Raw genomic sequence first — 461,373 nt, forward strand, 5'->3', positions numbered from 1 at the left:
CACTTCCTCCGACAAACCGGTCCGGGTTATCGTCCAGCTGGCCGGCGCATCCGTCTCCGAAGGCAAGTATGCCGCCAAAATGGGTCTCGGCGCTCTGGCTGCCGAGTCGACGGAAGCAGCGGTTCAAAGTGAACAAAGCTCTTTTATTAGCAAAGCCAAACAGCTCGGAATCGACTTTAAAGTAACAAAGCAATTTGATACGGTGCTGAACGGAATGGAGATTGAGCTGCCGGCGAATCAAATCCCTGAGCTGTCTTCCATTTCGGGCGTTAAATCCGTCTATGAAAATAAAACCTATTACGTGCTTCCTATTGAAGCCCCCGCCTCTGCGTCCACAAGCCAATTTACGGACATCGAGCCGCTGGAGCAAATCGGCGTGCCGCAGGCGTGGGCCAAAGGGCTCACCGGAAAAGGGCTTAAAGTCGGCGTCCTTGATACCGGGGTGGATTACCTGCATCCGGATTTGAAAGACGCGTATAAGGGAGGATACAATTCCTTCTATAATACGGATGATCCGTACGAAGATGTGCCCCATGACGATCTCGGAGGCACAGACCACGGCACGCACGTATCCGGTACGATCGTGGGGCGAGCCGCCAACCAGACGTCGGATATTATCCAGAAAGGGGTTGCCTACGAGGCCGATCTCTATGCCTACAAAGTGCTCGGATACAATGCGGAAACAGGAAGATCTTCCGGTTCAAGCGCTCAGGTCATTGACGGCATCGAACGCGCCGTAAAAGACGGCATGAATGTGATCAACCTGTCTCTCGGATCAAGTCTGGAAAAAGATCCGAACGCGCCGGATTCGATCGCCGTCAACAATGCGGTGCTGGCCGGCGTAACGGTTGTCGTGGCAAGCGGAAATGCCGCCAATGACGGGCCTTTCTATTACTCCATGGGCTCGCCTGCATCGGCGCAGCTGGCGATCTCCGTCGGGGCGGTAAACAGCTTAAGCCGCCATTTCGAGGCCACGGTCAAAAGCTCTTTTGACAGCAACCTTTCCTATAAATCAAACCTGATGGGCTGGAAAACGAACCAGGAGGATTTCAAATCCATTCTCGGAACGGAGCCTATTCATGCGATTTATGCGGGGCTTGGCGATGTTGCGGACTATGAAGGCAAAGACGCGAACGGCAAAGTCGTTTTTCTCTCCCGCGGCAGTCTTTCTTTCGTGGACAAAATCGCGATTGCTAAGGCACACGGGGCGAAAGCGGTCATTATATTTAACGGTTCTAACAAAGGGACCGAAGCGAATCTGGCCGACTCCATTCCCGGCCGTGATTCTTTTATCCCGAACGGGTACTTGGGCGACAGCCCCGAGTATATTCCTACATTCGATATGGAAGGAAAGCCGGGCCGCGCTTTGGCCAGAGAAGTGCTGGCAAATCCGGATACCCCTCTGACATTCACCTTCGGGGATCAGTACCCGTCTTCAATCGAGCAGGGCGATCGTATGGCCGCTTTCAGCTCGCGCGGACCGGAATCGGACGAAAATCTGAGCATTAAACCGGACTTTGGCGCTCCGGGGGTCAATATTTTGTCCACCTACCCGGCATATGGAAAAACGAACCCGGATGCGTCTTATGATGAAGCGTACGCCCGTGCCAGCGGTACCAGTATGGCAACGCCGCATGTGGCCGGACTGGCGCTGCTGCTGGGGCAGCAGCATCCGGAATGGACGCCGTTCGACATCCGCGCCGCGCTTGCGAATACATCCGATGGAATTAGCGATCAATCCGGCACCCCGTACGATGTATACTCCCAGGGCGCCGGCCGCGTGAACGTGGCGAAGGCGATCGAGACGCCGGCTTTGCTGCAAACGGTCGAGACGCTGACGCTGCTCAGCAAAGACATGATGCCGTTCGAAACGGTCAATTACGGAGACAGCGCAAGCTTCGGAATTATGCCTGCCGGAAGCGACGCCAAGACCGTCACGCTGCAGGTGAAAAATACGTCCAGCCAACCGGTCACATATAAGCCGCAAATCATCATGCACCCGAGTGTGACTTCGGATACGTATGGAGTGGTAACAACGCCTGACGTGACGGATATTGAGGCAAGCCTGAGCGGTCTGAATGCGGACGGCAGCATCGCCGTTTCGGCAGGCAGCATCCAAACGTTTAACCTGAAGGCCGCTCCGAAAGGCGAAGCGCAGGACGGCATCTATGAAGGCGAAGTGCTGTTGACAAGCGACGGTCTGCCTTCCCTGCATTTGCCGTTTGTCGTTCATGTCGGAACGGAACGTCCGGTGACCGGCTTCGGGGTTCAGGATATTGCGCTGACCAGCCCGTTTATTTCTCCAGGCGGAAACCAAGCTGACGATACCTTTGACCTGTCGTTCACTTTGACGGCCGAAGATGTCAACTACATTGAGATTGCTGTTTCCGGGCTGGATGACGAGTACATCGGTACATTGAGCGTTGGTTATATTGTGGACGATCAAGGAAATTTGCAGACCATTCCGCCTGGAAGGATTGCCGTAACGGGACTGGATGGAAGCTATATCGACGATGAAGTTGATGAGAACAACAACCCGGTCGTCAAGCATTTGACCAACGGAAAGTATAAATTAGAGGTTTATGCCGCAAAGCTGAACGATGACGGCTCGATTGCAGAGAATCCTGACGGCAGCCAGGTTCTATATTTCGCCTCTAGCCAGTTTGCCGTGACAAACACGCCAAGGGATAAGGTTGAGGCTGCCAAAGCGGCTTTCAAGCCCAATGTATCCAATACAACGACTGTGGGCAGCCCTGTTCTTACGCTTCCGGTAACGGAAGGGGTCATCTACTCGGTATACGGCAGCAGCAACACGCAGTATGTCGGCAATGACGGTATTCTGCTTGAGCGGCCGCTCCGCGATACGGGCCTGGATGTTACGGTCCAGATCGCTGCCGGCGAAGAGCCGACGGTAACGGATAATGTCTACGTTCCGGTTACGCTGCCGGGCACTTATTCCGATCTGATTGCCAAGGTGGCGGCAGCGAAAAATGACTTCAAGCCGGCCTCGGTTAACACAACGACGGTAGGAGAACCGGTACTGACGTTCCCGAGCACGGAAGGGGTCATTTACTCAGTGTACGGCAGCAGCAATACCGGTTTGATCGGCAACGACGGCAAACTGCTCGCAAGGCCGTCCAGCAATACGGATGTGGAACTGACGGTAGGCATCGCTTCGGCTGAAAAACCGGACGTTAAGGACTCTACGAAGACAACCGTTACGCTGCCGGCCTATATTCCGTCGGGCGGCAACCCGCCTACGGTCCCGACCCCTCCGCCTTCAGTACCTCCGGCTCCGCCGGCCGCGGCCCCTGATCTGGCGCTTCCCGGATTGATAAGCCAAGGACAGCGGCAGCTGACGCTTAAGGCAGTACTGCAAACGGAAGGAAAGCTGACCAAAGCAACGATAAACGATCAGGACCTGCAGGAGCTGCTTAGCGGCAGCGGCAATTCGCCGGTTGCGCTGACCGTAACGATTCCGTTAGGTACGGGCACGCAGGCGCAGCTCAATCTGACCGCTTCGCAGGCAGCCGCTCTGGCAGCCATGAGCAAGGGCAGCTCGCTCTTGTTGTCCGATACATCGGGTGCGCTTGAACTGCCGGTCGATCTGCTTAAGAAGGTTCCATCCGGTTCCGGCCTGCAAATTACGATTACGCATCAATCCGAAGGCCTCTCTGCTTTGACAGGGGCGACAGCAGGACTGACGCCGATCGGGGCGCCGATTACGTATGAGGTGAGCGCGGTCAACGGCGCGGTCGTGACGCCGCTGCAAACGGACGGCAAGCTCTCAGCGAAAAAATCGTTCGTACTGCCGAAAGGGGCCGATCTGTCCCATGCGGGGGTCCTATATGCGGCGAACGGCAAGCTGCTTCCCGTTCCGGCCGTATGGACGGCCAATGACGACGGCACGACGACCGTTATCATCAAACGCGGCGCTTTTGCAACGTATACTGCGGCAACCCGTTCGCTGTCGTTTGCGGATATCGGCACTTCTTGGGCACAGGACCGCATCCTTTCGCTGGCCGATAAATTCCTCATTAACGGAACATCGAACAATTCGTTCTCGCCGAAGCAAGCGGTAACCCGCGCGCAGTTTGCGGCAATGCTTGTCCGCACACTGGGACTTTCTTCGAACCAGGCGGCTTCGTTTACCGATATCGCATCCGGAGCCTGGTACGGCGCGGATATTGCGGCCGCTTTTGAAGCGGGACTGGTGAACGGCTACGGAGACGGCTCGTTTAAGCCGAACGGAACGATCAGCCGTCAGGAAATGTCCGTTATGCTGGCCAAGGCCGCTGCGCTGATCGATCTTAAACCCGCTTCCGGCGGCAGCGTTCATCCGTATGGAGACAGCGGACGTGCGGGCGCTTTCGCGCAAAGCAGCATCGAGTTTGTGACGCAGGCCGGGTTGATGCAGGGGACGAAGGTGGGGGATGTGTTCTACTTCCATCCGCAGGACCCGACGACCCGCGAAGCGGCAGCTACCGTTATTTTCGCGCTGCTGCAGCAGGGGAAATTAATTAATTAGCAGTTGAACGATTCAGACAAGCGCGTAAAACGACTGTCCAACGTAATGAAAAACGGCTGTCCCAAGGTCATGAAATCGACCGGCCGGGCCGGCCGTTTTTTCCTCGGTCATTGTAATGCTTTCGTTGTAGCCGAAAAATGAGGTTGTCGCGCTTTTCCAACCAAACCGGGCATCAGGGTCGATTGCTGATTGTACTCCTTTCCAAGATAATAATCGCTCATCGCTTACAATCTTCTTCGTTTCCTCAGACGTGACTTCAAGAACCTTCGGCATCGGGAAGCAGTTGTTCTATGCTCTCGCCCAGATGGGCGAAATAAGCAAGCGCTTGTTTTTCCTTATCCCTTGTTTCTCCCTCAAATTCAACATTTTGGTTAACTGCTTCAGTAGTTTGATATTGTTTTGACCGCTCGCTGCAAGCGATTGGCTGCTTGTTTGAGCACTTTAAGCGGTTCAATGGCTTCATATTTGGAGTGGGTGTGGGTCGCATCCACAAGAGTATCCGATGATTTCAAAAGTCCCTTTTCCACACATTGTTTGACGACCTCAGTCAGGAGATTCTCCACCTCGCCAGCCCGGATTTTATGGACGCGTAAGAGAGAAGGTAGCGAAGGGTCGGGCAAAGGATCTTCCCGGTTTAAACCAATAGGTTGTACAACTTTTGAATAAAGATCAACCGAAATAAAATAGATCAACTGAAACAACATCACCGACACCGGCCCGCGCGTTTCTGTTCCTGAACGCCGATGTCTGTTTGGGTTAACCACGGCTTGATAGTGTTTCGGTTAAGCTTGTAATAGTAGAACTGGTGGAAATGTAGAAATAAGATTGAAATCTAAAAGGGAGGAATAGAATATGGTTGGTTTATCAGCCTCATATTTTTGGTTTCCTGTGGGAACGGGCAACTTTCTACACGCATTCTTCTCTACAATTAGTTACAATCTTGAACCTAACGGATGGGGAACAAAGTACCCATTCTTGATGAAACGGCTTTATAGTGGAAACCTGGAGAATAAATTTGTGCCCGCTCTATTAGAAGAAGTGAAAGAAATCAGAAACTTATTAGAAGCCATTCCTCCAAGCAAAGTGATTTGGGATATTGAGGATCTGTCTAAACAGCCGCCATGGGGGAATGATATTAGCCCTGAAATTACAAGTTTAGCCAATTATTTTGCTAATAATAGAGGAGAAGATTTATTTGAACTTTTCAAAAGAGCTATTCAAACAGCAATAGACTATGACTTAGATCTAAAGATTAAAAGTTTGTAATCGTGTTGCAATGATTAGTTGCTTCATTTGTATAGAACTGACGTTAATTTTCAGAAACGTCAGTTCTATTTTTTTTCGAAGTTTTGAAAAAGCTTTAGTGCTTTAGCGTTCTGACTTTTTCACAGTAACAAGGGATTGAAGCGATAATCCTTGGCAAGAAAATTCCCCTTAAGCAACCGTTGCGGATTGCTTAAGGGGAATTGCATCAAACGATGGACGGAGCGGTTATGATGGAATTACTTGCCGGTCATCTGGCCGACGTCGATGAACGGCGTGGCGCCGCCGGTGACGGAAGGCAGCTTGCCGTCCCATTTTTCCAGCGCTTTCTCCTGCACTTCGATTTGCTTCAGCTGGACGAGCTCGGGTGTCACTTCCTGCTTCTTCAGTTTCAGTGACCCCGCTTCGGCCTGGGCCTGCGCGATTTTTTGCTTCGCTTCGATTTGAATCCGTTTCAGATCGTTTTCCGCTTTGAGCGCCTGCTGCTGCGCAACCTGCTTTGCTTCGATCGACTGGTTGAACGCGTCCGAAAACTTGAAGTTGACAATGTTGATTTCATTCACGATCAGATCGTATTTGGCCAGCCGCTTCGTTAGAAGCTCGCTGATTTCGCCGGCAACGAGCTCCCGCTGCCCGATCAAATCTTCCGCCTTGTAACGGGCGGTCACTTCTTTGACGATTTCCTGAATGGCAGGATTGATAATGATCGAATCGTAAGCGCCTCCGATATTGTTCATCAGGTTAAAAACGGTTGATTTATCCACGGAATAGTTGACCGCCACATGCGTCGATACCGGCTGCAAATCTTTGGAAGAGGCGGAAGTGTCGGTTTCCGCTTTCGTCACCTGGGTGTTCACTTGAATGATCGACTGAAAAAACGGAATCTTCAAGTGAATGCCCGGCTCCAGTACGCTGTCGTTCAGCCTGCCGAACGTTTTGTACAACCCGACGTGACCGTACTGGACGGTCGAAACGGCGTTGAAGCCGACAATCAGTACAAACACCAGCACGATGGCGACCGTTATAAGCGGCCTAAGTCTCCCTTTTCTAATGTTTGGGTTCATTTCCGGATTCATGTCGCTTCCCCCTTATGTAGTACATTTTATGCGGCATTGTCTATTGAAAATGCACTTTTTACTACGCAATATAACCCAAATGGTAACAAAAAACCATATATTTACTTGCTCTTTACACATGCGGAGGCGGGAGTGGAAGCAACACAGGGGGAGTAGAAGCAACAAAGCGGAAATGGAAACAACACAGCGAAAAAAGAGCTGCTCCCGGGCGCAAGCTTCAGCTTGCCCTCGGAAACAGCCCTTATTTGTTCGTTATTCCGTGATTTGATCTAATGAGCTGCGGGCACGTTCCGTATCTATCCGCTTAAAAATGATCTTCTGTTCGTTCCCAATAGCTTCCCTCGCCAAAGTAATCCTGACAAACGCGATCAAGGCTATGAAGCGCATCAATAAATCCTTTTATATCACAAGTATGAAAAGTATCTTTTAGTTGGCGGTTTTCTTCAGTTATGGAGTAAACGTGAATTTCCATACAACCGTCCCATCTTACATTAACATCCAGAAGCTTATCGTCCGATTCCAGTTCCAAAGCTACCGTTCCACCATCTTCATTTCTTTGATGTTCCGTTTTGATGATCCACAAGTTAAACTTCTCCTTTGGTAACCAAATTCAAAATCCCATCACAATGTACCCATTATTTGGTCTCCCTATTCAAGTCCCGCCATCATCGCCGGGTTGATCCGACAACTCGCTGCGCGCAGACCGTAAATCAGGTGCATTCGAGCTGAGAGGAATAGGGTTATTCGAAAAAATTTCTCCTTTTTGCTGAACTCCAGAAGCGCATCTTGGCTGCTTCGAAAGAGCAGAAAAAGGGCTGTTCCCGGGCGCAAGCTTCAGCTTGCCCCCGGGAACAGCCCTTATAAGTTCGTTATTCCATCTTTCCCGTCAAACAGCAGGCAGATGCGTTATCGGTATCCGACCGCTTAAAACGCCGGCAGGATGGAGCCTTTATAATTGTCATTGATAAACGTCTTGACTTCGTCCGAGTTCAGCGCCTTGACCAGCTTCCCGATGGTATCGGAATCTTTGTTGTCCGGACGGGTGACAAGGATGTTGACGTAAGGGGAATCTTTACCTTCGATAAACAGCGCGTCCTTCGTCGGGTCAAGTTTCGCTTCCAGCGCAAAGTTCGTATTGATGATCGCCAGATCGACTTCATCCAATACGCGCGGCAGCGTAGCGGCTTCCAACTCCTTGAATTTCAGGTTTTTCGGGTTGTCCGTCACGTCCTTGACGGTTGCGGCGACACCTGTGCCGTCCTTCAGCTTGATCAAGTCATTGGCCGCCAGCAACAGCAGCGCGCGTCCGCCGTTGGTCGCATCGTTTGGAATCGCGACGGTGGCGCCGTCTTTCAATTCGCCGGTCGACTTGATCTTTTTGGAGTAAGCGCCTATCGGCTCCAGATGCACGCCGGCCACTTTAACGAGGTCGTAGCCTTTGTCTTTGTTGAACTGGTCCAAATAAGGGGTATGCTGATAAAAGTTCGCGTCCAGCTGTTTTTCATACAACTGAACATTCGGCTGCACGTAATCGTTGAATTCTTTCACTTCAAGCGTAATGCCTTCTTTGGCCAAAATCGGCTTGACGACGTTTAAAATTTCGGCGTGCGGAACGGGGGTCGCTCCGACCGTCAGCGTGACGTTTTTTTCTTCCGAAACGGAGCTGCCGGCGCTGTTGCCGGCGGTTTCTTTTTTGGCGCCGCAGGCGGCAAGCGCCACGCTGAGCATGATGAATAGCATGATGATCATCGATTTTTTCATTTGGTTACCCTCCTATAAATGGATCTATTTATTTCAAATCCTCACTTGCGGCTGAACCTGCGGACGAGCAGGTCACCGGCTGTTTGAAGAATTTGGACGAGCACGATAAGAAGCACGACCGTCACGAGCATGACATCGGTCTGGAACCGCTGATAGCCGTAACGGAGCGCCAGGTCGCCAAGACCGCCGCCGCCGATTACGCCCGACATCGCCGTGTACGAGACGAGCGTAACGGCCGTAATCGTAATGCCGGCGATCAGGCCCGTCCGCGCTTCGGGAAGCAGGACGCGGCGCACGATGTCCCACTTGGATGCGCCCATCGCCTGTGCCGCTTCAATGACGCCGCGGTCGACCTCGCGCAGCGACGTTTCGACCAAGCGGGCGAAGAATGGCGTTGCCGCGACGACAAGGGGCGGGATGGAGCCTTCGACGCCGATGGAGGTGCCGGTAATCCATTTGGTGAACGGCATGATGGAGATCATCAGGATGACAAACGGCACGGATCGGAGCACATTGACGACGACGGACAAAACGCCGTATACGGCGGGCTGGCGCAGCAGCAGCCTGCTTGACGTTAAATAGAGCACGATGCCAAGCGCCAAGCCGAGCACGAACGTGAATGCAAGCGAGACGGCCATCATCCAGACGGTATCTTGAGACGCCTGCCAAATCTCGTCCCACGAAATCTTTTTCAGCATCAAGAGATCACCTCCGCATGAAGTCCGTCCCTGTTCATCGCTGCGACAACGCGGTCGATTTCGGACGGTTCGCCTTTCAGCTCCACAACCAGTTGACCGTACGGCGTATGCTTGATGCGCGACACCGTCCCGTGCAGGATGGCGCAGCTGACTCCGCTCGCTTTCAATGTTTCGAACAGGATCGGTTCGTACGTTTCATCGCCCGAATAATGGATGCGGAACAGTTGTCCGCCCGCGCGCCGCTTGAAAGCACCGAAATCGATTTTGTCCGCATTTTCGCTGACGAACCGCTGGGTAACGGCATGCTTCGGAGTGAGAAAAACATCGAGCACGCTCCCTTCCTCGACGATTTCGCCGCCCTCCATGACAGCTACGCGGTCGCAGATCGAACGGATAACGTTCATCTCGTGCGTAATGAGCAGGATGGTAATGCCCAACTCCTCGTTAATGTCCTGCAGCAGCGACAAAATCGATTGGGTCGTCTGCGGATCAAGCGCCGAAGTCGCTTCGTCGCAAAGCAGCACATCGGGATTGTTCGCAAGCGCCCTGGCGATGCCGACGCGCTGCTTCTGGCCGCCTGAGAGCTGTGCCGGGTACTTGTCGCCGTGCTCCTGAAGCCCGACCAGCTGCAGGAGCTCTTCCACACGCCAGCGGATTTCCGCTTTGGACTGTTTGTCCAGCTTGAGCGGAAACGCGATATTGTCGCGCACGGTGGCTGTAGACAGCAAGTTGAAATGCTGAAAAATGATGCCGATTTTGCGGCGCTGCTTCTGCAGCTGGCGTTCCGTCAGGGCGGTCAGCTCCGTCTCTCCGACGTGCACCGAACCGGAGGTCGGGCGCTCCAGCAGATTGACGCACCGCAGCAGCGTGCTTTTGCCGGCCCCGGAATGTCCGATCACGCCGAAAATTTCTCCTTGTCCAACCTGCAGCGAAATATTGCGAATGGCCTGAACCGCATGTTGTCCCGACCCGTAATATTTGCTGATATTGCGCAATTCAATCAGTTTGACCCCTCCATTGCCGACTATATTAAACTAACCCTAGTTGATTATAGGTATTTGGGGAAAATAAAACCTATTATAAAAAGATAGTTAGCAAACGTCAATGATTTATTTAATTTTGATTACGTTTATTTAAATAAAAAGCTTTTTAACGTTTACATATTATGATTCAATGCCCAATCCGAAAAAAAATCCGCGCTGCGCGCGGACTGAAAGTGAGGCCGGTCATTCGGCATGATTCGATTGTTTTACCGCTAAGGCACGAGCAATTGCCGTTTTCTTTAGGATGGCCAGCTGCGAAGAGGAGGGAAGGATGAAAAATTCATCCCGCCGGCTTACTTCAAGCAGTGCAGTCATGGCTGCTTTGGTCGCCAAAGCTTCATTTTCAAGCAGATAATAAACCATTTGATAGGTATAAACTTCAAGATTTCGGAGAAACTCGACTTTCAGGTTGAAAGCGATGGGCGTATTCATAGCCATTACCTGGTTGTTCAATGTTTGAGACCGATATTCAGCAGGTTCAGGTGCGCAAGGTTGGCCGCAGCCTCTTTCTTCGGTCCGTTATAAACGGCTTCGCCTTTGTACAGCACAGTTCCGTCCATTGCATTCACCACGGCGGCAAGGGCGGTACGGCTGCGGTGCATTAGGATATAGAGGCGGTCGTCTTCCAACACCGCGTTATCGATTTTATCTGCGCCCAGCTGCTTGGCGGTGATAGTCATTTCCTTCCCGGTGACGCCCGTTTCCAGATTGTATGTCTTCAAACGGATAATGCCGGGGCTAGAATCGTGTGAATACAACTGATTTCCGGTTAACGAATAGTTAAAGCGAGGGCCGAGCTTTCCTTCCGATAACGTTTCCGGCAGAGCGGTCAGTTGTCCGGTCTTGTAGGAATAGGAATAAAGGTGCGCCGCTATCCGCTCGCTATTTTTTCCGTGTTCGTTCGTCCAAACTTTATTTTCGTTCACGACAAGCAGACAATAAGCGGAAGGTTCTACATTGTTGCTGCCGGTTGCGACGTCGATTCGATATTCGATCTCCTTCGTATTAACGAATCCGGGGTCCAGCTTTACTTCCCGAATCAGCTGTCCGCTTGTCATATTCACGACATAATCGTAGTATTCGATTTTCAGTGAATCCGCAGTGTGATCCGCAGACTGTTCAGGCCAATACGATTGTGCTGCCACGATATGCAGCTCATTGCCGAGCCGCTGGACGTCGTAGGAACCGCTTATAAACGAAGGCCCTCCGCCTACGATTGTCTCAAAATTTTGCGATTTACCCGAATCCAAATGAAGAAGGCTGACATTCAAGACCGCCCTCTGAGCCGGTTTATCGCGGTTTAAGATGGCCGGCTGCACATAGATGAGCCACTCCTTGTCCTTATAGAAGCCGAACGGCCAACCTTTTCCCCTCATAAACTGGCGGTGCTCCGCGATCAGCTGCTTCATGCCGTATCTTTCTGTAAACCAGCGGCGGGCGCCGAAAAAGGATTTGCTGAAGACGGATTCCCTGCTTGAATAATCGCTGCCGTCTATGCCGACCGTAAGAGATTCCGAGCGCATTCGCCCGCCGTAGTGGCCGGAAAGTTCGATTTTTGCGGCCTCATCGGCATTGCCTTCAAGCGTCATCAGCCTGTATTGCGGCAGGCGGTCCGCAGCGTTGTACACGTAGTAACTGCCAACTCCGGCCACGATGAGTAAACCCAGTAAAATGCTCAGCGCGTAACGCTTCATAATGCCCCTCCTTACACCGTTATCTTTTTAGCGATCAGCCGGAATCCAAGCCAAATGGAAACAGCTGCGATGATTGCACATACCGCAAGCTCGATGACGAATATTTCTCCAGGATACAAATAAGCGAAGGGTGATTCGAATCCAAGCGTCAAAAGCGGCATCAAAAAAGCGGCTACGCATGCGACCATGTAAAGGATCGCATAGAGAATTCCAATCCGCCGGTAGCTTCTTTCGATCAGGATGGCGGTGAACACGATCAAAACGGCGATGACGCCAAGTCCGTATCCCATAAGAAATTGAGCTAGATTATGCGGCAGCAGAACAGGTAGCGCCTGGTTGGCCGAAATGGCGTCCGCAAACGGCGAAGCTTCCCTCATGTCGGCCGGCACGATCATGTTGAAAATCAGCGTTTCGAGCTGCAGCAGCAGCAGCTGAAAGGCCAGCAGACCGAACACGAAGACGAGAATGGCGGTTAATTTGGCCAAATAAATGTTTCGTCTCTCCGTCGGCAGCATCAGCAGCCGGTAGACGAAGGTGCTTCGGCCGATCCAGTCGCGATACCAGATGAGGAAAACATATAAGGCAAGCGCAGCTATACAGATCAGAATCGGTATTATGAACCAGAACTGTGTATTAAACATCGCCCACGCAAACGAAAGTTTGCCGCTTGGGAAGAAGGGGGTGCCGGGTACAGGCGCGCCTTTCAGGGCCGCTTCCTGTCTAAAAGACACTTCCTGTGACAGCTTGAATATCATCGGAACGGTTTGGAACAGCAGCGTAACGGCCATCAGGCCTGCCATCACATAACGGAAACGATGGATTTCCATATGTACCAGTTTCAAATAACGGTTCACGTCCGGTACACCTCCCTCATGACGTCAATCACGGATTTTCCCTGCTCGCTGCGCATCTGTTCGCAATCAAACGACAGGCCGACTTTGCCGTCATGAAGCAAAACGGCCCTGTCGATCAGATGCTCGACGTCCCCGATCTCATGTGTCGTCAGCAGCACTCCGCGATCCTCGATCAAGTGGCTAGTGAATACCTCTGCGATTTGCTCTTTGCTGAACAGATCGATGCCCGAGAATGGCTCGTCCATCAGCACATAATCTGTGTCCTGAGCGAGGCCCAGCACTAAATTGAGCTTGGCCGCCGTTCCTTTGGAGAGGCTTCCGATCCGCTCGGACGGGTCCAGGCGGAAGAAGCTTATGAGCTCTTCGGCCCGTGCCGGGTTCCAGCTGCGGTAAAAGTCCTGCATGAACCGGAGCCCGTCGGCAACCCTCATGCCGGTCGGCATCGTCAGGCGGTCCGGTATGAACGCCACCTTCTCATACATATTTTTTCCAATCGGCTCACCGTCGATCAGGACGGTTCCATTTTTCAGCGGGGTCAGTCCCATAATCGCCTTCAGTATCGTCGATTTTCCCGCACCGTTGATGCCGATCAGGCACGTAATCTGCCCTTTGGCGGAGGTGAAGGAAACGCCGCTAAGCACATCGCGGCGGCGGTACCGCTTATAAAGGCCGTTCACGTCAATCATGCCCGTCCACCTTCCGTATCCGCTTGCTTTTCCATGGCTAAGCCTTCCTCGTATTTGCGTTTGACCACCGCCAGCACTTCGTCAACCGGAACATCGATCTTGCGGACGGATGCGACAAAGGCGTCGACGGCATCGCCAAGAAGCTCCGACCGGATCGTGCGCAGCACATCCTGATCGGGCGTTATTTTGCTGGGGGAATTCCCTTCGGTTACGATCAACTGCTGCTCCTCCATTTCCTTATATGCTTTTTGCGCCGTATTGGGATTAATCTTCATCAATGCCCCGAGCTCCCTTCGCGAAGGAATGGCGTCACCTGCACCAAGCCGGCCGGTGGCGATCATTTCCTTGAAATGACGGACCACCTGAAGATAGACCGGATCACGGTTATTGAACGCAACTTCCGTCCAGCCTTCATTCGTTTTCATTCGTCAACCTCTCATTCGTCGCGAGTGTGTGTACTATGTAGTTCATACACTATAGGTGTATTATGCGGATCATACAGCAGCTTGTCAACAATAAAACGGCTTTAAATCAAAATTTCCGTTTCGTATCGCTGCGGCGCAGTGGTATGCTTGAGTAAAAACAACTCCATTCAAAGGCGGGGTTCAGATGGATAATTGGCAGACGACGTTTACGAAAGAGCGCTTAGCGGCAGCGTCGCAGCGGTTTGGCATCAACCCGGAGACCGCCCGACGGATCGGCGGATTCGAAAATATATTGTACGGATACCGGAGCAAAGGGCGCGACCTCGTGCTGCGTGTCTCCCACAGCTCCCACCGGCCGGCGGACCAGATTTTGGCCGAGCTGAATTGGGTCGGTTATTTGGCGGACAACGGCGCAAGTGTGGCGAAGCCGGTGCCGTCGGATTTGGGCAGTTTGATCGAAGTGATGGAAGCGGACCGGGGCTACTTCACGTTAACCGGATTCGAACGGGCTCCCGGGGGCCATGCGGACGCCCGGCACGGCGAATGGGGAACGAAACTGTTCGAGGCTTGGGGGCAGCTGACGGCCGAAATGCATGCGCTTGCGAAAACCTACAACGTGACGCGCGGGATGCCGGTCAGGCCCGATCAGGACACGTTAGCCTTCGACACGGAAAGCTTTGCCTCTCCGGAGGAGTGGGGTGCGTGGCGCAAATATGCGGAGGTTTCGGAAGCGATAAGCGCGCTTCCCCGAGGGCGCGAAGGGTTCGGGCTGTGCCACCGGGATCTGCACCACGGCAACTTTTTCGTATCGGACGGACGGATTACGGCGTTTGATTTTGACGATTGCGGTTACGATTACTTTGTCCAGGACATCGCGATGGCGGTCTATTATGCGTCCGTTTTTCCGGTATGGAACGGTCCGCTGTACGATAACGACGAAATTTCGGCGTTTGCAAACCGGTTTCTCCAGCATTTCATGAAGGGGTACAACCGGGCGGGACGGCTTGGCGATGAGTGGCTGCGCGAGCTGCCTCTTTTCATCGAAAGACGGCGCAGCGACCTTTGTCTCATTCTGTTCAATGCGTGGAGCGCCGAATCGGCAAGCGATGCCCGGCGGAAGTGGCTTGTCCACAATCTTGCCGAAATCCGCAGCGGCGTTCCTTGCATGGCGCTTGATGTATAGCGGCGATTGGCGATTGGAGTGCCATGACTTCCGCGTGTGAGATAATCAGAACATGTCGATGAAGTTGCGGGCGCTTTTGGACAGGTAACGGTCTTTGAGCCATACGATCCCGACCTCGGACTGGAAGTCGGCATCGGCAAGGTTCAGCATTTTGATCGTAGGAATGGGAAAGGACGCCATAACCGATTTTGGAAAAAGGGTCGCGCCGATGCCCGCCGCCACAAGCGCGATAATGATGGCGACGCTGGAGCATTCGCATATAATATGCGGCCGCAGGCCGTGCTGACGGAACTGATTTGTTACCCGCTCGTGCATGCCGGTCGTCTGATCGGTTTTCAGTGTCAGCAGCGGGTACTCCGCCAACTCGCGCATCGTGATCGATTGCCGGCCCGGATGCGTCCAGCCGCTCGGAATGACGGCTACGAACGGGTCGGAAGGCAGCTGCAGCACGTGATATTGCCGCGATTCGGCTGCCGCCTCGAACGGAAGTCGGGCGACGATCATCTCGATTGTACGCTTCTCCAGCTGTGCGCCGAGCAGGAAATGGTCGCCCTCCTGGATTTTAAACGTCACGCCCGGGTAGTGCTGCCGGAACCGTTCGATCCGCTCGGGCAGCAGCGAAATACAGGAGACGACCGCTCCGATCGGCAGCACGCCCTGCACTCCTTCATCGAGCTCCTTCACTTCTTTCAGCGTTTCCTGAAACTGGGCGAGCAGTAATTCGGCCCGGCTGCGCAGCAGCTCGCCCGCATGGGTGAGCGTCAGCCGGTTGCCGCTGCGGTCGAACAGTATTACGCCGAGCTCCTGCTCCATCAGCTTCAGCTGCCGACTGAGCGGGGGCTGCTCCATGTTGAGCGACTTGGCGGCACGCGTAATTTGCCCTTCCTTCGCCACCGCCAAAAAATAACGCAGCTGACGCATATCCATTCGCATTCCTCCGCCCAAAGTATACTTAATAGGTATGATTATCCCATAAAACAGATACTATGAATATACCTGGGGGAGTGATACGATTGGGTTACAACTATCATTCGGTGTAAGGAGATGCATGAAGGTGGCTTATTCGATCGCAATTGAGCGCACGAGCGCTCCCAAAACGAAGCCCGAAGTATCCCGGATCGGGTTCGGGACTATTTTTACCGACCATATGTTTATGCTGGATTACGAAACGGGAAAAGGCTGGCACAGTCCGCGCGTTGTGCCGTATCAGCCGATTACGCTCGACCCGGCGGCGAAGGTGTTTCATTACGGCCAGACGGTGTTTGAAGGGTTAAAAGCGTTCAAAACGGCGGACGGCGCCATTTCCCTTTTCCGGCCGGACATGAATTTCCGCCGTTTGAACCGCTCGAACGACCGGCTGAGCATTCCTCCCCTCGACGAGGAGCTTGCGCTTGCAGGGCTGAAGACGCTGATCGGCGTCGATGCGGACTGGATTCCGGCTGAAGAAGGGACGTCCTTGTACATCCGGCCGTTTATTATCGCCACCCAGCCGACGCTGGGCGTTGCGCCGTCCCGAAACTATCTGTTCATGATCATTCTGTCGCCGGTCGGCGCCTATTATGCGGAAGGCATCAACCCCGTCAAAATCCATGTCGAATCGGATTATGTGCGGGCGGTGCCCGGCGGCGTCGGCAATGCGAAGACGGCAGGAAACTACGCGGCGGGCTTGAAGGCGCAGGAGGAGGCGCCGCAGGGCTATTCGCAGGTGCTGTGGCTCGACGGCGTCCACCGCAAATATATCGAGGAAGTCGGCAGCATGAACATGTTTTTCAAAATAAACGGAAAAGTGGTCACGCCGGCGCTGAACGGCAGCATTTTGGAAGGCATTACGCGCGATTCGATGATCCGGCTGCTGACGCATTGGGGAGTTCCGGTGGAGCAGCGGCAAATCTCCATCGACGAAATTGCCGAAGCGCATCGCGACGGAACGCTGGAGGAAGCGTTCGGAACCGGGACGGCGGCCGTCATCTCCCCGGTTGGCGAGCTTCACTGGCAGGGTGAGAAGCTTGTCATCGGCGGCGGCAAGACCGGCGAGCTGTCCGCGCGGCTTTACGACACGCTAACCGGCATCCAGCGGGGCACCGAGCCCGATCCGTTCGGGTGGATGGTGCGGCTGTAGTTGGCAGCATCCACACGTTAACAGGGTGGAGCTGCTGTAAGCGGCAGCATCCACACGATAACAGGGTGGAGCTGCTGTAAGCGGCAGCATCCACTCGATCAAAGGATGGAGCTGCCTCATTTGTGCTCGCATGAATGAGGCAGCCCCCAATATGGCGCGATTCGGCGTATAATGGCTAAATTTGACGAAATTGATGCAATTTGGCGCAAAAGGACCTCCAGTTCCGTAGAAAAGCGGAGTTGGAGGTCCTTTTTACCATTTGAACTCTCTAGGCCTGCAAATGTGCAGTTTTTATCTAGGGAAATCGTTTGTCGGAGGGAAAAGCCTGCAAATATACAGGAATTCCAGGGCGTATTCACCTTAACAGGCGGTTGGACCGACAAAAAAATGTAGATTTGCAGGAATTTCAACGTGGTGGATAAATGAGAAGAAAAAAGATGTACGAACGCAGGAATTTTAAAAAACCATGACTGCGTGCTTCTCTAAAATCCCTGAAGTAGGCTCTCAATAATTCCTGAAATGAACTTCTCTGTAATTTCTGAAGTGAACTTCTCTATAATTCATGAATCGCGCTTCGCTGAAGTTCGTACCGCACGACATGTTTGCCTTTCGCCCCGGATGTCGCAGAGAACAGACCCTTCGTGCAGAGCGATTGCAGCGTTCGGACGGCTGTGCGATGGTTGATGCCTAGATGGGTCTCGACGTCGATAGGGCGCAGAGGGCGAGCGAGCATACAGGCAAGGCGTATGATTTCCCGCTCCGTCACTTGAATCAGCTTGACCGGGGAAGATTGCGGCTGATAGCGGCTTAACACCATGCGCAGCAGAGTGATGCATAGCTCGGGACGATGAGCGACGTCGTCATATGCAAATGAAATGACTTGAAACCCGATTGCAGTTAAAAAGGTTTCCCGGTTCAGTTCGTTGCAATACTTTTGTCTGTCCATATCCCGGACGTGCGGACCGAAGCCTTTGATTTCGACGATCAGCTTCACACCAGGCGTCAGCCAGGCGAAATCGCAGAAATAGGATCGGCCGCGCCAATCGACAACTTCGAATTCCGGATGAAAACCGTCGAAATTACTACGGTGAGGCCACCATACATTGCAGCAAAACAACTTTTCGGCTTCCCTATGACCCCGCTCAAGACGACCTTTTCGTTCCCCCGTTCGTCTCTGCAGATGGTACTGAATAAATGCGTCATGCGCTTCTTCAAAATTCATTGTACAGTCTCCCTCCCAAATAAAAGAAGAACGACACTGTTCCATTCGCTTGGAATGGAGAGTGACGTTCTTCGTCTTAATCGATTGTAATGTTAATTGTACTTGACCGGAGCGGTGCGGGTTCCTTTTTCACCCCACCGCTAAATCAGCTTCGCGTAACGCAGTCCTTGACGGATGCCGCCTTCATCGACCGATGCGGTAACATAATCGGCGTACGGCAGCAGCTCCTTGTGGGAGTTGCCCATCGCGATGCCGAGGCCGACGTGGGTGAGCATTTCCTTGTCGTTCAAACCGTCCCCGAATGCGACGGCGTCCGCGGGCGTCAGGCCGAGCCGGTCAAGCATCGCCTCGATGCCCTGCGCTTTGGAACCGCCGGCGACAAGCACGTCCATCGCTTTCGGGTGCCAACGAACGAGCCGCAGATCGTCGAACGCGCCCTCGTAAAGCGGCTCTTCATGCGCCTCACAGTGGAGAAAAGCTTGGTAGATGTCCGTATTGCGCCAAAAATCCGGATCGTAACCCGGCTGGTCGACCCGCAGCGAAGCGACCGCTTCGTACACATGGGGATGATTTTCCACGTTTGTGAAAAAGGTTTCGCTGCCTTCGAACACGAGCGAATGGTTGTGGCGCGCCGCATGTTCAACCAGCTTCTCCAGACTGGAAAGCGGAATGGTGCGGTGGTAAAGCGGATCTCCCTTGTACACGACGTAAGCGCCGTTCAAGCTGACAAACGATTCAATGCCGAGCAGCTCGGCCAAAGGCTGGAAGAAATAAGGGGCGCGGCCGGTTGCGATAACAGGCTCCACGCCGTTCTCCTTCAGCTCGGCGATCGCTGCGATCGTGTCTTGAGGCACTTGTTTTTCCTCGTTCACGAGCGTGCCGTCAATGTCGAAAAATGCGATTTTATACGTCATGATTCTCTCCTATTCAATTCTCTTTAGTCTGTCGTTCGTCCATCACTTGCAGTCTGTTCACTATCAGTCCATCACTAACAGTCCATTACCAGAAGTCCGTTCACGTGCAGACCAGTCTCTTGCGAATCCCGCCTTCAGCCTGCGGGCGAGCCTTCGGCCTCGTTCAACTGCCGGATCAATTCGGCGAGAGGCTGGTCGCCCATGGAGCGGATGCGCAGATCGTACGCTTCGAACAGCAAGTTCTCAGTTACGCGGTTGGGCACGATAATGCAGCGCAGTCCGGCCGCCTTGGCCGCTTTGGCGCCGTTCACGGAATCTTCGAACGCGACCGCTTTGCTAGGCTCCACGCCGAGAGATTCGATCGCGCGCAAATACAGCTCGGGATCGGGCTTGATGTTCGTTACGTCTTCGCTTGTTTTGATCGTTTGGAAGTAAGAGCGCAGCCCGAGCTCGTCCAGAAACCGGTCGATCCACTTCCGGCTCGAGCTGGAGGCCAGTCCGATCATCAGCCCGGCTTGCTTCGCTTCCTCCAAATAATCCCGCACGCCTTGGCGCTCCTGCACATTGAGGATTTTGTCATCGTGCAGCCGGGCGGCCGCCTCGACGATTTGAAGCGCCTGCGCTTCCCCTCCGACCACTTCCTTCAAATAGTTCCGCATTTCGGTATCGTGCGTGCCGATGCAGCGGCTGAACACCTCAATTGGAAACTCCAAATTGAGGGCGGACAGCGTTTCCCGGTAACAATCGTACCAGATCGATTCAGTGTCGACAATGAGTCCGTCGAAGTCAAAAACGATCGCCTTAATCAACGTAATCCCTGCTTTCCATTGGCCAACCGAGGCGCGCAGCGGCGTTCTTTTTCCCCATTTTTCTACATTATCCACCGCTTGTCAACGGGGAAGCACCAAAGAAAAATGAAGAAAAATTTTACATGAGGGGTATGAATGAGAGGAGGATGAGATGAGTTTCATACGCCGCCATACGCGATTAAAAATATGAAGTATTGCTAAATCGCAACCATGTGAAACCGGAGAAAGTCATTTCCCCCCGTAAAGGGATAGGAATAACAACGAATATGCGTTATAATAAACCAGGATTGTGAAAAATAACGACTAAGGAGACCGATTATGGGAAAAGTTCTTGTCTTTGGACACAAAAATCCGGATACGGATACGATCTGTTCCGCTATCGCATACGCTGAATTGAAAAACAAGCTGGGTCTGGAAGCGGAAGCTGTCCGCCTCGGCGAAGTGAACGGGGAAACCCAGTTCGCCCTCAATAAATTTGGGATCGAAGCGCCGCGCCTTGTAGAGAGCGTTGCAGCTGAAGCGAAGCAGGTCATTCTCGTCGACCACAACGAACGCCAGCAAAGCGCTTCCGATATCGATCAAGTGCAAGTCATCGAGGTTATCGACCACCACCGGATCGCCAACTTCGAAACGAGCGGCCCGCTGTACTACCGCGCTGAGCCGGTCGGCTGCACCGCAACGATTTTGAACAAGCTGTACAAAGAAAACGGCGTGCCGATCCGCAAGGAAATCGCCGGTCTGATGCTGTCCGCGATCGTTTCCGACTCGCTGCTGTTCAAATCGCCGACCTGCACCGAGCAGGACGTTGCCGCTGCCCGCGAGCTGGCGGAAATCGCCGGCGTGGACGCAGACAGCTACGGATTGGACATGCTTAAAGCGGGTGCCGATCTGTCCGACAAATCCATTGCCCAGCTGATTACGCTCGATGCCAAAGAATTCTCCATGGGCAGCGCTAAAGTGGAAATCGCACAAGTGAACGCCGTAGACGTGAACGACGTGCTTTCCCGCCAAGCTGAAGTGGAAGCGGCACTCAGCGACGTTATCGCCACCAAAGGACTTGACCTGTTCCTGTTCGTCGTTACGGACATTTTGAACAACGATTCCGTCGGTCTCGCGCTCGGCTCCGCTGCAGATGCCGTCGAGCAGGCGTACAACGTCAAGCTGGAGAACAACAAAGCCGTTCTGAAAGGCGTCGTTTCGCGTAAATCGCAAATCGTCCCTGTACTGACGGAAACGTTCAACAAACGTTAATCGAATCGCAACATTAGTCTCACAGCGCTTGCGTGGGGATGTCAGAGCTTTATCGCGGCTGACCGACCTTCATCGCCAGTGCAGATTCAGAGGAAGAGCTGTCCGGGATTTATACACGGGCAGCTCTTTTTGTTATTTTAGCCAGGATTGATCAAGTTTCGGGTGAGAGCGGGAGCCTTTGAATGTGGTTCGAAATTTCACTGCCATTGATGATGGAGCTGTGAGAATTAGGGTAGAGGGGTGACTGGAAGGGTAAAGGTCATTTTTCAGCATCTTTTGTCCATTCTCCCATTAGCTCAGGAAAAATAATCTCGCACACTTTACTCTCGGGTCATTCACCTAAGGGGAAGCATCTCAGAACCATTCACCTCAGAACCTTCACCTCAGGAGCATTCACCTCAGGAGCATTCACCTCAGGTTCGAAATATGTTCGTTATTCAATATTGCATAGAGTTGTTCATAGCCTTTTTTTCTTTGAGTCCCTGAGTTAATGGGAGAGTGAAGAAAAGGACTCGAAAGACATACATGTTCGGGGGAGGCCTTCGGGGGAGGCCGTACATGAGACGAGACGCAAAAGCAGCAGGTTACGAAAACGATGCCCCTCAAAGGCACGTATCTTCTAGACGGTGAAAATCCATGCGGAACAAAAATAAAGCGAAAGGCCCCGCCGCTTGGACAAGGCCTTTAACGCCTGAAACGATAACCGCTGCAGTAACGTTATTTTTTTGCCGTCGTATCTTCCGTTGGTGCCGGCAAATCGAGCGTCGGGGTACGGTCCATGAAGTTGAACGGTTTGAGCATCAACGATCCCCACTCGGTCGACATCATCGGCCATTCCTCGGAACGCGGGATATGCGTCGTGCCGGTTGTAATCCAGACCACGTCGTCCTTTTGATAAATATCGCGGTTTTGTTCCGTCCATTTGGCGAGACCGGTATCGTTCGGATTTTGGTTGATGTACTTGCCTTCCGGATAAATTTCATCTTTCGCGTACGGCGTGACCCAAATGTGATTTTTTAAATAACCGGCACGCTTCATCAGATAATCGTCGTCACTGAACAGCGGATCTTCAGCGAACGGATGTGTGCCGCCCGCATGGGCAATGATCTGATAGCCGGACAAGTACCCGAGCTTGTTGCGTTTGTCGGGATTGGTGATCAGCACGACTTTGTCCGGATCGAATTTTTGCACCGCATCCTGTTCGGTCCGGTACGTCTTCTCCTCCAGCACCATCTCGCTCTTCTTGGCGGGATTTCCTTCGAGCGGCGCCGCTTTCGGGTCGAGCTCGAGCACCGTGTTGATCTCGCCGTCAACGTCCATGTCGAGACGGAAGTTGTAAATGTGCTGGTGGTAAACGGCGACCGTGTTTTTGTCGACGAGGGTGCCGCTTCTGATTTCGGCGTTGTCCGGATCGATGTAGTGATGGTCGTGGCTCTCGACGCTTGTCGATTTGGCGCCTTTGACCGCTTCGATGCCGGAAGCGCCGACGTTGATTTTGATATTGCCGTTCTGCTGGAACACATAATCAAACGTGTAGTCGTAATTGCCGACGGTCGAAATAAACCGCAGTACCAGCTCAAGGCGGGCGCGGCTGTCCGTACGCGGCCCCTCCATATGGGTCCAGTCGGAATCGGCGTAACGTTCGAAGATGCCGATCACTCTCGGCGACGTGTACGGCTTGCCGTTGTCGTCGTTCAGCGTGGCGTCGACGAACGTCGTGTTGTTCGGCACATCGGCTCCGGGCACCATCGGCCGGCCGAGCTTGCCGATGCCGTATTCGCCGGAATCCATGTACGTTTTCCAGTACCAGTTCACTCCCGGGTCGCCGTAAGGAACGGTCATGCCGCCCAAGCCGCCGCTGTACAGCACTTTGCGTTCCTTGCCGTGGTCGTTGAATGTGGCCGCCGAAACGATCGGACCGCGCCGAGAATCGAGGCGAAAGTGGAACTTCCAGCCCTGCCAGCTGATTTCATGCCCGTTAATTCGGTAATTGACTCCTTTCGGCTGGGTGATGACGATCGGTTTCGCCGGTTCGCGCTTGCTCGCCTTGTCGCCTTTCGTATAGCCGTGGTCGTTCATCGGCACCGGAATGACGCCTTCGTCTTCCACTTTCAGCACTTTTCGCTCGTCGATATCGACCGTCACGACGAGATTCTCGATCGGATGCGTGAAAAAGTTGCCGTCGCCGGTATCGAGGTAGGCCGTATATTTGTAGAGCCTGCGGTTCGGATCGCCGTTTTCCGGGCCGTAATAGCCGACGGACAAGCCGACCAGCTTCACTTTGTCAATCTTGCCGGCCAGTCCCCGCTTCTTCAGCGCGTTCACAAACGCCGGGTCTTTCCGGACGACGTCCGACGGGTCTTCGGCAAAGCTGACCATGGCGTAGCCGCCGGTATCGTTCTCCTTCCATTTCACAATTTGTTTCTTGTCCAGGTCGACAATTCCTTCGAACACTTGCCGTTTGTACGAAATGACGAATTCCGCCTGACGGGGCAGCTTGATGCTCTTCTTCACCTTATCCTGCGGGCTGCTCATCACCCAGTTCCAGACGGCTTTCTTGTCAGGCTCATGCAGGGCGATTTCCGTAAAACGCATGCCCGGCTTGTATTTGGAGCTATGTTTGATTAAGTACGATACCGAGTGGATCTCTTGTTCCGTAAGCGGATTAAGCGGATCGTAAGGCGCTTTCGGCGCAACCACGCCCGCGGCGGAGCTTGTCCCCGGCATGGCCGGGACCGCGCTTGCAAGCAGCAAACCGGCGGCAATTGTGCTGATAAGGGCAACTTTCTTCTTCAATGTCGGTTCCTCCATCTCTTCGTTTGTCGGATTCGAACAACACGGCCGTCTGTCTGACCCGGCCCGGCGACGCGTGCTTCCCGCGCAATCGTCCGCCCGGGGTAACAGCCGTTTCTGCTCGGTCTTAAATGTAATCGTAGCTGACGAACGTAAAGCGCCCAATGCGAATGAGGTAAAAAGAACCGAAAATTTCGGTAAAAGAAAAGTAAAGCAAGCGTTTCCAATGAGTAGCGAACGGCATCCGCTGTGAGCATTTCTAACATATCCGTTGCCATTGCCGTCCCGGCCTTTTATATTAAATAGTATTGGAACAAGAAGAAAAACGGCGGCAAAGCATTGCCGTAAAAGCGCAGACTTTGTTCTGCGTCATCAAAAACACAGAATGGGAGAACGAGTATGCCGGGTGAAAAGATACTGCTTGTGGATGACGAGCCGGATATCGGGGAAATCGTCAGTCTTTATTTGACCGGGGAAGGATTTCAATTTCGGCAGGCGGCCGACGGCAGCGGAGCGCTGCAGATGGTTCGGGCGCTGTCGCCCGATTTGATTTTGCTGGACGTGTTTCTTCCCGATATCGAAGGATTCGAGCTGTGTAGGCAGCTGCGCGCGGAGACGGATGCGCCGATCGTTTTTCTCACCTGCAAGGATACCGAGATGGACCGCGTCATTGGGCTGAGCGTCGGCGGCGACGATTACATGAGCAAGCCGTTCAGTCCGCTTGAGCTAGTAGCCCGCATTAAAGCGCATTTGCGGCGCAATCGGATGCTTCGCCGTCCGGAAGCGGAGCCGGCGAAGACCAGCCATCTTGCTTCCCATTCCATTCGGGTCAATCTGCTGTCCCATGACGTTTACTTGAACGGTTCGTTAATCGAGCTGTCGGCCAAAGAATATCAATTGCTGACTTATTTTATGCGGCACCCGAAGCAGGTGCTGACGGCCGAACAATTGCTGCGCAAAATATGGGGCTTCGACCATGGCTTTGATTCCAAGACACTGCAAGTCCACATCGGCAATTTGCGCCGAAAAATCGAGAAGGATCCGTCCAAGCCGGAGCGGATTGTTACGCTGCGGGGAAGCGGGTACAAGTTCTGTGAAGATGCCGAAGCGATTTAACCGCTTGATTCCGAAGACGTTGGCCGTTCAAATTTTGCTGGTTATGCTGGTTAGCGCCATCGTGCCGCTTGGAGTGCTGGGATGGCTCGGCATCCAAACGACCCGCAGCCATTTCGACGCTTACGCTTCGTCGCAGGCCCGCTTGGTGGAACGGAATTACGTCGAGATTTATCAGTCGTATTTGCAGGAGCAGGTCAATGCCATCGACGCCGAGATGAAGGAGGTCGAGCATGCCGTACAATCCGCGGTTTGGGAAGGCAAGGCGATTTTTTCGGACCGTAAGCGGTACTCAGTGCCTCCTTTATCGTTCACGGAAGGACAACAGTGGGCTCTGCTCGACGAACGGGGGAACGAAGCCGTCAGCATCCTGACGGATGACGGGACCCTGTCGCAGCCGGTACTGCAGGACATGGCGCTCAGCCAATATTTGCATCCGCTGTTCAGCGGGGAAATCCGCCGCAATCCGAACATCGTCGCGATGTATTACATTCACCCTAAAGGAACGACTTATTACTTCGGATCTCCTTCGGCCAAAGGCAACCCTCTGAATGCGAGCGCTGACGCGCCGACAACCGCCTATTCCTTCTACCGGGACGCTCTCTCCATCCTGCCGGGCGAAGAGAAAGTGGCATGGACGAAACCCTATCTGGATATTACGCCCAACGGACGGATGTTTACCGCCACAGCGCCGATTTATGACGGTCAAGGTCAGCTAAAAGGCGTCGTGGCGGCGGATGTTACAATCGATGCGTTTGTACGGCACGTCCTCGACGTCCGATTCCGAGAGCCCGGCGCTTATGCGTTTCTGCTTGATACCGACCGCAAGCTGATGGCCGTTCAACATGCGGGGTACAAGGAGATCGGCGGCCTTGATTTGCAGACGTTTTTCGAGCTCGAACAGGAGGGGGGCTATCGGGAAGCGAAAGTGGACGGACAAGCCGATATGCTGTTCGGGGGGAGCGTCCCTTCCACCGGATGGCTGCTCGGTTATGTCGTTCCGAAAGAGCGGCTGCTTTATTCCGTATCCCGCTCTTCCTCCGAATTGACCGAAAAGACCGGCAGCCGCTTGTTTTCTCAGCTGACGCTTATTTCGGTCGTCTCCGCCGCCATTTGTTTCACGCTTGCCGTATTTTTGTGGCTGCGCATCTCCAAACCGCTCAAAATGCTGAAAGGCGCGTTTCACGAGATGGGCAGCGGCCAATTCCAGATCGAGCTTCGCGAACCGCGGACCCGCGAATTCGACCAGTTGATGCAAACGTTTAACCGGATGTCTGCCCGGATCGGAGAGCTGATGGACGAGCAGGTACGGCTTAACGAAGATCTGGAACATAAGGTTGAGGAGCGGACGGTGGAGCTGAACCGGGCAAACACGGAACTCCGGGATCGCGTGGGCGAATTGGTTCAGATGGAGAATTGGCGCAAGAAGTGGTTCACCCACATATCGCACGATTTGAAAACGCCTGCCGCTGTCGCCAAAGGGTTCATCGATGCGATCTTGGACGGCAAAATTCCGGATGATCAGACCGGCAAATATTTGATCAAGGTGACGGAGCGAATCCAAACGATCAACCGGCTCGTTCGCGATTTGAACGATCTCAGCCTGCTCGAGACGGGGCAGATCCGGATCCAGCCTGAACGTCACGATGCGGGTCCGTTCTTCCGCAGGCTGATTGCCAAATGGACGGATCCGATCAGTTTGGGCGGCCGCGCCATCATCGTTGAGGAAAACGGGCAATCGGCGCAAATCCTGGCCGATCCCCATTATATTGGCAGAGCGGTCAACAATATAATTGAAAATGCGGTCAAATATTCGCCTTCGGATTCGACCGTCACCGTAAGCATCGATCATGAGCCGGATCGCGTCGTGTTTCGCGTAATCGATCAAGGTGCGGGCATTCCGGCGGAATCGCTGCCGTACGTATTTGATTCGTTCTACAGAGTCGACAAATCGCGGAACAGCAGCATCCCGGGCAGCGGTCTTGGGCTTTCCATCGCCCGGGAAATCGTGCGGCTGCACGGAGGCGACATCGGCGTGGAGCTGAACGCCGGACACGGCTGTACGTTTTTAATTGCCCTGCCTGTCGATGGCTCGGAAGAAGCGTGATCGGAACAGCGGTGATACGATGCCGGGCCGGATGACGCAATGAAACGATACCGGACCGGATGCGGGCCATCGCATCCGCAACGAACGAGAGGCCTATGCGCATGTGCATAGGCCTCTTTGTTGAGACGGACGAAACCGTCTGCCTCAATTTTCGATATGAATTTCCCAAAGACGATTAATTCTCTCCAATTGCCCCAGTGTGTAAGCAATATGGCAAAGGTCATGAACTAACACCCAGACGGAAGTGCGTCCTTCCGGAGGTACTTCTCCCCAACATAAGACACCCCGGCTTAAATCAATAGGAGCAGGCAACAAATTGGTTTCAGCCAAGTTATCAAACGTTTTGGTCAAACGGTTCTTCGTATCTTCTAACATTTTTTCCAGTTCTTCGAGATCCCCCTGAATACCGAATTCATTCGCCCGGATCCTGTCGGTTGGAATTCCCCCTACCACATCTCCAATCCAATAGGCGGCTGATCCAAGCAAGTGGTAGGTCAACACAAAGGGACTGTTCTTCATTTGATTGGGCGTCCAATTGAGCGCTTCAGGAGGAAGATTTCTTACAATTTTAAATACGTCCTCCAATAGTCCTTCTGCAATCACTTTTAAATCTTTTCCCACTTCAATGCTGATGTTTGTTTGTACATTTTGATTTGACATATGTGTGTACACTCCTCGATTTATGAATTATAGAATGGCGGAGTCATAATTGAACAATAACGGGAATCCCCCGGTGTGAATAAAGACAACCGCATCATACTTGGACAACTGTCCGTGCTGCCCCATGTGAATCAAACCCGCCATCGCTTTGCCGGTGTAAACAGGGTCCAGGAAAATTCCTTCTGATCGCGCGGTGATATGAATGGCGCTGCGGCATGCCTCGGTAATATCAGCGTATCTGGAGCCGATAAAGCCATCTTCGATCCAGACTTGTCGCTCGTCTATCGTCTGCTCATACCCGGCTAATTTCAATGTTTCTGTCGCAATTCTGGCCGTTTTTGCTTTTTTGATCTCCGTATTCCCGCTTACACTTACACCGAGAATCTCCAAGTTATTCGGAATAACACTTGCACCGGCGATTAATCCTGCATGAGTACCGCAAGTTCCAGTCGCGACGACAACAAGAATGCGTTTGAAACCCATGTCCATGGAGCTGATCTGCTGAACTAACTCCTTAACAGCCAGGATATAACCGACTGTGCCGAGCGCATCCGTTCCGCCTTCCGGAATAATGCAGGGGATGCCGCCTTGGTTTGTGATGTCCTTGGCAACTTCAGCCATCGCTTCATTCATAACCTCCAAAGGCGGGCGATCTGCGGGCGGGCTTACGAAGGTCAGTTCGGAATCCATCAAATGATCCAGGTACAGATTCCCGCGGCGCTCATGGTCAGGTTGGCCGCTTAATACCAAATGCGGCTTGAGCCCGAGCTTTCTACCGGCGGCAGCGGTAAGATGAGCATGATTGGATTGTACGGCTCCGGTCGTAATAACGTGGGTTGCTCCGTCTTTAATGGCCTGGCCCAATTGAAATTCAAGCTTTCTTGCTTTATTCCCCCCTCCTCCAAGGCCGGTCATATCTTCCCTTTTGATAAATAACGGACAGCCTAATTGTCGGGATAGCTGGCCGGCAGGCTGCAAGGGAGTCGGCCATGATCCTAATTGGACACGAGGCAGAGATGAGATCTTATTCATTCCTATCCCCCTTCTTTCTAAACTTTTCCTGTTGCACGTAACTCATTATAATTTTCAATTAACTAACCTGTCAATAAAATAAATAGGGTTAGTTTATAACAAGCTTTCCTTTGAATTAACCTCTTATACATGTATAATAAAGTTAGAAGACGAAACGAAAGGTGATTAGATTCCATGGCCGTTCCAGAAAAATTCCGGTTTGTTTCAAACTCCTTATCTTTGAATTTGGTTAATACAGAAGAGAATCGCAGAGGAAAAAGGCATGATCTGCTTGTGACCGAGCAGCAAGTTGATGATTGGCTTGAGCACATGTTCTCCGAGCAAGTCATGCATACCGAACAATTTTCACAACGAAACCATTTCTCACAAGAATCCGTGTCCGCCCTTAGAGAACTTAGAGGACTGCTGCGAAAGGGATTTCAGGACATCGCGGACGGGCAGCAAGCAGACGAGCAGTGGATTCACTCCTTGGAGAGCTATATCCATCATGCTCCGTTCACCTTTGCGATTAAGGAAAATAAGCTTTTACCCATACCCTGCGGACCGGATGTAAACGCGCTTCTCTCCCTTGTTGCTTATGACGCACTGGAATTGCTGGCGGGTGGCAAGCTTGCCACACTTCACAGATGCTCCAATCCAAAATGTTTATGGATGTACTTGGATGCGACGGGAAAACGAAAGTGGTGCTCGATGAAAATATGCGGGAACCGTATGAAAGTCGCACGCCACCAGCTTCGCTCTTAACGAAAGTCTTTACTTGTTGAAAAGTGTTAATTGTTTTCAGGAACTAACGGTCGGTCAGGTTTAATCACAAACCATAACAAAATAGCAAATCCAATGGGTATGATATTAATGATTAGAGTCGCATTCCAACCCAATTCTTGTGCAAACCATCCGCAAATAATGGGTGAAGTAACACCGCCGATGCTTCCCCACACATTCATCCAACCGCTGACAGACCCTGAGAATTCTTTTCCCAGGTCATTCGCAAGTGCCCATGAAGCGACAAACGGAAGTCCGAGTGCGCCTAGCGATAAAGTGAGCCAAAGAACGTTCATCCATGGATCGGTAGCATAAGCTGCTAAATACAGCCCTATTACGAAAAATATAAATCCGATGACCGCCAGGTGGCCGCGAGCCTTCCGACGAGAGTTCGTTTTTTTCAGAATGAGGTCCGAAACCGCGCCTCCGGCAAGGGTCGTGAGACAAAGCGCCAGCCAAGGGAAACTTGCGGCGAATCCCATTTCTTTCAGAGAAAAGCCTCGTGCTTCGATCAAATAAGTAGGCAACCATGTTAAAAAGAAAATTTGCATGTACAGAACGACAAGGTATTGCATGCCAATTGCCCAAAATCGTACGTTCTTTAAATACAGCTTCCAAGGCGCTCTTTTTTTGGTACCGGAACCTGCAACACTTCTGTTTTCCAAGATGAGAGCTTTTTCTTGTTCTGTAATCCAAGGATGATTTTCCGGTTTATCGCGTCCTACGAAATACCAAACCAAACCAATGACAATTCCCGCAATAGCAAAAATGTAGAAAACACCTTGCCATCCAAAAATCGTCATGATTCCAACTGCTAAGGCCGGTGCAACGACAGGACCGAAGAAGGAACCCGACAATAATGCACTCGCTGCCCGCCCTTTTTCTTGTTTTTGAAACCAGTATGAATTGAAGACCGCATTTCCGGGAAACATTGGCCCCTCACCAACTCCAAACAAAAACCTCACCACGCATAATGAGACGTAAGAAGTTGCTGCTGCTGTAAGTGCCGTAAACGCCGACCACACGGTAATCGCAATGGTGATCATGTTCCTGGCTCCGTATTTCTCTGCAAGCATTCCCCCGGGTATTTGCGCAAAACAATAGCCTAAGTAGAACAATGAAGATAGAAGTCCGAATTCAACCTTATTCATACTTAACGCATCCATCATTGGTTTAGCCACAATCGAAATATTGGCTCGATCCATATAAGCGATCAAGCCGATGATGAAGAAGACAAAAGCCAAACTCCAACGCAAGCCTATTTTCCTTTCTTTTTTCTTTGCGTATGCTGCCATTTGCAACTGTGATTCGGATGTTACTTCATTCATTCGCTCTTCACTCCCGATTGTGGATTCATCAGCTTCGCCTTTCAAATCCCCTTGTACACCGAAAAAAGGATCAACCACCCCTTAATGGAAGATATCGTGACATTGTATGGTGTGTTTTATGGCCTCCCTCGAGACACATTATAGTTTTCTGTTAACTAACCTGTCAATATAATTTTTTAGGTTAGTTATTTCTCTGAATCCTTCAAAATAACCCTTTATCGATATATAATATAGTTAGTTTATAAGTGTGATCAGGCATACATCGGTGGCAGCTGCTTTTAAGTCGGGATGGTGACAAGGCAAGAAGAAGGGGGAATAGGATTGAAAACGAATGTTGTTGGCTTCCGGGATTGATCAAAAAAACCTCCAAAACCGCTTTCATCGCGGTTTTGGAGGTTAACGTTTACACTATTGGGCTGGCTCATTCGTTTCGAACTTTTTGGGCCGGCTCCTTTGAGTTTGCATGCACGTTCGAGTTCGCCCGCCGCTTCAAGCCGGCGAACGGTACAGCTCGATCGCTTTGCGGACGAAACCGTCCGCCTGCCGCAGCAGGCTGCGGGCTTCTTCGGCGCCGACGCCGAGCAAGATCATAACGATCGCCGTTTTAACGTGGGCGTCCGACTCCCGGTACGCCGTCTCGATCGTGTCCTCGTCGGCTCCGGTTGCCAGCGAAATGAGCCGTTTGCCGCGATCGACAAGCTTTTGGTTGGAGGACTGCATATCGACCATCAGATTGTCGTATACTTTGCCGCTCAAAATCATGGAAGCGGTGGTGAGCATGTTAAGGATAAGCTTTTGCGCGGTACCGGCTTTCATGCGGGTGGAGCCCAGTACGACCTCGGGCCCGACGACCGCTTCGATCATGATGGAAGCGGCTTCGTCCATTGCGGAAGGGGAGTTGTTGCTGATGCCGACCACGGTGGCACCGAGCTCGCGCGCCCGCTTCATGACGCCGATCACGTAAGGCGTCCGGCCGCTTGCCGCGATGCCGACGACGACGTCGATCGGCCCGACGTTCATATCGTCGGCTTCCGACCGCCCCAGCTCCTCGCTGTCTTCGTACCCTTCGACGGGATGCCGGATGGCGCGTTCTCCGCCGGCGATAACGCCCACCACCTGGTCCGGATCGGTACCGTACGTGGGCGGGCATTCCGAGGCGTCCAATATTCCGAGCCGTCCGCTCGTTCCCGCGCCGAAATAAAGCAGGCGCCCGCCCATCTTGAAGCTGCGGACGACCGCTTCAACGGCGAGGGCGATGTCCGGAATGCACGCTTCAACGGCGCCCGGAACGAGACGGTCTTCGGCGTTAATCAGCCTTAATATTTGTTCAGCGGACATCTTATCGATATGGCGGGTCCGTTCATTCTGCTGCTCGGACGTCAAATGATCGGTCGATAAATTCAATGGCTGTTCCTCCTTGTGTCACCATCGTTCAAACGAACTTTTGCAGGGCAAGCAGGGCCGCTCCGTAAGCCGCCTTTCGCTCCGATTGTACGATGGAAATCTGCGGCGTCAGCTCGCGCATCTTCTCGCAGAACGTATCCATAAACAAGGCCGAGTGTGTAAAAATAGAGCCTGTCGCCGCGATCCGCGACCGCAAGAACCATTCTTCCCGCCCGCACACCGCTGCGCTCAGGCGCACAAGATCCTCGGCGGCCCCGCGGATAATCCGGACGGCGGCGGCGTCTCCCGCAGCGGCGGCATCGATGCACAGCCGCGCGTAGTCGGCGATATGCCGCTTTGTAACATGAGACTCATATATAATCGAGCGCAGCTCGGCGGGCGAGCCGATTCCGCTGAATGTAAGCACCGCCTCCGTCAGCGCGGTCGGCGGCTCGGCGCCGTCGAAGCTGAGCATTACCGCCTGCAACGTGTTCAGGCCGATTTCATATCCGCTTCCTTTATCGCCGAGAATATGGCCCCATCCGCCGGCGCGATACCGCTTCCCCGAAGGCGAAAATCCGTAGACGATTGCGCCGGTGCCGGCAATGGCAATAATGCCTTCATTTACACCAAGTCCGGCTGCGAGCGCAATTTCCGCATCGCCCGTCACATAGAGCGGAACGGGACGTTTACCGCTGCTGTTGAAATAATCGGACAAGTAGCCGTAAACCCGGTTATGCTCTTCCTCCGTATAAATGCCCGCCAGCCCGAGACTAATGCCCCGGCACTGAAGAGGATCGAGCGGCACTTCGTCCAGCAGCTTGGACAGCTGAAGCATCGCCGTCCCGAAGGTGACCGCTGTCTGATTGCTTGCTCCGCCCCGCAGGCTGAGCAGCTCCCGGCCCTGCAGGTCGACTGCGATAACCTCGGTTTTCGTGCCGCCTCCGTCAAAGCCCAGTACATACTGCATACATTCACCCGCTTTAGGTTGTTTAATCTGTCATGTCAAGGTTGGGATAGATATAGAATAATCGATGGGGATATCTTTGTAAAATAAAATTTTAAACGCTTCCCCACTTAAAGGTGCCGCAAGAAGGCGGGCGAAAATGACATTTCATTTCGAAGTCTTTTATGATAATGGACTACTTATGTTACTTTATGCGGTTGTCGAAAGGGATGTCGGGAGGGCATGCCCTGGATCCGGTCGTATCCGAGCCGGTACGAAACTGTATTTTGTGGAGGGAGCGGGGACGATTTTATTGAATTACTTTTAAAATAAATTTTTACATTGAAACTTTGTTTCATGGTGGTATAATAATCCGTGTAAGATATTGTTACATAACCGGAAACAATTGTCACTGCCATTATCAGCAATTAAAAGTTTCACGGTGAATTACTTTCTTCTATATTACGATTACGCAATAGAAATGAATCGTAGCGGGGTGAGGGGATTGGCAAGCGGCGCGATGACCGGAGCGGACCGGCTGCTGTCGGTTGGCCGGGAACTGCTTCAGGGCAAACGTTTTGCCCTATTGACGAATCCGACCGGGATCAATGCGGAGCTCAGGTCCACCATCGAGCTGTGCCGCCAAGTGGAAGGGGCGCAGCTGGCAGCCTTTTTCGCTTGCGAGCATGGGCTTCGCAATGAACGTCAGGCCGGCGTCAGGTTCGAGGACGAGGACGACCCGGTAACGGGGCTGCCGGTATACAGTCTGTACGGCAGCCGTTATAAGCCGGCGCCTTATATGCTGCGCGGCATCGATGCCTTAGTGGTGGACATCCAAGATCTTGGCGTACGATTTTACACTTATTTGACCACTTTGGTTTATGTGATGGAAGCATGCGCCGCGGCCGGGGTGGAAGTGATTGTTCTGGACCGTCCGAACCCGCTTGGCGGGTACCGGATCGAAGGCGGCTTTTTGCAGGAAGGGTTTCACTCGATGGTCGGCGCGTGGCGGATGCCGGCGGCTACGGGAATGACGATCGGCGAATTTGCGAGGCTGGTGAGCGCGGAAATGGACGTTCCTTGCAAGCTGCAGGTCGTGGCGCTTCAAGGATGGGACCGTTCCATGGAATACGGCGATACGGGTCTGCCCTGGATGATGCCGTCGCCGAATATTCCGACGATCGACACTGTCCGCGTTTATACCGGAACGTGTTTGCTGGAAGGGACGAACATTTCGGAAGGGCGAGGGACGACGCGTCCGTTCGAGACAGTCGGCGCGCCTTGGATGGACAACGCCAAAGTATGCCGCGTCATGAGTGAAATGGATCTTCCCGGCGTCCGGTTCCACTCCGTCACCTATACGCCCACGTTTAGCAAATATGCCGGGGAGCTGTGCCGCGGCCTGATGATTTACGTGACGGACAAATCGGCCTTCCGCAGCGCGGAAACCGGGCTTCGGCTGCTGCACGCGATGATCGATTTGCATCCGTCGGAGTTTAAATGGCGGGGTGCAAATGAAGACGGCCTTCCGTTCATCGATATTTTGACCGGCAGCGATACCGTCCGCAGGACGCTCGCGGAACCGGGAGCCGTGGACCGCATCCTGCAGTCCTGGCGGGAAGACGCCGAGAGCTGGAAGCAAATCCGGGGGCCTTACCTGCTGTACGGGGACGAAACGTCTCGTCATGCCGGGAGCGATGGGAAGGAAGCGTCCCATCATGCATGAGAGAATCGAACTGCCTGTCCGCGATCGGCCGGAGGCGACGGGGCAGGAAGTTGCCGCAGCCGGCACCGTCTTGTACCGGATGTGGGAGCCGATTCGCGAAGCGGTAGCGGGCGGGCTGATCCCCGGGGCTTCGGCGGCGGTGCTGTGGCGCGGAAGCCGGCTCCGCTATGCGGCAGGGCTGGCGGTCGATACGCCGGACCTGACAGTTCCCGTGCAGCTGGACACGATCTATGACTGCGCATCTTTGACCAAAGTGGCGGTGACGCTGCCGCTCATCCTGATGCTTGCAGGCGAAGGGAAGCTCGGCCTGGACGACCCGGTCGCCGTTTATTTCCCGGAATTCGATACGGCGGATAAGCGGGAGATGACGATCCGGCAGCTGCTTGCCCACACTTCGGGATTTCAGGCGAGTGCCGATTTTCATACGAAGCCGTGGACGATCCGGGGGATCGTCTCTCATCTGGCAAGCCAGCCGCTTGTGTATAAGCCCGGAGCGGGCTGCATTTACAGCGATATGGGTTACATATTGCTGGGCGAGCTGGCAGCCAAGATCACCGGAATGCCGCTGGACGCCGCGGCCCGGCAGCTGTTATTTGAGCCGCTCGGAATGGGTGAAAGCGGGTACTCTCCGCCGGAAGCGCTGCGCGAGCGCATCGCCGCCACCGAGTATTCCGCCGAAATAGGCGGCTGGTGGCGCGGCATCGTGCACGACGAGAACGCACGGGCGATGGGCGGCGTCTCGGGCCATGCAGGATTGTTCTCGACGGCGTCGGATTTGCTGCGTTACGCCGCGCTGTGGCTGGACGGGACCGAACGCCAAGGGCGCATGCCCGATCCGCCGGAGACGTTGCCGGCCGGACTCCAAGGGCGCATGCCCGATCCGCCGGAGACGTTGCCGGCCGGACTCCAAGGGCGCATGCCCGATCCGCCGGAGACGCTGCCGGCAGGACTCCAAGAACACCTGCCTGATCAGGCAGAGGCGCTGCCGGCCGGACGCCCGGTGCAGCTGCTGCCCGGGCGGATGATAGATGAGGCTCTTCAGACCCAGACGCCGCCGCTTCCAGAGGTAAACCGCGGGCTCGGCTGGGTGCTGAAAGGCGACCGTGCGGATATAACGGGAACGTTATCGACTCCGCGGTCGTTCGGCCATACCGGTTTTACGGGGACGAGTTTGATGATCGATCCCGGACGCGAGCTGGCTGTTGTGCTGCTCACGGGCCGCGTCCATTACGGACGCGACCGCAATATCGGCAAGCTGCGCCGCGATTTGCACGATGCCGTCACGGAAGCGCTGATGACGGAGGAAGCGCGGCAATTGCTTCGGAATTAATCTCATATTATTAGGAGGTCTTTGAAGATGAATATGAAAAAGACAAGTGCGTTTGCGGCTCTTTCTTTCGTTCTGCTTGCGGCGGGATGCAGCAGCGGAGGTTCTAATACCGAATCGACGTCCGGATCGGGCACAGGCTCGGGTTCGGGTACCGAGAAGGTCAAAGTGACGATCACCTCCTGGCGGGCGCAGCAGACCGAAACGGATATGTACAAAGTCATTCAGCAGGAGCTGAACAAGGTGTACCCGGACATCGAGCTCGATTTCCAGGCGGTCAAGGCGACCGAGTACAATACGGCGCTCAGTACGGCGCTGCAGACGAACACCGCCGCCGACATCATTCATCTTCGTCCTTACGGGGGCGGCCGGAAAGTTGCCGACGCCGGCTATCTCGAGCCGATTGACGGCATGAAGGGCCTGGACCAGTTCACGCCTGATCAGCTGAAGGCGGCCCAAGGCACGGATGGCAAGCAGTACGGCGTTCCGATTATGCTCAGTTCAACGCAATTTTTGTACAATAAAGAGATTTTTGCCCAAAACAGCATTCAGGTTCCGAAAACGTGGGACGAGCTGATCTCCGATGCGGAAGCGCTGAAGAAAAAGAACGTTACGCCGCTTGCTTTCGGCTCCAAGGAAGGCTGGGTGCTGTCGCTGATGCACGGGGCGATTGCGCCGGCGTTCTACGGCACGGACTTTCCGAGCCAGTTTTTGAAAGGGGAGAAAAAGCTCGACAGCCCCGAATATTTGAAATCGATCGAGGCGTTCAAAAGCTTGACGCCGTATTTCCCCGACAACTTCGAGGGACTCGGCATGGATGATATCCGCACGATGTTCGCGACCGGACAAACGGCCATGATTATCGACGGCAACTTTGATATCGCGGCCATTCAGGCGCTGAATCCGGCCATTGATATCGGGGTGTTCCCGGTTCCGCCGGCTACCGCAGGCGGCAAGCCGACCGTCAGCACATGGGTCGACGGCTCCTTCGCCCTGAACAAAAACGCCAAAAACAAAGATGCGGCGAAAAAAGTGCTGGAGTTCATGACGAGCAAGGAATACGGCACGATTATTTTGAACAATGCCAAGGTGCCTTCGCCGATCCAAGGACTTTCTACGGATGACGCTCTCATCAAAGAAATCTCCGATCTTTCCGTAAGCAGCGCGACGCCTTACTTCGCCGTCACCAACTTGAGCCAGGGTGATCCGACGACCAAGACAACGCTCGAAAATTCGCTGCAGGGCATGTTCCTCGGCAAGCTGACTCCCGAGCAGGTTGTGGCAGAGGAGCAAAAAAGCGCCGATACGTGGTTTAAACCATCGGGCAGCTAAACTTCAGGCCGCGGACAAGCCACGCTTTAAGCGGCTGCCGCTTCTTCCAACCGGGCTGATCACAAGCATTCGGCGCGAAGGCGGGAGGCGGCAGCCTCTTCTTTTTCCTAACGAAACGCAGCCTCTAGCCTCTGCACGCAGGCGCCTCAACCTTGATTGGTGCGGGCTACGGCGATAAGGCTGCTCACAACATCCCGATAAGAAGAGGTGGTCGGTTTGGAACAAGCGCAGCACGCACGGCTGAAGCGGCGCAAAAAGCCGCTGCGCAGCCAGTTCATTCACCTGTTTCCGGTTCCCGCCGTCGCGGTTTATACACTGTTTGTCGTTTACCCGATTTTTGCGGCGTTTACGTACAGCCTGTTTGACTGGAACGGCCTCGTTATGGGCAAGTTCAACAACTTCGCCAACTTCCGCAGGCTGTTTACGCAGGAGCCGTTCAACCATACGTTCTGGAACGCGCTACAGCACAACGTCTTTTATTTCATCACCGAGATGATCGTGCAAAATGTGATCGCGTTCGTGCTGGCGTATATCATTTTCCGCAAGGTGAAGGGCGCCCAATTTTTCAAGATCGCCTATTTCCTGCCGCGGCTGCTGTCGATCATTATCGTCGGCTTCATGTGGAAGCTCATTTTGAACCCGAATATGGGCGTGCTGAACATTTTTCTGAAAAAAGTCGGGCTCTCCTCATGGGCGCACGCCTGGCTCGGAGATCCGAATACGGCGCTGCCGGCCGTTGTGCTCGTGAACTGCTGGTTTGCGATCGGCTTCTTTATGCTCATTCTGCTTGCCGGGCTGCAGGCGATCTCGTCCGAGGTGCTGGAGGCGGCCAAGCTGGACGGGGCGAAGGGTCTCCGGCTGCTCGTCTCCGTTATTTTGCCGATGATGTTCCAGCCGCTCGTTATCGTCATCGTCATGACGTTTATTCAGGCGTTCGAAGCGTTCGAGCTCGTATTTGCGATGCAGGGCTCGCAGGGCGAACCTTACTTTTCGACCGACTTGCTGGCGGTGTTTTTCTACCGTACCGCGTTTGGCGGAGGCTCGGGGGAATCGGGAAGTCTGGGTATCGGCTCGGCGGTCGCGGTTGTCATGTTTGCCATTATCGCCGCGATATCGGCCGTATTCATGACCTACGTCAACCGCAAGCAAGCGGAATAGAAGGGAGGAGCCGCAAGAATGAAATTCGTTGCACTCAAACGGAGCGTGCTGTATGTTTTTGCCGTCGGATATGCCGTCATTGCGCTCTTTCCGATGCTGCTGATGGTCGTTTCCTCGTTCAGGCCGAACGTGGAAATTTTGACGAAGCCGCTGTCGCTGCCGACCAAATGGAGCATCGCCTCCTTTGAGACACTGTTCGTGCAGCTCAATTACGCTTCCTATATTAAGAACAGCGTCGTCGTGAGCGCCGTTACGCTTGTGCTGCTGCTGCTGTTCAGCATCATGGCGTCCTATTATATCGCCCGTTTCCCGTTTAAGTGGAACGGCCCGCTGTTCTTTTATTTTCTGATCGGCATGATGCTGCCGCTTAAGCTCGGGCTCGTCCCCCTGTTTATGCTGATCAAGCAGCTGAATCTGATGAACACGTTATGGTCGATTATTTTGATCCAGATCGGTGCGGGCATTCCGATGACGCTGCTTATTTTGACCGGATTTTTCCGGACGCTCCCGAAAGAGCTGGAGGAAGCGGCGCGCATCGACGGAGCCGGCGATATGGGAATGCTGCTGCGGGTGCTCGCTCCGCTCATGAAGCCGGCCATCGGCACGGTCACGATCATTAATTTTATCGCGGTATGGAACGACTTTTTCTTCCCGATGATCTTCATTCGCGACGAAGCGAAAAAAACGATTCCCGTCGGCATGCTGAAGCTGTTCAGCGAATTTACGACGGATTGGAGCGTGCTGTTCGCCGGACTTACGATGTCGTCTCTGCCGATCTTAATAATATTCTTCTTCGCTTCCCGTCAATTTATGGACGGCATTACTTCCGGTGCGGTAAAATAACTTCAGCATCAGACAAAAGGAGCGTCGCCATGAACGGTGGACTAGTGAGATTAAGGGAGATCATGAACGACATAACGCCTTCCGAGCGGAAGGTTGCGGATTATATTCTCGCTAACCCGCAAGATCTGGTGACCATGTCGGTGGCCGAGCTTTCCTGGCACAGCGGGGGCAGCCAGGCCGCCGTTATCCGTCTTTGCAAGTCGGCGGGGTTCAAAGGGTATCAGGAGCTGAAGCTTAAGGTTGCCGGCGATCTGCAGCAGCAGGGCGAGGGCGGAGGCTACCAGGAAATCAATCCGACCGATTCGATCGAGCGGATTATTGAAAATGTTTCCAACAACAATATTCAATCGATTCGCGACACGCTGAAAATATTAAATCCCGACCATATTACAAAAGCGGTTGAAGCGCTGCTGCGCGCAAGCCGCATTTACTTTTACGGCATCGGGGCTTCCAACCTGATCGCGGTCGACGCACAGCATAAATTTATGCGCATCAATAAGACAAGCTTCTCGTTCGACGATCCGCATATGCAGCTCGTGTCGTCGGTCATGCTGTCGAAGGACGATGTCGTCGTCGGCATCTCTTATTCGGGCGAGAGCGTCACGACGCTGGAATGCGTGCGCAAAGCGCGGGAGCTCGGGGCAACGACGATCACGATTACCCGTTACGGCAACACGTCGCTCAGCCAGCTGGCGGACATTCCGCTCTTTATTTCATCGACGGAAAACGAGATCCGCAGCGGCGCCACCTCATCCCGCATTACGCAGCTCAATGTGATCGATATTTTGTATCTATGCGTAGCCAGCCGCGAGTACGACAAGTCGGTCGCGTATTTGGAAAAAAGCCGCAGCATCGTCAAACGGCTGCGGTAGCAGCCGCAAACCGGAACTGCGCGAGGTGCGAAGCGGAAGCGGGAGAGGGTCATCCCGTTCATCCGCACGTTTATCCGCAGCAGATCCGTTCGGTATCGTTAAGAAAATTATAGCCTGGGAAATATCGACATCCGATATGTTCCGGGCTGTTTGGCTTTTTCATACGAAAACACCCCGCGCGTTTGGTATGCCTTGGGAAAATGCGGTATAATTTGTGCCTATAGGAACTAATGGCGGAATGCAAGGCGCAGTTATACGAAAAGAGGTTCGATTCGAGTGGGAAAAACAAAGGAACAGCCGGTGCTTGGTATCGTCGTTCCATGCTACAACGAGGAAGAAGTTATTGAGCAGACGGCAGGCGAACTAAGACGCGTCCTTGATCAGCTGATGCGGGAAGAGCTCGTCGACAAGCGCAGCTTTGTGCTGTTTGTCAACGACGGCAGCAAGGACCGGACCTGGGAGCTGATTACCGGGCTGACGGAGCAGGACAAACACATGTCGGGCTTGAACCTGGCCGCTAACGTCGGCCACCAGAATGCGCTGCTGGCCGGCTTGAAGAATGCGAAAAAGCATGCCGACTGCGTCGTGTCGATCGATGCCGATCTGCAGGACGACGTGCGCGCGATTCACGATTTTGTGCTGCGGTACCGCGAAGGGTACGAAATCGTGTACGGCGTGCGCAGCAGCCGCAGCACGGATACCGCGTTCAAGCGCAGCACCGCGCTGGCGTTTTACCGGCTGATGGATTGGCTTGGACTGCGCATCGTGGGCAATCACGCCGACTACCGGCTGATGAGCCGCCGCGCGCTCGATGAGCTGGAGCGGTTCACCGAAGTGAATCTGTTTCTGCGCGGCCTTGTTCCGATGCTCGGCTTTCGCTCTACTAACGTTTACTACGAGCGGCTGGAGCGCGCGGCCGGAGAATCGAAATATCCGCTCGGCAAAATGATAGCGTTCGCGCTTGAGGGCATCACGTCGCTTTCGGTCAAGCCGATCCGGCTCGTCACGGCGGCCGGGTTTGCCATCTTCGGCGTCAGCGCCATCATGGGGCTGTATGCGCTTTTGTCGAAACTGATTGGCAATGCGGTTACCGGCTGGACGTCGCTCATTCTGTCGATCTGGTTCATTGGGGGCGTACAGCTGCTATCGGTCGGTTTGATCGGCGAATATATCGGAAAAATATATAAGGAAGTGAAGCGCCGGCCGTTATATATCGTAGAGGACGAGCTTTCCCCCGGGGTGCGGGAGATGGGCGCGGCACCAGCGGCTCGAACGGAATCTGCTAACGAGGGATCGTTAAGAAACGAGCCTGACAACGCGGAACCGGCCAGAAACGAGCCTGAAAGCTCAGGAACGTCAGAAAACGAGCCAGCCAAGCCGGCGCCGTCAAGAAACGAACCTGCCAACGCGGTGTCGCCAAGCAATGAACCCGCCAGCGTATAGCGCGGGCCAAAGCTGTGCCGCTGGCGGCGTAGAAGGTTCTGGTGTCGCACCTCGCGCAGTTCTGCGAGCGAGATGCGATGGCGCGGGGGCCGGGCTTAAGGCGGCCGGTTTCCATCTCGGCTCTACAAGCCTCAAATATACCGGATAAGGAGCGTGCAATGAGATATTGGTTCAAGCTTGAATGGGTAGCAGCAGTATGCGGAGCGGGCATCCTCATTTATTTGCTGTTCGGTCATCCGTTTATCGGGGTGGCGGACAACGGCGACTTTTTGCGGGTGATCGCGACGAGCGGACTGAACTACGATCCTGACGGAACGGATTACCGCGACCGGTTTTTCGGCTATGCGCATATGCATTATGCGTACGAAACGTTTCGCGGGGCGTATATCTCGACCCAGATTATTCCCGTCATTATCGCCCGGTACATCGGCTGGATCTGGGACCGTCATCTGTTCGACATCCGGGTGCTGGCGCTTATTTATATGATCCTGATGGCGTCGGCCGCCTATTTGATCGTGCGTACCGGCAAAACGTCGTCGCGGGCGGCGGGCATCGTGCTCGCGGCTGCCGTACTGTTCGTTTTTTTCGACATCGGATATGCCGCCTACTTCAATTCGTTCTACGGCGAGCCGGTTTCGTTCCTGTTTCTGCTGCTTACGGCCGGAACCGGGATGATGCTGGCGGGACAGGAGCGTCCTTCCCCGAAGCTGCTCGCTGCGTTTTTTGTATGCGTGCTGATGCTGGCCTGCTCCAAAATCCAGAACACGCCGATCGGCATCGTGTTCGCACTGTACGGGCTGCGGTTCGTGCGGCTGCGGTACGATTGGAGCTGGCGCAAGCTGGTGCTGATCTGCTGCGCCGGACTGTTTGTGCTGTCTGCGGCGATGTACGTGTTTGCGCCGAAGCAGCTAAAGCATATTAACATTTATCAGACCGTGTTCTACGGCATTTTGAACGGTTCGCCCGACATCGAGGGCGATCTGAAGGCGCTCGGCCTGCCGCCGGAGCTGGCGGTGAATGCGGGGACGAATTTTTTTCAGACGGATACGGTCATTAAGCAGGACGCGCCGGAGATGAAGGCAATGTTTTACGACCGCATTTCGCACAAGGATGTGCTGCTGTATTACTTGACGCATCCGCAAAGGCTGCTGCAAAAGATGGATAAAGCGGCCGGCAGCTCGATGACGATCCGGCCCTACTACCTCGGAAACTACGAGAAAGAGGTGGGCAAGCCGTACGGTGCGATCGCGTATGCCTACAGCGGCTGGAGCGAGCTGAAGCGGCAATATATGCCTCATTCGCTGCTCTTTATCATTCTGTTCTATGCGCTCTACTATGCTGTGGCGCTGATCGAGTATGCGCGCAGCATCAGCACTTCCGTGCGCATTCGCATCGAGCTGTTGATGCTCGTCGGCTTCGTCGGTTTCTTCTCGTTTATTGTGCCGATTCTCGGAGACGGTCTCGCCGATTTGGAAAAGCACCTGTTCCTGTTCAACGTGGCCTTCGACATGATGGCTGTGACCGCCGTCGTATGGGTCGTTTACCGGATTGCACGGCTTGTTCGCCCGAAGCCGGCTTATGAGTGGTCGTACAAATAGACGTCAGTGGAAGAACAGCCTTCGCGGCAAGCGATTCGGCTGTTCTTTTTCAGTACGCCCATCCGTATCGTATTCTTTTTCGTCGTTCATTCGATGAGGCTGTCCCAAGTGTTGAGATGATTGAGCTCGTCCGTGCACTTCACCGCTTGCAGCGCGGAGTAGGAGGTCCTTCCTCGCAAAACCTGCAACGGCTTATGGATTGTCGACCGGAATCGCAATTCTGGAGGGAATACCTGCAACGGTGCAGGTATTATCGGCCGAAATCGCATGTCTGGAGGGAAAACCTGCAATGGTGCAGGAATTCCCAGCTATTATCGCCTAAACGAGAGATGGGGGCGGAAATAAATGTACATTCGCAGGAATTTTAACGTAGTCGAAAAATAAAAAGAAAAAAGATGTACAAACGCATGCTTTCAAAAATTCTCTCGATGTGCGGAGCGATTGCAGCGTACGAACGGCGGTGCAATGGTGGTGATCAGCATGACAACAACCAGGCGTCAGCCAGGCGAAATCGCATGATTAACGAATCCCGGTTTTTCGAAGTGACGGCCGGGCGCTTTATGATATAATAATCAGCAGTTGTTGCGGGCTGCGCTGGTCAATGCTTTTCATGCAACCGGCCAATTTGGAGGATAAGCTTGCGGATCCGGCAAGTGAATAGATCGAACGGACTTTAAATTCGAACAGTCGGAGGATGCGCCGGCGGCTCCATGAACCAGCAAGAAAGAGAGGTGAGCTGTCGCCGTTCCTTCGTTTGCGGAAGGAGCGGCAAAAGCGGCATGCAGAAACAAATCTCTTTGAAAGACCAATGGCTTGGCAATGTGCGCGGCGACGTGCTGGCGGGAATTACGGCTACGCTTGCGCTTATACCGGACTCGCTGGCGTTTTCGTTTATCGCGGGCGTCAGCCCGATGGTCGGCATCTACGCTTCGGTCTGCATTCTGCTCGTCATTACGTTTCTGGGCGGCAGACCGGGGATGATCTCGGCCGCAGCCGGCTCGATGGCGGTGTTGATGACCCATCTTGTGGCCGAGCACGGTATCGAGTACCTGTTCGCGGCAACGGTATTGACCGGAATTTTGCAGTATTTGATGGGCGTGTTCCGCCTCGGAAGGTGGATGAGCTTCGTTCCCCATGCGGTCATTACCGGGTTTATTAACGCGCTGGCGATTCTCATCTTTATGGCCCAATTAAAAAACTTCAGCGGAGAATCGTGGCCGATGTATGCGGTCGTTGCGGCTACGCTCGTCGTCATTTACGTGCTGCCCCGTTTCACGAAGGCGGTTCCGTCCCCGCTTGCTGCGGTCGCGCTGATGACGGCCGTCGTGTTCGCGCTCGGTCTGCAGACGAAATCGGTTGGGGATATCGCGGATATTACGCCTTCGCTGCCTTCGTTTTTGTGGCCTGACGTCCCGCTCGACTGGTCGACGCTGCTCATTATTTTGCCGTACTCGCTGTCGCTCGCGGTGGTCGGGTTTACGGAGACGCTGCTGACCCAGGATATTGTGGACGACATGACGGGCGTCCCCACCGACAAAAACAAAGAAATGAGAGGCCAGGGCATCGCCAATTTTGCGACCGGATTTTTCGGGGGGATGGCGGGCTGCGCGCTGATTGCCGAATCGGCCATCAACATCAAGCTCGGCGGCCGAACGCGGCTTTCCACGCTCGTGGCGGCCGTGTCGCTGCTGCTGCTCGTCGTTGTTTTCGGACCGCTGCTGAACCTGATCCCGATCGCCGCCCTGGTCGGCGTCATGCTGATGGTGTGCGTGGAAATTTTCGACTGGAAATATGTCGGGCGCCTGCACCGGGTTCCGAGAAGCGAAGCGTTCGTCATGATCGTTACCGTTGCGGTCGTCGTCTATACGCACGATTTGGCGGTCGGGGTGCTCCTCGGCGTCGTATTGAGTGCGCTACTGTTCGCCTACAAAGCTTCGAAGCTGCAGGTGCTGACGGAGCACCGCGCTCAGGAACTGCGTTACATCGTTCACGGCCCGCTGTTTTTCGTTTCGTCGTCCAACCTGTATGAACGGATCGATTTCCGCGATTCCGCGCCCCATGTCTGCATCGACTTGTCGCATTCGCACATTTGGGATCATACGGCGCAGATCACGGTGGACAAAATCGTTGCGCGTCTGCAGGAAGCCGGCAAGACGGTGCGGGTGATCGGCGGACGCAAGAAAGAGGATCGGGAAGGCCAAGCGGGAGAAGGCAGCGTCAGCGCGGCCGGACGTTAGATTAAAATCACTTTGGATGAAGAAAGGCGGAAGGACGATGAAGTCTCCCCGTATTGCGGTTGTCGGAAGTTTGAACATGGATTTGGTTATTTCAATGGATAGAATGCCCGAAGTCGGAGAGACGGTTCAAGGCCGGGAAATGCATACCGTGCCGGGCGGCAAAGGCGCGAACCAGGCGGCAGGCTGCGCGCGTCTTGGAACGGACACGGTGATGATCGGCGCGGTCGGAAGCGATTTGTTCGGGAAGCAGCTGTTGGACAATATGAAAAAGCAGGGGGTCCAGACGGAAGCGATTGCCGTGCATGATGACACCGGCACCGGCATTGCGTCGATTTATCATACACGCGAAGACAACTGCATCGTAATCGTGCCGGGAGCTAACGACCGCTGCACGGCGGAATGGGTGGAGAAGAACCGCAAGCTGATCGAGGAAGCGGACGTCATGCTCACCCAGCTGGAAATCCCGCTGCCGGCGGTCGAGCGCGCCCTGACGCTGGCGCGCGAGGCCGGCGTCGTCACGGTGCTGAATCCGGCCCCTGCGCGCCCGCTGCCTGCCGAATTGCTGGCGAAGGTCGATTATTTGACGCCCAACGAGACGGAATTCGCGCTGCTTGCCGGGACCGAGGCCGAAACCGAAGCGGAACTTGAAGCCGCGATGCAAAGCTGGCAGGAGAAGTACGGCACGCGCGTCATCGTAACGCGCGGCAAGGACGGCTGTTCCTTCTTGAACGAGGAAGGACGGCTTGCGACCGTTCCGTCGCTGAAGGTCGAGGTTGTCGATACGACGGGAGCGGGCGATACGCTCAATGCGGCGTTCTGCTGCAAGCTCGCGGCCGGAAGCGCCATCCCCGAAGCGGTCGATTACGCCGTCCGGGCGGCGTCGCTGTCGGTGACGAAATTCGGCGCCCAGCAGGGGCTGCCGACGCCGGAGGAGATCGAACGCACATACAAATAAACCGGTGCGTTCGGATAAAGCGTTTCTCAGCGCTCGGACCGTGAAGAATTTGGATAAAAAAACTTAGATACAAGTGCTCGACAAATAGGTAGAGCCGCCGGAACATTTCCCGGCGTTCTATCCTTTTTTATTTCATCATTTTAGCGCAGAAGACCCCTATTTCTATAAGTGGGGGAGGAATGCGCTTCGGACAAGAACAGGATTCTTCCTGTTCAGTTGTCCGACACTCTCTCCTGCTTCTCCTTTCTTTACACACTATGAGAAATTGTAGCTTACTGCCGCGGCCCTTATTGTCTGATGTCTGCTCAAGCGGTAGAAATCTTGAAAAGCAAAGGTATAAAGGCCTCTCGCTTAGAAGAAGGCGTGCACGAATGGAAGCAGTATGTTGAGCATTCCCATGATTCTGTATGAAACAACAAGAAAGGTGGTTCTAAGCGATGACGCATGAACCCCCAGGTATAAAAGAAAGTCATTTACGGTGTTACGTTGATTCCCCGGCAATGCAGAGACAGCTGTATAAGCGTTCATTACTAATCGTCGTCATATCACAAGTTTTTGGTGGTGCTGGACTTGCTGCAGGTATTACCGTCGGAGCACTCCTTGCCCAAGATATGTTGGGAACGGAAAGTTTGTCAGGCCTCCCCGCCTCGTTGTTCACGCTTGGTTCTGCTGTGGCTGCACTGCTGGTTGGACGCCTCTCCCAACGTTTTGGACGCCGTTTGGGGCTTGCATCCGGATTTTTGGCAGGGGGGATCGGCGCAATAGGAGTCGTGTTTGCGGCACTGAGCGATAGTATCGTACTTCTATTCGCCTCACTGCTTGTCTATGGTGCCGGCACGGCTACCAACTTACAAGCACGTTATGCAGGTACCGATTTAGCGAAGCCTGCACAGCGTGCAACAGCTGTCAGTATTGCAATGGTGTCCACGACATTCGGTGCTGTTGCAGGTCCGAACTTGGTAGATGTTATGGGTCAATTTGCTTCATTGCTGAATGTTCCAGCTCTAGCAGGCCCTTTTATACTATCAGCCGCGGCTTACATCCTTGCCGGTTTCGTATTTTTGATTTTCCTTCGCCCAGACCCCTTCGTTGTTTCAAAAGCTATCGTCGCGGCACAGACTGATCAGAGCAGGACCTCACACATGCAAACGGATACGCGTACAATGAAAAACAGGGGAATCATTGTTGGATCTACAGTAATGATCTTAACTCAAATCGTAATGGTTGCAATTATGACCATGACTCCAATACACATGAGGCATCACGGTCATGGTTTAGGTGAGGTAGGATTAGTCATAGGAATTCATATTGGCTCCATGTATTTCCCATCCCTGGTTACAGGCATGCTTGTTGACAAGGTCGGCCGCACAGCCATGTCATTTACGGCTGGTGTTGTGTTACTTGCAGCTGGAATTGTCGCAGCCGTTGCTCCCGCTGATTCCATGCTGGTACTCATTGTCGCTCTTGCTTTGTTGGGAATTGGGTGGAACTTTGGCTTAATAAGCGGGACAGCTCTTATCGTCGATTCGACAGATTTAGAGACTCGAGCAAAGACTCAAGGAACGATTGACGTGTTGATAGCTTTAGCCGGTGCATCGGGTGGAGCGCTGTCCGGGATGATTGTAGCGCAATCCAGTTATGCAACCCTATCGCTTGCCGGGGGAACGCTCTCACTTTTGCTCATACCAGTCGTTATATGGTCCCAAAGAAATCAAAAAGCGGTAAGATCAGAAAATAATCCGCTAACAAACGGGCCTAACGGAGAACGGTAATCATAAAAACAGCGGCAGTCAAGGACTTTTCTCGTCCAAGGTTGCCGCTTCTTAATTGTGGCCTCCTTATGCCGGCATCGGCGTGTTCGTCGGCGCTGCGTAACCCTCTTTATAAGCGTCATCAATGTGCGCGCGAATTTCCTTTTCGCTTTTGCCTTCCGCTTTCATTTTGATGGATGCTGCAGCGATTTGCAGACAAACGCCGCAGCGGGTGCCATGATCATCCCACACCACGGATCCATCCTCGTTCACTTTATGGATGAAGCAATTGAGGTTGCTTTTGTGACCCGCACTCTCCCCGCAGCCGCAGTAGCAGGGGATCCACTGCAGCAGTTCCTTTGCCTTTCCGGCTGCCTCATACACCAGACGAATGTCTTCGCTTTGTCCTTCCAGAAAGCTCGGTAAGATAGATGCCGAAGCCGTTATAACCTGCAAATCTCCGTTGTGGGCATGTGTGATTCCTTCTTGCTTCTTGCTCCCGCAAGCGGTTAAAAACAGCGCCGCGGCAATAACTGCAAGGATTGCTTTTGTTTTCATTTGGCTCACCCCACTCTTATTCTAGAGTCACTATAGCACAAAAATAATGCGCTTACAGCCTGATAACGGTTTGTTCAGAAAATCGACTAAGTGTTGTGACGATCGCCAAGCGCGGCTAGGAATTTATCGAACGCATTAGCCAAACCTAATATAATGAGATATCATACATATTAGGAAAAGTGAATATGAAAAGGGGTGGGTATGTGATTGCTGAACAATTGAACATCAAAGTAAAATTCATTCGCGGGTTTGGAGATAAAACCCGGCTGCAGATCCTCGAATACATTAAAGACGGTGAAAAGACCGTTTCACAAATCGTCGACAACGTTCAGGCAAGCCAATCGAACATTTCCCAGCATTTGGGATGCCTCAAGGATTGCGGGCTCATTATTGGGCGCCAAGATGGAAAGTATGTGTATTACAGCTTGCGAAATGAGAAGGTAAAGATTTTGCTTTCCATGTTCGACGAAGTGTTTGCCGATGTTCAAACAGATGTGGCTTGTTGCGATCGACATTTTGAAAACGTTGAGGGGTAAGGAAATGTCAGATAACGAAATGAAGTTTAAGAGACAACTGCCGCTAACGCCTGTATCAACAATAAAGAGCGCTTGCGAAGAGGATTGCTGTCGGTCAGAGGCCCCAAAGGACGAGTGCAATGACGTGTGCTGCCATAACCCGGATAAGGAGTTCAAGTTTAAAAAGCAGCTCTCATTTACAACTGCAGCCACCACAGAGGAGGAATGCAAGGATGATTGTTGTGTGGACGGTCACTCTCAGTACCACACCGAATATTTGGTGCACGGAATGGATTCTTCGGCAAAAGGCAACAAGAACGAGCGTGTGTATGACATTCAAGGCATGGATTGTTCGGCATGCGCGGTCACGATCGAAAAGCATTTGCAGCAGATCCCCTATGTCAAAAGCGTTGCCGTCAATTTCTCTACAGGCAAGATGCGGATCGAACACGAGGGCAGTGCAGATACCATCATTCATGAGGTTGCAAAGGCAGGCTACTCGGCATCCCTTGTCTTCAGAGGAAGAAAACAGGGTACGAAGCAGGCAAAATCCAACCAATCGTTAACGGTCTTATCCGGAGTATTGCTCGCTTTAGGCTTTCTTGGATCCATTGTTAACGCAACCGAATTTATTAGCATCCTATTGTACGCAGCGGCTATTGTCATTGGCGGCTACAAGCCGGCTAGAAGCGCATTTTACGCGATAAAGAGCGGTTCACTAGATATGAACGTGCTCATGACCGCCGCGGCGCTTGGAGCTGCGATTATTGGACAGTGGCTCGAAGGGGCGACTGTCGTCTGGCTATTTGCTCTCGGCAACACATTGCAAACGAAATCCATTGAGCGAACGCGCAATTCCATCCGCAGCCTTCTCGAGCTTGCACCGCCGGAAGCGTGGGTAACGCGAAACGGTGAACTGGTTCAAGTATCCGTTGATGATATCGGAATCGGCGATATTATCGTCGCAAAGCCAGGCGATAAAATACCGCTTGATGGACAAATCGTACGCGGCGAATCCAGCGTTAATCAGGCGCCGATCACCGGCGAATCGGTTCCGGTCGATAAACAAATCGGCGATGCCGTCTATGCAGGAAGCATCAATGAGCATGGATCATTAGAGATCAAAGTTACGAAGCTCGCCCAAGACTCGACGCTTGCAAAGATTATTCATCTGGTGGAGGAAGCGCAGGAAGAAAAAGCGCCGACGCAAGCATTCGTGGACAAGTTTGCCCGGATTTACACACCAATCGTGTTCATCTTGGCGATCGTGGTTATGATTCTCCCTCCATTATTTGGGGGCGGTTCTTGGAGCGATTGGTTCTACCGCGGACTGGAACTGCTAGTGATAGCATGTCCTTGCGCTTTGGTCATATCGACGCCGGTCTCGATTGTATCGGCTATCGGAAATGCCGCTAAACATGGCGTTTTAATCAAAGGCGGCGCTTTTTTGGAGACAGCAGGCGCGCTTACGGCAATTGCCTTTGATAAAACCGGAACCTTAACCGAAGGCAAACCAAAAGTAACGAAAGTTCTGCCTTACGGCGTGACCGGCCAAGAACTGCTCGCAATCGCCGCAACATTGGAAGAACACTCTACGCATCCCATTGCACGCGCGATCGTTTCGCATGCTGCCGCGGCTGCTGTTCCGAAGGCAAATAGCGATCGTCAAAAAAGCATTCCGGGCAAAGGCGTTGAGGCGGTAATTGATGATGTAACGTATTACGCTGGCAATGCAAAGCTTTTTGCAGAGATGAACGTCTCTCTCGGAAAGCTCCAAAACCAGATCGATACCCTGCGACAACAAGGCAATACCCTTGTCATTGTTGGAACACAAGAGCACATCATCGGCATGATCGGAATATCAGATGCAATTCGGCAAACAAGCATAAAGGCTTTACAAGGTTTAAAAGACGTTGGAGTACGCAGTATAGTCATGCTCACCGGCGATAATCAGGGAACCGCACGGAAAGTGGCGTCAGAAGCGAATGTCACCCGCTATTTTGCAGACCTGCTCCCCGAGCATAAAGTCCGCGCAATAAAGGATCTGCAAGCCGAAGGACATATGGTGGCAATGGTTGGAGACGGCATCAATGACGCCCCTGCGCTGGCTACCGCAAACTTGGGCATCGCGATGGGAGGGGCAGGAACGGATACGGCAATGGAAACGGCCGATATCGTGCTGATGGCAGACAACCTTGAAAAGCTGCCGTTTACTGTGCAGCTTAGCCGCAAGGCAATCGCCATCATCAAGCAAAACATCTGGTTTTCGATCGCCATCAAGTTCCTTGCGCTCGTTTTGGTTTTTCCCGGCTGGCTTACCTTGTGGATGGCGGTATTGAGCGATACCGGCGCTGCACTGCTTGTAATATTGAACAGTATGAGGCTCCTGCGATTTAAGGGATAGGAAACAGGCTCCCCGGCATAATCGCCGGACAGCCTGTTTCCGCACAATAATCTCAAAATATAATAGTTTCATTTTACAAATATATAGCGTATGATGAGCTCAGGTGATGGAAAAATGAAACAATTACTTCAATATGTGAATGTGCGAGAAGTGCTGCAGCTGCTTGTGCGAAGATTCGGCTTGCTGCAGAAAGACGGCGCCCAGTGCTGCGGTATCTCCGTGATTCAAAGTCACGTCATTTATGAGCTGAGCAAAGGCACCAACCTGTCGCTTAATGATCTGGCCCAGATCCTGTCAGTCGATACGAGCACGCTCAGCCGTCAGGTGCAGCAGCTGGTGGAGCTGGAATGGGTCAGCCGGACGCCCGATCCGAAGGACCGCCGTTACGTCGTCTTGTCCCTCACGGCGAAAGGAAATGAGCAGGCCGATGCGATTGCCGAAATGATGGCGCAATATGTGCAGGAGTTGTTTCGGCATATTCCTGCAGACAAGAAGGAGCAAGTATTGGAAAGCCTGCAGCTGCTCAGCACCGCCATGAGTCAAAGCTCCAGCTGCTGTACGCCTCCTCTTTAACAGCTCTCCGAAAGAAGTCCCCTTCCTCTTTAGGGAGGGGATGAATTTCGGTCTACTGAATCATGCAGGAATATTTGTTGTTGCTGGATATCCAGAGAATTGGTAAAAATCAGTCTTAGATAAAATAAGGACTGGTGCCTACATGAATTTAGACAGCAATAACCATTCAGTATTCTCTTTGAACTACCATCTCATTCTCTGCATCAAATACCGTCGAAAAGTGATTTCGGACGTCATCTCCGAGTATGCCAAAGACGCTTTTGAACGGATCGGGCAACAATACCGCATTACGATAAGCGAGTGGAATCACGTTCGCGACCATATTCACGTCCTCTTCAAAGCTCATCCCAACTCGGAATTATCGAAATTCATCAATGCGTATAAAAGTGCGAGTTCAAGGCTCATCAAGAATGAGTTTCCTGCTGTCAGACATCAACTGTGGAAAGAACATTTCTGGTCAAAAAGCTACTGTCTGGTTACAGTGGGAGGCACACCTCTGGAAGTATTGAAAGCCTATATCGAAAAGCAAGGGAAGGAGGCGAAAACAACTTGATCCGATGTGTCAAAACGGCGTTTCATACACCGAAAGCAGAACTGGAGCGGCTGTTCGAGTGCAACCGTATATCGGGACAAATCTGGAACCGGTGCCTGTCCATCGCCAAGGACTATTCCTTGCAGCATGACGGCAAAATGGATCGACAGAACGAAACTTCAAGCGGCATTGACCCAGCAGTTTCCGCTGCATTCCCAATCGGCACAGTCGGTTTCCCATCATTATCTGTTTGCCAGAGACAGTGCCAGGAAAGCGAAGAGACAAGGTCTTCCTGCCAAATACCCATACAAAATCAAGAAACACTTCAACACGAAATGAGTCGATCAATCCTTCAAAATAAAAGGGAATGTCATCGAACTGAGTCTCGGTTTGCAAAATGGCAAGCGCAGGCAACCCATTAAAATCACAGTTCCCCGCCTTCCTGACGGACCGGTCAAAGAAATTGAACTTGTGTTTGACCGAAAGCTGATGATCTGCATGAGTTACGACAAGGCAAAGCAGCAGCCGAAAACAAAGGGGAGCAAGTGGCGGGCGTTGACTTAGGGGAAATTCATTCCATCGCGGCAACTTCAACCGCAAATCAATCCTTGATTGTTACCGGAAGAAAAGTAAGAAGCCTCCATAGATTTCGCAATAAGAAACTTGCCGAACTGCAGAAACGGAAGAGCAAGTGCAAAAAAGGCAGCCGTCAATGGAAAAAATACAACCGGGCGATGAAATACATATTGAGCAAAAGCGACCGTCAATTAAGCGACGCGATCCACAAAACGACACGGAATTTTGTACAGTGGTGCACGGAAAACGAAGTGAAGGAAGTCGTCGTCGGTCAAGTGGAAGGCGTACAGCGCAACACGAAGAAGAAGCGAAGAAAAGTCGTGAATCAAAAACTTTCCAACTGGCGGTTTGGCCAAATCCAGAAGCAGATGGCCTACAAACTTGAAGAACACGGGACTCAGATCCATCGGATCGACGAAAGTTTCACGAGTCAACAATGTCCTTGTTGCGGTAGGAGGAAGAAGACTTCTACAAGAGTGTATATCTGTACCTGCGGCTATACGGAGCATCGTGATGTTCACGGCAGCAAGGGGATTTTGTCCAAGCATCTCCATGGAGAGATAAGGTACCTGGGCAAAACCGAAAAGATCAAGTATCTACGGATCGCGTAAAAGAGAGAAGTAGTAGAAGGTGAGTTCTCACCCACTTGTAAAAGTGTTGCTTACTGAACCAACCTACCGGGATTCTCCGCTGCATGCAGCGAAAGACGGCAGCAAACCTGCTGTTTTGCAGAGACCTGTAGGAATGGCTAGTAAGAAACTCCTGCCTCTTAGCGAAGCGTAGGCAGGGGAGGTTCATAGGGAGATTTTGTTAACCAGCCTCTAGTCGCGGCCGCTCAACGTTGATTGGCCCGGATAGAGGTTATCTTCCCGCATGGATACGACGTGCTGCTACGCGGTGCAGGACAAAATTTGGGTGACCGACCCCGAAGGAAACCCTTGGGAAGTCTTTTATACGCGGGCCGATTCCGAGTTTGAGTCCGCGGACGCTCCGAAGGCGGCGGCGGTATGCTGCGTTACGGCCCCGGCGGAGGGCTAGCAGGGGATTTCAAGACAACAACGAATAGGTAGTCATAAAACCCTATCCTGCAGCGGGGTATCAATCGATGAACATTCAAATAAGCAAGGCGGCATTGGGTGATGCCGAAGCGGTAACGGAAATTTACAATCAGGGAATTGCAGAGCGGGCCTCCACATTTGAAACGAAGCAAAAGACGGTTGAAGAAATAACCGATTGGATTAGAGGTCAAGGCGAACGATATCCGATCTTAACAGCTCATAATGAACATCATCACGTTGTCGGCTGGGCTTCCATTTCGTCATACAGCCCGCGCGACTGCTACAGAGGAGTAGGCGTGTTTTCCATTTACCTGCGCGACGGCTACCGGGGACAAGGCATTGGAAAAAAACTGCTGCAAGCATTAACGGAAGAGGCCGAGCGCATCGGTTACTGGAAGTTAACGTCACGGATATTCCAGTTCAACGCAGCCAGCCAAAATTTATGCAGGTCTTGCGGTTTTCGGGAAGTCGGCATTTACGAAAAGCACAGCAAGCTGGATGGAAGATGGATTGATTGCGTCATCGTCGAAAAGATCATTCCAAGAAATATCAATTAAAAGGAAAGGGCTTCCAGAGCCTGAGCTTAAGCTTGAGCTTGAGCCCGAACCTGGGTGCCCCTTTACGAAGGTAGTTTGTTGGTCATCATTCGCTGATCCGTATCCTTTCTGGAATCGAAATGAACTACTTGCCTTCCGCCACAAACTGCTCGATACGACCCTTAATGCTGTCGCGGACTTCGCGGAATTTGGCCATGATTTCGTCCTCAGTGCCTGTCGCTTTGGCCGGATCGTCGAATCCCCAGTGCCATTTCACGACCTTGTCGTTCCGGATGACCGGACAGTGCTCATCCGCATGCCCGCACAGCGTGATCACGTAATCGGCGCGGTTCAAAATTTGCGGATCAATGACATCGGACGTATGCCCGCTAATGTCTACGCCGGCTTCGCGCATGACCTGGACGGCACGCGGGTTAAGACCGTGCGCTTCGAGTCCTGCGCTTTTCACTTCATATTGATCGCCGCCGAGCTGCCTCAGAAAGCCGTCGGCAATTTGACTGCGGCAGGAGTTGCCGGTGCACAGGAAGTAAATGAGTTTCTTTTCCATGATCCAAATCCTCTTTTCTATTGGTTTAAGAGATCAACCTGAGCCACAGGTACAGCCCGGTCAAGGTGATGAAGTTCCCCCAAATAATCGGTCAGGCCGGCGTTTCGCAGGCCGTAGACGACGACATACATGCCGATCGAGAACACGACAACCGCCCACGGCGCCTCTTTAACAATTTTTCGCGTCTCAATGACCGGGCTTCGGCGTGCCGCCATAATGAAGAAGAGCGCAGCCGCACCGGCAATAATGGAGACGGGAACCGAAATAAACTCGCTCAGCAGGTAGGCTGCCAGCAGCACGGAAAGGATGAACCAGGACAACCGAAACAACCGTAAATCGTTAATCGCTTCCCTCGGCTGCTTCAACTGCTGCACGTCGTACCGCTGCGGAATCCGTTTGCGGAAAAACAGGTACAGTACAGCAATGCTTGCGGCAAGTGAAAAAAAGTTCGGGACGATCATCCGGCCCGCGTACTGGGCAAAGCCGATGCCGAAGTAATCGGCGGACACGATATTGACCAGGTTGCTCACAGTGAGCGGCAGCGACGTCGTGTCGGCGATGAACCCGCTGGCCATAATGAAGGGCAGAATCATCCGTTCGTCGAATTTGAGCGCCCGCACCATGGCAAGGACGATCGGCGTCAAAATAAGCGCAGCGCCGTCGTTGGCAAAAAACGCAGCCACCACAGCGCCGAGGAGGGCGATGTAAACGAACATGACAATCCCGTTTCCTTTGGCAATGCGCGCCACATGCAGAGCGGACCATTCAAAAATTCCGATCTGGTCCAGAATGAGCGAGATGAGAATGATCGCCACAAACGCCAGCGTAGCGTTCCAGACGATGAGGGTGACGTCTTTCACATCCCCGAAACTGACGACTCCGCAGCTTAGAGCCAGCGCCGCGCCTCCAGCGGCCGACCATCCGATATGGAGCCCCTTTGGCTGCCAAATGACAAAAATTAACGTTAAGACAAAAATCAGACTCGCGATGTAAACCATACGTACCCCCTACTAAATTCAGACGCAGCAATCTTCCGCCGAGAAGCTTAAGGGTATCGGCCATATGCTGAATGCTTTCCATTTCGTTCACCTTCCCTTCGTTCGGGCGGATAGGTCTCTGGCGTGACTTCCACCTGTATCTTTGTATTATTATATAAGCATTTAATTATATGTAAAATGAATTTATCGTAAATCGAAAATGTCTTGACTCTCACGCAGCGTGATCCTTTACCCTAACAGTAAGAGGTGATGGGGATGTACAAAGTAAAGCAGGTGGCGGAGCTTGCCGGCATCAGCGTCCGGACGCTGCATCATTACGACGATATCGGGCTACTGAAGCCGGCCGAGGTGGGTGAGAACGGGTATCGGCTGTATAAGGATGAGGATTTGGAGCGGCTGCAGCAGATTTTATTTTTCCGGGAGCTCGACGTGCCGCTTCAGGAAATCGCAGCGATGCTGGACCGTCCGGATTACGACCGCAAATGTACGCTGCTTACCCACAAGACCCTGCTTACGGAGAAAAAGAACCGCCTCGAACGCCTGATCCGGTCCGTCGACCAGACGATCCGGTCTATTGAAGGAGGAGAAGCGATGAGCAAGCAGGAGATGTTCGAACCGTTCGACATGAAGAAGATTGAGGAGCATCAGAAGAAGTATGAAGCGGAAACGGAGCAGCGGTGGGGGCATACCGATGCCTACAAGGAATCGCAGCGGCGCACGGCTTCGTATAAAGAGGAGGACTGGAAGCGGATCAAGGAATCCGGCGACGATATTTACCGGCGCCTGATTGCCGCGATGCCCAAAGGGGCGGCGGACGAAGAGACGCAGCGGATCATTGCGGAGCACCGGCAGTACATTTCCGACAACTTTTACGAGTGCAGCCTTGAGATTTACCGCGGCCTGGGGGAAATGTATGTGAACGACCCCCGTTTTACGAAAAATATCGATAAATATGAGCCGGGTCTGGCCGCTTTTTTCCGCGAGGCGATCCATGTGTACTGCGACGGCATGGAACGGAAGTAGAATGCCCATACCGGACATTACGCCTGACGAAGTCAGCATGAGAATACAAAAAGAACGTTCTATTGACCAATGACCGGTTTTTCGTAGGCTGTGTTCAAGTCCAGTGTTGCTTGCTGTGGATCAGCTAACGAATTGAGCAATCGTTATTTGATCGAAACAAGATAATCGTATATTCTAACGAATCCTGCCATCGTTATCCCTTCCATTCGAACACAATCAGAGGCTCTGTTCTACGAATAGCGACACTGGGATTCGTTAAATCCACAACGAGCACTATATTTCTGAAATAACTACTGTCAGGTTCGTTATAACAGGCTTTTTCAGAGGTTGAGGGGTTGCGGGGCTTCGTGTCGTCATTGAAGCCGTCCGTAATTTTGCTAGACCCTCTTGGGTTCCGTCTGGCCCGGTCTTGTCAGGAAGCGGCTGTCCAGGTTCTCACACCCGGACAGCCGCTGCATTTTTGCTATCAGGCCCGTATACGACAATCCCGTTCTTAATCTATCATCCAAACAATGTGGAATTGAAAAATCTGAAGGCGGCTGCGGTCGGAAGCACAAGCCAGCAGTCGCTTTTTCCTTTATTAAACGGCATTTAAAACTTGCTGTCGTCCACGCAGGCCAGCCAGCTCTCGATGTCGCCGATGACGCTCGTGACGCAGCCGTCCTTAAACGGAGAGATCAGCCCGGCTTCATGGGCCAGCTCCGTGAACGACAAGCTTCCGCCGAGCCGGCACAGCTTGAGATAGTCGCTCCATGCGCTCTCCCAATCTTCGTTCATCCGCTTCCAGAACTGGAACGCGCAAATTTGCGCCAATGTGTAATCGATATAATAAAATGGCGTGTTATAAATGTGCCCCTGCTTCTGCCAGAACCCGCCGCCTTCGAGGTAGGCGTTGCCGGCGTGGTCGCGGTGCGGCAGGTAGCGGAGCTCCAGCTCCCGCCACGCCCGCTTGCGCTCTGCCGGCGTCGCTTCCGGATTGGCATAGACGATATGCTGGAATTCATCGACGGCGACGCCGTAAGGCAGAAACTGCAGAGCGGAAGCAAGATGGCTGAACCGGTATTTGTCCGCATCCTCCACAAAAAATTTATCCATCCACGGCCACGTGAAAAATTCCATGCTCATCGAATGAATCTCCGCCGCTTCAAACGTCGGCCACCAGTATTCCGGTACCTCAAAGTGCCGGCTCTCGTACACCTGGAAAGCGTGCCCCGCTTCGTGGGTCAGCACGTCGATATCGTCGGAAGTCCCATTAAAGTTGGAAAAAATGAACGGAGCGCTGTAATCGCTAATGAACGTGCAGTAGCCGCCGCTCTCCTTCCCTTTTTTGCTGACCAGGTCCATCAAATCCTCGTCAACCATGTAGCGGAAAAAAGCGCTCATTTCCGGAGAAAGCTTGTCGTACATCGCGATGCCGCCGTTTATGATCCAGTCGGGATCGCCTTTCGGCTTGGCGTTGCCGGATTTGAAGCTGAACCCCTCGTCGTAGAAGAGCAGCTTCTCGACATCGATTCGCTCCCGCTGGCGCTCCTTCAGCTTTGAGGCGAGCGGAACGATATGATCCAGCACCTGCTTGCGGAATGAGGCGACCATGTCCGCGTCGTAATCGGTCCGGGTCATCCGGGCGTAGCCGAGCTCCGTAAAATCTTTGTATCCGAGCTTGCGCGCCATTTCGGTGCGGACCTTGACGAGATCGTCGAAGATGCGGTCGAATTTTTCCTCGTTTGCGGCCATGAACCCATAGCGTGCTTCCGCCGCCTGCCGGCGCGTTTCGCGGTCGGTCGACTGCTCGAACGGTCCCAGCTGGGACAGCGTTCGCTCCTCGCCCTGGAACGGAATTTTCGCCGAGGCAATGAGCTGGTTGTATTCGGTTTTGAGCTTGTTTTCCTGCTGCAGGTCGGCGATGATTTCGGGACTGAACGTTTTCAGCGACAGCTCCGCGAGGCGAAACAACTGCCGCCCCCATTTTGTTTCCAGCTCAGGCCGGAATGCCGATTCCGTCAGCGCCCGGTAAAAGTCGGTGACATACTCCTGAATCTCGGGACCGACTTCATCCATGTAGTCCTGCTCGGCTTTGTAGAACGCATCGGTCGTGTCGATCGAATGGCGTATGTACACCAGCTGGCCCATCGTATCGAGTCTGCTGCGCAGCTTGTTGATGTCCGCCATGATGCGGTCCTGCTCCTCGAAGCTTGCTGCGGAACGGAATGCAGCCAGCAGTTCTTTGAACCCGGTAATGACGGCTTCCTTGTCGGGACGTTCGTAACGGAACTCACTGAATTTCATAGCGAACCACCTTTCGGACGTGTAATAGGTCAATTATACCTGAATTCCTGAAAATGGGTGAAGAGGGAAAAAGATGCGCTGCGCGGGCAGGTTTGATCTTCCGATCGCTGTTGTGGCCGGATTCCTGGATTTAATAAACCCTTAGCAGGGTTAGAATCCGTCCACAAAGGCGAGCGCTGGCGCTTCTCCAGATTCAAACCCGCCCGCTTCGCTCTCTTTTTCGGAGAGGGAGAGAGAAAGGAAGAGAGGCTGCGCGGGCGGGTTTGATCTTCCGATCGCTGTTGTGGCCGGATTCCTGGATTTAATAAACCCTTAGCAGGGTTAGAATCCGTCCACAAAGGCGAGCGCTGGCGCTTCTCCAGATTCAAACCCGCCCGCTTCGCTCTCTTTTTCGGAGAGGGAGAGAGAAAGGAAGAGACGCTGCGCGGGCGGGTTTGATCTTCCGATCGATGTTGTGGCCGGATTCCTGGATTTAATAAACCCTTAGCAGGGTCAGAATCCGTCCACAAAGGCGAGCGCTGGCGCTTCTCCAGATTCAAACCCGCCCGCTTCGCTCTCTTTTTCGGAGAGGGAGAGAGAAAGGAAGAGACGCTGCACGGGCAGGTTTGATCTTCCGATCGCTGTTGTGGCCGGATTCCTGGATTTAATAAACCCTTAGCCAGGGTCAGAATCCGTCCACAAAGGCGAGCGCTGGCGCTTCTCCAGATTCAAACCCGCCCGCTTCGCTCTCTTTTTCGGGGGAGACAGAAAGAAAAGGGCAGCTGCGTGATCAGGAAGATTAAAAAGGAACGCCTCGCGGGCGGATTTGATCTTCAAATCGCTGGAGCGGCGTCTGCCGTTCTACTAAAGCCGGTACACGGCGAACGGTTTGCCGTAGCGGAATGGTTCGCTGAGTTCGTCCAGCTTCTCGAGCAGCTCTGGAGCCGGTTTCAGCGTAACGCTCTGCAAGTTTTCCTCCAGCTGGGCGGTTGAGGTCGCGCCAACGATGACGGAGGATACAACAGGCCGGCTTATGAGCCAGGCCAGCGACAGGACGCCGGGCGTGCATCCGCACTCGCGGGCGAGCGTAAGCACGCTGCGGCCGAGCTCGATCCGCTCCGGATCGAGAAAGCGGGCGAAGCTCGGGTCGGTATCGGCACGGGAGCCCGCTGGCGGAGCCGCCTCGAATGCATATTTGCCCGTCAAAATCCCGCCGGCAAGCGGAAAATACGGAATGATCCCGACGCCCTGATCCAGGCAGAGCGGTACAAGCTCCGCTTCCGGCGCCCGGTCCGCGAGCGAGTAGCTCGTCTGTGTAGAGACGAAGCGGCTCGCGCCGAGCTTTTCGCTCACGCCGAGCGCTTTCATCAACTCCCATGCGGCATAGTTGGATGCTCCAATATACCGCACCTTGCCGGAACGTACCATATCCTCCAGCGCGCGCAGCGTCTCGTCGAGCGGGGTATCGGGATCAAACGTATGGATCTGGTACAGATCGACATGATCGGTGCGCAGCCGCTGAAGGCTGTCCTCCAGCTCGCGCATCAAATGATAGCGGGATGAGCCTCGGGCATTCGGATGCTCCCCGCGCGGCAGCCCGGCTTTCGTCGCCAGAACGGCTTCATGGCGTCTTCCCTGCAGCGCAATGCCGATGATGCGCTCCGATTCCGTTCCGGCGTAGATGTTGGCGGTGTCGATGAAATTGATGCCGGAATCGAGAGCCTGGTGGACGATCCGGACGGATGCGTCCTCATCCGCTCGTTTGCCGAATGCATTCGTGCCCAGACCGAGAGCGGACACCTTCAAGCCGCTGCCGCCCAATTTGCGAAATTCCATTGCTGCTTCAACTCCCTTGTTCAATATAAGGACCATTATACACCTGCGGAGTATTTTATTGCCTTCTTGCTTTAATGGGAAATCCCGATTTTACGCTCGAAGGTAAAAATATCTAATGTTTTACGCAAATGATCATTAGCGCAATCAGGCTTGTTTGAGTTAAACTATAAGTATTCCGATTAATTTATAAGGTTTTATCGGTGGCATTCGTTACATAAATGAACAACGCCTCGGGGTTGCGGAAGATGAGCAGTAATTTCATTCAAATAAGATTGTTATGGGGAGTGGGAGAGAGATATGAAAAAAAGGCTTGCAGGTATAGCTACAACCGGTTTGGCGTTTTTAACGCTTTTATCCGCATGCGGCAGCAGCGGCAGCGGTCAAAGTCAAACTTCCGGCAGTGAAGGTTCTAGCTCGGGCGAACAGAAAGCGGAGCAGGTAACGCTGACTTACGGCCTGTGGGATCAGGTTCAAGTGCCGGCAATGGAAGAAATCATTGCAAAATTCAAACAGCAGCATCCGAATATCGACGTGAAGATCCAGCTGACGCCTTGGAGCGAATATTGGACCAAGCTTGAAACGGCGGGGACGGGCGGCACGCTCCCCGATGTGTTTTGGATGAACGGCGGCACATTGCCCAAATACGCGGCGAACGGTCTGCTGCTTCAGCTGGACGATTATGCGAAGCAGGACAGCTTCGATTTCGGCGCTTACCCGCAGCCGCTTGTCAATCTGTATTCTTATGACGACAAGCATTACGGCGTTCCGAAAGATTATGACGTCGTAGGGTTGTGGTACAACAAAACGCTGTTTGATGAGGCTCACATCCCTTATCCGGACGAAACATGGGACTGGAACAAAGCGGTGGAAGTCGCCAAAAAGCTAACCAATCCGGAGAAAGGAATATGGGGGCTGCCCGCACAATTCCAAGGACAAACGGGATATTACAACACGATCCTCGAAGCGGGTGGCGGATTCATTTCCGAGGACGGCAAAAAATCGTTGTACGACACGCCGGAAGCCATCCGCGGCCTGAAGCTGCAGACCGACCTCATCCACGTTCACAAAGTGTCCCCGACGCTGGCGCAGATGACGGACACCGCTCCGAAGGATTTGTTTAAATCCGGCAAGGTCGCCATGCTGACGGACGGCTCGTGGAACGTGAAAGATTTTGCGACGAACGAATATACGAAGGATAAAATCGATATCGCAGTGCTTCCGAAAGACAAGCTGCGCACATGTGTCATTCACGGTCTCGGCAATGTGGCCGCAGCAAATACGAAGCATCCGAAGGAAGTGTGGGAATTTCTGAAATTCCTCGGTTCCAAGGAAGCGGCGGAAATTCAGGCCAAGGACGGAACGGCGCTTCCGGCCATTGCGGGCGGGCAGGAGTTGTGGATCAAGTCGGTTCCGCAGTTCCATCTTCAAAAGTTCATCGATATGGCGAACCAATCGATTCAGCTGCCGCGTGCCCCGGTTACGGCCAAGCTGGACGGGCTCGAGGCGGAATATTTGAAAAAAGCCTATACAGGCGAGGCAACGCCTGAGCAGGCGGCCAAAGAGCTGGCCGAGAAAATTACTGAGCAGCTGAATAAATAACGATTGCGGAAGCTGTGCCCCTGCGAGGAAAGGAGATGATACGATGGCGGTTCACCAGGAGCTTGCGGCAGCGGTCCCCCGCAGCCGGAAGTCAAAATTGAAACGGCGCGAATATCTGTGGGGATACGGGATGATTTTACCCTTATTGCTCGGCGTCGGCGTGCTGTTTATATGGCCGGTAGTCCGGACCGTCTATCTTTCTTTCACGGAGTGGGGAGACTTCGGCAAGTATCATTGGGCAGGCGCGCATAATTACGTCAAACTGGCGAGCGACCCGGAAATCGTCCGGGCGCTCCTCCATACGCTGTTAAATGTCGTGCTCTATGTGCCCGCCATTGTGGTGCAGGCGACGATTGTTGCCGTGCTGCTGAGCCAGCCGATTCGCGGTGTTTCCCTGTACCGCACCGTTTATTTCCTGCCGGCGGTCATGATGCCGGCCGCGGTGGCCATGTCATGGCGGTGGCTGCTTAACGGCGATTACGGCTTGGTGAACGCCGTGCTGAAGCTATTTTCCATTCAAGGTCCGAGCTGGCTGACCGATCCGAGGACGGTGCTGCTGACGGTGGTCTTCGTTGCCGTCTGGAGCATGGTCGGGTTTCAGGCCGTCATTTTGATCGCCGGCATTAAAGGAATTGCGCCCTCTTATTATGAAGCGGCATCCATCGAAGGGGCGGGTCCGCTTTCCAAGTTTTTCGGCATCACGCTGCCTCTTCTGACGCCGGCTTTGTTTTTCGTATCGGTAACGTCGTTAATCGGCGCCCTGCAAGTATTCGATCTGATTTATATGATGGTCGGAACGGTGGCGATCGACAATGCGGATACGGTCGTTTACTTATTTTACAAGCAGGCGTTCGTAAGAAATGATAAAGGCTATGCATCCGCCATCGCGGTCGTATTGTTTGCACTCATTCTGCTGCTGACGGCGCTGCAGCTTAAAATTCAGCGAAAATGGGTGCATTACGAATGAAAATTACGGTTCATCTAGTTCTTATTGTCGGTGCGCTCATTATGGCGGCCCCGTTTGCATGGTCGCTGCTGACGTCGCTCCAATCGGCGGAGGAATCGACGCGGATTCCGCTCACTGTGCTGCCCGAGAAGCTGCGGTGGGATAATTATGCCAAGGTGGTCGAACTGCTGCCTTTCGCGAGATTTTATTGGAATACGGCAATCACGACGCTGGTCAAGGTAGCCGTTTGCGTTCTGCTCAGCTCGATGGCGGCGTATGCGTTCGCGCGCATCCCGTTTCCGGGCCGAACGGCTTTGTTCCTGCTGTTATTGTCCGTCATGATGGTCCCTGGACAGGTGTTCATCATTCCGCGTATTTGCTGATGAAAGATTTGGGCTGGCTGAACTCGCTGAAAGCGATAACCGTCACCGGCATGTTCAGCGTGTACAACACCTTTTTGCTGCGCCAGTTTTTTCTCGGGTTGCCAGCGGAATTGGAGGAAGCGGCGAAAATCGACGGCTGCCATCCGTTTAAGGTTTACTGGCGGATTATGCTGCCGCTGGCTAAACCGGGTCTCGTATCGGTGACGATCATTACGACGCTTTGGTCATGGAACGATTTTCTTTGGCCGCTGATCGTCAACAGTTCGCCGGAAAAAATGACGCTTGCCGTCGGCCTCGCTTCTCTTCAAGGACAGTTTACGACCAACTACCCGGTGCTGATGGCCGGCATGCTGCTCGCTGTATGGCCGATGATTGCCATTTTTGTGCTGCTGCAGCGCCAATTTATTGAAGGCATCACGCTTACGGGAATCAAGTAGAAAAGGCTCGATCACAATGAGTCAAAAAGTTTATGGAATTTATAATTGAAAAGCTTACAGGAGAGATCGGGATGGAAAAGTGGAGAGTACTGCTCATTACGGCTCATCCGGACGATGAGACATCCTGCGGAGGAACGCTGGCGAAGCTGGCGGACGCAGGTCACGAGATTACCGTGGCGGTCGCTACCAGCGGCAACCGCGGAACGCAGGATCCTTCAATACGCCCGGATCAATTGGCGCAAATCAGAGAACGGGAGATGCAGGAAGCATCCTACATTCTGGGTGTGCATAAGCTCATCGGCCTCGGTTACGACGACGGGACGCTGGCGGACCAAGCCGGGCTGAAGGAGCATCTATACCGGCTGATCCGTTCCGAACGGCCGGATATTGTCATTACGCTTGATGCTTGGCGAAAATATGAATTTCATCCCGACCATCGCGCGCTCGGCCTTGCCGCAACCGAAGCGGCGTATTTGGCCGACGGCTGCTGGTATTATCCGGAACATGCCGAAGAAGGGCTGAAGCCTTGGAAACCGCAGGAAGTCTACTTGATATGGTCGGACGATCCGAACTATTCCGTTGATGTATGCGCTACGTGGGAACGCAAGCTGCTTGCCGCAGACGCCCATGTCAGCCAGTCTTCCGGCGGCAGGACGTTCCGTGAAAATTTTGTAAACTGGATTACGCTGCGTGCTCCCGGAGGAGAGGTTCAGAAGGAAGAATCGTTCCGAAAAATATACGGGACAAGCTTGAACATATGATGTCAGATTCAAAACGAACGAGGCGGGGTGGGGAAGATGGGAGTCAATATGAACGAAGGCTCACTGCAAGGAAGCCTGCCGAATTCCTTAAAAACGTTTCAAGGCTTCGAACCGTTCCAAATTTTCGTCAACCGTAACGAGGGAGATTGGCGGATGCCGTTCGAATGGCACGAGCCGCTTGAAATTTTTTATGTAAAATCGGGTCGGGGGCAGTTTTATATCGATGATAAAGTGTATGTCTTCGAACCGGATGATCTGTTCGTGATCGGAAACCGCGAGCTGCACAAAAGCCAGCTGATTGACCATGAGCCGTTTGAAGTGCTGGTCATCATGTTCGATCCTGAACTTGCAAAGGCGGTTCAGGTTGAAGACGGGATGGACCCGCTATCGCTATTTTATGAGCGCGATGTCGGCTTCTCCCACTGCCTGAAAGTTCGGGAACCGCTCAGGAGCAAGCTTTCCTTTGCGTTTGAGCGGCTGCAAGAGGAGCACGAAGGCGGCACAGACAGCTACTCCCGCCGGACGATCGTTTCGCATTTGCAGTGGCTGCTTGTGGAACTGAACCGGGCCTACAGGGGGAACACACCATACATCCGTCTGGACAATCATTCGAAAGTCCATTTCAAGCCGGTCGTTGCGGGTGCGATGGAGTTCATTAACGAGCATTACAACGAGGATCTGCATCTGGACCGGATCGCCGGATATCTTGGCGTCAATCCGTCCTATCTTAGCCGGGTATTCAAACAGAATTCCGGCTTCTCGCTCGTCGAGTTCATCACGTTCAAACGTGTTTGGCGGGCGAAGGAGATGCTGCTATACACAAACCGTAAAGTGACGGACATTGCATACGAGATCGGGTATAACAACGTCACTCATTTTCAGTGGACATTCAAAAAAATGTTTGGGGTCAGTCCCAGTCAATACCGGAAGCTGCCGCGAGGTTATTATCGTTTGCAAAAGTACTGAGCGGCGCGAGGGAGGCAGAATCAAGAAGCCAAGGCGGCGAAAGCCTGGCTTTTTTTGTTCTATAGGAGGCCGACCGCATCACGACCGCTCGCCAAGTTTGCAAATCCGGTTTCTTCTTATCGAAAAAAATGAGAGTGATTACTCACTTTACAATTTAACGATCCGGCTGTATCATGAATGTGAGTAATCACTCATTTTTGGTTATAAGGAGAGTGTTGTCCATGTCCTCCATCTCTGCAACTGCGTCGGGCGTTCATGACGCGCCGGTCGTGGAGCTGGACCGTATCGTACGCCGGTTTGGCGGCCGCGCCGTTCTGGACGGCATTTCGTTGCGCGTAGAGCGCGGCGAGCTGTTCGGTCTGCTCGGTCCGTCCGGCTCCGGCAAAACAACGCTTGTGAAAGTGATGACCGGCATCGACAAAGCCGATGAAGGCTCGGTTCATATGCTCGGCGAGCCGATGCCGAAGCTGTCCATGCTGCAGCGGTTCGGTTATATGGCGCAGTCCGACGCGCTCTACGGAGAGCTGACGGCGAAAGAAAACCTCGTTTTTTTCGCTTCGCTGTACGGACTTAAGGGAGCGCGCCGCAGCGAACGCATTCATGATTCGATGGCGGTTGTCGGCTTGCTTGACCATCTGAACAAACCAGTTGGCGCGTATTCCGGCGGCATGAAGCGGCGGTTGTCGCTGGCGATTTCGCTGCTTCACGAGCCGCAGCTGCTCGTGCTGGATGAGCCGACCGTCGGGATCGATCCGGTGCTAAGGCAGTCGATCTGGAAGGAGCTTGCGAAGATGAGGGAAGGCGGCACGACGATTATTTTGACGACGCATGTAATGGATGAGGCGGACAAATGCGACCGGCTCGCACTCATTAAGGACGGCAAGCTGACCGCCGTCGGCTCGCCCGCGGCGCTTAAAGCGGAAACGGGAAGCGAAACGATCGAAGAAGCGTTTATCGCGCTGGGGGGAGGTATCCGATCATGAGAATCCGCGCACTTGCCATCCGCATTATCCGCCAGTTCGTGCGGGATAAACGTACGCTCGCGCTGCTATTTTTGGCGCCGCTCCTCATTCTTTGCCTGGTGAAGCTGGTGTTTAACGGCCAAACGGTCCACCCGGAAATCGGAATTGTGGGCGTCCCGCAGCTGCTCGCCCAGCGGCTGGAGCAGACGGACGCGCATATTACCGTGTACGATGATGCCGGAAGCGCCGAAGAAGCGCTGAAAGCGGGCGATTTGCACGCCGTGTTGACGCTGGCGGACAGAACGCCGCACATCCGGCTTGAAGGCAGCGACCCTTCCGAGAGCAAAATGGTGCTGCTGCTGCTCCAGCGGACGATGCAGGCGGATATGCCGTCGGTGCAGCCCGACGTTTCTTACCTGCACGGCTATGAAGATATGACCTCGTTCGATTCGTTCGGTCCGGTGCTGATCGGGTTCTTCTCATTTTTCTTCGTCTTCATGCTGGCCGGCGTTTCGTTTCTTAGGGAGCGAACGAGCGGCACGCTGGAGCGGCTGCTGGCGACGCCGATCCGGCGGTCCGAGGTCGTGGCGGGTTATTTGTCCGGCTTCGGGTTGTTTACCTTGTTGCAGGCGGCGCTGATCGCCTGGTTCGCCATCGACGTGCTCGGCCTCTATATGCAGGGATCTATCTGGCTGGTGCTGTTCATGAATTTGCTGCTGTCGCTGACGGCGCTGACGCTCGGCACGCTGCTCTCGTCTTTTGCCGGCAGCGAGTTTCAAATCATTCAGTTTATCCCGCTCGTTATCGTGCCGCAGGTGTTTTTCTCCGGGTTGTTCAATCTGGACGCGATGCTGCCATGGCTGCAAAACTTAAGCCTGATCATGCCGCTTTATTACGGGGCGGATGCGATGCGCGGCATTATGATCCGGGGCGAAGGCTGGGAGGGAATTCAGCTTGACGTCTACGTGCTGATTGGTTTTTCGCTGGCGTTTGCGCTGCTTAATGTGCTGGCGCTGCGCAAGCACCGGGCGATTTAACAAGGTCGGGAACTCTATGATATGATGGGTACGAAAATTGGAATGAAAGCAAGGAGTTGTAAAATATGCGAGAGTCGACCGAGCAGTGGATTGAAGAGCTGCTGAAAATCGACGCCGGGGAAAAAATGACCGAGAAGCAGTCCAAAATATTGGCGGCGGCAATCGAAGTTTTTTCGGAGAAAGGATTTTCGGCGTCTTCGACGAGCGAAATCGCGCAGCGGGCGGGCGTAGCCGAAGGCACGATATTCCGCCACTATAAAACGAAGAAGGACCTGCTCGTGTCGATCGTGGCGCCGACGATGGCAAAGCTTATGGCTCCGTTCGTGCTGCGCGGCTTCAACAAGGTGCTCGATGTCGAATACGAGCGCTACGATCAGTTTTTGCGCGCGTTCATCGAGAACCGAATCGAATTTCTGAACAATCACCGCAGCGTGCTGAAAATATTGGTGCAGGAAATCCCGTTTCATCCCGAGCTGCGGGAGCAGTTTTTTCAAAATATTGCTTCCAAGGTGCTGGAGCGGCTTGGCGCCATCGTCGGAAAGTTCCAGGCGCAGGGCAACATGGTTGAGCTGCCGACGTTAACCGTTCTCCGCTTAACCGGTTCGGCTCTATTAGGCTATACGCTGTCCCGCATGTTCTATGGCGAACGGGAAGGAGCCGACTGGGACGACGAGTATGAGCGGGAACAGACGATTGCGTTCATCATGCGGGGTCTCGGGATGAACGGGTGACAGGGGCGGCAATCGACCTTTTCCGCCTTTTGTTGCGTCGACGGCGTTCGGCGAATATTGCAATCGACGGCGTTTTCTGCGCCGCAAGCTTCGACGGCATTTTTCAGTGCCGCAAGCCTCGACGGTATACCCGGTTTTTCGCGCGCGGTATTTGTCGGCGATTTCGGCGCGGAATCATCATTTTCGAAACTGTTTCGAGCTTTATTTATCCATTATGCAAACATTTAGCGGATATTGGGTTGCATACCGTTTCACGTGGAACGGTCTGTTCGGATCGCTAAGAACAGACTAACGATCACCGGAAAGAAAGGCGGTATCAATGAATCATTCAATTGAAACGGATCCGAACACGATGCCGCAGGCGCCGGTCCGCACCCGAAGACTCGGCATCGCCCTCATGCTCGGCTCGCTTACGGCCATCGGGCCGTTTTCCCTGGACATGTATTTGCCTGCGCTGCCGGGGATGACGGGCAATCTGCATACGAGCGCTTCGCTCGCCCAGCTCAGTCTGACCGCATGCATGCTCGGACTGGCGCTCGGGCAGCTGCTGGCGGGACCGCTCAGCGATACATATGGAAGGAAAAAGCCGCTGATTGCGGCGCTGGCCGTTTATACGCTCTCCTCGTTGCTCTGCGCGTTCAGCCCGAACATCGGAGTGCTCGTGGCGCTGCGCTTGATTCAAGGGTTGTCCGGCGCGGCCGGCATCGTCATCTCGCGCGCAGTCGTGCGCGATTTATTTTCCGGAAACGAGATGACCCGCTTCTTCTCGCAGCTGATGCTCATAAACGGGGCCGCCCCCATTCTGGCGCCTATCATTGGAGGGCAGCTGCTCAAGGTCGTCTCTTGGCGGGGCGTCTTCGTCGCGCTGTTCCTGCTCGGGGCCGCGCTGCTGCTCGCCGTTCTGTTCACGCTGCCGGAGACGCTGCCGGCCCGGCGCCGTTCAGGCGGCGGACTTCGACAGACGCTGCGGACGTTCCGCGGCTTCGCGTCCGATCGGCTGTTTATCGGTTATGTTCTCGCTATGGGACTGGTGTCGGCGGGCATGTTCAGCTATATTTCCGGATCGCCTTTCGTCATCCAAAATGTGTTCGGCGTATCCGAGCAGGGATACAGCCTTATCTTTGCGATGAACGGCGCCGGCATAATTCTCGCTTCCCAGATTGCCGGTCGCCTCGCCGGAAAAATCGCCGTGGAGCGGCTGTTTGGCTTCGGCATCACTACAGCTGTGGCGGGCGGAACCGCGCTGCTGCTGTCAATCGTGCTGGATGGGGGACTCGTTCCGGTCGTCATCTCGCTGTTTTTTGTCGTATCCAGCGTCGGGATTGTCGGCACGACGTCCACATCGCTGGCGATGCAAAATGCGGGGCAGGCCGCGGGAAGCGCCTCCGCGCTGCTCGGCATGCTGCAGTTTGTGCTCGGGGCGGCCGCTTCGCCGCTCGTCGGGCTTGGCGGCGAGGCCGCCGCGCTGCCGATGGCTGTCGTCATTGCCTCGGCCGAAGCGCTGGCCGTCGTCATCTGCTTTACATTAATCAGAGGCGCCGGGCGGCGGCAGTAGCTTTGTTGGCATCCGCTGCGTCATTCAAGGTGATGAAACAAAAACTTGATTATGTTAAGCAACAGAGGCTGTCTAATAAGTATTCACGCGTATGAGCTAGTCCTAAATAGGACAAAAGGGGACCTCCTGTTTCGCCTGGCAAAGCGAAGTCGGAGGTCCTTTTGTACAATTGAAATGTCTCAAACCTGCGAATGTGCAGGTTTTATCGGTTGAAACCGTATGTGGAGAGGGAATACCTGCGATGGTGCAGGAATTCCCAGCCTTTTATTGCCTGAACGGGAGATGAGGGCGACAAAAAAAGTTTTCGCAGGAATTTTAACGTAGTCGAAAAATAAAAAGAAAAAAGATGTACGAACGCATGTTTTTCAAAAATATCCCTTCGTACAAAGCGATGAGATAAACCTTTATCGAGGTCTTTCGAAGATGTGCGACCGCGTTTAAAGGTAGGTTTATTCGCCAATAGGAAAGTTCATTTCGACTTCATGCTTTATCGAAATTAAACTTTCCTATGTGGTAAAAAAGAACGAACCGGCCAAGGATAGCCCCTTGACCGGTTCGTTTTTCGCTTTTGAAGCTGAAGAACTTGATTGATACGACTAAAAGCCTGCTTATGGGACAGCCCCTGCATCCTTTCGGATCGTTTGAGCTCATTGAATTGCTGAATCGGAAAGATATTTGGATGATTGCTTCGTTAAACGCATCACTCATTCAACTGCGAGAGCCGCCGGCCTGCAAGCCCGCTAACGGTAACTTCGGTTGCAATGCGACTTCGTTTGCAATATGATTTCGGTCGCACAATAAGGATAAGTGGTTTACGGAGTCGCCAAGGTGGCGATTTCCGGCAGTGCAGGCTCGACTCTCTTTTTCGTCGAGTTTTCATAAGCGCTGGCAATGTGAATGATTGCGGGCTCGTCAAACGCCCGGCCGAGGAACTCGATGTTTGCGGGCATGTACGTTCCCGTTTTCGATTTCGCATAGCCCATCGGAACGCTGATGGCCGGGAATCCCGTGTTTTCGCTCCATCTGCTGAACAGTCCGGCTTGCTCTTTGCCGATCAAGTCGGCCAGCTGTGCCGAACTCGGGTACGCGATCGCCGCGAATCCGTTTTTTGCCATCGTATCGAGCGTCCAATCCTGCAGCGCGGTGCGCATCGCAAGCGAACGCTGGTAATCGACATTGTTGTTGAGCGCATCCGGATCGATCTTGATTTCGCGGTCGTAAGATTCTTTCGCATACGGGCTGTATTTACCCGAATCGTAGAGCCCGCGGAACGTTGTCACAGGAACGTTGCCGCCCTGCTCGGCAAGGAATTTGTTCACGTCGCGGGCCGACTCGAACGTGATGACCGACGAACCTCCGAGCAGGCTTTTGGGCGGCCCGGCAATCTCGACGACTTCTCCGCCCAATGCTTCAATGTCTTCGGCCGCCTTGCGCAGCAGAGCGACGACCGGTCCTTTCGGTTGGTCTCCCCAGATTGCGAGGCCGCCGGTTACAAGGCCGATTTTGACGCCGTCCAGCCGGCCGCCCTTGGCGAACGAAGCGTAGCCTTCGGCAGGAATTTTGCCGACGCTGCGCGCCGTTACGGGATCGGCCGGATCGTAGCCGGCGATAAAATCAAGTCCGGTTGCCGCGTCCTTAACCGTTGCGGCGAGCGGGCCGGCCGTATCCTGGGTCAGTGCCCGCGGAAAAATTCCGTGCGCGCTGACCAGACCCATTGTCGGGCGAATCGTGACGACCCCGGTCAAAGCAGCTGGAATGCGAAGCGATCCGCCCGTATCCGTTCCGATCGCTAATGGGGCATATTGCGCGGCGATCGCCGCTGCGCTGCCGCCGGATGAGCCGCCGACCGTACGCGTGAGGTCATATGGATTTTTCATGGCGCTTTTGAGGCTGGAGATGCCGTAGACGGCTGCCGCGAAATCGTCCAGGTTGGTCTTGGCGAGCACGATGGCCCCTTGCTCCTCCAAGCGGTTAATGACGGTGGCGTTGCTGTCCGGAATCCAGTTCTTGAATAGTTCGGACCCGTTTGTCGTAGGCATATCGTCCGTATTGATGACGTCCTTGACGACGACGGGAACGCAGTGGGCTGCACCGAGCGCCGCGCCCGAACGCTGCTTTTTGTCCAGTTCGGCGGCCTCAGCCTTGGCATTTTCGTTCATGTTGATAATGGCATTCAGCATCGGTCCTTGTTGATCGTAGGCTTCGATCCGGGCCGTGTATGCGGATATTAATTGCTGACAAGTGAAAGCGCCGGAACGGAGGCCGCTTTCAATCTGCTCAATCGAAAGTCCTTCCACGGTATCGGCCGAGATGGAGGCGAGTCGCGCATAATGGGCTACGCGCGCATTCAGCGCCGCCGCTTCCGCTTGGGAGAGAACGACACCGTAACCGAACCTGCCGTTGCCGACTCCGTTCATAATGCCCGCTTTCGCTACGGCTCCGACAGCGCCGGCATAGGGGCTCGATGACGGCACGTCCGAGAAGGAGGACGGCGCATCGCTAAGATGGAAGAGACTTTGCACCGTCTTGGCTGCATCCTCCCGGGTAACCGGGGCATTTCCGCCCAAAAGTTCCGAAGCCGGCTCATTTGGTGCGTTTTGCTTCAGCATTTCCAACAAAACCGTTTGTGTAATGCCCGTTGATGCAGGTGTTTCCGGTTGTGCAAAGGATAAACCAGGTAAGGAGAAAAGCAGTGAGCCGGCGAGAACGGTTTGTACCATTCGACGAGAAAAGCGGCGCATATGAAGCCTCCTTGGTTTTATATGTTAGAATACATACCTTATATTAAAACAAAATTTTTATATGTCAACTAATGTAACATAATGTCACATTTTGCTAGGAATGTCGCGATGATGCTGTCATAAAATGTCGATAAAATCGGTAAATTTACAAGGCTGGCGGAGAAATTATGGTAAAATGAAGATAAATCTGACGAAAACGGACGATTTTGACGATAATCGATAAATTGTGAGAGTACATCGGAAATTTGCACGACTTCGGCACATTATGGCGATCATGCGACCTGGTTGCCTTTTTGCCCGAACGCTCCCTATAATGAAAACAGATGGAAGCCGGCAGGCACGCAGATCGGAACGAACGGAGTCGATGCATGATGGAAAGTGTGCTGGACATTATCGTCCGGTCGACGGAGATCGATATGAACGGGCACGTGAACAATGCCAAATATTTGGAATATTTGGAGTGGGGCAGAGACGAGTGGTTTGACAAAGCGGGGCTGGATTTCGACACTTTTCTTGCAATGGGCATGCAGACGGTGATGGTCAATATTAACATGAATTACCGGAAGGAGTGCCGTCAGGGAGAAGCGCTGACGATCCGCACCCGTCCCTGCCGGGCCGGCCGCTCCAGCTTTGCGCTGCTGCAGGAAATTGTAGGCGCAGAAGGAAAGATCCGCGCCGATGCGGTCGTCACCTGCGTCACGATCGATGCGGTCAATCGCGTCAGCCGGGAGATGCCGCAGCAGCTGCGGGACGTCCTGGAAAGAGAGAGAAACGATACAATGTAGAGAAACTATACTACGGGAGAAACGGGTGGCACTTATGGATAAAAAAATGATTTTTTTCGATATCGACGGGACGCTGCTGGATCATGACAAGAAGCTTCCGCAGTCGGCCAAGGAGGCGGTAGCCGAGCTGCAGCGGGCGGGACACGAAGTCGCGATCGCGACCGGACGCGGCCCGTTCATGTTCAAGGAAATCCGCGAGGAGCTCGGCATCGATTCCTACATCAGCTTTAACGGGCAGTATGTCGTTCGTCAGGGCGAGGTGATCGTGAAGAACCCGATCCGCCCGGAGCTGCTGGAGCGCATTACGGAAGCAGCCGCAGCCCATGACCATCCGATCGTATATATGAGCCACGAGACGATGAAGTCCAGTTCCGAATTCCACGCTTATATCGTGGAGAGCATCAGCTCGCTGAAGGTAAAGCATCCGGAGTTCGATGCGGACTATTTCCGCAATCGCGACATTTATCAATGTCTGCTGTTCTGTACCATCGGTGAGGAGACGCACTATAAGGAGCATTTTCCCGGCCTCGATTTTATCCGTTGGCACCAGTTCTCCATGGACGTGCTGCCGCAGGGCGGCTCGAAAGCGAAGGGAATCGAACAATTTATCCGTCTGGCCGGCTTCGACAAAAAAGACGTGTATGCGTTTGGCGACGGCTTGAACGATATCGAGATGTTGGAATATGTCGACAACAGCGTCGCCATGGGCAACGCGGTCGACTCCGTCAAGAAAGCGGCCAAGCATGTAACGAAGGATGTGGTGGAGGATGGAATCCGGCACGGATTGGAAATGGTCGGCTTGCTGTAAAGCGGCGCGGAAACAGCCAACAAACGGCCGACTGATTGCAAAAGGGGATGAACGGCGGTTTGAAGACCAGCGAGCTTAATGTGGAAATGGGCGGGTTATCGTTTCTCGTTTCATCCATCACCGAATTGAAACCGTCCATCGTAAACGGCAAAAATACAGGGCTGCTCAAGCAGATGGAAGGCAGCCAGATCGTCTGGCTCAAGGCGGTCTCCGGCGAAGGCAGCCTGCATGCAGCCGCCCACTACTTTATTTTGATGATGCTGAAGTTTTGCCGCGTCATTATCGTGAGCGAGACGGCATTTCAGTCTTGGCCCGAGCAAGTACAGGCCGATTTTGACCGGCTGCTCATTCATAAGGAAAGCTTTGTGCATCACGACGAGAACTACTGCGCGTTTTATGATGCGGAGGATATGGGCGGCGGATGAATACCGAAGACGGAAGATGAGAGGCATATGCCGATACCGCCGGCCGCTTCAATTGCCGGCGCGCACGGCGACTTTCGCTCGCGACTCCAAATTTTTTCGCCGGATCAGCACCGCGGCTGCGATCAGCATGGCGCCGTTAATGACGAACACCCAGCGGATCGGAATGATGCCGCCCAGCACGCCGCCGATCATCGGCCCGAGCATCGTTGCCAGCTGGGTGGCGGACTGGTTCAGGCTGAACGCCCGCCCCCGAAACGAGGGAGCGGTCACTTTGACGATCATGGCGTTCAGCGCCGGATACACCCCAGCAAAGAACAAGCCGTAAATAAAACGAAGCACGCCGAATTCGACATACCCTTTTACGAAAAATTGCAGCAAATTCCCGATCCCGCCGCCGAGCAGTCCGATGAACAGGACGTTGGTGAAGCCGATCCGGCTGCCGATCCGCCCCCACTGCGGCGCGGCGAGCAGCGTTGCCAGCCCAACCGCCGAGAACACGATGCCGGACTGCAATGTCGCTTCGCCCTGCTTGACTCCAAGCTGCAGCACGTAGACCGTAATGAGCGGCTCCAGGATCATAACCGAGAAGGTGCCGAGTCCGACCAGCACAAGCAGCGTGATGAACACCCGGTTCGCCGCCGCTTCCTTCAAGTCGTCGCGCACATGGGATCGTTTGCCGGAACGGTTGAAGTTCGTTTCCTTGGCGAACACCAGCGCGATCAGCGCCGCGACGAGCACGACCACGCCGGAGAGCAGAAACGATTCCCGGTTGCCGAGCAGGTGGCTGGCGATGCCTCCGACCAGCGGCCCTACGATGCCTCCCGTCGCTCCGGACGTAGCCATAATGCCAAGCGCATACCCCGCTTTATCTTCGGGCGTGCCCGTGCCCACCATCGTAATGGCTGCCGGAACATATCCGGCGAGCAGCCCCTGAAAAATGCGCAGCAGCAAAAACAGATAAGGGTCATGAATGAAATAAGTGGCGAAATACAAAGCGGCCAGGCTGAATCCGGAGCGGAGCAGCATCGGCTTGCGGCCGTATTTGTCCGCCAGCGATCCCCAATACGGCGCGATCAGGGCGCTGGCCAGAAACGAAATGCCGAAAGCAAAGCCGGACCACAAGGACAGGTTGCTCGTAACGCCAAGCTCCGTCGCCAGAAATAACGGAATAAACGGGATGGAAATGGAGTAGGCGGTGCTGCAAAAAAACACTCCGACCCATAGCACAAACAGGTTGCGTCTCCAGGAGAAAGCCATCGTGCCGGTCACATCCTTTATCGATAAATATTTTACATGTCCGGACATTCAGTCTCTTGTATATTACTCTCTTTAGCTCCAAGATCCAAGTTCTTGACCAAAAAAAGGGCGGATGCGGGATTAGAAGCGGCTGATGCCCGGTAATAATAGTGGACAGGCGAAAACGCTAATCGTGGTGAAAAAGGGAGTGAGAACATGCTGCAAGATTGCGTTATTGTCGGTGGCGGAATTGCCGGACTGCAGGCCGCTATTCAGCTTGGAAGATACAACCATCGGGTGCTCGTGCTCGATTCCGGCGACGGAAGGTCGAGTTACTGCCTGCAGTATCACAATTTGCTGGGATGGCCCGACGGCATCAGCGGACCGGAGCTGCGGCAGCACGGGAGAATCCATGCGGAGCGGCTCGGGGTAACGTTTGTTTCCGGTCGGGCGGTAGGTGCGAAGCAGACGGATGAAGGTTTCGCGGTCGAGACGGAGAGCGGGGAGACGGTCCGCGCGAAGCGGCTGCTGCTTGCGACGGGCGTCATGGACCGGCTTCCGGAGCTGAAAGGGGAGCTGACGCCATGCCTTGGCATCAGCATCTATGTTTGCCCCGACTGCGACGGGTATGAACTGACCGGGAAGAGGGCGCTCGTCATCGGCTCGGGCAACGTCGGAGCGAGAATGGCGCTGACGCTTCTGTACTGGACCCGCAATCTGGTCTATATCAATCATGAGCAGACGGGCGTGGACAAGGAACTGATCGCGCAAATGGAAAAAAGCGGCGTTGAATACGTAAACGAAGCGGTCCGCGAACTGAAGCGGGACGGTTCCTTCCTGACCGGCGTCGTAACGGCGTCCGGCAGGACACTTAAGGCCGAGCGCGGTTTCGTCGCTTTCGGCGGCAACGAGGTGCGCTCGAATCTGGCGCAGCAGCTCGGCGTCCGGCTGCATGCCAACCGTCACGTGCTGGCCGATCCCCGCACCAAAATGACCAACGTAATGAACGTTTGGGCGGCCGGCGACGTGCTTGCCCATTCCGAGCAAACGGCGATTGCGATGGGAGACGGCAGCCAGGCGGCGATCTGGATCCACAAAAGCCTGATTGAGCCGCAAGGCAGCCAGGCGCTGGCGCCGCTGGTGGCTGCAAGCGGCCCTGAGACCTGATGGCCCAGAAGAGGCGGGCTGAAGATTGATCTGCTGCCCGGCCCGTGCAGCAGATCAGATAATTCAGACGGGCTATTTCTTTTTTATGGCACGTTCGGTAAAATAGGTTACGGGAACAAATGTTTGTCGCTAAGCGTTTGATTAGATTCCCGTAACTGAAACGACCGGAGGGGTATTGGGCCGATGCCGTTTGCCTTTAATGCCGGCGACTATCCGATGCGGCCCGGATGCTACATCATGAAGGATGCGTCGGGACGCATTTTGTATGTCGGTAAGTCGAAATGCTTGCGAAGCCGTCTGCAATCCTACTTTTATCAAAATCATACCCGCAAGCGGCTGCGTGAGCTCGTCGCCGAGATTGACTCGATCGAAGTCATCCTCGTGAACAATGAGACCGAAAGTCTGCTGCTCGAAAATAATTTGATCAAAATTCATAAGCCGCCCTACAACCGGGCGCTCAAGCGTGATAACAGCGGCTACGCTTATCTCATGCTGACGCAGGAGCGGATTCCGCGTTTGGACGTGTTTTTCCGCGACCGCAGGGAGAAGGAGAAAGCCGCGTCGACGGAGTTAGACGCGTCCCTTCAGGAGGCAGCGACATTGACAGAGCTGGACGTAGCCTTTCAGGAGACGGCGACATCGACATCGACGGAGCTGGATACAGCCTTCCGGGAGACAGCCGCAGCGTCAGAGGCGCCCTCGCGGAAGCGTTCCAAAGAACAGCCGGGAGGCCCAGAACAGGATGCGGCGCTGCCGCCGATGCAGCGGTTCGGACCGTTTGCAAGCGCTCATTTCCGCAATCAGGTGCTGGAGTTTGTCGCCGATCACTTCAAGCTTCGGACATGCACGACGATGCCGAAACGGGTATGTCTGCTTTATCATATCAAGAGGTGCAGCGGGATTTGTGAAGGTTTAATAAGCGAAGACGATTACTTGGACTCCGTCAGGCAAGCCGCAGAGCTGCTCGCTTCCGGCAGCAACCTGACCGCGGAGATGTACCGGAAAATGGAATATTATTCAGAGCGGCTGCTGTTTGAGAAAGCGGACAATATACTGCGCCATATCCGTTCGCTGGAGAAAATTCCGGAGCGGCAAATCGTCGACCGCGAGACGGATCTTAACCAAGAAGTGCTTTATTTCGGGGAAGCGGCCGTCATGATTGCCAAAGTGCAGCAAGGGATGCTTCGCGACTTCGAGCTGCGGGAGCTGGAGCCGGGTTACACAGATGCCGCCTGCGACCGTTTTGTTATATCGCGTTACCGGGAGCATGGCAAGCCGGACGAGCTGATTGTGAACCGGCTTGGCGACCCGCAGGCCGTCAAGCGTGCGCTCAGACGGCCGGGCGAGCGGAATAAGGGCGTCCCTTTTCGAATTACGCTGCCGAAGCGCGGCTTGAAGCATGATCTGCTGCAGCTTTGCAAGGACAACTACGATTACCGGATGCGGCAGCGTGATCGTGAAAGCAGATCGACCTGAACCTGCTGCGGTGAAACCGGAAAGTGTCATGTGCGGGACAGGTCATAGCGTTCATAAAGCTTCAAAAAAACCTAACAATGAACCGGTCAAGGGACTGCCCTTGACCGGTTCATTTTTTGTTGTTTAGGAAATCATGTAACTCTAAGGTGGATCGAGCGCATCGCTGGCAGCGATGGGGTCGTAGGTTCAGCCCGCGCAGACGGAATGCATGAATGACCTTCGAGAGCTAACGGCTAAGCATGACGTTATTGTGCTCAAAATGCCCTTTTGCAAAATGTAACGGTTATGAGAGACCTTATCTGATGGTTTCCGCTCAAACAGGGCTATTCCTGCAACCAATAACAGCGCTCATCTCCGTTAGAAATTCAAAGGGGCCATTTTCGTTCAATTAGCGGCAATGGCAGCCGTTAGGAAATAACCTGCGATCCATCGACTCCCTCAGACGGAACGAATCGAACCGGCTGAGTTGAATGGAGCCTAAACGTGCGGTGTCGCTGATTTCCGCTTTGCGTCGAAATAAATGGGGGAGGGAAAAAGCTTGGAGAAGCAGGAGACATGGAAAAAGCGTGGTGCTGTGAAGCGAGTCGATTCCTAGTCTAACCGGGCGCCGCACGCCTTTGCTGTCGAGCGGGTTGCCTGCCGGTATGATGAGCCGCAAGGCATTTTGCCTTGTGCAGGATGCTTATTGTTGTTCTGAATCCGAACAATCAACAACGCATCTGCTCTGCGAGTGTCCGCTGTTTCGAGTCCGCTCTTTTTAGCGCCAAGATTGTGATTTTTATCACAAAAGTCCGCCGCGCGATATGGTACGCTGGAAACAAATTTCAGGTTATGCGGTATCGACTGGGAGGAGTAAGCGCAAATGGATCATTTGGATTTGGCACGGTGGCAGTTCGCCATCACGACGATCTATCATTTTTTGTTCGTGCCGTTATCAATCGGCCTCGTTTTTCTGATTGCCGTTATGCACACGCTGTATGTGGTCAAAAAAGAAGATGTCTACAAACGGATGGCCCAATTTTGGGGCAAGCTGTTTCTGCTTAATTTTGCGGTCGGCGTCGTAACCGGCATTATGCAGGAGTTCCAGTTCGGCATGAACTGGTCCGACTATTCCCGGTTCGTCGGGGACGTGTTCGGGGGGCCGCTTGCCGTTGAAGCGCTCGTATCCTTCTTCCTGGAATCGACGTTTCTGGGGGTTTGGATTTTCGGCTGGGAGCGGCTGCCGAAAAAGGTGCATCTGGCCTCGATCTGGCTTGTGGCGGCCGGCACGACGATGTCGGCCTTCTGGATTTTGACGGCCAACTCCTTCATGCAGGAGCCGGTTGGATTTGCCATAAGGGACGGCCATGCGGAAATGGTAAGCTTCGGCGCGCTGCTCTCCAATCCGCAGCTTTGGCTGGAATTTCCGCATGTGGTGTTCGGCGCGCTTGCGACTGGAGCGCTGTTTATGACCGGCGTCAGCGCCTATAAGCTGCTCAGAAAGCAGCAGCTGGACATTTTTAAGCCGTCCTTCTCGATCGCCATTGTGGTGGCGCTCATATCGAGCATTCTGGTCGCCATCGTCGGCCATGACCAGGCGCAGCATCTGGTCCAAAGCCAGCCGATGAAGATGGCGGCGTCGGAGGGACTGTGGGAAACGAGCGGCGACAGCGCGCCGTGGACGGTCATTGCGGGCATTGACGTAAGCGGGCAAAAGAACGATTTTTCACTCGAAATCCCGGGCTTGCTCAGCGTACTCTCGTACAACAAGCTGACCGGCCAAGTACAGGGCATTAAAGACCTGCAGGCTCAGTATGAAGCGCAGTACGGACCCGGTAATTACATCCCGCCCGTGCGGACGACGTTCTGGAGCTTCCGGATTATGGTGCTTGCCGGAGGACTGATGGTGCTGCTCGGCCTATACGGCACGATCGCGGTGATGCGCAAACGGCTTGAGCGGCAAAAGCGGTATTTACGCTGGATGGTGCCCGCAATTGGGCTGCCGTTTATCGCCAATACGGCGGGGTGGATCATGACCGAGATCGGAAGGCAGCCGTGGATCGTATTCGGGCTGCAGAAGACTGAGGACGGCGTGTCGCCTACGGTATCTTCTGCAATGGTGCTGACCTCGCTCATCGGATTCACGCTCGTGTACGGTATTTTGGCGGCGGTGCTTATTTATCTGTTCGTGCGGACAATCCGTCAGGGTGCGGATGAAGAAGGCGTCCATCCAGCGGACGAAGAAAACGCAAAGCAGGCTCATGAAGGCGCACTTGCGGAGACGGAACAACCGCTTCCGGCAGGTACTTTTTAGAGAAAAAGTGAAGCAGGGGAGGCCGAATTGTAGATGTTGGAAACCGTATGGTTTGTGTTGATTGCGGTATTGTTTGTCGGGTTCTTTTTTTTGGAGGGGTTCGATTTCGGCGTCGGAATGCTGCTGCCGTTTCTGGGCAAGGACGATCTGGACCGTCGCGTCATCATCAATACGATCGGGCCGTTCTGGGACGGCAATGAAGTGTGGCTCATTACGGCCGGCGGCGCGATGTTCGCGGCGTTTCCGAACTGGTACGCGACGCTGTTCAGCGGCTTTTATATGGCGCTCTTTCTGATGCTGCTGGCGCTGATCGGACGGGGGGTGGCGTTTGAGTTCCGCAGCAAGGTATCCCATCCCGCGTGGCGCAAAACATGGGACTGGGTCATTTTCTTCGGCAGCCTGCTGCCGCCGCTGCTCTGGGGGGTGGCGCTCGCAAACCTGATGAAAGGCGTGCCGATTGACGAAAATATGAACTATGTCGGCAGCTTCTGGGATCTGATCAGCCTCTATTCGGTGACCGCGGGCGTGAGCATGGTGCTGTTGTTTCTGCTGCACGGCTCGCTCTTCCTGACGCTGAAGACGACCGGCGACTTGCAAAATAACGCCCGTTCGGTGGCGATGGGCATCGGCGCCTGGACGACCGTTCTGCTGCTGCTGTTCGTCGTGCTGAGCTACATTCAGACGGATATGTTTACCCGTAACGGAATTAATCCCGGGGCGGTTCCGGTGCTGGCCGGACTGGCGCTGTTCTCGGTGCAGTTTTTTCTGCGGAACAAAAAAGACGGCTGGGCGTTTATTATGACCGGTCTGACAATCGTGCTCTCGACCGTGACCGTGTTCACCGCATTGTTCCCCCGCGTCATGATCAGCTCGATTAACTCCGACTTCTCGCTGACGATCCATAATGCGGCATCCGGACCGTATACGCTAAAAGTGATGACAATCGTCGCTTTGACGACCGTACCGTTCGTGCTTGCTTACCAGATCTGGAACTACTGGGTGTTCCGCAAACGGGTTTCCCGCGCGGATCATCTGGACTACTGATATGAAACGGCTGCTGAAGTCCGTTCCGTCGGCCGCATTCGGCTTGGCGGCATCGATCGGATTTGCTTTAGGCGGAGGCGTCTTTCTGCTGCTGGAAGCTTCGGCGCTGGCGCGCATTGTCGACCGGGCGTTTCTCGGCGGCTCGCCGCTTGCGCCGCTGCTGCCGCTGTTCGGCGTGCTGCTCGGTTGGATTGTGCTGCGCTCGCTGCTGCAGATGCTGGCCGACGGGATGGCGATGAAGGCGGCCATCCGCATCAAAAGCGGCCTGAGGCTGCAGCTCATCCGCCATGCGGCCCGTCTCGGTCCTTCTTTGACAAAAGGGGAGCGCAGCGGCGAGCTGATCGGCACCGTGACCGAAGGGGTGGAACAGCTCGAGACGTACGTAGCCAAATACATCCCGCAAGCAGTGCTCTCCGTTTTTCTTCCGGCCGCGGCCCTTTGCGTCGTCCTGTCGCTGGACGTGGTGAGCGCGATCATTTTGGCGGTTACGTTCCCGCTGCTTATTATGTTCATGATTCTCGTCGGCGTCGCCGCCAAGCGGAAAGCGGACCGTCAATTCAAGGCGCTTGGCATGTTAAGCGGCCATTTCTTTGAAGTGATGCGGGGCCTTACCACCTTGCGGATTTTCAACCGGAGCAAAGCCCAACTGGAGATCATCGCAGCGATGAGCGAGCAGTACCGGTCGGCGACGCTGTCCGCGCTGCGGCTGGCTTTTCTGTCGGCGCTGGTTATGGAGCTGTTCGCCACGCTTGGCACCGCGATCGCAGCCGTATTTCTCGGGCTGAGGCTCATTTCCGGAGAAATCGAATTTTACCGGGCGTTTTACGTGCTGCTGCTCGTTCCTGAGTTTTACGCGCCGATCCGCATGCTCGGAGTCCAATACCATGCCGGTATGAACGGGGTCGCCGCAGCGAAGCGGATCATGAAGGTGCTGGATATGCCGGTCCTATCGGATCAGCCGTTACGCTCGGTAGAAACGGATATACGACGTAAGGAAAAATCGAATGCAGCCGCCTGCGGCCGCAAGGGGTTCCGGATTGAATTCGACCGGGTTACGGTGCACTATCCGGGTGATGAGCATCCGGTTCTGAAGGACATATCGTTTACGATCGAGCCGGGCGAACGAATTGCCGTCGTCGGCCGCACGGGCGCCGGCAAAAGCACGCTGCTCGATTTGATCCAAGGCTTCGTCATTCCGTCTTCGGGAACAATCCGCATTGATGGAACCGATTTGCATGAGATCGGCGCGGAAGCATGGCGTTCGCAGCTGACCGTCGTACCGCAGCGGACGCATCTATTCTCCGGAACGATTGCCGACAATTTGCGCCTCGGCGCACCCGCTGCAGAGCAGGAGGAGCTGGAGGAAGCGGCGCGTCTGGCGCGGGCGGAAGCTTTCATCAGCCGGTTGCCGGATGGGTATGATACGGAGCTGTCCGAGAAGCTGAAGTTCAGCGGTGGCCAAATCCAGCGGCTCGGCATAGCCCGCGCGTTGACGAGAAATGCCGCTGTGGCGCTTTTTGACGAACCGGTATCGCAGCTGGATATGGAAAATGCGACGGAGGTATCGAGGGCGCTGGAACGCTGGTCGGCGGGTAGAACGGTCGTGTGGTCGACGCATCATCTGGACACCGCCCAAAGAGCGGACCGCATCCTTGTTCTGCATCAAGGAAGGCTGGCCGAGACGGGGACCCACCGCGAATTGATGGACTTGCGCGGCATTTACCGGGAGATGTGGGAATCCTCGTTCCGAAAGGAAGAGAGAGCAGAAGAGAGGATGGAAACGAGAACGGAAGCGAGAACGGGATAAGACACTCGTAGTGAGGAGAGAGGAGAGAACGGGATGAAGGTGCTGCTGCGTACGCTTTATTTTATGAAACCGTACAAAGGCAGGGCGGCGTTTGCCGTATTGCTCGGCTTTTGCACGATTGCCGCCAATATCGGGCTGATGGGGACGTCGGGATATTTGATCGCGTCGGCGGCGCTGCGGCCTGAATCGGTGCTGCTTATTTGGCTGCCAATTGTCGGCGTCCGTTTCTTCGGTCTGTCCCGGGCGGTATTCCGCTATTTCGAACGGCTCGTCTCACACGATCTGACGTTCCGCATCTTGAAAGATGTTCGGGTATGGCTGTTCGGACGCCTGGAACGGAGGGGGGAGAGACTGCTGGAAAAAGAACGGAGCGGCGACCTGCTCGGCTCCGTCGTTTCGGACGTGGATACGCTGCAGAACTTGTATCTGCGCGTCATTGCTCCGCCTGCCGTAGCACTGATCGTTGGCATTTCCAGCGTTATCGTTATGGCGTCCTTCAGCCGCCAAGCGGCCCTCATGCTTGGCGTCATGCTCGTTATTGCGGGCCTAGTCATTCCTTGGGCATCCTTCAAGGCCGGACGCGGCGCAGGCAGGCAGCTCGTGCATGAGCGGGCAAAGCTATATGAGATGACGTCGGACATGATGTTGGGCATGAGAGAGCTGGCCGCATTTGGGGCTGTAGAGGAAAACATCAAGCAGCTGGAGCTTACTCAACGCCAGGTCGATCGTTATCAATCCGCGATGAACCGGAGCGGCGCCTTCTTCGGTGGCTTGACGCTCGGAACGTCGCGGCTTGCAATGCTGCTCGTTCTCCTTGCTTCGATTCCGATGGTCGCCAGCGGAAGCTTGCGCGGCGTCATGCTTCCGGCGCTGGCGCTGATGGCGGCTGCATCGTTTGAAGCGGTATCCCCGCTGCCCTCCGCGCTGCAGCATCTCGGACAAACGCTCGCGGCGGGAAGCAGGCTCTTCCGGCTCGCGGATGAAGCGCCCGCCCAAATGATTGAAGGCGAAGCGGCTCGCAGCGGGGTCGAAGCCGCAGCCGAATCCCCTGAGCGGACCGGAACAGTAATGGTGCAGAGAGGAACATCAAGAGGCTCAGGAGAAACAGCGGTGGCAATGAGCGGAGCAAGAGCGGTGGAAGTCGGAATGCAGAATGTGCAGAGCCATATGGCTTTTTCGTTTGAAGATGTTGATCTGCTGCACGATGACGGAAGGGAAGCGCTCCGGGGGCTGAGCTTTGCGCTGCACAAAGGCGAGCACGCGGCACTAGTCGGGGAAAGCGGCTCGGGCAAAAGCTCGATTGTGCAAATTCTGCTGCGGCTGCAGCCGTATTCATCAGGCTCGGTTCGGTTGTTCGGACAGGAACTTGCCGGATTGCCGGAGGAATCGGTGCGCGATATGTTCGCGGTAGTCCCGCAGCACGTGCAGTTGTTCAACGCAACCGTTGCGGCAAATTTGCGCATCGCGAAACCGGATGCGACCGACGAAGAGCTGAAAGCGGCGGCCCGGCTCGCATGTGCGGACGAAATGATTTCGGCGTTGCCGCAAGGGTATAACACCGTTATCGGAGAGTGGGGCGAGAGGTTGTCCGGCGGGGAACGCCAGCGCATCGGGCTTGCGCGTGCTCTTCTGAAGAATGCACCGATCGTGCTGCTCGATGAGCCGGCCGCGGGGCTCGACGTGTTGACCGAAGAAGCTTTTGTACGAAACATGACCTCGGCGCTGAAGGACAAAACGGTGCTGTGGATCAGCCACCGGCTGCAGGGGCTTGATGCAATGGACCGTATTCTTGTGCTGCGCGACGGACAATTATGTGAACAAGGCAGTCACGAGGAGCTGATGTCCGGACAGGGAGTGTACCGGCGATTACGTGAATTCCAGAACAAAGAAGTGAGCTGATGAGGAGTTCCGTTCTTTTTTCATTTCTTTGGAGCATTATCCCCTTTGCTCAGAAACGGGCCAATTAAGCTTCCATGGAGCCATGGAAGTGTGGACCCAGAAAAAACGGACCAGAGAGTAGAAGCAGGGGATGGAATAATGCATCAAAAAAGAATGCTAGCACGCCTGCTTCTGGATTAGGCTAAGTTTGTTTTTTCGCTTCCGAAACAGCTGGGTGATGAGGATTCAGCAAGCGGGAGGCGTCAGTCTATTTGTACGAAATCTTTGGAGCATTATCCCCTTTGCTCAGAAACGGGCCAATTAAGCATCCCTGGAACCATGGAAGTGTGTACCCAGAAAAAACGAACCAGGGAGTGCAGGTTGAGAGTAGAAGCGGAGAGGGGAAGCCGAAAGAGGAACAGAAAGAGGAACAGAAAGAGGAACAGAAAGAGGAACAGAAAGAGGAAACAGTAAGAGGAAGTATAGAGGAAGTATAGAGGAAGTATAGAGGAAGTATAGAGGAAGTATAGAGGAAGTATAGAGGAAGTATAGAGGAAGTATAGAGGAAGTATAGAGGAAGTATAGAGGAAGTGTAGAGGAAGTGTAGAGGAAGTGTAGAGGAAGTGTAGAGGAAGTGTAGAGGAAGTGTAGAAGAAGTATAGAGAGGAATCAGAGAGTAGAAGCAGATAATGGAAGTAGAGCGCAGAGATTGGGAGAGGAAGCAGGGAATCGAAGGTGGGAGTGATGTCGTGAAGTGTCGCAAAAATCGAAAAACCGGCCCCCTGTTCTCTTCTGAGCTGATGGGATAATGCACTAAAGAATGCCAGAACGCATGCTTTTGTATTGGGCTAAGTCTGTAATCGGCTTCCGAAACAGCTGATCGATAAAGATTCAGCAAGCGGGAGGCGTCATTCACATTCAAAAGTTGTCAATCTCCTTCGGGCGACCCAAACCTTTTCTGAGCCAATGGGATAATGCACAAAAGGTGATTAATGGTCGTGCATTCCTATGCAGTCGTGCATTCATCGTGCAGCGAAGCACATTTTGTCTGTAACATCTAATACGATAAGGGCCTGTCATTCCGGAATGGAAGACAGGCTCTTTTTTCAAGTTTCGCTGGATGCGGAGCGGAAAAATGAGAGCAGCGTCGCATTGAAACGGTCGAGCTCGTCGTAGTATACGCCATGGCCGCCGTTGTCGAAGCGGTACAGGTGTGAGCCGTTGATGCCTTGCGCCAGCGCGACGGCGGAAGGGAAGGGCACGATTTGGTCGTGCACCCCGGCAAATATACCGGTCGGTACGCGGATGTGCGGAAGATCGCCGCGCAGGTCCTCGTCACGCAGCGATACGAGGCATTTGATCGTCGCCTGCGGGGATGCTTCCAAAGCGAGTGAAGTGAACCAAGCCATGTACTCGGGACTGGTGTAGCGGTTGAAAAACATGCTGCCGAACTGCGCCAGCATTTTGGGACGGTCCTGGTAGGTGAGCGAGAGCAGCTCGTTCACCTGGGCCGGCTGCAGGCCGAACGGGTACCCGGGACGCGTCGTGAACACAGGCGCCGCCGCCGAAACGAGCGCGAGCTTTTCTACCCCGCGGCCGGCATGCCTGGCCATGTAGCGGATCGATATCGCGCCGCCGATGGAGAAGCCGAGCAGGATGAAGCGGGTCAAAGATAGGGCATCCACAACAGCGAGAACATCGTCGGCCAGCCGGTCGTACGAATACCCGTCCCATGGCCGGTCCGATTGACCGAAACCGCGAAGATCGAGCCCCAGGCAGCGGTAACCGTATGCCGGGAAACGGTCGAACTGGTACTCGAACATGCGGTGATTGCTCGGCCAGCCGTGAATGAACAACACGGGCGTACCGCCGCCGGGATCCAAATCCTCGACATAAACGCGAATTCCTTTTTCAACCTCGATATAAGGCATGACGCCTCCTTTTCGGCGCTGACACACTGTCGCTGCCGCTATCTTTTTTTTCAACTATATGCGGCTGGAAGTCAGGGCATGAGGAAGGGAGGCAATCTATGATATAGTGGAGATTGGAAAAAATGTAAAGGCCGGGAGAGGGGAAGACACAATGGAAGAGATGACGATCCGTCTGGTTGAGATGGCCGAAACAGATTTGCACGGACTGATTGCGAAGCTGGACCGCGAGCTGCTGGAGCGATATCCGGCGGATGAAATATTCGGACTGGATTTCAGCGATCCGAAAAATGCGCACACCAAGTTTGTCATCGCCTATATCGGCGGCGTACCTGCGGGATGCGGCGCAATCCGCCCGCTCGATTCCGAGAGCGTTGAGCTTAAACGCGTCTTCGTCGACCGGGATTTCCGCAAACGCGGCATTGCCGCTGCGATGCTGGACGTTTTGGAGAACGAAGCGGCGGCCGACGGCTTTACCGTTGTTCGTCTGGAGACGGGAGAGGCGCAGCCCGAGTCGATCGGTTTGTACCGCAAGCTAGGATATCAAGATATCGAGCCGTTTGGGGAATATGCCTGCTGCCCCAGCAGCATCTGTATGGAGAAGCGGATTGGATAGGCTCCTGACGCCTATAATGCCGGGAAATGATATGTGCAGAAATCGGAGAAAAGGCCTGGGTAGGCGCATGACGCTGCTTTGGCGAAGGAGGGCTTCATGAAACGCTGGCTGACGCTTGCTCTTTACGCGGTTTCCCTCGCCCTTATTTATATGAATAAAGAGGAACTGATCGGCTGGATGAAGACAGGCGATGCGCCTGTACTGCTGATGCTCGCGTTAACGGCACTGCTTGCATTTTTCCCCGTTGTCCCTTACAGTGTCGTAATCGGTGCGATGGGGTACATGTACGGTCCGCCGATGGGCGCGCTGATCGCTCTGATCGGGGCCTGGGCTGCGGCTTGCGCGATGTATGGGGCGGTGAGGTATTTTTTCCGGGATCAAGGACGGCAGCGGCTCAGTAGAATCCGTAAAATGGATGCTTTTATCGCGATGACCGAACGTCATCCGTTTTTGTCCATCCTGTTCGCCCGGCTTATGCCGATCGTGCCCCAATATGCTGTTAATACGTATGCTGCTGTAACCGCGATTCCGTTTTGGTCTTATGCGGCGGCATCCTTTGTCGGCAAAATACCGGGAATGCTCGTATTTGCGCTTATCGGCGACAACTTGAGCGGCAGCCCGCTGATGTTGGCGGCAGTGGCAGCGGCATACGCGCTGTTTTTGCTTGCGGCGCTGCTCGTGTACCGGAGACTGCGGCTGTAATCGTAAGAAGAAGGAGAACTGCAATCATGAAATCATTGGTGCTCGCGGAGAAGCCGAGCGTGGCGAAGGAAATCGCCCGTGTGCTCGGCTGTAGCGAGAAGCATAAAAATTACTTCGAAGGACCGAAATATATCGTCACCTGGGCGCTGGGCCATTTGGTGACATTGGCCGAGCCGGAAGATTACGATGCCAAGTTCCGCACTTGGAATTTGGAGGATCTGCCGCTGCTGCCGAAAAAAATGAACCTGAAGGTGCTGAAGGAAACGTCCCACCAGTACCGCGCGGTTGCCGGACTGTGCAGGCGCGGCGATTTGTCGGAGCTTATCATCGCGACGGATGCCGGACGTGAAGGAGAGCTTGTGGCGCGCTGGGTGATGGAGCTTGTTCAATGGCGCAAGCCGTTCAAGCGGCTGTGGATTTCCTCGCAAACGGACAAGGCGATCCGTGAAGGGTTTACGTCGCTCAGACCGGGCAAAGACTTCGATAACCTGTACGCTTCGGCGGTGTGCCGGGCGGAGGCGGATTGGCTGATCGGACTGAACGTGACGCGGGCGCTGACGTGCAAGTACAACGCCCAGCTCGCGGCGGGGCGGGTACAGACGCCGACGCTATCGATGCTGATGAAGCGGGAGGACGAAATTCGCGGCTTTCAGCCCCAGCCTTACTGGACGGTAACCGCCGAACTGGGCGGCTTCCAGGCGCAGTGGCGCCACGCCGATTCAGGCGACGGCCGGCTGCATGCCAAGCAGCAGGCCGATGATGTCTGCCGGCGGGCGTTGGCCGCAGGCGAAGCGGTTGTGGAGAAGCTGCATACCCAGGAGACAACAGAGCCGCATCCGCAGGCGTATGATTTGACGGAGCTGCAGCGGGATGCGAACAAGCGGCTCGGTTTTTCGGCGAAGATGACGTCAAACGTCCTGCAAAAGCTGTACGAGCAGCATAAGCTCGTCACGTATCCGCGTACGGATTCGCGCTATTTGTCTTCGGATCTGGTCCCGACGCTGAAAGGGCGCCTTGAAAGCGTGGCCGTCGGGCCTTACGCGCCGCTTGCCCGCAAGCTGCTGCGCGGAGCGCTGCCGGTTACGAAACGAGTCGTCGACGACAGCAAAGTAACCGATCATCACGCGATTATCCCGACGGATCAATTTGTGAATCTGTCCTCCCTTACCGGCGATGAACGGAAGCTGTACGATCTGATCGTGCGCCGCTTTATCGCGCTGTTCTATCCGCCGCTTCGTTACGATGAAACAAGCGTCCGGCTGAAAGCGGGAGAAGAGCGCTTCTATGCCAAAGGGCGCGTGCTCAAAGGCGCGGGCTGGAAAGAAGTCTATTCCGGCGGAGCGTTTGACGACGATGAAGGCGACGATGACGGAAGCGGCCGCGGGGACGATGCCGGGCGCGACCGCAATGAGCGCCGTCCGGAGCAGCTGCTTCCGCCGCTGACGGAAGGCATGAAGCAACCGCTTAAGGCTTGCCGCGTCCGCGAGCTGAAGACGCAGCCGCCCGCGCGTTATACCGAGGCGGGACTGCTGACGGCGATGGAGAAGCACAGCCTCGGCACGCCTGCTACGCGGGCGGACATTATCGAGAAGCTGCTCGGCAGCGATACGATCGAGCGCCAGGGCGCGCGGCTCGTGCCGACGGGCAAGGGCAAGCAGCTGATCGAGCTGGTTGTTGATGAGCTGCGCCGTCCGGAGCTGACGGCGGAGTGGGAGCAGGAGCTCGAACGCATTGCAAAGGGGAAAGGCGACGCCGGCAAGTTCATGGCCGGCATCCGTGAGCAGGCGGCCAAATGGACGCTTGAGGTGAAGAATGAGACGAAGGAATACAAGCCGCACAATGTCTCGCATTCCCGCTGCCCGGAGTGCGGCAAGCCGATGTTGGAAGTGAAAGGAAAGCGCGGCAAGACGCTCGTTTGTCAAGACCGGGAATGCGGTTACCGTCGCGCTGCGGAGCCTTCGCTGTCGAACAAGCGCTGTCCGCAGTGCCGCAAGAAAATGGAAATTCATACCGGCAAGGCGGGCAAATACGCCCAGTGCCGTCCGTGCAACGTCATCGAAATGTTGGATTCGGACCGTCCCGGCGGCTTCGGCCGCAAAGGCGGACGCAGGCAGCAGCAGAAGCTGGCGGAGCAGTACAGCGACAACGTCACGCTGGGCAGCAGTCTTGGAGACGCGCTGAAGGCGGCGCTGGGGAAACGGGAAGAGGAATAGCCGATGACATTGCCGGAAACAACAGAGCGGGAACTGCTTGATACGCCCGTTCCTACTTCCGTTGCTGCGTCCGTTCCGGACGAGAGAGCGGTGTTCTTCTTTGCCCCATTGTGCGGAACGTGCAAATTGGCGGAACAAATGCTGGCGATTGTGCAGGAGGCTCCCGCCGCCGTTCCGGTCGTCAAGCTGAACATCAACTTTGCGCCTGTCCTGCGCCAGCGATGGAAAATTGCAAGCGTGCCCGCGCTTGTGCTTCTGAAGGACGGACGTCCCGTACAAACGGAATATGCCATGCGCTCGGTTACGGATTTGTATGAATTGCTGCGCCGGGACAAACGGTAAACAGGAATTTGGTGTGGGATGAGAAGAATAGCCGCGAAACGGTGAACAGGAACCTGGTGAAAGAAACGCGGAGATTAACTGCGAAGCGGTAAATGAATAATAAGGAGCTGACCGGAACGATGGCGTTGATTCAATGCGATTATTATTCGGAAACGTTAGGACTCAGCTGTTCCATGAATGTTATTTTGCCGCAGCAAACGTTTTCTCAAATCGGAATGGGCGGCAAAACGCGGGGCGGCAAGCATCCGGTCTTGTATTTACTGCACGGACTCTCCGATGACCATTCGATCTGGCTGCGGCGGACGTCCATTGAACGCTATGCGGCCGAGCTGGGGCTGGCTGTCGTGATGCCGGCGGTTCACCGCAGCTTTTATATGGATATGGAACAGGGCGGCCGGTATTGGACGTTTATAAGCGAGGAACTGCCGGCCATTGCCCGATCGTTCTTCCCGCTCTCCGAAGCGAGAGAGGATAATTTCGCGGCCGGACTGTCGATGGGCGGGTATGGCGCATTCAAGCTTGGGCTCCGCTGTCCGGACAAGTTCGCGGCGGCGGCCAGTCTGTCCGGGGCGCTTGATCCCGCCGTTATTACGGACCGATTGCACGGCTTCGATCGTGAATTCGCTCTAATCTTTGGAAGCGCCGATAAGATCAGGGGATCGGACAACGACCTGTTCCATCTGGCGCAGCTTGTCGCTGAAGGGGGCGGTACGGTACCGAAGCTGTACCAGTGTTGCGGGACGGAAGATTTTTTGTATGAGGACAACGTCCGGTTTCGCGATAATGCGCAAGGACTCGGCCTTCCGCTCACGTACGAGGAGGAACCGGGCGATCATGAATGGGGATATTGGGACGACAAAATCCGGCGGGTGCTAAAATGGCTTCCACTGCGGAGTAAATAGACGGCTGCGTCCAATGCGGCATTTGCCTAATCCAACTTATCAAATATTGCCGAAAGAGCGGACCGGAGAGCAAATCTTCGTGGTTTGCTCTTTTTTTGTCATCATTCCGGCGATGAAATCCGATATATTCGTCAGGATGGAAAACTAGAACGAGGCGACCGCGCGTGTGGCTGTTACCTCATGAATTGTATCGATGAAAGCCAAGGGGGAAAATGATGATTGATATATCCGCACAAAGACAGGATCAACTGGAATTTATCGGCTTGTCTGACAACGACTTGAATCTTCTCGCTTCGCACAAAACTACATTTGAAACGATCGCAGACGAAGTGATGGAACGGTTCTATCAGTCGATTCGGCGCAGGCCGGATTTGATGGGAATTATCGATCGAAATTCGAACGTTGACCGGCTGAAAATGATGCAGAAGCAATATTTTTTGTCGCTCGCTGACGGTGTGATTGACAGCGCCTATATTGACAATCGGATCCAAATCGGGCTGATACATTCCAAAGTGGGACTTACGGCCGATTATTATCTTGGCACCTATATGATTTATTTGGATATCGCTTCGGATCTGCTGCGGCGGATCATTCCCGAAAGCTGGATTCAGGTGCTGCATGCGCTGACAAAAATGTTCAATTTCGATTCGCAGCTCGTATTGGAAGCCTACACCCGCAAGGAGAAGGAGGAGCTGGAGACGCTGTCGGCGAACCAACGGCATCTGCTCGAATCCATTACCGGCGTTGCGCAAAATCTGACCGGAATGATCACGCAGCTGACGGACAGCGCCGGGTTCATTGCCGAGACGGCCCGGACTACGGCGGCCTCTCAGGATAAATCGCACCGGCTACTGGACGAGCTGAATGAAGAGGTGCGGAAAATCGAGGATATGAGCGTGCTCGTACGCGAAATTTCCGACCGCACGCACCTGCTCGGCTTAAACGCGGCCATCGAAGCGGCGCATGCCGGCGAAATGGGGCGCGGCTTTGAAGTGGTCGCCGGCGAGGTGCGTAAGCTTGCAGCCAGCTCGCGTGAAGCTCTGGAGCAAGTTGCCGGCACGATCGAAGGGATTACAGGCAAGCTGGAAAGCGTGCGCATGGAATCCGAAGCCACGTCCAACAACGCGACGCAGCAAGCTCTTAGGTCCGAAGAGCTGTCGGCATTTGTGGGTCTGATCTGCAGCGTTGCAAACGATTTGGAGCAGCTGCAGCGAAGATAGGGAGCAGGCGCTGCAAAGATGAAGCGAACGCGAAGCAAAGAGCAGGCGCAAGCGAAGCAAAGATGAGGCTGTACGCGAAGCAAAGTGCAGGCGCGCCGATCTTGCGGTCAGGCCGAAGGCGCAAAAAAACAAGCAGACGGGATAACGATCCGTCTGCTTGTCTGCCTCTTCATATATATCTTACAAAACGCGGCGAGCGGTTTTGTAATGCTTTTTCCACCAGCCCGATTTGATCGTGCTGATCGTAACGCCGGGTTTTCCGTACGTATGAATGATTTTTCCGCCGCCGATGTAGATGCCTACATGGTGGATCGGGGAGTAGAAGAACACGAGATCGCCGACGCGCAAATTGCTCTTGGAAACGTAACGGCCCACTTTGGACTGTTTGATCGATGTACGCGGCAGCGTGATGCCGACTTTGCCGTACACACGTTTGGTGAAGGAAGAGCAGTCGAAAACGCGGGTCGTTTTCGTCGATGCCCCGAATTTATATGGCGTTCCCAAATACTGTTTGGCAGCGGAAACGACTCTGGAAGATTTAGATGCGGCGCTCGCAACTTGAACAGTTTCGAAAGGCAGAACAGTCGTGCCTCCCAGCGAAATGACGAAGGTCAGAACGACAGCGGTAAACAGACGTTTGAGCCCTTTATGATTGGTCATGATGTAAAAGGTTCATTCCTTTCTTCGTGTTGTAGTTTGGCGCGGCTTCGTTCTCCGCCACCTAACGATAACACAACTGAAACGAACCATAATTGCCCACTTAGAGCCCAAATAGGTGGTTTTTCCGGTTTTGTTCCCTTTTATGAGAACATAATGAGAATTTATTCATCATATATTCAGCTTGTTTTCAGCTATTTTTAACCTATTTGTAGAAAGAATAACTTAAAATTATCGATCCTTTCAATAAATACGATGAACGATATCCTCGAAGTTCGGTTCTTCCATATGAACGTCGTCCACATCGCCGTAAAGCTCCAATATGCGCAGCGCATCCATCGCACTGCACCGCTCACGGTTAAATTCCACGGTCAGCGAGTTTCCGGATACATCCTGAAGCCGCAGTCCTTTTGCCAGCAGCGTTTCGGTAATCGCTCTCGGCGCATCGTCACGCGGATATTCCGCTTGCCCGGTATCTCCGAATGCAGCGGGCGCAGTCCGGTATGTAACCGTCATCAGGGTCGGCAGTCCGATCATGGCGCGCAGCTGGCCAATGTTCCCGTCGAACTTCAGCCGCCCCCCATTTAACACCATCACTCTGGAGCAAAGCTGTTCGATATCGTCCATATCGTGAGTCGTCAGCAAAACGGTCGTACCGAGCTCTTTATTGATTTGTTGCAAAAACGTCCGGATACTCCGTTTGGCGGTCACGTCGAGTCCGATCGTCGGCTCGTCGAGGAATAAAATGCCGGGGTTGTGCAGCAGAGCGGCAGCAATATCGGCTCTCATCCGCTGGCCGAGCGAAAGCTTCCGTACCGGCGTGTCCATGAAATCGCCAAGCTGCAGCATCGAACCGAGCCGATCGAGACGGGCGGAGGCATCGGACTTGGAAATGTCATACATCGCGGCCAGTATTTCGAACGAATCGCGCACGGGAAGGTCCCACCAAAGCTGGGAGCGCTGGCCGAACAGCACGCCAAGCCGGCGCGCCACTTTCCGTCGATCCCGGTACGGGCTCAGTCCGTCAATCGAAACGTCGCCGGAAGTAGGGTGCAGAATACCGGACAGCATTTTGACCGTTGTCGATTTCCCGGCTCCGTTCGGTCCGATGTAGCCTACGAATTCGCCGGGAGCGATTGTAAAGCTGACGTCGTGAACCGCCTCGCGAATCGTGTAGTTTCGTGAAAAAAGCGAGCGAACGCTCTTGAACGGGCCATCGGCCCGTACAGACGTGCGGAATTGTTTGCTTAAAGCTGTTGCCTGGATCATAATGCCTCCTTTGATAGCCTTTTTTGTAACGTTTCACCACAATGATCTGCTCACTCCGCTTATCTAGTTAGATCGTTCCCAAAATTCCGTTACCTTCCGATGATCTAACGGAACTCCGTGTACTTATTTTGCATTTATGAGCCCATTTGGATTAATAACGGAACTCACAGCTCTTAATCGATTTAAAAAGGTCGATTTTCAGGTAGAAAAACAGAAATAAGGTCCGATACTTCCGTTAGATTTTCAAATCGAACAAAATGAGCTGAATAACGTCCACTGCTTCCGTTAGCATCCAAGAACAACCAGTTAGCATCCAAGAACAACCCGTTAGCATCCAAAACAACACGTAATGGTAACGGTTTTTCAGGATCGTTCTACAAGTCTGTTTCTTTGGTTCAACTTGTATTGCAGCTTTTTTTATAATCTGCCAAATCCGTTTGTTCTTTTGCGAAACCTTGTCGCTTGGCCGGTTGTCAGCTGCCGGTGCTCTGATAACGGGAAATGCCGATGCGCCATACTTTCACCGCGATCGCCAGCAGCAGCAGGGCCACGCAGGCGGCAAGCAGCGGCATCCACCAGCCCGTTTCATGCCGGAGCAGGTAAAGCGCGGGCAAATAGTTCGCGAATGCGATCGGGATAACGCCGATGAACAGGATTTTCAACCAGGATGGATAAATGGTGAGCGGGTATTGGGCGGCGGTTCGCGCCGCGTCTTCCGTAATGTTCTGCAATGTCTCGATGCGGGTAATCCAGAAACCGGCCGACGCCGTCAGCAGCCCGATCGCAAAGAGCAGCACCGAACCGGAACCGATGACAAGCAGCGTCCAAGGCAGAATGGACCATGTGACTTGATCGGCCTCCAATAGGGAATGAAGGCTGAGCGCCAATATGCCGCCGCCGAGCAGCAGTTCGCCTACCCGCAGATGGAAGTTTTGACTCATCAAAGCGAGCAGGACGGGAACGGGACGCAGCAGCAGCGCATCGAGATCGCCGCTCACCAGATACCGTTCCAGATGATGGACGTCGGACGCCAAGCTGCGGTAAATCGCCTTGGCTGCCGTCAATACGCCGTACAAGTAGCCGGCCTCCGCCAGACTCCATCCTTTTATGCCCCCGAAACGGAGCAAAATGACGGCAAGCAGCGCAAAGTCGACGGCATTGATGACGGCCGCCATCATAACGCTGAACCAGAAATTAAACCGGTACTGCATCCGGCTGCGGACGCTCGCCCTTACCAGAAGCACGTACATGCGAAGCCAGCTCATCCGCCCTGCACCTCCACTTTGCGGCGCATTATCGCGGTTGCGGCTACGCATACAGCTGTCAAACAGACGCACCAGATTAAGGCGCCGATCAATCGTTCAGGGCCGTCCATCTCCAAATAAATGCGCGAGGGCACATACTGCAGATACGGGTAAAACGAAAAACGGCTGATCATGGCCAGCGGACCGGGCAGCCATTCGACCGGGATCAGAAACCCGGACAGCAGCGTCGAAAGCGCATAGTTGCTCCAGTACATCCATGTCGATTCGGTTGTCCATAACGCGGCGGCTCCGATCAGAAACTGAATGCACAGCGAGATGTAGGCCGCCAAAAGCAGCGCCAGAGAGGTCCAGAGCCAGGCGGCTGCGGTTTGCGGGACCCGAATGGGCAGCGCAAAAAAGTACACGGCGTAAATCGGCAGGAACTTGTACAAAAACTGGTAAGCGATTTGACCGCTTTCTCGGCATATCAGTTGGTAAAACAGGTGAACCGGGCGCATAAGTTCCAGCGCGATGGCTCCGGTGCGGACCGCCTGCGGAAGACCGAGGCCGTTCGTCTGGAATGACGTAATCCACAAGATGCACTGGTTAAAGGCGACGTAGCTGAGAATTCCGGCCGTGCCGTACTCGCCGAGACTGCGTCCTTCCGCGATTCCTCTCCAGACGGACATGTAAATAAAGCCGAAGAGGGCGCTGGCGATATTGTGGATCATATGGGCCGAGCGGTACTGCAAGTTGCGGTCGAAAGTTTTGCGGGCTAACACAAGAAAGAGCATTTCACACCTCCGTAAAATGAATCAGCTTCCAATCCGGGAAAAAGGTGAAATGCGGTAGAGAGCGGAAGGACATTATATCAGCTATGGAAACAATCGACAATATTTTTTTTCATTGGCAGCCGCCATGTTTCCGGAACACCATCATTGACAAACAACGGCTTCAACTTTATATTTAAGATGAATTTCATCATGACAAAGCAGCCAATATTTACGAAAACATCTGCGACTCACACAGATTGTGCCAGCAGTACATAGCAAAGAGAAAGCGTTAACATTTTCGTCTCCGGACCATTCTGTAGGGCTTCTCGCAATGAAACGGAAACCGGACATGGTCTTCCGTTTTTGCTTGGGCAATTTGTGAAAACGTTAAAAATGGGGTTGATCAATGATGAATCGATGGCACGCTGCAAAACGGCTTTGGCCCATGCTTACGGCGATGGCGCTGCTGCTTTCCGCTTGCGGACGGGCCGACATCTCGGCTCTGAATCCGCAAGGACCTGTTGCAGAAGAGCAGTTCGATCTGATGAAGCTGGCAATCCTGATTATGATCGTCGTCGTCGTCATTGTATTTGTGCTTTCCTTCTATGTCATCGTTCGTTACCGCAGACGTCCGGGGGACAAATCGATCCCGGTCCAGGTGGAAGGCAACCACAAACTGGAAATCATTTGGACGGTCATCCCGCTTATTCTGCTCTTTATCCTCGCCGTCCCGACCGTTAAATCCGTGTTCGGCCTCGCAACCGATTATACGAAGGACAATAATGCGGTGCAGGTCATCGTCACCGCCCATCAGTACTGGTGGGAATTTGAATATCCGCAGTATGGAATCAAGACGGCCCAGCAGCTGATGATTCCGACCGGCAAAACGATTTCCGCGCAGGTCAAATCAGCCGATGTCATCCATTCCTTCTGGATTCCATCCTTGGCCGGCAAGATCGACGCGAACCCCGGCAGCAACGTTAATACGATGTATTTCAGTGCGCCCGAAGAAGGCGTTTATATGGGAAAATGCGCAGAGCTGTGCGGACCGTCGCATGCGCTCATGGACTTCAAGGTGACGGCGGTGGACGAAGCCTCCTTCGAGCGCTGGGTCGAGGCGATGAAGCAACCGGCCGTTATGCCGGCGGATCCCAATGTCGCGGCCGTGTTCGAGAATCAATGCCTGTCTTGCCATGCTGTGGGCGATAAAGGCTCTCCCTTGTACCCTAACCTGACCGGAATCGGGGACCGTTCCACAGTGGCCGGCATTCTGACGAATACCGACGATCCGAAATACAGCAACGAAGGCACAACCTACGATAATCTGAAACGCTGGATCAGCGATCCGCAGGCGGTCAAACCGGGCAACATCATGCCGAAGGTCGGATTGACGGAGGAGGAAATCGACGGGATCGCCAAATATTTATCCGAGTACAAATTGGATGAGAAGCCATAACTTAGCGGGATCAAAAGGGGGTGCAAGCCTTTGGCTCACGAAGTACCGGTCAAACGTTACCGCGGTCTGATGGATTGGCTCACAACGGTTGACCATAAAAAAATCGGGATTCTGTATTTGATTGCCGGCGGCTTCTTCTTCCTTGTCGGCGGCTTTGAAGCGCTGCTGATCCGGATTCAGCTGTGGAAGCCGATGAACGATTTCGTCGGTGCGGATAATTACAACGAGCTGCTGACGATGCACGGGACGACGATGATTTTTTTGGCGGCGATGCCGATGCTGTTCGCGCTTATGAACGCCATCGTTCCGCTGCAGATCGGCGCCCGCGACGTCGCGTTCCCGTTCGTGAACGCGCTCGGCTTCTGGACCTTCTTTTTCGGCGGCTTACTGCTCAATCTGAGCTGGTTCACGGGAGGCGCTCCCGATGCGGGCTGGACGTCTTATCTGCCGCTTGCCGGTCCGACCTACAACCTCGATCACGGCGTCGATTATTATGTGATCGGCCTGCAGATTGCCGGCATCGGGACGCTGATCGGCGGCATTAACTTTCTGGTCACGATTATTAACATGCGCGCCCCGGGGATGACCTTCATGCGGATGCCGATGTTCACCTGGACCGCGTTTATTACCTCGGCGCTGATCTTGTTCGCGTTCCCGGCGCTGACGGTCGGACTGGTCGCGCTGATGTTCGACAGGCTGTTTCAGGCCAACTTTTTCGAAGCGGCGGGCGGCGGCAATGCCGTTCTGTGGGAGCATATTTTCTGGATATTCGGACATCCTGAAGTTTACATCCTTATATTGCCGGCTTTTGGCGTCATTTCCGAAGTCGTCAGCACGTTTTCGCGCAAGCGTCTGTTCGGCTACAGCACGATGGTATTCGCAACGGTGCTGATCGGCTTTCTCGGCTTCATGGTCTGGGTTCATCATATGTTCACGACCGGCCTTGGACCGGTGGCCAATGCGCTGTTCTCGATCGCAACGATGCTCATTGCGGTGCCGACCGGCATTAAAATTTTCAACTGGATCTTTACGCTGTGGGGTGGCTCGATTCGCTTCACAACCGCCAACCTGTTTGCCGTCGGTTTCGTGCCGACCTTCGTCATGGGCGGGGTAACGGGCGTTATGCTGGCGGCGGCTCCGGCCGACTTCCAATATCACGACTCCTACTTCGTCGTTGCCCATTTCCATTACGTAATCGTCGGCGGCCTAATCCTCGGCATTTTCGCGGGCCTTCATTACTGGTGGCCAAAAATGTTCGGGCGCATGCTCAGCGAGCGGCTCGGCAAGCTGACGTTCTGGACGTTCTTCATCGGCTTCCATCTGACCTTCTTCGTCCAGCATTTCCTCGGTCTGCTCGGAATGCCGCGCCGGGTGTATACGTATCTCGACGGTTACGACTTCAACGAATTGAATCTGATCAGCACGATCGGCGCCTTCCTGATGGCTTTCGGCACCATTTGCTTTCTTGTCAATATTGTCGTCAGTTTCCGCAAGCCGGCCGATGCGGCGGACGACCCGTGGGAAGACGGCCGGACGCTGGAGTGGTCCATCCCGTCTCCGGCCCCGGAATACAACTTTGCGCAGACGCCGCTCGTTCGCGGTTACGACGCTTTATGGAAAGAGAAAATGGAAGGCCATGGAACGATGTCTCCGGCCGAGCCGGCAGGACCGATCCATATGCCTTCGCCGTCGATATTGCCGCTCCTCATGTCGGTCGGATTGTTCATCAGCGGCCTCGGATTTATGTATGCGGACAACGATTGGCCAAATCCATTTTTTTCGCAGCTGTTCGGTACTCATATAGTGGCGGTGCTCGGCCTTGCGGTGACGCTTGGGTGCATGCTGATCCGCTCGCTGAAGGACGACCCCGGCTTCCATATCGATCCGGAAGAGCCGCAGCTGAAGGGGGTGAAGGCATGAGCGCGCATCCGCACCCGGAAGGGAAGCTTCCGCATGAGCCGGAGCGGGCAACGCTGGAAGGCCGCAACAAGGTGCTTGGCTTCTGGCTGTTCCTCGGCGGAGAAACCGTGTTGTTCGGCACGCTGTTCTCGACATTTCTGGCACTGCGCGGCCAGGTGGGCGAAGGAAATCCGACCTCGCACGAGCTGTTCAACCTGGCAATGGTCGCTGTCGCCACATTGATCCTGCTCACATCCAGTTTGACGAGCGTGTTCGCCATTCAGGCGATGCACAAGGAGCGCGTGAAGGCGATGATTGGCTGGCTGATCGTCACGGTTGTGTTCGGGCTCCTTTTTCTCGGGCTGGAAATTTACGAATTCGCCGAATATGCCGCAGAAGGCCACCGTTTCAGTACGAGCGCCTTCAGCTCCTCTTTCTATACGCTGGTCGGCTTCCACGGCGCTCACGTCGCGTTCGGCGTCATCTGGATATCGATTCTGGTCGGTCAAATCGTCAAAAAAGGGCTGACCGTCGTCACCGCCCCTAAAATTTATGTAGCCGGCATGTACTGGCACTTTATCGATGTTGTGTGGGTATTTATTTTTACGGTTGTGTACTTGATGGGAAAGGTGGGCTAAAGCGATGGCGGGCAGCGAATATTCGGAATCTCCCAAACCCGGAAAACGATACCGGCACGAAGGCCCCCGAAAGCATATCATCGCTTACTTTTTTTCCATTCTGCTCACGCTGATTGCTTTCGCAACGGTTATTGCCGGGGAAATAAACACTTCGTTCGTTTATATTTTGCTTATCGTCATGGCCATTCTGCAGGTCATTATCCAGATGTCGTTCTGGATGCATATGAAGGACCGCGGCCACCTGTTCCCGATCATCGGCATTTTAGGCGGCGTGTTTGTAGCGTTCACGCTCGTCGTGACGGCTGAATATTGGACGTGGTGGTAAAACGTAAAGAGGTCCGGAGCGGCGCCGCGCGCTTGCGGCCCACACCGTAACGTAACGCGCAGCAGCAGCCGTCTGATGCGCTTACGGGCGTGCTCGTTAAGAAGTGAATACGGGGGGAGGATGTGCTGCTTGAAGGCCTCCTCCTTTTTCCTGTTGAGCTCTTTTGCTACTGTAGGCAAATGCAAGAACGATCCTGAAAAACCGTTACCATTACGGGTTGTTCTTGGCTGCTAACGGAAGCAGGGGACGTTATTCCGCTCATGTTGTTCGATTTGAAAATCTAACGGAAGTATCGGACCTTATTTCGGTTTTTATGTCGGTAAATATACCATTTTAAATCGACTAAGAGCTGTGAGTTCCGTTAGATTTCCAAATGGGCTCATAAATGCAAAATTAGAGCTGTGAGTTCCGTTAGAACATCGGAAGTTAACGGTATTTTCGGAGCGATCTACTGGTGCAGGCAAGCGTGGGACCACGCGCCGCCGCCTCTGCCTGCACCACCGGAAAAAGGAGAGCGGAGCGGCGGGGTTGAATCTGGAGAAGCGTCAGCGTTCGCCTTTGTGGACGGATTGTTACCCTGTAAGGGTTACAATTCAGACAATCCGGCCACAACAGCTATCGTAAGATCAACCCCGCCGCGCAGTGGATGTCCTTTCCGACTTTAATATCTTTTCGTCTTTCACCGGTATAGGCAAGCGCGGACTCGCGCAGCCGCCTCTGCCTACCCTACCGGAAAAAGGAGAGCGGAGCGGCGGGGTTGAATTTGGAGAAGCGTCAGCGTTCGCCCTTGTGGACGGATTGTTACCCTGAAAGGGTTACAAATCAGACAATCCGGCCACAACAGCGATCGTAAGATCAACCCCGCCGAGCAGCGGGTTTCCATTTCCCGACCAAAGCTGCCGCGCAGCGACTCCTTTTTCCCCAATTCACAAATTCGACCTTTGCTCTCGGCATTCGGTATAGGGTAAGCTTGAAGTACAGCCGTCGAACCCGTCCGGATGCCGGTGCGATTGGTAACCCGATCCTAAAGGGGGACAGACGTTTATGCTGGGACTGCAATATTTCGGGTTCGAAGCTTTATGGAGTCCGCCGCTTCTCTTCGGAGCGATCGCGCTGGTCATCGGATATTATTATTTGATCGGCCCGTGGCGGTTGAAACGGTTTCCCGAAGAAGCGAGAGCAACCGCTTTGCAGCAGACCATGTTCGGCAGCGGCGTTGCGCTGCTCTATGCGGCGCAGGGCGGTCCGCTCAATCTGCTCGGCCATCTGATGTTTACGTTTCATATGCTGGATATGTCGCTATCGTATCTGATCGCCCCGCCGCTCGTGCTGCTCGGCGTACCGGGTTATATATGGCGGTTCGTTTTTTCGCATCGGGGGTGGCGTCCCTTCCGCTGGCTGACGCATCCGATTTTGACGCTGGTCGCCTTCAATATGCTGTTCTCCATCTACCATGTGCCGCTCGTGCACGATTACGTGATGACGCACTTTACGCTGCACCGTTTGTTCTATCTGGTGCTGCTGGTCGCGGCGTTCCTGATGTGGTGGCAGATTACGTGCCCGGTCCCGGAATGGAACCGGCTGAACGGCTTGCGCAAAATGGCGTTTGTGTTCGCGAGCGGCATGCTGCTGACGCCGGCCTGCGCCCTCATCATATTCGCGGGTTCGCCGATGTACGCCGTGTACAACGATCCGCAAGTGTGGGCGAAGGCGATGGGCTACTGCGTGTCGGGCGATCCTTCGCAGCTGCTGAAGACGTTAGGCGGACCTTCGGTCTTCAGTCTGTTCAGTCCGCTTGAGGACCAACAGCTGGGCGGCATCGTCATGAAGCTGATCCAGGAAGTGATGTTCGGCGCGATTCTGGCATATGTTTTTTTTCATTGGTATAAAAAAGAGCACGCCGACTCGGATACCGATTTGCCGAATGCCGGTCAGGCGGGCGCTCCTTAACACAATTTTGGACAGGGTGGGAAGTCAATGTCGATTTATACGCTTTTTCCTACAATCAGCACCTCCTTTATCGTCATCAGCGCCATTCTGGTCGCGATCGGCTGGCGCCTCGCCATCCGGCGCAGACTGGACGAGCACAAGAAGGTGATGATTGCGGCCGCTGTCGCAGCGATAATCTTCTTTATCATTTATGCGTCGCGCACGATTTTGGTCGGGAATACGGAATGGGGCGGTCCGGATAATCTGGAAAAATATTATGTCTTCTTTCTCGTATTTCATATTATACTGGCGACCGTGGCTGCCGTCTTCGGCATTACGACGCTCGTTCTGGGATTTCGCGAAAAGTTCGCCAAACACCGCAAATGGGGCCGGACGACGTCCGTGATCTGGTTTTTCACCGCGATTACGGGTGTGGCCGTTTATGTGCTGCTGTATGTCATGTATCCCGGAGGCCATACGAAACCGATGATCGACGCCATATTCGGTCTGTAAGAGCAAGATCTAATGAGCCATTCTCTACCTTGGAGAGTGGCTTTGTTTTAGAGGCAAGTGACCAGGGTAATGTTGGGAATAAAATGGCGGAAAAGAACATATTGTTTAGGAATTTATGTAAAAACCCTTTTCTCGTAAGCCTAAATGAGATACAATGACAGGACTGCAATTCGAAAGGAGTTATTCATTTTGTTATCAAAAGGGAAAAGAAAGTTAGGTTTTGCGGCATTTGCCATGCTGCTCGTGGTTGCGCTCATGTTGGGGGGCTGCTCTACCGCTTCCAAGTCACCGAAAGAAACGTTGATGGATGCAACCGGCAAAACGGCTGAGTTAAAAAGCTACGCGTTTACAGGCAGTGTCAAATTGGAAGAATTGAACGTTCCTGAGGAGATGGCGACCGATCTGAACACGTCCATGATGCTCGGCATGCTGCAAAACGCCGAAATCAGCTGGACAGGGGCTTACCGTCTCGATCCGATGCTTACGGAAATGAACATGAAAATTATTACAAGCGGAGATATGGCGCTTACGATCAACACAACGATGATTATGAATCAAGATAAATTGTGGATCAAAGTTCCGAATATCCCGATGCTTGCATCGTTCATTCCGCAGAGCCTGGTCGGCAAATTTGTGGAGTTTGACATGAAGGAGCTGGCGAAGGAGCAAGGAACGGAAATGCCGCAGCTGGACGTTGCGAAATCGCAGCAGTTCGTGAACGACGTATCCGGAATCGTATTCAAGCATATTGATGAAAAAACATACCTTAAATCCGTCAAGCCGAAAGAAGCGGGCATTCCGGACGACGCAGGCGCGGACAAAGCGGTTCAGGTGCACGTGACTCGCGACCAGGTCGAGCCGCTGGCGCAAACAGTTGTGAAAAACATTTTGCCGGAAATATTCGACCTGCTTTCCAAGAATGAGGAATACCGCAACATGCTGCAGCTGACGCAGGCGGATCTTGACGACGCCCGCAAGGAAGTAACGCAGACGAGCGACGAGGAATTGAAAAAGGGCATCGAAGAGTTTAACAAAACGGTTACGGCGCTGGATGTCACCTCCAACATCGGCATCGATAAAGAAGGCTATGCACATTACAGCAACACACTGGTCAAAATGGAGATGAACGACAACGGTCAAACCGGCAGCGGTACGCTTCGTTTCCTTTCCCAAATGACCAACATCAACGGCGACGTCAAGTTTGAGACGGGTGAGCCGAAAGACGCGGTCACGATGGAGCAGCTCCAGCAAGCGATCAACGAGCAGATGACCGGCGGACTGTAACCCGAATTCCATAAGCAGCGGCATTTGCCGCACAGACAAGAGGCCAACCGGGCTGCAGTCCGGCTGGCCTCTTTTTTTAAAATATCAGGAAGTATAAATATTGCTTTATCCTTTTCTGATATTCTGTGCGAAACGAATCTCTCCCATAAATGGGAGAGCGATAGCCGCTTCTGCTTGTGTGGCAGAAGCGACTGCAGACTGTTTGTCTGGAAATTGGTTGGAGAATTGCATCCTAATAATTGACAATTGAGGATGACCTGTATATACTGTGTATAAAGATATGCACAGTATATACATGAACGATTTTGTTGGAATGGAGTGACGGCTGTGGGTGTGTGGCGGGGGGCTTGGTGCCTGGTGCGTTACGAATGGAGCCGGGGATGGGCGGGGGTGCTGGCGACGCTTTTGTTTGCCACTTATATGGTGTTCACGACGCTGCCGCTGTTCAATTACGCCGGCGAACTGGATCAAGGGTACCGGGTTGTCATCTGGGCCGGCGATTTCTCGATGCTTGTCGTTTTGCCTTGTCTCGGATTTCTCATGAACCGGACGACGCTTCGCTACTTGCGGGAAGATTACGTCACCCGGCGGATCGCCTACTGGCGGACGCTGCCGATTACGAACCGGCATATCGCGGCTGCACGGCTCATCATGATGATGACGGTGCTCGTGCCGCTATGGCTTTACTTTTTCACGCTGGAATATATCGTTGCGAAAGGACTGCGCAGCATGTTGACCGTTCCGGAATTTACCGGTTATGCGCTGTTCTGGCTCGGCTATGCGGTCATCGTCAGCGTCACGTATGCGTACTGGGAAGTTGGCTATTCCGGCCGCACATTTTTCATCATCTGTTTTGTGTATGTGGGACTGTTTGTTGCGGTGTCGTGCATCGTGGCGATGAACGGGGGCTCCATCATTTTCGCCGCTGCCGGACAGTTCCGCAGCGGGCATTGGTGGCTCGCCGGCCTATCCCTGGCTGCGGGCGCCGCAGCTCTTGCGCTCGGCAGCGGCATGATACGCAGGCGGCTCGAGACGCGGAGCTTGACGAATGAACGATAAGAAGGTGACGGCTTTCGATGTGGTTACCGATAGAGCTTAACGAGCATAGTGCGGAGCCGCTGTACCGGCAGATCGAAACGCAGCTGCGGGCGCTGATCATCAGCGGGCGGCTGGCTGAAGATACGCTTCTTCCTTCGATAAGGGAGCTGGCGCAAATGCTGAAATGCAGCGTCATCACGGTGCGGAGAGTGTATCAGGATCTGGAAAATGAAGGGCTGCTGCGGACGCGGCAGGGAACGGGAACGTTTGTCGCCGCCGTCGATACGGACATCAGAGACCGGCAGCGGCTCGAGTCGGTTACCGCAGCATTCGCCGCCGCCGTGGAGGCTGGACTGAGGGTGAAATGCAGCGAAGAGGAGATGACGGACATTTTTCAGCGGGTGATGAAGGAACGGATGGGGCTGGAGCGGTGACCTAGGGCCAGCCTTTGGCGGCCCCAGACCGGGCTGCAATCGGGCTTACGGATCGCATGAACGAACTGCAGCGGTGCGGCGCCGCAATTCGTATCGGGAGAGGCGAAGAGCAGCTGAGGATCTTATGCGGCGGAGCACGGACATTAAGCAGGGAGGGATCATATGCGGGACAACTTAGCTATACATATTGAGGGAGTCGTGCAGCGCAGAGACCGTTTCAAGCTGGGGCCGCTTTCGTTGCAGGTTCCGCAAGGGTGTGTGACGGCCATCGTCGGACCGAACGGATCGGGTAAAAGCTCGACGTTCAAGCTGCTGCTCGGTCTTTCCAAGCCGGATGAAGGTTACCTGACGATGCTCGGACAGCGAGTCGACGCCTCCGATGATGCGGTATTAAAGCGCCGCATCGGTTACTTGTCCGAGGAACCGTTCCATCAGGAGGACGGCATGCGAGGCCGTCAGAAGGCGGATTTTGTCCGGCAATGGTATCCGGATTGGAACGAAATCCTCTTTAACAAGCTGCTGTCCGTCTTTGAAGTGGACCCGTCGCTCAAGCTCAGACGCATGTCCAAAGGAATGCGGCGCAAATTCGAGCTGGCGCTCATTATGGCCCATGAGCCGGAGCTGCTTCTGCTTGACGAGCCTTCCTCGGGTCTCGATCCGCTCGCCTGGAAGGCGATGATTGACGTGTTTCACCGGTATATGGAGCCGGGGACCCGGACCATTGTGATGGCGACGCATATTGTCGAGGAAGTGCGGCGGCTTGCCGATTACATCGTCTTCATGCATGCGGGACGGGTGCTCGGGATGTACGAGAAAGACGAATTGTTCAGCTCCTGGTCCCGCTTCTTCGTCGAGACCGGCAGCGGTTTAACCGCGGCCTCAGGCTGCGCCGCAGCAGCTTCGGAGATTCCCGGCGGCTGCCAGGCTGAAGATGCGGGCGGGGGCGTCATAAGCTTATCGACCGCCCGGCCGATGGAAGCGGAGCGCTGGCTGACCGAGCAGGGCTGGACAATCCGTGCCCGCCGGCCGATGGAGCTCGATGACATTATGGAAGCGCTCATTGAGCGCGATTGCAGAGAAAAGCGCGTACCGCAAGGGGCCGGTTCACCGCATCGTTCCGGAGCGGGTTAATGAACGAAGAAAGCGCGGCGATTCGAAGCGGAGCATCATCGGTAGAGCCGCATCGCTCAGAGCAGGGGAATAATCGCCAGATCCGCAAAGCCTCAGTTCAGGAAAAAAACGGAAGAAATCCGCCGGTTCAGAACGTAAAGTAATATGAGGGAACTTTATTGTTTCCGTTCTGAAAGAAAAAAGAAGGAAAGGGTGGCTGCTGTGAAGCCTTTAATTGTCGATCAGATTACGAAGCAGTACGGAGACAAAACCGCCGTCAACGGCATCAGCTTTGAAGTGGAGCAGGGCGAAATTTACGGCCTGCTCGGCGCGAACGGAGCGGGCAAAACGACGACGATGCGGATGGTGCTCGGACTTATTTTTCCCGATGAAGGAAAGGTGCTCTACAACGGCAAGCCATACGGCAAGGAGCAGCTGCGGATGCTGGGGTATTTGCCGGAGGAACGCGGATTGTATCCGAAAGTGAAAGTGAGCGAGCAGCTGCTGTACCTCGCGAAGTTGCGCGGCATGACGGCCAAAGATGCGGACAGCAGCTTGAAGCGGTGGCTGGAGAGGTTCGAGGTTCCGGAATATTACAACAAAAGAGTGGAGGAGCTATCCAAGGGCAACCAGCAAAAAATCCAGTTTATCGCTTCTATAATCCACAATCCGCGCATCGTTATTTTGGATGAAGCATTCAGCGGCCTGGACCCGGTCAATGTGGAGCTGCTCAAAGCGACCGTCAAGGAACTGCGGGACAATGGAACGACGATTCTGTTCTCGACCCACCGGATGGAGCATGTCGAGGAATTGTGCCGGAACATTACGATTTTGCACCGCTCGAACGCCGTTTTGAAGGGCAGCTTGAAAGAAATCAAGAAATCGTTCCCGAGAGAGCGGGTACTGCTCGCGGCAGACGGCGATGTAAGCGGGCTGGATGCGCTCCCGGGCGTCCGCAGGGTACAGAGGCACGAGTACGGCTATGAAATTTTCATCGAAAACGAATCGGCGGCGCGCGGTATTCTGGAATATGCGATGGCGCAAGGCGGAGTGGACCGGTTCCAGGTGATGGAGCCTACGCTGAACGAAATTTTTATTAAGACGGTAGGTGATACTCGTGAATGAGCTGTTAACGGTCATCGGATTTACGGTACGCAGCAAAATAAAAGGAAAAGCGTTTATTGTTACTACGCTGATTATTGCCATCATTTTGAGCGTCGGCATCAACCTTCCTTATATCATTTCCCAGTTTAATTCCGGACCCGGAAAAGCGACTCCCGTCGGCTATATTAATGGAGCGGCCGCTTCGCAGGCGGGCGGCTACAGCGAAAGCGAGCTGGGCGGCGCCTTGAAGAAGTACTTCGAGACTAAGGAAGAACAGGACGTGGAGATGGTCCCGATTGACGATTCGGGATCGGCGGCCGGCAACGAAACGCTTCTCAAGCAGGCGGTCCGCGACGGCAAAATCAAAGGCTACCTGACGTTTTCCGATAACGGAAGCGGTTTTCCGGCCGTCACCTACAATTCCGAGAAGGTGATGGAGAGCTCGGTTTCGGGCGCGCTCAAGACGGCGCTGCAGGACGTGAAGCTGGAGAGCGTACTCGCCCAGTCCGGGCTGACGGAAGCGCAGCGGGCGCTGCTGTTCTCGCCGGTCAGCGTCGATTCCGTGCAAATCTCTGCGGAAGGCGGAGCGGGCTCGGTCGGCAGCGGCCGCAGCGAAACCGAGCAGGGAGTTAACATGGGCGTCGTTTATATTGTGATTGTGCTGCTGTTCATGACGCTGATGGGAACGGGCAATGTCATTGCGAGCGAGATTACGATGGAAAAAAGCTCGCGCGTCATGGAGGTGCTCATTACGAGCGTTGCGCCGCTCAAGCAGATGTTCGGCAAAATCATCGGCATGCTCATCATCGGCATCTCGCAAATCGCGGTTTACGTCATCGTGCTCGTGCTGAACATGATGCTGCCGACGAACAAGGATGCGTGGGCGAGCTTCGATATTTCGCTCTCGGACATCAGTCCCGCGCTGCTGCTGTACTCGCTGCTCTTGTATGTGCTCGGTTATTTCCTGTACGCCACGCTGTATGCGGCCGTCGGCTCGCTCGTCAGCCGCACCGAGGATCTTGGGCAGGCGGTCATGCCGATCACGTTTGTTGCGCTTGCGGCATTTTATATCAGCATCTTCAGCATCTCCCGCCCGGACAGCATGCTTGTCCTTGTCAGCTCCTTCATCCCGTTCTTTACGCCGTTTGCGATGGTGCTGCGCATTGGAGTCGGCGACCCGCCGCTCTGGCACGTATGGGTTGCGATTGCGGAGCTTCTGGCCGCCATCTACCTGTTCGGCTGGCTGTCCGCCAAAATTTACCGCACCGGCGTACTCATGTACGGCAAGCGCCCGAGTATTAAAGAGCTGCGCAAGGCGATGAAGGCGTATAAGATTTAATTCACGATATCGGTGATACTGATATGTGTTGTGAGTAATGGTTATAAATGAGACTTTATATGTACGAATGAGACTAAGATTCTTAACCAGTTAGGTCAGCCCTTGATCTAACTGGTTTTTGTAATCGGTCATGTGTTTATAGCGGCTTAGCATATTGAAAATTATGATGTCCGGATAAAATTATATTGACCATTCAAAATATTCAGGTATGCTTATTTATGTGAGGAAATATCTAACTTGATAAGAACGGGTATTATCTATAAAAGGAGGTTTTCAAAAATGCTTAAGACTGAGTTAACACATACCCTCAAAATTCGTTACCCGATATTCCAAGCACCGATGGCAGGCGGTCCAACCACTCCCGACTTAATAGCAGCAGTTTCAAACGCCGGGGGTCTGGGCAACCTAGGCGCCGGATATTTGACACCGGAACAACTCCGCAGCACTATCCAAGAGATCAGACAATTAACGGATCGGCCGTTTGGAGTCAACTTGTTTGTTCCGGAGCAACCAATCGAATCGGAAGAAACGATCCGCCAAATGACAGATCACCTCAATAAATATCGCGTTAAACTTGGCATTGCACAAAATCCATTGATCCAGAAGATTTCAGATTCGTTCGAGGAGCAGGTGCAAGTATTGCTGGAAGAGAATATTCCAGTTTTTAGTTTCACCTTTGGCATACCGCCGCAAGACGTGATCCAAGCCATGAAACAGCGTGGAACTGTCGTAATAGGAACTGCGACTACAGTTGAGGAAGCCAAACAATTGGAAGTTGCTGGCGTAGATGCAATTGTGGCACAGGGAAGTGAAGCGGGAGGACACCGAGGCACATTTCTGAATAACATTGTGGACTCTCAGATTGGCACCCTGGCTCTTGTTCCGCAGATTGTAGATCATGTGTCGATTCCGGTCATCGCATCGGGAGGTATCATGGACGGACGGGGCCTTGTAGCAAGCCTGACATTAGGAGCAGCGGCTGTACAAATGGGAACTGCCTTTTTGGCGTGTCCTGAAAGCGGCGCTCATGCAGCGCACAAACAGAAGATCCTTTCGGAAAACGAGGATACTACTGTAATTACACGCGCTTACTCGGGTAAAGTCGCAAGAGGCATTCGTACTGAATTTATGAATGACATGCATCATTATCCCGGAACAATTCCGTCCTACCCCATTCAACATGAAATGACAAAAGACATACGCCAGGCAGCTGCAAAAGCGAATAACCCTGAATATATGTCCCTCTGGGCGGGTCAAGGTCTTCGGCTAGCCAGCGATGACAATGCCGCTGCGATTGTCAAACGGACCATCAACGAAGCAAGTGTTCTTGTCAAAAGGATCTCTATTCTTGGAATGGTTGACGACCTCGGATCATCGTGAAGCAAAAATTTTCGAAAAATTATAATGACCGGATAAAATTATATTGACCATCCAAAATATTAAGGTATACTTATCTATGTGAGGAAATATAACATTAAATCTTTGTAGCAGTTAGAAATGTCAACCAAGGGCTTTTCCATCTGAAACGATTACGTGCTGCAAACTAAACAAGAAGAACGAATAAGGAGGTGCGCAGATGGCGGAGAGTAACTCCAATCTGTATGAAAATGTAATCGTGGAGTTGGAAGAGGATATCGGTATTATCACATTAAATCGGCCTATGCAGTCCAATTCTATCAATAGACAGTTAACCTCCGAACTTTGGGACGCACTGGACCGACTCGAACATAATCCCAATATTAAAGTCGTGATCTTGACGGGAAGCAATCAGACCTTCTCCGCCGGGGCTGATATTAAAGAAATGTACGAAAAAATCTCGCCCTTTGATACTGAGCCATCTGAAATGTGGAGAGCACATCTTGAATCTTTATTAAAAGTATCATTGAAAATTTGGGATTTAAAAAAGCCGGTAATTGCTGCGGTAGATGGTTATGCATTAGGAGGGGCCGCGGATTGGGTGCTATCCTGTGATATGGCCATCGCATCTGATACTGCTAAAATTGGAGAGCCTGAAATCAAGTTTGGCGCTGCTCCTCCGACTTTAATGATGCCTTGGATCGTCGGATTGAGAAAAGCTAAAGAGTTATTATTTACCGGTGATATCATTGATGCTTCAGAGGCCTATCGAATCGGGATTTTCAACAAGGTCGTCCCTCAGAGTGAGCTTCTCTCCGAAGCCATTATCTTGGCTAAAAAAGTAACAAAAGTATCGCCTTCCGCCTTGAAAATAACTAAAGCAACGATAAACAAAACGTTTGAAATGATGAATTTAAAGCAATCACTTGAATACAACCTGGAAGCAGGCATTGCCATGTTTTTTCTTAGGAAAGAAGAAGATTTTATGGAGATAAATAGGATAATAAAAGAGGAAGGTTTGAAAGCATTTTTGAAGAGCATGAATTCGTAATCAAATCAATTATTACAGAGCCATTATCGTTGCATGGGTTTCCCCCCATAAATATTAAATAACCTACAGATCAAGTGCAGGAGTGAATGATATGAGCAAAGTAACTAATATGAGCAAAAAACTAGGAAAAACCGGTGCATTCGAGGAACTGATGGCGATCCGCGCCGGTGACAAGCTTCCGCAGGACGAAGTTATCATCACCGGCGAAGATCCGTTGTTTGAGTCACCTTTTCGAATTGGTGAGACGATAGCGGATGCGTTAGCGGCGCGAGCCGTTGCTGCAAATGATCTATGGCAGCTGCGAACCGGCCGACGGCAAACCATCAGCGTCGATGTGAGGGCCGCTGCGGCAACGTGTCTGGGGGGTGAAGACATGACGCTAAGACGCGATACGGAAGGACAGTATCAGCCTATCCCGGCATCGGAGGCTATGGAACATATGGTGGCGCTTACCCAGCCCTGGCAGACAGCGGATGGGCGATGGTTCGTGCCGCACTTCAACCTCCCGCATCTCGAGCGCAGGGTCTTGGATGTGTTGAAATGCGAAAACACGCCAGAGTCCGTTTCCGAAGCCATACGTCGATGGAATGCGGACGACCTTGAAGAAGCGATAGCAGCGGCAGGTGCGTGTGGCGGAACGGTCCGTACCCCGGAAGAGTGGCTTGTTCATCCTCATGGCGCCTACTTGGCATCACGCCCCGTGGTAGAGATTACCAAACTCGCTGATGGGGATCCAGAACCGCTTCCCCCCGGGTCTCAACCGTTATCTGGCGTGAGGGTATTGGACTTGACCCGTATTCTCGCCGGTCCGACAGCGGGAATCGGGATGGCGGAACATGGGGCGGATGTTCTGATGGTCACGGCTCCCCATCTGCCTCAGGTGCCCGCCTTCGTGCGTGATACCAGCCATGGCAAGCGCAGCTGCTTCCTTGACTTCAATCACGAAAACGAAGCGACCCGACTCAAGGAATTGGTGCGAGAAGCTGACGTGTTTATTGAGGGATATCGTCCGGACCGTCTCGAAGCCCACGGCTTCGGAGTTGACAACCTGGCGAAGCTGCGCCCAGGTCTGGTGTACGTGAGTGTGAACTGCTATGGTTCTGGCGGACCGTTTGCTTCACGCGCCGGCTGGGATCAGGTCGCCCAAGCGGTGACCGGTGTCTGTTATACTCAAGGCATAGCGATGAAATCGGGCCAACCCAAGTTGACGCCGGTATACTTTTGCGATTTCCTTACCGGGTTTCTCGGCACGTTCGGTGGCATGATTGCGTTGGCACGTCGCGCCCGGGAAGGAGGAACCTACCGGGTACAGGTGTCGCTGTGCCAGTCCGCAATGCTCGTGCAGAGACAAGGGTTGATCGAGCGCTTTGACTATGCGCCAAGTAAGCTGTCCCCTGAAGAGTTTGAATCGTATGCGGTATGCGACAACGATACCTGCTACGGCGATCTAAAGAGTCTGGGCCCGGTAATCCGGATGAGCGAGACTCCTCCCCGGTGGTCTCGGACCACTCCCGAGCTTGGTAGCGACAAGGCTGAATGGCTGGTGCGATGAGGGCGTCTTCTCCAGCTGTCGCTGGGTGTGTTGAATGACAATAAAGAGGTTGAATTAAAAGTCGTTTCATTTACAATAAAGTTGTTTAAAAAAACGTCCCCTCTACCGTTTTTTTAAACAACTTTATTTCTGTGTTTACTATCCATTTGAAGTGTGCAAGTCAATGATCGCTCGACAGAATCACCTTTTTTTGGCAACTCTAGCGTCATAGAATATTAAAAGTAATGATACGGAGGTGATTGGATGTTTAATTTGTCTGCGAAATTTTTAGAGTATTTGAATAAAACGCCACAGAAAGACTTTCTTGTGTTTTATGGGAAAGATAGCGAAAAAATCACTTATAGCTATAACGAAGTACTAACAAGAGTAATAAAAGTGGCTATATGGCTAGAGGAACAGGGGGTGAAAAGGGGTGATCGGATTGTTACAGCGATGTGTAATCAGCCGGAGCAAGTCATCATCTATTTAGCCGCATGGGCTAAAGGCGTATGTGTTGTTCCCGTAAATATGAGTGAAGATGATAATCGTATCGGCTATATTATCGAACACAGCAGAGCAAAGGTCGTGTTTGTTCAGGATTCCTATCTGGAAACAATAAAACAGATTACCGGTCGGATAGATCGGCTGCCTTTATTATTTCGAGTCGGAGAGTGCGATCAGAGTATATTTCAACAACCTTCCGATTTGGGGAACGATCCTATAGAGAGCATCATTGATTCTTCTGATGAGGATGAAGCCTTGATTGTCTATACTTCAGGAACAACAGGAAACCCGAAGGGGGTCATCCTCCAGCAAAAGCATCTTGTAAAAGATGCGGAAGCCATTGCGGAATGCAACCATATTGATTTTTCGACAAAACTCATGTGCGTACTGCCAATCCACCATGTGAATGGAATCATTGTTACCATTGTTACTTCATTTACCAGTGGCTCTACCCTTATTTTGAATGAAAGGTTCTCGGTGCGGGAATTCTGGAGACGCGCTTCAATAGAGAAAGCGAATATCATAAGCCTTGTACCTACTCTTTTAGAATATTTAATGGAAGCCAATGAAGACATTTCAAAGTATGATTTGCGTTCCTTAAGACATGTAATCTGTGGTGCCGGTCCGTTATTGGTGGATACGGTAATGGCTTTTGAAAATAAGTTCAATATACCCGTCATCCATGCATATGGTTTATCTGAAACGACTTGTTTTGCAACCTTTTTGCCGACAGATCTTCCACATGAGGAAAGAAAATATTGGCTGACCCATTTTGGATACCCGTCAATTGGTGTTCCTATCAAATATAATGAGCTGTCTATTATAGATGTAACAGGAAATGAGGTTGGTGAGGGTATTCGCGGTGAAATTATTATCCGCGGGGAGACGGTAATGAAAGAATATGACCGATCTCCTGAAGCGAATGCCTCTGTTTTCCGATTGGGCAACGGGAGGTTCTGTACAGGCGATGAGGGTTTCTATCAATATGATGAGCGCGGACGTAAGTATTTTTTTATAACCGGAAGAATAAAAGAACTCATTATAAGAGCTGGAGTAAACATTGCTCCTGTTGAAATAGATGAAGTCATCTGTAAGTATTCAAAGGTAAGATATGCGTTATCGTTCCCCTTTGATCATAAATATTATGGGGAAGAGATTGCCGCGTATGTTATTCCCAAGGTTGGAATGGAAGTAACAGAGAATGAGGTGCTTGAACATTGTCGACAGCACTTGCCTTTTTCTAAACAACCGAAAGTCATTATTTTTGGAAATGCGGTACCCTATACCTCGACAGGTAAACCGAAACGGTTGGAACTCAAAAAGAAATTAAAAGAGCAATTGACTGTTTATCGAGATATCCAATTCAAAGAGGGCAATTGATGGTCATATTCCATGGCAGCGGCATTGAGAGCTGTTAATGAAGGGTTTGAAGGAACGCTGGTAAGTTATGAGGCGATTAAATACAAAAGGAGACGATTTCATGGCTATGACATTTCAAGCTTTGGTCATCGAAAAAAACGATACATGTACAATCGGCGTCAAAAAAGTTTCGTTCGAACAATTGCCTGAAGGAGAAGTATTGATTAAAGTCGTTTATTCCAGCGTAAATTACAAAGATGGTTTGGCAAGTATTCCAGAAGGAAAGATTGTTCGTTCGTACCCTTTCATACCTGGTATTGATTTGTCAGGTTATGTAGTTTCGTCCACCGACCCAAGGTTTCAAGTGGGTCAGCAGGTTTTGGTCACCGGTTATGAAGTAGGTGTATCGCACTACGGTGGATTTAGCGAATATGCGCGTATTCCAGCTGATTGGGTTGTACCGCTTCCAGTTGGTTTAACATTAAGAGAAGCAATGATCTATGGAACGGCTGGCTTTACTGCAGCTTTATCAATCATGCGTTTAGAAGAAAATGGTACAATGCCTGAGAAAGGAAAGGTTTTGGTTACGGGGGCTACCGGAGGTGTTGGTGGTGCAGCTGTGTCCATGCTAAATAAGAAAGGCTACCACGTAGTTGCCAGCACAGGGAAACCGGACGCTGCTGATTATTTGAAGTCGTTAGGTGCAAGGGAAGTAATCTCTCGCGAGGATGTTGTCGGAAGCAGCAGCAAGCCGCTCGATAAACAGCTATGGCAGGCTGCTATTGACCCAGTAGGCGGAATTCCGCTCGCGTCCATTTTGAGCAAAATTATGTATGGAGGCTCCGTTGCCGTTAGTGGCTTGACGGGAGGAACAGAAGTATCGACAACCGTTCTGCCGTTCATCTTACGCGGAGTTAATCTTCTAGGCATTGATTCCGTTTACTGCCCTGCTGAACGAAGGGCCAATTTATGGAAAAGCATGGCACAAGATTTGAAACCGGATCAATTGGAAACGCTAGTGGCTCGCGAGGTATCTCTGCAAGAACTGCAGGAGGCGCTTTCGGATATTTTGAAGTCTAATACTCATGGTCGCATTCTTGTGTGTATGTCTCAAGATTAGTCATTTGCCATCGAGAGCGACTGGCAGTACGTAGCGATGGTGGCCAATCTGGAATGGGAGCCGAAATAACATTTTATCCGGACAAAATAAGTTTGACCAGGTAGTATAAATTAGGGTATTATTGTAGATGATTTAGATCCAAAGCTGGTTTTGAAATGGAGGACGATGGAATGGGGCGTGTGGCGACACAACGTAGAAACCAGATTTTGAGAGCAACTTTGCAGGCAATTTCAGACAAGGGATTCGATGCTGTTACTTTACAGGATATTGCCGATTATGCTGAAGTAAGCAAAGGAGTACCCAATTATTACTTTGAGAATAAAGATGATGTATTCTATCATCTTTTTGAGTGGCTGACGGAGAAAATTTATAAAAATGAATCTGAAGCTATAGCGAAAGAAACTTCGGCTGTCGATAAGTTAAGGGCCTATGTTAACTCCGCCTTTGTCAGTCCGAATGATAATAAACGATTTTTTAAGGTTTATCTTGATTTCCTTTCCAAAGCCAGCCGAAATGCCCGTCTACGCGAGATTAATCAAAAATTTTATGAAAATTGCTGGACTATAGGCAAGGAAATCGTATTATTAGGCCAGCAAGAGGGTGCATTTTCTTCGGTTAATGCAGATCACGCTAGTGTTACCATTCGTGCATTGATTGATGGTTCTTTAATACAGTGGTTAATGAGAGATGATGAAAGCATTGAATTGCATCAATTTTATCGTGAAACCTGTTATCAAACCTTATTAAGTTATCTTACCAATAAAACTGGTTCATGATTAGTCGTCCAACAAAGAAGAGTGGTTGAGCAAGAAAATTAACCTGCTCAACCACTTTTTCATTGGAACCTGATTGTTTATTTTTAAATCCCGGTATTTGCTTTAACCAACACTTCATTGTAGTTATCTTTTTCCCGTTTCCTGGACAAAACAGTACCGAGATAAGCGCCTATAAAGCCGAGCGGAATGGAGATGATTCCCGGATTAGCCAAGGGGAAGATAGGCATGCCTGTTAAAATGGCTTTACCTTCTACAGGATTCCATACATTGGGACCTAACACAACGAGAAGGATACAGCTAACAAGACCGGTCAACATTCCGGTTATGGCTCCCGTTACATTAAGTTTCTTCCAATAAATTGTACATACAATGATTGGTAAGCTGGCGCTTGCTCCGATTGCATATGCAATAGCAATAAGGAAAGCTACATTTAATTTTTGGACAAATAAAGCAAGAAAAATGGAAATGACCGCGACTCCGACTGAAGCCCATCTTGCGGCAGCTATTTGTTGTTTTTCCGTTGTGTTTCCACGCCGCCAGATTTGATTATAGATGTCATGTGCGAAAGCCGACGCTGCGGATAAGACCAAACCTGCAACCACCGCCAGAATTGTCGCGAATGCTACGGCAGAAACAACTGCGAACAACAAGTCTCCCCCAAGCGCTTTAGCAAGTAACGGCGCCGCCATATTCCCTGCTGCGTTAGCCTTAATAATATTATCGTAACCGACAAAGGCAGTAGCGCCAAATCCTAAAAAGATCGTCAAGGCGAAAAATAAGCCTACCAGCCAAGTTGCATATATGATAGATCTGCGTGCAGTTGATGCATCCTTAACGGTGAAAAAACGAATCAGAATGTGCGGAAGACCGGCTGTACCTAATACGAGAGCAAGATTCAAAGATAAGGTGTCGATCCCGTTTGTAAATTTAACACCCGGGCTTAAGTATTTATCCCCCAGAGGCGTTGCTGTAATCATATGTTGAAACATTTTGATCAAACTAAAGTCAAATTTGGCAAATACGATCAATGAAAGAGCTATTGTTGTTCCTAACAGGAGCACGGCTTTAATGATTTGGACCCAGCTTGTTGCTGTCATACCGCCGAATAATACATACACGGTCATTAAGATCCCTACTGTAATGACAGAGGTCGTATAGTCCAATCCTAACAACAGTTTAAATAAAGCACCTGCTCCAACCAATTGGGCAATCATATAAAAAATAGATATTGTAATGGAATTTAGAGCTACAACTCCGCGTACTTTAGTATTGTTGAAACGGGAAGCGACCATATCAGCCACTGTATATTTGCCTAAATTTCGGAAAGGCTCCGCGATAAAATAAATCACGACTAGAAATCCAACCAAAAAGCCTATTGGATATAAAAAGCCGTCAAATCCATTTAAAGCAATCATTCCTGTGACGCCAAGAAAAGCTCCTGCAGACATATAATCTCCAGCAATTGCCAATCCATTCTGCCATCCTGTCAATCCACCGCCGGAAGTATAGAACTCACTTGTTGTTTTTGTTTTCTTGGCAGCCATATAGGTAATGACCAGGGAAAGCAATACGACAAGTGAAAAAACTAGAAAAACCGTCATATTCATGTGCTAGTTGTCACCTTTCATTAAACATTTTTTGATTTCAATTACCATGGAATCAAATTGTTTTGATTTTTGAGTGTAGACGATACAAAGTGTCCAAGTCATGATGAATTGACAAAAAGCAAAAAACCATGCGAGAGGTATGGGCCCTACAATAGGCGTATTTAACACTTTCGAATAAGAAGCCAACAGCGGTAATGAAAAATAAAAGGTGAAAAAGAATAGCGTGATCGGAACAATAAATTTTTTTTGCTTCTGGTCAGATTTCGAAATAGATTCATCTTCGCAACTTCTTCATAATTCAGTGAACCAACCGTTTTTTCATGCGAGTTACTTAGCTGTACACTCATTTGTTTGCCTCCTATTATTAATGTTGAACTCCGTTCATACTGCTAACTTGTGTCACGTCACAGCTACATATTGAATCAAGACAACCCACCGCTTCGTATGGGGTAGGCCAGATCGTCGGTCTTCAGTGCCGCGACGTGCTCTTATTTATTCCTATTATGCGGTCTGGCCAAGGACGCCAGAGAGTCCGCTAATGCGACGGCCGCAAGGAACACCGCCGGTGGACGCATCAGCCATCCACGGACGTTTTCACGAACCGGACCGTGTCCCTGATCAGATCGTCAACCGTATTGGCATTTTCCATGAGATTGAAACCATGATCAACCGGCCGCGTCCAAAGCTCCTCCTGCCCATCGTGATAGGCGAGGAGCGCTTTGGCAGTGATCGGCTGTGGGAAGACGATCGTATCTTTGGTTCCGACCGCCAAGAATACAGGCCCCTTATATTTTTCCAGTTCCGCTGCCGGTACGACCTCGTAAAGGCTTTCGAAGAACCGGCCGCGGAGTGGAATTGGCTTGTTGTCGCCGAGCCTTATCGCTGTGTAGACCTTGTCACCCGCCTGCGTACCTTCGACCATTCCCTTTTCGCCGAAGATGGTCGTGAACGCGGCTGGGAGGTTTATCCCTGGGTTCCAGAGGACGAGCGAGTGGACTGGTACCGTCGAACGTCCCGCAACGGCGGTCGAAACGGCGCCACCGAGGCTCATCCCCATTACCGAGATACTCTTGGACACATCGGGACTAGAGGCGAGATAATCGACTGCAGCGAGCGCATCCTTTACTTCGCTTTCGACAGTCATGTCTTCAAACTTGCCGTCGCTGTCTCCGCTTCCGCGAAAATCGATGCGTAGGGTGGCAATCCCATTCTTGGCGAAAATCGGTGCGGCCCTTCCGAACAACCCTTCGGGTACGAACTTAGATTTCCAATCGTCACGAGTGCCGGTAAAACCGTGCAGCATCAACACGACCGGTGGCCTTTTAATGCCTTCCGGCAGGACGAGAGTGCCGACGACTTTCTGCCCATCGACGTCGAAATGAACAATTTTCTCCTCTGTTCCTTTATTGGCGGCTGCCTGGTTATTGGCGGACTTGGATTCCGAATTGCTGTTGTTGCTGCTGCAGCCTCCCAGCAGGAGCGCCGCAGACACGGATACGGCCATTAATACGTTCAGTCTTTTTTTCATCTCGGTTGAACCTCCCTTTTGGATAACAAGCGAACAAGCGAAATTTTGCCGAATTGCCGGAAAAGCGGGTCGGTGGCTTTGCCGGACATCACCTCCTTCAAACCTCCCTCTTTTTCACCCTTTTACCGACCCGACCATGACCCCTTTGACGAAGTAGCGCTGCAGAAACGGATACAGGACGAGCAGCGGCAGCGCTGCGACGATGATGACGCCGAATTTATCTTCGGCCGAGGCAGATGTTCCGGCATTGGCCGCCAGAAGCCCTGCAAGCAGGGCAGTAACAATCGCGTTTTTCATTGTGCTTCCTCCTGTGTGATAAAAAGATACGGCGCTGTTGGATATGCCAAGTTCGATTAAGCCTTGACCTTGAAAACGTCCGTCTGATTGCCTTCCAGCGCGTCGACGCGACCTGGAAGTCGATCTGTAAAGATTTAATGTTATATTTCCTTACACCTAAGTATAGTCAAATATTTTGGGTGGTCAATATAATTTTATCCGGTCATTATAATTTTTCGAAAAGTTGCTAGAATAACATAGATGGCAGTCCACTCGGGCTTTCTCAATTCACGCACGCCCCCCATGAGTTACCCCATTACACCTCACCAACATCAGTGTTTTTCCCCTAAAATTATCCTTTAGTATAATATCCAGCGGGCTTCCGGCATGATACAATTCGTATAGATTGTGCCTAATTTTTCCCAATTAATCGGGCGAATTTCCCGACCTGTTGGGAATTGTGTCTTGTTATACTGATTGTGCCTTGTTTTTTAGAGGCATGGAACAAAGTTGGGTTTGGATACGATTCGTAACGGATTGGAAGCGAATTATTGTGTTGGAGGAGATGCTGCAGATGAGGATCGGACAGATGAAACGTTGGTATAGAAAGGCGGTGAGCACTCTTCTGATCGTCGTCACTTTGGTGACAGCCACCCTATCGCCTGCCGTATATGCGGAAGATGGGGCTGCTGGCTCAGATTGGTTTGGCATCGGCAACGGCAGCAGCGGCATGAATCTGGAAATTCTGCCGGGCGGCACGGTGACGCAAACGGTCTACCAGCCTCCTGCGTCAGCGCCTCCTACACCCGTTCTTGCACCTGTGCCGGAGGTTGTCAATGAGGAACAACTGGAGATAACCGGCACGGCGGAAGCGGGCGCAAAAGTGACCGTTTTTGTATCCCGCGATGGCGGAACGCCAACTGAGGGAGGGGAGGACATTGCCGAAGACGGCCGCTTTCGCGTGGAAGTTTCACTGCCCGAAGAGGGAGGTTACCGCATAACGGCGGTTGCCAGCCTGAGCGGGCAGGTCAGCGGCGAGTCCGCAGCCGCACAGGTCAGGCTGGACAAGACGGCTCCCCCGGAGCCGGTCTTTGGCGAATGGCTGACGATTGGCACAGACCAGGTCAAAATCAGCTGGACCCCGGGAGGCAGCGCAACTGATACGGTGAAGTACAAGGTGGAACGGGACGGCAAGCTGCTGGGGGAAGTGACGGAACCGGAGTTTACCGAGCAAAATGTGCCTGAGCTCAGCGCGCTGGTCTACCGTGTATCCGCACAGGATGCCGCCGGCAATGTTTCAAACGCGCTGGATATTATGGCGGGAACTGCGCATCATTCGCTGCTTCATGTGAACAGCACGCCGGAAGGTCTTGCAGGCAACGGGCATTCGTACGAAATTGCCGTCAGCGGAGATGGAACGAAAGCGCTGTTCAGCTCCAAAGCAACGAATCTGGTCTCGGGCTCGGGCAACAGCCAAATCGGAGGTCTGTATACCCGGGATTTGAAGAGCGGGGAAATGAAAATCATATCGTTCCCGGCCGGAGTGGAACAGTTTGATTCTCCGGTTATCAACGAGAACGGAACTGTGGCGGCTTTACGCGCAACAGTAAGGGGTGCTGCGGAGATCTTGTTCCATTCAGAAGGTATGGCAGAGGCTCAGAAGGTACCGACGGCTGACGGACAGCCGCCTAATCAGTCAACAAGCGCTCCGTCCATAAGTGCAGATGGCGAACGGATTGTCTTTGCTTCTCAAGCGACAAATTGGACGACAGGTGAACCGGAGGATATCGAAGCTGATATTTATATATATCAGCGGAGAATGAATCAAGTCACCCGCGTACAGCTCCCGGCAGAGGTGCTTCAGATTGAGCATCCGGTCGTGTCCGGCGACGGCAGGTTCATCGTATTTAACACCGGTTGCGGCGAATGTATAAACCGGAAATTATACATGCACGATACGGCTCAGCCGGGTAAGGTCAGCTTGATCGGGGAAGGCGGCTTCGATAAGAGCATCAGCAATGATGGGCGTTATATCGTTTATGACAAGGACGACGGCATTTATTTGTATGACGGCAAAGCCGGCGGGGAGACGAAGACCCGGAGGATCGCCGAGGATACGCCGGGAGTGATTGACTTCAGCCAGCCGAAAATCAGCGGCAACGGGCGATACGTTATCGTCACCTCCTACGAGCCCCAGAGTCAGTGGGGATTCCAACGACAGCATTTGAATGTCATCGATTTAACGGATCCGGCTTTGCAGCCGAAGCTGATCAGCAATCCTGCGGAGGATGCATGGAGCGCGTCCGTCAGCAAGGATGGCGGTAAATTAGGTTTCGCATCGAGATATACGAGCGGATACGGCGACAATGGGGATGATCTAATCAGCACCTTCATCGTCTGTCCGCAAAAGTGCGGGGAAACGCCTCCGCCAGAGGATAAGCCGATCCAAAGCGTGATGTGGAAAGCAGACATGGCAGGGCGCGCCCAAGTAAAGCTGGGCGGCAATATCCGGATGACCGTGAACGGAACGGTCCATCGCAAGGCTGCCGTTATCCTTACCTACCGCCAAGGGGATATCGAGAAATCGTCGACCTTGGAGCTAGTGGAAAACAGTGCCGTTCCCGGTCAGTATACGGGTGAATTTGGTGTGACGGAAGGCATGACGTCCATACAGTCGATCATCGGTCAAGTGGCGGACGGAGGCGGAACGATGATTTCGCTCCCGGCGAACGGACTTCCGGTTACGGTGTCGGGTGCCTTGCAGGTCGACATTTCCAATCTGCTTAACCCGGATCAATCCGTCAATGAAGAAGTTAAAGCAGCGCTGGCCGGAAGCCGGCTTGTCGCGTGGAGTGCTTCCAAAAAGGCGGGTGCCCAGGCTTCATTCAGGGACAATGCGCCCTTTGCCATGGCACTCACGGATGCCGACGATTACAAGCTTACGCTGTTAGCTGCGGATGGCACTCTGCTGGCCGAACATTTCCCGGTCGCAATCAGCAGAGGGAAGACCTCGTCCGTTTCCATAAGAGCGTTGATCCCTTCCACCGTCGTGATCAGCATCACCGCAGCGGAGAGTGGTCCGGAGCTTGCCAACATCCCGGTTACGCTGCATAACGAGGATCAGACGGTCGTGCTTGCGGCCGGATCCACGGACGGAAAAGGGCAAGTTCGTCTCGCAGCGGGTTTTGTCGGGGATACCGTGCACATCAAGACGGAATTGCCGCGTCCTTACTCGCCGCTGGAGGCGTCTACGCTTACATTGGGCAGCAGGGAGATGCAGCTTCCACTCTCGGCGTTGATCCATTACGGCACCGTAAGCGGGCAAGTGAAGAACCGGAACGGCGAGCCTTTAAGCGGCGTGAAGGTGTCGATCCAGCAGGACGGCCGCACATTGACAGCCGTAACGGAAAGCGATGGCACGTATACCATGCGGGTGCCGGAGGGCGATGTCCTAATTGAAGGGAATCGCGAAGGCAGCGGCGAGGATCGGATTCGTACGAGAAAACCGGCCTTGTTGAAGATCGAGGCGGGGAAAGAGCACCGTCAGGATCTCGTGCTGCATAAAGAATCGACGGCGACTATTCATTTGAAGCTCTTCACCAAGCAAGTCGGCGGCAGCTTCGCAGAGCGCAAGCTGGACTTGCAGACGATGCGCGTACTGATGCCCAGCGTGAAGACGGAAGCCGGCAAACCTCAGGTATACACGGCTTTTGATAACGGTTTGACGATTAAAGGCTTGGAAGGCGAGAACTACGAAGTCTGCGTGAAGGATGGGTTTGGGCAGATGGGCAGTGCTTGCAAATCCGTTACGATCGATGCCCAAATGCAGGCAACGGCGGTATTGGAACTGGAAGAACAGGTCGCTGTGAAAGGCAAGCTGCGCATTGACGGTCCGGGCGTATGGACGGTATATGCGGGGTTTGCGGAAACCGCCACGCAATCCTCTGTATCCTACACGCTTCAAGAAGGTAGTTTTCATATTAGCTTGCCGAAGGACGGCAGCTATCAAGCTATTTTTTCAGCGATAAACGGCGCCAACCAGATTCGTAAAGGGGTAAAAAACTTTACAGCCCGGAAGGGGGAGCTGATTGAGCTTGGCGACATTGAACTGAAGCCGGAAGGGGACAATTATTTCCGGGATCCGGCGGAAAACTTGCTCGAGGCCATGGACAGTCCGGTTGCAGAGGGCAGCCGAGTTACGCTGCGCGGCAGCTATCGGAACGGGTCTCAGGTGAGCTTGCTTGCTCCGGCGCTCATGATCCGCATTCCCCAGGGAACGTCGCTCGTCCCCGGCAGCATGATGCTGAGTGGAACTCCGGTACCCGCTGACCAAATAACCGCAGTATCGGCGGCGCTGGTCAGAGTTTCCCTTGGGAAGGATTTGAATGCGCAGGAAAGCGGAACGGTTACCTACCAGCTGCAGGTGGAGCAAGTGAAATCGGATTTGTTGCCGGCGGAGCTCAGTATGTCGTTCCATAAACCCGGTTCGGAGGAAGCGATAGAGGAACAGATCGCCAGCACACTTATACCGACAACGCAAGTCAGCATCGACGCGCCTGCTAAGGCGAAGAAATCTTCCGATTCGGGCGATTCGGTTATTAACGTCAGCGGCCGCGCGGTCCCGGGCAGCAGCGTGCAGATTTACGACGGTCCGCACATTGCCGGCGTGACAACAGCCTCGCAAGGCGGCTACTGGAGTCAGACGCTGACCTTGCTCCCGGAGCGGGCGGAAGGGCGGATACATGCCGTTTCGGCCGTAGCGGTAAAAGGCTCGGATGAGTGGCGTTCCAAGCAAGCGTTCGTTGAAGTGGTGGACGATAATGAGCCTGTACCGCTGGAGCTGACGATGTTCACCAATGGACACCGGTTAGAGTCGAATCTTTCGGAAGGCGTCCTTCGCTTTCCGTTGTCCGTGCACCCGCATAAGCCGATTTCCTTCTCGCTCTTATTCCGTTACCCTGACCGGGTGCAGAACGTGACAATTGGTTTGGCGGGAGAAAAGATACCGATGACTTATAACCGTCTTACCGGGCGGTACGAAGGCATCAAATCGACCCCGCAGCGAAATTTGGGACCTGTTTCTTTAAGCTATGATGTAATACCGGAGCCTTTCGCAGCTGTGGAAAATGAAGATCAGATCCGAAAGTCCATGCCTCCTGTCATCCGCGATTTGCAGGGAGAGGTGCTGCCTCCGGAGCAATCGGTCCCTGAATCTACGGAAGCGGATCCGGCGGGCCGCGTTTATTTGAACAAGGTCGTACTGACCAGCAAAGACTCGCCGGATGAGAAAATAGAGACGCAATATTTCTACCGAATCATGCCGGATGATTATGAGCCGGGCAAGCCGGTTCAAGAAAATGGCGAGGGAATCTACGATCTCAAGTTTTCTTACAGCAAGCAGGCGAAGACGATCCAGGTGAGTGCCGTTATGTCGGGTAACCAAGCCAAGACACTCATTCAAAGCCTGAACGGGGATGCCGCCGGTATGGCAATCAACCCTTATATCGAAGTCGGAACAAAAATCCGCTACGAGCTAAAAACGCCGGGAACTCCAAGTCCGCTCGGACTCGCTTCGGCTATCTACGCAGGATATGACTTTCAGCAAAAAATGGATCAGCTGAACGATTTGATGGACCAGGTGAATGCCAGCGGTTGCATGGCGCCAAGCTCGGTGCAGCATTATTATAAGGAGCTGGAGAAGCTTTCCGAACAGCTCTTCGTCAATCTGCTGACCAAATACTCGCTGCAGATTACAGCGATGAACCTCGCGGCGATCGGTATTGGATTTCCTGCAGGAGTAGGCGTCGTCGCCGCCTCCTTGGCGATCAATTATGCGATGAACAGCGCATGGGAGGACGATTTGTCCGCCTTGCAGCAGCAGTTCGCCGACCAGCAAAGCGGGGATGACTGTGAAGATGAGGATGAAGAAAAGGATCCGCGCAGACCGAAGGATCCTCGAGACCCTGATGACGACCGGGACATCGTAGATCCGTATTGGATCTATGATCCGAGCGGATATGCCTATGAAGCGGTGGAATCGAACCGGCTGGCTGGCGTGACGACAACAGCGATGTATTTGGATCCGGCCGATCAGCTGTGGAAAAAATGGGATGCGGCGATCTACGGCCAGCGCAATCCGTTACGGACAAACGCGGAGGGACGGTATGCCTGGGATGTGCCGGAAGGCAAGTGGCAGGTGCTGTTTGAAAAAGAGGGCTACGAGCCGGCGCGAAGCGCTGTGCTTGAAGTGCTGCCCCCTCACTTTGACGTCAATGTCGGGCTGGTTTCCAAAGTCGCCCCGACTGTAACGGCGGTTCTGCCGGAATCGGCAGGCGGCGGTGTGCGGGTCTTTTTCAGCAAATATATGCAGACTGAGACGGTTGCATCCGACTTGGTCCGGTTGACGGACACAGCGTCGGCAGTCGAGATTCCGCTTACCGTGGAAGCCGTTCAGCCGGAAAACAGCCCGGGCGGCCAGCCGCTGGCAAAGCAGTTCCGCATCGTGCCGGCTGTGCCGCTGAAGGATGGGCAGACCTATCAGCTGTTTATCGATGCCATGGTCCAAAGCTACGCCGGTGTGCCGATGGCTGACCATTATGACCAGTCGTTTACAGCTGTTGTCGTCCCTGTTGAAGAAGCGATCAAAGCCGACAGTGTGAACCTGATTGCCGGTACGGATGCACTTACCGTTCGTTGGGATGAACTGACGGAGAAGCGCTACGACCAATTCAAAGTGATTTGGAAGGAAAATGGCACAGCCGAAACGCTGCTTGAAGAAACGGTAGGCAAAGGAGTCGGCTACAGCACGGCCACAGGGCTTGGAAGCGGTAAGTCCTACGAAGTGACCATCCAGACGGTTGATCTTGATGGAAGAACGTCTGGCGGAGTACGGAGTCAAGGAAATACACAGCAGGTGATCCCGTCTGTAGACAACGCCAATCCAGGGCAGGTTACGGAAGCTGTTCTCAAAGCGGAAAACGGCGGGCTGACGCTGACGTGGAAAGACCCGGCTGACGCCGACCTGAGAGGCGTTAGAGTCGCACTGAAAAGCGGGTCCGCATTCGGCACGCCGGTGGAGGTTGCGAAAGGCGTGCAGCAGCACCGCTTCGAAAACATCAGTGCGCCAGGCGCGTATGAAGCGCAGCTGGAGTCGGTGGATTTGGCGGGCAAGCGCTCGCCCGCAGTGAAGGCCGCCGTGTCGATCAGCGGACCAGGTGAAAAGCCGGGCAACACCCCGGGCGGTGGCACTAGCCCCGGCTCCGGTTCCGGTGGAGGCAATCCTGCGCAGCCGCAGGCTCCGGCTTCTAAAGATGAAGCTGTATTCAAAGTTGCCGAGGGTACCGAGCGGTATGCAGCTTTTGACGGCATGCTTCTCTTCCAGCTTCCAATCGGAGCGTTGGCTGCAGGAACCGAAGTGAAGGTGACCCGGACGCAGACGCCGCCGGCTCCGAATCCGGCATCGCACCTTGCATATTCCAGCTATGTTACGGTTACTTCGGAGGTGCAGCTTTCCAAACCGGCACAGCTTGTATGGAAGCTGCCGGAGGCGCAAGGCTTAGACCCTCGCAAGCTTGCGGTGTATCGTCTCGACCGGACGGCTCCGGGCGGCTGGCAATACATCGGCGGCTTTGCGAATCTGGGGCAAAACCGGCTGCGCGTAAAGCTAAGCGGTTGGGGAACCTACGCCGTGATGGCTTACGATAAGCCGTTCCGCGACTTAACCGGCCATTGGAGCGAGCCGGAGGTCGGCGTCCTGATCAGCCGTCATCTGGTAGACGGCGTTGACGAGAACCGCTACTCGCCGAATGCGCCGGTGACCCGGGCACAGGTCGCCAAGCTCATGACCGGCCTGCTGGAGCGGGAAGGACGTTTGCCGGCGCCAATCGGCGACACGCCATCGTTCCGGGACGTACCGGCATCCGCCTGGTACGCGCAAGCGGTGCAAGAGGCTGCTGCGCTTGGCCTCGTGCAAGGGGCCGGCGGTGAGTTCCGGCCGAATGCGCCGGTCTCCCGCGAGGAGCTGGCCGTCATCCTGCAGCGCGTGCTGAAGGAGAAAGCGCCGGCAACACCGGCCAAACAGCTGAAGAAGTTCGACGATGCCGCTGCCGTATCCGGCTGGAGTGCCGAAGCGATGAGCCTGATGGTGCAGGAGGGCATCTTGAACGGCGTGACGGACACGATGATCGAGCCGCAGGGCACGGCGACCCGGGCGCAGATGGCCGTCATCCTGGTCCGGCTGCTGGAGCGCTGGAATCCGGCGGTCGATATCGGCGCCGAATAGCAACAAACAAAACCCAGTCAAACGCGGTCACGCCGCGTTCGACTGGGTTTTGTTTTTGCCTTACGGACCGTATGAGCCTGTCGATTAACTGTTCATAACTTCGTACACCGTTCACATTATTATTGTCCACAATTAATCGACAGCCTCAGTATTGACGCTTGTTTTGTAGTTGATTGTAATCGTGAGGATGGCTCCTCCTGCAGTCGTCCGTTCAAGGGTGACGATTTTTCCAGCCGAATCCCAGGTCAGTTTGGCGCCAAGCTGCTCGAATACGGAGCGAAGCGGGATGAAGGCTTGGTTGTCTCGTATAATAACCCCGTTCTGGAACAATACTTGGGTGCCGTAGGACATGTCGTCGTGCTGAGTGAAGATACCGAGCAGTATCTCCATGTCCACCCGGTCGAAGAGAAGGCCAAAGGGCCGGAAGCGAAATTTGTGACCCGCTTCCCGGATAGCGGAGTTTATAAAGTCTGGGCGCAATTTCAGCGAGACGGGAAAGTCTTTACCGTTCCCTATATAATTGAGGTACAATAAACAAGAAAGAGCCGTCTATATTCATGATGGCTCTTTTGTACCATATAGTGAAACTTGTGTGCCCTTATTATTGTTTGGCATAGGATAGGGGGACGGGGTAAAATAATGCTACAAAAGGAGGTATGGAACTGTGGATGAATTCACGGCAGAAGAAATGGCAGATACGAAACATCATCACCAGCGGAGCCATCATTCGGAGAAAACGAAAGCGAATCTATCCAACCGGCTGAATCGAATTGAAGGACAAATTCGAGGCATTAAAGGGCTGATTGAGAAAGATGCTTATTGTGACGATGTATTGAATCAAATCGCTTCCGTACAATCGGCACTGAATGGCGTCGGGAAACTTTTGCTGGAAGAGCATTTGAGAAGCTGCGTTGTAGAAAAGATCCAGGAAGGCGATTTGGGCGTTATCAATGAGCTTCTTACGACGGTAAACAAACTGATGAAGTGAGTCAAGGTTGAAGTCCTGTGTTATAGAACAATTTGACATATCGGGAATTAAAGATATAATAAGGCGTATGAAACCAATTGAAGTTTTCAAAGCCTTGTCCAATGAAGCCAGACTGCAAATTTTAGAATGGCTTAAAGAACCGGAAAAGTACTTTTCACCCCAAGAAGGGGTTGATTTGAACACAGTCGGGGTATGTGTGAGCCAGATTACAAAAAAATTAAACATGACGCAGTCAACGGCTTCGCAATATCTGTCCGTGCTTCAAAGAGCGGGACTGATCAACGCGACCCGAATCGGCAAGTGGACCTATTATAAGAGAGACGAAGAATCGATACGCACAATCGCTGATTTCATGAATCAACAACTATAACGGCGAATTAGATGATACGCAAATCGCAATACGTTCCGGTATTGCAGTCCATTGCAGCAGGTCTCATGATATTCGCTTTCTTTTTTTGACTTTCATATCGATAAATCGTGATATTTAAATTCGAAGCTTGAAGAGAGGATGCAGACCCTATGAAAGCATGGCAAAAACATCATTTCGGTTTGGAAAATTTAAAGCTTGTTGACATCCCTATCCCCAAGCCGGGACCGAAGCAATTGCTCATTCGGGTGAAGTCAGTCTCCCTGAACTATCGCGATAAAGCGATTGTCGACGGCGTCTATTGGCCGGACTTAATGAACAAACCGTTTGTTCCTGTCTCGGATGCAGCCGGAGTGGTTGTCGAAGCCGGCCCGGAAGTCGTACGTTTCAAAGAAGGTGACCGTGTCATCTCCCATCTGTTCACAAGATGGACGGATGGAGCGCCCGGTGAGAATGAAAATCCGTATGCAATCGGAGGCCCGAATAACGGCGGATTGGCGGAATACATGCTGCTCGATGAAGATGCCGCCGTTGCCGCACCTTCGAGTTTGACCGATGACGAAGCCTCTACGCTTCCGATTGCCGGACTGACGGCCTGGTTCTCCCTCGTGGAATACGGAAAACTGGTACCCGGCGAAACGGTGTTGGTGCAGGGAACGGGTGGGGTTTCCATTTTCGGGGTACAAATTGCCTCGGCGTTAGGAGCGCGGGTGATTGCGACAACCAGCAGCGATGAAAAAGGCGAGCGGGTCAGGGCGCTTGGAGCTTCCGAAATCATCAATTACGTCACGAGACCTGATTGGGAGAAGGCTGTACTCGAATTGACGAACGGAAAAGGCGTTCAGCATATTCTTGAGGTGGCGGGAGGGGAAAGTGTCAACCGTTCCATCGAGGCGCTTGCCCCGCAAGGACACATAAATATCATCGGATTCCTGGACAATATGACGGCTAAAGTAAATCTGTTATCGCTGCTGTTCAAGCAGGCGCAGCTGCAAGGCATATTGGTTGGGCACCGCAAGGCATTGGAGGCCATGTGTAAAGCGTTCGATGAGCTTGTGATCAAACCCGTTATCGATACGGTTTATTCATTCAACGATGCCATCCAAGCCTACAAGCATTTGAATCGCGGAGCATTCGGCAAGATCGTCATCCGCGTTGCAGATTGAGTTTCGCTCATCACCTGATATTGGCCTTTCAGGGAATACACACCAATTTCTTGGACCATACTACACCAAGTATGAACATCAAAGTGAACAAGGAATGAGGACCCGACATGCTTGATTCAAAGACAATTGAGATCGTTAAATCTACGGCGCCTGTGTTGAAGCAGCATAGCCATCAGATAGGAAAACGTTTTTATGAACTGCTTTTTGCCAAAGTTCCGGACTTGTACAACCTGTTTAATCAAACGAACCAAAAAAGAGGGATTTAACAGGAAGCTCTGGGCTATGTGGTGTATGCGGCCGGTGAGCACATAACGAACTTGGAAGACCTGACCCCTGTTATAAGAAGGATTACGGAAAAGCACCGGGCAATCGGGATTAAGCCGGAACAGTATCCAATCGTCGGTGAAACCTTGCTTCAAGCCGTAAAAGATGTATTGGGCGACACTGCCACCGATGAGATATTAGGTGCATGGGGTAGAGCTTACGGTTATATCGCCGATGCATTTATCAGCATTGAAAAAGAACTTTATGAAAAGACCGAGCATCAACCGGGCGGATGGGCCGGCTACCGCCGGTTTATCGTCGACAGGAAAGAAAAAGAAACCGGGGAGGTTACTTCGTTTTATCTAAAACCGGAGGATGGTCAGCCGATTGCTGCTTACAAACCAGGCCAATATCTGACCATAAAAGCCGAAATTCCCGGTCAAACCTACACTCATATCCGTCACTACAGCCTTTCTGAAGCACCCGGCAGAGACTATTATCGGATTAGCGTCAAACGTGAAGATGTTGACCATAACGATCCGGAAGGGATTGTATCGCATTTTCTTCATGACCAGGTTCAGGTCGGCGATACGCTGTTCTTCTCTGCTCCCGCCGGCGACTTCATCCTTTCAGAGGGAATGCATCCAGTCGTCCTGATAAGCGGAGGAATCGGAATTACACCGTTGCTCAGCATGTTAAATGATATAGTTGAGAAGCAGCTGGGACGTGAGGTTACTTTTGTCCATGCCACAACAAACAGCGAAACGCAAAGCTTAAGCAAACAAATGATCATGTGAAAACTTTTGTTTGCTATACCTCGCCTTCCGAAGATGATCAATCGGCGCGGAATTTTGATAAAGCAGGGCGTCTCGATTTGGACTCGCTTGGCTCCATTAAACCTTCCATACAAGCAGAGTTTTATTTGTGTGGATCGATTCCGTTTATGGGAAGCATCATTGGCATGCTGAAGCAAATGGGTATACCGAAAGGAAATATCCATTATGAATCTTTCCGTCCCCTTGCGATGTTAGATGAGGAATAAGGAGAAATATTACTGGAATACGCAGGGAGCAGCCGGCTGGCTGCTCCTTCTTAGCTATGAAAGATAAGTCACCACGAAGGATTTATGGGATTAATGGGGCGGCTTGGATACATACCCAGATTCTTTGTAATGACTATCACTGCAGTATAAGTTAGACTATGGAATTGTGAATGAGATGATTGGGAACATCGAGTTCACTTTATAACCTTTTTTTCTCCTCTGGTGTTGAGAGTCACCAGAGGGGCCTTGGCCCCAGCCTTAACAAGCTGGGGTTCTTTTTTTCATTGTCGGCAGTTTTCTCAATATCAATCGTTTTGATCGCAAATCAGGAATTGGAAAATGTTGCTTGCAAAGGCGCGTTTTTTTTGGTAAATTAGTTGTGGGGAACAACGTTGTGGGGTACAACAAAAATACCGGGGGGAGAAAAAAGAAATGACAGACAACATTCAAAACGTAATCGAACGATTTCAGGACGACCTGATTTACTTGTCCCAATCGTTCCGCGAATTCATTCCCGGCCGCATCACAAAAGGCTTGTCGCTTGAACAGCATAAAATTATCAAAATACTGGCCGAAGAGGGGCCGCTGCAAAATTCGGAATTGACACAGCTGCTCAAAATTGACAAAGGTGTCGTTTCGGAGAAAGTCAAACGTCTGGAACAGCTGGGACTTGTACAAAAAGCAAATCACAAAACGGACAAGAGAAAAGTACAGATCAGCCTGACTGAGAACGGAACGGCAATTTTCAACAAATTTAATGAGGACATTCAAGGCTTTGTCGGAGAAGTGCTCAAGATTGTGGAAGTGGACGAGCTGGAAAAGTTCTTTTCCGTCCTGCTAAGGATCGTACATTTAAACAATCGTTATGACCGGAAAAGTTCCGGCAAAGGAAACGAAATCGAGCTATTAAAGGAGGTGACCCTGAATGAAATGAAGCGCAGCTGACATTCAACGGTTCAAATAAAGGCAGGTTTGGTGTGCATTCGGATTCTCTGAAGGTGATGCAATAGGTTTGATCGCCATTAAGATGGCGAAAACCGTTTTCCGCTTATTAATGAGAAGGAGGCTTAATCCATGTCTGAAACCATTACTGTACCGCTGCCGAAAATGTTCGGTCCGCTGGGCAATTTGCCGCTTTTGGACAAAGAGACCCCCATGCAATCCATCGCAAAAATCGCGGATGAGCTCGGCCCCATCTTCCGGTTGGAATTGCCCGGCAGAAGCGACCTCTGGATCTGGGGACATGAGCTGGTTAAGGATGCCTGCGACGAATCCCGCTTCGACAAGTACTTGCCGGTTCCCCTGCAGAAGCTCCGCCCCATTGGAGGAGACGGCCTTTTCACGAGCTGGACCGATGAGCCGAACTGGAAAAAGGCGCACAATATTTTGCTGCCCAGCTTCAGCCAGAGAGCGATGCAGGGGTATCACGCGATGATGGCGGATATCGCCCTGCAGCTGATTCAAAAGTGGTCGCGCCTGAACCCGGATGAAAGCATCGATGTGCCGGAGGATATGACGCGTCTTACGCTCGACACGATCGGATTGTGCGGTTTCGGCTACCGGTTCAACAGCTATTACCGCGATAATCCGCATCCTTTTATCGTCAACATGGTCCGCGCCCTTACAGAAGGGATGGAGCAAAGCCAGCGGCTCAGCCTGCAGGACAAGCTGATGGTCATGACGAAACGCCAGTTCAAGCTTGACATTCAGTCGATGTTTTCGCTTGTGGACAAAATTATTGCCGAGCGCAAAGAAAGCGGCAGCCAGGACGCCCAGGATTTGCTCTCGCGGATGCTCCGCAGCAAAGATCCCGAGACGGGGGAGACGTTAAGCGAAGAAAATATCAGGTACCAGATCATTACCTTCCTCATTGCCGGACATGAAACGACCAGCGGTCTCCTCTCCTTCTCTCTCTACTTCCTGCTCAAAAACCCCGACAAACTGAGAAAAGCTTACGAAGAAGTCGATCGCGTTCTTACCGAACCGGTCCCGACTTATAACCAGGTTCGCTCATTAAAGTACATTCGCATGATCCTCGACGAATCTTTGCGCCTGTGGCCGACGGCCCCGATCTTCTCGCTTTATGCGAAAGAAGATACGATGCTGGGCGGTGTCTATTCGATGAAAAAGGGAGAAGGCGTCAATGTGCTGCTGCCCAAACTGCACCGCGATACTGCCGTTTGGGGAGACGACGCCGAAGCTTTCCGGCCGGAACGGTTCGAGAATCCAAGCCTGATCCCCCAGCATGCCTATAAACCGTTCGGCAACGGCATGAGAGCATGTATCGGGATGCAGTTTTCGCTTCATGAAGCGACGATGGTGCTTGGCATGATTCTCAGACAGTTCGAAATTATCGACCACACGAACTACCAGCTCAAAGTGAAGGAAACGTTGACGCTCAAACCCCAAGGGTTAACGATGCGTGTCCGTCCTCGCGCAGGCCAGCCGATTGCGGCCGTCGCTCTCAAAGAGGAGGCTCCGGACAAGAAGATGACCCAGCCGGTGGCGGCCTCCTCTGCCGTTCAGTCTCACAATACCCCGCTGCTGGTGCTCTACGGTTCCAATCTCGGCACGGCGGAAGGGATCGCGCGGGAGCTGGCCGATGCCGCCCGTTACCAAGGCTTCAGGACCGAAGTTGCGCCGCTTGATGAGCGCATCGGGAAGCTCCCCACAGAGGGCGCGGTGCTTATTGTCGCCGCTTCCTATAACGGCAAACCGGCGGATAACGCGCGCGGCTTCGTCCAGTGGCTCGAGCAGGCGGAGCCGGATGCGGTCAAAGGGGTTCGATACGCCGTTTTTGGTTGCGGAGACCGCAACTGGGCCGTCAGCTACCAGCAGGTACCGCGCTTGATCGACCGGCAGCTTGACGCCAAAGGAGCGTCGCGCCTTACCGGGATCGGCGAAGGCGATGCAAGCGACGATTTCGAGAAGCAGCTTGACGATTGGCGGAATCGTATGTGGCCGGATATGATGGGCGCTTTTGATTTAACGGTTAACGAAAATGCGAAGCAGGAACCCAGTACGCTCACCGTACGGTTAGTGAGCGGGCCTGTCGATACTCCGCTTGCAGAAAGCTATGACGCCTTTTTTGCATCGGTCCTGGACAACAGGGAGCTTCAATCGGCGGAAAGCGGCCGCAGCACGCGCCACCTTGAGTTCGCGCTGCCTGAAGGAGCCGCCTATCAGGAAGGAGATCACCTGGGCGTCTTCCCGCACAATCATCCGGACCTTGTGGAGCGCGTCCTGCGCCGCTACGAACTGAACGGCAGCGACTATTTCATCTTGAGCGCAAGCACCAGCAGCGCCGCACATCTTCCTTTGGACCGCCCGGTCAATGTACGCGTGCTGCTCAGCCGCAGCGTGGAGCTGCAGGAGGCGGCAACCCGGGCGCAGCTGCGGGAGCTTGCGTCCTATACGGTCTGTCCGCCGCATAAGCGGGAGCTGGAGGCGCTTCTGCAAGAAGACGCCTATAAAACTAACGTGCTCGAGAAACGGCTTACGATGCTGGATTTGCTTGAGCAATATCCGGCCTGCGAAATGCCGTTCGAACGGTTTCTGGAGCTGCTCCCGCCATTAAAAGCCCGTTATTATTCCATTTCAAGCTCTTCCCGTGTGCAGCCGGACCGCGCAAGCATTACCGTCGGCGTCGTAAGCGGCCCGGCCAGGAGCGGGCGCGGCGAATATCGCGGCGTCGCTTCGAATTACCTGGCCGGACGCCTGACCGGCGATTCGGTTGCCCTCTTTGTCCGCCGGCCGGAGTCGGGATTCCAGCTTCCGGACGATCCGATGACGCCTATTATTATGGTGGGGCCGGGCACTGGGATTGCCCCTTTCCGCGGTTTTCTGCAGGCCCGCCGCGCGCTCGTTCAGGAAGGACGGGAAGTGGGGGAGGCGCATCTGTACTTCGGATGCCGCAATCCGCACCACGATTATTTGTACCAGGAAGAGCTCGCAAGCTTCGAGCGGGAAGGTCTGGTCACCCTTCATACGGCGTTCTCGCGCGTTGAAGGAAAAGAAAAGCGCTATGTCCAGCATCTCATCCGGCAGGATGCCGGTCATTTGATCCGCCTTCTGGATCAGGGCGGCCGCTTGTATATTTGCGGCGACGGAAGCCGGATGGCGCCGGACGTCGAGGCGGCGCTTCGGTCCGCGTACGGCAGCGTTCATGGCGGAAGCGAACGGGATGCGCAGTTATGGCTGGACCAAATCCGCGACGAGGGCAGATACGCCAAGGACGTCTGGGCAGGAGTTTAAGGTTTAATCGTCGATTCGGGAATCTTCCAGTTTTCATCCACTATTAAACGTTTGGGGCGAACCGAATGTCAACTTTTAAAGAAGAGCACGATCTGATCGATATGCATCATCACTTTATTCCGGAAGAATATGTACGCGCGCTTGAAAGCAGGGGCATCACGGAAGGCGGAGGGGTTCCGCTGGCAAGGCTGGACTGGTCCCCGGACAAATCGCTGCAAATGATGGACGCGAATCAAATCGGAACGGCATTTGTTTCCTTGTCCGCACCGGGCGTTTATTTCGGAGATCAAGCCTTCGCGGACGAGCTCGCGCGGATGTGCAACGATTATGCCGCCGGCATGATCCGCGATTATCCCGGCCGGTTCGGCGCTTTTGCCACTCTTCCCCTGCCGGGAACCGAGCAAGCGCTGCGGGAACTGGAATTTGCGCTGGATACGCTGCATATGGACGGTGTGGCGCTGCTGACCAACTATGGGGGAACCTATTTGGGAGATTCCATGTTCGAGGATCTGCTGGCGGAATTGAACCGCCGCAAAGCGGTCGTCTTCATTCATCCCGAGGTTTCGCCGACGTCGAAAGACATCCGCATTGATTTCCCGGGCTGGCTGCTCGAGTTTGTGTTTGATACTACGCGTGCCGTAACCAACCTGGCGCTGTCGGGAGCGCTCGACCGGTATCCGGATATACACTTTATTTTATCCCATATGGGTGGCACAGTCCCTTTTTTGGCGGAACGTCTCGCTCTTGGCTCCTGTTTCAAAAGCAAGGAAGTCAGCATTGAAGGCTTGAAGCGCGAAAGGGAGCATATCCGCGGGCTGCTCGCCGGATTTTATTACGATACGGCCTTGAACGCATCCTCTTATGCTTTCGGTTCCTTATTGAAATTTGCCGATGCGGGGCATGTGTTATACGGTTCGGACTATATTTTTGCGCCTGAAATGCTGGGAGCTGTTTATCAAGAAGATTTGGGCGATATGAAAGAGTTGTCGGAGCAGGATAAAAAAGGGATATTCTACGAAAATGCAAGCGGCCTTTTTCCCCGGTTAGCCACAAGCTAAGATTCGGGCGGTGACGAATCACGCACCGTATCGATTTTGGCGCTGAACAGCTTGTATAGGTGAACAGCTCGTTTTTGATGGTAATATGAGTTGAAACTTGACGGTCCAATTGCGGCAAACCTTGTCGTGGTTGGACCTTAGCTTTTTTTGCGATACTTGATTCTGCGCTTGTCTGCAGCGACCTCGTTTCAATCTGGTAGGTCATACATAGCCAACATTATGCTATTCTTAATAAAAGGAACCGTATAATTTCAGCACATCGGAAAGGTGATTCATATGAAAAACATACTTTTGATCGCTACCGGGGGCACCATTGCTTCATTGCCGGGAGAAGAAGGGCTTGCTCCCGGAGCAACCGATGAGGATCTGCTCGGCCATTTGCCGGATCAAAAGGAGAGTGTCCAGGTTCATAGCGTGAACTTGATGAATGTGGACAGTACGAATATGCAGCCGGAATCATGGGTGGAGATTGCCCGGACCGTTTATAACCATTACGACCGGTACGATGGTTTTGTCGTTACCCATGGAACGGATACGTTAGCCTATACCTCGGCGGCGCTTTCTTTTATGCTGCAAAATCTCGCCAAGCCGGTTGTTATTACCGGTTCGATGATCCCGATAGGTTTTACAGAAACCGATGCGACGAGAAACTTGACCGATGCGGTCCGGTTTGCTTGTGAAACTATTGGCGGGGTTTATGTCGTGTTTGACGGGAAGGTCATTCGCGGAACCCGGGCGGTAAAAGTAAAATCGACGAGCTGTGACGCCTTCAGGAGCATTAACGCTCCCTATGTCGCCCGTTTGGAAGGATTGGACGTTCATTATTTCGAACATGTACCGGCAACGGAGAGCGGTCCGCTGACATTGGATACCGCTTTAAGCACGGATGTGTTTGTACTGAAGCTTTTTCCGGGAATCGCGCCGGACATCTTTGATTATCTCAAACAGTCCTGCCGGGGGGTCATCATCGAAGGCTTTGGAAACGGCGGCATACCGTGTGAAAAACGAAATCTGCTTCCAAAGATCGATGAGCTGATCGAGGCCGGCGTTGCCGTGGTCATCACCACGCAATGTTTGGAGGAAGGGATCGATTTGCAGCGGTACGAGGTAGGACGGAAGCTCTCCAAGAAACGGATAATTTCTTCCCATGATATGACTACGGAAGCGATTGTCGCCAAGCTGATGTGGGCGCTGGGCAAGACCGGCAACCTGGATGACGTCAAGCAATTGATGGAGACTTGAGAAGCAAAAAAGGAAGGGAGGGCTTAGGTTGGAGCTGACTTATTTGCAAACGTTTCGGGAAGTCATCAAGTGGGGAAGCTTTACGCGTGCGGCGGAACAATTGGGCTACGCTCAATCCAGCGTTACAACGCAGATTCAGAAATTAGAAGAGTCCTACGGTGCGGTTCTTTTCGAGCGGTTTGGCAGAAAAATGAAACTGACCCTGGCCGGAGAGGCGCTCGAGCGGTATGCGAACGAAATCATCAGGCTGCATACGGAATCAAAGGAAGTCGTATCGAAGCAATCCAAGGGATCGCTTACGATCGGAACGATCGAAACGTTGGCTGCGTTCTTTCTTCCGCCCTTCCTGCAATCTTTTCGCAGAGACTACCCGGAGATGAACGTGATCTTCCAGCCGGCAAACGAACCGGCGATTCTCGAATCGGTCAAGGACGGATCTCTCGATATCGGCTTCATTCTTGATCAAACGACGGAAGACCCCGAGCTTCACTGCATCGTCCTGAGAGAAGAGCCGCTTGTCATTGTGGCTAACCCCGATCACCGAATTCGTCATCTGAGCCGGGTGCAGGTGGAAGATCTTGAGGACGAATCGTTAATTGCAACGGAAGAAGGCTGCACCTACCGGGCCATGCTGCTGAAAGCGCTGAAAGCAGGCGGCGTGAACTATCATTTATCTTACGAGTTCGGAAATATGGAAGCGATCAAACAATGCGTCATCTATGGCTTGGGAATTGCTTTGCTGCCTCGCATTGTCGTTGCCGAGGAAATTAGCAAGGGGCAATTGGCTGCCGTTCCGTTCGTTCATCCGGAGTGCAAATTTTACACCCAACTCGTGTATTCGAAAAAGAAGTGGCTCTCGAAGGCTTTTGTTGATTTCAAGGAACTCATCTGCGGCTCAATTCATCAAAATAATTGAAGTATGCGATCGAATTCTATAGATAACTTCGATGAAGGAAGCTGTGTTACAGTTTTCTCAGGACAGCTGATAGCTGTTACATCATTCCTTCCGGAGGGATCTGACATGGAACAACAAAGCTATTTCTCGCTCGTACTGGAAACGCCAGCCGCATCGGCGGAGCATACGCACCGGCATTACATGAACAAGCTTGCTGTTGAAACGGATGTTGCGGACGTGAAACTCGACATGGAGCGCGGCGTCGATGATTTTCTGCTCATTGATGTGCGGTCTGAAAAGGATTATGCGGAATGCCATATTGCAGGCGCCGCCAGCTTGCCTTATCGTCAAATCAACATGGACACGACCGCTTCCTTTTCGAAAGAGCAGCTCATTGTCGTTTATTGCTGGGGGCCTGCATGCAACTCCGGTACGAAAGGAGCCGCACGTCTATCAGCACTTGGCTTTCAAGTAAAAGAAATGCTCGGGGGAATCGAATACTGGAGGAAAGAAGGAGGCCAGGTGGAAGGGCATCTTGGTGAAAAGGCCCCTTTAATCGGCTGACAAGCCGCCGATTTCTCCATTGAACGGTTGGATGTTGGATAGATGACTTCTGGATTAATAGGGAGTCATCTTTTTTCATGCTCTCCAGACTACGTAAAAGCGTAAGAATTCGACTTGGTTTAACAAAACAAGAAACCTGTTTACAAAATAATGCATCCAACATACAATTACAACATAAATAGTGTAATATTACCTGACTTAATATGTCATCGATAAGTTGTATTTAAAATAAACGCGGAAACGGAGGTTCGAGAGAAAGGTCGGCAGCTTATAGTCATTGATACAGAGGTTACATAAGAGGATTCTTTAATAATATTTGTTAAGGAGCGTCTACGATGAAAAAAACGAAAATCTTGATGTACGTCCTCGCAATGGTACTAACTCTCTCTCTTGCAGCATGCGGCAGCAAACAAAATGCGGAATCGGAATCGACAGGCGCAAGCGGCGGCGATTCGCAAAAAGAATATCTTGTCGGTACGGATGCCAGCTATGCCCCGTTTGAATCGATGACAGCAGACAATCAGTTTGTCGGATTTGACATGGAAATTGTCCAAGCGATCGCAGATAAAGGCGGCTTCAAAATAAAACTTATCAACACGCCTTGGGAAGGGATTTTTGCCACACTCAACAGCGGCGACCGCGATATCATAATTTCGGCCGTTACCATTACGGAAGAGCGTTTAAAGGAATATGATTTTTCGGATCCGTATTTTGATGCGAAACAATCGATTGCGGTTCCCAAAACGTCTTCCGTCCAGAAATTCGACGATTTGAAAGATAAAGTCGTCGGCGTTCAGACCGGTACGACGGGAGATGAAGTCGTGACGAAGCTGCTCGGCGCAGACAGCGGCAATATTAAACGGTTGGAAACGACCCCTCTAGCTTTGAAAGAGCTGGAAAATGGAGGCGTCGATGCGGTGGTCGCGGATAACGGCGTCGTCAACAACTATGTGAAAAACAACTCGGATAAAGGGTTTAAGACGGTCGACGATGCTTCATTTGCCAAAGAATCTTATGGTTTGGTGACGAAAAAGGGAAATAAGGAATTACTGGACAAAATCAATGCGGGTTTGAAGGCAATTAAAGAAGACGGAACGTATGATACCATCTATCAAAAATATTTCGGTGAGTGATTTATCTGCAGCCATCCAGGGACATATCAATCGGGCCGTTTGCATGCATATTTTACCGGATGAAAGCAGGTTAACCTATGGGATTTAGATGGGACATTGTCCAGGATTATTTGCCCATGTTTTTACAAGGCGCGCTGATGACTCTGCAAGTAACCGTCATTTCGGTCCTGCTCGGGACGATACTCGGACTCTTTACGGCTATTGTGCGCTTGACGAGGTCCAGTCACGATATATTCAAGTATGTGGTGTTGGTCGTATTCAGGGTTCCCGCTCTTATTTATATTACCGTTTTTCGGGGGACGCCGTTATTTGTGCAAATATTGATCGTCCATTTCGGACTCATGCCTCTATTGATTCATCCGGAGAATGGACTATTAATTGCAGGAGAATTGGCGAGACAAATCAAGCTCGCCGATCCCGACAGCATCCTTTCCGGAACGTTTCTTTCAGGTACCGTCGCACTAACGTTGAACTCCGGCGCGTATATTGCGGAAATTTTCCGGGCCGGCATTCAATCGATCGACAAAGGGCAAACGGAAGCGGCCCGCTCTTTGGGCTTATCTTATAGCAAAACGATGCGCTTTATTATCGTTCCTCAAGCATTCCGCAGAATGCTGCCGGCGCTCGGGAATGAAACGATTGCGTTATTGAAAGATTCCTCGTTAGTCTCGGCCATCGGTCTTGCGGAATTAGCTTATGCCGCCCGTACGGCATTCGGAGCGACATCCCGCGTTTGGGAACCGTATCTTGCCATTTCCGTGCTGTACTTGATTCTGACGCTTGGCCTCTCGCTCGTTGTATTCTGGCTTGAACGAAGATACGGCAAAGGCGATTAACATTCAAGCCTTATAACCTGGAATTCAAAATTACGATCAGAGCCTTAATCCGGGCAGACTACCGGATTAAGGCTCTAAAACTGCGTCCGGCTGGTTAATGCTTGCCGGTAGCTTGGCTATGCACGGGTGACCCCGATTGCGGACGGCTCGCCTTCGTCAGCCCGAGCGAGCTGCTGAGCAGGCGGTCGACGATCCGGTCGGGGAAGCGGCTTAGCAGGACGACCAGGCGCGCGCCTCTTCCGACCGCATATCTCGTGCGCGGCCGATTCGCAGTAAGGGCGTGCACGATCGCGTCCACCACCACATCCGTCTTCGAGACGGGCTGCTTGGCAAACGAGGCGTTGACGGTGGAGATCGCCTGATCGTACAGCTTTCGTTTGTCGGCTTGTACCCGGTCCAGAGACAGCTTGGCGGTGACGGCCGCTTTGTTGAAAATATTGGTGCCGATTGCGGCTGGCTCGATGATCGACACTTGGATGTTCCAGGGCTGAAGCTCGACGCGCAGCGCATCCGTGACGGCTTCCAGGGCGTGCTTCGAGGCGGACAGCGCTCCGATGAAAGGCATTGCCGTTTTGCCGGTTACCGCGCCGATATTGACGATCCGGCCGCTTTGCTTGCGCAGCAGCGGCAGAAATGCTTGCGTGACGGCAATTTGCCCGAAGACGTTAATGTCGAATTGCTGTTTGATTTCCTCAATGGACAGCAGCTCAAGCGGTCCTTGGACAATCGTCCCGGCATTATTGACCAGACCGCTCAGCCCTCTCGGGCCAAGCGCCTCGGTTACCGTCTTGGCGGCGGACTGCACGGAAACTGGATCGGTAATATCAATCTGGACCGGCACGACATTTTTGCCGATACTTGCAAGCTTTTTGCTGTACGAGGGATCGCGGAAGCCCGCAAAAACCCGGTAATCCATGCCGGCTAAACGCCGGACGGCTTCGAACCCGATGCCGCCGGAAGCCCCGGTAATGAATACCGCGCCTCCTTTCTCATTCTGTGCCATTATAACCACTCTCCTCTATCGGCAGAGTCTCCATCACTGTTGACTGGCAGCAGGGCAAATCATCTTCATCGCGTCTCATATCCAAGCTCCTTTTCTCGCTATTTCCGTTCTGGAACCATCTTAACGGTAATATCCTTTCAGCGGGGAGTACGGCAATTATCGTAGAGGAACTGGTAGCAGGAGGATCAATTGTGGGATAATAAATACCAGATTAGGAAAGGAGAGTGAAGGAAGATGGCTTCTTCGGCCAAACATAAAGAGATGGGAGACTTTCTCAAGACGAGGCGGCTCCGGCTGTCTCCGCAGGATGCGGGACTGCGGGCGGATTCGTCCCATCGCCGGATTCCCGGTCTGAGGCGGGAGGAAGTCGCAGCGCTGTCGGGCGTTTCGCTGGCCTGGTATACCTATATGGAACAGGGCCGTCCGATTCGCGTATCGGAACAGGTATTGGAAAGCTTGGCGCGCACATTGAAGCTGGACAAAGACGAGCGCACTTATTTGTATCAGCTGGCCGGCCATTGGCTGCCGGAAGATGCCCGTCCGGTTTCCGCGGCAGAACAGCAAGTATCTCCGGCGCTTCAGCTCATTCTCGATGGAATGGACCATTTTCCCGCCTATATCGTCGGCAGACGATGGAATGTCGTCGCGTGGAACCGGATGGCTGCGGAAGTCTTCGGATTTCAGCCGGCGGAGGATGAAATGGAGCTTAATCTGGTCTGGCGTATGTTCACGAGGAAAGAATACCGCGAGATGTTTGTCGGATGGCCAGCGATCGCACAGTCACTGCTTGCTCAGTTCAGGGGATATTACGGCATCTATTCCGACGATCCCTGGTACCGCGAGCTGGTAGAGCGTTTGACCGCGACAAGCGAAGAATTTGCCGCATGGTGGCCGGAGCATAACGTGAATGGAATCTCGGAAGGGTATAAGCGGATGATACACCCCGTGCTCGGTCATTTGAGCTTCGATTTCAACAGCTTTATCGTTTCCGAAGATCCTTATATGACGATGACGGTATTTACCCCCCGCCCGAACAAGTGAACGTGCAAGGGGCAGCAGCTCGCTTGAACTCTCTTGCAAAGATGGCTTCATTCATGCTAAGATTTGTTTGAACAACCAACCAAACAAAATAAAAAGTTACAGTGAGCAGGGAAATGTGAGCAAAGAAAAGTTTGATTCAGGAGGTTGGAGTTACGGAACACGATAAGCAGGACAAACAAGATAAACAGGAGAGGATCATCAACGCCGCCTACCAGGTGCTGGCGGAGAAGGGGTACGATGAAGCCTCCACGAAAGAGATTGCCCGCGTCGCAGGCGTGGCGCAAGGGTTGATCAGCTACTATTTTTCCAGCAAAGATTTGTTGTTCGCGGAAGTTTTCCGTCGTGAATCGCAAAGATACTGCGAATCTTTGTCGTTCCTCCGCAGTCATGGTGAACAGCCGATGACCGTCGATACGATCAAATCGGCTTTAAGCGTGCCGAAATCAAGAGCCGAGGACAATCCGTCCTGGATCAAGCTCCGTTACGAATTGTTCGCATTGGGACTGCGGAATCCGGCCGTCTCCGGCAGCATCAAAGATACGCTTGCGAGTAAGCGCGCACACCTTTCGGAGCTGATCGAGTCGGTCGGCAAGCTTCCGGAGGAGCACGCGCGCAAGCTGGCGCCGATCTTGCTGTCCGTCTTCGACGGTCTTGGCCTGCAGAAGCTATGCGACGAGGACTTCGATTACGACGGGGCTTACGATACGCTTGCCGTAATGATCGGCGCTTATTTGAAGACGGTCCGGCAGTAGAGATCGGAGATCGGAGATTGGAGATTCGCGGATTAGAGAGAAAGCTTCGCCAAATTTTTTTGATTACTATTGTTTGAACAACCAAACAATATATTTGTTTGAACAATCAAACAATAATATGAGGAGGAAAAGTATGGGGAAGACAACGGGACCGGCCAAGCAAGCGAGGATGCAAGCTAAGGTGAACGCACAAACGGATCCGCCGGCAAGGAAGACGCTGCTGCGGTCAGTCGGCAGCTTTGTGGTAAGAGCAAGGTGGCTCGTGATCATTTTGGGCGTCGCCCTCTTCCTTGCCTCGGCCGTCATCGGCGCCGGGACGGTCGGGAAGCTTTCGCTAAGCAGATGGGAAGTGCCCGGCTCCGAATCGTACCTGGCAGGACAAAGCCTGGAGCAGAAGTTCGGCTCCGGCAGCCCGAATCTGGCGCTGCTTGTGACCGCGAAGAACGGTTCGATCGATAGTCCAGACATGCGGGAAGCAGGACTCGCGCTGACCGAGGAGCTGGCTTCCGAGAAAGCCGTTCAAGAAGCGTACTCGTATTGGTCGCACGGAGGCACGCAGACGCTTCGCAGCGAAGACGGGACACAGGCGCTTGTACTGGCGCATTTGAAGGGAACCGTAACGGAAGCCAGAACTGCGCTTGCCGAATTGTCCCCGCGGCTGGCAAGAGAGAACGATATGCTCAGAGTGGAAGTCGGCGGTCAGGATGAAATATTCAGGCAGGCCGCAGAGCTCGCGCGTCAAGATTTCGTACGTGCGGAAATGATCATTTTGCCCGGCGTATTCATCCTGCTGCTGCTTGTTTATCGCAGGTTCCGGGCGACGGCGCTCACGATCGGCGTAGGGCTGTTTTCCATGGTCGGCGCGCTCGCCGGGCTCGGCGCGATCGTCGCTTTTACGGAGGTGTCCACCTTCGCGCTCAATTTGACGCTTGTGATGGGACTTGGTCTCGGCATCGATTACACGCTGTTCATGATCGCCCGGTTCAGGGAGGAGCTGGCTTCGGGTAAAAACGCCCATGATTCGGCCGTACGCACGGTGGAAACTGCCGGGCGGACCGTTATTTTCAGCGGCGTCACCGTTGCGGCTTCCTGTGCGGTATTGTTCGTGTTCCCGTTTCCGTTTTTGCAGTCGTTCGCCTACACAGGCGTGCTGGTCGTTCTGAGCGGCATTGTCGGTTCCGTCCTGATTCTGCCGGCATTCTTTGCCGTACTCGGCAGCCGGCTCGCGCGGCGAACTAAGGCCGGCTCGGCACCCCGCACCTCTTCCGATGTTCGAACCGGCTGGTGGTACAGAAGCGCGAAGACGATCATGCGCCGTCCCGCGCTGTACGGCGGCGCCGCCATCATCGTGCTGATGCTGCTCGGCTCTCCGGTCCTCGGTCTGCAGTTTGGGCTTCCCGATCACCGCGTGCTGCCCGCCGACACGTCAAGCCGCCTTGTGGAAGACCAGAAGCTCGCCGGCTTCCCGGCAGAGGAAACGGATGCGATTCAGGTCGTTGCTTCGTCTGTCGAAGACGCTGCATCCCAAATCGATGATATCGCCGCTTATTCCGGGCAGCTGTCGCTCATTCCGGGTATCATTCAAGTCGACTCCCTTGCCGGTTCCTTCTCCCAAGGAAATTTGATTACGCCGCCCAATGAGATGCATGACCGCTTTGCCGCCTCTGAAGGCGGAACATATCTGACGGTCATTCCATACGCCGCAAGCCTTAATGCCGATGCTCCCAAGCTGGTAGGCGAAATAAGGGCATCTGACGCGCCTTTTGATGTCATGGTCGGCGGATATCCGGCGGACTTGACCGATTTTCGCGAAAAGCTGCTTGAGCGAATTCCGGTTGCGCTGGCGCTTGTGCTGGTGATTACATTTGTGATCCTCTTTCTCATGAGCGGCAGCATTTTGCTTCCGATAAAAGCGACTTTGCTCAATTTTCTAAGTCTTACCATCATGTTCGGTGCGCTTGTCTGGGTGTTCCAGGACGGAAATTTATCCGGATTGCTGCAGTTTACGCCGGCGGGATCAATCGAACCGAGCATTCCGATTCTGATGTTCTGCATTGCCTACGGTCTGTCGATGGATTATGAGGTGTTCATCCTGTCGCGCATCAAGGAGGAGTACGACCGCACCGGCGATTTGACGGAGTCGGTTGCGAGCGGGATCCAGAAGAGCGGTTCGCTCGTCACGATCGCCGCTGCCATTCTGGCCTTTACGTTCGCCGCCTACTCGACGGGAGAAGTCGTATTCCTGAAAATGCTCGGTGTCGGGATGACGCTTGCGGTACTCGTTGATGCGACGTTGATCCGCTCCGTGCTCGTGCCCGCCTTCATGAAGCTTGCCGGCAGGGCGAATTGGTGGGCACCGCCCGCGATGCGCCGTTTATATGAACGTTTCGGCATTTCGGAAGGCGAGCCGGTAACGGCAGCTGACAAAGTGGACGGAACGAAACCGAAAGCGATTGTGAACTGAAAGCCGCCCGGCTAACAGGAATGCATAACAACCCCTGTACGATGCAGAAAGCCTGCGTTTACAGGGGTTTCTTTGCAGAGAGTTGACGGGAGAAAGCCGATCGGTTAAATTTACATGCCAGAACTAAAAACGAATACGAGTCAATCTGCTGTGTTGACTGCATAACGAATTGGTTGTATTCTAGATTAGAATGAACGTTCAAATTAATGATAAGAAAGGAGGAGCCGAATGTTTGAGAAATACAACAAGGTACAGCGAGCCGTCTTGGAAACGACACTTAACATCATTATTCGGAAGGAATTACAGGCCACCTCGATGGCGCTAATCGCAAAGGAATCAGGAGTATCGACGGGAAGCATTTATCACTATTTTAAAAGTAAAGAAGATATTGTAAACGAGTTGTACAAAGCAATTGTCACGTTTAACGGAGAGTATGTGCGTGAAGGATTATTGCAAGGCAGAACGATGCGTGAAAAGTTCGAGTTGGGTTGGAACCGGGTTATCGACTTGGGTAAAAAATATCCGCAGGGCTTTCAATTTATTGAGCAGTATTCGTTCTCGCCTTACATTTACGACGAGGTGAAGCAGGCTGTCTATACAGGCGGTTGGTGCGAGCCTATGAACAAGTTATATGAAGAAGCAATTCAGCAGAAGTTGTTTATCCCTCTGAATCCGAAAATGATGGTGCAGATGCATTACGGGACTTTTGTTTACATATTGAAAGCCCATCTGCACGGTATCTTCGAATTAACCGACGACAGCGTGCACGAAGCAATCCGTTCCTGCTGGAATGCCGTACGTCTAGTGGATAATGCAGTGATGGAACGATAGGCTCGCTCGAACAAGCCTTTTCTTTATTATCGTTAGAACGAACGTTCAATTTAATTCCAGGTAGATGAGATACGATGAACATATGACTGGAATTTGATAGGAATAGAATGAACATTCGTTTTAATTCATCATACAATCTGTGTTGATGAAGGAGTGGCGCGAATAAACCTTTGTCATCAGATTAGGGACACTTAAATCGAAAATACAACTATCTGGAGGTTTTGAAAATGAAAAACAAGGTAGCCTTAGTGACAGGTGCAACAAGTGGTATAGGTAAATCGACTGCAGTGATATTAGCATCTAAGGGAGCTAAGGTTGTCATCGCTGCCCGCCGTGAAGAGAAGGGACAACAGGTTGTTGAAGAAATACGCGCTCTGGGTGGAGAAGCAGTTTTCCTGAAGATGGATGTTGCGAGTGAAGAAAGTATTCGCGATGGCATTCAGTGGATCGTTGATCAATATGGAAGGTTGGATTTAGCTGTAAATAGCGCAGGAATAAGTAAAACACCTGCTCCTTTGGTTGATACCGATACAAAGGATCTCCAAGATGCGTTTCAAACGAATGTTATAGGCTTATTTGCCTGCATGAAATACGAAGTACAACAAATGCTGAAAACAGGAGGCGGAGCCATTGTGAATGTTTCCTCCATTGCTGGAATTAGACCTACCAATCTTTCTAATGCTTATAGTGCATCGAAATTCGCTGTTGAGGCTTTAACTAAAGTAGCTGCCAAAGAAATGGCGAGTCAGAATATCCGAATTAATTCCATCGCACCTGGCCCAACCAAATCGGAAATTACTGAAGGACTTGGCGATACAATGATTGAAAAATTTTCGCAAATGATTCCAATGAAAAGAATCGCTGAATCGGAAGAAATTGCAAAAGGAATTGTCTTCCTTCTCTCAGAAGAAGCAAGCTTCACAACCGGCACAACATTAGTTATGGACGGCGGCTTTATTATTTAAGCTGATTTAAGACTTTTTTGCTTGACCTTTTGACGAAAAACGTTCAACCTGAAGTTAGCTTTAACTTTAATTGAAGGTTGGGGATTGTTATGTATTCCGTGAGTCAAATTTCACAAATGAGCGGGTTACCTGCATCTACGCTAAGATTCTACGAAAAGGAAGGAATTATCCCAAACATAAATCGCAATACGAGCGGAAGAAGGCAATATTCAGATGAAGATTTATTATTGCTGGAATTAGTGATTTGTTTGAAAGATACCGGAATGATGATTGAAGAAATTAAACAATATACCCATCTAATCGTTCAAGGAAATGAAACAATAGGGCAAAGAAGAGGGATTTTACAGGCACATAAAAAAAATGTTGAACAACAAATGATGCAGATGAAAAAGTATGTGGAACAATTAAATCAAAAAATTGCCGTTTATGATGGATTAGTTTTAACTGAAAAAAATCTTGATAAACTCAAAAATTTAAGTTTTTAATGCCTTGACTTAAACCTAACTTCAAGTTGTATCGTATAAGTACAACTTGAAGGATACTTTTCCTTGAGTTGTGCCATACTCGCACAAGACTTGAGAAAATGGAAGGTGAAGGACTGATGTTCACGATGATGACCGTGATCCGGAAGAAACCGGAGATTACAACCGAAGATTTTCGGCGCTTCATGGAGTTTGACTACGGGCCGACCTATGTCGGGCTTCCCGAGACGAGGGAGTACATCCAGCACTACCTATCGGACGTTATGACCGATGGAGCAGAGCTTCCAATCGACGCGATCGTCAAGATCAGCTTCGATTCTAAGGAAGAGATGATGAAGGCTTTACAGGCCGACAGCTACAAGAAGGCTGCCAAGATGCGCGAAGAGTTCATGAGAGAAACCTCGGTAGGTATTCACTCCGCAGTCGTCGACAAGACGCTGAGACTGGTCTAGGTAAAGTTCCGCCTTAGTCGATCGTTTTCGAGACAGGGCAACGCGCACGATCCGCGAGGAACGTAGCAGCGGCAGTCTAGGACTTTGTTCTCGTCTTAGTCCGCCGCTGTTGCTGTTGACGGATCAGTCTATCCTGAAAATATCGCTCCGTAATGTACACCTAAAAAAGGCAGCAAAAAAGTGACCCTCCGGCAAACAAAAAATGCCCAGGGGCATTAGCAACGTATGGTCTGAATAACGATCAGGATGCTGCCGTATTCACAGTAATTGATACACCTAATGACTCCAGTTTCTTTATGGAATGCTTGATGATCACGTCCCGTTTTCGTTCCTCGTAGTAGTTTGGACCGAGCTCGATGTAGGATTGTTTCCGCTTAAGGATATAGTAAACCATAGACAATATACTGTGTGCTACTGCGACCGTCGCTCGATTGGCTCCTCGGCGTGCGGCAATCCGGTGATACTGACTGGATAAATACGTCTCTTTTGTTCTAGCCGCAGCCTTTGCGGCTTCTACAAGCGTACTTCGGAGCTTCTTGTTTCCTTTTCGCGTCTTTCCGGACAATCGTTTTCCAGCGCTTTCGTTCTGACCCGGACACAGCCCTGCCCAAGAACATAAATGGGCCGCGGAAGGATACTGATCCATATTGGAGCCAATTTCGGCTAGAATGGTCTCCGCTGTTCTTCGTGCCACACCTGGGATTGTGTCGAGCAGTTCCAGGTCTTCCTCAAAAGGGAGCATGCGCTTTTTAATTTCCTCATCCAACCTGCGAATCTCTTCGTCCAAATAATCGACGTGACGGAGCTGAGCTCCGAGCATCAGTTTTTGATGAGGTCCCATTAAGCCGTTCAAAGCTCGCTTCAAGTCCGCTTTTTTGCTTCTCAGCTTCCGTTTTGCCAGATCAGATAAAGCCTCAGGATTGGTTTCACCAGCAATCATCGCTTCAATCATGGCGCGTCCTGATTTCCCGAGCACACTGCTGGCAACCGAGGAAAGCTTTATGTTTGCACCTTCCAGCACTTTTTGAATGCGGCTGACTTCTCGGGCGCGTTCCTCAATGAGACTACGACGATACCGGATCAATTCTCTCAGCTCGCGTTGCTCGCGGTTAGGGATAAAACTACCTTTCAATAGTCCGTGACGGAGCAGTCCTGCAATCCATTCCGCATCTTTAACGTCGGTTTTACGGCCCGGAACATTCTTGATGTGCTGGGCGTTCACAACAAGTGCTTCAATCTCCTCAAGCTCCAACAGATTGTATATCGGTTTCCAGTATGGTCCTGTGCTTTCCATAGCAGCATGAGTGCATTTCTTGGTCTTGAGCCAATCCACGAGCAAGATCAAATCGTCGGTCATGGTGCCAAACGTACGGATTTCTTTACCTCCAGGTGTGATGGTGCAGGCAACGATGTTCTTTTTATGAACGTCAAGTCCGCACACATGACTGTAAACGACGTCCATTCGTAAACTCTCCTTACGGCAGCAAGATTGAAGGGGCTGGTGCAACAACCACATATGGTTATTCTATCCTGCGTGCTTCCAAATTCGGAGCAACAATCTGTGGTGCACCTGGTCGTTAGGGTCAGTCTAAAACTCGGGCTCGAAGCACCATTGACTGCCGACCTGCCTTCGCCAGCCGTAAGTAAATTATATCGCATGCCTACCATTTTCATCATCTGATGGTGCCGCTTTAGCGGCATGGGCGTCTAAAACTTTATTGAACACCAATATATTTTCATATCGAATGAGTTTAGACTTACCTGCCAATTGAGCAACTCAACTATAAAACATTGATTTGGACCGCGCCCTGCGCGGTTCTTTCTTTTTTAGGATACAAGTTCTTGGGTCAGATGAACTTAAAATGATGGTAAACCACGCTTAGTCATAACTCCGACGTGTTTCATGAATATAATATAAATATTTACTTTCGCATTATAGTATGTTATATTTCTTCCTAACGCCGGCGTTAGCATTTTTTAAAGGAGGAAATCACTTATGAGCAGCACGATGATGGCATGGCAGATCAAAGGATTTGGCAGCGGACTAGAACTCAAGGAAGTTCCGAAGCCGGAAGTACGTCCGGGAAGTGTGCTGGTCCGAATCGAAGCTTCGTCGCTGATGTCGTATCTGAAAGAATATGTCGAAGGCAAGCTCCCGACCTACTTGCCGCCGAAAGGCTGGTTCACTCCCGGAGGGAACGGCTTCGGGGTCATCGAGGCCGTCGGTCCCGACGTGTGGCATTTGAAGCCTGGGCAGCGTGTCATTCTATCCTCACATCTGGTCTCGGGCGAGAATGTGCCCGAAAAAGGGCAAATTTTGATAGGCGTCACCCATTTCGGCGGCATAGGCGAACAAATGCAAGCCGACTGGGCCGACGGCACCCTTGCCGAATATGCGCTGTTCCCGGTCATGGCGGTCACCCCTGTGGAAGGATTGGACCATATGGCTCCGGAGCAGTTCGCCGTCTTCAGCCGCTGCGTCGTACCATACGGCGGACTCGTGCGAGGCCGATTGGCGGCGGGTGAAACGGTCGTCATCACCGGCGCGACCGGGGCTTACGGAACGGCGGCAGTACTCGTGGCGCTGGCCATGGGAGCGGGCAAAGTGGTCGCAGCCGGTCGCAACAAAACGTCGCTCGAGATGCTGGCGCAAGCTGCCGGCAGCCGGGTTGCAGCCGTGGCGCTGAGCGGCGAAGTCCTGAAGGACAGCGAGGCCTTGCGCGAAGCGGCGGGGGGCGGTGCCGACATGGCCTTCGATATGATCGGCCAGGCCGGAGATCCGAACGCGACGCTGGCGGCTCTCGGGAGCCTGCGGCAGCGCGGCCGGCTCGTGCTGATGGGCAGCATGACCTCGCCTTTGCCTGTGAACTACATGCTAATGATGTTCAACAGCCTGGAGATCATCGGCCACTTCATGTATGACGCCGACGCCCATCTCAAACTGCTGAATTTGCTGAGAAGCGGTCAGCTTGACATGAGCCCGATCGCCGCGAGAGTATTCCCGCTCAAGGATTTGCCGGAAGCGATGGAAGCCGCCGCGGCGGCAAGCAATCTCGAATGCGTCGTTATACGCCACGATATGTAATTTATTGGAGAGGATGAATGTTATGCTCGTGACGGACCGAATACTTCGCCTTTATACCGACAAAGAGAAATTCGACAGCACGATCGCCTTCTACGAGATAATTCAAGGCACTGCCTGCGAGATGCGCTTCGATATTGCCGAACGAGACATTAAGGGCGCCAAAATCGGCGGCGTTATTATTTTGTCCGGCGACAAGGAAGCACTGGACCCGGTTCGCGAAATAGAGGCGATCTTTTACGTCGATTCCCTCGACGAATTCGAGCCGTGGCTGAAGGAGAACGGGGCGGAAATTGTGCACGGCCCGCACTCGAACGCGTTCGGCAAAAACATGATGGTTCGGAATCCCGACGGACTGATGGTGGAATATTTCGAGGCTAAAACCGACAACTGACCTTAAACGAAGCTTGCCGCGGTGCGCGCCTCTTCGGGTGCGTGCTGCTGGCATTTTGGTCCGGAAGCCTTGCCCCGAAATGAAATGGAAAGAGTGGGAAACATGAATGTCCAACTAGCGGCTTTCAATTCAAACAATCGCCTAAAGATGGCTTCAACCGTCCGGAAAATGACCGTCATTGTCGCCATGGCGGCACTGCTGAATCCCCTTAACTCGACGATGATTACGGTTGCGCTTCTGAAAATCGCTTTCTATTATCAGATTTCGATCACGCAAACGTCCTGGCTTATTTTAGGTTATTTCCTGATGACGGCCATCGGCCAGCCGGTTATGGGCAAGCTTGCCGATCTGTACGGGCCTCGCCGCATTTTCAGCGCCGGGCTCGTTTTCGTTGCCTTGTTCAGCCTGCTTTCCGTTTGGGCGCCGTCGTTCGGGTGGCTGGTAGCCCTGCGCATTTTGCAGTCGTTCAGCAATACGGCGTTATTTCCGGCAGGGATGGCAATGCTTCAGGCTTCTGCGGCCGCAGCCGGGACGAATAACGGGAAAATTCCCGTTTCGGCTACAGGGATGATCTCCTTCACGAACAACATTACGGCGGCCCTCGGTCCGGTCATCGGCGGTTTTCTCGTCTATTTCATCGATTGGAGATCCATTTTCTGGATTAACGTGCCGATTGTGATGCTGATTATGACTTTATTCCGCCTTTGGATTCCCCGAGAACAATCCTCGGCCGCCGCTGACCGGAGCGTGGTGTCCTGGCGGAGCCAGCTTGATATTCCGGGCATTCTGCTTTTTAGCAGCACGCTTTTCGGGCTCATGTACTTTCTGCAGTCCATGAAGAACGGCCCGCTTTGGTGGATGCTTATTGCTGCCGCGTCTCTGTTAGTCGTGCTCGTCGGCTACGAATTGCGCAGGGAGAACCCGTTTATCAATGTGAGGCTTCTGAAGTCAGATTTGAAACTATTGATGGTGTATGTGCAGTACGTAGGGACAAGTTTTGTGTATTACTGCATCCTCTATGGGTTGCCTTTATGGCTGCAGCAGCTGTGTGGATATTCGGCGAAGGATTCGGGGCTAATTCTGCTGCCGCTGCTGGTATCCGGAATCGTAGCGACGCAGGTGGCGGTCCCCATCATTTCCCGCTACACGTACAGAAGATCGATCGTTGTCGGGTACATGTTTCTGGTCCTTGGTACGGCGCTGCTGCTGCTCGTAACATCGGATACCGGCTTAATATGGCTGCTGGCCGTTCTCGCTATACTTGGCATCCCGAACGGCCTTGCCAATGTTGGCTGGCAGACGGCTCTGTTCACGCTTGCCAAACCGGGGGAGACAGGCGCGGCGTCCGGGCTGTTTCTAACCTTCCGTTCTTTGGGGAGCATTTTGGCAACGAACCTGATCGGCGCCGTCTTCAGCGGCAAGGCGACGACGGGTAGTCTGCATGAAATCGCCGCCGTCATTTTTGCCGTAAGTCTCGTCATGGCCGCGGTGAGCTTCAGCCGCAAGCTTGTTTGACAGCTTAATTCGTCATTGTCGCTATTCAGTCCGTTGACACGATCAGGGAATACAGCTCTTTGTCGCTTTGGAGCAGGGGAGCGAGCTTATGACCGATATAATAGTGATACAATTCCCGAGCCTTCGGCATTTTCCAATCGTCCGGCAGCAACTCTTTCGGCAAGAATGGGTCTTCTAGCAAAATTTCACCGAACGCCTCTCCGGCTTCCAAAATGAGCAGCAGGACATCCCACGGCATAGCCCCCGCGCTGTTCTCCATAAAAGCCGACGATTCTTTGATCTTGTCGTTGATCCAGGCGATAAACGAGACGTATTTGTCATTAAGCTCCTGGACGGGCCAAATCCGTTTCGCGTCGATCGCCGTGATCGGGCCGTACCGCAGCTCGCCGATTGCGGTGCGGATCCATGATGCGTCCATGCCGCACTGTGCGGCCAACTCGAGCACGGCGTTCTCGCGATTGAACGGGCAAATGAAGACGCCATCGAACAAGAGTCCGTAACCGATTTGCATCAGCTCGCGGCGGAACGAATTCCGCATGGAACGATGCTGCTCAGGAATGCTGAACATGACGAAGTGCCAGCGCCCGTCCCACGACATATCCATTCCGGAAAATTTAAGCTGTAGGCTCTCGATGACCCTGGCGCCTGCTTCCGCCAATTTATATTTCCGGTCTTCCGCCGCGATGTAGCCTTTCTTCTTCATGGAAGAGAGCGTATTGCGAATGACCTGCTCGGATTTGCCGCGATCCTTGAAAATCCGAATAAACTCGGAGGTCGAAATTGCTCGCCGATGCAGGAGCATGTACAGGATTTGCTTTTCTAAGGACAGCATGACAGCACCTCGATCCTTATGGCATATGCCCTTCATTATAAAGATTACGGTAAAGGGAAGCAAACCATTTTATAATAAAAATATTTTCCTTCACATCGTTTGAAGTTATATTTTGCGGCGATATCTCGGACGTGCGGCGAAAGTCCCTGTGAGAGAATAAGCTGCGGTCATTTTGAACGAAGAAAGGAGTAACCGGTATGAAGAGCATCTTAAGCTTATATTTTCTGATTGCATTCGCGATCGGTACGGATACGTTTCTGGTGTCGCCGCTGCTCCCGACGCTTCGGCAGCAGTTTCATATCAGCGTCGAAGCATCGGGCTGGATGATCGGGGCGTATGCACTGGGGTACGCCTTGTTCGCTCTTATAGCGGGGCCGCTGTCGGACGGTTTGAACCGGAAAAAGATCATGCTGATCGGCATCCTCGGTTTTGCGGTTTCCACCTTCCTGTGCGGCTTGGCGTGGAACTTTTGGTCGATGTTTGCGTTTCGGGCGCTGGCCGGCATTTTTGCGGCATTTATGTCTCCGCAGGTGTGGGCGACGATCCCGGTTCTAGTTCCCGCCTCGAAGGTGACGAAATCGATGGGCATCGTATCGGCCGGTTTCGCAGTCTCGCAGACGGTCGGCGTGCCGATTGGCAGCTACTTGGCCACATATTCCTGGAAGATGCCGTTTTTTATTATCGGGGGAATCGCTTTAGCGCTGTTCGCGTTGATTTTATGGATCGTCCCTCAATTTAAGCCGGCGGCTGCCGGCAGGCAGCCTTCCATAATGGATCGGTACGCAGAGTTGCTCGGCGCGAACGGGGCGAAAGGGTCCTATCTGGCCTTTTTTGCGATGTTGACGGGCGCTTTCGCCGTATTCACGTTTATCGGCAACTGGCTCTCGGACAAGTTCGGCATGAACGTGTCGGAGATCGGTCAAGTGTTCATATTCATGGGCCTTGGCAACTTGATCGGCAGTTTTGTCGGCGGCCATGCGGCGGCGAGACTCGGCGGGCGAAACGTGCTGCTGGGGGGGATCGGCATGATGGCAATGCTGTACTTGATGCTCAACCTCGCAGCGTCGCCGCTGCTGGTGCATCTGTGCTTCTTCGTCTTGTATCTGGTCTTCGGGACCGTTTTCCCGATCATGATGGCGCTGTTCCAGACTCTATCCTCCACCGCCCGTGGGACAAGCGCAGCGCTAACGAACGTGGTCAACTACGCCGCAACGACAGCCGGGGCCTATATCGCTGGAATTGTGTACGCGCAGTTGAACGGGTTTTTCGGCTTGACGGTCTTCGCGTTACTGTGCTGCGCGGTATCCATTGGGCTGTGGGTCAAAAGCGGAACGGCAGTCGCTATTAAGCGTTCAGTCTAATAGGGAAGTCAGGCGTATGAGCATCTTAGACTCATAAAGGTAAGGATGCTGTCACAGTTGCACTCTGATCCTTGCGACCATGGATACGGATTTTTAAATTAGCGTTAGCCCGGGGGATGTCTCCCCCGGGTTTTTGTTTGGCTGTTAATTTATTGCTCGGCATGTCCAGGAGAAAACTTTTTTCATGCCCCCGACCATCAATGTTAAGGAAACAAATATGGGGAAATATCTGTACGTAAGGAAGCTTGAGAGATCAAGCTTTTTTAGTTTTACTTGATCTTTAATGCAAAACTATTCTATAGTCTGTTTACCGAGCTGCTTTTTTATCCGAAAATAGGGAATGGTACAATAATAGCAGCTTTGGGAATCTTCCCAAGTATACATCTGTCAGTAGAGGTGTGTTTATATGGAATCATACCAATTATTATCCTATCAGATGCGTGATATTAAAAATGCACTCACCGGAGTATTGAATAGGGTGCTTCTTCGATATGACGTTTCTCCCGTAATGATGTTTACACTTGAATTGCTTCTAAAACATCCTGAATATATTGCGATTGATATTGCCTCAGAAGTTGGCGTAACACGGGGAGCTATTACGCAGTTACTAGATAAAATGGAAAAGCAAGGACTTGTTTCTCGCCATCCTCACCCTACAAGCCGCAGAAGCTTGCAGATCCGGGTGACCGATCAAGGACATGCTTTAGCGAATTCAGTCCTCAACGAATATCATGAGCAAATTGCAAAAATGTTCGACGTGTACTCAAATGATGAAATCTCTACCCTTAGTAAACTTTTGAGTAAGCTACCGCTGTAAAGTTTCATCTGCAGTGTGTTGACAATACAGTTGGCATGCATTAATGTTTAGTTATTAAACAGTATAAAAACTAAACAAATGGAGTGATCTCATGAGCAGAGTAATCTGTATTACCGGTGCATCGTCCGGAATCGGGTTGGCAACCGCATTATTATTCGCGGAAGAAGGCTGGACTGTCTATGCTGGAACAAGGAATATTGAAAGAGATCAACAAAAATACATCCACGGAAACCTTAACTTCGTGGATATTGACGTTACCAATCAAGATACCATTGAACGTGCGATCCAAATCATTGATCAGTATCATGGTCGATTGGATTTACTTTTTTGCAATGCGGGCTTCGGATACGTGAAAGCATTGAACCAGACGGAAATCAAAGATGTACAAAAAGTCTTTGATACCAATGTCTACGGCGTCATTCGTACCATCCGGGAGGCATTCCCGTTAATGCGCAAAGCAGGTGGTGGACATATCGTCGTCACCTCAAGTATTAGCGGCTTAGTTGGCCAAGCTCTGAATGAGATATACTGCGCCAGTAAATTTGCTCTTGAGGGTTTAATTGAGAGTTTGGCCACGTATTATAAGCCGTATTTCAATATCGACGTTACGCTTATTGAACCTGGAGCTATCAATACGAATTTTAGTCATACAGTTATGTCCCAAATTGCTGCAAACGGCGGAATTGCTGAGGATGAATTTAAACCGGTATTCGATGCATTTATCTCTACTTTTGGTTCAGTCAACGCCGACCCTCAATCTCCTGAATCCGTGGCTAAAGTCGTGCTTGAATTGACACGTCTGGAGGAAAAGCCTCTGCGTATTCGGACTTCGGATGAAGCTGAACGCTTTGTGAGGTACAAGGTGGAGAACGACCCCAGTGGTTTGAATTGCTTATATGAAACGCGTAACATCCAACTGGGATTGTAAGTAACAAAGGAGACAAGAACATGGGAGAAAAGAACTTCGATCTCTTTGAGCATGAAATGGAAACTGGCAAAAATCTCGCCATCCAAGGGAAGTGGATAGATGCATATCGTCACTTCGAAATCGCCCATGAACTCGGTCATGGCGTTAGAAAACATCATTTAGCCGCACATCGTGCTGCCCTTCAAGCTGCTATAAAGGCAAAGCATCCAGGACGTATCTTCTATCAATTGTTCTTCCTTGGATTTGCAACTCTCACTTCAAGACCGTGAAAATTAAATGACCGATTATGAATGATGGCCGCTTGTAAATCGTGCACTCGATCAGCAACCGGGTCCGTCAGCCTGAGCTGTCCTAGTCGATTAAGCGGCTAATCGACAGCTCTTCTTTTTATGTGCGGCGGAAACCGTGAGACCGCGCACATTGTGACAAAGTCCGCAACACTGCCGAATCTCTGTTTACATATAGCCCGAACGAGTCATGTTCGCCTGAAGCCCGTGTTGTATAATGGCTGAACAGTTATCAACTGGCAGCGACGTTACAGACAGGAGTATAGGTATGAACAACATTTCTTTTTATCAGACGCTGTGGAGATGGCATTTTTACGCCGGGCTTATTTTTGCCCCCTTCATTCTGATTCTTGCCGTTACGGGTTCCGTCTATTTATTTAAACCGCAGCTTGAACAATGGATGTACCATGACGATTACGTTGTCGAGGCGCAAGGCAGCAAACTGCCCGCTTCCAGCCTCATTGCGAAAGTAACGGATGCTTATCCGGAAGCGCAGGTGCGAAAATATCGTCCGGGCGAGGATGCGGAGCGTTCCGCTGAGGTGAAAATAAACCTGAAAGGTGAATCGGTCACCGTATTTGTCAATCCTTACAGCGGGAATATCATCGGTGAACTGAATGATAACGATCGCCTGATCGATAAGTTTGAGGAGTTTCATGGCGAGCTGATGCTGGGCAAGACCGGTGACCGGATTGTCGAGCTTGCCGCCTGCTGGTCGATCATCCTGATCGTGACCGGCATTTATTTGTGGTTTCCGAAGGGCAAAGGAAAACTGGCGGGTGTTGTTTTTCCACGGTTCAAGAGAGGCAGGAAAAACCTGATCCGGGATTTGCACGCCGTCCCTGCTTTTTGGATTTCCGCTGCGATGCTGTTTTTGGTCATCACCGGTTTGCTATGGTCGGGTCTGTGGGGGACTAATGTACAAAATCTCGCCACGAACGCAGGTGTCGGCTATCCGCCGTCGATCTGGGTCGGCAGCGCGCCTTCCAGCACAGTGAAGACCAAAGACATAGCCGACGTCCCGTGGGCGGCTCAAAATCTGGACGTCCCGACGTCCGGTATGCAGGGATATATTCCCGTTTCGATCGATCATATTGTAACGACGGCGGAAAAGCTGAACATTTATCCGACTTACGAGGTCATTTTTCCGAAAAAAGCGGAGGGCGTCTATACGATATCCGTCTTCCCGCCCAAAGCGAAAGACGAAGCTACCGTTCATATCGATCAATATACGGGAGCGGTGTTGGCGGATTACCGGTACATTCATTATGCGCCGATCGGCAAACTGATGGCATGGGGCATTACGGTGCATAAAGGATTGGAATACGGCCTGCCCAACCAAATTGCCGGACTGCTGGTCTGTATTGGTATTGCGGGCATCGCAGCCAGCGGCATGATGCTCTGGTGGAAACGTAAACCAAGCGGTCAGCTCGGTGCGCCTAAAGCGCCGGGATTAAAGAAAATGAAGGTTGTTGCCGTTATCCTTGCCCTGTTCGGATTGTTGTTTCCGTTGGTCGGGGCAACGCTGATCGCCGTGTTAGTGCTGGATTGGCTCGTTATACGAAGAGTTCGGATGTTCAGAACGTTTTTTAACGCATAGTAACTATATAGAGCAAAGAGGGGAATCGCGCGTCGTGAAAAATGGTGGTAAGCTTACAGTTGTCTTGATTTGCATGCTGCTGCTGTCGGCCTGCTCGCCGCCGAGCCCAAATGCGGCTTCAAAATATCAAAAGGAGAATGTGCTCGGCATCGTTATTATCGTGCCCGATCCAATTACTTTGGGCAAACCGCAGCGCTTTATTGCCGTCCTCGAACAAGCAGGCACAAAAGTGGACAATGCCGACGATGTCCGTTTTACGATTTGGGGCAGCGGCGATACCGGACCGCGTGAAACCGTTGCGGCCGCTAACGATGGGAACGGCATATACAGCGTGGAGAAAATGATCGACCGGGAAGGCGTTTATTACGTACAGGTGAATGCGAGCGCAGGCGGTTCCAGCGTCATGCCGACCAAACGATTTATCGCAGGAGACGTAACGCAAGAAGACGGCGCGCCTGACAATCTTCACCAAGCCCCCACCGGCCACGAGCATCATTAAAAATTCGTTATTGCCCGAATTGGGACAGGCTTAATCCGCTTCGAGCCGGATGTTCAATTAAACTCATATCGAAATACCTTGTATTCACATATGAAAAGAGAATATATTAATAGTATGATTTGCTGAAATTCAAACGTCACCTTGGAGGTTTATTGTATGACGCTTTATAAGCTGTATGACGCGCCGAAAGTCATATCGTAGAAACTGGAAAGGTGTGGTAGAAATGACAAACATTCCGGATCGGGTACCGCTGGCTAACCTGCCCACAAAGATTGAAAAGCTGGAGCGTTTATCCGCACAGTTAGGCGGCCCTAGCTTGTTCATTAAACGGGACGATCAAACCGGAACGGAGTTTTCGGGCAATAAGGTTAGAAAGTTAGAATACAGTCTGAAGGAAGCACTGGCAGCTGGCCATGATTACGTAATCACATGCGGAGGCATCCAGTCCAACCACTGCAGATCTACGGCTGCAGCCGCTGCGAAGCTTGGTTTGAAATCTTATCTAGTTCTGCGTGGAAACGAGCCTCAGGAGCCCGACGGCAATTTATTGCTGGATCATCTTCTTGGCGCGCAGATCCGTTACATTACGGCCGAAGAATACAGAGAACGCAGAGCGGAAATCATGGAGAGCGTTAAGGACAAACTGACCGGGCAAGGGTATAAGCCCTATATTATTCCGGAAGGTGCATCCAATGGCATCGGCTCGTTCGGCTACTATACTGCACTGCGTGAGATCGTCGAACAGGAAAAGGAGCTCGGTGTCCACTTTGACGCCATTGTCGTTGCCGTCGGCTCCGGCGGCACTTATGCCGGGCTGCTCCTGGCTTCCAAAACGTTACATTACAAAGCGGACATCATCGGAATTAACGTTTGTGACGACGAGTATTACTTCCGGCATGTAATTGACTCTATTCTTCAGGATAGCGGCCGCTATCTTCAGGAAGATATCGCCTATGCCAAACAAGATTTTCATATTATCGACGGGTATGTTGGGCAAGGCTACGGAATCAGCAGCCCGGAGGTACGCCAGTTTATTTTTGATTTTGCCAAGCTGGAAGGTGTTATTTTGGACCCTGTCTATACCGGCAAAGCGCTGTTCGGATTGGTGGAGGAGATCAAGAAGGGGCGCTTCAATGACCTTCATAATATTCTTTTTATTCATACGGGAGGCTTGTTCGGGCTTTTTCCGCAAAAACACGAATTTATCAATCCGAACTGATCCGCTCAGCTTCTGCGACAGGTGGTTTTATGAAAAACTTTGTACAGACGAAAAGACAGCCGACGACTTGACTGATTGGTTGTCTTTTTTTTGCATGCCTTCTTGACGCAGTAGATGCGATTTCATCGGCATAACCTATTAAAAAAAAATAGTAATTGACAACAATTCTCATTCTCAATAAAATAAGAAACAGGTTGGGAAGAAAAACGGTTTTGAACAAATTCAGAGCAGTCAAATGAGAGGGGAAATTATAGAATGAAAGCTTGGAAAGCAGCTTGCACGATGATCATCTTGGGAAGCGTTATACTGGCGGGTTGCGGACAGGAAAACGAGAAGAACGAAGCGGCGTCTACAGGGACAAACGCAACCGTCGAGTCGAAGGCAAGTGAAACGAAACCTGCCGAGACGAAAGAAACGGCTGGAACGACCGAAACAGCTGAGACCGCAGCTGAAGGAACCGGGGCGTTCGTAAGCGCGGCCAAAGAGCTGGTAAGCGGACTGAAAGCGGATGCCGAAGCCGGAAAAGTCGACTGGGATAAATACAGCGAGCTCTACAATTCGAAATTGAAAGCGGTCGTTCAAGCGCGGGATACCGAGGCTGAAAGCCATGTCGACGAACAACTGGAGGCCGCTGCCGCAGCGGGCAAGGAAGGTTCGCTCAGCCCGGTCGTCGTCTCTCAGCTGTACGATAAGCTTTTGCAGAAAGTGGCATTCTTGACGATGCGTCATGAGTTCAAGGAAGCGAATGAGAAATTTACGGATAAGCCATTTGTGGCGGATGAATTGAAAGAAGCGCGCGAAGTGTACGACGGGATTTTGAAAGGCATGGTTGAAAAGCGCGACACGGCGTATGAAACGCAGCTGGCCGGCATCATAGACAGTGGATTTGCCGAAATGGAGCAGGCGGCTGACAAAGGGGACAACCTCGCTTACAACCTGGGCAAGCAGCTCGTCGACAAATCGCTCATGAAAGCTTTCTATCTCGCTTCCGGGGCGGATAAAGGCTACGGCTATAAAGTGGAGCAAGCCGCCAAACAGCCGGGCGATAACGATCCGAAAGTCGGTCAGGCCGAAGGTTGGGCATTCTTCCAGTCACTGAAAACATATCTCGAAGGGCACGACAAAGAATCGGCGAACTACATTGAAAGCCAATTCGACCTCTCGAACGATGTAAAGAACGTCAAGGGTGATTTGATCAACCAGGCTTACGTTCGGGCGTTTGCAGCGACGGCGAAAGACGAATATACCGAGTCGTTTGAGAACTGGGGCAAGGATAAATCGGTGATCACGGCACTCGAAGGGGCGTTGTTTATCAACGTCATCGAGCGCGATTTGAGCAAAGCGCTCGGCGGGGATGCGAAAGCGAAAGCTCTCACGGACAACGCCCAGAAGCTGCTGGACGAAGTGAAAGCAGGGAACAAGGAGCAGGCCGAAGCGACCTATAAATTGATCGAGGCAGATTTGAACAAGCTGGCCTCGTACGGCAAGTAAGACGAGTTAGAGTACGCGTTAGCTGAAATACAATAGGACCTCCAGTTCCGCTTGGTCAAGCGGAATCGGAGGTCCTTCCTGCTTTGTGCTTGGCGAAAGCCCGTCCGCCTCAACTCCGCCATTGTCGGTATCACTGGCGGTCGTCTCCGCTAATCCCGCGGACGGACCTCTCAAAGCCTGCGAATGTGCAGTTTTTATCGATCAAAATCGTTTGTCGCAAGGGAAAAGCTGCAAATGTGCAGGAATTCCAAGCTTTTTTGGCTTGAACATGCGATTGGAAGACGAAAAAAATGTATTTTTGCAGGAATTTTCACTTGGTGGATCAATAAAAAGAAAAAAGATGTACGATCGCAGGTATTTCAAAAATTCCCCTTTATGCAGAGCCCCTTCGTGCAGAGCGATAGGGGACCTCCTTTTTTAACGTACTTTTTTTACGTAACTACCCGGACCGAGCGCCCAGCGCACCTTCCGCCCGTTCACTCGGCAAGCGAGAAATGAAATATGTCCTGAAGCAGGATGGACGCGGCGGCGATCAGATCGGCGTCTTTGCCGAGCGTTGATTGGCGGATCGGAAGATTCCGCAGGACGGGCAGCGCATGGGAGGCCACGTACTTCCTGACGTTCTCGATCACCCGGTTATTGTCCACACACACGCTTCCGCCTATAATGACGATTTCCGGATTGAACAGATTGATCAGGTTAACCATTCCGAGTCCCAAAAAACTGCTGATTTCGTCTGCCAGATCGACGGCTAACGGATCGTGCTTTTGAATCGCTTCCTTGAATATGGCAGGCGTGATCCGTGTAATATCTCCTTCCGCCAGATCCATAATGACGGACGGTTTGCCGCGCGTGACCGAGGCGAAAATTCGCGAATAGACGGCCGGCCAGTTGACGTAATTTTCGAGGCAGCCCACATTGCCGCATTCACAGCGAATCCCGTTCCGGTCCACAATCGTATGCCCCAGCTCGCCGGCTCCGCCGACGCCGCCCCGCAGCAAAATATCGTGAAAGAAAATGCCTGCGCCCACCCCGTCCGCCACGGAAACGTAAATCATATTTTTGCACTTGCCGTAAGGCCCGAACCTTTTTTCAGCCAGCACCATCGCATTCAAATCGTTCTCCACCCACGTTTTGATGCCGAAACGGGTTTCTATCAGCTGCTTAAAAGGGATGTTTTCCAAGTGGAGCTTGGAATTGAAATACAACGTTCCAGACTCGGAGTTGACGACGCCTGGCGTAATGAGCGAGATGCCGATGCACTGCTCGCGGGGCGGACATTGTTGAAGGAACAGGGCGATATCGGAAAGAATGGCCTCAATCAGCTCGTCTCCTGACAGCGACCGTACCGGCCTGGCGCTTCGGCGGCTGATGTTTGCTTCCAGATTCATTTGGGCAATCTCAATCATGAAGTTCGATACGGAAATACCGATCAAATAAAGGTGATCCGAAGCCAATTTCAGCAAAATCGGTTTTCTTCCGCCGTTGGATGCGCCTGCGCCAACCTCGCAGACGTAGCCTTCTTTCATCAGCTCCTGCGTGGCCGATGCGACCGTGGTCGGGCTGATGCCGTTGCGTTTGGCGATTTCGCTCCTGGAGATCGGTCCGTGTTCCCGTATCATGTTAAGAATAATGGAGCGGTTTAATTCTTGAACGAGTTTCAAATCTCCGGTTCTAATTTTGCCCACTTCGGATCGAACCTCCTTGCCACTTGTTCCATCAAGTGGATTAATCGGACACAAAATCTCTTGTTAGTGTTATATAATATAACATAACTATATTGATTTATTCCAGGAAAATCGATATACTGAACTTAAATGTTAGAAAAAGTAACATTTACCCTCGTAATACCGTCATTCCTCGATCGGAAACGCGCAGAAGTAACTACGTCTAATGGAAAAAGTAAGTTAATGGGGAGGTCCGCAACGAAAATTCCAATTTTATGGGAGGTTTCTATGAAAAGAAAATCATCCGTTTGGGCATTGCTTATGATCGTTTTGGCGGTAGCGGTTCTGTCCGCTTGCGGGAAAAACTCCAATTCAGCCGACTCCGGCGGTACAACGGCAACAAATTCAGGCGGTACAACAGAAACGGATACATCCAAGAACGACAAGCCGCTCTCAGGCACCGTACTCCATACCATCTCCAGTCCCTCCAATGAAGAGTTCTTCGCGAAAATCAATCAAGAGTTTAAAGATAAAACAGGCATTGATGTGCAAGTCGATACGGTCGGCTACAACGATGTCGCTCCGAAGCTGATGAACTCGTTCATGGCCGGCGGCAGCACATACGACCTCTTTGTTATGGACGTCATCGATCTGCCCCGCTTCGTCTCGGCCGGTTGGGTGGCTCCCGTCGATCAATGGATCACCGACGATATGAAGAAAGATCTGCTCCCTTTCGCCGCTCAGGCGCTCCAATACCAGGGCAAATTTTACGGTTTGCCTTACGCCTCCGAATACAAGTCTTTCGTTTACAACAAGACGCTGCTCGAGAAAGCCGGATTTACGGCACCGCCGAAAACATGGGATGAATTTATTGCGTACAGCAAAGCGCTGCAGGAGAAAGGCATCGTCAAATACGCGTCCGCTTGGGCGTGGAGCCAGACGGAAGGTCTTGTGTGCGACTTTGTTGCCATCGCATCCAGTATGGGCGGCAAGCTGTTCGACGACAGCGGAAATCCGGTATTGAACAGCCCCGAGAACGTCAAAGCGCTGCAACTGATGGTAGACATGATTTACAAGGATAAAATCGTCGATCCCGCATCGCTGCAATATAATGAATCTAATGTGCTGAACGCTATGTCCGCCGGCGATATCGCCTTTGAGCTGAACTGGGGACTGCCGCTCACGCCTCTTAACGACGCATCCCAATCGAAAATCGTCGGACAAGCCGACGTCGCCCCGCTCCCGTATACGGTATCGAGCGCAACGATCGCCGGACCGATGTCCTATGCTATTTCCGCCGGTTCCAAAAATAAAGATGCGGCTTGGGAATACATCAAGTTTCTGAACGATCAAAACGGTGCCAAGCGTCAAGCGCTTGAAATCGGCATGTTCCCGGGCTGGAAAAGCGTTTATGAAGATGCTGAAGTGAAATCGGGCGTTCCGGGACTCGATAAAATTTTGGAGCAAGCCGAAGTGGCCGTCAACCGTCCGCAAATTCCGTGGTATAACGAATGGTCCTCCAAATTCCAGGTTGAGCTGCAAAACGCGCTGACGCAAAAGAAAACGCCGCAGCAAGCGCTGGACGACGCGATGGCGGAATCGCTGAAAGTGAAGGAAAGCAACAGCTGAGGAGCTCTCTGACAAGGCTCCCTGGCATCTTGCGCCGGCTGCGGTCCGGAAAGAAGGGATGACGATGATTAACAAAGCTGCGCGGGAAATGTCCTCGCCGAAAAAAATGATCTCCGAGAAAAAAATGATCTCAGAACCGAAATTCGCGCTTCTGCTGCTGCTTCCGACAATCGTGATCCTTTTGGGACTGCTGCTGTACCCGTTTCTCTACTCCATCTATCTTGCTTTCGTCAATCTGAACTTGACGAAGCCGTGGATCGGCACCAAATTTGTCGGGCTTGAAAACTTCGCAACGGTTCTGAAGGATAACGAGTTTTGGCTCAGTATGCTGACGACGTTTTATTTTACCGTATTTAATGTTGCAGCAAGCATGGTGATCGGGCTTGCTGCAGCCCTTCTTTTTAATACGAAGTTTCGCTTCAGGGGGCTGGCCCGGTCGCTTCTGCTCATTCCGTGGGCGATGCCGGGCGTCGTCAATGCGATGCTGTGGCAGACGATGCTGCACCCGAATTACGGTTTGGTGAACGGCCTGCTGCTCAAGCTCGGCTTGATCTCGGACCCGATCAACTGGCTGTCCGATCCGAAGCTGGCGCTCGCCTCCGTTATAACGGCACAGCTGTGGACGTCATTTCCGTTCGTAGCGCTGATGTACCTCGCTGCACTGCAGTCTATTCCGTATGATCTGATTGAGGCGGGCAAAATCGACGGAGCCGGCACATTTCGCATTTTCACCCATATTATCGTAAAGCTGCTCGTTCCGGTGACGCTCGTGCTGCTCGTGCTGCGGACGATCGACTCCTTCCGCACGTTCGATCTTATTTTTGCGATGACTAAAGGAGGGCCCGCCAACGCCACGGAGCTTGCCGGCGTCTATCTGTACAAGCAGGGGTTCATGTTCAGCAACTTCGGTGTCGGTTCGGCGGGAAGTTATGTGCTGACCGCCTTTATCCTGGTGTTCGTCATTCTTTATATGCGTATTCTGCGGCAGAGGGACGATCATTGAGGAAAGGGGGAGGGAACCAATGTCAAAAGGATTGAACCGGATCCTGCTCTATATCGGCGTCATCGTTGTCATCTGTTTTACCGTCGCTCCGCTGTTGTGGGCGTTCGTCGTCAGCGTTTCGCCTGCGACCGAATTGTCGACGCTTGCCCGGCAGTGGCTGCCCCGCCAAATGACCTTTGACAATTACGTGCAGGTGCTCAGCTTGTCGGATAATGCGGACACGTTCAAAAACTCGCTGCTGAACAGCTTCATCGTGGCCGGTTCCACGACGTTTTTGGCGCTTATTTTCGGATCATTCGGAGCGTACGCGTTCGCAAGGCTGCGGTTCAGATTCAAGGACCGGCTCTCCGTCATTTTTCTGTTTACACAAATGGTGCCGAGCATCGCGATTGCGCTGCCGCTTTATTTGATCTTCAAAAATATCGGGCTGCTGGATACGAAAACGTCGCTTACGCTGGCGAACTTGTCCTTCACGCTGCCGTTCATTATTTGGATGATGCGTGCTTTCTTCGGGTCGATTCCGAAAGAGCTCGAGGAAGCGGCGTTTATTGACGGCCTGGGCCGGTTCGGCGCGCTCTTCCGGATCATCCTGCCCATCTCGGCGCCGGGATTGTTCGCGATCGGGGTGTTTGCTTACTTGAATACGTGGAATGAATTCAATACCGCGCTTGTATTGACCGGTTCGGACCAGTCGAAAACGATGCCGGTTGTCATTAACGAGTTTCTTGGGCGGTTCTCGGTCGATTACGGTCTTATGGCATCGTCCGGTATTATCGGCTTGCTGCCCCCGGTGCTGCTCGCTCTTGTCTTCCAGCGTTATTTGGTTGACGGGATGACGTCCGGCGCGGTGAAGGGATGACGTGGAGAAGAGGTGCGGATGTGGCTCGAATTGAAATTCGCCATGTGAGGGGCCGTGCGGAAATGGAGCGGGTGTACGATCTGCTCGGAAATGTGTTTACGGTCGGCAGAGCTTTTTTTCAAAAACGTCTTGATTACGATGCCGCCTACGATCCGGAAACGACATGGGTGGCGACGGTGGAAGGCGAGCTGGCCGCTTCGGTGCAGCTGTTTCCTTACGACATGCGCGTCGGCGAAGCCCGCCTTAAGATCGGGGGAATAGGGAGCGTTTCTTCCGATCCGCGCTTCCGCGGCATGGGCTTGGTGCACGGGATTTTGCTGGAGATGACCGAATGGATGAAAAAGCGCGAATACGATTTGTCGCTTTTGTTTACCGGCATTCATCCTTTCTATGAAAAGGTGGGCTGGGAGACGGTTGAGGAGCCTAGGTATGAGCTTGATGCCGCGTCCGTTGCGGGAAGTTACGATGATTCCGTCTACCGCATCTCGTCTTTCTCCAGATCCGATCTGGAAGAAATCATGGCGGTTTGCGATGCGTACAATGCCGGGAACACGAACTCCCGCATCCGTTCTGCCGAATACTGGGACGGGCTGCTGAAATGGAGCGACAATTTGTTCGGGAGCTTTTTGACCGCCCGGAAGAAAGGTCGCATTGTTGCCTACGCCATAGCAGGAAATGAAAAGGATGGAGCGGTTGAGCTGCAGGAGTGCGCTTTTATGGATGGGGAAGGCGCCGCAATGAAACCGCTCTTCGCGGCATTGGCTGCCGGCGAAACGGTCAAACGGCTATCGGCTGTCATTCCGGAAGACGGCATCCTGTCGGAGGCGCTCCGATCGCTCGGGCCGGTAGACGTGCAGATCGGCAACTACTCGATGTGGAAAATCATCGGATTTGCGCCGATGCTGCGCAAGCTCGAGCCGGTGTTCACGCGCCGGTTGGTGGAGGCGGACGAAGCGAACAGGGCGGTTATGCCGGAGCGCGTGCTGCTGCGCTGCGGGGGCGAAAAGGCGGTTCTCGCAATCGGTTCACACGGCGCTGCTGTTCTTCCGGCTTCCGAAACGCTTGAATACGACGAAGAAATCAAATGTACCGCTGCCGAGTTTTCGGCGATGCTCACTCAGGGATCCCAGGTGCTAACGCGGGAATCGCTGAAGGGTCATCCGGTAGTTCGGGCGCTTTTTCCGGGGCAGCGGTATGCGATGTGGAAGACGGAGGCGTTTTGACGGATATGACGGATATGACGGATTTCGGCATGTAAAGGAGCGAGTTATGTTATACGTATTGGTAATTGGCGCAGGTACAATGGGCAGGACGCATGCCGAAGCATATGCTGCAATGGAAGGCGTACAGCTCGCCGGAATCGCCGACGCGGATCTGGCGTCGGCCGAGAAGGCGGCGCGGCAGTTTGGAACGCAGGAGTTCGGCAGCTATGAGGAAGCTGCGGAGTCGCTTGAAACGATCGACGTCGTCGACGTTTGCCTGCCGACCTTTTTGCACCGGGAGTTCGTGCTCAAAGCGGCGGACGACGGCAAGCACGTCATCTGCGAGAAGCCGCTCGCCGGCAGCCTCGACGATGCACGGTTTATGATCGATTATTGCGCGGCCAAAGGCGTCCGGTTGTTCGTCGGCCATGTCGTGCGGTTTTTTCCGGAGTATGAAAAAGCGAAGCGGCTGATGGAGGAGTCGGCTATTGGTGAAGTTGCGGTGGCCAAAGCGAGCCGGACATCCGGCTTTCCGAGAGCGTGGAACAATTGGTATGCCGATTCCAGCAAAAGCGGCGGCGTCCTGATGGACCTCTCCATTCATGACTTCGATTATTTGCGCTGGTGTTTCGGCGAGGTTGAGCGTGTGTTTGCCAAGTCGACGCCCCCTTCGTCCTCCGTGGAAGGAGGGTATGCGCTCACAACGCTGACGTTCCGCAGCGGGGTGATCGCCCATGTCGAAGGGTCGTGGTCGCATCAAAAATTTACGACCTCCTTTGAATTTGCCGGTACGGACGGCATTATCGATTACAACAGCGCGAAGGACAACCCGATCGTATCGTTTACCCGGACGAAGGGTGAGCCGGCCGGCGGCGTGCCCGTTCCGGAAAGCCCGCTGCTGGAAACGCCGTATTACCGGGAACTGGCGCATTTCATGTCCTGTATCACTACGGGAGCGGAGCCGATCGTGACGGCGGAAGACGCTTATCAGGCACTCGCCATTTCGCTCGCGGCCATCCGATCGGCCGAAACGGGCGAAGCGGTAACGCCGGGTTAACAGCGCCATGAACCAAAGCTTATGCTTACGAAGTGGTTTTGCCTGCAGCAAAACCTAGGCTTATGCTTACGAAGCGGTTTTGCCTCCGGCAAAACCTTTAGGAGGATCGTATGATAAAAATCGGAGTCATCAGTCTCGCACATATGCATGCGGTCGGGTATATGAGCGCGATCAATCAACTGGAAGGTGTGGAGCTAACCGGTATTTGGCATGACGACGCTGAAGCGGGAGGACGGATTGCGGAGCGATTTGGGACCACGTTTTATGCCGATTTTAACGAGCTCATCGGCAGTGGCATCGACGCGGTCATCGTCACATCGGAGAATGTCAATCATGTACGGCATGTGGTGGCGGCTGCCGAAGCCGGGAAACATGTGTTGTGCGAAAAGCCTCTGGCGACCAAGATAGAGGATGCGCAAGCGATGATCGATATTTGCCGGGCCAATGGGGTATTGCTGCAAACGGCGTTTCCGGTCCGTTTCCAAACCTCGGTTAAACGGGGCAAGCAGCTGCTCGAGAGCGGCAAATACGGCAACATTATCGCCATTAAGGGAACGAACCGCGGCCGGATTCCGGGCGGATGGTTTTTGGACCGGAATTTGTCGGGCGGCGGGGCCGTCATAGATCATACGGTTCATGTCGTCGACGTAATGCGCTGGTATATGGGGGCGGAAGTGACGAAGGTTTACGCCGAATCGGCCAGCCGGTTCTCGAACGGCCTAATCGACGACTGCGGCATGCTGACGATGTCGTTCGACAACGGCGTATTCGCCAGCCTTGACTGCAGCTGGTCCCGCAACAAGAAATTTCCGACGTGGGGCGACGTTACGCTTGAAATCGTGTGCGAGAACGGGACGCTGTCGATTGACGCATTTAATCAGAAGTTGAATCGGTACAGCGACGAAACGGGACTCGAATGGGATTTCTGGGGCGACGATATGGATTTGGAGCTGATCCGCGACTTTGTCCGCTCGATCAGAGAAGGCAAGCGGGAAGCTTCGGTCACTGGCGAGGACGGTCTGCGGGCGGTCGAAGTCGCGCTTGCCGCGTACGAATCGTCGGAAAGCCACGCCGTCGTAACGCTTCGATAACTGTGAAGCCGCAAAAACGGGCAGAGGCAATGAAATTCCCTTTTCGGACGGGGAATTTCATTGCCTCTGTTTTCTCATTTGCTTAGGAAATTATGCGAATCTAAGAATTGTGGATAGACCGCATCGCTAGCCGCGATGGGGTTGGAGGTTCAGGCCGCGCGGACGCAATGGACGAATCACCTTCGAGAGCTAACGGCTGGCATAGACGTTATTGTGCTCAAAATGCCCTTTAGCACAATTTAACGGTTGCGAGAGACCTTATCTGATGGTTTTCGTTGAAAAAAGGCTATTCTTGCAACCAATAGCTGCGCTCAGCTCCGTTAGAACTCAAAGGGGTCATTTTCATTCAATTAGTGGCAATGGCAGCCGCTAGGAAATAACCTGGCATCCATCACTCCCTCATCCGGAACGAATATAACCGGGCTGAGTCGAACGGAGCCTAAATGTGCGGTATCGCTGATTTCCGCTTTATGTCCAAATAAATGGGGGAGTGATTCAATTCCCTGAAAAGCTACAACTGGCGATTCCTGAAGCCCGTAAAGATGGCAATTCGATGCGGCACACATCTGAAGAAGCGGATTCCGATCGGTTTCAAGGGGGTCCTGATTTCATTGAAATAAGCCATCTCTAATCACCACCTTTCAAGAAAATTTTACCACTTGTCGGGAATAGTTGTAAACTATTTACAGAAAATAAAAAAGAGAGGGTGTAAATGCGCGTTCTCTCCAGGTTGATTGCGGTCTCCGTCTTACATCCGTATTCACAAATACAGGATCAGAGGCATTAATGGTGAATGCATGCAGTCGCCTTGCTCCTAAGTGATGCTCCCGTACGGGCAGCGATGGGAAAGATTGCTTCGCTTACAATTGAGCTATCTGTTTCAATCCACACTCCCGCGTGGGGAGCGACACAGCCGGAGAGTAATTTTGTCTTCCGTATGCAGTTTCAATCCACGCTCCCGCATGGGGAGCGACCGCTTCGGCTGGGGAAGTGCCTGTTGCCATTACGACGTTTCAATCCACGCTCCCGCATGGGGAGCGACTGCGCGTTTAAGGACCGAAAGGGAAGCGTTAGAGGTTTCAATCCACGCTCCCGCATGGGGAGCGACACTCCACCTGATGAGCATGCAGGTTTTTAAATTCGTTTCAATCCACGCTCCCGCATGGGGAGCGACTAAAGTAGAAAGATATACGTCACGACCTGGGACGTTTCAATCCACGCTCCCGCATGGGGAGCGACCAGAAACGTAGAGAGTTGAATGAGATAATGGAAGTTTCAATGATGCTAGACTGAAATCTGGACACGGAGAACCGAGAGTGCGACAATAAATGCATTCATAATCGAGGTGTCCGACATGACGAAAAAGTATGACAAGGAATTCAAGATCCAAACCGTACGACTTATTCAAGAAGAAGGAAAAACGGTGGCGCAGGTAGCCCGAGAATTAGGTCTCCATGAGAATACGGTGTATCGTTGGCTGGCCGAATTCAAGCAGGATGGGGCGAATGCCTTTCCTGGCAGCGGGCAATTAAAACCTGACGACAATGCCCTTCGTGATTTACAGAAAGAACTCCGAGAGCTTCGGGAGGAAAATGAAATTTTAAAAAAGGCGATGCACTACTTTGCAAAAGACCGGCGCTGATCTACTCTTTCATCCACGATCATCGCTTCAAGCTCCGCGTCGCGAAGATGTGTGCCGTGTTTCAAGTATCTCGAAGCGGTTATTATGAGTGGACTCGGCGTCAAAAAAAGCAACCGTACCAAACGCCAAGAACGGTTGGATCAACAGATCAGAAGGATCTTTCTGGACTCCAGACGCTTGTACGGCAGTCCAAAGGTATGGGAAGCCCTGAAAAAGAAAGGGATTCAGGTGTCCGAGAAAACCGTCGCCCGTACGATGAACAGGCTCAACCTGAAATCACGTACGGTGAAGAAATACAAGGCGACAACGAATTCGAAACACAACTTGCCGATTGCGGAAAACGTACTGAATCAAACCTTCACCGCTAGCGCAATGAATAAGGTCTGGATGACGGATATCACTTACATCCCGACTGACGAGGGCTGGCTATACTTGGCCAGTGTCATGGATTTAGACACTCGTAAGATCGTCGGGTTCCATATGGACGAGCGAATGACGAAAGAACTTGTCATCACGGCACTTGATCAAGCTTACGTCCGCCAGCGACTCGTTTCATGACTGCTGCATCACTCCGATCGGGGAAGTCAGTACGCTTCGACGGATTACCAGAATCGTCTTCGGAAGTACAAGATGATTGGCAGTATGAGCCGCAAAGGGAACTGCTACGAGAACGCCTGCATCGAATCCTTCCACAGCGTGCTGAAGAAGGAACTCAACTACTTGGAAAAGTTCAAAACGAGACAGGAAGCAAAAGAAAAGATCTTCGAGTATATCGCTTGCTTTTATAATGGAAAACGCATCCACTCATCTATTGGGTACTTTACGCCCAATCAATACGAACATATGTGCCGGAACGCGGCGTAATTCTCTCGCTTTCCCGTGTCCAGTTTATTGACAGAGGTTCACAATCCACGCTCCCGCATGGGGAGCGACCGGTGATTTCTCGGAACCTATTGGTGCCCAATATATCGTTCAGTCCTGGGGAGAAAAATTCAAATCCTCCCGACTTCTTGCTTATGTCATCGCGGGGCATCATACGGGTCTTCCGGATTACGGCTCACCGGCAGCCGATGATTCCTGTTTGGCAAAACCTCTGATCAAGCAGTTCGAACCGTACGTAATGCCCGGACCGGACATTATGCTTGCTCCCGCACCTTGCTCCTCCTATTAAACCTGGGCTTGACCCGGGCTTCCAGTTCGTATTATTTACTCGTATTCTATTTTCCTGCTTAGTAGATGCAGACTCTCTGGATTCGGAGCAGTTTGCGGACCCCAGCGCGATCGCGACTGTACCGAGCAGAATGGTTTAGGAATGGCGCATACTTGAAAAATATGCCCGCTGCTCTGAGGAATCATCCGCACTTTATCCACATTTTGGCTGTAACCTGCAATTTACATCCTGATGCATGTAAGACTCAATTTTTTAAAGAACTTATGTTTGCTGACAACTTGTTGCACTTAAGATGTTGTATATTTATTATAGCCCAGCAAGTAAAGAATTGAGAGGGATAAAATGGATTACATCGCCCACATTCGTGAAAGTGACAAAGAGATTCAAAGCGTCGAAGCGCATTTGCTTGGAGTAAAAGCTTTGGCGGAATCATTTGGGGATAAGATTGGCGTCAAGCATATAGCTGGTCTAGCGGGTATGCTTCATGATATGGGCAAGTACACCCATGAATTTAAAGAGTACATAAGAGAAGCTGTGAACAATCCGGACTCTCCACCGAAAAGAGGAAGTGTTGACCATTCGACAGCAGGAGCAAAGCTATTATTCCAAAAGTTTCACCAGGGAGTCCCTTCAAGGTTGGAATGGATTCTGGCCGAAGTCGTAGGAAATGCGATCATTTCACATCATTCTTATCTTCACGATTTTTTAAATCCACATTTGGAGTCCCCTTACTTGAATCGAGTTCAAGAAAAACATTTAGATGAGTTTGAAAGATCCAGGCAGTGCTTTTTTGACTTTGTAATTAGCGAGATGGAGTTTCAGCAATATGTTTCAAATGCATTAGTTGAACTGGAAGCTTATCTGAGTAAGCCCTCTTCGGAGAATGGTGAAAGTAAGTTGATGTTCCTGATCAAATTTATTTTCAGCGCTTTAATTGATGCTGATCGAACGAACACCAGATTGTTTGAAGAAAATAAGATCGACGAACCAGAACAGAGCCGCAAAGAGCTATTCGATGCTTATTATCAGAAACTTATGAAAAAAATTAACTCCTATCAAGTACAAGAAGATGCAAAGACAGCAATTAATGTTCTTAGGAGAGAAATGTCCGATCAGTGCGACCAGTTTGCGGAGAAGCCATCCGGGATCTATACTTTATCGATTCCAACGGGCGGCGGCAAAACATTGGCAAGTTTGAGATATGCGCTCCAGCATGCATGTCGGGAAAATAAACAGCACATCATTTATGTAGTGCCCTTTACAACGATTATTGAACAGAACGCAAAGGAAGTTCGCAAAATCTTATCGGATGATGGGCATATTCTGGAGCACCATTCGAACGTCATTGATGATTTGAATGATGACGACGAGAACGAGGATGGCATAATCAATACGCGGCAAAAGTTAAAGCTGGCTAAGGATAACTGGGATTCACCGATTATCTTCACAACGATGGTGCAGTTTTTGAATGTGTTCTACGCCAAAGGAAGCAGGAATATTCGGAGACTTCATAATTTAAGTAAGTCAGTTATTATTTTTGACGAGGTGCAGAAGGTTCCCGTTTCATGTGTATCGTTATTTAACCAAGCGCTGAATTTTTTAAATACGTACTGTGATTCCAGTCTCATTCTTTGCACCGCAACCCAACCTGCATTGGGTTTTGTTGAGCTTGAGCGTAAGCTGGATATGAACAAGGATGCTGAAATTATTCAAAACCTGGATCGTGTAATTAAAGCCTTTAAACGGGTGGAAATCATTGATAAAGCAACGGACGAGCTGTTTGACAACGACAAGCTTACCGATTTTATTGCGGAGAAAATGGACGAAGTCCAGAGTGTGCTTGTTATTTTAAATACGAAAACGGTTGTGAAGAGATTATATCGTCAAATGGAGGTGAGTGGTGTCCCTATTTATCACTTAAGCACCTCGATGTGTGCGGCGCATCGGAACCACATTTTGGGACAAGTGCGGGAACACCTTAATCAGAATGAAAAAGTGATATGTATCAGTACCCAGTTGATCGAAGCTGGAGTAGATGTAAGCTTTGATTGTGTGATCCGCTCTTTGGCAGGACTGGATTCTATTGCACAAGCAGCTGGTAGATGCAACCGTCACGGGAAGCGGGAGATTCAGCAGGTTTATGTTATTGATCATGCAGAGGAGAATCTGAATCATTTGCAGGAAATTAAGATTGGGAAAAAACTGTCCAAGAGGATCCTCATCGATCTCAAGCGTGATCAGAATCAGCATGGCGGCAATATTTTATCTGCTCAGGCGATGGACAGGTATTTCAAGGAGTTTTATACGGAGTTCAGCTCAAAATTAAATTATTTTATCCGAAAATTACAAAAGGATATGACAGAGTTGTTAATGTCTGAAAGGAAACACAACACGTATTATCAAGCCTATTTGCATAATAAGAAGGAAAGGCTGCCGTTATGTATCGTGAACAGTTATAGGACGGCCGCAGAATACTTTCAGGTGATTGACGATCAAACAGCCGCAGTTATTGTCCCTTATGACGAGGAAGGCAAAGATATTATTGCGCAGTTAAACGGCAATGAAACGATAGAGAATTTCTCGGGATTGCTGCGGAAAGCCCAGCAATTTACGATCAATCTGTTCTATCACGAACGAGAGCAGCTGGAGCAGAACGATGGGGTGGTAAGCTTGCTTGATGGTAAAATATTAGCGTTGAAAGAAACGGCCTACAGTAAGGAATACGGACTCGATCTCGAAAATGACGGCAGGTTTGATTTGAGTATGTATTGAGCATGAGTAAGAAACCTATCTGTTCTCAAGATAGGTTTCCACTTCACACACTATATTTTTCAATCCACGCTATCGTTATAGCGACGGTTTATTGTAGCATGACCATTAAAGGAGGTGAGTCTATGAGGAATGCTATCGAGTTTATTGTTTATGGCGATTATGCGTTATTTACAGACCCTTTGACAAAGCTTGGCGGGGAAAAACTCAGTTATCAGGTGCCAACCTATCAGGCTTTGAAAGGAATATTGGAATCCATATATTGGAAAACTGCTTTACTAATGGTTGTCGATGAAGTCCGCATCATGAATCCCATCCGAATGGAGTCAAAAGGTATTCGTCCGATGGATTATGGTGGAGGAAATACGCTTGCCAATTATACATATCTCAGAGATCCCAAATATCAGGTGCGAGCTCATTTTGAGTTCAATATGAATCGAACGGATATGGCTTATGATCGAAACGAAAATAAGCATCATAGCATCTTAAGGCGTTCACTCAAAGTCGGGGGCCGAAGAGACATTTTTCTCGGCGCAAGAGAATGCCAAGCTTACGTTGAACCTTGCATTTTTGGTGAAGAGGACGGGTTCTATGATGACTATGGCGATATTCATCTGGGCAGCATGGTTCATGGCCTGAATTATCCGGATGAAACAGGCAGAGATCAACTGGAAATCCGTCTATGGAATCCGGTCATGAAGGACGGCATTATCCAATTTATTAGACCCGAACAATGCACCCAAGTTCGCACGATTATGGACATGGAGCCAAAACGTTTCGATGACACAAGTGTGTTATCGGCAGATGATCTGCTCTCACAATTGGAAGAGGGGGGGAGTCCATGAGTTGGTTATTGAATTTATACGAAACTTATGAATCGAATTTGGATCTCGTTGGAAAAATTGAAAAAAAACATAACGAGCAGGAGTATACGCTGCTGCCTGTATCCCACACAACGCAAAATGCACATATCGAAGTGGAAATCACCGAAGACGGGGAGTTTCATTCGGCGACTGTCATTGACAAAAGTGATGCGAGCACTTTGATTCCTTGTACCGAAGACTCTGCAAGCCGCGCAGGCGCAAAGATTGCGCCTTATCCGCTGCATGACAAATTAAGTTATGTTGCAGGGGATTATGCAGCCTATGGCGGAGAAATCAAAAAGGAGGAGCCCTTTCCCTATTATATCAAGCAACTGGAGGACTGGGCCAATTCTCCATATGCTGTTGCTAATGTGAAGAGCATATACCGTTATTTGAGCAAAGGTCGGCTTATTCAGGACTTAGTGAAAGAGAAGATTTTATATTTAGACGCCAAAAATCGGCTCTTGGATAAATGGGACAAAGATGCTGAGTCCCTGTATGGAGCAAGGCCGCGCATCTTTTCGGTTATTGCCGGAGAGCAAGCGAGTGCATTTGTAAGATTCAACGTCTACTCACCAACGAAGATGTTAACGAAAGTATGGAAGGATCAGGAGATGTATGATTCTTTCGTTCGATTCTACAACAGCAAATTAGGCGACGAGGACCTTTGCTACGTCACAGGAAGAACGCTACCGGCTACAGACAAGCATGCAAATAAAATTAGAAATGCGGCAGATAAAGCAAAATTAATTTCGGCGAATGACACAAGCGGCTTTACGTTTCGAGGGAGGTTTAATCAAAGCCATGAAGCGGCAAGCATTAGTTATGAAGTATCCCAGAAAGCGCATAATGCATTGAAGTGGCTCATTAATCATCAAGGCAAAATGATTGATCAGCGCGTGTTTCTTGTATGGGGAAATGATGAGCTTGATATTCCGGGATTTACGGAGGATTATTTTTCGATCGATCCTACGCCTGTTGCTACCAAAGAGAGAATCTCGTTTACAAATAAAGAGTTCGCGATCGAGGTAGCAAAGGCATTGGACGGATATAGAAATCAATTGTCATCTTCGTCCAATGGGAAAGCGAATGTAAATATCTTAGTTCTGGATTCAGCGACAACAGGCCGTATGGCGGTACTGTATTATCGCAATATGGATAAGGAGCTCTATTTGGACAAGCTTGTGAAATGGCACTCAACCTGTGCGTGGCTGCACCAATATCGCAAGGATGACAATGGAAATTTTGTGCGTTTTTATGGTGCACCAGCCACAAAGGATATAGCTTTTGCTGCATATGGGCCAAGAGCAAGTGACAAGATTGTAAAAGGGCTAATGGAACGTATGCTTCCATGTATGATCGATGGTCGAAAAATTCCTTCAGATGTAGTTGCCAGTGCTTTCCGTCGTGCCTCAAACCCCGTATCAATGGAGAAATGGGAATGGGAGAAGACGTTGAGCATTACATGTGCCTTAATAAGTAAGGAACAGGAGGGATTCAATGTGGCATTAGATAAAGAAAATAATGACCGCAACTATTTATTTGGCCGCTTATTGGCTGTCGCCGATGTATTAGAAAGGCGCGCGTTAGGCGATGAAGAACGGGCCACCAACGCCATTCGCTATATGAATGCTTTCTCCAGACATCCGGAAAGAACTTGGAAGACGATCCAGGCTTGCTTGCAGCCGTATCAAGCTCGACTTGGAACGAAAGCAATCTATTGGGCCAAGATCATTGATGAAGTAGCCTCGCGAATTCCGGCAGATAAATTTAATAATAAGCCATTATCCGGCTTATATTTGCTAGGCTTCTATAGTCAGCGGCATGAACTTTACCAGAAGAAAGAAACTAATGAGACTACAGAAGAATCAATTTAAAAAGGAGATTTGGACATGAGCACTCTAGATCATAAAATCGATTTTGCTGTTGTTTTATCTGTGACCAAGGCTAACCCTAACGGCGATCCTTTGAATGGCAATCGGCCGAGGCAAAACTATGATGGCTATGGCGAGATTTCAGATGTTGCACTAAAACGGAAGATTCGAAACCGTCTGCAGGATATGGGTGAATCTATATTTGTTCAGTCCAATGACCGCAAAACTGACTCTTACGGAAGTCTTAGAGAGCGTGCAGATGCGAATGCCGAACTGGAGAAGATTTTGAAGTCTAAGTCGGGGTCAAGTGATGAATTTTCCAGTATTGCTTGCCGGGAATGGCTAGATGTTCGCAGTTTTGGCCAAGTGTTTGCATTCAAAGCAGACAAGGGAGCCGGGGTATCCGTTGGAATAAGGGGTCCTGTATCCATTCATACCGCAACAAGTATTGATCCCATTGATATCTCCAGTATGCAAATTACGAAAAGCGTCAATTCTGAGCCGGGTGCATCAAGAGGTTCAGATACAATGGGAATGAAGCATCGTGTAGATTCGGGTGTCTATATCTTTTTCGGGAGCATTAATACGCAGTTGGCTGAGAAAACCGGGTTTACAAATGAAGATGCCGAGAAATTTAAGAATGCGCTTGTTACATTATTCGAAAACGATGCATCATCCGCCAGACCGGAAGGAAGTATGGAAGTCCACAAAGTGTACTGGTGGGAGCATAATTCCAAGCTGGGCCAATATTCTTCCGCAAAGGTTCATCGATCTTTATCGTTTGAAAGGCTTGCCGAAGAACCTAATGCGTTCGAAGATTATGAGTTTTTTATTCAACCATTGGAAGGTCTGAAAGTCGAGATCATTAATGGACTATAATGAAGACGATCATTATTTAATGTTGTCCGGCATACAGCATTTTCAATTTTGTAAACGGCAGTGGGCTCTTATTCATATTGAACAGCAATGGGAGGAAAATGTCAGAACCATTGAGGGGGAGCATTTGCACCGGAATGCCGATCAGCCGTTTACGAGAGAAAAGCGCGGTGATAAACTTATCGTTCGTGCAATGCCTGTGAAGTCGGAGAGCTTAAAAATAACAGGCGTATGCGATGTGGTGGAGTTTATAAAAAACGATAGCGGTGTTGAAATTAATGGCGCTGATGGGAAATACATCGCATATCCGATTGAGTATAAACGCGGAAAGCCGAAAATGAACGATGAAGATATTTTACAATTAGCTGCACAAGCCATTTGTCTTGAGGAAATGCTGCTGTGCGAAATAGACGTAGGCTATATGTTTTATAACGAGATCAAACATCGGGTTGAAGTTCCGTTAACCTCAGCAATTAAAAATAAAGTGAAGTTGATTGTCGCTGAAATGCAAGATTACTACAATCGCAGGTATACGCCTAAAGTGAAGACGGGATCCTTCTGTCGAAACTGTTCCCTTCAAAATATTTGTTTGCCGGAGCTAATGAATAAGCGGAGCGTTAAAAGTTACGTTGAGGGGAAACTCAAAGAATGAAAAAATTGCTTAATACGCTTTATATTACACAGCCCGATGTTTATTTGTCGCTGGATGGCGATAATATTGTACTACTTAAGGAACAGGAGAATTTGGGCAGGTTACCTCTGCACAACCTGGAATCGATTATCACCTTTGGTTACACCGGTGCAAGTCCGGCATTAATGGGATACTGTGCAGAGCGCAATATTCAATTAGTATTTTTCACGAAGAACGGCAGGTTTCTCGCCAGAGTCATTGGGGAAAGCAAAGGTAATGTCGTTCTGAGAAAGAAACAGTATGCTGTATCAGAAGATGAAATTCTTTCAGCTAAAGTTGCTCGTAATTTTATTGTCGGTAAGATTTACAACCACAAATGGATCATTGAGAGAATGACCCGAGACTATGCTTTGCGTATCGATGTTCCTCTGTTCAAAGCTATATCACAGCAGTTATCTGCATTAATTTTAGATGTAAGGGCGTGTGAAGATTTAGAAAGATTAAGAGGCTTGGAAGGTCAAGCGGCTATTAGCTACAATAAACTATTTGATCCCATGATATTGCAGCAGAAGGAGGATTTTTATTTTCACTCGCGTTCTCGAAGGCCACCGCTGGATAACGTGAATGCGATGCTATCGTTTGCTTACTCACTCTTGGCGAATGACGTGGCATCTGCACTAGAAGGTGTCGGATTGGATGCATATGTTGGATTTTTGCATCGTGACCGGCCGGGACGCGCTTCTTTAGCGCTGGATGTAATGGAGGAACTGCGAGGGGTCTTTGCAGATAAGTTTGTGCTTACGTTAATTAATAAGAAAATTGTGAGTAAAGAGGATTTTTTGAAAAAAGAGAATGGTGCGGTTATTATGATGGATGAGGCGAGAAAGAAGTTTCTAACCGCATGGCAAAATAAGAAGCAAGAAAAAATTACACATCCTTTTCTTGGTGAGAAGATTTCCTGGGGGTTAGTCCCGCATGCGCAAGCCTTATTGTTAGCTCGATATTTACGTAATGATCTAGACGAGTATCCACCTTTCTTTTGGAAGTAGGTGAATGAGGGTGCTGGTTTTGGTTACATATGATGTAAGCACAGTCAGCAGTGAAGGTCAACGAAGACTGCGTCAGGTTTCAAAAATATGCCAAAATTATGGTCAACGTGTTCAAAATTCAGTGTTTGAATGCGTTGTAGATGCCGCTCAATTTGCTGTATTAAAGTTAAAACTCCTCGATGTTATTGATCAAGAGCAGGATAGTCTCAGGTTTTATCAATTGGGAAATAACTACAAGAAAAAGGTTGAACATTTGGGTGTAAAACAGTCAATTGACTTAGAAGGTCCTTTGATATTGTAGTGCGAACTATGGTGCGAATGTGTAGTGCACATGGAATTCCGGGGACATTCGCACTAGAAAACTGGATGAATTATCCTTTTTTGTTATGACTTTTTACGTATTGTTTCGAAAGTTTATTGATTTAGGCGTGTTTTTGATCACAAATATGGTATTTCAGGCATATTTGAATTAAAAATCGCTGTCGCATCCCTCGCGGATGCGTGGATTGAAATACAACAGACCTGTTAAACCGATACGTCGATGGAGTCGCATCCCTCGCGGATGCGTGGATTGAAATGCCATTTGCTCCATGACGTGAAGCAGCTCCTGCGTCGCATCCCTCGCGGATGCGTGGATTGAAATTTCAGAACCCGATAGGAAACCGCCGCATCATTCGTCGCATCCCTCGCGGATGCGTGGATTGAAATTTTTTTGTTGCTTCAACCATAAAATCACCTCGTATGTCGCATCCCTCGCGGATGCGTGGATTGAAATCTTCCACAGACAACAAAGCGACCAAAAAACCGTTGTCGCATCCCTCGCGGATGCGTGGATTGAAATGCATTGACGTGATCGTGACCACCGGATTCAACGTCGCATCCCTCGCGGATGCGTGGATTGAAATTCCCGTCTGCAGCAATTGCAGGGACAAGAAACGAGTCGCATCCCTCGCGGATGCGTGGATTGAAATCTTTTTGACCGGCATACAACCGGACCATCCGATTGTCGCATCCCTCGCGGATGCGTGGATTGAAATGTCCCTAACGCAAAAGGAGCCACAACGACGCAGCGTCGCATCCCTCGCGGATGCGTGGATTGAAATATCCATCAGGATTAGCGCATTCTTAACCCGTCCCGTCGCATCCCTCGCGGATGCGTGGATTGAAATTTCTCCGGTCACAACTAAATATTATGACGTGACAGTCGCATCCCTCGCGGATGCGTGGATTGAAATGTATGAATCGAATCAATCAAATGTCGTGACGGCTGTCGCATCCCTCGCGGATGCGTGGATTGAAATTACTTTTTTTTAGGAGTCCGCCAAGATTGCGGGCGTCGCATCCCTCGCGGATGCGTGGATTGAAATGTGTTCACCTGCTCCGCGATGCTGCGGATGATATTGTCGCATCCCTCGCGGATGCGTGGATTGAAATGGATTGCGTTTCTCCAACGCGTATTCCTTACCGGTCGCATCCCTCGCGGATGCGTGGATTGAAATGCCAAATCGTCAATGAAGTTCTGACGCAGTTCCCGTCGCATCCCTCGCGGATGCGTGGATTGAAATATCTGAACCGCCTCCTTTAATACAATTGTATCAGTCGCATCCCTCGCGGATGCGTGGATTGAAATATTTTACGTACGTAATTTAAAACCTTCGTCATGTCGCATCCCTCGCGGATGCGTGGATTGAAATAGGTTCAGTTACTGGAACGCCTGGATCAGCGAGACGTCGCATCCCTCGCGGATGCGTGGATTGAAATATCCCCAAATCATAGTAATTTGGCAACATTATACGTCGCATCCCTCGCGGATGCGTGGATTGAAATTCGTACTCGTACAGGTTATCGATTCCATATTGCGTCGCATCCCTCGCGGATGCGTGGATTGAAATAGCCGTATATCGCGTTTAAAACGAACGTGTTGGTGTCGCATCCCTCGCGGATGCGTGGATTGAAATAGGAGGCCCGGAGGAACCCCGGGAAACGTCTCAGGTCGCATCCCTCGCGGATGCGTGGATTGAAATTTTTAGGAGGAGGTGAATAACATGGGACAAATCAGTCGCATCCCTCGCGGATGCGTGGATTGAAATCTAAAATTTATTCAGAAGACGAAGAAAGCCGTGTCCGTCGCATCCCTCGCGGATGCGTGGATTGAAATAGTTAGAACAGAGGTTCTCGGAAAAATAAAGGATGTCGCATCCCTCGCGGATGCGTGGATTGAAATCCACTAGCAGACATGGACATTAACAACGACAAGATGTCGCATCCCTCGCGGATGCGTGGATTGAAATACGCGCCTTGCGGACGTGTACAAGACGGCCACGACGTCGCATCCCTCGCGGATGCGTGGATTGAAATTAGAGAATAGAGCATTTGAATCGAAGCGCGGGGTGTCGCATTGGACCTCTGTCAATAAACTGGACACGGGAAAGCGAGAGAATTACGCCGCGTTTCGGCACATACGTTCGTATTGATTGGGCGTAAAGTACCCAATAGATGAGTGGATGCGTTTTCCATTATAAAAGCAAGCGATATACTCGAAGATCTTTTCTTTTGCTTCCTGTCTCGTTTTGAACTTCTCCAGGTAAATGAGTTCCTTTTTTAGCACGCTGTGGAATGATTCGACGCAGGCGTTATCGTAGCAGTTCCCTTTGCGGCTCATACTGCCAATCAATTTGTACTTCCGAAGACGATTCTGGTAATCCGTCGAAGCATACTGACTTCCACGATCGGAGTGATGCAGCAGTCCTGAAACGGGTCGCTGGCGGATGTAAGCTTGATCAAGTGCCGTGATGACAAGTTCTTTCGTCATTCGCTCGTCCATATGGAACCCGACGATCTTACGGGTGTATAAATCCATGACACTGGCCAAGTACAGCCAGCCCTCGTCAGTCGGGATGTAAGTGATATCCGTCATCCAGACCTTATTCGGTGCGCTAGCGGTGAAGGTTTGATTCAGCACGTTTTCCGCAACCGGCAAGTTGTGTTTTGAATTCGTTGTCGCCTTGTATTTCTTCACCGTACGTGATTGCAGGTTGAGCCTGTTCATCGTACGGGCGACGGTTTTCTCGGACACCTGAATCCCTTTCTTTTTTAAGGCTTCCCATACCTTTGGACTGCCGTACAAGCGTCTGGAGTCCAGAAAGATCCGCCTGATCTGTTGATCCAACCGTTCTTGGCGTTTGGCACGGTTGCTTTTTTGACGCCGAGTCCATTCATAATAACCGCTTCGAGACACTTGAAACACGGCGCACATCTTCGCGACACGGAGCTTGAAGCGCGATGATCGTGGATGAAAGAGTAGATCAGCGCCGGTCTTTTGCGAAGTAGTGCATCGCCTTTTTTAAAATTTCATTTTCCTCCCGAAGCTCTCGGAGTTCTTTCTGTAAATCACGAAGGGCATTGTCGTCAGGTTTTAATTGCCCGCTGCCAGGAAAGGCATTCGCCCCATCCTGCTTGAATTCGGCCAGCCAACGATACACCGTATTCTCATGGAGACCTAATTCTCGGGCTACCTGCGCCACCGTTTTTCCTTCTTCTTGAATAAGTCGTACGGTTTGGATCTTGAATTCCTTGTCATACTTTTTCGTCATGTCGGACACCTCGATTATGAATGCATTTATTGTCGCACTCTCGGTTCTCCGTGTCCAGATTTCAGTCTAGCATCACATCCCTCGCGGATGCGTGGATTGAAATATCACGCCAAAATCTTGCTCGTATCCCCGAAAGTAGTCGCATCCCTCGCGGATGCGTGGATTGAAATGTCGACGCCTTCCGGTTTAAATAACGGTACTGCGAGTCGCATCCCTCGCGGATGCGTGGATTGAAATGCGTGAGCATAATAATAATTGTCCAGGTCAACGACGTCGCATCCCTCGTGGATGCGTGGATTGAAATTTGCCTTCCGATCCATCAGCAGCACATATAAGGTCGCATCCCTCGCGGATGCGTGGATTGAAATGGGTGTAACTGACTCTTATGCGCGGTTGACTTGGGTCGCATCCCTCGCGGATGCGTGGATTGAAACGTGTCAATGATATTGTATTGACCGTAGGAGAATGTCGCATCCCTCGTGGATGTGTGGATTGAAATGTCATCATCGGCTGCTGCCTCATTATCGCCGGCGATCGCTCCCTTCACGGATGCGTGGATTGAAATCGCCAAGAGAAAACGTATGCGCGGATCAAAACGTCGCATCCCTTAAGAATGCTCATGTTGAAACCTGGCTACGACGCTGGAAACAGATTGCAATGACGGTTGATCCCCTTACGGGATCGTGGATTAAAACAATGTCCATAACGCCGAGCAGAACAATACGAACGAGTCGCTTCCCGTGTGGAGCGTCGATTGAAACATTAACCAGACCGGATCGGACATAAAACAAACCCGTCAGAAACGATTCCTGACGGGTCTGTTTAGGCGAAACAGTTTAAAAGAAGCGAAGGTTTTCAAATCAATCAAGGAAAATCTCGAATTGCGGCCGTAAAGAAGCTGCCTTTGGAGGCGGCCAAGGACAGCTATAATAGGTGTCTATGCTGGCAGCTAAAGCTTAAGTCCCCGAGCCGGTAAGCTCGACGGCGCTGCGGACGAAGCCGCCCGAGCGGCTCAGAAGCGCCTTCGCTTCGTCGGCGCCGGTGCCGGTCAGCAGCATGACGATCGCCGTCTTGACGTGACCATCGGCGGCGGCGAAAGCTTGCTCCACCTGTACGTCGTCGGCGCCGGTCGCCATATGAATGATGCGTTTGGCGCGGTAGACGAGCTTTTCGTTGGACGGATTCAAGTCGACCATCAGGTTTTGATACACCTTGCCCATCAAAATCATGGAAGTCGTCGTCAGCATATTCAAAATGAGCTTTTGCGACGTTCCCGCTTTCATCCGAGTCGATCCGAGCACCACTTCCGGTCCGACGACGGGATCGATCACGAGCTGCGCGTACTGCTTCATCGGCGTATCCGTATTGTTGCAAAGGCCGATGACAACCGCCCCAAGCTCGCCGGCGCGCTTCATCGCGCCCAGCACATAAGGGGTTCTTCCGCTGGCGGCAATGCCGACCAGCACATCGTTCGCGCCGATGCCGTGCTCTTCAACTTCCTTCGCGCCCATTTCCGGGCTGTCCTCGGCGCCCTCAATCGGTTCTTTCATCGCTCTGAAGCCTCCGGCGATAAGCCCTTGCACCATGGACGGATCGGTTCCAAAGGTCGGGGGACATTCAGAAGCGTCCAGTATGCCGAGCCGTCCGCTCGTACCCGCTCCAATATAAAACAGCCGCCCGCCTTTGCGAAACGCTTCGACGACAAGCTCCGCCGCTGCGGCGACTTTCGGAATGACGGCGCGGACATGCTCGGCGATATGCCGGTCCTCTTCATTAATAAGGTACATAATTTGTTCGGCGTTCATCTGGTCGATATTGTAGGTGTTGGCATTCGGCTGCTCCGTTGTCAAAAGACTTAACATATTCATAAGGCAGATTCCCCTTTGCTTCTAGAAATGACGCGTTCAAGTTGCGCTGATGCGGCAGAAGCTTAAGCTTCGCTTATCCTCCGGAATGCGGTGATCTACTCCATGACATCCTTACAATAGCACCGCAATTTCAGTCTCAATCGCTTACAGTATAGGAGATTTTCAATCGTTTGTAAAATAAAAAATTTCAAAATAAAAAAAACTTGAAACAATATTTCATTACCCCTATAATAAACTCATCCACCACGATATGGGAGCAAACATGACCCCGTTTTACTGGTGTTGTTATGAAACTTGACATGAAGTTGATTTTACGGGGGGCAGCCAACGATGGGAAGTGTTAGGCGAACGCGAAGGGGGGGCGGCGATCGAGCGACGGCGCCGGACAAGAGGGCGGCCGCCTGCGGAAAGGAATCGCTGGACAAGATCAGTTTAGCAGTCGATAATTACGCTCAGGATGCATTCAACACTAATTAAGGGGATGAATGAATTGAGAAAAAGCTTGATCGCATTACTTACGGCACTCGTGCTTGTGATCGTGACCGCTTGCGGCAGCAATGCCGGCAACGGCGGGGAGAGCGGTTCTGGATCGACCTCCGAATCAACAAACACCGGCAGCGCAGAAGCGGCTAAAGATACGATTACGGTTTGGACTTATCCGGTATATGAAACGTATGAAGCGGATTTGAAAGTGCTCGTTGATGATTTTATGAAGGAACACCCGAATCTTACCGTTAAAACGGAAATGCTCTCCTGGGCGGAAGGCCCGCAAAAATTCGACGTCGCATTGAACGCCGGCAATCCGCCCGATCTGTACTTCCACGCGGTTGACGGCGCGTATGCAAGCTCGGGACTTGAGCTTCCGATCGATTCATACTTGACGCCTGAAATCAAAAACGACTATTATCCAGGTACACTGGAACTCGCGCAAGTTCAGGGCGTTCAATACGGCCTGCCGCTGTACCAGTTCCAATGGGGCTGGGGCGGCAACAAGCGGCTGCTTGAAGAAGCAGGCATCGATTGGCAAAAAATCCAAAAAGAAGGCTGGACGTGGTCCGAGTTCAAAGCGGCGGCTGCCAAGCTGACCAAGAAGCTTCCCGACGGCTCCACGCAGTATGCGCTCACGACGGACGGCACGTCGCTCGATTTTATCGAATTGCTGACGCGCAACAACGGCATGCCGGATGCGCTGGATGAGAACGGCAAGCTCCAATGGAATGACAACCGCATTCTCGATACGATGACGTTCATTCAAGATTTGATGAAGAGCGGCTACATGCCGAAGGAAACGGCTGCTTTGGCGCCGAAGAAACGTACGGAGATGTTTTATGCCGGCCAAACGGCGCTGATTTCCAAAGCGATCCCTTATTATGACGTCATGATTCAAAACCGCAACAAAGATATCGACGCGGGAAAAGTGCAAGGCGAGAAAATCGATTTCGTGCTGCTTCCGGTGCCGCATAACGACAACGCGCCGGCGAAAGCGATGATGGGCGCCGAAGGTTACCTGATGTTCAAGCAAAAGAAAGATCAAGGCGAAGAGCATGCGAAAAACGCGTTCCTTGTGATGGAGGCGCTGAGCGGAGCGAAAGCGGGCATGGCCTCCAACCAGCTGGTTCTGCCGTTTGTGCGCGATTCGCAGGCGAAGGAGTTTGCCGGCAAGGAGCTTGGCCAGCCGGCTAACATCGAAGCTTCGAAAGTGATGGCAACAACGATGCAGATGCCGATTACACTGAAGCTGGATAACGACACTTCAGCGAAAATGAAACAGTTTAAAGAGCAAGTGGTGAAACCAAATATGCAGGCACTGTTTGCGGGCGAAAAAACGCCTGACGCGATTCTTCAAGATTTCGTAAGCAAAGGAAAACTTATTGTAGGCAAGTAACATTCATCCGATTTGCGGGAAGCGTCCCGGCTCAAAGTCGCTGGACGCTTCCTTTTTTATGACAAAGTTTCGCTGTTCCAATCGGTCAATAACCTGCCTCTAAACGCGGTCGCTCATCTTTAATAGGACCTCGTCAGAGGTTATTTCAAGGAGGAAACGGAAGATGCAGACTGCAGCAGCGGCACCGACACCGAAACGACGCTCTTCTCCCTTCGGGCGATTTGTGCGGGAGTACGGCTGGGCCTACCTGTTTATATTGGTACCGGTGCTCATGTTCCTTGTTTTTACGCTTTACCCGGTCATTTCTGCATTCGTGATGAGCTTTCAGCGTTACAACATTATGCATTCAACGTGGATCGGCTTCGATAATTACAAGGCTTTGGCGCAGAATGACGTATTTTGGAAATCGATTCGCAATACCGTTATTTTTACAATCGGCACCGTTCCGCTCAACATTGTCATTACGTTTGTGCTGTCGTTCTTCATTTATCAAATGAAAAATTCGTGGCAGACGTTTTTCAAAGCGAGCTTGTATTTGCCTACGGTCGCCTCGGGCGTGACGCTGTCCGTCGTGTGGCTGGCCATCTTTGATCCGACGGATGCGGGGCTGCTCAACCGGCTGCTCGGGCTGTTTGGCATCGATCCGGTCATCTGGCTCGGAAAATCCGGCACCGCTCTCTTTTCGCTCATGCTGATGAACTGGTTCGGTTCGCATGGTGCGGGCATTATATTGTATTTGGCCGCCATGGGCGGCATCCCGAAATCGCTGTACGAAGCGGCGGATATCGATCACGCCAGCGGCTGGTCGAAATTTTATCGCATTACGTGGCCGCTGCTGAAACCGACGACGCTTTATTTGCTCGTAACGGGTGTGATTACGTCCTTCCAGGTGTTTATTTCCGTCTATTTGATGACTCAAGGCGGACCTAACTTTGCGACGACAACAATCGCCTATCTCATTTACGATACGGCATTTAAATTTTATGATTTCGGCCTTGCTTCGGCCCAATCGTTCGTGCTGGCGGCAATCATCATCATCATCTCGATCGTCCAGTTCAAGTTTTTTTCCAGCGATGTCGAGTATTAAGCATGGTTTGTTATGGAGACGGTTGGGGCAGCAAAGCCTGGAGGTGCGCGAAAGATGAAATCTAGATCGAAAATCGTCATGATCGTCATTGCCTCCGTCGTGTTGGCGGTATGGGCGATTATTACGGTGATCCCTTTATATTGGATGCTTGTCGGCTCCGTACAGGATTCGTCCTTGTCGGCGACCTTTAAGCCGAAAATGATTCCGCTGCAAATATCGAAAGCTCCTTACGACCGTTTTTTCGAAAAAACGGATGCGTGGCGCTGGCTGTTTAACTCCCTTCTCGTGTCGTCGATTTTGACGGTGACGAATGTGTTTTTCGCATCGCTGGCTGGATATGCATTCGCCAAGCTGAAGTTTCCGGGCAACAAAAGCGTGTTCTGGGTGCTGCTCGGCACGATGATGATTCCGACGCAAGTGACGCAAATTCCGCTGTATATTCTCGTCATCAACGTGTTCAATCTCGGCGATACGTATACGGCGATCATTTTGCCCGCGCTTGTCAGCGTCGGGAACATTTTTCTGATGAAGCAGTACATGTCGTCCTTGCCTTCCTCGCTCATTCATGCGGCGCGCATTGACGCCTGCGGGGAATTCGGGATTTTCTGGAAGGTCATTCTTCCGATGGCGAAGCCGGGGCTCGCCGTACTGGCGATCTTCTCCTTCGTCGCGACCTGGAATGAATTTTTCTGGCCGCTCCTCGTGACGAACTCGTCGGAAATGCGCACGATCCAAGTCGGTCTCGCTTCGTTCGTGTTCGCGGAGGCGACCGATTTCGGCGGACTGATGGCGGGTGCGACGATCGGCGCGCTGCCGATGATGATTTTGTTCTTCTCGCTGCAGCGGTATTTCCTGCAGGGCATTACCGTTGGAGCAGTTAAAGGTTAACAAGCGAATGTAAGGGGGATACAAGCATGGCACGCGTTGAATTCCGCAATGTGCGCAAGCAATTTACCGACGAGAAAAAAGGTACGTTCACCGCAGTCGCGGGCTCCGATTTTGTCATTAACGATAAAGAATTCGTCGTTTTCGTCGGCCCGTCGGGCTGCGGCAAAACGACTTCGCTGCGGATGATCGCCGGGCTTGAGCGGCATTCGAGCGGCGATATCCTGATCGGCGACCGGATCGTAAACGACCTGCACCCGAAAGACCGCGACATTGCGATGGTATTTCAGGATTATGCGCTCTACCCGCATATGACGATCCGCGAAAACTTGTCGTTCGGGCTGAAAAACTTGAAGAAACCGAAAGCTTATATTGAGCAAAAAGTGAACGAAGCCGCGGCGATTCTCGGCCTGGAAGAGATGCTCGAGCGCAAGCCGCGCGAGCTATCCGGCGGCCAGCGGCAGCGGGTGGCGGTAGGGCGCGCCATCGTGCGCGACCCGCAGGTGTTCCTGTTCGACGAACCGCTGTCGAACCTGGATGCGAAGCTGCGCGTGCAGATGCGCGTCGAGCTCGGCGAGCTTCATAAGCGGCTTGGCGCAACGATTGTATACGTTACGCATGACCAGGTGGAAGCGATGACGCTTGGCCAGCGTATTGTGGTCATGAACAAAGGGGTCATCCAGCAAATCGCCAGCCCGACCGAGCTGTACGCCAATCCGCAAAATATGTTCGTTGCCGGCTTTATCGGATCCCCGGCGATGAATTTCATGGACGCGACCGTTGCGGGCAACAAGGTGCACGTCGCAGGCGCCGAATTTACGCTCAGCGACAAGATGGCCAAATGGCTGAGCGGATATGAAGGCAAATCCGTCGTGCTCGGCATCCGTCCCGAGCATCTGTTCGGGGACGATTACGCGCCGGGCATTTCCGGCGAGCATCAAATGCAGGCGGACATCCAGGTCGTCGAGCATCTCGGATCGGAAAATCTGCTTTATTTCCACGTCGGCAGCCGCATGGTGACTGCGAAGGTGCATCCGGAGACGAAAGCCTACTCCGGCCTGCGCAAAACGATGTATTTGCAGTTCGACAAAGTACATTTCTTCGACCCGCAAACGGAGCAGCGAATTGAAGTTGTGTGAAAAAGGGGGACGCAGCTCGGCTTATTCGGGTCTCCGATCGGAGGAGGGTTGAAAAAGGGGAACGCTGCTCGGCTTATTCGGGTCTCCGATCGCTGTTGTAGATGGATCGTTTTGATTGAAGTACCCCTTGACAGGGTACGATCCATCTAAGCGCATGCTTCCGAAGTGGCTTTCTTTCAGAAAGCCTTTAGGCGACCACTCCGTTTCTCCGACTCCGAACAAGCCGCTCCGCTCTCCTTTTTCACAAGGGAGGGGCAGTCGGATGCGGCCGCGCGGATGTCGCGCTTGCCGCTTGAAAGAGCTGGAAAACAGGCTCCGCTTGTCGCTTGAAAGAGATTGAATACAGGCGTTTTGCTTGTCGCTCGAAAGGCTTCAGCGGATGACGCGCTTGCCGCCTGAAAGAGCTTGGCGACACTATCCCTCTTACTCAGGAAGTCACCGTACACAACCTATGGAACCCTTTTCAAAGGGAGTTTCAAAGGAGGAACCTAAACCCAAACGTTTTCCTGAGCGAGCGGGATAGTGTCCAAAAGATCGCAAAAGCAAGTGTTGTTACGTGGGAGTACCGGAACAAAAAGCAAATAAGAAAAAGCGGGCTGCGCGGGTGGCGCGCGCTTGCCGCCTGAAATGAGCGAGCGGGATAGTGTCCAAAAGATCGCAAAAGCAAATAAGAAAAAGCGGGCTGCGCGGGGTGGCGCGCTTGCTGACTGAAAAGGAATTGAATAGCAGGTGATGAGCCTGTTTGAATGAAAGGCTTGAAAAAACAGGTGTGCGCTTGCTGCTCGAAAGGCTTCAAATGCGGGTGGTGCGCCTGCCCACTGAATGGCCCGCAATGAGGGCAAGAAATCGTGAAGGAGGGTAATGGATGAAAAAGCTGAATGTCGTGTTAGTGAGATCCGGCGTTGAGGCATACCGGGAAATCGTTTCGGTCGCTCTCTACAGCATGATCAGTTCCGTTGTGCTCGCTTTTCTCGTCATGATGGTGCCGCTCCCGTTCGTGCTGGCCTTGTTTCCGCTGCTTTATATGCCGCTCGTTTACGGCGTCTACTACGCGTTTCACCGGAAAATGTCGGGTAAAAGGTCGCGGGTCCGCGATATATTCAGCGGTGCGGTGAAAGGCTTCGTTCCCGCCGTCGTATTCGGCTTCTTAATGTCGCTGCTGGCCGTTATCGTGTGGTCGACGTGGTGGTATTACGGCGGCAAAGACGGCATGATCTATTTGGCGCTGGCGGTGTTCCAGACTTATTTTGTCGCAATGGCGCTCGCATCCCAGTTTTATACGTTTCAGCTCGTTTTGCAGGAAGAGATGGGTATTTTCAAAGCGATGGGCGAAAGCGTGAAATTATTTTTCCGTTATCCGGGCTACACGATCGGCGCTTTCCTGCAAATGGTATGCGTCGCTTTCTTGCTGCTGCTTACCGTTGTCGGCTTCTTTCTGCTGTTCAACGGCTTGATGGCCATCTATCAGCATAAAGCCGCTCATAACGTGCTGCGTACGGACGAGCCGGCCGAGGACGAAGTTGTCGAAGGGCAGGTTAGGGCATGAGCGCGGCGGTGCGCGCCGGGATCGATCGGCTTGCGGCATGTGGCCATCCTTATCTTAAAGGGCGGCGGATCGGGCTCGTCACCAATCCGACCGGAATTACGGCGGATTTTCGCACGTCGGTCGATGTATGCTCGCAGCTTGCGGATGCGGAGCTGACGGCGCTGTTCGCCTGCGAGCACGGCCTGTACGGGCAGCGCCAGGCGGGCGAGAAGTTCGGCGACGAGACGGATGAGCGCCTCGGCATTCCGGTGTTCAGCCTGTATGGCGAGCACAAGAAGCCGACGGCGGAGATGCTGCAGACGGTCGACACCGTCATTTTTGACATTCAGGATTTAGGCGTCCGTTTCTTTACGTATTTGTCGACGTTAATGTACGTGATGGAAATGTGCGCGCTGCACGGCAAAAGCCTGCTTGTGCTCGACCGGCCTAATCCGCTCGGCGGCACCGCCGTCGAAGGCGGCCTGCTGCGCAAAGGCTATGAATCGATGGTCGGCGCATGGACGATGCCGATCCGAACCGGCATGACGATCGGCGAGCTGGCGCGGATGGCAAACGATCTGCGCGGATTGAAGTGCGAGCTGGATGTCATTCCGCTGGAAGGCTGGACGCGTGCGATGGAATTTACCGATACCGGACTTCCATGGATGATGCCGTCGCCCAACATGCCCGCGCTCGATACGGTCCGGGTGTATGCGGGCACGTGTTTTTTCGAAGGAACGAATCTCTCGGAAGGACGCGGCACGACGCGGCCGTTCGAATGGATCGGTGCGCCGTGGATCGACGGCCGGCAGCTGGCGGAGCGGATGAACGGGCTGGGCCTGGCGGGCGTACATTTTCATCCGGTGTATGCGACGCCTACCTTCTCCAAGCATCAGGGAGTTTTGTGTGGCGGAGCGAGGCTGTTTGTGAGCGATACGGCGGCCTATGAATCGGTGCGTACAGGACTTGCGCTGCTGTATGAAGTTCAGCGACTTTATCCGGACCGGTTCGAGTGGCTGGCACCTCCGAAGGAAGGATCGAGATATTTCATCGATCTGCTCACCGGGGGGATACGGTGCGGAAATTGATTGCAAGCGAAAGCGGGATGCAAAGCATTGACGAGTGTTGGCACGAGGAGGCGGAGCAGTGGAAGCGTCTCCGGGCGCCGTATTTGCTCTATTAAGGAGGACGAAACATCATGACGGACGGCTTGAAAACAGACGGCATGCAATTGGAAGAGCGGATCGGGCGGATGAGCCTGCGGCAAAAAATCGGGCAAATGCTGCTGTGCGGCTTCCACGGCACGGAAATGAGCGGCGAGCTGGAACGGTTTATTAAGGAGCATCAGATCGGCGGCGTCATTTATTTCGCACGCAACGTGGAATCGGCGGCGCAGGTGGCGAAGCTGAGCGCTGAGCTGCAGCGGGCAGCCGCCGAAGCGGACAGCATTCCGCTCTGGGTTTCAATCGACCAGGAAGGCGGCATGGTCGCGCGGATTACGGAGGGCGTGGCGCTGACGCCCGGCAATATGGCGATCGCAGCCGCGGGATCGCGTGACGCGGCGGAATTGCTGGCGTTTATTAGCGGACAGGAGCTGAAAGCGCTCGGCGTCAATTTGAATTATGCCCCGGTGCTCGATGTGAACAACAACCCGCTCAACCCCGTGATCGGAGTGCGCTCGTACGGAGAATCGCCGGAGCTGGCGGCCGAATACGGCGCGCGTGCGATCCGCGGGCTGCAGAATGCAGGCGTTGCGGCGACCGCGAAGCATTTTCCGGGACATGGGGATACTTCGGTCGATTCGCATCTCGATTTGCCGACGGTTCTCCATGACAGGGAGCGGATGGAACGGATCGAGCTCGTGCCGTTCAAACGGGCGATAGCCGAAGGCGTGGATGCGATCATGTCGGCGCATATCCGCTTCCCGGCACTCGAGCCGGAAGGGCTGCCGGCGACGCTGTCCCGCACCGTGCTGAAAGGCCTGCTGCGTGAGGAGCTGGGCTTCGAAGGCGTCATTACGACCGACTGCATGGAGATGAACGCGATCGCGTCGCATTACGGGACGGTGGAAGCCGCCGTCATGGCGGTGGAAGCGGGCGCGGACGTCGTGCTGATCAGCCATCGCGCGGATTTGCAGGCCGGCGCGCTCGATGCGATCGAGCGGGCGGTGCGGGATGGGCGGCTGAGCGAGGCGCGCATTGAGCAGTCCGTGAAGCGGCTGCTCGCTTTGAAGGCGAAGCGCGGCGTGCTGGCAGGCGGCGGATTGCTGCCGCAGGAGCCGCTGGAAGCCGTGCTCGCCAGACCGGCGCATCTCGAAGCGGCGCGCAAGGTGAGCGAGGACAGCGTCACGCTGGTGCGGGACGAGGCGGGCACGCTGCCGCTGAAACGCGAGCGAACGCTGGCCATTACGGTTGCCGCCGCCGTCATGACCCAGGTGGACGAAACGTTCGGGGGCGGGCAAAGTCTCGGCGCCGCGCTTGCGGCCGGCGGTCTGGACGTCATCGACCGTGTCGTTTCCCTTAAATCTGTTGAAGCCGAAACGGCCGCATTGGTGGCGGCGGCTGAAGCCGCCGATGTGAAGCAAATCGTCTTCGGCACCTATAACGCCCATTTCCACCCGGCGCAAGTCGAGCTGGCGCGCAAGCTGCAGCAGCTGGGCAAGCCGCTGGCGGCGGTTGGGCTGCGCAATCCGTACGATCTGCTTGCGCTGCCGGACGATGCCGCATTCGTGGCGGTTTACGAAAGCCGCCCGCTGGCGCTGCAAAGCGCGGCGAAAGCGCTGCTTGGACTTATTCCGTTCCGGGGACGGCTGCCGGTATCGCTCGGCGAGCGTTATCCCGCCGGCTGGGGCGTGCAGCGCCCATGATGTACTTATTCCGGGAACGCAAGGCGGTAACCGTGGCCGGCATCATGTCCGGCACCTCGCTCGACGGCATTGACGTGGCCATCGTCCGCATCGAAGGCAGCGGGCTTGCATCGCGCGTGCAGCTGCTGCATTATGACAGCGTGCCGCTTGCTTCCGATCTGCGGGAGCGACTGAAAGAACTGTGCACGATCGAACAGTCGAGCGTTGCGCTTGTGTGCGGCATGAACGTCTACATGGCGGAGCGTTTTGCGGAAGCGGCGCTGGCTGCGGTGGAGCGGTCGGGCCTCACGATGGACGACATCGACCTCGTCAGCTCGCACGGGCAAACGGTGTGGCACATTCCCGAAGCGGACGCGGCGGATCCCTATCTTGTCCGTTCCACGCTGCAAATCGGCGACATATCCGTGCTGGCGAAACGGACGGGCAAGCCGGTCGTCGGCGATTTCCGCCCGGCCGACATGGCCGTCGGCGGTCAAGGGGCGCCGCTTGTGCCGTACGGCGACCTGATTTTGTTCCGCGATCCGCTTAAAGGAAGGCTGCTGCAAAACATCGGGGGCATCGGCAACTGCACGGCGCTTATCCCGAATGCGCAGCCGGGCGACGTGTTCGCTTTCGATACGGGGCCGGGCAATATGGTCATCGACCAGACCGTATATTTGCTGTCGGAAGGCCGTTTCGCGTACGACGACGGCGGCAAATGGGCGGCGGCGGGTACGCCGGACGAGGCGCTCGTCGCCGAGCTGATGGCGCATCCGTACTTTACGCTGGCTCCGCCGAAGTCGACCGGACGCGAAGTGTTCGGCAAATCGTATACGGCCGAATTCGTCGGCAGGGCGCGGCAGCGCGGACTTGCGGACGCCGACATCGTGGCGACGGCGACCGCTTTCACGGCGGAGTCGATCGCCGAAGGATACCGGCGGTTCGTATTCCCTCGCTGCCGGATCGACGAAGTGATCGTCTCCGGCGGCGGCGCCCGCAACAAGGCGCTGCTGCGCATGATCGCTCAGCGGCTGCCGGAGCAGCGGACGATGACCTCGGGTTCGCTCGGCATTGACGATGACGCGAAGGAAGCGGTCATTTTCGCGCTGCTCGGCAACGATTTTATGCACGGCATCTGCAACAATCTGCCGTCCGCAACGGGAGCGGCAGTGCCGACGGTGATGGGCAAGCTTGCTTTGCCGTAACCAAATCAAGGAACGACGCAGCGCCGGCACTGTCCTTTGAGACAATGCCGGCGCTGTTTTTGCTGCTTCGGCGCTCATTTCATTCCGGTCATGGCGATGCCCCGGATAATCTGCTTTTGGAAAACAAGGAAGATCAGAATTAGCGGCACAATCGCGACCGTGGTAGCGGTCATAATAAGAAGCCAGTTCGATGTGTCCTTGTTCTCGCTCGCAAAATAACCGATGCCGACCGGAATGGTGAACTGTTCGGGTGTCTGCAGGACGATGAGCGGCCAGATGAACTGGTTCCAGCTCGAAATAAAAGTCAGAATCGCCAGCGTCACGATGGCGGGCGTCACGAGCGGGATCGCGATCCGCACCAGAATGCGCCATTCGTTCATGCCGTCGATCCGTGCCGCATCCATAAGGTCCGACGGAACGGATTCCATGAACTGCCGCATCAGGAAAATGCCGAAGGCGGTAATGATTCCGGGAAAGAGAACGCCCAGATACGTATCGGACAACCCCAAATCATTAGCAATCAGATACCACGGAATGATCAGCATTTCGGTCGGGACCATCAGGGTGCTGAGGATAAGGACGAAAATAAAGCTTTTTCCGACAAAGGAGAACTTGGCCAGCACATAGCCGGCAGCCGTATCGAACAGGCTGACTGTAATCGTAGTCACCACTGCGATAACCAGCGAATTCAGCAGCCATTTGTCAAACGGCGAGTCCTGAAAAATGGCCGTGTAGTTGTCAAACGTCACGCTTGTTGGAATGATATTGAGCGTATAAATGTCCTGCGGGTGTTTAAGCGACGTTGCAATCATCCAGAGCAGCGGAAAAACGGTAACGGCAATGCCGGCTGTCAGCAGAACATAGGCAATACCGACGGATAAAGCACGGGAAGAGGAAGTCCTCGGTCTTGGTGCCGCTTCAGATGTTGTCCGTGTGCTCACGCGGGCGATCCTCCTGTTCTAGTAATCGATTTTTCGGTTCAGCACTTTAAGCTGCACCAGAGTCAGCGTCAAAATAAAAGCGAACAGCACAACGGATGCGGCTGAGGCCGGACCCATTTTGAACTGCAGGAATGCCAGATTGTAAATATAGAGCACAATTGAAACCGTCGAGTTCAGCGGGCCGCCCCCGGTCATGTTGAGCACCTGCCCAAACGATTGGGCGTAGGAAAGCGTAGCGATAACGGCGGAAAAGACAATGACCGGATTAAGCAGCGGCAGCGTGATATGGAAAAATCTTCTCCACGCTCCGGCGCCGTCGATTTCGGCGGCCTCATAATACAGCTTTGGAATCTGCTGCAGGCCGGTCAGAAAGACGAGCATCTGGAAGCCGATGCTTTGCCAAATCATCGACAGCACGATGACGGGCAGCGCCTGCCTTGGAGACTGCAGAAACAGCTGCGGCTGAAAGCCCAAATCAAGCAGCCATCCGTTCAGCACGCCGTTCCGCATCAGAATCCATTTAAATACCCAGCTGACCGCAACAATGCTTGTCACGTAGGGGATAAAATAAACGGTGCGGAACAGGCCGCGAAGCCGGTTTACGTTATGAAGCAGCAGCGCGATCACAAGTCCGCTTACGAGCTGCCCGGGGACGCCGAGCACAATATAGAGCGCGGTATTGAACAGCGATTTCCGGAAGATTTCGTCCTGGAAAATAGTCTTGAAGTTATCAAGGCCCACATACGGCTTCGCCTTGGCAAGCATATTCCATTCATGCACGCTGACATTGAAGGAATATAGAATGGGATAAAATCGGGTGCTTATAAAAAAAGAAGGGGAACGAGCAGCGTCAAGTATATAAACAAATAACGCTGTGTCCTGAACGTGACCCGAAACCCGAGCCGGCTGCGGCTTTTCTCGGCGGACAGCGGAACGCTGCGCTCCATCATCGGTTTCTTCGCCTCCCTTTTACGAAAATTTGAAAAAAGACGGGGCGCCCGCTATTGCCGGCAGCCCGCCTGTCTGCACAGATGAGAACATTATTTTTTATCTGCGGCCGCCCAATAGTCGTCATAGAGCTTTTGGGTTTTGGCAATGAGGTCCTTGAACGCTTTCTCGACAGGGACTTTGTTGATGACGACTTCATTGGCCGCATCGGCGATCAGCTGGCGCTCAGCCGTTTCATCGACAAAGAAGTGGCCATGGCTGTATTCCAGCTGCTTGATGAATGGACCCAGTTTATCGTCGTTCAAATATTTATCCTGCAGGGCAACTTCCTTCTGTGCCGGCAGCTCGCCGACCTTGTCGATCCACCGTTCCTGTACTTCTTTGCTGGTCAGAAACTTCAGGAACTCCGTTGCGGCCTCCAGCTTATCTCCCGATACGTTCGCCGGAATGGCATTTGCCCAGAACGAGGCAGGTGCCGACTTTGTTTTGTAAGCCGGGAGCGGCGCCACTCCATAGTTGAGGTCCGGAGCATCGCTCTTAAACGAACTGATGGAGAAGGAACCGCCGACATTGGTTGCGGCATGGCCCGTTTTGAAGGCGTTGACGTCATCCTGGTAGAAGCCGTTGATGCCGACTTTATGCTTAACGGCAAAGTCGATCAGGTACCGGAAGGCTTCCAGTCCTTCCGGGGAATCCCACAGCACCTTACGGCGGTCTTCGCTCAGATCCTGTGCGCCGGCCTGATACAGCAAGCCGTCGCGGAACCAGTGATGGAGCTGGTTACCCGGTTCCCATGCAAAACCTTCGATTTCAAACTCGCCTTTGCTGTTAACCTTGGTCAGCTTCTTTGCAGTATCGACCAGCTCATTCCAAGTGGTTGGAGGAGCTGCGATATTTGCCTTGGCGTACAGGTCTTTGTTGTAGAACAGGGCAAGCGTGCGGACGGCGGTTGGAATCGCGTAGTATTTGCCGTCAAGCTTAGCCGTTTCCACAACGGGGAAGTACTTGCTTTCAATCTCCGAGGCCGGGAATGCGCTCTCCGGAAGCGGCTGCAGGTAACCTGCGGCATAATATTTCGGCAGCCAGCCGTAGTACAGATTGATAATATCCGGGCCTTTGCCGGCCGGTACAAGCGTTGCTACCTTTTGGTTATATTGGTCGATAGGGAAGTTGGTTTGCTTAACCGTAATGTTCGGATGCTGCGCTTGGAATTCCTTGATCAGCTCGTCGATCAGTTCAACCTTGGCCGGAAACTGGTATTGCCAGTATTCAATCGTAACCGGCTTTTTGTCCGCTGCTGCCGTCTCGGGAGCCTTATCGTCCGTTGCGGAGCCCGCATTCGTGCTTTTCACTGCGGTATTGCCGCTTGCCGGGGCATTATTGTCAGAACCGGAGCCGCATCCGGCAAGGAGGGCTGTGCCTGCCAGCACGCCGGCAAGCAATATTTTGGAAGACGATGAATAGTTCACTAGGACTCGCTCCTGTCAATTAGATAATAGGGAATGGCTATTTAAGAGCGTTCGAAACGGGCGCTGCGTTAAAATTCAACACCCGGCGGGCGTTGTTGCCGAAGATGGACTCAATGTCCGTCTCGCTGAATCTCAGCTCGCGGCAGACGCGCACCTGATCCTGCAAATACCGGTACGGATAACCGCGCGGGAATCCGCTCGCATCGGTGCCGAAGATGATGCGTTCCGGACCGATCAATTCGTACGTTTTTCGAAACAAAATTTCCAGATTCAACTCATACGGCATCCAGCGCACCCACTGGTTGGAACCGGAAGTGTCGATGTAGACATTTGGGCAGCTCCAGCACAAATGCAGCAGCTCCTGGAAGTAGCCGGCGCCGAAGTGCGGGATAATGAATGGGATGTCGGGATATTCCCGGGCCGTATTGAAAATGGACAACGGATTGATATTCGGGTGGTGAACGATGCCGCCGGCGTGTCCGAGCATGCCGAAGTGAATGAGGACGGGAAGGCGGCGCTGCGCCAGAAACGTCCAGACCGGCGCGAGGGCCGGATCGTCGAAAGCGGTCTGCGTAAGCGGCCCGAACAGCTTGTAGCCTTTCAGTCCAAGCTCGTCGACCGCTCTGCGCAGCTCTTCCGCGGCATTGTCGTTCTCGATGGAATGATAGGCGAAGCCGGTAAATCGATCCGGATATTTGGCAATTTGCTCCGCCAAATTATCGTTATCCAGTGCGGTGAGAAAGTTAAGTCCGCCGATATTGTATTTGTCCAGCTCGGCCGCCCAGCGGTCGATGAGCGGCAGCGTATTGTCCGCCGCGCTTGAATCGGGGGCCGGGAAGTCCCACGTCAGCCGCATTCGTTCGCTCCGCTCCTTGCCGTAGCGGGCGACGAGCTCATGAATCTGCCGGTTGGAGAGAGCCAAACGGTACGGAAGATGAGCGTGTATATCAAACACTTGGAAACCGCTGTTTTTAAACACGGCACATTCTCCTTTCGGGTTTTTATAGCGGTGAAAAAAGTCGGTCAGAGCATATGCTGTCCGCTTGTGTTACGAGTTTGCAGTCCAGCCGGCGAGCGTCTCGTCGAGTCCGGATAAAGAGCGCTCGATGGAACCGGTCTTTCGCTCCGCCCACTGCTGCAGGTCTTCGAGCCTTCGCTCCTGCTCCTGAAGCGCACGTCCGATTTCAGCAGGCGCAGGACCGCCCCGTACGCTGCGGATGCGGACAAAGTGAATCGGATCGAGCGCCAGCCGCAGCTCGCTTTCCTTTAATTGAAGCGGCCTGCCGATGATGCCGGCGGCCGCTTCGTTTACGAGGCCGAGCGTCAAGCGGTCGACGGAAGCTCCCTGTGCGGTCAATTCCGAGACGGCGCGGCTGACGATGGCATGAGCGGTCCGGAAAGAGAGCCGTTCCGCGCGGACGAGCGTATCGGCCAGCTCGGTAACGGGAGCGAAGCTGCGGCGTGCCCGCTCCAGCAGCACATCCGCGTTCACGTCCAGCGACTCGATTACCCGGGTGAGCAGCCGGTAGACGGCCTCCAGCGAAGCCGCGCTTTTCCAGGCATACGGCTGCATATCGTCCTCCGTATCGACAATATCGCCGAACGGCGTATTGTGGATCATCGACAGCACGGTTCCGGCATCGCCGGCGCATGCCGAGAGCAGGGAACGCATATGCTCGATGGAAACCGGGTTTCGTTTTTGCGGCATGATCGAGCTGACTTGCACATACGGGTCCGCCACTCGCAAAACGGCGAACTCCTGGGTGCACCAGAGCAGCAGATCCTGGATGAACCTCCCCAGATTAACCGCCGCCAGCTGGACGGCAGCCGCCGCTTCGCCGGCGTAATCGGCTCCGCTGACCGCGTCATAGGAATTCTCGACCAAGCCGTCGAAGGCAAGCAGCTCCGCCGCGCGCTCGCGGCTGACCGCAAAGCCCGACGTCGCTAAGGCTGCCGCCCCGAGACTGCTGCGGTTGCAGCCGGCAAATGCCGTCCGCAGCCGCCGGATATCCCGCTCCAGCGAATCGCTCACCGCCGCAATATAGTGGGCGAGCGTCGTCGGCTGCGCCTGCTGCGTATGCGTATGGGCGACCATAACCGTCTCCCGGTGGCGCCAGGCGAACGCGCGCAGGCTGCGGTGAAGGAGCAGCGCGGAGCGGATCGCATTCAGCAGCTTCTCCCGCAGAACGATCCGGTAGATGGCGATCCCCATGTCGTTGCGGCTGCGGGCCAAGTGCAAATTTCCGGCCGCGTCACCGGCCAGGGCGAGCAGCTCGTGCTCCACTTCAAAAAACAGGTCTTCGAACTGTCCGGTGTAAGCGCTGCGGCGCAATCTGTCCAGATCGAGCGTTTGAATCGCCGCTGCAATCCGCAGCCCTTCCTCTCCGGGGATCAAGCCTTGTTCCGCAAGCATGATCAGATGCGCTTTGTTGACGGCCATCATGGGCGACAAAAGCTCGTTTTTCGCCTGAATGTAGGCGGGTTCCAGCACCACTTCGGCGTATGTTTTACCCGGGAAGTTTGTTCCTTCCTTGATGACGGATTCCTGATGGGACTGCTGCAAAAAATAACCCCCTAAAGTTTTTGCGAAGCAAAAACACTTCGAAAGCATAAGCTTAGTTTTTGCGGAGCAAAACCGCTTCGTAAGCATGTGCTTCGAAAAAGGTGCCCCGGGAACGAAAAAAACCGGAGATCCGTCGCAGGGCAACGGTCTCCGGTTGGTCCGGTAGAGTTGGTCCATAGAATAGGCGATAAGCCTTAAACATACTATTCCACTTGGAATATGTGTATTACCATATCATGGATTTCTTTGTTCTTCAAGAGGAACATGCATGGCATCGTTTGAACCAATTACAGGAAAAAGCAGGCGCTATTTCGGCGTATTTAATGAAGTTATTTTTACGCCATCAAGGAAATGGCGCGGCCGAATTGATTTTTTTAATCGATGAATAGAAAAATTGAATGATCCGGTACAGTCCAGACGTACTAGCGGTATGACGTTTCGGACTTGAAATTCGGGGGCAACAGCGCTTCCTGGCGGGCCGATGCGAAAAAAATGGCCGATTAAATTTATTTTGTCCCGCTTTTCATTGACGCGGGGTTCCTTTCATCTTTATAATTTCAGATGGGCATAAAACGTTTACGTAATCCTTTATATTATTTACACGCTCTGAAACGGGCACTGGGAGGAATTATAATGGCTACAGTTTATACGATCGGCGAAGCGCTGATTGATTTTATTCCCGCTGAAAAAGGCGTTGCTCTGAAAGATGTAAGCGGATTCGAAAAACAGGCCGGCGGCGCTCCGATGAACGTCGCCTGCGCCGTCACTAAGCTCGGCGGCAAGAGCGCCTTTATCGGCAAGCTGGGCGTGGACGCATTCGGCGATCACTTGCTGGAAACGATGGGCGAAATCGGCGTGGATACGAGCCTCGTCGTGCGTACGAAAGAGGCGAACACCGCTCTGGCATTCGTCAGCCTGCAGGCCGACGGAAACCGGCAGTTCTCGTTCTATCGCAATCCGAGCGCGGACATGCTTCTCTCGGAGGATGAAATCGACGCGAGACTGTTCAGCACCGGCGACATTCTTCATTACTGCTCCGTCGATCTGATCGAAGCGCCGGTTAAATATGCGCATCGCAAAGCGATTGCTGCCGCCAGCGCGGCCGGATGCGTTGTCAGCTTCGATCCGAACGTGCGGCTGCCGCTCTGGTCGGACGAGGAGGAGTGCCGCAGGACGATTCTCGAATTTTTGCCGCTGAGCGATATTGTGAAGATCAGCGACGAAGAGCTGGCGTTCATTACCGGCATTGAAGACGAAGCTGAAGCGATTCAGTCGTTGTTTACCGGCCGCGTGGGCCACGTGATTTATACGAAGGGATCGAAGGGCGCCGTATGGTATACGCGCGAGTTCAGCGCGGAAGCGCCGGGACTGCGCGTCGAAGCGATCGATACGACGGGCGCGGGAGACGCGTTTATCGGTTCGCTGCTTTTCCAAGTGCATCGGGCAGGGGGCGCCGAGGGGCTGGCGTCGTTAACCGAGCAATCCGCGCTCGAGTTTCTCTCGTTCGCCAATGCGGCGGCCGCCATTACGACGACGCGCCGCGGAGCCGTATCGTCGCTGCCGACGCTCGAAGAAGCGGAAGAAATGCTCGCCAAGGCATAAGCACAGCGACACTTCGGCACGATATTGCCGTCATCATGCCATATAAACAAAGAAGCATCCGAATCCACCTCTGCAAGCAAGTGGACTTGGATGCTTCTTTTCGTACTGGACTTGCTCCGGCTGCAGGTTTCGTTTAATTGCAAATAAATACGAATCGATTACGCTTGTAAACGAATAATAAGGTATTACCGAATTTTAGTCGATAAGATTAGATCACTCAACCATTGTTCATAGCCGAAAAGTATTGCTATAATGAGAGATAAACTGACATTATGACAGGTACGTTATTGATCTATTATTCAGGGGGCTTGCAGTATGCATCTTACTGTGGAACAGGCAATGTCAGTTTACCCGCTTTCCGAAGGAAGGCTGATTGCCGGCTTAAAGGGGAAACACCGAATCGTCAAATCCGTGAATGTAATGGACGCTCCAGATATATGGGACTGGATAAAAGAAGGCGAAATGCTGCTTACGACCGCTTATTTGATCAAAGATCATCCCGAGGACGGGAAGCAGCTGCTGCACAAGCTCAACCAGCGCGGATCTTCGGGGCTCGGAATCAAGCTCGGCCGTTTCTGGGACGACATTCCCGAATCGCTCGCGGCGGAGGCGGACGCGCTCGGATTTCCGCTCATTCAGCTGCCGTACCAGTTCACATTTTCGGATATGATGAACGGGTTGTTCAAAGCCGAAATGCAGCGCAGCATGAGCGCGCTGCAGGAGGTGCTCGAGAAGCAGAAGCGGCTGATGCGGTTCGCGCTTCAGCCGGAGCAATTGCGCCAGTTGTTTGACGCCGTTACGGAAGTGATCGGCTACCCGCTTGCGGTCGTAGGCCCCCGCGGCAAAATGGTTTACAACGCTACCGAAGTGGGAGACGCCCAGCTGCTGCAGGGCTGGCCATGGAGCAATCGACATCAATGGATTAAAGGACGGGATTGGCAGGCGTTCAGGGTGCCGCTGCTCAAAGGGACGGAATGCACGGGATTTGTCTACTTTTTCTCCGGGGAAGCGCTGTTTACCACCATTGAGGAAGGATTGTTCCATCAGGCGGCGGAACTGCTGGCCTACCAGATGAATTTCAGCTATCAGGATCCGTTCGAACGGATGCTGTACCGCGATCTGGGCGCGTTGATCAAGCGTTACTTAAACAGCGGCTTGTCGGCTGCGGAGCTGGCGGATTATGCGGACAAGCTGGACATTAAGCTGTTTCGGGAGCCGTACCAGTGCGTGCTGACCGATGTGACCGGACAGCCGGGCGAGACGGCAAGAACCGCCAATCTGGAACGGCTGAAAGAAGAGTATGCCAGCCATCCGGCCATTCATGAGCTGGGCGGAATCCACGTGATCATGGATGAAGGGCTGCTTTCGGTGTTTCCCGCCGACTCGCGGGCCGAGAAGCTGCCGGATCATTTGAGCGCGTGCTTTAACAGTCTGAAGCCCCTGGGCGATCTGGCGCCCAAAGCGGCGATCAGCACTCGGCAGGAAGGCGAAGAGCGGCTTGCGGCCAGTTTCTCGGAAGTGAAGGAAACGCTGCGGCTGGCCGTGAAGATGGGCATTGCCGACACCGTTGTGGAGAGCAAGACGCTGGAGTTCGCCTACTTGTTCGAGCAGGTGTCCAAGGAGAGAATGAACATGTACTGCGAGAAGGTGCTTACCGGCCTGTTGAGCAAGGACCCCGAGTACAGCCAGGATATGCTGCGGACGCTGGAAGTATATTTGGACAACGACGGCCAGCTGAGCGAGACGGCCAAAAAGCTGTTCGTGCACCGCAACACCGCTTCATACCGGATCGAGAAAATAAGCGAGGCGCTTGAAGTGGATTTGAAAAAGGTCGACGACCTGCTGCGCCTGAAGTTAGTGTTCCTGTTCCGGCGCATGATGGGGCGCGGCGAATAGCTTTGCGGGAACAGATCGGCTTCCTGGAGAGAGGAAAAGAGAGGGATGGTCGAATGGATGGAAGAGCAGGCGATTATTTGCAGAGCGGCAGCGTAAAGGTGGCCGGCATTTATATGGCGGCCGGAAGCAGCAGGCGAATGGGAGAGCCGAAGCTGAACATCGAGCTGGGGGCCGGAATGCCGCTGGGTGCCGCGGCGCTGCGGGCGGTTGCCCGGTGCGGTGTCGACCGGCTTATTGTCGTCGTCCGGGAGGACGACTCGCTGCGGTGGCTGCCTCCGAAGCAGGACGGGCCCGGGCCGCAGCCGGAAATAGCCGTTTGTCCGGAAGCGCATTTAGGGATGTCGTATTCGCTGCGCCGCGGTTTGAGCGCCGCCCGCGCAGGCGGAGCGGGCGCGGTGCTGGTCGTGCTCGGGGATCAGCCGTTCGTTGACGCGCCGCTGCTCACGCGGCTTATCGAGCGCTACCGGCTCGCCCCCGGGCTGGATTATGTGGCATGCGGCAACGGAGGCGCCGCGATGCCGCCGGCCCTTATGGCCCACACGATGTTTGCGGCGATGGACAAGCTGGAAGGGGACAAGGGCGCACGCGGATTGTTTGCCGACCCTCATTACAAAGGCGACATTATCGAAGTGCCGGACAGGGCGGTCTTTCTGGACGCCGATACGGAAGAAGATATGCGGGAAATCCGCCTTCATTGGGTACAGCTGCATGAGCAGGCCTAATGAAGGCTTTTACATGCGTATAATTGACATGAATGTAACATCAAATTTCTGGAACTTGAGCTAAAAATCAACCCTTTTCACGGATTTCGTGCACCGCGCACAAAAACAATGATAGATTTTATCGTGCCAGCCAATTGTTTGTTAACTTTATTGACCGAATTGCGTGATGAAACGTATAGTTGACATACAAGCTTAGATTAGACAGATGCGATTCTCAATATTTTAAGGGGGAAGAGTATGAAGAACAGGGTCATGTCATTCAAAATCGGAATTGTACTGTTGGCGGCGCTGATGCTGGTGCTGTCGGGATGTTCCAGTTCGGGCAATTCGGGCAAAACGAGCGAAGCGGGAACTAATGGCAGCGGAAGCGGCACGGAAGAGAAGGCTTCGGACACCGGAACGGCCGGCAAAGGCATTGCCAATCCGCGCGTCGCGTTCGTATACATCGGACCTCCGGGTGACGGGGGCTGGACTTTCCAGCACGATCAAGGCAAAAAGTACATGGAAGAAAAGCTTGGCATTAAAGCCGACTCGGTCGAAAACGTTCCGGAGAGCGCGGATGCGGAGCGGATTATTACGGAACTGGCGCAAAACCATGATATCATTTTTACGACGAGCTTCGGCTACGGCGACTTTACGCTGAACGTGGCGAAGAAGTTCCCGAATGTCGTTTTTGAACATACGGCCGGATACAAAACGGCCGACAACATGAGCACATACTTCGGTAAAAACTGGGAAGCGAGCTATCTCTCGGGCATTGCGGCCGGCAAAATGACGAAGAAAAACGTCCTCGGCTACGTCGGAGCGTTCCCGATTCCGGAAGTCATTTATAACATTAACGCTTACACACTCGGGGCGCAAAGCGTCAACCCCGATGTAAAAGTCAATGTCGTATGGACGAATACATGGTACGATCCGACGACGGAACGGCAAGCGGCAGTCAGCCTTCTCGACAAAGGCGCGGACGTGCTGATGGCGTACCAGGATTCGCCGGCGACGCTGCAGGCGGCGGCCGAAAGAGGCGCCTTCGCAGGCGGCAACGACTCCGACATGAACAAATACGCGCCGGACAACTACATTACGAACCCGATCTGGAACTGGGGACCTTATTACGCGGAAGTCGTGCAAGCGGTCAAAGACGGCACGTGGAAGAGCCAGCAGTACATGGGCGACATGAAGGGCGGCATGGTCGATATCGCGCCGATGGGGGCGAAAGTGCCGGACGACGTGAAGAAGCTGGTGGAAGACGCCAAGCAGCAAATTCTCGAAGGCAAGCTGGACGTGTTCAACGGTCCGATCAGCGACCAATCGGGAGCGGTCAAGGTTGAACAAGGCAAAGCGATGACGCTGGATGAAATTCTGAACACGAACTGGTTTGTAAAAGGAGTAGAAGGAACGATTCCCAAGTAATGGAAGCCTGACATAGCGATGACGGCGGCAGATCCCTTGGTTTCAAGGGGTCTGTTGTTTTAAAAAACTCGTGCGAAGCTTGGACACTTCTCAAACCCCCTTAAAGGAGGCGCTTTTTCGTGCAGCGAGAGATTGCGGTTGATATGCGGGGAATCGTCAAACGGTTCGGCCCGGTCACGGCCAACGATCATGTTGACTTTCAGGCGGAAGCCGGTGAAATACACGCCCTGTTAGGAGAGAACGGGGCCGGTAAAAGCACGATGATGTGCATGCTCTCCGGCGTTTACCGGGCGAATGAAGGCGATATTTACATTCGCGGCCAGAAGGCGCGCATCCGCTCCCCGAAGGATGCTTCACAGCTTGGAATCGGCATGGTATTCCAAAATTTCCGTCTCGTGCAAACGCTGACGGCGACCGAAAACCTCATTCTCGGCGAACGGTCTTCGTTCTGGCGCGGCAGCGGCTGGATGAAAAAGAAACAGCAGGAAATACGCGATCTGGCGGAGCATTTCGGCTTGACGTTTCCGGTGGACCGTCCGATCTGGCAGCTCTCGGTCGGCGAGCAGCAGCGGGTGGAAATCGTAAAGACGCTTTACCGAGGAGCGGAAATTATTATCTTGGACGAACCGACGTCCGTGCTCACGCCGGCCGAAGCGGACCAGCTGTTCGAGACGCTGAAGCTGATGAAGCAGGAAGGCAAAACCGTCATTATGACGACACATAAGCTGAAGGAAGTCATGGCCGCCGCAGACCGGATATCGGTCATGCGCAAAGGCCGGATGATCGCGGTGAAGTCGATCAAGGAGACGAGCGAGCGCGAAATCGCGCAGCTGATGATCGGCAAGGAAATCGTGCTGGAGCGCAAGGAAAGGGAAGCCGCCGGAACGAAGCCGCTGCTTGAGGTTCGCGGTCTGGACGTTTATGCCGATCAAGGGCGCAAAGCGCTGAACCAGCTGAATCTCGAAGTGAAAGAGGGAGAGATTGTCGGCGTCGCCGGCGTGGCGGGCAACGGACAGAAAGAACTGGCGGAGGTGCTGAACGGCCTGCGGGAGTGGAAGCAAGGTTCCATTGTGTTTGGCGGGCAGGAGTGGAAGAAAGCGACGGTCCGCGGCGCGATCGAAGCGGGCATCTCCCATATTCCCGAAAACCGGATGAAAAGCGGGCTTGCCGGAAGTCTCGGCGTGACCGACAATTTGCTCGCGAAATCTTACCGGGGCAAAGAACGATCCAGCTTCGGCTTCTTGCGCTCGGCCGGAAACCGAGCCTGGTCGCAGCAGCTGGTGGAACAGTTCGACGTCAAGACTCCGGGTCTGGATACGCCGGTGAGGCAATTGTCCGGCGGCAATCAGCAGAAGCTGCTGTTCGCCCGGGAGATCACGCATAACCCGAAGCTGATGGTGGCCGTTCACCCGACGCAGGGGCTTGATGTCGGGGCGACCGACGGCGTTCACCGTCTGCTGATGGATTTGCGGGCGGCCGGCAGCGGCGTGCTGCTGATATCGGAGGACTTGGAAGAAATCATGCAGCTGTCGGACCGCATCCTGGTCATTTTCAATGGTCGCTTTATCGGGGAAATGAGCCATGACGAAGCGGATACGGAGCGGATCGGCCTGATGATGGCCGGGATTAACGAAGGCAAGGGGGCTGCTGTATGAGCCGTAGAAATTCTGTCGAAGCGGTACCGCTTGAGCCGGCCGCCGAAACTGCGGGCGGGGTCCGGCCGGAGCGCAAACCGCGGTTTGCATTCCGCTTTGAGCTCGATCCTTCTTCAAAGGCGGCTCCATGGTGGACGCCGATCGCGTCGGTTATCGCCGCGCTTGTCGTGTGCGGCATCTTCATCGGCGCCAACGGCATGAACCCGATTACCGTCTACGCCAAAATGCTGAGCGGCGCATTCGGTTCGTCATTCGGGCTGACCGAAACGCTTGTTAAAGCGATTCCGCTTCTGCTCTGCGGGCTGGGCGTCGCCATCGCTTATAAAATTGCGGTCTGGAACATCGGGGCCGAAGGACAGTTCGCTGTCGGCGCCGTCGCGGCTACGGCGGTTACGATATATTTTCCCGAAATGCCGATGTGGGCCACGATTCCGCTTATGATCGCGTTCAGCGTCGTGGCGGGCGGTATATGGGGGCTGTTCACAGCGATCCCGAGAACGTATTTTCAAGTTAACGAACTCATCTCGTCGCTCATGCTCAATTATGTGGGATTGCTGCTTCTGGACTATCTCGTATTCGGCCCGTGGCGCGACCCGAAGGGCTTCAACTTCCCGGGAACGCCGATGTTCTCGGACGCGCAGTCGCTTCCGCTCATCGGCGATACGCGGCTTCATCTCGGCATCGTATTCGCCCTGATCGCGGTCGTGCTGTACGCGCTCACGATCCGCTACACGCGCTGGGGTTACGAGCTGCGGCTGATCGGCGCCAATACGGACGCCGCGCATAATGCCGGCATCAATATTAAACGCCACATTTTGATCGTGATGGCGATCAGCGGCGGTCTGGCCGGCCTGGCGGGCATGACCGAGGTGGCAGGCGTAGCGCACCGTCTCTCGTACGGCATTTCGCCGGGTTACGGTTATACGGCCATTATTGTCGCCTGGCTGGCAAAGCTGCACCCGGTCGGGCTTCTGGTCGCTTCGTTCCTGTTCGGCGGATTGATCGTCGGCGGCTACAGCGTCCAGACGATCGGTCTCCCGTCGGCCATCTCCGAGATGATTCAAGGGGCAATCCTGTTCTTCCTTATTGCGGGCGACATGGCCGCCAAATTCCGGCTTCGCCGCAGCGCGTAAGCAACATTCGCAAAAACTTTAGGAGGCGGTTTTCGCAATGGATTTCACCTTGCAACTGATCGTCGCGGCCATCTCGTCGGGGACGCCGCTGCTCATCGCGACGCTGGGCGGCATTTTGAACGAACGCGCCGGCATTATTCAGCTCGGTACGGAAGGAATTATGCTGATGGGAGCGGTGACGGCTTGCATTACCTATCTGCATACCGGAAGCTTTGTGCTTACGGTTCTTGCCGTATTCGCCGTTTCGGCCGTGCTCGGATTCGTGCACGCGTTTATGACCGTCTCGCTGCGTGCGAACCACATTGTGAGCGGGCTTGCGCTCACGCTGTTCGGAGCCGGTCTTTCCGCATACATCGGCAAGCCGATCAGCGGAACGCCGCTGCCAGCGACGCTGCCGAAGCTGAACTTGACTTTTCTGGACGGCATTCCGGTAATCGGCGATATTTTCGGCCATTTGGACATATTGACCTGGTTCAGCTTCTTGCTTGTTGCGGCGATGCATTTCTTCATTCATCGCACGTCATGGGGGCTGCATCTGCGGGCGATCGGCGACAATCCCGCGACCGCGGACGTTATGGGCATCCGCGTACAGCTGTTCCGTTACGGCTACGTTGTTATCGGGGCGATGCTGATCGGTCTCGCGGGGGCTGATCTGCTGCTCGTAAACTCGCCGAGCTGGAACGAAGGCATGACGGCAGGACGCGGCTGGATCGCTGTAGCGCTCATCATTTTTGCCCGTTGGAATCCGTTCCGCGCGCTGCTGTGCGCTTACTTCTTCGGGGCGCTCGATACGCTCGGCTTCCGCATCCAGCTTACGGGAAGCGAAATTCCGTCCTATTTCCTGAAAATGATTCCGTACATCGTGACGATTCTCGTCCTGATGTTTCTCGGCTGGCGCAACAAAAACAAGCCTTCCGGTTCTCCCGAAGCGCTCGGCAACCCGTATATCCGCGAGCAGCGCTTCTAGAAGAACGATCCTGAAAAACCGTTACCATTAAAGGTTGTTCTCCGATGCTAACGGAAGCAGTGGACGTTATTCAGCTCATATTGTTCGATTAGAAAATCTAACGGAAGTATCGGACCTTATTTCTGTTTTTCGGTCTGAAAATAGACCATTTTAAACCGATTAAGAGCTGTGAGTTCCGTTAGATATCCAAATGGGTTCATAAATGCAAAATAAGAGCACTGAGTTCCGTAAGATCATCGGAAGGTTTTTCGGAGCGATCTACTGGAAAGCAGTTTCGTCCATATGCACAATCGTTTTAAGTATTCCGATATGCAGTTCTTCATAAGTATTTCCAAATGCAATCGAAATTAATAGTTAAATAAAACACTTTAACAAGAAAGGGAGGATGCAGGATGTTCGCATTTGGGACTCATCAGAAATCAGAAGTATTAAGGCCGGTGAATCTTGATGAGGCCCTGCAGTGGAGAAGGGCGTACAGCGGCGATGCCGTCTACATCTCCGGCGGCACACTGCTGAGGGCGCAGTGGGAAAACGAAAGCGCGTTTATGCCGCCGCAGCTGATCGATTTGCGCGGCATTGCAGGAATGAGCGGCATTGAGGAGCGGGAGGGCGCAATCCATATTGGAGCCCAAACGATTCTTGCCGCTTGCCGGCAGCACCCGCTGCTGCAGCAGTATGCTCCCGCGCTTATGGAGGCGGTTCGCGGCATCGCCGCTCCTTCCATCCGAAATCTTGCCACCATCGGCGGCAATGTCGTTTCGGCTACCGGCGATTGCTTGCCGGCGCTTCTCGTCTACGGGGCTGATCTTGTTTGGTACGATGAGACGGGTATGTTTACGGAGCCGCTTCTTGAATGGCTTCGGATCAGAGGGTCCGGCATGATGACGTCGGAGAGGATTCTTACCGCTGTCCGGATTCCGATCCGGGCGCAGCAGAGCGAGTCAAAGCCGATTCATTTCTATCAGAAAGTCGGCCGCCGCGAAGCTTTTACACCGTCGGTTGCTACGATATCGGTATATGCGGCCGTCGGGAAAGACGGCGTGCTGAGCGATGTCCGCATCGCGGGTGGGGGCGGAGCCACCTTTGCGCACCGGCTCACTGCCGCAGAGAAGCTTTGCGAAGGGGCGCGCCTTGGAGATGCAGCGCTGCCGCCCGCCGTGTTTAAAGCGGTCATGAATCAGTTTCAGGCTTTCGGCGACGCATTCGCAAGCGCCGAATATCGTGTGAAAACGGCGGCCAATCTGGCCGCTTCGGCAGTATGGACAAACGGAAAAAGCCGATAAGTTAGCTTGCAGTCGTCAGCCAACCTTATCGTTAAATACAATGAATTAAACAGAGAAGATTCGGGAGAAGAGAATATGATTGGGAGGGATCACATTGTCGAAAATACTCAATCGGACAACAAGCGGCGGCAGATGGCGTAAGCGGCCGGACGGACCGGATAAAGTGGGCGGTAGGCTGGAGTATCTGACCGACATGACCGTACCCGGCATGCTCGTCGGACGGGTGCTGCGGAGCAGCCACCCTCACGCCCGGATCCGCTCGATCAACACGGCTAAGGCGCTCGGCCTTGCGGGCGTGCGCGCCGTTATTACGCATCAGGATGTTCCGGGGCTGAACCGCTTCGGCATCGCTTTTCCGCATCAGCCTGTTTTTTGCAGCGATGTGGCTCGCTATATGGGAGACGCCATTGCAGCCGTTGCCGCAGACAGCGACGATATTGCCGAGCAGGCGCTTCGCCTGATCGAGGTCGATTATGAACCGCTGCCGGTGCTCAGCGATCCGGCTCTTGCGCTGAACGGGGATGCTCCGCTTCTTCACGAAGACGGCAATTTGCTGCACCGGTCGGAATACAAGTCCGGCAGTCCGGACGAAGGCTTCGCGAAGTGCACTCATATTATAGAAAATACGTATTTCACTCCGCGTCAAATGCATACGTACATGGAGACGGAGGGCGGCTTGTTCATCCCTGAGGCGAATGGGAATCTGACCGTATATTCGGCTACCCAGCACGGCCTGATGGACCGGATGCAGCTGTCGCGCATTCTTGCCAAGGCCGAGAACGAAATCCGCGTCATCTCCAGCCCGATCGGCGGCTCCTTCGGAGGCAAAGACGAGCTGAACGTTCAACCGTACGGCGCGCTGCTTGCGCTTAAGACGGGACAGCCCGTGCGCATTCACAATTCCAGAATGGAATCCATCCGCGCGGGGCTGAAGCGCCATCCGATGCGGATTACGATGAAGACGGGGATAGACGCGGAAGGCAAACTGATCGCCCACCGCGTCCATGTGCTTTCGGATACGGGTGCGTATGCGACGCTTGGCGCTGAGGTGCTGAACTTCGCGGTCGAGCACGTCATCGGACCTTACCTTTATGAGCATGTGGAAGTCGAAGGCGTATCCGTTTATACAAACAACGGCGTTTCCGGCGAGTTCCGCGGGTTCGGCGGCAACCAGGCCATCTTTGCACTGGAAGGTCAAATGGACCGGCTGGCGGATGCGATCGGAATGGATCCGTGGGAATTCCGGGCGCTCAACCTCCGCCGCAGCGGCGATCCCGGCCCGCTCGGCCAGCCGATCGTACAAACCGACGGTGCGAAGCAGGTATGGGAGGCACTCGCAAACAGCGCGCTCTGGAAGGAGAAGCAGATATGCATCGGAACCGCATCGTCATCTGACGAGCCGTGGATCCGAACCGGTATCGGGGCCGCCATTACGATGCACGGCGCCGGACTCGGTTACGGCATTCCCGATCCGGCCGGCGGCATCATCCGGCTGGCGTCCGACGGGAAGATTGAAGCCGTATTCGGATATGAGGAATTCGGCCAGGGACTTATCGCCACGCTGGAGCAGATGCTGATGGAGCAGTTCGGGTTTGCGCCGGAAGACATCCGGATCATCATCGGCGACACCGATGTCGTGCCGGACAGCGGCTCCAGCACCGCTTCGCGGGCGACAAGCATGATGTGGATGGCGCTGAAGCGGCTGCATCCGGACGTGAATGCCGCGCTCAAGGCTTCTGCAGCTGCTATAGCGGGCGAAGCTGCAGACCGGCTGACTGTCGGCGCCGGCGGCATATGGAAGGATGGACAGCTGCTGCTGACATACGGCGAGCTGGCCGCCAAACATGAGGGCGAGCCGATCAGCTGCTCCACGACGTTCAGCTACCCGACCACATCGGAAAAAAGGGTAGGCGCCCACTTCCTGTACACTTATGCCGCCGCAGCGGTCAAGGTGGAAGTAAACACGCTTACCGGGCGCGTCCGGGTCGTAGACCAGTATCAGGCGATTGCGGCCGGACCGGTCGCCAATCCGCAAGGGTATTTGGGACAAATTGAAGGCGGCGGCGCAATGGCGCTCGGCTTCACGCTCTCGGAGGATGCCGTCATGGATACGGGCAGCCGTTACCGGACGCTCAATATGGACACGTACCTCGTTCCGACCATTGCCGATCAGAGCGATGTTACGGTGGAAGCGATCGAAGATTTGCCGGAAGGCGACAGCTACGGTCCCCGCGGAGTCGGCGAGATCGGTTCGGTTACGCTGGCGCCCGCCATTTGCGCAGCCGTTTATGAAGCGGTCGGCATTCGGGTGCAGAAGCTGCCGATTGAGCCGGAAATGATTCAGCAAATGCCATTTTTGACAGAAGAGGCGGTGAGCAAGGATGATCAACAAACCGAATACCAGCACGGATAAGCAGGAAACAAGCGCATCTGTGGCGGCAACCGAGGTGACCCCATCCAAGCAAACGGCTGAGTACGAACTGAAATGCGAAATTAACGGTGTGCCGGTGTCAACGGCAACCGAGCCTTCGCGTCGATTGCTGCACATTCTTCGCGACGATTTGGGGCTGACGGGAACGAAGCGGTCGTGCGAGATCGGCCGCTGCGGTGCATGCATGGTGCTGATGGACGGCAAACCGGTCAATTCGTGTCTGACGATGGCCTACCAATGCGAAGGGGCCAGCATTACGACCATTGAAGGGCTGACCGACGCGAGATCGGAGAGGATTAAGGAAGCTTTCCTGCAAGAAGGCGGCTTCCAGTGCGGATATTGCACGCCGGGCATGGTCGTCTCGACCAAGGCGCTGCTGGATGACAATCCGTGCCCGGGTCGGGCGGAGATCGAAGAAGGATTAAGCGGCAATATTTGCCGCTGCACCGGCTACGGCGGTATCGTCAGGGCGGTATGCCGGGCAGCGGAACTGGAGGGTGAGGAACGTGGGCAATAACATCGGCGGATTTGACCATCTTTTTTACTTGCGGCGGGCGATCGAGATTTCCAAGGCTGCCCGGGCAGCCGGCAATACGCCGTTCGGCAGCCTGCTCGTCGACAAGGAAGGCAATATTTTGCTGGAGCAGGGTAACATCGAAATTACCGAATCGAACTGTACCGGCCATGCGGAGACGACGCTGATGGAAGCGGCCTCCAAGAAGTACTCCAAAGCTTTTTTGTGGGACTGCACGCTGTACACGTCCGTCGAACCTTGTGCGATGTGCGCCGGCTCCATCTACTGGGGCAACGTCGGCAGTGTCGTTTACGGCATGTCGGAAAAAAAATTGCTGGAGATTACCGGCAGCAACGAACAAAATCCGTCGTTTGACTTACCATGCCGCGAAGTGTTCGCAAGAGGCCAGAAGCCGGTAACGGTGATCGGTCCTTTTCCCGAAATCGTGGATGAGGTAATCGCGGCACATGAGGGGTATTGGACATGACGATCACATTGAAGCAGTTGAATGAAATGAGCAAGGAGCAGTTTGCGGAAGCGCTCGGCAGCATTTTCGAGCATTCGCCGTGGGTGGCGGAGGCGGCGCACGGCAGCGGGCCGTTCGCCTCGGTGGAGGAGCTGCACAGCAGGATGGTCGAGGCGGCCAAGAACGCGCCGGAGGAAAAGGTGCTGGCGCTGCTGCGGTCGCATCCGGATTTGGCGACGAGGCTGGCGATGACCGATTATTCCGTTTCCGAGCAAAAAGGGGCGGGCCTCGACCAGCTCAGCCCGGAGGAGTTCGAAACGTTTTCGTCGCTTAACCGCGAATATGTCGGGAAGTTCGGGTTCCCGTTTATTTTGGCGGTGCGCGGCAAAAACAAGGACGACATCCTGGCGTCGCTGCGGCAGCGGATTCACTACGACCGGGCGCAGGAATGGAACGAGGCGCTCGCCCAAATCGCGCGCATCACCGGCTTCAGGCTTGCAGATCTCGTCCAGGCGTAACGGTACCAAGGACAGAACCTGCAAGTTGGAACGGGCGGCATGGCGCTTTATAATGAAAAAGGCAAAGTCCTTACGGGCAGCGACATTACTTTTTTTGTCCAGAATGTGAATGGCCGCCGCTTAATCAGCGGCGGGACTAGGGGGAATTAACGTATGAGCGGGCGTTTGACGACTCATGTATTGGATACGGCGCACGGCAAGCCGGCCGGCGGCATGAAGCTGCAGCTGTGGAAGCTGGCGGAAGGTTCCGCGCCCGAGCTGCTCGGCGAAGCGCGCACGAACGACGACGGCCGGCTGGAGGCGCCGCTGCTGCAGGCGGAAACGATGGTTCCTGGCGGGTACGAGCTTGTGTTTTTCGCGGGCGATTATTTCCGGGAACTGGCAGCCGCTGCCGGAGTGCCGGCACTCGATTTTCTGGATCTCATTCCGGTGCGCTTCAACATTAGCGAGCCCGGCCAGCATTACCATGTGCCGCTGCTCGTCGCTCCCGGCGGCTACAGCACGTACCGCGGAAGCTAGTCTTTGTTGAACACTCATCGCATCGCGCAAGCGAATTTTGATGAATGGCGGCGGAAACGAGGTCTTCATTGCCGCCGTGCCTGAAACCGAATAACGAGTGAAGCAGGTATTATTCGTTGTTTTTATAAATGCGGTGATAAGATAGCGGAGCGGCTGGTTTGGAGCTGTAGAAGCGACAGCGTTCGTTTTTGTCCCCGGATTCTAACCCTGTTAAGGGTTTATAGAATCTGAGAATCCGGGGACGGAGGCGATCGGAAGCCCAAACCAGCCGCGCAGCGTGGCCTCATTCACCGAACTTTTAAAAATCCGAGTTAGCTGCGAAAGGAGAGCACCTTATGTCAGAGCGGTTTGATACGATCATACGCGGCGGGCTCGTCGTTCTGGAAGGCCGGGATGAGCCGGTTAAGCTCGATATCGGCATCAAAGACGGCAAAATCGCCGAACTGGCTCCGCGCTTGGAAGGAGAAAGCGCGTCCGAGCTGAATGCGGAAGGAAAAATCGTGCTCCCGGGCGGCATCGATATGCACGTTCATTTCAACGAGCCGGGCATGAGCCACTGGGAAGGATTCCCTACCGGCTCGGCGTCGCTTGCGGCGGGAGGTTTTACCGCTTACGCGGATATGCCGCTGAACGGGCTGCCGCCTACTGTCGATATTCCCGCACTGAATATGAAAGCGGAGCTCGCCGCCGGGCGTTCGGCGGTGGATTACGCGTTCTGGGGCGGCCTCGTGCCGGGCAAGCTCGATCAGCTCGAGGCTTTGGCGGAAGCCGGCGTGATCGCCTTTAAGGCGTTTATGTCCAGTCCCGGAGGCGAAGGCGAAGGCCGGTTCACCGAGGTGGACGAACTGACGCTTTACCGGGGGATGGAGCGGATCGCTTCCTTCGGCGGCATTCTTGCGCTGCATGCCGAGAACGATGCGCTCACTTCGCTGCTGGCGCAGGAGGCGATTGCCGCGGGCCGGACGGGCGCCCTCGATTATGCGGCGTCAAGGCCGCCGGTGGCGGAGCTCGAGGCGGTCAACCGCGCGCTCTTTTATGCGCAGCAGACCGGATGCAAGCTGCATTTTGTCCATATCAGCACTCCGGAAGCGATCGACCTGATCGATTCCGCGAAAAAAAGCGGCATGGACGTGACGAACGAGACGTGCCCTCATTATTTGATCTTGACGGAGAAGGATATGGAGCGGCTTGGGCCTGTTGCCAAATGCGCGCCGCCGCTGCGCGATTCCGACCGGGTTGAAGCGATGTGGGAGCGGCTGGCGGCCGGCAAGATCGACATGGTCACCTCCGATCATTCCCCTTGCACGACGGAGCTGAAGGACCCGACCGGGAAAACGTTTTTCGACAGCTGGGGCGGCATTTCTGGCGCTCAAAGCTCGCTGGAGCTGCTGTTCCACGAAGGCGTCAACCGGCGCAAGCTTCCGGTGGGACTGCTCGCGCGGGTATTCTCGGAAGGACCGGCGCGCCGTTTCGGCCTTTACCCGGCCAAAGGCGCGATCGCGAAAGGATTCGACGCCGATCTGGCGATTATCGATCCGAATGAAAGCTATATGCTGACTGCGGAGCGGCTGCTGTACCGGAACCGCCACAGCCCGTACACGGGCATGGAATTTTCGTGCCGGGTAAGTGCGACGCTCTGCAGGGGACAGCTTGTATATACAGCCGAAGACGGAATCGTGAAAGCTGCGGGCGGCGCCCGCCTTTCCGTTAAGCCGGGCAAGGCGTTGAAAGTATAAGGAGGCAGATACAGTGCGGACGGAGAACGCAAAGTCGGCTTCGGCCGTAATGATGAAGCTGCTGGAGGAAATGGCGCTGTTCAGCGCGGATGCGGAACGTGCAGACGGAGGCGCGGGTGCTGTTTCTAAAGCGGCTGAAGGCAAAGATCCGGGCAGCCGGGAGACAGACTCGGCCGTACATGCGGCATCCGGCGGGACGTCGTCCACGGGATTGGTGTCCGGAGGGAACAAGCCCCAAAGTCCGGTCGTTACAACCGGACAGGCGCCCGCCGGCAGCGGTCCAAACGAAGAACGCGGCCGCGGCGTAACGCGGCTGCTCTACACCGGAGCCTGGCGCGAGGCGCAGCATTATTTGGCCGAGCGGATGCGCGAATTCGGGCTGACGGCAAGGTTCGACCGGGTCGGCAATTTGTACGGTCGGCTGCAGGGGACGGATCCCGCAAGCAAGGTGATCCTGACCGGCTCGCACATCGATACGGTACGTTCCGGCGGCCATTACGACGGGGCGTACGGCATCGCGGCCGGTATTGCGGCGCTCGTATCGCTTAAGGAGCGGTTCGGTCCGCCGCGGCGGACGCTTGAGGTCGTGTCGCTGTGCGAGGAGGAAGGGAGCCGCTTTCCGCTCTCTTACTGGGGCTCGGGCAATGCGACCGGCGTCTACGACTTGCGCAGCGCGGCGACCTATGCCGATCCGGACGGCGTCACGATGCAGGCGGCGATGGAAGCGTCCGGTTTCGGAGCGGACGCGCAGCCGGACCCGCTGCGGGACGATTTGGAAGCGTTCGTGGAGGCGCATATCGAGCAGGGCGTCATTCTCGAGCGCACCGGCGAGCGGATCGGCATCGTGAGCGCGATTGTCGGCCAGCGGCGTTATACGCTTACGCTGGAGGGAGAAGCGAACCATGCGGGTACGACCCCGATGACGATGCGCCAGGATGCGCTCGCCGGTACGGCCGAGATGATGCTGGCGGCCGAAACGGAAGCGCTCCGCCACGGCGAACCGCTCGTCGCTACGATCGGGCGCTTGAACGTAAAGCCGAACACGCCGAACGTCGTGCCGGGAGCTGTCAGCTTTACACTCGATGTCCGGCATTCGGACGAAGCGGAGCTGTCGGCCTTTTGCGAGCTTCTGCTCGGCCAGTTCGAAGCGATCGCCGCGAAGCGGTCGCTGAAGCTTACTTGCGATTTATGGATGAATGCCAAACCCGCTCCGATGGACGAAGAGCTGTCGGGCCGGCTTCAGAGCATTTGCGCAGCGAAAGGCATGGCGCACCGCACGATGGTAAGCGGCGCCGGACACGATGCGCAGCTGTTCAGCGCCGTATGCCCGACCGCAATGCTGTTCGTGCCGAGCCGACGGGGCATCAGCCATTCCCCGGACGAATATTCGTCGCCGGAAGCGCTGGCGGACGGACTCGGCGTTTTGACGGAGTTACTATATCAACTGGCTTATGAGGAGCGATAAGAATGAAACGATTCGGTGATCTGGCCCCGTCGCTGCGGACCATTATGACACCTGGGCCGGTGGAGGTCGATCCGCGCGTGCTGCGGGCGATGTCCTTTCCGATTTTGGGGCAATTCGACCCCGAATTTACGGCCATCATGAATGAAACGATGGAGATGCTCAGAGAGCTTTTTCAGACGAAAAATAAATGGGCGTTTCCCGTCGACGGCACATCCCGTTCCGGGATTGAGGCGGTGCTGACGGGACTGATCGAGCCCGGAGACAAAGTGCTCATTCCGATCTACGGCCGCTTCGGCTATCTGCTGCAGGAAATCGCCCAGCGGTGCGGCGCCGAAGTCGTGACGATAACGAAGCCTTGGGGATCCGTATTCGAGCCGGCCGAGGTTATCGAGGCGCTTGATCTGCATCAACCGGATCTGCTCGCGATCGTGCACGGGGAAACGTCGACCGGCCGCGTGCAGCCGCTCGCCGAAATCGGCAAGGCGTGCCGCCAGCGCGACATTCTGATCGCGGTCGACGCGGTTGCGACGATCGGCGGCGTGCCGGTTGAGACGGATGCATGGTGCCTGGATGCGGTGATCGGCGGCGCGCAAAAGTGTCTGTCCGTACCGTCCGGCATGGCTCCGGTCACGTACAATGAACGCGTCGAGCGCAAGTTGCTGGCGCGCAAACGGGTGGAAGCCGGTCTTCAAAGCGGCACGGAAGTTCCTGATGAGAACAGGCGGCCGATCATTCAGAGCAACTATCTGGATTTGAGCCAGCTCCAGGATTACTGGGGACCGCAGCGGCTTAATCACCATACGGAAATGACATCGATGCTGTACGCGCTCCGCGAAGGTCTGCGGCTTGTGCTGGAAGAAGGACTGGAGGAGCGGTTCGCCCGCCACCGCCTGCACGAGAAGGCGCTTGTGGCCGGACTTGCGGCAATGGGTCTCGACTTTTACGGTGACGAAAGCTGCAAGCTGACCGTCGTCACTTGCATTGCCATACCGGAGGGCATCGACGGGGAGTCGGTCCGTTCCATGCTGCTCGACCGCTTCGGCATTGAAATCGCCAGCTCGTTCGGGCCGCTTAAAGGTAAAATATGGAGAATCGGAACGATGGGCTTTAGCTGCAACCAGAAAAATGTTCTTCATCTGCTCGGCGCACTGGAGGCGGTATTGATCCGCCACGGGCATTCGCTGCCCGCCGGAGCTGCGCTGCAGGCGGCATTGGAGATTTACGAAGGAGGATAGCCCGAAATGCAAAATATTATGCCGACAGGTCTTCATGCAATGGTAACGTCGCCTCATTACTTGGCTTCTCATGTCGGGAGTCTCATTTTGAAGCGGGGCGGCAGCGCCTTCGACGCGGCGGTAGCCGTCAGCGCCGCTTTGGGAGTCGTATATCCCCATATGACCGGGCTAGGCGGGGACGCATTTTTTATGCTGTATGACGCCAAGGAAGGAACGCTTCACGGGTATAACGGCAGCGGCCGTTCGGGACGGCAGCTGCGTCCGGAAATTTATACGTCTGCCGGTGAAACCGCGATTCCGCTTCGCGGCATCCGCAGCGCGATTACCGTACCGGGCATGGTGGATACTTGGTGGGAAGTGTGGCGCCGCGGCGGAAAGCTGCCTTGGGAGGAACTGCTGGAGCCTGCGGCAGAATATGCGGAGAAGGGCTTCCCGATCTCGCGCAACCTGCACTACTGGATGATCAAGAACGAAACGGATTTGCGGGCTTGCGCACCGCTTGAAAGCATCTATTTTGCCGATGGGAAATTGCTAAGCGAGGGCGACCGCCTGCTTCAGCCGGATCTTGCGCGCGCGCTGCGAGAGCTGCAAACCGGAGGACGGGACGCTTTCTATAAAGGCAGCATTATGAAGCGTATTATAGCGGGCATGCAGGCGGACGGCGGGCTGCTGACGGAAGAGGATTTCACGACTCACAGCGGCGAATGGGTGAAGCCGGTCTCGGTCACTTACCGGGGCTACGAAATCCATCAGATGCCGCCCAACTCGCAAGGCTTCACGGCGCTCATGATGATGAACATTCTGGAAAATGAAGACCTGTCGCAAATTCCGCGCAATTCGGCCGCCTTTTACCACCTCATTGTGGAAACGGTGAAAAAAGCGTTCCGCGACCGCGACCGGTATTTGACCGATCCGGATTTTGCGCACATTCCGCTCGAGCGGCTGCTGTCGAAATCGTATGCCAAGCATTTGTACGACGAGATCGACCAGCAGTTTCCGCGTCCGGCATCGTTCCTTTCCTCGGCAATGGGGCAGGACACCGCGTATGCGGCCGTTACGGATGAGGAAGGCAATGCGGTCTCGTTTATCCAGAGCCTTTATTTTGACTTCGGCTCCGCTTATAGCCCTGGCGATTCAGGCATCATTATGCAAAACCGCGGCTCGTTCTTTTCGCTTAATACGTCGGATCCCAACGTGCTCGCACCCGGCAAACGTTCCTTTCATACGCTGATGCCGGGCATGATTACGCGCGGCGGCAAGCCATATGCGCTGGTGGGAACCCAAGGCGGGGAAGGCCAGCCGCAAACGACGCTGTCGGTCTTAACCGGCCTGCTCGATTACGGCTGCACGATCCAGGAAGCGCTGGCGCTGCCAAGATGGGTGTACGGCCGGACATGGGGAGAAGACAGCGACGCCATTAAGCTGGAAAACCGCGACATGCTGGATATCGCCGCCCAGCTTCGCGAATGGGGTCATGAAGTGGAGCTGGTTGGCGCCTGGGACGGCATAATGGGCCAGTCGCAGGGCATCGTCATCGGCGAAAATGGCGTCATCAGCGGCGCGGCCGATCCGCGCGGAGACGGAATGGCTATCGGCTGGTAGCGCATATTCCGGTAGGCTCCAACTTTGGAGCGCTTCTTCCGCAGGATATCTTTACCTGCACGAGCGAAAAACCGGATTTTCAAGCAGGAGTCTGCAGCTTGCGGCTGCAGATCCTCCTTCTGAAAATCGCGGTTTTTTTTGTTTTTTTCCGGCTGCTAACCGTCCCTTGGATCCGCCATCCAAAAATGAAAAAGCAGTCGAGGATCCCATTAAAGGGGCACGCCGCTGATCGAGCGAAAGCGGGAGGAACAACACGGGATCGAAAAGTAATTCGAAATTTCGACAACTCGGTAGAAAGCAGTCTGCGCCGAGTCCCACTGACGGGGGTGTTCGAAGGAACAAGCGCTAACGGCTGCCAAAGACGTTAATCGTGCTCAAATGCCCTTTTGCAAAATGTAACGGCTGCGAGAGAGCTTATTTGCTGCTTTCCGCCCAAACAGGGCTATTCTTGCATCCAATAGCTGCGCTCAGCTCCGTTAGATTTTCAAATGGGTCATTTTCTTCAAATTAAAGGCTGTGGCAGCCGTTAGGAAATAACCCGGCATCCATCGGCGGCTCCTAGGTCGGCCCCGCATTTTTCGCCAATAAACATCGGGTATTAATAATATTGACCGCTCCACACCCTCCGGACGAATTTACAAAGAGGTACACAAGCACTTCCGACATTTACAAAAACTTATCTCCACGTTACCTTTTCGAAAATAAAGCCACTCTATAATCCCAAGTAGCAAGTGATCTGGACGTCTAGACGACTTTTGTGACACTGCCTTCAAGACAAAGGAGGAATTCCGGGTGAACAACCCCCAAGCGATGCCGGCGGGGAAAGAGATCGACGCGTGCCGCGGCTGTCGCTATTCGTTTTCGCTGCAGGAAAAAGGTTTTGTCGAGCTTGATTTGAAAGCGAGCAGCGCCAGCGACTGGCGAGAGAAGGACCGCGAATCGGCTTTCGTGCGGCTGTACGTTAACGGCGTCTATAATCAGGATATCATCCTCTTTTACGGAAACGCCCCGTTCGTTTACCAGCGCATGCTCGGCTGCTTTGAAGCCGGAGAGTACGAATTGTACGCCGAGTTCCGCGACCGCGAATCGGCTCCGCTCGTAACGTCCGCCCGCATCGAGCGGATCGATGTGCGCTGCGTGCCCGCCGAAAGCCCGCTTGCGTCCGTTTACCGCCATACGCCGCTTGTGTACGGCCGCAATTTGACCCATCCGTATGAAAGCCGGTTTACGGATACGCCGCTGCTGCTCTTTTATTCGCTTACGGAGAGCGGCGGACGGACGGTCATCGAATACCAGATGATGTTCAGCCATGAGGACGAGGGGACGCCCGGACCGTTGCTGATGAGCAAATGGGGCAGAACGACGGATATCGAATGGATGTACCGGGTCGAGCTGGACAGCGACGGGCAGCTGCTGCATGCCGAGTACCAGGGTCCGCATCACGTGACGACGCCTTTCCGGGGAGGATACGAGCTGGGCGGTCATCCCGTGCTGCAGGCGGCGACCGGAAACGGCAATTTTACGGACGAGGTGCGCTCCGGCTATTGTTATCTGCTTCCGCCTCTGTACCGCTGGCAGCCGCAGCGCGAGCCGCGCGAACGAGTGATGGATCACTATCCGTTTGCCTATCAGGTCACGAATTGGGAGATGCAGCGCCAGTACGAACTGGAGCAGCCGTGCAATCCGGAATCGTTCGCGCTAGCCGATCAGCGCTCGTATTTGTTCGTGCAGACGTCCAAGCATCCGTCATCCGATCACCACTCGCATCATACGGGATTGGTCGACCATTTACAGGATGCGTGCTTAGATATCCAGGTGCGCCTTGAGGGATCTGACGTATGGTACTCTTCCAGCTTTCACGATCTTCGTTTGCAAGAGTTTCGGGCGGCGTATCAAGGACCGTACAGCCATTTCGCGACGACGGTGAAGCTTCCGAAGCCGGGTGCGCTGCAGGACGTTGCCGAAATCCGCGCGGTGCTGCTGCCGGATGGGGCGGAGCGGATGACGGTTTCCGGTTTGAAAGCATTTATGCTTGGAGACGACTATCTTCCGCTGCCGGGAATCGAAAGCGGCGTTACAATCGAGCTGACCCGGGAGGAGCCTAATGGTGTAATATGGAAAAGAGAGGAGGGCGAGTTGTGAGCCGGAAGCTGCTCGCGGCATTAGGGAAGGTAGACCGCAGCTGCACGCAAAGCCATATTACCTATACGTTCCATATCGAAGAGCCGGCAGATCAGCTGCGGATCGAATTTTCCTATTCTCCGAAGCTGCTTGAAGATAAGCAAGCCGCGCGGGAAATCATTACAGTGAGCATGGAGCGGTACGGTTACGAGAGGGCGGACAGCGGCGGGGGTGGCTGGGAAAAATACGCGCCGCTGCAAAATTTGCTGACGCTGTCGCTGGACGACCCGCAGCGCCACCGCGGAGCGGCCCACCGTCCCGCGCCGCAGCAGCGGCATGTAATCGGCGAAGGCTTTGCCTCGCCGGGTTTTGTTCCGGGTGCGAATCCGGCGGGGCTGTGGCGGCTGACGCTCAGCCTGCATGCGGTTGTGACGGAGACGTGCGACTACCGGATCGAAGTATGGGAGGAGGAAGAGAGCGATGAAGACGTGGGTTCCGTGTGAGCTGCACACACATACGTTTCACAGCGACGGCAGGCAATCGCTGGACGAGCTGGCCGCGAGCGCGAGCTGGATGGGCCTTGCCTTCATAGCGCTGACCGACCATAACACGCAGTCCGGACTTGTCGACCGGGAGAGGGTCGAGCGGGAAAGCGGAATTCAAATTGTGCCGGGCATGGAATGGACGACCTTCTACGGTCATATGCTGACGATCGGCGTGCACGAGTTCGTTGACTGGCGGGCGTTCGGTCCCGGGGATCTCCACCGCGGAATTGCACACGTTCACCGCCAGGGAGGCGTTGCCGGCATCGCCCATCCGTTTCGCATCGGCAGCCCGATCTGCACCGGATGCTTCTGGGAGTTTGCCGTCAATGACTGGAACGATCTCGATTTTATCGAAGTATGGTCCACACTGATGCCGACTGTCAAGCGCGACAGCCGGAGGGCGTTCGGGCTGTGGACGGAGCTGCTGGACAAAGGCCACCGCCTGACGGCGACCAGCGGACGGGACTGGCATGAAACGAAGCCGGACGATGCCCCGGCAGCCGTCACGTATTTGGGCTTCGACGGTAAACCTGGAGACGATATCGCCGCTCAGGCGGCGGGCGCTCTGCGCAGCGGTTCGGCGGTCGTTACGATGGGGCCGCTGCTTACTTTTTCGGCGGTAAATCCCGGTTCGGGTAAGGTTTGCTCCATTGGAGAGCAGCTGGAGCTGAGTGATAGCGGTACAGCCGGCAACCGTACAATCGAGTTCGAAATGAAGCTGGACTTGGACACTCGTCGCGAGCATTACCGGCTTGAGCCGCAGACGCTTCGTCTTGTGCTCACCGGAGGTACCGGGGTCCTGCACGAGCTCCGGGTCCCGGCTTCCTCCGAAGAGTTTACTTTGAGCGTTGAAGTGCCGCCGGGATGCGGATGGATTCGCGCAGAGCTTTACGGCTGCCTGGCGGGAGCCGTTACGATGATCGCTTTTACAAATCCGGTCTTTTGTGTCGAACGTTAGTCAGGGTGCGGCCATTTGAACGAATCAATAAGACGCCATGCCGCAGGCGAAAGGGTGAAACGTTTCAACCGTGTCATCTAAACTGGACTCCATCAAATTGAACATCGAAAATTATATTCGAGACAACCGTATCCGTCCCGGGGACAAGCTCCCTTCCGAAACTTCTTTGGCCCAGCATTTTCATGTGAGCCGCACGACGGTTCGGGGAGCGATACGCAAGCTGCAATCCGAAGGCAAGCTGTTCGTCAAGCATGGCAGCGGCACGTATATCACGCGCCCGCTGCCAACGATTCCGAGCTCGCTGGACCGGTTGTACAGCATCGGCGATATGATCCGGACGGCCGGTCTTCAGGAGGACGAACAGCTCGAATATATCGTCACGCAGTTATGCCCGCCCGAAATCGCGGAGCGGATGGGGCTGAAACAGGGCGAGGAGATCGTGGTGCTGGAGCGGACGCGCATGGCAGACGGCGAAGCGGTTGCGCATTCCATCAATTACATGCCGCAAGCAATCGCCGGCGCGATTATCGAGAACGGATCATTCTCGGGCTCGCTGTTCAACCATTTGGAGGAAAAAGCCGGTATCCGCATCGTAGGCTCGAATTCCGAGCTGACCGTGCCGCCCCCTTCCGATCCGATCTGCAAACGGCTGCTGCAGCAGCCTCAATCGACCGTGCTGCTGCTGAAGCAGCTTCATTACGATGAAATAAACCGGCAGGTGCTTTATTCGCTTGACTATGTCCGCAGCGATATTTTCACCTTCTGGATTAAGCGTACGCGGTGACCGCCGCCTGCTCATTTAACCCGGGAACCTGCACGATCCGCATAAAATCCGCTCCCGCAGCGCACAATGATCTTCAGCCGGCTATTTGTTAAGCCGCTGGGGAGGTGCATATGGATGAGCAAGCAGCAGGGACATGCCGTTAAAAACACCCAAACGAAAACGTCCGACAAGAAGGGCAATTCCAAGGGCAATAATCACTGATTCGCTCTTCAGTCCACGATGCACGGCAATTGCGGTCCGTTATACTCACGTTGAAGGGTGGGCTTAAAATAATGTCTTCAAGCAAAAATCATCAAGAAGCGCACGGAATCGGCCAGATCGAGGAGCAGCTGAATAAGCAGGCGGCCGCCGCCGCTTCCATTCAGGGACAAAACGAAATCGACGCCGAAGTGCTTCGCAAAGCGCACCAAAGCAGCAGCGAGTTGGACGAGATTATTGAATCGTGACCTATAGCGGAAATTCGCGCCATATGAAAACTAAAGGCTGTCCCAACGGGGCAGCCTTTTTGACTTATTGACGTATGTTCTAGTCGCAGGTTTAGGACATGAATATAGGTCAATAACTGTCTTGCGACAGGAAAATGCTTGTATAATAAGCAGTGAAGAGTCTAAAGGGGACAACGCAGTACACTATGTTTATCAACCAGTATTGGTTATGATAATCTTGATGAAATACTTCAAAAATAAGGAAGTGTTAAACAATGAATTTCGAAATGGTTATGCAGGAGCTTGAAACTCTCGGCAAGGAACGAACTAAGAAAATTTACGTTTCCAATGGCGCGCACGAACCGCTCTTTGGTGTGGCTACAGGCGAAATGAAGCCCATCGCTAAGAATATTAAAAAAAATCAACCTTTGGCTGAGCAGCTTTACAACACGGGGAATTATGACGCAATGTACTTTGCCGGCGTAATTGCAGATCCAAAAACAATGACTGATGCGGATTTTGAGCGTTGGATAGATGCCGCTTATTTTTATATGCTGTCAGATTATGTAGTGGCAGTAACCTTGGCAGAAACAGATATTGCGCAAGAAGTTGCTGATAAATGGATCGCAAGCAGCGAAGAGCTGAGAATGTCAGCGGGCTGGAGTTGTTACTGCTGGCTTTTGGGAAATCGACCGGACGGAGAATTTTCCGAAAGCAAACTTACCAATATGCTTGAAATTGTAGAAAATACGATTCATGATTCTCCCGAAAGAGCTAAATACGCTATGAATAATTTCATTTACACAGTGGGGGTATCCTATTTGCCTCTCCATGATAAGGCGGTCGAGACCGCAAAGGCAGTAGGTCCAGTAGAAGTCAAACGGGATAAGACAAAAAGCAAGTTTCTACTCGCTTCCGAAAACATTCAAAAGGCAGTAGATAAAGGACAACTTGGTTTCAAACGTAAATATGTAAGGTGTTAAACTGTAAATGTCCCGGAGCACAAATACGCCCTCCCGACTTCCTACTGGAAGCGAGAGGGCTGAAAAGTTTGCCGCGCAGCGGCTCCTTGTTCACTAGTATTCCCGTTCGTAATCCACCACGTTGCGCGCCGGCCGGCCCGTAGCTGCGTATGCCTTCAGGTTCTCCAGCAAAATTTCCCCCGCCCGCTCGGCATACCGGTCCGAATTGCCGCCGATATGCGGCGTGATGATTACATTATCCATCTCCCACAGGGGATGCTCCTTGGGCAGCGGCTCGGGATCGGTAACGTCAAGGCCGGCGCCGGCGATGACGCCTTCGCGCAGCGCCGTTACGAGCGTTTCCGTATCGGCCGAAGGCCCTCGTCCAATATTAATAAAATAGGCGCTCCGTTTCATTAGCGCGAAGCGTTCCTCGTTAAACAGCTTTTCCGTTTCGCGTGTGTAAGGAAGAATGTTCACAACGTAATCGCACTGCGGCAGCACGTCATTCAAACGGTCGATCGTGAACGTCTCGTCCATATATTCGGCGGGCTTGTCCGAACGGCGTACGCCAAGCGTCTTCATGCCGAACGCCTTGAGGAGACGGCCCAGCTCCGTGCCGATTTCGCCCGCCCCGATAATGCCGGCCGTCTTGTCCTTCAGTTCCCCGTATTGGGACTGAGGCTCCCAGTTGTGCTTGCTTTGGTTGCGGACGGCAGTATGCAGGCCGCGGGCAAACGAGAGCATGAACCCGATCGTTAGCTCCGACATCGGAACGCCGTGAATGCCGCTTGCCGTCGTGAGCAGCACGCCTTTTTGCGCCAGCTTCTCCAGCGGCATTTTATCGACGCCGGCCGAGTACGACTGCAGCCAGCGAAGCTTCGACTCCGGCTTTAACCCCTCCGCTTCAACGGCCGGACTCCAGCCGCATACGACTTCGGCTTCCCAGAACAGCGCGTCGTCCAGCTCCTTGGGGCGCCCGAACACCACTTTCCAGTCCGGAACCGTCTTCCGTACGGCTTCCTTTTGTTCCTCCGATAAACCGAACATGCACACTAACGTACGCATCGAATCCTCTCCTTTTCGCCAGCTCCATGGTGGATATCTCTCTCTTCCTTATTGTACCAGAAGGCGCAAGTCGAAGCATGGCTCCGGTATGGGCTGTTCAATTCGGGCCGGTTTGTTGTACCTGGGCAGTCCGCTTTCAGCTCGTTCACGCTTAAGATTTTCATAGGCACAAAGTGTATTTATTCCATTTACCCCCTCTGGAAACCTCTATACAATAACGCTGAAGCGAATCCGTATCACGGAGGTGTCATATGGGCAAGGTTGTGCATGTCATTTCCCACACGCATTGGGATCGTGAATGGTATATGCCGTATGAAAAACATCATGTGCGATTGATTGCATTGGTCGATGAACTGCTCGATGTTCTGGAACGGGATCCAGAATTCCGCAGCTTTCATCTGGATGGTCAGACGATTATGTTGGACGATTATTTGCAGGTTCGACCCGAGCGAAAGGAGGAGCTTGAGCGGTATATTCGCGAAGGTCGGATTCGTATCGGTCCCTGGTACATTTTGCAGGATGAGTTTTTGACCAGCGCGGAAGCGAATGTGCGCAACCTTCTGGTCGGCCGGCAGGATGCAAAGCCTTACGGCAGATGGACGAAGATCGGTTACTTTCCCGATTCCTTCGGCAATATCGGTCAAGCGCCGCAATTAGTCGCGCAGGCGGGCATGGAGGCGGCGGTATTCGGACGAGGTGTGAAGCCGACGGGATTCAACAACAGTGTGCAGCAATCGGACAGCTATGAATCGCCGTATTCGGAGATGATCTGGGAGTCCCCTGACGGTACAAGGGTTCTCGGCATACTGTTTGCGAATTGGTACCATAACGGGATGGAAATTCCGGTACAGGACGAAGAGGCCGCGCGTTATTGGAAAGAACGGATAGCGGCAGCCGAGCAATATGCATCGACGCCGCATTTGCTGCTGATGAACGGCTGCGACCATCAGCCTGTTCAGACCGATGTGTCTGAAGCGCTGGCGACGGCTCGCCGGCTTTACCCGGATACCGAATTCGTTCATTCCAACTTTGAAGACTATGTCCGGCATGTCCAATCACAGTTACCCGATACGCTCAACGTCATCAACGGGGAGCTGCGCAGCTTGAGAAGCGACGGCTGGTATACGTTAGTCAACACAGCTTCAAGCCATGTTGACCTGAAGCAGCGTAATGCAACCGGCCAGACCTTGCTGGAGAAGGTCGCGGAGCCGATCGCCGCCTTTGCTTCCATGCAGGGAGAAGCTTACCCGCATCATTTGTTTACGTATGCCTGGAAGACACTCATGCAGAATCATCCGCATGACAGTATTTGCTGCTGCAGCGTCGATGAGGTCCACATGGAGATGATTACCCGGTTCGAGAAGAGCCGTCAGGTGACCGAAGCCATCATTGATGAGCATGCGGAGAAATTGGCTGCACGTGTGAATACCTCCTGCTTTGCCCGCTATGAGAAAGCGCTGCCGTTTGTTGCTTTTAATACGTCGGGGTGGCCCAAGCAAAGCAGAATCACGGTTGATCTTGAAGTGGAGCGTGCGCTCCTTTCTGCAGGAAAAGCGGCCGAATTGATCGAGAAGCTTTCCAGCCTGCCGTTAAGCTCAGGATGCGTCGTAACCGAAACAGGTGAAGCGCTGGAAGCGTCGACGGAGGATCTTGGAGTCCGCTTTGCTTACAAGCTGCCGAACGATCGTTTCCGGGAGCCCTATTACGCGCGAATTATCCGTGTGTCGTTTATGTCCGACCCAATACCGGCACTTGGGTATTGCACGTACGCATGGGTGCCGGAAGTGAAATCTGCGGAAACCGCTGCCACATCGCTTGTTACAAGCCCGCATTCCATGGAAAATGAATGGTTGAGCGTCAGAATAGAGGACAATGGAACGCTGACTCTCCATGACAAGCATTCGCAGCAGACCTATACGGGGCTCGGCTGGTTTGAGGATACGGGCGATAACGGCAATGAATATGTTTATGTCAAGCCGCAAGGAGAAGCTGCTCTTACAACGAAGAGACTTGAGATGTCTTCCTGCGAATTAGTCGAGGAAAGCTGCGGATCGGCAACCTTCGAAATCGTTCATCAGTGGAAAATTCCCAGCGAAGCGAATCCGTTGCTTCAGAACGAAATCGAAGCCATGGTACCCATAATGGAACGGAAAGCGAAGCGAAGCCATACGACCGTTCCGCTAATTATTCGCACGAGAGTGACGCTGGAGAGAGGAGCGAGGCTGCTGAAGCTATCCGTCAGCTTCAATAATAAGGCGAAGGATCATCGGCTGCGTATTTGTTTCCCGACATCGATCATCGCCGATACCCATTATGCCGAATCCGTATTCGAAATTGCGGAACGGAACAATGAACCCTACCCGGAATGGGTCAATCCCAGTTATTGCCATCATCAGCAAACGTTCGCCGGAATCGATTCGGATACAGCCGGCTTTATGGTTTCATCCGAAGGTTTGCACGAATACGAAGTATTGCGCGACGGCCAAAATACGATCGCCGTCACGCTATTGCGGTCCGTTGGCGAATTGGGGGATTGGGGCGTGTTTCCGACGCCGGATTCCCAATGTTTGGACTGGCATTCGGCAACATTAACCATCATTCCGTATTCCGGCCGCTTAAGCCGAATCGACGCGGCATCCGAAGCGTATCGGCAAAGCATTCCTCTCGTCGTTCGACAAACCGAAGTTCATTCCCGGGAGCTTCCGCCGACTCATTCCTGGTTTCATTGGGAAGGGGAAGGCATGCTGCTGACAACTGTAAAAGCAAGCGCGGAAACGGGCGATCTGGTTGCCCGTTGGTTCAATGCTTCACGCCGGCATACGGTATTGGCGATCGATTCACCTGCACCCGGAGACGGGGTTTGGTACAAAAGCAATATTATGGAGGAACGTCTGCAGCAATTGGATCATACGGCCGGCAACCCGATTCATATTCCGGTTCGTCCTGCCGAGATCGTGACCCTGGTTTATGCACAACCGAAGTGAAAGGCGCTGACAAAGGGGAAAGACAGATGAAAAAAGTCCATTTGGTAGGCAATGCGCACTTGGATCCGGTCTGGTTATGGGAATGGGAAGAAGGGGCGGCGGAAGCGATCTCCACGTTCCGAATTGCCGCGGATTTCTGCGAGTCTCATGACGCATTCGTATTTAACCATAACGAAGTCACGCTATATAAATGGGTGGAAGAATATGAACCAAGCCTGTTCGAACGAATCCGAAAGCTGGTGCAAGCCGGAAAATGGCACATTATGGGCGGGTGGTTTCTGCAGCCGGATTGCAACATGCCGAGCGGGGAATCGTTTGTCCGGCAAATTTTGACCGGATACCGGTATTTTAGCCAGAAATTCGGCGTTGAGCCCAAGACGGCGATTAACTTCGACCCTTTCGGGCATACGCGGGGACTGGTTCAGATTTTAAGCAAATCCGGCTTCGATTCCTATATATTCTGCAGGCCCTTTCCCGAGGATATTTCCCTGCCTGCGGAAAATTTCGTCTGGGTCGGTTACGATGGCTCGGAAATTATGGCGCATCGCAGCTTTGACATGTACATGTCCCATCGAGGAATGGCGCGGGATAAGGTTGAGCGGTTTCTGACGGCGGAAGCGTATCAGACGCTAAACACAGGTCTCGTCCTATGGGGGATCGGCAACCATGGGGGCGGACCGTCCAGGCTCGACCTGGAACGGCTGAACGAATTGATCGCGGATCAGCGCAAGCTCGGTGTAGAAGTGCTCCATTCGACTCCGGAGGCCTATTTTGCCGAACTGAACAAGGACATTCTGCCCCGCCATGCAGGTGACTTGAACTCGTGGGCTCCAGGCTGCTATACATCCCAGATACGCCTGAAGCAGAAGCACCGCCTGCTGGAGAACGAATACTACATGACCGAAAAGATGTGTTCCGCCGCAGCCGTGCAAAGTCTGATGCAGTATCCGTCCGATGAGCTTTACGAGGCGCTTTGCGATCTGATGAACGCGGAATTCCACGATATTTTGCCGGGCAGTTCGATTCAACCGGTGGAGGAAACGTCCATTCGCCTCATGGATCACGGACTGGAGATTTTGTCGCGGATCAAAGCGCGGGCGTTCTTCGCTTTGGCCGCCGGTCAGCGGCAGGCGGAAGAGGGGAACATTCCGGTATTCGTCTATAATCCTCATCCGTATGAAGTGGAAGGCATCGTGGAATGCGAGTTTCAATTGGCCGATCAGAACCGCAAGGGCGGTTTTTATTTTCCCTTCGTCTACCAGGAGGGGGAGCGGATCCCATGCCAGGTGGAGAAGGAGCTCAGCAACCACTGGATCGATTGGCGCAAACGTTCCGTATTCCGGGCACAGCTGAAGCCGGGACAAATGAACCGTTTCGATTGCCGGATGGTGCTGCTGGAGGAAAAGCCGAAATCGGGACTGAAAGAAGTCGGCGGCTATTATACGGTGACGACAGGCGATCTCGAGGTATCCATCAATGCTTCGACCGGATGGATGGACCGATTCGTGGTGAACGGCTGCAACTATGTGGGAAGCAGCGCCTGCTGCGCGCTGGTGATGCGGGACAACGACGACCCGTGGGGCATGACGGTCAAGAAATTCGCCGAGGAGATCGGGGAATTCAGCCTGATGAACGCGGAAGAGGGAACGGAATATTCCGGCGTGACCGCAGGCACGCTCTCATCGGTCAGGGTAATCGAAGACGGAGAAGTCCGTACCGTCATTGAAGCGCTTTTCCGTTACGGAAATTCATTTCTTTGCCAAACCTACAAAATCCCGAAAAAAGGGACCGAGGTCGAAGTTCAGCTCAGGGTGCAGTGGAATGAGAAATCGAAGTTTCTGAAGTGGTCTTTGCCGACCACGCTTCATGAAAGCACGTACAAGGGGCAGGTCGCTTACGGCGTGGAAACGTTTCCGGCCGACCGGACCGAAGTCGCAGCCCAGAAGTGGACGGGCGTGTTCGACGCTTCGGACGAACGAGCGTTCACGTGCGTGAACGACGGGGTTTACGGATCCGATTGCGAGAGGGGTCACATTCGCGTGTCGCTGCTCCGTTCGCCTTCCTATTCGGGGCATCCGTGCGAAGACAGGCCGGGCGAAGATTTGCCGATCACGAAGCAGGACCGGTTCACTCCGAGAATCGACCAGGGGGAACGCATCTTTACGTTTTGGCTCAATGCCGGAGCTGCGGCCGACAGGGCGCAGTCGATCGATCGGGAGGCGCTGGCGCATAACGAAAAGCCGTTTGCGCTGTCCTTCTTTCCATCCGGAGCGGGTCTGGCGCCCATGCCGCTGGCCGAATTGTCGGATGCATCGGTACTGCTTACGGCGTTTAAGCGGTCGGAAGAGCATGCGGATGAATATGTGATCCGTTTGTTCAATCCAACGGACAAGGAGCGGAACACCGTTTTGGCGCTCCCATTCGTTTGTGTCGAAAAAGATGTTCTGCTGAAACCGTACGAAATTCGGACCTTAGTTTGCAATATTGCATACGGTATCATCAAGGAAGCAGATCTGAAAGAGAGAACTATTCCGGATTGAAAGATTAAAATAGCTAATTTTTCATGAAACTATGTGACAGGCTTTAATAGGATGCAAAAGAAAACGTTGTGGAAAATGGGATAACGGCATGGGTCGGAGAATATGATTTTAAAGTCGGCAGGGGAGCTCACAAGATCAAAAAATCTTGTGAGCTTTTTATTTGAATGATACAGAAACATGCAAGCGTTAGACTCTTGCAGCCGAAAGCTTTTATCGAACGCTGAAAAAAATAAAACTATGGTCAAATCCGCGCTTTCATAGAAGCAGGCGTCGATTTCATCGTCTAGAACACGGGAGGATGCGACGCTCTGCTGGTCGAATACGATCATCTGCTGCACGATGATCCAGACTGGAGCCGTGATGCGTCATGGTTCGCGAAGCGAGTGATCGACATTAGCGACCTGCTTGTTCGGTACGTTATGGAGCCGCAAAATACCGATGAAGGGGATCCTGCAGTGAATCAAGTGGCAGCTGAATCCGATAGCGGACCTGTCCGCATTACTTATCAGGATTCGTACCATCTCCGCTACGTCATGCATGCTTCCGATGCTCCGCGCCGTCTGATGCGCAGAATTAGCGGCGTGGAATTTATCGAGATGAAGGAGGCGGATCGCTGCTGCGGTTCCGCGGGAATGTACAATTTGACGCAGCCGGAAATGGTCGGGCAAATACTTGAGCATAAGATGGAGCATGCCCGATCGACCATTTGGTAGACTTTCTTCATGAACGAATGCGGACAAACAGATCGACGTGAATTTGGATGAGCAGTGCACGATTGTCACTCTCCATAGAGACCCTTGCTTAGGTAAGGGTTTTTCGTGCATCAGCCTATTCATATACAGTCATCGCTGCAGCTTCAGCCTTAAGATTTTCATAGTCGCAAAGTGTATATATTCCATTCACCAATTCCGTGATTTTCTCTAATATTTATATGCTGAGGAATGCTGAAAGGGGGATCGAAGTCGATATCGGCCAAGCATGGGACAAGGGTGAATCCAATCGTTCAGCTCAAATTGACCACTGTATTGAAATCGCTTACAAATATTATTGAACAATTTGAAAGGGTGGAATGTTGGTGAAGAAGAAATCCTTATTACCGTTACTGTTGACGATTATATTGGTTGTCACGCTCCTTCCTGCTTATGCAGCGGCAGAAGGCGAGTCGGTAAGCGTAACATTGGGAGAGAACGTTGTAGATAATGGGATAACACCGTGGAGCGGAGACGGTCCCGGGGGGGTTACCAAAGAAACGGTCCAAGGTAAGTCCGGCTGGAAAACCAACCCTGCCGCAGGAGCGAAGTATATTTATCTCAATGTGCGTAATACCTTCATCAATGGAGGAACCAACGCAGTAACAATAACCATTGAATATTTCGACAGTATTGAAAGCGCTAACAACACATTCTTTTTTTCATATGATTCCGTTGCAAATCCATGGGATTCCAATATTCCGAAGACGTATTTGACAGGCAGCAATACGTGGAAGACTGTGACCTACTCCTTGAAGGATGCGAATTTCGCAAACAGGGAAAACGGGGCGGATATCCGAATCGAGACGACCGTTCCTACTCTGATCGGCGGCGTTACCGTCGAGAAGAGCACGGTACAATCCGCAGCGACCTCGATTCAAGCGGAGCCTTCGGAAGTTTCCATGTATATCGGAACATCGACAACCGCCGTGGCAGCCGTATTGGATCAACAAGGCTTCAAGATGAATAAACTTCCCATCAGCTGGTCCAGCAGCGATGCCGCAACGGCGAAAGTGGACAGCACCGGAAAAATTACGTCATTGAAGCTCGGGACGGCCGTCATTACGGCGAATAATGGCAGTTTGACCGCTTCCATTCCTGTTACGGTGACCGAAATAGACGGGCCCGTCAGCGTAACATTGGGAGCCTACTATAAGGAAAACGGATTGTCAGCCGTGAGTGGAGACGGCGCGGGAAGAACTACTGAAACCTATGACGGCCGGTCCGGCTGGCAAACGAACCCGGCCAGCGGAGCGCACTATATTTATGGCAGAGTAGACGATAACTACATTTTTGGCGGGAAGAATACGGTGAAAATCACCGTAGACTATTATGACGCCGCTGTGACCGGAGAAAAGGGATTTCTCATCGCGTACGATTCTGTTTTAACGCCTTACGCCTATACGGAGAAGACGCTGCTGAAAGGCAGCAACACCTGGAAGCAAGCGACTTATCTGATCGAGGACGCGCAGTTTGGCAACCGGGAAAACAATGGCGCCGATTTCAGAATCGAGACGAGTGTTCCGGTCTGTATTGCTGAAATAACCGTCGAATTGATTCCGACCGTCTCGATGAGGGGGGCACACGTCACAACGGGGAGTATCTTTAAGGACGGCGAACCTTCGACCGTGAATCTCGTTTTTGACAATCAATTCGATACAGGCAAAGAGCTTAACGTCAGCTACAACGTGTTGGATTATTCGAATAGCGTCGTAAACAGCGGAGGATTTAATGTCAGTCTGGAGCCGGAACAGAAAGGACTCGTCAAACCGCTGGCATTCGGCGTTTTGAAGAAGGGCACCTATACCGTCTCCGTGGATGCGGTCAGTCCGGATGGAGCGATCAAGCTGCATGAAGAGATTCATATGGGATCGATCGCCGATTTGACGGGAAAACCGAAACAATCGTTTCTCGGCTTTAATACGCACTTTGACAGAGGCTACGGAGGATCGGATATTCGCACTCCGCTCGTTGTCCAAGCAGGCGCGGTGTCGATTCGGGACGGCTTCACGTCCGGAAATCCGACCTACATCGATAATGCGGCCGCCAACGGGTTAAGCACGTTTATTGTGACTCGATTTGATCTGGCATTCATTGAGCAGGTTGCAACGAGCTTGCAAGGCAAGGTGAATGCATTCGAAATCGGCAATGAATTGAGCACAATCTTAACGCCCCAGCAATATTTTGACATTCTTCAAGACGCTTATACGATTATTAAGGGTATCGATCCCAATATGAAGGTTGTCGGCGGCGTTACGCTGCCTTATGACGAGCCGTGGTTAAAGGCACTGGTAGACCTGGGTGCCACGAGCTATCTGGATGGGATGTCTTTCCATACGTATCCGTCGAAAAACCCGGAACAAGGAGAGGTCTTCACCGACTTCCAGGACCTGAAACAGTATATTGAAAACTACCATGCGAGCCATGGAATTACGAAAGACATCGAGCTGTGGCTGACCGAAATCGGGTGGCCGACCATGGATAAGAAGTGGGGAGGTTTTACCGAGATCGATTCGGCTTCGTACGGCGCGCAATTGGTTGTGACCAATATGGCTAACGACGTCCTGATCGATCAAATCTATTGGTATGATTTCCTCAATGACTGCACCGACAGTAAGTTCTATGAATGCAGCCAAGGCGTTCTGTATGTGGATAATTCGCCCAAGCCTTCGTTTGTCGCGTTTAACAACGTATCGAATCAGCTGGGCGGTGCGGCTTTCGTGGAATCCTATAATACGCTCGATAACGACGTGAGAATCTATAAGTTTCATCGGGCGTCCGACAATCAGGATATTCTGGCGATCTGGTCGAATGTCGACAAGCAGATCGGTTTGAATCTTGGAAGCAGCCCGTTGCAAGTGACGGATCTATTCGGGAACGTTAAGTCTTACGAAACCGTGAGCGGGAACCTGACATTCACGGCCACTGCAGCTCCCGTCTACATCGCAGGGAGCTTCGGACAAGCGCCTGTACTGGCAGCGCCAACCTTCACCGTGAATCCTTCGGTTGTTGAGGCATCGCCTGAGGAAGAGGTTCAGTTTACAGTTACCCGTGCGGCAGGCGCCGAAGCGCTCTCGGGGACTTATGAGGCACATCTTCCGCTCGGCTGGCAGCTGGTTTCGGGCGGAACGTTCAGCGCAGGCCAGACAACGGACACCTTGACAGTTAGAGCACCCGAAACGCAATCCAGCGGAGAAGTTCATATTTATGCGAAGGGTACGGGCGGCGAGTTGTACGGCAGCATGAAGCTGGACGCGCAAATGAAGGATGCGGTTGTCGTTCTTGCCTCTCCCGTTCTTAATTCGACGGGTAACGGATGGGATTTGGCCGTCACGATCAACAACCAAAATTCGCTGGAACCGATGAGCGGCGGAACCGTAACCGTCCTGGAACCGGCAGATATGGCGGGGATTCATGCCTTTGACCCGATTGCCCCCGGCTCGAGTACGACGATTAAAATTCCGGCCCCATCCATCAGCATTGATACCCCTTTGTTAACCAAGGTGCAGGTGGACCGGGACGACGGCTACTCCCAATTAATCGAACGCAATATGAGTGCCCTGACATCGGTGAGAGCTGTCCAGCCGATCCTGATCGATGGGGTGATCGACGACGAGGAATGGAGCAATTCGGAATCCTTCACGCTCGACCAGGCATCGCAGGTCCGATTAATAACGGATTGGGGAGGGCCGGAAGATTTAAGTGCTACAGCCTATACGAAGTGGGACTCGGATCACCTGTATTTGGCTGTCCGTGTTACGGATAACATCCATTTCAACAACAACCCGCCGGGCGATTCCTGGAAAGGTGATTCCATTCAGTTCGCGATCGATCCGGGCAGAGCAATCGAGCCGGGGAAGCTAGGATGGAACGAGAATACCATCGCTTTAAATTCGGTTACGAACGCAGTGATGAAGAGAGGCGGCATTGGAGGCAATAATTTGCTCAATTCCCCAATCATCATCAATCGGGACGGAAACGAGACCGTCTATGAAATGGCGATCAAATGGACGGATATTTTGCCGGTCGGAATGATTCCGTCGACAGAATACGCCATTGGATTCTCTTTATTGGTCAATGATAATGACGGATCGCTCAGACGCGGCTGGATGGAATATATGAGCGGGATCGGCTTAACCAAAAATCCGCTGCTGTTCGGAGATTTGATCTTGACGGACAGGACGCAATTATCGGATGGAACTTTAGTGCCGACTTCCATTGCAGTAGATCCTGCATCCGCAACCTTGAATGTCGGAGCGTCGCAGTCCGCTCAGGCAACGGTATATGACCAGAACAACGAGGTTATGAACGGAATCCAAGTGAACTGGTCGAGCAGCGACCCTGCCGTCGCAACCGTTGATGCTACCGGGACGATTACGGCTGTAGCTGCTGGCACGGCCGTTGTGACGGCAGCATACGGGAATCTGAGTGCAGATATAAATGTGACGGTTAATCCGGTTGTCCCTCAAAGCACTGTCGTCATCTCCGATACGTTTAGCGGGACGAATGGAAGTACGATCAACGGACGCGTTCCGGATACGGCCAACCTTCCGGGAAGCGAGTGGTCGGTGCTCAATTTTGCAGCGAATGGAAGCTTTTCCGGTACGATCAAGGGCGATGCGGGCAATCCTGCGCCGGAGGCGCGGCTTGTTGCCGGCGGGAATGCCAAAGGCGCCATTGCCATTCCGATTGCAAGCTCGAGTGCTTACGAAAAACCGACGAAAATCCGAATCGAAGCGGACCTGTCGTTCGCGGTCAAAGCGACGCAGCATGTCGGACTCGGGTTCTACTCCGCTTTGCCGCAGCAAGGCAGTGGGGAAGCGATCGAAACGAACTTTAGCGGTTTACGAATCAACAACACGACGGGCGCGATTACGCTTTTCGTGAACGGACAGGCTGCAGGACCGGAGATCGCTTATACGGGCACATGGGATCCGCAAAGCAGCTTCCACCAATTGGCTTATACGGTCGATACCGTGACCGGGGCGATCTCCGATGTGACCTTTGCCGGAAGCGCTAGCGACTACAGCTTTGCAACAAGCGGTTTCACCGATGCGGCAACGGCTTATGCCGCTGCTTTGATCGGTTCAACATTCTCGCGTGACCATACGGTGAATGTGGACAACTTCAAGGTCAGCGGATTGGAAACTCCAACCTCCATTGTGGTAAATCCTGCTTCCGCAACTTTAAATGTGGGAGAGACGCAGACCGTTCAGGCGACGGTATATAACCAAAACAACGAAGCAATCAATGGAATCCAGGTCACCTGGTCGAGCAGCGATCCTGCCGTGGCAACCGTTGACTCAACCGGGACGATTGCAGCTGCGGCTCCAGGTACGGCCGTTGTGACGGCAGCATACGGAAGTTTGAATGCGGGTGTGAATGTGACCGTTAATCCGCCTGTCCCTCAAAGCAACGTCGTGATTTCCGATACGTTTAGCGGGACGAATGGAAGTACGATCAACGGACGCGTTCCGGATACGGCCAACCTTCCGGGAAGCGAGTGGTCGGTGCTCAATTTTGCAGCGAATGGAAGCTTTTCCGGTACGATCAAGGGCGATGCGGGCAATCCTGCGCCGGAGGCGCGGCTTGTTGCCGGCGGGAATGCCAAAGGCGCCATTGCCATTCCGATTGCAAGCTCGAGTGCTTACGAAAAACCGACGAAAATCCGAATCGAAGCGGACCTGTCGTTCGCGGTCAAAGCGACGCAGCATGTCGGACTCGGGTTCTACTCCGCTTTGCCGCAGCAAGGCAGTGGGGAAGCGATCGAAACGAACTTTAGCGGTTTACGAATCAACAACACGACGGGCGCGATTACGCTTTTCGTGAACGGACAGGCTGCAGGACCGGAGATCGCTTATACGGGCACATGGGATCCGCAAAGCAGCTTCCACCAATTGGCTTATACGGTCGATACCGTGACCGGGGCGATCTCCGATGTGACCTTTGCCGGAAGCGCTAGCGACTACAGCTTTGCAACAAGCGGATTCTCCGATGCGGCAACGGCCTATGCCGCCGCTTTGATCGGTTCAACGTTCAGCCGCGATCATACAGTCAACTTAGACAACTTCAAGGTCAGCGGGATAAGCGGGTACTGATTCGGCTATTCTTTCACGAAGGGAATTCAAACTGCTCTTGTAACCGCAAGAAGATAATCCGGGCATGTTGTCGAACCGGATCAGGCAGCCCGGAATACGATGGAGAAAACCTTGCCCTCAACTCATCGATAGAAATACCGTAGTCAGCGAAGATACGAACTCTAGGTAACGACGATTGGATGCCTTCAGGATGTGACCGAGCGGAATAGGCTGTAGATGTTTTTCTTCATTGGAGCGACCTTCTGCGTCACCGTGCCATCCCGCTGCTGAACTTCCCGTGAGTGCTTGAATTGTGAGACATCGTTAACCATTGTCTCGATTCGCAGCACGTTGCCGGATTTGTCGTACATCTTGATGCTGACTGCACCCATCTGGTGCTTGATTCTCGTTCCGAGAATACGTTTGTTGAATCGGATGCAAATTTCGCCCTCATAGTTCCCGTGGAGTTTTTGGCCGAGGAACGTGGCGATGTTTTCAGGTTTGACGGAATGGATAGCGGTATGCACGACAGCATCATAAAGGTGCTAAAGATCATCCGGATTTCGGAGCACGACGTCGGTTGCAATTCAACCTGCATGTTGCTCCAGCGGTACGTTCGCGGGGAGCTTCGCCCAGGATCCGGTGCTGGCAGCGCCAGCCTTTAGCTTGAATTCTGCGGGTATTACGTTAGCACCTGGAGAAGAAGCCCAAATCACCGTTACCCGCGCTGGGGGCGCCGAAGCGCTCACGGGCAGAAGGACACCGTTGTGATGCAGGCATCTCCCGTTGTCAATTCGACGGGCAATGGGTGGGATCTGGCCGTCAAGATCGATAATCAAAGCTCACTCGCAAATATGAGCGGCGGAACAGTTACGGTCCAGGAGCCGGCGAAAGATTTAAGCGCCACGGCCTATACGAAGCGGGATTCGGAATATCTGTACATGGCGGTCCGCATGACGGACAATACCCATTTCAATAACAATCCGGCGGGCGATTCCTGGAAGGGGGATTCCATTCAATTTGCGATTGATCCCGGCAGGTCGATCGGTCCTGGAGATCTGGGATGGAACGAGAACGGGATCGCGCTCAATTCCGATACGAATACCGTGATGAAGACAGGCGGCATCGGCGGGAATAATTTGGCCCATTCTCCTGTCGCCATCCAGCGGTCCGGATCCGAGACCTTCTATGAATTGGCCATCAAATGGACGGATATTTTGCCGTCCGGGATGACGGATTCGGACGTCACTTCGGCCGGCTACACGATTACGGGTTTAATTGGCGGAACCGTGCCGCAATCACAGATGACGGCGACGGCTTCTAGCACGCAGGAGGGAGATACGCCGGCATCGAATGCGATCGACGGGTCGGCCGGCACGTTCTGGGACAGCCAGTATTCGCCGGGCCTGGAGCTGCCGCAGTGGATCACGCTTGACCTGGGCGGCACGTACAAGGTCAACAAGGTGCGGTATCTGCCCAGAGGCAGCATTTCGAACAGACGGATTCTGACCTATATCGTCTATGTAAGCACGGACGACGAGAACTTCACCAAGGTCGCAGACAACGGCACGTGGGCCAATGACGCGGCCGAGAAGACGGCGGAATTTGCCGAAACCACTACGCATGTCCGTCAGGAAGCCTTGACGACGGCTTCGATCAACGCGAATATCGCGGAATTAAACGTGGACTACGAATAATCGCGTACATGTTGCAGCGGATGGGGCCGAATCGGCACCATCCGTTTTTTTTTTGACCAGCGTGCCCAGAGGCACGCATCTTCTAGCTGGTGAAAGTCCGGTCGCGGGAGGGGCCAAGCCCCCGCATAGCTTGGATGCCTGCGTACGGCGAAATCTGTGCGCAGAAGCGCATCGACAAAAGTACCTGTCGGAGACAGGGCGAGCGACATGCCAGGCCGTAACATGAAGTGAATCCTGCCGCGTCGTCAAAAAGGCCTCGCAAGAGGGACAAGAGGAAGCCGAGTCCCGTGGTTATGGACGAAGGCCACGGAAGCTGCTAAGAACTTGGAGCGGCAGCGAAGAATCCTCCGGCGTAGAGGGATCGGCATGGTATGAAAGAGGATGCAGTGAACTGGGGAGGCCCTCCCCTAAACGAAATTTTTTTTTTTTGAAATTCGTAAAGAGGCGCTCTATAAGCCCGGAAGGTGAAGTGAGACGCCTGCAGGAAGGGAGTCCGAGGGGCTCATATTACCGATGAACGCAGAACAACACAACCTGCGGGAGGGAAGGAGCCCTGCTTTGTTCATGTTTCTTAAGGAGGTACGAGTCAGTGAATGCCAAACGGCTAACGACACCAAAGGAAAACGTTCAACAACTCGTTGCTCCTGTTGTAAAAACACCAAACCCCTCTGGCCTGTACGATATTTCGCTCTTCACGTACAACCGCGACAAAAATGTGTATCTCTGCCCCAATGGCAAGGAAACCGTCCGAAAAGCCCGCAATAACGCTCTTGAAGGCGTGCAACATTTTTTTGCGCCAAAGGACTGCGCGGCTTGCCCGTTAAAAGCATCCTGCACAACAGGCGGTAGAAGAAGCATATTTCCATAGTGATTATTACGACGTGTACAAAGCTGCCTCAAGGTTCAACGAATCACCCGAAGGCAAGGAACTGCACTTGCGCAGGTATGTCGTTGAACGGAAAAACAAGGAATTAAAAGTAGATTGCGGGTTGGGCGCGCCTCGGGTCCACGGGCTCCGTGCTTTGGGGATACGCGCCAAACTTGCTGCCATAGTCGTTAACCTCAAATTCATGGTTCGGCGATTAAAATCGCCAAGCCCTGGATTTCTTCGTCGTACTCGCGCCGCCACATAAATGCTGGTTTGTCAAAAAAACAACTCCCATACGCATACCCCCCCACCCAATTTATACCAATTCATTCCCATGAGAGCTCCTAAAAGCTTTTACACAAAAGAAGATCACTGTGTTATTGACAGTAAATCGACAGTCTCATTCGGTTCGTAAGCCATATATCATTAACATTCATAACTTGCTTGCCAAGGAATCCATCGTTTCGGTCGATCAGACTCAGGATTATCCGTAGTTGTACCTTATCGATGGCTGGTTGGGTACCCGTTCAAAATTTCATAGCCGCAATGTTCAAAAATTAATAGTGCCGGTAATTCATTGTCTTCTATAATATAAAAGGAGGATTCAACTTAGGCGCCGGCTGCTCTTTCTTACCAAAATTGCCGTTTTACAGCAGCTGGATTCTCCCTTAAAATAAAGTTAGAATGAATCGTGCATGGAGAGGGGAATTGGTATGAAGTTCCACTCGGTGTTTAAAAGGGCAGCTGGAGGGCTCTTTTTTGTATACGCTTACATAATACAGTCCCTGTTTCGAAAAATGCTCTTCTCCTTATTTGCCATCATCACGATCACGGTATTTACGCTCGGCTTGTATAATTACATCCACACTTCATCCGACATCATGAAGCGGGAAATGCAGAATATGGAGAAGCTCAGCGATCAATCCGCGTCCAAACTGGAGACGCAAATGGCCAACATCAAGAGTACGGCATGGAATTATTTCGCCGACCCGGATTTTCAACGTTTCGTCATCACATTAGGCTCGAACCCGGATACCTACAATTTTTATTCCGGAAATTTCATCCAGTTCGCTACGGACCATCCCGAGGTTGAATCTTTCCTGGTGTCACAGCTGGAAGGCAACCGTTTAATCGAAGGTAATATCAAAAGCTCGGATGTAGTCGATTTTCAGGAACTGAAAAATGCCGCAATTTCGAACAATGGCAAAGGCGCCTGGGTTTCCTCGATCGCGTTCGATCAACAGACCAGAAAAGAAGTGAATACGCTTACGTTCATTCAAGCTGTTAAACAAACAACGTTACTATCCGATTTCCCCATCGTCGGAGTGATCATGGTGCAGCTGTCCCATTCTTATTTGAGCCAATGGCTGAACGAGATCGGCGTGCAGGGGAAAGTAAGCTTTCTGCTTGCGGATGCGGTCAGCGGCCAGGTCCGGATATCGGCGGACCCTGCATTTATCGGCACCCGGATCGAAGGACTGCAGGATCTTGAAGCGCCGCATAAAATTGTTGCCGACCAATCGCAAAGCGGCGGCCGCGAAGACAAGGAGCTGTTATTCGTCTCCCAACCGTTAGCCAACACGTCCTGGGTTCTGGTCGGCATTGTGGAAGCCCGAAGTCTTCTTACCGAAGTGAATGCGCTGGCAAGGGATACGATTTATATCGGGTTAATCTGCTTGCTCGGATCCATGCTGATTGCAAGCGTGCTTTCTTCCCGCATTTTAATTCCGCTCAAGGAGCTTAAGAAAGGGATTCTGGCCGTCGAGAAAGGCGACTACAATATTTTGCTGCCCGTTCGGACTAAAGATGAAACCGGATACATTATTCATCGGTTTAACCAGATGGCTTCGGAAATCAAAGCATTGATCCTTAAAGTATACGAAGTTGATCTCTTGCGGAAGGAGGCGGAAATCAAATCGCTCCAGTCCCAGATCAATCCTCATTTCTTGTATAATACGCTGGGCATCATCGACAGCTTGGCTTCTTTGCATGATGATGAACGGATCAGTTTGATCAGCCGTTCGTTAGCGAAGATGTTCCGCTATAACATCAGCGCCGGCCGCATGCTTACCTTGCAGGCGGAGCTGAGGCAGATTGAACTTTACCTGTACATTCAGCAGCAAAGATATGGCGACCGCTTCAAATATGCCATTGAGGCCGATGAACATGTATTGGATATTCAAATCCCGAAGCTGCTGCTGCAACCGCTTGTAGAGAACTGTTTCATTCATGCCTTCGACCGCATGTCCTCACGCAGTGAATTGCGGATACGGGCAAGGAGTCTTTCCGACAAACAAATCTGCATCTCGGTATGGAACAATGGTCCTGTCGTTGAGGCATCCAGGCTGGATGAGCTTCAGGCAATGCTGAGCCAGGGTGTCGCGCAGCGCCACGCTTTCAAATCTTCATCTTCGATCGGGCTCCTTAATGTGCAGCATCGGATCAAGCTGCTGTACGGCAATGAGTATGGGTTGACGATTCAAAGCGAGCCCGGCAAGGGGACGGAAGTCGTGATTCATCTCCGAAGAATAAGCGAGGAGGAACAGATGCATGAAGCTGCTAATTATGGATGACGAACCGCTGATGCGACAGGGAATCATAAAGAAGCTGGAGAAGCTGAGCCTGCCGGTTCATTCGATTGCCGAGGCCGGGAACGGGCTGGAGGGACTGCGCAAGCTGCCGGAAATCAAGCCGGATATTGTAATCACGGATATCCGCATGCCGGAAATGAACGGACTGGACTTTATCCATAATGCCAAGAAGTTCGATGAGAAGCTGCAGTTTATTATTGTCAGCGGTTATGAGGAGTTTGAATTCGCCAAAAGAGGCATTCAATATGGAGTCGTCGATTACTTGCTGAAGCCGGTTGAAAATGAGGAGCTGGAAAGCAGTCTGATCCGGATTATGGCGAAAATAGAGAAAGACCGGCGGTATTCGAAGCTTTACGACGAGCTGTGGCATCTGCAGAAACGGACGGATGAGACACTGCGTGAGCAGCTTCTGACCAAGTTTATCCAACCAGGATGTGAAAGCGCTACCTTAGAGAAGGATGAGAAATTGACCTCGATGCAGGCATTTTGCCGCGAATTTGTCGTCGTCCTGTTCGAGATCGTATTGCCTCCATTGCCTTACCGTTCTTTTCTAAAGGGGGACGAAGACCTGCTGCGATTCGCCATATCCAATGCCATCTCCCAAATGATGGAATCATCCAGCCGTGAAGGAATGCTCTTCCATCATGCGATTTACGACAACGAACTGGTGCATGTTCTGGGTGATTGCCAGCAGATTGATCTGGCCGTCATGAAGCAGGAGCTGAATGAAGTCATGGCAGGCATCAACTTGTATCTCAAACTCGATGTGACCATCGGTTTCGGTTTGCCGGTCAAGCAGATCAGCCGAATACACCAATCCTATCAGCACGCGAAGATGGCATTAAGAGAAAAAATCATCCATGGGCGAAACAAGGTCTATCTGTCCGCATCGGCCGCCGGAATCAGAGGCAACAGCAGTTCGATTATTGCGGAAGAAGACGAACGTTTCCTGTTCCGTCAATTGAACGATTGCAACGCAGCATCTGTTGCCGGCTGGCTGAATCGCCGAATTCTGGCAATCGTACGCGAAGAGGAGGCCAGCTTTAATCATTTGGAAAGCTTCTGCGTCGAACTTCATCTGCTTTACCGCAAATATTTGCTGCTCCAAACCAAAATGCCTGAATGGATCATCGGTGAAATCGACGATATGCTGTCATGGCTCCATAATATCGAAAATTGGATGGAAATCGAAAGCAAGCTCAGCGCGATCAGCAATACAATGATTGAGCATCTGAACAGACTGCGCCATTCTTCGGAACCTAACATTATGGACGAGGTCAAGCGCTATATCGACGCCAATCTGCACGAGCCGCTCAGTCTGCAGCTGATTGCAGAACGATTCTTCATCCATCCGAATTATTTCTCCCGCCGCTTCAAGGAAAGATTCAAGATGAGTTTTGTCAATTATATGACGGGCGAACGAATCCGCAAGGCCGAACAACTGTTGAAAGAGACCGGGCTGCAGATTCAGGAGATTGCCGTCATCGTCGGCATTCCCGACGCCGCCTACTTCAGCAGCGTATTCCGGAAAGCGACAGGTACGACGCCGGTTCAGTACCGGATGCAGCCGAATCCCAAATGATCCGTTCGCCGGGAAGCCGAACGGAATCTGAAAGTGTTCGATTTTCATACCCGACAAGTGGATTTTTTCTATTCATCTGTCCGGACATCGTGCTTAAGATAAAGTTGCAGATGAGGCAGGCAGGTTTTTCGAAAAAAAGGAGTGTCGGAATTGGACAGGGAAATCAAAAGTCATTATTCGACGGTCATATTCGGAGCTACATTCAGCGGGATCGGGGCCGCGCTTGCAGCTCCGGGAGATACTTTGGTTCTGGAACGGTCGGGTTCAGTCGGACAAGAGTTCATCGAGAGCTTTAATCCGGGCAGATACGGGGCGCCGCTTTCCTTGTCCGCTTTCGGGCAAGCGTTTGTTGAGGAATTGTTAATGCGAAATGTGATCGCAACTCCTGAAGAGCCGGTTCACCTGCCGGCTCTTCATCCGATTTTATGCCGGAAAGTGCTTGATGCGAATGCCCAAGTGATCTTTCTTGCTGAAACCCTCCTTGTTCAGCCCCTTGAAAACAGATTCGAAGTCGTTTTCTTCAGTGCATCGGGCATGCGCACGATAACCGCGGGACGGATCCTGGATACAACGACCAGAAGTTATCCCGTTCCGGCAACCGTTTCGTGCCGGAACGGCGGGGGCTGAATGCCTACATCATCCCGGACAACCCCGGTTTGCCGCTGCCCAGGATTGATGAACCAAGGGCCGCGCTTGTCCAGGGGCGATTCCCGTCGGAGCATATATTCAAATGGTCGCTAGATCCAACCGATGACTGGCCTGTCGCCAGAAGCAGCCTGTTGCACTACTGGCAGTCCCGGCCGGCTTCGCTGCGTCCATGGACGATTGCGGCCATCGCGTCCGTCTTTGAATGCAAAGTGCCCCGCGGATTGCAGCAGCTGGCAAGCGGCTGGTACTGGCTTCCATCGGAAGGGCACGAGCAGCCGGTGGAAGCGTTTGATCAAGGCTATTTGCACCAATTGCAATGGGAGGGCGTGAAGAATGGAAATCTCAAGAAGGTATGATGGCCGCGCCGTCAGATCGCGCTTTGAAGGCGAGTTGGCGGGAAGGTACGATGTCATCGTAGCGGGTCTGGGGACGGCCGGTGCAGTTGCGGCGCTTGCGGCGGCCCGCAAAGGGCTGAAGGTGCTTGCTGTCGAACGCCTCCATGGAATGGGGGGAGTGGGCACAACGGGGGCCGTGTGGGATTACTATCTCGGATCAAGAGGCGGCTTATCTGAGGAGCTGGATCAGCAGGCACTGGAATGGGTTAGCCGCGGGTTCACCCCTTCAAGCGGTGTGAATGCGGAGGCCAAGCTGTTCGTCATGGAGCAAGAGGCGAGCAGGCTCGGTATTGACATTCAATATGAAAGTTCGGTAACCGGTGTACTCATGCGGAAGAATCAGGTTTGCGGAATTGAATGGGCCTCCGCCGAAGGGCGATTTGCAGCGGAAAGCAACGTGGTGATCGACTGTACGGGCGATGCGGAAGTCTGTGCGTCGGCGGGCTGTAGCTTGCGCATCGGCCGCCGGATGGATGGCAAGGCTCAGCCCTACTCGAATGTATGGATCCGGCTGGATCAAGGGCGAGTTAACTTCCGGCATACGGATTCGGGTTATGTGGATCAAACGAGCGCAGCGGATTTGTCGAGGGCGATCCTTGAATCGGCTTCTACGCATCTTCGAACGAACTATGAAGAGCATGACCGAATGGTGCGAATCGCACCTTTGCTTGGTTTGCGCGAAGGCCGGTTTATTGAAGGAGAGGACAATTTGACGCTCGAGCAGCTCCTTAATGACCGTTCCATCGCGCAGCCGTTGTTTTTCGCTTATGCCAATGTCGATATACATTGCATGGACGTCGCTTTCGAGAGTGAAACGATGCAGAAGTGGCTGGTCGCCTGCAGCATGTGGGGCTGCAAAATATCCGTTCCGATTCCGCTTGGCGCGCTTATTCCGAGAGGGTTTCAAGGCCTGTTGGCCGCAGGGCGGTGTCTTGCCGTCGACCACGACCTGGCTGCCTGCGTACGGATGAAGCGGGATATGCAGAAATCGGGCGAAGCAGCTGCATATGCCGCTTATTTATCCATTACAAGGCAAGCAGCATTGCGGGACATTCCTTATATGGAGCTGTCTGCGCTTCTGAAGGAAACCGGGTGCCTGGGACGTAAGATTCCGGCTTTCCGTGGTTTACAGATCCGGAATCGATCAAGATAAGCTTGTCCGGATCGAAGCCGGGGCTTGCGATCTGGTCGGCAGTGCGAATGGGGGAGCCGATTCGTGCTCGATTGCGATTATGGATGGAGCAGGACCACGATCACGATGGCCATCTGAGCAAGCACAGTGCATTTGCGCTGGCATTGCTGGACGATTCTTCATCAGCTCCGCGATTGAGGGACATGGCCCGTGACAGGGATCCTGTCGTACCCGAAACAGGGTCGATTCACAAATGCAGTTATGCCCGCGGTTATGCATCCATTTTCTTATTGGGATTGTTGGCGGACAAAGAAGCGGCTTCCGGACTGTACCGCATATTGGAAGCGAATCCTGATACGTTTCCAACCCCCGACGAGAAGCGTGAGCTTCCAGGCAGTCGCCTGGAGGTTTGTTTTCAATATATTTCCTTTTCTGTTATGGCGCTGGCCAGAATTGGGGATCGGCATCTCGACACGCGGATCGATACGGCTGAAGCCTATCGAAAGCTGCTTCGCCGCGGGGATATTCGGCTCTTCGTAACGTTGCCGGGTGCGCCGCATATTTCGTACGAGATGAATGCCAACATCAGAGAAGCGGTCGAAAACACACTGACTCGCTGGGGGGCGCAAGAGGCGGAAGGATAAGATTTTCATACCCGGTCCGTTTATTATTTCTATTCATCAAATCGGCCCTGACACTTAAGATGAAATTGTGAGATCCATCAAACTACAGGAGGTATTACTCATGAAGCGATTCGGGGGATTCAGACCAAAGGGAGCCTCGCTCCTCGTACTGCTATTCATCGTCGGTATAAGCACAGCCTGCAGCACCGGAAATAATAGCGGAAACAATGCGCCAACAACGGATTCAACGAAAACAAGCGAGGCGAGCACCAATACCGCGGCAGAGACAAAGGAGGAAGAACCCAAGATCGTCGAGATCAGGGTTTGGGATAAGCCTGCGCCGGACGCATCGACTAAAGCGGTATCAGAGGAGCTGTTCGCCAAGTTTGAAGAGACGCATCCTCATATCAAAGTTATTCACGAAGATGAGACGCAAACGAGAGAAAAATTTATGGCGGCGGTTGCCGGCGGCGAGCAGCCGGAAGTGTTCAGACCGGCATTCCCGGACATGCAGGGATACGTTCAAGCTGGAATCGTTGCAGACTTGACGGATTTGGTCAACAACTCGCCTGATAAGGCTAATTTTATCGACGGTGCCTTCGACATGGCAACCGTAGACGGCAAAATCTATGGCATACCCAACAATATGTATACCACAGGCCTGTATTACAACAAGAAGCTGTTCGCAAACGCCGGAATCAAGAACCCTCCGGCAACATGGGAAGAATTCGCTGAAACGGCAAAGGCCGTACAGGCAGCAAATCCGGGAACGTTTGGCTTTGACATTCTCGGCATGGATTGGGGAGACTGGCATTTCGAATATTACGTCTGGCAAGCCGGCGGAGACTTGACCGAGCTGCAGCCGGACGGAACCGTGAAGCTGAAATTTACTTCGGATGCAACGGTTAAAGCTTTACAGTACTATAAGGATTTGAAGTGGACCCATAAAATTGTGCAGAGCAACGTGCTCCAGTCTTATGAAGAGAATAATAAAGATTTTTATACCGGCAAAACGGCGATGATCCTGGGCGCGTCAGATGGTTTCGGCGCCTACGTCGGCAAAGGAATGGATCCGAATGACATTGGATTCGCGCCTTATCCTGTCGGTCCTGCAGGAGTAGGCCCGTCTCAGGCGGGAGGACAATTCTGGTCCATTAGCCCCAAAGCCACTCCAGAGCAGAAACAGGCGGCATTCGAATATATTATGTTCATGATGTCCCCGGAATCTCAGGAGGCTATTCTGCAGTTCCGTAAAGATAACGGTCTTGGCATCAATCCGCTGAACGTATTAAAAGTGGTAGATACGTCGAAATATATTGACGGCCTGCCAGCCGACTTCGTAGCCGGGATTCAAAAGGCTGCCGAGCATCAACAGCTTGAATATTACTTGAAATCACAGCTGAGCCCTTACATTGTGAAACCGATTCAAAAAATCCTGCTCGACAAAAACGCCGACCCGCTCACCGAGCTTAAAGCGGCGGAGGCGCTGGCGCAGAAGGAAGTGATTGAGAAGTACAACAAAGATATTTTGAGTGGAGCCAAGTCATCATAGAACGTCCGGATGCCGGGATTCCGCGATCCAGGAATCCCGGCATTTATTCTGTATCAGGCGGTGAAGGAATGGAACTTGAAACCAAACTGCAATTGAAGGCCACCCGCACAGAGAGGAAGAGATTCAAAATTCGGTGGACACCGGTCCTGTTTCTGCTGCCATCGGTCATCGTATTCCTTCTTTTCAAGTATTATCTGATTTTTTCCGCGATTTATATCAGTTTATTTGATTATGATATCGTAAACTCGCCAGGCAAGTTTGTAGGTTTGGAAAATTATTTTCGTTTTCTAAGTACAGAAACGTTTTGGTTAGCGTTAAAAAATACATTCATCATCTTTCTGTTGTCCATAGCGGTCGTCTTCTGGGTACCGATTGTTCAAGCCATTTTTCTTAGTGAGGTCAAGCGCGCAAATGGAGTTTACCGGGTGCTGTATCAAATTCCGGCCATATTGCCGGGCGTAGCCGGCGCGCTGCTTTGGAAGTGGATGTATAATCCGGATCGCGGGTTATTCAATTACCTGCTTGGCAAAATCGGTTTGGGTCCTTACGGCTGGCTAAATGACATCGCCATGACAAAGTTTGCTATTGTACTGCCGGGTTTTTTTGCCAGCGGCGGAGTCGGGGTATTGCTCTACTATGCCGCGATCAAGTCGATCTCTTCGGAAATATTCGAATCCGCCAAGATCGATGGCTGCGGCCCATGGGGACGCCTGTTGCATATCGTGCTGCCCAACATCCGGTTTGTCATTTTCATTCAGTTTATTACGTTTATGTCTGGAGTTCTGCTTACGTTCGATAATATCTTCATTTTGACGCAGGGCGGGCCTGCAGACGCTTCTCTCGTTGTGTCCTTGTTAATTCAGCGCTCCGCTTTTGAGCAATCCGATTTCGGCATGTCATCGGCCCTTTCGTTCTTCATGTTTATTGTCATCGGCGTGCTGACGATCATTCAGTTCAAGCTGCAGAAGGAGGATGACTGACTGCATGAAACAAAAACGCATCGTAGAGAAAGGCGAGAAGAGCCTGGCAGTCGCCTCATATGTTGTAACCATCCTATTCATTGTGTTTTGCACATTGCCTTTGGTTTGGCTATTTCTAACATCCATCATGGATAATGAGTCGATCGAATCGCCAACGCCCCAATTTATCCCCCAAGTGCCTCTTTCTCTTACCGTGACTGTCGATTATACAGGTGGCGGGAACGAGGATATGGCCTTCTACAAGAAGGATGCGATGGAGGCGATCTGGTTTCCGTGGGCGACTCTTATTCGGAACAATATCGGCGAGATCATTGTCAACGGCACGAAGGATGGAAAACAGCTGTTCCAGGCAAAAACAACCTCGGCTCAATTCTACGTTGGACAGATGTCGATCGTTCCAACCCGGGTTGTGAACAACGAGATGATGAAATTGAAAATTCCGATTATCGATGAAAGACACTTGAGCGATTTCACATGGTTTGGGCCGGCTGGCAAATCCGCTGGGACTGCTGCGGCTGATGGATCCGATCATGAGGCGGCCCGGCTGTATCGAGAATTTTTCACGGCCAACAAATTGTTGGAGGGAGAAGTAACGACGATTGAACATTCCCGCAATCCGTGGCGGTTATTTGACAGCTTTGGAAGCTTGCAATATTTGGCATTCGGAAAAGCAGGCGCTTTAGGGTTTTATCGTTACTTTTTAAACAGTGCGTTTATTACATTCACCGTCATTTTCTGGCAGTTGATCTTTGCCGGCATCGGCAGCTATGCGCTGTCGCAGCTTATTCGCAGCAAGCGGCTGAGATTCTTCCTTCTTATGTTTTTCTTGGCGACCATTATGATTCCGGGCATTTCAACCCTGATTCCCCAATATGTGCTCATGCAGAAGCTGCATCTGGTCGATACGTTATGGGCGATTATTTTGCCGCATTTCGCCTGGGGCTTCGTTATCTTCCTGTTTAAAGGTTTCTTCGATCAATTACCCAAGGAACTGCTGCAAGCGGCTCGTATTGACGGTGCGAGTGAATTCAGAACGTTCACACATATTGTCGTTCCGATGTCCGTACCCGTATTTACGATTGTAGGAGTGATGACCTTCATACCGGTCTGGAATGAGTTTTTGTGGCCTTACATCGTCACCCAATCACCTGAAAATTGGACGTTTACGGTTGCCATGAACGATATGCAAGAAACGACCAATCGGGATACGGTTGCGCGTCCGAACTGGATCAGCGCGAGCGGCGTCATCTCGATGATTCCTCTCGTGATTTTGTTTATGTTTACGCAACGCTATGTGGAGAAAGGCATTAATTTCACGGGGATCAAAGGCTAGCGGCGGCAATCGTTCCTGTTTTCATAGCTAATCTTACGAAGTGTTTTTGCTTCGCAAAAACTTAAGGAGGAAGCAGGAGATGCCGGATCATCATTATGATGTCGTAGTAGCAGGCGGAGGGCCGAGCGGCATTGCGGCTGCGATTGCGGCGGCAAGGGAGGGGGCAAAGACACTCCTTATTGAGCGTTATGGATTTCTGGGCGGTGCCGGAACCGCCATGATGGTGAATCCGTGGATGTCTTACTGGGCGGTCGGAAAAGAGGATCACATCATTATTTTTGGCGTATTGAAGGAATTGATCGACGGCATGACAGCGCTGGGGGCTTACGGACACCCTAAGCAGATGACCGCTTTCGATCCCGAAGCTTTGAAGGTGGTGGCCGAGCGTCTATGCCTGGAGGCGGGAGTTGCCCTGCTGTTTCACAGCTTTCTGGGGAGCGTGCAGACGGACGATTCCGGCCGGTTCATTCAATCGGTTCGGGTTGCGAATAAAGCCGGACTGACCGACTTCAAGGCATCGTTATTCGTCGATACGACCGGCGACGCCGATCTGGCTGCATTGGCCGGGGCAATTGTGGAGAAGGGGCGCGCGGTTGACGGTCTGAGTCAGCCGATGACGCTCAACTTCCGGATGGCCAATGTGGACATCGACCGGATGCCGTCCGGCGAGGAAATTACCCGCCGGTACCTGGAAGCGAAAGCGAGGGGAGAGATCCATTGTCCGCGCGAGGATGTGCTGTGGTTTTATGCGAACCAGCCGGGTGTCATCCATTTTAATACGACCCGTGTCATTTTGAAGGATGCCACCGATCCGTGGGCATTGACCGAGGCGGAGATCGAAGGGCGGCGCCAGGTGCAGCAATTCGTCGCGTTTCTGAAAAAAGATGTCGATGGCTTTGAACATTCGTATCTTCAAACGACCGCACCGCAAATCGGCGTCCGCGAATCCCGCCGAATTGCGGGAGAATATGTGCTGACCGCAGAAGAACTGCTCGCGGCCTGCAAATTCGATGACGTCATTGCCCGGGGCTCTTATCCGGTAGACATCCATAATCCGAACGGGGAAGGAACGGTGATGCAGCATCTGAAGCCCGGCGAGTGGTACGATATCCCGTACCGCTGCCTCATTCCGAGGAAAATCGAAAATTTGCTCGTTGGCGGCCGGCCGATCTCTGCGACACATGAAGCGCATTCGGCGATCCGTGTACAGCCGATTGCCATTGCGATCGGGCAGGCGGCCGGCACCGCAGCGGCCATCTGCGCCCGGGATCAGGTCCTTCCGCGCCGGTTAAATGCCCGCAAGGTACAGGAAGCTCTTGCCAGACAGGGAGCAAGTCTGGGCATCAAGGTGAAATGAGGGCGGACAACGTCAGCGAAGACCGGAAATGGAAGAGGGGGCGCGATGAGTTCACAAGCGGCGCAAAATCGTAACGACAGGCTGATGAAGCATGACGGGCTCGTTTGTTTGTGGGATTTTCAGGAGGAGGGGGGCAGCGCCCGCATTTCAAAGGGACGTTGTGCGTACGCGCTAAGGGAGATGGCAGGTCCCGTATCCAGAGCGGATGATGGAGTGCTTGGTCCCTATGCGGCAAAGGTGGATTTCGGCCAATGGTTCAGTATTCCGCGAAGCGAGTGCCCCGGCTTGAACTTTCACGGTGACAGAAGCGGTCTCACAATCGCGGCATGGGTGAAGCGCGAGTTTAGAGAAACCCCGGAATGCCAAGCGGTAGCCGGAATGTGGAACGAATCGCGCAGCATGCGGCAATATTGCCTTTTCCTGGACTTGAAAATATGGGACAGCCGGGACCAGGTATGCGGTCATGTTTCCTCTGTCGGAGGACCGACTCCCGGCTACAAGTATTGCATGACTTCAGCGATTGGCAGCACTCCGGTCACGAAGGGGGACTGGCAATTCATCGTTTTTACTTATGACAGCACGTATGCGAGATGCTATTTAAACGGACGCTTCGATGGGCGGGAAAAATACAATCCGTATCTTTATGAAGGCGGTCTGTTCAATGGGGGCACAGATGGCGCTGATTTCACCGTATGCTCGGTGGACAGATCTGGCGAGCCGGGCAACTTCTTCAGCGGATTGCTTGGCGGGTTGGCCGTATTCGACCGCGCGCTGACGGATGATGAGATTTGGGCGTTGTACCGCGAGTAGAATGAGCAGGGTTCCGGTGAAGCAGTGACAGCGCAATAGAGGGAATTCATATCGACAGGCCAGCCGTTTCTTTCGGCCGGCCTGTTTTTTTCATGCGGTACGATTCCTTCTGTATGAATCATTCAACAATGCGGGTTGGAGGATGCCCCATAATTCGGCGGAACATCCGGTTAAAATAAGCTTGATCGCTGTAGCCGAGGTATTCGGATATTTCCCCCATCGTCATATGCGTGTTCAGGATGAGGTCGCGGGCGGCTTGGATCCGGACCTGATGCAGATAGGTAATTGGCGTTGCGCCGAACACCTCCTTGAACGTTTGAGTCACATAATTGGGCGCCCTGTCGATCAGCTTGGCCAGCTGCTCGATTCGGATCGCTTCGCGGTAATGTGCAAGAATATACTGCCTCACTTCCTTCATTAACCGCAGCTTGATGGAATGGAACCGTTCCTCTTTGGCTTCCCGGGCCAGGCAGCCGATCAGTTCCATCAACATTCCCTCACAGATCATTTTGTAATGAGGAAGCCGTCCGAACCATTGCTGGTTCAGGAGCATAAAGCGCTGTTTGATGTATTCGTACTGGGTGGACCGGAAGGTGCGGCCGCTGTGCTCGGCAGCGATCGGAAAGCGTGCGAAGTTCGGAACCTCAAACTGGGCGGAGTACTTCTGATGAGGGCCTTCCGGGGAGTTCCGCGCAGCGCGCAGCGTTCCTTTCGGGATGAACAGCAAATCTCCCTTCGATAAGGGGATCTCGATTCCATTCAAGCGGTAAACGGCGTTTCCCCGGGTCATCAGAATGAACATATGATGCGGCGTACAGGCTTCATCCTTATACCAGTTCGGATCCATATTATCAAAATATGCGGAAATCAACTCCAGCATCCAACTCCCCCTTTTATCTTTAAGTATAGCTTAGAATCGTACAAATAAAAGTGTTTTTCTCAATGGAGACCGTGAGCCGCTCCGATTACAATTGATTTATGCAATAAAAAAGGAGGAAGGATAAAGTGACGGTTCATCGAGTCGCAGAAATCGAGGATATACCGGAAGGAACACGTAAAATCGTCCAAGTTGAAGGCCGTTCGATCGGTGTGTATAACGTCAAGGGCGAGTACTATGCCCTGAGCAACTACTGTCCACATCAAGGCGCGGAATTGTGCAAAGGACCCGTATGCGGGACGACGCTCGAATCCAACGTTTACGAGTACAAGTATGGCCGTGATCAGGAAATTATCCGCTGTCCCTGGCATGGCTGGGAGTTTGATATCAAAACGGGGAAATCGTTATTCAATGAACGTATTCGTACACGCACGTACCCTTTGAAAGTAAAGGACGGTTATCTTGAGCTTCAGCTCGGAAACAAGGGGGGAGAAGACCATGAGTGAGAGCAAGCAGCTGCCGGTTGTGGATTGCGATGTGCATAACCAGTTCAGATCGGGCCAGGATCTGGTGCCGTATGTGGAGGAGCCTTGGAAAAGCCATATGAAGCAGTTCGGCTGGGTAGCCGCGGGGCTTCCGTACGTATCGCCGATCGGCAACAAGCGCAAGGATGCAGATCCTCCGAGCGGCCTTCCGGTTGGTTCCGACCCGGAATATTTGCTGGAGCATCTGGGCGGGCACTTCAATGTAGACTACGCCCTGCTCTGTTCGGATACGATCATTGGCGCCTCCAACTTTGCTGATCCGGACTATGTTGCCGTCGTTTGCAAAGGCTATAACGATTATTTAATTCATGAGTGGCTCGCCAAAAGTCCGAAGTTCAAAGGGTATTTATGCATCGGCACCCAGGATCCCGATCAGGCGGCCCGGGAAATTGACCGCGTGGGGCCGCATTCGGACATCGTGGGCGTTGTCGTGACCGGAGGAGCCCGGATGCCTTACGGGCAACGATTCTACCATCCGATCTACGAGGCTTGCGTCCGGCAAAACTTGCCATTTATTATTCACCCTGGCGCGGAGGGCTCCGGCATCTTCAATCCGCCTACGGCGGTCGGCTATGTATCCAACTATTTGCAGTGGCACACCTGTTTGCCGCAAACGTTCATGGCTCATTTGGTAAGCTTTGTGTGCGAAGGCGTCTTCGAGAAGTTCCCTGACCTGAAGGTCGTCTTCTGTGAGGGAGGGGTCAGCTGGATGCCGCCGCTGCTGTGGAGGCTGGACAAGAACTTCAAGGCGCTGAGGGCTTCGACCCCATGGCTGAAACGTTTGCCCAGCGAATACGTTCGGGATCATTGCTTCATGACAACGCAGCCGATCGAGGAGCCGGATAGCCCGAAGTACTTTATGCAGATGTTCGAGATGTTCGACGCGGAGAATATGCTGCTTTTCTCCAGCGATTACCCGCATTGGGACTTCGACGACCCGAACCGCATCATTTTGCAGCGATTGCCGGAGGAGAAGCTTCGCAAAATATTGTGCGAAAATGCAAAGCGGCTGTTCCGGTTAGCGTAAGTGCATCGAGGGCTGTCATGAGCGAAAAGCCTTTGGAACAAGTTCCAGAGGCTTTTCGTATGAGTATTTTTTTCGACACCTTATTCAAAATCATAACAAATCATTGAGAAACAGTCTATACATCTGGTTAAATTTTTTATACAGTTGAGTTGCCGGCAAAAACCGAAGAAATGGAGTGTTGTTCATTGGAATATACTTGTCACCTCGATGAAGCTGATCTGCAAGAGTATATGAAGAAGGTTTTTGGCACCGGCTATTTTTTAGCGAGTGTATCGAAGATGCATGGCGGTGCGCAAAAGGTCGTTTACAAGATCGATTGCCGCGATGGATTTTCCTGCGTTTTGTATGTGTGGGATCTTGCCATGAATTATTTCCAAGCAGAGAAAGCGGCCGAAGATATAAATGAGCGATCCTATGGCAGCGATTTATTTGAAATGAATAGCAAATATTTATCGCAGCATGGAATTCGAACGCCCGCCCTTTATGATCTGAACAAGGAAAGAAACCGTTACCCCTTTGATTACGCTCTTGTTGAATATGTGGATGGATCAAAGGCAGAAGCCTATTTCCATCATTCCGATTCACGGGTTAAAGATAAAGTGCTTCAGCAGTTGGGGGATATGCTTGCTGCCATGCATGCCAACGAAAGGCACACCTACGGGAAAGTGAATAATAGCGGGGGCAACACGGCAAATGCTCATTCCTTGAAATTAGAGAATGCAAAAAACCAACTATCCTACGCTTCCCAATATATTGACAGCTTTCGGGCCAATCAAAGCAAGCTGCTTGATACTTTGTATATGCTGGAATCAACAATTGAACCCAGAAACCGGTACGGATTTATACATGGGGAACTCGGTCCAGACCACGTATTGGTAAATGACAATTTAGAGCCCTATTTGATCGATATCGAAGGGGCTGCGTTCTTTGATATTGAACATGAACACAGTTTTTTAGAGTTTCGGTTTGGGGATTATTACCGTTATCTGAAGAATGATTCCCTTGATCCCAACAGGATGTTATTCTATCGATTCCATCACCATATATCGTTAACTTCGGGCGGTTTAAAGCTGCTTCATAGAGGATTTCCAGATCAACAATTTGCAAAAGAACTCGCTGAACATCATTCCCGATGCGCAATGCGATTTATTGAAGGTTGAACAATGGGGGATTGGCATAACATACTCAATGGTATGAAAAAATTATTAGCTTTGACAAGAGTGTACAGTCAAGAGGTTAATTCAAGAGAGCGAAGAGACTCGAGATTTATTGTCAATGATGGTGAAATTAAAGCTTTGTAAGGATTAATGGCAATATCGGAGTTGACAACAACTGTTTCAAAGAATAATATCATATTATACCGAACGATATGAAATAAGGTTATGTTGCTGGACAGCTGCGGAATTGTGATGTTCCATTCATGGATTCGGGCGAGGGAGGGTAGGACATGTCGACTTTATTGTCCAGGGATGAATTATTGGAGATCGTGGATGTTCTTCCGGGCGGGATCATTGTAACCGATGAAACTAAAGAGGAAGAACGCCAAGAAATGATGAACCTTCGCAGCCAACATGAATTGGAAAAGAAGATGACGTACAAAAGCAAAAAAATGGATAAAATCATTTTGATTTCAAAAAAAATCGCCAGTGTTGATTCAACCGTGCTATTGACCGGGGAATCAGGTACAGGGAAGGAATTGCTTGCTTATTGCATACACAGTTGGAGTAAAAGAAAAGATCGTCCGTTTATTACTTTTGATTGCGGCGTCTTGCAGGAATCCTATTTGGAGGCCGAATTGTTCGGAAGCGGGTTAAACCCCGCTCAAACAAGTATTATTGAGGCAGCCAATGGAGGAACGCTGTTCCTGGATGACATCGACAAGCTTTCTTTGAACATGCAGACAAAACTGCTGCATTTGATGCAGAACAAATATTACGTAAAACCCGGCAGCGGCAAACCCGTTCCGGTAAATATCCGCATTATTACTTCGACAAATAAGAATATGGAAGACTACGTAAAATTGAACCGGTTTCGCAAAGATCTCTTCTATTATCTCAATGTCGTTCCGATAAATATCCCCCCTTTACGGGAAAGAAAGGAAGACATCGTTCCCCTCGTACAACATTTTACCCGACGAATCAACAATCAATATCATATGCAAAAAAAATTCACTCCAAAACTTCTAAAACAGTTGCAGGACTATTCCTGGCCTGGAAACGTTCGTGAACTGCAAAGTATTGTGGAGCGTCTATTGGTGATGATTGATGAGCCCTGGATTGACGCAGAGGATTTACCCGAATCGATGAGCTTGAATAGAGAATACAGGAAAAGTGTAGAAGTAAACCGGATCATTCCACTCAAAGAAGCTATTGAATTGTTGGAAAACGAGTTGCTGAAAATGGCTATGGAAAAATTTCACTCAACGACCAAAATGGCGGAATTTCTCGGAGTCAACCAATCAACAATCAGCAGGAAGCTGCAGCGATTAAAGAAATAATAATCGTTCGAATGCATTTCAGTATAGCGAAGGGACTTATAACCTCCCTCTATACAGAAATGCATTTTTTTATGCGCGTTTCGCTCTCAATACCTTACATCATATCGGCATTAATAATTTTCCTGAAAACGTGATGTAAATCTCCTTAACCATTGGTTGTGCAGAAATCATAAGGGGTATGCATCAGAGCATAATTTTTATTTTGTTATTATTCCATTGTTTTTCACCGAAGAGAAGGGATTTTAAAGGTATTTACTATGCGAAAATGCATATTTTTTTACATTAGATTTGTTGTGAGATTTGCTTACATCGTGCTATAAATGCTTTGTATCCGCAATATACCACTAAAGGGGAGGCTTAATAAGCAAATGAAAAACAAAGCGCATGGTTGAAAATCGGTTCATCTCATATTTTATTTTTAAAGGAGACTGCAGATGAGAAAGTCGACGTTTATAATGGCTATTTTAATCGTTTTGATCATGGGAGGATGCGGAGGGCAACAGCAGAACGCTCCAACGGCAAACTCCGGGGCAGCCAAATCTGTCGGCTCGGTTGATGTGATCAAAATTGGTGTTCTTGCCCCGACAACGGGCTTTATGTCCACCCACGGCGAAGCGATCAAAATGGGAGCGCTGATTACGGAAGAAATGATCAATAAAGAAGGGGGGATAATGGGCAAGCCTGTAAAAATGGTTATCGAAGACGATAAATCCGATCCTGCAGTAGCCGCTGAAAAAGCGAAGCAGCTTATAAATAAAGACAAGGTCCAGTTTCTGATCGGGACGGGAAGCAGCGCAGAGACATTGGCTGTCGTACCGGTTGCGGAAGAAAGCAAGATTCCATTTATTTATTCCCTGGATGGAGAATGCAAGACGTGCAGCTTGAACAACAAACAAGAAAAGGCGAAATATATTTTTGCCTCAGGACCAACCCCTGAGATGCTGCTCGACAAGTTCTTGCCGGAGATGATGAACAAGTTTGGCAAGAAAGTGTTCTTTGTCGGAGCCGACTATGTGTTCCCCCATTTCATGAATGACATCGCGGAGAAAATCGTAATTGAAAAAGGCGGGGAGGTCGTCGGAAGCGATTATGCGCCAACCGATACTACGGACTATTCGCCGATTATTAACCGGATCAAGAAGGCGGAGCCGGACATTCTGTTTTTAACTCTTCCGGGTACAACCGGTGTGACATTCGTTAAACAAGCTCGGCAGTTCGGCATTTTTGAAAAAATGGCGGTGACCGGTTCGGCGACGTTTGATACGGAATCTTATTCAGCCATCGGCAAGATCTCAGAAGGCGTTTATGTTGTCAATCGTTACAGCGGTCTTCTCGAGAATGAAGCGAACACAAATTTCATCAAGGCATTTAAAGATAAGTTTAACCCCAAATATCCGATCGGACCGACGGCTTCCTCAGGTACTTATGGCGCCGTCATGGCACTGAAGGCTGCTGTGGAGAAAGCCGGCAAGACCGATGCCGATGCCGTCGTAGCGGCCTTGGAAGGGTTGAAATTGAATCTGCCGCAAGGAGAAGTTGAAATCGACAAAGAAAATCACATTTTTAAGCAGCATGTCTATATGATGCAAATCAATAATGGCGATTATCAAATTGTGCAAGATCTAGGCATGAGCAATCACCCGGGTTTTATCGGCTGCTCCATAGAACAATAGGTTCAGAACTGAGATTAGGCAGGTTCTCATTTCCTGGCGGCCATTTTAGTTAAAGAGGTGATGGAATGGAGAATGTGTTGAATGTATTAACATCGATTGCCGTTCTTGCGGTAGTTGCTGTGGGCCTGTATATCATACTCGGCTTAATGCAGGTCATTAATATGGCACATGGCGATATCGTAATGCTGGGCGCTTACTCCGTATTCGTATTGACTCAAGCCGGTCTCCATTTTTGGGTGGCTGCGGTGATCGCGACTTGTATTGCGGGTATTGCGGGAGGGTTAATCGAAATCGTCGTTGTAAGAAATTTATATAAAAGCGGGAATTTAGCCACCATGCTGGCTACTTGGGGAGTTGGTATCGTAATCCAACAAGCAATCAAGCTGACATTCGGTCCGCAGGGGCAATTTGTTGACGTTCCAATGACGTCTATGATTTCGGTATTTGGCGTTGAATACCCGTCTTACCGGATGATGATTCTATTCATCAGCACGATCATCTTGGCGGCTATTTTTGTTGTACTCCAAAAAACACGCGCCGGACTTCTGGTACGAGCCACCATGGACCGAACGGATATGGCAGAGGCGATGGGGATTCATACAAAACGGGTTTATTCTTATGGGTTTGTAGCGGGGTCCGCATTGGCAGGACTTGCGGGTGCCTTAATTTCGCCGATTGTAAGCATATCGCCATTGATGGGGATCGATTACGTTACAAAGTCTTTCCTTGTGGTCATGACGGGCGGATTCGAATCAATGGTTTCCACCATCGGGGGAGCGGCCATAATCGGAGGCTTGCAGAATGGGTTTAGCTATTATATGGACACGACCAAATCTTGGATGATTGTTCTGATTATCGTCATCGTAATCATCTGGATCCGTCCCCAAGGGGTGTTTTCAAAGAAATGACGAATAAAGTAAGATATCGTTTCGTTCTCGTTCTTCCTGTTCTGTGCATCATTGTCGGGTTCTTTGCTCCGGAATATCAATTGGATTTGTTGGCAACGGCCTGTATTTACGGATTATTTGCTGCAAGCGTCGATTTCTCGTATGGTTATGCGGGAATTCTAAACCTCGGCTCCGCTTTATATTTTGGCATCGGCTCGTACACAATGGCTTATGGTTTAAAACACGGGTTTGATTCGTTGCTTTTATTTATTGCGGGGATGGTTTTGTCCGTCATCATTGCGAGTGTGATCGGTTATGTCGGATTCAGGGTGAAAGCTTCACAAGTTCATTTCGGTTTGATAGGACTCGCCCTTACTCTCGGTGTCCAGCAGCTCGCGATCAGTCTATACCATTTTACCGGCGGATCGAACGGGATTACGAATGTGCCGCTGATGTCATTCCATCTTTTTGGACTGGACGTCTCTTTTCAGTCTCACACCTCTTATTACTTTTTTGTAATCTTAACAGTATTTGTCTTGTTTCTCGCCTTATGGACTTTAGTGCATTCGCAGTTCGGCAAAGTAACGAAAGCGCTGCGCCATGACGAATCCAAATTGGAAACGATGGGATATAATCCGATGAGGGTAAAAATGACCGTCCATCTGATCACAGCCTGCATTTCTTCCATTGCGGGAGCGCTGTTCGTTCCTGTTTCCGGCATCGCATATCCCGATCTGTTCGGCGTCGCGTTCAGCATGTCGGTATTGATATGGGTGGCTCTTGGGGGAACCGGCACCTTGATCGGACCTATGTTGGCTGCCATCGTTTTGAAATTGGGGGAATCGACGTTGAGCAGCAGTTTTCAGGAAACATACATGCTCGTAATCGGACTCGTCTTTGTTGTTATGGTGATCATGGCACCTGGCGGATCGGCAGGTCTGCTTCATCGTATGATCAAAAAGGGGTGAAGCTCTTGGAAATTCAAGAATCAGTTTTAAGCACCGAGAATTTAAAAAAATCGTTTGGAGGGCTCGTTGTTGCCGAAGGCATCCATTTCCGGGTAGGGAAAAATGAAGCGCGCTGCATTATCGGTCCCAACGGTGCCGGTAAAACGACGTTTTTCAATTTGGTAACCGGTTTGCTGTCATCGGATTCCGGTAGTATTCGAATCGAGAACAAGGATGTTACCCGTTTGCCCGTAAATGAACGGCAAAAATTAGGTTTGGTGCGCACGTTTCAAGCCCCGCGTATTTTTCCGCTGTTCTCTGTGTTTGATAATGTATTGCTTGCTTTGCAAGCAAACCGTCGATTCGGCTCGCTCATAAAGTGTCTGTTTCCAAACAAAAACGATACGGAAGAAATACAGCATGCGATGGAGCAGACCGGCTTGTTGCATGTTTCGGACAGACTTGCAGGTTCATTATCGCACGGGGAAAAAAAGCGGGTGGAGATGGCGATGGCGATCGTCCAAAAGCCGAAGGTTCTTTTAATGGATGAACCTACAGCTGGTATGACGGTTAAGGAAACTCAGGAAATTGCGGATCTGGTGAACCAGATTCGCAGGCAGATGTCGGTTGTCATTGTAGAACACGATATGGAGTTCGTAAGGGAAATAGCAGACGTCATTTCGGTTCTATACAAAGGCAATCTGGTCCGCGAGGGAACGCTGCATGAATTGGAGAACGATCCGTTTATTCAGGAAATATATTTGGGAAGTGTCGCACTATGAATATTTTGGAGACGGACGAATTAAAGGCCGGCTATGACGGAGCGAATGTTTTGCACGGCGTCAATCTCGAAATCAAAGAAGGGGAAATGATTGCGTTAATCGGCCGCAACGGAGTTGGCAAGACGACTTTTGTCAAAAGCGTGATGCGTTTGTTAAACAAGACAGAGGGAACCGTTTTGTACCGCGGCCAATCCATCGATCGCTGGTCCGTTCATGAGGCCGCACGCTCGGGCATACGCATTGTTCCCGAAAACAGAGGGATTTTTCCAAGACTGACCGTTTATGAAAATTTGGAGGTTGCCCGTTTCTACGCCAAAGGTGTCAAACGGGAACAGATTCAATCCGTGTATAAATTATTCCCTCGATTGGAGGAAAGGAAAAATTTAGCGGCAGGTTTGATGAGCGGCGGCGAACAGCAAATGCTTTCCATTGCGAGAGCGTTATTGGCACGACCGAAATTGCTTCTTGTGGATGAGTTTTCAGAAGGTCTCCAACCTTCTATTACGAAAGAAATTGCCGATGTGTTGTGTGAAACCAATCGCCGCGAAGGGCTCCCAATCCTGCTTGTGGAGCAAAACGCCAAACTAGCGCTGCAAATGACGTCGAAAGCTTATATTATGGTCAAAGGAAAAATCGTCTACTCGGGCGATTCGAAAGCATTAATCGATAAAGACGAGATATTGAAGGAAAATCTTGTCATTTAATTTGGCAAGTCTGGCAAATAAGGACTTGACAGGTTTTGTTTGCGGAAGGTATATTAACTAGCGTAGTTACATACCTATCGGTATAATATACTGATTGGTACGTAATAAATTATGAATAGAGGGAGGAGGTTCTCAACGTGTCGATGGATAACGCAAAAGTAATCAAGGTCGCAGCGATTCAAATGAACACCGTTCTGTACGATTGCGAGGCTAACCTGAAAAAAGCGGAGCATTTGGTGGAACAAGCCGTACAGGAAGGCGCTCGACTTATCGTATTGCCGGAGTTGTTCAATACCGGTTATCTGGTTGAAGACGAAGATGTGAACCTTTCAGAACGAATTCCGGGCAAGACGACCCGGTGGATGGAGCAACTTGCTCACCGGTATCAAATCTATATTGCCGCTGCCATTATGGAGTCGGGAGAAAGCGTCGGTGTCGTCTATGATACGGCCCTGTTAGTGGGGCCGGAAGGACTGATCGGCACTTATCGCAAAACGCATTTGTGGGATCCTGAAAATACGCGCTTTGCCAAAGGGGATTCTTACCCGGTTTTCCAAACCCCTATTGGGAAAATAGGGCTGCAAATTTGTTACGATATCGGGTTTCCGGAAGGGGCCAGAATTTTGACCTTGAAAGGAGCCGACATCGTACTCTATCCTTCCGCTTACGGCCAGCCCCGCCTGTATGCTTGGGATGTAGCGACAAGGGCGCGAGCGCTCGAAAACGGCATCTTTGTGATCGCGTCGAACCGGACCGGAACAGAGAAAGAGAGGGCGACCTTCGGCGGCCACAGCCGCATTACAGATCCCCTTGGGCGGGTACTTGCCGAGGCTGCTGCAGAAGACGAAGTGATTGTATCGGAGATCGATCTTGATACGGTTGCCAAGCAGCGCAGAGCGCTTCCCTATCTGCGGGATCGTAATAAGCTGCTATTTAAGAAGGAATTTGAAAACATCTGATCTTATCCTCAATGAAGCTCAAACTTGGATCAAGAAGGACAAAATAAGGAACCAGGAGTGATTGAAATGGATAACGGAATTAAATTGGCAGTGGTGCAATGCGATCCGAAAGTAGGCGTAGAAAACAGGGAGCACAATTTGAAGTTTTCCGAAGCAACAATCCGTCAAGCGGCAAAACAAGGGGCCAATCTGATCCTGTTTCCGGAACTGAACGTGACGGGTTACGTGTTCCAAAACCGGAAAGAAGCCATTGCCCATAGTGAAGCGGTAAACGGAAGCAGTGTCGAATTATGGTCTTCGCTTAGCCGTGAACTGAACGTTTACATTATCGGCTCCTTCGTGGAAAGAGATGGAGAGCTTCTGTATGACAGCAGTGTTTTGATCGGCCCGAATGGGTATATCGGAAAGTACCGGAAAACGCATTTGTGGAATCGCGAAAAATTGTATTTTAGCGCCGGCAATACAGGCTTTCCCGTATTTGATACGGAATTTGGAAAAATCGCGATGTTGATCTGTTGGGACATCTGGTATCCGGAAACGTTCCGGATTATGGCGATGCAGGGGGCCGAACTGATTTGCACCTTGAACAACTGGGTGTATACCCCCGGGCAATTGTACGATGAAACGGGACGCTGCATGCCTGTTTATCACACGATGGCTGCGGCGCAGGCAAATAATGTGTACATTGCGGCAGCAAGCAGAATCGGGGACGAGCGGGGCGCCAAATTTCTCGGCAACAGCCTGATTGCCGGTCCTAATGGCTGGGCGGTCAAGCAGGCGACTGCAGAGGAAGATACCATTTTGATTGCCGAAGTGGATCTTGGCGATTCAAGCAGAAGACATTGGAGCGAATATAACGACATGCTGTTCGATCGGCGGACCGACATGTACGACGTGCTGCTTGGTTACAAAGAGGGCCGGGTTAAAGCCAGATAACTTGCCCTGATGGTGGAGCAAGAGTTAGCAGGAGATTGGAGTCCTGATGCATGGATCATTTCCAGAAAAGCATATACGATTTAATCGTTGAAACGTCCACGAATCTTCCGGCTGACGTGCGAAAGGCGATTCACGCCGCTCAGGAGCATGAGGACAAGGGGACACGTTCCGCACTGGCTCTTTCGACGATTGCCGAAAATATTCAGATGGCGGAAAGCAGCGTATCCCCGATATGCCAGGATACAGGTATGCCAACGTTTATGATCCGCTGTCCTGTCGGAGTAAACCAAATCGCCATGAAAAAGAAGATCCTGGAAGCCGTCACGCAAGCGACGAAGGACAGCAAGCTGCGAATGAACTCCGTTGATTCGCTGACAGGCGATAATCAAGGAAACGTCGGACCGGGAATGCCGGTCATCAACTTCGAACAGTGGGAACGAGACAATATCGAAGTGAGGCTGATCCTCAAAGGCGGCGGCTGCGAAAATAAAAACATTCAATACAGTTTGCCGGCCGATCTGGAAGGGTTGGGCAAGGCCGGCCGCGATCTGGACGGCATTCGCAAATGCATCATGCATGCCGTGTATCAGGCGCAAGGCCAAGGCTGCGGTGCAGGTTTTATCGGCGTAGGCATCGGCGGCGACCGCGCCTCGGGCTACGAGCTCGCCAAAAAGCAGCTCTTCCGCGCGGTGGACGATATAAACCCGAACACGGAGCTTCGGGAGCTGGAAGAATACGTAATGGAGAATGCCAATAAGCTCGGGATCGGCACGATGGGCTTCGGAGGAAAAGTATCGCTGCTTGGCTGCAAGATCGGCGCAGCAAACCGCCTGCCAGCCAGCTTCTTCGTCTCTGTTTCCTACAGCTGCTGGGCTTTCCGCCGACAGGGCGTCACCCTCAATGCAGGTACGGGTAAGATTGAGGGTTGGATTTACAAGAGCGGAACGGGTATTTCGATGAAGGATATTACGGCCGAAGGCGCCTCCGGGAAGCCGGGCGATCAAATGGAGAGCCGCCGCGAAATCTTCCTGAACACCCCGATCAGCGAAGATCAGATCCGTCAGTTGAAAGTGGGTGACGTTGTAGTCATCAACGGTCTGATTCATACCGGACGCGACGCGCTGCATAAATATCTCATGGATCACGATTGCCCCGTGGATCTAAACGGCGCGGTAATCTACCATTCCGGACCGGTAATGAGCAAAGACGCCGACGGGGCTTGGAGCGTACGAGCAGCCGGTCCGACTACCTCCATCCGCACGGAGCCATATCAAGGCGATATTATCAGGAAATTCGGAATTCGCGCGGTCATCGGTAAAGGCGGGATGGGGCAAAAGACGCTGGCGGCGCTCAAGGAATACGGAGCCGTTTATTTGAACGCCATTGGCGGCGCGGCACAGTATTATGCCAAGTGCTTTAAGAAGGTGACAGGAGTGCACTTCATGGAATTTGGCATCCCGGAGGCAATGTGGCACTTGCAAACCGAAGGTTTTACAGCGATCGTGACGATGGACTCTCGCGGTAACAGCTTGCACGCTGATGTTGAGCATGATTCACTCGAAAAATTAATTAAACTTAAAGAGCCTTTTTTCAAGTAATCGAATATAAGGATTAGATGAGAGCGATCCTTCGGTGGCAGTAACGGAAAACGAACTCCTTTTTTAATGAAGGGAGTTCGTTTTGTTATCGGAATTTGACAACAAATGATTCAAATACTACTATTGTAACATACCGATCGATATGAAAAGAGGGGTTTGTGATGGTTCGGCCGCGCGAATTTGATGAGGACAAGGCATTGAAAGAAGCGATGAATTTATTTTGGGAGAAGGGTTACGAAGCTACCTCGCTAAGCGATTTAACGTCAAGAATGGGCATTCAGCGACCAAGCATATACTCGGCCTTTGGAGACAAAAAAGCACTGTTCGAAGCCTCATTACGAAAATATACGCGATCTCATGCTTCCTATGTCCGGGCTAATCTTCAAAAAAGTTCATCTGTAAAAGAAGCATTTCGTTCTTTTTTTGAAAATATAATCGTTGAGAAGTATGAAGAAAGCTTCAACTTTGGATGCTTTTGTATCAATACAATGGTGGAGCTTGCGCCTCATGATGAAAAATTTGAAGTTCTTACAAGGGAACATCAGATGTATCTTTCGGCAATATTTCAAGAAACCATTGAACGAGGCATTCGATCAGGTGAGCTTGAAAGCGATACGAACGCTAAAGCTTTAGCACAAACATTAGTCGTGTCGCTAATCGGACTTTCCGTGATGATAAAGTCTCGTCCTGAAAGGTCGTTTATTGATAATTCTATAGCGGTAACTCTTTCCTTGCTTAAATAAATCGAGTACAAGAATTTGAGTATAAGGACGAAAGTTGAATTGGATCGAAGGATACGGACTCTGCATATCGAAATCAACTATAGTCAGGAGAAGGCTGCCGGAAGTAATGGATTGGCAGCCTTCTCCGCTTACGTGCAGTTCTATTTTTGAATAAAAGTGTACGGGGGTTCAAATGAAATTCCTGATCATTCAGCCAAAACTCGAAAATACGATTCTTCAACTGGAAAAAGAATTGAGAAATAATCCCTCAGTTAATGCTGTCATATTTCCAGAAGGATACTTGAATGAAAATGTAGAACAAGCCTGTGCTTTGGCAAAAAGTTATAATACGATGCTAATCGGAGGACATAGAAGACTGCAGGATCGTCCCAAAGATAGAGCAATCATTATTAATGCGGCAGGTGAAATCGTTCTTGACCGGGTGAAGTACAGCCCGATGCTTTTTGCTGTTGAAAATGGCTTGAAAATCGGTCATATCCTTTGTGACGAGTTAGTCGTACAAGGGTTGAAGTATAATGAAGTACATGAAATTGATCTAATTGTTCATCCGATTGGTGTGGGCATGTTCAGTGAAGAGCAATTTGAAGAATGGATAAACGAAGCGAAAAAAATAGCCGTTACGTATAGAACGATGATTATTGGCACTAGTCACGCAGACGGCTCGTTTCGGGATAGCGGTGTTTCCATACCCATTGCTTATTGCATTGATAAAAATGGCGAGGCTGTGTTCATATCTAAGAATGATATCCGGTCAAGGATATTAGATCTGGATACAAATGAGATTTCATTTTCTCAATAATCCATCACTTTTCCGGAGGTTCATGATCTTGATTAATCGTTTCCAAGGCAGTCTAATTGGATTAGCGGTGGGCGACGCGATCGGTACTACGGTAGAGTTTCAAGCTCCCGGAACGTTTAGCCCGGTTTCGGATATGGTTGGCGGAGGGGTATTTGACTTGCCGAAAGGCAGTTGGACCGACGACACATCGATGGCTTTATGTTTGGCAGAGAGTCTGATATTCAGAAAGAGATTTGATCCCATTGACCAAATGGAGCGGTATGTGAAGTGGTATTGTACCGGCCACCTTAGCTCGACAGGAGTATGCTTCGACATCGGAAATGCAACCGCCGAGGCTCTTCAAAGGTTTGAGCGTACGGGAGAGCCTTTCAGTGGATCAGAAAACCCGTATTCGGCAGGTAATGGTTCGATTATGCGGCTTGCTCCGGTTCCTTTGTATTTTTTTGAGGATCTTGCTGAGGCTGCGAAATGGTCAGGTATTAGCTCCAGAACAACACACGCTGCTAAGGAATGCGTTGACGCTTGCAGGCTGTTCGGCGTCATGATCGCTGCAGCAGCAAAAGGAATGGATAAAGAAGAGCTGCTGCATCCGGAAACGTTTGATTTTTTATGGACTCAGGAGCCGCTTGCGCCGAAAATAGGTGATATATATAAGGGGTCATATAAAAGACTTCACCCCCCGCATATTCAGGGGAGCGGATATGTCGTCAAGTCGTTAGAGGCTGCACTATGGGCATTTTATCATGGAAATAGCTTCAAAGAGGGGGTACTGTTGGCCGTCAACCTCGGAGACGACGCGGATACTACAGGAGCCGTGTATGGTCAGCTCGCCGGCGCCTTTTACGGATTGGACGGTATTCCAAAGCATTGGGCGGATCAATTGGCGATGAAAGAGCTGATTCTCGATTACTCAAGTAAGCTGCAGCATTCAATGAGCTAATGGACAATGCAAGTAGGACCGGGGGGCTAAAATGGACATTCATTTGGAGCTATTAAACGAATCGGACTTTAATACAATCGTTAATTGGATCAATCATCGTGATCAAGACTTTATGGTTCAATGGTCTGGATTGACTTATACATTTCCTCTGACAGTCGAACAAATGCAAAGCCATTATCATAAAGGGATCAATTCGCTTGACTCGGATGTGTTTATTTACAAGATTGTTGAAATAACGAGCAATGAAATGATAGGTTCTTTGCAATTGTGCCGTTTCGATTCCATGAAGAAGGAAGCGGTAATCTGTCGGTTTATTATCGGCGACTCCAGCCGGAGAGGTTCCGGAATTGGAACATTGGCGTTGAAAAAAGCCGTACAAATCGGATTCACGCAATTCGGCCTGAAACAAATCCGATTAAATGTTTTTGACATCAATAACACCGCGATCCGTTGCTATGAACGAGTCGGCTTCAAGAAAGGGAAAATGACGGAAAATGCTTATACTTCAAGCCAAGGTGTGCAATGGAGCAATTTGGAAATGATTTTGGATAAAGAAATTTGGGAGAAGAACGTCCCGGTTTCCGAATGATGCGTCGTGTTTTGTATTCGACCCCGTTGAGGTGAGCAATGAAAAAAATAATGTTTACGGGCGGAGGTTCCGCGGGTCATGTGACCGTCAATATTGCGCTCATTCCGCGATTTCTTCAAGAAGGCTGGTCCGTTGAATATATCGGCTCGGAGAACGGTATTGAAAAACAGCTTGTTTCCGCCCTTTCAGCGGTCCGATACCATGGCATTGCCACCGGCAAATTAAGAAGATACTTTGACTGGCAGAATGTCAAAGATCCGTTCAAGGTTGCGAAAGGGGTTCTCCAAGCCTATCTTCTGATTAAGCGGCAAAAGCCGAATGTTATATTCTCGAAAGGCGGGTTCGTTTCCGTTCCGGTCGTCTTAGGCGCCTGGCTCAATAAAGTTCCGTTCATTATTCATGAATCCGACGTTACGCCAGGATTGGCTAACCGCTTGTCCATTCCTTTTGCGACGGGGGTGTGTACGACCTTTCCCGATACCGAAACGTTTTTGCCCAAGGGCAAGAATCATTATGTCGGACCTGTTGTTCGTCAGGATCTAAAGCTAGGGAGTGCGGACCGCGGGAGACAGTTCTGCCAATTTACCGATAATAAACCGGTATTGCTTATTATGGGCGGCAGTCTGGGATCGCGAAAAATTAATGAAACGATACGAACAGGAATAGATGAACTTACAAAAAGATTTCAAATCGTTCACCTTTGCGGCAAAGGTCAGATCGATTCTTCGATTCATTGTCCGGAATATAAACAATACGAATACCTTAATGAAGAACTTGCGGATGTGCTGGCGATGACTGACGTCGTTATTTCACGAGCAGGTGCAAATTCTATTTTTGAATTATTAGCGCTTCGCAAGCCGATGCTGCTTATTCCATTACCAAAAGAGCAGAGTCGCGGGGACCAGCTATTAAATGCGGCTTCGTTTAAAAAGTCCGGTTTTTGTGAAGTGCTGTTCGAAGAGCACCTTACCGTCAACACGATGATAAGCGAAATTGTACAGCTATTTGGAAACCGTCAAGCTTACATCAAAAATATGGGGAACTTTGAACAGAAGGATGCGTTATCTGTCGTTTTTGAATTAATTAAGCAATCGGCAAAATAGAAAAAATGTATTGTGCTGTTTTTAACATTGGGAGGAGTTTGTTCATGAAGACGTTGTTGCTGCTCGGAAGTCTCGCTATGTTTCTTGCGGTTGCTTTAGGGGCGTTTGGGGCGCACGCACTCCGGAAAAAGCTGACCGAGGACACGATGAAGGTCTATCAGACGGGGATCCAGTACCACTTGGCCCATGCGCTCGGTTTGCTCCTGCTCGGAGTGATCGCGGAAAACGCGGATCATTCTTCTCAAGTCGTCCTTGCCGGGTGGTTCCTGCTTGCGGGAATCGTTCTATTCTCCGGCAGTCTGTATGCGCTCAGTTTAACCGGCATTCGAAAGCTCGGCATCATCACACCATTCGGCGGCATCGCCTTTTTGACGGGCTGGGTTATTCTAATGTTTGCCTTCGCATAATAGTCCGGGTGACGACAGTCTCTTGACGCCACAAAAATAGGAGAGCACTGCGAAAGGAGAAACGATGACTATACGTATATTGCAAGAATCAGATGCTCCATTGTACCAAGATTTACGATTGAGTTCGTTACAAATCAACCCGGACGCATTTGGATCCACGTATGAAAGAGAAGTGGATTTTTCATTGGAAACGGTAGCTGAGCGAATAAAACCGACAAAGGACAAATTTGTTCTGGGGGCTTTTGACGAACGTGGTTCGTTAGTTGGAATGGTGACTTTTGTACGTGTAAACAGTCTTAAAGCTGCGCATAAAGGGAATGTTTACGGGATGTATGTAGCACCGGAGCTGCGAGGAAAGAGACTTGGAAAATCACTCATGCTTGAACTAATAAGGCAGACAAGAGACTGCGATGGTTTGGAACAAATAAACTTAACCGTTGTATCTAATAACGATTCCGCAAAGAAACTATACGAATCCGTCGGATTCGAGGTGTATGGCGTGGAACGAAACGTCTTAAAATTCAACGGGAAATATTTTGATGAGGACTTAATGGTTCTAAAATTCTGATTTACTGTACTAACGGGTCATCTCAGGTCGATTTCGAATGCAACATTTATCCTCTTCTTTACGTTTAGGGTAGCAGATTCCACTGCACACTCGCGTAACGGGAGGGGGGCTGTCATGAAGAGATATTTTGTTTTGTTGGCACTGATTATTGTCTGGTTGTTGACAGGCTGCCGCACGGCTGATGGGACCGGGCAGCAGCAATCGGCATCAATGCCGGAGACAATGCCGGAAGACTTTGCCTTTTCCGTGCAATTCGGTTATGGCAGCCGGAATGAAATCAACACGTTCAATCATACCGTGACGAAAGATTTGATCGTGAACGGAACCGCCTCTGCGCCGCTGACATTCACTCCCGATGAGATAGCGCAAATTTATGCGGATATGCGAAAAATGAACATTGTCGGCGAAAAGGTGTTGAAGCCCGAGAAGGTAAACTGCAGCGTCACGCCTCACTCGGAGGATAAGTGGAAGGTACGAATAAACGGACAGATCACATACCTGCACTGGTCCGGGGAATACTGCAACGTTACCGAAGACGCCCGGCAGCTGGAACGGCTGCGGGACGATATTTTTGCGCTTGTGAAAAATAAAGCGGCCTACAAGGAGCTGCCGGAGCCTGTAGGCGGATACGCTTGATGCCACTGCCGGATCTGTACCAGCCTGGCAATTCATTACTTCATGAGCTTCTCCATAATGACATACTCGATTCCGCCTTTGCTGAATATGGACGGGGTTTGGGCCAAGCCAAATTTTGCGTAGAACGGGGCTTTGTTTTTTCTGGCGTTGCACCATATTCTTTCAATACCCATTGACTGTGCTTCGTCCAATACATATTGAAGCAGCTTGCTGCCGTAACCTTTGCCCTGCTCATGCCTGAGAGTGGCAAACTTGCGAAATTGCGCCTCATCGCCATCAACAAAAAGCGAAATGACGGATACAACCCGTTCATTGGAAAAAAGTCCGTAATGAATCCCTTCATCATCATCTTGCAATTTAACGTAATCCACATCTTTATCGGGCCACATGACCACATGCCTTAATTCCCAAGCCATTTCCTTGTTAATTCGCCTGATGTCCATAGGTATATACCCACTCTTTCTGTCTTTGCAATGTTAAACCTTGATTAGTTGTCCTGTCTTCCTCAAATCCGGTTCAGTAACTATTATAGAGCAAATCAATTCGCTGCGCATCGAGCTAAAGGAGGCTGACAACACGCTTGCTGCATGATCGATGCCTTTTCAGAGTCCGAGACAACGGGGAGATGATCCTGCCACTAAAAAAACGGTTCCGGTGCGCCTTTAAAGGCGGCCGGAACCGGAACAAATCAGGTATTTTTGTACCGTTCATAAGCCGTTTTGTAAACGTTCATGTATTGCTCCACTCCAAGCGATTGAACTTTGCTGACATAGCTGTCCCATTCGCTGAACGGAACGTCGCCGGTAATGAACTTGGCTTCCGCCTCTTTGATATACGTCTCGATATCTTTGCCGGTCGACTGCATGAATTCCGTTTCGTCTTCGGTAAAGTTGAAGTAATACCACAGTTCTTTCAGCCAGTATGGCTCGGCTTTTTTGCCGGCCTCAACGCTTTCCGGCAGCGATTCCGAACCTTTGAAATATTTTTGCTGCGCATATGCCGGGTAGCTGCCGCCGATCCAGGTCACATATTTGATCAGAGCCTGATCGAGCGTCAGTCCATCCGGATTGTTCCTGATTTCATCCTTGTATTCGAGTGTACCGTCCGGTTTCTCGTCGTACGTGACACCTTTTTGGCCCATAAAGTAGAACGTGGCGCCTTCATCGCCGTAGAAGCTGTCGATCCAGCGGAGCGTCGCTTCCGGATTTTTGTTTTTGTCCGTAATGACGAACGCACCCGGCCATACCATCGGTACTTTAATATGCGAATACATTTGATCGCCATGCGGCCCCCTCAGAGCTCCCAGACCGATATAGTTCTCCCCGTTAAACTGCGTTACCGGGCTCGGGTTAATCGTTGCTCCCACAGTTTGTTTGCCGGCTTTGGCAAGAAAGGCGTCGCTCTTCTGGGTGAACGTTTCAGGATCGATCAGACCTTCCTGATACAGCTTGCTCACATATTCAAGCACTTCCTTGAATTTCGGATCAAGACGATAGAACCGAAGCTCGTTCGAAGCCGGGTCCGTATCGACAAATTTATGCCCAAGACCGCGGTTGCCGACTCCCCAAGCACCCATCAGCTGTTCGATTAACGGAGAGATGCTCGTGCCGCTGTATGGAATTTCATCCTGCTGGCCGTTTCCGTTCAAATCGGTGTTTTTCACAGCTTTCAAGTAATTGTATAACTGCTCAGTCGTCGTCGGCTCGGGCATATGCAGCTTGTCCAGCCAATCTTTCTTCACCCACAGCGGCGTGCCGATCAGCATCGGCAGAAATTCAGGGCTGTAGAAGCTCGGAATCGAATAAATATTGCCGTCCGGCATGGTGATCGCTTTTCTAAGATCCGGGTATTTATCCAGCAGCGCTTTCAAATTGGGAGCATATTCATCAATGAGATCGTTAATTTTCAGGAATACTCCCTGCTGTCCATACTTGAGCAGATCGGGGGCAGGGACGCGGGCGGAATAGAATGCATCCGGATAGTCGCCATTGGCAAGGGCGAGGTTCCGCTTCTCCGTCAGGCTGTCAAAAGGAACAAGCTGAAAACGGACATTAATGTTGGTTTGCTTGGCATACTCTTTCCATACCAATGTGTTTTCGAAGTCATTGCTGTTTGTGGGCGCTTTACCGGTAAAAAAGGTGAGTTCGATCGGTTCCTTGACAATGGGCATGCCGGTTTTATTCAGATTGTTTTCCGGTTTGGCGGCGGCACTGTTGGTACCGGCATTTTTGCTGCCGGCATTTGCAGCGCTCGTTCCCGGTTCCGGGTTGTTTTGGCTGCAGCCCTGAAGCAATCCTGCTGCCAATACGGTGGTGAGAAGCAATGGAGTCCATTTTGTACGTTTCATCTGTTCTTGTTCGATCCCTTCTATAAATAGGTTATTTATTTCAAGGGCGGTTAACCCTTGATCGCCCCAACCATAACGCCTTTTACAAAATATTTTTGCAGAAACGGATACAGCAGCAGCACCGGCAGGTTCGCAACGACAACGAGCGCATAACGGATCGATGCGGTATCCATCACCGTTTTGGCATGCGTCGCATCTCCTGCGCCTACCATCGTGTCCATCTCCCCCTGCAGCAAAATTTCGCGGAGAAACAGCTGCAGCGGATATTTGTCCCGATCCGTCAAGTAAATCAGGGCATTAAAGTAGGCATTCCAATGTCCGACGCAGTAGAACAAAATCATGACGGCGATAATCGGCATCGACAGCGGCAGTACAATGCGCCATAACGTTTGCAGGTTGGAGCAGCCGTCAATGGAGGCCGATTCCTGAATCTCCTCCGGAATGCTGCTCTGGAAGAACGTGCGCATAATGATGATGTTCCAGACCGACACGGCGCCTGGAATAATGAGCGCCCACATCGTGTTAAGTATGCCGAGCTGTTTGACCACCAGGTACGAAGGGATCAGACCGCCGGAAAAAAACAAGGTGAACACGAAGAGGGCGGTAATGACGTTTCGGCCTGCAAAATCCCGTCTGGCCAGCGGATATGCGGCCATAACCGTCATCGCGACATTAATGGCGGTGCCGACAACGGTGTACACGATCGTGTTCATATACCCCGTTAAAATTTCCGGGTTATGGAATATTTTCGAATACCCGACGAACGAAAAGCTTATGGGCAGCAGCCACATCTCACCGCTGAGCACATCTTCGGCATTGCTGATGGACGCGCTGACGATATAAATAAGCGGGTACAGCACAACGATGCAGACGAGAGCGAGCAGGGCGTTCACAACGACTTCAAACACTTTGTCTCCGGTACTTTGTTTTTCCACTTGCGGTTCCTCTCTTTACCATAAGCTCGTTTGTTTCATCATTTTGGCAGCCCGGTTAACGAGGACGAGCAAAATGAAATTGATGACGGAATTAAATAGGCCGACAGCGGCGGAGAAGCTGTATTGGGCGCCGAGAAGCCCGGTCTGATAGACGTAGGTGGAGATCACCTCCGAGCTTTCCTTGTTTAGCGAGTTCTGCATCAGGTACACCTTCTCGAATCCGACCCCCATAATCGACCCGACGTTGAGAATAAGAAGGATAACGATCGTCGGCATAATTCCCGGAAGGTTGATGTGCCATATTCGCTTTAGTCGCGAAGCTCCGTCAATCCGGGCGGCTTCGTGCAGATGAGGATCAATGCCGGCGAGGGCGGATAAATAAATAATCGAGCTCCAGCCCATTTGCTGCCAAACTCCCGAGAAGACATATACCGACTTGAACCAGCCCGGCTCCGTCATAAACGAAATCGGTTGTCCGCCGAACAGCTTGATCAGCTCATTCAGAATGCCGTTATTCGGATGAAGGAACATGACCACCATTCCGACAAGGACGACAGTGGACAGAAAGTGCGGCGCGTAAGTGACCGTCTGCACGAAACGCCGGAAAAATTTCTGGCGAACTTCATTGATAAGCAGCGCGAGCAGAATCGGGACGGGGAAGCCGACCGCAAGCTCGTAGAGGCTGATGCCGAGCGTATTCCGGATCAGCCGCCAAAAATAATAGCTGTCGAAGAAACGCTGGAAATGCTTGAATCCGACCCATGGGCTGTTCCATATGCCCTGCGTCGCGATGTAATTTTTGAAGGCAATCTGAACGCCGTAAATAGGGAAGTAGTGAAAAATAATAAAATAGACGATAACCGGCGAAATCAGTACATACAGGTCCCAGTTGCGGCGTAAGGAAGTCAGGAGCCGGGAGCCGGTCCGTTTTTTTGCCTGGACCGAATTCAGCTGATAGGAAGAGCTTGATGTCGTATCCATCGTTTCTTTTCACCTCCTTCAAGAAAATGGTGTAAATCAAATTAAAGCCATCAATACCTACATTAATAAGAATGTTTTCATAACTTTAATGGATGAACAACAATAGTTATTGTTGATACTTTCGTTATTATGATTAATATTTGTTAGAATGATTTAAAATAGGGGTAAATAATATGTAAATATTTTACTTTAAATGACAAACGCAAATAACCCTCTATTAAAGCGGCAGCCGGAAGAGAATGGCCCGCTTTGTCATCATAGAGGGTTGCCCGTTCAATTATTCGTAGATGTTAATGAAGCAGCTTGTACCTTCATCGTAGCAGAACATGGATGGACATCCTATGGAGATAAACCGGATCAATATGGAGGAATGTTGTTTTCTCGTCCTTGAAAAATCAGTTCAATTATTTCAAAATGAAGGCATGCGAAACTGAAAGGAGGAGGCAGTGTTGCCCAGCAATGCAACATATCGGGTATCCATCAATGCACATCCCGGAAGCGGCGAGCTTGTTCCGATGTTCAGCGGTCAGGAACGAACCGATCCGAACCATCGGGTGGGGCCCAAAATTCTCGATTATTACCTTGTTCATTACGTCGTGTCCGGACAGGGCGTTTTCCATTGCAGAGGAACGGATTATCCCGTGTCTGCCGGCGATTTCTTTTTTATTTTTCCGGACGAGCTGATCGCTTATCAATCGGATGAGCTAAGTCCGATGTTTTACCGCTGGATCGGATTCAAAGGGATGGAGGCGGCCGGGCTCCTGCACCGGCTGGGGATCTCTGCGGCCGCACCGGTCGTGTCGCATCCCCGGCAGCGGCGTATGTCGGCGTTGTTTTACCAGATGGAGAAGACGTTGTATGGGGGAACCGTCGCTGACGATATGCGCGCGGGAGGACTTCTTCGGACCATTTTTGCTCAGTGGATGGATCAGGCGCATGCAGAAGGACAAAGCAGCACGGCGGCCGAATCGCAGATGGAAAGGCAGATCGGGCAGGCAATACGCTTGTTCACCCTTCAATATGAGCAGAAAATATCGATCGACTCGCTTGCACATACGCTAGGGTATGACCGGACGCATTTTTCTAAAATGTTCAAGCACTATACGGGGTTGTCGCCTCAAAACTACTTGCTTAACGTGCGCATGGAAGCGGCCAAACAGCTTCTGCAAAAGCCGATTGCGATTGAACAGGTCGCTGCTGCTGTCGGATTTGCCGACCCGCTGTATTTTTCCAAGCAGTTCAAGAAGTGGAGCGGGCAAACGCCGAGCGGATACCGCAGAGAGAAACGTCCAACCCTGTGAAGAGGATTGGACGTTTCGACCGATCAATACCGATAGAGCATAACAATATTTTGCCAACCGGTTCCGACGGTCCAAAAGATAACGTCATCGCCTCTCTTCACCTGTCCGGACTCGACCGCCTTATGTAATGCGATGAACGGGCTGCTTGTTCCGGTGTAGCCGAATTCATCGCCGATGTAGATGCATTTCTCCTTCTCCAAGCCTAGTTTCTCTTGAAGCACATTGACATACATCACTGCGAACTGGGAGAAACAGAACGCGCTGACCCGCTCCAGCGGCACGTTGTTTCGCTCCAGCAGATCGGGAATCATTTCGGCTGCAACCTTGCTGGCCATATCGGTATCGAAAGGATTCGTTACGATTTTCAATTTTTCGATCGATTGTTTATAAATATTGGAAAGGCCTTTCGGAGGGTATAACGAAGCGTTGATCGGTTCGGAGCAGGTGTAATAAGCGGAGTCTATCAGCCCTGCGTTTGCAGCGCCTTCCACCCGTTCCAGGATAACGGCGGCAGCAGCGTCTCCGAATGCGGAAAAATAGACCGCTTCCGATTCGTCCGTAATCGGAGAGACATGATCCGAGCCGATAATTAACGCCCGCTTCACGGCCGGATTGGCGGACATATAGACGCTCGCCTGCTCCACCGCGACAACCATCCCGGCGCAGCTTGCATTGGAATCCAGACAAATGGCCGAAGCCTTTCCGCCAATTTGATTGTGGACCATAATCGCATTGGTCGGGAACAGGTATTCCGGGGTTTGGCTCGAATAAACGATCATATCGATATCTTCTCCGGAGAGCCCGGCTTTGTTCAGTGCCGATTGAGCGGCGTTAACGGCCATCGTCAGCGAATTTTCCTGCTCGTTATCGATGATATACCGTTTGTCACGGCCGAGAACGGCCAAGAGATTCGTAATATCAGCGCCTTTTGCTTTCAGTCGTTCCAAGTAATAATCATTGCCGACGCTATTGTCCGGATGGTAAACGGCTACGCTTTTGATCTGAACATTGTTCAATCGGTTCTTCTCCTCTCCACCAATCACCTGAGATTTTAACTCTTTCTTTTTCCTGAACCTCGTTGCAATTCTCTTAATTACTCCTCCTTTTCCTAGTATATGGATGATTTTACCACAATGAACTTATGGATTCACCAAAAAAAGTAGAACAACCATTAATCCTTTCTCTCCCGATAGCTCAGGATACGTAATTCTCGGTATTGAACCCTATCATTCTACGCTGGAATCGAAGGTCGGCGCGGATCTTTTGTAATCATAAGCAGCCGGAAAAAGCGAAACGTCCAACCCGGCTTCAAGCGGATTGGACGTTTCTTCATTTTAAAACAGTCTATGTCAATCGATTATGAAAGCTCGGTCACTTCGACCTGTTCGGTCAATCGCAGCACGTCGCTTTCGTACACCTCTCCGGCATGCCGGGTAAGGGCGTTGGCGGCTCCGACCGCCGTCGCGAAGCGCAGCGCTTCGCGGATCGGCATTCCGCCGCGCATTGCGACCGCCATGCCCGCAACGAACGAATCGCCGCAGCCGACAGTGTTTACCGCCTCAATGCGCGGCGCATGAACCCGGTAACACGTTCCGCCGAATCCGGCGATGGACCCTGACGCTCCGAGCGTAACGATGGGGCAGGCGATGCCGGCAGCCATCCAGTGGCGAACGGTTGCGGCGACTTCATGCTCGTCGCGGACGCTGATGCCTAGCAGCGCTTCCGCTTCATCTTTGTTCGGCTTGATGAAAAAAGGTGTCGCTTCCAGCCCGTGGACCAGCGCCGCACCGCTCGTATCGAGGAAAGCGCGGGCTCCGCTTTGACGAATGAGGGCGATAAGCTTCCCGTACGTCTCGGCCGGGGCGCCCTTAGGCAGGCTTCCGGACAGGATGACGATGTCCGAATCGGTCAACCCGTCCGTCACTTTGAGCGCGACCTGCGCGAGCTCGGCTTCACCGATCGTCGGGCCGGGCTCAAGCACTTCCGTGGAGGCGTTTGTTTCCCGGGAAATAAAGTTCAGGCACAGTCTCGATTCGCCTTCCGTCTCGGCAAAGTCGTGCGCAATGCCGGCCGCGTCCAGGCCGGTGCGGATAAATTGCCCGTTGCTTCCGCCGACAATGCCCGTCGCCTGCGTCCGTCCGCCAAGCGCATGGACGACGCGGGCCGCGTTCAAGCCTTTGCCGCCGGGAACGGCGTAAACTTCCGCCGCCCGGTTCACGGACTCGGGAAGGAACGCGTCCAAATAGTAGGTTTTGTCAACTGCCGCGTTAAGCGTTACCGTCTTGATCATCGCTTGTTCGTTTCCTGCTTATATAAGCTGTCCGGCTTTGCCGATGCAGCCGCACATGCGCATTTTTTCGATCGCCATTTCCTTGAGCGCCTGCTTGGCCGGCACCATATATTTGCGCGGATCGTTTTCCTCCGGATTTTGATCGAATACGGATTTGATGGCGTTCGAGAACGCGATGCGCAGCTCGGTGGCGATGTTCATTTTGCTCATGCCGAGCGATACGGCACGGCGTACCTGCTCAACCGGAATTCCGGAGCCGCCGTGAAGTACAAGCGGAACGGAGACGACTTCGGCGATGGCTTGAATGCGGTCAAAATCGATTTTCGGCTCGCCTTTGTAAATGCCGTGCGCCGTGCCGATGGCCGGAGCGAGCGTCGCGACGCCCGTCAGCTCGACGAACCGTCTGCATTCCAGCGGATCGGCGAGCGTAGCGTCTTCTTCGCCGACAACGATCTCATCTTCAACGCCGCCGACTTTGCCGAGCTCGGCTTCCACATTGACACCTGCCGCTTTTGCCACTTCGACGACTTTGCGCGTTTGGGCGACGTTCTCATCGAACGGGGAGTGGGAGGCGTCGATCATGACCGACGTGTAGCCGGCGCGGATACATTTGACGATCAGGTCGAAATCGGTGCAGTGGTCCAGGTGAAGCGCGATCGGAATCCGGTGCAGCTTCGCTGCGGTTTGGGCTGCGGCCGCGATATAGTCGGGTCCAAGGTGCTTGACGGTGCCGACGGTCGATTGCAGAATGAGGGGCGATTCCGTTTCGGCCGCCGCTTCAACGACCGCCTGCAGCATTTCCAAGGTGTGAACGTTAAAAGCGCCGACGCAATATCCGTTCTCGCGGGCGTGCTGGAGCAAAGGTGTAGATGATACAAGAGACATGGTTGTTCCTCCTAAAGTTTTTGCGAAGCAAAAACGCTTCGTAAGGATAAGCTAAAGTTTTTGCGAAGCAAAAACGCTTCGTATGGATAAGCTTGTTCCGTAAAAAGTGGCATGCTTTTATTTCAAACAGGAAAGAAAGGTTCACGTTTCACGGCGGCAGCCGTCAGGTGGAACAGAATACCCGTAATGAATACCCGTAATGAAGGTACATCCTCCTGCTTATAGAAAGGCTAGTAGAACAATACTGAAAAACCGTTGCCATTACGGGTTGTTCTTGGATGCTAACGGAAGCAGTGGACGTTATTCCGCTCATTTTGTTCGATTTGAAAATCTAACGGAAGTATCGGACCTTATTTCTGTTTTTCGGTCTGAACATATACCATTCTAAATCGATTAAGAGCTGTCAGTTCCGTTAGATATCCTAATGGGCTCATAAATGCAAAATAAGAGCACTGACCTCCGTTAGATATCCAAATAGGCGCATTAATGCAAAACAAGAGCTACTTCAGTTCCGTTAGATCATCGGAATGTTTTTCGGAGCGATGTACTAGTTTAGCCGTGAGCTTGCATAAATGGAGCTGCCGATTACGCCTGCGTCGTCCGGCAGCTCTGCGGTCACGATTGCGGTATTTATATCGTATTGAGGCAGGACAGACCGGCGGATTTGCTCCTTCATCGGCTGGAGCAGCCGCTCGCCCGCAGCCGCCACGCCGCCTCCGATGACGACGCAGTCGGGAGAGAACAGCGTAATGGCGTAAGCGAGCCCTTTGCCGAGCAGCACGCCGGTATTGTTCATGATCTCGATGGCTAACGAGTCGCCGGCATCGTAAGCTTCGGCGATGGCTGCCGCCGTCAATCCTTCCGACGGCGACCCGTCCGCGCGGAGCAATCCGCGCAGCGAGCTGTCCGCTCCGTCCTGCAGACGGGTGAGCGCTTGCCGCACTAAGCCTGTTGCCGACGCGACCGTTTCCAGACAGCCCGTCAGACCGCAGCTGCAGACGTAAGGAATTTCGTTGAAGCAAATATGGCCCAGCTCGCCGGCCATGCTGCGGCTGCCGTAGAACAGGCGCCCATCCTCCACGAAAGCGGCGGCGAGGCCGGTGCCGACGGTTATGCCGAGCACGTGCTTGTAACCGCGCCCGGCGCCGCGCACCGCTTCGCCCAGCACATACATGCGGACATCGTTATCCACTTTAACGGGAAGGTTTAGATGCCGGGACAAAATATCGGCCACCGGCACGTTATGCCACCCCAGATTGCCGGCAAATACCGTTACGCCGCTGGAAGGATCGACGAGCCCCGGTGTGCCGACGCCGACGCATTCCACATCCTCCATCGTAAGTCCTGCGAGTTCTACGGCCTGGCGAATGATCCCGGCAATTTTGCCGAGCACATATTCGCTGCCGCGCGCCGTTTCCGTCGGCTGCTTGATCTTTTGGATCAGCAAGCCCCCGGGCGAAACGACTCCGCAGACGATGTTTGTGCCGCCGACGTCCACGCCGATCCGTACTTTCATTGATGACACCTGCCTATCTATTTTCTCTCAAACGATGGTGAAAAAGGGAGATAACTGAGCGAAGCGGTCTTTTACTCCTCTCCACGCCGATGGTGAAAAAAGGGAGCGTCTGAGCGAAGCGGGCGGATTTGAATCTGGAGAAGCGCAAGCGTTCGCCTTTGTAGCCGGATTGTAACCCTGTAAGGGGTTAGTCAATCCAGACAATCCGGCTACAACAGCGATCGGAAGATCAAATCCGCCCGCGCAGCGGGGCCCCCTTTTTCACCACTTGATCCCAAGCTCCCGCAGCCGCTTTTTCCATTCCTCATCCGGTTCCATGTCCGTAATGCACCGGTGAACGGCCGACAACGGGGCGAGGGTGAATAAAGAGGTGCGGTTCACTTTCGTATTGTCGAATACGGCGATCGTCATCTTGGAGCGCTCGATCATCAATCTGCCGATCTGGGCTTCCAGCTCGGAATAAGTGGTCAGCCCCTCGCCGAGACTGATGCCGTCGAGGCCGACGAACATTTTGCCGATGTTCAGCTTCTCCAGCACGCTTTCCGCGAGCGGACCGCACATCTCGTAGCTTTTGCTGCGCAGCACGCCTCCGGTGAGAACGGTCTGGACCGTGTCACTGTCCGCCAGCTCCATCGCGATGTTAACGGCGTTCGTGACGACCGTAATGTTGCTACGATTCTTGATCTGTCTGGCGATGTGGAACGTCGTCGTGCCTCCCGTCAGACCGATAATATCGCCTTCCTCGATAAAGGAAGCGGCTTTGACGGCAAGCGTTTCTTTAATATCCGGCAGCAGATCCTCCTTCTCGCGGAAGGACATCTCCGGGAGGACGCCGCGCTTGCTGCTCGCTCCGCCGATCGTACGGATGACGAAGTTCGCGTCCGCAAGCAAATTCAAATCTCTGCGGGCGGTCGCTTCCGAACAGGAGAAGCGCTCCATCACCTGCGGTATCGTAATTTCTCCCGTCTTCTCCACAGCCTCGAGTATTTGGGAACGGCGCTTATCGCCTTTGCTCATTTTATCGCTGGACATCGCTTACACCTCGCACTCGTCCCCGCATCCCCGCGGCTAAAGCAATCAGATTTTGACGACTTGCGTCAGGTTGCGCGGATTGTCAGGGTCGACATTTAATTTAATAGCTGTATAATACCCGAAATATTGCAGAGGTGGAAGGTACAGCACGCCGCGCGCTTCGTCGCTCAGTTCTTGGCCGCCGAGCTCGAATACCGCATCGGCAAACGCGGTGTCTTCGCCGGCGGATGCCGTTACGAGCAGCACCGTGGCGCCGTAGCCTTTCATTTCTTCGGCTACTTTCAGCTCATAGGGGCGCGGTCCTTCGGAAAGCATCAGGACGACCAGCGTGCCGGAATCGACAACCGATTTGGGGCCGTGGCGGAATTCCAGCGTTCCGTAGCTTTCGGTCCATGTGTACGTCATTTCCTTCAGCTTCAGGCAAACTTCCTGGGCCAGTCCGTAGTAGGAACCGATGCCGAGATAGATGACTTTATTGAAGTTGTTATTCTGTACAAAATCGCTGATGAACGCATCGGCTTTCCTTACGTTGTCGCCGCTCATCGCCATGACGGTTGCCATTTCCTTCGACAAATTCGGATCGCCGGAAGCGAGCGCGATTGCAGCCTGCATCATAAAGGTCATCGAGCTGAGCGAGCGCGTCATGACCGTGCTTTTTTCTTTGCCGAGCGGCGAAATGAGCGACTCGGAAATTTGCGCAAGCTTGCTGTCTTCGTAGCAGGTAATGCCGCAGACGGTCCAATTCGGAAGCTCTTTGACCGATTCGAGGGCGAGAATGACTTCGGTCGATTCGCCGGAACGGGAAACGCCGATCAGCAAAATGTTTTTATTGCGGGCGACGGAAGCGTCGCGAACGAGAAAAATATCCGAAGACGGCAGGGCGGAAGCCGTTCTGCCGGTCCATTTGCGGAAGGTCGCCGCCATCGTTTGCGCCTGATAGTAGGAAGAGCCGGAGCCGATGAAGACGAGCTCGTCATACTTCGGGTTTTTCAAATAGTTGTCCACCCAATCCTGCTGCTTCGCCAGCTGCTCCCATGCTTTGGCAATGGCCTCATCCTGTGAGGAAATCTCGGGGTACGTTAACGTTTGTTGAGGGGTCATGCTGTCACTCCTTTGACCGTTTTGGTAATTTCATACCTTCATTATACATAATAAAATGACCGAATCAATCAATATCTATGATTTTTTCAGTTTTTTTGATTGAACAAGGCGCTGGTTTTGTTTAAAATAAAAGCAAAAGATACTAGGAAATATTCGTTTATGATTGAAAACTACATTAAGAGCGGGTGTTTTGATGGAAACGGTCATTATTAACGCAAAATTGGTCAGCGGCGGCAAAACGGTGGAGGACGGGGCGCTCGTTATTCAAGACGGTGTCATTCAATACGCGGGTCCGCGTGAAGGCTGGGCGCTCGGCTTGGCCTATTCGAATAGCGCCGGTCCGGCCTACGATATCGTTGACGCCGGCGGCGGGTGGATCGTGCCGGGATTTGTCGACATTCATATTCACGGCGGCTACGGCAGCGACTTCATGGATGCAAGCGAAGAGGCGATCGGCACGATTACCCGTTTTCATGCGCAGCACGGCACGACGACGCTGCTCGCCACGACGATGACCCAGACGAAAGAGCGGATTGATGCGGTGCTGGAAACGGTCGCAGGCTACAGCCGGAGCGATGCGCGCGCGGCCAAAGTTGCGGGCGTGCATCTGGAAGGACCTTTTATCAGCCCGCGCTATCCCGGCTCGCAAAACCCGGCCCATATCGTGGATCCGGATCTGGAATGGATGAAAGAGTGGCAGAGCCGGTTTCCGGGATTGGTCAAAATCGTAACGATGGCTCCGGAACGGGAAGGGGCGCTGCCGGTTATCCGTTACGGAAGCGAGCACGGCATCGTCATGTCCGCGGGTCATACCGCAGCCGTGCGCGCAGAGATGGAAGCGGCGATTGAAGCGGGGCTGCGCCATTCCGTCCATATGTTCAACGCGATGACGCCGCTGCACCACCGGGAACCGGGCGTCGTCGGAACGATTATGGCCCGCGATGAGATGAGCGCCGAGATTATCGCAGACGGCATTCACGTTCATCCGCTGTGCGTCGGCATTATGGCCCGCCTGAAGGACAAAGGCAATCTCGTTCTTATTACGGATGCCATGTCCGCAGCCGGACTGGGCGACGGCATGTATAAACTGGGCGGGCTCGATGTGATCGTCAAGGGGCGGGAGGCCCGCCTGTACGAGGGAGACAGCTTGGCGGGAAGCACGCTGACGATGGCGGAAGGCTTCCGCTTTATGGTGCGGGAGATCGGATTGACCGTGCCGGAGGCGAGCCTGCTCGCGAGCGCCAATCCGGCGCGGATGATCGGGATGGACGGCAAGCTGGGCGATATCCGTCCCGGTTATGCGGCCGATCTGGTCTGGCTGAGCGAAGAGCTGGAGCTGAAGCAGGTATGGATTGACGGACAGCCGGTGAAGGAATACGCGGCTGTGTAATAAAAAGGTGTGTTTGTATCGCAACTGTGCGATACGAACATGCCTTATTCTTTGTTTAGGAAGTTATGCTAATCCAAGAATTGCGGATAGAGCGCATCGGCAGTGATGGGGTCGTAGGATCAGCCCGCGCGGAACGGATGGATGAACGACCTTCGAGAGCTAACGGCTAAGCCAGGATGTTATTGTGCTCAAAATGCCCGTTTGCAAAATGTAAACGGTTATGAGAGAGCTTATCTGATCGTTTCCGTCAATCAAAAATCATTTAATAGCTAATTGGAGTTGGAAGAGACGTTCGTCCTTACGTTCTTCTGGTCTTTTACTTTGAGGAATGGCTCCATGGCAAAAGCGACTCGAAAGCGTAAACTGACCATCGGATCTTTGAGACTCACACCCATTAACCTCTCACATTTGTCGAGTCGATACAACACTGTATTTCGGTGGATATACAACTGCTTGGCAGTTTCGACTAATTGGCTTTGATTATCGTAATACGCGCGAAGCGTGCGCATTAATTCGCTTTTCTCGCTGGCATCCATCGAAGAAAAGCTCTGAAACGTCTTCTCGTAAAAATGCTCCAATTCATCATTTGAAATCAACCTCAGCAGGTAACTAATGTCGTTTGAATTGTATAATTGAATAAATCCCCTTTTTTTGGTCAAATAGCCGGTTTGGAGCGCTTCAACTGCTTCACGGTATGACAAGCCGATATCCAGTACATTCGTCACCGGATTTCCTATGCCGAGCGAAATGCTCAAATTCGCTTTCTGGGACAACTCTGAAGTAATGTTGCCCAGGAGCGTAAGGAACTTTTCTTCTTCCCAATCAGAATCCTGTAATGTCAGCAATAAGCCGAATAGATCATTCTTGGTAAACATGGTAAAGGTATTCGGGATGGCGGTGAAATGACGTTTGAGCAAGTCATAATGAACATCACGGTCAGATCTCCCGATAAACGCCTCTGTGCCGCTTCCAGTTTGGCTGTCGTCTATCTTGGCCGTAATGATGAGGAACAGGGCATTGTGCTTTAAGCCGTATTTCCTGCCCAAATACAAGGCTTCTTGCTCGGAAGCGATGAACCCATCTATTAAATCCGAGAAAAATTCATTTTTGTATCTTCGGGATCGTTCTTTAACGGCCTGTTCTTTGATTGTCTCCATGCTAATGACATTGGCAGCTTGTTCGATGGCCAAGGTATATAGATTGGAAATGGTCTGCTCCTGCTGCAAGAACACGAGATAGCCTTCGTGGCGGGAGGTGATGATCGGGTGAATATCGACATGACGATATTCACCCATTTCCGGGTGAAAGAAGCAAAGTGACACAGGAGCATCCAAAACAGGCAATGTGAGCAGAGTGGACAAGACCCGAGCCATAAGCGGCTGCATGTTCTTATTCTTTAACAAAGACGAACAGTCAGAAAGTTGAAGTTTGTGGCTGAGCAACAGGACGGGCACGGATAATAGCTGCGCCAGGGACTCGACGATCTGGGAGATGCCGCCTCCTGCCATAATCATGGAAGAGAATTGCTTGTGAATGGAAAGGGCGTATTGAAGCTCGTAGCTCTTGTTATCCAGAATCAGACTGGTCGATTGCTGAAGGATGACGCCCAGCGAATGCGAGATTTCCGATATTTCGATAATGGGGAAATGGAGGCGGTCTGCTCTCTCCAAAATTGCTGCAGGAATGGACAGCGAAAACCGTTTCGTCTTTATAGCCAAGCCGGGGCAGTCCATCCGATTCATATGTTCAATCAACTCGGAAAGTACTTCTGGACGATCCTTCAAGAAATAGCCGTTGGCCAGCAAGAGCTCACGAGGCTTTAAATAATGGATAATGTCGGGGCCGTCCATGATATTAACGGATTCGACGGTTCGAGACAAGCCGCTTTCACCTGTCAGCACTTGATGCTTTTTGAAAATGTCGTGAGCCAAAAGAATATCTAGGCGCATGTCGCATCCTCCATCATCTTTTGTTAGTTATGCTAGCATCAAATGAATAAACCGTAAAGTGGTTTAGGCGGAAAGTATATAAAGAGGAGAGCAATTTGTATTTTTCATACAATGACTTTTCGAAATACTCTAGATATAATAAGGCCAAGAAGGGATTGATGGAATGTAATCTGACATTAATGCCTGTTTACGCTTAACAGAAGCAGAAGGGGGAAATGATGGGTATTCTGAAACTTGGCAATGTTAAAATCGGACATGAATTGTGCGATATCATCTTGAACCGAAAGCTTGGCATTATCGAAAAGATTACTTCGAGCGGCAAAGGGAAGAACGAATCTTGCACCGATACGTTGGAATTCAAGGATACGAAGGGACTGCTTTATATCCCCGCTTTTAAAGACAGCCATATTCATTTGGATAAAAATTTTTTGGGCGAACCTTGGCAGCCGTTAAAACCTTTCCTTTCACTTGAAGGTCAGCTGAAAAATGAAAAATCCATGCTTTCCACGCTCTCCAGCTCGCCTGCAGTGAGGGCGAGGCGGTTGCTTGATCTGCTTCTCGATCGAGGTACCGCTTCCATTCGCACACATGTGGACGTCGATCCGGACATCGGTCTTTCGTACTTGGAAGACATTTTGCGTGTTCGAGAGGAATATCGCGGACGCATGAAGATGGAGATTGTCGCCTTTCCCCAACAAGGGCTGATTCGATCGAATTCGTTGTCGATCATGAAGGAGGCGATGCGTGCGGGCGCCGATTTGGTGGGCGGAGTCGATCCGGCCGGATTGGATCAGCAGGTGGATCGCAGTCTCGAAGCGATGTTTGAACTCAGCGCGGAATTTCACGCTGGAGTAGACATGCATCTTCATGACCCCGGGCATCTCGGCGTTTATACCATCGAGAAGTTTGCAGATCTGACCAAGCAAGCGGGTAAGGCGGGTAGGACAGCGGTGAGTCACGCCTATTGTATGGGTCAAGTGTCGGAGGCGGAATCATTGGACCTTGCCCACAAGTTAAAAGAAGCCGATGTTGGGATTATCACCAGTGTTCCGATCGACCATCCAATGCCTCGTGTCGATCAGTTATTGAATACCGGAGTTCAAGTCCATATCGGCTGCGACAATATCTTGGATGCGTGGAGCCCGTTTGGCAATGGCGATCTATTGGCTCGAGGCTCACGTCTTGCAGAGAAATTCAAATGGAGAATGGACCACGAATTAATGAGGATCTTACCGCTGATCACTTCAGGAGATCCAGAACCGAAAGCAGGTGATCCCGCGAACTTTATCCTTGTTGAGGCAATGAACAGTATGCATGCAGTCGCATCCGTTCCTAAACGGGAAGCGGTGTTCGTGAACGGCCAGCTTGTCGGTGGAGAATGGATGAGCAGCAATAAAGAACTAACTAATATTGAAACGAGGTAGATGGAATGGATCGATTTCATGTTTCCGCAACCGGGCACTCGCCCACGTATTTTCCTCATTATCTGGCTGAAGAATTAGGGTATTTTACAGATGTTGACCTAAATGTAACGATCGATGTACCGAAGCCATGGGATCTCGTACTGGATAATCTCAACAACGGTGTCTCTCAAGCGGCACTGGGGGGAATTTGGGTTCCTGCCATGTATAAATCCCGAGTCAAAGATTACTTATCCTTCGCCCAATTATGTGCACGTTATACGATTGAAATTGTGACACGTGAACCCGTGGAGTCATTTGATTGGAATTACTTTACGAACAAGCTGGTATTAGTTGGAGGGCTTGGTGCGGGTCCGGGCCGTACGGTGTTTCTAAAAGGCGTCCTTAAACATGCCGGTATCGATTTGTCAACCGTTCGGTTTATCGATGGGTTATCCACATCCATGTTTGCTGAGTTATTTGGCGGGGGTCAGGGTGATGCTTATGCAGTCGATACGTTAACCGCGGCCGCACTCGTTCGCGATGGTATCGGTTACCATACCGCAAGCGTGACGAATCCTGTTCCTGCAAGCGTCTATTATACTCTGCCGGAAGTGCTTAATCGAGAAGATAACTTGATTGGGAGGTTCACACTGGCCATCCAGAGAGCAACCACATGGATTCGGGAGCACGATGCCGAGGATGCCCGAGACCTTGTCAAACAGAATTGGCCTGATGACGTGGATCGGATGATCGAGTTTCTCAATATGTACAAGCACCAGTTGTGGGACGAAAGTGTGCTGATCAAAGAAAGCGAGTTGTTGGCCTGGCAGCAAAGTTTGGCATGGGCCGGCTTAATTGAGAAACCATTTCCCTATACCGAATTGGTGACTACAAAGCCTTATGAATTTACGGTAGCTCAGTTAGCTAAATAAAAAAGAAAAAAGGGAGATGGGAAGATGAAATTCAAATTTTTTCATTGGAGCATGTTGATCTTAACCCTTGTTGTCTTTGTAAGCGGCTGTGGAAATTCCGGAACGGATAAAACCCAATCAAGCGGGAACACGGCCGGGACGAGTGAGGGAACATCAGGAGAAGCTTCTAAGGAGAAGGTCAAACTAACGCTGTGGGTTCAATCGAAAGACTGGAATGTAGAAGAAATCAAGAACAGATATGCGAGTAAATACCCCAATATTGAATTGAATTTTGAGGATAATCCGATTTCCGGATACGTTGCAAAAGTAGAATCCGCTATACTTGGCGGTACCGCCCCCGATCTAATCTCCGCGGATACGCAAATCCTTGCCACTGTCGCAGGCAAAGGCTTGCTGGATACATGGGATGAAGAAAAGAAAACGCTGAATGAATCGGATTTTTCCCCATCCATATGGGAGTCAAATATTATTGATGGGAAAATGTATGGACTTCCTTACTTCGATATGTCGCAGGCCATTGTTTACAATAAAAAGTTATTCGATCAGGCAGGTATTCCGTATCCGAAGGAAAATTGGACGCACGAAGAAATGCTTGAACTTGCCCAGAAGCTTACGATCCCTGGCAAACAATATGGCTTTGCCCTTGCTGCTGAGCCATCGAATCCTGGCGGTTTCATTACCTCTTTTGGGCCGGTATTATGGGCGTTCGGCGGCGATTTCTTAAATGCGGACAATACAAAGGCGATGATCAACAGCCCTGAAAGTGTGAAAGGCATTCAGTTCTGGTCTGAGCTTTATACAAAATACAAAGTCACACCACAAGGGACAGTCAACTTCGATACCGAAAGAGATGGATATCCTTTGTTTGTCAACGGAAAACTTGCCATGATGCCAGCCTATACGTACACGGTTGATCTTTTGAAACAACATCCGGAATTGGAGTGGGGTCTTCAAGTAGCGCCTGATAAGGTGGGGAAAGGAAATGGCTGGTCGTTCGCACTTCCTAATAATGCAAAACATAAAAAAGAGGCTCGCGATTTTGCAATGTGGCTGCTTCAACCGGAAAATCTGACGCTCACCAACCAACAACCATCCCGTATGTCTGCCGCGAATGTATCTCCTTGGAATACACCGGATTATAAAATCTTTTTCGAAGTCGGACAATACCAACGGAACGTGCCGACGATTCCACAATGGCAGGAAATACAAAATGTAATTTTCCCGGAATTGCAGGCGGTACTGGCTGGAAGCAAAACGCCTCAGAAAGCTGCGGATGATATGGCGTCACAAATCAATACCATACTCGAACAATCACATTAAAACAAGTTTCATTCTTATGGACTTATTGAAATCTGCACACTGTCAGTCGGGAACGACCGGCTGACAGTGTTGCAGATTTCACAAGAAACGAGGAAGGAGGATGTGAGATGAGCACATTTCAGAAAACACTTCGTACTAAAGGCCCGGTCTATCTTTTGATTTTTCCTTGTTTGTTCGTTCTCTGCACCATGATGTTCTATCCCATTTATCAGACTGTCGTATTCAGTTTCTCCAAAATATCGTTTCCTTCGTTTAGTTCAACTTTCAATGGATTGGATAATTATTTCAGGGTCTTCTCCAAGCAAGAAGTGCTCAAGGTTATGAATAATACCTTGGTCTGGATTATAGGCGGGATCGCGAGCCGTTTCATTCTCGGGTTCTGGGCGGCCATTATTTTCAATATCAAAGTGAAAGGCAATATGTTTTTTCGCATTCTATGCTTGCTTCCATGGACGATTCCTTCGATCGCGGCGGCGAATCTGTGGCGTTGGATTCTTAAAGCAGATATTGGCGTATTTAATGAATTTCTACAATCGATAGGCCTAGGGTACTTAACCAATAACTGGATCGGCGATCCCCGGACAGCTTTGTGGTCTGTGCTTGTTGCTTATGCATGGCAAGGTTTTCCATTTGTTATGCTTATGCTTCTTGCCGGCATGCAAAGTATTCCGAAGGAGTTATATGAAGCGGGGAAAATCGACGGGGCTCATTCGGTGCAGTTATTCCGGTACATTACGATTCCCAGCTTAATGCCGATCATTCTGGTTGTCCTCTTGTTGGAATTGATCAATGGGTTGAATACGTCCGATATGTTGATGGTATTGACCGGCGGGGGACCGGCCGGAGCAACCGAAACGATTGGCTTGTTCATCTATCGCATCGGATTTGTCAATTTTGATTTCGGAGGCGCTTCGGCGATTAGCCTGGCACTGCTCCTTTTTGTCATTATTTTGTTCATCTTTTACGGAATTGCGGCCAATCAGGCCATGAAACGGAGAGATATCCAATGGTCCGTAAAATGAGAATTTCCCTGCATGTGGGATTCTATTTATCAGCTCTTCTTCTTTCCGCCTTTAGCTTGATTCCCATCCTATGGGGAGTCAGCACTTCATTGAAATCCGAAAGTATGGTTTATAAACAACCGCCTGAGTGGATCCCCTCATCGCCTACGCTCGAGAATTACTTGTCTATTCTAAGAGACCAAGATATGTTGGGGTATTTTCGAAATACGGTCATTATTTCGACAGGTGCCACTGTATTTTCCTTGATAATTGGTATTATGGCAGCTTATGGATTTTCCAGATTTAAATTTCGCGGGAAAAACGTATTGCTTGTTTCCATTCTCTTTACTACGCTGTTTCCCAAAATCGTGATTATGATCCCACTATATATGACGCTGAAGGATCTTACACTTTTGAATACTTACACAGGGTTGATCCTAGTCTATATGATCGTCGTTCTCCCAATCGCCGTCTGGCTGCTAAAGGGCTACTTCGATAAAATCCCTTATGAAGTGGAGGAAGCTGCCATCATGGACGGATGTTCGATCTGGAGCCGGCTTTGGCGGATTGTGATACCGATCTCGTTACCGGGTATTGCGGCTGTAGGTTTATTCTCGTTTATTGTTGCCTGGAACGACTTCTGGTTCGCCTTGATCTACAGCTTCGGGAAGGAAACGAGAACACAATCCGTAGCTCTTGGTTTCTTCATCACTCAGATGGGTATTCAATGGGGGAAACTGATGGCGGGTACAGTTCTCGTAAGTATTCCATCCATTCTCGTTTTTGCTTTTGCGCAAAAATTACTTGTAAACGGCTTAAGTGACGGTGCGGTGAAAGGATAGTAAATCGCTATCAGGACCATTCTGTTTTAAATAAGGAAAGAACGAAAGGTGACAACCATGATTGATTTATTGATTCAAGGAGCCCGGCTGCCAGGTGCTAAACAATTCATGGACGTAGGTGTCAAGGATGGGGTCATCACTTGTGTTGCTCCAGCGGGGGAACAGGCCATAGACGCAGTTATATTGGAACAAGCTCATGGTGCGATGCTTCTTCCCGGGGTGGTTGAGCCACATATTCATTTGGACAAATCACACCTTCTGTCAAGAATGAGCAGCGAGGCCACTTCTTTACAAGAAGCGATCCGGATGACTGCAGAGCTCAAGCAAGGGTTTACTCGTGAAGATATATGGGATCGTTCACTCGCTACGATTCAGCAGGCTGTTCGCAATGGCGTTACCCATATGCGCTGCCATGCGGAGGTAGATCCAATTCTTGGTTTGAAGTCCGTCGAAGTTGCATTGGAACTAAAAAGCCGGGTTAAATCTTGGATGGATTTGCAAATCGTCGTCCTACCCCAGGAAGGTATCTTTCAAGCTCCCGGGACCGATGAATTGATGGAGGAAGCGCTTCGCCTGGGAGTAGATGTGGTTGGAGGCATGCCCTATCAGGATGCCGATCCGGGAAAGCATATCGATTACGTGTTCAAGCTTGGTGAGAAGTATAAGGTTCCCATTGATTTTCACACTGACTTTTCCGACAATCCGGAAGATCGCACCATACTTGATATTGCTGATCGAACAATCGCATCCGAATTTCAAGGCTTAGTCTCGGCGGGGCATGTCACATCGCTGGGATCGATGCCGGTTTCTGAAGCATGCCGAGCCATCGAACGAATCGCGCAAGCGGATATCTCGATTATGTGTTTGCCCGCCACCGATTTATATATAAGCGGTAGGGGCGATAGGGAGAAAATCAGGCGTGGACTAACTCCCGTGAAGTTATTGCTGGAGCATGGGGTGAATGTAACGGTCGGCGTTAACAATGTGAGAAATGCCTTCACGCCATTCGGTAAGGCTGATCCCTTTGAGGTTGCCTGGCTGCTCGCAGTTGCGGCTTACATGGGCAGCGAGGCGGACGCTCGGCAGCTGGTCCACATGCTGACTTCGGGTGCGGCGAGGGCATTGGGCTTGCATGGGTACGGCCTTCATATCGGCGCCTATGCCGATATGGTGCTTTTCCCGACGTCATCTTCGGAGCGGGACATTTTGCTGGATCAACCGGCATGCCGAAAGGTTTGGAAGCGCGGCGTCAAGGTTGCCGAGGCTGTTATCCCAACAGGCCCGGCATCGAGTTAGTCATTTCTTTCCAACTTGAAGGCACCTTCATGGACTGATGGGGGCAATATAGAATAATCGGCACCGCGCTTCATTTATAAATAATGAAATGATGTCAGTCGTGCAGATCCGCTTGCAAAATTCGGGAGGATTGGAACGTCGACTCTCTTTCTGTACAATGGAGACAGTAATGGACGCTTGGAACGGAGAATGGGTCATGTTTATCTATACGTTTGCCTGTCATGAAAATGAAGCGGGATTGTGCGGCATGGAGCAGCGGGCGCTGGTGGGAGCATTCGAAGCAGAGGGTGCTGGATATATCCGCAGCGTGCGGGAAATCGATCCCGGCAGAAGCCCGTTTATAAAAGAACGGATGCGGATCGAAGGCGAATTCGAAAGTATAGGGGAGCTGAAGGAAGCGGCATCGGCAATGGAGCTGGGCGGGGAAACGTTCAAGGTGCGCTGGCTCGATATCGATTCAAGCGCCAAGCTTGAATATACGGAAAGACTGGCGCTGGAACGGGAAGTGGGCGCCTGCATTCGCGGCCAGGCGGACATGCGGCGGCCGCAGCGGCTGATCGGTGCCGCCCGATTGGACGGCAAATGGATGATCGGCGCGCTAACGGAAGCCGGTTCGGCATGGCGAGCGCACGTCGACAAGCCGAGGCAGTATTCCACGGCGCTCGGCGTCCGCACGGCGCGAGCGGTCGCCAACATCGCCGTGCCGGACCCTCGCGGCATTCGCGCCGTTGATCCGTGCTGCGGCATCGGGACGGTGCTGTTGGAGGCATGGTCGATGGGGATCGATATGGACGGATTCGAAATCAATCCGCTTGCGGCCCGCGGCGCAAGGGAAAACATGAGCTATTTCGGCTATCCTCCGCAGCGGGTGCGGCTGGGCGACATGCGCGCCGTAACGGAACGGTACGATGCCGCTGTGCTCGACATGCCCTACAATCTGTGCTCCGTCTCTCCCCGCGGCGAGCAGCTGGAGATACTGCGGTCGCTGCGCTCCATGGCGGCAAGAGCGGTCGTCATCTCAACGGAGCCGGTGGAACCGCTGCTTGCCGAAGCCGGGTTCGATATCGAGGGCCGCTGCGAAATGCGCAAAGGAGAGGGAGCTTTCAAGCGGCAGCTGTTTCTTTGCCAATAAATCACTAACGGAGCGTCATGCGCTTTCGTATACTTCAATCCCTTTTCCGTCCGGAAGCGCGGAAGAGCCGACTTTGCGGAAGCCGTTCCGCCTCCAGAACTTCAAACCCGGTTCGTTTTCGATCAGAACGCCGAGCCGGAACGACGCAACCCCGACATAAGTTTCCCCGTCTTTGATCAAGAACCGCTCCGCGCCGGCTTTTTCGGCATCTTTGCGGTCCGCCGACACATCGTCTTCATCCAACGTTTCCTTATCTCTGGAGATGCGGTTGAAGAAAGCGTTAGAGTTCAAAATGGTACATTCGACGGCAAAATTATCGCTTGATACGCATTCCAATGTAAGCATGCCAACGATCTCCTCGAAAAATATTCAGCCGCCTCCGCGACCGGAGGAATCACCCGAATCCGGGTCTGAGTTCGGGTCCGGATTAGGGTCTGGGAGCAAGTCCGTGACCGGGTCCCGGTCCGAGTCCGGGTCCGGGTCCGAAACGCCGATGCCGGCGGAATTCCAGCGGACGCTGCCTGCAGAATGACCGCCCCCATGGAGCGTATAGTCCGAGGAATGCCGGCGCAAATGCCGCTGTTCCAGCAGCTCCTGTCTCCGTTCCTCGGCCAGCGCATTTTCATAATCGTGATTCATCCGTTCGATCAAATCCTTCATGTCCGAGGCGTGTTTCAGCGCTTCGGCATACAAGCCTGCGGCAAGCAGCTTGCCGGCTTTGCAGCTGAGGGATTCATAGCGCTGACGATAGTGCCGTTCATTAATCCGGCCCCGGCCAGCCGCTTGAAGCGATTCGTAGCCGGTTTTCCCCGCCTGCATAAGAAGCAGCGCCTCCTGTTTGTCAGCAGCCGCGCGCCCCACATGTTCGCGCAGCGCCTCAATGTCCTGACGGTAATGCTCCAGCTCGAATTCCAGCGAATCCAAATTAAAGGGTTCGGTTTGGGCCAGTTCCCGGGTCTTCCGGCCCAATGCCTCTGCCGTTGCCCGCAGCCGTTCCGATTCTCCGGTTAAAACGAGTGCTTCCGAGCTAACTGCCTGAAGCGTTTGCCGGTAAGACTCCTGCAGGCTTCCGATTTCGTTCCTGCATGCTTCAAGCCGCTCCGCCAGCTTCCGAAATGTTTCGCCGCACTCCTGAACGGTTTGTTCCGCTGCGGACAATAGCGGCGGAAGCTGATCGAGTAAGGCACGCGCCCGGTCGAACTGCTGCTGCGCATCGGAAGCGAGTCCCGAAGCTTCGACCAGCCGCGCTTCCGCATCGGCAGCATCCTCTTTGGCCCGGCGGAATTTCTCCAGCAAAGCCGACCAATGAATAACGGCGTAAGCGGAACGGATTTGCTCAAAGGGCTGTTCAAGGTCGGCGATTTCTTCACACAGTACTGCGGTTTTATTCAGCAGCCGTTCCGCATCGAACCGGGTCGCGTCCTTCAAACCGGCCTGCGCGGCAGCAACTTCCACCGCTTCGGCAAGCAGGCGGTCCGCCTTCATACCAAACGATCTCACTTCGCTCATGTCGCCCCGCCGCAGCTCCCTGTACATCTTGTGAAGGGCTTCGCGCGCCAGACCGAAGTTGAAATAGGGGTTCAGCCGCTGAATCGCTCTGCCGATGCCGGCCGTCTCTCTAATTTCGTCCAGACGGCTCCGGCAATCGGCAATTGCGGACTCGAAACGGTCAAATTGGTCGAAGAACAGCGGAAAGTCGTCCATATCCCCGGTGAGGAGATCCAGCATCCCCAGGCAGTTCCGGGCGATCGTTTCGGCCGCAACCGGATCTTCAGGCAGGCTGGCGAAGGCGCGGCTGACTTCCGATTCCAAATGCTTCAGCCTGTCAAACAGCGCCTCCAGCGGGAACGACGTTGCTTTGGACTGAAGCTCGATTTCGGTTCGCAGCGCTGCCGACTGGGCGGCCAACTGGCGGATGGTCCGCTCAGCCTCCCGGCCCGTATCGGCAATCCGCCGGATTTCCGCGGTATTGCGTTCGGCGCCGGCTGCAAGGCTGTCCAATTCTGTTCTTAATGTATCGGCTTCGGCGTTCAGCCTGGTGTAATGCAGCAGGAAAATCCGGCTGCGTGCAGACTGGCTTTTCAATTCGTTCAGCGTCAGCAGGGAGCCGGACAATTCGCCGTTAATGCGTTCGATCAGCTCCTCCGTCATGCCCCGCGCTTGTCCGTCGTATGGCTTCAATTCGGCCTTCGCCTTGTCGATTGCCTCGATCAGCTCGTCAATCCGTGCACGCTGCTGCTCGAGTTTTTGCCGCTTGCGCCATCCGAATAAGACCGCAACGCCGATTGCCGCCGCAGCTGCAGCCGCAGCGATGAACCAGATCCAGCTGCGACCGCCTCCGCTGCCGCTTGCAGCGGCTGCCGCAAACGCGTTTCCGCCGAGCATAAAGAATAGAAGAAAAGACAACAACATCCATCTATAATTAACCATTTAGGAACCTCCGTGCTGAAAAACCATTTTCCCGCGACTGCAGTCTGGAGCATAATTCGGCTTTATTCGTCATAAATCCGACATCACGCGGCTGCTTAACTACTTCGACAAACGCTTTCGTTTCCCTTCGCCCAGATCATGCAAACAAAGGAGCCGTGACGCCCGGGTGCGGCATTCCCGCCATTTTTTTGATACGATAGAAATAGAAACTTATGCTAATGCCGTCATTGAGACATGATATACATATCCAAGAAACGGTTGGAACCGAACTGATGATGGGGGTTGGAGAAAATGACAATGACGACGGCGCCAAACAGGCTGCTGCACATTTACTTGCTGGCGGGCGTGAAGACTACGTTGTCTGCCTTTTTTGAGTGCCGAAAAAAACTGGAAAATCTGTTTGCGCAGGACGGCAGGCAGACCACGATACATGTGCTGTTTCCATATGGCGACTATACGCGCAATCTGTGGCGGCAGTTGTGGGAGGTGCGGAGCGATTTTAACAGCTGGCTCCTCCCATGGCGAATAGGAGGCAGGGCGGCTGCCGAAGCGATCCGCACTTCCCGCGCAGAAGGGCAGGTGCTCATCATCGGACACAGCGGGGGAGGGGTGGCGGCTTACCAGGCGGTACGGATGCTGCAGCGGCAGGGCGCGCTTGAAAATACGGACATCCGCATCGTGCAAATCGGATCTCCGAAAATCCCAATCGAACCGCTTCTGCGGGAGCGGGTCGCCTACTTTCACGCGGTGGACGACAGCGGACGCCTGAGCGATCCGATCAGCCGGATCGGCAGCTGGGGCGGCTGGAGCGCGGGAAAGCGCTCGCTGCCGCGTTGGAACCAGCGCAAATACGCGCCGGGATTCGTGAAAGGCATTCCCGTTATCGGCGGCCATGCGAACTATTTCCGGCACACCGCGCCTTATGTGGATGCGCAGTCCATATGCAACCTTGATAAAACGATCGATGGCATCCGCAGCTGGTTGAAAGGATGGTAACAATGCGTTAAACTGAAAATAATATAGAAACAATTTTTTTGTAAGTTAAAAAAACGGCCGCCCTGGGAGAGGGAGTCGAACCGGATGAAAGGGGACGGGTGAAAGATGGATATTATTCGCAGCGAAGAGCGGTTTCACCGCGATGTGGGCTGGGTTGAAAGCTATTCCAGTTTTTCGTTCGCGGATTATTACGAGGAGAGCAACCGCAGCTTCGGTCCGCTGTGCGTGTTCAATGAAGACCGGATTGCGGGCGGGCGCGGGTTCGGCGCTCATCCGCACCGCGAAATGGAAATTGTAACGGTGGCGCTTGGCGGCCGGCTGAAGCATGAGGACAGCAGCGGCCATACGGCGGTTACGACGTTCGGCGGCGTACAGCGGATGAGCGCGGGGACGGGAATCGTCCATTCGGAAATGAATCCTGACGAGACGGAAGAATCGCATCTGCTGCAAATCTGGTTTCATCCCGAAACGCGCAAGCTTCCGGCTTCTTATGAAACGACGACCTTCGACATCCACAAGCTGCGCAACAACCTGCTGCCGGTCGTGTCGCGCAATTCCGGTCCGGGCGTCGCCCATATACACCAGGACGCTACGCTTTATTTATCCGATCTGGAGGAAGGCGCGGCGCTTGTTCATCGTCAGGAGCCGGGGCGGCTGATGTATTTGTTCGTCATTCAAGGGGAGCTCACGCTGCCGCAGGAAGGATACACGCTGGCCGCAGGCGATACGGCGCGCATCCGCAGCCGGACGGAGCTTGTGCTGGGCGGCGGGAGCGGCGGAGCGCGTCTGCTGCTGATCGATATGACGGCCGCCGCGGCCGGAGGGGAGCGTGCCGTATGAGCGGGACAAAGACGAGGCTGCTGATCAAGCTGGTCATCGGAAGGGCGTTGCTCGACACGGCGGAGAGCGGGCACCGTTTTGAGCTGGAGGAAGCGGGCCGGGGGTGGACCATTACGGTGTACGGCATGAGCGCCGCCGACGCGGCTTTTATCGGGGATAATATCGGCCAGCTTAATTTTTTCCACTTCGTAACCGCTCTGGATGAATCTGCGGCGATCCAAAAATATTGGCTGTACGATCTGGACGAGCCGCTGTTCCGCTATGACCGTGCCACCGGAACGGCCGTGTTCGAGCTCGATTCCAAGGTCGCTTATACGAATGAACGGGTGTAAAATAGTAAACGGGAAAGTCAAATCGGAATGAAGACCGAGCCGAAGGCAATATAAAGCTCGTCAAGGAGGTAACAGATGGCCGATACGTATACGTTTACGAAACGCGAGGAAGCCGCCAATGCAATTACGCACGGGGTCGGCGCCGCGCTCAGCATCGCTGCGCTTGTGCTGTTGATCGTGTTTTCAGCGGAAAGAGGAACGGCGCTGCACGTCGTCACCTTCACGGTTTACGGCACGGCAATGCTGTTGCTGTATGCTGCTTCGACGCTCGTGCACAGCTTTCCGGAAGGGAAAGCGAAGCGGGTGTTTGAAGTGCTCGATCATTCGTTCATTTATGTGTTTATCGCGGGCACGTACACGCCGATTCTGCTGCACATCGTACAGGGCACGCTAGGGTGGACGCTGTTCGGCGTCATTTGGGGATTGACCGCCGCCGGCGTTGTATTCAAATCGTTTTTTGCCTCGAAGTTTCTGTTCACTTCCACGCTGCTGTACATTGCGATGGGATGGGCCGTTGTTTTCGCCTGGGAGCCGCTGACGGAGCATCTCGCTCCGGGAGGATTGAAGCTGCTTATTAGCGGAGGCCTGCTGTACACGTTCGGCACGGTCTTCTATATGTGGCGGAGCTTCCGGTTTCATCATGCCGTCTGGCATTTGTTTGTCCTCGGCGGTTCAGTCGTCCATTTCTTTGCGATCCTGCTGTACGTGCTGCCCGGACGATCATAACGGTCTGAAAAAAAGCCGGATCTTCACAAATTGGCTGGTCAAGGAACGAATAACGGCTTCTCTGTCCGCGAATGTTGCAAGTAAGCGAACGGGTTCACTGGTTATTGCAGTCGACCGGGCCAAGCTATCTGTTATTGCGGCCCGGCGCAGAGGTTTCCTTGGATTGACGCGGCCATAACGTATAGCTGAAGCTAATCAGAAAATCGATGGACAGCACGATGGACCACAAACGGATCACCTGCAGCAAAGCATCTGTCCGGCTGTTCTCGTCCACCCATAGGATGATGCCGTACAGCAGCGCGCACCCGATCGCCCACGAGAGCAGGTGCAGAAACCAGGCACGCCGTTCATTCCGGGCGTGTTCCTTGCCGAATTTAACCTTTTTCGCCGGGGCGGGTCCTGAGGCGAATCGGTGCGCGAAGCGGATATCCGCCCATCGGATCATCCGGTGACCGAAAGCGATCGAAATTCCGATATAAACGGCCGCCAGACCGTGAGCGAAACCGGCTTCCGCGCCGCGCTGCAAATCGGCGACTGTTGCTGCGAGCAGGATCATATCGACAGCCGGGGTACAGGAAAGCAGTACAATTCCCGTCTTGTTCAACTTCAGAAGGTATCGACTCGCCAATCCGGCCAGCACGAACCCCCAAAATGCGATTTCGCAACCTGCGATAAGGGCGGGGATCACAAGCAACTCCAACTCCTTTTTTAGTACAATTGTATTATAAAAACAGAATTATTATAACACAGTTGTGCTAAAAAACAACGATGATATAATAAAACTATGCCGAAAATCGTAAATCATCAAAAACGTAAGGAACAATTGGCGGAAGCGGCTTGGCGGGTCATCCGAAGGGAAGGCTTGGAGGGCCTCTCCGTGCGTCGCGTGGCCGATGAGGCGGGGATGTCTCTCGGATCGCTGCGTCATTATTTTGACACCCATGCCGAGCTGCTTGCTTTCTCCATGCGGCTTGTTTCGCAGCGGGTCAACGAGCGGATCGAACAACTGCCGTTTACCGGGGACGCCCGTCGCGACATCGAGATGATTATCGCGCAGTTGCTGCCGCTGGACGAGCAGCGCTTGGCCGAGGCCGAATTATGGCTCGCTTTTGCCGGTAAGGCGATCTCCGATCCGGCAATTCGCAAGATGAGCCTGGAAATGCACGACGAGCTCTATAATGGGTTTCGGAGAATGATCGACAGCCTGATCTTGAATAAGCTGGCCAAGGACGGCATCGACGCCGAGCAGGAGACGAAGGAGCTGCATGCGCTCGTGGACGGACTGGCCGTACATCGCGCGACTTTCCCGGAACGGGTTCGGGAAGATGACTTGATGCGCATCGTCTCCCATCATTTGAACCGTCTTTTCAAGAACTGAGGCGGAGGGCCGGAAAATAGCCTTCGTTCACATGCTTGTTCCCGAAGGGGACCCGTTTGCTTCGGCTGCGGTTCCCGCACCGGGCGGGGGCGTGTTGTCCAAGCCGTGAATGGTCTTTTCCCAATAAAAAGGCTTGGTGATGAGCTGCCATGCCGCTTTGTAAGCGGAGATGCTCATCATGACCCAGTAAAGCGGCGTGAGCAGCGCGTATTTGACGAGCGAGTAGTTCATAAAATGCTGGTTTTTCTTTTTCAAATCCGCAATGACCCAGTACACGCCGGCAATGTTGCTGAACACAAACAGGAAGTTTGCGATAAACAGCTCGGTGGCGGCAAAGTAATAAATATAACCGGGGAAAAACAGCGGAATAAATTCCAGCTTCCAGCCGTACCACAGCACAACCATCAGCCAAAACAGCGGATTGAGCAGCGGAATGACCGGCGTTGCCAGCACCATCACCTGAAAGCCGAGAAAGCCTTTCAAGCCAAGCTCCCTCGCCAGCCGCAGCGGATTGCGCATATGGACAAGCCACGTTTGCATATATCCTTTAATCCAACGCGACCGCTGCCGGATCCAATTGAAAAAGCGGCTGTTCGCTTCCTCCCACGTGCGCGAATCGACGATGGCGGTTTTGTAGCCGTGCTTGTACAGCCTGACGCCCAGATCGGCGTCCTCCGTCACGTTGTACGGATCCCACGCTCCCATCTGCTTGAGCACCGACATTTTGAAATGGTTGGAGGTGCCGCCAAGCGGGATCGGAACGTCGAGCTTCATGATGCCCGGCAGCAGCAGCTCGAACCACATGCTGTACTCCTGCGTGAACCAGCGCGTCAGCAGATTCTGTTCGCTGTTGAAGTAATTCAGCTTCGCCTGGATGCAGGCGAAATTGTCCGGACAGCTGCGGAACGTCAGAAACACTTTTTTGAGCTGGTCGGGATCGGGCCGATCCTCCGCGTCGAAAATGACGACATATTCCCCGCGCGCCCGGATCAGTCCGAAATTGCACGCTTTCGGCTTCGTCTTCGGCAGACTGTCGGGAAGAATCAGCACCGTATAATAAGCCGGAAGCTTCATCACCTTCAGCATGTCCCGCATTTCCGTATCGTCCTCTTCGATCAAAATCCGCACATCAAGCTTCGACTTCGGATAATCGAGCGATTCGATGTTGGCCAGAAGGTGAGGTAGCACCTGTGCCTCCTTGTACATCGGGACGAGAATGGTATAGATCGGCAGCTCGCGTTCGTCGACGGCCGCCACTTCCTCTGGCGTGAAGCGGAACTGCGAACCGCGGCGCGAGCCGAGGATAATGATCATAAATTTGAATACCGACATCGAAAAATAAAACAGCTGGACCGCGATATTGGCAAGCAGGATCGTTCTCCAGAAGCTGGCGATGAGCCCGGTAATGAAGAGCAGTGTGGAGACGGCGAAAAAAATGATCTGCGGCTTCGTAAACGTCGTATGCGCCGAGTTGTGCGGCTGCTCCACCGACAGCTTCAACGTGCTCTCATGCATCATCTCCGAGCCGTAGACGTCCGCCCAGAACGTTTCCATCTCATCCTTGGTCGCCAGCACTTGTTCGATCGGCATGCCGAGCAGCGACTCGATATGGCGCGCCTGCTCCTCCTGCAGCGGCGCGCTGACCGCGACGAGAAACCGGTTCACATACTGGTGTACGACGACGGCCTCATAGGAACGAGCCAGCCTTTCGGGCAGCTTGAGCGTGGAGGTTGGCGTAATATCTTTGCCGATCCGTCCGAGCTGGAACTGGATGGCGATGAACCGGTACAAGATTTCAGGCTCGACCATCTTCAAGGAAAGCAAAATATCGCCGATGCGGCCGCCGCTGTTGCGCTGGAACTCCAGCGCCTGCTCCAGCTGTTCCTGCGTAATGACATTGGCGGAAACGAGCAGATCGCCGAGCATGCTGCGGCAGGGCGGGCCGGAGGCAAACTGCTGCAGCGATTCCGAATCGGCAAAGCCCATATCGATCAAAATATCGCCGAGTCTGCCGCCGTACCGTACCTGCGAAGCGATGGCCGCTTCCAGCTGCGAGCGGCTGATGACGCCCTGGCTGACCAATATATCGCCCATCCGGCCGGAGGTGTGCGCTTCTTCCGGTTCTTCGGCCGGCATCATTTGCAGGTACAGGCGCTCATACGACTCCTCGATCCGGCGCTTAAGCTGCCCGGTTTCGGAATCGGCCAGCAATTGTTCCTGTTTGAAGCGCTCCCGCTGCTGAAGCAGCAGCTCCCGCGTTTGCGCAAGCAGCCGACGCTCTTCCTGCAGCAGGCGCCGCGTATACCGGAAGCGGACGCCGCGCCACTGGATGCGCATTTTTAGCGGCTTCACTTCCGCTTGTTCGGCGTCATCCCACCGAGGGCCTTGGCTGAAGCCGCCGCCGTCTGCGGCTACAGCAAGCGGCGGCGGCTCGCCGCCCGGGCCGATCGAATCCGGGGACGCTTGTCCGCTTTGCTTCGCATGCTCTCCGCCGCTTTGCTGTTCCCGGATCCGGCGGATGCGTCCCGCAAGCTCCTCGCTTTCGGCATCGAGCAGGCCCAGCTCGCGCTCGAAGCGGGCCCGCTGCTCCGCCAGCTGCCCCTTTTTCAGCACCAATAAACTTTCATAATCAGCAATAAGCCGGTTCGCATATTGAAAGTCAACCCCTTGCCACTGCCAAAAAAGCTTTCTATTCATGAAAGCCTCCGGCTGTTTCCGGCACGCTCGGCTGCCAGCAGTTCGTTTAACTGCTGCTGCAGCTCGGCGTTATAGAGCCGTTTGGCGGCGATAAGCGCTTCCGCTTTCCGCCGTTCGTCTTCCATCTGCTGTTCCACTTGTTCCCGTTCGCTCTGCAGCGCATTGAGCTGTCTTTCCACTTGGGAGGGGCGGTAACCAAACCACAGCTTGGCACGCGGTAAACGTCTCACGATCAATCAAACCCCTTATCATTTGGCCGGAACGCTGTTTCCTGCCGACCGTCCGGCTGCTCGGCCTTCTTCATGCTCCGATTGATAAAACTTTATTCGCATAAAAAGCGCTTGCGCTTACTTCTTCAAGACATACGCCTTCGTCAAACGATCGTGCAGGAACCGCTTTCTGAAAGCGAATTCAAAGTATGTCTCGTAGGACGAGCCGGGAACTTCATGCCGAAGTCCGCGCCTCTTTCGCCTTTAAGTCAAAAAAACGTAATCATTCATAGAAAGAACCTTTCATTGCCAGAGGGAAGCATCTTTATTTTACTTGACGAAGCGGCCGTTGTAAAAGCTTTAAGGACAAAATTCGACAACAAATTTGTCGCGTAAAAACGGCTGTTCCGTTAAACGGCATGCGGCCTTTGCTCACGAATGAACGGACGGCGCGTTCCAAGCGGGGCACCAGCCGGGAGGCACGCCGCACATCGCCGCGGCGAAATCGGGATCTTCACGCGCCAGGTCGGCAAAGTAGCTTCCGATCACATGATTGCCTGACACGCCCCCGGATGAGAAGCTGCGTTTGATTTCATTTTTGACATGCATATAAAAGTACAGCTTCTTCGCTTTCGGATCCCGGTAAACGATAGGGGGAAGATGGGGGACGATGTCATTTTCGTTCTCGATCCGGAAACTGACGGGAATCGCGCGATTGAAGGCGCGCACGAACACCGGGTCCCCGACGCGCGGGGAGCCGAAGGTGTACACCATCGGAGCTGAGAGACCCGTATTCGCCGAAATATCAAGAGCGGCAAGCGTCGCGAGCGCTCCTCCGAGGCTGTGTCCCGTAACGAACAGCGGCTTGGAAGAAGGAAGCTTCCGGAGCAGCTCCATCGTTTGCTTGCGGGCGCCCGAATAGAGCGAGGTGAAGCCGCGGTGCGTCAAGCCGCCGCCCGGGACAAAAGTAAAGTCCACTTGGTCCGCCATAAAGTCCGACACCCAGTCCGAAACCGAATTCGTGCCGCGGAAAGCCAGTACGGCCGCCTGCTCCGATTCCAGAACAAAGCCGAAATCGGCCGGCTTGCCGTCAAACCCTGCCGATTGAAAAGCGCCGACCATGCGATAGCCCTCCGGTACGAGAAACAAGCCGCCACCCAGCAGCTGCATATAGCTTTGGCTGCATACCGCCGCCAAAAACAAAGCCGTCCGGATATTCATCGGGACCGCCGCGCTTTTGTCCTGCGTCCATAATTTTTTCATCGTTGCCCTCCGTTTCCCCGGATTAAAGAAAGCCTGCTCCGCCTTACATTGTATGTGTCCATAGGCGAAAGTGTCTCAAGGAGAATGGGGTTGCATTTTATTCCAAAAGTGATATCATAATAGTATCAAAAAGATATTAAGATGGGGTGAGGTCATGCAGGAACGCAAGGCTTGGCATGTTAACGGTTTTCTCGTACTATTGCTTTCTTTTATTATGTTTGCCGGCGCGGTGGTATCCTTTATAGCCGCAGGTTCGGGCGACGGGCCGGGAGCGGTATGGGTAACAATCGGCGTTGTTTTATCGGTCCTGGTCATCGTTGCGCTCTCTTCGCTGACGGTCGTGCAGCCTAACCAGGCGAAAGTCATTACGTTTTTCGGCTCTTATATGGGCACCGTGCTGGAAAGCGGCTTGTGGCTCGTACTGCCGTTCACGGTCAAATCGCGCGTATCGCTCAAAGTGCGCAACTTCAACAGCCAGAAGCTGAAGGTTAACGATGCAGCCGGAAACCCGGTCGAAATCGCCGCGGTCGTCGTATTCAAAGTGACCGACACCGCTCGCGCTTCGTTCGACGTGGACAATTACGAGAAGTTTGTGGAAATTCAGAGCGAGACGGCGATCCGTCATATTGCGGCCTATTATCCGTACGATGCGTACGACGAGGATCAGACGCTGTCGCTGCGGGGCAATGGGGATGAAGTGGCCGCACAGCTGATGGCCGAGCTGCAAAACCGGCTGTCTGTCGCAGGCGTGCAGGTGCTGGAAACGAGGCTGACGCATCTTGCTTATGCGCCCGAAATTGCGGGTGCGATGCTGCAGCGCCAGCAGGCGGCGGCGATCGTGTCGGCTCGCCAGAAAATCGTCGAGGGCGCCGTAGGCATGGTGGAATCGGCTTTGACGCAGCTGGCTGAGCGCGGCATTGAGCTTGACGACGAGCGCCGCGCTGCGATGGTCAACAATTTAATGGTGGCGATCGTCTCCGAGCGGGGCACCACTCCCGTTATTAATGCGGGCACTCTCTATAATTAAGGCGGACTGATGATATGGCCAAAGAGCGAAAAGCATTTCCGCTGCGGCTTGACGTAGAGCTGCATCGGGCGCTGGAGAAATGGGCCGCAGATGAGTTCCGCAGCGTAAACTCGCATATCGAATTTCTGCTGCGCGAAGCGCTGCAGAAATCCGGCCGATTGCCGGGCCGACGCTTGGCGAGGCCGGAGGCGTCTTCCGACGGGGAAGAGAAGGAATAAAGCCCGTTTGCCGGACTTGTCACGAATGAAGGGGGAGAGAAAAATGTTCCCTTAACTGAAAACAGAAAGATTACGATTAAGAGAAATTACAAAAGATGATGCAGAAGGCATTTTCGATTGTTTTTCTAATGAGAGTGTAACACGCTATTACGGTCAAGAGACGTTAGAGAATGTAGAACAAGCTGAAGCATTCGTTGAATTTTTTTCCACAATTTACAAAGAAAAAAGGGGGATGCGGTGGGGGATCGAAAGAAAAGGAACTCTAGGAATAATTGGATTTAATGCCTGGTCCCCTAAACATAAACGAGCAGAAATAGGTTACGAAATTCATCCCGAACAATGGAGAAAAGGTTATACCTCTGAAGCAGTATTAAAAGTCCTCCAATATGGATTTGATGAATTAGGTCTTACTCGTATAGGAGCTGTCGTTTTTATAGATAATGAAGCATCTAATAATTTACTTACTAAAGTTGGATTTCAAAAAGAAGGGGTTCTAAGGGATTATATGTATCAAAATGGCAAAGCACACGATACCTATGTTTATTCAATCCTCAAGAGCAAGTCAGGCGATAAAAGTAATAGGCTACCCTAACTTTGGAGTTAAAGACTCATTATATGCAGCCCCAGGAGTAATAACCCAATATCGATCTCATTTAATGCCCAACACTTACAATAAAAGCCCCACTCTTTACGAATTATCGACCAGTTTAAGGGGCTGTCCCATAAGTAGGGTTTTAGTCGTATTTCAAGCCCTTCTGCTTCAAAAGCGTAAACGAACCGATCAAGGGGCTATCCTTGGCCGGTTCGTTCTTTTTTTATCGCTGGACGAAGGGATAATTTTTGAAATACATGCGTTCGTACATCTTTTTTCGTTTTATTTTTCGACTACGATAAAATTCCTGCAAATATACTTTTTTTGCCGACCCCATCTCTCGTTAAGACGATAAAAGCTGGGAATTCCTGCAGCATCGCAGGTTTTCCCTCCAGACATACGATTTCGATCGGTAAAACCTGCACAATCGCAGGTATAGCGAGGAAAGGACCTCCGACTTCACTTTGCCAGCGAAACTGGAGGTCCTTTTGTGTCCAATTTAGGGCTAGCTCAATCATGCGAATACTTATGAGACAGCCTCATTGGTTCTTTTGTTCATACGATAGAACTTTCTCTTTGCCTTCACCCTTGCGGGAGAGCCACTTGCAAAATGGCGCTAGAAGGAGGATGACGGCGGCTACAGCTCGTCCAGCAGATCGCCGGCCAGCATGGAGGCCGGTGAAACGCGCCGCGCCGCCGCCTGGTCGCCGGCGGCGCCGTGCCGATAGACGCCGAGCGCTGCGGCTGCCGCGGCGGAATGACCTTGGGCAAGCAGGCCGGCGATGAGGCCGGCGAGCACATCGCCGGTACCGCCCGTTGCCATGCCGGGGTTGCCGGTCGGGTTCACGTAGATGGTGCCGTCAGGCAGGGCGATGACGGTGCGCGCCCCTTTCAGCACGAGCGTCACGCCGTGCCGGACGGCATAATCCCGGGCGATTGCAATGCGGTCGCGCTGTACTTCGGGCGTAGAGATGCCGCACAGGCGCGCCATTTCCCCGGGATGGGGCGTAAAGACGATGCCGCCCCGGCGCCGCGGCCAAGCGGCAAAATCGCCCGCTTCGGCGATATGGTTGAGCGCGTCGGCATCCACGACAAGCGGCAGATCCTGCGGCAGCGCGTCCCACAGCCGCCGCAGCCAGCCCCGCCGGACGTAATCGTCCGCTTCGCCGGACGGCGGACCGCTGCGATCGGTCACACCGCCGGCCTCGGTGCCGGCGCCTTCAGCGCCCGCAGAACTGGCGCCCGCATTGGCGCCGATCGGCCCGGCCGCGCCTGTGCCGCTGCGACCCGCAGAACCGGCGCCCGCACTGGCGCTGATCGGCCCGGCCGCGCTTGTAGCGCTGCGTCCTGCGGAAGCGGCTTCGGCGGCCGATCTCCCGGCCTCGCCGTACGGCGTACTGCCGAAGCCTGGTCCGCTCATAGGCGAATCTTGTCCATTCGCCAGCCTGCCGAAGCCGGTGGCGCTTATATGCGGATCCTGTCCTTTTGTTAGCCTTCCGAACCCAGGACCGATTACAAGCGCATCGCGTCCTACCGCCAGCCGGGCGAGCGAGTGCGGATCGACGTCCGCCCATTCCCCGGTGCCGGAATCGTCGAGCGGCTTCAACATCAGCTCCGGGCGGACGCCGATGAGCGAATCGGCTAGCCGCTCCGGCACGGCCCATGTGACAAGTCCGGCGCCGGAGCGCAGGGCGGAGACGGCGCACAGCAGCCCCGCGCCGCTCATCGCCCGGGAGCCGGCGGCCGCCAGCACGTGGCCGTATGTGCCTTTGTGGCTGTCTTCAGGCCGCCCGCCGCCGGGATCTGCTTCGAGCCGCGAACGCAGCACTTCAGGAGACAGCATCCAGACGGATGGCTGCCCGCATTGCTGCGCCGCCCGCGCCGCAATGCCGATCGGTGCTACCAGCACCGCTCCCGCACGGGCTGCGCCGGGAAACTGCGCGAGGCCCAGCTTCGGCAGCGCAAAGGTAACGGTGGCCGCAGCATTGATGCACGGGTCGGCGGTTTGACCCGTGTCCGGATGAAGGCCGCTCGGAATGTCCGCGGCCACAACCGGCAATCCGCTCGCGTTCGCTTCGCGGATTAGCGCCGCCAGCGGCTCGCGCGGAGCGCCGCCGCTCGACCCGGTGCCGAGCAGGGCGTCCACGATGCCGCCCATGCCGCTCCAATCGACCGCTCCCGGCCGGTATACGACGGCCGGCAGCCCGAGCCGTTCGGCGATGGCGGCTTCGCGCGCCGCTTCGCCGCACAGCTGCTCCGGCGGCACGGCGTACACGACGTGTGCGCCGATGCCGCGCTCCGCCAAATGCCGGGCGGCGACGAGCCCGTCCCCGCCGTTGCTGCCTTTGCCGACAAGTATCGCCCAAGGCTTCGTTTCGCCGCCCGCTTCCCTGCCCCCGCTTCCGCCGTCTTTTTTCCGGCTCTGCTCCGCCCTGGCAAGCGCCTTCTCGCAGCCCGGCAGCAGCGAGGCATAAGGGCCGGTCAGCTCCATTCCGTTATGCAGACGGTACACCGCTTCCGCCAGTGCACGTCCTGCAGTTTCCATCAGCACGTTCGCCGGAATTCCGATAGATTCAATCGTCTCCCGCTCCATTTCCCGGATCGTTTCAGCTGATACCAGTTCCATTTCGTCCCACCCTTTCGATTTCGCATCGCATCTATTCTGCCAGCCTTCATGCTTTGCCCCGGCGCGCCGGAAGAAGCGAACGATTGGATTCAGGCTGCCGCCCGCTTTTCCTCCTCAAGGTCTCTCCCTTGATTATAACCCGCTGCATCTCCCCGGCAATCCGATACCCAAAACGAAATTCCTCTATTATAATAGTAAAAATAGAAAATAAACGTTGAGTCGTTTATCAGCAAGGGTGGAGACTATGGAAGCGAAACATTGTCTGTTATGCGGACAAGTCATGATCGAACGTGATGTGGACGGAACGATGCGCAGAGCTTGTCCGGACTGCACATACGTGCATTGGGGGAACTACAGCGTCGGCGTCGGCGCGCTTGTGAAGAAAGAAGGCAAGCTGCTGCTTGTGCGCAGAGCGCAAAATCCGGGCAAGGGCTACTGGACCAATCCCGGCGGTTACATCGAACAGCTAGAGCCGATCGGCGAAACGGTGTGCCGCGAGGTGCTGGAGGAAACGGGTGTACGGGCAACCGTCCGCAGTGTCGTGGCAATCCGGGATCTTCCCCGCGCCATTCATAACCTTTACATCGCATTTGCGATGGATTACGTGGAGGGAGAGCCGGTTGCGGACGGCTTGGAGGTCGACGCTGCGGGATTTTTTAGCCTGGAGGAAATGGAGACGATGAACGTTGCCCCGTTTACCCGCTGGCTTGCGGACGTAGCGGCCGGAGACGAGAGTGGGGAAGGGCTGCAGATCGATACCGATCCGGTTGTGCCGCTCAACGGCTTGGGCTTGTTCCGGCTTCAAACGAAATGAACGAACAGCACTAACACGAATAACAACATGCCTCGACAATACTCCCATCCTTTTTTGGAGGTGAGATATATTGCGGCCTTTTTTTATCAAAATCCCTCTTACAATAAGAACATTTGTTTGGTATAATCATTCTAACAAAACAGACGAACCACGGGAACAAAGAACTCGAAAGAAGGTGAGACCGTGATCGAAAGGTGTTCAAGATTTGTCCGCCGTAACCGCAAAGCCGGTTTGGGCCGTCTTTACTTGCAGCCGCACCCCGGCCAAAGTCCGAAAGCGACGACTTGGAGTTCACCCGTATGGATCATCAGGATTATGGGAAATGGATGAATAAGGGTGTTTGAAAGGCAGAAATAACCTTTTGACAGACGGGTAACCAACTGGTAAACTCTGTAAAGGTATGCCAGATCACGATGTTTTTCGAAGGAGGAAAAAAGCTTGAATTCCGCAAGTATAGAGACGCAAGGCGCAGTGGATGTGAGTGGAATCCGTAGAGGACCGATTGTCGCCGCGCTTATTATCGGATGTTTCGTCGCGATTTTGAACGAAACGCTGCTGAACATCGCTTTTCCCGACTTAATGGTCGAGTTCGGCGTATCGGTCGCGACGATCCAGTGGCTGTCGACGGCGTATATGCTCGTTATCGGCATTCTGGTCCCGATTACGGCGCTGCTGCAGCAGTGGTTTACGACCAGACAGATGTTTTTGACCGCGATGGGGCTGTTTCTTGCCGGCACGATCTTGTGCGGGGTTGCACCGGTCTTTTCCTTCCTGTTGATCGGAAGGGTCGCCCAGGCGCTCGGAACCGGACTTTTGATTCCGGTGCTTATGAACACGATTCTCATTATTTATCCGCCGGAGAAGCGGGGCGCGGCGATGGGAATGATCGGACTCGTCATCATGTCCGCGCCGGCAATCGGGCCGACCATCTCGGGGCTCATTATTCAGAGCTTGAATTGGCGCTGGCTGTTCTTTCTCGTTATACCGCTGACCGCGTTTTCCATCCTTTTCGCAGCAATTTATTTAAAGAACGTTTCCGATCTGACGAAACCGAAAGTGGATCTGTTATCCATTGTTTTGTCGACGATCGGCTTCGGCGGCATGGTGTATGCCTTCAGCAGAGCAGGCGAAACGTCCTGGTCGGATAGTATCGTCACCTTCTCGCTCATTGTGGGCGGCATCGCTCTCGTGCTGTTCATCTGGAGGCAGCTTGCAGTGAAAGAGCCGCTGCTTGAACTGCGGGTGTTTAAATATTCGCTGTTCACGCTCGTGACCGTGCTTCTGCTGATCGTCATGATGACGTTGTTCTCGACGATGATTCTGCTGCCGCTGTTTTTGCAAAACGCGCTCGGCAAAACGGCGCTCGCGACTGGTCTTATCCTGCTGCCCGGCGGCGTCATTAACGGGCTGCTGGCGCCGGTGTCGGGGAAGCTGTTCGATAAATTCGGACCGCGAGTCCTCGTCATCCCGGGTCTTGCCCTCATGGCGGTTTCCATCTGGCTCTTCAGCGGCATTTCGGCGACGACCGGAACGGGAATGATTATTGCGCTGCACATTATGCTGCTGATCGGTATTTCAATGGTGATGATGCCGGCGCAGACGACGGGCCTGAACGAGCTGCCGCGTCATCTGTATCCGCACGGCACGGCGATATTGAACACCCTGCAGCAAGTGGCCGGCGCCATCGGTACCGCTTTGTTCATCAGCATTATGAGCGCCGGAACGAAAGCCTATATGAAGACCTCCAGCGATCCAAACTCGCCTGCGGAATTGGTCAACGGGCTGATCGCCGGCATGCACAACGCATTTTTTGCCGCAATGTTTGCCGCTATCGCGGCGCTGGCGATCGGGCTGTTCATTAAGAAGGCCCAAGCTCCGGATGAGGAGCAAAAGGCGGTAATAGCCCGCCACGATTCTCATTAGGATCCGGGACTAGTGTCTCCTAACACTGTTACGGACAGATGAAAAAAAGCTGCGGAATCGACTCCGCAGCTTTTTTTCATCTGTCCGTTCCTTTTTTCGCAGCCGAGCCGGAACTCGAATCGATCGCAAACGCCCGCAAACGCCCGCAAACGCCCGCAAACGCCCGCAAACGCCCGCAAACGCCCGCAAACGCCCGCAAACGCCCGCATCAAATTTCCGCACTTTAGCGACGCCGGCCGCTGCGCTTTACGACAGCGAAAATAACCGCGACGATAGCGATAATCAATATTATAGCCGCCAATTTCAACATGAAGCTCACCCTTTCTTTGATTTCCGCCCGGGCTGCGGCTTATCCGGCAGCGCCGTTAGGCGTGTCTTGTGTGACAGGCAGCCGCCTGAACGTTACTGCCTGCCCGTTATTGAGGCTGTATTAACCCGATGCATCAAGTATCAAACAGACAGAAAATATTGGCAGTCCGCTAAGCGGCTGCATTGATTCGAAGGGATTAAGCGGGGGTAAAGAAGGGAAAGGAAAATATAGTTGACAAGTAAAGGGAGGAAGCATGAATGTTGCTAGAAATAAGCGTTCTTATTATTGCCATTGCCGTTGCGGTGCTTGTTGTATTCCTCGTTCAGACGCTCAAAAAAGCGCAGGCGTCTCTTGAAGCGGCAAGCGGCGCCATTAAAGAAGTTCAAAGCGCGATAAAAGAGTGGAAGGGAGACGTCGACGATCTCGTCGTCAGCGTCAAAGATTTGACCAAACAGGTCAATCATCAGATCGACGCAGTCGACCCGCTGATGGCCTCCGTCCGCGAAGTCGGACAAACCGTTCATGAGGTTGCGGCGGCGGCGCGCGAGTTCTCGACCGGCTGGACGATGAAGCTGCGACGCAAAGCCCGTGAAGCCGCAGCGGTTGCAGATGCGGAAAACAGGGCATCCTTATCGGCTAAAAACGCGGGAGCCGCGTATGCGGGTACCGCTGTTCCCGTTAAACCGGGCATTGCCGCAACGGGCGAACGTCCCGCGGGCGTAACGGCTTCGCCGGAGCCGGCCGGCTCGGCGTCGTGGATGGAATGGCTCGATGTCGGGGTGCAGGCTCTCAAGCTGATTCGTCAGAGCAAGAACCGGGCATAGAAGCGGGAGCCGGAAACACAATCAAGCGCCGTTTTGCAGGTGTACGAAAACGAGAACTGGACAGAAGGTAAACGCTCGGCTAGGATAATAAAGGATTGAAGTAACGGCCAGCAGCGGTAAACGCAGCTGACAGCACGATAAGATGCCGCGCGGCAGCGAATGCATGGCTGCGGCTGCACAGTTTTTTGGGGAGATGAATAATGCGTATAGTGGTTGTCGACGATAATGCGATGAACATCACGGTTGTTCAAGAAATGCTGAAAAGAGCGGGGTATCGTGATATCCGGGCATCGTCGTCGGGGATGGAACTATTTGAATTATTGGGATTGGATGAGCAGGGAGACGATCCGCTCGGCCGGGACGGCATCGAACCGGATGTGGACCTGATCCTGCTGGATATGATGATGCCGCGCATCGACGGAATTGCGGTCTGCAGAGCCATTCAGCAGTCCGAAAGGCTGCGGGATATTCCGATCATTATGGTTACGGCAATGGGTGATTCCAAGAAGCTGGCCGAAGCGCTCGATGCCGGCGCGATTGATTACGTAACGAAGCCGATTAACCGGATTGAACTGCTGGCCCGGATCCGGGTGGCGCTGCGGCTCAAGCAGGAGAAAGACTGGCACAAAGAACGCGACCGCCGAATCCGCGAGGAGCTGCAGCTGGCCAAGGAAGTGCAGTCCGCCGCCCTGCCGCATAAGCTGGATAACGACAGCATCACGATTGATGCCATCTATAAGCCATCGGAAGAATTGTCGGGCGATCTGTATGCCTGGCACCGAATAGACCGGAACCGGTATGGAGTCGCCGTAATCGATGCGATGGGTCACGGCATTTCTTCTTCGCTGGTCTGCATGTTTATCGCATCGGTACTTAAGGATGCAATGATCAAGCTGGTTGATCCCGTGCTCGTGATGGAGGAGCTGAACCGGCGTGCGCTCCAGCTGCAGTTTGCCGATCAGCTGATTCAATACTATTTTACGGCGCTTTATATGATCGTCGACATCGACAAAGGCGTCGCGGAATACGTCAATGCGGGGCATCCGCCGGGAATGCTGCTGCGGGGCTGCAATACGAACGGAGCGCAAACCCTGCTTGGCGGTGGAACGGCAGTCGGCATGTTCGAGAACGTGACGTTTACGAAGCATGAAGTCGATATTGCACCCGGCGATTGCATCGTCCTCATTACCGACGGCCTGCTCGATCTGCTAAACGCTCCCGATGAGGAGCGCCTTGACAAGCTTCTGGAGCGGCTTGCGCAAGGGGGAGAAGAAGCACTGCCGCCAGAGCAATGGGAAAGCGTATTTTTCGCCACGGAGGAACTTCTCGGCAGGCCGGACGACCGCTGTTTAATATGGGTGGGAATAAAATAATCGCAACTTTCATTAACCGCAAGGCCCGGAACTGTCGTTGATCAGACAGCTTCCGGGCCTTGGTTGCGGTAACGGAACGATTAAGTGCGGTTTATCCGGGTATCGTCTTTCAGCCGTGAACGTCCGGCTGGAAGCGATGTACCGCTCCCGGACCTTTCGAGCGAGGCAGGAGCCGGTGCACCCGGAGCGTTACTGGGAGAGACCTCGAGATCGCTCCCAGGTACAGCCCCTTGAACCTTCTCAGGAGAGGCTTCAGCATCGCTCCCAGGTACAGCCGCCCCGCGAGCGTTCTCAGGAGCGGGCAGTGTTCCCGGGTAAGGGCGGCTGCTGCGCCGTCCCTTTGCAGGCGGACTGCTGCGTGCATGCTTCGCTGCGACTTTTGCGCTTGCGGAACGGGCGGGTCTTGCCTTAGCTGATGCTGGCAGTTTGGCCGAATCCGCAGCAGGCTTGCGTCTTGCCGGCCTGTTCCGAAAGCTGCCTTCAGCCGGCCAAATCCATCGATGCATCATAAAAGTAAGCGTGAAGACGAGCGCGCACATCACGGCAAAGCCCCACGGCTGATCGGACAATGCAAGGCGTCTGTAGTTAAGCCCCCATATTGTGCCCGCGACGGCAGCGGGAATCAGCAGCAGCGTAACGCCGGTAAGCTTATTGCTGCTCAAACGGTCGGCGCCTCTAAAGCCGGCCATTGTATCGTCCATCGCGATCAGCGTGTCGATTACGTCAGCATGCCGGGCTAGAAGCGATCCGATTCGTTCCAGCTTAAAGGCGAGCCGTTTGAAGCTTTCCGTTTCCGTCAGCTGCTCCAAGAACGCCTCTTTGGCGGCGTTCTGAATTTCACATACCGGCGTATACAGACGGTTCCAATGCAGCAGCTCGTGCCTGTATTCAAAAATAACAGGCGCCGGATCCGTCCGGCTGTTGAAATGCATCGAGACTTGAAGCCGGGCGAGGCGGATTCCGAACTGATCAAGCCCGGCATGAAACGTCTCCAGCACGACGGCAAGCAGCACCGTGAATGCTTCGGCAGCAGTGCCGCACTGCTCAAACATTTCTTTCCAAGGCGACTGCTGCAGCCTAAGGGCGAGGCGGTAGTCGGCCGGCACGGTGACGAGCCTGGAAGCATGAACCCAGTAATGCAGCGGCTGCATATCAACCTTCTGATCCGACAGTTGAATCATGAGCGTGCCGAACATAACCGGTTCTCCATCCTCCAGGCGTCCTACCGACACGGCATTGTTTTCGCTGCCGATGACGGTCTCCAGCCAGGCTGCGCATTCCGGAACAATCTGCCGGATGTCGCGCAGCTGCTCCGGCGGCAAAGAGAGGCGGTGCGGGTGAGACTGCACCGTGCGTTCTTCCGCTGCGGCGCGTTGTTTGGCCGCCGCTGCACGGCGGTATTTATCTTTGCGGCTCGGAAGGTCGACCGGTACCGTAATATCCCGTTCTTCCAGCAGCAGATGCCATTCCCAGCCGGCGGCATAACGGAACATCCGATGAACCATAGACAGTTCCTCCTGACAGGCAGCATACATTAATTCCTATTTAGATAACCCGTAACAAGTATAACCTGCGGACGGATCTTGAACAAACTGCCGCATCCGGGCCGGATGCGGCAGTCTCGATTATACTTCGATTGGTACATAAACGGCTTATGACTCATCGTAAAGATGTCCGTCCTCGGAGAGAAGCCGTTTCAGCTTCTCGATCGCCCGCCGCTGGATGCGCGAAATGCTCATTTGCGATACGCCCAAGCGGTCGGCGATCAAACGCTGCGGGATGCCTTCCTCGAAGGCGAGCTCCAGCACCTGCTGTTCTTCGGGTTTCAATTGGGACAAGGCGGCCTGCAAATCCATCTTCTTGTCGACGGAATCGAAATCGTCCGCCTGCGATCCGATAAGCTCGCCGAGAGTCGTCGTGCTCTCGTCTTCGGAAATCGGCGTATCGAGGGAAATATAATGATACAGATCGCGTCCGCCGAGAATTTCAAGCGTTTCCTCAACGGTCAGATCCATTTTCTCGGCTATCTCCTCGACTTTGGGAGACCGTTCCAAACTGACGGTAAGCTCGTCGATCGCTTGCTGGACGGCAATGCCTTTTTCCTTGATGCGCCGGGGAACTTGAATGTACCACGATTTATCGCGCAAATAATTTTTCATATGGCCGATGATGCTCTTCATGGCATAAGGTTCGAACTGAACGCCCATGCTGGCGTCAAACTGGGCAAACAGCCGCAGCAGCGCCATCTGGCCGACCTGATATAGATCTTCATACAGATCGGGCCGGTTCCGGGCGATTTTACCGGAAGCCATCTTTACCATTGGCTCATATAGCTCAATCAGGAGGGTGGCTGTTTCGTTATTGGGGTTGCTCTGGTATTCCAGAATCAGGGCTGTGCCCGCCTGAGGCGATTGCCTAGCCGGCTGCATGGTCATGCCATCTCCCCACTTTTCATTAGGCGTTTCGTTAAAACAACCTCCGTGCCGAGTTCGCTGCGCACCTCCACCTGATCCATTAACGCCTGCATTAAGAACAGGCCCAAGCCCCCCGCCTGTATATCGCTGATTGACTTGCCGTGAAGCGGCTCGGCCCTTTGCGCCGCCGCCGCTGCGTCAAAGCTTGCGCCCTCGTCCTTGACGACGATAGACAGCGTATCCTGCTGCTTCACAAACCGGATTTCCATTTCCCCGGTGTTTGCGGCATTGCCGGAGGCCGAGTATGCGTACAGCACGACGTTGTTGCATGCTTCCGATACGGCCACTTTCATATCTTCAATGTCTTCATAGGTGAATCCGATTTTGCTGGCAATCCCATATAAGGTTAGACGAATCAAATCCAAATATTCCGCCTTCGCAGGCACCCGCAATGTTACCTGATCTTCGTTTGCATTCATCGCTTGTTCGATCCTTTCTCGGCTTTTGATCTTAAGATTTGGTCAAAAAAGGAGTAATCCCCGTCATGTCAAACAGTTTTCGTATTCCCGGAGGGATTGCTTCGACCGCGAAAGGCGCTTGCTTGGCGTGACGCGCTTTCAACACCGATACAAAAATTCCGATGCCGGTACTGTCGATATATTTAAGATCTCTCAAGTTGAGAACGAGCTCGCGGTCGGCCAGCTCCACGAGGGGAGCCATGGCGGCGCGCAGCTGCGAAGCGGATTCAAGATCCAGTTCTCCGCTTAGAAAAACGAGGCACCGTCCTTCTTGGGTTTCGGTGCGTAATTGGAATTTTTCCTGCTGTTTCATGTTTTCCTCTCCTGGTCACGTGTCCGAGATTTGATTAACGGAAAAATTAGTACTACATACCTATACTCAATATTCTATAACCGGATCAAAATCCTTTTAAACAAGCCTGCCCGAAATATCTATTTTTCCGGTTTGATTCAAGCAGGCCGGGTTAAGGAAGGGTAACAATCGTTTCCGAAAATTTTAACGGGCCGAAGGGCATCCTAACGAGAAGTCGGTGAAGGCTGGGTCCCGATATAAGGAGGAATGCGCAGGTGGGTAAAAAAATTGCCGTATTTGACCGGGAAGAGCAAGCGATTCAGGCGTTGGAGGAGCTTCGCAATCAAGGATTCGCACGCGATGAGCTGAAAGTGATCGCCAAAGATAACGAGCATTCGCGGCGCGTCGAATCGGAAACGGACGTTCATGCCGATGAGCTGCAGGATTTAGCGGAAGCGCGCAGCAGCGACCGCAAGGACGGGATCCTCCCGGCAGAGCCCGGAGCGACGGGCAGCTATGTCGCGGCGGGAGTGGCCCTTAATCTCGCGGGGACCAACATGTCTTCGGGGGATGGGCACCGTTCGCCGGAAGTATTCTTGCGGCGGACATCCTAAGTGCCGGGAGCGATTACGACCGTGTGCTTCAGGCGCTCGGTTTGCAGGGAAGCGATACGGAAAAATGCCGTGACGCCATCAAGGAGGGCGCGCTCGTCGTGATCGCCGAGGCAGACGCGAACCGGGACGGAGATGCCGCTCCGGGCCGCTTGGAAAGCGCGGAAGATGTGCTGCGAGCAAGCGGAGCCCGCGATATTTGGTTAACGGATAATTAGTTGACGTCAAAATTATTAAGAGGTAAAATTTATTGGAGTCGTAAGACTCGTTTAAATATAAGAAAGTGAGTGGAACAGCTGTAATGGATACATCATCAACCGGGACGGTGCCTTTTAAGAGAGGGCCGCTGATTGCGGCTCTTCTTATCGGCGCGTTTGTCTCTTTGTTAAATCAGACGCTCATCAATGTGGCGCTGCCGAAAATGATGCTTGATCTGGACGTCGGAGCGAATACGGCCCAATGGCTGACGACGGGCTTCATGCTTGTCAACGGCGTACTGGTGCCGGTCAGCGCCTATTTGATGGCCCGTTTCACAACGAGGGTGTTGTTTATTGCTTCCATGATTTTATTTTCAATCGGTACGGTCGTATGCATTGCGGCGCCGGGCTTCCCGGTCTTGCTGATCGGACGTTTGATCCAGGCAGCCGGTGCGGGCATTCTAATGCCGCTGATGACGGTCGTGTTTTTGACCGTTTTTCCGATTGAAAAGCGCGGTCAGGCGATGGGGCTGATGGGGGTTGCAATGATTTTTGCGCCGGCCGTAGGTCCGACGCTTTCCGGGTGGATTATCCAGCATCAATCGTGGCGCGTGCTGTTTATTGTCGTGCTTCCGATCGCGCTTGTTTCATTGTTTTTGGGCCTATTTACGATGAGGAACATCACCGAGGTTTCCAAGCCGAAGCTGGATTTTCCCGGCATCATCCTGTCCACGCTCGGATTCGGCGGTCTGCTGTACGGATTCAGCGACGCTGGAACGGACGGCTGGAACAGCTGGACGGTGTATATGATGGTAATTGTCGGCGCTGTCTCCCTCATTCTGCTCGTGTGGAGGCAGCTCGTCATCGAGAAGCCGATGCTGGAATTCCGCGTATTCAAATACGACATGTTTTCGCTGACGATGATCATTAACGTCGCACTAACGATGTCACTGTTTGCCGCCATGATTTTGGTGCCGATCTATTTGCAGACCATCCGCGGCTTCACCCCGCTGCACGCGGGCCTGCTGCTGCTGCCGGGAGCGATATTGATGGGCATTATGTCGCCAATCACCGGGAGGATCTTCGATAAAGTGGGCGCCCGCTGGCTAGCGGTAACCGGCCTGTTCATTACGGTCGTAACGACGTGGGAGTTCAGCCGTTTAACCGATACGACGACGTACACCCAGCTCATCCTGATGTACACCGCCCGCATGTTCGGGGTCTCGATGCTGATGATGCCGATTATGACGGCGGGGCTGAACCAGCTGCCGCAGCGTCTGAATGCGCACGGTACGGCGATGTACAACACGCTGCGCACGATCGCGGGCGCGCTCGGCACGGCGCTGCTCGTGTCGGTCATGAGCAGCCAGACCAAGCACCGCGCGGCTGAGATGATGGCTTCGGGCGGCGTGAAGCCGACCGATACGGCCAAGATGGCGCAAATTACGCAGGAGGCGACGATCCACGGCATCAACTACGCTTTTATGATCGCCACGTGGATTACCGTCTTCGCCCTCGCGCTCGCCTTCTTTATCCGCAAGACGACGCCGCAAAAGGAGCCGGCTTCGGCTGCGCAGAAGAGCGTCGCCGCTGCCAAGTGAGGAGCGGTGCAAAGCGGGAAGCGCATGGGCTGCCATTCTGCCGGATGCCGCTGCATCTCCGCCTTGATCAACCGGCCCCGCTATTCTTCCGGCTCGTATCCGATTGCATAGATAACGTGATCGGCTTCCACAATCGAGCCGTCGGCTCGGCTGTTAACGATTCACAGGACTGAAAAAGCGGCTGAGGCAGCGCAAAAAAACCGGAGCCATAAATAGGCCGGCTCCGGTTCGTGCACAGCAGCGAATCGCTCCTTTGGAGCGGGTGCGCTCCCGGATGATACAAACGCTCCCAACCGCAGCAGCGCCCGGCTCAGAGCTCTCATTCGGCCGCTCCCTGCTGAGCAGGGGGCGCCGTCGTTCAAGGGGTATGCCGTCGCAGGTTACTCCCGGACGGAGGCGCTTATCGGCGACAGATTGTCTTTAGCCTCATTTTTCGCGTTGTCCAGATGCTCCGAAGATTCCGCTGCCGCCTCTTGGGCGTGCTGTTTTATGCTGCTTGCGGCCTCTTTCGTTTCGGTGAGCGCGGTGACGGCCGTTTCTTTAATGGCGTCGGTTTGTTCCGTTGCCGCTGTTTTCGCCTTGGAGGCAAGCTCTTGAACTTTGGCGGTAATCTCGGCCGCCTTCTTGCCGGCCAGCTCCGCCGTCGTCTTCGCCTGAGACGCAATGACACCCGCCTGACGTTTGGCATAATCGGTCGCATCCGAAGTCTTTTTCGCCAAATCCGCCCGCAGCTCGCTGCCTTTTTTAGGTGCGAACAGCAGCGCTGCAGCCGCTCCGACGACGCCTCCGATCAAAACGCCTTTAAGCAGACCGCTATTTTTCGAAACCGTTTCGTTAGCCATTGTCCGTCATCTCCTTTATATCTATGGTTATAAATATCGTTTGATATTGTTATATAAACAGCTGTCCCTTTATTGAAACGAGCGGAAATGATTAACAGCAAAAGACCCGAAGCGGAAAGGAGCAGGGGCCATCCATATCCGCGGCGGGTATTGTGCACGACCCGCAGCAGCGACTGCTATCTTATAAGCTGCGCATCGCCTCGCGGTAATCGCTCGGTGATTCGCCGTGAAACCGCCGGAACTGCTTCGAGAAGTAGAGCGGGTCCTGCAGTCCGACGGAAGCGGCGATTTGCTCCACGGTCAGCTCCTGCCTCTCGCGCAGCAGCTGCCTGCCTTTGTCGATGCGGAGTCGGAGCAGGAACGACACAGGCGTAACGCCGGTATGCTTTTTGAACAATCGGGAAAGATAAGCGCGGTTGTAACCGAGCGAATCCGCCATCGCTTCGATGGACAGCGGCTCCGCATACTGCGTCGTAAGATAATGGATCACCTGCTGAACCGTCTCTTTGCCTTCGTCTCGCGAGCCCGCCGGAGCGGATCCAGGGGCCAGAAGCAGCTGTGCAAATTGGGCGAAGGCGAGATGAAGATAGCCGGGCGCCAGCAGCTGCGTGCCGCCTCCCCCGCTGCGGAAGGCGCGCATCAGCCGCTCCAAATAGACGCCGACGCGCTTGCTTCTTCCGGTGTCGGCAGTGGGACGCAGCAGGCTCAGTCCTGCCGCTTCCACCAGCTCGGAAGCACCGGGACCGGTGAAGGCGACCCATTTGTATCGCCACGGATCGGCCGCGTGGGCCGCGTATGTGACCAGCCGTTCCGGCTCGATCAGGAACGAGTGCCCGGCGCGAAGCTCGTATTCGTTGTCTCCGCATCTAAACGTGCCGCGTCCGGAGAGCACGTGATGGAGCAAATAATAGTCGAACACTTTGGGGCCGAGCCGGTGCCCGGGTGCCGTCTGGCTTTCGCCCGCGAACAAAATGTTCAGCCGCTCTCTCGCGGCGGAATCGGGATTGGAGAAGACCGTATATGTTTCGCGCGGATTAGTTTCGTTCTTTGCCACTAGACCGTCCTTCTTTCGCTTTGTCATATTCTGTACGAATGACGTCTTACCAAATCATACGCTTGTTTCGGCGCCTCTCATGCGTCAGCGCAGCGCCGTGGACCGCGCTCGTTCAATTGCAGGACGTCATCGACAAACGGTAATGTCTTCTTTCACATTAAAGCGGCAAGCTCGCGGAGCCGCGCCGTCACTTCTGCTCCTCCCTGTGAAATAGGAAGCGGAGCGGGCGCTTTTGTCCCTGGATGCTTGAAACGTGCGGTGAAGACGAGCGGAGCGGCCTCACTTCACCTCACTTCCGCGGATGCGCAGCGCTCCTTTTTCTCTCTCTATTGTAACTCCGAAAAGTCACATAAATCCATATCGTATACACATCCCGCCATTTTGCTCGGCGGCGATTTCAACTATACTGAAAGCAGCAACAGCGGATTTTGCAAATATGCCGTAAAGGAACGTGATACGACAATGGCTGATTTAAAGCAGCTGACAGAGCGGTTTGTGAACATTTACGGAGGAGACGCGGAAGGAATCCGCATTTATCATGCGCCCGGCAGGGTGAACCTGATCGGCGAGCACACCGATTACAACGGTGGCTACGTGTTTCCGGGTGCGCTTACATTCGGCACGACGCTGCTCATCCGCCGCCGCGGGGACAATCTGCTCGGCCTCGCGTCCACCAATTTTGAGCTGCATAAACATATCCCGCTCGATGGGATCGAATATAACGAGGCGGACGACTGGATGAACTACCCCAAAGGCATCGCACTCGAACTGCAAAAGAGCGGCAGCCCGCAGAAGAGCGGCTTCGACCTGCTGTATCACGGTGAAATTCCGAACGGAGCCGGACTTTCCTCCTCGGCGTCGATCGAAGTGGTGACCGCGTACGCGCTGCTTCAAGAAGACGGATATCCCGTAGACAGGGTGGAAATCGCCAAACTTTCGCAAAAGTCTGAAAACGAATTCAACGGTGTCAAGAGCGGTATTATGGACCAGTTCGCGGTTGCAAACGGGAAAAAGGACCATGCCATCCTGCTCGATTGCGACACGCTCGAATTCAAGCATGTGCCGTTCAACTCCGGCAGCTACAAGCTCGTCATCGGCAATACGAACAAGCGGCGCGGGCTGGTCGACTCCAAGTACAACGAGCGCCGCGGCGAGTGCGAGCAGGCGGTGCGCGATCTAAACGCCCAATTTCCGGAACTGACCCTGCTCGGCCAGTTGACGCCGGAGCAGTTTGGTGAATTTGCCCATCTGATTAAGGATGAGACCGTGCGCCGCCGTGCGCGCCATGTCGTCGAAGAGATCGAACGCGTGCGCCAATCGATGAACGTGCTGGAAAGAGGCGACCTGGCCGCATTCGGGCAGCTGATGAACGGCTCCCACGACTCGCTGCGCGACCTGTACGAGGTGACGGGAGCGGAGCTGGACGCGATGGTGGACGCGGCGCGCGAGGTGCCGGGGGTGCTCGGCTCGCGCATGACCGGGGCCGGCTTCGGCGGCTGCACCGTATCGCTCGTGCATGAGGACAGCATCGAACGTTTCCGTGAAGAAGTCGGACGCAAGTACAGCATTGCCACGGGGCTGACCGCCGATTTCTATGTTTGTTCTATCGGCAACGGAGCGGAGAAACTCGTCTGACGCATAACTTTACCTATTTTTGTGAAGCTTAATTTGCGAGATTCGCTATAATAGACTAGACCGGAAAAATCCGGAATACACAAAGATAGGTAACGAAGGGAGAACTTCATATGGCGGTATTGGTTACAGGCGGAGCAGGATATATCGGCTCCCACACAGTAGCGGCTCTGCTTGAGCGCGGCGAGGATATTGTCGTGGTGGACAGCTTGCAGCAGGGGCACCGGAGTGCGGTGCTTGGCGGCAAGCTCTACGTCGGCGATTTGCGCGACGCGGACTTTTTGGAAGGCGTATTCGCAGAAAATGATATCGATGCCGTCATTCACTTTGCGGCCAATTCGCTTGTCGGCGAAAGCATGAAGGATCCGGGAAAATATTACCACAACAACGTCTACGGTACGCTTTGCCTGCTGGAAGCGATGAACCGCCATCAGGTGGGCAAAATCGTATTTTCTTCCACGGCGGCGACATACGGCGAACCCGAGAACGTTCCGATCGGCGAGCATGACCGCACGCTGCCGACGAACGCTTACGGCGAAACAAAGCTGGCGATGGAAAAAATGATGAAATGGTTCGATATCGCCCATGGCATTAAATATATTTCACTCCGTTATTTCAACGCGGCGGGCGCTCACGAAAGCGGCCGTATCGGCGAGGATCATCAGCCGGAAACGCATCTCATTCCGATCGTGCTGCAGGCGGCGCTCGGGCAGCGTCCGCATATTTCGGTATTCGGCGAAGACTACGACACGCCGGACGGAACGTGCATCCGCGACTATATTCATGTGAGCGATTTGGCGGAAGCGCATGTGCTGGCCGTCGGCAGACTGCGCGGCGGTGCGGAAAGCGCCGTTTACAACCTCGGCAACGGTCAAGGCTTCTCGGTGAAGCAGGTGATCGACATCGCCCGCGAGGTGACCGGACGCGACATTCCGAGCGTAGTGGAGCCGCGCCGTTCGGGGGATCCCGCAGTGCTGGTCGCTTCCTCGGAACGCGCGCGCACGGAGCTTGGCTGGAATCCGACGCGGAACAAGCTCGAAGATATTATTCTCAGCGCGTGGAAGTGGCATTCGTCCAACCCGCAAGGCTACGACGATTAACACCGGCCGGCAATAGGAGGAGACCGCTTCAATCCGGCTTCCGCCGCCTCGCTTGGCCGCTACGATTAGGAAGGAGTTTTTCTATGACGCAGCAACATCTACAATCTCCAAGCGCTAAGCAGGCGCAGACGCTGATTGACAAGCTGGTCCGCTTCGGCCGGCGGCAAGAGCTGCTGCAGCCTTTGGACACCGATTCGGCGCGCAATGCGCTGCTGGATCTGTTCGGTTTCACGCAGCCGTACGAGGAGGCGGACGAGGGGGCGGGGCCGGCCGGTCTGGCGGAGCTGCTGGAGCCGCTGCTCGATTACGGCTATGCAATCGGTCTGATCCCGGATAATACGACAACGTACCGCGACATGCTCGATGCCCGCATTATGGGCCTGCTCATGCCGCGCCCGTCGGAGACGGCGGCGAATTTCGCCCGCACCGCCCAAGAAAGCGGCGTGAAGGCGGCGACGGACGCGTTTTACCGCCTGAACATCGATTCCAATTATATCCGGATGGACCGGATCGCCAAAAATAAATATTGGCAGCAGCCGACGCCGTACGGAGACCTGGAAATTACGATCAATTTGTCCAAGCCGGAAAAGGATCCGAAGGAAATTGCGCTGCTGAAGACGCTGCCGAAGGCCTCGTATCCGAAATGCTTGCTCTGTAAGGAAAATGTCGGCTACGCGGGACGGCCCGATCACCCCGCCCGGCAAAACCTGCGCGTGCTCCCTTTGAAGCTGCGGGACGAGGACTGGTTCTTCCAATATTCCCCTTATGTGTATTACAACGAGCACAGCATTATTTTCAAAGGCGCGCACGAGCCGATGCGGATTTCGCAGCTCACCTTTGCACGGCTGCTTGATTTCGTCGAGCAGTTCCCGCATTATTTCATCGGCTCGAACGCCGATCTGCCAATTGTGGGCGGCTCGATTTTGAGCCATGACCATTTTCAGGCGGGACGCCACCGGTTTCCGATGGAAAAAGCGCCTGTCGAAGCGGAATTTACGCATCCGGGACATCCCGGCGTAAGCTACGGCATCGTCCGCTGGCCGATGTCGGTGGTCAGGCTGTCCGGCAGCGGCAAAGCGGCGGTGCTGAAGGCGGCCGGCGAAATCCTTGATTCGTGGCGAGCCTATAGCGATCCCGAGGCGGATATTTACGCCTTTTCGGATCAAGGGGACGTTAAGACGCCGCACAACACGATTACGCCGATCGCGCGGATTCGCGATAACGGCGTCTACGAACTCGATCTTGTGCTGCGCAACAACCGGACCAGCGACGAACACCCGGACGGCATTTTTCATCCTCACCGGCATCTGCATCATATTAAAAAAGAAAATATCGGCCTAATTGAAGTAATGGGGCTGGCGGTGCTGCCGGGACGGTTGAAGCTTGAGCTGGAGCAGATTTCGGACTATTTGTCCGGGGCGGTTTCCTACGATGCCCGGGCGCTTGCGGACGCCGCACACCCGCTGCACCTGCATGCAGACTGGATCGCGCATCTAATGGAACAGTTTGGCGCAGCGCTAGCGCCGGATGCGGCTTTGGCCGCGGTCGAAAACGGCGCCGGAGCCAAATTTCTGGAGGTGCTGGGCGATGCCGGCGTGTACAAACGGACCGAAGCGGGCGCGCAGTCGTTCCGCCGGTTCATGATATCGCTCGGCCTGCAGGCGGCCGTTGAATAATGAATAAGAAGTAACTTTTCGAATCCGATGGGAAGCAAATGTGCTTTCTGTCGGATTTTTTTTGGTCGCACATTAAGACGGCGTCAGCCGTTTCTGCTTGTGAAATTTAATTTTAGAACAAAAATAATTTGTACCAGAGCAAGAATTATGGTATTTTTTTATATATAATTATAATTATGAAAATAGCTTTTTCACAATACAATTTACTGGAGGGAATCCGTTGAAAACGCAAATTATGCCTTTGGATGAATTTTTGCAATTGAACACCGATGAACAGGTTGAAAACTTGAAACGTTGGAAAATGGATTATACATTAAAGGATATTCGCGAAGCGTGGGGCTTTAAACATTCCGCCCAGTACTATATGCTGCTCAAGAAACTTCGTATTTACGAGCGGGTCGTAAACAAGTCCGACAAATTTTATCCGGAGCAAATTATGAACGGCGCCCCATACGGTCTGGACCGTTCCGGGGAAGCGGGATCCCCTTACGGGCTGCAGAATCAGAAGGTGCCGGCGGATCAATTCGGCTACCAGCTGAATGTGTCGCTTACCGGCCCGGAGCTGGCGGACAAGCTGGAGAGATTGGCGCAGTTTTTGAAAGGCGAGCAAAAACTGGTCGCCATCAAGCTTTCCGTCGAGGCCGTTACCGAAGAAGAAAAGATGGAAGAGGAGCCGGGGGCTTAAATGCTCGCCGTATGGCCGAGGACACCGAAACAATAATAAGACCGGGATTCCCGGTCTTATTATTGTTTTTTGCATGCTGTTGGAGTGCGGGGAAATGTCGAAAAATCATGTTTAATTGAAAATAATTGTAAAAAAATTATACGTTACGCAGCTTCCCGAGCTCGGAAACCAATGCTTCAACTTCGCTGATGCTGAAATTTGACTTCGACGTTACCACATCGTAAAGGTCTTTAATGTCTTCATAGTTATCGATGCTGAAATGGGACGCCTGCATTGCGGCGGCGGTCGCCATTTTCAGCCGGGTTTTAATCGTTTCGATCATCAGTTCAATATTTTGCCGTGTCGGCTCGTTCAAGTTCGTCATGAGAATCCTCCTTAAGTTTTTGCGTTAGCAAAAACGCTTCGCAAGCATAAGCCTTGTTTTCTCCCCCGATTGTAACACGAAGCGGCGGTTGCCGAAAGCGCGGGGTTAAATTGAAGCGGATGTGAAATTCCGTTACAATGAACATAAAGATAAAGATCGACAAAGACGTTCGAAAAAGAGGTACGAGCATCGTGAAACAGGGATCGAAGGAGAACCGTTTGCCGGACGGGCAGTCATGGTCCAGAGTGGACGAAGAAGGGCTGCGTTTGTTTTTTGAGCATATTTCGGCCAGCTTCCCGGAGCGGGATCAGGTCGTCTTTCTTTGCATCGGCAGCGACCGCTCAACCGGCGATGCGCTGGGCCCGCTGGTCGGCTCCATGCTGAAGGCGCAAGGGTTCCCCAATGTCATCGGAACGCTTGAGCAGCCGTGCGATGCGGACAAGGTGAGCAGCGTGTTGGCCGCTTACAAGGGGATCGGAACGACCATCGTGGCCATCGACGCTTGTCTGGGCCGGGCCGAATCGGTCGGTTTGTACCTCGTGCGCAACGGACCTCTTCAGCCGGGGGAAGCGGTCGGGCAAAAGCTGCCGAGGGTTGGTGACTACAGCGTCGCGGTCGTAGTCGGCGCGCAGGGGCATAAGCCGTACTGGATTATCCAGACGACTTCCCTGCATTACGTTCTGCAGATGGCCCGCGCCGTTGTTAGAGCCGCTGCCCGCGTATGGGGCGGCCGGCATGGCAAGGGGAACTCCCCCGCCATGGAATCGTTCGAATTTTTGGATAGCAGTCATGAATAACTTATTATGCTCCAGCCAGCCGATATCTGTCAGGAGAGGATGAAGGATACGATGAACCGATCGATTGCCAATCATACGTTAACGCTTCCAGGCGGCACCCGGCTGGCCTATATGGACAGCGGACGCGGGTCGGCAGGACGAGGCCCTTCCCGCACGATCGTGCTGCTGCACGGTTATTGCGGCAGCTCGGCGTACTGGGAACAGCTGCTGCCCTGCATGGATAAGAACGTAAGGATGATTGCGCCGGATTTACGCGGACACGGCAATTCGTCGGCTCCGAAAGCCGACAAGTACCGGATCGAGGATTTCGCCGAAGATATCGCGCAGCTGCTGGACATGCTGGACCCCGGTCCCGTGCTGCTGCTCGGCCATTCGCTCGGCGGCTATATTACGCTCGCGTTTGCCGGGCACTATCCGGACAGACTGGAAGGATTCGGGCTCATTCACTCCACCGCGCTGCCCGACAGCGAGGAGGCGAAGGGGAACCGGGATAAAGCTGCCGCGGCGATTAAGGAGCGCGGAATGGAGCCGTTTGTCGACGGGCTGGTGCCGAAGCTGTTTGCGCCTGTCCATCAGGCTTCGATGGCGGAAGCGGTGCAGCGGGTCAAAGAAATCGGCTACGGCACCGACCCCGGCGGCGCGGCCGCTTCGGCGCTCGGCATGAAGGAACGCCCCGGCCGGATCAATGTGCTTGAGGAAACGGCGCTGCCTGTGCTCATCGTCGCCGGAAGCGAGGACGGCATCGTGCCTCCGGAGAAGGCGTTTCTCGTGGAACGCCCCTCCATTGCCCGGCATGTGCTGGAAGGAAGCGGTCATATGGGCATGATCGAAGAACCGCAGGAATTGGCCGCGATCATTCGGCAGTTTATGAATGAGCCGGGAAATTCGTGATTTCGTGATTTCGTGATTTCGGGTTAAACAAAAGTTTCGCGGTTGCCGCCGTATATCGGGAGGTTTCGAAAGATGTTTCAGCGGGATTACTTTATGCGGATGATCGGTCAGATGAGTGAAGCGATGGGGCAAGTGATGGGTTTGCGCAGCCAGCGAAAGCAAGAGGAAGCGCTGCTCGTCATCGATGATTTGCTGGAAAAGCAGTTCCGGCTGAACGCCAGGCTGCTGCGGGGACTTGCCGACGATGATTTGATCGCGCTCATGACGACGAACGGGATCCCGGAACAAGAAAATTTGCAGGCGGTTGCGCTGCTTTTTAAAGAGGAAGCCGATATATACGAAGAGATGGGGAATGAAACGCAGGCGTACCAGCTGCGTCTGCGGTCGCTTCATTTGTTTATGCGTCTGTCGCTGATGGGCTCGGAGCCGGCCTTGGCGGATCCCGCCGCGGAAACGGACAAGCTGCTGGAGCGGCTTGCCGCCTACGAGCTTCCCGCAGCCACGAAAGAGCTGCTGACGAAATGGCTGGAAGATCAGGGAAGGTTCGACCAGGCGGAAAATATGCTTTATGAGCGTCTGGAGGACGGGGTATCTGAAGCGGGCGAAGCGGAAGATTTCTACCGCAGGCTGCTGCTGCACGACGACGCGAAGCTGGAAGCGGGCGGCGTCTCTCGCGAGGAGATCGTCCAAGGGCTGGGAGATATACTGCGGACGGCTGCGGAAGGAAAGGCTTTGTAGCAAAGAGAAGGAGCAATGATCGTATGGAAGATTGGCGGCAGTCCATTACGGACTGGGTAGACCGGGGCGAGCTGCTTCAGGCAACGTTCAGCCAGCTGAAACGGAAGGACGAAGCAGCGGCGCCGCGCACGGTCGTAAGGCCGATAAAGCTAAAGAGCGGGCTGCATTACCAGTTCGAATTTCATTATGCCAACAAAGTGAAGCATGAGAATGTCGCGCCTGCGGAAGGTGCCGGCAGAATGATCGAGGAGCTGGAGAAGCATTACCGCCAGGCGCTGCTCAAAACTCCGGAAGCCGACGTACAGCTGCTGTTCAGCAAAAAAGGGAAGCCGGCGATGCTGCGCAAGCCGCCGACCGCAGCGGACAAGCCGAAAGCGGAGGCGCATGACCGGCAGAAGAAGCGCGTGCTCGCGGGCGGGGCGCCGCCGTTTCTGGTGGAGCTCGGCATTATGTCGCCGGAGGGCAACGTTTATGCCAAGAAACAGGACAAATACCGGCAAATCAACCGCTTTCTGGAGATGGTCAGCGACGTGCTTCCCCACTTGCCGGACGGACGCGAGCTGACGATTGTCGATTTCGGCTGCGGCAAATCGTATTTGACCTTTGCGCTTTACCACCTGCTGGCGGTGGAGCTGGACAAGCCGGTCCGCGTGATCGGCCTCGACCTGAAGGAGGATGTCATCGCCTTCTGTTCCGCCCTTGCGCAGAAGCTCGGATTTGACGGCCTCCGCTTTCAAGTGGGCGATATCGGCCGCTTCGGCGAGCTTGAGTCGGCGGATATGGTCGTCACGCTTCACGCCTGCGATACGGCGACCGACGCCGCGCTGGCGAAGGCGGTGCAGTGGGAGGCGTCGGTCATCTTGTCGGTTCCCTGCTGCCAGCATGAGGCGTTCGGACAAATCAAGAGCGAAACGTTGTCCCCGCTGCTGCAGCACGGACTGCTGAAAGAGCGCTTTGCGGCGCTGGCCACGGATGCCGCCCGCGCCAGCCTGCTGGAGATCGCGGGCTACAAATCGCAAATACTTGAATTTATTGACCCGGAGCATACGCCTAAAAATATTTTAATCCGCGCCGTAAAACAGCCGGACTCCTCAGCCGCTGCGTCGGTACAGGACAAATGGCGGCGCTATGCCGCTTACCGCGATTCACTCGCACTGGCACCTTATTTGGAAGGGCAGCTCGCGGCCATCGGCAAACTGCCGGAACACCGCAGCTAAGCTGCAACAATCGCCGGATCGGAGCAGCCTCCAATCCGGCGCAAGCTTTTTTTCGCTGCCGTTATCGCATTCCATTTTCTGCTGTCCGGGTCATGGTTATTATATGGTATCGTTTGTGGGAATGGATACCTAACGATAGGGTGAACACCTTGGAATCAATGATATGGCTTGATTTCGGATTATTTGTTTTTTTGTCCGGTTTATTTTTCTATGTGTTCGCTTTCAGCCACCTTAGGACGCTTCATAAAGTGTACCTCATCTTTCATAGTTTCATGATGCTGTGGCCGCTTTCACAATTTGCGCTGAAAACGACGGACCGGCCCGAATTTCAAAGCTTTTACGCTTCGGTTTCGATTTTGTCGATTTCGTTTCAAAGCGCCGCATGGCTCATATTCACCTTTTTATTAACCGGACAATCTTACCTGATCACGCGCATGCGGATTTTGTTCATCATTGCTCCCGCCTTGATTATCGCGGCCCTTGTGCTTGGTCCGATGCAGAGCGTCACGCAACCGTTTGTGAACCCGTCGGCCAGGTTGATGTACAGTCCGATCCTCTGGCTTTTGTCACTTCAACTGTTAGTTGTCTGCGCTTTTTCCATCAGCTTGATGTACCGGGTGCTGCGGGCCGGAGCGTCGCCCCGCCACCGCAAATTGATCGTCATGGCGCTTAAAGGGCTGGTTCTGCTCGTATTGTTTATCCTTTCGGATTTTCTTGTCAATGTCGCATGGGACAACGGGTTGCCGGATGTACCCGGCATTACGTCCGTCGGGCTGGCGATTGCCGGTTCTTATTTTGTGTTTGCGATTCAAAGGCAAGGGGTATTTGATATTGTACAGGTCGCGCAGCACAACGTCATTCAATCGATGTCGGCCGGCGTGATGGTGCTGGATGAATACAATGTCGTCGTGGAGTCGAACAAAATGCTCAAAGGTTATCATGCGGCCCGTATCGGGGACAAGTTCGATATGGCCGCTTTTTTAAAGAGGGTGGAAGTGAAGCCGGGGGAGAGCTTCGAATTTTTGCGGAAATACGGCAAGCGGAAGCCGGGGCAAATACAGCTGGAGTTTAAGCTCAAGGAAGATAATCAGGTGCGTTACATTCAGATGAATGTATCTCCCGTGGTCACGTCCCGCAAAACGATGATCGGCCGGGTTGTGACGTTCCAGGATATTTCGGAGATCCGTTCGCTGGTGGAGCAGAAGCACCGGCAAAATGAAACGCTGCAAATCCGCAACCGGGAACTGATCATAATACAGGATGAGTTGTATCGGGCGAACCAAATGCTGGAGCAGCTGGCGATTACGGACAGTTTAACCGGCTGCTACAACCGCCGTTTTCTAATGCAGCAGCTGGAGCACGAAATGCTGACCAATGCCAGATATAAAGTTCCGTTTGCCATTTTTTTGTTCGACATCGACTGGTTCAAATCGATCAACGACACGTTTGGCCATCTGATGGGAGACGAGGTGATCAAGGGGACAGCCGCCGCCGTACGGAACTGTTTGCGCAGAAGCGATCTGCTTGCCCGGTACGGCGGGGAGGAGTTTACCGTCTATTTGCCGCATACGGCGAGCGAGCAGGCGGTCAAGCTGGCCGAAAAGGTGAAGGCCGCCGTGGAGCGGAACTATTTCGCTTCTTCCAGTGACGGCAGTCCGGTGCGCATTACGATCAGCATGGGCGTTCTGACTGTGGATCCGGACCGAATGATGAACATTCAGGAGCCGAAAGCGTATTTGCAGGAGCTGTTCGCCCAGGCCGATGCGGCCCTTTACGAAGCGAAGCGCAGCGGGCGCAACTGCATCGTCAGCCGCAAGCATGCTTGAAGCTTTTTTATTCGCTGTCAGGCAGGGATCCAAATCGTAGTCAGGCTTCGAACCATTTAGTAGAATAGTTGATTATGCCCCGTCTCTTTGGGGGCGCCAGCATCGGTAAAGGCGGTTAAGAGCAAAGTGAAAAAAGTGCATTTGAACAGCATTCAACAGGGGGAGCGGCTCGCCAAACCGATTTTTCAGGAAAACGGGAACGTGCTGCTGGGTGCCGGAGTGGAGCTGACCGACCGGTTTATTCAAAGACTGACGATGCTCGGCATCGACATGGTATACATAGAAGATGCCTTTACGGAAGGTATCGTGCCCGTCGCGCCGATCCGGGACGAAACCCGGAAGCAGGCCGCAGGCGCCGTTTACAAAACCGTCAATTCGCTGGTCGACCTGCCCGCGAACCGCGGAAGGGCGATGTCGCCGGAGACGGGCCGGACGTTTCGTACAGTGTTCCGTGACATATTGAACGATCTCATCACCCGCGAGGATGTGCTCGTCAGCCTGAGCGACATTCATGTGACCGACGCGTATTTGTTCCAGCATTCGGTCAACGTGGCCGTTCTGGCCGGCGTGATGGGAATCGCCAAAGGCTATAACCGCCAGCAGCTGGAAGAGCTCGGAATCGGGGCCATGCTGTTCGATATCGGAATGACGCAGGTTCCGAAGGAACTTCTGAACAAAAAGGGCGACCTGACGCCGCAGGAGAAGGAAATGGTGCAGCGGCATACCGTTCTGGGCTATGATTTGATCCGCAAACAGCACGATATTTCGCTTCTCTCCGCCCACTGCGCCCTTCAGCATCATGAGCGTTATGACGGGACGGGTTATCCGCGTCAGGTCGGGAAGGACGCCATCCATATGTACGCCCAAATCGTGGGGCTGGCCGATGTCTACACCGCCCTCACCTCCGCTCGTCCCTACAGGAAGCGGTATACGCCTTCGGAAGCGATTGAATATTTATTTGCTGCAGGAGGCACACATTTTAATCTCGACTTGATCAAGCTGTTTTGCAGCCACATTTCCATCTATCCGATTTCGACAACGGTACTTCTCAATTCCGGCCAGGTGGGCGTCGTATCGGCGAACAACCCGGTCGCCCTGCACCGCCCGCTTGTGCGGATCATCCGGGAACCGGACGGGAGCGCCCCTTCCGCTCCATACGAGCTGGATTTAAAGGAAGAGCTTCATTTGAACATTGTAAACGAAATGTAACGCAATTCCACCCGCTGTCAATCTTAATGATGAAGGGGCTGATATGTGTGATGCTGCAGCGACTGATACGTTCATTCGTCAAGTCGGAATCGGCGGATAAGGAGGTTTTAATTTCCGGGATGGTCATCGGCAGCCGAACGGTCGTTGAAAAGAACGACTATGTCGCTGCCGGAACGTTACGTTACATAGAGGGGGACTTAATTGAAATCGAGCTGGCGGAGTTCAAGCCGTTCGAGCTCGGAGAACCGGTCAAGCTGACGATTTATTCCCAACTGGGCGTTTACCGCATGAGCACAACTGTTATTGCAAAAGCGGCGGGGGCCGTTGCGGTTCTTTTTCCGCATGACAAATTTAAGGTGCGGGACGAAAAAAGAAGCTCGCCTCGCGTTCCGGTCGAATGCGGGGGATGGCTGAAGCTGGGCGTCGAAGCGGCGGAAGTGCCGGCGGTGGAGCTTACCCGTTCGGAAGTGCTGAAGGAGGCATGGGCAAGCGATCTGAAGGCCGACGGCCTCGACCAGGAGCTGCTCGGCAGGCTGGAGAAGCTGATGGAAGAGGAAGAACTGCAGAAAATCGTCGAACGGGAAGCGGAGAAACGCGAGGCGTCCCATAACGTTCCGATTGCGGTCCGCAATTTGAGCCGTTACGGGATCAGCTTCACGATCGGTGACGGACCGGTGCTCATGTGCGGGCAAACGGTGGAGGTCGAGCTTGAGCTCAGCTTTCCGTTTGTTTGTACGGTAGAAATCATGCGGATGGAGCAGACGTCGTCCGGCTGCATATACGGCGCTCTTATTAAAGACATCGACGAGACGCTCAGCCGCGCGCTGAGGGCGTACGTTCTGCGGGAACAGGTAGAGGACTATTACCGGCGAAAAGACAGGGAATTGACAAGGCAGGAATAACGGGATAGTTCACGTTATTCCTGCTAAAGTGAGTGAAAATACTTGCTTGTGCAAATGGACCTGAGGCGCAGCCTCAGGTTTGTTGTTTTTTCGGGCCGGAGGGGGCTTCCGCCTCACGAGCCGAAGCTCGCGTATACTACTGGAGCGGATAGCGCTGCAAATCCCAGCATACCGAGCGCATACGAATCGGCTTTCTGCTGACTCCGGAAAGAAAGGCAACCATTGAAAAACATGCGTTCGTACATCTTTTTTCTTGTTTATTTATCCACTTGTAGCAATTCCTGCAAAAATGCATTTTTCCATAATACAAACATACGTTCGGCAAAAATAAGCTTGGAATTCCTGTATATTTGCAGGATTTCTTCTCGATTAATCAATTTCGATCGATAAAAACTGTATCATTGCAGGTTTGAGAAGCTCGTCCGCACGGACTGCCCCGGTAGTTGACCCCTTTGGAACTGTCCAGCAGAATATTTCGGTTTACCGATGATGAAACCTTTATTCGGGAAGCATCGTATAACCGGTTTAGTGTCATATTCTAATATTCATAATCAAATTTGGAGGAAAAAATGGACCCCGAGCGAGAATCGTTAATCCAACTGATCAAGAAAGGCAACAAATCGTCTGCTGTCGCAGCGGGCGGTAACGCCGTCATTGCGGCTGTTAAAGGTATAGCCGCCGCTTTCAGCGGCAGTGGAGCGATGTTCGCGTCCGCCATGCACTCCATGGCCGATGCCATTAACCAGGGCTTCGTATTCGCGGGAAGTATACTTGCCGAGAAAAAGCCGACACGTCGGTTCCCGACTGGCTTTGGACGCGTGATCAATATCTTTTGTATGATTGCAGTAATCGTTGTCTCAATTATGGCGTATGAAACGATACGGGAAGGCTGGCACTTCATTCAGCATCCCTCAGAAAGTCATGGAATCTGGTTGAATATTGCCGTCCTCATGCTCAACCTGCTCATTGACGGAGCCATTTTAATAAAAGCAATGAAGGAAATTGTGAAGGAATCACGTGTTGAAGCGACAGGACTTAAAATAATCGGAGCTTCCTTCAAAAACGTAAGTCGTTCGGCGCCACCCACACGTTTAGTGTTTTATGAAGATCTTGTAGCCGTGACCGGCGCTTTATTGGCTATGATTGCCGTTGTGGTTGTTTCCTTAACTTCATACAACGCCTTGGATGGCGTAGTTACCATTCTGATCGGCTTCTTAATGATTGGCGTTGCTTTTAGAGTCGGATTCGACAATATGGTTGGCCTTATCGGTGTCGCCGCGCCATTAGAAGTGGAAGATAAGATTGCGAAACTTATTCTGTCCGAGCAACTTGTCACCGATATCAATCATATGCGCATCATTCAGGAAGGCCGATATTATCATGTCGAAGGCTTGATTGAATTGAAGCCTGGCTTGTCGCTGGCAGACGCGGATGACATTAAATTTAAAGTTCGCGACAAACTTATGCTTGATCCCGATATCGCGGACGTGACATTGGGAATCATTGAGGATAACGGTGTGAAAAACTGGATTCCGGTCTATAAAAGATAACGTTAATATACGTCCCTGGCTTGGAGCCCTTCGGATCGGAAAGCTGATTCCGTAACAGAAACTTTCCTAGCCGCTGCTTGTGCCGGTTTCATGTCCAAGGCGGCCGCAGGGCAGTCTTAACCTTATTTACCGCACTTCCAAGCAAGAAAAAACGAACTGATCAAGGGGCTGCCCTTGGCCGGTTCGTTTGTTTTTTTGTCCACTGCCAACAAGAGCCTATGCTAAAATCTCTTCCGTTGTACGAATCCGGCCAATGCGCGGGAAAATAACATTACGGACATGTTCATGCTCGGGTTGCGTAAAGCCTGTCATGGCATCGATCGCAAAAATGATGTTATATCCATGCTGAAAAGCTTCTCTTGCCGTTGTATCTACGCCAATGCCTGAGGCAATGCCGCATAACACGATGGTATCGATGTTCCGGCGCCGCAGCTGCAAATCGAGGTCTGTTCCGTGGAAGGCGCCCCATTGCTTTTTGGCTACGATATGGTCGGTTTCTGTCCTGCCGATTTCCGGAACAAATTCATCCCAACCCTCTACCAGGTTCAATGCAGGCGGAGCCGTATCGAGTTTGGGATGAAGCATATCTTTAAAGTCTTTACTGGATACATGCACCAGGGCAACGAATGCTCCTTGATCACGGAATCTGTCGGCCAGTTTGGCAGAGTTTGCAATGACCTGCCCGGCGGAATAGGGAGCATACCCATTGCCGATCCATTTTTGCAGATCAATCACCACGAGCGCTGTTGTATTCCAATCCACTACATGTTCTTTCTCCTCCGCATTAAAACTCGCCATATCTATTGGGTTCATATGATATCCCCTTGCTGCTGCTTGTATTTTTAAGATTGACTCCTTTAGTGTATATTCAGTTGTACAGTATAACGAGAGAGGGACTTAACCTAGGAGTGTCACTCCTAGGATAGATAGGGAAGGGAGCGAAGGGATGCAAGGGGAAGAGCAAAGAGCCAGGCAATTGGCGGAGTTCCTTCGAACCCGGCGGGCTCGCCTGAATCCGGACCAAGTGGGGTTGCCTTCCGGAGGAAGACGGCGGACCCCCGGCCTTAGAAGAGCCGAGGTTGCCGTACTCGCCGGTGTAAGCGTGGACTGGTATACATGGCTGGAGCAGGGCAGGGATATTCAGGTATCGATACAGGTGCTTGATAGCATAACCCGCGCATTGCGGTTGGATGACAACGAGCGCAGGCATCTGTTTTTGCTGGCAACGGGACATTTGCCTCCGGAAAATCATGAGCCTCAGAACAGCGTAAGTCTGATGCTCCAGGATTTTTTGGACAGACAGGGAGAATGCCCTGCCTTTGTGACGAACTCGCGATGGGATATCGTGGCATGGAACAGGGCGGCCAGTCTTATATTTGGAGATTATGAAAGAATGTCCCCTAGAGAAAGAAATTCGATATGGCGCTTATTCACGAGTAAGTATGCCAAACAGCTGCTGCGGGACGATTGGGAAAAGAATGCGAAACGCCGGTTGGCTCAATTCCGGGCGAGTTATGGAAATACGATGGGAGACTCCTGGTGGACCGGGATGATCGAAGCATTAAATGCGCAAAGCGAGGAATTTCGGCAATGGTGGCCTCTGCACAACGTTTTAAATACGCCTGAAGGTGAAAAATTGCTTTACCATCCGACGGTCGGCTCTCTTCGTTTCGGACACCTTTCTTTCCAGGCATCAGACTCCGCCAGCCTTCAAGTTACGGTAAATATTCCTTTAGATGACCCAACGAAAGAAAAAATGAAGAGACTCCTTCGTACAGATGAATAATGCAATTGCCGGTCCCGCTCCCGCTCATTTGCCGGAAAGGGTCTTGCCGGATGAAAACATGAAATGGTAATGTTTAGTTAAAAAGTAGGGATTCATGTGCCTCGTTCGCTGTTTGTCGCTTTGTTTCTGCTCAGCCTGATCTGGGGAGGATCGTTTTTCTTTATCAAAACGTTGCTGCACGATTTTGGGCCGTGGACGATCTCTTTTCTAAGATCCGCTCTTGGATTGATGACCATTGCGGTTGTTATGCTCGTGCTGCGGAAGCCTTTCGAATTCGGGAAAATACCTTGGGTGCCCATGGCCGTGATGGCCTTGATCAACACAGCGGTTCCATGGACCGTCATCGCATACAGCGAGACGAGACTTGCGAGCAGCATGGCCTCCGTGCTGAACGCGACAACGCCGCTCTGGACGATCATTGTGGGCGTGCTGTTCTTTCAGACGGTGACGAACCGGCTGCAGTGGCTCGGCATGGGGCTGGCCTTCATCGGCCTCGTCGTCCTGCTCGGGGTCAATCCGGTTTCGATCGTATCGGTCGACCTGCTTGGTTTTACCGGCATGATGGTGACGACATTGTGTTATGGAGTCGGATCGCAGCTGTCCAAACGCCTTTCGAACGGATTGTCGATGTATCAAATTACGTTCGGCACACTGCTCTGCTCCACCATTTGCTGCGGGAGCATCGCCCTTTCGATTGAGCCGATCACCGCTTCGCACCTTGCAGCGCCCGCAAACATCGCTGTTTTGGTCGGCCTTGGCATTTTCGGCTCAGGCTTCGCATACATCCTCTTCTACTATATGGTCCAAAAGGGGAGCCCTGAATTTGCGACGATGGTCACCTATCTTATTCCGGCGAGCGCCATTATTTGGGGTTATACGCTGCTGAGCGAGAAGATCGAATGGAGCTTGCTGACAGGGCTCGTTCTCATATTGGGCGGCGTCTTCCTGGCAAGTAAAAAACAGCCCGGGAAAGCGGCCGGCAAGCAGGCAGCAGGAGCGGAACTGCACAACTGCAGCTTTGTCTCGAAAGCAAAAAAAGCGCCGCTGGAATGAACGGAAAGAGTGCCGCATCGCAATTGATGCGGAAACCACCTAAACGGATGGCGGTTTTTTTTTTAGTGAGCCCGGTATTGGCGCTGTCTCTGCGGCTCAAGTCCTGAATGGTGTTGGCGACAGCAGCCACAGCTGAGGCAAGGATGAAACCGATAAGCTGAATCTGAAATAAGCCGGTACGCTAAAGTTGCTAAACCGGGCGATCCGCCGGCGATATGAAAAGCCGGATTTCGGGCAATACAGGAAATAGATGCCGCTCTCTTTCACAGGCTGACCGTTACCCGTACTGACGAGACGGAGCGGAACGGACAGGCAATGAGCGGTGCCTGTCCGCCGCCATGCAGCGCCGCGGGCGCACCGGAAGCGGCAGGTCAGATCAGGAACCGGAGGCGTACCGTTTGTTTCATCAGCCGCAACATAATGTCAGCGTTAGCAGACCCTGGGCTGCGGTATCCGTCTGTCTGCTGGCCGCTTGTTTTCTCGGTTATGCCGCATACCGCAGCGGCATGTTTTTTGACGGCTTGTTTTACCGTTGGGAGGCGCTGCTTTGCGCATTGGCGGCGGCGCGGCTGCTGACGAAGCGGTGGATGCGGCAAAACGCCAGCCGCCGTCCCGGAACAATGCCGATCTCCCATGGGGCGATTGCGGGCATATGCGCGCTGACGTTTCTTTATGCGCTGTCGCTTCTCGGCCGGCCCGCTTCCGTGCAGGGAACGCTGGAGCAGATACTGCGCTGGAGCGCTTACGGCGCTTATTTGGTTCTGCTTCTGGATGCGGCGCGTTTGCGCGGATTTGCGCCCGTATGGACGTCCGCGCTGCTGCTGTCGGGGCATTTTGCCGTGTTTGGCGCGCTGGCCGGTTGGCTGGGCTGGCTGCATTTTCCGGATATCGTCATGAGGACGGGAGACAGCGAGCTGTCCGCAACGGGTGCGCGGCTGGCCGGTTTTTTTCAATATGCGAATATGCTGGGGGCGGTTGCCGGAGCGTTGCTGCTGTGGCAATGGTCGCTGCTCGTGCAAGGCAGCGGATTTTGGCCGCGGCTGCTCGCGCGAGTCGGAGCGGTTCCGTATGCGCTTGTGCTGCTGCTGACGGAATCGCGCGGGGCGTGGATCGCGGCGGCGGCCGGCTGGCTGCTCGGCCTGCTCGTTATCGGCGCGCCACATAGAAGGCGCTGGCTGCTTCTGAGCGCCTGGACGATGCTGCTCGCCGGACTGGCGTACCGGCTCGTTTACCGGACGGGAGCGGCTTTGACGGGAGAAGGCGCCTTGGCGCCGGGAGGTGCGGGTTACCGAGCAGCGGCCGGCTTGCTTCCGGAAGCTGCGGCTGAAAGCGGGCTGCTGCACCGGGTATTGGAGCTTTGGCCGGGATCGGCAGCGGCCGGCGTGGTGGCGGTTATCGCCGCAGCGGTCGCCGGGGCGGCAGGGCTGCGGCTGCTGGAGGCGGCTCGCTTAACTCGGCGGCGGGGAGCGCTTCTTGTATGGCTCGTCCCGCCGCTGTGCGCCGCGCTGCTCGCCGCCCTGCTTCCGGCGGCGCTGCACGGCAGGATCGGCGCCCATTATGAGACGGGGGCGGCCCGCATGCTGTTTTACCGGGATGCGCTGGCGCTCGCACAGCAGGCCCCGCTGCTTGGCCAGGGCGGCGGCGTCTGGCGGACGCTGTTTCAGAGCGTGCAAAGCCGTCCTTATGCAGGCAGCGAGGTGCACAGCGGCTATCTCGATACGCTGCTTAATACCGGTGCGGCCGGTCTTGCGGTGCTGACCGTTATGGCTTGTTCCCTTTGCCTGATGCTGTGGAAACAGAACCGTGCGCTGCTGGCGCCCGTACTGACGCTGCTGCTGCACGCCGCCGTGGACATTGATATGTCCTACGGATATTACTGGCTGCTGCTGTTTGGACTGGCGGCGGCGGGTGCGGCGGCGCCAGCCGGCGAAGCGAACGGAATTGCGGATCCGGGAGAGGGAGCGGGGAGCAGCGCGGCGGCGCCAGCCGGCGAAGCGAGCGGGATTGCGGATCCGGGAGAGGGAGCGGGGAGCAGCGCTGCGGCGCCAGGCGGCGAAGCGAGCGGGATTGCGAGTCCGGGAGGGGTAGCGGGAAGCAGCGCTGCGCGCCGCGCGGCGGCGCTGCTGGCCGCGCTCTGGCTCGCCGCCGCCAGCCTCGGCGGCTGGCAGCTCGACCGCGCGCAGCGGCTGCGCGAAGCCGCAGCCGCCGCAAGCGGCTCCGCGCGCATCGCGCTGCTGCGCGCGGCCGTCGCCGCGAATCCGGCATGGACCCGGATTCGCACCGACCTGGCGCAGCTCGTCCCGCCGGGGGAGCGGGCGTCGCTGCTTGCGGCCGGACTGCGCTATGAGCCGCAGTCCGCGCCGCTGCAGTGGGAGCTCGGCGAAACGTACGCAGAGCTCGGCGATTTGCCGCGCGCCGAAGCGGCGCTGCGCGCGGCGGCGCGCCTGGACCGCTTCGGCAGTGCGAAGCGGACCGAAGCGCTGCAGGTGCTCGAGCGGCTCGCGCAGCGGCAGCTCGCGGCCGGCAGCGCCGGCGCGGCGCGGCAGACGGCACTTGCCGCGCTGTCGCTCTACAGCGCTTACGCGGAGCTGGACCGCGAGGTGCGCGGCATGAGCCATCCCGCGAACGGCCGCCGCTTCGCGCTCACAGCCGAAGCGGAACAAACCGCATCGCGGTGCCTCGAGCTGCTGCGCCGGACGGAGAAAGGGTAACCTGCGCCTGCCCCTCCCATTTGTGCCGCTGCAAAAGTCCGTTACCCTCCGAAGGCATCCCGGAACGCGGCGCAGAGCTTGGTCCGGTCCACGTTCCACAGCTCTGCGATTTCCGCGGCGACGTTCTCGTCCCACCAATCCGACAGCAGCTTGCGGTTGCTGCGGTTTTCCACGATCCAGGGCAAATTGAGCAGCACTTTTTTCGTATAGCGTTTTTCCGCTTCCTCCATTGCATCGGCTGCAATCCATACTTTCATTCGTTTCGCTGTGCGGTACAGCTCATTGCCGCAAGCCCGGCGGATTTTACGGGCGGTGGGGAAGTCGGGCTGATGCTTCTTGGCGCTTGACGGATTCATAGGCGGACGGCTCCTCTTTTTTCTTTAACGTATGCGGGGAGCGGGGGAGCCGTCACTGCCGGATCGTGCGCTTATTTATCCGCTCCGTTTCCATTCGCTGCGGCTTGCGTGCATGCGGTTGACCACCGCCATGCGGCGCCACGCCGCGCAATGGGAGCTCGCCCTGCACGGCGGATAACTTTTCGACTACGCATTGTTCGCTGTTCACCCGCCCGAAGGACGGGACTGTCCATAAAGCCGCCCTAGCAGTCCTATGGAGCGGCGTTCGGGGATATGATAGAATACGGAATAGGGCAGTTAATCCAGAAATCGACAAGAAAGGCGGGATCGGGAGCGAAATGCATTTTTTATCGGATCTTATCAGCTATTTGTTGGGCATCATTGAACAGCTCGGGTACTTCGGCATTATTCTCGGTCTGGCTATGGAAGTCATCCCCAGTGAAATCGTGCTTGCCTACGGCGGTTATCTCGTTTCCAGGGGTACGATCAATTTTATCGGGGCAGTCATTTGCGGCACGATCGGCGCCATCATTCAGCAATGGATCCTGTACGCTATCGGACGGTACGGCGGGCGGCCGTTTCTGGACAAGTTCGGCAAATTCTTACATATTAAACCGAAGCATATCGATATCGCGGAAGGATGGTTCAACCGGTATGGCTCCGGCATCGTCTTTACGGCCCGATTTGTGCCGGTCATGCGGCAGGTGATCTCGATCCCGGCGGGCATGGCCCGCATGCCGTTAGGGTTGTTTACGCTGCTGACGGCGGCCGCTTCGATTCCGTGGTCGCTGCTGTTCGTTTATTTGGGCTGGAAGCTCGGCGATAACTGGGAACAGATCGACGAGAAGGCGGCGCCTTACATGCAGCCGGCAATTCTGATCGCCATTGCGCTGCTCGTCATTTATTTCCTCTATAAATATGTCCGCTCCCGCCGCAAGGCGGCCTAAGTTGGGATCGGGCGCATCTTTTGCTACAATTAACTTTACAGTCCATATGAAAAAAGGAGAGATCGTTCGTGGCCAAAAGTGTGGCGGACAAGCTGAACAAGGGCATCACCCCGCAGCAGTTTATGGACGGAATGCAGAAAAACAAAGAAGCGTTCCACAGCTGGTATGAACAGTTCCAGTGGAACAGCGATAGCGACCGCGAGTTTTTCGAATCGCTCAACAACCGCGACGACTTGCGCTGCCTTATTTTAATGGCGGACTGGTGCGGCGATGTGGTGCGCAACGTGCCGGTCGTGTTCCGGGCGCTTGAAATTAGCGGCATTCCGACGGAAGTGCTCATTCTGGAGGAGAACCTGGATACGATGGAGCAATTTTTGACGATGGGCGGCCGCGCCGTTCCGATCGTCATTTTCGCCGATACCGGCGGACATGTGCTTGGACATTGGGGACCCCGTCCGAAGCATGTTCAGGAAGCGATGATTGCGTTCAAGCAAGCGAACCCGGATCGCGAAGCGCCGGACTATCAGGAGAAGCTCGCAGCGACCCGTCAGGAGATCGGCCGCCGTTACGGCGAAGGAACCGGCTATCAGGCCGTTATCGTCTCCGAACTGCGCGAAGCTTTATCTTCCTACTGATAGAATGATCAACATCGAAAAGTTCGTGCTGGGTCCCCTTCAGACGAACGCTTATCTGCTTACCGACGAAGCCGGGGAACGCGGCGTGGTTATCGATCCCGGCATAGGACCGAAAAAGCTGCTTGAACGCATCAAAGGACTGAAGATCGAAGCGATTCTGCTGACCCACGCCCATCTGGATCATATGGGCGGTGTGGACGAGGTGCGGAAGGCTGCCGGCTGTCCGGTTTACATCCATGATCTGGAGGCGGATTGGCTGACCGATCCCGCCAAGAACGGTTCGCTCCGCTGGAGCGATCTGACCCCGCCACTCGTGACGGACCCGGCCGAATATGCGCTGGACGAAGGCCAGAAGCTGGAACTGATTGGGCACGTGTTTACGGTGATGCATACCCCGGGTCATTCGCCGGGCAGCGTCAGCTTTTTGCTCGGTAACGACCTGTTTTCCGGCGACGTGCTGTTCCGCGCTTCAATCGGAAGAACGGACCTGCCCGGAGGACGCGAGCGGGATTTATACGACTCGATCACCGGCAAGCTGTTCAAGCTGCCGCGCGAGACGGTCGTCTATTCGGGACACGGCCCGAAGACGACGATCGGATTCGAGATGGACAACAATCCGTACGTTGGTATTCGCTAGCTGACGCATACTTGCTTTCACGGAACTCTCGCGTTGCTTCTTATCAAGGAGCGGTGCGGGAGTTCTTTATTTTTCACGAGGGGAAGGAACGGTTGTTTGCAGCAGGTACTTGTGGAAAAAACGCCGCGTATCTGCGAAAATAATAGGGATAAGCATTTCAACAAGGCGGTGTTAGACGTTGGCGGAGAAGACGGAACGTAGAATGGACGATACGGAAGAAAACGGCGGCAAAATAAAGCTGACCGCGGAGGAAAAGGCGGCCGAGCAGGAACGGATCGTAAAGGCGATTGCGGCGGAGCTGTCGCTGCCTCTGACGAAGGTGAAAGCGGCTGTCGGCCTGCTTGATGAAGGGAATACGATCCCGTTTATCGCCCGGTACCGCAAAGAGATGACCGGAGAGCTCGATGAGAACGAACTGCGCTTTGTTGAAGAGCGGCTCGGCTACCGGCGCAATCTGGAAGAGCGCAAGCGCGAAGTGATCCGGCTCATCGACGAGCAGGGCAAACTTACGGACGAGCTGCGCCAAGGAATCGTGGCCGCTTCCAAGCTGCAGGAAGTGGAGGACTTGTACCGCCCTTACCGGCAAAAACGTAAAACCCGCGCTTCCGTAGCCAAGGAGCGCGGGCTGGAACCGCTCTCGCAGTGGCTGCTGAGTCAGCCGCGGCAGGGCGATCCGCTTGCGGAAGCGGCCCGGTATGTCGATGAGGATAAAGGAGTAGCGACGGCGGAAGAAGCGCTGCAGGGCGCGATGGACATATTGGCGGAAGGCGTCGCCGACGATGCCCGCATCCGCGCCTGGGTGCGCAAGTTTACGTTTGAGCAAGGGCTGCTCCGCACGGAAGCGAAGGACGATTCCGTAGAATCGGTTTATGAAATGTACTACAACTACCAGGAGCCGGTACGCCGGCTGCCGCCGCACCGGGTGCTTGCCATTAACCGCGGGGAGCGCGAAGAGGTGCTGCGCGTAAACTTGGAAGTACCGGCGGACCGGATTCATGACTATATCGGGCGCCAGCTGCTGCGCGGCGGGACGGCTGCGGCGGTGCGCGACTTGCTTGAACGCATGATCGAGGATGCGTACAAAAGGCTGATCAGCCCTTCAATCGACCGCGAAGTGAGGGCCGAGCTGACGGAGAAGGCGGAAGAGCATGCGATCGGCATCTTTTCGGCCAACCTGCGCAATTTGCTGCTTCAGCCTCCCGTGCGCGGCCGGGTTGTGCTCGGCGTCGATCCCGCTTACCGGACAGGGTGCAAGCTGGCCGTCGTCGACGAGACCGGCAAGCTGCTGGAAGTGGCCGTTACTTACCCTACCCCGCCTAATAACAAGGTGGCGGAAGCGGAGCGCATCATTAACGGTTTGATCGATAAGCACGAGGTGCAGCTGATCGTCATCGGCAACGGAACCGCTTCGCGCGAGACGGAGCAGTTTATCGCCGAGCTGATTAAAGGGCGCGCACGCGAAGGTAAAGACGCCGGGGCGAAGCTGCAGTACATTATCGTGAATGAGGCCGGCGCGAGCGTCTATTCCGCTTCCAAGCTGGCGCAGGACGAGTTCCCGGCACTGGACGTCGCCGAGCGCAGCGCCGTTTCCATAGCGCGCCGTCTTCAGGATCCGCTGGCGGAGCTCGTGAAGATCGAGCCGAAGGCGATCGGCGTCGGCCAGTACCAACACGACGTCAGCCAGAAGCGGCTTGACGAGACGCTTGGCGGCGTCGTCGAATCGGCCGTCAACCATGTCGGCGTCGACGTCAATACCGCTTCGGCGTCGCTGCTCTCGTATGTGGCCGGCATCAACGCGACGACGGCGAAAAATATCGTGAAATACCGGGATGAGAAGGGCAAATTCAGCGCCCGCTCCGAACTGCAGAAAGTGCCGCGGCTGGGCGCCAAAACGTACGAACAGTGCATCGGCTTCATCCGTATTCCCGAGGGCTCTCAGCCACTGGACCAGACGCCGATTCATCCCGAATCTTACGGGGTGGTCGAGGGACTGCTCCGCAGCGTCGGATTGGACGCCGGCCAAATCGGCAGCGAAACGCTGCGCTTGAAGCTTGCGGAAGCGGACATCGCCGCGCTGGCGGCGGCGCTTAAGGTCGGGGAACCGACGCTGAAAGATATTGTGGACAGCCTGCTGCGGCCCGGACGCGACCCGCGCGAGGAGCTGCCGGCGCCGATTTTCCACACCGACGTGCTCAATATCGAGGATTTGATGCCGGGGATGGAGCTGCACGGCACGGTGCGCAACGTCATTGACTTCGGCGCTTTCGTCGACATCGGCATCAAAAACGACGGACTCGTCCACATTTCCCAGCTGAGCGACCGCTTCGTCAAGCATCCGATGGACGTCGTGTCCGTCGGCGACACGGTAACGGTGTGGGTGCTGAACGTCGATCTGAAAAAAGGCCGCGTCGGTCTCACGATGCGCAAGCCGAATTAAGCCACGAACCCAAAAAGGGCGCTTCCGCAACGGTCAGTTGCAGGAGACGCCCTTTTCCTTTTACAGCGGCATAATGCTATTTACGCCTTTACAGGCTAGCGGAATCCTCTTCCTTCGGACGCTTCGTCCGGTAAAAATACCAGCAATCGTTAAGCAGCCGGATTTGCCGGCGGTCCTTCGTCTGGAATGCGCGCATCAATTGATTGCACAGCCACTGCGGCATGCGCATCGTCCTCCTCCCGGGCCGTACTAGGTACGTTTTAGCATATGGGAGAAGGCGGGCGTCTGTGCAGGTCCATCCCGAAGCCGGGCGCACCGGAGGCACGTTGCCGGAACACTCCGGCATCGCTGGGGCTGCTTCAGAAGAATGCGCATCGTTCGTCGTTTCGTCATTAATGGTCCGCAGGCTGCTTCCTATTTCAAATTTCTTCCTCGTACCACTGCTCCAGCTGCGCCTGCAGAGCGCGGATTTCGGTCAGCAGCGAAATAAGCGGGTACGATTTTTCTTGAATCGCCGCAAATCCCCGTTCAAGCTCATTGATGTAGTCCATTCCGGATACAATAATGATGGAGCTGTCGTGCAGCTCGACTTCCGAGCATTCCGCGACGACGTACGGCAGGGCGGGCACGTTGCCGGCCGTAAGCTTGTCCAGCTCCTTGTGGAGGCGCAGATTAAGCGCGCTCAGCTGGTAAGCGTGGGATGCCGGCATTTCAACAAAAGAAAGCTGGCCGTCCCGGTTCAACAGGACATAACGCATAGTAGGCATCTGAATAATATCTCCCCTCGGGCAGCGGCGCCGTTTTAAGCCGGTTGGCTGAAGCGGTTGCCGTTCACGGTTCCGTAATTCCTACTTGACAGTTTAGCGTAAGAAGGCTTTAAAATTCAAGTAGCGGACAATCGCTTCGCCGATGCTGCCAACGGTTTTGTCGATTCGGCAAATTGTGCCAATTCTTAACAATTGTTTTTGCTGCCAGCAAAAACCGAAGGGGACTATTCATGAACGATGAAGCGCTTCAGATGTGGGTGGAAAAAGTGTCCTTGAACAGTTTCGGGCTGCCGTTCCGGCACCGGGCCCGTTTCAACCGCAGACTGACTGCGACAGGAGGAAGGTACTTTACGAAGTCGCACGATATTGAGATCAGTCCGCATCAGCTGGAAGCGTTCGGCATTGAGGAAACCGAGCGTATTATCAAGCACGAGCTTTGCCATTACCACTTACATATTTTGAAAAAAGGGTTCCGCCACCGGGACGCGGACTTCAAGGAATGGCTGCGCAAGGTCGGCGGGTCAAGGTACTGCCAGTCGCTTCCCCAGCGGGCGCAGCGCAAGCCGCTGCCGGTCAAATACAAGCTGATTTGCCGCAGCTGCAACTTGGAATATCCGCGCAAGCGCAAGGTCGATCCGAGCCGCTTTTTATGCGGAAAATGCCGGGGGAAATTAATTTTGGTAAATGCTTGACTTGAAAAAGCAATCATGATAAATTATTTCTTGTCGCTAAGACGTTCCCTGATAGCTCAGTTGGTAGAGCACTCGACTGTTAATCGAGTTGTCACAGGTTCGAGTCCTGTTCGGGGAGCCATATTTGGAGAGATACCCAAGTGGCTCAAGGGGACCCTCTGCTAAGGGGTTAGACTGCGCAAGTGGTGCGAGGGTTCGAATCCCTCTCTCTCCGCCATTTTTCTTTGATTGTAACGGAAGAGGCCGTTCAATGTACCGGTCTTTTTTTATTGCCTTCGCTCCGGTTGGGGAGGGGGACATTCATCGGTCGGCAACGAAGCGGAAAAAACTTCTTGCAAAGAAGATCCGATGCTGTTATAATCACTTTTGTTGCCTGATGGCTTGTCCGTAAAGGCGGCAAAGCGGCACTCATTGTTTTTGTCCGGCCCGTTGGTCAAGGGGTTAAGACACCTCCCTTTCACGGAGGTAACAGGGGTTCGAATCCCCTACGGGTCACCATACCCGAGCCATTAGCTCAGTTGGTAGAGCACCTGACTTTTAATCAGGGTGTCGAAGGTTCGAGTCCTTCATGGCTCACCATTTGCTTCTTCCTCAGAAGTAAATGTATAATAAGCAAGCAGCATTCAATATTTGCGGTCGTGGTGGAATGGCAGACACGCTATCTTGAGGGGGTAGTGGGCGTACGCCCGTGGAGGTTCGAGTCCTCTCGACCGCATGATAATGAAACGAATGAAAACCTTTGCCGCGGCAAAGGTTTTTTTTTGTAAATTAAAAAAGTGTATAGTTTCACGCTTATACTTTCTTATATTTCACCGTGAAACGTATGCTCGCCCGTTAAGACGGCGGCAGCCGTTGCTGCTTGACATAATAGAACTTATAAATTTACGGGGTGAGAGTTGTCTTTCACCTCGTTTTTGCTTTTAGTTATGGCGCAGGGTTTGGGACAATAATGTGACTTCTTGAGCGATAACGAACCCTACAATCATTATTTCATCAAAAAACAACCCAACCGAGTCGATAGGAATCGAATAGTGACGCTACGATTCGTTAGAGCTTGGAACAGGATTAATATGGACAAATAACGATGACTCGGTTCGTAAGAACGCACCGGCCCCCCAGCAAACCAAACTGTCCGATAGCAGAACAATTCCTCCGCTTGCGTATGCCATTCGGTTGAATTCTTAGCCGAAGGCAAGGGTTAGAACGCGTTGCGGAAATTTGGCGAAACTCCGGCGCCGCTCCGCTTCGTTCACATCTCACACCGCACCGGACATTACAGCGCGGGTCAAGGATGTTTAGGTAAAAACCGTAGCCCAACGCTCTTCCGACATATAACCAAAGCCATGTTCTTTCGCATCTTTACCGAACACAAGCTCCATTTGTGACTGTTCTTCAAATTTTAATGCATTCAATTCGAAATTCGGATTCGCTTTATGGATCGCATCCGTGATCGCTCCTGGAGACTCTTTGTTGCCGGTCGAGGCTTCACGCCCTGAGCGCAGCCGGCCATCGCGAAAATCTGTTGTTTTCCTGAAAGTGCAGACGGACGGCGGATGCCTGGTATCCTGCCGGATTACGCAAATTGTTCTTCAAACTGCCTGTAAAATTCAGGGCGCATATCTTTCCGGTTGCGGTTGTGGCCGTTGTCGCGTATATATTTCAAATAATCGAGATTAAGGTCGCCGACGATGACGGATTCATCATTAGGCTCGCCCTGCTTAATGATGCCGTTCGCCGTCCCGATCATCGGTTGAATCGGAGCATAGATGCCGCTTTGTCCCGTGAACGTAAACGCGTAAGGAAGATGAGGCGGAAACGGAACCGCGCCGATTAAGTGGCTGTTGACGACAAATACCTGATTTTCGCTTGCTCGGGCTTGTGAAAACAGGATGTTGCGCGATCTTCCCCATTCATCCAAACAAGCGGTCGGCGCAAGAATGACATCGGCCCCCAGCTTGCTCAATATGCGGGCGACTTCCGGAAAGGAACTGTCATAGCAGACCGATACGCCGAACTTCACTCCATCCGCCTCAAAGACGCTCAATCTGCTGCCCGGCGTCGTCATCTCTTTGTTGTATACCAGCTCGTACGAAGGGTGGATTTTATTTTGAACATGCACGTGTCCGTCCGGCAAAAACACAAAAGCCGTGTTATAATAACGGTCTTCCGAATCGTCGTAAGCGAAGTGGGAACCGGCGGCTAGCATGATGCCGTACTCCTTGGCAAGCTTGGAACATACCTCTTTAACGGGCGATGTATAGGTTTTGGCAAAATGCTCAAAAGCCTTTTTCACTTCCGCATCGGTGTCGCCCCGGTACGCTTCGAGGGTCATCAGTTCCATCGTAAAAAATTCCGGCAGAAGAAGCAGCTTTGCCCCTTGAGCGACAGCCGATTCCACGTGCCCCCTGATATGATCTTCAAATTCGGAAAATGATTTCAGCATCTTTACTCTATACTGACTGGTAGCGACTTTCATGGATCGGTTCTCCTTTCGATTCGGCGGTATGACTTAAACTGCGCAAAAACTGCACCATACGCGGGGACGGATTTCCGAAGATGTCCTCCGGATGGCCATCCCTCGTAATTTTGCCGTCCTCCATAAACAGCACCCGGTCGGATACGTTGCGCGCGAAATTCATCTCATGCGTAACGACAACCATCGTCATTCCTTCGCGCGCCAGATTGACCATAATTTCCAGAACCTCATGCACCAGTTCCGGATCGAGCGCGGATGTCGGCTCGTCAAACAAGATGACTTTCGGTTCCATGGCGAGCGCTCTTGCGATTGCAACGCGCTGCTGCTGTCCGCCCGACAGATTGGCGGGATATTCGTTAATTTTTTCCAGCATGCCCACCTTTGCAAGAAGGCTTCTTGCTTTGGCTTCCGCTTCGGAACGCGGTATCTTTTTGACGATACATGGGCCTTCGATAATGTTTTGCAGCACTGTTTTGTTCGGCCAAAGATTAAATTGTTGAAATACCATCCCGACGTCGGTTCGCAGCCAGCTAAGCCGCATTTGCGAAAGAAAGGTCAGCTTGCCCTTGGCGTTGGTTTGGTAAGAAACGGATTTGGAGCCCACGGTTATGTTTCCTGCGGAGGGCACTTCCAGCAAATTGATGCAGCGCAGGAGGGTGCTCTTTCCCGCCCCGCTGGGGCCGATAATGGAAACAACCTGCCCTTCCTCGATATCGAGGTCGATATCGCTCAGCACTTGTTTCCCTTTGAAACTTTTTTGCAGCCGGCGGATTCGAATCATCTATGTCCCTCCTCTACTTCTTGTTCATTCGCAGTTTCTTTTCGATAAAAGTCTGGAACAGCATGATGAGGCTGGTCATCGTCAAGTAGACGGCGCCCGCGACTCCAAGCGTTTCGGCTACGCTGTAGGTACTGTTGTATGCTCGCTGAGCGGCCAGCATCAAATCGGGCACCGTAATAATGGAAACTTGAGCCGATTCCTTGAGCATGATGACGCAGTTGTTAATATAAGGAGGGGTAATGAGGCGGACTGCTTGCGGAATCGTAACCCGAACCATTTTCTGAATCGGAGTCATGCCGACCGCTTCCGCCGCTTCGAGCTGTCCCTTGTCTACCGACAAGAGACCCGCCCGAATGATTTCCGATTTGAAGGACCCGGAGTTGATCGACATCGCAGCCAAGCCGGCAATGAAAGCCGGCAGCTTGATGTCAAACGGAGTGGCATAATATAGCCAGAACAGCGTCAGCATCAATGGCGTTCCGCGGAACACCCACACGTATACAGACGCGGCTCCGCGGAACAACGAGATGCTGGAAAGCCGAAGCAAGGCGATAAAATACCCTAATATTGTGGCGCATATTATGGCCAGTATTGAGATTTGAAACGTGGTCCACGCGCCTTCCAGATACAACCGCCAGTAGCTCGAAATAATGTCCCATTGCATTTGCACTCACTCATTTTCTTTTAAGTTAGGTCCGTTTAATTATTCAGGGAACGCCCCGCCGATCCATTTGTTCGCCAGATTATCGACCGTGCCGTCTTTTATTTTCTCTTGTACGAATTCATCCAGAACGGCTTTGAGCTCCGGCTCATCTTTGCGCAGTCCGATTCCCATTTCTTTAGTGGCATATACGTTGCCAATAATTTTAAGACGGTCTTTGCCTTTATCGTTCTTAATGAAGTCTGCTGCGGCAATTTTTCCAAGCGCATACACATCAATTCGTCCGGCTTTCAAATCGGTGAACGCTTCCGCGTTTCCGGGATATTCTTTCAGTTCCTTGTAGCCGCCGATTCCTTGGACGACGGTATGCGAGCCCGAGCCGCCGATGACCCCGACAACAAGCCCTTCAAGCTTGCTTACGTCGGTAGCGGTCGTATTCGTTTCTTTCACGACCGCAATGACACCGTCTTGACCGTATTTTTCGGAAAAATCGATCGATTTCTTCCGCTGGTCAGTAGCGAGCAGTCCGGACATGACAAGATCGAACTTGCCGGCCGTAAGTCCCGGAATAAGACCCGAAAGATTGCCCGGCACGAACTCCACTTCAACCCCGAGCTTCTCCGCAAGCATTGTGCCGAGCTCGATATCGAGACCGTCCAGCTTCCCCTGCTCATTCATAAATGTAATCGGCCGGTAATTTCCGCTTGTGGCGATGATCAGCTTTCCTCTTTTTTTAATCTCTTCCAAGGCGTTCGTTTCTCCTGAGCCCGCTGTACCGGCACTTTCTCCGGCCGCTTGTTGGGCATCCGCCGGCTTGGCGGCATCGCCCCCCGTTTTTCCGCCTCCGCAAGCGGCAATCAGCCATAATGAGGCAATGGTCAAAAGCAAAATCGTTTTTCTCATCTTCAACTCTCCCTTTATATGATGTTTCGACTTTCTGTGTAATAATATATAACACAAAAATCGGGGCGGCATTGTAATTCTACTACAAAAGAATACGAGGATTTTGTTAATTTAAAACAAGAATAGATCCGAAGGCGTCGCAGAATGGAGATTTGATGTTATAATTTCTATCATACCAATGATGAACGGGTGATGATATGAATACGATAACCGTCGAAAAGCTGATTGCGAATAAACCTTTTTTATTCGAAGAAAACCCGATTATCAGCGGCCGGGGAGGGCTGAAGCGGTATATTACGAATATCAATGTGATGGAGGTGCCGGATGTTTATCGCTGGGTTCGCGAGGGCGACTTGCTGCTTACAACGGCGTTCTCGATTAAAGATAATGAACAGGCGCAGGAAGAGCTTATTCCCAAATTATCTGAAGCCGGGATTGCCGCGATCGGCATAAAAACAGGGCGCTACCTCAAACAGGTTCCCGAGCGGATGATCGAAATGTCGGAGAAGTACGATTTTCCGATCTTGAGTCTTAATTTCAACATCGGATACTCCCAGACGATCTCGGAAGTGCTGAATGAAATTATGAATCAAGAAGCGAAATGGCTGTCGGAGCTTCATCTGAAGATTCAACTGTTGACGAAAACGGTCATGATGGGCGAAAACATGCGGACGATCGTGGAAACGATTGCGCAATGCATGGAGATGAATGCCGCCATTTTGCTGCATACGAACGAATCGTTTTCAACGGATGCGGCCGTTCGCTTTAAATGGCCCGACCTCAGCAGGATGACCCCATCTGCATCAGGGGAGGATGGGTTCCTGCGGGCGTACAGGCTGGAAGGCGATTCGGAGAAGGATGCGTGTTATTTTCCGATCGAAAGAAACAGCGAGGTCGTCGCTTACTTGGTTTGCTGGAGTTCCGGTACCCATTGGAGTGAGTATACGTTGTTTTTGCAGCATGCCGTGGCATTATTAACGCTGTATTTGACCAAGCAGCAAGCTTTACACGATATTGAAGACAGCCACAAGGACAAATTTCTGAAAATGTGGGTACTCGGTGAAGTTTCGGATCGGCAAACGATCGTACTCAATGCCGCAATCGTAGGGATGCAGCTTAGAAACCATTATTATGTTTGTATAACCTCCAAGATTGGCGCCGTCGCTTATAAAGATTACGCCCGCCTCCGTTCACTTCTTGTCATGCAAGGCATCATTCTGGTGTCCCTTGGCAGCGAATGGGTGCTGCTTGTGCCGGCAGAAGGGGCTTCCGGAAGCAAGGAAAGCTTTGGCCGGTTATTGTCCGATTTGCGGCAGACGTTAAAGCAGCCTTTTATCCGTATGGGAATTAGTGAAATAAAGTCGTTTATTTCCGTTCATGAAGGGTATCAGGACGCGCTTCAGGTTCTGGAGCTCGGTTCAATCATTCAACCTGATGAGCCTATTTGCAGATTTGAGAATCTGGGCATGTACCCGATCGTACATCTGCTTGCCGATCAAAAAGGAATTAACAAGCGGTTATTTAAAATGATTGAGCCTCTGTATGACTATGACCTGAAAAACCAGTCCAAACTGGTGGAAACGCTCAGCGTCTTCCTGCGGCATGACGGAAATGTCAAAGAAGCGGCTGCCAAGCTGTTCTGCCATTATAATTCCGTCTTGTACCGTCTTGAAAAAATACAATGCCTGCTGAAATTGGATCTTAAAGATCCCGAAACGAAATTTCAGCTCCAGCTGGCGCTGCGGGTATTCGAATACGGCAAAATAAAAGGGAACCTTTAACATCAAGGTCCCCAATGAATGGTATGCTTCGTGTAGCCAAGCTGCGGGCTGATGAGCTCGATCGTATCGCCATCCTTGCCGTACTGAGGGTTAGCCGGCGTTCCGGTTAAAATGATATCCCCTTCGCGCAGCGTCATGATGTCCGAAATATGGGAGACGAGCCAATGAGCGGAGAACAGCATCTGACTTGTGTGATCTCGTTGGACGAGTACTCCGTTCACCCGCATTTCCAGTGTAACGTCGCAAGGGTCAATTTCTTGCACGAGAGGGCCGACCGGAGTAAGCCGGTCAAACATCTTGAACCGTCCCGTATCAAAATGGGCGCTGGCGGTCATATCATTGACAAGCGCATAGCCTGCGACAATGGAAGGAACATCCTTTTCCGTAATATGCTTCGCGTCTTTACCGATGATAACGGCCATTTCCACTTCACAAATGATTTCAGACAATGATAAGGGCAGATGAATATGTTCATCTGTCGTTAAGCTCTCCGGAGATTTCAAAAATAAAAAAGGATCCTCCGAATGCGTAATGCCTTTCTCGGCCCTGAAAGCTTTGAAGTTCGGACCGACACCGATGATTTTACGTGTTTTGCTGATCCAATGCTCGATCGACAAGGTAATCCCCCTTGGAACGTCGTCGTAAACGAAACGATTTTTCCAACAATTATACCAGAGATTTCTTGATCTTGAAGCTAATCATTTTCAACGACAATTTTTCCGATCGAATTTCCGGCTTCCAGTAAAGAATGGGCTTTTCGCAATTGCTGCGCATCAATCGGAGAAAGTCGTTCCTTCAGCGTCGTTTGGGTCTGGACGCCGTACCGATAACGGCCAGCCCGGCCCATTTCGCCAATTGGGTGGCAATCGATCCGACTCCGCCTGCAGCGCCGATGATAAGAATCGTTTTATTTTTATTTTCATTCGGATCGCGGCTGATGTTCAGACGATCGAACAGCGCCTCGTATGCGGTAATTGTTGTTAATGGAAGCGCGGCGGCTTGTGCGAAATCCAGCGATGCCGGCTTTTTCCCTGCGATCCTCTCGTCTACAAGATGGAATTCGCTGTTACAGCCCGGTCTCGTAATGTCGCCGGCGTAATAGACCTCTTCGCCCGGTTGAAATAACGTGCAATCCGCGCCAACCTCCTCAACAATTCCCGCCGCGTCCCAGCCTAAAATTTTCGGGCTTTCCTCAATCTTTTCTTTGGGCGAACGAACCTTGTAATCAACGGGATTTACGGCAACCGCTTTCACTCGAACGAGCAAATCCCGGCCCGTGACGCGCGGTTTTTCAACTTGCAGATCGAGGAAGCTTTCCGGATCATCGACAGGCAGATAACGATACAAACCGACGGCTTTCATCAATGCCATAGTGTCCACTCTTCCTTTCTTATTGTGAAAGATTATAAGCACAGCGGCGAATCAATGGGCCGGTGTTTTTTGTGCGCCGCTCTCTGTTATACTAGTACAAACAATAATTTTTTGTAAGTATGCACATTTTTGATATATAGGATACTTTTTTACCACAGATAGAATTTATAAATTTCGCAGTTGCGAAAATCAAATTCTATCTTGGCGATAAAACCTACCTTTAAACGCGGTCGCTCATCCCTGAGAGGCCTCGATAGAGGTTTTCTCGTACTAATAGGGGAGAGAGAGGCCGCAAAAGGTTTGAATTGTAACATCCGCTGTTATCGTTATAATAAAAAGAGTGACCAAATTTACGGCAAAGAAGCGTGAACGGATGAAAATAAGCATTGCTTTCTCAAAATGGACAGCCGGTATATCGGAGCTGCAGATCGCATTGCTGAAGTTAAGAGCGCTCTATCTGGTGTCGGGGCTGGCCGGCGGAATGCTGGCGCCCTACTTGACGACTTTATTTATTCATCAAGGCTTTTCCGGCCAGCAGGCAGGATGGAGCATGGCGATCGGCACCTTCGCATCGGTCATTGTACAGCCTCTGTGGGGAATGATTGTCGACCGCTACAGGCGCACCCGTCTGGTGCTGGGCTTAAGCTTGGCCGTACCGGCGGTGCTGGTCTTCTTTTATAATACAAAGGTGTTTGCCGTAGCGGTGCTGGTTTATACGGTCTCAACGATATTTTCGGCTACGCAGCCGCCGATTGCCGATTCGTACGCCGTTGCGACAGCCCGCGCCGCCGGCACGTCATACGGAACGATCCGTTCCCTGGCGAGCCTCGGCTACGCCCTGGGGGGATTTGCGGGCGGGATTTATTTGTCCTATTTCCAGATCACTTCGCTGTGGGTCCCCTATATGATCCTCGCTTTTCTCGGTGTGCTCGCCGTCTGCACGCTGCCCGAACAGACGGATCGGTACGTCGTATCGATGTCTTTCTCGGAAGGCTTGAAGAAGCTTGCCCGCAACAAAAGCTTTCTTGTTTTTCTCGGGGGCTGCTTCCTTGTCAATCAAACGCTGACGGCATTCAATTCGTTTTTCGTATTCGCCTTTCAATCGATCGGCGGTTCGTTCCGGCTCTCCGGCGTCGCGCTTCTGATCGCTTCGATTACGAATGTGCCGGCCATGCTGCTCGCCGCGTTTGTGATCCGAAAGATAGGCCGTGAAAAAATGCTCATGCTGGCGGCGGTCGCCTATATTTTACGGTGGGGGATCCAATGGCTGTTCCCCGTTCCTGCCGTTATGATCGGCATTCAAGTGCTGCACGGGCTGTCGTTCGGCTTCTTTTATATCGCCGCCGTTGAATTTGTTGCAGCGACGGCCGGCAAGGAAATGCAGGCGACGGGACAAAGCGTGTTCAATATGGTGTTTGCCGGTTTTGCCGGCATTATCGGCAATCTGCTGAACGGCTATTTAATTGAAGCGGGAGGCGTGCCGCTGATGCATCTGTCGTGCACGGTCAGTGCCGCTCTCGGCGCGCTGCTGCTCTGCATCGTCGTCGCCGATTCCCGGAAAGCCGCTGTTCCTTCTGCCGGCGGTAATCGATCAGCGTGAAATAGAACGGCTGCAAGCTGTGCGGACCCAAGGTCCGCGGCTTGCAGCCGTTCTTTTTTCCGAAGATAAGGTTCCCTGGCTTGCAGCCGTTTTTCGCTTGTCACGATGAACGTGCGGACAAAAAAAGCGACCCGCAAAAAGAGCGGGCCTAATCGGAATGGGAGATGCTAGCGGTTTTTGTCGAATCAACGCAAGCGTGGAGATGGGCCGGAAAGACGAAGGTCTTCAATTCGTCTTACATATAAAGTAAGGTGATCGAAAGGAAGAAAAAGAAAGATTAGTAAGAGAAACATATATTTGAGGAAAAGGGAATTCAATATTGTTGAATGATAGCGCTTTCTAATCCCCTAGAATCTGTATATTAATGAAAAGTTATTAATAACTATAAATTCTGAAAATTTTTTATATTCTAATTTAGAAAATGATGCTACAATTGGACAATGTAAAAAGTGATTACCAAAAACAGGGAGGCGTGAGTAGTGGGGAAATCGTTGAAATGGTTGTCGCTCATTGTCATTTTATCGCTGGTGGGAATCATGATTGCTGGGTGTTCCTCATCGAATTCCGGCGGGGGGAATACGAATGAATCAACGAATACTTCGACCGGAACGACAAATACCTCAACAACAACGGAGCCGCCTGCCGCTGCGGCAAACGAGCCGGTGGACGGAGGGACGCTGACGGTCAGCACCTTCTCGGATATCGTGAACGTTAACCCGATCTTTGTGCAGGATACCGCTTCCGGGGACGCGGGCTACTTCCTGTACTCGAACATTTACGACTTCGACAGACAAGGGAACGTAGCGGTCGAACCGTGGTCGCTTGCCGCAGAGCTGCCGCAAATTTCCGCAGACGGCAAAGAGTACGTCGTCAAGCTGAAAAATACGGCCAAATGGAGCGACGGCCAGCCGGTAACCGCCCAAGACGTCAAATTCACCTTCGATACGATCAAAAATCCCGACGCCGGCGCTCCCGGCATCAGCCTGGTCGACAAGGTGGCCCAAATCGACGTCGTCGACGACTACACGGTCAAATTTACGATGAAGCAAGTCTATGCGCCGTTCCTGAACGTGCTTGTTGCGGCGGTCGTACCGGCTCATATATTGAAGGATGTGCCGGTGAAGGAGCTCGTGTCGAATCCTTACGGCACCGATCCGGCGAAGACGGTTACGAACGGCCCGTGGAAATGGTCGGAATGGAAGCAGAAGCAATATATCAGCTTTGACGCCGATCCGAACTACTGGGGCGAGAAGAAGCCGCATATTTCCAAAATCATCTACAAAATTTATGCGGATCAAAATACCGAGGTTCAAGCGCTGATGAAAGGGGACGTCGACCTTACCCAGGCGATCCCGGTTACCCAGGTTGAAGCGGTGAAAAATAAAGGCGGAATCAACGTCATTTTGCAGCCGGGACCGCAGTATGAATATTTGGGCTTCAACTTTAAAGCGGACAACTTCCCGGACAAATTCGTACCGTTCACGGGGCAAAAAACGAGACAGGCGATCGCGTACGCGATCAATCGCCAAGGCATGGTCGATAATGTGCTCAAAGGCACCGGCAAGCTGATGAACGCGCCGTTCCTGCCGGGCTCGTGGGCCGATCCGGCCGATTCGGTCGTCAACTATGATTACAACGTCGAGCAGGCGAAGAAACTGCTGGCCGAAGACGGATGGGTAGCCGGCGAGGACGGCATTTTGGCCAAGGACGGTCACCGCTTCTCGTTCGAGCTGCAGTACAACTCCGGCAACAGCCGCCGTGAGCAGGTTTCCGCCATTATCCAGCAAAACTTGAAGGATGTCGGCATCGAGGTCAAGCCGAAGGCGATCGACTTCTCCTCCTGGGTAGAGCAAAATCTGACGCCGGGCAAATACGAGGCGATCTTGCTGGCCTGGTCGCTGAACAATCCCGATCCGGACGGTGAGAGCACGTTCTCGAGCAAATACTTCCCGCCGAACGGCCAAAACCAAGGCTTCTACAAAAACGAGAAACTCGACCAGCTTTGGGTGGACGGTTACTCCACGGTTGACCAGGAGGCCCGGAAAAAAGTATACGCCGAGGTGGGCAAAGAAATCAGTACCGACCTGCCGTACGTATTCCTGTACCAATACGGCTTGCCGGAAGGAATCGGTTCACGCGTGAACTATGCGGAGGAAGACGCTCCGGAGCCGACGCTTCCTTACGGGTACTTCTTCCACATCATCAACTGGTGGGTCAAATAGTCGTTTACAACAGCGTAAGTGCAACCTGGGGAGGGATACATCCCTCCCTTTTTTGCCATTCAAAATGATAGGCGCTTTCCAATCGAGCAAGCAAAGGGGAATCGGTTGCGGATGGTTTTTGCCTGCCCGAAAGCGGGTACTTGTTTAATAAGCCGTTTTGATTGAGGTTTACGCTTACGATGCGGGTTTTGCCATTTAAGCAAAACCTTTAGGAGGTTACCGTAATGACCGAATATCTGATCCGCCGGATCATTCAGTCGGTAGTTGTTCTTTTTCTGATTACGCTGGTTACATTCGGTCTTATTCACGCCGCGCCGGGCGGACCGACGCAAATTTTTTTATCGCCGGGATTATCGCAGGAAGCCGCTAAAATTCAAGCCCATAACCTCGGTCTGGACAGGCCGGTGTACATCCAATATATCCGCTGGCTGGGCGATCTGCTGCAGGGCGATTTGGGCTATACGTTCAAAAATCATATCCCCGTAGGGAAAATACTGTGGCCGACCGTCGGCAACACCATCGTGCTGATGGGGGCGGCATGGATTTTGTCGCTGGTCATCGCGATTCCTTGGGGCATTTATAATAGTACCGTCGAATACGGCTTCTCCGACCAGACCGCCTCCTTTATTTCTTACGTCGGGTTTGCGATGCCTACGTTCTGGTTCGGCATTTTGCTGCAGGAGCTGTTCTCGCTTCGGCTGGACTGGCTTCCGCTCTCCGATATGTGGACGATGGGAAAGGAAGGCAACCTCGGCGATTTGTTTATGCACCTGATCCTGCCGGTAACGGTGCTGACGCTCGGGTTTCTGGCCTCGTACGTCAAATATGCGCGCGCGAGCATGCTCGAGGTGCTGGAACAGGATTATATCCGTACGGCCCGCGCCAAAGGCGTCAAGGAAACACGGGTCGTATTCCGCCATGCGCTGCGGAACGCGCTCATTCCGATCATTACCGTGCTCGGGCTCGATTTATCGATCCTTGTCGGCGGTGCGGCGCTTACTGAAAATGTATTCAATTGGCCCGGTATGGGGCGCTTGTTCGTGGAAATGGCCATGTCGCGGGAGTATTCGGTGCTGATGGCAATCACCATTGTTGTCGCCGTCATGGTCGTCGTCGGCAACCTGATCGCCGACATTTTGTATGCGATCGTTGATCCGCGCGTACAGCTGGGACGCAGAGGAGGGAACTTGTCATGAGCAAAGCCGATCTCCAGGACAATCCCGTTGTTTCCCCTTCGGGAACCGGAGCGGTGCAGCAAACCAGCGTGTCCCGGCCGGGCAAAAGGCCGCCCGGGCCGTGGCGGACGATGTGGTCGAAGTTTTCGCGCAACGGCTATGCGATGACCGGGCTCGGCATTATCGTCCTGTTCGTGCTGGCGTCGTGCGCCGCTCCGCTGCTGACACCGTACGATCCCGCCAAAATCGATCTGCTCTACGCGAATTTGCCGGTGGGCGCGGACGGCCATCTGCTCGGAACCGACGAGCTGGGCCGCGATATTTTTGCGCGGCTGCTGTACAGCGGCCGCGTATCGCTGCTGGTCGGTTTTCTCGTCGCAATCGTCGCCGTTCTGATCGGCTCTTTTGTCGGCGCGGTTTCCGGCTACTTCGGGGGCTGGGTTGACACCTGCCTGATGCGGCTGGTCGATGTAATGAACTCGATTCCGCTGCTGTTTCTGAACATTCTCATTTTGGCCATTTTCGGCTCCAAGTTCAGCTATATGATTCTCATACTGGCTTTTACCGGTTGGATGAGCGTTTCCCGTCTCGTGCGGGGCACCTTTTTGCAGCTGCGGGAAATGCAGTATGTGGAAGCGGCCCGGGCGATCGGCGTGTCGAGCTGGGGCATTATTTTCCGCCACTTGCTCCGCAATGCGAGCTTTCCGATCGTCGTGAACGCGACGCTTATGGTAGGGGGAGCGATATTGAGCGAGTCGGCGCTGTCGTATCTGGGGCTTGGCATTCAAGCGCCTCAGACGAGCTGGGGGCTGATGCTCAGCAACGCGCAGGAGTTTATGCTCATTGATCCGCTGCAGGCGCTTTATCCCGGTCTTTGCATACTCATCGTCGTGCTTGCGGTGAACTTTGTCGGGGACGGTGTCCGCGATGCGCTCGATCCGCGGCAAAAAATGCATCTTTCGCAAAGGAGGCTGAACAAATGGCGCAAAAGCTTCTCGAAATCGAAAATCTGACCGCCGCGTTCCGCTCGCAGAAAGACTGGGTGAAGGCGACCGACAACGTGTCGTTTTCGTTGGATACGGGACAGACCCTGTGCATCGTCGGCGAGTCGGGAAGCGGCAAAAGCGTCACTTCGTTGTCCATTATGCGCCTCATCGACTACGCGGGCGGCGTCATTATGGAAGGCAGCATCCGCTTTAAAGGAGAGGAACTGGCGAGCAAAGAGCAGCAGGAGATGATCGGAATCCGCGGCAACAAGATCGCCATGATTTTTCAGGACCCGATGTCGGCGCTCAATCCCGTCTTTACGGTCGGGGATCAGATCGCCGAAAGCGTGCAGCTGCATCAGAACAAAAGCCGGGAAGAAGCGTGGAAAGCGGCGGTGGAAATGCTGCGCCTCGTCGGAATTCCTTCGCCGGAAATCCGGGCCGGACAGTATCCCCATGAGCTGTCGGGCGGGATGTGCCAGCGCGTCGTCATCGCCATCGCGCTCGCCTGCAGCCCGGAGCTGCTCATTGCCGACGAGCCGACGACCGCTCTTGATGTGACCGTGCAGGCGCAAATTCTCGATCTGCTGCTGCGGTTGAAGGAAGAAATGGGCATGTCGATTCTGCTCATTACGCACGATATGGGCGTTGCGGCGGAAATGGCGGACCGCATCGCCGTCATGTATGCGGGCGCGATTGTGGAAGAAGGATTGGCGTCCGAATTGTTCCGCAGCCCGTCCCATCCTTATACGGCCGGTCTGCTGCGCTCCATTCCCGGTCTTGAAGGCGATCGCGGCGAGGAACTGTACACGATTCAAGGAACCATTCCGCCGATCAGCCAGCTTCCATCCGGATGCCGCTTCCATCCGCGCTGCCCTTATGTGATGGACCGCTGCCGAAATCAGGATCCCGGTTTCTTTCGTTTGGGGGACGATCATAAAGCGGCCTGCTGGCTCTATGACGAATCTGTCTCTGCCGGTTCCGCCCAGACCGGGAACAAAGTGACCGTCAAGTTTGGCGTGCGCGACAAACAGAATGCCGTGAAACGGGGGGAACGGATATGAGCGTGCAGCAAGCGGAGCAGCAGCTTCTTGAAGTGCGGCATTTGAAAAAATATTTTCCGATCAAAAAAGGACTGCTGAACCGGGTTGTCGGACAGGTGAAAGCGGTCGATGGCGTCAGCTTGTCGATCCGAAAGGGCGAGACGTTCGGCTTGGTCGGCGAATCCGGGTGCGGCAAGTCGACGCTTGGCCGCGTCATTTTGCAGCTGCAGCGGGCGACCGAAGGGGACGTCATCTTCGACGGCACCAATGTGACCGGGCTTGGACACGCGGAGATGCGCAGGATGCGCGAGCGGATGCAAATTATTTTTCAGGATCCGTTCGGCTCGCTCAATCCGCGCTTTCTGGTACGGGATTTGATCGCGGAGCCGCTGCGGATTCACCGCAAAATGACGGCACGCCAGATGGACGACCGCGTCGTGGAGCTGATGGAGCTGGTCGGACTCGATGCGTCCAGGCGCAACCGGTATCCGCACGAATTTTCCGGCGGACAACGCCAGCGGATCGGCATTGCGCGCGCGATTGCGCTGAGTCCCCAATTTATTTTGGCGGATGAGGCGGTATCCGCGCTCGACGTGTCCGTTCAGTCGCAGGTGCTCAACCTGCTGCGGAAGCTGCAGAAGGAGCTGGGGCTGACGTTTCTGTTCATTGCCCACGGCTTAAACGTTGTCCGCCACATTTCCGAGCGGGTCGGCGTCATGTACCTCGGCAAGCTGGTGGAGGTAGCCCCGACCGAAGCGCTGTTCGCCGCGCCGCGACACCCGTACACCGCCGCGCTTCTCTCTTCGATCCCGCGGCCGGAACCGGACCGCAAACGGGAGCGGATCGTGCTGCAGGGGGACGTTCCGTCGCCGGCCAACCCGCCGTCCGGCTGCCGCTTTCACCCGCGGTGCCCGTTGGCCGCTGAGAGATGCCGGATCGAGGAGCCGCTGCTGCTGCAGGACGAGTCGGGCCGGGCTGTCGCCTGCCACTTTCCGCTGTCATAAGGTAAAGTTTTTTGTTTTTTCTTTTGTCCGCTCGGCATGGTTGGTCTGGTACGGCATAGGATGAGTAGAGGAGAAGCGGTTTGGTCCATAATGTCCAATCATCAGGAGGGGAACACCGATGGGAATCCATGTTGATGCCGATCCGTTGACTTCGCTCACCGGTCCGTTTATGACGGTCGTTATGATCGCAGTCGCCGTCATTGTGGCAGCCGGCTTGTTCCGCACGCTTCATCTCTGGAACCGGAACAACAAGCAGCCGGTGCTGTCCGTTCGCGCCCTTGTTGTGGGCAGGCGGTTCGAGGCGCAAACCCGCCGCCACAGCGGCGACGATAATGCGTCTCAGCAGACGCAATCTTATACGTACTATGTAACATTCGAAGTGGAAAGCGGCGACCGGATGGAGTTTGCGATCGAAGGGCGCAATTACGGCTTGATCGCCGAGGGCGATCTAGGAAAATTGACGTTCCAGGGAACGCGCTATTTCGGGTTCGATCGCGACAACAACAGGCTCGGCCAGATGGGCTGAGCCTGTATTTGGAGACCATTATAGGAGACCATTAGAACATACGGGAGACGTATGTTTTTTTGTTTGGACGCATGGCGCATGAAGCCCCGCGATAATAATCGGACTGCCGGCTTTAGAACAGCAGACTGAGAAACTCTTCCATCGTAATCGGACCGAACGTATACGAAATATCGCTGCCTGCGAGTGCATCTTTAACCGCGTCCGCGTCGTAACGGACACCGATCAGCTTCTCCGTCACTTCCGAAACTTCGCCAAGACCGAAGAAGTCGCCGTATACGACGGCTTCGGCAATTTTGCCGTCGATGACATTCAATCTTGCGTCGAATGTTCCGGCGGAGAACCGTTTGACCTGGCGCATATTAAATGCGGGCGAACGTCCGTAATTCCAATCCCAGTTGCGGTACCGCCGCTCGGCAATTTGCAGCACGCCTTCCCAATCGGCTTCGTCAAGCTCATAGGAAGTTGCGTCCTTTCCATTATATATAGCCTCGAGCAGCTTGGCCTTAAACTGCTCGACCGTGAGCGATTCGCTCAAAAATTCGGAAATATTGGCCACGCGGCTGCGCACCGATTTCGTCGACTTCGATTTGAATTTTTCGGGATTGACATTAAGGGCGGAAGAAACGTGCTCGATGTTGGAGTTGAACAGCAGCGTGCCGTGCGTAAACATCCGGCCGCGTGTGGCGAATTGGGCATTGCCGGAAATTTTGCGCTCCCCGACCTGAATATCGTTGCGGCCCGTCAGCTCCGCCTCGACGCCAAGCGAATGGAGCGCTTTAATAACGGGCTCTGTAAATTTGCGGTAATTGCGGAATGATTGACCGTCATCTTTCGTTATAAAGCTGAAGTTCAGGTTGCCGGTGTCGTGATAGACCGCTCCGCCTCCCGAAAGACGGCGGACCACTTGAATGCCGTTTGCTTCCACATATTCGGCATTGATCTCTTCGACGGTGTTCTGGTTTTTGCCGATAATGACGGAAGGTCCGTTAATATAAAAAAGCAAATAGTCGTTGTGTTCAGGCAGCTTACGGAGAATATATTCCTCAAGCGCCAAATTAAGCGACGGATCGTGGATATTGCGGTTGTCCACAAACAGCATAAGTTGTTCCCCCTTAGGCTATGAATAGTTCCACTTTATTACAACCGTGGATGCGCTGCAACAAGGGTCTGTTTCATTCTCATTGACAGGGGACACAAAACCGCATTAAATAAGAATTAACGGCAATTTTCGCTATGGTAGAACGACGGCGGAATCGGATGAAATCGAATGATTAAGGAAGTGAATGCTGCATGTTCGTACCTCAGGAGCAGAGCAGAGTGAACAAGCAGGAGCGCAGTGAGAGGCTTCTGCGGGAAGGACGCGAACGGTTTATTCGCGAGCTGGAAGGCCAGCTGAATTTGATTGCGGCCTTAATACAGCGCCTTCGTAACGGTCACAGCGCCGATGCTTCGAAACTTTACGGTATTTTTCATACGATGAAAGGCAGTGCGCCGATATTCGGATTGAAGCGCATCGGAACCGTTTTCGGAGAGCTGGCCGATGTTTGGGAGTGGACGCAGGAAGACAACCCGGCCTCAGATGCGGGCCGTTTAATTGAAGAATCACTGGAGCGGAGCAGTCGCTTACTCAATCAGATGCTGCTTGAATACGAAGTATCGAGCAAAGAGCTGGAGATGGAAAAGCGCGGAGGGCGCATCGGCCCCAAGCTCACCGCCAGCGGCCGGCTGCTTGTCATCGACGATGACGATGTGCTGCGGTCTTACTTGCGGAGCCGGCTGGAATTGGACGGTTACACCGTTATGGAAGCAGCCGACGTGGAAAGCGCGAAGAAGCTGCTGAGAGAATGGAAGTTCGATCTTGTCATGCTCGACTTGATGATGTCGCCCCAGTCCGGTTATGACCTGTTCGAATATTTGAAGGAAGACGCAACCTTGAAATGGCTGCCGCTGATCGTCCTGTCGGGACGGGAAGATCTGCAGGATAAGGTTCAATGCTTTTACTTGGGGGCGGACGACTATGTCACGAAGCCGTTTCAGTACGAGGAGCTGTCCGCGCGTATATACGGGCTTCTGACCCGCTCGAAGAACGTTGAAAATATGGCGTTTCGCGATCCGCTTACCGGCGCGTACAACAGGCGCTATTTCGATCATCAGTTCAGCGCGGAAATTCAGCGGGTGGAACGCTACCCGGCCCCGCTGTCGGTCGTCTTTATCGATATCGACCGGTTCAAGCAAATCAATGACGCTTACGGGCACGCCGTCGGCGATATGGTGCTGCAGGGGCTGGCGCATTTGCTGCAGCGCAGTGTCAGAGGATCGGATCTCGTTGCGAGGTACGGCGGCGAAGAATTTGTGCTGATGCTTCCGGCGACCGGCGGTCACGAAGCGCTGAGATTGATGGAGGATATCCGGCAGCAGGTGCATGGGGCGGTTATTGCCCGCGACGAGGAGAGTGAATACCGGATCACGTTCTCAGCCGGAATATGCGAATGGTTGCCGGGGTTGTCAAGGGAAGAATGCCTTAACCGCGCCGATAAGGCGATGTACGATGCAAAGCATCAGGGCAGAAACCGTGTTCTCTTAGCCGCAACCGGACAAGAAAGCTCCGGTTCCATTCCGGAATTACGGCGGCCGAGAGTGCTCGTCGCCGACGATGACGACATTCTCCGTTCGATTCTTGTCAGCAGCCTGGAGCCGCTTCCCATCGATCTCGTTTCGGTACACGACGGCGAAGCGGCTTATAAGGAACTGTTGGCCGGCTCGGTCGATCTATGCCTGCTGGACGCCGTTATGCCCGGCCGCAGCGGGTTTGAGCTGCTTCGGATGATCCGGGACGAGCTTCCCGGCAAAAGCATTCGTCACGTAAAGAGCATCCTGCTGACGGCCAGAAACAACACTGCGGCCGCGAAGAGGGCCGCAGCGCTTGGAGCGGATGAGTTTCTGGCCAAGCCGTTCTCGCCGGTGGAGCTGTCGTTGCTTGTGCGAAGGCTGCTCAACCTTCCTTCGGACCCAAGCTAAAGTGCGGCCGAGATGACGGAATTTTTCGAACCGTGCGAGCTCCCAGTGTGCAGATGGCGGAAATTCTCGCACCGCGGGAGCTCCCAGTGTGCGGTGTAGCGTCGCATGGCAGTGGTGAACCGCATGCATCACAATCGAAAGAGGCCGGCCAGCCCAAAAAGGATCGAATTCATGAGGCCAGTCCTGAGGCCAGTCCTGAGACTGGCCGGCGACGATCCTAACGGATCTCAAAACCGTTATTTGCAACAAAAAGCCCATTTCTCGATCGTAACGGATACCAGAGCCGTTATGGGGCGATAAATAGACGAAAGTACGGCCTTTTTCCGGGAATAGGCTCCGCTGGATCCGTTACATTTTTCATATGCTTCCTTTCTTTTAAATAGAGTCTATTAGATCCGTAAGAAATTCAATACACGGGGTTCCCGGCGTTTGCCGGGTTCCATGGGTCAGGGGTTCCCGGCAATTTGGCGGCTGAGGGTCTAATCGGAATGGGGATTCCGTCGCTTCCTGCTTCAAGGTTTGAGGCAAGGGAGCGTTGAGGTCAGTGGCCTCTCCCTTGGCTGCAATCGGCTGAAGACAAGCTAGACCTCAAAAGCAAACGAACCGGTCAAAGTTAACCCTTGACCGGTTCGTTTTGAAGGTTTTTTGAAGCTGATGAGCAAGTGAAATGAGTTCCTACTATTAATAGGACAGGTAATAGAACGGCGGTCGCACTATTTGCGTATCGACTAGTGGGCCGTCGGTTCTGTTTAATCGGCGCCCTTAGTAGAGCGAGATCGTGAGGGTATCCTTCTCGTTAAACGTATGGAGCGTCGCCTCGCTGCCGCTAATTTCCACGCTGATCAGCGATTTAATACAGCTTTTCAAGGCGTTTTTTCCCGTAATCAGCTTGCGGTTCAACACTTCAGCCAATTTATCAAGCGCTTTTTTGTTGTTTTGTTCATTAAAGTAGACGGGGATGTTTTTATTTTGAAACAGAATCATCGTTCTCATCTTAACCACTCCAATTCCATTAAAATGATTATTATTAGTATAGCCGAGAAAGATTAATAGATTCTTAAAAGTGCATTATAATTTTATGACATTGAAAGTTCAGTGCGCGCAAGCAACCGGCTTCCCTCCGTCGGTCACGAAAGACGACACTTCTGTTTTCTACGCACAACCACCATTTCCTTTGTTGAAACGTGTCTGGTCCAAAATTTTATCAATTGGAGCTCTGCAGCTAAAAAAAGCCAATATCCGCATCGCCTGCGTCATGGCCTATTATTAGGGATGCTATATGTATGTTTTAGGGATGCCCTATAATGGAAGATATCATCGTGTTGAATAGTTTACGATAACTTAACGAATGTGATAAAATTATTAAGCTCTAAAGTAATAATTGATGATGAACGCATATATTGGTAACGAGACGGGCTGCGGGGATCACGAAGATGAGGAACTAACATTTCTGCGGGAGAGGCGGGATCGTACCTATGAAAAAATTATCGGATCAAGTTACAATGCTGGAGATTGAATTGGTGGGCTCAAGCGGCCAGAAAAGCATCATTTCGCCTGTGTTGATTACAGGCGAGGACGGACCGACCCTCGTCGATGCCGGCATGGCGGGGCAATACGGCAATTTGGCGGCCGCGCTCCGTGAAGCGGGAGTGGAACCTTCGGATATCAAACGTATTCTGATCACCCATCAAGACATCGACCATATGGGCGGACTGCCGGAACTGCTGCTCGAATTGCCCCCTTCCGTAGAAGTATTCGCCCACTCGGATGACCGCCCTTATATCGAAGGCGAAATTCCGATGCTGAAGTTCAACCGCGAACGGCTCGCTCCGATGCTGCAATCCGCTCCGCCGGAAATAAAGGAGAAGCTGGAAGCGATGCTTGCGCATCCTCCGTTCGGCAAAGTAAACCGGATCGTTGTGGATGGCGAGCTGCTGCCGGTCCACGGGGGGATCCGGGTCATTCATACACCGGGACATACGCCCGGACATCTCTGCTTCTATTTGGAGCAGGATCGGATTCTGATAGCGGCCGACGAGTTGCGCGTTGTGAACGGGGAGCTGGAAGGGCCTGCGGAACAGGCGACGCCGGATATGCCGCTTGCTATCGCGTCCCTCCACAAGCTGACCGGATTACCGGCCCAGCGCGTCGTTTGTTACCATGGCGGATTGTATGACCGTAATCCGTCCGCCCGTATTACCGAGCTTGCCGCTCAAGGTGTCGCACGCTAGTCGCGCGTTAATCATTAACTTCGAGGGCACAGCCCTCTTTTTTTCTGCCCAATATCATCACTGCACGTTAGCGTCGGCTTAACCCGTTGAATAACCGCAGTGATCATAGTACGCTAGTATGTACGTAGACAGGCATATTCTCTTCATGCTCTCAACTTGCCCGTACATACATACGCTCCAGTCGTGCCGGGTGACCAAGTAACCGTCGCTCGTCAGCTGCAGGTCGACTTCGAACAGCCGGTGTCCAAGCTTACGTTTTGCAAAAAAACGCTTCGTACGTCGATCGGCAAGTAGGAGTATGGCTGTCATGCTAGACGTTATTTTGGCGGGCTTCATGACCTCCTTGCATTTATTCTTAGCGCTAATAACTGATTAACCGCGGAAGAATGATCTGAAACAGCCAACCGGATTTAATTTTAAAAAAAAGTTTTGGTGACCGGCAAATGCAAACGAAAGTCAGGGAAGGAGTGCGCCAATCGTGGGCACATTGATTAAATTCGCCTTAACCGGCTGCTTGAATACGGTGATCGATTACGCCGTCTTTGGTCTGCTGAATGCGCTGCTCGGCGTCAACTATTTGCTCGCGCAGACGATCAGCTTCGCCTGCGGAACGATCAACAGTTATTTGGTCAACCGGAAATGGACGTTTCAGCGCAGAGGGGGAGTCAGCGCGGGAGAAGCGTTGAAATTTCTGGCGGTAAACGGCTTTACTTTCGGAATTTCGACGGCGGTTCTTGCCATTTTGCACTCCGGATTGCAGTGGAATGCCCTCGCAGCGAAAGCAATCGCTGTCGTCATCGCTACGGCGGCAGGTTATGCCGCGAACCGGTATTGGGTTTTCCGGGAGGCGGAGACGCTCGTTTCTTCCGAAACGGCGAAAGACGAATGATGTCGAATGCGGGACGGAAACAGCCTGACATTTTTCCCGGCATTATAGGACGATCCGGCTAAAGTCCCTCTCGATAGGGTCGCGATACGCATAAAAAGTAATTTTAAAAAGGTGATCTAAATCATATCTGCCGCCCGGAAGTCCGCATCACGCGGGCTTTTTTGGGCTGTTCGCTGCGGATGGACCCTGAGTCCGAAGTCACAAAACAGACAAATTTTTTAAAGCGCTTGCATTTGTTCCCGCCGAAATGGAGCTTATCGGTTCCGTTAAAAAATGAGAGAAGCATTAAAGATTCCTTTCCGAAAAATAGGTAATGGGCACTTGGAAACGAATTGAAAAAAATGAACTTGAATGACTAACCTAAAAGTGACTTTTTCCCCTCAAGCTGATGCGACTTTGTGTGTCATAATCGACACATAGAATAAACCCGCCCAACCGATTCTTTCTGACGTTAAAGAAAAGGCAAGCGGGTTTTCGCTGGTAAAGTTGCCTTTTCACGGGAAATTTAGTTCTTCTGCTTGCGCAATACGCGAGTACGGCTGGTTTGACGGCAATTCTGTAAAGGATTCAAATGGAGGGATTTGAGATGACAGCTAACCTTGCTTTAATCAATGATTACCGTGATTTGAGTTTACAGATGGAAGAGACGAAAGAGAGCCTGCATGCTTTAATAGCACAGGAGCAAAAAAAGATCCGGCTGAAACAGTTTTTGAAATTTCTCGCCGACGATGAAACGCTCGGTGCCGGAAGCGAGAACGCAAGCGGACAGACGCTGGCGGAACTGCTCTTTTATACGGAATACCCGCTGCGCAAAGAGTTTGTCTATGACTACAACAAGAACCGTTATGTGCCGTCAGACCAAAAGCCGAGGATCGATCTGGCCGAGCTGATGACGCTGCTGCTGCAAAAATCGGGAATGACGGCCGGATGCGAAGAGCTGATGGACTATGTGCTGCAGGGAGGATCCGTGAAAGATTTTATGAAATCTTTCCCTTCTGATGTTTATTGAAATTGTATAGAACGAATGATTATCCTCAAATTGGAATAATTATTTTTGTCATTGTTGAATTAATCTAATCTTTAGGAAGTATAAAAAGCAATCAATGGAAAATTAGTAGTTTACAAAGTTATTCATATTGAATATAATCATCTCAAAAAAGTTCGCACAATTTTCGTTGCCGCTGCAAAAGTCATTTGTTATGCCTTTTAGTTCTCGAATTGAATAACTTTAATCAAATTAGTTATTCAATTAGAAAAAATGGAGGAGTGCCTTAGAACTGGACCGCATTTCAAAATGAATGGGTAAAAATAGCGACATTGGAGGATCTGGGATGGAACTTAAAGAGTATGGCCGCATCATAACGAAGCGTATATGGATGATTATTGCAATTGTTGCAGTCGTTTGTTCGTTAACCGCTGTGAAAAGCTATTATTTTACAACCCCGGTATATAAGGCGGATACGAAGCTTGTCGTGAATCAGCAGACGATGATCGGCAACGGAATGCAAACGCTCAATTACAGCGATGTTCAGACGAATATTAAACTGATTAATTCTTACAAGGAAATTATTAAATCGGCGGCCATTATGGATAAGGTGGCTCAGATCTATCCGGATTTAAAAATGTCTTCCGATGTGCTGGCAAGCAGGGTTTCGGTCAGCTCGGCCAGCGATTCGCAAGTCATGAACCTTTCGTTCACAAGCACTTCCTATACGCAAGCGGCCAAAGCGGTCAATGCGATTGCCAAGGTGTTCAAGGATCAAATCCCTTCGATCATGAAGGTCGATAACGTTGCGATTTTAAGTACCGCAAAGGTTGATGATGCAACGGCCCCCATTAATACAAAGCCGACGCTAAATATTTTGGTCGCTTTCATCGTGTCGCTTATGCTGGCGGTCGGCCTTGCTTTTCTGCTCGATTATTTGGACGACACCATCAAGTCGGAGCAGGATATTGCAAGCGTGCTGGAGCTGCCGATGCTGGCGATGATTACGAAGTTTGAAGCCAGTGGAAGCCAGTCACGAAAGCCTTCGGCTTCACAAAAGCAACCGGTAGGGGAGGGTAAATATGCCGCGGCTAATCAGTAATTCCAATTTGGTGACATTGCATACGCCCAAATCTCCGATTTCAGAGGCGTACCGGACGCTGCGCACCAACATCCAATTTTCATCTATCGACAACAAAATAAACGTGTTGATGGTTGCATCCGCTCAATCCGGCGAAGGCAAAAGCACGACGGTATCCAACTTGGCCGTCACGTATGCACAGGAAGGCAAAAAAGTGCTGCTTATCGATGCGGACCTGCGAAAACCGACGATGCATCGAATCTTCGGCTTATCTAACCGGGTCGGTTTGACAAGCGTCATTACCGGTCAGATTCGTCCGTCCGATGCGATTCAAAGTACGGAAGTAATTAACTTATCGTTATTGCCTTCGGGGACGATACCGCCCAATCCGGCAGAGCTGCTCGCTTCGCAGAAGATGAAAGCTTTTGTGAATGAAATGAAGGGCGCCTACGACATGGTCATCTTCGATACGCCCCCGGTTCTCGCTGTAGCCGACTCGCTTATTGTGTCTTCGGTGTGCGACGGCGTCGTTATCGTCGTACAGGAAGGCAGAGTGAAGCGCGAATTGGTACGAAAAGCGAAGGAAAGTCTTGAGCGGGTTAATGCGAAGCTGATCGGCGTCGTGCTGAACAACGTGAAGAAAAGCAAAGACGGTTACTACTATTACTACCGTGAAACAGCCGAGTAAGCGAGAGGACAGAAGTTCAGGTGATGCCTACTGTACCTTTATCAACGTAGGCACTCGGCCACGCTGTGGGTCTTGCATGTTGCAGACCTTAGACGTTCATCGTCAAGGGTGTGGTGTGAGGATGGGTTCGATGCCCGTTCTTTCATAACGATTCGATTTCTGAAAGTGTGAGCTATGCTCTTTGGTTTCATGGAGAGTATAGCTGACACTTTTAGTCTAGACAGAAAAAAATAATAGAGGATAGGGTGAATACGATGAAAAAAGTGAAAAAAGCGATTATTCCTGCAGCTGGACTTGGTACCCGTTTCTTGCCGGCAACAAAAGCAATGCCCAAAGAAATGCTCCCGATCGTAGACAAGCCCACCATCCAGTATATCGTCGAGGAAGCAATCGAATCGGGTATTGAGGACATTATCGTCGTGACGGGAAAAGGAAAACGGGCGATCGAGGACCACTTCGACATCGCGTTTGAGCTCGAACAGACGCTGCAGGAAAAAGGAAAGCTGGAAATCCTGGAAAAGGTACGGCGTTCCTCCAATGTGGAAATCCATTATATCCGGCAAAAAGAACCGAAAGGGCTTGGCCATGCGGTATGGTGCGCACGCAATTTTATCGGCGACGAACCGTTCGCCGTACTGCTCGGCGACGATATCGTCGATGCGGCGGTTCCGTGCACGAAGCAGCTCATCGACCAATATGACCGTACCGGCCGTTCGGTTATCGGTGTCCAAACGGTAGGCGTCGATCAAACGGACCGTTACGGAATCGTAGATCCGATCGAAACGGAAGCGCTCGGCCGTCTGTACCAGGTGAATCGTTTCGTGGAAAAGCCGCCGATCGGACAGGCGCCCTCGAATTTGGCGATTATGGGAAGATACGTGCTGACGCCGGAAATTTTTGAATATTTGGGTCATCAGGAACGGGGCGCCGGAGGCGAAATTCAACTTACGGACGCGATTCAGAAACTGAATGTCGATCATGGCGTGTTCGCTTACGATTTCGAAGGCGTTCGGTACGACGTGGGCGAGAAGCTCGGTTTTATTATGACGACCATCGAATTTGCGCTTCGCAGACCTGAACTGCGCCATGCTTTAATTACCGAGTTGGAAGGGCTCTTTGAAAGGGAAATCGGTAAACAATTGCTGTCGGCAAAGGGGGAATAAACGATGAACCCTTCCCGTCAACAGGATGAAGTGGTGATAAACGTTTATCCGGGACGGTTGTCCAATGTGAACAACCAAGGTCTTGCCGGTTACTCCATCTTCAAACGTTCGCTCGACTTTACGTGCGCGTTAGCCGGGTTAATCGTCTTAACCCCCCTCTTTCTCGTGCTTGCCATTCTGATCAAGCTGGAAGATCCGCGCGGCTCCGTATTTTTTTATCAGACCCGAATCGGGAAAAACGAGAAGCCGTTCAGGATGTACAAATTCCGCTCGATGGTGAGCAACGCGGAAGAAAGGCTGAAGGAGCTGCTCGACAAAAACGAGATTCAGGGCGCGATGTTCAAGATGAAGAATGACCCGCGCATCACGAAAGTCGGCAAGTTTATCCGCAAAACGAGTCTCGACGAGCTGCCGCAGCTTGTCAATGTGCTCAGAGGCGACATGTCGCTTGTCGGTCCGCGGCCGCCGCTCCCGAGAGAAGTGGCGGAGTATACGGAGCGGGACAAGCTGCGCCTGCTCGTAACGCCGGGATGTACGGGCCTGTGGCAGGTAAGCGGACGGAACGAATTGGGCTTCAAAGAAATGGTTGAATTGGATATCAAATATATCGAAAACCGCAGCATCGGCTTCGATCTGAAAATCCTGCTGAAAACGGTTAAAGTGCTGTTCGGCTCGAAAGACGCTTTTTAAACTGATACGGAGTTGAGAGTGATGGCAAGAATTCTTCATGTGTCCGAGTTTACGAAAGGCGGAATCGAAACTCATCTTAATGAAATACTGACATATCAGGCCGCTTTTCATGACGTTTACCTGATGGTTTCCGAACAAAACTCGAATAAAGATGCCTTGCACATTAGTCCCGACCGGTTGTTTCTCTATCCTTACAGGCGGCATCCGAAATACTTTGCCGGGGCGATGAAAAGCATCTGGAATACCGTTAAAGAAATCAATCCGGACATTATTCACATTCACGGCACGTTCGCAGGATTTTTCTTGCGGACGCTGCTTTTTTTTAAGAAGGAGCGCCCGGCCGTCATTTACTGCGCGCACGGATGGTCGTTTCTGATGGATACGGCTTCCTGGAAAAAGAAATTGTTCGGATGGATCGAAAAAGTGTTGTCGGCAAAAACGACGGATGCGATCATCAACATTTCCAACTATGAGTATCAATACGCGTTAAAGTACGGCATCCCGCCCAAAAAATCGGTCATCGTTTATAACGGCGTGTCGGAAGCGGAGAAGGCGTCCGAGCTGCCGTTCACGGCGAAAAAAGATCAAATCAATCTTCTTTACATTGGACGATTTGACCGGCAAAAAGGTTTTGATTTGCTGCTCGATGTTTTTAACCGGCATAAGTTTGCTAATGTCAATCTGTACTTGGTCGGCGATACCGTATTGAAAGATCAGCATCATTACGAGCTGCCCGACAATGCGATCAAAATCGGTTGGGTCAAAAACTCCGAGGTCGACAAGTACGTCAGGGCGTGCGATGCGGTCATCGTCCCGTCCCGCTGGGAAGGGTTTGGCATCGTCGCCATTGAGGCGCTGCGCAATCGAAAGCCGGTCATCGCAAGCAACCGCGGCGCGCTTCCGGAAATTGTCCAGCATGGCGTAAACGGCTATATTTTCGATTTTGACAAGAGGGAAGAGCTGGCGGCCATTATCAAGCAGCTCGACAAACCGACGCTTGAGAAAATGGGCAATACCGGGGAGCAAATATTCCGGAAAAAGTTCCACTCCAGCAAGATGAACGAGCAGATTGAACAGCTGTACGAATCCATTGTGCAGCGGCCAAATCCGCAGGTTGCGTTCCAGGTAAAAAAGTATGTATAGATCACATCTGATGAAATCTTCGATGGGTGTCGTTCAGCAAAGCTATCCGCCTTTGGATCAGCGGCTGGAGGCGGGAAGTTCCAAAGGGCAGCCGTTCTTTGCGATGTATTTGTGCATCTTGTTATTGTTGACGGTTTACCAGGATTTCCCGCTAGCCAATATGATCGGAGAGATTGGACGATCCCCGATCATTTTATTTATGCCTCTCTTTGTGTTATGTGAAGTTGTGCAATTGAGCAAACATAAGAAATTCATTGTCGCCACGAAGCTGCAAAAGTATTTGCTCGTTTTTATTTTGTATTTGAGTTTTATTAGCGTTCTCTACGTTTTCTTTAAATTCATCGGAGGAAGCTACCAATTCGGTTCGGAAAACATTTTGGTCAAATCGTTTAAGGTGCTCATTTATTTTATTTTGATTTTTTTGTATATCCGGCATTTGCATTTGGTTTTCTCAAAAATCAACAGCTATAAAGTGCTTTACGGATGCTTCTTTGCCATCGTTACGCTGCTGCTCTCGATTATGATCATTGAATTGATCAGCATTCCGAATGCACTGCCCTTTATGCATGCCGGAAGCAACCCTTATTGGCGGGTCAGGCTGCTCACTTCCGAGAGCAGTACGGCCGGCTCGATCGTTGTCGTTTACGCGGCGATTCTTGCCTATTTAACGCAGTACTTGGGTAAATTCGCCAAGACCGCATCGTTTATCTATATCATCGGTTTTTTTATCTACTATCTGGTTGTGACGTCTTCCAAAGGGTTTCTCATTGTCTGCATGCTGACGCTGCTGTTTACATTGATCAAATTTATGGACTTCCGGAAAAAGAGAAACTTTTTTCTGCTGATATTAATGGCCGCGCTCATGTATCTTTTCGTCTCTCATTTTTCGCAGGGAGTCGTCAACTCGTTCCAAAACGACATGGCAAATTATTCGTCATCATACACCCGTTTCGGAACGATTCTGATCGCCTTTATTACGGTCTTTCATCATCCGCTCGGAGTCGGTACAGGAGCTTATCTGTTTTATTTTCAAGAATACATTCACAGCGCAATCAACGGGTTATCGAATTTTTACTATAACATGTTCGGGATCAGCCAAATCAATACCGGCGAGCTGCTTCAATACGTATCATCCGATAAAAATTTGGGCGTCAAGTCGGGCTTGTTTCAATGGATGATGTTCGGCGGCATTTTTGCGCTTGTGTTCTTTTATTATGTCGCGAAGAACATGGTTAAAACCACGAAATCAAACGCGATTCTATCGCTCGCCGTCATCTTTATTTTGCTGTCGCTGCTTTTTATCGCATTGGAGATCAAGTACGAGGTTTGGTTGCTTTTTGCTTTTATCAGCTATTTCTTAAGTACGTCGGAAAGAAACCAATCCAGTTTAACGAAGGTGACAAAATGAAGATACTTATCGTTTGCAGCGACTTTCCGTACCCGGCCAACCACGGCGCGAGGGTGGATACTTGGGGAAGAATCAAAGTATTGCATGAAATGGGATGGGAGATCCATCTGATCGTATGCGGCAAAATCGCTCCTTCGCAAGAAGATCTTGACGTCGTCAATTCGTATGTCGACGAAGTTCAAATTTGCAACCGGAGAAGCAAGCTGCTCGATTTGCTGCATGTGTTCCCGATGCAGGTCAAATCCCGGGATGAGCTCCATAAAGCAAACATTTCGGCCGATTACGACTATGTGCTGCTCGAAGGAGACTACGTTTATCCCATTTTGAAACATCCGAATATTCGAAACGGCAGCGTCATCCTGCGCGTCCATAACGACGAAGCGTTATATTTCCAATCGCTCGCCAAGAGCACCCGAAATATGATTCATAAATTTTATTATTATATCGAAAGCAAAAAGTTTGAAGTGCTGCAAAAGAAAATACTTGAAGATATCGACAAGTATTTGTTCATTTCCAATAAGGAATATGAAAAATTTATCCGGATGCACCCGTCGGCCAAAAGCAAGTTTCTGCCGCCGCCGATCACGCAGGAGAGCTTTAAGGCAAGCTCGTTCCAGCATAAGCATGTCGTATTTATCGGCTCCTTGTTTATGCCGAACAACCGCGAAGCGATCGAATGGTATTTGAAATATGTCCATCCGCGCCTGCTGCAGGAGAGAGATTACAAATTCGTCGTTGCGGGCAACAGCCGCGGCCAGAGCTTAAGCTGGCTTGAAAATTACAATTTGACGAATGTGATCGTCCATGACACGCCGAAAAGCTTGGATGACATTTACAGCAGCGGTTACTTGTTTGTGAATCCGATGCAAAACGGAGCCGGAGTGAAAATGAAAACGATCGAAGCGATTCAGAACGGGCTTCCGGTCGTTTCCACGTCGGTCGGCTGCGAAGGCACGGGACTTGTTAACGGCCGGGATATTCTCGTCGCCGATGACGCCGAAGGGTTTTACCAGCATATCCAGCAGCTGCTGGACAACCCGATGCAGGCCAGGAAGCTGCTGGATGCTTCACAAAATTTTATTCGGTTAAATTATGATCATAAGGAAGTTTTAAACGGATTCATCGGGTCGCTCAGTACCAGTTATCAAATGGAGCAGGTGTTGTGAGATGGAAACTCGCAAACAGAACGTCTTATATATTACGCACGCGGATAAAAAAGGCGGAGCCGAGCAAAGTCTGATTCATTTGGTCAACTTTATGGACCGGAGAAAGTATTCGGTATTTCTTCTCAGTCCCAAGGATGCAAATTACCTTCATGAAATCCGCTCATCGTATGTGCATTTCCCGCTTACGCTGAACAGCATCAAGAAGCGGCTGGGCTTCGGGTATTTGCAGACGGTGCTGCGTATCCGCAAATTCGTCAAACAAAACAACATCGACATTATCCATGCAAACGGCTGGAGAGCGCCTTGGTATGCGGCTCCGCTAAAGTTTGGCGTGAAGAGCAAGCTCGTCTGGCATCACCGCGATCACACCCATCTGCGCATGTATAACAAAGTACTGCCGAGGTTCTTCAACCAGGTCATTTGCATTTCGCATTTCGTTGCGAGTTCCATTCAAGGGTCAAACAAAACCGTCATCTATAACGGCGTCGATCCGGGGCTGGCTCTCGCCGATAAAACCCGGAAGTTCATGGAGGACGGAACGCTTGTCATCGGAACGTTCGGCCGAATTGTGGAATGGAAAAGGTATCATCTGGTTGTGGAAGCGCTGAAGAAGCTGTCGGAACAAGGCATTCGCGCCTGGCAGCTGATCATCGTCGGCGACACATCCGTGGACGGTTCCGACGACTATTTCGACGGGCTGAAGCAGCAGGTTCAGGAAGCGGGCTTGGAAGATAAGGTGATCTTCTACGGCTACAGCAAAAAACCGCTCGACGTCATGGCCAAATGCGATGTGACGATTAACTTCTCGCATAACGAGCCTTTCGGACGCGTCATTATTGAATCGATGCTGATGAAGACGCCGGTTATCGTCTCCGACTCGGGGGGCGCGCCTGAAATTATTCAGCGTACCGGGGGCGGCTTGATCGTCAAAGACGGGGACACGGATGAGCTTGCGCTTGCGCTGCGCAGCATTTATGAGAACGACGTCGACTATGAGCAGTTGGCGGCCAAAGGGTACGCATGGGTGATGGAAAAGTTCAATATGGACACAATCGCCGGCGAGGTGTCGGATTTGTACCGGTCGCTGTCGGAATACGGTTTTAAACCGGAAGAGCGGCAAGGAACCGTGTACGAATCGGAACGGCTCAAGTCTAATCAATTGTAGGTGAACCTATGAGCACTTCCTATCAAAACGTAAATATCGCGAAGCTGTTCGCCGTCCTGAAGGGAGCGCTCGTCTTTTCCGTCAAAACAAGCTCCGCCGGACGGCTCAGCCGGATTGCCGGAAAGTTGTCGGTGAAGAACAAAGGCGAATTGATTATCGGGCGCAACGTGTCGTTCCAGGGGAAGCCGTTTCCTTCGAGCGTCTCCGTTGAGAAGGGAGCCAGGCTTACGATCGGCGACAACGTTTTTTTCAATTACGGGCTCGACATCGGCTGCACGCATTCGATCACGATCGGCAGCAACACGATCATCGGACCGATGGTGAACGTGATCGACAGCAACTTTCATCCGGTTGATGTGGAAGACCGCTCCAGGAGCAAGACGATTGTCATTGAAGAAAATGTGTGGATCGGGCGGGGAGCCGTCATTTTGCCCGGCGTCACGGTGGGCGCGGGCTCGGTCGTCGCCGCCGGCAGCATCGTCACGCGCGACATTCCACCCAGCGTGCTGGCCGGAGGAACGCCGGCGAAAGTCATCCGCGAAATTAAAGTGCCCGGCGAGTGGATCAGAAGATACAACTGAGTGGATGTGATGACTTGAATCTAACCCAAGGTTTTGCGTTATCGCATGTCGTGAAGCAGTCCAATCGGCTCGTAAGAGGGCTCTTGTTCAAGCTCCAGACGACGAAAAGCGGGAAACGGATCAAAGTTGCCGGACGCCACAAAATTTCGAAATGCAAAAATACAAAATTGATTATCGGCGATAAAGTGATGCTCTACGATTTCGTAAACTTTTATCTCGATAAGCCCGGCGCGGAAATCGTGATCGGCGACCGGACGTACATCAATCGCCGAACGGAGATCATGTGCAAACAATCGGTTGTTATCGGATCCGATTGCGCGATCTCGTGGGACGTCGTCATTACCGATACGGACTATCATCAAATAACCGGCCTTGACGCTAACGGATCGGTTATGAACGATGATGCCAAACCGGTCCGGATCGGAAATCACGTCTGGATCGGCTGCCGGGCCATCATCTTGAAAGGGGTCACCATCGGCAGCGGCGCCATTGTTGCGGCCGGCTCGGTCGTAACGAAAGATGTGCCCGCGGGTACGCTTGTGGCGGGAGTGCCGGCGAAAGTGGTGAAGCATGACGTTCATTGGACGTAAATCGCGAAGAAGAGCGATTGCGGTTTGAGGAGAGGAAGAGCATGACAGTATGGATGTGGCCGAAGACGAGCGATTTCAACTTGTATAACAATCTGCTGACGGAATCGCTTTACAGAGCCGGGATGGAAATCGAAGATTTAAAGCACGGCAAGTTCATGCTGAAGATCGGGAAGATCAAGGCACGGGATATTATCCATATTCATTGGATGCATCACGCCTACCAGCATCGGCTGCTGCCGCTGTTCGCATTCAAATCGCTGGTGTTTATCCTGACGCTGCTTTATTTGAAAGCAAAGCGCGTTCGGATCGTGTGGACGCTGCACAATTTGTATCCGCACAACGCCAAGCACAAACGGATGGAACGGTTTATGCGAACCCTGATTTGCCGGCTGTGCAATCATATCGTCGTCGCGTCGGATTCGATCAAGCGGCAGGTCATGAAGGAGTTTCAAGTGCCGGAGCGCAAGCTTTCCATTGTGAAGCACGGCCACTACCTTGGCGCTTACAAGCCGGAAGGAACGGATTTCCGCAAGCGCTACGGCATCGGCAAAGAGGCGGACGTGTACTTATTTCTCGGCGCCATCAAACCGTACAAGGGGGTCGAGGAGCTGGTCGCCGCCTTTAATGCTGTGAAGACGGAGCGGACGTATCTGATCGTTGCCGGGAAAGCCGATTCGCAAATGGAAGCTTTCTTCAGCGGGCTTGCCGATACGAAAAATATCGTCATGGATACGCGCTTCATTCCGAACGAGGAGGTGGCCGATTTGCTCGGAGCGGCGGATATTATGGTGCTGCCGTACAAGCAGATCACCACTTCCGGCTCGGCCATCTTGGCGCTGAGTTTCAAGAAGCTGCTCGTCATGCCGGACACGCCGTTCATTGACGATTATTTCGCGGAGAATATGGTGGTGAAGTACAATCCTCACGAGGAAAACGGACTTCAGCGCGCGATGCGTACCGCGCTCCATGTGAAACGAATGGAAATGTCGCTGCCGTACGAGGAAGTGCTGCAGGAGCTGGATTGGGGCAATATCGCCGTCAAATTAAAAAAAGTTTATCAAGGGTAAGCGAAGGGGAGATCCGTTTTGAAAGTCACAGTGGCCATTTGTACGCATAACCGCGCACAGGATTTAGGCGAAGCGATCCAGAGCGGACTGGATCAACCCTTTGGCGATGGTGAGCTCGAGGTCATTGTCATTGACAACAAGTCAACCGACAACACGGCGCAGCTCGTAAGCGCCATGCAGAAAACGGCGGGAGCGAGGCTTCGTTATATTATGGAGCCGAAGCTTGGGCTGTCGGTCGCGCGAAACCGGGCCATAAAGGAAGCGAGAGGGGAATACATTCTTTTTCTTGACGACGACGCGGTCGCTTCTCCGCAGTGGGCGCGGCAGATTGCGGACATCTTCGAAAGCGACCCGTTAATCGGCTGTGTCGGCGGCAAGATCGACCCGATCTGGCAAGGCGAGGAGCCGCAGTGGATTCCGGAGGAGCACCGGGGGGTTTATACGATTCTCGATTTTTCGCAGCACGTGACGGAAATGAAACCCCCGAACATTCCTTATGGAGCGAACGTCGCCTTTCGAAAAAGCGTATTTAAGGAAATGCAGCCCTTTCGCGAGGATTTGGGCAGAGTGGGGACAAATCTGCTATCCAGCGAGGAAAGCGAGCTGATCGCAAGGCTGCGCCAAAAATACAAGGTCTATTATTCCCCGTATGCTTCCGTGCAGCATAAAATCGCCAAGGAGCGGGCGACGAAGAAATGGTTTCTGCGGCGAATATTTTGGCAGGGCGTAGGCGATGCCGTCAGGGCGCAGGACCGAAGCGTGCTGAAAATCGCCAAGCATTCGATCCGGCTGCTTCAAGCGTTGGTTACGGCGCTGCTGTCCATCTATAATTTGCGCAAGCTGACACGCCAACTCGTCAACATATCCTACCGGAACGGATCGATCGTCGGCATTTTACGTTATACCAATAGGGGATGATAGGACGTTTATGGCTCAGCTTGCCGTTCATAAAGTGTTAAAAGGAAGCGGGATCTTCCAGACGATCATGCGAACGAGCGCCGTCAATCTGCTTGTGATGATCTTAAGCACATTGACCGCAATCGTCACCGCGCGAATGTTCGGAGTCGTCGGCAAGGGTGAGTTTTCAGCGGTTTTGTTTTGGCCGACTTTTTTGGCCGGGGTGGTCGGCTTCGGTCTGCCCACGTCATTGATTTACAACATGAAGCGCACTTCGGGCAAAGGAGCGGAGTATGTACGGGCCGGCTTTCTGTTTCAAATCCCGGTCAGCGTCATCGTCGGCGTCGTCTCCTGGAACTGCATGCCCTTGTGGCTGAACAACTATTCGGAAGCGGTCATCGCGATGGCCCGGTGGTATACGATTGCGCTGCTGCCGCTTTTACTGGCCATTAATTTGCTCGTTGCACTCGCGCAAAGCGTGGATAAGTTCAAAGTGTATAACGGCGTACGCTTATACGTTCCATTGCTCAATGTGGCGGGCCTGTTCGTCTTGTGGGCGGCAGGCAATACGAGGCTGGACTGGGCGGCGGCCGTCTTTTTTGCAACGACGACCCTCGTCGTCATCTGGTCTTTTGTCAAGCTGAAGGATGAACTCCGCATCAACTGGTTCCGCAAGCCGGACACCTTTTTCGTTAAAAACCTGTTTGGTTACGGCAGCAAAGTGTTCGGCGTCGACATGCTGGGCACGCTGTACTCGCAGTTCGACAAAATCATTATTTTATCGATGCTGACGGCAAAGGAGCTCGGGCTTTACACCGTTGTTTATGCGCTGTCGAGAATGTTCAACGTCGTGCAGATGGCGATTACAAATGTCATCTTCCCGAAAGTGACGGGCCTGAGCAAGGAAAAAATTATCGAAACGGTCGGCCGGGCATTCCGGCTGTCGCTCATCTTGATGACGATCATCGTCATTCCGAGCATGTTTATCGGGCGCTACTTAATGGGGATCTTATTCGGCTATCAATTTTTGGAAGCGAGCGCCGCTCTCTACCTGCTTTCGTTCGAATGCGTGCTGGGCGGGGGCTCGTGGATATTGGCCGCCTCGTTTAATGCGATGGGACGGCCGGGACTCGTATTGGTACGCCAAATTATCGCACTCGCCATTACAATTGGACTTTGCTTCATTTTCACTCCATTATACGGGTTGAACGGAATCGCGCTTGCATTGTTGATCGGCGCATTCATTCGGATGCTGGTTACTCTGACCTCCATGCGAATCGTGTTTAAAGTGAGGATGACCGAAATGCTGTTCAATAAAAACGATTTTCGTTATTTGCTTGAACGGCTGAAGATGAGATCAGTGATTAAAGGAGAGCGAAATCATGCAAACGGTACGTAGCATCCACCCCATGGATGAGCTGAAGGATCGCCTGCGACAGATCTTGAACGTCATTCCTTCCGGATCGAAAATTTATTACATCGATTACCCCGTTCACAGCAACGGCGGAGATTTGCTCATTATGAAAGGGACGGAAGCGTTCTTCAAAGCGTTCAACATCCGTGTGCAGAAACGGTACAGCGTTCTCGACTTCCCGCAGCATGCGGATATTCCGAAGGATCATATTATCGTCCTTCACGGCGGCGGCAATTTCGGCGACTTGTATCCCGTTCACCAGAAGCTGAGGGAGAAGATCATTGAAACTTACCCGAACCACCGCATTGTGATGCTTCCGCAAACGATCTTTTATCATGATGAAAAAGAGCTGCTGAAAACGGCGGCCGTCTTTAACAAGCATAAGGACGTTCATCTTTACGTTCGGGACACGTTATCGTACAAAATCGCCACCGATCATTTTTCGACCTGCAACGTCTACATGTCTCCCGATATGGCGCACCAGCTGTGGCCCATTCGGACGAGCTCCAATCCGGACAAAGAGCTGCTGTGCTTCTTCCGGATGGACATCGAGAAGACGGCGGAGCAGGAGAAGCTGGAAAGCTCGAATAAGGCCGATTACTTGGATTGGGTCAATCTATACAGCCGCTCGCAAAATAAAATCATCCGCTTGATCGCCAAGGTGATGCAGAGGAGCCCGGGGCTTCCCATGTACTGGGTGTGGAGCAAATATACCGATCATCTGGTCGGAAAAGCGGTGAACAGGTTCAGCCGCTATCAAATGATCCAGACCTCCCGCCTGCACGGGCATATTTTATCGTGCTTGCTCAACAAGCAAAATTTGCTGCTGGACAATTCATACGGCAAGAACAGCAATTATTACTTGACCTGGACCCAGAACATTCGTACCGCCGAATTGAATTCGGAGCGAAAACCGAAAAAGCCGGAAGAGACGGCGGAAGCGGCAGAAGCAGGTTCGACCCGGTTTCAAACTTCAACGAACAGAATGGAGGCAACGACATGAGAATCGTTCTTTTGTCAGGAGGATCAGGCAAACGGCTGTGGCCGCTCTCAAACGAATCCCGCTCCAAACAGTTTTTGAAGGTGCTGAAAAGCGATGACGGTCCGCTCGAATCGATGGTGCAGCGGGTATGGGGACAAATCGGCAAAGCCGGACTGGGCAATCACGCTTATATTGCAACGAGCAAGTCGCAGGTTGAAATGATTTACAGTCAGCTCGGAGTCAATTTGGAAGTGATCGTCGAGCCGGAGCGCAGAGATACGTTTCCGGCCATCGCGCTTGCCGCCACGTACCTGTATTCGGTCGCGGGAGCAGGCTTGAACGAATCCGTCGTCGTCATGCCGGTCGATCCTTATGTTGACGATTCGTTCTTTCATAAGGTGAAAGAGCTGGACGAGGTGCTGGATCGCTCCGGCGCCGATCTCGCCTTGATGGGCGTGAAACCGACATACCCATCCGAGAAGTACGGTTACATCGTTCCGGGGGCTTTAGGCGAAGCGGAAGGTGAATCCTATCTGAAGGTTGAAAGCTTCCGCGAAAAACCCCGCGAAGAAGAAGCGGCTGAAATGATCCGTCATCATGCGCTTTGGAACTGCGGAGTTTTTGCTTTCCGGCTGGACCTGATGATCAATATGCTGATCGCCGAAGGGTTTCCGATTCAGTACGAAGAGATGGCCCGGCAGTACGCCAAGCTTCCGAAGAACAGCTTCGACTACGAGGTTGTCGAGAAAGCGAACCATATCGTCGCCCTTCCTTACGAGGGCAGCTGGAAAGACCTCGGCACGTGGAATACGTTGACGGAAGAAATTGAAACGCCGCTGATCGGCAAGGGCATTCTTACAGACGACTCGCTGAATACACATGTTATTAACGAGCTGGAAATCCCGGTAACCCTGCTCAATGTGTCCAACGTCATCGTCGCCGCCAGTCCGGACGGCATTCTCGTATCCGACAAAGCGTCGAGTCCGCTCATTAAAGATGTGATGAAGCATTCCGAACAGCGTCCGATGTACGAGGAGCGGAGGTGGGGGCGCTACCGGGTGCTCGATTTCCTCAAATATCCGGACGGCAATGAAGTGCTGACGAAACGGATTTGCGTGGAAGCGGGCAAAAACCTGAGCTACCAGTACCATATGCGCCGCGACGAGGTGTGGACGGTCATCTCCGGAACGGGTGAGCTGCTGCTCGATGGCAAGCTGCTCCCGCTTGCAGCCGGCAATGTGTTTCGGATTCCGAAAGGAAGCCTGCACAGCCTGCATGCGCAGACGGAAATCGAAATCATCGAAGTCCAAACCGGCACGGAGCTGATTGAAGAGGATATCGTCCGTCTGGCACTCGATTGGAATGAAATCCGGACATTCATCAACGCGTGAAACTCGAAGATCAACAAGGAGAGTGAAACCTATGAAACTGACCGTCGTCGGAACCGGGTACGTCGGACTTGTTTCGGGCGTCTGCTATGCGGAGCTCGGCAACAGCGTAATTTGCGTAGATAAGGATCCTATGAAAATCGCAACGCTGCAAAACGGAGGCATCCCGATCTATGAGCCGGGGCTGGAGGAGCTTGCGGCCGCGAACGTCGCCGCGGGGCGCCTGAGTTTCTCCTCCGATTTGACGAGCGCGGTTAAGCAATCGGACATCGTCATTATTGCGGTCGGAACGCCGCCGCTGCCGAGCGGGCAGGCTAACCTCACCTATATCGATCTGGCTGCTGCCGAGATTGCCGGCGCGATGAACGGCTACAAGATTATTGCCGTCAAAAGCACGGTGCCCGTCGGCACCAACGAAAGGGTGCGGGATATTATCCGCTCTCACACCGGCGAGCCGTTCGACAGCATCTCGCTGCCGGAATTTTTGCGCGAAGGATCGGCCGTGAAGGACACGCTCCATCCCGACCGCATCGTCGTCGGAGCCGATTCGGCGAAGGCGGCGGACGTAATGCGGGAGCTGCACGCCAAGCTGACCGACAATATTGTCGTAACCGACATCCGCAGCGCTGAAATGATCAAGTACGCCTCCAACGCCTTTTTGGCGACGAAAATCTCGTTCATTAACGAAATCGCCAACATTTGCGAAAAGGTCGGCGCCGACGTTACGCAGGTTGCGGCCGGCATGGGGTACGACAAGCGGATCGGCGATTCGTTCCTGAAGGCGGGCATCGGATACGGCGGCTCCTGCTTCCCGAAAGATACGCAGGCGCTGATCCAGATCGCCGGCAACGTCGATTATGAATTCAAGCTGCTCCGCTCCGTGGTGGAAGTGAACCAGGATCAGCGCTATAACGTGATCCGCAAGCTGGAGACGATTTTCGGCGGAGATCTTAAAGGAAAAACGATCGCGATTTGGGGCTTGTCCTTTAAGCCGGAAACGGACGATGTGCGGGAAGCGCCGGCGCTGGAAATTATCCGGCATCTGACCGGTCACGGCGTTCATGTGCGGGCGTACGATCCGATTGCAACGGACAACTTCCGCAGCACCTACGGCAGCGGCGAAGTGGCTTGGTGCGCGAGTGCGCTGGAGGCGGCCGCCGGAGCGGACGCGCTCTGCCTGCTGACGGAATGGGAAGAATTCTCCCAGGTCGATTTGAACGTGCTGCAGCATGTGCTGAAGCAGCCGGTATTGATTGACGGACGCAACGCGTTCCGGGAGGAAGATCTGGCGGATACCGATTTCATTTATTATTCGGTTGGACGGCCGAACCTGAACAAAGGCGTCAAGGAGCCGGTGCCGACACTGCAATTTTAACACGTAGCCGCTTACGCAGAGGCATTCATCTCGCTTTCAAAGCGAAATGTCCGGTCATTCTTGTTCGAGAAGGCTTCGTATATCGAATTTATTCATTTTCGGGGTGGGAGCGGGGCTTCCGCCTCGTTTTGTTTTTTGGCGTACTCCGCGAAAGGGGGTGAGCCCCGGGTTTCAGTCCAAGCTAGTCGGTCCGCATCGGCTGGCCAATCCGCGTCGGCTAGCCAGTCCGCCCGGGCTGTTCCGCCTCACGAGGCTATCAAAACCTGCAAAAGTGCAGTTTTTATCGATCGAATTCGCTTTTCGGAATGAAAAACCTGCGATAATAATACAGGAATTCAACCATTTTTTTCTGAACTTGAGTGTGTTCAGCGTAAAAAAAGTGTATTATTGCAGGAATTTTTACGTGATAGAACTATTAGAAGAAAAAAGATGTATAAATGCAGCTTTTTCAAAAATGAGCTGATGTTTCTTTAGACGCAACAGGAAGTTTAACTGCTCTAAAGTGTTAAAGTGCGTAGATTTTCTGTTCGGCATGAAAAACTTCCTCTAAACCGGGTCATTCATCGTGGAAAGGGTTCGAATAGATTTGAACTCGGTCTCTCGTCATCGAAAGGACTCGATAGAGGTTTTTTCTTTATGACGATAAAAAAAGGATTGGGAGGGAATTAAACGTGAATTTACGCAAGAAAATAACCGTTTCGGCATTGGTGTTGTCGATGACGGCCTCATCGCTTTCCGTGCTTCCTGCTGCAGTCACAAGTCCGGTTTCCGGTTTCGTCGGTCCGAAATCCGTATATGCGGCTCCTGCCGACAGCTTCATTCAGCCGCTGCTCGTGCAGTTGAACGCTCTTCATGCGGCGCTGCTGGCGGGCGATCCGGCCGACGTTCAGGATGTGCGCAAGCTGCGCAGCGAGATCGCGGCACTGGATCCGGCTTCGAACCTTGCGCTGACGGATCCGGTATGGAGCAAAATCGCGGCCAAACTGCCCCCATCCTTCGATAAAGAGGCGCTGCGGCTGAAAGTGTTCGAACTGTTTAAAGCGATTTTCACGCTCCAGTACGATCCGCAAGCGAGCGATCTGCTGGCGATTTACAGCGATCCCGGTTACCGTGCAGCGCTGCATACGATTGCAGTCGCCGGCGGGGACTCCAACATTACGTTCGGAGATTTGTTCATCTTTTTGTTCGAAGTCCAGGAAACGACACGCGAGCTGGTCGGCGGCTTGAGCCAGGGACAGCTGCTTCAGCTTGCGGCCAGCCGTGAAAAACGAAACGAATTGGCTTTGGAAGGCTTGAATATCGTGCTGGAAAAGGACGAGTCTTTCAGCGCCATCCTGAATAACTTGGGCATTACGGCGCAGGACATCCGTTCCACCGTATTGAACTTCCAGCTCAAGCTGAAGACGTACAGACCGGCATCCGGCGCGATTGCGGTCGCTGCGCTGCGCTTGAGCGCAAAAGAGACGGTTAAGATTACAGGCGGCGGCAGAATCCATCATTACGGATTGACGGTCCGTGGCGTGACGGTGCCGTCGTTTGCGCTGACCTGGTCCAAAGTTTCCGGAAGCGCCGACGTCAGCGTATCGCCAAACGGCAAGGTGTCGATTCCAAACGGCGTGCCGTCCGCTTCGGCCGTCATCCAGGCGAAGCTCACGAACCCTTTCGGCGGCAATGATAAAGTGATCTTTGAGGAGGAAGTGACGCTTACGGCCGAAAAAGGCGGTCCCAAAAAGTAATCATGGAGTGAAACAACGATTGGTCGCACCCTTCTCTTCCGGAGAGGGGTGCGCTTTAGTCATTTACGGGTATATTGCGGTAAAGAGATGCGCGTTTACCGCCACATCAGCGCAGAAAGGACGGATACCCATGCCAATGAAGAAGCGCAGCGATGCAGCCGGACCGGTCAAAAAGAAGAGATGGAAAGCGATTGTGTTAGGCACGTTGGCCGCACTGCTTATTATCGGCGCCGGCGGTGTTTTGGCCGCCAATTATGCCGTCAACCGGGTGATGGATTCGTTTGCAGCCGAGCTTATTGCCGATGTTCCGGCAGGTGAAGCCGAATCTGAAGCTGCCCCCGGGAGCGGTGCGGCCGCATCCGGTACCGGCACCGGTGGCAGTGGTTCCGCCGGCACGGGTACCGGCACCGATTCCGGTGATTCCGCCGGCACCGGCTCAAGCGGTTCCACCGGCGACTCCCCGCAAGCCTCCTCTGAAACGGGTGCCGGACAGCAGAGCGGCACCGCGTCTTCCGGCGGCGAAAGCAAGCCCTCGGAAGCCGTAACGCCCCAGCAGGTAAAAAAAGCCGGGGAGAAGCTGACGGTCGGCGATAAAGCGGAGGCAGCATCCATTTTATCCAAAAATCTGGGCGTATCGGAAATGAAAGAGCTGCAGAGCCTCGCCAAGGACGGTCTTACAAGCGAGGAGAAGGGACAAGCGAAACAGCTGCTTCTTTCAAATCTTTCCAAGGACGAATATAACAAGCTTTCGGAGCTTGCGCTCAAATATGGAGTCGGCAAAGGCAAAACGTATGACGAGGCGAAAGAGTATATGTCCACTCAAAAATAACGGCCGTTCCGGCCGAACATTGAAAGGAGAATCTTATGTTCGTTCGCAACCGAAGATTCCGCAGCATTCCAGACAACCGTTTAACCCGAGGCGCGAAGGCGCACGGGATCCGGCGTATCCCGGGGATCCGGGTTGTGATCTCCCTGATGCTGGCAGTCCTTTTAGCGTCACCGGTTACCGTTAGCGCCAAAAACGTATACGTTAACGTACAAACCTTAACCGCCAAATTGGTTATTGGCGGATCGACCTTGAAGCTTGAAAACGGACAGCATCTATTTATTGCAAACGGGCGCATGTATGTGCCGGTCCGCACGGCATCCTATGCTCTTCATAAATCGGTAAGCTGGAATGGCGCTTCGAAAACGGTCACGATTGCGGAAGCGACCTACCAGCAGTCCCGCGAAATTGACAGCTATGTGCGCAGCCGCATCATCAAGGCCGGTTTTTCCGCCGATTCCAAAGGAACGGTTCGCGTTGTAAAGGTTAAATCTTCGTTTATCGTCAATGGCAAAGCGAAGAGCTTGCCGGCCGGGCAGTCCTCGTATATTGTGAACGGATCCTTGTACGTGCCGATCCGCTTCGTATCCGATCTTACGGGAGCTTCCGTATCTTGGGACGGCGCAACGCGCATCGTCTCGATCCGGCCGCCGGTATTAGGCGGGGGCGGCGGCGGGGACGGCGGTTCCGAGAGCGGTCTGAGCGGCGGCAGTTCCGCAGGCAGCCCGGGATCCGCAAACAAGCCTTCTTACGATTCGATCACGGGAGCGGCAGAACAATCGCTCAATCAGCTTCGATCCACTTGCCAGCAGAAGCTGACGGCACTCGCGATCCAATATATGTCGGAAACAAGTGAGAGCGGAAAGCAAACCCTTGCGGCGGATGGAAAGGAACAGATGGCGGGCTGCAGCGCCGAATTTGAGAAAATTGTTGCCAATACGGAGCAGCAGCTGGTACAGTACGGGTACAGCACAGCCATTATTGCCGAGTACCGTACCGAATTCGAACGCGAACTGGATGAAGGGCGGAAGATTTTATCCGAGCTATAATCTGAAGCCGGGAGAGGCGGCATTCCCGTTCAATTCCATTTCCAAGGAGATGATTCACGATGGACAAGCAGCGTATTGTCGGCCGGCCGGAAGGAAGCGGAAAGCCGGGGAAATCCAAAGCGGTGAACGTCGTGCTCCTGTCCTTGGCAGGTTTGGCGTTGTTTGCGGCCGTATTCACGGGCGTATTTTATTGGAAGCTTCAAACGCTGAACGATGACGCAGCCGGCGGCGGGCTGTCCGCTAACGCAGCGGACGCTAACAAAAGCAACAATTCTGCAGCCGGCCCTGGCACGGACGATGATCCAAGCGCAGGCACGAACGGCGGTACGGAAACGGGCACGAACTCCGGTTCGGGAACGAGCGCGAACGCCGGAACGAACGGCGGTGCGGGAACGGGGGCCGGCGCAAATGGCGGCATCATCTCCGGGCCGGGTGCCGGCACAAGCGCCGGTAACGGTTCCGGAGCCGCACCGATTGAAGGTTCCGGCTCCTCCGCTGGAGGAAGCAATGGACAGCAGAACGCGGATCATGGAGCGGATAAAGAATCGGCGAATGCGGCGGATGGGGAGCATTCCGGGCATGCAGCCGGCGGTGAGACGCCGGCTGCAGCGCCAAACGATGAGAAGCGGACATCTTCTGATTCATCCGGACAATCTTCCGCTTCGGGAAGCGCGACCGTTCTGGCGTATGAGACGAAGCTTGCACAGGTTCGTTCCACGTGTATGCGGCAAGCAGGCAAGGTAATGAGCGGCGCCGTGAAGGAGATGGCTGCTGCTACGAAGGATCCGGATTCATCCGGTGCGGGCGCGGCGCAGGAGAAACTGTTGAAGCAGGCGGCTGCCGCCGAATCGCAATGCGACGCAGCTTTTCAGAATGTGGTCAAACAGGCTGAAAGCGACTCCGTTTCCGATGCCGTAATAGCGGGTTGGAAAAAGCAATATCAAGAGGAAAAAGGAAGCATGAAAGGTAGAGCATTACTCGCAATCCAACAGTGGATGGGGAAATAAAAACGTTATTCGGGTGAATTTTTGCCGGACGCCCGTTCACGGACGACGCGTTCCAGCAGCATGCGGATCAGTTCGATATCTTCACTTTCCAACGGGACTCCGTCCCAATGCAGCTGTTCGTGATTTAACCACTCTCTGGCATTGTTGTTCGGCTCAACCGGCTCGGCGTAATCGCTCAGTCCAAGCAAGTAATCGGCTGTCGTGTTCAGCTTGCGCGCAATGGTCTGAATCGATTCCAACGTCGGCTGCCGGTAGCCGGACTCATAGCCGGCATAAGTGCTTTTCGCCACCCCGACATAATCCGCCACTTCCTGCATCGTAAGCTTTCTTCTCTTTCGCAACTGTTTCAGACGCTTCGCAAACATCATACAATCCCCCTGTAAGTAAGGAACAAACCATCTCTATTGTTATATTATGTATATCAGTCGATACCAGCTTAAAATATTATATCATGTCCACTCTAATCATGCATCTAACTATAGGTAAGAAGAATCTGTTGCGGTCGTTCAAGAGAGTCTTAAGTAGGAAAAATGACCGCGGCACAACGATAGATCGAAAAACCGTTTCGAATACCGGGTTATATAGAAGAAACACCTACATAATGACGGACATTGCAGACGATCGTAGCCCTTGTTGGCCGGCTGTCTGTACCTCGAAGACGAAAGGCGTGTTTATTCAGCGCCTTCATTTGTGATATGCTTAAATGAGAAATGACGAAGCCGGAAACAGCAGTTGCAAAACTTAGCCGGCGGGCAGAAATGGATTGGCACGAAACGGAGCGTATTTGACTATGGAAACGAAATCATGCGCGATCTGCGGGCAGGAGAAGCCGGAGGGCGCTTTCCCGAAACGTACCGGGCGCAAAGGGCGGCGCGGAACTTGCCGTTCCTGCCAACGCAAGCGCAAACGTGATCGTGACCGGCCTGATGGTGCGGCGGAACTGGTGCTCCTTCCTTCGGAGATGTCCTCTGCCCAAGCGAACGCGGGCACGGATCAGGCAGCGACGAACGACAACCAGCACGAAACATCGGGTGACAGCTTGCATCCGGTGCGCAAACGCAAGCGGCGCAGACGGCGCAAATCGCGCAAAAGCACGCTTTCCACTCACGCATCCAGTCTGGGAACGCGCATGCCTTTCCGGCAGATCAAGCCGTTCAAAGGACCTTTCACTTATGATTCGCGGCTGCTGAACGATAAAGGAACCGGGATGATTCAGCTTCGGGGCCGGCGGGAAAGCGGGAAGCGGTGGCATACGGAAATTGAAAAAGAGGTTGCTGCGCGTATGGTGGATGAAGGCGCGGCCGGCATTTTGCACCCCCGGTTAATTCATAAGCTGTACAGCAAAAGCGATTTCCGGCTGCTTATTTTACAGCGGGACAATTATACGTGCCATTATTGCGGAAAGTTCGGCGATACGATCGATCATGTCTTTCCGAAATCCAAAGGAGGCTTGTCGACTCCGGCCAACTGCGTTTGCGCTTGTTCCGATTGCAATCTTCGAAAAGCAGATAAACTTAGTTTTGCACCTGATGACTTCTAGAAAAAAACATTAACATTTTTTCATTTAACGGCCGAAAAGGGTCGTTTTTTTTTAATAAATCGACTTTTTTCTTAATAATCGAAGATAATTTACTGAAAAAGAACGGTATTCCAATAATTGTGTCATGTTTATGCTCTTCCCCCGTGTTAAGATAGGTGGCGTCTTAGGAAACAAAATTCATACAGCCAGAACAAGGAGGAAGATTCATGAACAAGCAACCGATTCGAAAAGGTATCGCAACTGCGGTAATCGCCGGTATGACATTAGTCGGCGCGGGAGCTAACGCGCAATCAGCCGACGCGGCAGCATTGGACACGAACTTCGCCGCAACGGTCAATATACCGAATTGTAAAACAGTGATGCAGCAGCAGTACAACATTGATTTTGATAGCCTGCTGAAGCAAATTCCGGATCTGCAAAAGTTTTTGAACGAAGCAGGAACGGCAGCGCCGAACAAAGAAACCGGCACGCCGAATCATACAGGAACACCGAACACAGTCAAGAAGCCGGCAGTCAATAAGCCGGCAGTCAATAAGCAACCGGCTGCAAATCCGACTCCGGCCAAGGACAGCAAAGCCGGTACGTCCGCAGACAGCTCGAAGAGCTCGTTCGCCGCGGAAGTCGTTACGCTGGTCAATCAAGAACGCGCGAAGCAAGGCTTGAATGCTTTAAAGAGCGATGCGCTGCTGGACAAGGTCGCGCTTGCGAAGGCGAAGGATATGTACGACAACAATTATTTCGACCATAATTCGCCGACGTACGGCTCTCCATTTGATATGATGCGCCAATTCGGCGTGAAATTCTCCTATGCCGGCGAGAATATTGCCAAAGGTCAACGTTCGCCGCAGGAAGTGATGAACGGTTGGATGAACAGCCCCGGACACCGTGCCAACATTTTGAGCACAAATTTCAATAAAATCGGCGTTGCTTATTATAACGGCGAATGGGTTCAGGAATTTACCTCATAATGACTTCCATGTCATGCGGTTTGGCGTTTTAGGCGCCGTTCCATGCTGACGTGACTGCAGGCCGCTTGAGCGGCCTGTATACATAGAGGACAGGAGCCGCTGTGAAGAGTCAGACGAAACAAGCATTTTTCAACTTGTTCATATGTAGGGAGGAACGCTTTGCGATGATGAAACGGACATGGAAACAAAAAGCCGCAGCGGCGCTGCTCGGCATAGCACTGTTTACGGCGGCTTCACCGGTATTGGCGGCCAGCCAATATACGGCTGACGACGATGATACATTTTGGCTGTTGTCCCGGAAATTCGGGGTGCCGCTCGATAAGCTGATGGAGGCAAATGCCGATGTGGATCCAGGCAATATCTATAAAGGGTTGACGCTTACGATCCCGTCCGGAACGGTTAAGGCTGCGGCAAAGCCGGCAGGCGGCTTGCTTAAGGCAGCGTCTGAGGGCGAAGGCGGAGCTGTTATTTCCGCAAACGGGGTTTCGTACGAAGTAGCCAAATCGTTTCAAGTAAAAGCGACGGCCTATACATCCGCCCCCGAAGAGAACGGCAAATGGGGCCCCGTCGATTATTTCGGCAACCCGCTTAAAGTCGGCACGGTAGCGGTCGATCCGAACGTGATTCCGCTCGGCACCAAGCTTTACATTACCGGATACGACTTTGGCGGCCTGCCTTCCGGCGGGATGATTGCAACCGCTTCGGATATGGGCGGAGCCATTAAAGGGAAGCGGATCGATATTTTCGTTCCGGGAACATCCAGCGAAGCCAGCACATTCGGATTTCAATATGTTAACGTTCAGCTGTTAAAATAACATCAAGCAAGAAGAAACCGGAGAAGGCCGATTGATTGATACGGCCTTCTCCGGTTTTTTCGTTTTATCAACCGTTCTCTCCCGTTTTGAAGCGCATCGTTCGTTCATGTTTGTTAGCGCACCTCCACACTTCTTCCGAGCAGCTCCGGCAGGGTGACGATTTCGTACCCTTTCTGTCGAAGGTACCCGATTAACTCCGGCAACGCCTTGACGGTACCGCTCAAATCCTCGCCAACGCCTCCTCCTGCGTGCTGAAGAACGATCGAGCCGGGAGTCAGCGTCCGTTTAATATTTTGCAGCACCCGTCCGCTGCTGATGCTGCGCCAATCCTCCGAGTCTACATTCCAGTTGACGATATAGTAGCCGTGCTTGCGTGCCCATTCCAGCTGGCCCGGTGTAATTTCACCGTATGGAGGACGAATATAACGCGGAGCAAACCCGACGATGGACTTCAAGATCGACTCTGTTTTCGCAATTTGCAGGCTGAATTTGTGTTGTGATAAATTTGAGAAAACCATGTGGTTGTAGGAATGGTTGCCGATCGCATGCCCTTCCCGCACGATCCGCCTCACCATCTCCGGATGCTCCTTCGCCCGCTGGCCGACAATGAAAAAGGTGGCTTTCACATGGTAACGGGCCAAAATATCGAGAACCTTCGGCGTAAATTCGGTATCAGGAACATCGTCGAAGGTGAGCGCTACCCGCCGGGGTACCGCCGGTCCCCGCGTTGTGAACGTGCCACGGAAACGGCGCCTGAGTTCGGTCCAGGAAATTTGCCTCCTCGGTTGCGCGGCTGCTTCGTATATATCGCATGAAACGCACCTCCCGTTCTCGCCGGCAGCAGTCTCCTCCACCGTGAACCGTTCAAACGTAATGTCCTCCCGCCTCCCGGCATGCGCTATCGAAAGAGGGCTGATCGCACCAAGCAGAAAGAGGCTGCTGAGCAGACAGCATATAGAGGAACGGATGCGTTGTCTCATCGACTTGCCTCCTTGCCCGAATCGAATTAATATTGAAATAAAAGGCTGCCGATATGTTGTTCCCCAAAGCTGGGCGAATCATGCAATTTTGCGCTTTACTTCTTGCGAAGATTAAAGGTAAGATAAGCAATGGGAATAATACTCCATATTCATGATGGGGAAGGGAGAAATTCGTTATGCCGCTTGTCGATATGCCGCTTGAGCAGCTTCACAATTACGGGGGAATTAACCCGAGGCCTGCCGATTTCAATGAGTATTGGGAACGCGCGCTTCAGGAGATGAAACAGACCGACGCCAAGCTGGAGTTAGTGCCAAGCAGCTTTCAGGCGCCGGGCGCCGAATGTTTCGATCTGTATTTTACAGGGGTCAGAGGCGCGCGCATTCATGCCAAATACGTGCGGCCGACCGCCGCTGCCAAGCCTCACCCCGCTGTCGTTCTATTTCACGGATATTCAGGCCATGCGGGAGATTGGCACGATAAGCTGGCCTTGGCGTCGCTCGGGTTTTCGGTGCTTGCCATGGACTGCAGAGGGCAAGGAGGCCAGTCGGAGGATAAGGGCGGCGTTAAGGGCACAACGCATAGAGGGCACATTATCCGCGGACTGGACGGCGAGCCGGACAACATGCTGTTCCGTCATATTTTTTTGGACGCGGCTCAGCTTGCGGGAATCGCTCTCAATCTGCCCGAGGTGGATCCTAAGCAGGTATACGCCTCCGGCTGGTCGCAGGGCGGCGCGATTACGATTGCTTGCGCGGCGCTGGAGCCGCGAATTAAGAAGCTTGCGCCGGTCTATCCGTTTCTCAGCGATTACATGCGGGTATGGAAGATGGATCTGGCCCGCGACGCTTATGAAGAGCTGCGCACTTATTTCCGGCATTTCGATCCGCAGCATAAAAGGGAAGAAGAAATTTTCACCAAGCTCGGCTATATTGATATCCAGCATTTGGCGGAACGCATCGAAGGCGAGGTGCTGATGGGAGTAGGGCTGATGGACACGGTTTGCCCGCCATCCACCCAATTCGCCGCTTACAATAAAATAACGTCGGAAAAGCGGCTGGAAATTTATCCGGACTTCGGACACGAGGGCTTGCCGGGGCTGCACGACAAAATTTATCAGTTTTTTCTCGGCCGCTATTAAGCTGGAGATGATCCCAAAAAAAAGTCCCGCCTCACGATCAATGTGGGGCGGGACTTTTTTCACGATGTCAGTCTGATGATTGTTTTTGAAGAATGTCGGATAATTGTTCGGCTGATACAGGACGGCTAAAGAAAAATCCTTGCGCTTCATTACATTTTCTCAGTTGAAGGAAATCAAGCTGATCCTTTGTTTCAACGCCTTCTGCGATTACCTTTAAATCCAGGTTATGAGCCATACTGATAATAGTCTGGACGAGAGCGGCATCCTTTAAATTCGTATGAATATTTCTCGTAAAAGACTGGTCGATCTTTAATGAATCGATCGGGAACAGTTTCAAATAGCTTAAAGAGGAGTAACCTGTTCCAAAATCGTCAATCGATAAATGAATGCCCATTGCTTTTAATTGATGCATGGTCGATATCGCATACTTCGAATCCTGAATGATACTTTCGGTCAGCTCGAGCTCAAGATATTGAGGATCAAGATCCGATTCCTTTAATGCTTTGCGGACCACTTCAACCAGGTTACTTTGCTGGAACTGACGGGAAGAAATATTAACGGCCATTCGTAAAGGGGTGTATCCCGCATCCTGCCACCTTTTATTTTGGCGGCATGCTTCACGGAGCACCCATTCGCCAATTGGAATGATTAATCCCGTTTCCTCCGCGATCGGAATAAAATCAGCGGGAGAAACATTTCCCAATTCAGGATGCTGCCAACGGATAAGGGCTTCCATGCCAATCACTTTACCAGTGGTCACATCCACTTGGGGTTGGTAACAAACGTTAAATTCACCGCGCTCCAGTCCTTTGCGAAGTCCGATTTCAAGCTGCATTTTTCTCGTTACCGCATCATTCATGTCCGGGGTGTAAAACTGAAAATTATTTTTGCCATTCTCTTTCACGCGGTACATCGCAGTATCTGCATTTTTGATCAATGTTTCGATATCCCTGCCGTCGGATGGATATAAACTGATTCCAATCGAAGGTGTTACAAACATTTCCGTTTCATCCAGTACAATCGAATGACTGAATTGGCCGAGGATTTTTTTGGCTTTTTTCGTAACCTCATCCGAATTCGTATTGGGGAGGAGCACAATAAACTCATCTCCGCCTTGACGCGCGAGCGTATCTGCTTTACTAATGCAGGCTTGGACTCGCTTGGCAACCTCAATCAATAAACGGTCGCCAACGGTATGTCCTAACGTATCATTGATATATTTAAAACGATCCAAATCAATGAACATTATGCCGATGTTCATCTTGTTTTCACTTGCTTGATCCAATGCTTGCGTAAGGCGGTCGTTCAATAAATGGCGATTCGGCAATCCCGTCAATGGATCGAGGTAAACCATTTGATTGATTTGTTGTTCAGCCTTTTTGCGTTCCGTAATATCCCGAATAATGCTGCTGAAGTAGGTGTTCCCTTCCTCTTCCCAGGCAGCAACCGATAGTTCGATCGGAAATTCGCTGTTATCTTTCTTCAGTCCTTGCAGCTCGACCGTTTTGCCAATGACCTGAGGCTGCCTCGTGGAAAGGTAACGTTCCATTCCTTTCTGATGAGCCTCCCTGAGCCGCTCAGGTATAATGATTTGCAGCTGTTCTCCTATAACTTCCTGTTCCTCGTATCCAAACATGAGGCAGGCTCCTTTATTCCAGGAAATAATGGCGCCTTTGCGATCGGCCAATATAATCGCATCATTAGCGGACTCGATGACGGAACGGAATTTTCTTTCCGACGTTATGGATTGGGATTCAAACCGTTTATCGACAAAAGCGCTAATGAACACCAATCCCAATATGATCAGCATGCCAAATCCAATTAAATACGCCAGCAAAGCATTGTCATATGATGCCGGCAAGCTGCCATGATGATCGGGTTGGAACGTTGCGGCCGACATCCCCGTGTAATGCATGCCCGATATGGCGATCCCCATAATGACGGCACTCCCGGCTTTCCTCCACCAAAATCCCGGTGTCCCGGATCGTTGCTGCGCCAAAAACAACAGATACAGGGCTGCTAATGAAACGGCATAAGCAATGATTGCAGAAAGAGCCCATAGAAAGGGAGAATACTTAATTTCCGCTCCCATCACCATCGCTTCCATTCCGGTATAGTGCATGACAACAATGCCCGTCCCGATAAAAAAAGCTCCTCTATAAACTTGGGCCATGCGGACTGAAGGTCGGCTCACGATATGCAAAGCCAGTCCCGATGCCAATATCGCCGGCATAATCGAAACAAGAACCAACGATAAATCGTATGTTACCGGGATCGATAAATGAAACGCAAGCATGGCAATAAAATGCATTGACCATATGCCCATTCCCATCGCAAACGCTCCGCCGGATAACCATATGTAACGTACAACACCCGTTGCTTTCTGGATTCGAATCGCAAGGTCCAGTGCTGCCAATGAAGCGATAATTGCAATTATAATCGAAAGAAGGACAAGAGAGAGGTTATAGCTGGTTGAGATCGTTTCCATATCGTAACTCCTTGCAAAAAGCATGATAAAAAATGACATTATTCTTCATAACAAGCAGGACTATCATACCATGAAAGTATGTTTATGTGGAAAAAATTGCGTGAAGAGTCGTTCATTTGATCTATTGCAGCATGTATTCGAACAGATATATTTCGAGAACTGCGGACAAAAAAGCGGCCCTAAGAGGGAGGCCGCTCCTTCAATCAAGTTGAATCTAAACCAACGCTCCGGCGTCCTTAACCGTTTGCATCGCCTGCTCGAAATCCGCTTCTTCAACAATGACCGTCAGTACCGTATCGATGCCGGTCACACGATTGTCGGGCCCTCCACCGCTCATTCCGCTCGCACTGACGCTTGTTGCCGCCAAAATGCCGGCGTCCCGATCGTAGAAATCGCCGCCCAGCGTCAAGTAGCCGAGGCTTGGAAAATCGCTCGTAATCGGGTTCATAATCCGGTCGCTACCGCTGCCGGGATAGGCGTGTACCCGGTCGATCGACGTATCGATGAGACGCAGTCCCTGTCCCTTCAGCTGCTGCAGTGCAGCTTCCGCTTGCTCGGGACTGTTGAAATAGGCAATAATATTTTTTTCAGCCATCGTTAGCGCTTCGCTCCTTTCGTTGTCCATTCGTTAAAGCGGCACCGACCGCGAGCAGATCAGCTTTAAGCAATTGTCTTTTGTTTTCGTCGCGGAAAACGGCGGAAGGGTGATAGGTCGGCATCATGCGGATTCCGTCCTTCTCGAGCCAGTTTCCCCGTGTTTCGGTAATTTTCGCTTTCCAGTCGTAGACTGCATGCACGGCAATGCTTCCAAGGCAGACGATGAACGACGGACGGATCAATTCGATTTGCCGCAGCAGTACCGGCAGCGCTTCCTTGACTTCGGACCTGCGCGGCGTACGGTTACCGGAAGGCCTTACTTTGACGACGTTCGTTACGTAGGCTTCTTCCCTGGCGATGGAGGCTTTCGCTAAATAACGGTCCAGCAGCCTTCCCGAATTGCCGACAAACGGCCGGCCTGTGAGCGCCTCCTGTTCTCCGGGCGCTTCCCCGATCAGCATAAGACGGGCATGGCCGGGTCCTTCGCCGAACACAAGCTGCTCCCCCGGCTCGGGCGTAAAGGCACGGAGACATGCGGCTTTTAACGATTCCAAATCGCCGGCCGCCTTCCAGTCCTGGGCGGAGACGGTTTCTAAGCTCACACTCATAGTTGGACAGCCGCCTGTTGCAGCATTTCCCGCAGCATCCGCCCGTTGATGACCGCCTGCGCCCGGTAGTGGTTGTTCATGCTGACGAACGTTTTTTCCGTTCGGTCCTCCAGCTTGCGGATGTTCGGCACCCATTCCTGAAGCTCATTGTCGGAATACAAATAGTTGTAACGCTCATAGGCTTCTTTGTGCTGCCACCACTTTTTGTAATTCCTGCCATGAAAGCGGACGTAACCGATCGGGCTCGTTGCCCGAACCACCGGAGGAACGAGCGTTTTGAACTGCGGCTCGTCGACGCAAACATAGCCGAGCTGTTCTTCCTCCAGCAGATCGAAAATCCTCTCGTTAATCCATTCTTCGTGACGGAATTCGATCACAACGGGTATGTCCCCCATCAGTTCCTTGAACTCCTTCAAATAATCGCGGTTTTCATCTTTGTTCCGAAAGCTGGTCGGAAACTGGGCCAGCACGCATCCAAGCTTTCCAGCCTCAATGAGCGGCTTCAGCGCTTCCTTGAAATCGGCGAAATGCTGCTCGTTATCCTCCCGTTTATGGGTCATTCCGCGGTAAGCTTTCATAACGAACTGAAAGTTGTCCGGCGTTTTCTCCCGCATATGATACAGCATAAACCGGTTCGGCATCGCATAAAAGGAGGAGTTCACCTCGGTAAAGGAAAATTCGCGGGCGTAAAACGGCAGCATTTCTTTCTTGTCCAGCTTCTCCGGGTAAAAAGGTCCGCGCCAGTCTTCGTAGCTGTAACCGGCCGTTCCGATGAGCAGCATATTCATCCTCCAAGCGCCTTGATTTTCTCGGCAACCATATGGACATTCGTTTCTTTCATCCGAAGGAGGCCTTCGATTAATATGCCCCGCGGATTGAGCTCGTATAAGAAGGAGTTGTATGTGCCGGGGGACAGCACCGTTTCGATCATGCCGGTATGATCCTGTACGACGAGTACGAGCACATATTTCCCGCCGGCTGCCTGCCGCCTGCTGTGAATGATCGTGCCGCAAATGCGGACCCTCGCATAGTCCCGCGACTCAGAAAGAGCTTCGATTGGAACGACGTTGAAACGATCGGCAAAAGCTTTCCATTTCCCGGACGGGGAGGGGTTCAGTGCAAACCCGAGCAGTTTTCTTTCGATGCTTCTTTTTTCCAATCCGGTAAAATCGGGGATCGAAGGGGGGCGGCGAACGTCGCAGCCCTCGTCCGACAAGGCGGCGAGCATTTGGCGTCTGTTCCCGCTAAAGGAGTCGCACGCTCCCGCGCCGATCCACGCTTCCAATACGGGGCGTTTTACCTGAAGCGAGTTCATCCGGCCGATGAATTCGGCAAACGAACGGAATTCGCCGTCGCGATCGCGCGAGCGCAGCAGAGCGGCTACCGATTTCGGTCCGCATCCGCGGACTGCATCGATGCCGGCGCGAACCCCTTCATCATCCGCATGAAATCCGATCCGGCTGCGGTTAATATCGGGACCGAACAGGGGGATCCCCAATTTTCCGAGCTCCATCAAATATACCTTTTTATCGTAATATCCGCCTTCGCCGCTCAGCACGGACGCCATATATTCGCTTGGATAATGCGTTTTCAAATAGACCGTCCAGTAGGAGAGGTACGCATAGGAAACGCTGTGGGCTTTGTTGAAGCTGTACCCGGCGAACCGGGCCAGAAAATCGAACACGGCATCCGCTTCTTGATCCGCTATGCCGCGTGCCGCCGCTCCAAGGACAAATCGTTCCCGGTGGTCTGCAAGCGCATGAGCCGATTTGGCGGAAAGGGCCCGCCGGAGTGAATCCGCTTCGCCCATCGAATAACCGGCGACGGCATGAGCGATCGCCATGATCTGCTCCTGATAGAGGATGAGGCCGTAAGTAGACGAAAGGACAGGCTCCATTTCAGGAAGCGCCACCCGATAGGTTTGATCGCCTTGCCTTCTGCGCAAATACGTATCCACGATCCCTTCACTCCATGCTCCGGGCCGGTACAAGGCGAGCAGATCGGCCAACTCGCCGATGCTTTGCGGCTTCAACCTGCGCATTAAATGGCGGATCCCCATGCTTTCGAGCTGAAAGCAGCCGACGGTGTTCCCGCATGCGATCGTTCGAAACGTATCGGGATCGTCCAAGGGGAGGCGGTTCACTTCGATGCTGCTGCCCGTACGTTCCCGAACGGCGGCGAGCGTATCGTCAATAATGGTCAAATTACGCAGTCCGAGCAGGTCGATTTTGAGCAGTCCCAGCATCTCCGTATCTTCTTTGGTGAACGGAGTCGCCCTTTCTCCGTTTGGCCGCCGAAGATAAGGAATCGTGCGCGTCATCCGCTCATCTCCAATTAAGATGCCGGAAGGGTGGGTGCTGTAATTGTGAGCCAGTCCCTCGATCCGTTCAGCCAGCCCAAACCAGGAGCGGAACGGCTCTTGGCGGACCGGCAGCTTTTGCAGTTCCGGAAGCGTCTGCAGGCAGTGACGGAGACCGCCTTTTCCGGAAAATGCGGGCATCAGGCCGGCCAGCACGTCGATTTGCTTTTGCGGCATTCCAAGACAGGCACCGGCTTTCCGTACCGCTCCCCGTGTCCCGTAACGGTTCAGCACCCCGACATGAACGACCCGATCGGGTCCATATTTTTCTTTGATATCCTGCAAAATTTCGTGCCGCCGTCTTTGGCAGACGTCCAAATCGATATCCGGAAGTCCGGGACGGTCCGGACTTAAGAAACGCTCGAAAGAAAGGCCGTGCAGCAGCGGGTTGACCTCGGTAATGCCAAGCGAATAGGCGGCAAGACTGCCGGCTGCCGAACCTCTTCCCGGTCCGACGGGAATTCGGCGGTTTCTCGCCATCCGGACGATATTTGCCACGATCAGAAAATAATCGGCCAATCCACGGTTTATGATGACTTCCAGTTCCTCGTTGAGCCGCTCTAAAACCGCCTGGTTATCCGTATTTTTGAGGTAATCCGATCCGAATCGCTGCACTAAACCTTCCCGGCACAGATTGCGCAGCGCCTCTTCGGAGCCCAGCGCCGGATTTGCCATAACGGCCGTTAACGGTTCGGCCGGCTGCCGGGGTTGCCGATCCGAAGCGGATTTCTTTTGTTGCGCTACGGAGAAGGCCGGAAGCCGGTAATGACCGGGCTCCGGACGAAAGCGGCACCGCCGGGCGATGCGGACCGTGTTTGCCAAAGCATCTGGAAGATGGCTGAATTTCGATACCATTTCATGCGGAGAAGGAAGGTGGAACGGCCCGGATTTCGGCTGCTCGGCCCGGTTCGCAGATGTTCTTGCGTCCTGCAGCAATTCGAGCAGCGCAGCGTCTTCGGGAACAACGTAATGAACGTCGTGGGTGGCCACAAGCGGAATTCCCGTGCGCCGGGAAAGCCGGACCGTCCGCTCGATCCATTCTTTATCGCGCGCCAATCCGTGGTCCTGTACTTCCAGAAAGAAGTTATCTTTTCCAAACGTCCGCAAATATTGAAGCGCTTGCTCTTCCGCCTCGGCCATTTGTCCATCCGCAATCAATTGATGAATGATCCCGGTTCTGCCGCCGCTGAGTGCAATGATGTCGCCATTAGAAGCGGGCGGATCGAAAGCGCCGCTATTTAATCGTTCAATTATCTGCTCGTATCCCCGGTTCGAAGCAGCCAGCAAAAGGAGTGTTTCACCGCGGCCGCCCACAGTCATTTCGCAGCCGATAACGGGATGAATACCGTGACGCTTCGCCAGCTCGTGAAAGCGGAAGGCTCCGTTAACGGTCCCCATATCCGTAACCGCCAACGCTTCCATGTTCCAAGAATTAGCCGTTCTTATGAGATCATCCAACTTGCAGAGAGCTTTCGACAAGCTGTATTCCGTATGAACATGCAGATGGACGAATTTTGCGCCCGACCGTTTCATGCCGATACCTCCCGCTTATAGGAACATTTGTTCCATCATACCGGGATGAACCGCCATTGTCTATTGGTGTTTGTTTCCGGTTCCCGAATGGACCAGCTTCGCATAGATGCGCTCCAAAGCGGAAATTCTAAAAAAGTGGTGAAAAAGTGGCCGCTTCGCAGCTGACTTGATCTCCCGATCGCTGTTGTCACAAGTCAGCTGCTCCACTCTTCTTTTTCAATTATCGCTTAACTTCCAAAATCCGCGTTTAGTTACGTAACAAAGAATGGAACAAGGGAGGAGGTGCCAGGTTGAAGAACGACAAAACGGAACAACGCGGCAAATCCGAAACGGCTGGCGCGCAGCAGGAAGTGAAGGTTGTGGCGGAAATGCCGGGTGATTCGGAAATGCGCGAGCAGCTTGATGAAATGCAGGCAAACGACGGTTTCCCTGGATCATGCGGCGGTCTCTAAATACAATAATCAAGGAGCAGAGAGGAGCAAGAAGCAGATGGATGACAGGAAGGAAAGCGATATTTACGCTCCGGTTACGAACCGTAATGACCGTTATGACGAATCGCGCATCGTAGAGGACGGTACGGATCCGATTGACGATTCCGAAGAGGATGCGATTGCGGCAGTGAAAGGCCACATCGAAAAGCAGGATTGGGAAGGAAGGAGCCGGTACGACCTGCATCCGGTCGCGGATTCCGACGATGTGAAGGATGAAAAATGGACGACCGCGGAGCGCGGCGAGCTTTAATGAGCAGCGCAAAAAAGCTTTTCCGGATAGGTCGATAACCTTTCGGAAAAGCTCTTTTTCATTTACACTTTGAAAATTTGGATCGTGCGCTGAAGCTGTGAAGCCATTTGCTGCATCCGTTCCGTTTCTTCGACGACGGCATGTACCGAATGGATCTGCTCATTCATCGAGGCGGATACCTGCTCGGTTCCGGCAGCCGACTGCTCGGTGATGGCGGAAATATTTTGAATCGCTGCCGAGATGTTGCGGGCGTCGTCCAGCATCGAATCGCTTTGCTGGGCGAAAGCGTGAATTTCTTGGGTAATCGAACGGGCATTTTCAGTAATTTCGTTAAAAATCTGCCCCGTTTCCTGGATCAGCTGAGTCTGCAAGTGTACGGCTTGTTCATTTACTTTAATGCTTTCAATCGCTTGATTGATGCTTTTTTCAATAGAACTGACGAGGCTGAATACTTCTTTCGTCGCAGCTGTCGATTCCTCCGCCAGCTTGCGCACTTCCTGCGCCACAACTGCAAAACCTTTGCCGTGCTCGCCGGCCCGCGCCGCTTCGATCGATGCGTTGAGGGACAGCAGGTTCGTTTGTTCCGCGATATCCGAGATCGTCTTCGTAATGGCGGAAATTCCGACCGCTTTACGCGAAAGCTCCTCAATCGTCTTCGAAACATGGGCCGTCGCTTCCGCGTTGCGGCGGGTGCCTTCAGACTGGCTGTCCATCGATTTGCGGCCTTTTTCCACCCATGCAAACGCGATTTCCGACCGTTCGTTCATCAGTTTGCTGGCCTCTACGTAACCGGTAACTTTCTCTTCGATCTCGCGTATGGACTCGGTCATCTCGCCGACATCGTTCGTGATTTCATTCGCGCCGGTGGCCAATTCGCCTGCAGAGGCGGCTACCTGTTCCATAACCTGCTTCAATTCCCGGTTTTTCTCGAAAATACTGGAGCTTGTGTCGGTAACGGTGCGGCTGATCGTGGATGTATTCATTAAAATTTCGCGAAGCTTGTCGATCATGCTGTTGAACGAATGGCCCAGTTCCCCAAGGGAAGATGCAGACGTATCAACACGCTGCGTGAAATCGCCTTTAGCGATCCGGAAAGCGACCGTTGTTATATCCTCAAGCGAGCTTGTCAGCGATTTGGCGATGACGGAAGTAAGAGGATAAGCGGCAATTGCGGAAACGGCCGCAGAGACGAGAACGGGCCAAAGCGCACCGCCTGCGAACAGACTTAGAAGAAGCGCCAAGATGGTAAACAACAAGATAAGCAAGTAACTGCCTGCTTGAATTTTGTTCCTTACCGATAAAGAATGAAACCAGTGCATTAAATCTCTCCTCTGCTGTAATGGTGGATTTTGCCGGGTCGAATGTCGGTTTGATTGCGGGTTAAAGCCAAGTTATGTAGGACTTTCGAAATATCCATATTATAGCATTGTTGCAGAAACGGGTCTATAGATGGTAAATAAAATGGCGATAAATCGCAAATAATCGCGTAAAAAGACTGAAAATGACGAAATATTACAAAAATTCATTGAACAATTTCCAGTTGTGCCCTATAATGTGACTTGGGAACTATATTACAGGGCCAACGCCCTAGTTGATAGGGGGGTAATTCATGGATATGGGTGCAATGCCGCTTGCGAGACAGGTGGATTTTGTTTTCCGCCAGCTCGAAGAAGAGTTGACTAACGCAACAGCCGGGACGGTGCTCATACATATTCGCAATAATACCGTCGGCAAATTCGGAGTCCGTCATAACCCGATTGAATGGAAAGACGGACGGTTCGACTCATCGTCGAAGGGCATGACTCCTGCGCAAGTGCAAGCGTTCCGCACAATGGCTGTGGACGCGCTGAAATTCAAGAGCGGCTGGACTCACGGCGAAATTTTGTTTGATTTTTCCGTCCGTCAAAGTACAGCCGGCTCTTGGTCGGCAAGCATCCTGTTTGAATCGAATTACAACATGGCAAGTTCTCATTTTCGCTATCAGCCGAAGCATCCGATGTCCAGAGAAAGGAAGGAACAGGATGGATTTGGTTAACGGATAGCGGCAAAATGCACTAGAGCGACCGCCGGCAAGCGGCAGCTTACCTTAAAGAACATACACAAACGGCCGCCCATTCTCGCAGGGCGGCCGTTTGCTGTCGCTTAAGGCGGTGAAGCCGCCGGATTGCTTTCTCTAAACTAAGGAAATAACAGCCATAGGGCAGGAGGGATAAGGAACAGCGCATAGACCGCGAGCTGCAAAGGACCGAGCCGGGAAGGGATGTGATCGTGGCCGCAGCCGCAGTCCGGTGCTCCGTGTCCAAGCCGGATTTGTACAGCTGCAAAAGCCTCGTACACGGATGCGGCGCCGAGCGTCAAAGCCGCAAGCTTGACCCAGATGACGTTGTAGCCTTCAATATACGAGTCGAGCCTTCCCGTATGGGCCAGCAGAGCGATGCCGGCGCTGTACAGGAACAGAGTGAGGGCACGCAAGCTGTGATGGATTAACGTGACGCGCCGGGCGGCAGACATCGGCAGTCCTCCTCGCCTTGATTTTATTTACCGGCAATCAAACGATTATCGGAAAAATAGGGTTTCCGCCAGCCAGGAACCGGCGAGTACGAACACTCCTGTCAGAGCGATCAGTCCCAGCACAATGCGGGCGCGGAAGACCGAATAAAGCATCAGCGCGCTCTTCATATCCATCATCGGACCGAATACGAGAAATGCGAGCAGCGCCCCTTTGTCAAAAATATCTTGAAAGGAGGCGGCAACAAACGCATCCGACGTGGAGCAGAGCGAAAGCAGAAAAGCGAGCCCCATCATAAACAAATGGGTGAACAGCGAATGAGCCGACAATTGTTCGAGCAGATTCCGCTCCACTCCCGTTTGCACGAATGCCGCCAGAGCGGCGCCGATAATGAGATATTTGCCCATATCGAAAAACTCGTCCGAAGCGTGGGAGATCACCGAAGCGATGCGGCCCCGGAGCGTTGCCGGGTGATCATGATCGTGATGGTCGTGATCATAACGATGGCTGTGACCATGGTCATGATGGTCATGATCGTGATGATGGCTGTGATCATGGTGATGATGGCGGCTGTCGTCGTAAGGGTGATTCCTCAGCGGATCATGCCGGATCGTCCGGTAAAGGACAATGCCGGCGGCGATCGATACGGCAAAAGCGAGACCGATCCGGGTGTATGCCATCGCGGGCAGTGAGCGGAAAGCGGTGTACGTGGAATAGTACACGACCGGGTTGATGATCGGACCTGCGATTATGTACACCATTCCGATATAAGCAGGCATCCCCTTCCGGATCAGCCGGCGCACGACGGGAACCATACCGCATTCGCATATTGGAAAAAGCAGTCCGAGCAAGCTCCCGAACAGGATGGCGGCGGCAGGATGGCGCGGGGTAAGCCTGCGAATTTGCCGGTCGGTCACGAATACTTGCAAAAGGGCTGAAAATAGAACGCCAAGCAGCACGAAAGGAACGGCTTCCAAAATAATGCCGGCGAACGCCGTCTTGAACGCGTTCAGCCCGTCGGGGGCCAGGTGCAGATCGCGGCGGGCGATAAGCAGTGCCGCCGCAGCAGCGCCGGCAGCGGCCAGCGCTGTTATTGGCGTGCGAATCCGGGATGGTACCATTGGGCATCCTCTCTTTTTTTTACATCATTGGACAGCTTCAAATCATCGGTCGTTCCAGTGTATGCCTCCCATGGATGATTTAGGACAGCCCTGCCTTGACTTTTTGCGGGCGGGAGTTATAATCGTTGTAAATGGCGATGACAGGAAGAAGTAAGCACGGGAGCATGATCCTCCAGAGAGCCGGTGACAGCTGAGAGCCGGCGGATCGCCCGCGGCCGAAATGGGTCCTGGAGCCGGGAGCGGAACTGCTGCGGCTGCTGTCCTTAAGCGGACGGCGGAGCGGATGACGGCTCGGAAGCAGCAACCTTCCGACCGGATATTCGCGGAACTATGCCCCGCGCGGGTTGCTTTCCGGAATGTTCCACGTTACGGAACGATAAGGTTTGAACTTGCCCGGCATGAACGTGTCCCCAAGATGCGGCAATGAGGCGGTTCGAACGAATTAGGGTGGCACCACGGTCTCTCGTCCCTTGCGGCGGGGGCCTTTTTTGCGTTTCAATACGAACCTATTAAAGAAAAGGGTGGATGGAAGATGAAAAGGGTGCTGTCGGGCATTCAACCGAGCGGTCAGCTGACGCTTGGCAACTATATCGGAGCGCTGCAAAATTTTGTGAAACTGCAGCATACGCACGAATGTTATTTTATGGTAGTGGATCTGCACGCCATTACAGTGCCGCAGGAGCCTGCGGCGCTGCGCGAGCAGAGCGAGTCGGTGGCCGCGCTCTTTGTCGCTGCCGGCATCGATCCGGACAAAGCGGCCGTATATATGCAATCCCATGTTCCCTCGCATGCGGAGCTGGGATGGCTGCTGACGACGCTCACGTATATGGGCGAGCTCGAGCGGATGACGCAGTTTAAGGATAAGTCGGAGGGCAAGGAGTCCGTCGGAGCGGGTCTGTTCGTTTATCCGGCACTGATGGCGGCAGATATTCTCATTTATAACTCCGATCTGATCCCGGTAGGAGAGGACCAGAAGCAGCACCTGGAGCTGACGCGCGATCTGGCGCAGCGCTTCAACTCCCGCTACGGCGATTTCTTCACCATTCCGGAGCCGTATATTCCGAAGGTCGGGGCGCGCATTATGTCGCTCGACGACGCGAGCAAAAAAATGAGCAAGAGCAACCCGAACCCTGGCAGCTATATTGCGCTGCTCGATTCGCCGGATGTGATCCGCAAAAAAATAAGCCGGGCGACAACCGATTCCGGAAGGGAAGTCGTTTACGATCCGGCAAACAAGCCGGAAGTGAGCAACCTGATGGGTATTTACGCGCAGGTGTCCGGACTCTCGCTGCAGGAAGTACAGGACCGTTACGAGGGTCAGGGATACGGAGCGTTCAAAAAAGAGCTGGCCGAGCAGATCGTTGCGGCTCTCGAGCCGCTTCAGGCGCGCTACAACGAAATCCGCAGCTCCGGAGCGGTTCACGATATTTTGAAGCAGGGTGCGGACAAAGCCGCCGCTGTCGCGGACCGGACGCTGGCCGAAGTGAAGCGGCGCATGGGGTTCCTTCCGCCCCGCTAGGGTGCCGTTTGACAGCCGGCCGCCGCATTTCAAGCTTCGCGGCCATAGGCCGCCGCTTTATTTACGGCGCAGCCGGGATTTGATCATAAAGCCGAAGCCGATGAACATGAACGTGAACAAGGTCATACCGATCGCAGGCCAGGCGCCGAAGCTGATCGATATGGCGGTAGCCGTCATAAGCAGCGTCGATATGACGGCATAAACAAGGGCAAAAGGCTTGGACATAGCGAAATTACCTCCTGAATAAAAAAATGATGATATTTTCAAAACGGGTAGAATAGAACTTCTTAAACGGAGCATAATAAGCTTGCAAGCTTGCAACACATCACAGTGCATACATCGAAAGGAGAAATTCCTATGGCAGGCGGATCCCGTAGCAGCAACACTTTGGTAGTACCTGGTGCAAAGCAGGCTTTGGAACAATTGAAATTTGAAGCCGCGCAAGAACTGGGCGTACAAATTCCAGCTGACGGTTATTATGGCAACGTTGCAACTCGTGATGCAGGCTCCCTCGGAGGATATATCACGAAACGTCTGGTGCAAATTGCCGAACAACAACTGTCCGGCGGTCAGTTCCGTTAATCGTAACGAAATACAAAGAAGAAGCTCAAGGGAAACCTTGGGCTTTTTCTATGATGTTCGACCCGCTTGAATCAAAATGGCGCCCCTTCCATTGTGACGGAAGGGGCGCTTCGCGGTCAATACGTATTCATCCGCAGCCGCTTTTGCAGTCGTTCATCGCTCAGCCAGCCGACGTAGGAGCCGAGCGTCTTATAGTCGGAATCCATCACCAGAACGCCCACCATCGGATACTGCTTGCGGCGGCGGTATCTGACATCCGCCCACCGAACTTCATAACCCCAGGAATGCTCCAGCACCTCCGCGCTGGCGTATGAGGTGAAATGAAGAAAGGCTTGAATCGAGACGTCGCGCTTTGAAATTTCGACGGCGGGATGATCGGAGCAGCTGGCGAAATCGGCCCACTTCAACTTGCCGCCCCGGAAATCGCCGACACGGAAGCTGCCGTCCTTCATCCGTTTCACGACATTCCAGTCAAACAGCGATACGGTCGGAATGAGAAGATACTCTTCGCCGTCCGCCGCTTCCGCGTCGGCCTTGAGCAAGGCGGCTGACTGCCGTCTATGCTCGAATGTCCGCCACACATAATAGAGAGCGGTAAAACCGTACAATACCGGGAATATGATGCGCGGATCGGCAAAGTCGAACGCCCACAGCAGCAGCGCCATCACATGGGTTGTAAAAATGACGGGATCGAAAATGTGGATGATGTTCCAAGCAATCCACTGCTGCGAGAACGGGCGCGCCGCCTGAGTCCCGTACGTATTGAACAGATCGGAGAAGATATGCACCAAGACCGCGAGCAGCACCCAGCCGCCGACATGCAGCCACGGCAATCCGCGAAATCCGATTTGCAGCGCTGCCGTAATAAGCACCGTCCAAATGACGATTGCCGGAAGCGAGTGCGTAATTCCTCTATGGTTGCGGATATAAGCGGCATTGCTTTTCAGCCGCAGGAAACTGTCGAAATCAGGTGCCTGCGAACCGACAACGGTCCCGATTAAAACAGCCGAAAAAACGACCGGACTGTTATAAACGACAGGGTCGACTGTTGCGAGGCCGGCGAGACCGAGACCGACGACAAAATGTGTTCCGGAATCCATTAGGGGCATGCCTCCCGAATTAAAGATACTGGCGCTTCAAATTAGTATTTCCTTTCCTGCCGTCTTGTATGTCGGGACAAAAGCTGCGGGTCGCAAAAAAAAGAACGCTCCGGCGAGCGTTCTTCGGATCATTGTTTAACGACCGGCAGTGCCGATGGTGGCTGTCGCAGTCGAGGCCGGAGTCGATGCCGGCGTCGCAGACGTCGAAACCGGTGTGAGGTTGCTGACGACCGAGCCTTGGAACGGATATTGATAAGCGATCGGTCCTTCGAAGGTGACGTAATCCAGGTTCAGCGTCAACAGCAAAAACCGCATGCCGGTCGTCGGATCGCTGATAATGATATGATCGCGTCCGGCCGCTTCGATGATGCCGCGAAAAATTTTGGCGTTCCATTCGCGGTTATTTTCATACGTCATATAAAAAGTCGCCATTTTGCCGCGGTTTAATCGAAGTATGTTTTCCACATAAGATTCTTCGACGGCGGGCAATGTATTAATGGTCCCTCCGGAAGGAGTGACGATAGCACCGGATGGAACCGCAGGCGGCATGCCGGTCGCCGCCCCTTGTACGGATGTCGGATAAGGCATTTGATTCGCGAGCGGCGAAACCGGATAAGGCACCTGCATGGAAGGGCCGATATTAGGACGGAAATTGCCGCCGTACCCAAACCCTGCATCAAAACCGGTGCTAGCAGGACTGACCGAAGTTGGATAACCGTAACCGTATGACATGAATAAAATCCCCGCTTTCATATGATGATGGAATCGGCCGTAAAGCTTAGATTCCGTGTTTCTTCTTATTTAAAAGCATCATGATGCATGTAAGTATCCGTCCTCAGTATACTTTCGGGCAATTTGCCGCCGATGGCGCAAAGAAGCAGTGCGCTTTAAACCGTCCGGTATTGGCTTGATTGTACCAGGTGGAAGGACAGTTGCCCGCCGGCTTGAAAAACCAGAGCGCGTTGGATGCGGGATGCTGCCGCTCGCCGTTGATGACGCGCTGGGCCAGCTTGATTTCGCTGGAGCGGGCTTTCTGATAAAAGTAACTTTTTTGAACCGCTTCGTAACCGCCCGGACTTTGGTACACCATATCGGGGACGGACCGGATGTTGCGGAAATCAAGACAGTTGCTCCGGATGCGGTTAACGCCGACATTGCCGACCATCAGCATGCCAAGCTCGCCCTCACCTTCGGCTTCGGCCCGGAGCAGCCGGGCAAGCAGCTGAACATCCGAGGAATTCGCTTTGATAACGGCCATAGAATTCGTATCGCTCCTTTCGTGAAACGTGACGTGCTGCACCAGCCCGACTGGGCTTTTGACTACATCCTTAATCTATGCCTAAGATCACATTTGGTTCCTCAATTCGTCAAATTATCGCCATTTGTATTCGTCAAATTATTGAACATGTCCGCATCTCGTTGTCAGCGCGTTTTTTTTCCGGTATCATTAGAGCGTTCATAAACTGAAGCTATTAGCGCCTTCGCGCTTTGCCGCTATAATAAACAGGAGGCTCACGCTGTGCTTAAAGATTTTATTGCCCTCACGAAGCCCCGGATCGTGCAGATGAACGCGTTTGCAGCATTCGGCGGATTCTGGGTTGCGTCAAAATGGGATATTAACTGGCTGCTGCTCTTATACATGCTCATCGGCACATCGCTCACGATGGCGTCCGCATGTGTCATTAACAATTATTGGGACCGCGAGCTGGATACGAAAATGGCGCGGACCCAGGGCCGCGCGCTTCCTTCGGGCAGAATGAAGCCGTCAACGGTCATTTGGTACGGCATCATTCTCGGTGCCGCGGGACTGGTCATCCTTTTTACGCTCGTTAATGCGCTGGCCGGCTGGCTCGGCATTCTTGGCTGGTTCGTGTACATTGTCATCTATACGATGTGGCTCAAACGCAGCTCGACCTGGAGCACATCGATCGGCGGGATTTCGGGCGCCATGCCGCCGGTTATCGGCTACTGTTCCGTTACCGGGCAGGTTGACGCCGGGGCCTGGCTGTTATTTGCTTTTCTGTTTCTGTGGCAGCCGGCCCACTTCTGGTCGCTTGCGATCCGCAAGGTGGAGGAATACCGCGCGGCAGGCTTCCCGCTGCTGCCAGTCGTCAAAGGCATCTCCCGCACCAAATGGCAGATGGTTCCGTATGTGCTGCTGCTCGTTCCGACAGTCATTCTGATGTACAGCTACGGGTATGTCGGACAGTGGTTTCTGTGGGTCAGCGCCATCTTCTCGGCCGGCTGGCTCGTCCATACCTTAACGGGACTGAACACTTCCAACACGGAGAAATGGGCGAAAGTGAACTTCCTGATCTCCGTCAACTATTTAATGATTGTCTTTTTGCTGATGATTGCAGATACGAGCTGGTCCTAAACTGTCCGAAAGCGGGGGGGAAAGCTTGATGGCTTTCGCGCGTAAGCATGCTTTCAAAATTGCGGTTATCGCGCTGTGCGCGGCAATGGGAGTTTATCTGCTTATGACGATGAGGGAGGATGCTCCGGCAAGCTTCCCCATGAACAACCCGGCACCGGAATTCGAGCTGGCCGACGCGCTTGGCGGCGGGAAGGTGAAGCTGTCCGATTCGGCCGGCAAAGTAAGGCTTGTTTATTTTTACTGGTCGAACTGTCCCGACGTTTGTCCGGTAACGACATTTATACTGTCCAAGGTGCAGGATGAGCTCAAGGCGAAAGGGCTGTTCGGCAGCAAGGCGGAGATCCAGTCGATCACGTTCGATCCGCAGCGCGATACGCCGGAAGCAATCCGTAAGTACGCGGACAAGTTTCATGCGGATGCCGCAGGCTGGAAGTTTTTGCGCCATTCCGATGAATCGGCTTCCGCACAGCTTGTGAAGGATTTCGGTCTTGGGCTGATGAAGGACGGTAAGGGGAATTTCACCCACAACGATTCCATCGTGCTCGTCGATCCGCAAGGCTCGATCCGGAAATATATTACCGGCGGAATGAACACGGAATTGACGGCGGAAGAGAACGCCAAGGCCATCGTTTCGGATGTCACGAAGCTGCTCGCTTATTAAAACGAACCTGCTGCAGCCTGAAGGCGGGGCATGGCGGCGGGGAAAAGGTGAACCGACGTCATGATATTTTTATCGATATTATGGAACAATGTGCTGCCGCTCTCCATCATGATTGCGCTCGGAATCCTTTTGCAGCGCATTTTTGCGCTCGACATTCGTACACTGTCAAAACTGAATTTTTATTTGTTTTCTCCGGCAGTCATATTCGATCTGCTCTATACGACCGAAATTTCGGCCGGGCTGATCGGCCAGGTGCTGTTGTTTGTGACCGTGTTTATGCTGCTGCAGTACGGACTTCTGGAAGCGGTTATCCGGCTGCGCGGTCTGCGCGGCGGATGCGCGCGACGATGCGCGGCAGCGTACTGTTCTATAACAGCGCCAATTACGGCATTCCGCTCAACCAGCTCGCTTTTGCCGGCAATCCGGTTACGCTCGCGGTTCAGGTGGTCATTATGATGGTGCAGTCGCTGCTCCCGAATACATACGGCATTTACAGCGTCAACGCCCACAAGAACGACATTCGGGCGATCTGGCGCGTCATCGTTTCACAGCCGATTATTTATGTCATTCCGCTGGCCTTTGCGCTCCGCGGATTTTCAGTGCCGCTGCCGGGCTTTATCGAGACGCCGGTCGGGTATTTGGCGGACGCATTTATCGGAACCGCGCTCATTACGCTCGGCGTTCAGCTTGGCTCGATGAAGGGGATGGCGGGCCGCATTCGCACTGCGGACCTGCTGCTGTCGGTATCAGCAAGGCTTGTCGCAGGGCCGGCGCTCGCTGCGCTGACGGTATGGGCGCTTGGAATTGACGGCATCATTGCCCAGGCGCTGATCGTGTCATCAGCTGTTCCGACATCGCTGAGCAGCGTGCTGCTGGCCGTCGAATTCGACAATGAACCGGAATTTGCTTCGCAGGCGGTGCTGGCCTCGACCGTGCTCAGCATTTTCACCGTCACCCTTGTCATCGCGATGCTTCAAATTTGATCTTCCTTCGTCCAGCGGATGGCCGAATCCGGCTCGGGATAACGTACATATTGCTCCAGCCCCGCCTTTTCAAGCTGCTCGATCAAATATTCGGGCGGCGTTTTCTCGACGCCGGGATAGCCTTTGCGGGTATAAATATGCTCGGCGTCCGGGAACAGATCGCGCAATATGCCGCGGATACGCTTGCCCGATGAATCGTTGTCGGTAAAAACATACACCTGCCGGTCGCCCACCTGCTTGCGCAGCGTTTCGAGCTGCTGTGTGCCGGGCGTACCATACGTGCAATAAATCGCAATCTCCTCACCCAGTACGAGCCTCAGCCGGCTGCGATCGTTTTTACCCTCCACAATGATGGCCGCCTCCATAAAAATCCGCTCCCTCTCCCGCGTATGTTAATCAATAGGGCTTGTCCTTATACATATACAAAAAAAGGCTTGCCCGCGCAAGCCTGAAAATCGGAATAAGATCCGTACAAGAGTTTTTTCTTCTATGGAAGGTTCGCTTGCAAAGAGAGGCAGGGGCGGTTAAGCCCCTGTCATTAATACCAGCAAATGGCGCTGAGGATAATGACCAGCAGGATGAACAAAACAAGAACAGTACCGGGAGTAGTACATACTCCACCAACGGCAGGGTATTGATCGTTATCATGACCTTTTCCGTATGACATAGGTAAGTCACCCCTCTTACTCCGAATTAAATCGTCCGGCCCGATCGTGGAATGCTCCGCTCCCGAACCATCCGACACAATGGTAGTATATGTACCCTGTAGATAGCCGCCCTGTGCAAACACCCAGGTTCAAGTAAAATGGGTGCGAGCGGATATTTTCCGTCCGCCGCCGTGAAAAGGCAGGAGCGTGACGGCAAGCATGAGAACAACGAACGAAATATAGTACGGGGATACGAGGTGCCGTAAATGTCCGGCGAGCATCGGGCCCAGAAAGGAACCGACCGAAAACGCGATCGACAGAAAAGAAAACGTCCGGCCGTAACGCGAACTGCCGCTCAGCTCGATCAGCAGCGTGGACAAGGCGGGAAAAATGATTCCTTTGGCCATCCCGACCAGCAGCAGCATAAGGGCAAACGGTGCACCGACCCCAAAGGCAATTGCAAAATAAACAAGCGCCAGCATGAACGCCCCCCAGAGCGAGCGGCGGAAGGCGGACAGCCGGTTCAGGAACAGCATCGACAGCGTAATGAGCCCGCCCGCGCTGACAACGGAAAACAAGAGACCAGTCGTCATGATCCCTTCCTTGGTCGTATTCATGAGCGGCAGCTCAAACGAAAGAATGCCCTGGGAGCAGCTAAGCGCAACCGGGAGCAGAAATACAAGCCATGGATAGGAACGGGACGAATCGCTTCCGTGCGGCAGCTCCGCTGCTGCCGGAGCGGTATGGGAGGCCAGCGAGAGTCTATTTCTGCCGGCGCGGCCGCCGCGTTCTGAACGGGGACCAATTGCGGCAGCTTTGCCGGGCTGGACGTTCGAATACGTCTCAGCCGGTTGATCTCGGACGAACAGCAGCGCGCATACGGCGGTTGCGATCAGGATCCAGCCAAGCAGATAGAAGGCCATCGTGAACCCGAGCTTGGCAACCAGATAAGCACCGGCAGCGGGGGAGAAAACCGAAGCGAGCGTGTGCACCAGCCCGTTGCCGGCCATCAGCTTCCCCTGCTGCTCGCTGCTGCGGGCCATCCGCGCGAGCAGCGCCATGCAGGCTGGAGAAAGGAAAGCCAGCACAAAGCCGCTGATCGAGCGGAGCACGAGCAGCTGCCACGGATTGGCGGCGCGCGATTGCAGCAGCAGAATAATGCCCGCTCCGAGCAGGCTGAATACAATGAACATACGGCTGCCGTAACGGTCGACGCTGAAGCCGGCAATCATGTTGCCGGGCAGATGGGTGATGGAATATAAACCCATCATCAGCCCGATAAATGACGGAGCGGCGCCAAGCGAAACGGCGTACGGCGTCAGAATAGGGTACTGGGCATGAAGATCGAAGAACGCAACGAACAGAAACAGGTAAAGCCACACGGCCGTTTTCATGCTTAGCCTCCTTTCTTATTCACCACACTTACTTGTACGTGGACAGGGGGCCGGATATGTCTACCGCTTCCGTCCCCGCTTCCCGGCAGCGTTTACGCTCTGTCCCCTGTAGGTTATAATGGGAGGTAAATGAATTTTTTTTGTAAAACCAGAGGGGGTACTTCAAAGCAATGGATATACAATACGATTGGACGACATGGAGTCAGTTTTTCAAGGAAAACTGGATCGTGCTCGCAGTGGCTCTCGTCATTTTGCTGGCCGTGATCGGCATTGTGAAGACAGTCGCCAAGTGGGCGCTCGTGGCGGTCATCGTAATCGGCATCGTTGTTTACAGCGGATACAACCTGCAGGATTTGAAGGATTTGGGCACGAAGGTGACGGACTCGGTCAAGGAGCAGGCGGTTAATGCGATGATCGGGGAAGCGCAGGATGCCACTTATACGAATAACGGCGACGGCACATACACCGTCAAAACGAAAAACGTCGAATTAACGGGCAAAATTGGGGGCAGCGAGGTAGCCGTATCGTATCGCGGCACTTCGCTCGGCACCTGGAAAATAGATCAAACGATTCGAGGATTGATTGACCGGGCCAAAAACGATGTATAACCGCACGGCTTCCAGGAGGTGCTTGACATGACATCATGGGCGGATATGCTGCTGAAGTTGGAACCGGTTGCGCTGCTTGTGCTGCTGATCCTGCTCGGATCGTTTATGCAGGGATTGTTCCGCGGCGCTTCCGGTTCGGCAAACCGGCTGTTTATATTTTTGTGGGAGGGCGTGCTGCTGGTCGTCTCCCTCTTTCTGGCCGGAAGGATTGCGGGGGCTGCTTCTGCGCCCGTCCGCAATTGGCTGATGGCAAGCGTAGAGGTTCCCGCCCGGCAGCTCGGCGCTTTGGAACAAGCATGGTATACGTTCGCCACAAGCGTTCGCGACTTCGCGATGCTTCGTTTCGGCGTTTTGTTTCTGATCGCTTACATGCTGCTGCGGTTTCTGTTTTCTTTTCTGAGTCCGCTCGCCTGGATGCTCTTTGCCGGCCTGTCCGGCGGCCTGAAGGCGGGGGAGAAGACGATTCCGGGAGGGCGGGTCATCAGCAGGCTGACCGGCGCGCTGATCGGCGTGCTGCATGGGGCTGCCCGCTCGCTCGTACTGATCGCGATATTGTTCATCTATGTTTCCTTGTTCCCGGTCGCTCCGTTTACGGACGGCATTAAAGCTTCCCCGGTATATAAAGAAGCGTCCGCGAAGCTGCTGCAGCCGGTAGCGGGACAAGTGTTAGAGAAGAGCGGACCGGTCATTACGAAGGCGGTCGGCGATGAATTTCAACAAATCTTGCAGCGCAAGTATGAAATTATCGATTATAACATTCCGTCCGATATTAACGGCGCCGCCAAAGAGATCGTCAATGGGAAACAGACGGACGAGGAGCGGGCGCGCGCTCTTTATGACTGGCTCGGCGATCGCATCGCCTACGATTGGGATAAGGCGAACAACTATATTAACAACGGCGTTTGGAAGGAGCAGACGCCCGAGGAGACGTTTGCGACGCGCAAGGGCGTCTGCATCGATACGGCGCGCCTGTATGCGGTAATGGCGCGGTCGGTCGGCCTTGAAGTGCGCGTCGTCACCGGTCAAGGTGCGGACGGCAGGGGCGGCTTTGGTCCGCATGCCTGGAACGAAGTGAAGCTGGCGGACGACGGCGGCAGGTGGGTTCCGCTGGACGCGACATGGGCTTCCTCCGGCGACTGGTTCGACACGCCCGATTTTGACAAAACCCATTTTCGGGAAGTGTAGCGAAAGTTCCGGGGGATTCTGCCGTATCTCGGCAAAACCGAATGGAGACCAGAATCGTTATTGTATCAAGATGTCATTCGATCAGGGATATTGAGATCAATATTGGTTTATTGCGAATGCAGCAAGGAGTGATCAGTTCAAGTGCATGAAGATGATCCGCAGAAGCGGGATGTCGTTAACCGGCGAAATTTCTCGCTGCGGTTGAACGTGTTTTTTTTCGCCGCGTTTTTTCTATTCAGCGTTCTTATTGTGCGGCTGGCGATTTTGCAGTTTGTAGAGGGACCTTCTCTTTCCAAGGAAGAGAGCAGCATGGGAACCCGGAATGTGAAAATTCCGCCCATCCGCGGCGACATTTACGATTCATCGGGCTACCCGATTGCGTATTCGACGTCGACGCAGTCGCTTTATTTTACGATCCAGACCGGATTCAAGACGGAGGAAGCCAAGTCGCTCGCCAACAAGCTGGAAGCCGCATTTACCAAATACGGCAATCCGGCGAAAGCGATGACGGTCGACGACATCATCCGGCAGATGGATTTGGGTTTCAAGCAGAACACGGTATCCGTTCCGCGCCGGATTAAGTCGGGCCTCACCAACGAAGAAATCGCCTACTTTTCGGAGCACAGGGACGAATTTCCGAGCATCGACATCGTCGAGGAGAGCGTCCGCAATTACGACAAAAGCACGATCGCGGTCCAGCTCGTCGGTTATTTGAAGAAGTACAGGGGCGTCAAAGACAGCGTCGACAAGTATAAGGAAATGAAGGCCGAGGAAGACCCCAAGCTTCAATATCTCGATGACGAAGAGGTCGGCATGGACGGTCTGGAAATGCTGTACCAGGACGTGCTGCGCGGCAAGAACGGGTTGAAATCGTATCCGGTCAACGCTGCCAGCCGCATCATCGGGCCGGTGCAAATTACGAACCCTGAGCGGGGAGACGATCTGTACCTGACCTTGAACAAAAACGTTCAAATGGCGGCCGAGCAGGCGATCACCGACCAGCTCTACAAGCTGAAGCATGCGACGAGCGTGCCCCTAAGAGAGGGAAACCAGGCGACGACCGGCTATGCGGTGGCGATGGAAGTAAAGACCGGCAAAGTGATCGCGATGGCGAGCATGCCGGATTATGATCCGAATGTATGGTCCGGCGGCAAAATCAGTCAGGAGGATCTGAAAAACATCCAGTACTTTCAGTCAAACGGCGCGATCCGTCAAGTATACCCGCCTTACGACGATGCGAAGCAGCGCAACCGTCATCCGTCTTCGCTGGTGCCGCTCGGATCGACGCAAAAACCGTTGACGGTGCTGATCGGATTGAAAGAGGATCTGTATTCGACGGATTTTGTATATCATGATTCCGGCGTGTTCTCGTTCGGTAAAAAAGGGTACCAGGTATCCGTTCGCAACTCTTCCAATCACGCATACGGTCCCATCGACCCGGCGATGTCAATCGCCCACTCCTCCAACACGTTCATGTCGGAGATGATCGGCAACAAGCTGTACATGAAATACGGCAGAAAAGGCGTCGACATTTGGGACGGCTACGTCAAGCAGTTCGGCCTGGGCGTCTCGACGGAAAGCGGGCTGCCGGGCGAGTCCAAAGGCGTCGTCGATTATTACCACGAAGCCGACAGCGGCAGCGCGCAATCGGCGCTCATTTATGCCTCGTTCGGCCAGCAGGGCCGTTATACGGCGCTGCAGCTGGCGCAATATGCGGCGGCGCTCGGCAGCCGCGGCAAGCGGATGCAGCCGCAGTTCGTGAACGAAATCAAGGATGCGGACGGCAATGTCGTTCAGTCGTTTAAGCCGAAAGTGCTTAACTCGGTGACGTATCCGGATTCGTACTGGAACGAGATTTTCCGCGGCATGTCGAAAGTTTCGGTGCAGGGCTTTGATGGCGCGAACTACTCGTTCCTGCGTAAAACCGGTACGTCCGAGCAAGATGTAGGCGACCGCAAAAAGGTCGAAAACGCCGTATTTATCGCACTGGCCCCGGCGGAGAATCCGGTAATCGCCGTGTCGGTCGTCATTCCCGACGGCGGCTTCGGCGGATACGGCGCCGCTCCTGTCGCGCGGCAAATTATCGACGCTTACGACGATTACATCGGCCTGAACGGAACGCCGCGCAAGGCGGCGAACGCGCCCGCCTCGGGCGGGGCAGCGGGCAACGCTTCGGCAGGCACGGCCCCGGCAGGCACGGCGGCAACCGGTACGGCTAACACTGATACGGCCGCAGCGGCGGGGGCGGCTCGTTAAACTCCGGCAATTGCAAGCAGATGACCCGGCGAATGTTGGATAAGCATCAACGATCGTACTGCCCTTCGAACGCTGCAATCGTTCTGCACCGAAGGGGTAATTTTTGAAATACATGCGATCGTACATCTTTTTTCTTTTTATATCAAGACTTTGTTAAAATTCCTCCAAAACCGAAACTACTTTTTTTGTCAACTCCATCTCACGTTCAGGCCATAAAAGCCTGGAATTCCTGTACGATCAGGTATTCTCTCCAGACATGAGATTTCGATGGATAAAGCCTGCACCGATGCAGGTTTAGCGAAGGACCTCCAATTCACCCCGCTTTGCCGGCGGTGTGAATTGGAGGTCCTTTTGCGTCAATAGAGGATGTTCCGAAATTGACGATACCAGAGGGATAGGGTATCTCGTCTACTTTACCCATCCAAGCGGAATGATTACAATGTTTCTCAAGCAGAATCGACGCACAGTAACTTGGACCTATAACGTTTGCTTAACTTTTACTGCTTCCGGTTCGTCGTATCGGTTAAGAACGTTGCGGATTGGCGTGAACAAAGATCCGAGGAACGCATCCCTGAGGACGTCGCATGGCAATTGATCTTGACGGGGATGGATTGGTTCTGATGCGACCACCTGAAGGGGCAGGGAAGCAGTGAGGAGGAAAGTGAGAAGTAAAGCAGTTGCCAACCTTTTTTGCAGCACGGTCTATCCCTCCTTTGATGGAGTTATTTTACTCCCGACAGACTAAGAATATCCAGTCGCTTGTCAGAACCCCGATGCGGCCATTTTGACTTGTATTAATGAGTTTGCTGGTTACAGCCTTCGTACGTCTTACCGGAAACAGAGCGGAGCGGTCCGTTCTGTTCTATTCTGTTTTTTTCATTTCAGCGTGCCAAAATCGAATCATATAACGCCAAAATAGGTAAGCGTATTCAACTGACGGTGGAGCTATAATGGACATGAGCCGAATGGAACGAAGATCACCCGGCCGATCCTTCGAACGGGCATTTACCGAGTCTTCCGTTTAAAATCCTTGCGAATTGTGATAAAATGGCTCTAACAGTCGCTAGGAGGATACAATGGGAAATTATAAACTGCTCGCACTCGATATGGACGGTACACTGCTCAATGACGAACAAATGATCAGCGAAGAAAACCGCGTTTGGATTCATAAGGCGCTTGATGCCGGCGTGACGGTAAGCTTTTCGACCGGACGAGGCTTCCAAAGCGCGCTTCCTTTCGCCGAAATGCTCGGGCTTGACACGCCGATGATTACGGTCAACGGCAGCGAAATTTGGAGCAAGCCGCACGTGCTTCACCGGCGGACGCTGATGAATCCGGGAGACATGAAGCGGATGCACAAGCTGGCGCTCCAGTACGGAGAGCCGTGGTATTGGGCTTACTCGGTTGAAGGTATTTTCAACAAGGAGAAATGGATCCGGCCGGAGGAAGAGTACGACCATTATCACTGGCTCAAGTTCGGTTTTTATACCGAGAACGATTTCACCCGCAAGGCGCTCCGGGAGGAACTGGAGAGCTGGGGGGCGTTCGAAATTACGAACTCCTCTCCATACAACCTGGAAATGAATCCGCTCGGCGTTTCGAAGGCAACTGCGGTTCGCGAGCTGTGCGGGCTGCTCGGCATCGAGATGTCGCAGGCGATTGCCGTAGGCGACAGCTTGAACGATATCGCGGCAATCCGCGAGGCCGGACTCGGCGTCGCGATGGGCAACGCGCAGGATGCGGTGAAGGAAGCCGCTGATGCCGTGACGCTGACGAACAACGAGCACGGCGTGGCCGAAGTGATCCGCAAATTCATTTTCGAAGAGAATGCTTCTTATGAACGTAACGCTTGAAATCATCGGCTGGGTGCTGGTAGTCGCGCTGTTTGCGGTCGGGATGGCCGGAGCGGTCTATCCGATTTTACCGGGTGCGCTTGCGATTTATGCCGCTTTTTTCGTCTACGGTCTGTTCCTCGGCTTTGGGGAATTCGGCGTTGTGTTCTGGACGCTGCAAACGCTCATTGTCGCCATTCTGTTCATTGCCGATTACGCCGTCGGGGCATGGGGCGTGAAGAAATACGGCGGCTCCAAAGCTTCGGTTTACGGCAGCACCATCGGCATTATTATTGGTCCGTTCGTCATTCCCGGCTTCGGGCTGCTGCTTGGACCGCTGCTGGGAGCCGTTATCGGCGAGCTGATCGCCGGCTCGGATTTCAAGCAATCCGTGAAGGTCGGCTTCGGCGCGGTGGTCGGTTTGTTCACGAGCACCGTCGTCAAAATTATTTTGCAGCTGGTCATGATCATCCTGTTTATCATTTGGATTATTTAATCCTCATTCAATCAGACCATTTAAAAGGAGATCATACACATGATCAAAGTGACGATTTGGAACGAATTTGTGCACGAAAACATTCATGAAAAAGTGAAAGAGGTTTATCCGGACGGCATTCATAACGCGATCGCCAAAGGCATTGCGGACAGCAGCTTCCAGATCCGGACGGCTACGCTCGATCAGCCGGAGCACGGCTTGACGGAAGAAGTGCTTGCCGATACCGATGTGCTGATTTGGTGGGGCCATATGGCGCACGACAAAGTCGACGACGCCATCGTAGAGCGCGTCCAGCAGCGCGTTTGGAACGGCATGGGTCTCGTTGTGCTGCACTCGGCCCATTTTTCGAAAATTTTCAAAAAGCTGATGGGCACCGGCTGTGATCTGAAATGGCGCGAAGCGGGCGAGCGCGAACGGATTTGGGTCGTCAATCCCGCCCATCCGATCGCCGCGGGTCTGCCCGAGCAGTTCAGCCTCGAGGAAGAGGAAATGTACGGCGAGCACTTTGACATTCCGGCACCGGACGAGCTCGTTTTCGTCAGCTGGTTCGAAGGCGGAGAAGTGTTCCGCAGCGGCTGCACGTTCTCGAGAGGACAAGGAAAAATTTTCTACTTCCGTCCGGGCCATGAGACGCATCCGACGTACTACAACGAGAACGTGCTCCATGTTATACGCAACGCCGTAAACTGGGCGGCTCCGTCCAATGCGGCAGCGCCGGTTCGCGGACACCGTCCGGAGCCGCTGGAGACGATCAAGGTGAAGCAGCCTCAATAAGCTGCCGGAAGCTTAATGCGCATAGACGAAACGCCGCATGTACCGTGTGGCGTTTTTTTGTGTTAAACTAGCAAAAGGTTTTGTTGGAACGCGCAATACAGCCCTATTGATGGAAGAAGGATTCGCACTCATGGTCAAAAAAGATTCGCTCATTAAAGGTACGCTTATATTGGCGGCGGCAGCGCTCGTCGCCCGGTTTCTCGGCATTTTTCAGCGGGTACCGCTCGATTATATGGTTGGCGATGACGGTGACGTCTATTTCGCGGTTGCCAATACCGTCTATATGTATCTGCTTATTATCGCGACGGCCGGCATTCCGAGCGCGATCAGCAAAATGGTGTCGGAGCGCTACGCACTCGGCCGTCCAGCCGAAGCGCAGCAGATCTACAGGGCGGCGCTGATCTTCGGCGCGGTAACGGGCATCGTACTGGCGGCGCTGCTTTACGCGCTGGCACCGCTCTATTCCAGCTTCATCGCCAAGACGCCGGGGGCGGATATATCCGTCCGTGCCATCGCGCCGGCGCTGCTGCTGTTTCCGGTCATCGCGATGATGCGCGGTTATTTTCAGGGACGGCAAATGATGGCCGCCGGCGGCATCTCGCAAATTGTGGAGCAGATCATGCGCGTTGTGCTCGGGATCGGCATTGCGCTGATCGTGCTGAACTGGGGTTGGGGGGACCGCTGGATCGCCGCGGCCGCAACGTTCGGCAGCGTGTTCGGCAGTATCGGCGCTTTTGCCGTCATGCTGTGGTACGGCCGCAAGCTGAAAAGAATGGACGCGGCAGAAGCGGCGCTCGCCCGGCGGGACACTTCTTCAGCGGCACCCGACGCCTCAGCTGCAGCGGTCGAGTCGGCAGCGGCCGCAAAAACCGAACAGCGGGTGAAGCTACCGTTCCGTTCCATCTACAAAGAAATTTTCTCTATGTCGCTGCCGGTCGTCGTAACCGCGATGACGGTTCAGTTTCTTTATCTGGTTGATACATCGTTTTTTGTGCGTCTGACGGAATCGTATTATTCTTCGTATGCTGCGGCAAAAGAGGCAATGGGTTATCTTACTTTCAATGCCCAGGCGATTGCCGGAATTCCGCCGATCCTGGCGATTGCGCTCAGCCAGTCCATCATCCCGGTGATCTCCGCTGCCAACTCGGTGCGGAACATGGATGAGGTGCAGCGGCAGGCGTCGCTCGTCATGCGGATCGTCGTCTTCACCGGCGTGCCCGCCGCTCTTATATTAACCGTAGCGGCGTATTCCGTGAACGGCCTGCTGTTCAGCAGTCCGGCGGGGAGCGGGATGGTAGCGGCGCTGACGGCGGGAACGATTTTTCAGATTACGATGATGACCAGCAATTCCATTCTGTTCGGACTCGGAAAGCCGCGGCCGGCGATGATCCACACGTTGCTCGGGTTCGCCGTGAAGATCGCCGCCAGCCTCGCGCTCGCTCCGCTTCTTGGCGGATACGGCCTTGTGCTCGCTTCCACGCTCTGCTTCCTGCTTATTACCGTGCTTAATCTGAGAGTCGTAAGAAGCAGCGTGAAGCTGGCCGTGCTCGGTAAGCGTTGGCCGGCTTATCTGCTCACGATCGTGGTTACCGCCGGAGCCGGCTACGGCGTTGACGTGCTGGTGCGCGGAGCGCTTGAAGGCGCCCTGCCGCCGAAGCTCATTTATTTGCTGGGCTGTATGGCGACGGGGCTTGTCACGCTTGGGCTGTATGCGCTGCTGCTGATCATGCTGCGAGTCGTAACGGAAACCGAAGCGAAATCGTTTCCGGGTCCGCTGCGCAAGCTGCTGCTCCCGCTTGTCCGCAGACTGGGCCGCAGCCGCGCGGCGTCTGTGAAAGCCGATTAATCCGCTTTCGTGCCGGTGCGCGAATCTTGTCAAAGCGGCAGGCTGTACGCTACAATGGGAGTCAACTGGTGATCATTACAAATCGCTGTTGAGCCAGCGCGAAGTCCATTTATATGAGCGCAAGGAATAAGGGGATGATTCAGAATGGAAAAGGTGCAAAGCGAAGAGGCGTTCCGTTCGGCGGTGTCGGACAGCGGCGTAACCGTAGCCGTGTTTAAGACGACCTGGTGCCCGGACTGCCACTTTATCAATCCGTTCATGCCGGATTTGGAAACCAAATACGCTGGCCGTATTAAATTCATCGAGATCGACCGGGACGATCTGCCGGATCTGTGCTCGGAGCTTAATATTCTTGGCATTCCGAGCTTTATCGCGTTCCGCGGCGGCAGCGAAGTGATCCGCTTTGTGAGCAAGCTGCGCAAGACGCGCGAGGAGATCGAACAATTTCTGGACCGCGCCCTGCAAGTAAGCGATGCGATGCCGCAAGCTTGAGAAGCCTTTTTTGAAACCGCACGAACCTTCGTTAAGAAGGGGCGTGCGGTTTTTTCAACATTAGCGCGCCTAGCCAAGCTAGGGACAACTAGCCGGTGAAAGTCCGGTCGAGGTAAGAGCCAAAATTTCGGGGCAGGAAGTCTTCCGCCTCGTTTTTGTTTTCCTTATGGCTGCTCGGTTTTGGGACAATCTTGAGACAGGGGAGTCCTCGAGCAGTGCACGGCGGCGAATGGCGGCGAACGAATGCATGAAACTGGCCTAACGAATCGTAAAACCGTTCGTTCAGGAATAAGGAGACTTCTTGAGCGATAACGAACCCTGCAATCACTATTTCATCACAAAACAACCCAACCGAGTCGATATGAATCCAATAGTGACGCTACGATTCGTTAGAACCTGGAACAGGTTCAAAAGGTACAAATAACGATGGCTCGGTTCGTTAGCCATACGATGATAGGCTTGATGCAAAATGGATGCCGTTTACGGCGTTCATTAGCTTCATGCTTACCATACCGGTCGCGGGAGGGGCCAAGCCCCTTCTTTTACTGCGTTCTTTAGGGCAGAATAGAAAATGGGCAGTTGCAGAATATAGCGGGAATCGTCACATTTTCAACATGGCTTTTGTCATTTTATATCGATATAATGGTTTGTAATGATTTTCGGGAAGGTGTGATTTGTAATGATATCCGGCCGTTATCGCGCGCTTGCATGGGCATCGTGTGTCGGAATGTTTATCGTCCTCATTGCGGGCTCCACGGTGACGACAACCGAATCCCAACTCGGCTGCGGACATGATTTTCCGCTTTGTAACGGGAAGTTCGTACCGGCTCATACGTTTGAATCGCTCGTTGAATATTCGCACCGGTTTATTACCGGTATTGTAGGGCTATTGATCGTGGCTACGTTCATCGCGACGCTTAGGCTGTACCGCAAACATAGGGAAGCGGTCATGTATGCGACGGCTTCGCTGGTGTTAACAATTATTCAAGCTGTTATGGGCGCTCTCGCGGTTGTCTATTCCCAGTCGCCGCCGGTGCTTGCGCTTCATTTCGGCATTTCGTTGCTTGCGGTCGCAAGCACGGCGCTGCTCGTCGTCTGGGTGCGGAGGATGGACAGGGGCTATGCGCAGCGCGCAGGCGAACCTGTGCCTCGCTTCATATACAATTTCGTTTTGTTTATCGCGGTCTACTGTTATGTCGTCGTTTATTTGGGCGCATTTATCCGCCATACCGATTCCGGCGGCGGCTGTCTCGGCTGGCCGCTGTGCAACGGCGAATTCGTCCCGGAAATTAACGGAGCGACAGGAATCGTGTTCCTGCACCGGATTGCGGGACTGCTGCTCTTTATTCTTATAGCGATGTTCTATCTGATCATGAAGCGGGTTCATAGCGGACGGACAAGCATGCGCGCATCCGCCAAGTGGGCGCTTGTGCTCGTCATTGTACAAATTTTGAGCGGCGCGCTGTTGACCGCTACGATCGGCGACGAGAAGAAATTTGTCTTTACCAGCTTGCTGCATAACGTCATCGTGACGGGGTTGTTCTCCGTTATTCTCGATATGGGAATCCAGGCGTGGCGAACACGGGGAGGTCGTCTTGGTTCATGAATCATAATTTAAGGCAATTTGTCGAGCTGCTTCGCAGCGAAGGGGACCTGGCCGTCATCGACGCGCCGGTCGATCCTTATCTGGAACTGGCGGAAATTCATAGACGGGTAATCGAACAGGAAGGACCGGCGCTGCTTTTCACGAACGTGACAGGCAGCTCTTTTCCTGTTCTGACGAACATGTTCGGCACCGCGCGCCGCGTCGATCTCGCTTTTGGACCGAGGCCGGAGGCGCTGATGAAAAATATTGTCGGCGCGGCCGACCGTCTGCTGCCCCCGTCGCTTGGCGCCGTATGGGGCGAGCGCGGCCTGATCAAAGATGTGCTGAAGGTCGGGCTGAAGACGGTAGCCCCTTCGAATGCGCCGGTGCTGGAAGTGTGCCGCAAGGACAAGCCGCTTGCCGGCCTTCCGGTGCTTACAAGCTGGCAGGAGGACGGGGGACCGTTCGTCACGCTGCCCCTCGTCTATACGGAACATCCGGAGCACCGCAAAAAGCATAACCTGGGCATGTACCGGATGCAGGTATTCGACGATTCCACAACCGGCATGCACTGGCAAATCCATAAAGGCGGCGGCTTTCATTATTACGAGGCCGAGAAGCGGAATGAACCGCTGCCGGTGACGGTATTTCTCGGCGGGCCGCCGGCGCTTATCGCGTCGGCGATCGCTCCGGTGCCGGAACATTTGCCGGAGCTGATGATCGCATCGCTCATTCTCGGCGACAAACTGCCGGTCGTTACCGACCCGTACGGACCGCACCGTCTGCCGGCACAAGCGGAGTTCGCCATCAGCGGCAGCGTTCCGCCCCATCTGCGGCGTCCGGAGGGACCGTTCGGCGATCATTTCGGCTATTACTCGCTGACGCACGATTTTCCGGTATTCAATGTGAACCACGTCTGGCACCGGAAGGATGCCATCTATCCGGCGACGATCGTCGGCAAGCCGAGGCAGGAAGACTACTACTTGGGCGAATATTTGCAGCGGCTGCTCGGGCCTGCCTTCCCGATGGTCATGCCGGGGGTGCGCGACCTGTGGGCGTATGCCGAAACGGGCGTTCACGCGCTGGCTGCCGCCATCGTTCGGGAAAGCTATTCCCGCGAAGCGCTCGGAACCGGCTTCCGCATTCTAGGCGAAGGACAGCTGTCGCTCACCAAGGTGCTGATGCTGACCGACCAGCCGCTCGACCTGTCCCGCTTCGACACGCTGCTGGAGACGGTGCTGGAGCGTTTCCGGCCGGAAACCGATCTGTTCGTCTTCGATAAAACGTCGCACGATACGCTCGATTATACGAGCGGCAAGCTGAATCACGGCAGCAAGGCGATTCTGCTCGGCGTAGGAGAGCCGGTCCGGTCGCTGCCGGGAGAATACAGCGAAGGCCCGCTGGCCGATATTAACGATATCGCCGTTTACTGCCGCGGCTGCCTGACCGTATCCGGCGCTTCTTACGCGTCTGATCCGGAGCTGCCGCAGCGTGTGCTCGGAGAGCTTCTGGAGCGAGGCACCGATTGGCCGCTCGTCGTGCTGGTCGACGACGCCAAGCAGACGGCAAGCGCGCAGACGCCGTTTTTATGGACGGTATTTACCCGTTTCAACCCGGCTGACGATATTTACGCCGCAACCGATGTGCAGCGGCATCACTTGGGATACCGGCTGCCGCTTGTCATCGATGCCCGCATGAAGCCGGGCTATCCGGATGAGCTCTTCCCGCGCGAAGATATTGTGCAAAAGGTAGACAGCCGCTGGAAGGAATATTTCCCGGGCTGAATCACGGCACCTTACGAAGTGGTTTTGCTGAGGCAAAACCTTAAGCCTATGCTTACGATGCTGATTTTGACTTATGTCTAACCTTAATGATGCTGGTTTGACTTACCCAAAGCCTTAAGGAGGACGACATGCTTCGATTCCTGTTCGGCGAATCGCCGCATACGCCGCAGGGTGAGCTTGCGGATGCGGTGAAATCGATGACGGCCGCGGCCGCCTATTTCCGCCGGGAAGCGGAGCGGGGCCGCGACATGAACCACAAGCAACGGACATACGAAATATGGACGCTCGGCCTGATCTCGTCGCTCGATGAGCTTGAGCAGAGCCATTATGCCGCACAACGGTTCGGAAGCCGCATCCGGAGCGATACGTATGCCGGATTAACGGATGAAGAGCGGCTTGATTACCGGCGTTACGTCTATTTCGACAAAAATATGTTTATCCGGCTGTTCGCCCTGCTCGATAAGCTTGGTACGCTGCTGAACGATCGGCTGGCGCTTGAAACGGAGCGGGTGAAGCCGTATTTTTCGTATTTCACGGTGCTGCGGCGGATGCGGGAGCGCAGGCTGCACGGGCAGCTTGCGGCAGCTTTGAACGAAGTGAACGACAAATACGAGGATTCGATGACGCGACTGCGCAAACGGCGGAACGTCGAAGTGCACAATATGAACTCTGAGCTGCAGGACGACTTGGCGCAGAGCCGTCTTCATTACGGGACGGAGATGAAGCTGGAAAATTTGCAGCAGCAAATCGACGATTCCGCGGCGGGACTGGCCATGGCTGCGGAAACGCTGCGAATCGCGTTTGACTACCTGAACTCCGCGCGGAGATAGCATTCCTGAATATGGTATACTGGCACCATGCATATGTAGTCGGGGAGGGAGAAGCTTGGAGCTGCAGGGCCGCACCGTACTGATCACGGGAAGTGCAAAGGGATTGGGCCGGCGTACTGCTATGGAGCTTGGCGCCAAAGGCTGCAATGTCGTACTGAACTACAAAACGAGCGAAGCGGAAGCGCTGCGGCTGTGCGCGGAAATATCGGATCTCGGCGTCGGCTGCGCCGCCGTGCAGGCGGATATTTCGCAGCCGGACGACGTCGAGCGGCTCGGCGCGGAAGCGGAGAGGCTGTTCGGCGGCGTTGACATTCTGGTTAACAATGCGGGGCCGTTCATCCGGGAGCGGCGCGTATTCGCCGAGTATGATCGCGAAGATATCGTCGGACTGCTGCACGGCAATCTTCTTGGCGCCATGCTGCTCGATCATCGGCTGCTGCCGGGCATGAGAGAGCGAAGGTGGGGTCGCATCGTGCACTTCGGCTTTGGCCGTGCAATGGAAGGCAGAGCCTGGCCGCACCGCGCCGTATATGCCGCCGCCAAGACGGGTCTTGTATCGTTTACCAAGACACTGGCCGTCGAGGAAGCGGAATACGGCATTACCGTCAATATGGTCTGTCCGGGAGATATCCGCGGCGAGAATAAAGAGAAGTCGATTTCCGAAGTGATCGGCGTACCTGACGACGAATCGCCGCGCGGAAGGCCGGGTACGGGCGAGGATGTTGCCAGGGTCATCACCTTTTTGTGCCTGCCGCAGTCCGATTTTTTAACCGGTAACATCATTGACGTAACCGGAGGGCTCGACCCGATCCGGCCGTCCATCAAACGGTAGCCGTTCAGGTATTGGCTAAAAAAACGTAACCCGAATAACGACGGAGCGGAACAAAAAAGAGTCTTTCCGGCGGTTTAACGAACCCGCATCGGAAAGACTCTTTTAATTCGTATCGTTGCTTTTGTGAAGCGCTCATATTAGAATACTTGAACAACCTCTTGCACGCCTTCCACTTCTTCAAGCAAAGCGCGCTCGATGCCGGCTTTCAGCGTAATGGTGGAACTAGGGCAGCTGCCGCATGCGCCCATCAGACGCAATTTAACGATGCCGTCCTCCACGTCAACCAGTTCAACGTCACCGCCGTCGCGCTGCAGAAACGGGCGGAGTTTGTCCAGAACGTCGAGCACTTCATCATACATCGTGCTTTGTGCATTCTCGCTCATTGCAATTCACTCCTTTCTCCCCTATTATAATACAAAGCCATTCAAATGAAAATGGACTCCTTAAACCGGCACGCCCGGTATTTTTGTATAAGCAGGTGAACATCATGCTGAAACCAATGATTGAATTTTGCGCCAGCAACATGCATCATGGCACCCGAAGGCTCCTCGAGAAGCTCGAAGAGAATCCCGAACTGGATGTCATCGAGTACGGCTGTCTGGGCAACTGCGGCGAATGCTACCTGGCGCCGTTTGCGCTTGTGAACGGAGAGATTGTCTCCGCTGAAGATGTGGAACAGCTTGAAGAGCGGATCCGGGACGTGCTGAAGGACCAGCAGGCGGACCGGGAAGCGCTGGACAAGCTGATCGACGATCTGTAAGCGCGAACCGGCCGCCGGCCGGCTTGTCCGCTATCCGAAGTGACGCTTGGATTTCCAGAGCACGCCGCTCTTAAGCAGACGGGGCACACGTCCGACGAGCGACGTTTTGCCCATCAAACCGAACCCGGCTTTTTTGCCGAGGGAGCCGAGTACGCCCTTGAGCCTGATCGGGGACATCTTCGGCTCTTTGCCTTTCCAAAGCGCCTGCATCACTTCCGCGACCTGCTTGCCCATTGCGCCCGCGAGCTGCCCGCTTGGGGAATAAGGGACGGATGCGCAGTCGCCGATGACAAACACGTTCGTATGCTCCGGAAGCTGATAAAAATCATTGACCACTAGCCGGCCCTGCTTATCTTTCGGCAAGTTTAAACGCTGCACAATCTCAACCGGCTGAATGCCGGCCGTCCATACCGTGACGTCGGTCAGAATCGTCTCGCCCGACTTGCAGTCGTGAAGCGCTCCTTGCTCAACACGGTCTAACGAAACGTTTCCGCGCATTTCCACATGATGCTCGACAAACCAGGAGCTCACATAACGTTTCAGCGTGCCCGGGAATGCAGACAGTACGCTGCTTCCCCGGTCGATAATCCGGATGTTCAAATCCGGCCGGCTTTCCCGCAGCTCTGCAGCCACCTCGACGCCGCTCAGTCCGCCCCCGATAATCGACACTTGTCCGTAAGGCTTCGTATCGTTGATCAGCTGGTACGTTTTGCGTGTCGAGGAAAAGCTTTGGATACTGGAAGAGTATTGCTGCGCGCCTTCGATGCCGTGGTAGTTGTCCGTACAGCCGAGCGCAATGACGAGCCAGTCGTAAGAAAGAGGATCTTGGCCTGCCAGATAAACCAGCTTGTTCGCCGGATCGATTTCCGTCACTTCACCGTACGTGAGCAGCAGCCGCGGGTCGGAAGGAAACAATACCCGCAGTTCATGATCCGAAGCGGTTCCCGCCGCAAGCGCGTAATATTCTGTCTTGAGGCCTTGAAACGGCATCCGGTCAATCATAACAAGGCTAACATCGCTGGGGACATCCCCGTCGAGCAGCTCCTGCGCTAAAGCCAAACCGCCGTATCCGCCGCCCAGAATGACAAAACGTTTCATCGTATCCACAACCTTATCTTCTCGAATCTTTTCCTAATGTTTCCAACGCATTTCATCCATATCATATAAGGGTTGTTAACCTAATATGCGCCTCGCTGAAGCGGCTTACTCATACACTTTGATTTCGTTGTAAAAGGTGTCCCGTTCCACCGGAATGCGGCCTGCCCCTTTAATGAGCCAGACCAAATCTTCACGCGACAGCCCTGCCGGCGTCAGCGCGCCGGCCGAATGGCTGATCCGCTCGCGCACAAGCGTCCCATGCGCATCGGAGGCGCCCATCGTCAGGGATACCTGCGTCAGCTGCGGGCCGATGTTGATGAAATACGCTTTGATGTGCTGGAAATTATCGAGCATGAGACGCCCGATCGCAATCGTCTTCAAGTCCTCGTATGCCGAATTGCGGCGACGGATGCCCGCTTTAGGACTGGACGGCTGCATCGACAGCGGAATAAAGACCATGAAGCCGTTCGTTTCATCCTGCAGCTCGCGCAGCTGCGCCATATGGTCGATGCGCTGCTCGTACGTTTCCACCGAGCCGTACAGCATCGTCGTATGCGTGCGCAGGCCGAGTTCGTGCGCGGCGCGGTGAACGGCGAGGTATTGGCTTACGTTCGCTTTTTCCACGCGCATCTTCTGACGGTACTGATCGGACAAAATTTCCGCTCCGCCGCCCGTAAGCGACTCGAGCCCCGCTTTCATAAGCTCCTGCAGCACTTCCTTGTAGCTGAGACCGCTGATGCGGGAGAAGAAATCAATTTCTGCCGCCGTATAAGCTTTCAGCGTGACATGCGGGTATTTTTCCTTGAGCGCTTTAAGCGAATCTACATAGTATTGAAACGGAACATGGGGGTTATGCCCGCCGACGATATGGAATTCCCGGACGCCGGGGTGAATATGCTGCTCGATATACTCGATCATTTCCGCACCCGACAGCGTGTAGGACCCTTCCTCTCCCTGATCCTTGCGGAAGCTGCAGAAGGCGCAGTGCGCTTCGCATACGTTCGTAAAGTACAGTGTCATCGTATCGATAAAATAAACCTTTTTGCCGTTTTTGCGCAGATTCACCTCATTGGCCATTTGGCCGATCGTCAGCAAATCGTCGGACTTGTACAGGAATACGCCTTCTTCCCGCGTTATTCGCTCGCCATGCCGGACTTTTTCCATGATGTCCAGCATTTTCCGGTCTTCAGTCGGTAGTATGACGCTCATGATGCAACCTCCTTATAGGTAATCAAAAAACAGCTTCGATTCCGCCTGAATTTTTTCCAGGATTGTGAAAAAAAGAACTTGTTCGCTCCACAAAAACACGTCTTGTTTATTATAAACTGCATATACTAAAGCTTCAATGAGAAAAACTCGTATCGGAGTCATTCGAAGATGAGCGACCGCGTTTAGAGGTGAGCTCGGGGCAGCCATGCCTTGAGCGATTTCGGCTGTTTGGAGTATAATGAAGAAACAGGAAGATGAAATGGAGGGATAACGCATGATCGCAATCAGCGAATCGGCATCGGATAAAATTAAGGAAATGCTCGCCTCAGAGGAAAGCGCGGATTTGTTCCTTCGTATCGGCGTGAAGGAGGGCGGCTGCAGCGGCTTCTCCTACGGTATGGGCTTCGACGACGAGCATCACGATAATGACAAAGAAATGGAAGTTCAAGGCCTGAAAGTGGTCGTCGACGGCGACAGCATCGTTTATTTGAACGGCCTCGAAATCGACTGGAAAGAATCCGCGATGGGCGGCGGTTTTACCATTCATAACCCGAACGCCACCGCAACGTGCGGGTGTGGCTCGAGCTTCCGCACGGCGGCTGCGGCCGGCAAGCCGAATCCGGAGCAGTGCTGATTAGAAAATCGGTCGAATAAAATTTGATTGTTAATTTACCTCCTTAATGTGTGAATGTCGTACATTCATTATTTTGAGGAGGTTTTTGTTTGCTTAAAGGTATTTGCCAAGCATTCCGGGATGTCTGCCGCTCAGTCGGGTGCTTTCTATTCCTGAAGTAACGGGAGTATACTTGTTAGAATGATAGATCAGTACAGCTAAATTGTGGAGGAGATTGCGTTGAAAAGAACTGTAGGTTTGATTGTTGCCGTAACAACGTTTTTTCTTCTTGTAACGAAATCGCTTTATGTAGAACGGATCGAACTCTACGTTATCATTGTTTCTCTTTCTCTTATTGCAATCGTTTTTAATCTAACCTCTAAACAATGGAAAAAGTCCGGAGAGATTGTAGCAAGCTCAGCCATTGTAGGATCTGTATTTTTCTGGGTATTTGCTTTGACCGATTTAATCGCAGACCATTTTATGTACTTTCTCCCGTCAGGAAATGAGGATGGCCGGCCTTTACCATTAGTTTTGAAAATCCAGGAGTTCAGTGATGATTTATTTATTGCAAGCATTACAGCCTTGATACCGGCAGTTTTAATCTCTTTTCTGTCAACAACATTATTTGCGAAAGTTATTACGAAAAGAACATAGGATTTGTTCCTCAACTTCCGTTAAGAGATATTTTACGAGGACTCTCACTCACCAAGAAGAATAAACCGAACATAAACCACGCCTACAATGATTTACGCTCAAGGAAGTTACCCCGAAAAACAGAATTCGGTATTAAAAGCGAGTCCGAGGAATAGCTGAACTCTCTACGCCGGTTCGTTTAAATTCATAAGTGAGGATGAATAAATCTTGTTGCTTGAAAAAAATCTGTCTCCGCGATTTGACCCGCTTGTTAAACATGTTAAAAATCTTCATGATTTAAGAATGGCTTCCGCATCCGCACTAATGGTCATACATAACGATAAAATTGTTGCCGAAACGTATCACAGTTTTCTCTCCACCCTTCCGGGATCAAAGCCGGTGCAGCCGCAGTCGCAATTCAACGTTGCTTCGGTTCGCAAAAGTTTGATCGGCTTTTCAGTTGCTTGGGCCATGTATAACGGGAGATTAGGTTCAATTGACGACCCCGTGCTCCAATATCTACCGAATCTCAATAAGGATGTAATGAAGGGAATTACTTTACGGCATCTGTTAACGCATACTCACGGGCTGAGAACGAACGAAAAAGATGAGCTGTACAACCATTTCACGGCCGGCAGCGGGTGGGACTACAGAGGCGAAAACATCCGGCTGTTAACGGAAATCGTTCATCAGGTTACAGGCAAAACGGTCGCACAAATTTGCCGGGAGCACGTTTTTCTCCCTATGGGATTAACGGAGATTGGATGGAGAACTAAGCCGCACGATGATCTTGTGCAGGTTGTACACGATCCCGGCAGAGGAGCTTCCTCGGAATTGAAGATGAGTCCGGACGGGGATATGCCGAACTTGTTTGCTTCAACACGAAACCTCGCTTGCTGGGGGTATTTGCACCTTAAGAGGGGCTGCATCAACGGCAAGCAAATCGTTCCTGAACAAATCATCGACTGGATCACCGCCCTTCAAAGTCCCAAATTGCCCAGTTCCGATCTTCCTCAAAATGGTTTTTTGTGGCAAGTTAAAGATCGGCCAGCCAAGCAAAGCGAGATTGGTTCGCAGGTGCCACCCGGTTCCTATCAAATCCTTGGAGCTATGGAACAAGCGGTATTAGTAATTCCAACGCATAACATCGTTGTGGTCAGGCTGATGAATCGGCTCGGCAACCCGCCGGGCTATAATTACTTGGAAAGCATTCGCTCTTTCGGCGACTGTGTGATGCAATGCTTGCATACTGATGCTGACTCGAAGCTTTGACGCAGATTGCGATTGGGAAACGATACTAGAAAAGCAACATTTATTCCAATATATGTTACAGTATTATTGGATACAAACTGATGGCTTTTCAACGTGATGGAGGGGTAAATATGTTGCCAAAGAAAAAGATGATTATTATTGGGGCTTCAATTGTTTTTCTACTAGGTAATGCTGTTGGGGCTATGGCATCTTCAAAATTCAAAGAGATTAAGGCTATTTTAAATCCATCGTTAAATGTTGAATTTAATGGAGAACAGCTTGCACCAATGAAGGCTATTAACTATGAAGGAACAACTTATCTGCCAATACGAAATATTTCGGAGATAGCCGCACTGGACAGTAGAATTGAATTCGACAGCAAGAAAAACAAGCTGATCATTGGTGGGCCAATGTACCTCAATCTCTATTCCCAAAATAGCGATGGTTTTTATCAGATGATTGTTAACGGTAACTGGCATCCGTCAATAATTACGCCGAACAGAAAAATTTACAGTAATTATTATATGGGAGTTGACTTCTTTCTTGAGACCGAAGCAAGCGATAGTTTAGATGAATACTACAAGTCTATAGTAAATGACCAGTCTTCAGGTATAAAAATTACAAGTGAAACAGATACGGAAATATTCAAGCAACAGGCAAAAGAAGCCACTTTTGAATCATCGGATTCAATTGGAAAGTTGGCAATAATCCAAAACGGTAATGATTTTATTATCATTCGCTTTTTTGTAGATAAGACAAGGTTCAAACAATCTGACTTTAAAGAGTACGATAAGATGTTGAAAAGTTTTAATATTCAATAGCACACTGTTAAAGCAACAGGGACTGATGGAGATGTCTATAAATGAAACGAATTTTATATATCGAAGACGAAGCGGAAATCGGCGAGTGGGTGAAATCGGACCTTGAACGACGCGGTTACAGCGTCCGGTGGCTCACTTCCGGCCAAGGGGCGACCGAAGAGGTGAAGCAGGCCGATCTTGTTGTGCTTGATGTGATGCTGCCGGGACTGGACGGCTACTCAGTCGGGCAAAGGCTGAAGCGGGAGGCGCCGCAAGTGCCGATTCTGATGCTGTCCGCATTGTCCTCAGTGGAGGACAAGCTGCAGGGCCTCAGCTTTGCGGACGACTATATGACGAAGCCGTTCCACCCGGACGAGCTGGCGGCGCGTCTGGAGGTGCTGCAGCGGAGGTTCGGGCAGTCGATCGGCAGTGAAGTGAGACTCGGTCACATTACCGTCCGGCTTGAACAGCAATCCGTCATGGATAGCCGGACGGGGGACGAAATTCCGCTGACGGCCAAACAGCTGCAAATTTTGCTTTTTTTCCTGAAGCATTCGAATCAGATCATGACGAAGGAGCAGATCTACGAGTCGATCTGGGGAGAGCCTTACATGGAAGGCGATAAGACGGTAATGGTCCATATCCGTTACTTGCGCGAAAAAATCGAAATCAATCCGAGCGAACCGGCGATCATCGAGACGATTCGCGGCATCGGTTACCGGGTGAAATTATGAGATTCAAGCTTCGCAATTCGCTTCTTTCCAAATATTTGCTGATCATTTTGTCCGCACTGGTGCTGCTGCCGCTGACTTTTCCTTTCGTGTCGCTGTTGTTTTTCCTGTCCATGCAGGTGATGAATAGCGATATCTTCGATGACTACCGATATCAGAACGGAGCCGCTTTGGAAAAAAGGTGGCACGAGGAAGCAAAGAAGCTCGGCGGAGCGTCCGCTGAAGTTATCGACAGAGCGCTTCGGCGGTTGCAGACGGCTTACCCGGAAGCCGGAATGTTCTGGGTCGACCAGTCAGGCACGACCAGGCTGCAGCTGCCGGACAATTCGTCGCTGCCGGACGTTTGGTCAGCCGCGTATACCGTTCAATTTATGAAGGAACGGATAAACGGCGATCCATTTACGATTGTTGCCTTTATCGGGGAAACGAGAGATGAAGGGTTCATCGTGTTTGAAGTTCCGCGAGAAATGATGCAGGCTCCCGTTCAGCGAGTGCCGGATACCGCTTTTATTGCCGGCACGCTGCTTATTTTGGCCGGATTTCTTTTGATCTCCTTTTTCTTTTTTTATCGGATCAGGAGGAGGCTTGTCCGTCTGCAAACGGCGATGACCGGTGCTCCCGGGCGGGCCATTCCGGACATGATCGAGGTGCAGAACGAAGACGAGATCGGAAGGCTGGAAGCGACGTTTAACGAAATGGTGCGAAAACTCGATGACAGCCGGGTGCGGGAATCGAAGGAGGAGGCGCTGCGCCGCGATTTGATCGCGAAGCTTTCGCATGACCTCCGCACCCCGCTTACGACGATTCGCGGCCATGCGTTCAGCTTGAGAAACGAGGAATTGTCCGACCGGGGAATGGAATCCACGCTTCTCATTGAACGGAAAATCGACTACCTGAGCCGGTTGATTGACAATCTGTTCTCGTATTCGCTGCTTTCCGCCGGCAAGTATCCTTATCAGCCGCAAGAAATCGAAATCGTGCGCACCGTACGGTCGCTGTTTGCCGGCTGGTACCCCGTTTTTGAACAAGAAGGGTTTACAATCGAACTGGATCTTGCGGAAACGGCCGTTTATTGGCAGGTCGATCCGGCGTGGCTGGAGCGGGTGCTGGACAATTATGTGCAAAATGTGCTCCGTCATGCGAAATCGGGCCGGTACATCGGAATGCAAGTCACGAAGGAGCGCGGAGGAACCATTATCATTACGGACCATGGCCCGGGCATGGAAACGGAATCGGCTGAGAAGGGGGCGGGACTCGGACTGTCCATCATTTCATTGATGCTGAAGGAAATGAAGCTGCAAAGCGCGACCGACAGCAAACCCGGAGAGACTATTGTACGCCTGTCGCCTAAAGCCGGCGGATGAAACGATTCGTTCGCCTGTCGCCTAAAACCGGCGCATGGAACGGTCGTCCTAGCGCTAAAGCTGACGCATGAGACAGTCATACGCCAATCGCCCAAAGTCGGCGCGTTATGAGTTCGCGGACTCATAAATGCGCCGGCTTTTTTGCTTTTTTAAACGGATTTTAAACGGGACGGTACTTCGGATTTAACCTTGCGGGTGTACGATAGTTTGCGAGGTGATGAAAGAATGAACGAATGGATATTGCAGACGGACAGATTGACGAAAAAATTGGGCGGAAAAGCGGTCGTGAGCGATGTTGACGTCCGGATCGAAAGAGGGGATATTTACGGCTTTCTCGGACCGAACGGCGCGGGCAAAACAACGACGATCCGCATGCTGCTCGGTCTGGCCAAGCCGACCCAAGGAAATATCCGGATTTTCGGAAAGGATCTGCGCAAAGAACGAATGGCGATTTTGCGCAAGGTCGGCTCGCTTGTCGAGTATCCTTCCTATTACGGCCATTTGAACGCATGGGAAAATTTAGAGGTTGTCCGGCGGCTGCTGGATGTCCCGCGAGCCCGGATCGGCGAAGTGCTGGACATTGTGCGGCTGACGGCGGAAGCGAAACGTCCGGTAAAAGGCTTCTCGCTTGGCATGAAACAGCGGCTCGGAATCGCAACGGCGCTGCTCGGGCAGCCGGAGCTGCTTATTTTGGACGAGCCGACCAACGGACTCGATCCGGCGGGAATTCTCGAAATTCGCGAACTGATCAAGAGTTTGCCGAAGGAGCAGGGCGTTACGGTGCTGGTATCGAGCCACCTGTTGTCGGAAATCGAACAAATGGCGACGAGAGTCGGCATTATTACAAAAGGCCGCATGATTTTCCAGGATTCCATCCGGGCGCTGCAGGAGAAAGCGCAGACGAAAATCCGGCTTCGGGTGAGCGATCCGGAAACGGCATGGAAGCTGCTGCTGGCGGGCGGTTATGAGGCCGATTGGAACCGCAGCGAACTGACGGTGAGCAGCGATACCGACGAAACGATTGCCGATATGGTCGCAAGACTGGTCCGGAACGACTTTGACGTCTATCGGGTTGAACAGGAGGAGGCTTCGCTTGAGCGCATTTTCCTGGAGATGACCGGCGGGGAGGGAAGCTTGTGATCGTGCGCGTCCTTTCCGCGGAGATGCTGAAAATCCGCAAAAAGATGATCTGGTTTCTGACCGTACTGGGACCGCTTGGCGTAGTCGGCTTGCAAGCGGTGAATTTCGGCCTCCGCTACGACTACTTGACGAAGCAGTATGCGGCCGATCTATGGGGCGGCTTGTTATGGAATGTGGGCATGCTGATGGTGCCGACGCTGTTCATCGGGCTGGCGATCATCGCTTCGATGACGGCGGGAATCGAACACCAGACAAATTCCTGGAAACAGATTTTAGCGCTGCCGGTCAAAAAATCTCAGGTGTTCATCGGCAAATTTCTGCTGTCGGCGCTGCTGCTCTTTTGTTCGTCCACGCTGCTGGCGGCCGGAACGGTCGCACTCGGTTTCGCCCTTCGCTTTCCTGCGGCGGACATCCCTTATCGCGAGCTGCTTGAAATGGCTTACTATCCATATTTGGCGATTGTGCCGTTTATCGCGCTGCAGGTGTGGCTTTCCGTTACGATGCACAACCAGGCGATTGCGCTGACCATCGGAATTGCGGGCACCGTCTTTTCCTTGTTCTCCACCCGCTTCGACGACTGGATGCCTTATAAATGGCCTTATTTGCAAAATGCGGCGGATAACCCGCTTTATTCCGCGGCACTCGGGATCGTCTTCGGCGTTGTTGTGCTGTATGCCGGGGTAATCGAGTTTGTACGAAAGGATGTGAAATAAAGATGGTGGCGATGATTCGTTCCGAATGGTTAAAGCTGCGCAAAACGGTGATCTGGATGCTGGCTGCCGTCAGTCCGATATTGGCGGCGGTAATCGGCGTTCTTGACGTCGATCGAACTCAGGATTCCTCAGCTTGGGTTTACGCGCTTTCGATGATGTCCGTCCTGCACGCGATGCTGTTTCTGCCGCTGCTGACCGGCGTCTATGCGGCGCTCGTTTGCCGATATGAACATATAGGAGGCGGCTGGAAAATGATGCTCGCGCTTCCGGTAACGCGCAGCCAGGTGTTTCTGGTCAAATTCGGGTTTGTTGTACTGCTGCTTGCGGTCACGCAAATTATTTTTCTTGCCGCTTTGCTGCTGATCGGTCTGGCGCTCGGGTTTGCCTTTCCGATCCCGTGGGCGGAGCTGCTTCGTTCGGTAGCGGGAGGCCTGCTGGCCTGTCTGCCGTTGGCCGCTCTGCAGCTCGGCGTGTCGACGGCCTGGTCGAGCTTCGGCGCGCCACTCGCCGTTAATGTCATTTTTACGCTGCCTAACCTGCTCATTGTAAACTCGGAAGATTACGCCCCTTACTACCCTTGGGCGCAGCCGATGCTTGCGATGGTGCCCGGCGGTCCGGATTCGTATGGCGCCTTCAACGTGTCTGCGGAATCGTTATTCGGCATCATTTTGGGCGGATTTGTGCTGTTTATCGTGTCCGGCCTGCTCTATTTCTCGAAGAAAGCGATTTGAACACAGCGCCTTGGGGTCCGAAAGGTGCATGGTTCGTAAGAGAAGTGAAGACAATAATAGGTCCGAGGGTTGCGGCTGCAAGTATAGTCAGGTAAAATAATGGCAGCGATTATTCCCGGTACAAAATATAGACCGATTCAACTCCCTTGTTCTCCGTCCGAGATACGAGGGAGTTCTTTCGTTGCCATGAACAGACCGGATAACGACAAGGGACTCTCCGACGTGGAACTTCTCAGGTGAGATGGTGGCGCAGTGATGAATTTTTTGCTGGATATGAAAACCGTTTTCGTATTGCTTATGATTGGACATCTGTTTACCGTCATTTTGATCAGCGCTTACCGGCGTCAGCATGCGAAAGACAGCACCGTGAACACTTTTTTCGGGGCAAAATTAGCTCAAGCGCTGGCATGGCTGCTCGTCGCGCTGCGCGGCCAAATACCCGACTATCTCTCCGTCTCTGCAGGCAACACGCTTCTGTTTCTCGGGGAGGCGCTGGAAACGGCGGCGCTGCTGAAGCTGCAGGGAGCCTTCAATCAAAAGATCAAACGGATCTACATTATACTGTCCGCCGTCAATTTCGCGGCTTTTCATGCGGTGTTTCTGCTGTACAACGTCGAATACATACGAATTGCAGTCGCTTCGTTCGGCACGGCGGCTTACATTATTATACCTGTGTGGCTGATGATCCGGCGGCGGGATTCCTCATTGCTTAACGTTATGGTCGGGTATTTGTATCTGCTCGTTTTTATATCTCTCATTGGCAGAGGGATCTTAGCGCTTCGGCCGGGTTCCAGCATGGGGTTGTTCACGCCAGACCTGTTTCAGACATTGACGTTTGTGTCCATTTACCTCGTCATGATTTTGGGCAATACCGGTTTTGTGCTCTTGTCCAAGGAACAGGCAGATCGGGAACTGCTGCGGGTGGCCAGCTATGACGATTTGACGGGCACGCTGAACCGCAGAACGTTCATTTTGCGTTCCAGGCAGTGCCTCGCCGATTATGCGCGAAAAAAAGCGCCGGTGTCGCTGCTGCTGTTTGACATCGATCATTTTAAAACGATTAACGATACATACGGTCACAGTGCCGGGGATATGGTGCTGGAGCTTTTGGCGAGCCGCATCCAGGAGCAGCTCGGCGCGGGCGATCTGTTCGGCCGGTACGGAGGCGATGAATTTGCGGTTCTGATGCCCGGCGCCGATGAAACGGCATCTGGCCGGACTGCCGAGCGGATCCGCGAGGTGGTAAGCTCCGTTACGCTGCCGGATATTCCATTAACGTTTACGATCAGCGGGGGGCTCGTCACCGTCGTCCCCGATCAGCGGACGCAGCTTGAGCTGCTGTATACGCTAACCGACAACGCGCTGTACAGCGTGAAAAAGAGCGGGCGAAACGGCGTGCAGCGCAGCCGGCTGCAGCTTGATTCCGGATGATGCCGCTTAATCATCAATGGCGGAAGGTCCCATCGTTGCCTGGCAGGCCAACCGGTAACCAGCCTTAACGTCGTCGGACAATAATTTGCGCTCGCGTTTATTGGCCTCAGTGAGCAAGCCGGCTCCGCTGATTAAGCGTATTTTGCATACGCCGCAGGAGCCTTTTCGGCATTTGTATTTGAGCGGAATACCGTTGTCCAAGCCTGACTCTAATAGATTTTTCCCTGGAATAAAAGATACCTCATAAACATTTCCGTCCTGAATGAGGCGGA

General features: G+C 52.9%; 399 protein-coding genes, 5 tRNA genes, 10 pseudogenes and 2 CRISPR repeat arrays (2 of these 416 only partly in view). Of the genes and pseudogenes, 304 read left to right on the top strand and 110 right to left on the bottom strand.

What is annotated here, in order from left to right; translation table 11 throughout:
• Window positions 1-4,528, top strand: the 3' portion of a protein-coding gene (locus VN24_RS28450) for a S8 family serine peptidase (RefSeq protein ID WP_052702946.1). The gene continues 239 nt to the left of window position 1, outside the view; 4,528 of the gene's 4,767 nt are visible here — the last part of the coding sequence; the start codon falls outside the window, past its left edge; it ends in the stop codon at window positions 4,526-4,528.
• Between the two features lie 380 nt (window positions 4,529-4,908).
• On the opposite strand, the gene VN24_RS13840 is transcribed toward VN24_RS28450, so the two are convergent.
• Window positions 4,909-5,232: a hypothetical protein gene (locus VN24_RS13840; protein ID WP_045670880.1), complete on the bottom strand. Its 324-nt coding sequence runs from the start codon at window positions 5,230-5,232 to the stop codon at window positions 4,909-4,911.
• A 148-nt stretch (window positions 5,233-5,380) separates the two neighbouring features.
• Here VN24_RS13840 and VN24_RS13845 point away from each other — a divergent pair, with 148 nt between their 5' ends.
• Window positions 5,381-5,794: an immunity 70 family protein gene (locus VN24_RS13845; protein ID WP_045670881.1), complete on the top strand. Its 414-nt coding sequence runs from the start codon at window positions 5,381-5,383 to the stop codon at window positions 5,792-5,794.
• 236 nt (window positions 5,795-6,030) lie between these two features.
• Here the strand turns inward: VN24_RS13845 and VN24_RS13850 are convergent, their stop codons facing one another.
• The 10 genes from VN24_RS13850 to VN24_RS13900 form a co-directional block, all read right to left on the bottom strand.
• Entirely contained in the window at window positions 6,031-6,867 is an 837-nt protein-coding gene (locus VN24_RS13850; protein WP_045670882.1) for a prohibitin family protein, read from the bottom strand.
• Between the two features lie 304 nt (window positions 6,868-7,171).
• Complete coding sequence (locus tag VN24_RS13855; protein ID WP_045670883.1) at window positions 7,172-7,450, bottom strand: hypothetical protein; 279 nt, start codon at window positions 7,448-7,450, stop codon at window positions 7,172-7,174.
• A gap of 341 nt (window positions 7,451-7,791) precedes the next feature.
• Window positions 7,792-8,628 (bottom strand): MetQ/NlpA family ABC transporter substrate-binding protein, encoded by an 837-nt coding sequence (locus VN24_RS13865; protein WP_045670885.1) that lies wholly within the window; start codon window positions 8,626-8,628, stop codon window positions 7,792-7,794.
• Window positions 8,629-8,669: 41 nt separating this feature from the next.
• Entirely contained in the window at window positions 8,670-9,326 is a 657-nt protein-coding gene (locus tag VN24_RS13870) for a methionine ABC transporter permease (protein WP_045670886.1), read from the bottom strand.
• On the bottom strand, window positions 9,326-10,330 hold the full coding sequence (locus VN24_RS13875) for a methionine ABC transporter ATP-binding protein (RefSeq protein WP_045670887.1): 1,005 nt from the start codon (window positions 10,328-10,330) through the stop codon (window positions 9,326-9,328). Before VN24_RS13875 ends, VN24_RS13870 begins: the two co-directional genes overlap by 1 nt.
• Before the next feature lie 222 nt (window positions 10,331-10,552).
• Window positions 10,553-10,801, bottom strand: a complete 249-nt coding sequence (locus tag VN24_RS13880) for a hypothetical protein (RefSeq protein ID WP_052702947.1) — start codon at window positions 10,799-10,801, stop codon at window positions 10,553-10,555.
• A 17-nt stretch (window positions 10,802-10,818) separates the two neighbouring features.
• Window positions 10,819-12,063: a hypothetical protein gene (locus tag VN24_RS13885; protein WP_045670889.1), complete on the bottom strand. Its 1,245-nt coding sequence runs from the start codon at window positions 12,061-12,063 to the stop codon at window positions 10,819-10,821.
• 11 nt (window positions 12,064-12,074) lie between these two features.
• Window positions 12,075-12,917 (bottom strand): hypothetical protein, encoded by an 843-nt coding sequence (locus VN24_RS13890; protein WP_052702948.1) that lies wholly within the window; start codon window positions 12,915-12,917, stop codon window positions 12,075-12,077.
• Complete coding sequence (locus VN24_RS13895; RefSeq protein WP_045670890.1) at window positions 12,914-13,603, bottom strand: ATP-binding cassette domain-containing protein; 690 nt, start codon at window positions 13,601-13,603, stop codon at window positions 12,914-12,916. Before VN24_RS13895 ends, VN24_RS13890 begins: the two co-directional genes overlap by 4 nt.
• On the bottom strand, window positions 13,600-14,028 hold the full coding sequence (locus tag VN24_RS13900; protein ID WP_045670891.1) for a GntR family transcriptional regulator: 429 nt from the start codon (window positions 14,026-14,028) through the stop codon (window positions 13,600-13,602). Before VN24_RS13900 ends, VN24_RS13895 begins: the two co-directional genes overlap by 4 nt.
• Before the next feature lie 184 nt (window positions 14,029-14,212).
• Here VN24_RS13900 and VN24_RS13905 point away from each other — a divergent pair, with 184 nt between their 5' ends.
• Entirely contained in the window at window positions 14,213-15,211 is a 999-nt protein-coding gene (locus tag VN24_RS13905) for a phosphotransferase enzyme family protein (protein ID WP_045670892.1), read from the top strand.
• Between the two features lie 45 nt (window positions 15,212-15,256).
• On the opposite strand, the gene VN24_RS13910 is transcribed toward VN24_RS13905, so the two are convergent.
• On the bottom strand, window positions 15,257-16,138 hold the full coding sequence (locus VN24_RS13910; RefSeq protein ID WP_045670893.1) for a LysR family transcriptional regulator: 882 nt from the start codon (window positions 16,136-16,138) through the stop codon (window positions 15,257-15,259).
• 127 nt (window positions 16,139-16,265) lie between these two features.
• Here VN24_RS13910 and VN24_RS13915 point away from each other — a divergent pair, with 127 nt between their 5' ends.
• A complete protein-coding gene (locus tag VN24_RS13915; protein WP_045670894.1) occupies window positions 16,266-17,330 on the top strand; it encodes a branched-chain amino acid aminotransferase in 1,065 nt (354 codons plus the stop codon).
• 553 nt (window positions 17,331-17,883) lie between these two features.
• On the opposite strand, the gene VN24_RS13920 is transcribed toward VN24_RS13915, so the two are convergent.
• The 3 genes from VN24_RS13920 to VN24_RS13930 form a co-directional block, all read right to left on the bottom strand.
• Entirely contained in the window at window positions 17,884-18,552 is a 669-nt protein-coding gene (locus tag VN24_RS13920) for a DUF559 domain-containing protein (RefSeq protein WP_045670895.1), read from the bottom strand.
• Window positions 18,553-18,692: 140 nt separating this feature from the next.
• Window positions 18,693-19,466, bottom strand: a complete 774-nt coding sequence (locus VN24_RS13925) for a Cof-type HAD-IIB family hydrolase (RefSeq protein WP_045670896.1) — start codon at window positions 19,464-19,466, stop codon at window positions 18,693-18,695.
• Window positions 19,467-19,600: 134 nt separating this feature from the next.
• On the bottom strand, window positions 19,601-20,272 hold the full coding sequence (locus tag VN24_RS13930; protein WP_082084226.1) for an HAD family hydrolase: 672 nt from the start codon (window positions 20,270-20,272) through the stop codon (window positions 19,601-19,603).
• 321 nt (window positions 20,273-20,593) lie between these two features.
• On the opposite strand from VN24_RS13930, the gene VN24_RS13935 reads away from it, so the two are divergent.
• Entirely contained in the window at window positions 20,594-21,526 is a 933-nt protein-coding gene (locus VN24_RS13935; protein ID WP_045670898.1) for a manganese-dependent inorganic pyrophosphatase, read from the top strand.
• Between the two features lie 717 nt (window positions 21,527-22,243).
• Here VN24_RS13935 and VN24_RS13940 read toward each other — a convergent pair.
• Window positions 22,244-24,322: a copper amine oxidase gene (locus VN24_RS13940; RefSeq protein ID WP_052702949.1), complete on the bottom strand. Its 2,079-nt coding sequence runs from the start codon at window positions 24,320-24,322 to the stop codon at window positions 22,244-22,246.
• Between the two features lie 396 nt (window positions 24,323-24,718).
• Between VN24_RS13940 and VN24_RS13945 the strand changes: the two genes are divergently transcribed.
• Window positions 24,719-25,435 carry a response regulator transcription factor gene (locus VN24_RS13945; RefSeq protein WP_045670899.1) on the top strand — a complete coding sequence of 239 codons (717 nt, stop codon included), beginning with the start codon at window positions 24,719-24,721 and terminating at the stop codon, window positions 25,433-25,435.
• Window positions 25,419-27,539, top strand: coding sequence for a sensor histidine kinase (locus VN24_RS13950; RefSeq protein ID WP_045670900.1), 2,121 nt, complete (start codon window positions 25,419-25,421; stop codon window positions 27,537-27,539). Before VN24_RS13945 ends, VN24_RS13950 begins: the two co-directional genes overlap by 17 nt.
• Window positions 27,540-27,683: 144 nt before the next feature.
• On the opposite strand, the gene VN24_RS13955 is transcribed toward VN24_RS13950, so the two are convergent.
• Together VN24_RS13955 and VN24_RS13960 are read right to left on the bottom strand one after the other, a co-directional pair.
• Window positions 27,684-28,199 carry a DinB family protein gene (locus tag VN24_RS13955; RefSeq protein WP_045670901.1) on the bottom strand — a complete coding sequence of 172 codons (516 nt, stop codon included), beginning with the start codon at window positions 28,197-28,199 and terminating at the stop codon, window positions 27,684-27,686.
• Between the two features lie 27 nt (window positions 28,200-28,226).
• Window positions 28,227-29,231 carry a D-cysteine desulfhydrase family protein gene (locus VN24_RS13960; RefSeq protein WP_045670902.1) on the bottom strand — a complete coding sequence of 335 codons (1,005 nt, stop codon included), beginning with the start codon at window positions 29,229-29,231 and terminating at the stop codon, window positions 28,227-28,229.
• Between the two features lie 174 nt (window positions 29,232-29,405).
• Between VN24_RS13960 and VN24_RS13965 the strand changes: the two genes are divergently transcribed.
• Window positions 29,406-29,975, top strand: a complete 570-nt coding sequence (locus VN24_RS13965) for a CGNR zinc finger domain-containing protein (protein ID WP_045670903.1) — start codon at window positions 29,406-29,408, stop codon at window positions 29,973-29,975.
• 26 nt (window positions 29,976-30,001) lie between these two features.
• On the opposite strand, the gene VN24_RS13970 is transcribed toward VN24_RS13965, so the two are convergent.
• The 3 genes from VN24_RS13970 to VN24_RS13980 form a co-directional block, all read right to left on the bottom strand.
• Window positions 30,002-31,321 carry an MFS transporter gene (locus tag VN24_RS13970; protein ID WP_045670904.1) on the bottom strand — a complete coding sequence of 440 codons (1,320 nt, stop codon included), beginning with the start codon at window positions 31,319-31,321 and terminating at the stop codon, window positions 30,002-30,004.
• Between the two features lie 489 nt (window positions 31,322-31,810).
• Window positions 31,811-32,725, bottom strand: a complete 915-nt coding sequence (gene murQ / locus VN24_RS13975; RefSeq protein WP_045670905.1) for an N-acetylmuramic acid 6-phosphate etherase — start codon at window positions 32,723-32,725, stop codon at window positions 31,811-31,813.
• Between the two features lie 28 nt (window positions 32,726-32,753).
• Window positions 32,754-33,674 (bottom strand): BadF/BadG/BcrA/BcrD ATPase family protein, encoded by a 921-nt coding sequence (locus tag VN24_RS13980; protein WP_045670906.1) that lies wholly within the window; start codon window positions 33,672-33,674, stop codon window positions 32,754-32,756.
• A 457-nt stretch (window positions 33,675-34,131) separates the two neighbouring features.
• On the opposite strand from VN24_RS13980, the gene VN24_RS13985 reads away from it, so the two are divergent.
• The 12 genes and pseudogenes from VN24_RS13985 (at window position 34,132) to VN24_RS14035 (ending at window position 48,913) form a co-directional block, all read left to right on the top strand.
• Window positions 34,132-35,376 (top strand): exo-beta-N-acetylmuramidase NamZ family protein, encoded by a 1,245-nt coding sequence (locus tag VN24_RS13985; protein WP_238590686.1) that lies wholly within the window; start codon window positions 34,132-34,134, stop codon window positions 35,374-35,376.
• Complete coding sequence (locus tag VN24_RS13990) at window positions 35,369-36,706, top strand: serine hydrolase domain-containing protein (protein WP_052702950.1); 1,338 nt, start codon at window positions 35,369-35,371, stop codon at window positions 36,704-36,706. The genes VN24_RS13985 and VN24_RS13990 overlap by 8 nt, the downstream gene beginning before the upstream one ends.
• 27 nt (window positions 36,707-36,733) lie before the next feature.
• Window positions 36,734-38,035, top strand: coding sequence for an ABC transporter substrate-binding protein (locus VN24_RS13995; RefSeq protein ID WP_052702951.1), 1,302 nt, complete (start codon window positions 36,734-36,736; stop codon window positions 38,033-38,035).
• Between the two features lie 216 nt (window positions 38,036-38,251).
• On the top strand, window positions 38,252-39,193 hold the full coding sequence (locus VN24_RS14000; RefSeq protein WP_045670907.1) for a carbohydrate ABC transporter permease: 942 nt from the start codon (window positions 38,252-38,254) through the stop codon (window positions 39,191-39,193).
• 18 nt (window positions 39,194-39,211) lie between these two features.
• Window positions 39,212-40,036, top strand: coding sequence for a carbohydrate ABC transporter permease (locus VN24_RS14005; RefSeq protein WP_045670908.1), 825 nt, complete (start codon window positions 39,212-39,214; stop codon window positions 40,034-40,036).
• Between the two features lie 29 nt (window positions 40,037-40,065).
• Window positions 40,066-40,908: a MurR/RpiR family transcriptional regulator gene (locus tag VN24_RS14010; RefSeq protein ID WP_045670909.1), complete on the top strand. Its 843-nt coding sequence runs from the start codon at window positions 40,066-40,068 to the stop codon at window positions 40,906-40,908.
• Between the two features lie 276 nt (window positions 40,909-41,184).
• A complete protein-coding gene (locus tag VN24_RS14015) occupies window positions 41,185-42,351 on the top strand; it encodes a glycosyltransferase family 2 protein (protein WP_082083765.1) in 1,167 nt (388 codons plus the stop codon).
• Between the two features lie 158 nt (window positions 42,352-42,509).
• Window positions 42,510-43,949 (top strand): glycan biosynthesis hexose transferase WsfD, encoded by a 1,440-nt coding sequence (wsfD, locus tag VN24_RS14020; RefSeq protein ID WP_045670910.1) that lies wholly within the window; start codon window positions 42,510-42,512, stop codon window positions 43,947-43,949.
• A gap of 779 nt (window positions 43,950-44,728) precedes the next feature.
• The gene (locus tag VN24_RS14025; RefSeq protein WP_045673291.1) at window positions 44,729-46,186 is read left to right on the top strand and encodes a SulP family inorganic anion transporter; all 1,458 of its coding nucleotides are present in this window, start codon (window positions 44,729-44,731) and stop codon (window positions 46,184-46,186) included.
• Window positions 46,187-46,223: 37 nt separating this feature from the next.
• Window positions 46,224-47,141 (top strand): ribokinase, encoded by a 918-nt coding sequence (gene rbsK, locus VN24_RS14030; protein ID WP_082083766.1) that lies wholly within the window; start codon window positions 46,224-46,226, stop codon window positions 47,139-47,141.
• Window positions 47,142-47,402: 261 nt separating this feature from the next.
• Window positions 47,403-47,552 (top strand): annotated as a pseudogene (locus VN24_RS28190) (ArsR family transcriptional regulator); the annotation flags it as partial.
• 26 nt (window positions 47,553-47,578) lie between these two features.
• Window positions 47,579-48,913, top strand: a complete 1,335-nt coding sequence (locus tag VN24_RS14035; protein ID WP_045670911.1) for an MFS transporter — start codon at window positions 47,579-47,581, stop codon at window positions 48,911-48,913.
• A gap of 66 nt (window positions 48,914-48,979) precedes the next feature.
• Here the strand turns inward: VN24_RS14035 and VN24_RS14040 are convergent, their stop codons facing one another.
• A complete protein-coding gene (locus VN24_RS14040) occupies window positions 48,980-49,450 on the bottom strand; it encodes a PCYCGC motif-containing (lipo)protein (protein ID WP_045670912.1) in 471 nt (156 codons plus the stop codon).
• 203 nt (window positions 49,451-49,653) lie between these two features.
• Here VN24_RS14040 and VN24_RS14045 point away from each other — a divergent pair, with 203 nt between their 5' ends.
• The 8 genes and pseudogenes from VN24_RS14045 (at window position 49,654) to VN24_RS14070 (ending at window position 55,665) form a co-directional block, all read left to right on the top strand.
• Window positions 49,654-49,986: an ArsR/SmtB family transcription factor gene (locus tag VN24_RS14045; protein WP_238590687.1), complete on the top strand. Its 333-nt coding sequence runs from the start codon at window positions 49,654-49,656 to the stop codon at window positions 49,984-49,986.
• Between the two features lie 4 nt (window positions 49,987-49,990).
• Window positions 49,991-52,369, top strand: coding sequence for a heavy metal translocating P-type ATPase (locus VN24_RS14050; protein WP_082083767.1), 2,379 nt, complete (start codon window positions 49,991-49,993; stop codon window positions 52,367-52,369).
• A 114-nt stretch (window positions 52,370-52,483) separates the two neighbouring features.
• Window positions 52,484-52,942, top strand: a complete 459-nt coding sequence (locus VN24_RS14055) for a MarR family winged helix-turn-helix transcriptional regulator (RefSeq protein WP_045670914.1) — start codon at window positions 52,484-52,486, stop codon at window positions 52,940-52,942.
• Between the two features lie 142 nt (window positions 52,943-53,084).
• Entirely contained in the window at window positions 53,085-53,495 is a 411-nt protein-coding gene (gene tnpA / locus VN24_RS14060) for an IS200/IS605 family transposase (protein WP_045670915.1), read from the top strand.
• A 126-nt stretch (window positions 53,496-53,621) separates the two neighbouring features.
• The gene (locus VN24_RS28195; protein WP_238590688.1) at window positions 53,622-53,813 is read left to right on the top strand and encodes a hypothetical protein; all 192 of its coding nucleotides are present in this window, start codon (window positions 53,622-53,624) and stop codon (window positions 53,811-53,813) included.
• Between the two features lie 155 nt (window positions 53,814-53,968).
• Entirely contained in the window at window positions 53,969-54,661 is a 693-nt protein-coding gene (locus VN24_RS28200) for an RNA-guided endonuclease InsQ/TnpB family protein (protein WP_274520449.1), read from the top strand.
• 262 nt (window positions 54,662-54,923) lie between these two features.
• Window positions 54,924-55,088, top strand: a pseudogene (locus VN24_RS26950) (ArsI/CadI family heavy metal resistance metalloenzyme); the annotation flags it as partial.
• Between the two features lie 67 nt (window positions 55,089-55,155).
• Window positions 55,156-55,665, top strand: a complete 510-nt coding sequence (locus VN24_RS14070; RefSeq protein WP_045670916.1) for an arsinothricin resistance N-acetyltransferase ArsN1 family A — start codon at window positions 55,156-55,158, stop codon at window positions 55,663-55,665.
• A 124-nt stretch (window positions 55,666-55,789) separates the two neighbouring features.
• Here the strand turns inward: VN24_RS14070 and arsC are convergent, their stop codons facing one another.
• Entirely contained in the window at window positions 55,790-56,212 is a 423-nt protein-coding gene (gene arsC / locus VN24_RS14075) for an arsenate reductase (thioredoxin) (RefSeq protein WP_045670917.1), read from the bottom strand.
• 71 nt (window positions 56,213-56,283) lie between these two features.
• Window positions 56,284-57,210, bottom strand: a pseudogene (arsB, locus tag VN24_RS14080) (arsenite/antimonite efflux transporter); the annotation flags it as partial.
• A gap of 255 nt (window positions 57,211-57,465) precedes the next feature.
• Between arsB and VN24_RS14085 the strand changes: the two are divergent.
• Window positions 57,466-58,233 (top strand): MerR family transcriptional regulator, encoded by a 768-nt coding sequence (locus tag VN24_RS14085; RefSeq protein ID WP_045670918.1) that lies wholly within the window; start codon window positions 57,466-57,468, stop codon window positions 58,231-58,233.
• Window positions 58,234-58,824: 591 nt separating this feature from the next.
• On the opposite strand, the gene VN24_RS14090 is transcribed toward VN24_RS14085, so the two are convergent.
• Complete coding sequence (locus VN24_RS14090; RefSeq protein ID WP_045670919.1) at window positions 58,825-60,519, bottom strand: M3 family oligoendopeptidase; 1,695 nt, start codon at window positions 60,517-60,519, stop codon at window positions 58,825-58,827.
• A gap of 843 nt (window positions 60,520-61,362) precedes the next feature.
• On the bottom strand, window positions 61,363-62,334 hold the full coding sequence (locus VN24_RS14095; protein ID WP_045670920.1) for an aldo/keto reductase: 972 nt from the start codon (window positions 62,332-62,334) through the stop codon (window positions 61,363-61,365).
• Window positions 62,335-62,631: 297 nt separating this feature from the next.
• On the opposite strand from VN24_RS14095, the gene VN24_RS14100 reads away from it, so the two are divergent.
• The 9 genes and pseudogenes from VN24_RS14100 to VN24_RS14140 all read left to right on the top strand — a co-directional run bounded on the left by VN24_RS14100 (window position 62,632) and on the right by VN24_RS14140 (window position 71,711).
• A complete protein-coding gene (locus VN24_RS14100; protein ID WP_045670921.1) occupies window positions 62,632-63,933 on the top strand; it encodes an ABC transporter substrate-binding protein in 1,302 nt (433 codons plus the stop codon).
• 43 nt (window positions 63,934-63,976) lie between these two features.
• Entirely contained in the window at window positions 63,977-64,900 is a 924-nt protein-coding gene (locus tag VN24_RS14105; RefSeq protein ID WP_045670922.1) for a carbohydrate ABC transporter permease, read from the top strand.
• Window positions 64,882-65,699: pseudogene (locus VN24_RS14110) on the top strand (carbohydrate ABC transporter permease). The gene VN24_RS14105 and the pseudogene VN24_RS14110 overlap by 19 nt, the downstream one beginning before the upstream one ends.
• Window positions 65,700-65,770: 71 nt before the next feature.
• Entirely contained in the window at window positions 65,771-66,460 is a 690-nt protein-coding gene (locus tag VN24_RS14115) for a PIG-L deacetylase family protein (protein ID WP_052702952.1), read from the top strand.
• Between the two features lie 36 nt (window positions 66,461-66,496).
• Window positions 66,497-67,426 carry a helix-turn-helix transcriptional regulator gene (locus tag VN24_RS26350; RefSeq protein WP_052702953.1) on the top strand — a complete coding sequence of 310 codons (930 nt, stop codon included), beginning with the start codon at window positions 66,497-66,499 and terminating at the stop codon, window positions 67,424-67,426.
• Window positions 67,427-67,647: 221 nt separating this feature from the next.
• A complete protein-coding gene (locus VN24_RS14125) occupies window positions 67,648-68,409 on the top strand; it encodes an ABC transporter ATP-binding protein (RefSeq protein WP_045670923.1) in 762 nt (253 codons plus the stop codon).
• Entirely contained in the window at window positions 68,406-69,425 is a 1,020-nt protein-coding gene (locus tag VN24_RS14130; protein ID WP_045670924.1) for an ABC transporter permease, read from the top strand. Before VN24_RS14125 ends, VN24_RS14130 begins: the two co-directional genes overlap by 4 nt.
• Before the next feature lie 65 nt (window positions 69,426-69,490).
• A complete protein-coding gene (locus VN24_RS14135) occupies window positions 69,491-70,156 on the top strand; it encodes a TetR/AcrR family transcriptional regulator (protein WP_045670925.1) in 666 nt (221 codons plus the stop codon).
• Window positions 70,157-70,475: 319 nt separating this feature from the next.
• On the top strand, window positions 70,476-71,711 hold the full coding sequence (locus tag VN24_RS14140; RefSeq protein ID WP_045670926.1) for a multidrug effflux MFS transporter: 1,236 nt from the start codon (window positions 70,476-70,478) through the stop codon (window positions 71,709-71,711).
• An 812-nt stretch (window positions 71,712-72,523) separates the two neighbouring features.
• Here VN24_RS14140 and VN24_RS14150 read toward each other — a convergent pair.
• The gene (locus VN24_RS14150; protein ID WP_158453675.1) at window positions 72,524-74,320 is read right to left on the bottom strand and encodes an amidase; all 1,797 of its coding nucleotides are present in this window, start codon (window positions 74,318-74,320) and stop codon (window positions 72,524-72,526) included.
• 503 nt (window positions 74,321-74,823) lie between these two features.
• Here VN24_RS14150 and VN24_RS14155 point away from each other — a divergent pair.
• Genes VN24_RS14155 through VN24_RS14165 form a run of 3 tightly spaced genes read left to right on the top strand, consistent with a single transcriptional unit; the run spans window position 74,824 to window position 76,470 of the window.
• Window positions 74,824-75,237, top strand: coding sequence for an acyl-CoA thioesterase (locus VN24_RS14155; RefSeq protein WP_045673298.1), 414 nt, complete (start codon window positions 74,824-74,826; stop codon window positions 75,235-75,237).
• 34 nt (window positions 75,238-75,271) lie between these two features.
• Window positions 75,272-76,045 carry a Cof-type HAD-IIB family hydrolase gene (locus VN24_RS14160; RefSeq protein ID WP_045670928.1) on the top strand — a complete coding sequence of 258 codons (774 nt, stop codon included), beginning with the start codon at window positions 75,272-75,274 and terminating at the stop codon, window positions 76,043-76,045.
• A gap of 59 nt (window positions 76,046-76,104) precedes the next feature.
• Window positions 76,105-76,470, top strand: coding sequence for a hypothetical protein (locus VN24_RS14165; RefSeq protein ID WP_148505242.1), 366 nt, complete (start codon window positions 76,105-76,107; stop codon window positions 76,468-76,470).
• Between the two features lie 48 nt (window positions 76,471-76,518).
• Here the strand turns inward: VN24_RS14165 and VN24_RS14170 are convergent, their stop codons facing one another.
• Entirely contained in the window at window positions 76,519-77,727 is a 1,209-nt protein-coding gene (locus VN24_RS14170; protein WP_045673299.1) for an MFS transporter, read from the bottom strand.
• A 195-nt stretch (window positions 77,728-77,922) separates the two neighbouring features.
• On the opposite strand from VN24_RS14170, the gene VN24_RS14175 reads away from it, so the two are divergent.
• The 7 genes from VN24_RS14175 (at window position 77,923) to VN24_RS14205 (ending at window position 87,868) form a co-directional block, all read left to right on the top strand.
• Entirely contained in the window at window positions 77,923-78,873 is a 951-nt protein-coding gene (locus VN24_RS14175) for an NAD(P)/FAD-dependent oxidoreductase (protein ID WP_045670930.1), read from the top strand.
• A gap of 183 nt (window positions 78,874-79,056) precedes the next feature.
• Window positions 79,057-80,349: a GIY-YIG nuclease family protein gene (locus VN24_RS28205; RefSeq protein ID WP_052702955.1), complete on the top strand. Its 1,293-nt coding sequence runs from the start codon at window positions 79,057-79,059 to the stop codon at window positions 80,347-80,349.
• 862 nt (window positions 80,350-81,211) lie between these two features.
• Window positions 81,212-82,642 (top strand): cytochrome ubiquinol oxidase subunit I, encoded by a 1,431-nt coding sequence (locus VN24_RS14185; protein ID WP_045670931.1) that lies wholly within the window; start codon window positions 81,212-81,214, stop codon window positions 82,640-82,642.
• A 33-nt stretch (window positions 82,643-82,675) separates the two neighbouring features.
• Window positions 82,676-83,686 (top strand): cytochrome d ubiquinol oxidase subunit II, encoded by a 1,011-nt coding sequence (cydB, locus tag VN24_RS14190; protein ID WP_045670932.1) that lies wholly within the window; start codon window positions 82,676-82,678, stop codon window positions 83,684-83,686.
• Window position 83,687: 1 nt separating this feature from the next.
• On the top strand, window positions 83,688-85,493 hold the full coding sequence (gene cydD, locus VN24_RS14195) for a thiol reductant ABC exporter subunit CydD (RefSeq protein ID WP_045670933.1): 1,806 nt from the start codon (window positions 83,688-83,690) through the stop codon (window positions 85,491-85,493).
• 33 nt (window positions 85,494-85,526) lie between these two features.
• Window positions 85,527-87,392, top strand: coding sequence for a thiol reductant ABC exporter subunit CydC (gene cydC / locus VN24_RS26360; RefSeq protein ID WP_052702956.1), 1,866 nt, complete (start codon window positions 85,527-85,529; stop codon window positions 87,390-87,392).
• A 251-nt stretch (window positions 87,393-87,643) separates the two neighbouring features.
• A complete protein-coding gene (locus tag VN24_RS14205) occupies window positions 87,644-87,868 on the top strand; it encodes a hypothetical protein (protein ID WP_045670934.1) in 225 nt (74 codons plus the stop codon).
• Between the two features lie 609 nt (window positions 87,869-88,477).
• Here VN24_RS14205 and VN24_RS14210 read toward each other — a convergent pair.
• Window positions 88,478-89,302, bottom strand: coding sequence for an alpha/beta fold hydrolase (locus VN24_RS14210; RefSeq protein ID WP_045670935.1), 825 nt, complete (start codon window positions 89,300-89,302; stop codon window positions 88,478-88,480).
• Window positions 89,303-89,453: 151 nt separating this feature from the next.
• On the opposite strand from VN24_RS14210, the gene VN24_RS14215 reads away from it, so the two are divergent.
• From VN24_RS14215 to VN24_RS14240, 6 genes are all read left to right on the top strand, one after another.
• A complete protein-coding gene (locus tag VN24_RS14215) occupies window positions 89,454-89,915 on the top strand; it encodes a GNAT family N-acetyltransferase (RefSeq protein WP_045670936.1) in 462 nt (153 codons plus the stop codon).
• Window positions 89,916-90,011: 96 nt separating this feature from the next.
• Window positions 90,012-90,617, top strand: coding sequence for a TVP38/TMEM64 family protein (locus tag VN24_RS14220; RefSeq protein WP_045670937.1), 606 nt, complete (start codon window positions 90,012-90,014; stop codon window positions 90,615-90,617).
• 26 nt (window positions 90,618-90,643) lie between these two features.
• Window positions 90,644-92,830 (top strand): DNA topoisomerase III, encoded by a 2,187-nt coding sequence (locus VN24_RS14225; RefSeq protein WP_045670938.1) that lies wholly within the window; start codon window positions 90,644-90,646, stop codon window positions 92,828-92,830.
• 3 nt (window positions 92,831-92,833) lie between these two features.
• Complete coding sequence (locus tag VN24_RS14230; RefSeq protein WP_052702958.1) at window positions 92,834-93,172, top strand: thioredoxin family protein; 339 nt, start codon at window positions 92,834-92,836, stop codon at window positions 93,170-93,172.
• A gap of 119 nt (window positions 93,173-93,291) precedes the next feature.
• Complete coding sequence (locus VN24_RS14235) at window positions 93,292-94,074, top strand: alpha/beta hydrolase (RefSeq protein ID WP_045673303.1); 783 nt, start codon at window positions 93,292-93,294, stop codon at window positions 94,072-94,074.
• 215 nt (window positions 94,075-94,289) lie between these two features.
• Window positions 94,290-95,294, top strand: coding sequence for a globin-coupled sensor protein (locus VN24_RS14240; protein ID WP_045670939.1), 1,005 nt, complete (start codon window positions 94,290-94,292; stop codon window positions 95,292-95,294).
• A 180-nt stretch (window positions 95,295-95,474) separates the two neighbouring features.
• Here the strand turns inward: VN24_RS14240 and VN24_RS14245 are convergent, their stop codons facing one another.
• From VN24_RS14245 to VN24_RS14260, 4 genes are all read right to left on the bottom strand, one after another.
• Complete coding sequence (locus VN24_RS14245; protein WP_045670940.1) at window positions 95,475-95,954, bottom strand: C40 family peptidase; 480 nt, start codon at window positions 95,952-95,954, stop codon at window positions 95,475-95,477.
• A 240-nt stretch (window positions 95,955-96,194) separates the two neighbouring features.
• A complete protein-coding gene (locus VN24_RS14250) occupies window positions 96,195-97,220 on the bottom strand; it encodes an ABC transporter ATP-binding protein (RefSeq protein ID WP_045670941.1) in 1,026 nt (341 codons plus the stop codon).
• 473 nt (window positions 97,221-97,693) lie between these two features.
• Complete coding sequence (locus VN24_RS14255) at window positions 97,694-98,485, bottom strand: ABC transporter permease (RefSeq protein WP_045670942.1); 792 nt, start codon at window positions 98,483-98,485, stop codon at window positions 97,694-97,696.
• Entirely contained in the window at window positions 98,482-99,258 is a 777-nt protein-coding gene (locus VN24_RS14260) for an ABC transporter permease (protein ID WP_045670943.1), read from the bottom strand. Before VN24_RS14260 ends, VN24_RS14255 begins: the two co-directional genes overlap by 4 nt.
• A gap of 385 nt (window positions 99,259-99,643) precedes the next feature.
• Between VN24_RS14260 and coxB the strand changes: the two genes are divergently transcribed.
• The 18 genes from coxB (at window position 99,644) to VN24_RS14350 (ending at window position 120,003) form a co-directional block, all read left to right on the top strand.
• The gene (gene coxB / locus VN24_RS14265) at window positions 99,644-100,693 is read left to right on the top strand and encodes a cytochrome c oxidase subunit II (protein WP_045670944.1); all 1,050 of its coding nucleotides are present in this window, start codon (window positions 99,644-99,646) and stop codon (window positions 100,691-100,693) included.
• Window positions 100,694-100,723: 30 nt separating this feature from the next.
• A complete protein-coding gene (ctaD, locus tag VN24_RS14270; RefSeq protein WP_045670945.1) occupies window positions 100,724-102,613 on the top strand; it encodes a cytochrome c oxidase subunit I in 1,890 nt (629 codons plus the stop codon).
• Window positions 102,610-103,230 (top strand): cytochrome (ubi)quinol oxidase subunit III, encoded by a 621-nt coding sequence (locus VN24_RS14275; RefSeq protein WP_045670946.1) that lies wholly within the window; start codon window positions 102,610-102,612, stop codon window positions 103,228-103,230. The genes ctaD and VN24_RS14275 overlap by 4 nt, the downstream gene beginning before the upstream one ends.
• A 4-nt stretch (window positions 103,231-103,234) precedes the next feature.
• A complete protein-coding gene (locus VN24_RS14280; protein ID WP_045670947.1) occupies window positions 103,235-103,555 on the top strand; it encodes a cytochrome C oxidase subunit IV family protein in 321 nt (106 codons plus the stop codon).
• A 1,044-nt stretch (window positions 103,556-104,599) separates the two neighbouring features.
• Window positions 104,600-105,505, top strand: a complete 906-nt coding sequence (ctaG, locus tag VN24_RS14285; protein ID WP_045670948.1) for a cytochrome c oxidase assembly factor CtaG — start codon at window positions 104,600-104,602, stop codon at window positions 105,503-105,505.
• 27 nt (window positions 105,506-105,532) lie between these two features.
• Entirely contained in the window at window positions 105,533-105,997 is a 465-nt protein-coding gene (locus tag VN24_RS14290; RefSeq protein ID WP_045670949.1) for a DUF420 domain-containing protein, read from the top strand.
• 189 nt (window positions 105,998-106,186) lie between these two features.
• Window positions 106,187-107,281 (top strand): hypothetical protein, encoded by a 1,095-nt coding sequence (locus tag VN24_RS14295; RefSeq protein WP_052702960.1) that lies wholly within the window; start codon window positions 106,187-106,189, stop codon window positions 107,279-107,281.
• A gap of 327 nt (window positions 107,282-107,608) precedes the next feature.
• Complete coding sequence (locus tag VN24_RS14300) at window positions 107,609-108,340, top strand: hypothetical protein (RefSeq protein ID WP_148505243.1); 732 nt, start codon at window positions 107,609-107,611, stop codon at window positions 108,338-108,340.
• A gap of 17 nt (window positions 108,341-108,357) precedes the next feature.
• A complete protein-coding gene (locus VN24_RS14305; RefSeq protein WP_045670951.1) occupies window positions 108,358-108,753 on the top strand; it encodes a GntR family transcriptional regulator in 396 nt (131 codons plus the stop codon).
• Window positions 108,754-108,915: 162 nt separating this feature from the next.
• Window positions 108,916-109,884 carry an ABC transporter ATP-binding protein gene (locus tag VN24_RS14310; protein WP_045670952.1) on the top strand — a complete coding sequence of 323 codons (969 nt, stop codon included), beginning with the start codon at window positions 108,916-108,918 and terminating at the stop codon, window positions 109,882-109,884.
• 201 nt (window positions 109,885-110,085) lie between these two features.
• On the top strand, window positions 110,086-110,988 hold the full coding sequence (locus tag VN24_RS14315) for an ABC transporter ATP-binding protein (protein WP_045670953.1): 903 nt from the start codon (window positions 110,086-110,088) through the stop codon (window positions 110,986-110,988).
• Window positions 110,981-112,306, top strand: coding sequence for an ABC transporter permease (locus VN24_RS14320; protein ID WP_045670954.1), 1,326 nt, complete (start codon window positions 110,981-110,983; stop codon window positions 112,304-112,306). The genes VN24_RS14315 and VN24_RS14320 overlap by 8 nt, the downstream gene beginning before the upstream one ends.
• Window positions 112,307-112,585: 279 nt before the next feature.
• Window positions 112,586-113,686, top strand: a complete 1,101-nt coding sequence (locus VN24_RS14325) for an NAD(P)H-dependent flavin oxidoreductase (protein ID WP_045670955.1) — start codon at window positions 112,586-112,588, stop codon at window positions 113,684-113,686.
• Window positions 113,687-113,882: 196 nt separating this feature from the next.
• Window positions 113,883-114,713 carry an enoyl-CoA hydratase/isomerase family protein gene (locus VN24_RS14330; RefSeq protein ID WP_045670956.1) on the top strand — a complete coding sequence of 277 codons (831 nt, stop codon included), beginning with the start codon at window positions 113,883-113,885 and terminating at the stop codon, window positions 114,711-114,713.
• Window positions 114,714-114,804: 91 nt separating this feature from the next.
• Window positions 114,805-116,265: a CoA transferase gene (locus tag VN24_RS14335; RefSeq protein WP_238590690.1), complete on the top strand. Its 1,461-nt coding sequence runs from the start codon at window positions 114,805-114,807 to the stop codon at window positions 116,263-116,265.
• A 243-nt stretch (window positions 116,266-116,508) separates the two neighbouring features.
• Window positions 116,509-118,128 (top strand): class I adenylate-forming enzyme family protein, encoded by a 1,620-nt coding sequence (locus VN24_RS14340; protein ID WP_052702962.1) that lies wholly within the window; start codon window positions 116,509-116,511, stop codon window positions 118,126-118,128.
• Between the two features lie 100 nt (window positions 118,129-118,228).
• On the top strand, window positions 118,229-119,227 hold the full coding sequence (locus VN24_RS14345) for an acrylyl-CoA reductase family protein (protein ID WP_045670957.1): 999 nt from the start codon (window positions 118,229-118,231) through the stop codon (window positions 119,225-119,227).
• Between the two features lie 170 nt (window positions 119,228-119,397).
• Entirely contained in the window at window positions 119,398-120,003 is a 606-nt protein-coding gene (locus VN24_RS14350; protein ID WP_045670958.1) for a TetR/AcrR family transcriptional regulator, read from the top strand.
• 83 nt (window positions 120,004-120,086) lie between these two features.
• On the opposite strand, the gene VN24_RS14355 is transcribed toward VN24_RS14350, so the two are convergent.
• The 4 genes and pseudogenes from VN24_RS14355 to VN24_RS27400 form a co-directional block, all read right to left on the bottom strand.
• Window positions 120,087-121,610: a solute symporter family protein gene (locus VN24_RS14355; RefSeq protein ID WP_045670959.1), complete on the bottom strand. Its 1,524-nt coding sequence runs from the start codon at window positions 121,608-121,610 to the stop codon at window positions 120,087-120,089.
• A gap of 3 nt (window positions 121,611-121,613) precedes the next feature.
• Window positions 121,614-121,880, bottom strand: coding sequence for a DUF485 domain-containing protein (locus VN24_RS26955; protein ID WP_082083771.1), 267 nt, complete (start codon window positions 121,878-121,880; stop codon window positions 121,614-121,616).
• Window positions 121,881-122,184: 304 nt separating this feature from the next.
• Entirely contained in the window at window positions 122,185-123,138 is a 954-nt protein-coding gene (locus VN24_RS26365) for an alpha/beta hydrolase family protein (protein ID WP_052702964.1), read from the bottom strand.
• A 114-nt stretch (window positions 123,139-123,252) separates the two neighbouring features.
• A pseudogene (locus VN24_RS27400) lies at window positions 123,253-123,357 on the bottom strand (carbohydrate ABC transporter permease); the annotation flags it as partial.
• 631 nt (window positions 123,358-123,988) lie between these two features.
• Here VN24_RS27400 and VN24_RS14370 point away from each other — a divergent pair.
• Complete coding sequence (locus VN24_RS14370) at window positions 123,989-131,695, top strand: S-layer homology domain-containing protein (RefSeq protein ID WP_045670961.1); 7,707 nt, start codon at window positions 123,989-123,991, stop codon at window positions 131,693-131,695.
• A 132-nt stretch (window positions 131,696-131,827) separates the two neighbouring features.
• Here the strand turns inward: VN24_RS14370 and VN24_RS27405 are convergent, their stop codons facing one another.
• Entirely contained in the window at window positions 131,828-132,085 is a 258-nt protein-coding gene (locus VN24_RS27405) for a stalk domain-containing protein (protein ID WP_148505244.1), read from the bottom strand.
• On the opposite strand from VN24_RS27405, the pseudogene VN24_RS28210 reads away from it, so the two are divergent.
• The 13 genes and pseudogenes from VN24_RS28210 to VN24_RS14435 form a co-directional block, all read left to right on the top strand.
• Window positions 132,017-132,229, top strand: a pseudogene (locus VN24_RS28210) (hypothetical protein); the annotation flags it as partial. The gene VN24_RS27405 and the pseudogene VN24_RS28210 overlap by 69 nt on opposite strands.
• A 154-nt stretch (window positions 132,230-132,383) precedes the next feature.
• On the top strand, window positions 132,384-132,683 hold the full coding sequence (locus tag VN24_RS14380) for a metal-sensitive transcriptional regulator (protein ID WP_045673308.1): 300 nt from the start codon (window positions 132,384-132,386) through the stop codon (window positions 132,681-132,683).
• A gap of 67 nt (window positions 132,684-132,750) precedes the next feature.
• Complete coding sequence (locus tag VN24_RS14385; protein WP_045673309.1) at window positions 132,751-133,053, top strand: ArsR/SmtB family transcription factor; 303 nt, start codon at window positions 132,751-132,753, stop codon at window positions 133,051-133,053.
• A gap of 149 nt (window positions 133,054-133,202) precedes the next feature.
• Entirely contained in the window at window positions 133,203-134,216 is a 1,014-nt protein-coding gene (locus tag VN24_RS14390; protein WP_045670963.1) for a zinc-dependent alcohol dehydrogenase family protein, read from the top strand.
• 107 nt (window positions 134,217-134,323) lie between these two features.
• Window positions 134,324-135,522, top strand: a pseudogene (gene hmpA, locus VN24_RS14395) (NO-inducible flavohemoprotein).
• Window positions 135,523-135,954: 432 nt separating this feature from the next.
• Window positions 135,955-136,467: a MarR family winged helix-turn-helix transcriptional regulator gene (locus VN24_RS26370; protein ID WP_052702965.1), complete on the top strand. Its 513-nt coding sequence runs from the start codon at window positions 135,955-135,957 to the stop codon at window positions 136,465-136,467.
• Window positions 136,468-136,596: 129 nt separating this feature from the next.
• Window positions 136,597-139,776, top strand: a complete 3,180-nt coding sequence (locus VN24_RS14405; protein WP_045670964.1) for a bifunctional cytochrome P450/NADPH--P450 reductase — start codon at window positions 136,597-136,599, stop codon at window positions 139,774-139,776.
• Window positions 139,777-139,841: 65 nt separating this feature from the next.
• Window positions 139,842-140,834: an amidohydrolase family protein gene (locus tag VN24_RS14410; RefSeq protein ID WP_045670965.1), complete on the top strand. Its 993-nt coding sequence runs from the start codon at window positions 139,842-139,844 to the stop codon at window positions 140,832-140,834.
• 276 nt (window positions 140,835-141,110) lie between these two features.
• Complete coding sequence (locus VN24_RS14415) at window positions 141,111-142,076, top strand: asparaginase (RefSeq protein WP_045670966.1); 966 nt, start codon at window positions 141,111-141,113, stop codon at window positions 142,074-142,076.
• Between the two features lie 28 nt (window positions 142,077-142,104).
• Complete coding sequence (locus VN24_RS14420; protein ID WP_045670967.1) at window positions 142,105-142,992, top strand: LysR family transcriptional regulator; 888 nt, start codon at window positions 142,105-142,107, stop codon at window positions 142,990-142,992.
• A 105-nt stretch (window positions 142,993-143,097) separates the two neighbouring features.
• Window positions 143,098-143,535 carry a rhodanese-like domain-containing protein gene (locus VN24_RS14425; RefSeq protein ID WP_045670968.1) on the top strand — a complete coding sequence of 146 codons (438 nt, stop codon included), beginning with the start codon at window positions 143,098-143,100 and terminating at the stop codon, window positions 143,533-143,535.
• A gap of 335 nt (window positions 143,536-143,870) precedes the next feature.
• A complete protein-coding gene (locus tag VN24_RS14430; RefSeq protein WP_045670969.1) occupies window positions 143,871-144,668 on the top strand; it encodes a basic amino acid ABC transporter substrate-binding protein in 798 nt (265 codons plus the stop codon).
• A 77-nt stretch (window positions 144,669-144,745) separates the two neighbouring features.
• The gene (locus VN24_RS14435) at window positions 144,746-145,504 is read left to right on the top strand and encodes an amino acid ABC transporter permease (RefSeq protein WP_045670970.1); all 759 of its coding nucleotides are present in this window, start codon (window positions 144,746-144,748) and stop codon (window positions 145,502-145,504) included.
• Between the two features lie 94 nt (window positions 145,505-145,598).
• Here VN24_RS14435 and VN24_RS14440 read toward each other — a convergent pair whose 3' ends face one another.
• Entirely contained in the window at window positions 145,599-146,507 is a 909-nt protein-coding gene (locus tag VN24_RS14440) for an SDR family oxidoreductase (RefSeq protein WP_045670971.1), read from the bottom strand.
• 234 nt (window positions 146,508-146,741) lie between these two features.
• On the opposite strand from VN24_RS14440, the gene VN24_RS14445 reads away from it, so the two are divergent.
• From VN24_RS14445 to VN24_RS14475, 7 genes are all read left to right on the top strand, one after another.
• Window positions 146,742-147,548, top strand: coding sequence for a helix-turn-helix transcriptional regulator (locus tag VN24_RS14445; RefSeq protein ID WP_045670972.1), 807 nt, complete (start codon window positions 146,742-146,744; stop codon window positions 147,546-147,548).
• A gap of 131 nt (window positions 147,549-147,679) precedes the next feature.
• Window positions 147,680-148,300, top strand: a complete 621-nt coding sequence (locus tag VN24_RS14450; RefSeq protein ID WP_052702966.1) for a TetR/AcrR family transcriptional regulator — start codon at window positions 147,680-147,682, stop codon at window positions 148,298-148,300.
• 133 nt (window positions 148,301-148,433) lie between these two features.
• Window positions 148,434-150,764, top strand: a complete 2,331-nt coding sequence (locus VN24_RS14455; protein WP_238590692.1) for an MMPL family transporter — start codon at window positions 148,434-148,436, stop codon at window positions 150,762-150,764.
• A 228-nt stretch (window positions 150,765-150,992) separates the two neighbouring features.
• Window positions 150,993-151,595, top strand: coding sequence for a TetR/AcrR family transcriptional regulator (locus VN24_RS14460; protein ID WP_045670973.1), 603 nt, complete (start codon window positions 150,993-150,995; stop codon window positions 151,593-151,595).
• A 227-nt stretch (window positions 151,596-151,822) separates the two neighbouring features.
• Complete coding sequence (locus tag VN24_RS14465) at window positions 151,823-152,560, top strand: SDR family NAD(P)-dependent oxidoreductase (RefSeq protein WP_045670974.1); 738 nt, start codon at window positions 151,823-151,825, stop codon at window positions 152,558-152,560.
• Between the two features lie 89 nt (window positions 152,561-152,649).
• Window positions 152,650-153,045, top strand: coding sequence for a MerR family transcriptional regulator (locus tag VN24_RS14470; RefSeq protein ID WP_045670975.1), 396 nt, complete (start codon window positions 152,650-152,652; stop codon window positions 153,043-153,045).
• Window positions 153,046-153,161: 116 nt separating this feature from the next.
• Window positions 153,162-153,494 (top strand): EthD domain-containing protein, encoded by a 333-nt coding sequence (locus VN24_RS14475; protein WP_045670976.1) that lies wholly within the window; start codon window positions 153,162-153,164, stop codon window positions 153,492-153,494.
• A 241-nt stretch (window positions 153,495-153,735) separates the two neighbouring features.
• Here VN24_RS14475 and VN24_RS14480 read toward each other — a convergent pair whose 3' ends face one another.
• On the bottom strand, window positions 153,736-154,956 hold the full coding sequence (locus VN24_RS14480; protein ID WP_045670977.1) for an IS110 family RNA-guided transposase: 1,221 nt from the start codon (window positions 154,954-154,956) through the stop codon (window positions 153,736-153,738).
• 534 nt (window positions 154,957-155,490) lie between these two features.
• Between VN24_RS14480 and VN24_RS14485 the strand changes: the two genes are divergently transcribed.
• The 3 genes from VN24_RS14485 to VN24_RS14495 all read left to right on the top strand — a co-directional run bounded on the left by VN24_RS14485 (window position 155,491) and on the right by VN24_RS14495 (window position 158,485).
• Complete coding sequence (locus VN24_RS14485) at window positions 155,491-156,579, top strand: zinc-dependent alcohol dehydrogenase (RefSeq protein ID WP_202967395.1); 1,089 nt, start codon at window positions 155,491-155,493, stop codon at window positions 156,577-156,579.
• Between the two features lie 28 nt (window positions 156,580-156,607).
• Entirely contained in the window at window positions 156,608-156,970 is a 363-nt protein-coding gene (locus VN24_RS14490) for a VOC family protein (protein ID WP_148505245.1), read from the top strand.
• Window positions 156,971-157,072: 102 nt separating this feature from the next.
• On the top strand, window positions 157,073-158,485 hold the full coding sequence (locus VN24_RS14495) for an MFS transporter (RefSeq protein ID WP_045670979.1): 1,413 nt from the start codon (window positions 157,073-157,075) through the stop codon (window positions 158,483-158,485).
• A gap of 25 nt (window positions 158,486-158,510) precedes the next feature.
• Here the strand turns inward: VN24_RS14495 and VN24_RS14500 are convergent, their stop codons facing one another.
• Window positions 158,511-159,317, bottom strand: a complete 807-nt coding sequence (locus tag VN24_RS14500; RefSeq protein WP_045670980.1) for a PaaX family transcriptional regulator C-terminal domain-containing protein — start codon at window positions 159,315-159,317, stop codon at window positions 158,511-158,513.
• 197 nt (window positions 159,318-159,514) lie between these two features.
• Between VN24_RS14500 and VN24_RS14505 the strand changes: the two genes are divergently transcribed.
• The 8 genes from VN24_RS14505 (at window position 159,515) to VN24_RS14540 (ending at window position 167,519) form a co-directional block, all read left to right on the top strand.
• Window positions 159,515-160,678: an MFS transporter gene (locus tag VN24_RS14505; protein WP_045670981.1), complete on the top strand. Its 1,164-nt coding sequence runs from the start codon at window positions 159,515-159,517 to the stop codon at window positions 160,676-160,678.
• A gap of 406 nt (window positions 160,679-161,084) precedes the next feature.
• A complete protein-coding gene (locus VN24_RS14510; RefSeq protein WP_045670982.1) occupies window positions 161,085-161,495 on the top strand; it encodes a MarR family winged helix-turn-helix transcriptional regulator in 411 nt (136 codons plus the stop codon).
• A gap of 91 nt (window positions 161,496-161,586) precedes the next feature.
• Complete coding sequence (locus tag VN24_RS14515) at window positions 161,587-162,423, top strand: SDR family oxidoreductase (RefSeq protein ID WP_045670983.1); 837 nt, start codon at window positions 161,587-161,589, stop codon at window positions 162,421-162,423.
• Window positions 162,424-162,443: 20 nt separating this feature from the next.
• On the top strand, window positions 162,444-162,692 hold the full coding sequence (locus tag VN24_RS14520) for a DUF3703 domain-containing protein (protein ID WP_045670984.1): 249 nt from the start codon (window positions 162,444-162,446) through the stop codon (window positions 162,690-162,692).
• Window positions 162,693-162,978: 286 nt separating this feature from the next.
• Window positions 162,979-164,310: a PepSY-associated TM helix domain-containing protein gene (locus tag VN24_RS14525; RefSeq protein WP_148505247.1), complete on the top strand. Its 1,332-nt coding sequence runs from the start codon at window positions 162,979-162,981 to the stop codon at window positions 164,308-164,310.
• A gap of 34 nt (window positions 164,311-164,344) precedes the next feature.
• Window positions 164,345-164,809, top strand: a complete 465-nt coding sequence (locus VN24_RS14530) for a FixH family protein (RefSeq protein ID WP_045670986.1) — start codon at window positions 164,345-164,347, stop codon at window positions 164,807-164,809.
• 223 nt (window positions 164,810-165,032) lie between these two features.
• Window positions 165,033-166,028, top strand: coding sequence for a D-cysteine desulfhydrase family protein (locus VN24_RS14535; RefSeq protein ID WP_045670987.1), 996 nt, complete (start codon window positions 165,033-165,035; stop codon window positions 166,026-166,028).
• A gap of 255 nt (window positions 166,029-166,283) precedes the next feature.
• Window positions 166,284-167,519, top strand: coding sequence for a hypothetical protein (locus VN24_RS14540; RefSeq protein ID WP_052702967.1), 1,236 nt, complete (start codon window positions 166,284-166,286; stop codon window positions 167,517-167,519).
• Between the two features lie 476 nt (window positions 167,520-167,995).
• Here the strand turns inward: VN24_RS14540 and VN24_RS14545 are convergent, their stop codons facing one another.
• Window positions 167,996-169,207, bottom strand: a complete 1,212-nt coding sequence (locus VN24_RS14545) for an ROK family transcriptional regulator (RefSeq protein WP_238590693.1) — start codon at window positions 169,205-169,207, stop codon at window positions 167,996-167,998.
• A gap of 267 nt (window positions 169,208-169,474) precedes the next feature.
• Here VN24_RS14545 and VN24_RS14550 point away from each other — a divergent pair, with 267 nt between their 5' ends.
• The 14 genes and pseudogenes from VN24_RS14550 to cas2 all read left to right on the top strand — a co-directional run bounded on the left by VN24_RS14550 (window position 169,475) and on the right by cas2 (window position 187,203).
• Complete coding sequence (locus VN24_RS14550; protein ID WP_045670988.1) at window positions 169,475-170,815, top strand: extracellular solute-binding protein; 1,341 nt, start codon at window positions 169,475-169,477, stop codon at window positions 170,813-170,815.
• Window positions 170,816-170,879: 64 nt separating this feature from the next.
• Window positions 170,880-171,818, top strand: coding sequence for a carbohydrate ABC transporter permease (locus tag VN24_RS14555; RefSeq protein ID WP_052702968.1), 939 nt, complete (start codon window positions 170,880-170,882; stop codon window positions 171,816-171,818).
• A gap of 19 nt (window positions 171,819-171,837) precedes the next feature.
• Complete coding sequence (locus VN24_RS14560; RefSeq protein WP_045670989.1) at window positions 171,838-172,677, top strand: carbohydrate ABC transporter permease; 840 nt, start codon at window positions 171,838-171,840, stop codon at window positions 172,675-172,677.
• Window positions 172,678-172,697: 20 nt separating this feature from the next.
• Window positions 172,698-173,900 (top strand): GNAT family N-acetyltransferase, encoded by a 1,203-nt coding sequence (locus VN24_RS14565; RefSeq protein ID WP_158453676.1) that lies wholly within the window; start codon window positions 172,698-172,700, stop codon window positions 173,898-173,900.
• A gap of 46 nt (window positions 173,901-173,946) precedes the next feature.
• The gene (locus VN24_RS14570; RefSeq protein ID WP_045670991.1) at window positions 173,947-174,936 is read left to right on the top strand and encodes a Gfo/Idh/MocA family protein; all 990 of its coding nucleotides are present in this window, start codon (window positions 173,947-173,949) and stop codon (window positions 174,934-174,936) included.
• Between the two features lie 113 nt (window positions 174,937-175,049).
• A complete protein-coding gene (locus tag VN24_RS14575; protein ID WP_045673317.1) occupies window positions 175,050-176,027 on the top strand; it encodes a Gfo/Idh/MocA family protein in 978 nt (325 codons plus the stop codon).
• Between the two features lie 877 nt (window positions 176,028-176,904).
• Window positions 176,905-177,266: a CRISPR direct-repeat array (repeat unit 32 nt; unit sequence GTTTCAATCCACGCTCCCGCATGGGGAGCGAC).
• 115 nt (window positions 177,267-177,381) lie between these two features.
• Window positions 177,382-178,533 (top strand): annotated as a pseudogene (locus VN24_RS14585) (IS3 family transposase).
• Window positions 178,534-179,182: 649 nt separating this feature from the next.
• A complete protein-coding gene (locus VN24_RS14590; RefSeq protein ID WP_045670993.1) occupies window positions 179,183-181,612 on the top strand; it encodes a CRISPR-associated helicase/endonuclease Cas3 in 2,430 nt (809 codons plus the stop codon).
• A gap of 122 nt (window positions 181,613-181,734) precedes the next feature.
• Complete coding sequence (gene cas5c / locus VN24_RS14595; protein WP_045670994.1) at window positions 181,735-182,454, top strand: type I-C CRISPR-associated protein Cas5c; 720 nt, start codon at window positions 181,735-181,737, stop codon at window positions 182,452-182,454.
• Window positions 182,451-184,349: a type I-C CRISPR-associated protein Cas8c/Csd1 gene (gene cas8c, locus VN24_RS14600; RefSeq protein ID WP_045670995.1), complete on the top strand. Its 1,899-nt coding sequence runs from the start codon at window positions 182,451-182,453 to the stop codon at window positions 184,347-184,349. The genes cas5c and cas8c overlap by 4 nt, the downstream gene beginning before the upstream one ends.
• A gap of 15 nt (window positions 184,350-184,364) precedes the next feature.
• Window positions 184,365-185,225 carry a type I-C CRISPR-associated protein Cas7/Csd2 gene (gene cas7c, locus VN24_RS14605; RefSeq protein ID WP_045670996.1) on the top strand — a complete coding sequence of 287 codons (861 nt, stop codon included), beginning with the start codon at window positions 184,365-184,367 and terminating at the stop codon, window positions 185,223-185,225.
• Complete coding sequence (gene cas4 / locus VN24_RS14610; RefSeq protein ID WP_045670997.1) at window positions 185,215-185,874, top strand: CRISPR-associated protein Cas4; 660 nt, start codon at window positions 185,215-185,217, stop codon at window positions 185,872-185,874. Before cas7c ends, cas4 begins: the two co-directional genes overlap by 11 nt.
• The gene (gene cas1c / locus VN24_RS14615; RefSeq protein ID WP_045670998.1) at window positions 185,871-186,902 is read left to right on the top strand and encodes a type I-C CRISPR-associated endonuclease Cas1c; all 1,032 of its coding nucleotides are present in this window, start codon (window positions 185,871-185,873) and stop codon (window positions 186,900-186,902) included. Before cas4 ends, cas1c begins: the two co-directional genes overlap by 4 nt.
• A gap of 10 nt (window positions 186,903-186,912) precedes the next feature.
• The gene (cas2, locus tag VN24_RS14620) at window positions 186,913-187,203 is read left to right on the top strand and encodes a CRISPR-associated endonuclease Cas2 (protein WP_045673318.1); all 291 of its coding nucleotides are present in this window, start codon (window positions 186,913-186,915) and stop codon (window positions 187,201-187,203) included.
• 180 nt (window positions 187,204-187,383) lie between these two features.
• Window positions 187,384-189,261: a CRISPR direct-repeat array (repeat unit 32 nt; unit sequence GTCGCATCCCTCGCGGATGCGTGGATTGAAAT).
• A gap of 81 nt (window positions 189,262-189,342) precedes the next feature.
• On the opposite strand, the pseudogene VN24_RS14625 reads toward cas2, so the two are convergent.
• A pseudogene (locus VN24_RS14625) lies at window positions 189,343-190,495 on the bottom strand (IS3 family transposase).
• 956 nt (window positions 190,496-191,451) lie between these two features.
• Window positions 191,452-192,363: an N-acetylmuramic acid 6-phosphate etherase gene (murQ, locus tag VN24_RS14640; protein ID WP_045671001.1), complete on the bottom strand. Its 912-nt coding sequence runs from the start codon at window positions 192,361-192,363 to the stop codon at window positions 191,452-191,454.
• Between the two features lie 490 nt (window positions 192,364-192,853).
• Here murQ (VN24_RS14640) and VN24_RS14645 point away from each other — a divergent pair, with 490 nt between their 5' ends.
• The 8 genes from VN24_RS14645 to VN24_RS14680 all read left to right on the top strand — a co-directional run bounded on the left by VN24_RS14645 (window position 192,854) and on the right by VN24_RS14680 (window position 202,934).
• A complete protein-coding gene (locus tag VN24_RS14645) occupies window positions 192,854-194,248 on the top strand; it encodes an ABC transporter substrate-binding protein (RefSeq protein WP_420798573.1) in 1,395 nt (464 codons plus the stop codon).
• Between the two features lie 163 nt (window positions 194,249-194,411).
• Complete coding sequence (locus VN24_RS14650; RefSeq protein ID WP_045671003.1) at window positions 194,412-195,335, top strand: carbohydrate ABC transporter permease; 924 nt, start codon at window positions 194,412-194,414, stop codon at window positions 195,333-195,335.
• A gap of 54 nt (window positions 195,336-195,389) precedes the next feature.
• Complete coding sequence (locus VN24_RS14655; protein WP_045671004.1) at window positions 195,390-196,223, top strand: carbohydrate ABC transporter permease; 834 nt, start codon at window positions 195,390-195,392, stop codon at window positions 196,221-196,223.
• A 26-nt stretch (window positions 196,224-196,249) separates the two neighbouring features.
• Window positions 196,250-197,359: an ABC transporter ATP-binding protein gene (locus VN24_RS14660; RefSeq protein WP_045671005.1), complete on the top strand. Its 1,110-nt coding sequence runs from the start codon at window positions 196,250-196,252 to the stop codon at window positions 197,357-197,359.
• 865 nt (window positions 197,360-198,224) lie between these two features.
• Window positions 198,225-198,905, top strand: a complete 681-nt coding sequence (locus tag VN24_RS14665; RefSeq protein WP_045671006.1) for a YesL family protein — start codon at window positions 198,225-198,227, stop codon at window positions 198,903-198,905.
• Window positions 198,902-199,972 (top strand): exo-beta-N-acetylmuramidase NamZ family protein, encoded by a 1,071-nt coding sequence (locus VN24_RS14670; protein WP_338012178.1) that lies wholly within the window; start codon window positions 198,902-198,904, stop codon window positions 199,970-199,972. The genes VN24_RS14665 and VN24_RS14670 overlap by 4 nt, the downstream gene beginning before the upstream one ends.
• A 110-nt stretch (window positions 199,973-200,082) precedes the next feature.
• Window positions 200,083-201,750: a beta-N-acetylhexosaminidase gene (nagZ, locus tag VN24_RS14675; RefSeq protein WP_238590694.1), complete on the top strand. Its 1,668-nt coding sequence runs from the start codon at window positions 200,083-200,085 to the stop codon at window positions 201,748-201,750.
• Window positions 201,747-202,934 carry an anhydro-N-acetylmuramic acid kinase gene (locus VN24_RS14680; protein WP_148505248.1) on the top strand — a complete coding sequence of 396 codons (1,188 nt, stop codon included), beginning with the start codon at window positions 201,747-201,749 and terminating at the stop codon, window positions 202,932-202,934. Before nagZ ends, VN24_RS14680 begins: the two co-directional genes overlap by 4 nt.
• A gap of 74 nt (window positions 202,935-203,008) precedes the next feature.
• Here VN24_RS14680 and VN24_RS14685 read toward each other — a convergent pair whose 3' ends face one another.
• The 6 genes from VN24_RS14685 to argH all read right to left on the bottom strand — a co-directional run bounded on the left by VN24_RS14685 (window position 203,009) and on the right by argH (window position 208,855).
• On the bottom strand, window positions 203,009-203,875 hold the full coding sequence (locus tag VN24_RS14685) for a carbohydrate ABC transporter permease (RefSeq protein WP_045671007.1): 867 nt from the start codon (window positions 203,873-203,875) through the stop codon (window positions 203,009-203,011).
• A gap of 18 nt (window positions 203,876-203,893) precedes the next feature.
• Window positions 203,894-204,616, bottom strand: a complete 723-nt coding sequence (locus tag VN24_RS14690; protein WP_238590695.1) for a carbohydrate ABC transporter permease — start codon at window positions 204,614-204,616, stop codon at window positions 203,894-203,896.
• An 80-nt stretch (window positions 204,617-204,696) separates the two neighbouring features.
• Window positions 204,697-204,825, bottom strand: a complete 129-nt coding sequence (locus VN24_RS28455; protein ID WP_274520371.1) for a hypothetical protein — start codon at window positions 204,823-204,825, stop codon at window positions 204,697-204,699.
• A 90-nt stretch (window positions 204,826-204,915) separates the two neighbouring features.
• Window positions 204,916-206,292: a sugar ABC transporter substrate-binding protein gene (locus tag VN24_RS14695; RefSeq protein WP_045671008.1), complete on the bottom strand. Its 1,377-nt coding sequence runs from the start codon at window positions 206,290-206,292 to the stop codon at window positions 204,916-204,918.
• A gap of 37 nt (window positions 206,293-206,329) precedes the next feature.
• On the bottom strand, window positions 206,330-207,271 hold the full coding sequence (locus VN24_RS14700; RefSeq protein WP_045671009.1) for an amidohydrolase family protein: 942 nt from the start codon (window positions 207,269-207,271) through the stop codon (window positions 206,330-206,332).
• Window positions 207,272-207,340: 69 nt separating this feature from the next.
• A complete protein-coding gene (gene argH, locus VN24_RS14705) occupies window positions 207,341-208,855 on the bottom strand; it encodes an argininosuccinate lyase (RefSeq protein WP_238590696.1) in 1,515 nt (504 codons plus the stop codon).
• A 633-nt stretch (window positions 208,856-209,488) separates the two neighbouring features.
• Here argH and VN24_RS14710 point away from each other — a divergent pair.
• The 24 genes from VN24_RS14710 to VN24_RS14820 all read left to right on the top strand — a co-directional run bounded on the left by VN24_RS14710 (window position 209,489) and on the right by VN24_RS14820 (window position 235,825).
• Window positions 209,489-210,457 (top strand): PfkB family carbohydrate kinase, encoded by a 969-nt coding sequence (locus VN24_RS14710; protein WP_045671010.1) that lies wholly within the window; start codon window positions 209,489-209,491, stop codon window positions 210,455-210,457.
• Between the two features lie 315 nt (window positions 210,458-210,772).
• Window positions 210,773-212,353, top strand: coding sequence for a PucR family transcriptional regulator (locus VN24_RS14715; protein WP_045671011.1), 1,581 nt, complete (start codon window positions 210,773-210,775; stop codon window positions 212,351-212,353).
• 53 nt (window positions 212,354-212,406) lie between these two features.
• Window positions 212,407-213,075 (top strand): nucleotidyltransferase family protein, encoded by a 669-nt coding sequence (locus VN24_RS14720; RefSeq protein ID WP_052702969.1) that lies wholly within the window; start codon window positions 212,407-212,409, stop codon window positions 213,073-213,075.
• A 237-nt stretch (window positions 213,076-213,312) separates the two neighbouring features.
• Complete coding sequence (locus VN24_RS14725) at window positions 213,313-214,485, top strand: BMP family ABC transporter substrate-binding protein (protein ID WP_045671012.1); 1,173 nt, start codon at window positions 213,313-213,315, stop codon at window positions 214,483-214,485.
• Window positions 214,486-214,604: 119 nt separating this feature from the next.
• Window positions 214,605-216,140: an ABC transporter ATP-binding protein gene (locus tag VN24_RS14730; RefSeq protein ID WP_338012179.1), complete on the top strand. Its 1,536-nt coding sequence runs from the start codon at window positions 214,605-214,607 to the stop codon at window positions 216,138-216,140.
• Window positions 216,137-217,273, top strand: coding sequence for an ABC transporter permease (locus VN24_RS14735; RefSeq protein ID WP_045671013.1), 1,137 nt, complete (start codon window positions 216,137-216,139; stop codon window positions 217,271-217,273). Before VN24_RS14730 ends, VN24_RS14735 begins: the two co-directional genes overlap by 4 nt.
• Window positions 217,274-217,310: 37 nt before the next feature.
• Window positions 217,311-218,240 carry an ABC transporter permease gene (locus tag VN24_RS14740; protein ID WP_045671014.1) on the top strand — a complete coding sequence of 310 codons (930 nt, stop codon included), beginning with the start codon at window positions 217,311-217,313 and terminating at the stop codon, window positions 218,238-218,240.
• A 392-nt stretch (window positions 218,241-218,632) separates the two neighbouring features.
• Window positions 218,633-219,523 (top strand): FAD binding domain-containing protein, encoded by an 891-nt coding sequence (locus tag VN24_RS14745; protein WP_045671015.1) that lies wholly within the window; start codon window positions 218,633-218,635, stop codon window positions 219,521-219,523.
• A gap of 94 nt (window positions 219,524-219,617) precedes the next feature.
• Window positions 219,618-221,936 (top strand): xanthine dehydrogenase subunit D, encoded by a 2,319-nt coding sequence (pucD, locus tag VN24_RS14750; RefSeq protein WP_238590697.1) that lies wholly within the window; start codon window positions 219,618-219,620, stop codon window positions 221,934-221,936.
• Window positions 221,905-222,471, top strand: a complete 567-nt coding sequence (locus tag VN24_RS14755; RefSeq protein ID WP_082083778.1) for a (2Fe-2S)-binding protein — start codon at window positions 221,905-221,907, stop codon at window positions 222,469-222,471. The genes pucD and VN24_RS14755 overlap by 32 nt, the downstream gene beginning before the upstream one ends.
• Window positions 222,461-222,955 (top strand): nucleoside deaminase, encoded by a 495-nt coding sequence (locus VN24_RS14760; protein ID WP_238590698.1) that lies wholly within the window; start codon window positions 222,461-222,463, stop codon window positions 222,953-222,955. The genes VN24_RS14755 and VN24_RS14760 overlap by 11 nt, the downstream gene beginning before the upstream one ends.
• Window positions 222,952-223,452: a 2-oxo-4-hydroxy-4-carboxy-5-ureidoimidazoline decarboxylase gene (gene uraD / locus VN24_RS14765; RefSeq protein ID WP_193790072.1), complete on the top strand. Its 501-nt coding sequence runs from the start codon at window positions 222,952-222,954 to the stop codon at window positions 223,450-223,452. Before VN24_RS14760 ends, uraD begins: the two co-directional genes overlap by 4 nt.
• A 153-nt stretch (window positions 223,453-223,605) precedes the next feature.
• On the top strand, window positions 223,606-223,971 hold the full coding sequence (uraH, locus tag VN24_RS14770; RefSeq protein WP_045671016.1) for a hydroxyisourate hydrolase: 366 nt from the start codon (window positions 223,606-223,608) through the stop codon (window positions 223,969-223,971).
• Between the two features lie 335 nt (window positions 223,972-224,306).
• On the top strand, window positions 224,307-225,707 hold the full coding sequence (gene allB, locus VN24_RS14775) for an allantoinase AllB (RefSeq protein WP_045671017.1): 1,401 nt from the start codon (window positions 224,307-224,309) through the stop codon (window positions 225,705-225,707).
• 13 nt (window positions 225,708-225,720) lie between these two features.
• Window positions 225,721-227,172, top strand: coding sequence for an allantoate deiminase (gene allC, locus VN24_RS14780; protein WP_052702970.1), 1,452 nt, complete (start codon window positions 225,721-225,723; stop codon window positions 227,170-227,172).
• A gap of 2 nt (window positions 227,173-227,174) precedes the next feature.
• A complete protein-coding gene (locus tag VN24_RS14785) occupies window positions 227,175-228,407 on the top strand; it encodes a pyridoxal-phosphate-dependent aminotransferase family protein (RefSeq protein WP_045671018.1) in 1,233 nt (410 codons plus the stop codon).
• A gap of 6 nt (window positions 228,408-228,413) precedes the next feature.
• A complete protein-coding gene (gene ggt, locus VN24_RS14790) occupies window positions 228,414-230,009 on the top strand; it encodes a gamma-glutamyltransferase (protein ID WP_045671019.1) in 1,596 nt (531 codons plus the stop codon).
• Window positions 230,010-230,107: 98 nt separating this feature from the next.
• Entirely contained in the window at window positions 230,108-230,377 is a 270-nt protein-coding gene (locus VN24_RS14795; protein WP_045671020.1) for a hypothetical protein, read from the top strand.
• 424 nt (window positions 230,378-230,801) lie between these two features.
• Window positions 230,802-232,151 (top strand): hypothetical protein, encoded by a 1,350-nt coding sequence (locus tag VN24_RS14800; RefSeq protein ID WP_052702971.1) that lies wholly within the window; start codon window positions 230,802-230,804, stop codon window positions 232,149-232,151.
• On the top strand, window positions 232,148-232,633 hold the full coding sequence (locus VN24_RS14805) for a hypothetical protein (RefSeq protein WP_238590699.1): 486 nt from the start codon (window positions 232,148-232,150) through the stop codon (window positions 232,631-232,633). The genes VN24_RS14800 and VN24_RS14805 overlap by 4 nt, the downstream gene beginning before the upstream one ends.
• The gene (locus tag VN24_RS14810) at window positions 232,611-233,633 is read left to right on the top strand and encodes a CehA/McbA family metallohydrolase (RefSeq protein WP_045671022.1); all 1,023 of its coding nucleotides are present in this window, start codon (window positions 232,611-232,613) and stop codon (window positions 233,631-233,633) included. The genes VN24_RS14805 and VN24_RS14810 overlap by 23 nt, the downstream gene beginning before the upstream one ends.
• Window positions 233,634-233,703: 70 nt before the next feature.
• Window positions 233,704-234,417 carry a GntR family transcriptional regulator gene (locus VN24_RS14815; RefSeq protein ID WP_045671023.1) on the top strand — a complete coding sequence of 238 codons (714 nt, stop codon included), beginning with the start codon at window positions 233,704-233,706 and terminating at the stop codon, window positions 234,415-234,417.
• Between the two features lie 272 nt (window positions 234,418-234,689).
• Window positions 234,690-234,863: a hypothetical protein gene (locus VN24_RS27840; RefSeq protein ID WP_169751047.1), complete on the top strand. Its 174-nt coding sequence runs from the start codon at window positions 234,690-234,692 to the stop codon at window positions 234,861-234,863.
• 254 nt (window positions 234,864-235,117) lie between these two features.
• Complete coding sequence (locus VN24_RS14820) at window positions 235,118-235,825, top strand: DNA alkylation repair protein (protein ID WP_045671024.1); 708 nt, start codon at window positions 235,118-235,120, stop codon at window positions 235,823-235,825.
• A gap of 93 nt (window positions 235,826-235,918) precedes the next feature.
• Here VN24_RS14820 and VN24_RS14825 read toward each other — a convergent pair whose 3' ends face one another.
• A complete protein-coding gene (locus tag VN24_RS14825) occupies window positions 235,919-236,872 on the bottom strand; it encodes a D-2-hydroxyacid dehydrogenase (protein WP_045671025.1) in 954 nt (317 codons plus the stop codon).
• Between the two features lie 251 nt (window positions 236,873-237,123).
• Between VN24_RS14825 and VN24_RS14830 the strand changes: the two genes are divergently transcribed.
• The 4 genes from VN24_RS14830 (at window position 237,124) to VN24_RS26375 (ending at window position 249,243) form a co-directional block, all read left to right on the top strand.
• On the top strand, window positions 237,124-239,856 hold the full coding sequence (locus tag VN24_RS14830) for an alpha-mannosidase (RefSeq protein ID WP_045671026.1): 2,733 nt from the start codon (window positions 237,124-237,126) through the stop codon (window positions 239,854-239,856).
• 26 nt (window positions 239,857-239,882) lie between these two features.
• Window positions 239,883-242,396, top strand: a complete 2,514-nt coding sequence (locus tag VN24_RS14835) for a glycoside hydrolase family 38 N-terminal domain-containing protein (protein ID WP_045671027.1) — start codon at window positions 239,883-239,885, stop codon at window positions 242,394-242,396.
• A gap of 455 nt (window positions 242,397-242,851) precedes the next feature.
• Complete coding sequence (locus VN24_RS28215) at window positions 242,852-243,109, top strand: heterodisulfide reductase-related iron-sulfur binding cluster (protein WP_238590700.1); 258 nt, start codon at window positions 242,852-242,854, stop codon at window positions 243,107-243,109.
• A 362-nt stretch (window positions 243,110-243,471) separates the two neighbouring features.
• The gene (locus VN24_RS26375) at window positions 243,472-249,243 is read left to right on the top strand and encodes an Ig-like domain-containing protein (RefSeq protein WP_052702972.1); all 5,772 of its coding nucleotides are present in this window, start codon (window positions 243,472-243,474) and stop codon (window positions 249,241-249,243) included.
• Window positions 249,244-249,428: 185 nt separating this feature from the next.
• Here the strand turns inward: VN24_RS26375 and VN24_RS14855 are convergent, their stop codons facing one another.
• Window positions 249,429-249,749, bottom strand: a complete 321-nt coding sequence (locus tag VN24_RS14855) for a hypothetical protein (protein ID WP_045671030.1) — start codon at window positions 249,747-249,749, stop codon at window positions 249,429-249,431.
• 243 nt (window positions 249,750-249,992) lie between these two features.
• On the opposite strand from VN24_RS14855, the gene VN24_RS14860 reads away from it, so the two are divergent.
• From VN24_RS14860 to VN24_RS14910, 13 genes are all read left to right on the top strand, one after another.
• Window positions 249,993-250,919, top strand: a complete 927-nt coding sequence (locus tag VN24_RS14860) for a discoidin domain-containing protein (RefSeq protein WP_045671031.1) — start codon at window positions 249,993-249,995, stop codon at window positions 250,917-250,919.
• 589 nt (window positions 250,920-251,508) lie between these two features.
• A complete protein-coding gene (locus VN24_RS27415; RefSeq protein ID WP_148505251.1) occupies window positions 251,509-251,787 on the top strand; it encodes a hypothetical protein in 279 nt (92 codons plus the stop codon).
• Between the two features lie 713 nt (window positions 251,788-252,500).
• Window positions 252,501-254,360: a sensor histidine kinase gene (locus VN24_RS14865; RefSeq protein WP_045671032.1), complete on the top strand. Its 1,860-nt coding sequence runs from the start codon at window positions 252,501-252,503 to the stop codon at window positions 254,358-254,360.
• Window positions 254,338-255,960, top strand: coding sequence for a response regulator (locus tag VN24_RS14870; protein ID WP_045671033.1), 1,623 nt, complete (start codon window positions 254,338-254,340; stop codon window positions 255,958-255,960). The genes VN24_RS14865 and VN24_RS14870 overlap by 23 nt, the downstream gene beginning before the upstream one ends.
• Window positions 255,961-256,110: 150 nt before the next feature.
• Entirely contained in the window at window positions 256,111-256,587 is a 477-nt protein-coding gene (locus VN24_RS14875) for an FAD-dependent oxidoreductase (RefSeq protein WP_045671034.1), read from the top strand.
• Window positions 256,566-256,964, top strand: coding sequence for a hypothetical protein (locus VN24_RS14880; protein ID WP_045671035.1), 399 nt, complete (start codon window positions 256,566-256,568; stop codon window positions 256,962-256,964). The genes VN24_RS14875 and VN24_RS14880 overlap by 22 nt, the downstream gene beginning before the upstream one ends.
• On the top strand, window positions 256,942-258,156 hold the full coding sequence (locus VN24_RS14885) for an FAD-dependent oxidoreductase (RefSeq protein ID WP_052702973.1): 1,215 nt from the start codon (window positions 256,942-256,944) through the stop codon (window positions 258,154-258,156). The genes VN24_RS14880 and VN24_RS14885 overlap by 23 nt, the downstream gene beginning before the upstream one ends.
• Window positions 258,157-258,227: 71 nt before the next feature.
• Window positions 258,228-258,779 (top strand): hypothetical protein, encoded by a 552-nt coding sequence (locus VN24_RS26380; RefSeq protein ID WP_148505252.1) that lies wholly within the window; start codon window positions 258,228-258,230, stop codon window positions 258,777-258,779.
• Window positions 258,780-258,879: 100 nt separating this feature from the next.
• Window positions 258,880-260,310 (top strand): extracellular solute-binding protein, encoded by a 1,431-nt coding sequence (locus tag VN24_RS14890; RefSeq protein WP_045671036.1) that lies wholly within the window; start codon window positions 258,880-258,882, stop codon window positions 260,308-260,310.
• A gap of 68 nt (window positions 260,311-260,378) precedes the next feature.
• Window positions 260,379-261,290 (top strand): carbohydrate ABC transporter permease, encoded by a 912-nt coding sequence (locus tag VN24_RS14895; protein ID WP_045671037.1) that lies wholly within the window; start codon window positions 260,379-260,381, stop codon window positions 261,288-261,290.
• A 4-nt stretch (window positions 261,291-261,294) separates the two neighbouring features.
• Window positions 261,295-262,623: a carbohydrate ABC transporter permease gene (locus VN24_RS14900; RefSeq protein WP_045671038.1), complete on the top strand. Its 1,329-nt coding sequence runs from the start codon at window positions 261,295-261,297 to the stop codon at window positions 262,621-262,623.
• Window positions 262,624-262,702: 79 nt separating this feature from the next.
• Window positions 262,703-263,980: an FAD-dependent oxidoreductase gene (locus VN24_RS14905; RefSeq protein WP_045671039.1), complete on the top strand. Its 1,278-nt coding sequence runs from the start codon at window positions 262,703-262,705 to the stop codon at window positions 263,978-263,980.
• A gap of 45 nt (window positions 263,981-264,025) precedes the next feature.
• Window positions 264,026-264,790 (top strand): LamG domain-containing protein, encoded by a 765-nt coding sequence (locus VN24_RS14910; RefSeq protein WP_045671040.1) that lies wholly within the window; start codon window positions 264,026-264,028, stop codon window positions 264,788-264,790.
• Between the two features lie 118 nt (window positions 264,791-264,908).
• Here VN24_RS14910 and VN24_RS14915 read toward each other — a convergent pair whose 3' ends face one another.
• A complete protein-coding gene (locus tag VN24_RS14915) occupies window positions 264,909-265,670 on the bottom strand; it encodes a helix-turn-helix transcriptional regulator (RefSeq protein ID WP_045671041.1) in 762 nt (253 codons plus the stop codon).
• A 125-nt stretch (window positions 265,671-265,795) separates the two neighbouring features.
• Between VN24_RS14915 and VN24_RS14920 the strand changes: the two genes are divergently transcribed.
• From VN24_RS14920 to VN24_RS15015, 20 genes are all read left to right on the top strand, one after another.
• Window positions 265,796-266,173 (top strand): Rieske (2Fe-2S) protein, encoded by a 378-nt coding sequence (locus tag VN24_RS14920; protein WP_045671042.1) that lies wholly within the window; start codon window positions 265,796-265,798, stop codon window positions 266,171-266,173.
• Window positions 266,166-267,239 carry an amidohydrolase family protein gene (locus tag VN24_RS14925; RefSeq protein ID WP_045671043.1) on the top strand — a complete coding sequence of 358 codons (1,074 nt, stop codon included), beginning with the start codon at window positions 266,166-266,168 and terminating at the stop codon, window positions 267,237-267,239. Before VN24_RS14920 ends, VN24_RS14925 begins: the two co-directional genes overlap by 8 nt.
• Window positions 267,240-267,469: 230 nt before the next feature.
• On the top strand, window positions 267,470-268,399 hold the full coding sequence (locus VN24_RS14930; protein ID WP_045673331.1) for an aminoglycoside phosphotransferase family protein: 930 nt from the start codon (window positions 267,470-267,472) through the stop codon (window positions 268,397-268,399).
• A 287-nt stretch (window positions 268,400-268,686) separates the two neighbouring features.
• Entirely contained in the window at window positions 268,687-269,736 is a 1,050-nt protein-coding gene (locus VN24_RS14935) for a sigma-54 interaction domain-containing protein (protein WP_052702975.1), read from the top strand.
• A 434-nt stretch (window positions 269,737-270,170) separates the two neighbouring features.
• Window positions 270,171-271,409 carry a substrate-binding protein gene (locus VN24_RS14940; protein ID WP_045671044.1) on the top strand — a complete coding sequence of 413 codons (1,239 nt, stop codon included), beginning with the start codon at window positions 270,171-270,173 and terminating at the stop codon, window positions 271,407-271,409.
• A gap of 65 nt (window positions 271,410-271,474) precedes the next feature.
• Window positions 271,475-272,317: a branched-chain amino acid ABC transporter permease gene (locus tag VN24_RS14945; RefSeq protein ID WP_045671045.1), complete on the top strand. Its 843-nt coding sequence runs from the start codon at window positions 271,475-271,477 to the stop codon at window positions 272,315-272,317.
• Complete coding sequence (locus VN24_RS14950; protein ID WP_045671046.1) at window positions 272,314-273,264, top strand: branched-chain amino acid ABC transporter permease; 951 nt, start codon at window positions 272,314-272,316, stop codon at window positions 273,262-273,264. Before VN24_RS14945 ends, VN24_RS14950 begins: the two co-directional genes overlap by 4 nt.
• A 5-nt stretch (window positions 273,265-273,269) precedes the next feature.
• A complete protein-coding gene (locus VN24_RS14955) occupies window positions 273,270-274,025 on the top strand; it encodes an ABC transporter ATP-binding protein (protein WP_052702976.1) in 756 nt (251 codons plus the stop codon).
• Complete coding sequence (locus VN24_RS14960; RefSeq protein WP_045671047.1) at window positions 274,022-274,729, top strand: ABC transporter ATP-binding protein; 708 nt, start codon at window positions 274,022-274,024, stop codon at window positions 274,727-274,729. The genes VN24_RS14955 and VN24_RS14960 overlap by 4 nt, the downstream gene beginning before the upstream one ends.
• Before the next feature lie 143 nt (window positions 274,730-274,872).
• Window positions 274,873-275,688 (top strand): carbon-nitrogen hydrolase family protein, encoded by an 816-nt coding sequence (locus VN24_RS14965; RefSeq protein ID WP_045673334.1) that lies wholly within the window; start codon window positions 274,873-274,875, stop codon window positions 275,686-275,688.
• 66 nt (window positions 275,689-275,754) lie between these two features.
• Window positions 275,755-276,624: a nitrilase family protein gene (locus tag VN24_RS14970; RefSeq protein WP_045671048.1), complete on the top strand. Its 870-nt coding sequence runs from the start codon at window positions 275,755-275,757 to the stop codon at window positions 276,622-276,624.
• A gap of 50 nt (window positions 276,625-276,674) precedes the next feature.
• Entirely contained in the window at window positions 276,675-278,222 is a 1,548-nt protein-coding gene (locus VN24_RS14975; RefSeq protein ID WP_045671049.1) for a fumarate hydratase, read from the top strand.
• Between the two features lie 161 nt (window positions 278,223-278,383).
• Window positions 278,384-278,965, top strand: a complete 582-nt coding sequence (locus VN24_RS14980; protein WP_045671050.1) for a TetR/AcrR family transcriptional regulator — start codon at window positions 278,384-278,386, stop codon at window positions 278,963-278,965.
• A 172-nt stretch (window positions 278,966-279,137) separates the two neighbouring features.
• The gene (locus VN24_RS14985) at window positions 279,138-279,764 is read left to right on the top strand and encodes a hypothetical protein (RefSeq protein WP_045671051.1); all 627 of its coding nucleotides are present in this window, start codon (window positions 279,138-279,140) and stop codon (window positions 279,762-279,764) included.
• 22 nt (window positions 279,765-279,786) lie between these two features.
• A complete protein-coding gene (locus tag VN24_RS14990) occupies window positions 279,787-280,704 on the top strand; it encodes an ADP-ribosylglycohydrolase family protein (RefSeq protein ID WP_045671052.1) in 918 nt (305 codons plus the stop codon).
• Window positions 280,705-280,735: 31 nt separating this feature from the next.
• The gene (locus tag VN24_RS14995; protein WP_045671053.1) at window positions 280,736-281,293 is read left to right on the top strand and encodes a GNAT family N-acetyltransferase; all 558 of its coding nucleotides are present in this window, start codon (window positions 280,736-280,738) and stop codon (window positions 281,291-281,293) included.
• A 38-nt stretch (window positions 281,294-281,331) separates the two neighbouring features.
• On the top strand, window positions 281,332-282,396 hold the full coding sequence (locus VN24_RS15000) for an undecaprenyldiphospho-muramoylpentapeptide beta-N-acetylglucosaminyltransferase (RefSeq protein ID WP_045671054.1): 1,065 nt from the start codon (window positions 281,332-281,334) through the stop codon (window positions 282,394-282,396).
• A gap of 44 nt (window positions 282,397-282,440) precedes the next feature.
• Window positions 282,441-282,803 (top strand): DUF423 domain-containing protein, encoded by a 363-nt coding sequence (locus VN24_RS15005; protein ID WP_045671055.1) that lies wholly within the window; start codon window positions 282,441-282,443, stop codon window positions 282,801-282,803.
• Between the two features lie 64 nt (window positions 282,804-282,867).
• Window positions 282,868-283,371, top strand: a complete 504-nt coding sequence (locus VN24_RS15010; protein WP_045671056.1) for a GNAT family N-acetyltransferase — start codon at window positions 282,868-282,870, stop codon at window positions 283,369-283,371.
• A 114-nt stretch (window positions 283,372-283,485) separates the two neighbouring features.
• A complete protein-coding gene (locus VN24_RS15015) occupies window positions 283,486-284,007 on the top strand; it encodes a hypothetical protein (RefSeq protein WP_045671057.1) in 522 nt (173 codons plus the stop codon).
• A 35-nt stretch (window positions 284,008-284,042) separates the two neighbouring features.
• On the opposite strand, the gene VN24_RS15020 is transcribed toward VN24_RS15015, so the two are convergent.
• The 4 genes from VN24_RS15020 to VN24_RS15035 all read right to left on the bottom strand — a co-directional run bounded on the left by VN24_RS15020 (window position 284,043) and on the right by VN24_RS15035 (window position 288,270).
• Entirely contained in the window at window positions 284,043-284,450 is a 408-nt protein-coding gene (locus tag VN24_RS15020; protein ID WP_045671058.1) for a GNAT family N-acetyltransferase, read from the bottom strand.
• A 245-nt stretch (window positions 284,451-284,695) separates the two neighbouring features.
• Window positions 284,696-286,354: an extracellular solute-binding protein gene (locus VN24_RS15025; protein WP_045671059.1), complete on the bottom strand. Its 1,659-nt coding sequence runs from the start codon at window positions 286,352-286,354 to the stop codon at window positions 284,696-284,698.
• A 50-nt stretch (window positions 286,355-286,404) separates the two neighbouring features.
• Complete coding sequence (locus tag VN24_RS15030) at window positions 286,405-287,289, bottom strand: carbohydrate ABC transporter permease (RefSeq protein WP_045671060.1); 885 nt, start codon at window positions 287,287-287,289, stop codon at window positions 286,405-286,407.
• Window positions 287,290-287,304: 15 nt separating this feature from the next.
• Entirely contained in the window at window positions 287,305-288,270 is a 966-nt protein-coding gene (locus tag VN24_RS15035) for an ABC transporter permease (RefSeq protein WP_082083783.1), read from the bottom strand.
• A 449-nt stretch (window positions 288,271-288,719) separates the two neighbouring features.
• Here VN24_RS15035 and VN24_RS15040 point away from each other — a divergent pair, with 449 nt between their 5' ends.
• Window positions 288,720-289,571, top strand: a complete 852-nt coding sequence (locus VN24_RS15040; protein ID WP_052702977.1) for an AraC family transcriptional regulator — start codon at window positions 288,720-288,722, stop codon at window positions 289,569-289,571.
• Window positions 289,572-289,594: 23 nt separating this feature from the next.
• On the opposite strand, the gene VN24_RS15045 is transcribed toward VN24_RS15040, so the two are convergent.
• The 6 genes from VN24_RS15045 to VN24_RS15070 form a co-directional block, all read right to left on the bottom strand.
• On the bottom strand, window positions 289,595-290,587 hold the full coding sequence (locus VN24_RS15045; RefSeq protein WP_045671062.1) for a 3-oxoacyl-[acyl-carrier-protein] synthase III C-terminal domain-containing protein: 993 nt from the start codon (window positions 290,585-290,587) through the stop codon (window positions 289,595-289,597).
• 341 nt (window positions 290,588-290,928) lie between these two features.
• Entirely contained in the window at window positions 290,929-291,861 is a 933-nt protein-coding gene (locus tag VN24_RS15050; RefSeq protein WP_045671063.1) for a 1-phosphofructokinase family hexose kinase, read from the bottom strand.
• Window positions 291,862-291,879: 18 nt separating this feature from the next.
• Window positions 291,880-292,746, bottom strand: a complete 867-nt coding sequence (gene fba / locus VN24_RS15055) for a class II fructose-1,6-bisphosphate aldolase (RefSeq protein ID WP_045671064.1) — start codon at window positions 292,744-292,746, stop codon at window positions 291,880-291,882.
• A gap of 547 nt (window positions 292,747-293,293) precedes the next feature.
• Window positions 293,294-294,262 carry an ROK family protein gene (locus VN24_RS15060; protein WP_045671065.1) on the bottom strand — a complete coding sequence of 323 codons (969 nt, stop codon included), beginning with the start codon at window positions 294,260-294,262 and terminating at the stop codon, window positions 293,294-293,296.
• A gap of 261 nt (window positions 294,263-294,523) precedes the next feature.
• Window positions 294,524-295,294: a DeoR/GlpR family DNA-binding transcription regulator gene (locus VN24_RS15065; protein WP_045671066.1), complete on the bottom strand. Its 771-nt coding sequence runs from the start codon at window positions 295,292-295,294 to the stop codon at window positions 294,524-294,526.
• A 45-nt stretch (window positions 295,295-295,339) separates the two neighbouring features.
• A complete protein-coding gene (locus VN24_RS15070; protein ID WP_045671067.1) occupies window positions 295,340-296,395 on the bottom strand; it encodes an SIS domain-containing protein in 1,056 nt (351 codons plus the stop codon).
• 193 nt (window positions 296,396-296,588) lie between these two features.
• On the opposite strand from VN24_RS15070, the gene nagA reads away from it, so the two are divergent.
• Window positions 296,589-297,785 carry an N-acetylglucosamine-6-phosphate deacetylase gene (nagA, locus tag VN24_RS15075; RefSeq protein ID WP_045671068.1) on the top strand — a complete coding sequence of 399 codons (1,197 nt, stop codon included), beginning with the start codon at window positions 296,589-296,591 and terminating at the stop codon, window positions 297,783-297,785.
• A 269-nt stretch (window positions 297,786-298,054) separates the two neighbouring features.
• On the opposite strand, the gene VN24_RS15080 is transcribed toward nagA, so the two are convergent.
• Window positions 298,055-299,734: a PucR family transcriptional regulator gene (locus VN24_RS15080; RefSeq protein WP_052702978.1), complete on the bottom strand. Its 1,680-nt coding sequence runs from the start codon at window positions 299,732-299,734 to the stop codon at window positions 298,055-298,057.
• Window positions 299,735-299,949: 215 nt separating this feature from the next.
• On the opposite strand from VN24_RS15080, the gene VN24_RS15085 reads away from it, so the two are divergent.
• The 7 genes from VN24_RS15085 (at window position 299,950) to VN24_RS15115 (ending at window position 307,660) form a co-directional block, all read left to right on the top strand.
• On the top strand, window positions 299,950-301,158 hold the full coding sequence (locus tag VN24_RS15085) for an amidohydrolase family protein (protein ID WP_045671069.1): 1,209 nt from the start codon (window positions 299,950-299,952) through the stop codon (window positions 301,156-301,158).
• A 5-nt stretch (window positions 301,159-301,163) separates the two neighbouring features.
• A complete protein-coding gene (locus tag VN24_RS15090) occupies window positions 301,164-302,069 on the top strand; it encodes an ABC transporter substrate-binding protein (RefSeq protein ID WP_045671070.1) in 906 nt (301 codons plus the stop codon).
• A gap of 24 nt (window positions 302,070-302,093) precedes the next feature.
• Window positions 302,094-303,389, top strand: a complete 1,296-nt coding sequence (locus tag VN24_RS15095; protein ID WP_045671071.1) for an ABC transporter substrate-binding protein — start codon at window positions 302,094-302,096, stop codon at window positions 303,387-303,389.
• Window positions 303,390-303,709: 320 nt separating this feature from the next.
• Window positions 303,710-304,411 (top strand): carbohydrate ABC transporter permease, encoded by a 702-nt coding sequence (locus VN24_RS15100; RefSeq protein ID WP_158453678.1) that lies wholly within the window; start codon window positions 303,710-303,712, stop codon window positions 304,409-304,411.
• A complete protein-coding gene (locus VN24_RS15105; RefSeq protein ID WP_045671073.1) occupies window positions 304,396-305,232 on the top strand; it encodes a carbohydrate ABC transporter permease in 837 nt (278 codons plus the stop codon). The genes VN24_RS15100 and VN24_RS15105 overlap by 16 nt, the downstream gene beginning before the upstream one ends.
• Window positions 305,233-305,289: 57 nt before the next feature.
• Window positions 305,290-306,528, top strand: coding sequence for an amidohydrolase family protein (locus VN24_RS15110; RefSeq protein WP_052702979.1), 1,239 nt, complete (start codon window positions 305,290-305,292; stop codon window positions 306,526-306,528).
• A 169-nt stretch (window positions 306,529-306,697) separates the two neighbouring features.
• Window positions 306,698-307,660, top strand: coding sequence for a TRM11 family SAM-dependent methyltransferase (locus VN24_RS15115; RefSeq protein WP_045671074.1), 963 nt, complete (start codon window positions 306,698-306,700; stop codon window positions 307,658-307,660).
• A 15-nt stretch (window positions 307,661-307,675) separates the two neighbouring features.
• Here the strand turns inward: VN24_RS15115 and VN24_RS15120 are convergent, their stop codons facing one another.
• The gene (locus VN24_RS15120; protein WP_045671075.1) at window positions 307,676-308,005 is read right to left on the bottom strand and encodes a hypothetical protein; all 330 of its coding nucleotides are present in this window, start codon (window positions 308,003-308,005) and stop codon (window positions 307,676-307,678) included.
• A 24-nt stretch (window positions 308,006-308,029) separates the two neighbouring features.
• The gene (locus VN24_RS15125; RefSeq protein WP_045671076.1) at window positions 308,030-310,090 is read right to left on the bottom strand and encodes a coiled-coil domain-containing protein; all 2,061 of its coding nucleotides are present in this window, start codon (window positions 310,088-310,090) and stop codon (window positions 308,030-308,032) included.
• A gap of 291 nt (window positions 310,091-310,381) precedes the next feature.
• Between VN24_RS15125 and VN24_RS15130 the strand changes: the two genes are divergently transcribed.
• From VN24_RS15130 to trhA, 4 genes are all read left to right on the top strand, one after another.
• Window positions 310,382-311,086 carry a hypothetical protein gene (locus VN24_RS15130; protein ID WP_238590701.1) on the top strand — a complete coding sequence of 235 codons (705 nt, stop codon included), beginning with the start codon at window positions 310,382-310,384 and terminating at the stop codon, window positions 311,084-311,086.
• Between the two features lie 105 nt (window positions 311,087-311,191).
• Window positions 311,192-311,926 carry a pirin family protein gene (locus tag VN24_RS15135; protein ID WP_045671078.1) on the top strand — a complete coding sequence of 245 codons (735 nt, stop codon included), beginning with the start codon at window positions 311,192-311,194 and terminating at the stop codon, window positions 311,924-311,926.
• On the top strand, window positions 311,923-312,258 hold the full coding sequence (locus VN24_RS15140) for a hypothetical protein (protein ID WP_045671079.1): 336 nt from the start codon (window positions 311,923-311,925) through the stop codon (window positions 312,256-312,258). The genes VN24_RS15135 and VN24_RS15140 overlap by 4 nt, the downstream gene beginning before the upstream one ends.
• 75 nt (window positions 312,259-312,333) lie before the next feature.
• Window positions 312,334-312,984 (top strand): PAQR family membrane homeostasis protein TrhA, encoded by a 651-nt coding sequence (trhA, locus tag VN24_RS15145; protein ID WP_045671080.1) that lies wholly within the window; start codon window positions 312,334-312,336, stop codon window positions 312,982-312,984.
• A gap of 124 nt (window positions 312,985-313,108) precedes the next feature.
• Here the strand turns inward: trhA and VN24_RS15150 are convergent, their stop codons facing one another.
• Window positions 313,109-313,672, bottom strand: a complete 564-nt coding sequence (locus VN24_RS15150; protein WP_045673338.1) for a hypothetical protein — start codon at window positions 313,670-313,672, stop codon at window positions 313,109-313,111.
• Between the two features lie 96 nt (window positions 313,673-313,768).
• Between VN24_RS15150 and VN24_RS15155 the strand changes: the two genes are divergently transcribed.
• Window positions 313,769-314,362, top strand: coding sequence for a TetR/AcrR family transcriptional regulator (locus VN24_RS15155; RefSeq protein WP_045671081.1), 594 nt, complete (start codon window positions 313,769-313,771; stop codon window positions 314,360-314,362).
• 27 nt (window positions 314,363-314,389) lie between these two features.
• On the opposite strand, the gene VN24_RS15160 is transcribed toward VN24_RS15155, so the two are convergent.
• From VN24_RS15160 to VN24_RS15170, 3 genes are all read right to left on the bottom strand, one after another.
• The gene (locus tag VN24_RS15160) at window positions 314,390-316,699 is read right to left on the bottom strand and encodes a cyclic di-GMP-binding domain-containing protein, MshE-related (RefSeq protein WP_045673339.1); all 2,310 of its coding nucleotides are present in this window, start codon (window positions 316,697-316,699) and stop codon (window positions 314,390-314,392) included.
• Window positions 316,700-317,055: 356 nt separating this feature from the next.
• Entirely contained in the window at window positions 317,056-317,289 is a 234-nt protein-coding gene (locus VN24_RS15165) for a hypothetical protein (RefSeq protein ID WP_148505253.1), read from the bottom strand.
• 411 nt (window positions 317,290-317,700) lie between these two features.
• Window positions 317,701-318,531 (bottom strand): lipase family protein, encoded by an 831-nt coding sequence (locus VN24_RS15170; protein ID WP_238590703.1) that lies wholly within the window; start codon window positions 318,529-318,531, stop codon window positions 317,701-317,703.
• A gap of 154 nt (window positions 318,532-318,685) precedes the next feature.
• Between VN24_RS15170 and VN24_RS15175 the strand changes: the two genes are divergently transcribed.
• Genes VN24_RS15175 through VN24_RS15185 form a run of 3 tightly spaced genes read left to right on the top strand, consistent with a single transcriptional unit; the run spans window position 318,686 to window position 320,368 of the window.
• Entirely contained in the window at window positions 318,686-319,558 is an 873-nt protein-coding gene (locus tag VN24_RS15175) for an SPFH domain-containing protein (RefSeq protein ID WP_045671083.1), read from the top strand.
• A 14-nt stretch (window positions 319,559-319,572) separates the two neighbouring features.
• Window positions 319,573-319,776 (top strand): type II toxin-antitoxin system antitoxin, encoded by a 204-nt coding sequence (locus VN24_RS15180; protein WP_045671084.1) that lies wholly within the window; start codon window positions 319,573-319,575, stop codon window positions 319,774-319,776.
• Between the two features lie 55 nt (window positions 319,777-319,831).
• Window positions 319,832-320,368 (top strand): GNAT family N-acetyltransferase, encoded by a 537-nt coding sequence (locus VN24_RS15185; protein WP_238590932.1) that lies wholly within the window; start codon window positions 319,832-319,834, stop codon window positions 320,366-320,368.
• A gap of 637 nt (window positions 320,369-321,005) precedes the next feature.
• Here the strand turns inward: VN24_RS15185 and VN24_RS26385 are convergent.
• Window positions 321,006-322,994: a bifunctional ADP-dependent NAD(P)H-hydrate dehydratase/NAD(P)H-hydrate epimerase gene (locus tag VN24_RS26385; RefSeq protein WP_052702980.1), complete on the bottom strand. Its 1,989-nt coding sequence runs from the start codon at window positions 322,992-322,994 to the stop codon at window positions 321,006-321,008.
• Window positions 322,995-323,238: 244 nt separating this feature from the next.
• Between VN24_RS26385 and VN24_RS15205 the strand changes: the two genes are divergently transcribed.
• The 4 genes from VN24_RS15205 to VN24_RS15225 all read left to right on the top strand — a co-directional run bounded on the left by VN24_RS15205 (window position 323,239) and on the right by VN24_RS15225 (window position 328,238).
• Window positions 323,239-323,808: an NUDIX domain-containing protein gene (locus tag VN24_RS15205; RefSeq protein ID WP_045671086.1), complete on the top strand. Its 570-nt coding sequence runs from the start codon at window positions 323,239-323,241 to the stop codon at window positions 323,806-323,808.
• 453 nt (window positions 323,809-324,261) lie between these two features.
• Window positions 324,262-325,731 (top strand): MDR family MFS transporter, encoded by a 1,470-nt coding sequence (locus VN24_RS15210; RefSeq protein ID WP_420798631.1) that lies wholly within the window; start codon window positions 324,262-324,264, stop codon window positions 325,729-325,731.
• Between the two features lie 567 nt (window positions 325,732-326,298).
• Window positions 326,299-326,865, top strand: a complete 567-nt coding sequence (locus VN24_RS26390) for a DUF948 domain-containing protein (protein ID WP_052702981.1) — start codon at window positions 326,299-326,301, stop codon at window positions 326,863-326,865.
• Window positions 326,866-327,065: 200 nt separating this feature from the next.
• Window positions 327,066-328,238 (top strand): PP2C family protein-serine/threonine phosphatase, encoded by a 1,173-nt coding sequence (locus tag VN24_RS15225; RefSeq protein ID WP_045671089.1) that lies wholly within the window; start codon window positions 327,066-327,068, stop codon window positions 328,236-328,238.
• An 80-nt stretch (window positions 328,239-328,318) separates the two neighbouring features.
• Here the strand turns inward: VN24_RS15225 and VN24_RS15230 are convergent, their stop codons facing one another.
• From VN24_RS15230 to VN24_RS15245, 4 genes are all read right to left on the bottom strand, one after another.
• Window positions 328,319-329,743, bottom strand: a complete 1,425-nt coding sequence (locus tag VN24_RS15230) for a CorA family divalent cation transporter (protein WP_045671090.1) — start codon at window positions 329,741-329,743, stop codon at window positions 328,319-328,321.
• Between the two features lie 147 nt (window positions 329,744-329,890).
• Window positions 329,891-330,673 (bottom strand): sigma-70 family RNA polymerase sigma factor, encoded by a 783-nt coding sequence (locus VN24_RS15235; protein ID WP_045671091.1) that lies wholly within the window; start codon window positions 330,671-330,673, stop codon window positions 329,891-329,893.
• On the bottom strand, window positions 330,670-331,131 hold the full coding sequence (rsbW, locus tag VN24_RS15240) for an anti-sigma B factor RsbW (protein ID WP_045671092.1): 462 nt from the start codon (window positions 331,129-331,131) through the stop codon (window positions 330,670-330,672). Before rsbW ends, VN24_RS15235 begins: the two co-directional genes overlap by 4 nt.
• A 31-nt stretch (window positions 331,132-331,162) precedes the next feature.
• Window positions 331,163-331,483, bottom strand: a complete 321-nt coding sequence (locus VN24_RS15245) for an STAS domain-containing protein (RefSeq protein ID WP_045671093.1) — start codon at window positions 331,481-331,483, stop codon at window positions 331,163-331,165.
• Between the two features lie 254 nt (window positions 331,484-331,737).
• Here VN24_RS15245 and VN24_RS15250 point away from each other — a divergent pair, with 254 nt between their 5' ends.
• The 3 genes from VN24_RS15250 (at window position 331,738) to VN24_RS15260 (ending at window position 333,871) form a co-directional block, all read left to right on the top strand.
• Window positions 331,738-332,076 carry a general stress protein gene (locus VN24_RS15250; RefSeq protein WP_045671094.1) on the top strand — a complete coding sequence of 113 codons (339 nt, stop codon included), beginning with the start codon at window positions 331,738-331,740 and terminating at the stop codon, window positions 332,074-332,076.
• Window positions 332,077-332,099: 23 nt separating this feature from the next.
• Complete coding sequence (locus VN24_RS15255) at window positions 332,100-332,291, top strand: hypothetical protein (protein WP_045671095.1); 192 nt, start codon at window positions 332,100-332,102, stop codon at window positions 332,289-332,291.
• A gap of 83 nt (window positions 332,292-332,374) precedes the next feature.
• A complete protein-coding gene (locus VN24_RS15260; protein ID WP_045671096.1) occupies window positions 332,375-333,871 on the top strand; it encodes a DHA2 family efflux MFS transporter permease subunit in 1,497 nt (498 codons plus the stop codon).
• A gap of 380 nt (window positions 333,872-334,251) precedes the next feature.
• Here the strand turns inward: VN24_RS15260 and VN24_RS26395 are convergent, their stop codons facing one another.
• Together VN24_RS26395 and VN24_RS15275 are read right to left on the bottom strand one after the other, a co-directional pair.
• Entirely contained in the window at window positions 334,252-334,713 is a 462-nt protein-coding gene (locus VN24_RS26395; protein WP_052702982.1) for a YtxH domain-containing protein, read from the bottom strand.
• Window positions 334,714-334,894: 181 nt separating this feature from the next.
• A complete protein-coding gene (locus VN24_RS15275) occupies window positions 334,895-335,767 on the bottom strand; it encodes an AraC family transcriptional regulator (protein ID WP_238590704.1) in 873 nt (290 codons plus the stop codon).
• Between the two features lie 462 nt (window positions 335,768-336,229).
• Between VN24_RS15275 and VN24_RS15280 the strand changes: the two genes are divergently transcribed.
• The 4 genes from VN24_RS15280 to VN24_RS15295 all read left to right on the top strand — a co-directional run bounded on the left by VN24_RS15280 (window position 336,230) and on the right by VN24_RS15295 (window position 340,860).
• A complete protein-coding gene (locus VN24_RS15280; protein ID WP_045673345.1) occupies window positions 336,230-337,402 on the top strand; it encodes a galactokinase in 1,173 nt (390 codons plus the stop codon).
• 110 nt (window positions 337,403-337,512) lie between these two features.
• Window positions 337,513-338,499: a UDP-glucose 4-epimerase GalE gene (gene galE / locus VN24_RS15285; RefSeq protein WP_045671099.1), complete on the top strand. Its 987-nt coding sequence runs from the start codon at window positions 337,513-337,515 to the stop codon at window positions 338,497-338,499.
• 83 nt (window positions 338,500-338,582) lie between these two features.
• Window positions 338,583-340,175: a UDP-glucose--hexose-1-phosphate uridylyltransferase gene (locus VN24_RS15290; RefSeq protein ID WP_045671100.1), complete on the top strand. Its 1,593-nt coding sequence runs from the start codon at window positions 338,583-338,585 to the stop codon at window positions 340,173-340,175.
• Window positions 340,176-340,395: 220 nt separating this feature from the next.
• Window positions 340,396-340,860, top strand: coding sequence for a hypothetical protein (locus tag VN24_RS15295; protein WP_148505254.1), 465 nt, complete (start codon window positions 340,396-340,398; stop codon window positions 340,858-340,860).
• 136 nt (window positions 340,861-340,996) lie between these two features.
• Here the strand turns inward: VN24_RS15295 and VN24_RS15300 are convergent, their stop codons facing one another.
• Complete coding sequence (locus VN24_RS15300; protein ID WP_045671101.1) at window positions 340,997-341,224, bottom strand: DUF1128 domain-containing protein; 228 nt, start codon at window positions 341,222-341,224, stop codon at window positions 340,997-340,999.
• Window positions 341,225-341,415: 191 nt separating this feature from the next.
• Between VN24_RS15300 and yyaC the strand changes: the two genes are divergently transcribed.
• The 8 genes from yyaC to VN24_RS15345 all read left to right on the top strand — a co-directional run bounded on the left by yyaC (window position 341,416) and on the right by VN24_RS15345 (window position 350,354).
• Window positions 341,416-342,021, top strand: coding sequence for a spore protease YyaC (yyaC, locus tag VN24_RS15305; RefSeq protein WP_238590705.1), 606 nt, complete (start codon window positions 341,416-341,418; stop codon window positions 342,019-342,021).
• 51 nt (window positions 342,022-342,072) lie between these two features.
• Complete coding sequence (locus VN24_RS15310) at window positions 342,073-342,912, top strand: alpha/beta fold hydrolase (protein WP_045673348.1); 840 nt, start codon at window positions 342,073-342,075, stop codon at window positions 342,910-342,912.
• Between the two features lie 72 nt (window positions 342,913-342,984).
• The gene (locus VN24_RS15315; protein ID WP_045671102.1) at window positions 342,985-343,650 is read left to right on the top strand and encodes a DUF6483 family protein; all 666 of its coding nucleotides are present in this window, start codon (window positions 342,985-342,987) and stop codon (window positions 343,648-343,650) included.
• A 23-nt stretch (window positions 343,651-343,673) separates the two neighbouring features.
• Window positions 343,674-344,867 (top strand): class I SAM-dependent methyltransferase, encoded by a 1,194-nt coding sequence (locus VN24_RS15320; RefSeq protein ID WP_045671103.1) that lies wholly within the window; start codon window positions 343,674-343,676, stop codon window positions 344,865-344,867.
• Window positions 344,868-345,025: 158 nt separating this feature from the next.
• Complete coding sequence (locus tag VN24_RS15325) at window positions 345,026-346,693, top strand: histidine kinase N-terminal 7TM domain-containing diguanylate cyclase (RefSeq protein WP_045673349.1); 1,668 nt, start codon at window positions 345,026-345,028, stop codon at window positions 346,691-346,693.
• A 126-nt stretch (window positions 346,694-346,819) separates the two neighbouring features.
• Window positions 346,820-347,902: an HD-GYP domain-containing protein gene (locus VN24_RS15330; RefSeq protein WP_045671104.1), complete on the top strand. Its 1,083-nt coding sequence runs from the start codon at window positions 346,820-346,822 to the stop codon at window positions 347,900-347,902.
• Window positions 347,903-347,952: 50 nt separating this feature from the next.
• On the top strand, window positions 347,953-348,804 hold the full coding sequence (locus VN24_RS26400; RefSeq protein WP_052702984.1) for a PilZ domain-containing protein: 852 nt from the start codon (window positions 347,953-347,955) through the stop codon (window positions 348,802-348,804).
• Between the two features lie 569 nt (window positions 348,805-349,373).
• Window positions 349,374-350,354: a cation diffusion facilitator family transporter gene (locus tag VN24_RS15345; protein WP_045671105.1), complete on the top strand. Its 981-nt coding sequence runs from the start codon at window positions 349,374-349,376 to the stop codon at window positions 350,352-350,354.
• Window positions 350,355-350,570: 216 nt separating this feature from the next.
• Here the strand turns inward: VN24_RS15345 and VN24_RS15350 are convergent, their stop codons facing one another.
• A complete protein-coding gene (locus VN24_RS15350; protein ID WP_045671106.1) occupies window positions 350,571-351,167 on the bottom strand; it encodes an isochorismatase family protein in 597 nt (198 codons plus the stop codon).
• Window positions 351,168-351,300: 133 nt separating this feature from the next.
• On the opposite strand from VN24_RS15350, the gene VN24_RS15355 reads away from it, so the two are divergent.
• The 3 genes from VN24_RS15355 to VN24_RS15365 all read left to right on the top strand — a co-directional run bounded on the left by VN24_RS15355 (window position 351,301) and on the right by VN24_RS15365 (window position 355,904).
• Window positions 351,301-352,140, top strand: a complete 840-nt coding sequence (locus VN24_RS15355; RefSeq protein ID WP_045671107.1) for a helix-turn-helix transcriptional regulator — start codon at window positions 351,301-351,303, stop codon at window positions 352,138-352,140.
• A gap of 96 nt (window positions 352,141-352,236) precedes the next feature.
• Window positions 352,237-353,193: a DMT family transporter gene (locus VN24_RS15360; RefSeq protein ID WP_045671108.1), complete on the top strand. Its 957-nt coding sequence runs from the start codon at window positions 352,237-352,239 to the stop codon at window positions 353,191-353,193.
• Between the two features lie 398 nt (window positions 353,194-353,591).
• A complete protein-coding gene (locus tag VN24_RS15365; RefSeq protein ID WP_045671109.1) occupies window positions 353,592-355,904 on the top strand; it encodes an O-antigen ligase family protein in 2,313 nt (770 codons plus the stop codon).
• A 41-nt stretch (window positions 355,905-355,945) separates the two neighbouring features.
• On the opposite strand, the gene VN24_RS15370 is transcribed toward VN24_RS15365, so the two are convergent.
• Window positions 355,946-356,260 carry a dehydrogenase gene (locus VN24_RS15370; RefSeq protein WP_045671110.1) on the bottom strand — a complete coding sequence of 105 codons (315 nt, stop codon included), beginning with the start codon at window positions 356,258-356,260 and terminating at the stop codon, window positions 355,946-355,948.
• A 338-nt stretch (window positions 356,261-356,598) separates the two neighbouring features.
• On the opposite strand from VN24_RS15370, the gene uptA reads away from it, so the two are divergent.
• From uptA to VN24_RS15390, 4 genes are all read left to right on the top strand, one after another.
• Window positions 356,599-357,207 (top strand): undecaprenyl phosphate transporter UptA, encoded by a 609-nt coding sequence (gene uptA, locus VN24_RS15375; protein WP_045671111.1) that lies wholly within the window; start codon window positions 356,599-356,601, stop codon window positions 357,205-357,207.
• Between the two features lie 68 nt (window positions 357,208-357,275).
• Complete coding sequence (locus tag VN24_RS15380) at window positions 357,276-357,842, top strand: thioredoxin family protein (RefSeq protein WP_045671112.1); 567 nt, start codon at window positions 357,276-357,278, stop codon at window positions 357,840-357,842.
• A gap of 4 nt (window positions 357,843-357,846) precedes the next feature.
• Window positions 357,847-358,479, top strand: coding sequence for an MBL fold metallo-hydrolase (locus VN24_RS15385; protein ID WP_045671113.1), 633 nt, complete (start codon window positions 357,847-357,849; stop codon window positions 358,477-358,479).
• A 202-nt stretch (window positions 358,480-358,681) separates the two neighbouring features.
• Window positions 358,682-360,916, top strand: a complete 2,235-nt coding sequence (locus VN24_RS15390; RefSeq protein ID WP_045671114.1) for a Tex family protein — start codon at window positions 358,682-358,684, stop codon at window positions 360,914-360,916.
• A gap of 88 nt (window positions 360,917-361,004) precedes the next feature.
• Here VN24_RS15390 and cmpA read toward each other — a convergent pair whose 3' ends face one another.
• Complete coding sequence (gene cmpA / locus VN24_RS27420) at window positions 361,005-361,139, bottom strand: cortex morphogenetic protein CmpA (protein ID WP_148505255.1); 135 nt, start codon at window positions 361,137-361,139, stop codon at window positions 361,005-361,007.
• A gap of 196 nt (window positions 361,140-361,335) precedes the next feature.
• Window positions 361,336-361,683 (bottom strand): hypothetical protein, encoded by a 348-nt coding sequence (locus tag VN24_RS15395; RefSeq protein ID WP_045671115.1) that lies wholly within the window; start codon window positions 361,681-361,683, stop codon window positions 361,336-361,338.
• A gap of 230 nt (window positions 361,684-361,913) precedes the next feature.
• On the opposite strand from VN24_RS15395, the gene VN24_RS15400 reads away from it, so the two are divergent.
• The 6 genes from VN24_RS15400 (at window position 361,914) to VN24_RS15425 (ending at window position 363,090) form a co-directional block, all read left to right on the top strand.
• Window positions 361,914-362,375, top strand: a complete 462-nt coding sequence (locus VN24_RS15400; protein WP_045671116.1) for a SprT family protein — start codon at window positions 361,914-361,916, stop codon at window positions 362,373-362,375.
• 45 nt (window positions 362,376-362,420) lie between these two features.
• Window positions 362,421-362,496 (top strand) — tRNA-Asn (locus VN24_RS15405).
• A gap of 5 nt (window positions 362,497-362,501) precedes the next feature.
• Window positions 362,502-362,592, top strand: a tRNA-Ser gene (locus VN24_RS15410).
• A 206-nt stretch (window positions 362,593-362,798) separates the two neighbouring features.
• Window positions 362,799-362,873: transfer RNA gene (locus tag VN24_RS15415), tRNA-Glu, on the top strand.
• A 5-nt stretch (window positions 362,874-362,878) separates the two neighbouring features.
• A tRNA-Lys gene (locus VN24_RS15420) sits at window positions 362,879-362,954 on the top strand.
• A gap of 53 nt (window positions 362,955-363,007) precedes the next feature.
• Window positions 363,008-363,090, top strand: a tRNA-Leu gene (locus VN24_RS15425).
• Between the two features lie 858 nt (window positions 363,091-363,948).
• On the opposite strand, the gene VN24_RS15430 is transcribed toward VN24_RS15425, so the two are convergent.
• Genes VN24_RS15430 through VN24_RS15445 form a run of 4 tightly spaced genes read right to left on the bottom strand, consistent with a single transcriptional unit; the run spans window position 363,949 to window position 367,196 of the window.
• The gene (locus VN24_RS15430) at window positions 363,949-364,851 is read right to left on the bottom strand and encodes a nitrilase-related carbon-nitrogen hydrolase (protein WP_045671117.1); all 903 of its coding nucleotides are present in this window, start codon (window positions 364,849-364,851) and stop codon (window positions 363,949-363,951) included.
• A complete protein-coding gene (locus tag VN24_RS15435; RefSeq protein ID WP_045671118.1) occupies window positions 364,826-365,632 on the bottom strand; it encodes an amino acid ABC transporter ATP-binding protein in 807 nt (268 codons plus the stop codon). The genes VN24_RS15430 and VN24_RS15435 overlap by 26 nt, the downstream gene beginning before the upstream one ends.
• A gap of 13 nt (window positions 365,633-365,645) precedes the next feature.
• Window positions 365,646-366,296, bottom strand: a complete 651-nt coding sequence (locus tag VN24_RS15440; protein ID WP_045671119.1) for an amino acid ABC transporter permease — start codon at window positions 366,294-366,296, stop codon at window positions 365,646-365,648.
• 39 nt (window positions 366,297-366,335) lie between these two features.
• The gene (locus tag VN24_RS15445; RefSeq protein ID WP_045671120.1) at window positions 366,336-367,196 is read right to left on the bottom strand and encodes a substrate-binding periplasmic protein; all 861 of its coding nucleotides are present in this window, start codon (window positions 367,194-367,196) and stop codon (window positions 366,336-366,338) included.
• A gap of 197 nt (window positions 367,197-367,393) precedes the next feature.
• Here VN24_RS15445 and VN24_RS15450 point away from each other — a divergent pair, with 197 nt between their 5' ends.
• Window positions 367,394-368,977, top strand: coding sequence for a PucR family transcriptional regulator (locus tag VN24_RS15450; RefSeq protein ID WP_045671121.1), 1,584 nt, complete (start codon window positions 367,394-367,396; stop codon window positions 368,975-368,977).
• 2 nt (window positions 368,978-368,979) lie between these two features.
• On the opposite strand, the gene VN24_RS15455 is transcribed toward VN24_RS15450, so the two are convergent.
• Window positions 368,980-369,594, bottom strand: coding sequence for a fumarylacetoacetate hydrolase family protein (locus tag VN24_RS15455; protein ID WP_238590706.1), 615 nt, complete (start codon window positions 369,592-369,594; stop codon window positions 368,980-368,982).
• 193 nt (window positions 369,595-369,787) lie between these two features.
• Window positions 369,788-370,339, bottom strand: a pseudogene (locus VN24_RS15460) (zinc-binding alcohol dehydrogenase family protein); the annotation flags it as partial.
• Window positions 370,340-370,721: 382 nt separating this feature from the next.
• Between VN24_RS15460 and VN24_RS15465 the strand changes: the two are divergent.
• From VN24_RS15465 to VN24_RS15495, 7 genes are all read left to right on the top strand, one after another.
• Entirely contained in the window at window positions 370,722-371,948 is a 1,227-nt protein-coding gene (locus tag VN24_RS15465) for an MFS transporter (protein ID WP_045671122.1), read from the top strand.
• A 536-nt stretch (window positions 371,949-372,484) separates the two neighbouring features.
• Window positions 372,485-374,170, top strand: a complete 1,686-nt coding sequence (locus tag VN24_RS15470; protein ID WP_045673354.1) for an ABC transporter substrate-binding protein — start codon at window positions 372,485-372,487, stop codon at window positions 374,168-374,170.
• A gap of 224 nt (window positions 374,171-374,394) precedes the next feature.
• Window positions 374,395-375,366, top strand: coding sequence for an ABC transporter permease (locus VN24_RS15475; protein ID WP_045671123.1), 972 nt, complete (start codon window positions 374,395-374,397; stop codon window positions 375,364-375,366).
• Entirely contained in the window at window positions 375,363-376,358 is a 996-nt protein-coding gene (locus VN24_RS15480) for an ABC transporter permease (RefSeq protein ID WP_045671124.1), read from the top strand. The genes VN24_RS15475 and VN24_RS15480 overlap by 4 nt, the downstream gene beginning before the upstream one ends.
• Complete coding sequence (locus VN24_RS15485) at window positions 376,325-377,395, top strand: ABC transporter ATP-binding protein (RefSeq protein WP_045671125.1); 1,071 nt, start codon at window positions 376,325-376,327, stop codon at window positions 377,393-377,395. The genes VN24_RS15480 and VN24_RS15485 overlap by 34 nt, the downstream gene beginning before the upstream one ends.
• Window positions 377,392-378,378, top strand: coding sequence for an ABC transporter ATP-binding protein (locus tag VN24_RS15490; protein WP_045671126.1), 987 nt, complete (start codon window positions 377,392-377,394; stop codon window positions 378,376-378,378). Before VN24_RS15485 ends, VN24_RS15490 begins: the two co-directional genes overlap by 4 nt.
• A gap of 118 nt (window positions 378,379-378,496) precedes the next feature.
• Window positions 378,497-378,904 (top strand): DUF2500 domain-containing protein, encoded by a 408-nt coding sequence (locus tag VN24_RS15495; RefSeq protein ID WP_052702985.1) that lies wholly within the window; start codon window positions 378,497-378,499, stop codon window positions 378,902-378,904.
• Between the two features lie 112 nt (window positions 378,905-379,016).
• On the opposite strand, the gene VN24_RS15500 is transcribed toward VN24_RS15495, so the two are convergent.
• Window positions 379,017-380,003, bottom strand: coding sequence for a lipoate--protein ligase (locus VN24_RS15500; protein ID WP_045671127.1), 987 nt, complete (start codon window positions 380,001-380,003; stop codon window positions 379,017-379,019).
• Window positions 380,004-380,194: 191 nt separating this feature from the next.
• On the opposite strand from VN24_RS15500, the gene VN24_RS15505 reads away from it, so the two are divergent.
• Window positions 380,195-381,922 carry a diguanylate cyclase gene (locus tag VN24_RS15505; protein ID WP_045671128.1) on the top strand — a complete coding sequence of 576 codons (1,728 nt, stop codon included), beginning with the start codon at window positions 380,195-380,197 and terminating at the stop codon, window positions 381,920-381,922.
• A gap of 762 nt (window positions 381,923-382,684) precedes the next feature.
• Here VN24_RS15505 and VN24_RS15510 read toward each other — a convergent pair.
• Window positions 382,685-382,915, bottom strand: a complete 231-nt coding sequence (locus VN24_RS15510) for a hypothetical protein (RefSeq protein WP_045671129.1) — start codon at window positions 382,913-382,915, stop codon at window positions 382,685-382,687.
• A gap of 482 nt (window positions 382,916-383,397) precedes the next feature.
• Between VN24_RS15510 and VN24_RS15515 the strand changes: the two genes are divergently transcribed.
• The 23 genes from VN24_RS15515 (at window position 383,398) to VN24_RS26405 (ending at window position 407,443) form a co-directional block, all read left to right on the top strand.
• Window positions 383,398-384,153 (top strand): MBL fold metallo-hydrolase, encoded by a 756-nt coding sequence (locus tag VN24_RS15515; protein WP_045671130.1) that lies wholly within the window; start codon window positions 383,398-383,400, stop codon window positions 384,151-384,153.
• A gap of 478 nt (window positions 384,154-384,631) precedes the next feature.
• Window positions 384,632-385,042, top strand: coding sequence for a GtrA family protein (locus VN24_RS15525; RefSeq protein WP_052702986.1), 411 nt, complete (start codon window positions 384,632-384,634; stop codon window positions 385,040-385,042).
• 586 nt (window positions 385,043-385,628) lie between these two features.
• Window positions 385,629-386,051 carry a hypothetical protein gene (locus tag VN24_RS15530; RefSeq protein ID WP_045671133.1) on the top strand — a complete coding sequence of 141 codons (423 nt, stop codon included), beginning with the start codon at window positions 385,629-385,631 and terminating at the stop codon, window positions 386,049-386,051.
• A gap of 322 nt (window positions 386,052-386,373) precedes the next feature.
• Window positions 386,374-387,129: a YveK family protein gene (locus tag VN24_RS15535; RefSeq protein ID WP_045671134.1), complete on the top strand. Its 756-nt coding sequence runs from the start codon at window positions 386,374-386,376 to the stop codon at window positions 387,127-387,129.
• Window positions 387,110-387,796, top strand: a complete 687-nt coding sequence (locus tag VN24_RS15540) for a CpsD/CapB family tyrosine-protein kinase (RefSeq protein WP_045671135.1) — start codon at window positions 387,110-387,112, stop codon at window positions 387,794-387,796. The genes VN24_RS15535 and VN24_RS15540 overlap by 20 nt, the downstream gene beginning before the upstream one ends.
• 254 nt (window positions 387,797-388,050) lie before the next feature.
• The gene (gene galU / locus VN24_RS15545; RefSeq protein ID WP_045671136.1) at window positions 388,051-388,959 is read left to right on the top strand and encodes a UTP--glucose-1-phosphate uridylyltransferase GalU; all 909 of its coding nucleotides are present in this window, start codon (window positions 388,051-388,053) and stop codon (window positions 388,957-388,959) included.
• A gap of 3 nt (window positions 388,960-388,962) precedes the next feature.
• On the top strand, window positions 388,963-389,649 hold the full coding sequence (locus VN24_RS15550; protein ID WP_082083789.1) for a sugar transferase: 687 nt from the start codon (window positions 388,963-388,965) through the stop codon (window positions 389,647-389,649).
• Window positions 389,650-389,670: 21 nt separating this feature from the next.
• Window positions 389,671-390,792 carry a glycosyltransferase family 4 protein gene (locus VN24_RS15555; RefSeq protein WP_045671137.1) on the top strand — a complete coding sequence of 374 codons (1,122 nt, stop codon included), beginning with the start codon at window positions 389,671-389,673 and terminating at the stop codon, window positions 390,790-390,792.
• Window positions 390,785-392,200, top strand: coding sequence for a hypothetical protein (locus tag VN24_RS15560; RefSeq protein ID WP_045671138.1), 1,416 nt, complete (start codon window positions 390,785-390,787; stop codon window positions 392,198-392,200). The genes VN24_RS15555 and VN24_RS15560 overlap by 8 nt, the downstream gene beginning before the upstream one ends.
• Complete coding sequence (locus VN24_RS15565) at window positions 392,197-393,366, top strand: glycosyltransferase family 4 protein (RefSeq protein WP_045671139.1); 1,170 nt, start codon at window positions 392,197-392,199, stop codon at window positions 393,364-393,366. The genes VN24_RS15560 and VN24_RS15565 overlap by 4 nt, the downstream gene beginning before the upstream one ends.
• Before the next feature lies 1 nt (window position 393,367).
• On the top strand, window positions 393,368-394,531 hold the full coding sequence (locus tag VN24_RS15570) for a glycosyltransferase family 4 protein (protein ID WP_045671140.1): 1,164 nt from the start codon (window positions 393,368-393,370) through the stop codon (window positions 394,529-394,531).
• 8 nt (window positions 394,532-394,539) lie between these two features.
• Window positions 394,540-395,112 (top strand): DapH/DapD/GlmU-related protein, encoded by a 573-nt coding sequence (locus tag VN24_RS15575; protein ID WP_082083790.1) that lies wholly within the window; start codon window positions 394,540-394,542, stop codon window positions 395,110-395,112.
• Between the two features lie 14 nt (window positions 395,113-395,126).
• Window positions 395,127-395,702 (top strand): acyltransferase, encoded by a 576-nt coding sequence (locus VN24_RS15580; RefSeq protein WP_238590707.1) that lies wholly within the window; start codon window positions 395,127-395,129, stop codon window positions 395,700-395,702.
• Between the two features lie 41 nt (window positions 395,703-395,743).
• Window positions 395,744-396,769 (top strand): glycosyltransferase, encoded by a 1,026-nt coding sequence (locus VN24_RS15585; protein ID WP_045671141.1) that lies wholly within the window; start codon window positions 395,744-395,746, stop codon window positions 396,767-396,769.
• 18 nt (window positions 396,770-396,787) lie between these two features.
• The gene (locus VN24_RS15590; RefSeq protein WP_045671142.1) at window positions 396,788-397,687 is read left to right on the top strand and encodes a glycosyltransferase; all 900 of its coding nucleotides are present in this window, start codon (window positions 396,788-396,790) and stop codon (window positions 397,685-397,687) included.
• A gap of 10 nt (window positions 397,688-397,697) precedes the next feature.
• The gene (locus tag VN24_RS15595) at window positions 397,698-399,065 is read left to right on the top strand and encodes an oligosaccharide flippase family protein (protein ID WP_045671143.1); all 1,368 of its coding nucleotides are present in this window, start codon (window positions 397,698-397,700) and stop codon (window positions 399,063-399,065) included.
• Entirely contained in the window at window positions 399,049-400,083 is a 1,035-nt protein-coding gene (locus VN24_RS15600; RefSeq protein WP_082083791.1) for a polysaccharide pyruvyl transferase family protein, read from the top strand. The genes VN24_RS15595 and VN24_RS15600 overlap by 17 nt, the downstream gene beginning before the upstream one ends.
• Window positions 400,080-401,453, top strand: a complete 1,374-nt coding sequence (locus VN24_RS15605; protein WP_045671144.1) for a sugar phosphate nucleotidyltransferase — start codon at window positions 400,080-400,082, stop codon at window positions 401,451-401,453. Before VN24_RS15600 ends, VN24_RS15605 begins: the two co-directional genes overlap by 4 nt.
• Before the next feature lie 31 nt (window positions 401,454-401,484).
• Window positions 401,485-402,825, top strand: a complete 1,341-nt coding sequence (locus VN24_RS15610) for a UDP-glucose dehydrogenase family protein (RefSeq protein ID WP_045671145.1) — start codon at window positions 401,485-401,487, stop codon at window positions 402,823-402,825.
• A 671-nt stretch (window positions 402,826-403,496) separates the two neighbouring features.
• A complete protein-coding gene (locus VN24_RS15615) occupies window positions 403,497-404,561 on the top strand; it encodes a hypothetical protein (protein WP_045671146.1) in 1,065 nt (354 codons plus the stop codon).
• A 130-nt stretch (window positions 404,562-404,691) separates the two neighbouring features.
• Window positions 404,692-405,390: a hypothetical protein gene (locus VN24_RS15620; protein ID WP_045671147.1), complete on the top strand. Its 699-nt coding sequence runs from the start codon at window positions 404,692-404,694 to the stop codon at window positions 405,388-405,390.
• 35 nt (window positions 405,391-405,425) lie between these two features.
• Entirely contained in the window at window positions 405,426-406,436 is a 1,011-nt protein-coding gene (locus VN24_RS15625; protein ID WP_045671148.1) for a stalk domain-containing protein, read from the top strand.
• A gap of 59 nt (window positions 406,437-406,495) precedes the next feature.
• Entirely contained in the window at window positions 406,496-407,443 is a 948-nt protein-coding gene (locus VN24_RS26405) for a hypothetical protein (RefSeq protein WP_052702987.1), read from the top strand.
• 5 nt (window positions 407,444-407,448) lie between these two features.
• Here the strand turns inward: VN24_RS26405 and VN24_RS15635 are convergent, their stop codons facing one another.
• The gene (locus VN24_RS15635) at window positions 407,449-407,811 is read right to left on the bottom strand and encodes a helix-turn-helix domain-containing protein (RefSeq protein WP_238590708.1); all 363 of its coding nucleotides are present in this window, start codon (window positions 407,809-407,811) and stop codon (window positions 407,449-407,451) included.
• A gap of 422 nt (window positions 407,812-408,233) precedes the next feature.
• Here VN24_RS15635 and VN24_RS26410 point away from each other — a divergent pair, with 422 nt between their 5' ends.
• From VN24_RS26410 to VN24_RS15650, 3 genes are all read left to right on the top strand, one after another.
• A complete protein-coding gene (locus VN24_RS26410; protein ID WP_052702988.1) occupies window positions 408,234-408,983 on the top strand; it encodes an HNH endonuclease in 750 nt (249 codons plus the stop codon).
• A gap of 206 nt (window positions 408,984-409,189) precedes the next feature.
• The gene (locus VN24_RS15645) at window positions 409,190-409,951 is read left to right on the top strand and encodes a CAP domain-containing protein (RefSeq protein ID WP_045671150.1); all 762 of its coding nucleotides are present in this window, start codon (window positions 409,190-409,192) and stop codon (window positions 409,949-409,951) included.
• A 164-nt stretch (window positions 409,952-410,115) separates the two neighbouring features.
• Complete coding sequence (locus VN24_RS15650; protein WP_045671151.1) at window positions 410,116-410,766, top strand: 3D domain-containing protein; 651 nt, start codon at window positions 410,116-410,118, stop codon at window positions 410,764-410,766.
• 113 nt (window positions 410,767-410,879) lie between these two features.
• On the opposite strand, the gene VN24_RS15655 is transcribed toward VN24_RS15650, so the two are convergent.
• Window positions 410,880-411,746, bottom strand: coding sequence for a polysaccharide deacetylase family protein (locus tag VN24_RS15655; protein WP_045671152.1), 867 nt, complete (start codon window positions 411,744-411,746; stop codon window positions 410,880-410,882).
• A gap of 176 nt (window positions 411,747-411,922) precedes the next feature.
• On the opposite strand from VN24_RS15655, the gene VN24_RS15660 reads away from it, so the two are divergent.
• Complete coding sequence (locus VN24_RS15660; protein WP_045671153.1) at window positions 411,923-412,885, top strand: alpha/beta fold hydrolase; 963 nt, start codon at window positions 411,923-411,925, stop codon at window positions 412,883-412,885.
• Window positions 412,886-412,952: 67 nt separating this feature from the next.
• On the opposite strand, the gene VN24_RS15665 is transcribed toward VN24_RS15660, so the two are convergent.
• The 5 genes from VN24_RS15665 to VN24_RS15685 all read right to left on the bottom strand — a co-directional run bounded on the left by VN24_RS15665 (window position 412,953) and on the right by VN24_RS15685 (window position 420,470).
• Window positions 412,953-415,373 carry a bifunctional diguanylate cyclase/phosphodiesterase gene (locus VN24_RS15665; protein ID WP_045671154.1) on the bottom strand — a complete coding sequence of 807 codons (2,421 nt, stop codon included), beginning with the start codon at window positions 415,371-415,373 and terminating at the stop codon, window positions 412,953-412,955.
• Between the two features lie 214 nt (window positions 415,374-415,587).
• Window positions 415,588-415,968 (bottom strand): hypothetical protein, encoded by a 381-nt coding sequence (locus VN24_RS15670; RefSeq protein ID WP_045671155.1) that lies wholly within the window; start codon window positions 415,966-415,968, stop codon window positions 415,588-415,590.
• Window positions 415,961-416,578 (bottom strand): uracil-DNA glycosylase, encoded by a 618-nt coding sequence (locus VN24_RS15675; RefSeq protein WP_052702989.1) that lies wholly within the window; start codon window positions 416,576-416,578, stop codon window positions 415,961-415,963. Before VN24_RS15675 ends, VN24_RS15670 begins: the two co-directional genes overlap by 8 nt.
• Window positions 416,575-417,366 carry a DUF72 domain-containing protein gene (locus VN24_RS15680; protein ID WP_238590709.1) on the bottom strand — a complete coding sequence of 264 codons (792 nt, stop codon included), beginning with the start codon at window positions 417,364-417,366 and terminating at the stop codon, window positions 416,575-416,577. Before VN24_RS15680 ends, VN24_RS15675 begins: the two co-directional genes overlap by 4 nt.
• Window positions 417,363-420,470, bottom strand: a complete 3,108-nt coding sequence (locus VN24_RS15685) for a DNA polymerase III subunit alpha (RefSeq protein ID WP_052702990.1) — start codon at window positions 420,468-420,470, stop codon at window positions 417,363-417,365. The genes VN24_RS15680 and VN24_RS15685 overlap by 4 nt, the downstream gene beginning before the upstream one ends.
• A gap of 290 nt (window positions 420,471-420,760) precedes the next feature.
• On the opposite strand from VN24_RS15685, the gene VN24_RS27705 reads away from it, so the two are divergent.
• Window positions 420,761-420,922: a hypothetical protein gene (locus tag VN24_RS27705; RefSeq protein WP_158453679.1), complete on the top strand. Its 162-nt coding sequence runs from the start codon at window positions 420,761-420,763 to the stop codon at window positions 420,920-420,922.
• A gap of 37 nt (window positions 420,923-420,959) precedes the next feature.
• Window positions 420,960-421,211: a hypothetical protein gene (locus VN24_RS15690; RefSeq protein WP_045671157.1), complete on the top strand. Its 252-nt coding sequence runs from the start codon at window positions 420,960-420,962 to the stop codon at window positions 421,209-421,211.
• Between the two features lie 62 nt (window positions 421,212-421,273).
• Here the strand turns inward: VN24_RS15690 and VN24_RS15695 are convergent, their stop codons facing one another.
• Window positions 421,274-422,530 carry a methyl-accepting chemotaxis protein gene (locus VN24_RS15695; RefSeq protein ID WP_045671158.1) on the bottom strand — a complete coding sequence of 419 codons (1,257 nt, stop codon included), beginning with the start codon at window positions 422,528-422,530 and terminating at the stop codon, window positions 421,274-421,276.
• 290 nt (window positions 422,531-422,820) lie between these two features.
• On the opposite strand from VN24_RS15695, the gene VN24_RS15700 reads away from it, so the two are divergent.
• Entirely contained in the window at window positions 422,821-423,246 is a 426-nt protein-coding gene (locus tag VN24_RS15700) for a hypothetical protein (protein ID WP_045671159.1), read from the top strand.
• Between the two features lie 143 nt (window positions 423,247-423,389).
• On the opposite strand, the gene VN24_RS15705 is transcribed toward VN24_RS15700, so the two are convergent.
• Both VN24_RS15705 and VN24_RS15710 read right to left on the bottom strand, forming a co-directional pair.
• Window positions 423,390-423,722 (bottom strand): DUF1980 domain-containing protein, encoded by a 333-nt coding sequence (locus VN24_RS15705; protein WP_045671160.1) that lies wholly within the window; start codon window positions 423,720-423,722, stop codon window positions 423,390-423,392.
• Between the two features lie 45 nt (window positions 423,723-423,767).
• Window positions 423,768-424,841 (bottom strand): permease, encoded by a 1,074-nt coding sequence (locus tag VN24_RS15710; protein WP_052702991.1) that lies wholly within the window; start codon window positions 424,839-424,841, stop codon window positions 423,768-423,770.
• 532 nt (window positions 424,842-425,373) lie between these two features.
• Here VN24_RS15710 and trpS point away from each other — a divergent pair.
• A complete protein-coding gene (gene trpS, locus VN24_RS15720) occupies window positions 425,374-426,360 on the top strand; it encodes a tryptophan--tRNA ligase (protein WP_045671162.1) in 987 nt (328 codons plus the stop codon).
• 57 nt (window positions 426,361-426,417) lie between these two features.
• Here the strand turns inward: trpS and VN24_RS27845 are convergent, their stop codons facing one another.
• The gene (locus VN24_RS27845; protein WP_169751048.1) at window positions 426,418-426,585 is read right to left on the bottom strand and encodes a DUF5325 family protein; all 168 of its coding nucleotides are present in this window, start codon (window positions 426,583-426,585) and stop codon (window positions 426,418-426,420) included.
• 132 nt (window positions 426,586-426,717) lie between these two features.
• On the opposite strand from VN24_RS27845, the gene VN24_RS15725 reads away from it, so the two are divergent.
• Window positions 426,718-426,942: an alpha/beta-type small acid-soluble spore protein gene (locus VN24_RS15725; protein WP_045671163.1), complete on the top strand. Its 225-nt coding sequence runs from the start codon at window positions 426,718-426,720 to the stop codon at window positions 426,940-426,942.
• A 116-nt stretch (window positions 426,943-427,058) separates the two neighbouring features.
• On the opposite strand, the gene VN24_RS15730 is transcribed toward VN24_RS15725, so the two are convergent.
• The 3 genes from VN24_RS15730 to VN24_RS15740 all read right to left on the bottom strand — a co-directional run bounded on the left by VN24_RS15730 (window position 427,059) and on the right by VN24_RS15740 (window position 429,300).
• Window positions 427,059-428,042, bottom strand: coding sequence for a metal-dependent hydrolase (locus tag VN24_RS15730; protein ID WP_045671164.1), 984 nt, complete (start codon window positions 428,040-428,042; stop codon window positions 427,059-427,061).
• 135 nt (window positions 428,043-428,177) lie between these two features.
• On the bottom strand, window positions 428,178-428,774 hold the full coding sequence (gene gerQ, locus VN24_RS15735; protein ID WP_045671165.1) for a spore coat protein GerQ: 597 nt from the start codon (window positions 428,772-428,774) through the stop codon (window positions 428,178-428,180).
• Window positions 428,775-428,877: 103 nt separating this feature from the next.
• Entirely contained in the window at window positions 428,878-429,300 is a 423-nt protein-coding gene (locus tag VN24_RS15740; protein ID WP_045671166.1) for a cell wall hydrolase, read from the bottom strand.
• Between the two features lie 213 nt (window positions 429,301-429,513).
• On the opposite strand from VN24_RS15740, the gene cyoE reads away from it, so the two are divergent.
• The 4 genes from cyoE to VN24_RS15755 are packed head-to-tail and all read left to right on the top strand — an operon-like array spanning window position 429,514 to window position 432,063.
• The gene (gene cyoE / locus VN24_RS15745; protein WP_082083792.1) at window positions 429,514-430,419 is read left to right on the top strand and encodes a heme o synthase; all 906 of its coding nucleotides are present in this window, start codon (window positions 429,514-429,516) and stop codon (window positions 430,417-430,419) included.
• Window positions 430,420-430,447: 28 nt separating this feature from the next.
• Window positions 430,448-431,080: an SCO family protein gene (locus tag VN24_RS15750; protein ID WP_045671168.1), complete on the top strand. Its 633-nt coding sequence runs from the start codon at window positions 430,448-430,450 to the stop codon at window positions 431,078-431,080.
• A 60-nt stretch (window positions 431,081-431,140) separates the two neighbouring features.
• On the top strand, window positions 431,141-431,536 hold the full coding sequence (locus VN24_RS28590; protein ID WP_338012180.1) for an AEC family transporter: 396 nt from the start codon (window positions 431,141-431,143) through the stop codon (window positions 431,534-431,536).
• Entirely contained in the window at window positions 431,428-432,063 is a 636-nt protein-coding gene (locus tag VN24_RS15755; protein ID WP_338012181.1) for an AEC family transporter, read from the top strand. Before VN24_RS28590 ends, VN24_RS15755 begins: the two co-directional genes overlap by 109 nt.
• Here the strand turns inward: VN24_RS15755 and VN24_RS15760 are convergent.
• Window positions 432,054-432,428: a toprim domain-containing protein gene (locus VN24_RS15760; protein ID WP_045671169.1), complete on the bottom strand. Its 375-nt coding sequence runs from the start codon at window positions 432,426-432,428 to the stop codon at window positions 432,054-432,056. The two genes, VN24_RS15755 and VN24_RS15760, sit on opposite strands and share 10 nt — an antisense overlap.
• Window positions 432,429-432,859: 431 nt before the next feature.
• Window positions 432,860-434,104 (bottom strand): MFS transporter, encoded by a 1,245-nt coding sequence (locus VN24_RS15765; RefSeq protein WP_045671170.1) that lies wholly within the window; start codon window positions 434,102-434,104, stop codon window positions 432,860-432,862.
• Window positions 434,105-434,274: 170 nt separating this feature from the next.
• Here VN24_RS15765 and VN24_RS15770 point away from each other — a divergent pair, with 170 nt between their 5' ends.
• The 12 genes from VN24_RS15770 to VN24_RS15830 all read left to right on the top strand — a co-directional run bounded on the left by VN24_RS15770 (window position 434,275) and on the right by VN24_RS15830 (window position 448,624).
• Window positions 434,275-434,712, top strand: a complete 438-nt coding sequence (locus VN24_RS15770) for a hypothetical protein (protein ID WP_045671171.1) — start codon at window positions 434,275-434,277, stop codon at window positions 434,710-434,712.
• A 27-nt stretch (window positions 434,713-434,739) separates the two neighbouring features.
• Window positions 434,740-435,897: a transglutaminase-like domain-containing protein gene (locus VN24_RS15775; protein WP_045671172.1), complete on the top strand. Its 1,158-nt coding sequence runs from the start codon at window positions 434,740-434,742 to the stop codon at window positions 435,895-435,897.
• Between the two features lie 141 nt (window positions 435,898-436,038).
• Window positions 436,039-438,153: a peptidoglycan D,D-transpeptidase FtsI family protein gene (locus VN24_RS15780; RefSeq protein WP_045671173.1), complete on the top strand. Its 2,115-nt coding sequence runs from the start codon at window positions 436,039-436,041 to the stop codon at window positions 438,151-438,153.
• Between the two features lie 1,076 nt (window positions 438,154-439,229).
• Window positions 439,230-440,006: a Cof-type HAD-IIB family hydrolase gene (locus tag VN24_RS15790; RefSeq protein ID WP_045671175.1), complete on the top strand. Its 777-nt coding sequence runs from the start codon at window positions 439,230-439,232 to the stop codon at window positions 440,004-440,006.
• The gene (locus tag VN24_RS15795) at window positions 439,990-440,481 is read left to right on the top strand and encodes a DUF456 domain-containing protein (protein WP_045671176.1); all 492 of its coding nucleotides are present in this window, start codon (window positions 439,990-439,992) and stop codon (window positions 440,479-440,481) included. The genes VN24_RS15790 and VN24_RS15795 overlap by 17 nt, the downstream gene beginning before the upstream one ends.
• A 39-nt stretch (window positions 440,482-440,520) precedes the next feature.
• Window positions 440,521-441,255 carry a ThuA domain-containing protein gene (locus VN24_RS15800; protein WP_045671177.1) on the top strand — a complete coding sequence of 245 codons (735 nt, stop codon included), beginning with the start codon at window positions 440,521-440,523 and terminating at the stop codon, window positions 441,253-441,255.
• A gap of 130 nt (window positions 441,256-441,385) precedes the next feature.
• The gene (locus tag VN24_RS15805) at window positions 441,386-443,101 is read left to right on the top strand and encodes a putative polysaccharide biosynthesis protein (protein ID WP_045671178.1); all 1,716 of its coding nucleotides are present in this window, start codon (window positions 441,386-441,388) and stop codon (window positions 443,099-443,101) included.
• A gap of 144 nt (window positions 443,102-443,245) precedes the next feature.
• Window positions 443,246-443,593, top strand: a complete 348-nt coding sequence (locus VN24_RS15810) for a thioredoxin family protein (RefSeq protein ID WP_045671179.1) — start codon at window positions 443,246-443,248, stop codon at window positions 443,591-443,593.
• A 679-nt stretch (window positions 443,594-444,272) separates the two neighbouring features.
• Entirely contained in the window at window positions 444,273-445,199 is a 927-nt protein-coding gene (locus VN24_RS15815; RefSeq protein ID WP_045671180.1) for a COX15/CtaA family protein, read from the top strand.
• Window positions 445,196-446,962 carry a UbiD family decarboxylase gene (locus tag VN24_RS15820; RefSeq protein WP_045671181.1) on the top strand — a complete coding sequence of 589 codons (1,767 nt, stop codon included), beginning with the start codon at window positions 445,196-445,198 and terminating at the stop codon, window positions 446,960-446,962. The genes VN24_RS15815 and VN24_RS15820 overlap by 4 nt, the downstream gene beginning before the upstream one ends.
• Window positions 446,963-447,090: 128 nt before the next feature.
• Window positions 447,091-447,792: a Cthe_2314 family HEPN domain-containing protein gene (locus tag VN24_RS15825; protein ID WP_045671182.1), complete on the top strand. Its 702-nt coding sequence runs from the start codon at window positions 447,091-447,093 to the stop codon at window positions 447,790-447,792.
• A gap of 55 nt (window positions 447,793-447,847) precedes the next feature.
• The gene (locus VN24_RS15830; protein WP_420798574.1) at window positions 447,848-448,624 is read left to right on the top strand and encodes an SDR family oxidoreductase; all 777 of its coding nucleotides are present in this window, start codon (window positions 447,848-447,850) and stop codon (window positions 448,622-448,624) included.
• 137 nt (window positions 448,625-448,761) lie between these two features.
• Here VN24_RS15830 and VN24_RS15835 read toward each other — a convergent pair whose 3' ends face one another.
• Window positions 448,762-449,007: a NifU family protein gene (locus VN24_RS15835; RefSeq protein WP_045671183.1), complete on the bottom strand. Its 246-nt coding sequence runs from the start codon at window positions 449,005-449,007 to the stop codon at window positions 448,762-448,764.
• 107 nt (window positions 449,008-449,114) lie between these two features.
• On the opposite strand from VN24_RS15835, the gene VN24_RS15840 reads away from it, so the two are divergent.
• The gene (locus tag VN24_RS15840) at window positions 449,115-449,384 is read left to right on the top strand and encodes a YuzB family protein (RefSeq protein ID WP_045673366.1); all 270 of its coding nucleotides are present in this window, start codon (window positions 449,115-449,117) and stop codon (window positions 449,382-449,384) included.
• Between the two features lie 30 nt (window positions 449,385-449,414).
• Here VN24_RS15840 and VN24_RS15845 read toward each other — a convergent pair whose 3' ends face one another.
• Complete coding sequence (locus tag VN24_RS15845) at window positions 449,415-450,482, bottom strand: NAD(P)/FAD-dependent oxidoreductase (protein ID WP_045673367.1); 1,068 nt, start codon at window positions 450,480-450,482, stop codon at window positions 449,415-449,417.
• A 105-nt stretch (window positions 450,483-450,587) separates the two neighbouring features.
• Window positions 450,588-451,691, bottom strand: a complete 1,104-nt coding sequence (mqnE, locus tag VN24_RS15850; protein WP_420798575.1) for an aminofutalosine synthase MqnE — start codon at window positions 451,689-451,691, stop codon at window positions 450,588-450,590.
• A 274-nt stretch (window positions 451,692-451,965) separates the two neighbouring features.
• Here mqnE and erpA point away from each other — a divergent pair, with 274 nt between their 5' ends.
• The 10 genes from erpA to VN24_RS15900 all read left to right on the top strand — a co-directional run bounded on the left by erpA (window position 451,966) and on the right by VN24_RS15900 (window position 461,101).
• A complete protein-coding gene (gene erpA, locus VN24_RS15855; RefSeq protein ID WP_045671185.1) occupies window positions 451,966-452,325 on the top strand; it encodes an iron-sulfur cluster insertion protein ErpA in 360 nt (119 codons plus the stop codon).
• Window positions 452,326-452,544: 219 nt separating this feature from the next.
• On the top strand, window positions 452,545-452,961 hold the full coding sequence (locus tag VN24_RS15860; RefSeq protein ID WP_045671186.1) for a hypothetical protein: 417 nt from the start codon (window positions 452,545-452,547) through the stop codon (window positions 452,959-452,961).
• A 207-nt stretch (window positions 452,962-453,168) separates the two neighbouring features.
• Window positions 453,169-454,212: a serine hydrolase domain-containing protein gene (locus VN24_RS15865; protein WP_045671187.1), complete on the top strand. Its 1,044-nt coding sequence runs from the start codon at window positions 453,169-453,171 to the stop codon at window positions 454,210-454,212.
• A gap of 80 nt (window positions 454,213-454,292) precedes the next feature.
• Window positions 454,293-455,012 carry a hypothetical protein gene (locus VN24_RS15870; RefSeq protein ID WP_148505256.1) on the top strand — a complete coding sequence of 240 codons (720 nt, stop codon included), beginning with the start codon at window positions 454,293-454,295 and terminating at the stop codon, window positions 455,010-455,012.
• A 41-nt stretch (window positions 455,013-455,053) separates the two neighbouring features.
• Window positions 455,054-455,725 carry a response regulator transcription factor gene (locus tag VN24_RS15875; RefSeq protein WP_045671189.1) on the top strand — a complete coding sequence of 224 codons (672 nt, stop codon included), beginning with the start codon at window positions 455,054-455,056 and terminating at the stop codon, window positions 455,723-455,725.
• Window positions 455,722-457,086, top strand: a complete 1,365-nt coding sequence (locus VN24_RS15880; protein WP_045671190.1) for a sensor histidine kinase — start codon at window positions 455,722-455,724, stop codon at window positions 457,084-457,086. The genes VN24_RS15875 and VN24_RS15880 overlap by 4 nt, the downstream gene beginning before the upstream one ends.
• 225 nt (window positions 457,087-457,311) lie before the next feature.
• Window positions 457,312-458,226, top strand: coding sequence for an ABC transporter ATP-binding protein (locus tag VN24_RS15885; protein ID WP_045671191.1), 915 nt, complete (start codon window positions 457,312-457,314; stop codon window positions 458,224-458,226).
• On the top strand, window positions 458,223-458,939 hold the full coding sequence (locus VN24_RS15890) for an ABC transporter permease (RefSeq protein WP_148505257.1): 717 nt from the start codon (window positions 458,223-458,225) through the stop codon (window positions 458,937-458,939). The genes VN24_RS15885 and VN24_RS15890 overlap by 4 nt, the downstream gene beginning before the upstream one ends.
• A 2-nt stretch (window positions 458,940-458,941) precedes the next feature.
• Window positions 458,942-459,670, top strand: coding sequence for an ABC transporter permease (locus VN24_RS15895; protein ID WP_045671192.1), 729 nt, complete (start codon window positions 458,942-458,944; stop codon window positions 459,668-459,670).
• Between the two features lie 255 nt (window positions 459,671-459,925).
• Window positions 459,926-461,101, top strand: a complete 1,176-nt coding sequence (locus VN24_RS15900) for a GGDEF domain-containing protein (RefSeq protein ID WP_045671193.1) — start codon at window positions 459,926-459,928, stop codon at window positions 461,099-461,101.
• A 6-nt stretch (window positions 461,102-461,107) separates the two neighbouring features.
• Here VN24_RS15900 and VN24_RS15905 read toward each other — a convergent pair whose 3' ends face one another.
• Window positions 461,108-461,373, bottom strand: partial view of a 2Fe-2S iron-sulfur cluster-binding protein gene (locus VN24_RS15905; RefSeq protein ID WP_052702992.1) — the 3' portion only. It continues 121 nt past the right edge of the window; 266 of the gene's 387 nt are visible here — the last part of the coding sequence; its start codon lies off the right edge, out of view; it ends in the stop codon at window positions 461,108-461,110.

This window comes from Paenibacillus beijingensis, assembly GCF_000961095.1.
Lineage (GTDB): Bacteria > Bacillota > Bacilli > Paenibacillales > Paenibacillaceae > Paenibacillus_O > Paenibacillus_O beijingensis.

Bases quoted from the DNA above. Each gene is read 5' to 3' on its own strand.
- VN24_RS13840 (WP_045670880.1), bottom strand. From the start codon at position 5,232: ATGTTGTTTCAGTTGATCTATTTTATTTCGGTTGATCTTTATTCAAAA.
- VN24_RS13845 (WP_045670881.1), top strand. From the start codon at position 5,381: ATGGTTGGTTTATCAGCCTCATATTTTTGGTTTCCTGTGGGAACGGGC.
- VN24_RS13850 (WP_045670882.1), bottom strand. From the start codon at position 6,867: ATGAATCCGGAAATGAACCCAAACATTAGAAAAGGGAGACTTAGGCCG.
- VN24_RS13865 (WP_045670885.1), bottom strand. From the start codon at position 8,628: ATGAAAAAATCGATGATCATCATGCTATTCATCATGCTCAGCGTGGCG.
- VN24_RS13870 (WP_045670886.1), bottom strand. From the start codon at position 9,326: ATGCTGAAAAAGATTTCGTGGGACGAGATTTGGCAGGCGTCTCAAGAT.
- VN24_RS13880 (WP_052702947.1), bottom strand. From the start codon at position 10,801: ATGAATACGCCCATCGCTTTCAACCTGAAAGTCGAGTTTCTCCGAAAT.
- VN24_RS13885 (WP_045670889.1), bottom strand. From the start codon at position 12,063: ATGAAGCGTTACGCGCTGAGCATTTTACTGGGTTTACTCATCGTGGCC.
- VN24_RS13895 (WP_045670890.1), bottom strand. From the start codon at position 13,603: ATGATTGACGTGAACGGCCTTTATAAGCGGTACCGCCGCCGCGATGTG.
- VN24_RS13900 (WP_045670891.1), bottom strand. From the start codon at position 14,028: ATGAAAACGAATGAAGGCTGGACGGAAGTTGCGTTCAATAACCGTGAT.
- VN24_RS13905 (WP_045670892.1), top strand. From the start codon at position 14,213: ATGGATAATTGGCAGACGACGTTTACGAAAGAGCGCTTAGCGGCAGCG.
- VN24_RS13910 (WP_045670893.1), bottom strand. From the start codon at position 16,138: ATGGATATGCGTCAGCTGCGTTATTTTTTGGCGGTGGCGAAGGAAGGG.
- VN24_RS13920 (WP_045670895.1), bottom strand. From the start codon at position 18,552: ATGAATTTTGAAGAAGCGCATGACGCATTTATTCAGTACCATCTGCAG.
- VN24_RS13925 (WP_045670896.1), bottom strand. From the start codon at position 19,466: ATGACGTATAAAATCGCATTTTTCGACATTGACGGCACGCTCGTGAAC.
- VN24_RS13935 (WP_045670898.1), top strand. From the start codon at position 20,594: ATGGGAAAAGTTCTTGTCTTTGGACACAAAAATCCGGATACGGATACG.
- VN24_RS13945 (WP_045670899.1), top strand. From the start codon at position 24,719: ATGCCGGGTGAAAAGATACTGCTTGTGGATGACGAGCCGGATATCGGG.
- VN24_RS13950 (WP_045670900.1), top strand. From the start codon at position 25,419: ATGCCGAAGCGATTTAACCGCTTGATTCCGAAGACGTTGGCCGTTCAA.
- VN24_RS13955 (WP_045670901.1), bottom strand. From the start codon at position 28,199: ATGTCAAATCAAAATGTACAAACAAACATCAGCATTGAAGTGGGAAAA.
- VN24_RS13960 (WP_045670902.1), bottom strand. From the start codon at position 29,231: ATGAATAAGATCTCATCTCTGCCTCGTGTCCAATTAGGATCATGGCCG.
- VN24_RS13965 (WP_045670903.1), top strand. From the start codon at position 29,406: ATGGCCGTTCCAGAAAAATTCCGGTTTGTTTCAAACTCCTTATCTTTG.
- VN24_RS13970 (WP_045670904.1), bottom strand. From the start codon at position 31,321: ATGAATGAAGTAACATCCGAATCACAGTTGCAAATGGCAGCATACGCA.
- VN24_RS13980 (WP_045670906.1), bottom strand. From the start codon at position 33,674: ATGCAGTATGTACTGGGCTTTGACGGAGGCGGCACGAAAACCGAGGTT.
- VN24_RS13985 (WP_238590686.1), top strand. From the start codon at position 34,132: ATGAATCGTAGCGGGGTGAGGGGATTGGCAAGCGGCGCGATGACCGGA.
- VN24_RS13990 (WP_052702950.1), top strand. From the start codon at position 35,369: ATGCATGAGAGAATCGAACTGCCTGTCCGCGATCGGCCGGAGGCGACG.
- VN24_RS13995 (WP_052702951.1), top strand. From the start codon at position 36,734: ATGAATATGAAAAAGACAAGTGCGTTTGCGGCTCTTTCTTTCGTTCTG.
- VN24_RS14005 (WP_045670908.1), top strand. From the start codon at position 39,212: ATGAAATTCGTTGCACTCAAACGGAGCGTGCTGTATGTTTTTGCCGTC.
- VN24_RS14010 (WP_045670909.1), top strand. From the start codon at position 40,066: ATGAACGGTGGACTAGTGAGATTAAGGGAGATCATGAACGACATAACG.
- wsfD (WP_045670910.1), top strand. From the start codon at position 42,510: ATGAGATATTGGTTCAAGCTTGAATGGGTAGCAGCAGTATGCGGAGCG.
- VN24_RS14025 (WP_045673291.1), top strand. From the start codon at position 44,729: ATGCAGAAACAAATCTCTTTGAAAGACCAATGGCTTGGCAATGTGCGC.
- rbsK (WP_082083766.1), top strand. From the start codon at position 46,224: ATGAAGTCTCCCCGTATTGCGGTTGTCGGAAGTTTGAACATGGATTTG.
- VN24_RS14035 (WP_045670911.1), top strand. From the start codon at position 47,579: ATGACGCATGAACCCCCAGGTATAAAAGAAAGTCATTTACGGTGTTAC.
- VN24_RS14040 (WP_045670912.1), bottom strand. From the start codon at position 49,450: ATGAAAACAAAAGCAATCCTTGCAGTTATTGCCGCGGCGCTGTTTTTA.
- VN24_RS14050 (WP_082083767.1), top strand. From the start codon at position 49,991: ATGTCAGATAACGAAATGAAGTTTAAGAGACAACTGCCGCTAACGCCT.
- VN24_RS14055 (WP_045670914.1), top strand. From the start codon at position 52,484: ATGAAACAATTACTTCAATATGTGAATGTGCGAGAAGTGCTGCAGCTG.
- tnpA (WP_045670915.1), top strand. From the start codon at position 53,085: ATGAATTTAGACAGCAATAACCATTCAGTATTCTCTTTGAACTACCAT.
- VN24_RS28195 (WP_238590688.1), top strand. From the start codon at position 53,622: ATGACGGCAAAATGGATCGACAGAACGAAACTTCAAGCGGCATTGACC.
- VN24_RS14070 (WP_045670916.1), top strand. From the start codon at position 55,156: ATGAACATTCAAATAAGCAAGGCGGCATTGGGTGATGCCGAAGCGGTA.
- arsC (WP_045670917.1), bottom strand. From the start codon at position 56,212: ATGGAAAAGAAACTCATTTACTTCCTGTGCACCGGCAACTCCTGCCGC.
- VN24_RS14085 (WP_045670918.1), top strand. From the start codon at position 57,466: ATGTACAAAGTAAAGCAGGTGGCGGAGCTTGCCGGCATCAGCGTCCGG.
- VN24_RS14090 (WP_045670919.1), bottom strand. From the start codon at position 60,519: ATGAAATTCAGTGAGTTCCGTTACGAACGTCCCGACAAGGAAGCCGTC.
- VN24_RS14095 (WP_045670920.1), bottom strand. From the start codon at position 62,334: ATGGAATTTCGCAAATTGGGCGGCAGCGGCTTGAAGGTGTCCGCTCTC.
- VN24_RS14100 (WP_045670921.1), top strand. From the start codon at position 62,632: ATGAAAAAAAGGCTTGCAGGTATAGCTACAACCGGTTTGGCGTTTTTA.
- VN24_RS14105 (WP_045670922.1), top strand. From the start codon at position 63,977: ATGGCGGTTCACCAGGAGCTTGCGGCAGCGGTCCCCCGCAGCCGGAAG.
- VN24_RS14115 (WP_052702952.1), top strand. From the start codon at position 65,771: ATGGAAAAGTGGAGAGTACTGCTCATTACGGCTCATCCGGACGATGAG.
- VN24_RS26350 (WP_052702953.1), top strand. From the start codon at position 66,497: ATGGGAGTCAATATGAACGAAGGCTCACTGCAAGGAAGCCTGCCGAAT.
- VN24_RS14125 (WP_045670923.1), top strand. From the start codon at position 67,648: ATGTCCTCCATCTCTGCAACTGCGTCGGGCGTTCATGACGCGCCGGTC.
- VN24_RS14130 (WP_045670924.1), top strand. From the start codon at position 68,406: ATGAGAATCCGCGCACTTGCCATCCGCATTATCCGCCAGTTCGTGCGG.
- VN24_RS14135 (WP_045670925.1), top strand. From the start codon at position 69,491: ATGCGAGAGTCGACCGAGCAGTGGATTGAAGAGCTGCTGAAAATCGAC.
- VN24_RS14140 (WP_045670926.1), top strand. From the start codon at position 70,476: ATGAATCATTCAATTGAAACGGATCCGAACACGATGCCGCAGGCGCCG.
- VN24_RS14150 (WP_158453675.1), bottom strand. From the start codon at position 74,320: ATGCTGAAGCAAAACGCACCAAATGAGCCGGCTTCGGAACTTTTGGGC.
- VN24_RS14155 (WP_045673298.1), top strand. From the start codon at position 74,824: ATGGAAAGTGTGCTGGACATTATCGTCCGGTCGACGGAGATCGATATG.
- VN24_RS14160 (WP_045670928.1), top strand. From the start codon at position 75,272: ATGGATAAAAAAATGATTTTTTTCGATATCGACGGGACGCTGCTGGAT.
- VN24_RS14170 (WP_045673299.1), bottom strand. From the start codon at position 77,727: ATGGCTTTCTCCTGGAGACGCAACCTGTTTGTGCTATGGGTCGGAGTG.
- VN24_RS14175 (WP_045670930.1), top strand. From the start codon at position 77,923: ATGCTGCAAGATTGCGTTATTGTCGGTGGCGGAATTGCCGGACTGCAG.
- VN24_RS28205 (WP_052702955.1), top strand. From the start codon at position 79,057: ATGCCGTTTGCCTTTAATGCCGGCGACTATCCGATGCGGCCCGGATGC.
- VN24_RS14185 (WP_045670931.1), top strand. From the start codon at position 81,212: ATGGATCATTTGGATTTGGCACGGTGGCAGTTCGCCATCACGACGATC.
- cydB (WP_045670932.1), top strand. From the start codon at position 82,676: ATGTTGGAAACCGTATGGTTTGTGTTGATTGCGGTATTGTTTGTCGGG.
- cydD (WP_045670933.1), top strand. From the start codon at position 83,688: ATGAAACGGCTGCTGAAGTCCGTTCCGTCGGCCGCATTCGGCTTGGCG.
- cydC (WP_052702956.1), top strand. From the start codon at position 85,527: ATGAAGGTGCTGCTGCGTACGCTTTATTTTATGAAACCGTACAAAGGC.
- VN24_RS14210 (WP_045670935.1), bottom strand. From the start codon at position 89,302: ATGCCTTATATCGAGGTTGAAAAAGGAATTCGCGTTTATGTCGAGGAT.
- VN24_RS14215 (WP_045670936.1), top strand. From the start codon at position 89,454: ATGGAAGAGATGACGATCCGTCTGGTTGAGATGGCCGAAACAGATTTG.
- VN24_RS14220 (WP_045670937.1), top strand. From the start codon at position 90,012: ATGAAACGCTGGCTGACGCTTGCTCTTTACGCGGTTTCCCTCGCCCTT.
- VN24_RS14225 (WP_045670938.1), top strand. From the start codon at position 90,644: ATGAAATCATTGGTGCTCGCGGAGAAGCCGAGCGTGGCGAAGGAAATC.
- VN24_RS14230 (WP_052702958.1), top strand. From the start codon at position 92,834: ATGACATTGCCGGAAACAACAGAGCGGGAACTGCTTGATACGCCCGTT.
- VN24_RS14235 (WP_045673303.1), top strand. From the start codon at position 93,292: ATGGCGTTGATTCAATGCGATTATTATTCGGAAACGTTAGGACTCAGC.
- VN24_RS14240 (WP_045670939.1), top strand. From the start codon at position 94,290: ATGATTGATATATCCGCACAAAGACAGGATCAACTGGAATTTATCGGC.
- VN24_RS14245 (WP_045670940.1), bottom strand. From the start codon at position 95,954: ATGACCAATCATAAAGGGCTCAAACGTCTGTTTACCGCTGTCGTTCTG.
- VN24_RS14250 (WP_045670941.1), bottom strand. From the start codon at position 97,220: ATGATCCAGGCAACAGCTTTAAGCAAACAATTCCGCACGTCTGTACGG.
- VN24_RS14255 (WP_045670942.1), bottom strand. From the start codon at position 98,485: ATGAGCTGGCTTCGCATGTACGTGCTTCTGGTAAGGGCGAGCGTCCGC.
- VN24_RS14260 (WP_045670943.1), bottom strand. From the start codon at position 99,258: ATGCTCTTTCTTGTGTTAGCCCGCAAAACTTTCGACCGCAACTTGCAG.
- coxB (WP_045670944.1), top strand. From the start codon at position 99,644: ATGATGAATCGATGGCACGCTGCAAAACGGCTTTGGCCCATGCTTACG.
- VN24_RS14275 (WP_045670946.1), top strand. From the start codon at position 102,610: ATGAGCGCGCATCCGCACCCGGAAGGGAAGCTTCCGCATGAGCCGGAG.
- VN24_RS14280 (WP_045670947.1), top strand. From the start codon at position 103,235: ATGGCGGGCAGCGAATATTCGGAATCTCCCAAACCCGGAAAACGATAC.
- ctaG (WP_045670948.1), top strand. From the start codon at position 104,600: ATGCTGGGACTGCAATATTTCGGGTTCGAAGCTTTATGGAGTCCGCCG.
- VN24_RS14290 (WP_045670949.1), top strand. From the start codon at position 105,533: ATGTCGATTTATACGCTTTTTCCTACAATCAGCACCTCCTTTATCGTC.
- VN24_RS14305 (WP_045670951.1), top strand. From the start codon at position 108,358: ATGTGGTTACCGATAGAGCTTAACGAGCATAGTGCGGAGCCGCTGTAC.
- VN24_RS14310 (WP_045670952.1), top strand. From the start codon at position 108,916: ATGCGGGACAACTTAGCTATACATATTGAGGGAGTCGTGCAGCGCAGA.
- VN24_RS14325 (WP_045670955.1), top strand. From the start codon at position 112,586: ATGCTTAAGACTGAGTTAACACATACCCTCAAAATTCGTTACCCGATA.
- VN24_RS14330 (WP_045670956.1), top strand. From the start codon at position 113,883: ATGGCGGAGAGTAACTCCAATCTGTATGAAAATGTAATCGTGGAGTTG.
- VN24_RS14335 (WP_238590690.1), top strand. From the start codon at position 114,805: ATGAGCAAAGTAACTAATATGAGCAAAAAACTAGGAAAAACCGGTGCA.
- VN24_RS14340 (WP_052702962.1), top strand. From the start codon at position 116,509: ATGTTTAATTTGTCTGCGAAATTTTTAGAGTATTTGAATAAAACGCCA.
- VN24_RS14345 (WP_045670957.1), top strand. From the start codon at position 118,229: ATGGCTATGACATTTCAAGCTTTGGTCATCGAAAAAAACGATACATGT.
- VN24_RS14350 (WP_045670958.1), top strand. From the start codon at position 119,398: ATGGGGCGTGTGGCGACACAACGTAGAAACCAGATTTTGAGAGCAACT.
- VN24_RS14355 (WP_045670959.1), bottom strand. From the start codon at position 121,610: ATGAATATGACGGTTTTTCTAGTTTTTTCACTTGTCGTATTGCTTTCC.
- VN24_RS26365 (WP_052702964.1), bottom strand. From the start codon at position 123,138: ATGAAAAAAAGACTGAACGTATTAATGGCCGTATCCGTGTCTGCGGCG.
- VN24_RS14370 (WP_045670961.1), top strand. From the start codon at position 123,989: ATGAGGATCGGACAGATGAAACGTTGGTATAGAAAGGCGGTGAGCACT.
- VN24_RS27405 (WP_148505244.1), bottom strand. From the start codon at position 132,085: ATGGAGATACTGCTCGGTATCTTCACTCAGCACGACGACATGTCCTAC.
- VN24_RS14380 (WP_045673308.1), top strand. From the start codon at position 132,384: ATGGCAGATACGAAACATCATCACCAGCGGAGCCATCATTCGGAGAAA.
- VN24_RS14385 (WP_045673309.1), top strand. From the start codon at position 132,751: ATGAAACCAATTGAAGTTTTCAAAGCCTTGTCCAATGAAGCCAGACTG.
- VN24_RS14390 (WP_045670963.1), top strand. From the start codon at position 133,203: ATGAAAGCATGGCAAAAACATCATTTCGGTTTGGAAAATTTAAAGCTT.
- VN24_RS26370 (WP_052702965.1), top strand. From the start codon at position 135,955: ATGACAGACAACATTCAAAACGTAATCGAACGATTTCAGGACGACCTG.
- VN24_RS14405 (WP_045670964.1), top strand. From the start codon at position 136,597: ATGTCTGAAACCATTACTGTACCGCTGCCGAAAATGTTCGGTCCGCTG.
- VN24_RS14410 (WP_045670965.1), top strand. From the start codon at position 139,842: ATGTCAACTTTTAAAGAAGAGCACGATCTGATCGATATGCATCATCAC.
- VN24_RS14415 (WP_045670966.1), top strand. From the start codon at position 141,111: ATGAAAAACATACTTTTGATCGCTACCGGGGGCACCATTGCTTCATTG.
- VN24_RS14425 (WP_045670968.1), top strand. From the start codon at position 143,098: ATGGAACAACAAAGCTATTTCTCGCTCGTACTGGAAACGCCAGCCGCA.
- VN24_RS14430 (WP_045670969.1), top strand. From the start codon at position 143,871: ATGAAAAAAACGAAAATCTTGATGTACGTCCTCGCAATGGTACTAACT.
- VN24_RS14435 (WP_045670970.1), top strand. From the start codon at position 144,746: ATGGGATTTAGATGGGACATTGTCCAGGATTATTTGCCCATGTTTTTA.
- VN24_RS14440 (WP_045670971.1), bottom strand. From the start codon at position 146,507: ATGGCACAGAATGAGAAAGGAGGCGCGGTATTCATTACCGGGGCTTCC.
- VN24_RS14445 (WP_045670972.1), top strand. From the start codon at position 146,742: ATGGCTTCTTCGGCCAAACATAAAGAGATGGGAGACTTTCTCAAGACG.
- VN24_RS14455 (WP_238590692.1), top strand. From the start codon at position 148,434: ATGGGGAAGACAACGGGACCGGCCAAGCAAGCGAGGATGCAAGCTAAG.
- VN24_RS14460 (WP_045670973.1), top strand. From the start codon at position 150,993: ATGTTTGAGAAATACAACAAGGTACAGCGAGCCGTCTTGGAAACGACA.
- VN24_RS14465 (WP_045670974.1), top strand. From the start codon at position 151,823: ATGAAAAACAAGGTAGCCTTAGTGACAGGTGCAACAAGTGGTATAGGT.
- VN24_RS14470 (WP_045670975.1), top strand. From the start codon at position 152,650: ATGTATTCCGTGAGTCAAATTTCACAAATGAGCGGGTTACCTGCATCT.
- VN24_RS14475 (WP_045670976.1), top strand. From the start codon at position 153,162: ATGTTCACGATGATGACCGTGATCCGGAAGAAACCGGAGATTACAACC.
- VN24_RS14480 (WP_045670977.1), bottom strand. From the start codon at position 154,956: ATGGACGTCGTTTACAGTCATGTGTGCGGACTTGACGTTCATAAAAAG.
- VN24_RS14485 (WP_202967395.1), top strand. From the start codon at position 155,491: ATGAGCAGCACGATGATGGCATGGCAGATCAAAGGATTTGGCAGCGGA.
- VN24_RS14495 (WP_045670979.1), top strand. From the start codon at position 157,073: ATGAATGTCCAACTAGCGGCTTTCAATTCAAACAATCGCCTAAAGATG.
- VN24_RS14500 (WP_045670980.1), bottom strand. From the start codon at position 159,317: ATGCTGTCCTTAGAAAAGCAAATCCTGTACATGCTCCTGCATCGGCGA.
- VN24_RS14505 (WP_045670981.1), top strand. From the start codon at position 159,515: ATGAAGAGCATCTTAAGCTTATATTTTCTGATTGCATTCGCGATCGGT.
- VN24_RS14510 (WP_045670982.1), top strand. From the start codon at position 161,085: ATGGAATCATACCAATTATTATCCTATCAGATGCGTGATATTAAAAAT.
- VN24_RS14515 (WP_045670983.1), top strand. From the start codon at position 161,587: ATGAGCAGAGTAATCTGTATTACCGGTGCATCGTCCGGAATCGGGTTG.
- VN24_RS14520 (WP_045670984.1), top strand. From the start codon at position 162,444: ATGGGAGAAAAGAACTTCGATCTCTTTGAGCATGAAATGGAAACTGGC.
- VN24_RS14525 (WP_148505247.1), top strand. From the start codon at position 162,979: ATGAACAACATTTCTTTTTATCAGACGCTGTGGAGATGGCATTTTTAC.
- VN24_RS14535 (WP_045670987.1), top strand. From the start codon at position 165,033: ATGACAAACATTCCGGATCGGGTACCGCTGGCTAACCTGCCCACAAAG.
- VN24_RS14540 (WP_052702967.1), top strand. From the start codon at position 166,284: ATGAAAGCTTGGAAAGCAGCTTGCACGATGATCATCTTGGGAAGCGTT.
- VN24_RS14550 (WP_045670988.1), top strand. From the start codon at position 169,475: ATGAAAAGAAAATCATCCGTTTGGGCATTGCTTATGATCGTTTTGGCG.
- VN24_RS14555 (WP_052702968.1), top strand. From the start codon at position 170,880: ATGATTAACAAAGCTGCGCGGGAAATGTCCTCGCCGAAAAAAATGATC.
- VN24_RS14560 (WP_045670989.1), top strand. From the start codon at position 171,838: ATGTCAAAAGGATTGAACCGGATCCTGCTCTATATCGGCGTCATCGTT.
- VN24_RS14570 (WP_045670991.1), top strand. From the start codon at position 173,947: ATGTTATACGTATTGGTAATTGGCGCAGGTACAATGGGCAGGACGCAT.
- VN24_RS14590 (WP_045670993.1), top strand. From the start codon at position 179,183: ATGGATTACATCGCCCACATTCGTGAAAGTGACAAAGAGATTCAAAGC.
- cas5c (WP_045670994.1), top strand. From the start codon at position 181,735: ATGAGGAATGCTATCGAGTTTATTGTTTATGGCGATTATGCGTTATTT.
- cas8c (WP_045670995.1), top strand. From the start codon at position 182,451: ATGAGTTGGTTATTGAATTTATACGAAACTTATGAATCGAATTTGGAT.
- cas7c (WP_045670996.1), top strand. From the start codon at position 184,365: ATGAGCACTCTAGATCATAAAATCGATTTTGCTGTTGTTTTATCTGTG.
- cas4 (WP_045670997.1), top strand. From the start codon at position 185,215: ATGGACTATAATGAAGACGATCATTATTTAATGTTGTCCGGCATACAG.
- cas1c (WP_045670998.1), top strand. From the start codon at position 185,871: ATGAAAAAATTGCTTAATACGCTTTATATTACACAGCCCGATGTTTAT.
- murQ (WP_045671001.1), bottom strand. From the start codon at position 192,363: ATGAATATGTTAAGTCTTTTGACAACGGAGCAGCCGAATGCCAACACC.
- VN24_RS14650 (WP_045671003.1), top strand. From the start codon at position 194,412: ATGCAGACTGCAGCAGCGGCACCGACACCGAAACGACGCTCTTCTCCC.
- VN24_RS14655 (WP_045671004.1), top strand. From the start codon at position 195,390: ATGAAATCTAGATCGAAAATCGTCATGATCGTCATTGCCTCCGTCGTG.
- VN24_RS14660 (WP_045671005.1), top strand. From the start codon at position 196,250: ATGGCACGCGTTGAATTCCGCAATGTGCGCAAGCAATTTACCGACGAG.
- VN24_RS14665 (WP_045671006.1), top strand. From the start codon at position 198,225: ATGAAAAAGCTGAATGTCGTGTTAGTGAGATCCGGCGTTGAGGCATAC.
- VN24_RS14670 (WP_338012178.1), top strand. From the start codon at position 198,902: ATGAGCGCGGCGGTGCGCGCCGGGATCGATCGGCTTGCGGCATGTGGC.
- nagZ (WP_238590694.1), top strand. From the start codon at position 200,083: ATGACGGACGGCTTGAAAACAGACGGCATGCAATTGGAAGAGCGGATC.
- VN24_RS14680 (WP_148505248.1), top strand. From the start codon at position 201,747: ATGATGTACTTATTCCGGGAACGCAAGGCGGTAACCGTGGCCGGCATC.
- VN24_RS28455 (WP_274520371.1), bottom strand. From the start codon at position 204,825: ATGATGGAGCGCAGCGTTCCGCTGTCCGCCGAGAAAAGCCGCAGCCGG.
- VN24_RS14710 (WP_045671010.1), top strand. From the start codon at position 209,489: ATGGCTACAGTTTATACGATCGGCGAAGCGCTGATTGATTTTATTCCC.
- VN24_RS14715 (WP_045671011.1), top strand. From the start codon at position 210,773: ATGCATCTTACTGTGGAACAGGCAATGTCAGTTTACCCGCTTTCCGAA.
- VN24_RS14720 (WP_052702969.1), top strand. From the start codon at position 212,407: ATGGATGGAAGAGCAGGCGATTATTTGCAGAGCGGCAGCGTAAAGGTG.
- VN24_RS14725 (WP_045671012.1), top strand. From the start codon at position 213,313: ATGAAGAACAGGGTCATGTCATTCAAAATCGGAATTGTACTGTTGGCG.
- VN24_RS14735 (WP_045671013.1), top strand. From the start codon at position 216,137: ATGAGCCGTAGAAATTCTGTCGAAGCGGTACCGCTTGAGCCGGCCGCC.
- VN24_RS14740 (WP_045671014.1), top strand. From the start codon at position 217,311: ATGGATTTCACCTTGCAACTGATCGTCGCGGCCATCTCGTCGGGGACG.
- VN24_RS14745 (WP_045671015.1), top strand. From the start codon at position 218,633: ATGTTCGCATTTGGGACTCATCAGAAATCAGAAGTATTAAGGCCGGTG.
- VN24_RS14755 (WP_082083778.1), top strand. From the start codon at position 221,905: ATGATCAACAAACCGAATACCAGCACGGATAAGCAGGAAACAAGCGCA.
- uraD (WP_193790072.1), top strand. From the start codon at position 222,952: ATGACGATCACATTGAAGCAGTTGAATGAAATGAGCAAGGAGCAGTTT.
- uraH (WP_045671016.1), top strand. From the start codon at position 223,606: ATGAGCGGGCGTTTGACGACTCATGTATTGGATACGGCGCACGGCAAG.
- allB (WP_045671017.1), top strand. From the start codon at position 224,307: ATGTCAGAGCGGTTTGATACGATCATACGCGGCGGGCTCGTCGTTCTG.
- VN24_RS14785 (WP_045671018.1), top strand. From the start codon at position 227,175: ATGAAACGATTCGGTGATCTGGCCCCGTCGCTGCGGACCATTATGACA.
- ggt (WP_045671019.1), top strand. From the start codon at position 228,414: ATGCAAAATATTATGCCGACAGGTCTTCATGCAATGGTAACGTCGCCT.
- VN24_RS14810 (WP_045671022.1), top strand. From the start codon at position 232,611: ATGAAGACGTGGGTTCCGTGTGAGCTGCACACACATACGTTTCACAGC.
- VN24_RS27840 (WP_169751047.1), top strand. From the start codon at position 234,690: ATGTCTTCAAGCAAAAATCATCAAGAAGCGCACGGAATCGGCCAGATC.
- VN24_RS14820 (WP_045671024.1), top strand. From the start codon at position 235,118: ATGAATTTCGAAATGGTTATGCAGGAGCTTGAAACTCTCGGCAAGGAA.
- VN24_RS14825 (WP_045671025.1), bottom strand. From the start codon at position 236,872: ATGCGTACGTTAGTGTGCATGTTCGGTTTATCGGAGGAACAAAAGGAA.
- VN24_RS14830 (WP_045671026.1), top strand. From the start codon at position 237,124: ATGGGCAAGGTTGTGCATGTCATTTCCCACACGCATTGGGATCGTGAA.
- VN24_RS14835 (WP_045671027.1), top strand. From the start codon at position 239,883: ATGAAAAAAGTCCATTTGGTAGGCAATGCGCACTTGGATCCGGTCTGG.
- VN24_RS14860 (WP_045671031.1), top strand. From the start codon at position 249,993: ATGCAGGCATCTCCCGTTGTCAATTCGACGGGCAATGGGTGGGATCTG.
- VN24_RS14865 (WP_045671032.1), top strand. From the start codon at position 252,501: ATGAAGTTCCACTCGGTGTTTAAAAGGGCAGCTGGAGGGCTCTTTTTT.
- VN24_RS14870 (WP_045671033.1), top strand. From the start codon at position 254,338: ATGAAGCTGCTAATTATGGATGACGAACCGCTGATGCGACAGGGAATC.
- VN24_RS14885 (WP_052702973.1), top strand. From the start codon at position 256,942: ATGGAAATCTCAAGAAGGTATGATGGCCGCGCCGTCAGATCGCGCTTT.
- VN24_RS14890 (WP_045671036.1), top strand. From the start codon at position 258,880: ATGAAGCGATTCGGGGGATTCAGACCAAAGGGAGCCTCGCTCCTCGTA.
- VN24_RS14895 (WP_045671037.1), top strand. From the start codon at position 260,379: ATGGAACTTGAAACCAAACTGCAATTGAAGGCCACCCGCACAGAGAGG.
- VN24_RS14900 (WP_045671038.1), top strand. From the start codon at position 261,295: ATGAAACAAAAACGCATCGTAGAGAAAGGCGAGAAGAGCCTGGCAGTC.
- VN24_RS14905 (WP_045671039.1), top strand. From the start codon at position 262,703: ATGCCGGATCATCATTATGATGTCGTAGTAGCAGGCGGAGGGCCGAGC.
- VN24_RS14910 (WP_045671040.1), top strand. From the start codon at position 264,026: ATGAGTTCACAAGCGGCGCAAAATCGTAACGACAGGCTGATGAAGCAT.
- VN24_RS14915 (WP_045671041.1), bottom strand. From the start codon at position 265,670: ATGCTGGAGTTGATTTCCGCATATTTTGATAATATGGATCCGAACTGG.
- VN24_RS14925 (WP_045671043.1), top strand. From the start codon at position 266,166: ATGAGTGAGAGCAAGCAGCTGCCGGTTGTGGATTGCGATGTGCATAAC.
- VN24_RS14930 (WP_045673331.1), top strand. From the start codon at position 267,470: ATGAAGAAGGTTTTTGGCACCGGCTATTTTTTAGCGAGTGTATCGAAG.
- VN24_RS14935 (WP_052702975.1), top strand. From the start codon at position 268,687: ATGTCGACTTTATTGTCCAGGGATGAATTATTGGAGATCGTGGATGTT.
- VN24_RS14940 (WP_045671044.1), top strand. From the start codon at position 270,171: ATGAGAAAGTCGACGTTTATAATGGCTATTTTAATCGTTTTGATCATG.
- VN24_RS14945 (WP_045671045.1), top strand. From the start codon at position 271,475: ATGGAGAATGTGTTGAATGTATTAACATCGATTGCCGTTCTTGCGGTA.
- VN24_RS14950 (WP_045671046.1), top strand. From the start codon at position 272,314: ATGACGAATAAAGTAAGATATCGTTTCGTTCTCGTTCTTCCTGTTCTG.
- VN24_RS14960 (WP_045671047.1), top strand. From the start codon at position 274,022: ATGAATATTTTGGAGACGGACGAATTAAAGGCCGGCTATGACGGAGCG.
- VN24_RS14965 (WP_045673334.1), top strand. From the start codon at position 274,873: ATGGATAACGCAAAAGTAATCAAGGTCGCAGCGATTCAAATGAACACC.
- VN24_RS14970 (WP_045671048.1), top strand. From the start codon at position 275,755: ATGGATAACGGAATTAAATTGGCAGTGGTGCAATGCGATCCGAAAGTA.
- VN24_RS14975 (WP_045671049.1), top strand. From the start codon at position 276,675: ATGGATCATTTCCAGAAAAGCATATACGATTTAATCGTTGAAACGTCC.
- VN24_RS14980 (WP_045671050.1), top strand. From the start codon at position 278,384: ATGGTTCGGCCGCGCGAATTTGATGAGGACAAGGCATTGAAAGAAGCG.
- VN24_RS14985 (WP_045671051.1), top strand. From the start codon at position 279,138: ATGAAATTCCTGATCATTCAGCCAAAACTCGAAAATACGATTCTTCAA.
- VN24_RS14990 (WP_045671052.1), top strand. From the start codon at position 279,787: ATGATCTTGATTAATCGTTTCCAAGGCAGTCTAATTGGATTAGCGGTG.
- VN24_RS14995 (WP_045671053.1), top strand. From the start codon at position 280,736: ATGGACATTCATTTGGAGCTATTAAACGAATCGGACTTTAATACAATC.
- VN24_RS15000 (WP_045671054.1), top strand. From the start codon at position 281,332: ATGAAAAAAATAATGTTTACGGGCGGAGGTTCCGCGGGTCATGTGACC.
- VN24_RS15005 (WP_045671055.1), top strand. From the start codon at position 282,441: ATGAAGACGTTGTTGCTGCTCGGAAGTCTCGCTATGTTTCTTGCGGTT.
- VN24_RS15010 (WP_045671056.1), top strand. From the start codon at position 282,868: ATGACTATACGTATATTGCAAGAATCAGATGCTCCATTGTACCAAGAT.
- VN24_RS15015 (WP_045671057.1), top strand. From the start codon at position 283,486: ATGAAGAGATATTTTGTTTTGTTGGCACTGATTATTGTCTGGTTGTTG.
- VN24_RS15020 (WP_045671058.1), bottom strand. From the start codon at position 284,450: ATGGACATCAGGCGAATTAACAAGGAAATGGCTTGGGAATTAAGGCAT.
- VN24_RS15025 (WP_045671059.1), bottom strand. From the start codon at position 286,354: ATGAAACGTACAAAATGGACTCCATTGCTTCTCACCACCGTATTGGCA.
- VN24_RS15035 (WP_082083783.1), bottom strand. From the start codon at position 288,270: ATGGATACGACATCAAGCTCTTCCTATCAGCTGAATTCGGTCCAGGCA.
- VN24_RS15050 (WP_045671063.1), bottom strand. From the start codon at position 291,861: ATGATCAAGACGGTAACGCTTAACGCGGCAGTTGACAAAACCTACTAT.
- fba (WP_045671064.1), bottom strand. From the start codon at position 292,746: ATGTCTCTTGTATCATCTACACCTTTGCTCCAGCACGCCCGCGAGAAC.
- VN24_RS15060 (WP_045671065.1), bottom strand. From the start codon at position 294,262: ATGAAAGTACGGATCGGCGTGGACGTCGGCGGCACAAACATCGTCTGC.
- VN24_RS15065 (WP_045671066.1), bottom strand. From the start codon at position 295,294: ATGTCCAGCGATAAAATGAGCAAAGGCGATAAGCGCCGTTCCCAAATA.
- VN24_RS15070 (WP_045671067.1), bottom strand. From the start codon at position 296,395: ATGACCCCTCAACAAACGTTAACGTACCCCGAGATTTCCTCACAGGAT.
- nagA (WP_045671068.1), top strand. From the start codon at position 296,589: ATGGAAACGGTCATTATTAACGCAAAATTGGTCAGCGGCGGCAAAACG.
- VN24_RS15080 (WP_052702978.1), bottom strand. From the start codon at position 299,734: ATGCGCCTAGATATTCTTTTGGCTCACGACATTTTCAAAAAGCATCAA.
- VN24_RS15085 (WP_045671069.1), top strand. From the start codon at position 299,950: ATGATGGGTATTCTGAAACTTGGCAATGTTAAAATCGGACATGAATTG.
- VN24_RS15090 (WP_045671070.1), top strand. From the start codon at position 301,164: ATGGATCGATTTCATGTTTCCGCAACCGGGCACTCGCCCACGTATTTT.
- VN24_RS15095 (WP_045671071.1), top strand. From the start codon at position 302,094: ATGAAATTCAAATTTTTTCATTGGAGCATGTTGATCTTAACCCTTGTT.
- VN24_RS15100 (WP_158453678.1), top strand. From the start codon at position 303,710: ATGAATAATACCTTGGTCTGGATTATAGGCGGGATCGCGAGCCGTTTC.
- VN24_RS15105 (WP_045671073.1), top strand. From the start codon at position 304,396: ATGGTCCGTAAAATGAGAATTTCCCTGCATGTGGGATTCTATTTATCA.
- VN24_RS15110 (WP_052702979.1), top strand. From the start codon at position 305,290: ATGATTGATTTATTGATTCAAGGAGCCCGGCTGCCAGGTGCTAAACAA.
- VN24_RS15115 (WP_045671074.1), top strand. From the start codon at position 306,698: ATGGACGCTTGGAACGGAGAATGGGTCATGTTTATCTATACGTTTGCC.
- VN24_RS15120 (WP_045671075.1), bottom strand. From the start codon at position 308,005: ATGCTTACATTGGAATGCGTATCAAGCGATAATTTTGCCGTCGAATGT.
- VN24_RS15125 (WP_045671076.1), bottom strand. From the start codon at position 310,090: ATGGTTAATTATAGATGGATGTTGTTGTCTTTTCTTCTATTCTTTATG.
- VN24_RS15130 (WP_238590701.1), top strand. From the start codon at position 310,382: ATGACAATGACGACGGCGCCAAACAGGCTGCTGCACATTTACTTGCTG.
- VN24_RS15135 (WP_045671078.1), top strand. From the start codon at position 311,192: ATGGATATTATTCGCAGCGAAGAGCGGTTTCACCGCGATGTGGGCTGG.
- VN24_RS15140 (WP_045671079.1), top strand. From the start codon at position 311,923: ATGAGCGGGACAAAGACGAGGCTGCTGATCAAGCTGGTCATCGGAAGG.
- trhA (WP_045671080.1), top strand. From the start codon at position 312,334: ATGGCCGATACGTATACGTTTACGAAACGCGAGGAAGCCGCCAATGCA.
- VN24_RS15155 (WP_045671081.1), top strand. From the start codon at position 313,769: ATGCCGAAAATCGTAAATCATCAAAAACGTAAGGAACAATTGGCGGAA.
- VN24_RS15160 (WP_045673339.1), bottom strand. From the start codon at position 316,699: ATGCGCATCCAGTGGCGCGGCGTCCGCTTCCGGTATACGCGGCGCCTG.
- VN24_RS15170 (WP_238590703.1), bottom strand. From the start codon at position 318,531: ATGAAAAAATTATGGACGCAGGACAAAAGCGCGGCGGTCCCGATGAAT.
- VN24_RS15175 (WP_045671083.1), top strand. From the start codon at position 318,686: ATGCAGGAACGCAAGGCTTGGCATGTTAACGGTTTTCTCGTACTATTG.
- VN24_RS15180 (WP_045671084.1), top strand. From the start codon at position 319,573: ATGGCCAAAGAGCGAAAAGCATTTCCGCTGCGGCTTGACGTAGAGCTG.
- VN24_RS26385 (WP_052702980.1), bottom strand. From the start codon at position 322,994: ATGGAACTGGTATCAGCTGAAACGATCCGGGAAATGGAGCGGGAGACG.
- VN24_RS15205 (WP_045671086.1), top strand. From the start codon at position 323,239: ATGGAAGCGAAACATTGTCTGTTATGCGGACAAGTCATGATCGAACGT.
- VN24_RS26390 (WP_052702981.1), top strand. From the start codon at position 326,299: ATGTTGCTAGAAATAAGCGTTCTTATTATTGCCATTGCCGTTGCGGTG.
- VN24_RS15225 (WP_045671089.1), top strand. From the start codon at position 327,066: ATGCGTATAGTGGTTGTCGACGATAATGCGATGAACATCACGGTTGTT.
- VN24_RS15230 (WP_045671090.1), bottom strand. From the start codon at position 329,743: ATGGTTCATCGGATGTTCCGTTATGCCGCCGGCTGGGAATGGCATCTG.
- VN24_RS15235 (WP_045671091.1), bottom strand. From the start codon at position 330,673: ATGACCATGCAGCCGGCTAGGCAATCGCCTCAGGCGGGCACAGCCCTG.
- rsbW (WP_045671092.1), bottom strand. From the start codon at position 331,131: ATGAATGCAAACGAAGATCAGGTAACATTGCGGGTGCCTGCGAAGGCG.
- VN24_RS15245 (WP_045671093.1), bottom strand. From the start codon at position 331,483: ATGAAACAGCAGGAAAAATTCCAATTACGCACCGAAACCCAAGAAGGA.
- VN24_RS15260 (WP_045671096.1), top strand. From the start codon at position 332,375: ATGGATACATCATCAACCGGGACGGTGCCTTTTAAGAGAGGGCCGCTG.
- VN24_RS26395 (WP_052702982.1), bottom strand. From the start codon at position 334,713: ATGGCTAACGAAACGGTTTCGAAAAATAGCGGTCTGCTTAAAGGCGTT.
- VN24_RS15280 (WP_045673345.1), top strand. From the start codon at position 336,230: ATGGCTGATTTAAAGCAGCTGACAGAGCGGTTTGTGAACATTTACGGA.
- galE (WP_045671099.1), top strand. From the start codon at position 337,513: ATGGCGGTATTGGTTACAGGCGGAGCAGGATATATCGGCTCCCACACA.
- VN24_RS15290 (WP_045671100.1), top strand. From the start codon at position 338,583: ATGACGCAGCAACATCTACAATCTCCAAGCGCTAAGCAGGCGCAGACG.
- VN24_RS15300 (WP_045671101.1), bottom strand. From the start codon at position 341,224: ATGACGAACTTGAACGAGCCGACACGGCAAAATATTGAACTGATGATC.
- VN24_RS15310 (WP_045673348.1), top strand. From the start codon at position 342,073: ATGAACCGATCGATTGCCAATCATACGTTAACGCTTCCAGGCGGCACC.
- VN24_RS15315 (WP_045671102.1), top strand. From the start codon at position 342,985: ATGTTTCAGCGGGATTACTTTATGCGGATGATCGGTCAGATGAGTGAA.
- VN24_RS15320 (WP_045671103.1), top strand. From the start codon at position 343,674: ATGGAAGATTGGCGGCAGTCCATTACGGACTGGGTAGACCGGGGCGAG.
- VN24_RS15325 (WP_045673349.1), top strand. From the start codon at position 345,026: ATGATATGGCTTGATTTCGGATTATTTGTTTTTTTGTCCGGTTTATTT.
- VN24_RS26400 (WP_052702984.1), top strand. From the start codon at position 347,953: ATGCTGCAGCGACTGATACGTTCATTCGTCAAGTCGGAATCGGCGGAT.
- VN24_RS15345 (WP_045671105.1), top strand. From the start codon at position 349,374: ATGGACCCCGAGCGAGAATCGTTAATCCAACTGATCAAGAAAGGCAAC.
- VN24_RS15350 (WP_045671106.1), bottom strand. From the start codon at position 351,167: ATGAACCCAATAGATATGGCGAGTTTTAATGCGGAGGAGAAAGAACAT.
- VN24_RS15355 (WP_045671107.1), top strand. From the start codon at position 351,301: ATGCAAGGGGAAGAGCAAAGAGCCAGGCAATTGGCGGAGTTCCTTCGA.
- VN24_RS15370 (WP_045671110.1), bottom strand. From the start codon at position 356,260: ATGAATCCGTCAAGCGCCAAGAAGCATCAGCCCGACTTCCCCACCGCC.
- uptA (WP_045671111.1), top strand. From the start codon at position 356,599: ATGCATTTTTTATCGGATCTTATCAGCTATTTGTTGGGCATCATTGAA.
- VN24_RS15385 (WP_045671113.1), top strand. From the start codon at position 357,847: ATGATCAACATCGAAAAGTTCGTGCTGGGTCCCCTTCAGACGAACGCT.
- VN24_RS15390 (WP_045671114.1), top strand. From the start codon at position 358,682: ATGGACGATACGGAAGAAAACGGCGGCAAAATAAAGCTGACCGCGGAG.
- cmpA (WP_148505255.1), bottom strand. From the start codon at position 361,139: ATGCCGCAGTGGCTGTGCAATCAATTGATGCGCGCATTCCAGACGAAG.
- VN24_RS15395 (WP_045671115.1), bottom strand. From the start codon at position 361,683: ATGCCTACTATGCGTTATGTCCTGTTGAACCGGGACGGCCAGCTTTCT.
- VN24_RS15400 (WP_045671116.1), top strand. From the start codon at position 361,914: ATGAACGATGAAGCGCTTCAGATGTGGGTGGAAAAAGTGTCCTTGAAC.
- VN24_RS15430 (WP_045671117.1), bottom strand. From the start codon at position 364,851: ATGAAAGTCGCTACCAGTCAGTATAGAGTAAAGATGCTGAAATCATTT.
- VN24_RS15435 (WP_045671118.1), bottom strand. From the start codon at position 365,632: ATGATTCGAATCCGCCGGCTGCAAAAAAGTTTCAAAGGGAAACAAGTG.
- VN24_RS15440 (WP_045671119.1), bottom strand. From the start codon at position 366,296: ATGCAATGGGACATTATTTCGAGCTACTGGCGGTTGTATCTGGAAGGC.
- VN24_RS15445 (WP_045671120.1), bottom strand. From the start codon at position 367,196: ATGAGAAAAACGATTTTGCTTTTGACCATTGCCTCATTATGGCTGATT.
- VN24_RS15450 (WP_045671121.1), top strand. From the start codon at position 367,394: ATGAATACGATAACCGTCGAAAAGCTGATTGCGAATAAACCTTTTTTA.
- VN24_RS15465 (WP_045671122.1), top strand. From the start codon at position 370,722: ATGAAAATAAGCATTGCTTTCTCAAAATGGACAGCCGGTATATCGGAG.
- VN24_RS15470 (WP_045673354.1), top strand. From the start codon at position 372,485: ATGATTGCTGGGTGTTCCTCATCGAATTCCGGCGGGGGGAATACGAAT.
- VN24_RS15475 (WP_045671123.1), top strand. From the start codon at position 374,395: ATGACCGAATATCTGATCCGCCGGATCATTCAGTCGGTAGTTGTTCTT.
- VN24_RS15480 (WP_045671124.1), top strand. From the start codon at position 375,363: ATGAGCAAAGCCGATCTCCAGGACAATCCCGTTGTTTCCCCTTCGGGA.
- VN24_RS15485 (WP_045671125.1), top strand. From the start codon at position 376,325: ATGGCGCAAAAGCTTCTCGAAATCGAAAATCTGACCGCCGCGTTCCGC.
- VN24_RS15490 (WP_045671126.1), top strand. From the start codon at position 377,392: ATGAGCGTGCAGCAAGCGGAGCAGCAGCTTCTTGAAGTGCGGCATTTG.
- VN24_RS15495 (WP_052702985.1), top strand. From the start codon at position 378,497: ATGGGAATCCATGTTGATGCCGATCCGTTGACTTCGCTCACCGGTCCG.
- VN24_RS15500 (WP_045671127.1), bottom strand. From the start codon at position 380,003: ATGCTGTTTGTGGACAACCGCAATATCCACGATCCGTCGCTTAATTTG.
- VN24_RS15505 (WP_045671128.1), top strand. From the start codon at position 380,195: ATGTTCGTACCTCAGGAGCAGAGCAGAGTGAACAAGCAGGAGCGCAGT.
- VN24_RS15510 (WP_045671129.1), bottom strand. From the start codon at position 382,915: ATGAGAACGATGATTCTGTTTCAAAATAAAAACATCCCCGTCTACTTT.
- VN24_RS15515 (WP_045671130.1), top strand. From the start codon at position 383,398: ATGAAAAAATTATCGGATCAAGTTACAATGCTGGAGATTGAATTGGTG.
- VN24_RS15530 (WP_045671133.1), top strand. From the start codon at position 385,629: ATGACAGCTAACCTTGCTTTAATCAATGATTACCGTGATTTGAGTTTA.
- VN24_RS15535 (WP_045671134.1), top strand. From the start codon at position 386,374: ATGGAACTTAAAGAGTATGGCCGCATCATAACGAAGCGTATATGGATG.
- VN24_RS15540 (WP_045671135.1), top strand. From the start codon at position 387,110: ATGCCGCGGCTAATCAGTAATTCCAATTTGGTGACATTGCATACGCCC.
- galU (WP_045671136.1), top strand. From the start codon at position 388,051: ATGAAAAAAGTGAAAAAAGCGATTATTCCTGCAGCTGGACTTGGTACC.
- VN24_RS15550 (WP_082083789.1), top strand. From the start codon at position 388,963: ATGAACCCTTCCCGTCAACAGGATGAAGTGGTGATAAACGTTTATCCG.
- VN24_RS15555 (WP_045671137.1), top strand. From the start codon at position 389,671: ATGGCAAGAATTCTTCATGTGTCCGAGTTTACGAAAGGCGGAATCGAA.
- VN24_RS15560 (WP_045671138.1), top strand. From the start codon at position 390,785: ATGTATAGATCACATCTGATGAAATCTTCGATGGGTGTCGTTCAGCAA.
- VN24_RS15565 (WP_045671139.1), top strand. From the start codon at position 392,197: ATGAAGATACTTATCGTTTGCAGCGACTTTCCGTACCCGGCCAACCAC.
- VN24_RS15570 (WP_045671140.1), top strand. From the start codon at position 393,368: ATGGAAACTCGCAAACAGAACGTCTTATATATTACGCACGCGGATAAA.
- VN24_RS15575 (WP_082083790.1), top strand. From the start codon at position 394,540: ATGAGCACTTCCTATCAAAACGTAAATATCGCGAAGCTGTTCGCCGTC.
- VN24_RS15585 (WP_045671141.1), top strand. From the start codon at position 395,744: ATGACAGTATGGATGTGGCCGAAGACGAGCGATTTCAACTTGTATAAC.
- VN24_RS15595 (WP_045671143.1), top strand. From the start codon at position 397,698: ATGGCTCAGCTTGCCGTTCATAAAGTGTTAAAAGGAAGCGGGATCTTC.
- VN24_RS15600 (WP_082083791.1), top strand. From the start codon at position 399,049: ATGCAAACGGTACGTAGCATCCACCCCATGGATGAGCTGAAGGATCGC.
- VN24_RS15605 (WP_045671144.1), top strand. From the start codon at position 400,080: ATGAGAATCGTTCTTTTGTCAGGAGGATCAGGCAAACGGCTGTGGCCG.
- VN24_RS15610 (WP_045671145.1), top strand. From the start codon at position 401,485: ATGAAACTGACCGTCGTCGGAACCGGGTACGTCGGACTTGTTTCGGGC.
- VN24_RS15620 (WP_045671147.1), top strand. From the start codon at position 404,692: ATGCCAATGAAGAAGCGCAGCGATGCAGCCGGACCGGTCAAAAAGAAG.
- VN24_RS15625 (WP_045671148.1), top strand. From the start codon at position 405,426: ATGTTCGTTCGCAACCGAAGATTCCGCAGCATTCCAGACAACCGTTTA.
- VN24_RS26405 (WP_052702987.1), top strand. From the start codon at position 406,496: ATGGACAAGCAGCGTATTGTCGGCCGGCCGGAAGGAAGCGGAAAGCCG.
- VN24_RS15635 (WP_238590708.1), bottom strand. From the start codon at position 407,811: ATGATGTTTGCGAAGCGTCTGAAACAGTTGCGAAAGAGAAGAAAGCTT.
- VN24_RS26410 (WP_052702988.1), top strand. From the start codon at position 408,234: ATGGAAACGAAATCATGCGCGATCTGCGGGCAGGAGAAGCCGGAGGGC.
- VN24_RS15645 (WP_045671150.1), top strand. From the start codon at position 409,190: ATGAACAAGCAACCGATTCGAAAAGGTATCGCAACTGCGGTAATCGCC.
- VN24_RS15650 (WP_045671151.1), top strand. From the start codon at position 410,116: ATGATGAAACGGACATGGAAACAAAAAGCCGCAGCGGCGCTGCTCGGC.
- VN24_RS15655 (WP_045671152.1), bottom strand. From the start codon at position 411,746: ATGAGACAACGCATCCGTTCCTCTATATGCTGTCTGCTCAGCAGCCTC.
- VN24_RS15660 (WP_045671153.1), top strand. From the start codon at position 411,923: ATGCCGCTTGTCGATATGCCGCTTGAGCAGCTTCACAATTACGGGGGA.
- VN24_RS15665 (WP_045671154.1), bottom strand. From the start codon at position 415,373: ATGGAAACGATCTCAACCAGCTATAACCTCTCTCTTGTCCTTCTTTCG.
- VN24_RS15670 (WP_045671155.1), bottom strand. From the start codon at position 415,968: ATGGCTGAAAAAAATATTATTGCCTATTTCAACAGTCCCGAGCAAGCG.
- VN24_RS15675 (WP_052702989.1), bottom strand. From the start codon at position 416,578: ATGAGTGTGAGCTTAGAAACCGTCTCCGCCCAGGACTGGAAGGCGGCC.
- VN24_RS15680 (WP_238590709.1), bottom strand. From the start codon at position 417,366: ATGAATATGCTGCTCATCGGAACGGCCGGTTACAGCTACGAAGACTGG.
- VN24_RS15685 (WP_052702990.1), bottom strand. From the start codon at position 420,470: ATGAAACGGTCGGGCGCAAAATTCGTCCATCTGCATGTTCATACGGAA.
- VN24_RS15690 (WP_045671157.1), top strand. From the start codon at position 420,960: ATGGATGACAGGAAGGAAAGCGATATTTACGCTCCGGTTACGAACCGT.
- VN24_RS15695 (WP_045671158.1), bottom strand. From the start codon at position 422,530: ATGCACTGGTTTCATTCTTTATCGGTAAGGAACAAAATTCAAGCAGGC.
- VN24_RS15700 (WP_045671159.1), top strand. From the start codon at position 422,821: ATGGATATGGGTGCAATGCCGCTTGCGAGACAGGTGGATTTTGTTTTC.
- VN24_RS15705 (WP_045671160.1), bottom strand. From the start codon at position 423,722: ATGTCTGCCGCCCGGCGCGTCACGTTAATCCATCACAGCTTGCGTGCC.
- VN24_RS15710 (WP_052702991.1), bottom strand. From the start codon at position 424,841: ATGGTACCATCCCGGATTCGCACGCCAATAACAGCGCTGGCCGCTGCC.
- trpS (WP_045671162.1), top strand. From the start codon at position 425,374: ATGAAAAGGGTGCTGTCGGGCATTCAACCGAGCGGTCAGCTGACGCTT.
- VN24_RS27845 (WP_169751048.1), bottom strand. From the start codon at position 426,585: ATGTCCAAGCCTTTTGCCCTTGTTTATGCCGTCATATCGACGCTGCTT.
- VN24_RS15725 (WP_045671163.1), top strand. From the start codon at position 426,718: ATGGCAGGCGGATCCCGTAGCAGCAACACTTTGGTAGTACCTGGTGCA.
- VN24_RS15730 (WP_045671164.1), bottom strand. From the start codon at position 428,042: ATGGATTCCGGAACACATTTTGTCGTCGGTCTCGGTCTCGCCGGCCTC.
- gerQ (WP_045671165.1), bottom strand. From the start codon at position 428,774: ATGTCATACGGTTACGGTTATCCAACTTCGGTCAGTCCTGCTAGCACC.
- VN24_RS15740 (WP_045671166.1), bottom strand. From the start codon at position 429,300: ATGGCCGTTATCAAAGCGAATTCCTCGGATGTTCAGCTGCTTGCCCGG.
- VN24_RS15750 (WP_045671168.1), top strand. From the start codon at position 430,448: ATGGCTTTCGCGCGTAAGCATGCTTTCAAAATTGCGGTTATCGCGCTG.
- VN24_RS28590 (WP_338012180.1), top strand. From the start codon at position 431,141: ATGATATTTTTATCGATATTATGGAACAATGTGCTGCCGCTCTCCATC.
- VN24_RS15755 (WP_338012181.1), top strand. From the start codon at position 431,428: ATGCGCGGCAGCGTACTGTTCTATAACAGCGCCAATTACGGCATTCCG.
- VN24_RS15760 (WP_045671169.1), bottom strand. From the start codon at position 432,428: ATGGAGGCGGCCATCATTGTGGAGGGTAAAAACGATCGCAGCCGGCTG.
- VN24_RS15765 (WP_045671170.1), bottom strand. From the start codon at position 434,104: ATGAAAACGGCCGTGTGGCTTTACCTGTTTCTGTTCGTTGCGTTCTTC.
- VN24_RS15770 (WP_045671171.1), top strand. From the start codon at position 434,275: ATGGATATACAATACGATTGGACGACATGGAGTCAGTTTTTCAAGGAA.
- VN24_RS15775 (WP_045671172.1), top strand. From the start codon at position 434,740: ATGACATCATGGGCGGATATGCTGCTGAAGTTGGAACCGGTTGCGCTG.
- VN24_RS15790 (WP_045671175.1), top strand. From the start codon at position 439,230: ATGGGAAATTATAAACTGCTCGCACTCGATATGGACGGTACACTGCTC.
- VN24_RS15795 (WP_045671176.1), top strand. From the start codon at position 439,990: ATGAACGTAACGCTTGAAATCATCGGCTGGGTGCTGGTAGTCGCGCTG.
- VN24_RS15800 (WP_045671177.1), top strand. From the start codon at position 440,521: ATGATCAAAGTGACGATTTGGAACGAATTTGTGCACGAAAACATTCAT.
- VN24_RS15805 (WP_045671178.1), top strand. From the start codon at position 441,386: ATGGTCAAAAAAGATTCGCTCATTAAAGGTACGCTTATATTGGCGGCG.
- VN24_RS15810 (WP_045671179.1), top strand. From the start codon at position 443,246: ATGGAAAAGGTGCAAAGCGAAGAGGCGTTCCGTTCGGCGGTGTCGGAC.
- VN24_RS15815 (WP_045671180.1), top strand. From the start codon at position 444,273: ATGATATCCGGCCGTTATCGCGCGCTTGCATGGGCATCGTGTGTCGGA.
- VN24_RS15820 (WP_045671181.1), top strand. From the start codon at position 445,196: ATGAATCATAATTTAAGGCAATTTGTCGAGCTGCTTCGCAGCGAAGGG.
- VN24_RS15825 (WP_045671182.1), top strand. From the start codon at position 447,091: ATGCTTCGATTCCTGTTCGGCGAATCGCCGCATACGCCGCAGGGTGAG.
- VN24_RS15835 (WP_045671183.1), bottom strand. From the start codon at position 449,007: ATGAGCGAGAATGCACAAAGCACGATGTATGATGAAGTGCTCGACGTT.
- VN24_RS15845 (WP_045673367.1), bottom strand. From the start codon at position 450,482: ATGAAACGTTTTGTCATTCTGGGCGGCGGATACGGCGGTTTGGCTTTA.
- mqnE (WP_420798575.1), bottom strand. From the start codon at position 451,691: ATGAGCGTCATACTACCGACTGAAGACCGGAAAATGCTGGACATCATG.
- erpA (WP_045671185.1), top strand. From the start codon at position 451,966: ATGATCGCAATCAGCGAATCGGCATCGGATAAAATTAAGGAAATGCTC.
- VN24_RS15870 (WP_148505256.1), top strand. From the start codon at position 454,293: ATGGCTTTTCAACGTGATGGAGGGGTAAATATGTTGCCAAAGAAAAAG.
- VN24_RS15875 (WP_045671189.1), top strand. From the start codon at position 455,054: ATGAAACGAATTTTATATATCGAAGACGAAGCGGAAATCGGCGAGTGG.
- VN24_RS15880 (WP_045671190.1), top strand. From the start codon at position 455,722: ATGAGATTCAAGCTTCGCAATTCGCTTCTTTCCAAATATTTGCTGATC.
- VN24_RS15885 (WP_045671191.1), top strand. From the start codon at position 457,312: ATGAACGAATGGATATTGCAGACGGACAGATTGACGAAAAAATTGGGC.
- VN24_RS15895 (WP_045671192.1), top strand. From the start codon at position 458,942: ATGGTGGCGATGATTCGTTCCGAATGGTTAAAGCTGCGCAAAACGGTG.
- VN24_RS15900 (WP_045671193.1), top strand. From the start codon at position 459,926: ATGAATTTTTTGCTGGATATGAAAACCGTTTTCGTATTGCTTATGATT.